This is a genomic window from Neorhizobium sp. 2083 (assembly GCF_031455615.1).
Taxonomy (GTDB): Bacteria; Pseudomonadota; Alphaproteobacteria; order Rhizobiales; family Rhizobiaceae; genus Neorhizobium.
The window spans coordinates 1-458,937 of sequence record NZ_JAVDTC010000003.1 but is presented as its reverse complement, the minus strand read 5'-3'; the positions used below and the strand labels follow the sequence as shown (position 1 = coordinate 458,937).

The 458,937-nt window shown below is 61.3% G+C and carries 417 protein-coding genes and 6 pseudogenes (1 of these 423 only partly in view); 212 read left to right on the top strand and 211 right to left on the bottom strand.

What is annotated here, in order from left to right:
- The 5 genes in view from J2X76_RS14920 to pcaD are tightly spaced (at most 33 nt apart) and all read right to left on the bottom strand, a layout consistent with a single transcriptional unit that may run on beyond the window.
- A protein-coding gene (locus tag J2X76_RS14920; protein WP_310217489.1) for a 3-carboxy-cis,cis-muconate cycloisomerase crosses the window boundary here: on the bottom strand, window positions 1-37 show its beginning. The gene continues 1,046 nt to the left of window position 1, outside the view; only the first 37 of its 1,083 coding nucleotides appear in the window; the start codon lies at window positions 35-37; its stop codon lies beyond the left edge, outside the window.
- A 33-nt stretch (window positions 38-70) separates the two neighbouring features.
- Window positions 71-688, bottom strand: coding sequence for a protocatechuate 3,4-dioxygenase subunit alpha (pcaG, locus tag J2X76_RS14915; protein WP_310217486.1), 618 nt, complete (start codon window positions 686-688; stop codon window positions 71-73).
- A gap of 1 nt (window position 689) precedes the next feature.
- The gene (gene pcaH, locus J2X76_RS14910; protein ID WP_113127605.1) at window positions 690-1,430 is read right to left on the bottom strand and encodes a protocatechuate 3,4-dioxygenase subunit beta; all 741 of its coding nucleotides are present in this window, start codon (window positions 1,428-1,430) and stop codon (window positions 690-692) included.
- Window positions 1,427-1,843, bottom strand: coding sequence for a 4-carboxymuconolactone decarboxylase (pcaC, locus tag J2X76_RS14905; protein ID WP_310217483.1), 417 nt, complete (start codon window positions 1,841-1,843; stop codon window positions 1,427-1,429). Before pcaC ends, pcaH begins: the two co-directional genes overlap by 4 nt.
- A gap of 2 nt (window positions 1,844-1,845) precedes the next feature.
- Complete coding sequence (gene pcaD, locus J2X76_RS14900) at window positions 1,846-2,640, bottom strand: 3-oxoadipate enol-lactonase (RefSeq protein WP_113127603.1); 795 nt, start codon at window positions 2,638-2,640, stop codon at window positions 1,846-1,848.
- A 93-nt stretch (window positions 2,641-2,733) separates the two neighbouring features.
- On the opposite strand from pcaD, the gene pcaQ reads away from it, so the two are divergent.
- Complete coding sequence (gene pcaQ, locus J2X76_RS14895; RefSeq protein WP_113127829.1) at window positions 2,734-3,660, top strand: pca operon transcription factor PcaQ; 927 nt, start codon at window positions 2,734-2,736, stop codon at window positions 3,658-3,660.
- On the opposite strand, the gene J2X76_RS14890 is transcribed toward pcaQ, so the two are convergent.
- Both J2X76_RS14890 and J2X76_RS14885 read right to left on the bottom strand, forming a co-directional pair.
- Window positions 3,644-4,072, bottom strand: coding sequence for a hypothetical protein (locus tag J2X76_RS14890; RefSeq protein WP_310217480.1), 429 nt, complete (start codon window positions 4,070-4,072; stop codon window positions 3,644-3,646). The two genes, pcaQ and J2X76_RS14890, sit on opposite strands and share 17 nt — an antisense overlap.
- Before the next feature lie 99 nt (window positions 4,073-4,171).
- On the bottom strand, window positions 4,172-4,504 hold the full coding sequence (locus J2X76_RS14885; protein ID WP_310217477.1) for a hypothetical protein: 333 nt from the start codon (window positions 4,502-4,504) through the stop codon (window positions 4,172-4,174).
- Window positions 4,505-4,653: 149 nt separating this feature from the next.
- Between J2X76_RS14885 and J2X76_RS14880 the strand changes: the two genes are divergently transcribed.
- Entirely contained in the window at window positions 4,654-5,910 is a 1,257-nt protein-coding gene (locus J2X76_RS14880; RefSeq protein WP_310217474.1) for a glycerate kinase, read from the top strand.
- A 44-nt stretch (window positions 5,911-5,954) separates the two neighbouring features.
- Here the strand turns inward: J2X76_RS14880 and J2X76_RS14875 are convergent, their stop codons facing one another.
- From J2X76_RS14875 to J2X76_RS14860, 4 genes are all read right to left on the bottom strand, one after another.
- Window positions 5,955-6,860: a S1C family serine protease gene (locus J2X76_RS14875; protein WP_310217471.1), complete on the bottom strand. Its 906-nt coding sequence runs from the start codon at window positions 6,858-6,860 to the stop codon at window positions 5,955-5,957.
- Window positions 6,861-7,067: 207 nt separating this feature from the next.
- Window positions 7,068-7,823: a hypothetical protein gene (locus J2X76_RS14870; RefSeq protein WP_310217468.1), complete on the bottom strand. Its 756-nt coding sequence runs from the start codon at window positions 7,821-7,823 to the stop codon at window positions 7,068-7,070.
- A gap of 127 nt (window positions 7,824-7,950) precedes the next feature.
- Window positions 7,951-8,484 carry a DUF992 domain-containing protein gene (locus J2X76_RS14865; protein ID WP_113127597.1) on the bottom strand — a complete coding sequence of 178 codons (534 nt, stop codon included), beginning with the start codon at window positions 8,482-8,484 and terminating at the stop codon, window positions 7,951-7,953.
- A 146-nt stretch (window positions 8,485-8,630) separates the two neighbouring features.
- Window positions 8,631-9,524 (bottom strand): helix-turn-helix domain-containing protein, encoded by an 894-nt coding sequence (locus J2X76_RS14860; RefSeq protein WP_310217466.1) that lies wholly within the window; start codon window positions 9,522-9,524, stop codon window positions 8,631-8,633.
- A 111-nt stretch (window positions 9,525-9,635) separates the two neighbouring features.
- Between J2X76_RS14860 and pobA the strand changes: the two genes are divergently transcribed.
- The 3 genes from pobA to J2X76_RS14845 all read left to right on the top strand — a co-directional run bounded on the left by pobA (window position 9,636) and on the right by J2X76_RS14845 (window position 12,447).
- Window positions 9,636-10,805, top strand: coding sequence for a 4-hydroxybenzoate 3-monooxygenase (gene pobA, locus J2X76_RS14855; protein WP_310217464.1), 1,170 nt, complete (start codon window positions 9,636-9,638; stop codon window positions 10,803-10,805).
- An 87-nt stretch (window positions 10,806-10,892) separates the two neighbouring features.
- On the top strand, window positions 10,893-11,720 hold the full coding sequence (locus J2X76_RS14850) for a DUF1206 domain-containing protein (protein ID WP_310217461.1): 828 nt from the start codon (window positions 10,893-10,895) through the stop codon (window positions 11,718-11,720).
- A 19-nt stretch (window positions 11,721-11,739) separates the two neighbouring features.
- The gene (locus J2X76_RS14845; protein ID WP_113283050.1) at window positions 11,740-12,447 is read left to right on the top strand and encodes a phosphatase PAP2 family protein; all 708 of its coding nucleotides are present in this window, start codon (window positions 11,740-11,742) and stop codon (window positions 12,445-12,447) included.
- A 27-nt stretch (window positions 12,448-12,474) separates the two neighbouring features.
- Here the strand turns inward: J2X76_RS14845 and J2X76_RS14840 are convergent, their stop codons facing one another.
- The 3 genes from J2X76_RS14840 to J2X76_RS14830 form a co-directional block, all read right to left on the bottom strand.
- Window positions 12,475-12,885 carry a TIGR02588 family protein gene (locus J2X76_RS14840; RefSeq protein ID WP_310217458.1) on the bottom strand — a complete coding sequence of 137 codons (411 nt, stop codon included), beginning with the start codon at window positions 12,883-12,885 and terminating at the stop codon, window positions 12,475-12,477.
- A gap of 13 nt (window positions 12,886-12,898) precedes the next feature.
- Window positions 12,899-13,768, bottom strand: coding sequence for a TIGR02587 family membrane protein (locus J2X76_RS14835; protein ID WP_310217457.1), 870 nt, complete (start codon window positions 13,766-13,768; stop codon window positions 12,899-12,901).
- A gap of 98 nt (window positions 13,769-13,866) precedes the next feature.
- The gene (locus J2X76_RS14830; protein ID WP_113127591.1) at window positions 13,867-14,652 is read right to left on the bottom strand and encodes a DUF1194 domain-containing protein; all 786 of its coding nucleotides are present in this window, start codon (window positions 14,650-14,652) and stop codon (window positions 13,867-13,869) included.
- Window positions 14,653-14,851: 199 nt separating this feature from the next.
- On the opposite strand from J2X76_RS14830, the gene J2X76_RS14825 reads away from it, so the two are divergent.
- A complete protein-coding gene (locus tag J2X76_RS14825) occupies window positions 14,852-15,250 on the top strand; it encodes a GFA family protein (protein ID WP_310217454.1) in 399 nt (132 codons plus the stop codon).
- Here J2X76_RS14825 and J2X76_RS14820 read toward each other — a convergent pair whose 3' ends face one another.
- A complete protein-coding gene (locus J2X76_RS14820; protein WP_310217451.1) occupies window positions 15,251-15,718 on the bottom strand; it encodes a GNAT family N-acetyltransferase in 468 nt (155 codons plus the stop codon).
- A gap of 131 nt (window positions 15,719-15,849) precedes the next feature.
- On the opposite strand from J2X76_RS14820, the gene J2X76_RS14815 reads away from it, so the two are divergent.
- Entirely contained in the window at window positions 15,850-16,086 is a 237-nt protein-coding gene (locus J2X76_RS14815) for a hypothetical protein (protein WP_040123933.1), read from the top strand.
- A 44-nt stretch (window positions 16,087-16,130) separates the two neighbouring features.
- Here the strand turns inward: J2X76_RS14815 and J2X76_RS14810 are convergent, their stop codons facing one another.
- The 9 genes from J2X76_RS14810 to J2X76_RS14770 form a co-directional block, all read right to left on the bottom strand.
- Window positions 16,131-16,289, bottom strand: coding sequence for a YqaE/Pmp3 family membrane protein (locus tag J2X76_RS14810; protein WP_113127589.1), 159 nt, complete (start codon window positions 16,287-16,289; stop codon window positions 16,131-16,133).
- A 68-nt stretch (window positions 16,290-16,357) separates the two neighbouring features.
- Complete coding sequence (locus tag J2X76_RS14805; protein WP_310217446.1) at window positions 16,358-17,560, bottom strand: acyl-CoA dehydrogenase family protein; 1,203 nt, start codon at window positions 17,558-17,560, stop codon at window positions 16,358-16,360.
- 11 nt (window positions 17,561-17,571) lie between these two features.
- Complete coding sequence (locus J2X76_RS14800; protein ID WP_310217443.1) at window positions 17,572-18,765, bottom strand: acyl-CoA dehydrogenase; 1,194 nt, start codon at window positions 18,763-18,765, stop codon at window positions 17,572-17,574.
- Window positions 18,766-18,827: 62 nt separating this feature from the next.
- A complete protein-coding gene (locus J2X76_RS14795) occupies window positions 18,828-19,670 on the bottom strand; it encodes a p-hydroxycinnamoyl CoA hydratase/lyase (RefSeq protein WP_113127586.1) in 843 nt (280 codons plus the stop codon).
- A 25-nt stretch (window positions 19,671-19,695) separates the two neighbouring features.
- Entirely contained in the window at window positions 19,696-21,138 is a 1,443-nt protein-coding gene (locus tag J2X76_RS14790; protein WP_310217440.1) for an NAD-dependent succinate-semialdehyde dehydrogenase, read from the bottom strand.
- A 185-nt stretch (window positions 21,139-21,323) separates the two neighbouring features.
- A complete protein-coding gene (locus J2X76_RS14785; RefSeq protein ID WP_310217437.1) occupies window positions 21,324-23,465 on the bottom strand; it encodes an acetate--CoA ligase family protein in 2,142 nt (713 codons plus the stop codon).
- A gap of 12 nt (window positions 23,466-23,477) precedes the next feature.
- The gene (locus J2X76_RS14780; protein WP_310217435.1) at window positions 23,478-24,341 is read right to left on the bottom strand and encodes a p-hydroxycinnamoyl CoA hydratase/lyase; all 864 of its coding nucleotides are present in this window, start codon (window positions 24,339-24,341) and stop codon (window positions 23,478-23,480) included.
- A 115-nt stretch (window positions 24,342-24,456) separates the two neighbouring features.
- The gene (locus J2X76_RS14775) at window positions 24,457-25,185 is read right to left on the bottom strand and encodes an SDR family oxidoreductase (protein ID WP_113127583.1); all 729 of its coding nucleotides are present in this window, start codon (window positions 25,183-25,185) and stop codon (window positions 24,457-24,459) included.
- 27 nt (window positions 25,186-25,212) lie between these two features.
- On the bottom strand, window positions 25,213-26,004 hold the full coding sequence (locus tag J2X76_RS14770; RefSeq protein ID WP_310217431.1) for a helix-turn-helix transcriptional regulator: 792 nt from the start codon (window positions 26,002-26,004) through the stop codon (window positions 25,213-25,215).
- Between the two features lie 124 nt (window positions 26,005-26,128).
- Between J2X76_RS14770 and J2X76_RS14765 the strand changes: the two genes are divergently transcribed.
- Window positions 26,129-26,662 (top strand): VOC family protein, encoded by a 534-nt coding sequence (locus tag J2X76_RS14765; protein WP_310217427.1) that lies wholly within the window; start codon window positions 26,129-26,131, stop codon window positions 26,660-26,662.
- Window positions 26,663-26,889: 227 nt separating this feature from the next.
- On the opposite strand, the gene J2X76_RS14760 is transcribed toward J2X76_RS14765, so the two are convergent.
- Both J2X76_RS14760 and J2X76_RS14755 read right to left on the bottom strand, forming a co-directional pair.
- Complete coding sequence (locus J2X76_RS14760) at window positions 26,890-28,068, bottom strand: alpha/beta hydrolase (RefSeq protein ID WP_310217425.1); 1,179 nt, start codon at window positions 28,066-28,068, stop codon at window positions 26,890-26,892.
- Between the two features lie 79 nt (window positions 28,069-28,147).
- Window positions 28,148-29,368: an FAD-dependent monooxygenase gene (locus J2X76_RS14755; protein WP_310217422.1), complete on the bottom strand. Its 1,221-nt coding sequence runs from the start codon at window positions 29,366-29,368 to the stop codon at window positions 28,148-28,150.
- A gap of 469 nt (window positions 29,369-29,837) precedes the next feature.
- On the opposite strand from J2X76_RS14755, the gene J2X76_RS14750 reads away from it, so the two are divergent.
- The 5 genes from J2X76_RS14750 (at window position 29,838) to J2X76_RS14730 (ending at window position 34,926) form a co-directional block, all read left to right on the top strand.
- Window positions 29,838-30,284, top strand: coding sequence for a tripartite tricarboxylate transporter TctB family protein (locus tag J2X76_RS14750; RefSeq protein WP_310217419.1), 447 nt, complete (start codon window positions 29,838-29,840; stop codon window positions 30,282-30,284).
- A gap of 3 nt (window positions 30,285-30,287) precedes the next feature.
- Entirely contained in the window at window positions 30,288-31,793 is a 1,506-nt protein-coding gene (locus J2X76_RS14745) for a tripartite tricarboxylate transporter permease (protein WP_310217417.1), read from the top strand.
- Between the two features lie 34 nt (window positions 31,794-31,827).
- Complete coding sequence (locus J2X76_RS14740) at window positions 31,828-32,811, top strand: tripartite tricarboxylate transporter substrate binding protein (protein ID WP_310217414.1); 984 nt, start codon at window positions 31,828-31,830, stop codon at window positions 32,809-32,811.
- A gap of 70 nt (window positions 32,812-32,881) precedes the next feature.
- The gene (locus J2X76_RS14735; protein ID WP_310217410.1) at window positions 32,882-33,859 is read left to right on the top strand and encodes a tripartite tricarboxylate transporter substrate binding protein; all 978 of its coding nucleotides are present in this window, start codon (window positions 32,882-32,884) and stop codon (window positions 33,857-33,859) included.
- 83 nt (window positions 33,860-33,942) lie between these two features.
- Window positions 33,943-34,926 (top strand): tripartite tricarboxylate transporter substrate binding protein, encoded by a 984-nt coding sequence (locus J2X76_RS14730; RefSeq protein ID WP_310217407.1) that lies wholly within the window; start codon window positions 33,943-33,945, stop codon window positions 34,924-34,926.
- Between the two features lie 175 nt (window positions 34,927-35,101).
- Here J2X76_RS14730 and J2X76_RS14725 read toward each other — a convergent pair whose 3' ends face one another.
- The 6 genes from J2X76_RS14725 to J2X76_RS14700 all read right to left on the bottom strand — a co-directional run bounded on the left by J2X76_RS14725 (window position 35,102) and on the right by J2X76_RS14700 (window position 40,746).
- On the bottom strand, window positions 35,102-35,914 hold the full coding sequence (locus tag J2X76_RS14725; protein WP_310217403.1) for a class II aldolase/adducin family protein: 813 nt from the start codon (window positions 35,912-35,914) through the stop codon (window positions 35,102-35,104).
- 12 nt (window positions 35,915-35,926) lie between these two features.
- A complete protein-coding gene (locus J2X76_RS14720; protein WP_310217400.1) occupies window positions 35,927-36,901 on the bottom strand; it encodes a 2-hydroxyacid dehydrogenase in 975 nt (324 codons plus the stop codon).
- A gap of 108 nt (window positions 36,902-37,009) precedes the next feature.
- A complete protein-coding gene (locus J2X76_RS14715; RefSeq protein WP_310217398.1) occupies window positions 37,010-38,608 on the bottom strand; it encodes a thiamine pyrophosphate-dependent enzyme in 1,599 nt (532 codons plus the stop codon).
- A gap of 166 nt (window positions 38,609-38,774) precedes the next feature.
- Entirely contained in the window at window positions 38,775-40,016 is a 1,242-nt protein-coding gene (locus J2X76_RS14710; protein WP_310217396.1) for an amidohydrolase family protein, read from the bottom strand.
- Between the two features lie 42 nt (window positions 40,017-40,058).
- Window positions 40,059-40,394 (bottom strand): hypothetical protein, encoded by a 336-nt coding sequence (locus J2X76_RS14705; protein WP_310217393.1) that lies wholly within the window; start codon window positions 40,392-40,394, stop codon window positions 40,059-40,061.
- A complete protein-coding gene (locus tag J2X76_RS14700) occupies window positions 40,381-40,746 on the bottom strand; it encodes a Rieske 2Fe-2S domain-containing protein (protein WP_310217390.1) in 366 nt (121 codons plus the stop codon). Before J2X76_RS14700 ends, J2X76_RS14705 begins: the two co-directional genes overlap by 14 nt.
- Window positions 40,747-40,839: 93 nt before the next feature.
- On the opposite strand from J2X76_RS14700, the gene J2X76_RS14695 reads away from it, so the two are divergent.
- From J2X76_RS14695 to J2X76_RS14680, 4 genes are all read left to right on the top strand, one after another.
- Window positions 40,840-41,646, top strand: coding sequence for an IclR family transcriptional regulator (locus J2X76_RS14695; protein WP_310217388.1), 807 nt, complete (start codon window positions 40,840-40,842; stop codon window positions 41,644-41,646).
- 86 nt (window positions 41,647-41,732) lie between these two features.
- The gene (locus J2X76_RS14690) at window positions 41,733-42,224 is read left to right on the top strand and encodes a MarR family transcriptional regulator (protein WP_113127567.1); all 492 of its coding nucleotides are present in this window, start codon (window positions 41,733-41,735) and stop codon (window positions 42,222-42,224) included.
- A 113-nt stretch (window positions 42,225-42,337) separates the two neighbouring features.
- On the top strand, window positions 42,338-42,679 hold the full coding sequence (locus J2X76_RS14685) for a YciI family protein (RefSeq protein WP_113283032.1): 342 nt from the start codon (window positions 42,338-42,340) through the stop codon (window positions 42,677-42,679).
- A gap of 4 nt (window positions 42,680-42,683) precedes the next feature.
- Window positions 42,684-43,940: a DUF6596 domain-containing protein gene (locus J2X76_RS14680; RefSeq protein WP_310217384.1), complete on the top strand. Its 1,257-nt coding sequence runs from the start codon at window positions 42,684-42,686 to the stop codon at window positions 43,938-43,940.
- Window positions 43,941-44,293: 353 nt separating this feature from the next.
- On the opposite strand, the gene J2X76_RS14675 is transcribed toward J2X76_RS14680, so the two are convergent.
- From J2X76_RS14675 to J2X76_RS14650, 6 genes are all read right to left on the bottom strand, one after another.
- Window positions 44,294-44,695, bottom strand: coding sequence for a response regulator transcription factor (locus tag J2X76_RS14675; RefSeq protein WP_113131116.1), 402 nt, complete (start codon window positions 44,693-44,695; stop codon window positions 44,294-44,296).
- Between the two features lie 12 nt (window positions 44,696-44,707).
- A complete protein-coding gene (locus J2X76_RS14670) occupies window positions 44,708-46,414 on the bottom strand; it encodes an ATP-binding protein (RefSeq protein ID WP_310217381.1) in 1,707 nt (568 codons plus the stop codon).
- A 174-nt stretch (window positions 46,415-46,588) separates the two neighbouring features.
- Window positions 46,589-47,092 (bottom strand): RES domain-containing protein, encoded by a 504-nt coding sequence (locus J2X76_RS14665; RefSeq protein ID WP_310217379.1) that lies wholly within the window; start codon window positions 47,090-47,092, stop codon window positions 46,589-46,591.
- Window positions 47,085-47,453: an antitoxin Xre/MbcA/ParS toxin-binding domain-containing protein gene (locus J2X76_RS14660; protein WP_113131118.1), complete on the bottom strand. Its 369-nt coding sequence runs from the start codon at window positions 47,451-47,453 to the stop codon at window positions 47,085-47,087. The genes J2X76_RS14665 and J2X76_RS14660 overlap by 8 nt, the downstream gene beginning before the upstream one ends.
- A gap of 75 nt (window positions 47,454-47,528) precedes the next feature.
- A complete protein-coding gene (locus tag J2X76_RS14655) occupies window positions 47,529-48,173 on the bottom strand; it encodes an SMC-Scp complex subunit ScpB (protein ID WP_310217377.1) in 645 nt (214 codons plus the stop codon).
- A 2-nt stretch (window positions 48,174-48,175) separates the two neighbouring features.
- Window positions 48,176-49,126 (bottom strand): DUF1403 family protein, encoded by a 951-nt coding sequence (locus J2X76_RS14650; RefSeq protein WP_310217373.1) that lies wholly within the window; start codon window positions 49,124-49,126, stop codon window positions 48,176-48,178.
- Window positions 49,127-49,431: 305 nt separating this feature from the next.
- Here J2X76_RS14650 and J2X76_RS14645 point away from each other — a divergent pair, with 305 nt between their 5' ends.
- The 3 genes from J2X76_RS14645 to recX all read left to right on the top strand — a co-directional run bounded on the left by J2X76_RS14645 (window position 49,432) and on the right by recX (window position 52,603).
- A complete protein-coding gene (locus tag J2X76_RS14645; RefSeq protein WP_310218054.1) occupies window positions 49,432-50,946 on the top strand; it encodes a S10 family serine carboxypeptidase-like protein in 1,515 nt (504 codons plus the stop codon).
- A gap of 255 nt (window positions 50,947-51,201) precedes the next feature.
- Window positions 51,202-51,924, top strand: coding sequence for a L,D-transpeptidase (locus J2X76_RS14640; RefSeq protein ID WP_310217370.1), 723 nt, complete (start codon window positions 51,202-51,204; stop codon window positions 51,922-51,924).
- A 124-nt stretch (window positions 51,925-52,048) separates the two neighbouring features.
- On the top strand, window positions 52,049-52,603 hold the full coding sequence (recX, locus tag J2X76_RS14635; RefSeq protein WP_310217367.1) for a recombination regulator RecX: 555 nt from the start codon (window positions 52,049-52,051) through the stop codon (window positions 52,601-52,603).
- 21 nt (window positions 52,604-52,624) lie between these two features.
- On the opposite strand, the gene J2X76_RS14630 is transcribed toward recX, so the two are convergent.
- The 4 genes from J2X76_RS14630 to J2X76_RS14615 all read right to left on the bottom strand — a co-directional run bounded on the left by J2X76_RS14630 (window position 52,625) and on the right by J2X76_RS14615 (window position 55,869).
- Window positions 52,625-53,092 (bottom strand): truncated hemoglobin, encoded by a 468-nt coding sequence (locus J2X76_RS14630; RefSeq protein ID WP_310217364.1) that lies wholly within the window; start codon window positions 53,090-53,092, stop codon window positions 52,625-52,627.
- A 152-nt stretch (window positions 53,093-53,244) separates the two neighbouring features.
- The gene (pcaF, locus tag J2X76_RS14625; RefSeq protein ID WP_310217362.1) at window positions 53,245-54,450 is read right to left on the bottom strand and encodes a 3-oxoadipyl-CoA thiolase; all 1,206 of its coding nucleotides are present in this window, start codon (window positions 54,448-54,450) and stop codon (window positions 53,245-53,247) included.
- A gap of 10 nt (window positions 54,451-54,460) precedes the next feature.
- Window positions 54,461-55,150, bottom strand: coding sequence for a CoA transferase subunit B (locus J2X76_RS14620; protein ID WP_310217360.1), 690 nt, complete (start codon window positions 55,148-55,150; stop codon window positions 54,461-54,463).
- Window positions 55,147-55,869: a 3-oxoacid CoA-transferase subunit A gene (locus tag J2X76_RS14615; RefSeq protein ID WP_113131129.1), complete on the bottom strand. Its 723-nt coding sequence runs from the start codon at window positions 55,867-55,869 to the stop codon at window positions 55,147-55,149. The genes J2X76_RS14620 and J2X76_RS14615 overlap by 4 nt, the downstream gene beginning before the upstream one ends.
- A 148-nt stretch (window positions 55,870-56,017) precedes the next feature.
- On the opposite strand from J2X76_RS14615, the gene J2X76_RS14610 reads away from it, so the two are divergent.
- Both J2X76_RS14610 and J2X76_RS14605 read left to right on the top strand, forming a co-directional pair.
- On the top strand, window positions 56,018-56,773 hold the full coding sequence (locus J2X76_RS14610; protein ID WP_310217358.1) for an IclR family transcriptional regulator: 756 nt from the start codon (window positions 56,018-56,020) through the stop codon (window positions 56,771-56,773).
- Between the two features lie 85 nt (window positions 56,774-56,858).
- Entirely contained in the window at window positions 56,859-57,107 is a 249-nt protein-coding gene (locus tag J2X76_RS14605; protein ID WP_310217356.1) for a WGR domain-containing protein, read from the top strand.
- Between the two features lie 171 nt (window positions 57,108-57,278).
- Here the strand turns inward: J2X76_RS14605 and J2X76_RS14600 are convergent, their stop codons facing one another.
- Both J2X76_RS14600 and J2X76_RS14595 read right to left on the bottom strand, forming a co-directional pair.
- On the bottom strand, window positions 57,279-58,661 hold the full coding sequence (locus tag J2X76_RS14600) for an MFS transporter (RefSeq protein ID WP_310217354.1): 1,383 nt from the start codon (window positions 58,659-58,661) through the stop codon (window positions 57,279-57,281).
- A gap of 231 nt (window positions 58,662-58,892) precedes the next feature.
- A complete protein-coding gene (locus tag J2X76_RS14595) occupies window positions 58,893-59,840 on the bottom strand; it encodes a dihydrodipicolinate synthase family protein (RefSeq protein ID WP_310217352.1) in 948 nt (315 codons plus the stop codon).
- Between the two features lie 164 nt (window positions 59,841-60,004).
- On the opposite strand from J2X76_RS14595, the gene J2X76_RS14590 reads away from it, so the two are divergent.
- Window positions 60,005-61,036, top strand: a complete 1,032-nt coding sequence (locus tag J2X76_RS14590; protein WP_310217350.1) for a LacI family DNA-binding transcriptional regulator — start codon at window positions 60,005-60,007, stop codon at window positions 61,034-61,036.
- A 150-nt stretch (window positions 61,037-61,186) separates the two neighbouring features.
- Here the strand turns inward: J2X76_RS14590 and J2X76_RS14585 are convergent, their stop codons facing one another.
- The 8 genes from J2X76_RS14585 to J2X76_RS14550 all read right to left on the bottom strand — a co-directional run bounded on the left by J2X76_RS14585 (window position 61,187) and on the right by J2X76_RS14550 (window position 72,041).
- Window positions 61,187-62,719 carry an ABC transporter substrate-binding protein gene (locus J2X76_RS14585; RefSeq protein ID WP_310217349.1) on the bottom strand — a complete coding sequence of 511 codons (1,533 nt, stop codon included), beginning with the start codon at window positions 62,717-62,719 and terminating at the stop codon, window positions 61,187-61,189.
- 50 nt (window positions 62,720-62,769) lie between these two features.
- Entirely contained in the window at window positions 62,770-63,609 is an 840-nt protein-coding gene (locus J2X76_RS14580) for an ABC transporter permease (RefSeq protein WP_310217347.1), read from the bottom strand.
- Window positions 63,606-64,583 (bottom strand): ABC transporter permease, encoded by a 978-nt coding sequence (locus J2X76_RS14575; RefSeq protein ID WP_310217344.1) that lies wholly within the window; start codon window positions 64,581-64,583, stop codon window positions 63,606-63,608. Before J2X76_RS14575 ends, J2X76_RS14580 begins: the two co-directional genes overlap by 4 nt.
- Entirely contained in the window at window positions 64,580-66,286 is a 1,707-nt protein-coding gene (locus tag J2X76_RS14570; protein ID WP_310217342.1) for an ABC transporter ATP-binding protein, read from the bottom strand. Before J2X76_RS14570 ends, J2X76_RS14575 begins: the two co-directional genes overlap by 4 nt.
- 11 nt (window positions 66,287-66,297) lie before the next feature.
- Window positions 66,298-67,191: a fructoselysine 6-kinase gene (locus J2X76_RS14565; RefSeq protein ID WP_310217340.1), complete on the bottom strand. Its 894-nt coding sequence runs from the start codon at window positions 67,189-67,191 to the stop codon at window positions 66,298-66,300.
- Window positions 67,192-67,315: 124 nt separating this feature from the next.
- Window positions 67,316-68,362 carry an SIS domain-containing protein gene (locus J2X76_RS14560; RefSeq protein ID WP_310217337.1) on the bottom strand — a complete coding sequence of 349 codons (1,047 nt, stop codon included), beginning with the start codon at window positions 68,360-68,362 and terminating at the stop codon, window positions 67,316-67,318.
- Between the two features lie 23 nt (window positions 68,363-68,385).
- A complete protein-coding gene (locus tag J2X76_RS14555; protein ID WP_310217336.1) occupies window positions 68,386-69,996 on the bottom strand; it encodes a hydantoinase B/oxoprolinase family protein in 1,611 nt (536 codons plus the stop codon).
- Window positions 69,996-72,041 (bottom strand): hydantoinase/oxoprolinase family protein, encoded by a 2,046-nt coding sequence (locus tag J2X76_RS14550; protein ID WP_310217334.1) that lies wholly within the window; start codon window positions 72,039-72,041, stop codon window positions 69,996-69,998. The genes J2X76_RS14555 and J2X76_RS14550 overlap by 1 nt, the downstream gene beginning before the upstream one ends.
- A gap of 148 nt (window positions 72,042-72,189) precedes the next feature.
- Here J2X76_RS14550 and J2X76_RS14545 point away from each other — a divergent pair, with 148 nt between their 5' ends.
- On the top strand, window positions 72,190-73,092 hold the full coding sequence (locus J2X76_RS14545; RefSeq protein WP_310217331.1) for a LysR family transcriptional regulator: 903 nt from the start codon (window positions 72,190-72,192) through the stop codon (window positions 73,090-73,092).
- A 206-nt stretch (window positions 73,093-73,298) separates the two neighbouring features.
- Here the strand turns inward: J2X76_RS14545 and paoC are convergent, their stop codons facing one another.
- The 4 genes from paoC to J2X76_RS14525 all read right to left on the bottom strand — a co-directional run bounded on the left by paoC (window position 73,299) and on the right by J2X76_RS14525 (window position 78,522).
- Window positions 73,299-75,497, bottom strand: a complete 2,199-nt coding sequence (paoC, locus tag J2X76_RS14540; protein ID WP_310217328.1) for an aldehyde oxidoreductase molybdenum-binding subunit PaoC — start codon at window positions 75,495-75,497, stop codon at window positions 73,299-73,301.
- 2 nt (window positions 75,498-75,499) lie between these two features.
- The gene (locus tag J2X76_RS14535) at window positions 75,500-76,450 is read right to left on the bottom strand and encodes a xanthine dehydrogenase family protein subunit M (RefSeq protein ID WP_310217326.1); all 951 of its coding nucleotides are present in this window, start codon (window positions 76,448-76,450) and stop codon (window positions 75,500-75,502) included.
- A complete protein-coding gene (gene paoA, locus J2X76_RS14530) occupies window positions 76,447-77,085 on the bottom strand; it encodes an aldehyde dehydrogenase iron-sulfur subunit PaoA (RefSeq protein ID WP_310217324.1) in 639 nt (212 codons plus the stop codon). The genes J2X76_RS14535 and paoA overlap by 4 nt, the downstream gene beginning before the upstream one ends.
- A 240-nt stretch (window positions 77,086-77,325) precedes the next feature.
- Complete coding sequence (locus J2X76_RS14525) at window positions 77,326-78,522, bottom strand: MFS transporter (RefSeq protein ID WP_310218052.1); 1,197 nt, start codon at window positions 78,520-78,522, stop codon at window positions 77,326-77,328.
- A gap of 147 nt (window positions 78,523-78,669) precedes the next feature.
- On the opposite strand from J2X76_RS14525, the gene J2X76_RS14520 reads away from it, so the two are divergent.
- The 9 genes from J2X76_RS14520 to J2X76_RS14480 all read left to right on the top strand — a co-directional run bounded on the left by J2X76_RS14520 (window position 78,670) and on the right by J2X76_RS14480 (window position 89,714).
- Complete coding sequence (locus J2X76_RS14520) at window positions 78,670-79,569, top strand: LysR family transcriptional regulator (protein ID WP_310217321.1); 900 nt, start codon at window positions 78,670-78,672, stop codon at window positions 79,567-79,569.
- 93 nt (window positions 79,570-79,662) lie between these two features.
- Window positions 79,663-80,673 carry a substrate-binding domain-containing protein gene (locus J2X76_RS14515; RefSeq protein WP_310217319.1) on the top strand — a complete coding sequence of 337 codons (1,011 nt, stop codon included), beginning with the start codon at window positions 79,663-79,665 and terminating at the stop codon, window positions 80,671-80,673.
- Between the two features lie 38 nt (window positions 80,674-80,711).
- Window positions 80,712-81,986 carry an extracellular solute-binding protein gene (locus J2X76_RS14510; protein ID WP_310217316.1) on the top strand — a complete coding sequence of 425 codons (1,275 nt, stop codon included), beginning with the start codon at window positions 80,712-80,714 and terminating at the stop codon, window positions 81,984-81,986.
- 177 nt (window positions 81,987-82,163) lie between these two features.
- Window positions 82,164-83,015 carry a sugar ABC transporter permease gene (locus J2X76_RS14505; RefSeq protein WP_310217313.1) on the top strand — a complete coding sequence of 284 codons (852 nt, stop codon included), beginning with the start codon at window positions 82,164-82,166 and terminating at the stop codon, window positions 83,013-83,015.
- Window positions 83,012-83,884 carry a carbohydrate ABC transporter permease gene (locus tag J2X76_RS14500; RefSeq protein ID WP_310217310.1) on the top strand — a complete coding sequence of 291 codons (873 nt, stop codon included), beginning with the start codon at window positions 83,012-83,014 and terminating at the stop codon, window positions 83,882-83,884. The genes J2X76_RS14505 and J2X76_RS14500 overlap by 4 nt, the downstream gene beginning before the upstream one ends.
- A gap of 13 nt (window positions 83,885-83,897) precedes the next feature.
- Window positions 83,898-84,956 carry an ABC transporter ATP-binding protein gene (locus J2X76_RS14495; RefSeq protein ID WP_310217308.1) on the top strand — a complete coding sequence of 353 codons (1,059 nt, stop codon included), beginning with the start codon at window positions 83,898-83,900 and terminating at the stop codon, window positions 84,954-84,956.
- A 19-nt stretch (window positions 84,957-84,975) separates the two neighbouring features.
- On the top strand, window positions 84,976-86,238 hold the full coding sequence (locus J2X76_RS14490) for an MGH1-like glycoside hydrolase domain-containing protein (RefSeq protein WP_310217304.1): 1,263 nt from the start codon (window positions 84,976-84,978) through the stop codon (window positions 86,236-86,238).
- Between the two features lie 112 nt (window positions 86,239-86,350).
- A complete protein-coding gene (locus tag J2X76_RS14485) occupies window positions 86,351-87,637 on the top strand; it encodes a GGDEF domain-containing protein (protein WP_310217301.1) in 1,287 nt (428 codons plus the stop codon).
- Window positions 87,638-87,830: 193 nt separating this feature from the next.
- Window positions 87,831-89,714, top strand: coding sequence for a HAMP domain-containing methyl-accepting chemotaxis protein (locus tag J2X76_RS14480; RefSeq protein ID WP_310217299.1), 1,884 nt, complete (start codon window positions 87,831-87,833; stop codon window positions 89,712-89,714).
- Window positions 89,715-89,807: 93 nt separating this feature from the next.
- Here J2X76_RS14480 and J2X76_RS14475 read toward each other — a convergent pair whose 3' ends face one another.
- Complete coding sequence (locus J2X76_RS14475) at window positions 89,808-90,530, bottom strand: ribonuclease activity regulator RraA (RefSeq protein WP_310217296.1); 723 nt, start codon at window positions 90,528-90,530, stop codon at window positions 89,808-89,810.
- A 70-nt stretch (window positions 90,531-90,600) separates the two neighbouring features.
- Window positions 90,601-91,386: an IclR family transcriptional regulator gene (locus J2X76_RS14470; RefSeq protein WP_310217293.1), complete on the bottom strand. Its 786-nt coding sequence runs from the start codon at window positions 91,384-91,386 to the stop codon at window positions 90,601-90,603.
- A 215-nt stretch (window positions 91,387-91,601) separates the two neighbouring features.
- Here J2X76_RS14470 and J2X76_RS14465 point away from each other — a divergent pair, with 215 nt between their 5' ends.
- The 5 genes from J2X76_RS14465 to J2X76_RS14445 are packed head-to-tail and all read left to right on the top strand — an operon-like array spanning window position 91,602 to window position 96,944.
- Window positions 91,602-93,116 (top strand): ABC transporter substrate-binding protein, encoded by a 1,515-nt coding sequence (locus J2X76_RS14465; RefSeq protein WP_310217291.1) that lies wholly within the window; start codon window positions 91,602-91,604, stop codon window positions 93,114-93,116.
- 39 nt (window positions 93,117-93,155) lie between these two features.
- Window positions 93,156-94,076: an ABC transporter permease gene (locus J2X76_RS14460; RefSeq protein ID WP_310217289.1), complete on the top strand. Its 921-nt coding sequence runs from the start codon at window positions 93,156-93,158 to the stop codon at window positions 94,074-94,076.
- Complete coding sequence (locus J2X76_RS14455) at window positions 94,073-94,990, top strand: ABC transporter permease (protein ID WP_310217286.1); 918 nt, start codon at window positions 94,073-94,075, stop codon at window positions 94,988-94,990. Before J2X76_RS14460 ends, J2X76_RS14455 begins: the two co-directional genes overlap by 4 nt.
- Window positions 94,990-95,961, top strand: a complete 972-nt coding sequence (locus tag J2X76_RS14450; RefSeq protein WP_310217284.1) for an ABC transporter ATP-binding protein — start codon at window positions 94,990-94,992, stop codon at window positions 95,959-95,961. Before J2X76_RS14455 ends, J2X76_RS14450 begins: the two co-directional genes overlap by 1 nt.
- Entirely contained in the window at window positions 95,958-96,944 is a 987-nt protein-coding gene (locus J2X76_RS14445; RefSeq protein WP_310217281.1) for an oligopeptide/dipeptide ABC transporter ATP-binding protein, read from the top strand. Before J2X76_RS14450 ends, J2X76_RS14445 begins: the two co-directional genes overlap by 4 nt.
- Window positions 96,945-97,009: 65 nt before the next feature.
- Here J2X76_RS14445 and J2X76_RS14440 read toward each other — a convergent pair whose 3' ends face one another.
- From J2X76_RS14440 to J2X76_RS14420, 5 genes are all read right to left on the bottom strand, one after another.
- On the bottom strand, window positions 97,010-97,927 hold the full coding sequence (locus J2X76_RS14440) for an SMP-30/gluconolactonase/LRE family protein (protein ID WP_310217279.1): 918 nt from the start codon (window positions 97,925-97,927) through the stop codon (window positions 97,010-97,012).
- 23 nt (window positions 97,928-97,950) lie between these two features.
- Entirely contained in the window at window positions 97,951-98,898 is a 948-nt protein-coding gene (locus tag J2X76_RS14435; protein WP_310217276.1) for an ABC transporter permease, read from the bottom strand.
- Window positions 98,895-99,836, bottom strand: a complete 942-nt coding sequence (locus J2X76_RS14430; RefSeq protein ID WP_310217273.1) for an ABC transporter permease — start codon at window positions 99,834-99,836, stop codon at window positions 98,895-98,897. The genes J2X76_RS14435 and J2X76_RS14430 overlap by 4 nt, the downstream gene beginning before the upstream one ends.
- Entirely contained in the window at window positions 99,833-101,296 is a 1,464-nt protein-coding gene (locus J2X76_RS14425; protein WP_310217270.1) for a sugar ABC transporter ATP-binding protein, read from the bottom strand. Before J2X76_RS14425 ends, J2X76_RS14430 begins: the two co-directional genes overlap by 4 nt.
- An 81-nt stretch (window positions 101,297-101,377) precedes the next feature.
- Complete coding sequence (locus J2X76_RS14420) at window positions 101,378-102,394, bottom strand: substrate-binding domain-containing protein (protein ID WP_113131146.1); 1,017 nt, start codon at window positions 102,392-102,394, stop codon at window positions 101,378-101,380.
- 241 nt (window positions 102,395-102,635) lie between these two features.
- Here J2X76_RS14420 and J2X76_RS14415 point away from each other — a divergent pair, with 241 nt between their 5' ends.
- The 5 genes from J2X76_RS14415 (at window position 102,636) to J2X76_RS14395 (ending at window position 109,353) form a co-directional block, all read left to right on the top strand.
- On the top strand, window positions 102,636-103,874 hold the full coding sequence (locus tag J2X76_RS14415) for a GAF domain-containing sensor histidine kinase (RefSeq protein ID WP_310217267.1): 1,239 nt from the start codon (window positions 102,636-102,638) through the stop codon (window positions 103,872-103,874).
- On the top strand, window positions 103,871-104,587 hold the full coding sequence (locus tag J2X76_RS14410) for a response regulator transcription factor (RefSeq protein WP_310217264.1): 717 nt from the start codon (window positions 103,871-103,873) through the stop codon (window positions 104,585-104,587). The genes J2X76_RS14415 and J2X76_RS14410 overlap by 4 nt, the downstream gene beginning before the upstream one ends.
- A 239-nt stretch (window positions 104,588-104,826) precedes the next feature.
- Window positions 104,827-105,918 carry a hypothetical protein gene (locus J2X76_RS14405; RefSeq protein ID WP_310217262.1) on the top strand — a complete coding sequence of 364 codons (1,092 nt, stop codon included), beginning with the start codon at window positions 104,827-104,829 and terminating at the stop codon, window positions 105,916-105,918.
- Window positions 105,919-106,447: 529 nt separating this feature from the next.
- A complete protein-coding gene (locus J2X76_RS14400) occupies window positions 106,448-107,437 on the top strand; it encodes a cytochrome c peroxidase (protein ID WP_310217260.1) in 990 nt (329 codons plus the stop codon).
- 8 nt (window positions 107,438-107,445) lie between these two features.
- Window positions 107,446-109,353 carry a methyl-accepting chemotaxis protein gene (locus tag J2X76_RS14395; RefSeq protein WP_310217258.1) on the top strand — a complete coding sequence of 636 codons (1,908 nt, stop codon included), beginning with the start codon at window positions 107,446-107,448 and terminating at the stop codon, window positions 109,351-109,353.
- Between the two features lie 145 nt (window positions 109,354-109,498).
- Here J2X76_RS14395 and scpA read toward each other — a convergent pair whose 3' ends face one another.
- Window positions 109,499-111,649: a methylmalonyl-CoA mutase gene (scpA, locus tag J2X76_RS14390; protein ID WP_310217255.1), complete on the bottom strand. Its 2,151-nt coding sequence runs from the start codon at window positions 111,647-111,649 to the stop codon at window positions 109,499-109,501.
- A gap of 738 nt (window positions 111,650-112,387) precedes the next feature.
- Between scpA and J2X76_RS14385 the strand changes: the two genes are divergently transcribed.
- Together J2X76_RS14385 and J2X76_RS14380 are read left to right on the top strand one after the other, a co-directional pair.
- On the top strand, window positions 112,388-112,657 hold the full coding sequence (locus J2X76_RS14385; RefSeq protein ID WP_310217252.1) for a type II toxin-antitoxin system ParD family antitoxin: 270 nt from the start codon (window positions 112,388-112,390) through the stop codon (window positions 112,655-112,657).
- Complete coding sequence (locus J2X76_RS14380; protein WP_310217249.1) at window positions 112,647-112,994, top strand: type II toxin-antitoxin system RelE/ParE family toxin; 348 nt, start codon at window positions 112,647-112,649, stop codon at window positions 112,992-112,994. Before J2X76_RS14385 ends, J2X76_RS14380 begins: the two co-directional genes overlap by 11 nt.
- 107 nt (window positions 112,995-113,101) lie before the next feature.
- Here J2X76_RS14380 and J2X76_RS14375 read toward each other — a convergent pair whose 3' ends face one another.
- The 3 genes from J2X76_RS14375 to J2X76_RS14365 form a co-directional block, all read right to left on the bottom strand.
- Window positions 113,102-115,111, bottom strand: coding sequence for an acetyl/propionyl/methylcrotonyl-CoA carboxylase subunit alpha (locus J2X76_RS14375; protein ID WP_310217246.1), 2,010 nt, complete (start codon window positions 115,109-115,111; stop codon window positions 113,102-113,104).
- Window positions 115,111-115,488, bottom strand: a complete 378-nt coding sequence (locus J2X76_RS14370; protein ID WP_113286385.1) for a hypothetical protein — start codon at window positions 115,486-115,488, stop codon at window positions 115,111-115,113. Before J2X76_RS14370 ends, J2X76_RS14375 begins: the two co-directional genes overlap by 1 nt.
- A gap of 63 nt (window positions 115,489-115,551) precedes the next feature.
- The gene (locus J2X76_RS14365) at window positions 115,552-117,084 is read right to left on the bottom strand and encodes an acyl-CoA carboxylase subunit beta (protein ID WP_310217243.1); all 1,533 of its coding nucleotides are present in this window, start codon (window positions 117,082-117,084) and stop codon (window positions 115,552-115,554) included.
- 114 nt (window positions 117,085-117,198) lie between these two features.
- Here J2X76_RS14365 and J2X76_RS14360 point away from each other — a divergent pair, with 114 nt between their 5' ends.
- Window positions 117,199-118,605 (top strand): short-chain fatty acyl-CoA regulator family protein, encoded by a 1,407-nt coding sequence (locus tag J2X76_RS14360; RefSeq protein WP_310217241.1) that lies wholly within the window; start codon window positions 117,199-117,201, stop codon window positions 118,603-118,605.
- 46 nt (window positions 118,606-118,651) lie between these two features.
- Here J2X76_RS14360 and J2X76_RS14355 read toward each other — a convergent pair whose 3' ends face one another.
- Together J2X76_RS14355 and J2X76_RS14350 are read right to left on the bottom strand one after the other, a co-directional pair.
- A complete protein-coding gene (locus J2X76_RS14355; RefSeq protein WP_310217239.1) occupies window positions 118,652-119,314 on the bottom strand; it encodes a 3-oxoacid CoA-transferase subunit B in 663 nt (220 codons plus the stop codon).
- A 1-nt stretch (window position 119,315) separates the two neighbouring features.
- Window positions 119,316-120,032 carry a CoA transferase subunit A gene (locus J2X76_RS14350; RefSeq protein ID WP_310217237.1) on the bottom strand — a complete coding sequence of 239 codons (717 nt, stop codon included), beginning with the start codon at window positions 120,030-120,032 and terminating at the stop codon, window positions 119,316-119,318.
- 120 nt (window positions 120,033-120,152) lie between these two features.
- Here J2X76_RS14350 and J2X76_RS14345 point away from each other — a divergent pair, with 120 nt between their 5' ends.
- Window positions 120,153-120,737, top strand: a complete 585-nt coding sequence (locus J2X76_RS14345) for a PAS and helix-turn-helix domain-containing protein (protein ID WP_310217235.1) — start codon at window positions 120,153-120,155, stop codon at window positions 120,735-120,737.
- 16 nt (window positions 120,738-120,753) lie between these two features.
- Here J2X76_RS14345 and J2X76_RS14340 read toward each other — a convergent pair whose 3' ends face one another.
- Genes J2X76_RS14340 through J2X76_RS14310 form a run of 7 tightly spaced genes read right to left on the bottom strand, consistent with a single transcriptional unit; the run spans window position 120,754 to window position 128,316 of the window.
- Entirely contained in the window at window positions 120,754-121,479 is a 726-nt protein-coding gene (locus tag J2X76_RS14340; RefSeq protein ID WP_310217232.1) for a hypothetical protein, read from the bottom strand.
- 8 nt (window positions 121,480-121,487) lie between these two features.
- A complete protein-coding gene (locus tag J2X76_RS14335) occupies window positions 121,488-122,540 on the bottom strand; it encodes a sn-glycerol-3-phosphate ABC transporter ATP-binding protein UgpC (RefSeq protein WP_310217230.1) in 1,053 nt (350 codons plus the stop codon).
- Window positions 122,541-122,555: 15 nt separating this feature from the next.
- Window positions 122,556-123,398 carry a carbohydrate ABC transporter permease gene (locus tag J2X76_RS14330; RefSeq protein ID WP_310217227.1) on the bottom strand — a complete coding sequence of 281 codons (843 nt, stop codon included), beginning with the start codon at window positions 123,396-123,398 and terminating at the stop codon, window positions 122,556-122,558.
- The gene (locus tag J2X76_RS14325; protein WP_310217224.1) at window positions 123,388-124,320 is read right to left on the bottom strand and encodes a sugar ABC transporter permease; all 933 of its coding nucleotides are present in this window, start codon (window positions 124,318-124,320) and stop codon (window positions 123,388-123,390) included. The genes J2X76_RS14330 and J2X76_RS14325 overlap by 11 nt, the downstream gene beginning before the upstream one ends.
- Window positions 124,321-124,331: 11 nt before the next feature.
- Window positions 124,332-125,618, bottom strand: a complete 1,287-nt coding sequence (locus tag J2X76_RS14320) for a sugar ABC transporter substrate-binding protein (RefSeq protein ID WP_310217221.1) — start codon at window positions 125,616-125,618, stop codon at window positions 124,332-124,334.
- Window positions 125,619-125,668: 50 nt separating this feature from the next.
- Window positions 125,669-127,270 (bottom strand): FAD-dependent oxidoreductase, encoded by a 1,602-nt coding sequence (locus J2X76_RS14315; protein ID WP_310218050.1) that lies wholly within the window; start codon window positions 127,268-127,270, stop codon window positions 125,669-125,671.
- A gap of 14 nt (window positions 127,271-127,284) precedes the next feature.
- Window positions 127,285-128,316: a LacI family DNA-binding transcriptional regulator gene (locus J2X76_RS14310; RefSeq protein WP_310217218.1), complete on the bottom strand. Its 1,032-nt coding sequence runs from the start codon at window positions 128,314-128,316 to the stop codon at window positions 127,285-127,287.
- 105 nt (window positions 128,317-128,421) lie between these two features.
- On the opposite strand from J2X76_RS14310, the gene J2X76_RS14305 reads away from it, so the two are divergent.
- Window positions 128,422-129,084 (top strand): SGNH/GDSL hydrolase family protein, encoded by a 663-nt coding sequence (locus tag J2X76_RS14305; RefSeq protein ID WP_310217215.1) that lies wholly within the window; start codon window positions 128,422-128,424, stop codon window positions 129,082-129,084.
- A gap of 38 nt (window positions 129,085-129,122) precedes the next feature.
- Here J2X76_RS14305 and J2X76_RS14300 read toward each other — a convergent pair whose 3' ends face one another.
- Window positions 129,123-129,374 carry a hypothetical protein gene (locus tag J2X76_RS14300; RefSeq protein WP_310217213.1) on the bottom strand — a complete coding sequence of 84 codons (252 nt, stop codon included), beginning with the start codon at window positions 129,372-129,374 and terminating at the stop codon, window positions 129,123-129,125.
- 367 nt (window positions 129,375-129,741) lie between these two features.
- Between J2X76_RS14300 and J2X76_RS14295 the strand changes: the two genes are divergently transcribed.
- Window positions 129,742-130,782, top strand: a complete 1,041-nt coding sequence (locus J2X76_RS14295; protein WP_310217211.1) for a LacI family DNA-binding transcriptional regulator — start codon at window positions 129,742-129,744, stop codon at window positions 130,780-130,782.
- 1 nt (window position 130,783) lies between these two features.
- Here the strand turns inward: J2X76_RS14295 and J2X76_RS14290 are convergent, their stop codons facing one another.
- Genes J2X76_RS14290 through J2X76_RS14265 form a run of 6 tightly spaced genes read right to left on the bottom strand, consistent with a single transcriptional unit; the run spans window position 130,784 to window position 138,923 of the window.
- Window positions 130,784-131,842, bottom strand: a complete 1,059-nt coding sequence (locus J2X76_RS14290) for a carbohydrate ABC transporter permease (RefSeq protein WP_113131169.1) — start codon at window positions 131,840-131,842, stop codon at window positions 130,784-130,786.
- A gap of 1 nt (window position 131,843) precedes the next feature.
- Window positions 131,844-132,839, bottom strand: a complete 996-nt coding sequence (locus J2X76_RS14285; protein WP_113131170.1) for a carbohydrate ABC transporter permease — start codon at window positions 132,837-132,839, stop codon at window positions 131,844-131,846.
- Window positions 132,826-133,944 carry a sn-glycerol-3-phosphate ABC transporter ATP-binding protein UgpC gene (locus tag J2X76_RS14280; protein ID WP_310217206.1) on the bottom strand — a complete coding sequence of 373 codons (1,119 nt, stop codon included), beginning with the start codon at window positions 133,942-133,944 and terminating at the stop codon, window positions 132,826-132,828. Before J2X76_RS14280 ends, J2X76_RS14285 begins: the two co-directional genes overlap by 14 nt.
- A 12-nt stretch (window positions 133,945-133,956) precedes the next feature.
- Complete coding sequence (locus J2X76_RS14275; protein WP_310217204.1) at window positions 133,957-135,297, bottom strand: glycoside hydrolase family 28 protein; 1,341 nt, start codon at window positions 135,295-135,297, stop codon at window positions 133,957-133,959.
- On the bottom strand, window positions 135,294-136,388 hold the full coding sequence (locus J2X76_RS14270; protein ID WP_310217203.1) for a glycoside hydrolase family 88 protein: 1,095 nt from the start codon (window positions 136,386-136,388) through the stop codon (window positions 135,294-135,296). Before J2X76_RS14270 ends, J2X76_RS14275 begins: the two co-directional genes overlap by 4 nt.
- Before the next feature lie 15 nt (window positions 136,389-136,403).
- On the bottom strand, window positions 136,404-138,923 hold the full coding sequence (locus J2X76_RS14265; RefSeq protein ID WP_310217201.1) for a hypothetical protein: 2,520 nt from the start codon (window positions 138,921-138,923) through the stop codon (window positions 136,404-136,406).
- Between the two features lie 195 nt (window positions 138,924-139,118).
- Between J2X76_RS14265 and J2X76_RS14260 the strand changes: the two genes are divergently transcribed.
- The 11 genes from J2X76_RS14260 to J2X76_RS14210 all read left to right on the top strand — a co-directional run bounded on the left by J2X76_RS14260 (window position 139,119) and on the right by J2X76_RS14210 (window position 146,755).
- Window positions 139,119-140,396: an ABC transporter substrate-binding protein gene (locus J2X76_RS14260; protein ID WP_310217198.1), complete on the top strand. Its 1,278-nt coding sequence runs from the start codon at window positions 139,119-139,121 to the stop codon at window positions 140,394-140,396.
- Between the two features lie 515 nt (window positions 140,397-140,911).
- Window positions 140,912-141,487, top strand: a complete 576-nt coding sequence (locus J2X76_RS14255; RefSeq protein ID WP_310217196.1) for a hypothetical protein — start codon at window positions 140,912-140,914, stop codon at window positions 141,485-141,487.
- Between the two features lie 60 nt (window positions 141,488-141,547).
- Window positions 141,548-141,940, top strand: a complete 393-nt coding sequence (locus tag J2X76_RS14250; protein WP_113131175.1) for a hypothetical protein — start codon at window positions 141,548-141,550, stop codon at window positions 141,938-141,940.
- Between the two features lie 11 nt (window positions 141,941-141,951).
- Window positions 141,952-142,395 (top strand): hypothetical protein, encoded by a 444-nt coding sequence (locus J2X76_RS14245; RefSeq protein WP_405030038.1) that lies wholly within the window; start codon window positions 141,952-141,954, stop codon window positions 142,393-142,395.
- A gap of 147 nt (window positions 142,396-142,542) precedes the next feature.
- A complete protein-coding gene (locus J2X76_RS14240; protein WP_310217191.1) occupies window positions 142,543-142,746 on the top strand; it encodes a hypothetical protein in 204 nt (67 codons plus the stop codon).
- Between the two features lie 282 nt (window positions 142,747-143,028).
- On the top strand, window positions 143,029-143,196 hold the full coding sequence (locus tag J2X76_RS14235; protein WP_310217188.1) for a hypothetical protein: 168 nt from the start codon (window positions 143,029-143,031) through the stop codon (window positions 143,194-143,196).
- 5 nt (window positions 143,197-143,201) lie between these two features.
- Window positions 143,202-143,375, top strand: a complete 174-nt coding sequence (locus J2X76_RS14230; RefSeq protein WP_310217186.1) for a hypothetical protein — start codon at window positions 143,202-143,204, stop codon at window positions 143,373-143,375.
- A gap of 167 nt (window positions 143,376-143,542) precedes the next feature.
- On the top strand, window positions 143,543-143,779 hold the full coding sequence (locus J2X76_RS14225) for a hypothetical protein (protein ID WP_310217184.1): 237 nt from the start codon (window positions 143,543-143,545) through the stop codon (window positions 143,777-143,779).
- A 155-nt stretch (window positions 143,780-143,934) separates the two neighbouring features.
- Window positions 143,935-144,957, top strand: coding sequence for an ABC transporter substrate-binding protein (locus J2X76_RS14220; RefSeq protein ID WP_310217182.1), 1,023 nt, complete (start codon window positions 143,935-143,937; stop codon window positions 144,955-144,957).
- Window positions 144,954-145,994 carry a FecCD family ABC transporter permease gene (locus J2X76_RS14215; protein WP_405030037.1) on the top strand — a complete coding sequence of 347 codons (1,041 nt, stop codon included), beginning with the start codon at window positions 144,954-144,956 and terminating at the stop codon, window positions 145,992-145,994. The genes J2X76_RS14220 and J2X76_RS14215 overlap by 4 nt, the downstream gene beginning before the upstream one ends.
- On the top strand, window positions 145,991-146,755 hold the full coding sequence (locus J2X76_RS14210; RefSeq protein ID WP_310217180.1) for an ABC transporter ATP-binding protein: 765 nt from the start codon (window positions 145,991-145,993) through the stop codon (window positions 146,753-146,755). Before J2X76_RS14215 ends, J2X76_RS14210 begins: the two co-directional genes overlap by 4 nt.
- Before the next feature lie 38 nt (window positions 146,756-146,793).
- Here the strand turns inward: J2X76_RS14210 and iolB are convergent, their stop codons facing one another.
- From iolB to J2X76_RS14185, 5 genes are all read right to left on the bottom strand, one after another.
- A complete protein-coding gene (gene iolB, locus J2X76_RS14205; protein ID WP_310217177.1) occupies window positions 146,794-147,603 on the bottom strand; it encodes a 5-deoxy-glucuronate isomerase in 810 nt (269 codons plus the stop codon).
- Window positions 147,600-148,508, bottom strand: a complete 909-nt coding sequence (gene iolE, locus J2X76_RS14200; protein WP_310217174.1) for a myo-inosose-2 dehydratase — start codon at window positions 148,506-148,508, stop codon at window positions 147,600-147,602. Before iolE ends, iolB begins: the two co-directional genes overlap by 4 nt.
- Before the next feature lies 1 nt (window position 148,509).
- Window positions 148,510-150,333: a 3D-(3,5/4)-trihydroxycyclohexane-1,2-dione acylhydrolase (decyclizing) gene (gene iolD / locus J2X76_RS14195; protein WP_310217171.1), complete on the bottom strand. Its 1,824-nt coding sequence runs from the start codon at window positions 150,331-150,333 to the stop codon at window positions 148,510-148,512.
- Window positions 150,330-152,258, bottom strand: coding sequence for a 5-dehydro-2-deoxygluconokinase (gene iolC, locus J2X76_RS14190; RefSeq protein WP_405030036.1), 1,929 nt, complete (start codon window positions 152,256-152,258; stop codon window positions 150,330-150,332). The genes iolD and iolC overlap by 4 nt, the downstream gene beginning before the upstream one ends.
- Before the next feature lie 98 nt (window positions 152,259-152,356).
- On the bottom strand, window positions 152,357-153,178 hold the full coding sequence (locus J2X76_RS14185; protein ID WP_310217169.1) for a MurR/RpiR family transcriptional regulator: 822 nt from the start codon (window positions 153,176-153,178) through the stop codon (window positions 152,357-152,359).
- Between the two features lie 181 nt (window positions 153,179-153,359).
- On the opposite strand from J2X76_RS14185, the gene iolG reads away from it, so the two are divergent.
- A complete protein-coding gene (gene iolG / locus J2X76_RS14180) occupies window positions 153,360-154,355 on the top strand; it encodes an inositol 2-dehydrogenase (protein ID WP_310217166.1) in 996 nt (331 codons plus the stop codon).
- 6 nt (window positions 154,356-154,361) lie between these two features.
- Here iolG and J2X76_RS14175 read toward each other — a convergent pair whose 3' ends face one another.
- Window positions 154,362-155,363: a substrate-binding domain-containing protein gene (locus J2X76_RS14175; RefSeq protein ID WP_310217163.1), complete on the bottom strand. Its 1,002-nt coding sequence runs from the start codon at window positions 155,361-155,363 to the stop codon at window positions 154,362-154,364.
- Window positions 155,364-155,554: 191 nt separating this feature from the next.
- On the opposite strand from J2X76_RS14175, the gene J2X76_RS14170 reads away from it, so the two are divergent.
- The 8 genes from J2X76_RS14170 to J2X76_RS14135 all read left to right on the top strand — a co-directional run bounded on the left by J2X76_RS14170 (window position 155,555) and on the right by J2X76_RS14135 (window position 165,052).
- Window positions 155,555-156,580, top strand: coding sequence for an ABC transporter substrate-binding protein (locus J2X76_RS14170; RefSeq protein ID WP_162732456.1), 1,026 nt, complete (start codon window positions 155,555-155,557; stop codon window positions 156,578-156,580).
- An 81-nt stretch (window positions 156,581-156,661) separates the two neighbouring features.
- A complete protein-coding gene (locus J2X76_RS14165) occupies window positions 156,662-158,893 on the top strand; it encodes an iron ABC transporter permease (protein WP_310217161.1) in 2,232 nt (743 codons plus the stop codon).
- Window positions 158,890-159,951 (top strand): ABC transporter ATP-binding protein, encoded by a 1,062-nt coding sequence (locus J2X76_RS14160; protein ID WP_310217158.1) that lies wholly within the window; start codon window positions 158,890-158,892, stop codon window positions 159,949-159,951. The genes J2X76_RS14165 and J2X76_RS14160 overlap by 4 nt, the downstream gene beginning before the upstream one ends.
- A gap of 29 nt (window positions 159,952-159,980) precedes the next feature.
- A complete protein-coding gene (locus tag J2X76_RS14155; RefSeq protein ID WP_310217155.1) occupies window positions 159,981-160,802 on the top strand; it encodes an inositol monophosphatase family protein in 822 nt (273 codons plus the stop codon).
- 95 nt (window positions 160,803-160,897) lie between these two features.
- Entirely contained in the window at window positions 160,898-162,202 is a 1,305-nt protein-coding gene (gene ugpB, locus J2X76_RS14150; RefSeq protein WP_113131192.1) for a sn-glycerol-3-phosphate ABC transporter substrate-binding protein UgpB, read from the top strand.
- Between the two features lie 67 nt (window positions 162,203-162,269).
- On the top strand, window positions 162,270-163,151 hold the full coding sequence (gene ugpA, locus J2X76_RS14145; protein ID WP_310217151.1) for a sn-glycerol-3-phosphate ABC transporter permease UgpA: 882 nt from the start codon (window positions 162,270-162,272) through the stop codon (window positions 163,149-163,151).
- Between the two features lie 9 nt (window positions 163,152-163,160).
- On the top strand, window positions 163,161-164,009 hold the full coding sequence (ugpE, locus tag J2X76_RS14140) for a sn-glycerol-3-phosphate ABC transporter permease UgpE (RefSeq protein ID WP_113286354.1): 849 nt from the start codon (window positions 163,161-163,163) through the stop codon (window positions 164,007-164,009).
- Window positions 164,009-165,052: a sn-glycerol-3-phosphate import ATP-binding protein UgpC gene (locus J2X76_RS14135; RefSeq protein ID WP_310217145.1), complete on the top strand. Its 1,044-nt coding sequence runs from the start codon at window positions 164,009-164,011 to the stop codon at window positions 165,050-165,052. The genes ugpE and J2X76_RS14135 overlap by 1 nt, the downstream gene beginning before the upstream one ends.
- A 144-nt stretch (window positions 165,053-165,196) precedes the next feature.
- On the opposite strand, the gene J2X76_RS14130 is transcribed toward J2X76_RS14135, so the two are convergent.
- A complete protein-coding gene (locus J2X76_RS14130; RefSeq protein WP_310217142.1) occupies window positions 165,197-167,119 on the bottom strand; it encodes a methyl-accepting chemotaxis protein in 1,923 nt (640 codons plus the stop codon).
- Between the two features lie 343 nt (window positions 167,120-167,462).
- Between J2X76_RS14130 and J2X76_RS14125 the strand changes: the two genes are divergently transcribed.
- A complete protein-coding gene (locus J2X76_RS14125; RefSeq protein ID WP_310217140.1) occupies window positions 167,463-168,503 on the top strand; it encodes an SMP-30/gluconolactonase/LRE family protein in 1,041 nt (346 codons plus the stop codon).
- 99 nt (window positions 168,504-168,602) lie between these two features.
- Here the strand turns inward: J2X76_RS14125 and J2X76_RS14120 are convergent, their stop codons facing one another.
- From J2X76_RS14120 to J2X76_RS14050, 15 genes are all read right to left on the bottom strand, one after another.
- Complete coding sequence (locus J2X76_RS14120; RefSeq protein WP_310217137.1) at window positions 168,603-169,445, bottom strand: alpha/beta hydrolase; 843 nt, start codon at window positions 169,443-169,445, stop codon at window positions 168,603-168,605.
- An 86-nt stretch (window positions 169,446-169,531) separates the two neighbouring features.
- The gene (locus J2X76_RS14115) at window positions 169,532-171,037 is read right to left on the bottom strand and encodes an ABC transporter substrate-binding protein (protein WP_113131248.1); all 1,506 of its coding nucleotides are present in this window, start codon (window positions 171,035-171,037) and stop codon (window positions 169,532-169,534) included.
- Between the two features lie 97 nt (window positions 171,038-171,134).
- Window positions 171,135-171,713, bottom strand: a complete 579-nt coding sequence (locus J2X76_RS14110; RefSeq protein WP_310217134.1) for a peroxidase-related enzyme — start codon at window positions 171,711-171,713, stop codon at window positions 171,135-171,137.
- A complete protein-coding gene (locus tag J2X76_RS14105) occupies window positions 171,710-172,213 on the bottom strand; it encodes a hypothetical protein (RefSeq protein ID WP_310217132.1) in 504 nt (167 codons plus the stop codon). Before J2X76_RS14105 ends, J2X76_RS14110 begins: the two co-directional genes overlap by 4 nt.
- Window positions 172,200-174,476 carry a molybdopterin-dependent oxidoreductase gene (locus tag J2X76_RS14100; protein ID WP_310217130.1) on the bottom strand — a complete coding sequence of 759 codons (2,277 nt, stop codon included), beginning with the start codon at window positions 174,474-174,476 and terminating at the stop codon, window positions 172,200-172,202. The genes J2X76_RS14105 and J2X76_RS14100 overlap by 14 nt, the downstream gene beginning before the upstream one ends.
- Window positions 174,477-174,480: 4 nt before the next feature.
- Window positions 174,481-175,398 (bottom strand): ABC transporter ATP-binding protein, encoded by a 918-nt coding sequence (locus tag J2X76_RS14095; protein WP_113131213.1) that lies wholly within the window; start codon window positions 175,396-175,398, stop codon window positions 174,481-174,483.
- A complete protein-coding gene (locus tag J2X76_RS14090; protein WP_113286339.1) occupies window positions 175,395-176,405 on the bottom strand; it encodes an ABC transporter ATP-binding protein in 1,011 nt (336 codons plus the stop codon). Before J2X76_RS14090 ends, J2X76_RS14095 begins: the two co-directional genes overlap by 4 nt.
- A 7-nt stretch (window positions 176,406-176,412) precedes the next feature.
- Entirely contained in the window at window positions 176,413-177,603 is a 1,191-nt protein-coding gene (locus J2X76_RS14085) for a Xaa-Pro peptidase family protein (RefSeq protein ID WP_310217125.1), read from the bottom strand.
- Window positions 177,600-178,457 carry an ABC transporter permease gene (locus tag J2X76_RS14080; protein WP_110120328.1) on the bottom strand — a complete coding sequence of 286 codons (858 nt, stop codon included), beginning with the start codon at window positions 178,455-178,457 and terminating at the stop codon, window positions 177,600-177,602. Before J2X76_RS14080 ends, J2X76_RS14085 begins: the two co-directional genes overlap by 4 nt.
- Window positions 178,458-178,465: 8 nt before the next feature.
- Window positions 178,466-179,383: an ABC transporter permease gene (locus tag J2X76_RS14075; protein ID WP_310217122.1), complete on the bottom strand. Its 918-nt coding sequence runs from the start codon at window positions 179,381-179,383 to the stop codon at window positions 178,466-178,468.
- Window positions 179,384-179,417: 34 nt separating this feature from the next.
- A complete protein-coding gene (locus tag J2X76_RS14070; RefSeq protein WP_310217120.1) occupies window positions 179,418-180,902 on the bottom strand; it encodes an NAD(P)/FAD-dependent oxidoreductase in 1,485 nt (494 codons plus the stop codon).
- 1 nt (window position 180,903) lies between these two features.
- Window positions 180,904-181,875 carry a LysR family transcriptional regulator gene (locus J2X76_RS14065; RefSeq protein ID WP_310217118.1) on the bottom strand — a complete coding sequence of 324 codons (972 nt, stop codon included), beginning with the start codon at window positions 181,873-181,875 and terminating at the stop codon, window positions 180,904-180,906.
- Between the two features lie 265 nt (window positions 181,876-182,140).
- Window positions 182,141-183,280: a mandelate racemase/muconate lactonizing enzyme family protein gene (locus tag J2X76_RS14060; RefSeq protein WP_113131220.1), complete on the bottom strand. Its 1,140-nt coding sequence runs from the start codon at window positions 183,278-183,280 to the stop codon at window positions 182,141-182,143.
- Between the two features lie 13 nt (window positions 183,281-183,293).
- Window positions 183,294-184,214: a dihydrodipicolinate synthase family protein gene (locus J2X76_RS14055; RefSeq protein ID WP_310217115.1), complete on the bottom strand. Its 921-nt coding sequence runs from the start codon at window positions 184,212-184,214 to the stop codon at window positions 183,294-183,296.
- Between the two features lies 1 nt (window position 184,215).
- Complete coding sequence (locus tag J2X76_RS14050; protein WP_310217113.1) at window positions 184,216-184,926, bottom strand: GntR family transcriptional regulator; 711 nt, start codon at window positions 184,924-184,926, stop codon at window positions 184,216-184,218.
- Window positions 184,927-185,049: 123 nt separating this feature from the next.
- Here J2X76_RS14050 and J2X76_RS14045 point away from each other — a divergent pair, with 123 nt between their 5' ends.
- From J2X76_RS14045 to J2X76_RS14025, 5 genes are read left to right on the top strand one after another with little or no spacing between them, the layout of a single operon-like run.
- Window positions 185,050-186,645, top strand: a complete 1,596-nt coding sequence (locus J2X76_RS14045) for an ABC transporter substrate-binding protein (protein ID WP_310217111.1) — start codon at window positions 185,050-185,052, stop codon at window positions 186,643-186,645.
- A gap of 24 nt (window positions 186,646-186,669) precedes the next feature.
- A complete protein-coding gene (locus tag J2X76_RS14040) occupies window positions 186,670-187,731 on the top strand; it encodes an ABC transporter permease (protein ID WP_405030035.1) in 1,062 nt (353 codons plus the stop codon).
- 20 nt (window positions 187,732-187,751) lie between these two features.
- Window positions 187,752-188,666, top strand: a complete 915-nt coding sequence (locus J2X76_RS14035; protein ID WP_113131223.1) for an ABC transporter permease — start codon at window positions 187,752-187,754, stop codon at window positions 188,664-188,666.
- On the top strand, window positions 188,659-189,507 hold the full coding sequence (locus J2X76_RS14030) for an ABC transporter ATP-binding protein (protein ID WP_310217107.1): 849 nt from the start codon (window positions 188,659-188,661) through the stop codon (window positions 189,505-189,507). The genes J2X76_RS14035 and J2X76_RS14030 overlap by 8 nt, the downstream gene beginning before the upstream one ends.
- 9 nt (window positions 189,508-189,516) lie before the next feature.
- Window positions 189,517-190,293 carry an ABC transporter ATP-binding protein gene (locus J2X76_RS14025; protein ID WP_310218038.1) on the top strand — a complete coding sequence of 259 codons (777 nt, stop codon included), beginning with the start codon at window positions 189,517-189,519 and terminating at the stop codon, window positions 190,291-190,293.
- A 114-nt stretch (window positions 190,294-190,407) separates the two neighbouring features.
- On the opposite strand, the gene J2X76_RS14020 is transcribed toward J2X76_RS14025, so the two are convergent.
- Window positions 190,408-191,382: an aldo/keto reductase gene (locus J2X76_RS14020; RefSeq protein ID WP_310217104.1), complete on the bottom strand. Its 975-nt coding sequence runs from the start codon at window positions 191,380-191,382 to the stop codon at window positions 190,408-190,410.
- Window positions 191,383-191,560: 178 nt separating this feature from the next.
- Between J2X76_RS14020 and J2X76_RS14015 the strand changes: the two genes are divergently transcribed.
- The 12 genes from J2X76_RS14015 (at window position 191,561) to J2X76_RS13960 (ending at window position 204,447) form a co-directional block, all read left to right on the top strand.
- A complete protein-coding gene (locus J2X76_RS14015) occupies window positions 191,561-192,598 on the top strand; it encodes a GntR family transcriptional regulator (protein WP_310217100.1) in 1,038 nt (345 codons plus the stop codon).
- A 47-nt stretch (window positions 192,599-192,645) separates the two neighbouring features.
- Window positions 192,646-194,181: an ABC transporter substrate-binding protein gene (locus J2X76_RS14010; RefSeq protein ID WP_310217098.1), complete on the top strand. Its 1,536-nt coding sequence runs from the start codon at window positions 192,646-192,648 to the stop codon at window positions 194,179-194,181.
- Between the two features lie 84 nt (window positions 194,182-194,265).
- Window positions 194,266-195,441 (top strand): Xaa-Pro peptidase family protein, encoded by a 1,176-nt coding sequence (locus tag J2X76_RS14005; protein ID WP_310217095.1) that lies wholly within the window; start codon window positions 194,266-194,268, stop codon window positions 195,439-195,441.
- 10 nt (window positions 195,442-195,451) lie between these two features.
- On the top strand, window positions 195,452-196,624 hold the full coding sequence (locus J2X76_RS14000) for a Xaa-Pro peptidase family protein (protein ID WP_310217092.1): 1,173 nt from the start codon (window positions 195,452-195,454) through the stop codon (window positions 196,622-196,624).
- A 34-nt stretch (window positions 196,625-196,658) separates the two neighbouring features.
- Window positions 196,659-197,639 (top strand): ABC transporter permease, encoded by a 981-nt coding sequence (locus tag J2X76_RS13995; RefSeq protein ID WP_310217090.1) that lies wholly within the window; start codon window positions 196,659-196,661, stop codon window positions 197,637-197,639.
- A 5-nt stretch (window positions 197,640-197,644) separates the two neighbouring features.
- On the top strand, window positions 197,645-198,490 hold the full coding sequence (locus tag J2X76_RS13990) for an ABC transporter permease (protein WP_310217088.1): 846 nt from the start codon (window positions 197,645-197,647) through the stop codon (window positions 198,488-198,490).
- A 44-nt stretch (window positions 198,491-198,534) separates the two neighbouring features.
- Entirely contained in the window at window positions 198,535-199,479 is a 945-nt protein-coding gene (locus J2X76_RS13985; RefSeq protein WP_310217085.1) for a succinylglutamate desuccinylase/aspartoacylase family protein, read from the top strand.
- A 48-nt stretch (window positions 199,480-199,527) separates the two neighbouring features.
- Complete coding sequence (locus tag J2X76_RS13980) at window positions 199,528-200,547, top strand: ABC transporter ATP-binding protein (protein ID WP_405030034.1); 1,020 nt, start codon at window positions 199,528-199,530, stop codon at window positions 200,545-200,547.
- A complete protein-coding gene (locus J2X76_RS13975) occupies window positions 200,537-201,517 on the top strand; it encodes an oligopeptide/dipeptide ABC transporter ATP-binding protein (RefSeq protein WP_310217082.1) in 981 nt (326 codons plus the stop codon). Before J2X76_RS13980 ends, J2X76_RS13975 begins: the two co-directional genes overlap by 11 nt.
- Window positions 201,518-201,527: 10 nt before the next feature.
- Window positions 201,528-202,013 carry a GAF domain-containing protein gene (locus J2X76_RS13970; RefSeq protein WP_310217078.1) on the top strand — a complete coding sequence of 162 codons (486 nt, stop codon included), beginning with the start codon at window positions 201,528-201,530 and terminating at the stop codon, window positions 202,011-202,013.
- Window positions 202,014-202,025: 12 nt separating this feature from the next.
- On the top strand, window positions 202,026-203,255 hold the full coding sequence (locus tag J2X76_RS13965) for an amidohydrolase family protein (RefSeq protein WP_310217075.1): 1,230 nt from the start codon (window positions 202,026-202,028) through the stop codon (window positions 203,253-203,255).
- A gap of 4 nt (window positions 203,256-203,259) precedes the next feature.
- Window positions 203,260-204,447, top strand: coding sequence for a hypothetical protein (locus tag J2X76_RS13960; protein WP_310217073.1), 1,188 nt, complete (start codon window positions 203,260-203,262; stop codon window positions 204,445-204,447).
- A gap of 130 nt (window positions 204,448-204,577) precedes the next feature.
- On the opposite strand, the gene J2X76_RS13955 is transcribed toward J2X76_RS13960, so the two are convergent.
- The 7 genes from J2X76_RS13955 to J2X76_RS13925 all read right to left on the bottom strand — a co-directional run bounded on the left by J2X76_RS13955 (window position 204,578) and on the right by J2X76_RS13925 (window position 212,084).
- Complete coding sequence (locus J2X76_RS13955; RefSeq protein ID WP_310217071.1) at window positions 204,578-205,696, bottom strand: mandelate racemase/muconate lactonizing enzyme family protein; 1,119 nt, start codon at window positions 205,694-205,696, stop codon at window positions 204,578-204,580.
- 189 nt (window positions 205,697-205,885) lie between these two features.
- Window positions 205,886-206,959 carry a sn-glycerol-3-phosphate ABC transporter ATP-binding protein UgpC gene (locus J2X76_RS13950; protein WP_310217069.1) on the bottom strand — a complete coding sequence of 358 codons (1,074 nt, stop codon included), beginning with the start codon at window positions 206,957-206,959 and terminating at the stop codon, window positions 205,886-205,888.
- A complete protein-coding gene (locus tag J2X76_RS13945; protein ID WP_310217066.1) occupies window positions 206,956-207,783 on the bottom strand; it encodes a carbohydrate ABC transporter permease in 828 nt (275 codons plus the stop codon). The genes J2X76_RS13950 and J2X76_RS13945 overlap by 4 nt, the downstream gene beginning before the upstream one ends.
- Window positions 207,780-208,682 (bottom strand): sugar ABC transporter permease, encoded by a 903-nt coding sequence (locus tag J2X76_RS13940; RefSeq protein ID WP_310217063.1) that lies wholly within the window; start codon window positions 208,680-208,682, stop codon window positions 207,780-207,782. Before J2X76_RS13940 ends, J2X76_RS13945 begins: the two co-directional genes overlap by 4 nt.
- 154 nt (window positions 208,683-208,836) lie before the next feature.
- A complete protein-coding gene (locus J2X76_RS13935) occupies window positions 208,837-210,069 on the bottom strand; it encodes a sugar ABC transporter substrate-binding protein (RefSeq protein ID WP_310217060.1) in 1,233 nt (410 codons plus the stop codon).
- Window positions 210,070-210,136: 67 nt separating this feature from the next.
- Entirely contained in the window at window positions 210,137-211,039 is a 903-nt protein-coding gene (locus J2X76_RS13930) for a sugar phosphate isomerase/epimerase (RefSeq protein ID WP_310217058.1), read from the bottom strand.
- 10 nt (window positions 211,040-211,049) lie between these two features.
- Window positions 211,050-212,084, bottom strand: coding sequence for a Gfo/Idh/MocA family oxidoreductase (locus tag J2X76_RS13925; RefSeq protein WP_310217055.1), 1,035 nt, complete (start codon window positions 212,082-212,084; stop codon window positions 211,050-211,052).
- Window positions 212,085-212,213: 129 nt separating this feature from the next.
- Between J2X76_RS13925 and J2X76_RS13920 the strand changes: the two genes are divergently transcribed.
- The 6 genes from J2X76_RS13920 to J2X76_RS13895 all read left to right on the top strand — a co-directional run bounded on the left by J2X76_RS13920 (window position 212,214) and on the right by J2X76_RS13895 (window position 218,429).
- A complete protein-coding gene (locus tag J2X76_RS13920; protein ID WP_310217053.1) occupies window positions 212,214-213,230 on the top strand; it encodes a LacI family DNA-binding transcriptional regulator in 1,017 nt (338 codons plus the stop codon).
- A gap of 153 nt (window positions 213,231-213,383) precedes the next feature.
- Complete coding sequence (locus J2X76_RS13915; protein ID WP_310217050.1) at window positions 213,384-214,214, top strand: metallophosphoesterase; 831 nt, start codon at window positions 213,384-213,386, stop codon at window positions 214,212-214,214.
- Window positions 214,211-215,380 (top strand): ABC transporter ATP-binding protein, encoded by a 1,170-nt coding sequence (locus J2X76_RS13910; RefSeq protein WP_310217048.1) that lies wholly within the window; start codon window positions 214,211-214,213, stop codon window positions 215,378-215,380. Before J2X76_RS13915 ends, J2X76_RS13910 begins: the two co-directional genes overlap by 4 nt.
- The gene (locus J2X76_RS13905) at window positions 215,373-216,305 is read left to right on the top strand and encodes a sugar ABC transporter permease (RefSeq protein WP_310217045.1); all 933 of its coding nucleotides are present in this window, start codon (window positions 215,373-215,375) and stop codon (window positions 216,303-216,305) included. The genes J2X76_RS13910 and J2X76_RS13905 overlap by 8 nt, the downstream gene beginning before the upstream one ends.
- On the top strand, window positions 216,302-217,138 hold the full coding sequence (locus tag J2X76_RS13900; RefSeq protein WP_310217042.1) for a carbohydrate ABC transporter permease: 837 nt from the start codon (window positions 216,302-216,304) through the stop codon (window positions 217,136-217,138). Before J2X76_RS13905 ends, J2X76_RS13900 begins: the two co-directional genes overlap by 4 nt.
- A gap of 25 nt (window positions 217,139-217,163) precedes the next feature.
- The gene (locus tag J2X76_RS13895; RefSeq protein WP_310217040.1) at window positions 217,164-218,429 is read left to right on the top strand and encodes an ABC transporter substrate-binding protein; all 1,266 of its coding nucleotides are present in this window, start codon (window positions 217,164-217,166) and stop codon (window positions 218,427-218,429) included.
- 71 nt (window positions 218,430-218,500) lie between these two features.
- On the opposite strand, the gene J2X76_RS13890 is transcribed toward J2X76_RS13895, so the two are convergent.
- Window positions 218,501-219,481: a substrate-binding domain-containing protein gene (locus J2X76_RS13890; RefSeq protein ID WP_310217038.1), complete on the bottom strand. Its 981-nt coding sequence runs from the start codon at window positions 219,479-219,481 to the stop codon at window positions 218,501-218,503.
- Between the two features lie 277 nt (window positions 219,482-219,758).
- On the opposite strand from J2X76_RS13890, the gene J2X76_RS13885 reads away from it, so the two are divergent.
- From J2X76_RS13885 to J2X76_RS13860, 6 genes are all read left to right on the top strand, one after another.
- Entirely contained in the window at window positions 219,759-220,643 is an 885-nt protein-coding gene (locus J2X76_RS13885) for an AraC family transcriptional regulator (RefSeq protein WP_310217036.1), read from the top strand.
- A 161-nt stretch (window positions 220,644-220,804) separates the two neighbouring features.
- On the top strand, window positions 220,805-222,955 hold the full coding sequence (locus J2X76_RS13880) for a TonB-dependent siderophore receptor (RefSeq protein ID WP_310217034.1): 2,151 nt from the start codon (window positions 220,805-220,807) through the stop codon (window positions 222,953-222,955).
- A 69-nt stretch (window positions 222,956-223,024) separates the two neighbouring features.
- Window positions 223,025-223,900 carry an ABC transporter substrate-binding protein gene (locus J2X76_RS13875; protein ID WP_310217031.1) on the top strand — a complete coding sequence of 292 codons (876 nt, stop codon included), beginning with the start codon at window positions 223,025-223,027 and terminating at the stop codon, window positions 223,898-223,900.
- Complete coding sequence (fhuB, locus tag J2X76_RS13870; RefSeq protein ID WP_405030033.1) at window positions 223,884-225,884, top strand: Fe(3+)-hydroxamate ABC transporter permease FhuB; 2,001 nt, start codon at window positions 223,884-223,886, stop codon at window positions 225,882-225,884. Before J2X76_RS13875 ends, fhuB begins: the two co-directional genes overlap by 17 nt.
- On the top strand, window positions 225,881-226,939 hold the full coding sequence (locus tag J2X76_RS13865; RefSeq protein ID WP_310217029.1) for a siderophore-interacting protein: 1,059 nt from the start codon (window positions 225,881-225,883) through the stop codon (window positions 226,937-226,939). The genes fhuB and J2X76_RS13865 overlap by 4 nt, the downstream gene beginning before the upstream one ends.
- 138 nt (window positions 226,940-227,077) lie before the next feature.
- Window positions 227,078-228,286 (top strand): MFS transporter, encoded by a 1,209-nt coding sequence (locus J2X76_RS13860; RefSeq protein WP_310217027.1) that lies wholly within the window; start codon window positions 227,078-227,080, stop codon window positions 228,284-228,286.
- A gap of 116 nt (window positions 228,287-228,402) precedes the next feature.
- Here the strand turns inward: J2X76_RS13860 and J2X76_RS13855 are convergent, their stop codons facing one another.
- A complete protein-coding gene (locus J2X76_RS13855; RefSeq protein ID WP_310217025.1) occupies window positions 228,403-228,945 on the bottom strand; it encodes a Pycsar system effector family protein in 543 nt (180 codons plus the stop codon).
- A gap of 113 nt (window positions 228,946-229,058) precedes the next feature.
- Between J2X76_RS13855 and J2X76_RS13850 the strand changes: the two genes are divergently transcribed.
- Both J2X76_RS13850 and J2X76_RS13845 read left to right on the top strand, forming a co-directional pair.
- Window positions 229,059-232,739, top strand: a complete 3,681-nt coding sequence (locus J2X76_RS13850) for a FecR domain-containing protein (RefSeq protein WP_405030032.1) — start codon at window positions 229,059-229,061, stop codon at window positions 232,737-232,739.
- Window positions 232,739-234,706: an adenylate/guanylate cyclase domain-containing protein gene (locus J2X76_RS13845; protein WP_310217021.1), complete on the top strand. Its 1,968-nt coding sequence runs from the start codon at window positions 232,739-232,741 to the stop codon at window positions 234,704-234,706. Before J2X76_RS13850 ends, J2X76_RS13845 begins: the two co-directional genes overlap by 1 nt.
- A 129-nt stretch (window positions 234,707-234,835) precedes the next feature.
- On the opposite strand, the gene J2X76_RS13840 is transcribed toward J2X76_RS13845, so the two are convergent.
- Window positions 234,836-235,225, bottom strand: coding sequence for a nuclear transport factor 2 family protein (locus tag J2X76_RS13840; protein ID WP_310217019.1), 390 nt, complete (start codon window positions 235,223-235,225; stop codon window positions 234,836-234,838).
- A gap of 24 nt (window positions 235,226-235,249) precedes the next feature.
- The gene (locus tag J2X76_RS13835; protein ID WP_310217016.1) at window positions 235,250-236,002 is read right to left on the bottom strand and encodes a glucose 1-dehydrogenase; all 753 of its coding nucleotides are present in this window, start codon (window positions 236,000-236,002) and stop codon (window positions 235,250-235,252) included.
- A gap of 112 nt (window positions 236,003-236,114) precedes the next feature.
- Here J2X76_RS13835 and J2X76_RS13830 point away from each other — a divergent pair, with 112 nt between their 5' ends.
- Window positions 236,115-237,014: a LysR substrate-binding domain-containing protein gene (locus tag J2X76_RS13830; protein WP_310217013.1), complete on the top strand. Its 900-nt coding sequence runs from the start codon at window positions 236,115-236,117 to the stop codon at window positions 237,012-237,014.
- Between the two features lie 322 nt (window positions 237,015-237,336).
- Here the strand turns inward: J2X76_RS13830 and J2X76_RS13825 are convergent, their stop codons facing one another.
- Complete coding sequence (locus J2X76_RS13825) at window positions 237,337-238,209, bottom strand: LysR family transcriptional regulator (protein ID WP_310218029.1); 873 nt, start codon at window positions 238,207-238,209, stop codon at window positions 237,337-237,339.
- A gap of 224 nt (window positions 238,210-238,433) precedes the next feature.
- Between J2X76_RS13825 and argH the strand changes: the two genes are divergently transcribed.
- From argH to J2X76_RS13795, 6 genes are all read left to right on the top strand, one after another.
- On the top strand, window positions 238,434-239,894 hold the full coding sequence (gene argH, locus J2X76_RS13820; protein ID WP_310217011.1) for an argininosuccinate lyase: 1,461 nt from the start codon (window positions 238,434-238,436) through the stop codon (window positions 239,892-239,894).
- Entirely contained in the window at window positions 239,891-240,763 is an 873-nt protein-coding gene (locus tag J2X76_RS13815) for an amino acid ABC transporter permease (protein ID WP_310217008.1), read from the top strand. Before argH ends, J2X76_RS13815 begins: the two co-directional genes overlap by 4 nt.
- An 8-nt stretch (window positions 240,764-240,771) precedes the next feature.
- Window positions 240,772-241,542, top strand: coding sequence for an amino acid ABC transporter ATP-binding protein (locus J2X76_RS13810; protein WP_113285116.1), 771 nt, complete (start codon window positions 240,772-240,774; stop codon window positions 241,540-241,542).
- Between the two features lie 77 nt (window positions 241,543-241,619).
- The gene (locus J2X76_RS13805; protein ID WP_310217006.1) at window positions 241,620-242,450 is read left to right on the top strand and encodes an ABC transporter substrate-binding protein; all 831 of its coding nucleotides are present in this window, start codon (window positions 241,620-241,622) and stop codon (window positions 242,448-242,450) included.
- 102 nt (window positions 242,451-242,552) lie between these two features.
- A complete protein-coding gene (locus J2X76_RS13800; protein ID WP_310217003.1) occupies window positions 242,553-243,944 on the top strand; it encodes an MmgE/PrpD family protein in 1,392 nt (463 codons plus the stop codon).
- Window positions 243,945-243,955: 11 nt separating this feature from the next.
- Complete coding sequence (locus J2X76_RS13795; protein ID WP_310217001.1) at window positions 243,956-244,831, top strand: polysaccharide deacetylase; 876 nt, start codon at window positions 243,956-243,958, stop codon at window positions 244,829-244,831.
- Between the two features lie 129 nt (window positions 244,832-244,960).
- On the opposite strand, the gene J2X76_RS13790 is transcribed toward J2X76_RS13795, so the two are convergent.
- The 9 genes from J2X76_RS13790 to J2X76_RS13750 form a co-directional block, all read right to left on the bottom strand.
- Window positions 244,961-245,344 (bottom strand): hypothetical protein, encoded by a 384-nt coding sequence (locus tag J2X76_RS13790; RefSeq protein ID WP_310216998.1) that lies wholly within the window; start codon window positions 245,342-245,344, stop codon window positions 244,961-244,963.
- 2 nt (window positions 245,345-245,346) lie between these two features.
- Entirely contained in the window at window positions 245,347-246,090 is a 744-nt protein-coding gene (locus tag J2X76_RS13785) for a 3-oxoacyl-ACP reductase family protein (protein WP_310216997.1), read from the bottom strand.
- Window positions 246,087-247,004 (bottom strand): hypothetical protein, encoded by a 918-nt coding sequence (locus J2X76_RS13780; protein WP_310216995.1) that lies wholly within the window; start codon window positions 247,002-247,004, stop codon window positions 246,087-246,089. The genes J2X76_RS13785 and J2X76_RS13780 overlap by 4 nt, the downstream gene beginning before the upstream one ends.
- Window positions 247,005-247,055: 51 nt before the next feature.
- The gene (locus tag J2X76_RS13775; RefSeq protein WP_310216992.1) at window positions 247,056-247,952 is read right to left on the bottom strand and encodes a branched-chain amino acid ABC transporter permease; all 897 of its coding nucleotides are present in this window, start codon (window positions 247,950-247,952) and stop codon (window positions 247,056-247,058) included.
- Entirely contained in the window at window positions 247,945-248,718 is a 774-nt protein-coding gene (locus J2X76_RS13770; RefSeq protein WP_113129096.1) for an ABC transporter ATP-binding protein, read from the bottom strand. Before J2X76_RS13770 ends, J2X76_RS13775 begins: the two co-directional genes overlap by 8 nt.
- Window positions 248,719-248,720: 2 nt before the next feature.
- Complete coding sequence (locus J2X76_RS13765; protein ID WP_310216988.1) at window positions 248,721-249,707, bottom strand: branched-chain amino acid ABC transporter permease; 987 nt, start codon at window positions 249,705-249,707, stop codon at window positions 248,721-248,723.
- Window positions 249,679-250,395: an ABC transporter ATP-binding protein gene (locus J2X76_RS13760; RefSeq protein ID WP_310216986.1), complete on the bottom strand. Its 717-nt coding sequence runs from the start codon at window positions 250,393-250,395 to the stop codon at window positions 249,679-249,681. Before J2X76_RS13760 ends, J2X76_RS13765 begins: the two co-directional genes overlap by 29 nt.
- Window positions 250,396-250,403: 8 nt before the next feature.
- Complete coding sequence (locus tag J2X76_RS13755; protein WP_310216983.1) at window positions 250,404-251,543, bottom strand: ABC transporter substrate-binding protein; 1,140 nt, start codon at window positions 251,541-251,543, stop codon at window positions 250,404-250,406.
- 150 nt (window positions 251,544-251,693) lie between these two features.
- A complete protein-coding gene (locus J2X76_RS13750) occupies window positions 251,694-252,476 on the bottom strand; it encodes an IclR family transcriptional regulator (RefSeq protein WP_162736642.1) in 783 nt (260 codons plus the stop codon).
- A gap of 187 nt (window positions 252,477-252,663) precedes the next feature.
- Here J2X76_RS13750 and J2X76_RS13745 point away from each other — a divergent pair, with 187 nt between their 5' ends.
- The 7 genes from J2X76_RS13745 to J2X76_RS13715 all read left to right on the top strand — a co-directional run bounded on the left by J2X76_RS13745 (window position 252,664) and on the right by J2X76_RS13715 (window position 258,084).
- On the top strand, window positions 252,664-253,443 hold the full coding sequence (locus tag J2X76_RS13745; protein WP_310216981.1) for an aldolase/citrate lyase family protein: 780 nt from the start codon (window positions 252,664-252,666) through the stop codon (window positions 253,441-253,443).
- A gap of 61 nt (window positions 253,444-253,504) precedes the next feature.
- On the top strand, window positions 253,505-254,440 hold the full coding sequence (locus tag J2X76_RS13740) for a DUF6282 family protein (protein ID WP_310216979.1): 936 nt from the start codon (window positions 253,505-253,507) through the stop codon (window positions 254,438-254,440).
- A 6-nt stretch (window positions 254,441-254,446) separates the two neighbouring features.
- A complete protein-coding gene (locus tag J2X76_RS13735; protein ID WP_310216976.1) occupies window positions 254,447-255,160 on the top strand; it encodes an NAD(P)H-dependent oxidoreductase in 714 nt (237 codons plus the stop codon).
- A 49-nt stretch (window positions 255,161-255,209) separates the two neighbouring features.
- A complete protein-coding gene (locus J2X76_RS13730) occupies window positions 255,210-256,139 on the top strand; it encodes a 3-keto-5-aminohexanoate cleavage protein (protein ID WP_310216974.1) in 930 nt (309 codons plus the stop codon).
- Between the two features lie 137 nt (window positions 256,140-256,276).
- The gene (locus J2X76_RS13725; protein ID WP_310216972.1) at window positions 256,277-256,609 is read left to right on the top strand and encodes a hypothetical protein; all 333 of its coding nucleotides are present in this window, start codon (window positions 256,277-256,279) and stop codon (window positions 256,607-256,609) included.
- Between the two features lie 250 nt (window positions 256,610-256,859).
- Window positions 256,860-257,063, top strand: a complete 204-nt coding sequence (locus J2X76_RS13720; RefSeq protein WP_310216971.1) for a hypothetical protein — start codon at window positions 256,860-256,862, stop codon at window positions 257,061-257,063.
- A gap of 529 nt (window positions 257,064-257,592) precedes the next feature.
- Window positions 257,593-258,084: a DUF305 domain-containing protein gene (locus J2X76_RS13715; protein ID WP_310216970.1), complete on the top strand. Its 492-nt coding sequence runs from the start codon at window positions 257,593-257,595 to the stop codon at window positions 258,082-258,084.
- Between the two features lie 157 nt (window positions 258,085-258,241).
- On the opposite strand, the gene J2X76_RS13710 is transcribed toward J2X76_RS13715, so the two are convergent.
- From J2X76_RS13710 to J2X76_RS13645, 14 genes are all read right to left on the bottom strand, one after another.
- Window positions 258,242-259,609: an aminomethyl transferase family protein gene (locus J2X76_RS13710; protein WP_310216967.1), complete on the bottom strand. Its 1,368-nt coding sequence runs from the start codon at window positions 259,607-259,609 to the stop codon at window positions 258,242-258,244.
- Window positions 259,606-260,358, bottom strand: coding sequence for an ABC transporter ATP-binding protein (locus J2X76_RS13705; RefSeq protein WP_310216964.1), 753 nt, complete (start codon window positions 260,356-260,358; stop codon window positions 259,606-259,608). Before J2X76_RS13705 ends, J2X76_RS13710 begins: the two co-directional genes overlap by 4 nt.
- Window positions 260,351-261,100 (bottom strand): ABC transporter ATP-binding protein, encoded by a 750-nt coding sequence (locus tag J2X76_RS13700; RefSeq protein WP_310216962.1) that lies wholly within the window; start codon window positions 261,098-261,100, stop codon window positions 260,351-260,353. Before J2X76_RS13700 ends, J2X76_RS13705 begins: the two co-directional genes overlap by 8 nt.
- Window positions 261,097-262,104, bottom strand: a complete 1,008-nt coding sequence (locus tag J2X76_RS13695) for a branched-chain amino acid ABC transporter permease (protein WP_310216960.1) — start codon at window positions 262,102-262,104, stop codon at window positions 261,097-261,099. The genes J2X76_RS13700 and J2X76_RS13695 overlap by 4 nt, the downstream gene beginning before the upstream one ends.
- Window positions 262,097-262,966, bottom strand: a complete 870-nt coding sequence (locus J2X76_RS13690; protein ID WP_310216958.1) for a branched-chain amino acid ABC transporter permease — start codon at window positions 262,964-262,966, stop codon at window positions 262,097-262,099. Before J2X76_RS13690 ends, J2X76_RS13695 begins: the two co-directional genes overlap by 8 nt.
- 72 nt (window positions 262,967-263,038) lie before the next feature.
- Window positions 263,039-264,238 (bottom strand): ABC transporter substrate-binding protein, encoded by a 1,200-nt coding sequence (locus J2X76_RS13685; protein ID WP_310216957.1) that lies wholly within the window; start codon window positions 264,236-264,238, stop codon window positions 263,039-263,041.
- A gap of 236 nt (window positions 264,239-264,474) precedes the next feature.
- Window positions 264,475-265,275, bottom strand: a complete 801-nt coding sequence (locus J2X76_RS13680) for a GntR family transcriptional regulator (RefSeq protein ID WP_310216955.1) — start codon at window positions 265,273-265,275, stop codon at window positions 264,475-264,477.
- A gap of 206 nt (window positions 265,276-265,481) precedes the next feature.
- A complete protein-coding gene (locus J2X76_RS13675; protein ID WP_310216953.1) occupies window positions 265,482-267,287 on the bottom strand; it encodes an ABC transporter ATP-binding protein in 1,806 nt (601 codons plus the stop codon).
- 3 nt (window positions 267,288-267,290) lie between these two features.
- Window positions 267,291-268,229, bottom strand: a complete 939-nt coding sequence (locus tag J2X76_RS13670) for an ABC transporter permease (protein ID WP_310216951.1) — start codon at window positions 268,227-268,229, stop codon at window positions 267,291-267,293.
- Window positions 268,229-269,203, bottom strand: a complete 975-nt coding sequence (locus J2X76_RS13665) for an ABC transporter permease (protein ID WP_113131672.1) — start codon at window positions 269,201-269,203, stop codon at window positions 268,229-268,231. Before J2X76_RS13665 ends, J2X76_RS13670 begins: the two co-directional genes overlap by 1 nt.
- A gap of 5 nt (window positions 269,204-269,208) precedes the next feature.
- On the bottom strand, window positions 269,209-270,183 hold the full coding sequence (locus J2X76_RS13660) for a nucleoside hydrolase (protein WP_310216946.1): 975 nt from the start codon (window positions 270,181-270,183) through the stop codon (window positions 269,209-269,211).
- Window positions 270,180-271,139 (bottom strand): nucleoside hydrolase, encoded by a 960-nt coding sequence (locus tag J2X76_RS13655; protein ID WP_310216944.1) that lies wholly within the window; start codon window positions 271,137-271,139, stop codon window positions 270,180-270,182. The genes J2X76_RS13660 and J2X76_RS13655 overlap by 4 nt, the downstream gene beginning before the upstream one ends.
- Window positions 271,140-271,177: 38 nt before the next feature.
- Complete coding sequence (locus tag J2X76_RS13650) at window positions 271,178-272,059, bottom strand: dihydrodipicolinate synthase family protein (RefSeq protein WP_310216941.1); 882 nt, start codon at window positions 272,057-272,059, stop codon at window positions 271,178-271,180.
- A 21-nt stretch (window positions 272,060-272,080) separates the two neighbouring features.
- A complete protein-coding gene (locus J2X76_RS13645) occupies window positions 272,081-273,631 on the bottom strand; it encodes an ABC transporter substrate-binding protein (protein ID WP_310216938.1) in 1,551 nt (516 codons plus the stop codon).
- Between the two features lie 135 nt (window positions 273,632-273,766).
- Here J2X76_RS13645 and J2X76_RS13640 point away from each other — a divergent pair, with 135 nt between their 5' ends.
- Complete coding sequence (locus J2X76_RS13640) at window positions 273,767-274,648, top strand: LysR family transcriptional regulator (RefSeq protein WP_113131667.1); 882 nt, start codon at window positions 273,767-273,769, stop codon at window positions 274,646-274,648.
- Between the two features lie 754 nt (window positions 274,649-275,402).
- Here J2X76_RS13640 and J2X76_RS13635 read toward each other — a convergent pair.
- Window positions 275,403-275,804, bottom strand: a complete 402-nt coding sequence (locus J2X76_RS13635; RefSeq protein WP_310218078.1) for a hypothetical protein — start codon at window positions 275,802-275,804, stop codon at window positions 275,403-275,405.
- Between J2X76_RS13635 and J2X76_RS13630 the strand changes: the two genes are divergently transcribed.
- The 13 genes and pseudogenes from J2X76_RS13630 (at window position 275,757) to J2X76_RS13570 (ending at window position 289,920) form a co-directional block, all read left to right on the top strand.
- On the top strand, window positions 275,757-275,897 hold the full coding sequence (locus J2X76_RS13630) for a CGNR zinc finger domain-containing protein (RefSeq protein ID WP_310218026.1): 141 nt from the start codon (window positions 275,757-275,759) through the stop codon (window positions 275,895-275,897). The genes J2X76_RS13635 and J2X76_RS13630 overlap by 48 nt on opposite strands.
- A gap of 297 nt (window positions 275,898-276,194) precedes the next feature.
- Window positions 276,195-277,178, top strand: coding sequence for a hypothetical protein (locus J2X76_RS13625; RefSeq protein WP_310216933.1), 984 nt, complete (start codon window positions 276,195-276,197; stop codon window positions 277,176-277,178).
- Window positions 277,179-277,546: 368 nt separating this feature from the next.
- Window positions 277,547-278,575, top strand: coding sequence for a 2-dehydropantoate 2-reductase N-terminal domain-containing protein (locus J2X76_RS13620; RefSeq protein ID WP_310216930.1), 1,029 nt, complete (start codon window positions 277,547-277,549; stop codon window positions 278,573-278,575).
- 49 nt (window positions 278,576-278,624) lie between these two features.
- Window positions 278,625-278,816, top strand: a pseudogene (locus J2X76_RS13615) (helix-turn-helix domain-containing protein); the annotation flags it as partial.
- Between the two features lie 635 nt (window positions 278,817-279,451).
- Window positions 279,452-281,107, top strand: coding sequence for an ABC transporter substrate-binding protein (locus tag J2X76_RS13610; protein WP_310216928.1), 1,656 nt, complete (start codon window positions 279,452-279,454; stop codon window positions 281,105-281,107).
- Window positions 281,108-281,124: 17 nt separating this feature from the next.
- Entirely contained in the window at window positions 281,125-282,135 is a 1,011-nt protein-coding gene (locus tag J2X76_RS13605) for an ABC transporter permease (protein WP_310216925.1), read from the top strand.
- Window positions 282,132-282,980: an ABC transporter permease gene (locus J2X76_RS13600; RefSeq protein ID WP_310216922.1), complete on the top strand. Its 849-nt coding sequence runs from the start codon at window positions 282,132-282,134 to the stop codon at window positions 282,978-282,980. Before J2X76_RS13605 ends, J2X76_RS13600 begins: the two co-directional genes overlap by 4 nt.
- Complete coding sequence (locus J2X76_RS13595) at window positions 282,959-284,689, top strand: ABC transporter ATP-binding protein (RefSeq protein WP_310216920.1); 1,731 nt, start codon at window positions 282,959-282,961, stop codon at window positions 284,687-284,689. The genes J2X76_RS13600 and J2X76_RS13595 overlap by 22 nt, the downstream gene beginning before the upstream one ends.
- Complete coding sequence (locus J2X76_RS13590; protein ID WP_310216918.1) at window positions 284,686-285,768, top strand: LLM class flavin-dependent oxidoreductase; 1,083 nt, start codon at window positions 284,686-284,688, stop codon at window positions 285,766-285,768. The genes J2X76_RS13595 and J2X76_RS13590 overlap by 4 nt, the downstream gene beginning before the upstream one ends.
- 137 nt (window positions 285,769-285,905) lie before the next feature.
- On the top strand, window positions 285,906-287,009 hold the full coding sequence (locus tag J2X76_RS13585) for an LLM class flavin-dependent oxidoreductase (RefSeq protein WP_310216915.1): 1,104 nt from the start codon (window positions 285,906-285,908) through the stop codon (window positions 287,007-287,009).
- 81 nt (window positions 287,010-287,090) lie between these two features.
- Window positions 287,091-288,272, top strand: a complete 1,182-nt coding sequence (locus tag J2X76_RS13580; RefSeq protein WP_310216913.1) for an acyl-CoA dehydrogenase family protein — start codon at window positions 287,091-287,093, stop codon at window positions 288,270-288,272.
- Window positions 288,273-288,316: 44 nt separating this feature from the next.
- The gene (gene msuE, locus J2X76_RS13575) at window positions 288,317-288,877 is read left to right on the top strand and encodes an FMN reductase (protein WP_310216912.1); all 561 of its coding nucleotides are present in this window, start codon (window positions 288,317-288,319) and stop codon (window positions 288,875-288,877) included.
- Window positions 288,878-288,915: 38 nt separating this feature from the next.
- Window positions 288,916-289,920, top strand: coding sequence for a C-terminal binding protein (locus tag J2X76_RS13570; RefSeq protein WP_310216910.1), 1,005 nt, complete (start codon window positions 288,916-288,918; stop codon window positions 289,918-289,920).
- A gap of 268 nt (window positions 289,921-290,188) precedes the next feature.
- On the opposite strand, the gene J2X76_RS13565 is transcribed toward J2X76_RS13570, so the two are convergent.
- The 7 genes from J2X76_RS13565 to J2X76_RS13535 form a co-directional block, all read right to left on the bottom strand.
- Window positions 290,189-291,253, bottom strand: a complete 1,065-nt coding sequence (locus J2X76_RS13565) for a sn-glycerol-3-phosphate ABC transporter ATP-binding protein UgpC (protein ID WP_310218024.1) — start codon at window positions 291,251-291,253, stop codon at window positions 290,189-290,191.
- A gap of 16 nt (window positions 291,254-291,269) precedes the next feature.
- Window positions 291,270-291,650: a cupin domain-containing protein gene (locus J2X76_RS13560; protein WP_310216907.1), complete on the bottom strand. Its 381-nt coding sequence runs from the start codon at window positions 291,648-291,650 to the stop codon at window positions 291,270-291,272.
- A gap of 16 nt (window positions 291,651-291,666) precedes the next feature.
- Window positions 291,667-292,758, bottom strand: a complete 1,092-nt coding sequence (locus J2X76_RS13555) for a Gfo/Idh/MocA family oxidoreductase (protein ID WP_310216904.1) — start codon at window positions 292,756-292,758, stop codon at window positions 291,667-291,669.
- Between the two features lie 2 nt (window positions 292,759-292,760).
- The gene (locus J2X76_RS13550) at window positions 292,761-293,588 is read right to left on the bottom strand and encodes a carbohydrate ABC transporter permease (protein WP_310216901.1); all 828 of its coding nucleotides are present in this window, start codon (window positions 293,586-293,588) and stop codon (window positions 292,761-292,763) included.
- Window positions 293,585-294,541, bottom strand: coding sequence for a sugar ABC transporter permease (locus J2X76_RS13545; RefSeq protein ID WP_310216898.1), 957 nt, complete (start codon window positions 294,539-294,541; stop codon window positions 293,585-293,587). The genes J2X76_RS13550 and J2X76_RS13545 overlap by 4 nt, the downstream gene beginning before the upstream one ends.
- A 37-nt stretch (window positions 294,542-294,578) precedes the next feature.
- Complete coding sequence (locus J2X76_RS13540) at window positions 294,579-295,832, bottom strand: extracellular solute-binding protein (RefSeq protein WP_310216895.1); 1,254 nt, start codon at window positions 295,830-295,832, stop codon at window positions 294,579-294,581.
- 134 nt (window positions 295,833-295,966) lie between these two features.
- Complete coding sequence (locus tag J2X76_RS13535; protein WP_310216893.1) at window positions 295,967-296,632, bottom strand: GntR family transcriptional regulator; 666 nt, start codon at window positions 296,630-296,632, stop codon at window positions 295,967-295,969.
- 120 nt (window positions 296,633-296,752) lie between these two features.
- Between J2X76_RS13535 and J2X76_RS13530 the strand changes: the two genes are divergently transcribed.
- The 4 genes from J2X76_RS13530 to J2X76_RS13515 are packed head-to-tail and all read left to right on the top strand — an operon-like array spanning window position 296,753 to window position 299,869.
- Window positions 296,753-297,949, top strand: a complete 1,197-nt coding sequence (locus J2X76_RS13530; protein ID WP_310216890.1) for a Tm-1-like ATP-binding domain-containing protein — start codon at window positions 296,753-296,755, stop codon at window positions 297,947-297,949.
- Window positions 297,950-297,959: 10 nt separating this feature from the next.
- Window positions 297,960-298,793 carry a phosphoenolpyruvate hydrolase family protein gene (locus J2X76_RS13525; protein WP_310216888.1) on the top strand — a complete coding sequence of 278 codons (834 nt, stop codon included), beginning with the start codon at window positions 297,960-297,962 and terminating at the stop codon, window positions 298,791-298,793.
- A gap of 16 nt (window positions 298,794-298,809) precedes the next feature.
- Window positions 298,810-299,073 carry an FGGY family carbohydrate kinase gene (locus tag J2X76_RS13520; RefSeq protein WP_310218022.1) on the top strand — a complete coding sequence of 88 codons (264 nt, stop codon included), beginning with the start codon at window positions 298,810-298,812 and terminating at the stop codon, window positions 299,071-299,073.
- A 43-nt stretch (window positions 299,074-299,116) separates the two neighbouring features.
- A complete protein-coding gene (locus tag J2X76_RS13515; protein ID WP_310216886.1) occupies window positions 299,117-299,869 on the top strand; it encodes an autoinducer binding domain-containing protein in 753 nt (250 codons plus the stop codon).
- Between the two features lie 10 nt (window positions 299,870-299,879).
- On the opposite strand, the gene J2X76_RS13510 is transcribed toward J2X76_RS13515, so the two are convergent.
- From J2X76_RS13510 to J2X76_RS13475, 8 genes are all read right to left on the bottom strand, one after another.
- Window positions 299,880-300,545, bottom strand: a complete 666-nt coding sequence (locus J2X76_RS13510; protein WP_310216884.1) for a GntR family transcriptional regulator — start codon at window positions 300,543-300,545, stop codon at window positions 299,880-299,882.
- Between the two features lie 23 nt (window positions 300,546-300,568).
- Window positions 300,569-301,660: an ABC transporter ATP-binding protein gene (locus J2X76_RS13505; RefSeq protein ID WP_310216881.1), complete on the bottom strand. Its 1,092-nt coding sequence runs from the start codon at window positions 301,658-301,660 to the stop codon at window positions 300,569-300,571.
- Entirely contained in the window at window positions 301,653-303,392 is a 1,740-nt protein-coding gene (locus J2X76_RS13500) for an iron ABC transporter permease (RefSeq protein WP_310216880.1), read from the bottom strand. Before J2X76_RS13500 ends, J2X76_RS13505 begins: the two co-directional genes overlap by 8 nt.
- A gap of 54 nt (window positions 303,393-303,446) precedes the next feature.
- On the bottom strand, window positions 303,447-304,538 hold the full coding sequence (locus tag J2X76_RS13495; protein WP_310216878.1) for an extracellular solute-binding protein: 1,092 nt from the start codon (window positions 304,536-304,538) through the stop codon (window positions 303,447-303,449).
- Between the two features lie 28 nt (window positions 304,539-304,566).
- On the bottom strand, window positions 304,567-305,232 hold the full coding sequence (locus J2X76_RS13490) for an alpha/beta hydrolase (protein ID WP_310216876.1): 666 nt from the start codon (window positions 305,230-305,232) through the stop codon (window positions 304,567-304,569).
- Window positions 305,233-305,486: 254 nt separating this feature from the next.
- Entirely contained in the window at window positions 305,487-306,095 is a 609-nt protein-coding gene (locus J2X76_RS13485) for an RraA family protein (protein ID WP_310216872.1), read from the bottom strand.
- A gap of 66 nt (window positions 306,096-306,161) precedes the next feature.
- Complete coding sequence (locus J2X76_RS13480; protein WP_310216870.1) at window positions 306,162-307,025, bottom strand: carbon-nitrogen hydrolase family protein; 864 nt, start codon at window positions 307,023-307,025, stop codon at window positions 306,162-306,164.
- Window positions 307,025-307,939: a proline iminopeptidase-family hydrolase gene (locus tag J2X76_RS13475; protein ID WP_310216867.1), complete on the bottom strand. Its 915-nt coding sequence runs from the start codon at window positions 307,937-307,939 to the stop codon at window positions 307,025-307,027. The genes J2X76_RS13480 and J2X76_RS13475 overlap by 1 nt, the downstream gene beginning before the upstream one ends.
- Here J2X76_RS13475 and J2X76_RS13470 point away from each other — a divergent pair.
- Both J2X76_RS13470 and J2X76_RS13460 read left to right on the top strand, forming a co-directional pair.
- Window positions 307,882-308,850 (top strand): aldolase/citrate lyase family protein, encoded by a 969-nt coding sequence (locus J2X76_RS13470; protein WP_310216865.1) that lies wholly within the window; start codon window positions 307,882-307,884, stop codon window positions 308,848-308,850. The genes J2X76_RS13475 and J2X76_RS13470 overlap by 58 nt on opposite strands.
- Before the next feature lie 507 nt (window positions 308,851-309,357).
- A complete protein-coding gene (locus tag J2X76_RS13460; protein WP_310216861.1) occupies window positions 309,358-310,206 on the top strand; it encodes a MipA/OmpV family protein in 849 nt (282 codons plus the stop codon).
- 87 nt (window positions 310,207-310,293) lie between these two features.
- Here the strand turns inward: J2X76_RS13460 and J2X76_RS13455 are convergent.
- The 3 genes and pseudogenes from J2X76_RS13455 to J2X76_RS13445 all read right to left on the bottom strand — a co-directional run.
- Window positions 310,294-310,452, bottom strand: a pseudogene (locus J2X76_RS13455) (helix-turn-helix domain-containing protein); the annotation flags it as partial.
- 284 nt (window positions 310,453-310,736) lie between these two features.
- Window positions 310,737-313,799 carry an efflux RND transporter permease subunit gene (locus J2X76_RS13450; RefSeq protein WP_310216859.1) on the bottom strand — a complete coding sequence of 1,021 codons (3,063 nt, stop codon included), beginning with the start codon at window positions 313,797-313,799 and terminating at the stop codon, window positions 310,737-310,739.
- Window positions 313,796-315,043 carry an efflux RND transporter periplasmic adaptor subunit gene (locus J2X76_RS13445; protein WP_310216857.1) on the bottom strand — a complete coding sequence of 416 codons (1,248 nt, stop codon included), beginning with the start codon at window positions 315,041-315,043 and terminating at the stop codon, window positions 313,796-313,798. The genes J2X76_RS13450 and J2X76_RS13445 overlap by 4 nt, the downstream gene beginning before the upstream one ends.
- 345 nt (window positions 315,044-315,388) lie before the next feature.
- Between J2X76_RS13445 and J2X76_RS13440 the strand changes: the two genes are divergently transcribed.
- The 4 genes and pseudogenes from J2X76_RS13440 to J2X76_RS13425 all read left to right on the top strand — a co-directional run bounded on the left by J2X76_RS13440 (window position 315,389) and on the right by J2X76_RS13425 (window position 320,551).
- The gene (locus J2X76_RS13440) at window positions 315,389-316,126 is read left to right on the top strand and encodes a response regulator transcription factor (RefSeq protein ID WP_310218020.1); all 738 of its coding nucleotides are present in this window, start codon (window positions 315,389-315,391) and stop codon (window positions 316,124-316,126) included.
- 56 nt (window positions 316,127-316,182) lie between these two features.
- Window positions 316,183-317,490 carry an ATP-binding protein gene (locus tag J2X76_RS13435; RefSeq protein ID WP_310216855.1) on the top strand — a complete coding sequence of 436 codons (1,308 nt, stop codon included), beginning with the start codon at window positions 316,183-316,185 and terminating at the stop codon, window positions 317,488-317,490.
- Between the two features lie 325 nt (window positions 317,491-317,815).
- Window positions 317,816-318,943: pseudogene (gene hutH / locus J2X76_RS13430) on the top strand (histidine ammonia-lyase); the annotation flags it as partial.
- A gap of 324 nt (window positions 318,944-319,267) precedes the next feature.
- A complete protein-coding gene (locus J2X76_RS13425) occupies window positions 319,268-320,551 on the top strand; it encodes a hypothetical protein (protein ID WP_310216853.1) in 1,284 nt (427 codons plus the stop codon).
- 158 nt (window positions 320,552-320,709) lie between these two features.
- Here the strand turns inward: J2X76_RS13425 and phnF (J2X76_RS13420) are convergent, their stop codons facing one another.
- Window positions 320,710-321,468, bottom strand: a complete 759-nt coding sequence (gene phnF / locus J2X76_RS13420; protein ID WP_310216851.1) for a phosphonate metabolism transcriptional regulator PhnF — start codon at window positions 321,466-321,468, stop codon at window positions 320,710-320,712.
- Between the two features lie 224 nt (window positions 321,469-321,692).
- Here phnF (J2X76_RS13420) and J2X76_RS13415 point away from each other — a divergent pair, with 224 nt between their 5' ends.
- The 17 genes from J2X76_RS13415 (at window position 321,693) to J2X76_RS13335 (ending at window position 337,788) form a co-directional block, all read left to right on the top strand.
- The gene (locus J2X76_RS13415) at window positions 321,693-322,940 is read left to right on the top strand and encodes an extracellular solute-binding protein (protein ID WP_310216849.1); all 1,248 of its coding nucleotides are present in this window, start codon (window positions 321,693-321,695) and stop codon (window positions 322,938-322,940) included.
- Between the two features lie 2 nt (window positions 322,941-322,942).
- Window positions 322,943-323,827 carry a sugar ABC transporter permease gene (locus J2X76_RS13410; protein WP_310216847.1) on the top strand — a complete coding sequence of 295 codons (885 nt, stop codon included), beginning with the start codon at window positions 322,943-322,945 and terminating at the stop codon, window positions 323,825-323,827.
- The gene (locus J2X76_RS13405) at window positions 323,824-324,660 is read left to right on the top strand and encodes a carbohydrate ABC transporter permease (protein WP_310216844.1); all 837 of its coding nucleotides are present in this window, start codon (window positions 323,824-323,826) and stop codon (window positions 324,658-324,660) included. The genes J2X76_RS13410 and J2X76_RS13405 overlap by 4 nt, the downstream gene beginning before the upstream one ends.
- A complete protein-coding gene (locus J2X76_RS13400) occupies window positions 324,650-325,474 on the top strand; it encodes a PfkB family carbohydrate kinase (RefSeq protein ID WP_310216843.1) in 825 nt (274 codons plus the stop codon). The genes J2X76_RS13405 and J2X76_RS13400 overlap by 11 nt, the downstream gene beginning before the upstream one ends.
- 127 nt (window positions 325,475-325,601) lie before the next feature.
- Entirely contained in the window at window positions 325,602-326,384 is a 783-nt protein-coding gene (gene phnF, locus J2X76_RS13395) for a phosphonate metabolism transcriptional regulator PhnF (RefSeq protein WP_310216840.1), read from the top strand.
- On the top strand, window positions 326,377-326,850 hold the full coding sequence (locus tag J2X76_RS13390; protein WP_310216838.1) for a phosphonate C-P lyase system protein PhnG: 474 nt from the start codon (window positions 326,377-326,379) through the stop codon (window positions 326,848-326,850). The genes phnF (J2X76_RS13395) and J2X76_RS13390 overlap by 8 nt, the downstream gene beginning before the upstream one ends.
- Before the next feature lie 2 nt (window positions 326,851-326,852).
- Complete coding sequence (gene phnH, locus J2X76_RS13385; RefSeq protein ID WP_310216836.1) at window positions 326,853-327,398, top strand: phosphonate C-P lyase system protein PhnH; 546 nt, start codon at window positions 326,853-326,855, stop codon at window positions 327,396-327,398.
- On the top strand, window positions 327,398-328,498 hold the full coding sequence (locus J2X76_RS13380) for a carbon-phosphorus lyase complex subunit PhnI (protein ID WP_310216834.1): 1,101 nt from the start codon (window positions 327,398-327,400) through the stop codon (window positions 328,496-328,498). The genes phnH and J2X76_RS13380 overlap by 1 nt, the downstream gene beginning before the upstream one ends.
- A complete protein-coding gene (locus J2X76_RS13375) occupies window positions 328,495-329,409 on the top strand; it encodes an alpha-D-ribose 1-methylphosphonate 5-phosphate C-P-lyase PhnJ (protein WP_310216832.1) in 915 nt (304 codons plus the stop codon). The genes J2X76_RS13380 and J2X76_RS13375 overlap by 4 nt, the downstream gene beginning before the upstream one ends.
- Entirely contained in the window at window positions 329,409-330,236 is an 828-nt protein-coding gene (locus tag J2X76_RS13370; RefSeq protein ID WP_310216829.1) for an ATP-binding cassette domain-containing protein, read from the top strand. The genes J2X76_RS13375 and J2X76_RS13370 overlap by 1 nt, the downstream gene beginning before the upstream one ends.
- A 15-nt stretch (window positions 330,237-330,251) precedes the next feature.
- Window positions 330,252-330,992 (top strand): ATP-binding cassette domain-containing protein, encoded by a 741-nt coding sequence (locus J2X76_RS13365; protein WP_310216827.1) that lies wholly within the window; start codon window positions 330,252-330,254, stop codon window positions 330,990-330,992.
- The gene (locus J2X76_RS13360) at window positions 330,979-332,148 is read left to right on the top strand and encodes an alpha-D-ribose 1-methylphosphonate 5-triphosphate diphosphatase (RefSeq protein ID WP_310218018.1); all 1,170 of its coding nucleotides are present in this window, start codon (window positions 330,979-330,981) and stop codon (window positions 332,146-332,148) included. Before J2X76_RS13365 ends, J2X76_RS13360 begins: the two co-directional genes overlap by 14 nt.
- A 251-nt stretch (window positions 332,149-332,399) precedes the next feature.
- Window positions 332,400-333,221, top strand: coding sequence for a phosphonate ABC transporter ATP-binding protein (gene phnC / locus J2X76_RS13355; RefSeq protein ID WP_310216824.1), 822 nt, complete (start codon window positions 332,400-332,402; stop codon window positions 333,219-333,221).
- Window positions 333,222-333,277: 56 nt separating this feature from the next.
- On the top strand, window positions 333,278-334,195 hold the full coding sequence (phnD, locus tag J2X76_RS13350; RefSeq protein ID WP_310216821.1) for a phosphonate ABC transporter substrate-binding protein: 918 nt from the start codon (window positions 333,278-333,280) through the stop codon (window positions 334,193-334,195).
- Window positions 334,196-334,273: 78 nt separating this feature from the next.
- Window positions 334,274-335,188, top strand: coding sequence for a phosphonate ABC transporter, permease protein PhnE (gene phnE / locus J2X76_RS13345; protein WP_310216818.1), 915 nt, complete (start codon window positions 334,274-334,276; stop codon window positions 335,186-335,188).
- The gene (phnE, locus tag J2X76_RS13340; RefSeq protein ID WP_310216817.1) at window positions 335,185-336,036 is read left to right on the top strand and encodes a phosphonate ABC transporter, permease protein PhnE; all 852 of its coding nucleotides are present in this window, start codon (window positions 335,185-335,187) and stop codon (window positions 336,034-336,036) included. Before phnE (J2X76_RS13345) ends, phnE (J2X76_RS13340) begins: the two co-directional genes overlap by 4 nt.
- Before the next feature lie 810 nt (window positions 336,037-336,846).
- The gene (locus tag J2X76_RS13335) at window positions 336,847-337,788 is read left to right on the top strand and encodes a hypothetical protein (protein ID WP_310216815.1); all 942 of its coding nucleotides are present in this window, start codon (window positions 336,847-336,849) and stop codon (window positions 337,786-337,788) included.
- 41 nt (window positions 337,789-337,829) lie between these two features.
- On the opposite strand, the gene J2X76_RS13330 is transcribed toward J2X76_RS13335, so the two are convergent.
- Window positions 337,830-338,912 carry a glycosyltransferase family 4 protein gene (locus J2X76_RS13330; RefSeq protein WP_310216813.1) on the bottom strand — a complete coding sequence of 361 codons (1,083 nt, stop codon included), beginning with the start codon at window positions 338,910-338,912 and terminating at the stop codon, window positions 337,830-337,832.
- 7 nt (window positions 338,913-338,919) lie between these two features.
- A complete protein-coding gene (locus J2X76_RS13325; protein WP_310216811.1) occupies window positions 338,920-340,350 on the bottom strand; it encodes an NAD(P)-binding protein in 1,431 nt (476 codons plus the stop codon).
- 302 nt (window positions 340,351-340,652) lie between these two features.
- On the opposite strand from J2X76_RS13325, the gene J2X76_RS13320 reads away from it, so the two are divergent.
- Window positions 340,653-342,614: a hydrolase gene (locus J2X76_RS13320; RefSeq protein WP_310216809.1), complete on the top strand. Its 1,962-nt coding sequence runs from the start codon at window positions 340,653-340,655 to the stop codon at window positions 342,612-342,614.
- 22 nt (window positions 342,615-342,636) lie between these two features.
- Window positions 342,637-344,073, top strand: coding sequence for an oligosaccharide flippase family protein (locus J2X76_RS13315; protein ID WP_310216805.1), 1,437 nt, complete (start codon window positions 342,637-342,639; stop codon window positions 344,071-344,073).
- A 9-nt stretch (window positions 344,074-344,082) separates the two neighbouring features.
- Here J2X76_RS13315 and J2X76_RS13310 read toward each other — a convergent pair whose 3' ends face one another.
- From J2X76_RS13310 to J2X76_RS13295, 4 genes are all read right to left on the bottom strand, one after another.
- Window positions 344,083-345,174 (bottom strand): glycosyltransferase family 2 protein, encoded by a 1,092-nt coding sequence (locus J2X76_RS13310; RefSeq protein ID WP_310216801.1) that lies wholly within the window; start codon window positions 345,172-345,174, stop codon window positions 344,083-344,085.
- Entirely contained in the window at window positions 345,171-346,763 is a 1,593-nt protein-coding gene (locus J2X76_RS13305; protein WP_310216798.1) for a Wzz/FepE/Etk N-terminal domain-containing protein, read from the bottom strand. Before J2X76_RS13305 ends, J2X76_RS13310 begins: the two co-directional genes overlap by 4 nt.
- A 104-nt stretch (window positions 346,764-346,867) precedes the next feature.
- Window positions 346,868-348,895 (bottom strand): glycosyltransferase, encoded by a 2,028-nt coding sequence (locus tag J2X76_RS13300; protein ID WP_310216795.1) that lies wholly within the window; start codon window positions 348,893-348,895, stop codon window positions 346,868-346,870.
- Between the two features lie 290 nt (window positions 348,896-349,185).
- Window positions 349,186-349,827: a sugar transferase gene (locus J2X76_RS13295; protein WP_405030049.1), complete on the bottom strand. Its 642-nt coding sequence runs from the start codon at window positions 349,825-349,827 to the stop codon at window positions 349,186-349,188.
- Between the two features lie 366 nt (window positions 349,828-350,193).
- On the opposite strand from J2X76_RS13295, the gene J2X76_RS13290 reads away from it, so the two are divergent.
- From J2X76_RS13290 to J2X76_RS13280, 3 genes are all read left to right on the top strand, one after another.
- Window positions 350,194-351,333: a glycosyltransferase gene (locus tag J2X76_RS13290; RefSeq protein WP_310216791.1), complete on the top strand. Its 1,140-nt coding sequence runs from the start codon at window positions 350,194-350,196 to the stop codon at window positions 351,331-351,333.
- A gap of 21 nt (window positions 351,334-351,354) precedes the next feature.
- The gene (locus J2X76_RS13285; protein ID WP_310216788.1) at window positions 351,355-352,701 is read left to right on the top strand and encodes a polysaccharide biosynthesis/export family protein; all 1,347 of its coding nucleotides are present in this window, start codon (window positions 351,355-351,357) and stop codon (window positions 352,699-352,701) included.
- A gap of 128 nt (window positions 352,702-352,829) precedes the next feature.
- A complete protein-coding gene (locus tag J2X76_RS13280; protein ID WP_310216785.1) occupies window positions 352,830-353,132 on the top strand; it encodes a hypothetical protein in 303 nt (100 codons plus the stop codon).
- Between the two features lie 15 nt (window positions 353,133-353,147).
- Here J2X76_RS13280 and J2X76_RS13275 read toward each other — a convergent pair whose 3' ends face one another.
- On the bottom strand, window positions 353,148-354,155 hold the full coding sequence (locus J2X76_RS13275) for an NAD(P)-dependent oxidoreductase (RefSeq protein ID WP_310216783.1): 1,008 nt from the start codon (window positions 354,153-354,155) through the stop codon (window positions 353,148-353,150).
- Window positions 354,148-355,782 (bottom strand): GMC family oxidoreductase, encoded by a 1,635-nt coding sequence (locus J2X76_RS13270; protein ID WP_310216780.1) that lies wholly within the window; start codon window positions 355,780-355,782, stop codon window positions 354,148-354,150. Before J2X76_RS13270 ends, J2X76_RS13275 begins: the two co-directional genes overlap by 8 nt.
- A gap of 186 nt (window positions 355,783-355,968) precedes the next feature.
- Here J2X76_RS13270 and J2X76_RS13265 point away from each other — a divergent pair, with 186 nt between their 5' ends.
- On the top strand, window positions 355,969-357,111 hold the full coding sequence (locus tag J2X76_RS13265; protein WP_310216778.1) for a glycosyltransferase: 1,143 nt from the start codon (window positions 355,969-355,971) through the stop codon (window positions 357,109-357,111).
- A 39-nt stretch (window positions 357,112-357,150) separates the two neighbouring features.
- Entirely contained in the window at window positions 357,151-358,077 is a 927-nt protein-coding gene (locus tag J2X76_RS13260) for a family 16 glycosylhydrolase (protein ID WP_310216774.1), read from the top strand.
- Between the two features lie 13 nt (window positions 358,078-358,090).
- Here J2X76_RS13260 and J2X76_RS13255 read toward each other — a convergent pair whose 3' ends face one another.
- Window positions 358,091-359,497 (bottom strand): hypothetical protein, encoded by a 1,407-nt coding sequence (locus tag J2X76_RS13255; protein WP_310216773.1) that lies wholly within the window; start codon window positions 359,495-359,497, stop codon window positions 358,091-358,093.
- An 86-nt stretch (window positions 359,498-359,583) separates the two neighbouring features.
- Entirely contained in the window at window positions 359,584-359,814 is a 231-nt protein-coding gene (locus J2X76_RS13250; RefSeq protein WP_310216771.1) for a hypothetical protein, read from the bottom strand.
- 302 nt (window positions 359,815-360,116) lie between these two features.
- On the opposite strand from J2X76_RS13250, the gene J2X76_RS13245 reads away from it, so the two are divergent.
- Window positions 360,117-360,443: a hypothetical protein gene (locus J2X76_RS13245; RefSeq protein WP_310216768.1), complete on the top strand. Its 327-nt coding sequence runs from the start codon at window positions 360,117-360,119 to the stop codon at window positions 360,441-360,443.
- Window positions 360,444-360,484: 41 nt separating this feature from the next.
- Window positions 360,485-360,673 (top strand): hypothetical protein, encoded by a 189-nt coding sequence (locus J2X76_RS13240; protein ID WP_310216766.1) that lies wholly within the window; start codon window positions 360,485-360,487, stop codon window positions 360,671-360,673.
- Window positions 360,674-360,812: 139 nt separating this feature from the next.
- Here the strand turns inward: J2X76_RS13240 and J2X76_RS13235 are convergent, their stop codons facing one another.
- Window positions 360,813-361,361, bottom strand: coding sequence for a LuxR C-terminal-related transcriptional regulator (locus J2X76_RS13235; protein WP_310216764.1), 549 nt, complete (start codon window positions 361,359-361,361; stop codon window positions 360,813-360,815).
- A gap of 90 nt (window positions 361,362-361,451) precedes the next feature.
- Between J2X76_RS13235 and J2X76_RS13230 the strand changes: the two genes are divergently transcribed.
- A complete protein-coding gene (locus J2X76_RS13230; RefSeq protein WP_310216763.1) occupies window positions 361,452-362,618 on the top strand; it encodes an acetyl-CoA acetyltransferase in 1,167 nt (388 codons plus the stop codon).
- An 82-nt stretch (window positions 362,619-362,700) separates the two neighbouring features.
- Here the strand turns inward: J2X76_RS13230 and J2X76_RS13225 are convergent, their stop codons facing one another.
- The 6 genes from J2X76_RS13225 to J2X76_RS13200 all read right to left on the bottom strand — a co-directional run bounded on the left by J2X76_RS13225 (window position 362,701) and on the right by J2X76_RS13200 (window position 367,773).
- A complete protein-coding gene (locus J2X76_RS13225) occupies window positions 362,701-363,729 on the bottom strand; it encodes an MBL fold metallo-hydrolase (RefSeq protein WP_310216762.1) in 1,029 nt (342 codons plus the stop codon).
- A 61-nt stretch (window positions 363,730-363,790) separates the two neighbouring features.
- Entirely contained in the window at window positions 363,791-364,558 is a 768-nt protein-coding gene (locus J2X76_RS13220; protein ID WP_310216759.1) for an ABC transporter permease, read from the bottom strand.
- Window positions 364,555-365,319, bottom strand: a complete 765-nt coding sequence (locus J2X76_RS13215; RefSeq protein ID WP_310216756.1) for an ABC transporter permease subunit — start codon at window positions 365,317-365,319, stop codon at window positions 364,555-364,557. The genes J2X76_RS13220 and J2X76_RS13215 overlap by 4 nt, the downstream gene beginning before the upstream one ends.
- Window positions 365,316-366,119 (bottom strand): ABC transporter ATP-binding protein, encoded by an 804-nt coding sequence (locus tag J2X76_RS13210; protein WP_310216753.1) that lies wholly within the window; start codon window positions 366,117-366,119, stop codon window positions 365,316-365,318. The genes J2X76_RS13215 and J2X76_RS13210 overlap by 4 nt, the downstream gene beginning before the upstream one ends.
- A gap of 2 nt (window positions 366,120-366,121) precedes the next feature.
- Window positions 366,122-366,841: an FCD domain-containing protein gene (locus J2X76_RS13205; protein WP_310216751.1), complete on the bottom strand. Its 720-nt coding sequence runs from the start codon at window positions 366,839-366,841 to the stop codon at window positions 366,122-366,124.
- A complete protein-coding gene (locus J2X76_RS13200) occupies window positions 366,838-367,773 on the bottom strand; it encodes an ABC transporter substrate-binding protein (protein ID WP_310216748.1) in 936 nt (311 codons plus the stop codon). The genes J2X76_RS13205 and J2X76_RS13200 overlap by 4 nt, the downstream gene beginning before the upstream one ends.
- A 95-nt stretch (window positions 367,774-367,868) precedes the next feature.
- Here J2X76_RS13200 and J2X76_RS13195 point away from each other — a divergent pair, with 95 nt between their 5' ends.
- The 10 genes from J2X76_RS13195 to J2X76_RS13150 all read left to right on the top strand — a co-directional run bounded on the left by J2X76_RS13195 (window position 367,869) and on the right by J2X76_RS13150 (window position 379,767).
- Window positions 367,869-368,861 carry a fumarylacetoacetate hydrolase family protein gene (locus J2X76_RS13195; RefSeq protein ID WP_310216745.1) on the top strand — a complete coding sequence of 331 codons (993 nt, stop codon included), beginning with the start codon at window positions 367,869-367,871 and terminating at the stop codon, window positions 368,859-368,861.
- Between the two features lie 35 nt (window positions 368,862-368,896).
- On the top strand, window positions 368,897-369,673 hold the full coding sequence (locus J2X76_RS13190) for a cyclase family protein (protein WP_310216742.1): 777 nt from the start codon (window positions 368,897-368,899) through the stop codon (window positions 369,671-369,673).
- An 8-nt stretch (window positions 369,674-369,681) separates the two neighbouring features.
- Window positions 369,682-370,638: a 3-hydroxyacyl-CoA dehydrogenase NAD-binding domain-containing protein gene (locus tag J2X76_RS13185; protein WP_310216741.1), complete on the top strand. Its 957-nt coding sequence runs from the start codon at window positions 369,682-369,684 to the stop codon at window positions 370,636-370,638.
- A 241-nt stretch (window positions 370,639-370,879) separates the two neighbouring features.
- Window positions 370,880-371,863: a LysR family transcriptional regulator gene (locus J2X76_RS13180; protein WP_310216738.1), complete on the top strand. Its 984-nt coding sequence runs from the start codon at window positions 370,880-370,882 to the stop codon at window positions 371,861-371,863.
- A gap of 144 nt (window positions 371,864-372,007) precedes the next feature.
- Window positions 372,008-373,522, top strand: coding sequence for a class I adenylate-forming enzyme family protein (locus J2X76_RS13175; RefSeq protein ID WP_310216736.1), 1,515 nt, complete (start codon window positions 372,008-372,010; stop codon window positions 373,520-373,522).
- Between the two features lie 21 nt (window positions 373,523-373,543).
- Window positions 373,544-374,359: a creatininase family protein gene (locus J2X76_RS13170; protein ID WP_310216735.1), complete on the top strand. Its 816-nt coding sequence runs from the start codon at window positions 373,544-373,546 to the stop codon at window positions 374,357-374,359.
- Window positions 374,360-374,364: 5 nt separating this feature from the next.
- Window positions 374,365-375,996, top strand: coding sequence for a CocE/NonD family hydrolase (locus J2X76_RS13165; RefSeq protein WP_310216732.1), 1,632 nt, complete (start codon window positions 374,365-374,367; stop codon window positions 375,994-375,996).
- Window positions 375,986-377,011, top strand: a complete 1,026-nt coding sequence (locus J2X76_RS13160; protein WP_310216729.1) for an ABC transporter ATP-binding protein — start codon at window positions 375,986-375,988, stop codon at window positions 377,009-377,011. Before J2X76_RS13165 ends, J2X76_RS13160 begins: the two co-directional genes overlap by 11 nt.
- Before the next feature lie 21 nt (window positions 377,012-377,032).
- Entirely contained in the window at window positions 377,033-378,082 is a 1,050-nt protein-coding gene (locus tag J2X76_RS13155; RefSeq protein ID WP_113130469.1) for a PotD/PotF family extracellular solute-binding protein, read from the top strand.
- Window positions 378,079-379,767 carry an ABC transporter permease subunit gene (locus J2X76_RS13150; RefSeq protein WP_310216726.1) on the top strand — a complete coding sequence of 563 codons (1,689 nt, stop codon included), beginning with the start codon at window positions 378,079-378,081 and terminating at the stop codon, window positions 379,765-379,767. Before J2X76_RS13155 ends, J2X76_RS13150 begins: the two co-directional genes overlap by 4 nt.
- 179 nt (window positions 379,768-379,946) lie before the next feature.
- On the opposite strand, the gene J2X76_RS13145 is transcribed toward J2X76_RS13150, so the two are convergent.
- The 3 genes from J2X76_RS13145 to J2X76_RS13135 form a co-directional block, all read right to left on the bottom strand.
- Window positions 379,947-382,256 carry a methyl-accepting chemotaxis protein gene (locus tag J2X76_RS13145; RefSeq protein WP_310216724.1) on the bottom strand — a complete coding sequence of 770 codons (2,310 nt, stop codon included), beginning with the start codon at window positions 382,254-382,256 and terminating at the stop codon, window positions 379,947-379,949.
- 647 nt (window positions 382,257-382,903) lie between these two features.
- Complete coding sequence (locus J2X76_RS13140) at window positions 382,904-383,875, bottom strand: helix-turn-helix domain-containing protein (RefSeq protein WP_310216720.1); 972 nt, start codon at window positions 383,873-383,875, stop codon at window positions 382,904-382,906.
- Between the two features lie 336 nt (window positions 383,876-384,211).
- On the bottom strand, window positions 384,212-385,174 hold the full coding sequence (locus J2X76_RS13135; protein ID WP_310216717.1) for an aldo/keto reductase: 963 nt from the start codon (window positions 385,172-385,174) through the stop codon (window positions 384,212-384,214).
- Between the two features lie 252 nt (window positions 385,175-385,426).
- Between J2X76_RS13135 and J2X76_RS13130 the strand changes: the two genes are divergently transcribed.
- The 6 genes from J2X76_RS13130 to J2X76_RS13105 all read left to right on the top strand — a co-directional run bounded on the left by J2X76_RS13130 (window position 385,427) and on the right by J2X76_RS13105 (window position 391,022).
- A complete protein-coding gene (locus J2X76_RS13130; RefSeq protein WP_310216715.1) occupies window positions 385,427-385,879 on the top strand; it encodes a nuclear transport factor 2 family protein in 453 nt (150 codons plus the stop codon).
- Window positions 385,880-385,981: 102 nt separating this feature from the next.
- Window positions 385,982-386,962, top strand: coding sequence for a tripartite tricarboxylate transporter substrate binding protein (locus J2X76_RS13125; RefSeq protein ID WP_113285782.1), 981 nt, complete (start codon window positions 385,982-385,984; stop codon window positions 386,960-386,962).
- Window positions 386,963-386,989: 27 nt separating this feature from the next.
- Entirely contained in the window at window positions 386,990-387,502 is a 513-nt protein-coding gene (locus tag J2X76_RS13120; protein ID WP_310216712.1) for a tripartite tricarboxylate transporter TctB family protein, read from the top strand.
- 4 nt (window positions 387,503-387,506) lie between these two features.
- Window positions 387,507-389,012: a tripartite tricarboxylate transporter permease gene (locus tag J2X76_RS13115; RefSeq protein ID WP_310216709.1), complete on the top strand. Its 1,506-nt coding sequence runs from the start codon at window positions 387,507-387,509 to the stop codon at window positions 389,010-389,012.
- A gap of 155 nt (window positions 389,013-389,167) precedes the next feature.
- A complete protein-coding gene (locus tag J2X76_RS13110) occupies window positions 389,168-390,055 on the top strand; it encodes a 3-keto-5-aminohexanoate cleavage protein (protein WP_310216707.1) in 888 nt (295 codons plus the stop codon).
- A gap of 55 nt (window positions 390,056-390,110) precedes the next feature.
- The gene (locus J2X76_RS13105) at window positions 390,111-391,022 is read left to right on the top strand and encodes a hypothetical protein (RefSeq protein ID WP_310216705.1); all 912 of its coding nucleotides are present in this window, start codon (window positions 390,111-390,113) and stop codon (window positions 391,020-391,022) included.
- 72 nt (window positions 391,023-391,094) lie between these two features.
- Here J2X76_RS13105 and J2X76_RS13100 read toward each other — a convergent pair whose 3' ends face one another.
- The 9 genes from J2X76_RS13100 to J2X76_RS13060 form a co-directional block, all read right to left on the bottom strand.
- Window positions 391,095-392,072 carry a tripartite tricarboxylate transporter substrate binding protein gene (locus J2X76_RS13100; protein ID WP_310216702.1) on the bottom strand — a complete coding sequence of 326 codons (978 nt, stop codon included), beginning with the start codon at window positions 392,070-392,072 and terminating at the stop codon, window positions 391,095-391,097.
- 107 nt (window positions 392,073-392,179) lie between these two features.
- Window positions 392,180-392,806, bottom strand: coding sequence for a nuclear transport factor 2 family protein (locus tag J2X76_RS13095; RefSeq protein WP_310216700.1), 627 nt, complete (start codon window positions 392,804-392,806; stop codon window positions 392,180-392,182).
- A 57-nt stretch (window positions 392,807-392,863) separates the two neighbouring features.
- Window positions 392,864-394,369: a tripartite tricarboxylate transporter permease gene (locus J2X76_RS13090; protein WP_310216698.1), complete on the bottom strand. Its 1,506-nt coding sequence runs from the start codon at window positions 394,367-394,369 to the stop codon at window positions 392,864-392,866.
- A gap of 22 nt (window positions 394,370-394,391) precedes the next feature.
- Window positions 394,392-394,913: a tripartite tricarboxylate transporter TctB family protein gene (locus J2X76_RS13085; RefSeq protein WP_310216696.1), complete on the bottom strand. Its 522-nt coding sequence runs from the start codon at window positions 394,911-394,913 to the stop codon at window positions 394,392-394,394.
- Window positions 394,914-394,954: 41 nt separating this feature from the next.
- Window positions 394,955-396,379: an aldehyde dehydrogenase family protein gene (locus J2X76_RS13080; protein ID WP_310216693.1), complete on the bottom strand. Its 1,425-nt coding sequence runs from the start codon at window positions 396,377-396,379 to the stop codon at window positions 394,955-394,957.
- A 127-nt stretch (window positions 396,380-396,506) separates the two neighbouring features.
- Window positions 396,507-397,268: an SDR family oxidoreductase gene (locus J2X76_RS13075; RefSeq protein WP_310216690.1), complete on the bottom strand. Its 762-nt coding sequence runs from the start codon at window positions 397,266-397,268 to the stop codon at window positions 396,507-396,509.
- Window positions 397,269-397,288: 20 nt separating this feature from the next.
- Window positions 397,289-398,062 (bottom strand): aldolase/citrate lyase family protein, encoded by a 774-nt coding sequence (locus J2X76_RS13070; protein WP_310216688.1) that lies wholly within the window; start codon window positions 398,060-398,062, stop codon window positions 397,289-397,291.
- A 16-nt stretch (window positions 398,063-398,078) separates the two neighbouring features.
- Entirely contained in the window at window positions 398,079-399,101 is a 1,023-nt protein-coding gene (locus J2X76_RS13065) for an NAD(P)H-quinone oxidoreductase (protein ID WP_310216686.1), read from the bottom strand.
- A 21-nt stretch (window positions 399,102-399,122) separates the two neighbouring features.
- Window positions 399,123-400,070 carry a DUF6282 family protein gene (locus J2X76_RS13060; RefSeq protein WP_113131456.1) on the bottom strand — a complete coding sequence of 316 codons (948 nt, stop codon included), beginning with the start codon at window positions 400,068-400,070 and terminating at the stop codon, window positions 399,123-399,125.
- Window positions 400,071-400,190: 120 nt separating this feature from the next.
- Here J2X76_RS13060 and J2X76_RS13055 point away from each other — a divergent pair, with 120 nt between their 5' ends.
- A complete protein-coding gene (locus tag J2X76_RS13055) occupies window positions 400,191-401,015 on the top strand; it encodes a helix-turn-helix domain-containing protein (RefSeq protein WP_310216683.1) in 825 nt (274 codons plus the stop codon).
- A gap of 1,187 nt (window positions 401,016-402,202) precedes the next feature.
- On the opposite strand, the gene J2X76_RS13050 is transcribed toward J2X76_RS13055, so the two are convergent.
- Both J2X76_RS13050 and J2X76_RS13045 read right to left on the bottom strand, forming a co-directional pair.
- Window positions 402,203-402,493 carry a hypothetical protein gene (locus tag J2X76_RS13050; protein WP_310216680.1) on the bottom strand — a complete coding sequence of 97 codons (291 nt, stop codon included), beginning with the start codon at window positions 402,491-402,493 and terminating at the stop codon, window positions 402,203-402,205.
- A gap of 95 nt (window positions 402,494-402,588) precedes the next feature.
- Window positions 402,589-402,861 (bottom strand): usg protein, encoded by a 273-nt coding sequence (locus J2X76_RS13045; RefSeq protein WP_310216677.1) that lies wholly within the window; start codon window positions 402,859-402,861, stop codon window positions 402,589-402,591.
- 281 nt (window positions 402,862-403,142) lie between these two features.
- Here J2X76_RS13045 and groES point away from each other — a divergent pair, with 281 nt between their 5' ends.
- The 5 genes from groES (at window position 403,143) to J2X76_RS13020 (ending at window position 409,066) form a co-directional block, all read left to right on the top strand.
- A complete protein-coding gene (gene groES / locus J2X76_RS13040) occupies window positions 403,143-403,457 on the top strand; it encodes a co-chaperone GroES (protein ID WP_310216674.1) in 315 nt (104 codons plus the stop codon).
- A 55-nt stretch (window positions 403,458-403,512) separates the two neighbouring features.
- A complete protein-coding gene (gene groL, locus J2X76_RS13035) occupies window positions 403,513-405,141 on the top strand; it encodes a chaperonin GroEL (protein WP_310216671.1) in 1,629 nt (542 codons plus the stop codon).
- A gap of 97 nt (window positions 405,142-405,238) precedes the next feature.
- A complete protein-coding gene (locus J2X76_RS13030; RefSeq protein ID WP_310216668.1) occupies window positions 405,239-405,661 on the top strand; it encodes a hypothetical protein in 423 nt (140 codons plus the stop codon).
- 86 nt (window positions 405,662-405,747) lie between these two features.
- Complete coding sequence (locus J2X76_RS13025; RefSeq protein ID WP_310216666.1) at window positions 405,748-406,842, top strand: glycosyltransferase family 4 protein; 1,095 nt, start codon at window positions 405,748-405,750, stop codon at window positions 406,840-406,842.
- A gap of 13 nt (window positions 406,843-406,855) precedes the next feature.
- Complete coding sequence (locus J2X76_RS13020; protein WP_310216664.1) at window positions 406,856-409,066, top strand: amylo-alpha-1,6-glucosidase; 2,211 nt, start codon at window positions 406,856-406,858, stop codon at window positions 409,064-409,066.
- Window positions 409,067-409,107: 41 nt separating this feature from the next.
- Here J2X76_RS13020 and J2X76_RS13015 read toward each other — a convergent pair.
- Window positions 409,108-409,328, bottom strand: a pseudogene (locus J2X76_RS13015) (hypothetical protein).
- 226 nt (window positions 409,329-409,554) lie between these two features.
- Between J2X76_RS13015 and J2X76_RS13010 the strand changes: the two are divergent.
- The 4 genes and pseudogenes from J2X76_RS13010 to J2X76_RS12995 form a co-directional block, all read left to right on the top strand.
- Entirely contained in the window at window positions 409,555-410,031 is a 477-nt protein-coding gene (locus tag J2X76_RS13010; protein WP_310218015.1) for an Hsp20 family protein, read from the top strand.
- A 93-nt stretch (window positions 410,032-410,124) separates the two neighbouring features.
- Complete coding sequence (locus J2X76_RS13005; protein ID WP_310216662.1) at window positions 410,125-410,634, top strand: Hsp20/alpha crystallin family protein; 510 nt, start codon at window positions 410,125-410,127, stop codon at window positions 410,632-410,634.
- Between the two features lie 65 nt (window positions 410,635-410,699).
- Window positions 410,700-411,785, top strand: a complete 1,086-nt coding sequence (locus J2X76_RS13000; protein WP_405030030.1) for a Do family serine endopeptidase — start codon at window positions 410,700-410,702, stop codon at window positions 411,783-411,785.
- Window positions 411,786-412,091: 306 nt separating this feature from the next.
- Window positions 412,092-412,601: pseudogene (locus J2X76_RS12995) on the top strand (integrase core domain-containing protein); the annotation flags it as partial.
- A 465-nt stretch (window positions 412,602-413,066) separates the two neighbouring features.
- Here J2X76_RS12995 and J2X76_RS12990 read toward each other — a convergent pair.
- From J2X76_RS12990 to J2X76_RS12965, 6 genes and pseudogenes are all read right to left on the bottom strand, one after another.
- A pseudogene (locus tag J2X76_RS12990) lies at window positions 413,067-413,246 on the bottom strand (hypothetical protein); the annotation flags it as partial.
- Between the two features lie 39 nt (window positions 413,247-413,285).
- Window positions 413,286-413,717 (bottom strand): heme-binding protein, encoded by a 432-nt coding sequence (locus tag J2X76_RS12985; protein WP_113286083.1) that lies wholly within the window; start codon window positions 413,715-413,717, stop codon window positions 413,286-413,288.
- A gap of 212 nt (window positions 413,718-413,929) precedes the next feature.
- Window positions 413,930-415,366: an NAD(P)(+) transhydrogenase (Re/Si-specific) subunit beta gene (locus J2X76_RS12980; RefSeq protein WP_310216659.1), complete on the bottom strand. Its 1,437-nt coding sequence runs from the start codon at window positions 415,364-415,366 to the stop codon at window positions 413,930-413,932.
- Between the two features lie 31 nt (window positions 415,367-415,397).
- Window positions 415,398-416,978: a Re/Si-specific NAD(P)(+) transhydrogenase subunit alpha gene (locus J2X76_RS12975; protein ID WP_310216656.1), complete on the bottom strand. Its 1,581-nt coding sequence runs from the start codon at window positions 416,976-416,978 to the stop codon at window positions 415,398-415,400.
- Window positions 416,979-417,167: 189 nt separating this feature from the next.
- Window positions 417,168-417,887, bottom strand: coding sequence for a ribonuclease activity regulator RraA (locus tag J2X76_RS12970; protein ID WP_113286080.1), 720 nt, complete (start codon window positions 417,885-417,887; stop codon window positions 417,168-417,170).
- A gap of 228 nt (window positions 417,888-418,115) precedes the next feature.
- On the bottom strand, window positions 418,116-419,489 hold the full coding sequence (locus J2X76_RS12965; RefSeq protein WP_310218013.1) for an aldehyde dehydrogenase family protein: 1,374 nt from the start codon (window positions 419,487-419,489) through the stop codon (window positions 418,116-418,118).
- A gap of 205 nt (window positions 419,490-419,694) precedes the next feature.
- On the opposite strand from J2X76_RS12965, the gene J2X76_RS12960 reads away from it, so the two are divergent.
- Window positions 419,695-420,570, top strand: coding sequence for a 2-hydroxy-3-oxopropionate reductase (locus J2X76_RS12960; protein ID WP_310216654.1), 876 nt, complete (start codon window positions 419,695-419,697; stop codon window positions 420,568-420,570).
- Between the two features lie 77 nt (window positions 420,571-420,647).
- Window positions 420,648-421,475 (top strand): IclR family transcriptional regulator, encoded by an 828-nt coding sequence (locus J2X76_RS12955; RefSeq protein ID WP_310216652.1) that lies wholly within the window; start codon window positions 420,648-420,650, stop codon window positions 421,473-421,475.
- On the opposite strand, the gene glcF is transcribed toward J2X76_RS12955, so the two are convergent.
- The 3 genes from glcF to J2X76_RS12940 are packed head-to-tail and all read right to left on the bottom strand — an operon-like array spanning window position 421,462 to window position 425,390.
- Window positions 421,462-422,760, bottom strand: a complete 1,299-nt coding sequence (glcF, locus tag J2X76_RS12950) for a glycolate oxidase subunit GlcF (RefSeq protein ID WP_310216650.1) — start codon at window positions 422,758-422,760, stop codon at window positions 421,462-421,464. The two genes, J2X76_RS12955 and glcF, sit on opposite strands and share 14 nt — an antisense overlap.
- 6 nt (window positions 422,761-422,766) lie before the next feature.
- Window positions 422,767-423,957, bottom strand: a complete 1,191-nt coding sequence (locus tag J2X76_RS12945; RefSeq protein ID WP_405030048.1) for an FAD-binding protein — start codon at window positions 423,955-423,957, stop codon at window positions 422,767-422,769.
- Window positions 423,957-425,390 carry an FAD-linked oxidase C-terminal domain-containing protein gene (locus J2X76_RS12940; protein ID WP_310216647.1) on the bottom strand — a complete coding sequence of 478 codons (1,434 nt, stop codon included), beginning with the start codon at window positions 425,388-425,390 and terminating at the stop codon, window positions 423,957-423,959. The genes J2X76_RS12945 and J2X76_RS12940 overlap by 1 nt, the downstream gene beginning before the upstream one ends.
- A gap of 185 nt (window positions 425,391-425,575) precedes the next feature.
- On the opposite strand from J2X76_RS12940, the gene J2X76_RS12935 reads away from it, so the two are divergent.
- Window positions 425,576-426,832, top strand: coding sequence for a glycerate kinase (locus J2X76_RS12935; RefSeq protein ID WP_310216646.1), 1,257 nt, complete (start codon window positions 425,576-425,578; stop codon window positions 426,830-426,832).
- A gap of 9 nt (window positions 426,833-426,841) precedes the next feature.
- Window positions 426,842-427,450: a 2,3-bisphosphoglycerate-dependent phosphoglycerate mutase gene (locus tag J2X76_RS12930; protein ID WP_310216644.1), complete on the top strand. Its 609-nt coding sequence runs from the start codon at window positions 426,842-426,844 to the stop codon at window positions 427,448-427,450.
- A 45-nt stretch (window positions 427,451-427,495) separates the two neighbouring features.
- On the opposite strand, the gene J2X76_RS12925 is transcribed toward J2X76_RS12930, so the two are convergent.
- The gene (locus J2X76_RS12925) at window positions 427,496-428,386 is read right to left on the bottom strand and encodes an SMP-30/gluconolactonase/LRE family protein (protein ID WP_310216642.1); all 891 of its coding nucleotides are present in this window, start codon (window positions 428,384-428,386) and stop codon (window positions 427,496-427,498) included.
- 359 nt (window positions 428,387-428,745) lie between these two features.
- On the opposite strand from J2X76_RS12925, the gene J2X76_RS12920 reads away from it, so the two are divergent.
- The 10 genes from J2X76_RS12920 to J2X76_RS12875 all read left to right on the top strand — a co-directional run bounded on the left by J2X76_RS12920 (window position 428,746) and on the right by J2X76_RS12875 (window position 440,851).
- Window positions 428,746-430,290, top strand: a complete 1,545-nt coding sequence (locus J2X76_RS12920; RefSeq protein WP_310216639.1) for an ABC transporter substrate-binding protein — start codon at window positions 428,746-428,748, stop codon at window positions 430,288-430,290.
- A 255-nt stretch (window positions 430,291-430,545) separates the two neighbouring features.
- Complete coding sequence (locus J2X76_RS12915; protein ID WP_310216636.1) at window positions 430,546-432,831, top strand: NADP-dependent malic enzyme; 2,286 nt, start codon at window positions 430,546-430,548, stop codon at window positions 432,829-432,831.
- 176 nt (window positions 432,832-433,007) lie between these two features.
- Window positions 433,008-433,928: a sugar ABC transporter permease gene (locus tag J2X76_RS12910; RefSeq protein ID WP_310216633.1), complete on the top strand. Its 921-nt coding sequence runs from the start codon at window positions 433,008-433,010 to the stop codon at window positions 433,926-433,928.
- A gap of 50 nt (window positions 433,929-433,978) precedes the next feature.
- On the top strand, window positions 433,979-434,806 hold the full coding sequence (locus J2X76_RS12905) for a carbohydrate ABC transporter permease (protein ID WP_405030047.1): 828 nt from the start codon (window positions 433,979-433,981) through the stop codon (window positions 434,804-434,806).
- A gap of 49 nt (window positions 434,807-434,855) precedes the next feature.
- Complete coding sequence (locus tag J2X76_RS12900; RefSeq protein ID WP_310216631.1) at window positions 434,856-436,163, top strand: ABC transporter substrate-binding protein; 1,308 nt, start codon at window positions 434,856-434,858, stop codon at window positions 436,161-436,163.
- A 95-nt stretch (window positions 436,164-436,258) separates the two neighbouring features.
- A complete protein-coding gene (locus J2X76_RS12895; protein WP_310216628.1) occupies window positions 436,259-438,301 on the top strand; it encodes a beta-galactosidase trimerization domain-containing protein in 2,043 nt (680 codons plus the stop codon).
- Between the two features lie 27 nt (window positions 438,302-438,328).
- The gene (locus J2X76_RS12890) at window positions 438,329-439,369 is read left to right on the top strand and encodes a sn-glycerol-3-phosphate ABC transporter ATP-binding protein UgpC (protein WP_310216625.1); all 1,041 of its coding nucleotides are present in this window, start codon (window positions 438,329-438,331) and stop codon (window positions 439,367-439,369) included.
- Between the two features lie 183 nt (window positions 439,370-439,552).
- Window positions 439,553-439,945 (top strand): transposase, encoded by a 393-nt coding sequence (locus J2X76_RS12885; protein WP_310216623.1) that lies wholly within the window; start codon window positions 439,553-439,555, stop codon window positions 439,943-439,945.
- Window positions 439,946-440,221: 276 nt separating this feature from the next.
- Complete coding sequence (locus J2X76_RS12880) at window positions 440,222-440,506, top strand: transposase (protein ID WP_310218010.1); 285 nt, start codon at window positions 440,222-440,224, stop codon at window positions 440,504-440,506.
- 87 nt (window positions 440,507-440,593) lie between these two features.
- Window positions 440,594-440,851: a hypothetical protein gene (locus J2X76_RS12875; RefSeq protein WP_310216620.1), complete on the top strand. Its 258-nt coding sequence runs from the start codon at window positions 440,594-440,596 to the stop codon at window positions 440,849-440,851.
- Window positions 440,852-440,915: 64 nt separating this feature from the next.
- On the opposite strand, the gene J2X76_RS12870 is transcribed toward J2X76_RS12875, so the two are convergent.
- The 7 genes from J2X76_RS12870 to J2X76_RS12840 all read right to left on the bottom strand — a co-directional run bounded on the left by J2X76_RS12870 (window position 440,916) and on the right by J2X76_RS12840 (window position 448,714).
- On the bottom strand, window positions 440,916-441,734 hold the full coding sequence (locus tag J2X76_RS12870) for an ATP-binding cassette domain-containing protein (protein WP_310216618.1): 819 nt from the start codon (window positions 441,732-441,734) through the stop codon (window positions 440,916-440,918).
- A gap of 10 nt (window positions 441,735-441,744) precedes the next feature.
- Complete coding sequence (locus J2X76_RS12865; protein WP_113284252.1) at window positions 441,745-442,635, bottom strand: ABC transporter ATP-binding protein; 891 nt, start codon at window positions 442,633-442,635, stop codon at window positions 441,745-441,747.
- On the bottom strand, window positions 442,632-443,567 hold the full coding sequence (locus J2X76_RS12860; RefSeq protein WP_310216612.1) for an ABC transporter permease: 936 nt from the start codon (window positions 443,565-443,567) through the stop codon (window positions 442,632-442,634). The genes J2X76_RS12865 and J2X76_RS12860 overlap by 4 nt, the downstream gene beginning before the upstream one ends.
- 13 nt (window positions 443,568-443,580) lie before the next feature.
- Window positions 443,581-444,498: an ABC transporter permease gene (locus J2X76_RS12855; RefSeq protein WP_310216610.1), complete on the bottom strand. Its 918-nt coding sequence runs from the start codon at window positions 444,496-444,498 to the stop codon at window positions 443,581-443,583.
- A 53-nt stretch (window positions 444,499-444,551) separates the two neighbouring features.
- Window positions 444,552-446,093 carry an ABC transporter substrate-binding protein gene (locus J2X76_RS12850; RefSeq protein WP_310216608.1) on the bottom strand — a complete coding sequence of 514 codons (1,542 nt, stop codon included), beginning with the start codon at window positions 446,091-446,093 and terminating at the stop codon, window positions 444,552-444,554.
- Window positions 446,094-446,150: 57 nt separating this feature from the next.
- Entirely contained in the window at window positions 446,151-447,179 is a 1,029-nt protein-coding gene (locus J2X76_RS12845) for a D-2-hydroxyacid dehydrogenase (protein WP_310216605.1), read from the bottom strand.
- 305 nt (window positions 447,180-447,484) lie between these two features.
- Window positions 447,485-448,714, bottom strand: a complete 1,230-nt coding sequence (locus J2X76_RS12840; RefSeq protein ID WP_310216603.1) for a mandelate racemase/muconate lactonizing enzyme family protein — start codon at window positions 448,712-448,714, stop codon at window positions 447,485-447,487.
- Window positions 448,715-449,103: 389 nt separating this feature from the next.
- On the opposite strand from J2X76_RS12840, the gene J2X76_RS12835 reads away from it, so the two are divergent.
- Genes J2X76_RS12835 through gudD form a run of 4 tightly spaced genes read left to right on the top strand, consistent with a single transcriptional unit; the run spans window position 449,104 to window position 453,089 of the window.
- Window positions 449,104-449,826, top strand: a complete 723-nt coding sequence (locus J2X76_RS12835) for a FadR/GntR family transcriptional regulator (RefSeq protein ID WP_310216600.1) — start codon at window positions 449,104-449,106, stop codon at window positions 449,824-449,826.
- A 3-nt stretch (window positions 449,827-449,829) separates the two neighbouring features.
- Window positions 449,830-450,735, top strand: coding sequence for an NAD-dependent epimerase/dehydratase family protein (locus J2X76_RS12830; protein WP_405030029.1), 906 nt, complete (start codon window positions 449,830-449,832; stop codon window positions 450,733-450,735).
- A gap of 48 nt (window positions 450,736-450,783) precedes the next feature.
- Entirely contained in the window at window positions 450,784-451,701 is a 918-nt protein-coding gene (locus J2X76_RS31620) for a hypothetical protein (protein ID WP_405030028.1), read from the top strand.
- 17 nt (window positions 451,702-451,718) lie between these two features.
- A complete protein-coding gene (gudD, locus tag J2X76_RS12825) occupies window positions 451,719-453,089 on the top strand; it encodes a glucarate dehydratase (protein ID WP_310216597.1) in 1,371 nt (456 codons plus the stop codon).
- A gap of 250 nt (window positions 453,090-453,339) precedes the next feature.
- Here the strand turns inward: gudD and J2X76_RS12820 are convergent, their stop codons facing one another.
- Window positions 453,340-455,619, bottom strand: a complete 2,280-nt coding sequence (locus J2X76_RS12820) for a methyl-accepting chemotaxis protein (RefSeq protein WP_310216595.1) — start codon at window positions 455,617-455,619, stop codon at window positions 453,340-453,342.
- A gap of 227 nt (window positions 455,620-455,846) precedes the next feature.
- Between J2X76_RS12820 and J2X76_RS12815 the strand changes: the two genes are divergently transcribed.
- Together J2X76_RS12815 and J2X76_RS12810 are read left to right on the top strand one after the other, a co-directional pair.
- Window positions 455,847-457,790, top strand: a complete 1,944-nt coding sequence (locus J2X76_RS12815) for an ABC transporter substrate-binding protein (RefSeq protein ID WP_310216593.1) — start codon at window positions 455,847-455,849, stop codon at window positions 457,788-457,790.
- A 125-nt stretch (window positions 457,791-457,915) separates the two neighbouring features.
- Window positions 457,916-458,902 (top strand): ABC transporter permease, encoded by a 987-nt coding sequence (locus tag J2X76_RS12810; RefSeq protein WP_310216591.1) that lies wholly within the window; start codon window positions 457,916-457,918, stop codon window positions 458,900-458,902.
- Window positions 458,903-458,937: the final 35 nt, after the last annotated feature.

The following is a 458,937-nucleotide window of genomic DNA, read 5'->3' as shown; positions in this document are numbered from 1 at the left end:
CGGACAGAAATGGATGCTCGAAAGCCGAAACGCTCATGTCCACTCCCGGGCAGATCCTGAATTCCCGATATCAGATATCGAAGAATATGGTTTCATTTTCGCCCTGAAGATAGATGTTGAAGGTGACGGTATTACCCTCACGCTTGCCGATCAGGGTGGGAACGCGAACCCGGTGCTCGATGCGCGACAGGATCGGATCCGCCGCATTGGCCTCTTCCTCGTCAGAGAAGTACATACGGGTGTTGAGACCAAGGTTGATGCCGCGGGCGACGACCCAGAAGGTGACGTGCGGGGCCATCAGGCGGCCGTCGCGGAAAGGCACCTTGCCGGGCTTGATCGTCTCGAAGGCGAATTCGCCGGTCGCCATGTCGCCGGGCTGACGGGCCCAGCCGAAGAAATTCGGATCGGCCTTGCCGCGGGTTTCCGAGGGGCTGTTGTAATAGCCGTCGGCATCCGCCTGCCAGATCTCGATCATCGCATCCTTGAGCGGGGTCATCGCGCCGTCATAGATGAAGCCGCGGATGGTGATGCGCTCGCCGCGCGTCTGGTCGTTGACCATCGGGCCGGAGCCGAGGTCGGTGTCGTAGACGCCGGTAATGCCGGAGAAATTCGGCGTGCAGCCGATATGGACGTAGGGGCCCGCGGTCTGCGAGGCGGATTCCTTGAAGTAGGTAAGCGGCTGGACCATCTCAGTTGCCCTCTTTACGGTTCTCGAAGAATGTCGAGCGACGACCGCGCAGGACGATATCGAATTTATAGGCCCGCATGTCGTGCGGGATGGTGTTCTGCATGTCGAGCGCGGCGATCAGGCCCTTGATGGCATTCTCGTCCGGAATGGTCTTCACGATGGGACAAATCCAGATCATCGGATCGCCTTCGAAATACATCTGGGTGATCAGGCGCTGGGCAAAACCATGGCCGAAGACCGAGAAGTGGATATGCGCCGGGCGCCAGTCGTTGACGCCGTTCGGCCACGGATACGGGCCGGGCTTGATCGTCTTGAAGGCATAACCGCCGTTCTCGTCGGTGATCGTACGGCCGAAACCGCCGAAATTCGGGTCGAGCGGCGCGAGATAGGTTTCCTTCTTGTGGCGGTAACGGCCACCGGCATTGGCCTGCCAGAACTCCACCAGCGCACCCGGCACGCCTACGCCGCGCTCGTCGATGACGCGCCCATAGACGATGATGCGCTCGCCGAGCGCCATCTCGCCGGGCTTGGCATAATTGACGATCAGGTCGTTGTCGAATTCGCCGATGATGTTATGGCCGAAGACCGGGCCGGTGATTTCGCTCTTGGTGCCTTCCAGCGAAATCAGGGCGCGCTGGGGCGAGCGCAGCACGGAGGTCTTGTAGCCCGGCGTGAACGCCGGCGGATGCCATTCCCTGTCACGGGCGAAGAAGGGTGTCGTTTCTGGGGGTGTGTTCTTCATCTTTGCTCTCCCGCGGCCTTGTCCGCGTCCATTTCGGCATAGGTGGCTTTGGCGATCTTGAAGGCATGGTTGGCAGCCGGAACGCCGGCATAGATTGCCACATGCATCAGGGCTTCGCAGATATCGTCCTTTGTCGCACCCGTGTTGGCGGTTGCGCGGATATGCATGGCGACTTCGTCGTGATGGCCGAGCGCGGCCAGAAGCGCGATCGTCACCATCGAACGTTCGCGTTTGCTCCAGTTCGGGCGCGACCAGACCGTCCCCCAGGCACCTTCGGTGATCATTTCCTGGAACGGCCCGTCGAACGGCGTCTGGTTTGCCTGGGCGCGATCCACATGGGCATCACCCAGCACGGAGCGGCGGGTCTTCATGCCTTGGACGTAACGTTCCGACGGCGCGGAATTCTCGGCCATGTCTATTCCTCAAGTTGTTCGATGAAGCCGCGGATCAGCGCGGCATGGGCGGCAGGCGCCTCGACGCAGGGGATATGCGCGGCGCCCTCGATAATTTCGTAACGCGCGCCGGGGATGAGGTCGGCGAGCGACTTGACGATCTCGGGCGGCGTCGAGCCATCCTCACGGCCGACGATGCAAAGCACCGGCACGGCGATCCTCTTCGCAGCTTCGGTGAAATCCGCATCGCGTATCGCGGCGCAGGTGCCGCTGTAGCCGAAGGTCGGCTGGCGCACGAGCATGTTGCAATAGGCTTCGTAGGCGGCATTCTCCGGCCTGCGGAAGGGTTCGGTAAACCAGCGCTGCATGATGGCGTCCAGAATGCTGCCGATGCCATCCTTCTCGACGGCGGCGATGCGCGCCGCCCACATTTCGGCCGTACCGATCTTGTGGGCGGTGTTGGACAGGATCAGAGCCTTCACCAGATCGGGACGCGACGCGTAGAGGCCCTGGGCGATCAGCCCTCCCACCGAAAGGCCGCAGACGACAACCTGGCTGAGCTGCAGGTGGTCGAGCAGTCCGGCAAGATCCGCCACATGGTCGGCGATCGAATAGGGCGGGTTGCCGAGGCCGGACAATCCATGGCCCCGCTTGTCGTAAGTGAGGATCGTGTAGTCCCCGGACAACTTCGGCAGTTCATGATGCCAGATGCGACTGTCGGTCCCGAGCGAATTGATGAAGACGACGACGGGCTTGTCGTCACCGGCGCGCTGGACGTCGTAATGGATCACGATGTCATTGATGTGTACAAACTGCATCCGCACCTCCTCTCGCCTTGATAGATTGCACTAGTTTTCGGTTAGGTAAAATGATATTTCAGCATTATCCCCTAACCCCATGGTTATTTGATCTTGATCAATTCCCGAGTCAAGTTCCGGCACCTGCATACATTCGTCGAGGTTGCTCGGCAAAAAAGTGTGGTCAAGGCCGCCGAAATTCTGCATGTCAGCCAGCCGGCCGTCACCAAGACCATCCGCGAACTCGAGGAAGCGCTTGGCGTGGCCGTTTTCGAGCGCGACGGCCGCGGCATCCGTATCACCCGCTACGGCGAGGTGTTCCTGCGCCATGCGGGCGCGGCGCTCACGGCGCTCCGCCAGGGCATGGATTCCGTCTCGCAGGAATTGTTCGATTCCGCGCCGCCGGTCCGGATCGGTGCGCTTCCGACCGTTTCCACCCGTATCATGCCCCGCGCCATGACGATGTTCCTCACCGAGAAAACCGGCAGCCGGGTCAAGATCGTGACGGGAGATAATGCCGTTTTGATGGAACAGCTCAGGATCGGCGATCTCGATCTGGTGGTCGGCCGCCTCGCCTCGCCGGAAAAGATGACCGGCCTCTCCTTCGAACATCTTTATTCGGAACAGGTCGTGTTCACTGTCCGCGCCGGCCACCCGCTGCTGGACGCCGGGCGATCAATCTTCGACGGTTTCGCCGACTATCCGGTGCTGATGCCGACGCGCGGCTCGATCATTCGGCCTTCGGTCGAGCAATTCCTGATCGCCAACGGCGTCGCCAGCCTGCCGACCCAGGTGGAAACCGTCTCGGACGCCTTCGGCCGGGCCTTCGTGCGATCAAGCGATGCGATCTGGATTATCTCGGCCGGCGTGGTCGCGGCCGACATCGAGGACGGGGTTCTGGCAACGCTGCCGATCGACACCAGCGAGACCCGCGGCCCGGTCGGCCTCACCATCCGCGCCGACGCCAATCCCTCCACGCCTCTGTCGATCCTGATGCAAACCATCCGCCAGGCCGCTGCGGAAATCATGCCGGCGCGGTGACGCCAGGTTCTATTTTCACGACGCTGTCGCCACAGAAAAGAATGAGATAGCCGCCCCGCGCCTCCGCGGCCTCCGCCCAGGCTTGCAGGTCGGAAAAATATGGCTTGTGTTTCCAAACGTCGGGATGATCCGGGTCGACCAGCACCGTCAGCTGCGGCCCCTGGTCATAGACAAGCATCTTGGATCGAAATGGCTGCCAGTCATCGGAAAGATCGGGATCCGTCATCCACCGACAAAGAAAATCACGGCAGAGCTTAGGGCGGGCGGCATAGATCGCGCAGCCCTCTCCTTCCGTGCAATGCCGGCACCAGGTATCGGCCGGCTTGTCCAGGGCCGCGATCTCGGGAAGCCGGCAACAGAGTGTGCAGGTCCCGCAGGACCGCGCCGCCGCCTTCTCTTCAAGCTTCTCCAAGCCTCGTCGCCCCAAATCGCCAAAACACATCCGGCCGAACAAGCGGCCGGGCCAGCGAATATACGTTGCGGTTCCTGTGCGCAAATAGCGGCCGACGAGTTACGTCGGCCGCAGCTCCGGAAATGTGCGGCGAAGTTCGTCCATCGAGGCGATCACCGCGTCGTCGGCGCGCAGCGTCACCGAAATATTGTCCGCAACATTCAGCGTCTCCTCGAAATGCACGGGCATCTCGGCCCCGCCCTGGCGCACAAGCGTGGCCTCCTTGCGGAAACCGTGCTTGAGCAGCCAGTCGCGCGGGGCGCTGAGACTCACGGCCACATGGAACGCGCCGTCATCCTCCTTGCGGGCCTTCAATTTGTAAGTCACGGGCGACCTGTCGCCGCCGATGTCGATCTGGCCCGGGTAACCGGCTTCTTTCAGATATTCAGCCATATTTCGCTCCTTCGTTCTGGCGAGCCCGTGGGACAACCGACACTCGCTCGCTTTGTTCCGCGCGACCGGCCAGGCGCGATCAAGCCAGGTTGACGGCTGTTGACTGCCGTGATCGAAAGGGCGCGCATGAGGAGAAGAGGAGAGACGCGATGACCGACCGGGACCTGCTAAAGGCGCTGTTTGCCGCCGCCGTGAAGGCCGCCGATCCTTTGACCGGCATCGTGAAACACCTGCCGGCCCCGCCGACCAACGGGCGAACCGTCGTCATCGGCGCCGGCAAGGGCGCGGCTCAGATGGCGGCAGCACTTGAGAGCGTCTGGACCGGATCGCTGACCGGCGTGGTCGTGACCCGCTACGGTTACGGTTGCGAGACGAGGTCGATCGAGATCCTGGAAGCATCCCATCCGGTGCCCGATGCGGCGGGCCTTGCCGGCGCAAAACGGCTGGTCGAGACGATTTCCAGCCTGTCCGCAGACGACCTCGTCATCGCACTCGTCTGCGGCGGCGGCTCGGCCTTGCTGCCCGCACCGCCGGAAGGCCTGACGCTCGAAGACGAGATCGCCTTGAACGAGACGCTGCTTGCCTCGGGGGCGCCGATCTCGGCCATGAACGTCGTGCGCAAACATCTGTCGACCATCAAGGGCGGCCGGCTGGCAGCAGCCACCAAGGCCCGCGTCGTCAGCCTGATCGTCTCCGACATTCCCGGCGACAACCCGGCATTCGTCGCCTCGGGACCGACCATCCCGGACGGCACGACGCGCCAGGATGCGCTCGCCATCGTCGATCAATACAAGCTGGCCCTGCCGGCTGCGACGATGGCGCATCTGAACTCGCCGGCCGCGGATGCGCCGAGGCCGGACGATCCAATCTTTGCGCGTCACGAGCATTTCGTTATCGCCTCCGCCGGCGTGTCGCTGGAAGCGGCCGCCGAAGTTGCCCGCGCCCGGGGCGTGACGCCTTACATTCTCTCCGATTCTGTGGAGGGAGAAGCCCGCGATGTCGCCCTGGTGCATGCAGCCCTGGCGCGCGAGGTGGCACTCCGCGACCGGCCGTTCGCCAGGCCGGCGGTTCTGTTGTCGGGTGGCGAGACGACGGTGACGCTGCGCAACAAAGGCGGCAAGGGCGGCCGCAACGGCGAATTCGCGCTCGCCCTGGCACTGGCGATCGATGGCTACGAGATCACCGCACTCGCCGCCGATACGGACGGAATAGACGGCTCCGAAACCAATGCCGGCGCGTTCGCCGACGGCACGACGGCAAGACGCCTGCGAACTGCCGGTTTGGATGGACGCAAGCTTCTCGATGGGAATGACAGCTTTTCGGGATTTTCCGCGATTCGCGACGTTTTCGAGACGGGGCCGACTGGCACCAATGTCAACGACTTCCGGGCTATTCTGGTGCGGTAGCCAACGGAAGCGAGCAAGGCCCGCTTCCGAGCGGATCACCGCGATCACTGCAGCTGCGGTTTGTGCAGAAAATCGTTCCGGTCGGCGGACTTTACCCGAAGCCAGGCCTCGCGCCCGTCGCGAAGGATCCGCATCGGGATTTCCGCGCCTGGCGGACCGCTGTCCCAGATCTTGCGGTAAAAGTCCGCAAGCCCGTCGACTTCGCCGTCGCGGATTTCCGAAATCACGTCGCCCCGCTTGAGGCCAGCCTGGGCGGCCGGGCCGTTTTCGGTGACGCTCATCACGACCACTTCGCCATTGCTTTCGGCGGACATGGCGCCAAGCCACGGGCGCGGCCGACGATTGAACTCGCCGCGATTTAGGAGGTCGTCGAGGATCGGCTTCAGGAGATTGACCGGCACGACCATGTTGATGTCGGCGATCTCGCCCCCCTTGCTCATCTGCAGACGCAGAGACCCGACGCCGAGCAGCTTGCCTTCCGTATCGATCAGCGCCGCCCCACCCCAGGAGGGATGGGCTGGCGCGATGAAGATCGCCTCGTCCAGCAGATATTCCCAGTATCCGGCGAATTCCTGCTTGGCGACGATATTGCCGCGCACATACTCGCCCTCGCCATCGGCAAGAATGATAGGGTCGCCGAGTGTGGCTGTCGCGGAATCGCCGATCTGAAGCGCCGGCAGATCGAGCGGCGCCATGGCCTGGACCAGGCCGAAGCCGCTTTCCTGGTCATAGGCAAGCGCATGGGCCGGCACGACCCGGCCATCCTGGCATGTCAGCCAGACGTCTTCGGCTTCGGTGATCAGGTAACCGATCGTCAGGACCAGCCCGTTTTCGCGGATCACCACGCCGCTTCCCTCCCGGCGGGTGCCGAGGGTGCCTGCCGTAAAGGCGTTGTCCGGAATGGAAGCACGCACGGCCACGACCGACCGCAAAATTTTCTCGATATCCATGATGCAAATCCTGATGAGGCAATACGCGGTCCGAACCCCGCAAGGGTCTGCAGAACCGGACCATACCGCCCCTTTAAGGTATGAATATGATCGGCGGCGCGCAAGGGGACGGTTATAGGTGGATGGCTTCTCCAAATTTCTCGCCGAGCGGATTCCGTAGATGCCGATGCAGCCTCACGCGTAGTCCCGACTTCGGCTAGCTACCCTTTAGAAAGAAGTCCGGATGCTGCATTGCCCACGGGTCTTCGGTTTCCAGCCCCCACCAAGCCCAAGGTGCCTTGTGCGATTGTGCTGGTCTAGCTCCGACATGAAAGCGCCCAAGCGTATAAGAGCCTTGTCGCGTTGATAACCGGCGACGATCAACATCTGATACCAGTTGTAAATCATTGCCCGGGTGGCCTGTTCGGATTCTATGAATGTAACGCATTCAAACTGATTTTCGGCATTGTTGCTCAGATTAGCGGATCCCATGACGAATTCGCGCGCAACCAGGCTTCCATCGTTGAGGCGATCGTAAAACACGATGAACTTGCTATGAAGCCTTTCGGATCGCTGCGGCTGTTCGATCATCTTGACGAATTCTACGGGCTGGACCTTGGACCAATCTTCGAATGCGAAATCAACATCCTCCCACTCCAGCTTGTTGACAATTTCATGAGGAAATTTCGCATCCGATCCGAACCGGGATTTCGTATCCGGCGACGAAGCAACAATGGAAAAGGCCTTAATCTCTTCCAGCGCTTCTCTAATCTTCGTTGAGGTCAGCCAGGGAGAGCAGCCCACGACATATTCGCTTTGCGTGATCCGTTCGGCTATCGCATCGATGACGTGGAAGAAGCGAATACTGACTTTCGCGTCGATATTCTTGATGGAGTAGTCCCGAAGCCGGACCGTTTCCAGCTCCCCGTTATTGCCCATGAAGCTTATTTCTTCGAACGCGAAATCATTTAGGCCTCTCCGCATCTGAAACTCCGTCCGGTGTTGGCATAGAGCACCGAACAGAGCGAAAAAACTTTAACGCTCGGAAAATTATCTTGGCGAATTGCCGCCCCTCCCTCGCTCTGGGGAGGGGCGAAGCTTTGCTGCGATCTCAGCCCGCGGGCGTCAGCGTGACCGAGGTGCCGGTGGCAGCGAGGTTGAGACCGAGCTGGCCGGTGACACTCACCGTCTGCAGGTGGATCGAGCCGGCGGTGCCGCCGACGAGGATGTTGGCGCCGATGCCGGCGCCGACCGTGGCCTCGGCGGTAGCGCCCTGGTAGAGGCCGCCGAGCGAACCGTGATGATAGCCGGCGGTCGGTGCGAAGACAGCCCAGATCAGCCGCGAGCGGGTGGTAAAGCCGAGGTCGACGCCCATCTTGCGCATCACGCCCGTGTAACGATCGATCGGTTCGCTGCCGATCGCGGTGGTGAAGACGCAGTCGGCTTCCTTTGCGGAACCGAGCACGTATCCGACGCCGCCGCCGATCGAGCAATCGAGATAACCGATGCGAACGCCGCCGCGCTGATCCTGCTCCTCATAGACCGGAACGCGGTCCCGGCGCGTGATCATGTCGGCGGAAAAGGCGGCTCCGGCGCTGGTTACGACCGGCAAAGCGGCGAGCGCCACGGCAACAATCTTCTTCATCCCTGTACTCCTTTAATTCTTCAGCCGCCCTTGGTGAGACTCATGCGAGCGGGTTTGGCAGCGTTGGGAAACGCATGTGGCGGAAGAATGATCCAAAGACCGTCGCACACGAATTATCACCGAATTGTTCCAAGCGTGAGCTGGTTCTATTCGGCCTCGACCCGCGCCAGTCTTTCCCGCTCCGCTTCCCGGTATTGGCGCGGCGTCTGGCCGGTCCGTTTGCGGAACGAGCGGGTAAAGTAGGCGGCGTCGGCAAAGCCCAGCCCGTCGGCCACCGCCTGCACGCTCGCCGTGGTGAAAACCAGTGCCCGGCGCGCCTCGTCCATGACCCGCGCCATGATCAGGTCGTGGACGCTCATTCCGGTCACTTCCCGCACCACGCGGTTCAGATGCGTCGGCGAAAGGTTGAGCAGTTTCGCATAGGCTTCCGCCGCAAGCTGCTCGCGAAAATGCAGGCCGATCAGCTCCTTCAGCGCCTCGACGCGGGCAAGTTTCGCATCCCCGGCTCCGCCGGCTGCATCCGGCTGCACCGCTCGCGCGAGGATCAGGATCGATGCCGTCAGAAGCGCCTCGATCAGATCGTTGCGGCCCACCCGCCGCGCCTCGAATTCAGCAAACAGCCGCGAAAAGGTTTGATCGAGATAACCGACATCGTCGCCGACAGGAACCGGGATCATTCGCGGGTACGACAGCCAGTCGCCGGGCCGCTTGGCAAGCCCTGCCGTCAGCCGCAGCCGCTCGGCCACCAACGTGATCACCAGCCCATCGATATCGCGCGAAAACCGAAAACCATGGCTGACACCCGGCGGCACCGCCACCACGCAGGGCGGCGTCAGCGCCACCGTCGTTCCAGAAAGGATGGCATCGCCCGATCCGTTCCGAATGTACAGGAACTGCTGGAAACTCTCGTGACGATGCAGGCCGATCTCCCAATGATGCGTGCTGCTCCGGGAGGCGATCGTTTCGCAATGCAGCCAGAAATCCGGCCGTCCGGCTCGGCTTTCGCCATAGAGGTCGTAAGTGGGGACTGGCGAACGCATGACATGCTCCGGAGGGGCCGATGTTCGTTTTGTCCTATGAATTGCATGAAATGTCCATTGTTTGCCCTCCCGGTTGCGCGCTTACCATGAGACAAATCTTGGGAGGATTTCATGCGCACCAAAGTCACCATCATCGGTTCAGGCCCCTCCGGCCTGCTGCTCGGCCAATTGCTCACCAATGCGGGCATAGACAATGTCATCCTTGATCGGGTGGGCAAGGAATACATCCTCGGCCGCGTGCGGGCCGGCGTGCTGGAAGAAGGCATGGCCGGCATGCTCGATCGCGCCGGAGCCGGTGCCCGCATGCACAAGGAAGGCCTGCCGCATGACGGGTTTTCGCTTGCCTTTGACGGCCGGGATCATCGTATCGACCTCTTCGGCCTGACAGGCAAGCGCGTCACCGTCTACGGCCAGACGGAGCTTACCCATGACCTGATGGACAAGCGCGAAGCGTCCGGCGGCGTGACGATCTATGATGCCGGCAATGTCGTCCCGCATGGGTTCGAAGGCGCAAATCCCTACGTGACCTACGAGAAGGACGGTGTCACCCGCCGGATCGATTGCGATTTCATCGCCGGCTGCGACGGCTTTCACGGCGTCAGCCGCAGATCCGTGCCGGAAAGCGCGCTCGATACTTACGAGCGGGTCTACCCGTTCGGCTGGCTCGGCATCCTGGCCGATGTGCCGCCGGTCAGCCACGAGCTGATCTATGCCAACCATCCGCGCGGTTTCGCGCTCTGCTCGATGCGGTCGGAGACCCGCAGCCGCTATTACATCCAGTGCCCGCTCGATGAAAAGATCGAGGACTGGTCGGACGAGCGTTTCTTCGACGAATTGCGCCGCCGCCTGCCCGCCGACCATGCCGAACGCATGGTGACCGGCCCATCCTTCGAGAAATCGATCGCGCCGCTCCGCTCCTTCGTCGCCGAACCGATGCGCTTCGGCAGGCTGTTCCTGGTTGGCGATGCTGCCCATATCGTGCCGCCGACCGGAGCTAAGGGGCTGAACCTCGCCGCAAGCGACGTCCATTATCTCTTCGAGGGCCTGCAGGAATATTACGCGGAAAAATCTGTCGCTGGCATCGATGCCTATTCGTCCCGGGCGCTGAAGCGCGTCTGGCGGGCGGTGCGCTTCTCGTGGTCGATGACAACCATGATGCACCGTTTCCCGGATACGGGGGAATTCGGCCAGAAAATCCAGGAAGCAGAACTCGACTATCTGGTCGGCTCGAAGGCGGCCTCGACAGCGCTTGCGGAGAATTACGTGGGGTTGCCGTATTGAGGTGACCGGCTGATACCGCGGCACACGACCCAGCCGGAACCGCGACCATCCAGGCACGTTCCTGTCGATCCTTCGAAGGAGATCGGAATGGACAAGGACAGGAAACTGGAATGGCTGGCGCGGTCGGGTTATGCGGCAAGGGGCATCGTATACGTCCTGATTGCCGGCCTCGCGTCGCTGTCGACCTTTGGCGGCGGGCGGCCCGATTCGAAATCCGCGCTGCAGATCGTGCTGGAGCAGCCTTTCGGCCAGATCTGGCTTGGCGTGATCGGCGTGGGCCTGATCGGCTTCGTTCTCTGGCGGATAGCTCAATCGATCCTCAACACCGACCGGCATGAAAACAATGCCAAGGGATATCTGGTCAGGGCGGGTCTTCTCGTCAGCGCCGCGACCTATACCGGTCTCGCCTTCTATGCAGTGGGGCAGGCGCTGCATCTGAGCGTCGGCCAAGGATCGTCCGGCGGGCGCGAGAGCTGGACCATGTGGCTGATGCAGCAACCGTTCGGACGCTACCTCGTCGCAGGCGTCGGTCTGGCGATCGTCGGCGCCGGCTGCGCCCAGGCGGTCAAGGGCGTAAAACGGGGGTATCTCCGCTTTTTCGAAAGCGGATTCGAGCATCGGACCATCCTCAACGGCATCTGCACCTACGGGCTGCTTGCGCGCGGCATCATCTTCCTCATTATTGGCGGTTTCTTCATCTACGCAGCCTTCGCTGTCGATCCGAAGCAGGCTGGCGGCATGGCGGATGCGCTCGCCTGGGTGCGTCAGCTTCCCTTCGGGGCTATCCTCTACGGATTGGCGGCGGTCGGACTTTTCGCCTTCGGTCTCTATGGATTGATCGAGGCCCGCTACAGGATCGTCCAGCCGCCTTCTGTGGATCGGTCGCTCCGCGCGATGCGATCGATCGTGAACTGAGATCGAGCAAGGAGTTTTGATGGCATTCCATCAACGGGTGACACGAAGAGTGGTCGAAAGGATCATGACGTTCGAGCCGATCGGCTTGATGATGGTCGCGTTTCTGGCTGGCGGGCTCTTCGTCTTCTTCAGGCTGACCGACGAAGTGCTGGAAGGCGAAACCCATGCCTTCGACGAGAAAGTCCTGCTTGCCCTGCGTGACGCCACCGACCTCGCAACGCCGCTCGGACCCTACTGGGTGCATCATGCGATGGGGGACATCACCGCGCTCGGCGGCATCACCGTGCTGACCCTGATGACGGTTATGGGAACCGCCTTCCTGCTGCTGTCGCGGCAGAGGGCGATCGCGCTCTTCATGTTCCTGTCGATTGCCGGCGGCTGGCTCCTGAGTTCGCTCCTGAAACTCGGCGTGGCGCGGCCGAGGCCCGATATCGTGCCGCATCTGGTCGAGGTGAACGATTTAAGCTTCCCGAGCGGCCACGCGATGCTCTCGGCTGTAACCTATCTGACGCTCGGCGCGCTGCTGTCTCGCGCCCAGCCCTACCGTTCGACCCGCATCTTCCTGATCGGCGCGGCGATCTTCCTGACATTCATCATCGGCTTCAGCCGGGTCTATCTCGGCGTCCACTATCCGACCGACGTACTCGGCGGCTGGTGCGCGGGCGCGACCTGGGCCCTGGCTTGCTGGATGATCGCGAGGCGCTATATCTCGGTGGCGCCGGAATAATCCGGGGCTCGGCGGCGAACCCGATCCCTACGGATCGGTATATCCGACCGCCCGGATCCTCACCTCCCGAGCACCTGGATCCTGTGAAAACAGGATCGCGCCGGACGACTTGGATTCAGCGGGTACGTAATCGAAGGTGACGTCGGCGTCTTCTACCATGTTGCCGCCATCCAGGATCTCGCCGCGCACGGTAACGGCCGCTGCCGTCACCGTCGCCTTGTTGGCGATGTCGAATTCGACGCGGTAACCGCCCTCGACCTGCGTTCTCGTGGTGATGGCGATCGAGAATTCGGGAGGCATATCTTCATCCATCCAAGCCTCGTAACCGACCCAGCCGATCATCGCCACAACCAGGATTGCCGAGACGACGCCCGTGGCCCATTCGATCAAGCGGGGTTCCCGCGCTTCGGTATGGCGATTGTTGGCGGTTGTCGTCATCGGAGATCACTCGTCACAGGATGAGGCGGGCGGCGGCGGCGCCGATCGCGCCGGGAAAGGCAAGCACGATCGCCGACATCAGCATCTCAGCCGGCGCGGTATCGTCCAGCCGGCCGAAAGTCCACAGGACATAGAGGCTGATCAGCATGGCGACCATGTAGCCCGGCAGGGTGAAGCGGAAGAAGGCGTGCCACCAGGGCGTCCCCTCGGGAATGTCATGAGTGCCCTTGAAGGCAACCGCATAGACGAACCCATGCATGATGGCGATCGAGGCAACCATTGTGACGAGCGCGTGCCAGGGTGTCATCTTGTAGGCGATCAGGATGATCTCTTCCGTCGGAGCGACGTTGAGGTTGAGAAAGAGCGCGCCGACCGCCATCAGGAAAAGCTCGCGGCCGTAGCTGGTGGAAATTTCGTCGGGCACCGCGTCCCCGCCTTCTTTCTTATCCTCATCGTCATCCTGACCCGCCTGCCCGCCGAGCTGGGAGCGGCCGAGCAATGCGCCGATACTGGCCGGTACGGCCTGAATCGCGATCTTGCCGAGCATTTCGGACAGGGGCATATGGGGCTTGATGTCCCCGAGCATGACAAGAATTGCGCTGCTTATGACGATGCCCAGCCCATAGGCGATGGTGGCGTCGCGAAAAGCTTCAGCTGCCGTCGAGGTGCGTTCGAAACCGATCCGGTGGGCGAGAAGTATCAGAAGCGGGATGTTGACGATCAAGAGCAGGAACAGGCGCCAGCGGTCGATATAGAAGCCGAGCTGCCAGAGCTCCATGGTCATCAGCATCGGGATGCCAAACAGCATGGCTCCGGCAGCACCACGCCCGAGACCGATCAGGAACCGTCGGCTTTCGCCAGCGTCGTCGTCCCGTTGCGTCATGACACCGTTCAATGCCGGCTCCCTCCCTCTTTCGGAAAAGCGGGAAGAAACTCTGGATACGAAGGAAATGTTCCATTCGGCCGGCTTCGGAAAAGACGTCAGCGGTCGAACAGGTCCTGCCACTGCTTTTCGCCGACCAGGCAATCGCTCGAGGGCTGGTTGCTGGCCACCTTCTGCACGGTCGCCGCCGGCATGAGGCCGCTGATCTCCAGAACCAGCTTGCGGCGGACGGCGACCGCAAAATCCTCGATCTCGTGAACCGGCAGCACGAAGGAACCGGGACCGCCGATGACGCAGTCGCCGTAATACTTATCGAGCCCGCCCGGCGCACCGGAGGGCCGCAGCATGATCGCCAGCCCGTTAATGATGATGCCGGCTTCGGTGGCCTTGTTGCGTGCCGGCACGACCGGGTTGCCGGAATTGTTAGGGCCGTCGCCGGAAATGTCGATCACCTGCCGCATGCCGCGATAGGAATTGGCCACGATCATCGTCGCCCCCTGGGCAATCGCGGCGGAAATCGAGGTACGGCGCTGGGTGTTGATCGGCCGGGCTTCGAGCTTGGCGGCGAAGTTGATGGCGTCCTGCTCGTTTTCGATGATCGTCCAATCGATGATCGAATCCGGCACGACGTCACCAGCCCATTCGAAATAGCTGATGGCAATGCGACCGGTCAGGCCGGTCTTCACGGCGTCGATGAATTCCTTGTGCTTGAGTGCCTCCACATAACCCTCGCGCTGAACGCGGACCTCCTCGTAATCCATGGAGCGGGACGTATCCACAGCCAGGACCAGTTCCACATCGACTTCGCCCCCCGTTCGCTGCGCGACCGTCGGTGCGGTCGCGGCGGCGGAAAGGCTCATGAGCATCGCGAGTGTTGTAAGCATTGGCAATCCAATCACTGCGTTATCGATTTCTTAAAACTGTAACACAGAGCGGATGGAGGGCGACTCCCCTGCGCGTGCCTTCCTTCAACTTTCGGTGATGGACTTTATTACGCGGCCCGCCCGGATAGTCTGCGACGGCGGCAGGGCGAGCCCCGGAGGAGCTACGCCAAATTCGACCGAAATCAAGGAGATCGACAGCATGACGAGGTTAAGCGGCAAATGTTATTGCGGCGCCGTCTCCTACGAGGTGGAAGACGCCTTCGTTTATGCCGCCAATTGCCACTGCTCGAATTGCCGACGCACCACCGGTTCGGCCTTCAAGCCGTTCGCGGGCATCGAGCGGCAGAAGCTTGCCGTGGTGAAGGGAGAGGATGCGCTGCTGATCTATGGCGACGCCGAAAATCACGACGCCCACTGCAATGCCTGCGGGTCGCTTCTCTATTCACAGGTGCGCGAAGCGGCCTGGGTGCATGTAGCGTTAGGCACACTGGTCGATGCCCCGACAATCCGGCCAACGCACCATATCTTCGTCGACTCGAAGGCACCCTGGTACGAGATTACCGACGGCCTCCCGCAATACCAGGGTCACAAGGAATAGCTATTCCTTCCGGCCGGCCAGCACCTTCAGCTTTTCTCCTTCGAGCCGGTAAAAGATGCGGTCCTCCTTCCGATCTCCGCCGAGCCCGTCATAGAACGCCAGAAGCCGTTCATTGGCGCGCGCCGCCGTCCAGTCGATGCGGTTCAGCCCCCTCTCCACAGCCAGGCCCGCCAGCCGCTTCATCAAGGCCGTGCCGATATCCTTGCCGCGCTCGGAACCGGCAACATAGAGCTCCTTGAGGAAAAAACCGGGCTGCAGGCCGGGCCCGGGATAGATGGCGGCGAAAGCCGCAAAGGCGACGATGCGGTCGGTCGTCACGACCAGGATCTCGGTCTCCGGCGGACGGTTGACGAGGCCGGTGAGGATCGCGTCGCGCGGTGGGCAGAAGACGCCGTAATAATTTTGCATCTCCTCGAAGAGGACAGCCAACTGCTCGCCGTCGGCAGCTTGAAAAAAACGAATGTTCATGAAATGGCCCCATTAAAACCGCGCCACTATTCCGGCCGTGGCAACGCGTGTCAACTTAGGGGAAATTGCGCCTACGGCTGTTGACTTCGCAACGCGCATCTCGACAGTGTGGCGCCAAAGAAGGAAACGCCATGTCCAGGTCCGAGAAGTTCATCGTGCTGCCGTTCAAGAAGGTGCGGGGCAATGTCACGCCTGGCGAGATGCGCGTGGCCTCGAATGCTGCTTCGGCGGAGAAGATCGCCCGCGCCATGGCCGACCGCTTCGTCGGCGTGGCCGCCTATTCGGTTCAGGTGGATATGGAAAGCGGCGACATGTCGGATCCGCGCATCCTATGGCAGACGGGCGAAATCGCCGATATCGCCGCTTAAAGGGTTCCCGCCTTATTCCATGCCGAACGATGACTCGATCCCGACTATTTTCGGAGGATCACCCAGAGCGCGTGCACGATGCCCGGCAGCCAGCCGCACAGCGTAAGCAGGATGTTCAGCCAGAAATGCAGGCCGAGCCCGACCTGAAAGAACACGCCGAGCGGCGGCAGGATGAAGGCGAGCAGAATGCGGATGATATCCAACGGGCGTTCTCCGGGGTCGATGGGTTCGCCCGGTAACGCGCCGGAACGGATATGGTTTCAGAAGATGCTCACCGCAGCAGCGTCTTTGCGATGATCTCCAGCTGGATCTCGTTGCTGCCGCCAAAGATGCTCTGGGAGCGGGAGTTGAAATAAACGGCGGAGGCGACCTTGCGCTCTTCGTCGATCTCGCTTGTCCGCGGCAATTCGTGCAGCGGCCGGTGTTCCTCCCAGCGCAACGCATCCGGGCCGAGGATCGAGGCGGCGAGTTCGCAGATCGATTGGCGGATGCGGCTGCGCTCGATCTTCATCGTCGAGGACGGCACCGAGCCCGGATTGCCGCCGGCCTGGACCTTGGACATGGCCGCAAGTTCCAGCATGTCGTTGGCGTCGACATCCGTGGCGATCTCGGCGAACCGGGCCATGAACAGCGGATCGTCGATCATCCTGTGCCCGTCGGCAAGCGGCTCGGAGGCGAGCCGGTGAAGGCGCGTCAGCATGGCGCGCAGCACGCCGCCGGCAAAGGCCCCGCCCCGCTCGAATTCCAGCAGGTATTTGGCGATGTCCCAGCCCTCGCCTTCCGCTCCGATGCGATCCGAAACCGGAACGCGCACGTCGTCGAAAAAGACCTGGTTGAATTCATGCGTGCCGCAGATCGAGCGGATCGGCCGGATGGTGACGCCCGGCGACTTCAGGTCGATCAAGATGAAGGTGATGCCTTCCTGTTTCTTTTCCGTTTCGGCGGTGCGCACCAGCGCGAACATCCGCGTGGCATGATGCGCCAGCGTCGACCAGATCTTCGAACCGTTGACGATGTAATGGTCGCCATCGAGCACGGCCTTTGTCTTCAACGAAGCGAGGTCGGAGCCGGAGCCGGGCTCGGAGTAACCTTGCGCCCAGACATCCTCTCCGTTCAGGATGCGCGGCAGGTAGAAGCCCTTCTGCGCATCATTTCCGTAACGCATGATGACCGGGGCGATCATCTTGATCGAGGCTCCGCGGAAATGCGGCTCGCCCGCACGTTCGCATTCCTGGTCGAAGATATAACGCTCGGCGAGCGTCCAGCCGGTGCCGCCATATTGCTTCGGCCAGGAGGGGGCGACCCAGCCCTTGTCGTTGAGTTTCGCCTGCCATTTCAGCCCGACGCCCGGATCGGCGAGAAAGCTCGGGTTCAACCGCTCGGCACGCTTCAGATCCTCGTTGAGGTGAGCATCGAGAAACGCCCGCACCTCGTCGCGGAAACGCACCTCGTCTTCCGTCATCAACAGATCCATGGAATGTCTCCTCAGGCGGGCTGGTGGACAGGTTCACGCAGCAGGCCGCCGGAAAGCACGGCCCGATCACGGACGATTTTGCCATAACGGTTCAGGTGGTCTGCGGTGGTGCCGAAGGTGTTCTCGATCGCATAGAGACGGCGGAACCAGGAGCCGATCGGCATTTCCTCGGAAAAGCCCATGGCGCCGTGCAACTGGATCGCCTCCTGGGCAACGGACCGGGATACCTTGCCGATCTTGGCGCGGGCGCCGGAAACGCCGCGAACCCGCATCACGCGCGGAGCGTCGGCGGAAAGCATGGCGAGCAATGCCGAGCCCCGAGCCTCCTGGCATTTGACGGCCATTTCCGCCATGCGGTGCTGCAAGGCCTGGAAGGCGGCGAGTGGCTTGCCGAACTGCACGCGCTCCTTGGTATAGGTAACGGTCGCATCCATCAGCGCATCCATGATGCCGACCGCTTCGGAGGCGAGGGCCGCGTTGGCGCGGTCGTAGGCGGCTTCGATTTCGGCCAGCGTATCGGCATCTGCGTCGAACAAGGCCGAGGCCGGCACTGAGACATTCGTGAAAAGGAGATCGCTGGCCCGGCTGCCGTCGACGAGTTTTACTTCGCTCTGCTCAAGGCCGGCTGCGTTGGCCGGCACTGCAAAGAGCCTGATCGCACCATCCGAACCGGTCGCGGTATCGCCGTCCAGCCTGGCGGAAACAATGAAGCCATCCGCGAACGGCCCGCCCAATACGAGGGGCTTCTTGCCGGAGATGACGTAATTCTCACCGTTCTTCGTCGCGGTGGCGGCAATATTGCCGAGGTCGAAGCCGGTCTGCCGTTCGGCATGCGCCAGCGCCGGCCGCGACGTGCCGGCGATCAGCCCGCCGAGGATATCGGCTTTCTGCTCTTCGGAGCCGAGCTTTTCGACCAGGCCGCCGGCGAGAAGGACGGACGCGAGATACGGCTCGACCACCAGAGCCCGGCCGATCGCTTCCATGATCAGCGAGATTTCCACCGCCCCGCCGCCGAGCCCGCCGTTTTCCTCGGAGAAGGGCAAGGCCAGCCAGCCGAGATCGGCCATCTCCGCCCAGATCGCGGCATCGAAGCCGGTTTCGAAGGCAAGGATCTTAGCCCGTTTCTCGAAATCGTAGCGGTCCTTCAGGAAGCGTTCGGCGCTTTCCTTCAACAGAAGCTGCTCGTCCGAATAATTCAGGTCCATGGTCGGCCTCGTGGTTAGATGCGCGCCCTTCTCCCCCCTTGCGGGGGAGAAGCGAGTTTGCCTCATTCCTCGCGCTTGTAAGCCCCATGCCCCGGACGATAGGTCTTCGTATCCAGGAATTGCGAAAGCCCCTTCTCGCGTCCCTTTTCCGGATCGACGAAGGTCGTCTGGTCGGCCTTGGCGGTCAGATATTCCGCCGATTCCTCCCAGGTCATCTCGCGCACGTACTTGTAGGCCATGCGGGCCTGGCGCAGCACGGTCGGGTTCTTTTCGAGGAGAACGCGGGCGATTTCGACCGTGCGTTCGCGCAGCTTGTCCGCCGGCACCGCCTCGTTCACCAGGCCGAGCTGTTCGGCCATCTTGCCGCCGAATTTCTCGCCGGTCATGACGTAGTACATCGCCTTGCGATCGTTCATCAGCGTCGAGATCGCCTTGGAGACGACGCCGCCGGGGATGACGCCCCAGTTGATTTCCGAAAGGCCGAACACCGCGTCTTCGGACGCGATCGCGAGATCGCAGCAGATCAGCGGCGTGAACGCGCCACCGAAGCACCAGCCGTTGACCATGGCAATGGTCGGCTTGGCATAATGCATCAGCAGGCGCCACTGCCAGGCGCGGGTCGAGCGGTAGGCGCGCATGCGCTTGACGTCGGAAACGCCGTCGGTGGCGCGGAAGAAATCCTTGAGGTCCATGCCGGCGGAGAAGGCCTCGCCCTCGCCGGTCAGGATGACGACGCCGGCGCGGTCGTCGATCTCGAGCGCGTCGAGCACCCGGATCATGTCTTCGGCAAGGCCGACGCTCATGGCGTTGCGCTTGTCCGGGCGGTTCAGCTTCACCCAGGCAATGCCGTCCTCGAATTCGACCTTGACGTTCTCTCCGCCCAGATCGCTTGCTTCTATGGTCATCATGTTCTCCTGAAGGTCGGGGGCCTTACGAAAGGCTGGTCATTTTGGTGACGAGATAGGCATCCATGCCCTCGGAGCCGCCTTCCGAGCCGTAACCGCTCTGCTTGACGCCGCCGAACGGCGTTTCGGCCATCGAGATGAAGTTGTTGTTGATGCCGACCATGCCGGCCTCAAGCGCGTCGCTGACCATCGAAGCGGTCTGGCTGGACCGGGTGAAGGCATAGGATGCCAGTCCGTAAGGCAGCCGGTTGGCTTGGCTGATCACCTCGTCGAAGGAGGTAAAGCGGGCGGTGACGGCAACGGGGCCGAAGGGCTCGTCATTCATGATGATCGCATCCTGCGGCACGTCGGCGAGAACGGTCGGCTGGAAGAAATAACCGCGATTACTGCCGCGCTCGCCGCCGGCCTTCACCTTGGCGCCGCGCTGGACCGCATCGGCGACCATGCGTTCCATGGCGGGAACCCGCCGGCTGTTGGCGAGCGGGCCCATCTGGTTCGACGGATCGAGGCCTTCGCCGACCTTGAGCGTTTGAGCCGCCTTGGCAAAACCGTCGACGAATTTGTCGTGGACACTGTCATGCACGTAGAAACGGGTCGGCGAGATGCAGACCTGGCCGGCATTCCGGTATTTCGCATGGACCATGACGCGGATGGCATGGTCGATATCGGCATCCTCGAAGATCAGCACCGGCGCATGACCGCCGAGCTCCATCGTGGCGCGCTTGACGCCCGCTTGTGCCGCGAGGACGGCCAGATGCTGACCAACCGCGGTCGAGCCGGTGAAGGTGATCTTGCGGATGCCGTCCGAGGCGATCAGGTGTTCGGAGACTTCGGCGGGCTTGCCATGCACCACGTTGAGCACGCCGTTCGGCAAGCCCGCATCCTGCAATGCTCGCGCGATTTCAAGCACCGTCGACGGCGTCTCTTCCGATGGCTTGATGACCATGGTGCAACCGGTCGCAAGCGCTGCAGAAATTTTTCGCGCCGGAATGACGCCGGGGAAATTCCAGGGCGTGAAGCCGGCAACGGGGCCGACCGGCTCCCTCGTCACCATCCACTTGACGCCGGGCACCCGGGCCGGGACGATGCGGCCATAGGAGCGGCGCCCCTCGTCAGCGGTCCAGTCGAGAATGTCGGCGGAGATATGGACTTCCGGGATCGCTTCGCCGATCGGCTTGCCCTGGTCGAGCACCATGCGCCGGCCGATCTCGTTCGCCCGCTCGCGCAGAAGATCGGCGGCCTTGCGGATGATCTTGGCGCGGTCGAAGGCGGTTGTCGCCTTCCACGCCCTGAATTCGCGGGAGGCGGCGGCCACGGCGCGCTCGAGGTCTTCCGTGGTCGCATGCGGCAGGGCCGCGATCGGCTCGCCTGTTGCCGGGTTGATGACGTCCTCGGTGACGCGGCCTTCCGCGCCGAGCCACTCGCCATCCACAAACAGCTTCAATTCACCATAGGATTGGGCTTGCATCACGGTATCCTCCCTCGTGACATTCCAATAGATGGCTGGCGTCGCAGCCCCTCACCCGGCCTCCGCTTCGCTCGGCCACCCTCTCCCCGCAAGCGGGCGAGGAGGAACGGCGAAGGCGCGGCATATGTCCTTCTACCCGCTTGCGGGGAGAAGGTGGCGGCAGCCGGATGAGAGGCGTTACGCCCTCACCCCACCACGAATAGCGCGTCAAGAGCCAGAACCCCGTCCCCCTCGCCATAGACAACGAGCGGGTTGATATCGACTTCGACGATCTCGGGCGTCGAGCGCATCAACGCTCCGAGCTTGACGACCACGTCGGCGATCGCCTCGACATCACGCGCCGGCTGACCACGGAACGGTCCCAAGAGTTTCGCAGCCTTCAGCTTGCCGATCTCGGCGATCGCCCGCTCACGGCTGATATCCGCCGGCAGCAGGCGGGCATCCGCCAGCGCCTCGATCCAGACGCCGCCGAGGCCGACCAGGACGACCGGACCCCATTGCGGATCCCGCTTGGCGCCGACCACCATTTCAAGGCCCTGGCGCGCCATGCCCTCGATCAGCACCCCGTCGAGCTTGAGACCCGGCTTGTGCATCGCGATGCTGGCATACATCTTTTCATGAGCCGCGCGCAGCGCCGCCTCGTCGGCGATGTTGACGATGACGCCGCCGACATCGCTCTTGTGGGCGAGTTCGGCTGCCTGCGCCTTCATCACCACCGGATAACGGATCTCCGCTGCGATCTTCACGGCTTCGTCGGCGGATTTCGCCAGCGCCCCCTTCGGGATCTGGATGCCGAGATCGGAGAGGATCCGCTTGCCTTCGTATTCGACGACGAGGCCGGAGGCCGGGACCTCCTTCAGCCGTTCGCCATCCGGCGCACGGTCGCGGGTGGCCGCGAGTGCCGCCGCGTAATTGGCCACGACCGCCATGGCACGCAGCGCGCGTTCCGGCGAACGGAAGAACGGGATACCGCTGTCGCGCACGGCCTTCATGAAGGTCGGATCGAGCGGATAATCGTCGCCGATGATGTTGAGGATGACCGGTTTTGTCGCAGTCGCGGCGACCGGAATGATCGCGTCCGACTTCTTGATCTGCATCGGCGGCGAACCGCCGGCATGCGACAGGAACACGATACCGACATTCGGATCCTTCAGCATGGAGGCCGTGGAGGTGCCGAAAATGCCGGGATTGGAGAAGCCGGTCGTACCGATGTCGAACGGGTTGTCAACATGCACATAGGGCGGCACCTGCGTGACGAGCTCCGCATGCACCTCTTCCGACAGCGTCGCGATCGGCAGGCCGACGCGTTCGCAGAAATCGAAACAGAGGCCACGAATGGCGCCCGAATTGGTAACGATGCCCGCCTCGCCCGGCGGCGGCGACGGATAACGCGTCAGGATCGCGGTGACGTCGAACAATTCGTCGGTCGTCTCGACCAGCGCGACCGCCTCGTTGCGGACGGCCGCCTGCATCAGCGCATGGTCGCCGGCAAGCGCGCCGGTATGCGACTGCGCCGCAGCCTTGCCGCGCTCGCTGGAGCCCGGATGCAGCATGACGATCGGTTTGCCGAGTTCACGTGCGCGCCTCGCGACGGCAAGGAATTTCTGCGGATTCTTGACCTGCTCGACATAGACCGCGATGGCGTCGTTGTCCTTGCCTTCGATCAGCCAGCCGAGGAGGTCCTCGACAGCGATAACCGCTTCGTTGCCGGTGGCGATCACGTAGGAAACCGCAATCTCCCGCGAATGCATGGCAAAACGGATGTTGGCGGCGGTCGCACCGCTCTGGGCAACGATGGCGACGCGGGAACGTTCGCCGACGCCGCGCAGATCCACCGGTTCGAAGGTCAGCGGAATGCCGTCGACATAGTTGGTATAGCCCATGCAGTTGGGACCGAGCATGGCCATGCCCGCCTTGCGGCAGATCTCGGCGAGCTCGTCCTGCTGCCGGCGACCCTCCTCCCCGGCTTCGGCGAAACCGGAAGAATAGACGATCACGCCTGCGACTTCTCGCTCGACGCAGGCAAGCACCGATTCCTTGATCGCGGCCTGGGGTACGATGAGGATCACCACGTCGACACCCTTCGGCAAGTCGCCGATGGTCTTCACGCAGGGACGGCCGTTGATCTCGTCGCGCGAGCGGCTGACGAGATGGAGGTCGCCTGCGTATTTGAAGAGTTCGAGGTTCGCCAGCACGCCGCCGCCGATCGAAGCGGGATCCGGCGACGCGCCCACGATCGCGATGGATCGCGGACGGAGCAGGCGATCCAGGTTAAAAGGACTGGCGAGATTAAACGTCTCGGGAGCTGCAGTCATCGTATCAGCCATGAGAGCCACTTCTTAGTCGCGACGATAGGCACCGAGGCCGGGGCGGAAGGATTTCTCGTCCAGGAACTGACTCATGCCAGTGTTGCGGCCGTTTTCCGGGTCGCGCAGCTCGGTCTGGTCCGACTTCGCCATCAGGTATTCGCCGGCCTGTTCCCAGCTCATGTCGCGGGTGAACCGGCAAGCGGTCTTGGCCTGGCGCAGCACGAACGGGTTCTTGCCGATCAGCGTCATGGCGAGCTTGCGGGTCTCGGACTTGAGATCTTCCGGAGAAACAGCCTTGTTGACGAGCTTCATCTCGGCAGCCTGGCGTCCCGTGAAGGTCTCGCCGGTCATGATATAATACATCGCGTCGCGGAAGCTCATCGTTTCCAGCACCGACTTGGTAACGATCCCGGCCGGGATGATGCCCCAGTTGATTTCCGAAAGGCCGAAAATGGCTTCTTCCGAGGCGATCGCCAGGTCGCAGCCCACCAGGAACTGAAAGGCGCCACCGAAACACCAGCCGTTGACCATGGAGATGGTCGGCTTCGGATAATACATCATGCGGCGCCACTGCCAGGCCGCATTGGCTCGGAACAGGCGCTCGCGCTGGATCGGCGGCACCTTGTCGGTTGCGCGGAAATATTCCTTGAGGTCCATGCCGGCCGAGAAGGATTCGCCCGCACCGGTGACGATCATCACCTTGCAGCGATCGTCTTCCTCAAGCGCGTCCATGATCGCGTTCATTTCCCAGACGATGCCGGGATTGATGGCATTGCGCTGCTTCGGACGGTTGAGCGTCACCCAGGCGATGCCTTCGTCGAACTCCACGGTCACATATTCACCCCACTTGCCATCGATCTGGCTCGGGGCGACGGATTCGGTCTGGTTTTCCATAGCAATTTCTCCCTGTCGGGAAATTGGATATCAGGGACCCATATATAGGTCAAGCGGCTTTGCGTCGGAGACCCTGCGAAAAGAAAAGCCGCTTCGCGACGTGCTGAACCGATGTTTAACCCCGGCCGAGGAATGGCATTTCGACCGGCAGAATGATGCTTTCGTAAAGGTTCACATCGTCCGGCAGCGTCGCCATCAACACCACGATGCGCGCGACGTCCAACGGCATCATCGTGGCGGGGCGGACCTTGTCGGTGACGCCCGGCACCAGCGAGCTCACGGTCGAACCCGGATGCACCATCGAGACCGCAATTCCATGTTCGCGACCGTCGACGGCGAGCGAGCGTGTGAGGCCTTCGAGCGCGAACTTGCTCGCCGTATAGGCCGCGGTATGGCCGCGCGGGACCTTCGACGACAGGCTGCCCATGTTGATGATTCGGCCGCGCTTCTGTTCTTGCATGATGGCGAAGGCGGCACGGGAGCAATAGAATACCGAGTGCAGGTTGGCCCCGATCACCTCGTGCCAGCGTTCGTTGGTGAGCTTTTCGACCGGCGTATGGTCGGCGATGCCGGCATTGTTGATGAGAATGTCGACCCGGCCGTATTTTTCCTTCACGGTGGCGAACAGTTTTTCGACCTGCGCGTCGTCGGTGACGTCGGTCGGCACCACGGACGCCCGGCCGCCTTCGGCTTCGATCTCTGCCGCCAGTCTTTCAAGCTTGTCGGCGCTGCGGGCGGCAAGCACGGTGATGGCGCCTTCGGCGGCGATCGCCTTGGCGATGCCCCAGCCGATCCCCGAGCTGGCGCCGGTGACGATGGCAATACGGTCCTTGATCGAAATCATCTGAAACTCTCTCCCTTGATGAACACGCTAAACGCGCGAAATGCCTTCATAAAGCGCTTCGAGACCGCGGCGGTCGCTGACCCCCAGCTTGCGATAGGCGCGCTGACGATAGGTAACGATGCTCGAAAGCGCGAGCCCGACCTTTTCGGAAATTTCCCGGTGGGTGCGGCCAAGCAGAAGGCCGGCGGACACCTCCGCCTCACGGCCCGACAGCGCGAACCCCGCCTGCAAAAGCCGCCCGGCAATCTCCTGCTGCGGCGGATGCAAGGGCGCTGTCTGCGGCCGGCCCTGCAGGCGCACATGTTTGATGACCATCGCCATCAGCAGCGGTGCGAAGGCTTCTACCCGCTCGACAGCGGAGAGCGGAAACGGACCGCTTTCGCGGGTGCGGTAGAGGCTGGCGAAAATCCGCGGCTCCTCCGAATGGTAGATGGTCAGGCGTTCGAGCACATGGGCCCGCTCGTAACAGTCGCGGCGGTATTCGGGGTCGCGGATGCCGTTCCAGGCCTGGCGCACCACCTGCACCTTGGCAAGCCCGGGCCCGCCGTTCAGCATCTGGCGGGTCACGAGGTCGCGCTGCCAGTAGCGGCGGGCATAATCGAGCGAGGCGCGTTCGGCAAAACCCGGAATGGTCGAATGGTAGCCGCAGGCAAAGAGATAGGTCAGCGACCCGTCTTCTTCCGCCTGGAAGGCGGAACAGAAATCCGTACCCGCGATACGGCGCAGCGTTGCCAGGAATTTTTCGGGAAAGCCGGGTTCGCCTAGCTCGTCCAAGAGGGACGCCACAGCGGTGACGTTGTCTCCATCAAGCGCAGGCATTGACGCCTCCAGGGGTGAGAATAAATCTGTCTTGGGCATGTCCACCCGTGGGGTGGACATGGGAGGACCGGCAAAAGCCTACCATCACGGCCAATGCAACAAGCCTGGATATGGAGGAACCCCCATGGTCGACGCACCGAAGCTTCGCAAGCTCTATCACTTTTCCTACCCCTGCCGCGATGGCGAAGAGACCCGCAAGTTTTACGAGGACCTGCTTGGTCTGCCGCTGGTCAACTGCATGACCTCGGACCGCGTGCCTTCGACCGGCGAGGAAAAGCCCTATGCGCATTTCTTCTTCGAAATGGGCGACGGCTCCTACATGGCCTTCTTCGACCTCGGTGAAAACACCATGCCGCTCCCCTCGCCGAACACGCCGGACTGGGTCCAGCACTTCGCCATGGAAGTCGACAGCGTCGAGGAGGTGCTGAAGTTCAAGAAGCGGCTGCAGGACGCCGGCGTGAAGACGACGGATGTCATCGACCACGAGTTCATCAACTCGATCTACTTCTTCGACCCGAACGGACTTCGCCTCGAAATCACCGCCCGCACCGAAGAGCCGGGCTACCTGGAAAAGGCCGCCTCGGAAGCCCATGACGCCATGAAGGCATGGGTGAAGAAGAAGGCGGGCATGATCGCTTCGAAGTCGGCTGCTGCCTGAGGCAGTGCGGCTGGCCGGTCTCCCCCCTTGCGGGGGAGATGCCGGCAGACAGAGGGGGGAGAGAGGGAGTTCGCTGCCCCGCTTACCATCCTCATAAATAGTCGCCTCCCACAGAGACGAAACACACGCACCACCGATCCAGCCCGGACGGTGGTGCTTTTTATCAAAGCTCACGTTCAGTCCTCCCGATGATCCGCAGCCCGCTCCCCGCGAATGCCGGACTGTTCTCACGCCAACAGTCCCTGGCGGCGGCTCCAGTCGATCACCCGGTCGATGCAGGCTTTGAGGAGCTCCGGCTGGCCGAGGTAATAGTGGGTGGCGTGCGGGATCGACATGTATTCCTTGTTTTCGGTCGCGAGCGCCGCGCGGATCGTCGGATTGTGCGTCGCCGGAACCGCCTCGTCGGCTTTGTTCTCGATCTGCAGGACCGGCGAACGCCTGATCAGCGCCGCGTTCATCGGGCCCTTGGCGTTCGACAGGTCGTAGCTCCACTGCGAAAGCCACGAGCGCAGCGTCGTGAAGCGTGCAAGCCCGACCGGGCCGACATTGACCGTGCGGGGATCGCCCATATAGCTCTTGCCGATCGGCCGGTCGTTCGGGTCGATCGTGCCGTCGAACCAGCGGACGTCGCACATCGTGCGGTGAACGACGAAGGCACGTTCCTGTTCGAATGAGCCGCGGCGCTTCAGTTCCGCCAGCATGTCGAGCGCCCACTGGGTGATCTTGCGGTTTCTGGCGACCTGCGCCGCGCGAAACCGCTCGACGAATTCCTTCGAATAGGGTGGCTGGTGCGGGCAGTCCGGCGAATAGATGTCGAATTCCGGATCGCGGATATCCGGGTTCAGCTCGTCGAGAACAGACGGATCTAGCCATTCGGTCAGGGTTTCGGCCCGCGACAGGTGGGCTGCGATGAAGATCACGCCGTCGGCGGGCTTCAGGCCGGCTTCGACGAGGTTGACCTCGTCGCCGGCGGGCGTCTGGGTGATCGTCGGGTTCTCCGCCTGCGCCTGATAAAACAGCGACAGCGAGCCGCCACCCGACCAGCCGACCAGCACGACCTTTTCGTAGCCGAGTTCACTTCTGGCATAATCGAGCCACTTGCCGAGGTCGATCGCCACCTTTTCCATGATGAGAGCGGTATCGTTCTTCGGATAACGGCTTGCGGCGCACAGCACGTGCAGGCCGGCATCGGCGAGCGCCGTCGGCATCGGCAGCAGTTGCAGCGTCGAGGTCGGATGCATGAAGACATAGACCGTCTTCGACAGTGAGTCGGCGCCACGCAGAAGCTGGCCCTCGAGGTTCACCTTCCCGGAATTGCCGGCAAAGCCGTAGGTCTCGGTATATTTCGCGGTCTCCGGAAAGGAGACGATCAGCGGGATCCGCTGCCATTCCGCCTTGGTGGTCATGCTGTCCTACCCGTTATGCCTAACCCGCTCGACCGGCAGGACCGGCGAACGGGCTTTCGAGATTGATCTAGAGCGCGCCTCAAGCGACGGCTTGCGGCGACTTCGTCTCTGCGACGACAGGCACCGAGGTCGCGTCGTAGGTGAACAGCCATTCGTAGCGCTGCTTGACCTTGTCTTCCTGCCATTCGGCATTGACGTAATCTTCCGCGAGTTTCGGGTCCCTCAGCGCCGCATTGTGGAAACGGCTGAGATTGCCTTCGGCGCCGCGGACGATCTTGCCTGTGCGCTCGACGCGGGCCACCTCGTAACCGGCGAAGGCCGCTTCGTAATTGCCGTTGTTCTCGGCAAGCGCGCGGGCCAGCACGAAACCGTCCTCGATCGCCATGACCGCGCCCTGGGCGAGGAAGGGCAACGTCGGATGGCAGGCGTCGCCGAGCAGCGTCACACGGCCGCGGGTCCAGTCGTCCATCGGCGGACGCAGCATCAGCGCCCATTTGTAAGGCACGTCGATCGCCTTGATCATGGTGTGGATGTCTTCGTGCCAGCCTTCATAGTCGGCGAGACATTCTTCCGTCGTGCCGGCGACCGACCAGGATTCCACCTGCCAGTCGGCGCGCTCGACCACCGAGACGTAGTTCATCAGCTTGCCGCCGCGCAGCAGGTACTGGATGACGTGACCGCCGGGGCCGATCCAGTTGGTCCCGACGGGGCGCAGCATACGTTCGGGCAGGCGCTCGACCGGGATGACGCCGCGCCAGGCGACGATGCCGGTGAACTTCGGGTCGTCGCGGCCGAACAGCGTCTCGCGGATCTTCGAATGCACGCCGTCGGCGCCGACCACGATGTCCGACGTGGCCGTGGTGCCGTCGGCGAAGGTGATCGTCGCACCCTTGTCGTCCTGGGTTATCCCGACGCATTTCTTGGAAAGCTTGATCGCATCCGGCTTGATGCGGCGCACGCCCGCGGCCAACGTCTGGTGGAGGTCGTTGCGGTGGATGGTGATGTAAGGAAAGCCATAGCGCTCGATCGACAGCGGGCCGAGGTCGAACAGTTTCCAGGTCTGCCCGGTATTCCAGAGACGGATCTCCTTGCCTTGCGCCTGCGCGGCGATCGACATGATCTCGTCCTCGAGCCCGAGCGCGAACAGGATCCGCGTGCCGTTGGCGCTGACCTGAACGCCGGCGCCCACTTCTTTCAGTTCGACCGCCTGCTCGTACACATCGACGTCAAATCCTTGGCGGAGCAGCGAGAGTGCCGCTGTCAGGCCGCCAATCCCCCCTCCCACAATCGAAATCTTCATTTTGTTATCCTTTGAAATCTTGGCGGACAATCTCTCCCGGCGCGCATGCGCCTGTCAACTATTTTTGATAAAGTATAATTGACTTTGTTCAAAACCAATTTCATACCTGGCTTCGAAGAGCCGTCGCGGAGGATTTCGGGAGACTGCGACTGCAAGCGGAAGTTTCAATTCACGGCCCGAGAACAGGAAAGAATGCCACCAAATTACACCTTGGATATCTGGTTTCCTGATATAATTGCGATAAGATCGAAACTGCTGGGCGGCCATGGTATCTGGTCGACAGGAGACAGCGGAATTCGATTGACTGACAAGAGGGATACTCTTGTATATAGTCAAATCTAGTTGCTTATAGACGAATTCATGGCCGCGAATTCGAGGCGCGGCCTGAGGAGCATGCCTAATGACGGTTTGGCCGGCGCCCAAGCGGAGCCAGACCGGTTCACACAGTCAGGTTTTCAGGGAGGAAACCATGGTCATCAAAAGTCCGCAGGATTTCGGCGCGGGCATCTTGTTCATCCTTTTCGGCGCGATCGGCCTCTATGTCGGTTCGGACCTCACCTTCGGATCCGCCCGCAATATGGGCCCTGGCTACTTCCCGATGATCATCTGCGGCCTGATCGCCCTGATCGGCCTGATCGTCACCGCAAAATCGCTGGCGATCGAAGGTCCGGCCATCGAACGCATCCGTTTCCGGCCGATCATCTTCATCCTGCTGGCGATTGCCGCCTTCGGCATGCTGATCGCGGAAGTCGGGGCGGTAATCTCCTCGATCCTGCTGATCATGTTCGCCGCCTATGCACGGCGCGACGTCAACCTTGTCGAGACCGTCATCTTCGCGGTCACCACCGCGGCGTTCGTCGTCATCATCTTCGTCTATGGGCTTGGGCAGCCGATGCCCGTCTGGTGGGGCAGGTAATCCATGGAAGTTTTCGCACACCTCGCAACCGGCTTCATGGCGGCGGGTTCGCTGGAAAATCTGATGTTCTGTCTGATCGGCACCGTTCTCGGCACGCTGATCGGCGTTCTCCCCGGCATCGGACCCATCCCCGCCCTCGCCATCCTCCTGCCGATCACCTTTGGCCTCGATCCGCTGTCGTCGCTGATCATGCTCGCCGGCATCTATTACGGTGCACAATATGGCGGCTCGACCACCTCGATCCTGGTCAACATGCCCGGCGAGGCTTCCTCGGTTGTGACCTGTATCGAAGGCCACCAGATGGCCCGCAAGGGCCGTGCCGGTGCAGCCCTCGCGATCGCTGCTCTCGGCTCGTTCTTCGCCGGCACGATCGGCACGGTCTTCATCGCCGCCTTCGGCCCGCCGCTCGCCTCGATCGCCCAGCAGTTCAATTCGCCGGATTATTTCGCGCTGATGCTGCTCGGCCTCGTCATGGCGATCGTCCTCGCGCACGGATCGGTCCTCAAGGCGGTCGCCATGGTCCTGATCGGCCTGCTGCTCGGCCTCGTCGGCACCGATACCAATACCGGCTTGACCCGCTACACGTTCGGCCTCTCCGGCCTCTGGGAAGGCATCGACTTCCTGCCGCTGGTCCTCGGCCTGTTCGGCATCGTGGAAATCATCCGCAACCTGGAAAACCCGCCGCCGCCGCGCGAGACGATCAGTACCCGCATGCGCGATCTGTGGCCCAACAGGCAGGAGCTTCGGGACTCCGTTCCCGCAGCCCTGCGCGGCACCGGCCTCGGTTCCATCCTCGGCATCCTGCCGGGCGGCGGTGCGGTTCTCGCCTCCTTCGCCAGCTATACGCTGGAAAAGAAGATCTCCAAGAACCCGCGCAAATTCGGTCACGGCGCCGTGGAGGGCGTCGCCGGTCCGGAATCGGCCAACAATGCCGCGGCCCAGACTTCGTTCATCCCGCTGCTCACCCTCGGCATTCCGTCGAACCCGATCATGGCGATCATGATGGGCGCGATGATCATCCAGGGCATCCAGCCGGGCGCCGCCGTGATGACCACCCGCCCGGACCTCTTCTGGGGCATGGTAGCCTCGATGTGGATCGGCAACCTGATGCTCGTCGTCATCAACCTGCCGATGATCGGCATCTGGGTGAAGCTGCTGTCGGTTCCCTACCGCCTGCTCTATCCGGCGATCCTGCTGTTCTGCGCGATCGGCGTGTATTCGACGAGCACCGAACCGTTCATGATGGTTCTGATGATCGTCTTCACGGTCTTCGGCTATGTCCTCTTCAAGCTCGGCTGCGAGCCCGCACCCATGGTGCTCGGCTTCATTCTCGGCCCGCTGATGGAGGAGAACCTGCGCCGGTCGCTGGTCATCTCGCGCGGCGACCCGAGCATCTTCATCAATCGCCCGATCTCGGCCACGCTTCTGGTGGCAACGGTCCTGATGCTCTGCCTGATCATCTTCCCGCAGTTCCGCAAAACCCGCGAGGAGGCATTCCAGGAGGAATAACAGACTTTCCGCAACAGTTTTGGAGGAGGAGCCAATGACTGAACGAAATCTCAAACTGACAAGACGCACACTGATCGCGGCGGCCGCCATGGCCGCCGCCCTGCCGGGTGTCTCGTTCGCACAATCCAGCTATCCCAACGCGACGATCACCTTCGTCTGCGCCTTCCCGGCCGGCAGCGGCGCCGATGTTCTGGTCCGCTTCTTTTCCGAAAAGGTCGCGGCCGTTTCCAAACAGACGGTGATCGTCGAGAACAAGCCGGGCGCCAACGGCAATATCGCCGCCGAATATGTCAGCCGCGCCAAGCCCGACGGCTACACGGTCTATGTGCATTCCGGCACCTCGACCGCGGCAAACATGTCGTTGTTCAAGAAACCGTCGATCGACGTCACCAAGGCGCTTCGCGGCGTCCAGTTCATCAACAAGCAGCCCTTCATGATCGCGGTCGCGGCCGACAGCCCGATCAAGGACATGAAGCAGTTGACCGAACACCTGAAGGGCAAGGGCGGCGAGGCCACCTACGGCTCGACGGCAACCTCCGGCAAGGTTCTCGCCGAAGTCTACCTGCAGCTCGCAGGCGTATCGGCAACCGAAGTCGCCTACAAGACGGGCCCGGATTCCTTGAACGACATCACCAGCGGCCAGCTCGATTTTGCCGCTCTCGACCCGGTCTTCGCGCTCAGCCAACAGCGCGAGGGGCGCCTGAGGCTGCTTGCGGTCGGTTCGCCGCAGCGCATGAAATCGACGCCCGACATTCCGGCCATCAAAGAATACGGCCTCAATGTCGACCAGCTTGGATGGTGGGGCGTGTTCCTGCCGGCCAAGACCCCGGACGATATCGTCCTGAAGCTGAACTCTCTGTTCCAGGAGGTGCTCAACAAACCGGAAACGGAAGCATTCCTGAACAAGTTCGGCGGAGACGTCTACACAGGTACGCCAAAGGAGGTCGACGAGCTTCTTGCGAAGACCGTCGAGGAGTGGCGCGCCTACGTGGCGCTCGCAAAGATTCCGCAAAACTGACGCCTGTTCAACAGGCTTCACAGAATCTTTCTATGGGAACGACTGGGGCATTCAAGGGAGGATTGCACCGATGACGACTGAAATCTCACGCAGAAACCTGATGATGGCGACCGCCGCGGCAGCAGCGCTGGCTCCCTTCGTTGCATTCGCGCAGGGCGCTTATCCGAACGGCCAGATTACGTTCGTCTGCGCCTTCCCGGCCGGCTCCGGTGCCGACGTTCTGGTCCGCTTCTTTGCCGAAAAATTCGCCAAGGTCTCGGGCCAGACCGTGATCGTCGAAAACAAGCCGGGGGCCGCCGGCAACATCGCCGCAATGTATACCGCCCGCGCCAAGCCGGACGGTTATACGATCTACGTCCATTCCGGCACCTCGACCGCCGCCAACATGTCGTTGTTCAAGGCGCCGCCGATCGATGTCGTCAAGGAACTGCAGACCACGTCCTTCATCAACAAGCAGGCCTTTATGTTCGTCGTCGCTTACGACAGCCCGATCAAGGACATGAAGGAACTGACCAAGGTCCTGAAGGAAAAGGGAAACAACGCCAGCTACGCGACGGCTGCCACGTCCGGCAAGGTTCTCGGCGAAATCTACAAGCAGGTCGCCGGCGTCGATCCGGTCGAAGTCTCGTTCAAGGATGCCAAGGATTCGCTCAACGACATGTTGAGCGGCTCTCTCGACTACGGCGTCCACGATCCGGTCTTTGCCCTGTCACAGGCCAACGAGAAACGGATCCGGATCCTTGCGACCGGCTCGCCGATCCGGCTGAAATCGCTGCCTGACATCCCGACCGCCAAGGAACAGGGCTACGACATCGACCAGCTCGGCTGGTGGGGCTCCTTCGTTCCGAAGGCGACGCCGAGGCCGGTGGTCAACAAGATCAACGCGCTGTTCAACGAAATTCTGGCTCAACCCGACACCGTCGCCTTCCTCGCGAAGTTCGGCGGCGACGTCTATGTCGGTACGCCGGATGAAGGTCAGGCACTGCTCGCCAAGACCGTCGAGGAGTGGAAGACCTATGTCGCTCTGGCCAAGATTCCGCAAAATTAATCAACCGATTGGAAAGACCCTGTCGCCATAGTGCGGCAGGTTCTTTCGCAGGGACCCTTACGAACCGCCATAGGAGATGAAAAGTGACAAAATGGCTTAAGAAGATCGCGCAAGCCACCGCCGCCATGGCGATGCTGGCGGTCGCGCAGATTGCAAACGTTACGCCCGCTCAGGCCGCCTATCCGGACCAGACGATCACCTTCGTCTGCGCCTTTCCGGCAGGTTCCGGCGCCGACGTCCTCGTCCGCTATTTTGCGGACAAGGTGTCCAAGGTCGCCGGTGCCACGATCATCGTCGAAAACAAGCCTGGCGCGCTCAGCAACATCGCTGCGGAATATACGTCGCGCTCCAAGCCGGACGGCTACACGATCTTCGTACATTCCGGCAACTCGATCGCCGGCAACATGTGGATCATGAAGAAGCCGCCGATCGACGTCGGCAAGGATCTGATGACGATCGCGACCATCAACAAGCAGGCCTTCATGATCGCGGTCGCCAAGGACGCGCCCTACAAGGACCTGAAGGAACTGACGGCCGCCATGAAGACAAAGGGCGACGGCGGCTCCTACGCTGTCAACGCCACTTCGGGCAAGGTCATGGCCGAAGTCTACAAGCAGAAGGCCGGCCTCGAGACCGTTTCCGTCCAGTACAAGACCGCGGCAGACTCGCTGAACGACATGACCAGCGGCGCAATGGACTTTGGTTCCTACGATCCGGTTTTCGCCCTTGCGCAGCAGCGCGAAGGCCGCTTCCGGCTTCTCGGCGTCGGCTCCCCGGAACGCATGAAGGGTGCTCCCGACGTTCCGACGCTCAAGGAACAGGGTTTTGACGTCGACCAGCTCGGCTGGTGGGGCGCCATGGTGGCCAAGGGCACGCCGGAAGAGATCACCACCAAGATCAACGGCTGGTTCAACACCGTCCTGCAGCAGCCGGAAACCCAGAAGTTCCTGGCCGACCAGGGCGGCGACCCCTATATCTCCACGCCGGCAGAAGCCCAGGCTCTGATGATCAAGACGATTGCCGAGTGGAAGGACTACGTCGCGATCGCCCAGATCCCGCAGCAGTAAGGGGTGGTCGGGCGTCGTCCGAGAAATCGATCCGGTTAATCGGTTTCAACGACGAACGCCCGGAGCTCCCGCGAAAGGCCCGAACCCAAAACAAAGCCGGCGGAAACGCCGGCTTTGTCTGTTTCAGTGTCCAGAATTTTCCGCGGCGATCGGACGTGCGGGCGATGCGAACGGTTCAGTCCCGATACGACGGATCGATCCGATCCAGCTTCCTCAGCATGGCAGGCCATTCTTTCAACCCCGGCTTTGCCGGCGACATCTCGTACATATGCGCGGTGAGTTCGGCGATCTTCTCTTCCGGAATGGTGAGGCCCTGAGGCTGGGCGGCCATCGCGGCAAGCTGGGCGCGGGCGGCCTTTTCCAGCCAGAACGTCCACACGAACGCCTCGCCGACACTTTCGCCAGATGTCAGCGTGCCGTGGTTTTTCAGGATCATGTTCTTGTGGGGGCCGAGGTCGTGGATCAGCCGCTCCTGCTCTTCCATATTGAGCGCCAGGCCCTCGTAACCGTGGTAGCCGATGCGATTATAGAAGAACATCGAATGCTGGGAGAGCGGCAGCAGGCCGCAATCGAGCATGGAGAGTGCCATGCCGGCCTCGGTATGCAGGTGCATGACGCAGTTCAGCTCGTGGCGCGCCTTGTGCACGGCGTGATGGATGACGAAACCGGCGCCGTTCACCGGATAGTCCGACTTGCCGATGATCTTCGCCTCGTGGTCGATCTTGACCAGGTTGCTTGCCTTGATCTCGTCGAAGGCGAGCCCGAACGGATTGATCAGAAAATGGTTTTCGGTGCCCGGAACGCGGGCGGAGATATGCGTGTAGATGAGGTCGTCCCAGCCGTAGAGTGCGGCGAGCCGATAGGCCGCGGCGAGATCGACGCGCACGGCCCATTCCTCGTCAGTGACCGAGGCCCGGTCGAATTCGGTGACGACTTCCTGCCCGTCGTGCTGCCCCGGCAGTCCGATGACGTGACGCTGAAATGCCATGCTAAATCCTCCCTACAGTTCAAAAGCCCAGATCGCGATCGGAACCACCGGCGTCGGCAACGGCTTTCCGGCAAAAAACGCTTCGACATTCTCGACGAGCAAAAGGGCCATGGCGAGGCGGGTATCGGTCGTGGCGCTGCCCTGATGCGGCGTCATGATGACGTTCGGCATCCACAGCAGCTTTTCCGAAACGCGCGGCTCGTTGGCGAATACGTCGAGAGCCGCAAAACCCAGTTTGCCGGTCCTCAGCGCCTCCACCAGCGCCGCCTCGTCGACAATCGAGCCGCGGGATACATTGACCAGCGTGCCCTGGGGGCCCAGCGCCTCCAGCACTTCCCGGTTGACGATGTTCCTCGTGTCGTCGCCGCCGCGGCTCGCGACAACGAGGAAATCGCTCTCTTTCGCCATCGCGACAAGGTCCGGCATATAGGTATAGGGGACGGGTTTCTGCCGCGGACCATGATAGGAAACGCGCATGCGGAAAGCAGTCGCCCGCTCCGCAATCGCCGCGCCGATATTGCCGAGCCCGACGATGCCGATCGCCTTGTTCTTCAGCGAGCGGCCGAGCGGCACTTTGGCCGCGATCGTGGTCCACCGGCCGTCGCGGATATATTGCGTCTGGGGCACGATATCGCGGGCGGACGCCAGCATCAGCGCCATGGCGAGGTCGGCGACATCCTCGGTCAACAGACCCGGCGTATTGGAAATACCGATGCCACGCGCCCTGACGGTCGCCATATCGATGGAGTCGGTGCCGATGCCGTAACAGGCGACCAGCTTCAGGTCCGGGAATTTTGCGAGCACATCCACATTGGCGCCGACGCCGGGATCGGTGACCAGCACCTGCACGCCGGGTATATCAGCCCCGCCAAGAACATCCGCGACGGACATTCGCTGCCCGCCCATGCCTTCGAGCGTGGAGACCACCGAGGTCGGCAGGACCGCCGTCAGCACGACGATACGAATGGTATTTTGATTGGATGTCACGGAAACGATGCCCTCCCCGGATCGAATTCTAGGATGTGACTTTATACGGCTCCCTGCCACGGCGATAGCGGTTTTTGTCGATATCGAATGTAATTCGTTATCGACGGATTAGCCGTGAATGAACTTCCATGGGCTGATTTCGCTTTCAAGCGACAGCGGTACCTCGATCAGCCACGGCCCGCCGCTGGCGATCGCGGTCTCTATTGCCGCGCGAAGCGCTTCCGGCGCGCTCGCCCGGGCGAAATCCACATGGAAGGCTCCGGCGAGCTTGCCGAAATCCGGATTCTTCAGCTCCGACCCGACCAGCCTTCCGCCAAAGCTCTCCTGCTGGTCCCGCTTGACGTTGCCGAAGGCTGAATTGTTGAAGACGACGGTGATCACGTCGATGCCATATTGTGCGGCGGTCGCCAGTTCCTGGGCGGCGAACATGAAGCCGCCATCGCCCGCGATCGACACGACAGGCACGTCCGGCCGGGCAACCTTGACGCCGAGTGCCGTCGGGAAACCGAAACCAAGCGTGCCCTGGAAGCCCGTCGAAATGAAGGTCCGCGGTTCATAGACAGGATAGCAGTACCAGGAGGCGAAACCGGACTGGCAGACTTCTTCGACGAGAATGCCGTCATCGGGAAGCGCTGCGCGGATGGCCTGCAGATATCCGTAATGCGGCGAAATTTCCTGGATGGCTTCCGCCATTTCCGCGCGCGCGGATCGGATCGCCTCCCGCCAATCTTGGGAAGGCGTCCGCGGCTCGATCTCGTCGACCAGCGCCTTGAGCGAGGTCTTTGCCCGGCCGAGCACGCCAAGCGCCTCCGGCGTGCGGGTCAGTTCCTCGGCGTCGATCTCCAGTCGCACGACCGGCACCTCGGGCCTCGGTTTCCAGCGCCAGCCAGGCACTTCGAGCCGGGTGCCGATACCGATAACGCAATCGACCGCCGGCCAGAGTTTTCGCGCCTCTGCAATGGTGAGGCCGAGTTCGTGGCGGTTGGAGACGACGCCGCGCCCCGAGCGGAAGGCGACGACCGGTGCATGCAGCAATTCGGCAAGCCGCAGCACCTCTTCCCGAGCCTCGAACGCGCCGGGTCCGACGAAGATCATCGGCCGTTCCGCCTTGCCGATCAAAGCCGCCGCCTCGACGATCGCCACATCCGCCACCGGATCCGGATGGTTTTTCAGCGGCCGGACGATCTCGAATTCGCCCTCCGCCGTAAACTGCTCCCACGGCATTTCGACCGTCGCCGGCCCCGGCTTCAGCGAGCGCATCTCGCGAAACGCGTGCGCGATGGCGGCGGAAACATCCCCTGCCCTGTCGGCACGTTCGGCGGACTTGGCGATGCCGGCAAGCGTAGCGCGCTGATCGCGCATCTCGTGGAGATGGCCGCGTCCCTTCCCGAGAAAGGCGGTCGGCACCTGGCCCGTCAGACACAGAACCGGCTCGTTGCAGCCCCATGCGGTGAGCAGCGCGGCGCCTGTGTTGAGCACCCCCGGCCCCGGCACGACGGAATAGACGCCGGGATTGCCCGAGGCGCGGGCATAACCGAAGGCCATGTAGGCGCAGGTCTGCTCGTGGCGCGGCGTGATCACCCGCATGCCGCCGCGCTGGAAGGCGTCGAACAGGCCATAGAGCTGGGCACCGGGAATGCCGAAAATGGTGTCCACATCGTGGGCGCGCAATGAAGCGACGATGGAATCGCCTCCGGTAATGGCCATGGGAGAGGTTTCCTTGTTGAATGGATGTTTGGAGCTTGCAGTGCGTGTGGCGGATGGAGCGGTTACGACGGTGCTTCCTGCCGATCTCCCCCTCAAGGGAGGAGATCAGAGGGAATATGCCGCGCCGCTCAACATCCCCGCAAGCGATCGCCCGATCTTCCCGTCCCTACAAAGTCTTCCGCGGCGTCGGATCAAGCCCGAACAGCTTTGCCGCATTCAGCCCCAGGATATTCCGCTTCGCCTGTTCGCTGAGGAACGGCAGGTCGTAGATTTCCTGCGGCAGGTCGAAATCGAAATGCGGCCAGTCGGAGGCGAAGAGGAGCTGGCTTTCGGCGTTAATCATCTCGAGGGTGAGCTGCAGCGCCTTCATGTTCACCGTTTCCATCGGCTGCGTCGTGTACCAGCAGTTTTCCCGCATGTATTCGCTCGGCAATTTCTTCAGTTGCGGCGCTTCGGAGGGGCGCATCAGGTACTGGTCGTCGAGGCGCTGCATCAGGAAGGGGATCCAGGCGAGGCCGCTCTCCACCCAGATGCTCTTCAGCTTCGGGAACCGCTCCGGAATGCCGTTGAGGATCCAGTTGGTCATATGCACCATGTTGCACCACACGAAGCCGAGCGCATGCATGCCGAGGAACCGGTTGATGGTCGACAGCGACTGGTCCTGCCAGTGATAGGCGGCATGGAAAGCGATCGGCAGATTGCGTTCCTCCAGCATTGCATAAACGCGCATATAGTCGTTGTGGTGGATCGGCCTGTGGCGGGTCGAGGGGACGCAGAAGCCGATGACGCCCGGCTGGCCGGAAAATTCCTCGATGGTGCGTTCCGCTTCCTTGGGCACGTTGAACGGCAGGTAGGCGAGCGTCTTCAGCCGATCGTCCCTGGTCAGCACCTTGTCGATCAGCCAGCGGTTATAGGCGCGACCGAGGTAAACCTCCATTTCCGGCTGCGGATGGAGGCCGAGCGTCAGCATCGGCGTCGGGAACAGCACCATGTAATCGACGCCGAGCGCCTGCATCGCCCGCCGTGACAGCGTCACGTCGCGGTGCACGCCGTCCTCGACCTTTTCGCGGATGCCGGCCTGGTGCGGAATGCGGCCGCCGACATCCTGGTATTTGAGGCCCATGTCACCGTTGAGGCCGTAGGACGCGGTCCCCATCTTCTCGTCGTGGAAGAGCATCGCCTGGTGTCGGATGACCGGATCCTCGATATATTGCACCAGTTCGTGCCAGGAGATCGTCTCGGTGTGGTGGGCGTCCACGTCGCAGATCAGCCAGTCCTCGAAACCGCGCTTCCTGGCGGCCCGGTTGGCATGGGCCAGGATATCGCGCGTATCGGTGAAGACGTCGATCTGCTGCACCGGCAGTTCTCGGGCGCGATCCCTGTTCGAGGTATCGTTGGAAATATCCATGTTCGCTCTCCTCAGGCGAAAGAGTGAATTTCGGGCACGGACCTACAGTTCGTCCGGGCGGCGGCGGTACCAGAGCGCCAGTTCCATCGGCCCCAGATTCAGGGCGCGCAGGATTTCGGAAACGGCCGACAGGGCCTCGGTGGCGGTCACGGTCTCGTCGCGCGTGCCGGTCAGGGGCCGGAAAGTCCGCTCCTCCCCATCGCTTTTCGCGACATAGAGACGGATCGCCGCCGTCATCATCCGGGCGACGGCTTCATCGGAAACCCTCGAGGCCTGGCCGGTCTCCAGCAATTCGGCGGTCGCCTTCTCGAGGTCGAGCGTGGCGTCCTCGATCCAGCCATAGGGATCGTTGCGCAATGTCGGTTCAGAGGACGACATAGATCTGCCCTTCCCGGATCGCCAGCTCCGCACGATGCAGCCGGTATTTCGCCGGCCCGGCATTGCGGCCGGTCTCCAGATTGAATTCCCAGCCGTGCCAGGGACAGGCGACGTGCATGTTCTCTTCATTGTATTGAAGCGTCCGCACCTCGCCTTTCTCGTCGACGGGTTCGATGACTTCGGGATAGATGCGGCCCTGACAGATCGGCCCCTGCCGGTGCGGGCACATGTTGTGCCAGGCATGCAGCGCGCCTTTCACCCGAAAAATGCCGATCTCCCGCTCGCCGCATGCGACGACCTTGCGGTCGCCATCGGCGATCTCATCCTCCGAACAAACCAGATATTCCGCCAAGGTTTCCTCCCTCCTTTGCGTAGGATTTCAATATTATTGAAATCATTCAGTTATATTGTATAAAGAAGCATGAGGACGTCAAGCGGAGAGGTCATGGACACGTCGGCGAAACAGCGGGCATCAACAAAGGAGCCGGAGCTCAAGGGTGCCGGCATCCAGTCGCTCGAAAAGGGCCTGAGGGTGCTGACGGCGATCCAGCACGCCGGCCGCGCCATGCGCCTGAACGACATCGCCGCCGCCGCCGGGATGACGCCGAGCATGGCGCATGGTTATATCGTTAGCCTCGTGCGCACCGGTTTCGTCGCCCAGGATCGCCTGTCCGGCCTCTACGATCTCGGCGACTCGGCTCTGCAGCTCGGGCTTGCCTCGCTCTCCCGCACGGATTTCCTTAGCCTCGCGCGCGCTTCGATCTCGGAGCTTGCCGCGGTGCTCGGCGAGACGGTGACGCTGGCGGTCTGGAACGGTGACGCGCCCGTCGTGGTCGACAAGATCGAAGGCCGTTCCGACAGCGTCTACGAGATCAAGGTCGGCTCGCTGGTGCGGCTGTGGCCGACGGCGACCGGCCGCGTGTTCATGGCCAATCTTCCGAATGCGGAATGGGAGCATCACCTGCGCGTCCTGATGCGCCAGGGCGGCGAAGGCGAAACCTCGACGGCCCGTTTCATAACCGAACTCACAGAGGTGCGCGCCGAAGGTTATGCGGCGACGCTGCCTGCCACGGTGCCGGATTTCTCCGCCGTGGCCGCGCCGGTGTTCGATCATCGCGGGCATCTGAAGGCGGTGATCACGGTGCTCGGCCGCCAGGATGGCTTCGATATCGCGCCTTCCGGCCCGCCGCTGACCGCCACGCTGCGCGTCGCGAGATCACTTTCCGGCCGACTCGGCGCCTCAGTTAGTTGAGGGTTTCGCGCGACGCGACTTGTGCGTCAGCATTTTCTCCGCTACCCCGCTCATATAACCGTTTTGAGGAAGGTCGCCGCATCGTGATGGCTGAAGACGTGAAGCCCGAAGAAGCAAGCACCAGCGACTGGGTGATGCAGCACCCCCGGGCAATCTACTTCCTGAACCAGGCAAACCACGCCGTGCGCAGCCGGCTGGAAGCGGCGTTGACGACGCTTCAGATGACCGGCATCCAATATACGGTATTGAGCGTGATCGGCAGCCGCGAAGGCCTTTCCTCGGCCGAGCTCTCGCGCCGCTTCTTCGTCACGCCGCAGACGATGAACGAGCTGATCGGCGGGCTGCAGCGCCGCAACCTCATCACCCGCAAGGAAGATCCGGCCAACCGCCGTATCCTGCGCATGAGCCTGACGACCGAAGGCAAACGGATGATCAAGGCCTGCGATGCCGCCGCCGACACCGTCGAGCGCGATATCTTCTCGTTTCTGCCGCAGGAAAGCTATCAGCAACTGCGCGATCTTTGTCGCCTTGTCGCCCGCAATCTCCGTGAACGCGACGAGCCCACGAAGGCCGAGTGACAGAGATCTCGCGGTCGGCGAAAGATTTTTCGCGGCGTGTCGAACAGGCTTATTCTCGAACGACATTGGTGTAGCAGGCCGATCACGGACTGCCGCACCCAAGGAGAAAAGCCATGAAATACATGCTGATGATTTATCGCGACGAAGCCCTGTTTGCTGCTGACGCCAAGAGCGGCGCCCATTCCGCCCCCTATATCGCCTATGCCGAAGCGCTGAAGAAATCCGGCGCGCTCGTCGGCGGCGACCGGTTGCAGGTCTCCGGGACGGCAAGCACGGTGCGGACCGCCGACGGCAGGACCGAGGTGCTGGACGGTCCCTATGCCGACACCCGCGAACAGCTCGGCGGCTTTTTCATCATCGACGTACCGGATCTCGACGCCGCGCTCGAATGGGCCGCGAAATGCCCGGGCGCCGTCAACGGGGCGATCGAGGTGCGCCCGATGTGGGTGATGTGACGTCATGGTCGGCGACGGCGAGGCCCTGAACAGGGTTTCCGGCGAGGCCGAGCGCGTCGCCCGCCAATCCTATGGCCGGCTCGTCGCCTTTCTCGCTGCGCGCACCCGCGATGTCGCGGGCGCGGAGGACGCGCTGTCGGAAGCCTTCGCCTCGGCGCTTGCCGATTGGCCGAGGACCGGCATTCCGAACAATCCCGAAGCCTGGCTTCTGACCGTCGCCCGCCGCCGGCAGCTCGATGCCGGCAGGCGCGGCGGGACGCGGGCCGCCGCTTTCGACCACCTGACATTGCTGTCCGACGAACTTTCGGAGACGGAGGAGGCGGATATTCCCGACGAGCGCCTGCGGCTGATGTTCGCCTGCGCCCATCCGGCGATCGATGCCCGGATGCGCGGGCCGCTGATCCTGCAGACCATTCTCGGCTTCGATGCGGCGACGATCGCCGGCGTCTTCCTCATCCCGCCCGCGACCATGGGGCAGCGGCTGGTGCGTGCCAAGACCAAGATCCGCGACGCCGGCATCGCCTTCCGCCTGCCCGAGCGAGCCGATATGAGCGAGCGGCTGGATGCGGTTCTGGAGGCCATCTATGCCGCCTTCACCGAAGGCTGGATCGATCCGGCCGCCACGCCGTCCCGCCGCCGCGGGCTGACCGACGAGGCGATCTGGCTCGGCCGGCTGGTGGCCGCGATGCTGCCCGACGAACCCGAAGCGCTCGGCCTCCTGGCACTGATGCTGCATCTCGAAGCCCGGCGCGGTGCGCGGCGGACCGAGGCGGGAGAGTATGTCCCGCTCGCCGACCAGGATTCGGCCAGATGGAACAGGACGCTGATCGACGAGGCTGAAGACATTCTGCTGACGGCCAGCCATCGCGGAAAGATAGGCCGCTATCAATTGGAGGCGGCCGTGCAATCCGCCCATGCGGTTTGCCGTTTCGGCCATCGACCGGATTGGCCTGTGCTCGAAACGCTCTACGACCATCTGCTGGCGTTGACCGGCTCACCGGTCGTCGCAATCAACCGGGCGGTTGTGATCGCAAGCGGCCGAAGCGTCGAAGAGGGACTTGCGGCCCTCGATGCCGCAGGAGGTGACCAGCGCCTTGCCGGCTACCAGCCCTATTGGGCGGCCCGTGCCGATCTGCTTGCCCGCTGCGGCAGAGGACAAGAGGCCGACGACGCCTATCGGTGCGCCATCGACCTCGAGACCGATCCCGTGATCCGCCAGTTTCTGGCAGGCCGCCGATCGCAGATCGGACTTGTGTCCTGAACCGGACGAGACGCCGCCCCGATGAGCGCGGCCGCGGCCGGAATTGAAATCGATCTCCAGCTATCAAACCGGGTTGCGGCCTGGCGTTTTACAAAACATTGATTTGACGGCTGCGCGGGCGCGGCTTTTAGGTTCCGACAGCCGCTATGATGGCGGTTAGAGGCTCGCACCCCGCCGGATTTCGGGCCGCGGGCCTCGCCCGAGCATTGGATCGGGGACCCTCCCGAAGCGGCGTTGACGAAGGACGAGCAGAAGGGTTCGCCGTCGCCGACGTCATTCATAACCGGCGATGCATCGGCAGCGATGCTGCCCGGCGCCTAGTTCGCGCAGACCGATACCGTCCAGCCTTAAGGTTACAGCGCCCGGCCGACGGCCCGGTCGTTCTCAAGGCGGGCGATGCAGCCGGCAAGTTTGGCCAGCAGAAGATCGAAATCGATCGGCTTGGTCAGGTAGTCCGCCGCGCCTGCCCGCAGGCCGGTCAATACGTTATCCTTGTCGGTCAGGGCCGACAGCAGGATGAAGGGGATGTTGAAAAGCTCGGCATGGTTCATCTGGATTTCGGCCAGCAGCTGATGACCGTCCATGACCGGCATGGAAATGTCGCAGATGACGATGTCGGGCCAATAGGTCAGAATGGCCTCCAGCCCCTCCTGGCCGTTGGCGGCCTCCAGAGTGGCAAATCCCGCGTCCGTCAGCTCCTCGACGATGAGCTGGCGAATATCCGCTTCGTCGTCGATGCATAGTACCGTGATCATCCTGGTATTTCCCTAAGCTGCTCGTTTGATGATATTTGCAAGCGGTCCCTTGTTGGGGAGCGCTACCGTGAACGTTGTTCCCCGGCCGAGCGCGCTCTCGACCGAGATCGAACCGCCATGCAGGTCGATGATCTGCTTGACGATGTTGAGGCCGATACCGGTGCCGGCAATCCCGGTGGCGCTGCGGGCTCGATAATAGGGCTGGAAGAGCTTCGGCAGGTCCTCGGCATCCATGCCGATACCGTCATCCTTGATCGACACATAGGACATGCCGTTCTTCGTCCAGCTCCGGATATGGATGTCCGGCGCCTTGGGCGCATATTTGATGGCATTCGAGAGCAGGTTGGTGAAGACCTGTTCGATCGTCGCACGATCGGCAAGGATCGTCTGCGGCAGATGCGAAAGGTCCTTGTGAAACGTGTGAGATTTGCGGATATCCGCCTGCCGGGCGCAGCAGGTTTCGATCAGCTCCGCCAGCGAAAGGCGTTCGGGCTTCAGTGTCGTCTTGCCGGTCTCCAGCCGGCCGGCGGACAGGATGCTTTCCATCAGGTCGACCATGCGCAGCACGGCGGAGCGGATCTGAGCCGCCTTCTCTTCCACATATTCGGGCTTCTGGGTGGCTTTGGTGCGCGACAGGCGCTGAGCGGCGGCATCGATGATGGCAAGCGGCGTGCGGAATTCGTGCGAAGCCATGGTGACGAACTGGCGTTGCAGGGCGTTCACGTGCCGCTCCTGCGCCAGCAGCCTGTCCAGTTCCTCCCGCTGGCGTTCGATCTCGGCCGTCCGCAGCCTGACGCTCTCCTCGAGCTGATCGCGATGGCGCATCAGCGCCAGACGGCTTTCCGACAGATCGATGGACGTCTTGCGCAGTCCCCGCCCCAGAAAGATCACGACGCCCATTGCCACCGCAATACCGGCGACGCCGACCGGAGCGATTTGCTCGATGAGCATCATACCCGGCCGGACGGGCTGCCATGCCATGTAGCCGAGCGTCGAGCCGTCGGTGGCTCTCACCGGGATGGCCGCGCTCGCTTCAGCGGAATCGGTGGTAAAATGCAACGTCTCGATCCGCGCGTAGCGGGCGATCTTCGCAACGGCTCCGGCATCCAGGAATTTCACGGCAATCGCGATGAACTCCTTGCCGGGGTCGACCGAGACTGCATCGGTGCTCGGGACGATCGGCCTTGCGCTGACGACCGCCGGTCGGCCGCTTATGGCAAGGATCTGCTCGGAAAAGATACCGCCAATCACCGGAGGAGCCGAATCGCCGGGTGCGATGCGCTTGTTCAGCTCCGCACGGACATTATCCCGCAAGGCCGCCACAGGCTTTTCATCCTCGCTGAACGTCAGGGCAGCAATATCCTGCCCGTCGCGCATGGCGAAGACCAGTTCGTCCCGTTCATTGAAGAGATAGGTGCGGTCGTGATTGAAATAGGTGTGCATCCATGTGCCGATATTATCGACAATCCATTGGTGAGCACCCTTGGAAACCAGCAGAACCGCGTCATTCCACGTCGTGACGCTTTCCAGTTCATGCTGCACGGCTTTCACCTGCTCGTCGAGGCCCTGCTCGACGTAACCCTTCTGCCGGGTCAAGGCGATATCATCCACTTTGGTGGAGGCAAGCCACATGAAGCCAGCCAGAAGAAGCGCCGTCAGAGCCGTCAGCAATGTCAGCACGATCGTGACGTGCGATGTGATGCGAATGTTCTGCTGCATGTGCCGCGCTCTCCTCGGTGCATCATGCATCCAAAACATTACATTCGACTAAATTTCGAATGCCAAGGTTGAACTGAATATTTTCTACATAGCTCTGGCTGTGACGTTGAACCGCGATGGTTTTCCCGCTGTCCTAGCCGAAGCGCGCGCCGCCGGGTCATGCAACGTCCCCTGCTATAACCAGGAGGCCGGGCTTTTCGGCAGCCGGCCATCGGGATCGGTAACCGTCAGTTTCGGCTGGTCCTTGTCGTTCCAGTGCCAGAGGGCGATGCAGATTCCACCCGGCGACATGAAGGACCGGTAGATAACGCCGTCGTGGCCCTCGTGGAGCAACCTCTGTCTGACAAGATGCGTCGCCGGTATCCGGCCGGCATCGAGATCGGCCCGCCATTCGCAGTGGTGGATAGCCTCGTCAACGCCGAGACCGGCCAGAACGTTGCTGTCGGTCAAATCCGCAAGCCGCGCGCCATCGAGCCGAAGCTGGGCGATCAGCGCCGGATGCTGCACGAAACCCTGGTTGTATTCCGCCCAGGCAGTGGAAAGCTCGCGCGCAGCATAGATGGTCGGTGCGCCGACCGGGTTCCAGCGTCCGCCGAAACGGGCAGCACCGTCGCCTGAAAGCGGCGCATGCGCCCAGCGCGGCACATAGGCACGCCAGAGGACTACGGGTTCAGGCATAAACGCCGGAGCGCACCGCCTCCAGATAGGCAAGTACCTTGTCAGCCTTGCCTTCGCCGACAAGGTCGTAAGCCGTCTTGCCCGCCCAGCCGGGGATCGGCTGATGTTTGAACCAGATCGCCGCGCGGTTTTCGTCGCCGGCCATCTCGCTCGCCATCGCCAGAATGCGTACGACCGGGGAGAGCGCCAGATCGACCTTGCGCGCACCGCTTTTGGCCGTCAGCGTGTTACGGGCGACACCGATCAGCTTCGCCAGTTCCGCCTGCGTCAGTCCGAGCAGATCGGATACCCGCCGGGCGGACAGGAGTGACGACTGAGGTTCACCGAAAGCGGCGGCGCCAATTTCGAAGGCGTGTGCCATGAGAACAGTCCGATCCAGATTTGATCATCCGCAGCTCAATATGTGCCCAATTCCCGCACATTTCAAGCGCAACTATTAGTCCTCGTCGTCTTCCAGTTCCGGCTCGACGAAATCGTCGACCGGCAGCTTGCGGGTCAGCAGTCCGGCATCCTCCAGCATTTCCGTATCCGGCAGGTCGCGCAGCGTGTCGAAACCGAAGGCGGCGAGGAAGGCCGGAGTCGTGATATAGGTGTATGGCGCACCGGGGGTCGGACTGCGTGGGCCGGAAGCGAGAAAGCCGAGCTGGCGGAGCGTCGCGATCGTATCGCGGCTCACTTCGCGCCCGAAAATCTTGGAAATCTCGGCCCGTGTCACCGGCTGGAAATAGCCGATCGTCATCAGCACCAGCGCCTGATGATCGGTCAGATCTGCCGGCGGGGCGTTGGCGGTGCCGGAAGCGTGGATGACATCCCCGAACTCGGGCCGGGTGCGGTGCTGCCAGCCGCCGGCGACCGCCACCAGTTCGTAAGGCCGGCCCACGAGCGCTTCCTGGATTTCCCCGATGATCGCCTCGATATCGCAGTCCTGTCCCACGACGCGTTCCAGCGCTTTTCGGGTAACCGGCTCGGAAGAGGCAAAGATCACCGCCTCCACCCGGGCCGCCCATTGGCGATGCCGCTCCTCCGGGGTCAGGTAGAGAAGTTCCTTGTCGATCGAAATCTGCCGCGTCCGCTTCGCCATGCCTAGAGTCCGTAGATCCGGAAGGTGGGGCGGCCGGAAAGCTCGCGCACGGCATCCAGCTGTTGCAGCCGCTCGAACAGCCGCCGCGACGCGAAACGGGATAGGTTCTGCGTCTGCAGGGAGCCGGAGACCGCATCTTCGCACAGCAGCAGGCGGAGCCCATCGTCTGCCCCTTTCGAACGCAGCTTCGGCGTCACGGCGGCAAGCCGGTCGGCACGCCGGGCAATCTCCGTCGCCAGCCGGCCGGCTTCGGTCGCGGCGTGTACCAGAGCCAGGCAGATCGCCCGCTCGAACCCGTCGTCCCCCGGTCGGATCCGGCCGCGCCCGCCCTCGGCGCGGAATACCGAAGAGAAGCGCTGGCCCATCAACAGCGGCACCGGCACGGACCATCGCAGCTTCTGCGCCAGAAGGAGATCGGCAAGCCACCAGCCGAGCACCTCGGCATCCGGGCGGGTCGCGAGTGTCTCGCGCATGATCGCCGCTGCCGCAAACGGCGCGGCGGATCCGGTCAGGCCGAGATCGTCGAAGGACTGCACGAGCGTTGCCAGCGGCTCGTCCCATTTGATGCCCAGCATGCCGGCAATCGTCTGCATGACGTCCACATCGAGCGCGGCCGAACGGGAGGCAAGCCGCTTCCAGGCCGCAAGGATCTGTCCGGCAGGGCCGGGATCGTCTCCAGGCTTTCGCAGCAGCCACGCGTCGCGAAGGCTGGCCTCGTCCTCCGAACGTCCCGTAAGCCGTACCGCCGCTGCCGCGCATTTCAGCGCCAGCCGCTGCCGCCACGCCCCGACCCAGTCGAACTCCGCCCGAACGATCTGGTCGAGCGGATAAAGCGCTCCACCCGCCATAAATGCCGCGTCCGAGGCTTCCGCAGCAAAGGTCGGGGGTGCAGCCCAGCGAGGTGCCGGCATGGGCTGGAACGACGGCTTTGGAGATACGATCTTGGGAATCATGGAGGCGAGCGTAAAGACGATGTGCGGTTATGACTACCGATCGCGCAGCAATCCGCACCATTTGCAGCAGATTTGCACCGTTATTCCGCATCTCGCTTGCGCCGCCGAAAACAGGCCGGAGCCCAGGCCGGGCCGCGTTTGCGCGTAACGTCGATAATCAGCGCACGACGCCCCCTCGCAGACGTTGAAAGGCGAACATAAACCTCCTACCCACCGATCAATAGGAGTTGAGTTTTGCGGATCGAGCCGCCGCCCTACATAGTGTGCGGCTGGCAAAGGAGGATTTCAGTTTGTCGTTTCATCGGATGATCGCGTCCCTCGCCGTGCTGCTCACCCTTTCGGTGCCTGTTCTGGCGCAGCAGCAGCGTGGCGGGGACGAGAACCGCGAACGCGCACGCCAGACGGAACAGGGGGGCAGTGGCGGCATATTCGGCCTGATCCCGGCGGATTCCACAACCGAACATGTCTTCAAGGCGCCATCCGGCGACCTGCCCTACACGGCGACGGCGGGCACGCTCGACCTGTTCGGCCAGGACGGCAACCGATCGGCGAAGATTTTCTACACCGCCTATATCGCGAAAAACAGGACGCCGGGCCGGCCGCTGACCTTCGCCTTCAACGGAGGCCCGGGCGCTGCCTCCGCCTATCTGCATCTCGGCCTGGTCGGCCCGAAGATCCTGGAATTCGGCGCGACCGGCGACAACGGCACGACACCCCGGCTGAAGGACAATCCGGAAAGCTGGCTCGCTTTTACCGATCTCGTGCTGATCGATCCGGTCGGCACCGGCTGGAGCCGTGCCGCCAGCAACGATGCGGCCGGCAGCTATTACGGCGTGCGACAGGATGCTGACAGCCTGTCCAAGGCAATCGCTCTCTACGTCCAGAAGAACAACCGCCTCGATGCGCCGAAATATCTGCTCGGCGAGAGTTACGGCGGCTTTCGCGCCGCCAAGGTTGCCGTTTCCCTGAAGAACAGTCAGGGAATGCTGGCTTCTGGCATCGTCATGCTCTCGCCGCTGGTCGAAGGCCGTTTCCTTGCCAATTCCGAGGATCCCTTGAGCGCGGCGCTGCAGTTTCCGTCGCTGGCGGCGGCCGAGCTGGAGCGCCGCAACCAGTTCACACCCGAAAAGCTCGCCGAGGCCGAGCGGTTCGCAATCGGCGATTACCTGACGGGACTTGCCGGTCCCTCCCCCGCCGGCCAGGCAGCCGAGGCATTCTATGGCCGCGTGTCCGAGCTCACCGGCATTCCGAGAGATGTCGTCGCCCGCACCCGCGGTTTCGTCGGCGATGTCTATGCCAAGCAGATGGGCGGCACGGGGAAAGTCGTCAGCCCTTATGACGCCTCCTATTCAGTGCCGGATGCTTATCCGGAAGATGCCGTCACCCGCAACGACGATCCGATCCTCGAAGGTTACACACGCGCCTACGGCGCCGCTTTCGCAGCCTATGCCCGCAACGAACTCGGGTTTGCCAGCGAAATGACCTATTCGCTGCTGAACGAGGAAGTGAACCGTCGCTGGGAATGGAACGGCAGCCGCGGCGGAGACTCGCGCTCGCTCGCCAGCGCCTCCACCGATATCCGCGACCTGCTCTCGGTCATCCCGTCCTTCAAGCTGATGATCGCCCACGGCTACAGCGACGCGCTGACGCCTTATGGCGCCAGCCGCTACGTCATCGACCACCTGCCGCCCGACCTCGCGGCCGGGCGCGCCGGGCTCAAGGTCTATCGCGGCGGGCACATGTTCTACACCAGGCCGGATTCGCGCCGGAGCTTTGCTGCGGATGTCAGGACGTTTTACGAGGCCAGGCCAACCGATTGAGGTTCTCTCGAACCTTCATTTCAGCTTGACGCTCATGGTGATCTGGACCGTCACCACGATCTGCGCATTGTCACGCTGCAGGCGTTGGGAATTGACGTTGTTGCTGAGATTGCTGATCTTGCAGTCGGCGTTGAGGCCGGTTTTCGACAGATGACGGGAAGGTCACCGTGATGTGATGCACCTCCGCCTTGCTGGCTCGGGCCCGAAACCGCTACTAGCTCTTATACGTTGATTTTCAGAAAGATTTTTCGGTCCATGACCCTCGAATACCAGATGTCGCGGCGCGCCTTCGTAATCGGCTCCGTCTCGATGACCGCGGCGCTTGCCGGGTGCTCCACCACCACCGAGCGGGCTCCGATCCCGGAAATGGCCCGCCGCCCGATCGAACCTCCGAGCGAAGCCGAGCTGCAGGCCCGCTACGCCGCGGTCGAGGACGGCGGCCATCTGCTGCCGGCAATCCCCTATAAACAGATCGACCCGAAATATTATCGCCAGCGCGTCGTCGATCCGACCGGCGAACTGCCCGGAACGGTGGTCGTCGATACGCCCGGCCGGTTCCTCTACGTGGTCGAACCCGGCGGCACGGCAATGCGCTACGGCGTCGGCATCGGCAAGGACGGTTTCGCCTGGCAGGGCGAAGGCGTCATCCACTGGCGCCAGCCCTGGCCGCGCTGGAAGCCGCCGAACGAGATGGTGGCGCGTCAGCCGAGCCTCAAGAAGTTCTCCATCGAGAACGGCGGCATGGATCCGGGCGTCAAGAACCCGCTCGGGGCACGGGCGCTCTATATCTTCCAGAACGGCCAGGACACGCTCTACCGCCTGCACGGCTCGCCGGAATGGGCTTCGATCGGCAAGGCGACATCCTCCGGCTGCGTGCGTCTCGTCAACCAGGATGTCATGGATCTCTATACGCGCGTGCCCTATCACGCCCGGATCGTCGTGCATCAGGATGCGCTGAAGCCGGCTGCCACGGTGTGAAATGGTCCTCCAACAACATCGTCGGGATATCCGACGATGTTGTTTCGCCGGGGCTGCCTGGTGTAAGCATCCGCGGCCACACCGCGCGAAGCGGTCAAGACGGGGCTGGAGGCCTGAACTGGACTTGGACGAAGAGACGCCGCAATCCGATGCGCCGACGCCACGCATGTTGTCCTGGGCGCGCAATTCGACGATGTACCGGATCGAGCGGCGGATGCACACGGAAAAGCAGCTTTTCGACGCGATCGCGCGCAAGGCACGCCAGAAATTCGAGGATATCGGCGAAATCCAGATCAGGGCGCTCGCCGAATTCGCGGTGAAATTCGCCTATGACAACAAGGCGCTGGACGATGCGGCTTTCGCCGAGATGAGCACCCGCTCGGGCATGCGCGGCGGCAAGTCAAGGCGGGCCATCGCCCAAAAATTGTCCCGGAAAGGCGTGGCGAGCGGCACCGTCGCAGCCGCAGTCGCGGAGGCGGACGATTTCCATGCCGCGCTCGTTCTTGCCCGCAAGCGCGCCTTCGGGCCATTCCGCAAGGGAGAGCTCGACGAAAAACGCAAGGCGAAGGAGTTTTCCGCCTTCGCCAGAGCGGGTTTCAGCTTCGATATCGGCCGCAAGATTTTTGAAATGTCGCTCGATGAGGCTGAGGAGGTGCTGGACGCGGGTCGCCACCTCTAGGCACCTGGGGCTCGCCGACAGTCAGCCCTGCTTCAGCGCCGGGTCGTCGAGCGCCGGATTGTAGAACAGCGAGAGCGTCAGGCTTCGCGCGATACGCTCGGCCGTGGCCATGAACCAGGCTTTCGCCTCCGGGTTCGGGGCAATGTCGTCCAGCGTCGCGGCAAACAGCTCCAGCCATTTCGGGAAGAGTTCCGGGGTCATGTTGGCGACGCCGGCATGCGCCTGGACCGGCTTGCCCCCATAGGCGCCGTTGCGGAAGGCGACGGAGGACCAGAAGCTTTTCATCTTCGCCATATGTTCCGGCCAGCGCCCGGAAAGCCGCGCGTCGAAGACCGGCCCCAGTTCCGGATGCGCCAGAATGCGGCCATAGAAAGTATCGACCAGGTTGCCGATAAAGGCGTTATCTATGCCGATCGCTTTCATCTCCGCTTCCGCGCGGTCCCGGATCGCCGCGACATGCGCGGCGCGCGCCTGCAATTCATCGTTCATCTCAAAACCTTGGGTTCCGCTGAATTTGCGGCTCGTCCTATATAGGCTTTGCGGATACCGGGACCAAGGTCCAACAGCCAGTTGCGACGATCTGACAGGTGTCTGTTCAATGGCAAGATCCCCCTCTCATGTTGGAGAGGGGGATTTCCAGATTAAACCCGTTCCAGCGCGACGGCGATGCCCTGCCCGACGCCAATGCACATCGTGGCGAGCGCGTACTTGCCCTTGCGCAGCGACAGTTCGAGCGCCGCCGTGCCGGAAATCCGGGCGCCGGACATGCCGAGCGGGTGGCCGAGCGCGATCGCGCCACCGTTCGGGTTGATATATTCGGCGTCTTCCTTGAGGCCGAGTTCACGCAGAACGGCGATGCCCTGGCTTGCAAATGCCTCGTTGAGTTCGATCACGTCGAAATCCTTCGGCGAAATGCCGAGGCGGGCGCAGAGTTTCTGGGTGGCGGGCGCCGGGCCGATACCCATGATCCGCGGGGGAACGCCGGCGGTGGCGCCGCCCATGATGCGGGCGATCGGCGTCAGGCCGTATTTCTTGGCCGCCGCTTCCGAAGCGATGATCAAGGCTGCCGCGCCGTCGTTTACGCCCGACGCGTTGCCGGCGGTGACCGTTGCGCCTTCGATCTTGTTGAGCACCTTGAGCTTGGCGAGCGCTTCCATATTGGTCGCGCGGGGATGCTCGTCCTTCGCAACGACAACAGGATCGCCCTTCCGCTGCGGAATGGTGACCGAGGTGATTTCCTTGGCGAGACGCCCGTTCTCCTGAGCCGCCGAGGCTTTCGCCTGGCTGCGGACGGCAAATGAGTCCTGGTCCTCGCGGGAGACCTTGTAGTCGATCGCTACGTTGTCGCCGGTTTCCGGCATGGAATCGACGCCATACTGCTTCTTCATCAGCGGGTTGATGAAACGCCAGCCGATCGTCGTGTCGTAGATCTCGGCGTTGCGGGAAAACGCGATATCGGCCTTCGGCATCACGAAGGGCGCGCGGCTCATGCTTTCGACGCCGCCGGCGATCATCAGTTCGGCCTCGCCCGCCTTGATGGCGCGGGCGGCGGTGATGACCGCGTCCATGCCCGAACCGCAGAGCCGGTTCATCGTGGTGCCGCCAACGCCGACAGGCAGGCCGGCAAGCAGTCCGGCCATGCGGGCGACGTTTCGGTTGTCCTCGCCGGCCTGGTTGGCGCAGCCATAGATCACGTCGGCAACCGCTTCCCAGTCGACGGAAGCATTACGCTCCATCAGTGCTTTGAGAGGGATCGCGGCAAGATCGTCGGCACGTACGGAGGAGAGCGACCCGCCAAAACGGCCGATCGGGGTGCGGATGTAATCGCAGATATAGGCTTCGGTCATGATCTTCTCTTTATAGTTTGGGCACGACGAGATCGGTAACCGGTCCATCGAGATGGAGCGGCGCGCCGGTCATGGCCTGAAGTTCTTCGACCGTCATATCGGCAAGCTTTTCGCGCAGGACGAAATGCTTCTCGACGATGTCGACGACTGCATGGCTCGTATAGACCCGAGTGATACAGGCAACGCCGGTCAGCGGAAAGGTACAAGCTTCAACTAATTTCGGCTCACCGTTCTTGGTGACATGTTCGGTGATGACGCAGACCTGCTTGGCGCCGTGGACGAGGTCCATGGCGCCGCCGACGGCCGGCACCCCCTTGGAGCCGACCCGCCAGTTGGCAAGATCGCCGTTCTGGGCCACCTGCAGCGCGCCCAATATGGCGACATCGAGATGGCCGCCGCGCACCATGGCAAAGCTGTCGGCGTGGTGGAAGAACGCGGCGCCAGGCTTCAGCGTCACGGCCTTCTTGCCGGCATTGATCAGATCCCAGTCCTCTTCGCCTTCGGCCGGGGCCTCGCCGAAGTTCAGGATGCCGTTCTCGGTGTGGAAGATCGCTTCGCGGCCCGGCGGCTGGTAGCGCGCCACCATTTCCGGAAAGCCGATACCGAGATTCACATAGGCGCCGTCCTTGATGTCCTGGGCGGCGCGCCAGGCGATCTGGGCGTTGGAAAGCTTGATGTCTTCGCGTGTGTTGACGGTCATGCCTGGGCTCCTGGGGCGTAGGCCACTCCGGCTCGGATGAGGACTTCTTCCTGTTGCGGGTTGGCAACCTCGACGACACGGTCGATGAAGATGCCGGGCGTGACGACATGCTCGGGATCGATGCCGCCGGGAGGCACGATCTTCGAGACCTGCACGATGGTCTTGGCGGCAGCCATGCACATCAGCGGGTTAAAGTTGCGGCCGGCCTTGTTGTAGGTGAGGTTGCCCAACGGATCGCCGAGCTGCGCCTTGACGATGGCGAAATCCGCCTTCAGCCAGCGCTCCTGCACATAGTGGCGGCCGTCGAACTCGGCGATCACCTTGCCGTTGGCAAGCTCGGTGCCATAAGCGGTCGGCGTGTAGAAAGCCGGAATGCCGGCGCCGCCGGCGCGGATGCGCTCTGCAAGCGTGCCCTGCGGCACGAGTTCCAGCTCGATCTGGCCCGCCAGATAGCGGTCCGTGAAGGCGCGCGGATCCGACGATTTGGGAAACGAGCAGATCATCTTGCGGACCATGCCCGCGTCGATCATCGCGGCGATGCCGATGCGACCGTTGCCGGCATTGTTGTTGATGACGGTCAGGTCCCTGACCCCCTTGTCGATCAGAGCGTGGATCAGTTCGATCGGCGCTCCCGATCCGCCAAAACCGCCGATCATGATGGTCGCGCCATCACCGATCTCGGAGACGGCTTCCGCCGTGCTTCCGATTGTCTTGTCCATGCGGGATATCTCCTTCGCTACGATCGGCAGAAATGGCCCGCCGCCTCCAGCGATCAGAGATAGATCAGGGTGGGATGGACAGCAAGAAGATTGTGCGATAATTGACTTTTGTTCATATATCGCACAAATGGACCGCTACGGAGGAAATATGCAGGAAACGGATTTCGTCAGCGGTTTCGCACGCGGCTTGAAGGTCATCGAGGCATTCGGTGAGACGACGCCGCGGCTGGCGATCGCGGACGTGGCGAAAGCCACCGGCCTCGACCGCGCCACTGCCCGCCGCTGCCTGCTGACACTGGCCGAACTTGGCTATGCCGATTACGACGGAAAATTCTTCGTGCTGACGCCCAAGATCTTGAGGCTCGGCCATGCCTATCTCTCGGCCACGCCCCTTCCCCATATCGTCCAGCCGTTCCTCGACAAGCTCGCCGAAGAAGTCCACCAGAGCGCGTCGGCAAGCGTGCTCGACGGCACCGAAGTCGTTTATATCGCCCGTGCCTCCCAGAAGCGGGTCATGTCGATCAACCTGATGCCGGGAAGCCGCCTGCCCGCCTATTGTGCTTCGATGGGTCGCGTCCTGCTCGCAGCGCTGCCCGAGGAAGAAACCCGTGCGCTCCTGAAGCAGACGAACCTCAAATCCTTCACGCCGCGCACCCTTACCGACCCCGCCCGGCTGATAGAGGAGCTCGTCAAGGTCCGGGAACAGGGCTTTGCCGTCATCGACCAAGAGCTCGAGCTCGGCCTCTGCTCGATCGCGGTACCGCTGGAAAACGATCGCGGCCGCGTCGTCGCCGCGATCAATATAGGCGCGCCGGCCGCGAGTGTTCCGGCCGCCGAAATGGCGGAACGGTATCTGGGACCACTGAAGGGCGTCGCGCGGCTCCTGAAATCGCTGCTGCGCTGAACCCATCAGCGCCGTGAATCGATCAGCCCGGATCGATTCAATCATGTCGTTGGACGGCGGAATCCGGACTTGCGATTCTCTCGGCATGACCAGCGAACCGCTTCTTCTCACCCGCCGCGACCCTGAACGCAACATGGCACGCTTCTACCTGCTCGCCATCGAGCCGGATCTTTTCCAAGGCACGGCACTCACCCGCAACTGGGGCCGCATCGGCACCAAGGGCCGATTCCTGATCGAGCTGTTCGGCTCCCGGCAGGAGGCTGAACGGCGGTTCACAGCCCTGGCGCGGAGCAAGGTGAAGCGCGGCTACCTGCGGCGGACAGACGAGAGTTGACAGTTGTCAATTCACCGCCTGAAGTCCTGTTCCGATCTCGCGGGGCCGATCGCGCCGTTTGACAGCGCAGTGCAAGGCAGCAGCGCATATCAACGACGGCTGCCGTTAGGCACCCTGCAGAAAACGGCCTGACGGTATGCCGTCAGGCCGCAAGACGTGTGCTTCAGGAGATCAAGGGGAAAGTTCCTCCAGGACCTTACCCTTGGTCTCGACCGCGAAGAGGACCGTCACCAGGGCGCCGACCAGAAGGATCACTGCGAAGGCGCCGAAGACATATTGGATGCCCATCGATGACATCACCCAACCGACGGCGATGGGGCCCGCAGAGGATCCGAGACGCAGCCAGGCGCTGCCCGCACCGGTGCCGACGGCCCGAAGGCGGGTCGGATAGATCTCCGCTGAGTAGAGATAGAGCGAGAACGTCACGGTTTGGACGATCGCGTAGGCAAGACCGGCGAGGATCAGAACCTGGATTGCCGACGTCGCACCGAGCCAGGCGAGGATGACAAGCGGGATCGGCGCGATCAGAAGGGCACCCGTGTACCAGCGCTTACGGCCGACCTTGTCGATCAGCAGAGCGCAGATAACCGCGGCGATCACGCCGCCGAGCGAGGTGACGAAGCCGTAAAATATGCTGGTTTCAAGCGGCAGGTTGAACGTCTGGCGATAGAGGGTCGGAAGCCAGGTGATCGTGCCGTTGGCCACCATATAGGCGCTGAACCACATGGCCCAGATCGACAAGGTCCGCTTGAGGTAAATGCCCTGGAAAAGCTCCCGCCAGTCGGATCTGCGGCGGATGGGAACGGCGAGGACTTTCGGCGCCGGCAGTTCCTTGCCTGCGGCACGGGCGCTGTTCTCGAGCCTGGTAACGATGCGGTCGGCCGCCTCGTAGCGGCCGTTTGCGGCAAGCCAGCGGGGCGATTCATGAAGGAACCAGCGCAGAGGGACCATCAGGATCGCGGGAACCAGGCCGACGACGAACATCGCCTTCCAGCCGTAGAGCGGGACCATGAAATAGCCGATCAGGCCTGCTCCGACGAGGCCGAGCAGGAACATGACCTCATACAACAGGAAGAAGCGGCCACGCCCCTTCGAGCCGATCAGTTCGTTGATATAGGCACTCGCGACCGGAACTTCGCCGCCTGTTCCGATGCCTTGAATGAAGCGGAACGCCATCATCATGCCGGCGCCGGCCGCGAAGAGGCATGCGACGTCCATGCTGACGAACAGCAGGATCGTGAACAGCAGCACCTTGAGGCGGCCGACCCTTTCGGCGAGCCAGCCGAAGCAGATGGCGCCGATCAACTGTCCGAGATAGCCCATCGAAAGGATCATCCCCGTCTGTGCCGGGGTCAGACCCCATTCGCGAACAAGAACCGGCATGGCATAGGCGATGGCGATGACGGTGTAACCGTCGAAGAATGTAGCGGCTCCGACGATGTTTCGGGCCCAGAAGACCTCGCGGGTCACCGGCAGCCTTTCAAGGCGGGCGCTGATCTCAGCCTGGGTATCGACGACCGGCGACGGCGCGGTCATCCGTTGTTCCATGTTCATGTTTCCTCCCTTTGCCCGACCCTCCCGGCCTGGCGTCGAACCTACGCGTTGATGTCCTAATCTCCGGATCCCTGGGAATGATGCGGCCGTGAACCCGAAAGCCACGGCTCGCTCGTCGGAGGCAGGCACCGGCGTAACGGCCGATGCGCCTGCGGTGCATTATTCCCCGATGAGGCCGCATTTCTCCTTCTCATTGAAAACGCCCCCGCCTGACAGCGGAGGCGCCCTCGATTATTCAGCTGCCATCAGCCTCTCGACGCGGCCGATGCCTGCGGCGTCAAAGGCTGCGAAGATTTCGGCTTCGGCCTTTTCGCCGAGGTTCTTCAGCGGCTCGCGGATGGTGGCGTGGTCGAGGACACCACGATGAACGAGGCCGAGTTTCAGGGCGACGGTGCCCTCCATGTGGGAACCGCGATGATAGACGGCGCGAGTGACCGGAAGGAGACGCTCGAAGATCTGGCGGGCTTGCGGATAATTCTGCGCCTTTCCCGCCTTGATCAGGTCGATCAGCAGTTCCGGTGCTATGTTGCCATAGCCGACAAGCAGGCCATCGACATCGAACATGGTCGGCAGCAGCCATTCGTCATGGCAGCTCAGGATCTGCAGGTTCGGGTTGGCCTTTTTGAGTTCCGGAATCTCGACATACCAGCGTTTCATGTTACGAACGCCGTTTTTGGTGGCAACGACGCCATCCTGGGTGGCGATCGCAAGCTGCGTGTCCAGATCGTAGGAGGCTTTGGTTGCATCCGGGTACTGGAACAGGATGCATTCCAGGCCCGATTCCTGCCAGATCGCCTTGTAGCGATCCTGCGGCGCGCCTTTCTGGAAGCCGAAACGCAGCCATCCATGATTGGGATAGACGAGTGCGCCGGTTGCGCCGGCAGCCTTGCACTTCTTGGCCTCTTCAGCGGCGACCTTCGTGCCCTCGCCGGTGATGCCGGCAATAATCGGAATCTCGCCATTGACGGCTTCGACATAGGTGCGGATGAGCTTCAGGCGTTCTTCCTCGGTCAGGAATGTGCCTTCGCCGGCGTGGCCCAGAATGACCAGGCTCTTCACGCCTTCCATGCCTGCTAGCCATTTGGCGATGCGGGTATTGGCCGCGTAGTCGACCTCTCCGTCGCGGGTAAATGCGGTGACGGGTGCCGGGCTCAGGCCTCTCAAATCCATTGTAGGCAAGGTTGTCTCCTCCTTGATAGCCGCTCACCGCGTGCGCGATCAGCGATGGGATCGTTAATGGGAACGTTCCCACTATCGTTTCCGATTTTACTGGAGTCAATGTTTTTTTTGATGCATGTTTGGGGCATTGATCGCCGGAACGCCATGAACAGGGAAAAAGTCGAATGGATTCAACGACCGAAGAAGCACACCGCCAGACGCGGGTGACCATCCTCGACGTCGCGTCGGCTGCTGGCGTATCGAAATCCACGGTCTCGCGCATCCTCGATGAGCGACTTCCCCGCTCCGATAACGAAACGGCGCGCCGCGTCCGGAAGATCGCGGACGATATGGGTTATGTCCGGGATGTCTCCGCCGCGAGCCTGAGGCGCGGCAGTACGATGACCGTCGGGGTGATCGTGCCCCGACTGACCGATACCGTCATGGCAATGCTCTATGAATCCCTGGCAAAAGCGTGCAGCAAGAGCGGACGTTTCGCCATTGTCGCGACGACAGATGACAAACCCAAGGCCGACAGACTTGCGGCCGAGTCCCTTCTGAAACGAGGCGTTGACGGATTGATCTTTTCGACCGCGCGTGAGGATGACGATTTCCCGGACGAGCTGGTCGTCCGGGGCGTACCTTTTGTCCTGGCTCTGCGCACGGACGGGCGGAGCCTTTCTTCGGTTGGCGATGACCGGCTGGGTGGATATCTGGCGACGCGCCACCTCCTGGACCTCGGTCACCGCCGCATCGGCGTGATCGCCGGCCCGTCATATGCCTCAAGCTCGCTTGGGCGGGTCGAAGGCTACACACAGGCTCTGGAAGAGGCCGGGATCTCCGTTTGTCCGGATTGCATTATTCCGTCGACCTTCGGGATCGACGCTGGCGCAGATGCGGCCGAGCAACTGATGCGGTTGGAAGATCGCCCAACAGCGATCTTTGCCGTCAACGACAATACCGCGATCGGAGCTCTTTCCGGCCTCTCACGTCTGGGAATATCCGTGCCCAACGATGTTTCGGTCGTCGGATACAATGACATCCCCATTGTCAGCCATCTTCCGACCCCGCTTACGACATTGCGCGTCCCGTTCGAGCAGATCGCGTCGAACGCCCTGGATCTGCTGACGAACGGTGCGGTTTCCGCGGAGGATCGAATCCGTGTGTCGGCCCCGACACTCATCCCCCGAAAGTCTTCCGCCAAGGCCGTGCCTTGAAGGATGCCGAAGAGGACGCCCTGGCGGCTGAGCCGCGCTCAAACGGCGAGGAGGCGGGGCCCGTCTTCGGCATTTCCGCGGGGACGCATCGACACAGGCATCCCCGGCCGATTTTGAGTAAATCGGCCGGAAACCCGTTGGATGGACCAATCATTCCACTTCGACATTCTCGACGGTGATGCCCGACTGGAAGGTCAGGAAGCCCGGGATATTGGTGAAGCCCTTGACCTTCTTGCTGAGGCCGAAACTCTGGTCGCGCCACATCAGATAGACGAACGGCGACTGTTCAAGGGCGCGGTCGACGAACTGGCCGTAGATCTTCTCGCGCTCGCCGGCGTCGAGCGTGACGCGTCCCTTGTCCAGAAGGTCGTTGATCACCGTGTCGTTGAAATAGGCGGAGTTATTGAGCCGTACCAGCTGCTGACCGCCGTAGAAGAAGTTGCTGAGCCAGTCGGGGTCGGCGATGTCCCCGGCCGTGCCGGCGACCAGGAAGTCGTAGTCGCCGGCATTGTTCTTGGCGATACGGCCAGACCAGTCGGGAAGATCGAGCTTCGCCTTGATGCCGATCTTGGCAAGCTCGGCCTGGACGGCGACCGCGGTGTTGTTGTGGAAGCCATATTGCGAGGTGGAGAGCAGCCGGGCTTCGAAACCGTTCGGGTAACCTGCCTTGGCGAGCAGTTCCTTGGCCTTTGCGATGTCATATTTGAAGAAGTTCGCCTTGTCCTTCGAATACCCCATGTAACCTTCCGGGATCGCGACGCCGAACAGCGGCGTCCCGCGGCCGTTGAAGGCGGTGTTGATCACGGTCGCACGGTCAATTGCGTAAGAAATCGCCTGCCGCACTTCCGGCTTCGAAAAGGGCTCGAACTTGGTGTTGAATTGCAGCATCATGAACGGGCCGGTGGTGCTGGCCAGCTTCAGGTCCGAGCTGCCCTCGATCGAGGCGGCATCCTTCCACGGAACGTAGTCGATGATATCGACGTCGCCGGATTTCAGCGCGTTCACCCGGGTGTTTTCGTCGCCGTAGAAGACATAGTGCACGTCATCGAGATGCGGCTTGCCCTTCTTGTAGTAGCCATCGAACTTCTCGACCGTCAGCTCGCGGCCACGCTCCCAGTTGACGAACTTGAAGGGGCCGGCGCCGACCGGCGCCGCGTTTGGATCCGTGCCGTGCACCTTGATCCAGGCGGCCGGGATGATCGCCGATTCCGGAAGCGCCAGGTAGTGCACCAGCGGCACGAACGGCTTGGAAAGCACCAGCTTCACAGTCCTGGTATCAGGCGTCTCGATCGACTGGATGACGCCGAGTTCGTTCCGATAAGTCGCCTTGCTGTCCTTGGCGGTCATGCGCTCGATGGAAGCCTTGACGTCCGCCGACGTGACCGGAGAACCGTCATGGAACTTCGCGTCGCGCAGCTTGAAGGTGTAGTTGAGCGCATCCGGAGTGACGTCGTAGCTCTCGGCGAGCTCCAGCGAGAGCTTGCCGTCGGCGCCGTAGTTGAAGAGGCCGCGATGGATCGCAAGCCGGATGGTGCGTGCCGGCGTACCTGCGTTGATGGTGCTTTCCAGCGTCGACGGCTCGCCGGAAATACCGAAATAGAGTGTGCCGCCATCCGCAAACGCCTGCTGGGCGAAGACGCCAGACGCCAGGGCCAAGACGAGCCCGAAGATCTTCCTTTTCATGCTGTACCCCTTTTTTGCTTGTCTTTGTTGATGCGAAATTGCCATGTCCGTTACTCCTCCCTGAGACGTGGATCGAGAATGTCGCGCAGCCGGTCGCCCACCACGTTGATCGCGAGCACCGTCAGGGCGAGAAGAAGGGACGGCCAGATCACATACATCGGGTTCTGGCCGAGATAGCCGCGCGCGGTTCCGATCATCTGGCCCCAGGAGGGTTCCGGCGGCACGATGCCGAGGCCGAGGAAGCTCAGGCCGGATTCCAGGAGAATCGCGGCTGCGACCGTCAATGTCGCCTGTACCACCAGCGGCGACAGGATGTTCGGCAGGATGGCGGCAAAAACCACGCGGTGGACTGACGCGCCCATCGCATGTTCGGCCTCCATGAACTCCATGCGCGACACCTGCAGCGTCGCTGCATGTGCGACACGGGCGAAATGCGGGATGTAAAGAACTCCGATGACGACGGCGAGGCTGAAGATTCCGCTTTCCCAGAACCCCACCGCCAAGAGTGCCAGGAGGATGGGCGGGAAACTCAGCATGATGTCCACGCTGCGCATGATGAGGAATGCGATCAACGGCCGGCCATAGGCGCCCGCGATGCCGATCATGGTTCCGAAAACCCCGGCGATCACGGTCGCGCCGATCGCCACGAGCAAGGTCGGCTGGACCCCGATCAGCAGGCGGCTCAGCAGGTCGCGACCGAATTCGTCGGTGCCCAGCCAATGGGCAGCGGAACTGCCCTGATTGACCATCTGCGGATTGAGCAGGAACGGGTCCTGCGGGGCAAGCCAGCTGCCGAAGACGCCAATGAAGACGACCGCGGCAAGCAGGACGATGCTGGCAAGGAAGGATGGCTGGCTGCGGGTCGCGCGGAGAACTGCCTCGGGGATCACGAGCGTTTCCTCCGGATGCGCGGGTCGAGCAGGCTGTAGAGCAGCTCCACCACCAGGTTTATGAGGATGAACGCCGCAGCGATGGCCAGCATCGCTCCCTGGACCAGAGGATAGTTGCGCGCCGATACCGCGCCGACGAGAAGCGTGCTGAGGCCCGGCCAGTTGAACATGGCCTCGACGAGGACCGTGCCGCCCATGAGATTGCCGAGCTGCAGGCCGATGATCGTGACGATCGGGATCGCGGCATTGCGCAGCACGTGCTGCCAGATGATCCGCCGTTCGGGCATGCCCTTGGCGCGCAGTGCGCGAACGAAATCGCGACCGAGGATTTCCAGCACCGAAGAGCGCGTCATGCGAGCGATGGAGGCCGCCAGCCCCAGACCGAGAGCGAGCGCCGGCAAGGCCAGCTTGCGGAAATGCTCGAACACGTTACGCGAGATGTCCGTATAGCCGCTTGCCGGAAGCCAGCCGAGTTTCAGGCTGAAGAACAGCACCAGCAGCGTGCCCATGATATAGACCGGCACCGATATGCCGATCGTCGCGATCGAGGTCAGCACCGTATCGCGCATGCTGCCCCGCTTGAGTGCGGCGGCGATGCCGAGCGGAACGCCGATGAGCGCCGCAATGATGATCGCCGCGAATGCGAGCTCGAGCGTGCGCGGCAGGTTCTGCATCACGTAATTGGCGACCGGATAGCCGTTGGTCAGCGACTTGCCGAAATCGAGATGCAGCGCGTTCCAGAGCCAGACGAAATATTGCGAGAGCACCGGCTGGTCGAGGCCGAGCTGGCTGCGCATCGAGGCGATTGCCTCCGGCGACGGATTACTGTCGGCGCCGAGCAGCAGGAGCACGGGATCGCCCGGCATGATGTACATGACGGAGAAGATCAGCGTGGCGACGACGAGAAGCTGGATGAAGGCCGTGAGCAGCTTTCGCGTGGCAAGGAGCAGAACCCCAGCGACCGAGGCGTTCATGAGGCCTCCTTTTCGCTGCGCATCGAACCGATGGTCGGCACGGCATCCAGCAACATGCGGGTATAGGGCTCCTTGGGATTGCCGAAAATCTCGGCTGCGGGTCCGTATTCGACGATCCTGCCCTTCTGCATGACCGCGACCGTGTCGCTGACATGTTCGACCACGGAGAGATCATGAGAGATAAAGAGGTAGGTCAGGTCGAACTCCGCCTGCAGGTCCTTGAGCAGGTTCAGCACCTGGGCCTGGACCGAGACGTCGAGGGCGGAGACCGCTTCGTCGCAGATCACGAGCGAAGGATTGAGGGCGAGCGCACGCGCGATGGCAATTCTCTGCCGCTGCCCGCCCGAGAATTCATGCGGATATTTCTGGGCCGCCGTGGCGGGCAGGCCCACGGCTTCGAGCAGCGAGCGGACCCGCCCTTGACGGCCCGCCGCATCGCCATCGGCGAAGATCACCATCGGCGCCTCGACGAGCTGGGCGACCGTCTGGCGCGGGTTGAGCGAACCGTAAGGGTTCTGGAAGACCATGGCGATCTCGCGCCGGAAAGGCCGCATCTCCTTGTCGGAAAGCCCGGCAATATCCTTGCCCTTGAACAGGATCTGGCCGGAATCGGGCTTGTAGAGACGGATGACTGCGCGTGAGAGCGTGCTCTTGCCGCAACCGGATTCGCCGACGAGGCCAAGCGTCGTGCGCGGCGCGACCGACAGGCTGACGTGATCGACGACACGCATCTCGACCGGCATGGCGAGAGGCGCAGGCTTGACCCAGTAGGATTTGCAGAGGTCGCGGATTTCGAGAAGCGGCCGATGATCTCCTTCCGCCGGCATCGGCCCCGCGGATGCGGGGCGGGGACGCGGTTCCGGCCGGACGCTGCTTACCCTGCCCGACGGATCGCGCTCGATCACGGGCAGCCGTTCGGCACCGCGGCCAAGTGACGGCATGGAATCGATGAGGGCCCTGGAGTAATCGCTCTGCGGAGCGGCGAAGAGATCGGCGGTCGTCCCGTCCTCCATCTTGTCGCCGGCATACATGACCACGACCCGGTCGGCGACCTCATAGATGACGCCGAGATCGTGGGTAATCAGCAGGATCGCGGCACCAACTTCGTCGTTCAATTCGCGGAGCAGTTCGAGCACCTGCTTCTGCACCGTGACGTCGAGCGCGGTGGTCGGCTCGTCGGCGATGATGATGCGCGGCCGGCAAGCGACTGCCATCGCGATCATGATGCGCTGGCACTGGCCGCCGGACAGTTCGTGCGGATAGGAACGCATGGCGCGGTCGGGATCGGGGATCAGGACCTTTTCCAGCAGTGCGCGAGCCTTCCTGCGTGCATTCGCGCGGCCGATGGGCTCATGCAGAAGGATCGCCTCGACGATCTGGTCGCCGCAGGGAAAGATCGGATCAAGCGACGCCATCGGATCCTGGAAGATCATGGCGATATGGCGCCCGCGCAGCTTGCGCAGGTCCGCCGTCGGCAGCTTCAGGATGTCGATGCCGTCCACCAGAACCTCGCCGCCGGTGACCACCGCGTTCGGCGGCAGGAGCCCCATCACGCCGAGCGAGGTGATGGTCTTGCCGCTGCCGCTTTCACCGACGAGCCCGAGGATTTCGCCCGGCCGGATCGTGAAATCGATATTGCGCACCGCGGATTTCAGCCCGGCACCGGTCTTGAAGGCGATCGAGAGGTTTCTGACTTCGAGCATCCAGGCTCCTCTCAGACCTGTTCGTTGGGGGTGATTTGAGCGGCATGGCCGAATGCGCCGTCGAGCCCGCAGATTTCGGCTGCAAACTGGCTGCCCTTTTCCATGGCGATCGCGATGGTGTCGGCGGAAGGCCGGGTGCCACGCGTCCAGCCCGCTGCAAGCAGCGAAAGGAGCGTCGCCGTAATGAACGCATCGCCGGCGCCGAGCGTGTCGACGACATTGGCGGGCTTCGGCAGGACCGAAACGAAGTCTTCGCCGTTATAGGCCGTGGCGCCTTCCGGTCCAAAGGTCGCCAGGGCAAGGCCGCAGCCGTTGGAAACGGCTTCGCGCAGGGCTGCAAGACCGCGTTCGCGGCCCACATCGCCGGCCGAAAGCGCTGCGAAATCAAGATGCGGCGTTACCGGTCCGATCAGATCGTCCACCTGCCAGCGATAGGAAAAGTCATAGGAGAACAAAGCACTTGCGTTCCTCAATGCCGCCAGGTGCGGATTGAGATGGCTGTAGCAGCTCGTGTGGACGAGGCGGAAACCGGCGATATAGTCGAGATCGGCTTGGCTTGGCTTGAAGGGATTTTCCCGCGCGACACCACCCTTGTTGGAAAACACGAATTCGCGGTTTCCATCAACGACGCGCACATCCGCATGGCCGTTCTCGCCTTCGAAAATCCGGCAGAGCGTCGTTGGAATGGCCAGTTCTTCGAGAGTTGAGCGCACGTGCCGAGCGGCCGCATCCGTGCCGAACGTCCCGAGAAAGGCCGCGTCCGCGCCGAGCATCCTGGCATAGGCCGAAAAATTAAGCGCATTGCCCCCCGGATACATCTTACCCGTATGCAGATAACGGTCGACGACATTGTCGCCCAGTCCGAGGACCTTGAAGCCCGAATATGTCCTGTCCGGCGTCATCATTCCCCGAGCGCCTTCCCTGTCTTGCGGTGCCGAGACGGGTAGGACATCCGCCGATCGCGCAGCCCGACCCGGGGCGAAACTCTCACGCCCGGATAAAGCGTTATGTCGGCGGATGTCTTCGTCATCAGTAGTCGACTTTCCACATGTAGCGGCGCACGCTGAGCGGATGCTCGCGCAGGACCGAAAGCGTGTGCGCGAACCAGTACCAGGTGACGCCGATCACGAAGGGAGACAGCAGCGGCGAGACATCCTCGTAGCGGCCGGCATCGAAGGTGATGATCTTGTCCGTGACGCGGCGGGTGAACTTCAGCGCCCGCTGGTCGATCTTGCGGTTCTCGCCGTTGTCCATCAGGAAAACGTATGCCATGTCCGGATCGGCGACTTCGAACGGACCGTGGCGGAACTCGCCCGAATGGATGTCCGACGCGTCGAGCCACAGCATCTCGTTGAAGATGCAGATCGAGTACTGGTAATTCAGCGCCGACAGAATGCCGCTCGAAAGAACGTAGTAGATGTTCTCGTCCTTGTAGCGGCGGGCGAGTTCCATGCCGCGCTCGCGCTCGGCATTCTTGATGTCGTGCAGTTTGGCCGGCATCGCTTCAAGATCGGCGATGAGCTGGGTGCCGACCGGATTGCCGAGGCGCTTCAGGAAATGGGCGGCGAAGAGATAGGCGATCATCGTCTTCGGCATGCCCGGCAATTCCTTGCTATAGGGCAGCAGGTAATCGCAGATCCTGGCAAGGCCGCTGTCGTGGCCGGAGGTCAACGCCACGGTCACGGCGCCGGTGGTCTTCGCCCAACGGGCGGCGACGACGGTGTCCTCGGTCTCGCCGTTATGGGAGGTGAGGAGCACGACGGCCTTTTCATTGACGGGCTTCGGGCGGCGCGTTTCGAGTTCCGTCGAGTTGATGCGCTCGATCCTGAGGTCGCAATATTTGTCGAGAATGTATTTGACCGGCTCGATGTACGAGTTCGACCCGCCGGCACCGACGAGATAGATGGAGTCGATCTGGCGAGAAGAGAAGATTTCATCGACCAGTTTTTCGGCCACCGGATTGCCATCCCGGAAGGTCATCTCCAGGACGCCCTTCAGATAGTCGCCTTCGAGGTAGTTCGGGTTCGGAGCGGACTTGATCTGTTCGTCGCTCGGCGTCAGGTTTTCGAGAGCCATGTTATTCATTCTCCAAAGGGAATTCAGGAAGCACGGCCGAAGCCACCGCCGCCCGGCGTTTGCAGGAACAGGCTGTCCCCGCGGTTCATCAGGATGTTGGTGATCGAGATGTCGTATTCCTTGACCGTCCCGTCGGCATTCGCGAACTTCAGCCGCGCGACCTCGCCCTGACCGCCGCCGAAGACGCCGTCAGCCGGGGTGCGCAGCCCTTCGCAGGATGCATTCGCCCGGACTCCATCCGTCATCGCGACCACTTCGCGGACGATGCCCATGCCGCCCATCGTCTGGCCTTCGCCACCCGAGCCGGTAGCGAGCGCATAACGGCGCACCATGAGCGGATATTCGATTTCAAGCGCTTCGGCCGGCAGGTTGGAGGTATTGGTGATGTGCACCTGAATGCCGTTCATGCCGTCATGGTCGAGACTTGCGCCCGCGCCGCCGCCGACGGTTTCGAGGTAGACGAAACTGCCTTCGCGCGTCTTGTGCGGACCGAAAAAGATCATCGTCGCGTTCATGTCGGCCGAGGAGGCGAAAACCTTCTCTCTCGGCAGCACGTCGGCAAAGGCCTGGAAAATGGCACGGACGACACGCTGGCAGCTGGTCGAGCGGATGCCCACGGCAGCCGGGAATTTCGGACGCACCAAGGTGCCCTCTTCCGCAACGATCGTCACGGGAAGCGCCATACCCTCGTTCGGTGGCAGCGACGGATCGAGCAGCGCCTTGATGGTGTAGTAGCAGGTGGCATCGAGAGCGGTCTTGGGAATGTTGACCGCACCTCGCGCCTGAACGTCTGTTCCGGTGAAATCGAAGGTGATGCCGTCGCCCTCGACCTTGATCGCCACCTCGATGCGGCAGGGTTCGTAACCGACGCCGTCGCCGTCGATGAAGGCTTCGCCCCTGTAGATGCCGTCGGGAAGATCGCCGATGCGCTTGCGCAGGCGGCTTTCCGAATAGGCGATCAGGTCGTCGATTGCTTTTTCGACCGTGGCGATGCCGAACTGCTCGGCGAGCGCCACGAGCTTGCGCTGGCCGATCTCGTTGGTGGCAATCTGTACCTTGAGGTCGAGGATACGTTCCAGCGGATCGCGGCTGTTGGTGCTGATCAGCTTGACGATCTGCTCGTCCAGCACGCCCTCGCGGGCGATCTTCAGCACCGGAATGCGTATGCCTTCCGCGAAGATGCTGGTCTGGCTGGGATCGCAGGAGCCCGGAACCCCGCCGCCGACATCGGAATGATGGCCGAGATTGGCGGCGAAGAAGCAGAGCCGACCCTCGTAGAAAACGGGCGTCAGGATGGAGATATCCGGCGTGTGCGAGCCGCCCGCAAGATAGGGATCGTTGCAGATGAAGGCATCGCCCGGCCTGATATCCTCAAGCCTGTAGTTCTCGAGAACCGCCGCGACGCCGCCCTGAAGCGAGCCAAGATGAACCGGGATATGGGACGCCTGCACGATCAGCCGTCCGCGTCCGTCGAAGAGGCCGACGGAGCAGTCCTTGCGTTCCTTGATATTGGTCGAGAAGGACGAGCGCACGAGGCTGAGGCCCATTTCGTCGGTAATAGACATGAACCGGTTGGAGTAGACCTCCATCTCGATGGCGTCGAATTCGCGCGGCGGTTTGACGTGCTGCAGCATCACGCACGGTCCTTCACAAAGCTGAGGATGATGTTGCCATAGGCGTCGACGACGCCCGACTGCCCGGGAAGGACATAGCTGGTCGAGGTCAGTTCTTCGATGATCGCGGGGCCGGAGAACTTTTCGCCCTGCGGCATCGCAGCCCGCTTGTAGACCGGGACGATCCGCCATCCGGCCTGCGGATCGATATAGACTTCGCGCTCGCCGACGATCGCGTCCTTCATCGTGCCGGCAGCACTTGCGACCGTCTGGAGCGGCCGGCCCGCGTGACCGATCGCCTGGACGCGCAGGTTGACGATCTCGACGGGATGGTCGTCCAGCGCATAACCGTAGACGACGCGATGGGCTTCCGCGAACCGGACGGCAAAGTCTTCCGCGGTGGAAAGAATGCCCTCGACGCGGATTTCATGGTTCTGGCCGGCATAGCGGGCCTCGGCGATGTGCTGGAACGCCCGTTTCCCGTCCGGAATGGTTTCCGCTTCAAGCCAATCCCTGGCCTGTATTTCGAGGCCTTCGACTGCCGATGTGATATCGAGCCAGGCCTCCCCCTCAGCGCGCTTGATCTGTGTCGAGACGAAGTCGCGGGTCACGTCGGACAGAAGCACGCCGCGGGCGCACATTGTGCCGGGAGATTCGGGAATGATGACAGTGTTCAGACCGGTTTCTGCGGCGACCAGCGAAGAATGAAGCGGGCCGGCGCCGCCGAAAGCCATCAGCGCGAAGGATTTGATGTCATGCCCCTTGTCCATGGAGACCGCCCGGATGGCACGCGCCATGTTGGCGACCGCGATGCGGATGATGCCCCATGCCGTATCTTCCACCGAACGGCCGATCCTCTCCGCCACGGCGCCGACCGCCTTGAGTGCCGCCTCGCGATCGACGGGCATGGCGCCATCGAGAAGCGCGACCGGATTGAGCCGCTGCAGGACGATATTGGCGTCGGAGATGGTCGCGTCCGTTCCGCCCTTGCCGTAGGCGGCAGGTCCCGGAACCGCGGCGGCACTCTGCGGGCCGACCTTCAGGCCGCCGGCATCGTCGAGCCAGGCGATCGAGCCGCCGCCGGCACCGATGACGTTGACGTCGACCATCGGGCAACGGATGGAATAACCGGCCACGTCGCGGTCGGTGGAATAGGCCGGCTTGCCGTTGGCGATCAGGGCGACGTCGGTGGAGGTACCGCCGACGTCATAGGTGATGATGTCGGGGAAGGACGCCGCCTTGCCCACCAGAGACGCACCGACAACACCGGCCGCAGGCCCGGAGAGGCAGGTTCTGACCGGATAGTTGCGCGCCGTCTCGGTGGACATCAGGCCACCGTTGGAATGGATGGTATAGGGCTTTGCCTCGACGCCGGCCTTGCGCGACCGCGTCATGAACCGGTCGAGATAACCATCCATGCGCGGCATCAGGTAAGCGTTCATGACCGTGGTCGAAAGGCGCTCGTATTCGCGGAATTCCGGCAGGACATCGCTCGACAGCGAGATGAAGACATCCGGCAGGTGCCTGCGGATGATTTCGGCGGCACGCCGCTCGTGTGCGGGATTGCGATAGGAATGCAGGAAGCCGATCGCGACGGCTTCCACGCCCTCTTGTTTGAAGCGCTCCGCAGCGGCTTTGACGCCCGCTTCGTCGAGCGGCACGATGACTTCGCCGGTTGGGCCGAGACGTTCCGCCACTTCGAGACGCAGCGGACGGACAACCAGCGGGTCGGGCTTTCGAACGCTCATGTCGAACAGATCGGGGCGGGTCTGACGGCCAATTTCCAGCACATCACGAAAGCCCTCGGTGGTCAGCAGGCCTGTCTTTCCGCCGCGGCGCTCGATGACCATGTTGGTTGCGACCGTCGTGCCATGACCAAAATGGACTACGTCGGAGGCCTGAAGGCCGCGCTCGGCAAAACCGGCAATACCGGTCTCGATCGCTTCGGACGGATCATGAGGTGTCGAGGACACTTTGAAATGACGCATGTTTCCGGTCTCGTCATCGAGGACCGTGAAATCCGTAAAGGTTCCGCCGACATCGATGCCGACCCTGATATTGCCCATGATGCTCTGGTCTTTTGCGCTGTGGCACCGGCTTCACGCCGCCGCCTTGCCTGTCATGAGGGCTATCTAAAATTGACTCCTCAAGCTTGTAAAATTCAATTATTCAAGCTTTCCATTCCAAAATGGAATGTTCGTGGAGAGCGACATCATGCGGCGGATCAAGCTCAGGCATCTGGACACACTGGCAGCTTTCATGAAGACCGGCTCGGTGACCGAAGCGGCGCTTGTGCTGCACACCACCCAGCCGAATGCCAGCAAATCTCTCAAACAGCTGGAGGATTTCGCCGGCGTAAAGCTCTTTGAGCGAAGCGCCGGGCGACTGCGCCCGACGCCGGAGGCCGAGCTGCTTTTCTCCCATGCGGCGCGCCTGATGGATGAACTGACGGTCTTCGAAAACCTGTCGCTCGACCTCACCGCCATGACGCAGGGCTATGTCAATATCGGTATATTGTCAGCCTTCAGCACGGCCCTTATCCCGATGGCAGTCGAACGCTTCAACAATCTCTATCCCGGGATTCAGGTTCAGGTGGATCTGCTCGATTCCGATAAGATCCACCCTTATGTCAGCCGCGGCAATTATGATTTCGGCCTGGTGCATCATCCCGAGCACGAGACCGACCTGATGACCCAGACCCTCAAGACCTCATCCATGGTCTGCATCATGCCGCCCGACCACCCGCTGGCGAGACATCGCATCGTGCTGTCAAGCGATATCGCCGACCAGCCCTTCGTCACCTATCCGCGCTCCGTCCCCTTCGGCGCGGCAATCTTCCGCTCGCTCTCGGATGAAGGCGTAAAGCCATCGAACACCCTCATCTCAAATCAAAGCCAGCTCATCCGGCGCCTGGTCGAGAGGGGGCGCGGTGTAGCTCTGGTCGACCACTTCTCCGTTTGGGACGCCAACGAGCTGGATCACATCGTGGTGCGACAATTCGAGCCACGCATACCGGTATCTGTCGGCATGATCATCCCGAAGCGAAGGCCCCTGTCGCTTGCCGCGCAGACGTTCGTGAGCACGCTCAAAGACGTTCTCGACCAGGATCCCAGTTAGACAAAGATCGCCATGGGATGTGCTCGACCGTCGCGGAATTGTCCCCCCGCGATCCTCGCGCGCCGATGATGACGCGGCATGAAAGGCGAGGAGGTATCCGGCATCGGCGGAAATGAATGGCCTCGAGGAGATACGAACGGGCGATCCACCGTTCGACCGCCTCCGGAAGCCCGTGAGCCGATATTCGACGTGATCAGCGCCTTCGCCTACGCGACCTCCGGCAGCTCGTCGATCAGCTTGTCGAGTGTTATCGGATAGTGCCTGACCCGGATGCCGGTCGCGTTGTAGATGGCGTTGGCGATCGCTGCGGACACCCCGCAAAGACCAAGTTCGCCCACCCCCTTGGCCTTCATCGGCGACGACATCGGATCCGCCTCGTCCATGAAGATGACGTCCTGGTGCGGGATGTCGGCGTGCACGGGCACCTCGTATCCGGCAAGGTCATGATTGACGAAGAAGCCACGACGTGTGTCGACGGCAAGTTCCTCCGACAGCGCGCCGCCGGCTCCCATGGTCATGGCGCCGATGACCTGGCTGCGGGCGGTAATCGGGTTGAGGATGCGGCCTGCCGCGCAGACGGCAAGCATGCGGCGGATGCGGGTTTCGCCTGTGGCCGCGTCGACGCCGACCTCGACGAAATGAGCGCCGAACGTCGACTGCTGATGCGTCTTGGTCAGATCGCCCCACTCCATACTGTCTTCGCCAACGAGACCATCCTCGCCAGCCGCGTCGGTGAGCGCGACTGAACGGTTGCCGGAGCGGACCTGCCCGTTCTCGAACACGACCTCGTCGGAGTTGAAGCCGAGTTTGCTCGCGACCGCCTCCCGAAGTTTCACGCAAGCGGCATAGACGCCGGAGGTCGAAGAATTTGCCCCGAACTGTCCGCCGGATCCCGCCGACACGGGGAAGCGCGAATCTCCGAGCTGCACCGCCACCTTGTCGATGCTGACGCCCATCATTTCCGCAGCCGTTTGGGCAATGATCGTATAGCTGCCCGTGCCGATGTCGGTCATATCGCTTTCGACCGTGACGACGCCATCGCGGTCGAGCTTCACACGCGCGCCCGATGGCATCACCAGGTTGTTGCGGAAGGCGGCGGCCACACCCATGCCGACGAGCCAGTTGCCTTCCCTGCGCGATGCGGTTTTCCGACGCTCGCTCCAGCCGAACCGCTCGGCACCGAGGGTCAGGCAACCATTGAGGTTACGTTGGGAGAAACGCCGTTCCGGATGCTCCGGATCGACCTGCGTGTCGTTGATGATGCGAAACTGGATCGGGTCCATTCCGACCTTCTCGGCCATCTCGTCGATGGCGATCTCAAGCGCCATAAGGCCGGGAGCCTCTCCCGGCGCCCGCATGGCGTTGCCTTCCGGAAGATCGAGCGTAGCGAGATGCATCGCCGTCATCCGGTTCGCACCCGCATAGAGCAGCCGCGTCTGGTTGACTGCGGTCTCTGGCCCGCCGCCGGGAAGGTCGCCCGACCAGCTCTCGTGCGCGATCGCGGTAATGTGGCCATCGTGGTCGGCGCCGATACGGATACGCTGAATGGTCGCCGGACGGTGAGTCGTGTTGTTGGGCATCAACGGGCGCGGCAGGGCCACCTTGACCGGACGACCGACCGCCTTCGATCCGAAGGCTGCCAGAACGGCATCGGCACGCAGAAAGAGCTTGCCGCCGAACCCGCCGCCGACAAAGGGCGACATCAGATGCACATTGTCCTTGTCGATCCCAAGGGTGGTTGCCAGATCGGTTCGCCACCAGTCGACCATCTGGCTCGACGTCCAGACGGTCACTTCCTCACCATCCCAGGTAGCGATGGAGGCATGCGGCTCCATCATCGAGTGGGATTGATCCGGCGTCGTGTAGGTTTCGTTCAGGGTGATCGGTGCGGATTTGAAGGCAGTTTCGAAATCGCCGATCGCGGTTTCGGGTTCGGTGGATTCGTCCGGCTTTCTGGCGGATGCCATGGAGGCGCGAAGATCGAAACTTCCAGCTTCCTCTTCGTAATCTGCCTTAACCAGCGCCGCGGCAGCTCTTGCCTGTTCGAACGACTGCGCAACGACGACGGCGATGGCCTGGTGGTAGTGCTGGATCTCGGCGCCGCCGAACAGCTTAGCGGTATTGAACTTGCCCTTCTTCCGGTCGCCGACATCGAGCGTCGTGACGACGGCCAGGACGCCTGGGGCCTTTTTCGCGGCGGTCGTGTCGATGGACTTCACCCTGCCTTTGGCGATGGCGGAGCCAACGGGATAGCCGTAGAGGTAAGGCGTGTTCTGGTCATGCCATTCGTAGGCATAGATCGCCCGGCCGGTTGTCTTTAGCTCGCCGTCAATGCGTTGGATCGGCTTGCCAATCACCTTGAGCTGGTCGATCGGATTGGTCGTTGCTGGCTTGTCGAACTTCATGATTACCCCCTGGCCTCGGCGATGACCGCGCCGAGCGTGCGCTCGACAAGATCGACCTTGAAGCGGTTCTGGGCGGTCGGTCGCGCATCCGCCATCAGGACGGCGGCGGCGGCCTTGGCACCGTTTTTCAGTTCCCTGTCTGCGTTTTCGATGCGCCAGGGCTTGTGAGCGACACCGCCGAGAGCGATAGAACCTGTTCCATCCGGATGGATGACCGCCGCCACGGAGACGAGAGCAAAGGCGTAGGACGCGCGGTCTCTCACTTTCCTGTAGATATGCCTGCCGCCGACCGGTGGCGGAAGGACGACGGTGGTGATGAATTCGCCGGCTTCGAGAACAGTCTCGATGTGCGGTGTTTCGCCGGGCAGACGGTGAAAGTCTGCGATCGGGATCGCACGCGTCGTACCGTCGGACTTCACCGTCTCGACGACGGCGTCCAGCGCGCGCATCGCGATCGCCATGTCGCTCGGATGGGTGGCGATGCAAGCATCGCTCGTTCCAACCACCGCGTGCTGGCGGGTAAAGCCGCCGATCGCCGAACAGCCGCTGCCGGGCTGGCGCTTGTTGCAGGGCTGGTTCGGATCGTAGAAGTACGGACAGCGCGTCCGCTGAAGGAGGTTTCCGGCGGTCGTCGCCTTGTTGCGAAGCTGGCCCGACGCACCTGCCACAAGCGCGCGGGACAGGAGGCCATAGTCCCGGCGCACCCTCTCGTCTGCGGCCAGGGCCGTGTTTCTGACGAGAGCGCCGATCCTGAGACCGCCGTCCGGCGTCGGGTCTATCTTGTCGAGGCCAAGACCGTTCACATCGATCAGATGGGTCGGATGTTCTATCTCCAGTTTCATCAGGTCGAGGAGGTTGGTGCCGCCGGCGATGAACTTCGCGTCCGGGTTGGAAGCAGCTGCCTTTACTGCGGCTTCGACGGAAGGGGCGCGTTCGTAGGTGAAGGCTTTCATGCTTGGACCCCTCCGACTTCCGAGATGGCTTCCATGATGTTGGAGTAGGCCCCGCATCGACAGATGTTGCCGCTCATGCGTTCGCGCACCTCGGCGGCGGTGAGCTTGACCGCTCCCGTCAGATCGCCGGTGACGTGGCTGGGGATGTTCGCCTTGATCTCTTCCAGCACCGCGATGGAGGAACAGATTTGGCCGGGGGTGCAGTAGCCGCACTGGAAGCCGTCGTGCTTGACGAAGGCAGACTGCATGGGATGGAGGTCGCCGGGCTGACCGAGGCCTTCGATCGTGGTGATCTTCTCGCCCTCGTGCATGACCACAAGCGTCAGGCAGGAGTTGATGCGATGGCCATTGACAATGACAGTGCAGGCGCCGCACTGGCCATGGTCGCATCCCTTCTTCGTTCCGGTCAGGTGCAGGTGTTCCCGCAGAGCGTCGAGAAGCGTCGTCCTGTTGTCGACTTCCAGTTCCCGCCGCTCGCCGTTGATGGTGAGCGCCACAGGCGTTGTGAAATTCATGTCATCTCCCCCGGATTGGGCAGCCGCGCTACCGACGGCGGTCCCCGTGACCACGACGGTGGCAGCAGAGGATATAAGAAGCTCCCGACGAGAAAGTTCCAGTTGGCTATAGTTCGGCATTTCCGCTCCCTTTTCAGTGACGAGGAATGGGATCAAGGCTGGAAGGCTCTTGTGGGAGCCGTGGAGAATTGGCGATCTGGCCGGTGACGATTAGGTGCGATTTTTCGCATGAAGTTATCGGCTGAGTTCATAAATGGACGCGAGCGCCGGGCTTCCGCCAACATGCACAGGATCCGGCCGCGGTTTGCAGCGGCGCGCTCGCTTTGCATACGACTGCAATTTCTCCCGTGTTCGTCGTCGTCAAGGATGTCCTCGGCGCAGCGAGGCGGCGGCCGAAAGCGCGAGCATGGCCGATCCGCCGAGTAGGCATGCGCCAAGAACAAATGGCGCCCACCAGCCTGCCCCATCGTAAAGCAGGCCGCCGCCAAAGGCGCCGAAGGTGATGGCGAACTGAATCAACGCGACCTGCAGTCCCCCTCCGGCCTCAAGGTCGCCCGGAATGACCCTGGTCATCCAGGTGTTCCACGAGACCGGGATCGGGGTCGTCAGGAGCCCCCACAATATCAGCAGTCCTGCCACGGGGATGGAATACGGTCCCAGGACGATCAAAAGCACGGCGATGACAGCCAGCATGGCCGGCAGTCCGACCAAGACCGCACCCAACCGCGATCGAAGTGCAAATCCCACGACGGATGTTCCGACGAGGCCCGCCAGGCCCAGGGCGAGCAACGCGGCTGAAAGAGTGGTGACCTTCAGCCCCGTCACGTTTTCGAGGAAGGGCCGCAGATACGTGTAAACCGAGAACTGCCCCATGAAGGCAAGCGTTGTCGCCGCCATGCCGAGCGCAAATACGCGGTTGTTGAGAAGGGCGAACATCCGGCCGACGGACGTCGCTTCCCGGGCAGGCATGCGAGGAAGGACTGCGAGTTGCCAAGTCATGGCAAGGACGCCGATCGGCACGACGATGAAGAACGCTCCCCGCCAACCGACGATCCCTCCGAGAAAACTGCCGAGAGGTGCCGCGATGACCGATGCGAAAGCCGTTCCCCCCTGCAACATCGCGATCGCCTTGGGCAGATCCTCGCTAACCACAACGCGGGCAAGGATCGCCGTCGACAGCGACCAGAAGCCGCCGATCGATATCCCGATCAAGGCACGTCCGACCATGAACAGGAAATAGTTCGGGGCAAAGGTGACGGTAAGGCCTGAAGCAACCAGCAACCCTGTGTAAATCAAGACCACCGTCCGGCGATCAAACCTCGCCAGCAAGACATTGCCGAACAGGCTGGTGAGAACGGCAAAAATCCCGGAGATCGAGATTGCTTGTCCGGCCTGACCTTCGCTGATCCCGAGATCAGCGGCAATCGGCGTCAAGAGGCTGACCGGCATGAATTCCGAGGCGACCAGAACGAATGTCAGGAGAGAGAGGCAGAAGACGGCGCTCCAGGCGCTCGGTGCCCTCGCCAGATCGGTATCGTACGCGGTTTCCGAAGTCAGATATCCTTGGTTTCGGGAGGGCGCGCGGCGATTGCCACCGCGCACGCCGGGACTTCACGACTTATTTAGCGATCGACGATTTTAATGATTAGCCACAGCAATCCACAAAGAGTTATCGATCTGTGACATAAATTATTGGAGGCGTCGGTGGATCGCAAAAACCTGAATGACATGTTGTGGTTTCTGGCGGTGGCTGAGGAAAAAAGCTTCACGAAGGCGGCGGCCAAGTTGGGCACCTCTCAATCGACCCTCAGTCACACGATCAAGCATCTTGAAGCGCGCCTCGGGCTGCGCCTGTTAACGAGAACCACGCGCAGTGTCTCGCCCACGGAAGCGGGCGAACGCCTCCGACGTGCCTTGGCACCCCGCATCCATGACATCGAGTGTGACGTCGACGCTCTGATGGAGATACGCGACAAACCTTCCGGCACCGTGCGGATCAGCCTCTCGGACCATGCGATGGAATGGATCGTCTGGCCGAAACTCAAACCGGTCATCGCGTCCTATCCTGACATCCACCTGGAGCTGAACATCGACAACGGCTTCCGCAACATCGTGGAAGAGCGGTTCGATGCCGGCGTTCGGCTTGGTGAAAGCGTCGACAAGGACATGATCGCCGTCCGCATCAGCCCCGACTGGCGGTTGGTCGCGGTGGCGTCGCCCGGCTATCTGAAAAGTCACCCCGCACCTCAGACACCACAGGACCTCGTTCAGCACATTTGCATCAACCATCGCCAGTCACGCTCCGGCGGTCTCTACGCGTGGGAATTCGAAAAGGACGGACGGCAGTTGAGGGTGCGCGTGGAGGGCCAGTTGACCTTCAACTCATCCCTGGCGATGGTCGACGCTGTCCTCAGCGGCATGGGCGTCGGCTATATCCCGGAGAGCCTGGTAGAGACGCAGGTGGCTTCGGGCCAATTGGTGCGGCTGCTCGATGAGTGGTCGCCGAAATTTTCGGGATATCACCTTTATTATCCGAGCCGGCGGCAGGCCTCGCCGGCATTCACGGTCATCGCCAACGCGCTTCGCAACCTTGGCACCGCCTAAGGGCCGTTGAACAGAGGAATCCGTATCCAAAACGTTTTGGCTTGACTCCCAAAACGTTTTGGAGAATCCTTTCGTCACTTCGGGAGGAAGATCTTGGCCAATCTCAAACAGCTCGCGCAATCGCTCGGTCTGTCGATCACCACGGTATCGCGTGCGCTCGACGGTTATGCCGACGTCTCCTCCGCCACCCGCGAGCGGGTTCGTGAGGCTGCGGAGAAAGCAGGCTACCGCCCCAATGCCTCGGCAAGGCGTCTGCGCAGACAGCGCGCAGAACTCGTGGCCGTTACGCTGCCCAGCGACCCTGGTCATATTGGTCCTCCCCACTTCCTCGACATGCTGTCCGGCTGTGCCGAACATCTTGCGGCCGCCGGCCTCAATCTGGTGATCGCGCCGGTGCCGCGTGGCGAGAGCGAGCTCGAAATCTGCCGCCGCTTCGTCGATGGCCGCCGTGTCGATGCGATGCTGCTGGTGCGGACCAAGCGGCGGGACGAGCGGGTGGAGTTTCTGCAGTCGCGCGGCATTCCCTTCGTTACCAATGGCCGGACCGAAAGCGCCGTGCCGCATCCGTTCATCGACGGCGACGGCTTTTCCGGGTTTCACGCCGCGACGCTGCGCTTCCATGCGGCAGGCCATCGGCGGATCGGTCATATCGCCGGGCCGCAGGAATATTACTTCGCACATGTCCGCCGCCGCGGCTGGCAGGCCGCGATGGAGGAATGCGGGCTCGCGACCGACCTCTGCGCCGAAGGAGCGCCGCTGGAACAGGGCGGTTATGTCGCCGCACTCGAACTGCTGCGCCGGCCGTCGCGGCCGACGGCGCTTGTCTGCGCCACCGACGAAATGGCGATCGGTGCGCTGAGGGCGCTGCGCGAAGTCGATGGCGGCAACCACATCAGCATCCTCGGCCATGACGATCTGCCGATGGGCGCCTTCACCAGCCCGCCACTCTCGACCATGCGCATGACTGGCCAAAACCTCGGCGCCAGCTTCGCCTCGCTTTTGCTGCGCGCCATCGCCGGAGAGCCTGCCGAAGAACTCCAGGAGCTCCACGCGGTCGAGTTCGTCGACCGCGACAGCCATCGCCGCCCGCCATTGGCGGCATAGACGTGCAGCCGAGACAAAGAACAATGAAGGAGGAGAAGATGAAACGTATCGTGTCACTTACAATTCTGGCTTCGACAGTGATGGCGTTCGCCTCGCCGGTGCTGGCCCAGACGGTTTTCGTATCCACCCAGCTCCGCCCGATCGAGGAGGCGACCGTGGTGCGGCAGGACCTTTTGAAGGAGGCCGGCAAGGTCGATTACGTGGTCGAGGAACCGCCGCAGTTTGCGGTGCGCATGGAGGCCGAAGCCCAGGCCGGCAAGCACACCGTCAGCCTTGTCGGCGCGCTGCATGGGGAACTTTCGCCACTCGCCGACAAGGGCCAGCTCGAACCGCTCGACGATCTTGCCAAGAAGCTCGCCGCCGGCGGCATGCCGCAATCAGTTCTTGATCTCGGCAAGCTCGGCAAGCCCACGCAGCAGTACATTCCGTGGATGCAGGCGACCTATGTCATGGCTGCCAAGAAGGAAGCCCTGCAATACCTGCCGAAGGGGGCAGATATCAATGCGCTGACCTACGACCAGCTGATCGAATGGGGCAAGACCATGCAGCAAGCCACCGGTCAGCCGCAGATCGGCTTCCCCGCCGGTCCCAAGGGCCTGATGGCGCGTTATTTCCAAGGATACTTCTATCCGTCCTTCACCGGCGGCGTGGTCCGCACCTTCAAGAACGCCGATGCCGCGGCCGGCTGGGAAAAGCTGAAGGCGCTCTGGGCCTATGTCACCCCAAACTCCACCGGTTACGACTTCATGCAGGAGCCGCTGGCCTCAGGCGAAGTCATGGTCGCATGGGACCACGTCGCCCGCCTGAAAAACGCCATCTCCGCTTCACCGAATGACTATGTCGTGTTCCCGGCTCCGGCGGGCCCCAAGGGCCGCGGCTACATGCCGGTCCTCGCCGGCCTTGCGATCCCCAAGGGCGCCCCGGATGCCGCAGGCGCGACAAAGGTCATCGAAACCCTGACGACGCAGAAGACACAGCTGCTGACTGCTTCGAAGGTCGGTTTCTTCCCCACCCTCAACGTCCAGCTGCCGCCGGACCTCGACAAGGGCGTGGCGCTTCTCGCCGGTGCGGTGACCAGGACCCAGGGTTCCAAGGACGCCCTGATCTCGCTTCTGCCGGTCGGCCTCGGCGACAAGGGCGGCGAGTTCAACAAGGTCTACATGGACGCCTTCCAGCGGATCGTGCTGCAGAACGAACCCATCGCCGATGTGCTCGCCAAGCAGGGCACGGCCATGACGAAGCTGATGACCGATGCCAAGGCGCCCTGCTGGGCTCCGGACGCCAAGAGCGACGGTGCTTGCCCCGTTCAATAAGGGCTACCCCGAAACCTTCCGAAGGCGGTGGCGTCCGGGCGAAGACCCGGACGCCTAACCGAACGAGGCGGAGCGGAAGTGGGGCACCGGCTCCCCTCCGTCGGGAGTAAGGAGCGCGGTCTAGAGGAGCAAGTCGATGTATGTTCAATTCCTAAAGCCCTGTCGCGAGCGCGATCGATGACCCAAAACCGGCCCTGGATCCCCTATCTGCTGATCCTGCCCTCGGTCGCTTTTCTGGCGCTGCTCTTCGTGGTGCCGCTGGTGCAGACGATCTGGCTTGCGGTTTCCGACAACGGCGTACCGTCTCTGGCGAATGCCGAGCGCATGGTGACCGACATCAATTTCAGCCGCTCGGTCAAGAATACCTTTCTTCTGACGATCGTCGTCGTGCCGGTGCAGATCGCCATCGCGCTCGCCATGGGCACCATGGTCGCCAAGATCGGCCGTGGCCGCGAGACCATTCTCTGGATCTGGACGATCCCGCTCGGGATTTCCGATCTCGCTGCCGGCCTCGTCTGGCTGTCGATCCTGCAGAATACCGGCTATTTTAACTCCCTCCTCTTCGGCCTCGGCGTCATCGGCCGGCAGGCGAGCTGGCTGTCCTACCAGACGCCGGTAGCGCTTTTCATTGCTATCGCTATCGCGGAAATCTGGCGGGGTACCGCGATTGTCATGGTCATCATCGTCGCCGGCCTCAACCAGGTGCCGAAGGAATTCAGGGAGGCTGCCGAGATTTTTGGCGCAGGTCCCTGGACGCGCTTCTGGCGCATCACCCTGCCGCTGATCCGCCCGGCGCTGCAATCGGCGCTGATCCTGCGCACGGTGCTCGCCTTCGAGGTATTCGCGGTGGTCTATGCGCTGGGCGGGCGCAATTTCCCGGTCCTCGTCGGCGAAGCCTATAACTGGCAGAACCAGAACCAGAATTACAGTGTCGCCGCGGCCTATGCGGTGCTGATCATGATCATCTCGCTTGCCGCCACCCTCATCTATCTGAAGGCCCTGAAGGTCGATCCGGAGCGCCTGCCATGAGTACCGAGCCGATCACCACGCAAACTATTGGCCCGGCCGAGGCCGCCTCCCGCCCGGCAAGCTTCGCCTCGTCCCGCCGCTGGCTCCTCTGGAGCGGCATTGCCGCGCTCTGCGCCTGGGTCCTGGTGCCGATCTATCTCGTGGCGCTCGGTGCGCTCGGAGGCCGCCAGGGCGTCTATATCTGGCCGAAGACGGGCTTGCCCACCGGCATTTCGCTGGAGCCCTTCATCCTCTTCCTGAAAACCGAGGGCGTCGTCCAGTCCTTCCTGAATTCGCTCGGCGCCGCGGGCATCACGGTGGCGCTCTCGATCCTGCTCGGCGCGCCGGCGGGTTATGCGCTGGCGCGCTACGATTTCCGCGGCAAGGACAGCTACCGGCTCCTTGTCCTGCTCACGCGCGCTTTCCCGCTGGCGATCCTGGCGTTGCCGCTCACCGTCTCCTTCATCCGGCTGGGGCTCTACGATACCATCGTCGGCGTTGGTCTCATCCACACGGTGCTGGCGCTGCCGTTTGCAGCGCTCGTCACCCAAGGCATCTTCCTCGGCGTCCCGAAGGAGCTCGAAGAGGCCGCCTGGGTGTTCGGCTGTACCCGCGTCCAGGCGTTTTTCAAGGTGGTCGCTCCCCTGGCGCTGCCCGGCATCGTTGCCACCGCCGTCTTCGCCTTCGTCATCTCGTGGAACGAGGTGTTCGCCGCCTCCGTGCTGACGGTGCGCAACCGCACGCTGACGGCCTATCTGCTGACGGTGCTTTCGGAAAGCCCGATGCATTACCGCTTCGCCGGCGGCCTGATGCTCATTCTTCCTTCCGTTGTCTTCATCTTCGCGGTCAGGCGTTACCTCTTCGCGATCTGGGGCATCTCCTCCAAATAACGGGACCATCGACATGGCCAATATTGTCATCGACCGCATCCGCAAGAGTTTCGGTGCTTTCCAGGCGCTGAAAGAGGTCTCGCTGACGATCAACGACGGCGAGTTCGTATCGCTGCTCGGGCCCTCGGGCTGCGGCAAGACCACGCTTCTGCGCATCATCGCCGGTCTCGAGACCGCGACCTCGGGCGATGTGCGCATCGCCGACAGATCGGTGATCGGCCTAGCGCCCAAGGATCGCGGGCTTGCCATGGTCTTCCAGAACTACGCAGTCTTCCCGCATATGACGGTCTACGAAAACGTCGCCTTCGGCCTGCGCATGCAGAAGGCCGACGCTGCGCGGGTCAAGACCCAGGTGGAAAAGGCTGCCGGCCTGCTGCATATCGAACAACATCTCGACCGTTATCCGAACAAGCTTTCCGGCGGCCAGCGCCAGCGCGTCGCCGTCGCCCGCGCGCTGGCCGTTGAGCCGAAAGTGCTCTTGATGGACGAACCGCTTTCCAATCTCGACGCGCTGCTGAGGCTCGAAATGCGCACCGAACTGAAAACCGTGCTGCAATCGGCAGGCACGACGACGATCTACGTCACTCACGACCAGACCGAGGCGATGGGCCTTTCGGATCGCATCGCCGTCATGCACAATGGCGTGGTCGAGCAGGTCGGCCATCCGGTTGAAATCTACAATCATCCGGCCACCCGGTTCGTTGGCGGTTTCATAGGCAACCCGCCGATGAACTTCATCAAGGTGCCTGTCTCGGACGGCCAGGTTGCAGCAGGCGCAGAACAGCTCGCCGCGCCGAAGGACGTCGGCAACGAGATAGTCCTCGGCCTGCGCGGCGAGGCTGTCGAACTGGAGCCGTTGCCGCAGGGGCTCGAGATGAAGGTGCGGGTCGCCGAGCCGATGGGGTCGCACCTGCTCCTGACAGGCTCGATTCACGACCAGCCCGTGCGGGTCATCCTGCCGGCATCGGAAACCGTCAGAAGCGGAGATACGATCGGCCTGAAGCTCGACCGCAAGCGCATTACCTGGCTTTCACCCGAAAGCGGCAAATCCTTTCCGGCCACCCTGGCCTGAGCATACCGGAGTACCCAACATGAACGTGCATATCACCGAGGCGAAGCGCATCCTCGTCGCCAACGACCGCGGCGGCTACACGGTGCCGACCGACCGGCTCTACCCCTTCCAGTGGAATTGGGACTCCGCCTTCGTCGCCATGGGGTTTGCCCTTTATGACACCAACCGCGCCTATCGCGAACTGGAGCGGCTGATCGAGGGGCAGTGGGCGGACGGCATGATCCCGCATATCATCTTCCATCAGCCGAGCGACACCTATTTCCCCGGTCCCAACGTCTGGCGCACCCGCCATACGATCCCGACCTCGGGCATCACGCAGCCGCCGGTCTTTGCGATCGCGCTGCGCAAGGTTTTCGAGGCAGCCGGCAACGGTGGGCAGGTCCGCGCCCTGCCTCTCTACGAAGCAGCGCTGAAATGGCATCGCTGGTGGTATTCCGCGCGCGATCCGGAGGGCACCGGTCTCGTCGCGCTCCTGCATCCCTGGGAGAGCGGCAGCGACAACTCCCCGGCCTGGGATATCGCGCTCGCCCGCGTGCCGACCACGACCGACACCCCGGTGATCCGCAAGGATACCGGCCACGTGAACGCCTCGATGCGGCCGCGCGACGAGGATTATAGCCGCTTCATCCATCTGGTCGATACCTATGCCGCCTGCGGCTGGGATCCGGCGAAGCAATGGGAAAAGGCGCCGTTCAAGGTCGCGGAGATCCAAACGACGGCGATCCTGCTGAAAGCCGGCGAAGACCTCGAACATCTCGCCCGCGAATTTGGCCGCAGCGAAGACGTGGAGGAAATCGCCGCCTTCAACGAACTCAGCCGCAAGGCGATACTCGCGCAGTGGCGCCCCGGGCTGTCGCGTTTCGTGTCCCGCGACCTTGTCTCCGGCGACGATGTCGAGGCCGCCACCCAGGCCGGCTTCATCCCCCTCCTCTCGCTCGATCTCGACAAGGATATCGCCGGCGCACTGGTCGATGAAATGAGAGCCTGGTCGAAAGGTCTCAAAGTCACGTTCCCGACCACCAAGCCGGGCATTGCAAGCTGGGAGCCGAAGCGTTATTGGCGCGGCCCCTCCTGGGCAATCATCAACTGGCTCCTGATCGACGGCCTGAAGCGCAACGGTCATCCGGAAGCGGCGGAGGAATTGCGCAAGTCGACGGTCACGGCGATTGAGAGGGAAGGATTCGCCGAATATTTCGATCCGCTGACAGGCGAAGGATGCGGAGGCCTCGGCTTCTCCTGGACCGCCGCTGCGTATATGTGGCTGATGAGGAGCAGCCATTGAGCCGCGACGTACCGCGGTTTGGCCGGAGAACTTCAGTGCGAACCTATCGCCTTTTCTGCACGGGCTCGACGGCCCGTCTTGCCTCCGATCATCCGCACCCTAAATCCGAAACATGGACGCCGAACGAATCAAAGGCTCTGACAAATCGATAAGAGCGTCTTCGCGGAAACCTCTCCAGAGGCCGAGTCCCGCCATCGTGGAGCAAGTCGAGCGCCTGTTAAGCGGACGCACGCGAGATATACGGCTCAACGGGGATCTCGCCCGTCTTTTTCGCGAACGCTCCTGGCCGCAGGCGGCCAAGATCATCCGGGCGTGGATGGTTTGGGTCATCGTGCTCGACGGCCTGACGCTCGGCCTCAACGCAATCCTGCTTCCGGCCGGGACGGTCCTGTCCATGCTTTGGCCGGCGTCCATCCTTCCCCCCGCAGCCGTTGTTGCCGCGATAGTCTTCCAGCGGCCGCGCGCCTTGTGGCTGCAGGGGGTTTTCACGCTTTCCGCCGTTTTTCTGATCCTCCTCTCCGTGGCCCTGGTGGGCGTCAACACGGGGGGCGAGTTCTACGAGCGGCATTTGACCATCATGCTTTTTGTCGCCGTCACCGCGATCATCATATTTCCCATCCCGCTCAGCTGGTCGACGGCGATCGGTGCCTCCGCTCTCGGCATCTACCTTCTGTTTCAACTGCGCAATCCGTATATCGACGCGGGAAGCGCCCTGGCCGGGGCGCTGTTCTTCGCGAGCGGCGTGGTCGCAACCCTCGTCGCCCGACGTACCGCCATCATCCTGGCGCACAAGACCTTCCTGCTCGAATTGCGGGATCGAAGCCGCCTGGCAGAGCTCGCCGACGCCAATTCCCAGCTCGAACTGCTGGCCCGAACCGACCCGCTGACCGGGGTCGCCAACCGGCGTTCGATGATGGAAACGCTCCATCGTTTCTGGAACGAGGATCCCGCCCGGGCCGGGGGCGCGGCGATGCTGATGTGCGACGTCGACGACTTCAAGCGCCTCAACGACAATCTCGGACATGCCGAGGGCGACCGCTGCCTGGTGAAGGTTGCCGGCATCATTCAAAGCAGCATGCGAGACGAACGGGACCAGGTTGCCCGCTACGGAGGCGAAGAATTTCTCGTCTTCCTCCCCTGCTGCGACGAACAGGAGGCGACGGCGGTCGCCGAGAGGATTCGCAGCCGGGTCGAAGCCGCTTCGCTTCCAAACCCCACCTCTCGCGTCCTTCCCTATGTGACTGTCAGCATCGGGGTGTCGGTATCGACGCAGGATGGCGAACTCCTATCGGCGGAGCATCTCCAGCGCCAGGCGGATGCGGCGCTCTATCTCGCCAAAAAGGCCGCCCGCAACTGCGTCGTCGTCCATGCCCCGGAGGCCAGCCGGGCCTCCGGCTAGAACCGCCTGCGGCCGTCCAGGCCTCAAATCCAAAATTCGCGAACTGTGCCCGCCGGGAGGGGAACTCGGCGCCAGCGCCTCATTGCGCAGGCCTTGGTAAACGACGCTTTACGTATGAGGAAAGCATTAAATTATTATAGTTATAAATTGCATGTCAGTCCGCCATAGGTCGAACTTCTGAAGGGGTCCTGGAATGCGTCGTCCAAGCATAAAGTCGAGCCTGCTGCTGATTTTTAGCGGCGTAGCGCTTCTTTTCGGCATTATCGCATATCTTGCGATCGATGGTCTCAGCAAGACAAACGGCTCCACCGAAGCAATCGCGACGAATTGGTTGCCGAGCGTACAGGCATCCCGGGTGATCAATCTCAACATGGCAAATCTGCGGCTCGCTTACCGGGATCACATCATCGCACAATCGCAAGCGGACAAGAAAACGCGTGAAGACGCCATCACCGTCGCCGAGGATACGGTTCGCAAGTCGATAGATGCCTATCTTCCGTTGGCGTCATCGGAGCGCGAGCGCCAGTTGATCAACGAGATAAAAGCGAACGTCGAGAGTTACATTTCGAGCAAGCCGCAGCTTCTCGACCTGTCCCGAGCGAACAAGATCGGAGAAGCCGGGCAATATCTCGGCGGAGAGATGCGGACCCATTCCGACAAGCTGAAAGAGCTGACGACGGCCCTCGTTGAATTGAATGTCGTCGGCAGCAAGGAGGCCGCCGACGTGAGCAGGGCGACCTATGCGTCCGTGAAGTTCTACCTGTTCACGGCGATCGGTTTTGCAGGCTTGCTCGTCGTCGGCGCGATCGTCTTTGTGCTGGCAGGCATCGCCAACCCGGTTACCCGGATCACGGCCTCGATGAGGCGGCTGGCCGAGGGCGACACCGGTTCCGATATTCCGTTCGCCGGCCGCGCAGACGAAATCGGGTCCATGGCGAGCGCGGTGGAGATCTTCCGCCAGGCCGCCATCGCCAACAAGCGAATGGAGATGGAAGCGGAGGAAAACCGAAAGCAGGCGGAGGCCGATCGCGTCGCAGCCCAGCAGAAGGCGGAGGCCGATGCCGCCGAGCGCCTGCGCATTGCCACCTCGGGTCTTGCGGCCGGCCTGAGGCGCCTGGCCGCCGGCGACCTCGCCTTTCAGCTCGACGAGGCGTTCGCCCCCGACTTCGAGGCGCTGCGCCACGACTTCAATCAATCCGTCACCCAGCTTGGCGGGGCATTGATGTCGATTTCCAACAGCATCACCACGATAGACGACGGCACCCGCGAAATCTCCTCCGGGGCGGGTGACCTTTCAAAGCGGACGGAACAGCAGGCAGCCTCGCTCGAAGAGACGGCGGCGGCGCTGGAAGAGATTACCGCGAACGTGGCGAATTCGAGCAAGCGCACCGAAGAAACCCGCAAGGTGGCGACGGAGGCGAACCGCAGCGCCGCGATGTCTGCGGAAGTCGTTTCTCATGCCGAAGAGGCGATGGGACGTATCGAGACCTCGTCGCAGCAGATTTCCAACATTATCGGCGTGATCGACGAGATCGCATTCCAGACCAACCTCCTTGCACTGAACGCGGGCGTCGAAGCCGCCAGGGCCGGCGAGGCGGGCAAGGGTTTCGCGGTCGTCGCCCAGGAAGTCCGGGAACTTGCCCAACGTTCGGCCAGCGCGGCCAAGGAAATCAAGGGACTTATCCAGAACTCCTCCCAGGAAGTGGAAAGCGGCGTCAAGCTCGTGCGCGATACCGGCCAGTCCCTCAAGACCATCGTCAGCTTTATCACGCAGATCAATCAGCACATGGACGCAATCGCGACCTCCGCCAAGGAGCAGTCGGTCGGTCTGAGCGAAGTCAACGTCGCCGTCAACCAGATGGATCAGACGACGCAGCAGAATGCGGCGATGGTGGAACAGTCGACTGCCGCCTCCGCCTCGCTCGCCCAGGAAGCCGAGGCGCTTCGCGAACTTGTCGGCCAGTTCAAGCTGGGGAGTGCCGTTTCCAGCCAGTCCGCGGCCCTTCGCTCGACGGCGAGAGCCATGGCTCAACCTGCCGCCGGCGGGTTCGCGCAGCGGGCTTCGGCCCACCGCTAACGCCCCGGACGTCGCGGAGCCGGCCGCTACCGCGGCCCGCTCTTGTTTTTCTGAAGATGCCTCGGAACGCCGCCACCAGCCTGTGGCGAGGCCTCAGACGGCGGCGCTCCGCGCTGCGCGCCACGCCTCGTAGCGCTCAAGCGTTTCCTTGTTTGGCGGGTACACGCCCAAAGTCGATTTGCCGGACTCGATTTCGAGCTTGAGGAACTCCTCCTGCTCCTCCATCGCGACCGCCTCGTCGGCGATCTCGTCCGCATATTCCCGCGGAATGACGATGACCGCCTCGCTGTCGCCGAAAATGATGTCGTCGGGATAGACCGCGACGCCGCCGCAAGCGATCGGCTGGTTCATATCCGACGCATGATGGGCGACGAGATTGGCGGGCGCCGCCGGTCCCATGCAATAGGTGGGAAGCCCCAGCTGGACGATATCGGCCGTGTCGCGCACGCCTCCATCCAGAACGAGGCCGGCGCAGCCCCGATAGACCAGCCGGCGGGCAAGCATCGCGCCGATGCCGGCAATGTCGGCCATCGAGCGGCAATCGAACACGAGAACGTGGCCCTCCGGAATCGTATCGATCGCCTTGCGCTGCTGGTTCGACGGATCCGAACTGTAGGTCGATCCGTCGATATCTTCGCGCGCGGGAATGTAGCGCACGGTGACGGCCGGACCGACCATCGGCTTGCCGGCACCCGCGAGCGGCCGCACGCCGCGAACCGCGGTGTTCCTGAGGCCGCGCTTCAACAGAAGCGAGCTGAGGCTCGCGGAATTGGTGCGCAGGAGTTTTTCGTAAACCGATGGGTCCAGGGCCGTCATGAGATCCTCCACTATCTGGATAGAGGTCTAGCACAACAACGCGATAGTTCAATATAGAATTTTAGATTTCTTATTTGGACATTGGATTGACGCCATTGATGGCCTTCGTCAACGCCGCAGCCCCCTCCGCGACTTCGCGCTTGATCGAGCGAGCCCTATCCGGCGTCGCCTCGCCGATAAACGGCACGCTGATCGTCGCCACCAGCCGGCCGGCCGCATCGAATACGGGAGCCGCAAAAGCCCGCAGGCCGAGATTGGATTCCTGGTTGTCCTCGGCACTGCCGTTGCGGCGGATCTCGACGAGCGCCTCCTTCAGCGCCTCCGGATCGGTGATGGTGTAAGGCGTCCTGGCTTCGAGCCCGCCGGCGCAATAGGCCTCGATCTCGTTATAGTCGGAAAAGGCAAGGGCAAGCTTGCCGGCTGCGCCGACATGCTTGCGGGAACGCCCTCCGACCTTGATGAAAAGGGCATAGTCGCCGGGACTGGATGCCGCGAATATCGTCATCATTTCGTTGCCCTCGGGCGCAGCCAGCCGGAAGGATTCGTAGATCCGGTCGGCCGCAGCCGTCAGAATCGGCCTTGCGGTCTCGATCAGCGTCGCCCTGTCGGCGCCAGGCGAAATCCGTCGCGCCAGCTCCACAAACTTGGGCCCCAGTTCGTAGGAGGCCCCGCCCCTCACCCGGGCCACGAGCCCGTGCGCGGTCAGAGAGTTGAGGATGCGATAGACCGTTGAACGAGGCACCCCCAGCTGATCCACCAATGCGCCGAGGGAGATGCCGGTTTTAGCGTCGGCAACCGCCTCAAGCAGATGCGCGGTCTTTTCAACAATCGGCGAGCCATGTTTCGGTTCAAGCATGAACTATGAATTCCATATCTGAATTAATCGTCTTGACTTCGGTCGACTCGGCGCGCATGCTCATGGTCGCGAGTGTCACATTTGACACTACGCGCTTGCAGGAGGAAGTAAAGCCATTTGAACGCCCGCCGGACCGGCGGGCCTGCGCATGGCTTTCGCACTGACGGCACCGTGGCAGGCGAGGTGCCGCTCGTTGGATCAGGAGGAGGGATTTCATGAACAAGATCAGGAAGATCAATGCGTTGAGCGTGGGGATGGCGTTGCTGGTGGGCGTTGCCCTCCCGGCATATGCGGCTCCCGACAAGCTGACTGTCGTGGTGACGGACGAACCGAAGTCGCTCGACCCGTGCGATACCGACCTTTCGGGCAATTCCCGGGTCATGCACAACAATATCACCGAGGCGCTCGTCAACCTCAGCCCCAAGGACGGGTCGGTGGTGCCGAGCCTCGCCACCAGCTGGCGGCAGGTGGACAGCCTGACCTGGGAGTTCAAGCTGCGCGAAGGGGTGACATTCCACGACGGCAAAGCGTTCGATGCCCAGGCGGTCGTAGCGGCCCTCAAGCGGGGACAGGATCCGTCGCTTGCCTGTGAGGTCGGACTTGCCACGTTGAAGGGCATCAAACTCACCGCAGAGGCGGTCAACCCGACCACCCTTCGCATCAAGACGGATGTCGTCGAGCCGATCCTGCCCAACAAGATGTCCGCACTGGACATCGGCTCGCCCGCGACCCCGAACGACGGAAAGACCCGCTCTCCGGCTGGAACGGGTCCTTACAAGCTTGCGGCATGGACGCCCGGCCAGTCGGTCACTCTTACCGCCTATGACGGCTATTGGGGCGACAAGCCGGCGATCAAGAACGCCACGATCATCTGGCGCGCCGAATCCGCCGTCCGCGCCGCGATGGTCGATACCGGCGAAGCGCAGATTGCCTATGAAATCGCCCCGCAGGACGGCACGACCGGTCAAGACCACGCCTTCCCGAACGCCGAGACCTCGCTTCTGAGGATCGACGCCCAGGTGCCGCCCCTCAACGACAAGCGCGTGCGGGAAGCCCTCAATCTGGCAATCGACCGGGACGGGCTCGTCGGCACCGTCTTTCACAAAGACGCCCAGAAGGCGATGCAGGTCGTGCCGCCATCGGTATTCGGCTTCAACCCCGACATCCCTGTCTGGACATACGATCCGAAAAAAGCAAAGGCCCTGCTCGCCGCCGCCAAGGCGGATGGCGTGCCGGTCGACAAGGAAATCGTCATCTACGGCCGCATCGGCATCTATCCCAATTCGTCGGAGAGCCTGGAAGCCATTCAGGCGATGCTGGCGGATGCGGGCTTCAACGCAAGGCTTGAAATGCTCGAGACCAGCCCCTGGCTGAAGCGGCTGCTGAAGCCATGGGAGAAGGAGCGCAAGCCGTCGATCCTGCAGACGCAGATCGACAATACCGAAGGCGATGCGGTGTTCACGCTGCCGAACCGCTTCACCAGCGATGGCAACCAGTCGACCATCGCGGACGCCAAGCTCGACAAGCTGATCGCCGACGCCTCGAAATCGACCGGCGACGAGCGCAAGAAGATGTTCCAGGAGGCTTTCAGGTACATCGCGGTGGACGCGGTCAATATCGCGCCGCTCTTCCACATGGTCACGATCGCCCGCGTCGCCAAGAACGTGAACTACGCGGTCGACGTGCAGGCCGGCAACGAGATCAAGCTGAGGACGGTCAGCTATCGCTGACAGCCGGCCTCATTCCTGAACGTCGCCTGAGGAGAGCGGATGTCCTTCACATATTTCCTGAAACGCGCGGCCTTTGCGGCATTGGCACTTGCCGCGCTGATGACATCCGCGTTCTTCCTGGTGCGGCTGACGGGCGACCCTGTCGATCTCTACCTCCCGGTCGACGCGTCGAGCGCGGCGCGCGAAGCCATGCGTGTCCGGCTCGGTCTCGATGCGTCCCTGCCTGCGCAGTTCCTCGATTGGGCCTGGGACATGATCCGCCTCGATTTCGGCATGTCGCTCTGGCACAACCGGCCGGCCATGGACGTGGTGCTGGAAGCCTTGCCGAACACGCTGGCGCTCGGCGCCATCGCATTGACGCTGGCCTTCGTCGCCGCCATCGTCATCGGCTCCATCGCCGCCGTGAATGCCGGCGGCTGGATCGATCGCGGCGTCAACGTGCTGTCGCAGGCTGCCGCCAGCGTGCCGGATTTCTGGCTCGGCCTGATGGGCGTCCTTTTGTTCGCGGTCACCTTCCGGATATTGCCGACATCCGGCTTCGGCGGCCCTATCTACTGGGTCCTGCCGATCGCCTGTCTTTTTGCCAGGCCGTTCGGAACGCTGGTGCAGATCGTCCGCGGCTCGATGATCGAGGCGCTTAACGCGACGTTCGTGCGGACGGCGCGAGCCAAGGGGGCCCGCGACGGGCGGGTTACTTTCGTGCACGCGCTTCGCAACGCCCTCCTGCCCGCGGTCACCGTCACCGGCGATCTGGCCGCCCAGTTTGCAGGCGGCGGTGGCGTCGTCGAAGTGGTCTTCGGATTTCCCGGCATCGGCAAGCTCCTGATCGACGGCATCCTCAAGCGCGACTTCGCCATCGTCCAGGCATCGATTTTCGCGGTCGCGGTCGTCATCTTCTTCATCAACATCCTGGTCGACATGCTTTATGCCTCGATCGATCCGCGCGTGAGGGTCGAATGACCGAGGCCCCTGCCGAACTCCTCCCCGCCCGCGAGCGCCGCAGCCGCCGCATCCTGTGGCTCGTGCGAGCGCTCGCGGGTGACCCGATGGCGGTCGCGGCGGCGATCTGGCTGCTCATCGTCGTGCTCGCGATTCTGGCGGATAGCCTGTCGCTCCTGGGCGACAACCGCATCTCGCTCAAGGCGCGCAATCTGCCACCCTTCGATTTCAGCCAGTCCTGGACATTGTGGCTGGGGGCCGACGCGCTCGGACGCCCGCTCCTCGTGCGCCTGATCCAGGCGGCATCGACGACGATCGGGATCGCCCTCCTGACCGTGCTGACGAGCCTGATCGGCGGGACGCTGCTGGGGGTCATCGCGGCGTATTTCGGCGGCATCGCCGGCAATATCATCATGCGGATCTGCGACATCATCCTGGGCTTCCCAACGCTGCTTGTCGCCCTCTTCGGCCTCTACCTGTTCGGCCCAAGCGTCAGCAACCTGGTGATCGTGCTGGCCGTCACCCGCATGCCGGCTTATATCCGCGTCGCAAGGGCCGAAACGCTGGAGGTTCGGGAACGGCTGTTCGTCGATGCCGCGCGCGTCTTCGGTGGCGGACCGGTCTGGATCCTGCGCAACCATATCCTGCCGAGCGTCGCCCCCACCATGCTGACGCTCGCCTCCGTCAATCTCGCCATGGTCATGCTGTTCGAATCCGGCCTCAGCTATCTCGGCCTCGGCATTCAGCCGCCGGCGGTCAGCTGGGGGCTGATGGTGGCCCAGGGTCAGGGCTATCTGTCGTCCGCCTGGTGGCTCGGCTTTTTCCCGGGCCTGGCGGTCATGTTCACCACCATGTCGTTCAACCTCCTCGCCAACTGGTTCCGGATTGTCAACGACCCGTCGCAGCACTGGCGGCTTGTCAGCAGGAGGCGCTGATGGCACTTCTCGAAGTCAATGACCTGCGGGTCAGTTTCGACACGGCCGCCGGCCGCATTCTCGCGCTCAACGGGGTCTCGTTTTCGCTCAACCGTGGTGAGGTCCTGGCGCTTCTCGGCGAGAGTGGCTCGGGAAAATCGGTGACGGCATCGGCCATCATGGATCTCGTTCCCAATCCTCCGGGCGCCATCGACCATGGTTCCATCCGTTTCGACGGCACCGAACTGCTGCAGCTTCCGCGGCAGGAGCGACGCGATCTTTGCGGCGATCGGATTGCCCTGATCTTCCAGGATGCGCTTGCGGCTCTCAACCCGGTCTACCCCGTCGGCTGGCAAATCGCCGAAATGTACCGTATCCATGGCCGCGGCGCCGAAGGCGGCGTCGAAAAGGCGGTGATCGACCTTCTGACGGCCATCGGCATTCCCGATCCCGAGCGCCGGGCGAAGCAATATCCGCACGAATTCTCGGGCGGCATGCGCCAGCGCATCATGATCGCCATGGCGGTGGCGCTCGAACCGGACGTGATCATCGCGGACGAGCCGACGACGGCACTCGACGTGACGATCCAGGCGCAGGTGGTCGATCTCCTCAACGCCATTCGCAAACGCAGCGATGCCGGCATGATCTTCATCACCCATGACCTCGGAGTGGTGGCCGAACTCGCGGACCGCGTGGCCGTCATGTATGCGGGCCGCATCGTCGAGACCGCCAGCGTCTTCGAACTCTTCGATGACGCCCGGCATCCTTACAGCGTCGGACTGCTTGCCTCGCAGCCACGCATGGACACGGACGAGGACGAGCTGGTGCCGATCCCCGGTTCCGCCCCCAATCCTGCCGCCCTCCCCTCCGGCTGCGCATTCAGGACGCGCTGTCCGCGGGCGGAGAAACTCTGCGCCGAGGTTGTTCCTCACCTTGAAACCGTGGGGCCGGGCCGCAAGGTCGCCTGCCACTTTCCGGTATCGCCAGCATGACCGAACCCCTTCTCAAAGTCCAAAACCTCTCCCGGCACTTCGGCGGCACATCGGCCCCCGTACGCGCCGTCGATGATGTCAGCTTCGAGATCGCCCGGGGCGAGACGCTCGGCCTCGTCGGCGAAAGCGGCTGCGGCAAGACCTCGCTGGTGCGCACGCTGCTGAAGCTCGGGCCGGCAACCCGCGGCAGCGCCCTGATCGACGGCGTGGACATCACGCAGAGCAGCGGCCGGCAGTTGCACGAGTTGCGCCGCAGGATGCAGGTCGTGTTCCAGGACCCCTACCAGTCGCTCAATCCCCGCATGCGGGTCGACCGGCTGATTTCCGAACCGTGGGCGCTGCACCCGGGCATCGTGCCAAAGAACCTTTGGCGGGCGGAGACGGTCAAGCTGCTGGAATCCGTCGGTCTGCGCGCCGAACATGCGGAACGCTATCCTTCCGAATTTTCGGGCGGCCAGCGGCAGCGTCTCGGAATTGCACGCGCCCTTGCGCTCAACCCGACGCTCCTCGTCTGCGACGAGCCGGTTTCGGCCCTCGACGTGTCGGTGCAGGCGCAGGTCGTCAACCTCTTGTCCAGGCTCAGGCGCGAACGCAATCTCGCGATGCTTTTTGTCGCCCATGATCTCGCCGTGGTGCGCCATATCTCGGACCGGGTCATGGTCATGTATCTGGGCAAGATCATCGAGACCGGGCCAAAAAATTCTATTTTCAGCGCGCCTGCTCACCCCTACACGCAGGCTTTGCTTTCTGCGGTGCCGACCCCGGATCCAAGGCTCCGCGGAAAACGCAAGCGCATCGTCCTGCAGGGTGATCTCCCAAGCCCCGTCAACCCGCCCAGTGGATGCCGCTTCCGGACCCGCTGCTGGAAGGCCACATCAATCTGCGCCGAACAGGAACCGGCGTTGACCGCGAGGACGCCGGCCCATGGCCTGCTGACCGCCTGCCACCATGCGGAGGCAGATCCGGCAGTTGCAGGCGAATAACGGCGGCCGCATGGTCCGCGCCGCGAACCACTGCTCGGCGCGCGAACCTCATGCCGCTTGATCAATCAGCCCAGCGACGCGCCGCTCGTCGCCAGGAACACGGAATAGAGCGATCTGGTGGCGGTGATGAAAAGCCGGTTCCTGCGCGGACCGCCGAAGGTGAGGTTCGCAACCGTCTGCGGCACGAGAACCTTGCCGAGAAGCGCGCCTTCCGGCGAGAAACAATGCACGCCGTCTCCCGCGCTCGTCCAGACATTGCCCTGCACATCGACCCGGAAACCATCGGGCAGGCCGTTGTCGAGACTGCAGAAGATCCTGCCGTTCGCGAGGCGCTTGCCATCCGCCACATCGAAGACGCGGATGTGGCGCGGTGCGCTGACATCGTGGCTGGAGGCCGAGTCGGCGACGTAGAGTTTCGTCTCATCCGGTGAGAAGGCAAGGCCGTTCGGCTGGCCGAAATCCGTCACGACGGCGTCGAGTTCGCCGGTTGCCGGATCAAGCCGGTAGACGTTGCGGGTCTCCTGTTCTGGTTCGGCGCGGTAGCCCTCATAGTCGGACTTGATGCCGTAGGTCGGGTCGGTGAACCAGACGCTGTCATCCGAGCGGACCACGACATCGTTCGGCGAGTTGAGCCGCTTGCCCTGGTAGCGGTCGGCAAGAACGGTGATCGTACCGTCGATCTCGGTGCGGATGACGCGGCGGCCGCCATGTTCGCAGGAAACGAGCCGGCCCTGGCGGTCGCGGGTGTTGCCGTTGACGAAATTGGATGGCGAGCGGAAAATCGAGACGCCGCCGTCCGGCGCCCAGCGCAGCATGCGCTGGTTGGGAATGTCGCTCCAGATCAGGCAATTCAGGTCCGCGAACCACACCGGACCTTCCGCCCATCGGCAATCCGAATAGAGCTCTTCGAGGGCCGCGCTGCCGACGATCAGGTGCCGGAACCGGTCATCATGGATTTCGTAGATGGATGGGGTCTGCGGCATGGGAGAGATCCGATTGGGGTTGTTCATCGGTTGGACTGACGGCCGCCGGCAACCAGGATGACGGCGATGATGATGAGGCCGGTGAGAATGAGGCGGAACCCGGCTCCGAAGCCATAGGTGTTCAGCATCGACACCACAAGGAACATGAAGAGGGAAGCGCCCCATATGCCCGGGATGTTGGAATTGCCGCCGGCGACGGCCGTTCCGCCGATCACCACGACGGCGATCGACATCAGCAGGTATTCGGCGCCCATGTTGAGCGCCGCGCCTCCGGAGAAACTCGCAAGCAGGTAACCGCATATCGAGGCGAGCACGGCGCAGAGGATGTAGGTCGCCAGCCGTGTGCCGTCGACGGGAATGCCGGTCATGCGGGCGGCGAACGTGCTCTGGCCGATCGCCGAGATCCAGCGGCCGTAGATGGTCTTTTCGAGCAGAACCCAGGCGACGGCGGACAGGACCAGCGCCACGATGGCGATATTGGGGATGCCGAACAGGTTGGATGTCGTGAAGCTCGCCAGAATGTCCGGCGGCTTGATGCGCAGGCCGCGGTTCGCCCAGATCGCGGTCGACTGGATGATGAAGCTCATGGACAGCGTCGCGATGATCGGCGGGATACGGAGCAGCTTGATCAGCACGTAGTTGCCGATGCCGACCGCCAGGCCGAGCAGGATCGAAAGAAGCAGGCCGACGGCGATCATGCTGTCCTGCACGTCCATCAGCTTCAGCGCCAGCGTGCCCGAAAGCGTCATCGTGGCGGGTACGGAAAGGTCGATATTGCCTGGACCGAGCGTGATGACGAACATCTGGCCGATACCGACGATAACCGAAAAGGCCGCGAAGGTGAGCGCCGCCTGCGACAGCCCGAGCGAGCTTGCGCCGCCGGTGAACACCACGGTGACGACCCAGACGACGGCCGTCGCCGCGAACGACCAGATCCAGGGTCTGGAGAAGAGAAGGCGGGCGGTGTTCATCGGCTCTTCTCCCGCTTTTCCAGCCGGTTGAGGAAGAGGCGCAGCGCCAGGACGACGATGAGGATCGCGCCCTGCGCACCGATCTGCCAGTCCGGCGAGATGCGCATGAAGGAGAGGAACGACCCGGCGAGGGTCAAGGTCAATGCGCCGATGACGGCGCCGATCGGCGAAACCTTGCCGCCGACGAATTCGCCGCCGCCCAGGATGACGCCGGCGATCGACAGCAGCGTGTAGCGCAGCGCGATATTGGCGTCCGCCGACGTGGTGAGGCCGACGAGCGCGATGCCGGACAGGACGGCGAAGAAACCGGCGAGCGCATAGGTGCCCGCCCGGAGGCGGATGACCGACCAGCCGGCGCGTTCCACCGAGCGGACATTGCCGCCGACGCCGCGGATCAGCACGCCGACCGAGGAGCGCATGATGAGGAAATGGGTGATGAGCGCAATGACGATGCTGGCGACGATCGCCATCGGCACGAAGGGCGGCCGCGAGGTCATCAGCCAGCGCGCCCAGCCCGGCGCCTCGCCACCCGGCGACGGCAGCATCAGCACCGCAAGCCCGCCCCAGACGAAGCTCATGCCGAGCGTCACGACGATCGAGGGCAGTTCGCGGAGATGGATGACGACGCCGATTGCCGCGTAGGCCGCGATGGCGCCGAGGAAGATCAGCACGCCGATTGCCGGGGAGGCCTGCAGGAAGGTGGCCGTGACGCAGGCGCAGAAGCTGACGAAGGTGCCCATCGAAAGGTCGAGGTCGTTGACGGCCATGATCAGCATCTGCGCGACCGTTGCCAGCGCGATCGGCACCGCGAGGTTGAAGAGCAGGTTGAGGCCGGTATAGCTCATGGCGCGCGGCTGCATATAGAAGACGGCCGCCAGCAGCAGCGTAAGCGACGCCGCGGGGATGATCAGGCGGACGGTGCCGGACGATATCTTCATGCCGCTTCTCCTCCGCTGAAGGAAGCTTCGAGCACGTTCTTCTCCGAGATCTCCTCGCCCGTTAGTTCCGCGACGATCGCGCCCTCGCGAAAAACATAGACCCGGTCGCAAAGGCGTATTTCGTCCATTTCCGTCGAATACCAGATGAAGGTGCGGCCGCTCGCCGCCTCGGCGCGCAGGATGTCGTAGACCTCCTGCTTGGTCCCGACATCGACGCCGCGCATCGGATCGTCCATCAGGACGATCCGCGCCGTCGTCGCCAGGGCGCGGGCGAAGAGCACCTTCTGCTGGTTGCCGCCGGACAGCGACAGGATGCGGTTTTCCATGTCGGGCGTGCGAATTTCGATGCGCTTCTTCCAGCCGTCGCCGAGCATGCCCTCCTGCCCGCGGTCGACGAGCGACCGGGAGGAAAGCTCGCCGAGCGAGGCGATGCTCAGGTTCTTCAGGATGCTCCAGAGGGGAAACGTGCCGTTGAGGCCACGGTCGCCGGCAACGAAGGCGATTTCTTTCCTGCGGGCCGGCCACCAGTTGCTGTTGCGAGAGAGATAGAGGTCGAGAAGCATTTCCGTCTGGCCGTGGCCGCCGAGGCCGGCAAGGCCGATCATCTCGCCGCGATGGGCCTGGAAGGCGAGCCCCTGCCCCCGTCGCGGCGGCATGGAAAGAACCGGCTCGCCGCCGCGTTTGTCCGTCGAACGCAGCCATTCCTGCTCGCGCACCACATTGCCCATCGCCTCGACGAGACTGCGGGTGCTGAACGCGGACGCGGCACGGTCGGCGACGACGCGGCCGTCCTTCATCACCACGATACGATCCGAGGTGGAGAGTATCTCGCCGAGAATGTGGGAGATCAGCAGCACCGAACCGCCTTCGCCGACGAACCGGCGGATATAGGTCATGAGCTGCGCGGCAAGGCCCGCGTCGAGAGATGAAGTCGGTTCATCCAGGATGACGAGCTTCGGCTTGTCGCGGAGGCCGGCGAAGCTGATGGCGATCTCCACCATCTGCCGCTCGGCGATGGAAAGATCGTCGATCGTGCTGTCGCAATCGATGCCATGGCCGGGAAAGATGTCCTGCAGCTGCCGTTCGACGAGCGCGAGTGCCCTGACGCGCCAGTTCCAGCCGGCCAGTTCCGCATGCATGATGCGGGCGTTCTCGTTGACGGTGAGGTTGGGGCAGAGCGACAGTTCCTGGAAGACGCATCGCACGCCGCTGGCCCGCGCCGCCGATATGCCGTGCTGGCCGCCGTTGCCCCCGTAATGAACCTCGCCGGCATGCGGGGCGAGGCCGCCGTTGATGACGTTAACGATGGTGGACTTGCCGGCGCCGTTATGGCCTACCAGCCCGACGCATTCGCCGGCATGGATGACGAGGTCGGCGCCATCAAGCGCCTTCACGGCGCCGAAGGTCACCTTGATGCCGCGGGCGGCAACCACCTCTCGTCTTGCTGTTACTTCATTCATGCGGGGACACGTCGCCGATGGGCACCAGATATGATCGGCACGGCGCCGCCGGGCGCCGTGCCTGTCTCGGGGAGGATCAGCCTATTTGGCGCTGCTGATGACCTTCTGGGCGTCTTCCAGCGCATACTCGACATTGGCCACGCCGCCCTTCTGGGTGCTGGCGAGATTGGTTTCGAGATTGCCCTGGTCGATGCGCAGGAAGGGCACCACGAGGTCCTTCTTCACCTGCTTGCCGTCGAGGATCTGCTGCGCCACCCAGAAGGCGAGCGTGGAAACGCCCGGCGCGATCGAGACGGACATCGTCTCGTAACCGTCCTTGTCCTTCTGCTGCTTCCACCAGACGAGTTCGTCCTCGCGATTGCCCATGACGATGGTCGGGGTCGGGCGCTTGGCGGCGGCGAATGCCTGGGCAGCGCCATATCCATCGCCACCCTGGGTTACGACCGCGGCGATTTCCGGCAGGCTCGGCAGGATGCCGGCCACAGCGCGCTGTGCGACATCCTGGGCCCAGTCGCCGTTGACGGAGCCGACGATCTTGAACTGCGGGTTCTTCTGGACGCCCGCCTGGATGCCGGCATGGATCTGGTCATCCACCGAGACGCCGGCGAGCCCGCGGATTTCGAGCAGGTTGCCGCCCTTCGGCATCTTCTTGGCGAGATATTCGACCTGGCTCTCGCCCATCGCCTTGAAATCGACCGCGATCCGCCATGCGCAGGGCTCGGTCACGATGCCGTCGAAAGAGACGACGGTGATGCCGGCATTGCAGGCCTCCTTGATGGCCCCGTTCAACGCGGTCGGCGAGGCGGCGTTGACGACGATCGCATCATAGCCCTGCAGGATCATGTTCTGGATCTGCGCGGCCTGTTCGGTCGCCTGGTTCTCGGCGGTGGTGAACGGATCGGCCGCGGCGACGACCTTCTTGGCGACGGCGTCCTTGGTGATCTTGTCCCAGCTCGTCAACATCGCCTGACGCCAGGAATTGCCTGCATAATTGTTGGACAGGGCGATCTTCTTGCCCGAGGTATCGGCCAGGGCGGAGACCGGCCCGGCAACGCAAGCGATGGCGACAGATGCGAAAAGCATCTTCCTGATGATCATGATTTCCTCCCTAGAGTTCCAGACGGGCTGTCTCCGGTCCGCTCCTCAACGGTTGTCCGAAGATAGTGATTGCGCTGAGCCCCGTTTGCTCAGTAAAGCGAGCATGGAGGAGAAATCTGATGTTGTATAGGCGCATACAAGCAACCTTTCTGCGGGTATTCGCCCAAAATTTGCGGGTTCCCGCAGGACAAGAACCACCGCGAAGCGTCTAATATGTTCGAGGGACTGGAGGAGGTCCGGCATGCTCAATCCGGCGCGGAATTCGCTGTTCGACCGCTATCTCGGCATTTCCCGGCTCTTGGCCGGCCAGCTCGATTTCAATTCGATCATCCAGGCGGTGGCGGCCGAGATCAGCCACATCATCCCGCACGACCACCTCGACGTCTGCATCAAGATGCTGGATGGGAAATACCACATCGCCTATGAAAGCGGGATCGAAACCGCGTGGAGCAAACATCCGCCGGCACTGCTGACCGGCAGCCCCATTCGGACGCTCCTGTCCGGCGACGTCGATTTCCTGCTGTCGCCGGATGCCTGCGCCGATCCGCGGTTTCACTTCGAAGGCGCGTTCGCGAGCCCGATCATCGAACTTTCGCTCAGGAGCCGGCTGCATGTGCCGCTGAAGGTCCAGGGCAACATCATCGGTGCGTTGAGCTGCTCCAGCCACGAGCGCGACAGCTACACAATGGAGGACGTCGAAAACGCCCGGTCGATCGCGGACCTGCTGGCGCCCTATTTCTTTGCGCTGAGGGCGGCGGAACAGGCCAAGCGTTCGGCGATCGTCGAAACGGAGGCCCGCGCCCGCGAAGAGGGCCTGAGGCTGGGCGCACTGAAACTGACCGAGGCGCTGGAGGCGGAACGCCAGCGGATCGGCATGGATCTCCACGACCAGACGCTTGCGGACCTGACGAGGCTTTCCCGTCGCATGGAACGGCTGACGGGCCTGCGCGAGTTGTCCGGAGAAACGCTGGAGCCGATCTGCCGCACCCTGCAGCAATGCATGCACGACCTTCGCCAGATCATCGAGGAAGCCAAGCCGACCGTCCTGCAGCTTTTCGGCGTCGCGGAGGCGATCGAGAACCATCTCGAACGCTCGGTGCGCGAAAGCGGGCAGGCGATCGAATGGCGAATGATCGACGAAAGCGACGGCGCCCTGGTCGATCTCGACCAGACCGTGGCGACGGCACTGTTCCGCATCGTTCAGGAAGCGGTCAACAACGCCATCAGGCACGCCCAGCCGAAAGTCATTCTGGTGCGTCTTGCAAGCCGCGAGCGGATACTTTCCATCGAGGTGGATGACGACGGCCATGGCATCCGCAGCTCGCAGGACAAGGCCGGCCACGGGATAGACAACATGAAGACACGGGCGCGGCTGATCTCGGCGCGGTTCGAGATCGGTGGTCATGCCGATGCCAGCGGCACGTCCGTGAAGGTGACGATGCCGGTCCGCCCGAAGCGACTGCCGGAGGCATGTCCGTGAGGATCCTGATCGTCGAGGACGACCCGCTGCACAGATCCTACCTGCATGAGGCGGTGCGCGCGGCGCTGCCGGAATGCGACACAATTCTGGAGGCGGAGAACGGCCATGCCGGCGAGATGCAGGCGCGGAAATCGCGGGCCGAGCATGTCGTCATGGATCTGCAGATGAGCGAACGGAACGGCATCGAGGCGGCACGCACCATCTGGCGCGAGCGGCCCGATACCAAGATCCTGTTCTGGTCGAATTATTCCGACGAGGCCTATGTGCGCGGGGTGGCCCGCATCGTTCCTGAGGGTGCGACCTACGGATACGTGCTGAAATCCACGTCCGAAGAGCGGCTGAAGCTTGCGTTGCGGGGCGTCTTCATGGAGTCGCAATGCGTTATCGACCGCGAGGTGCGCGGCATCCAGCAGAAGAGCCTCGGCAATGCCCATGGGTTGAGCGATGCGGAATACGAGATCCTGGTCGACGTGGCGCTCGGCCTGACCGACAAGGCGATCGCTCAGCGCAAGAAGCTCTCGCTGAGGAGCGTCCAGAACCGTCTCCAGCAGCTCTACGAAAAGCTGGATGTCTACGAGGTTCCGGGCGGCGGCTCGGAGGGCTGGTACAATCTGCGCATGCGGGCGGTCGCCGTCGCGCTGCTCCGCAAGGTGCTGAACGCCAGTGCGCTCGAAAGGGCCGAACGCGAACTGCGCAATTCCGGCGGGAATTGAGTCATCAACCCGCCTCTGGTTCGGTTCGCGACGACAGGGCGGATTCGGTCGCGCCCCCCTGTTCCCGATAACAGGGCGCGAAAATCTCGGCGCTGGAAAAGGCGCTCCGGATGGAACAACCACGGTGACATCCAACTAGCTGACAATGTATCAACGACGTCTCGTCTCGAACGCGATCCGCGCCCGCCGAAGCCATGCCCGATCTATCGTCCGCTCGAACTGTAGAAAGCCCCCGGTTCATGCCCTCGCTCGTCCTGCCCGCCCGCCCGCTGTCGCTTGCACGGGACGTGATCTCCACCCCCCGCGCCTATTTCTGGTCGGCGCCCGTCATCCTGGCGCTCGCTGTCTTCCTGATCATCTGGGAAGCGCCAGGGGTTCTCCGCGACTTTCAGATCAGCCAGAACCCGGTATTCCTTGAAGACGGAGACGTGCGGGACGGCCGGTGCACGACACGCAGGATGATCTTTACCGACTGCGAGGCACGCCTTGTCTACAGCTACAACGGACGGAAATACGACACCGAAGTCGAAGTCATGTTTGTCGATTTTCATATGGGCGACTATGAAACCGGCTTGGCGATCTCGGCGGACCATCCGGAACTGGCGACGATAACCCTCGGTCTGGACAAACTGTGGAACCGGATCATCACGCTTACACTTTTCTCTCTGCTGCTCGGCGGCATGGGTCTTGGAATGGTGTTCTTTGCTTTGCGGATCTCGCGCGTCAAAGGGCAGCTGCGGCGGCCGGCTCCCCTGAAGCCTATTCCGGTCGAGATCACCGCCTTCGACCGCAAGCGCAATATTCTCTCCATCACCTATAACGACAAGCTTGCCGCCGACAAGACGGGGCGATCGGCTTACACCCGCATGACACAAGGCGAGGAGCCGCTGATCGTGGGGGAAGCGAACGGCAAGGCCGTCGGACTTGCCGTCAGGCACGGCAACACCGCCCTGCCCGTGCTTCTCGACGACCGCTTGCAACGCGTCGCGTTGAGCGACGAGGAGCGGGCTGCTGCCCTTGCACCCTTCCATCAGCACGGGAGCGGACAGGACCGTGCCGTGCTGGTCGAGGCGCCCAGAAAGACGATGTCGATCTGGAGGCGGCTGCAACTGTTCTTTGGAACACTGCTTCTGATCGTGGTCGGCGTCATCGGCTTCTGGCTTTGGTATGTGACCAGCTCCGACACGCAGTTCCAGTCGCCCGGGATGGACATCAACAACTTGATGCCGAAGCCGTTGAACGAATGGGGATGCGGCCAGTTGAAGAAACGTTTCGGCCAGGAGCGCGCGCCGTTCGGTTGCGTTGCCGGCGACTACACGAGCTGGAAGTAACGGCCGCGGATTCGGACCCCCGTGCCATCATCTGCGGCCGGTCGCTTTCGCCGTGCCGGGGACAGGTGAATTCTGGCGATCGGGATCCACCGGCATCCCCATCTTCAAGTCCGGATCGCAGCGGATGCAGGGCACCGGCGGAGCGCTTCGGCGCTGCTTCCGGCACGGAAGGACGCGGTAAAAAGCCGATTTCCCGCCGCCAAGTCCCGGCTCCGGACACCGGTTGCATATGGGCGCTCGCCTTCTTTATCCCAAACGTGCAGGACAAGAGTGACCGAGGCTCGTACGAGCTGCGGAGCAATTGAAATTTATCAATTTTATTCAAAAGGATAACGAAATCGCGCGCTTGTGAGAAGGGCGGATTGAAGTCCTTTTCTCATTTGTCAATTTTTCAATAATAGGTTGAGTTAGAAATGCATTATACAAAAATTTTACCCTTTCTGGTTACTTTCATTGCAGACGACAACCGGACGGCTCCGCCTGAGCCCATCCGGTCTTCGAGCGCTAATTCACCTTCTGGATCACCATCATGCGCCGTTCGGTTCTCTGCATAACCCTCCTTTGGGCCGTGTCTTTCCAGGGCGCGGCCGCTGGCAATCTCGCCGATTTCAAGCGACCCCTGACAATTCCGTTCGACAAGGTGACGCCCTATTCGCTGCAACTGGCGACACTCGGAAAGATGCTGTTTTTCGATCCGCGGCTGTCGGGCGCGAAAAACATGAACTGCGCCAGCTGTCACAACCCGTCCTTCGGGTTCGAAGTGCCGGTCAAGACGCCGGTGGGGGCCGCCAATACCCGTCTGGCCCGCCAGTCTCCGACGATTCTCAACCTGGCATGGACCACCCCCCTCTTCTGGGACGGCCGGGCGCCGACGCTGGAGGCCCAAGCCGCAGGACCGATCACGGCACCCGCAGAGATGAACGGCAAGCTTGATCAGATCGTCGCCGATCTGCGAAACATTCCCGACTACAATAACTGGTTCAAACAGATATTCCCGGACAAGGGCGCGACCAGCGAGACGCTGCTGACGGCGATCGCGACCTACGAACGCACCGTGGTTTCCGCCTGGTCGCCGTTCGACCGCTGGGTGGACGGCGACGAAACCGCGGTTTCGGACAGCGCCAAGCGCGGCTTCGGACTGTTTACCGGCAAGGCGAACTGCTCGACATGTCATACGGGCTGGAATTTCACCGACAACAAGTTTCACAATACCGGATTGCCCACGAACGACATCGGGCGCGCCCAGCTGGAACCGGACAATCCCAAAGCCTTGCATGCTTTCAAGACGCCCAGCCTGCGCAACACCCTCTATCGCGGCCCCTACATGCATAACGGCAGTCTGGCGACCATGGAGGACGTGATCGCCCACTACGAGAGCGGTGGTGTCGAAAGCCCGTCGCGTTCGGATGACATTTCTCCATTTTTCATCACCGATCGCGAGCGGGAAGATCTGATCGCCTTCCTCAAGACACTGACTCCCGAACAGCAGGACCTGCTCCTGCCGACATTACCAAACTGAGTAGCACCATGGCCCTGTCAGTCCGTTTCCAGATTCTTCTTCCTCTCATTCTCTCCATTCTCGCGGGCCTGGGTGCTGCCGCTCTCGTCGGATCGCAGGCCATCGATGGCCAGGCTCATGTCGAGAAGGTTGTTCAAGACGCGATAGCCGCCAAGACATTGGCCGCAAGGACCGGCGCGCAATTCGAGGCCGTGTCGGGCGTTGTCGCAAATCTGCTGGGGATGACCACGTTTGTTTCGGTCGATGAGGTTCACAAACGCTTCGACGCCGCAAACGGCGCTCTCGAGGCTACGCTTGCCGAGTTTGCCCGCAACTCGCTGTCGCCTGCCGTATCGGCGGACGCCAAGAAACTCGGCGATCTGCATGCGGTGTGGCGCGGCAATGTTCGGGTCATGCTCGGGCTCGACCCGGCCAAGGCAATTCCGACCACCGAGCAACTGACACGCTCCCGCGCGGCCATCCTGGCTAAAATTCTCGACATCAACACGCTCGTGGATAAGACGGCATCCGACACGGTCGCGGCAGCAGGAGACGCGCTGGAGACCGAGATCCGCAACGAACTGACGACCGGCGCCGCACTGGCGATGGCAGGCATCATCGTCCTGATGTTCGTCGCGCAGCGGATCGCCGGCCCGATCGTACGGATCACGGCGTCGATGAAGCTGCTCGCGGGCGGCAATAACGAGGTCGTCGTGCCGAAGCGCCGCGGCGCCAAGGAAATTCGCGCCATGATCGATGCTGTCGCCGTGTTCCGCGAAAATGCACGCATGCGCGATACGTTGGAGCAGGAAGCGCAGGCGCAGAGCGCCAATCTCGCCACCGTCTCCGCGGAAGCCCGGCTGCTGCAGAGCCAGGTGCGCGGTGTCGTCCACCAGGCCGTCGAGGGCGATTTCTCCGGTCGCGTCAACGGACCCTTCGACCGCCCCGAGCATCTCGAGCTGGCTCAGAGCCTCAATACCCTGATATCGAGCTTCGAAGGCGGCCTCAACGAAACCAGCCGCGTCCTCAATGCGCTTGCCAATGCCGATCTGACGATCCAGTTCGAGGGGGTTCACAAAGGTGCGTTTGCCGAGCTGCAGAACAATGCGAACGCCGTGACGAGCCGCCTCTCCGACGTGGTGTCGCGACTGGCCGACGCCTGCGCGTCCGTCTCGGCATCCAGCGACGAAATTCTGCGCGGAACGACCGAGCTGAATGCGCGCTCGACACGTCAGTCGTCGATGCTTCAGGACACGACCGTAACGACGAACGCCGTCGCCGAGACCGTTGGTCAGAACTCCAAACGGGCCGGTGAAGCGACCAGCGTGATTTCGGATACGAGCCACATGGCTGAAAACGGCAGCCAGGTCATGACCGGCGCGGAAAGCGCCATGGCGCAGATCACCGTCTCGTCGGGCAAGATTTCCGAGATCATCGGCGTCATCGAGGATGTCGCGTTCCAGACAAATCTGCTGGCGCTCAATGCAGGCGTGGAAGCGGCGCGGGCGGGCGAAAGCGGCAAGGGGTTTGCGGTCGTCGCGACCGAAGTGCGCTCCCTCGCCCAGTCGACGGCCAACGCGTCCAACGAGGTGAAAGCGCTCATCCAGAAAAGCCAGGCGGAAGTGAAGGCTGGCGCCGAACTGGTCCGCAAGGCGAGCGAGCAGTTTTCCCAGATCGTTTCGTCGATCGCCTTCGTCTCTTCGCTTTCCAGCGGCATTACCACCGAGAGCAACAATCAAAGCGCCAACCTGCGGCAGCTGTCGCGGGCCATGAAGGATCTCGACGAACTCAACGCCCATAACAACCGGCTCGTCGGCAATCTTTCGGCCTCCACCGAGAGGACAAGCCGGGAGATGGAAGCGCTGGCCGAGATCGTCAATCTGTTCCGCATCGACAAGCGGGGAGAACCGCGCGTCAGATCGGGCCGGGCCGCCTGAGATCTTTTAACGCGGCAGCACCAGGGGAGCTGCCGCGTGAACGCGGAAAAGGCCGGTCCTTCCCGGTGACGTCACAAAGATGACCCGACACCGCGTCCGGACCCATCCTGCGGCAGTGGCGATGCGATCGGCCCGGGTGATCTCCTCACAGGTTCCGCCGCTTGCCCTCGAGCAGGTCGATGATCGAGTTGGCGGCATCCAGCACATTGGTTCCGGGGCCGAAGACGGCGGCAACGCCGTGCTCCATCAGGTAATCGTAATCCTGCCGCGGCACGACGCCGCCGACCACGACGATGACGTTTTCGGCACCCTTCTGCTTCAATGCCTCGACGAGCTGCGGCGCCAGCGTCCTGTGACCGGCGGCGAGCGACGACATGCCGACCACCTGGACCTTTTCCCTGATCGCAAGATCCGCCGCCTCTTCCGGCGTCTGGAACAACGGGCCGGCCAGAACTTCGAAACCGATATCGCCGAACGCGGATGCGATTACCTTGGCGCCGCGGTCATGGCCGTCCTGGCCGAGCTTGGCGACCATGATCTTCGGCTTCGTGCCGAGCGTCTGAGCGTAGCCGCCGAGCCGCGAGACGATCGTCTTGTATTCCGGATCGTCCTCGTAAGCGGGCCCGTAGATATCGCCGACCACCTCCGGCACCGCCGAATGGTCGCCGAAGGCCTGCCGCATCGCATCGGAGATTTCACCGACGGTCGCGCGGGCACGGGCGGCTTCGATCGCCACTTCCAGCAGGTTCCCCTCTCCCGTTTCCGCAGCCTCCTCCAGAACGGCCAGCGCCGCGGCCACGCGCTTGGGATCCCGCTGCCGGCGCACCTCCTCCAGCCGCTTGATCTGGCCGTTGCGCACTGCGGTATTGTCGATCGCCAGGATGTCGAGTTCGTCCTCGTTTTCGAGCCGGTACTTGTTGACGCCGACGATGATCTCCTCGCCGCGATCGACGCGGGCCTGACGAAGCGTCGCCGCCTCCTCGATCAGGCGTTTCGGCAGGCCTTCGGCGACCGCCCTGGTCATGCCGCCCATGGCCTCGACCTCCTCGATCAGGGCCCAGGCCTTTTCCGCCAGCTCGTTGGTGAGGCTTTCGACATAATAGGAGCCGGCGAGCGGGTCGACGACCTTGGTGATGCCGGTTTCGTGCTGCAGGATAAGCTGGGTGTTGCGGGCGATGCGCGCGGAAAAGTCGGTCGGCAGCGCCATCGCCTCGTCGAGCGCGTTGGTGTGCAGCGACTGGGTTCCGCCGAGCGCCGCCGACAGCGCCTCATAGGCGGTGCGGATGACGTTGTTGTAGGGATCCTGCTCCTGTAGCGAGACGCCGGACGTCTGGCAATGGGTGCGCAGCATCAGCGACGACGATTTTTGCGGCTTGAACTCCTCCATGATCCGCGACCACAGAAGCCGCGCGGCGCGCAGCTTGGCGGCCTCCATGAAGAAGTTCATGCCGATCGCGAAGAAGAAGGAGAGCCGGCCGGCGAACTCGTCGACGCTCAGACCCTTTGCAATCGCTGCCCGGACATATTCGCGGCCATCGGCGAGCGTGAAGGCGAGTTCCTGGACGAGCGTCGCGCCCGCTTCCTGCATGTGGTAGCCGGAGATCGAGATCGAATTGAACTTCGGCATTTCCCTCGCCGTATATTCGATGATGTCGGCAACGATCCGCATCGAGGGTTCCGGCGGATAGATGTAGGTGTTGCGGACCATGAACTCCTTGAGGATGTCGTTCTGGATGGTCCCCGACAGTTCGGCCCGCGAACAGCCCTGTTCCTCGCCGGCGACGATGAAGGAGGCAAGGATCGGGATGACAGCGCCGTTCATGGTCATCGAGACGGACATATCCTTCAGCGGGATGCCGTCGAAGAGGATTTTCATGTCCTCGACCGAGTCGATCGCCACGCCCGCCTTGCCGACATCGCCTTCGACGCGCGGATGATCGCTGTCGTAACCGCGATGGGTGGCGAGGTCGAAGGCAACCGACAGGCCCTTCTGGCCGCCGGCGAGATTGCGGCGGTAGAAGGCGTTCGAGGCTTCGGCGGTCGAGAAACCCGCATATTGACGGATCGTCCAGGGCCTGCCGGCATACATGGTGGCGCGCGGGCCGCGCACGAAAGGTTTCATGCCGGGCAGCGAATTCAGGTGGCCGATACCTTCGAGGTCTTCCGCCGTATAGAGCGGCTTGATGTCGATGCCCTCGGGCGTGTGCCAGACGAGCGTTTCCGGCGAAGCCTTCAGTTCGCGCTCGGCGAGCCGCTCCCAGTCCGCTCGATCAGTGCTGACGGTTCTGTCGGCCATCGGCTTCTCCCTTTGTCAGACCATAGTGTTCAATGCCGGCCCCGATGGCATCGATGAGATCTTGCCCTGCTGCCAGTCCTCCCGCCACCGCGATGCGCACCCTGGCGATAGAGGCCCGTTCATCCCGGAAATCCGGGGCAGCCGGCATTCGCGCCGTTCCGCCGAATGATCCGGGCCATCTCGGCGGCAGAAAGTACTTTCCCGGTCTCACGTCGCATTCCCTCCTTCGGCGAGGCGGACGCCCCCTTGGTGAACTTCGGATTTTTTCGGCCGGGGCACTGAAAGCTGCCTCGAATGTAGTTTTGTAAGTAGCACCTTCCAGTACCCCGTTCGGCGGTTTATGCCCGCAGCCCGATCGCCTCGAAATGGACGACATCGGCGCTACCCGATGCCTCGCCCGACGGATTCTGCGCGGCTTTTATCGACGCGGTTTCCGGCAGGTTTTGAAGGACGGCAGTGTTTCACCTGCCGCCGCACATTTCTATGGGCATAGCCCAGGCCAGGAGTTCCTCGCTGGCTGCAATCCTTTCGCGAACCCGAACGCCAGGGTTTTGCGTCTTGCCCCTGACGTCCGCGCCGGCCCCGCCTCGCCGGCACGCCTGCCGGTGTATCCGTGACGGAACCGGGGCATTGTAGGCACGGTTTGAAGAGGCGAGGAAAACGGGGAGGTTTTTTTCGCGAAAAAATTGACGCCCATGCTACCTGGTAGTATTTTTGTGCCGCAATAGGAGATCTGCCATGACGGTGAAAGCTTCCGTGTCGATCTCGGACCAACAGGACGCCTTTGCTCGCCGGCTTGTCGAAGAAGGCCGCTATGCCAGCCTGAGTGCTGTCGTTCAGCGCGGCCTGGAGCTTCTTCGCGAAGAAACGGAGTTGAAAGATGCGGAACTCGCAGCGCTGAAGGCGCTGGTCGAGAGGCGTATGAACGGTCCCTTCCTGACGGCCGAAGAAAGCGACCGCCAGATCGAAACGATGATTGCCGAGCAGAAAAAAGCCTATGGCCTATAAGGTCATTCGTTCGGAAGAGGTCAATCGAGATCTCAGGCTGATCCTTAGACACCTGGTCGATTCGTATGTCGCGCTTGGAGATCCATTGACGGACGCGTTCGAAAGGGCGGCCCACCGCGTCGATGCCATGCTCGACGATATGAGGGCATTGGGGCACATGCCGCATCAAGGCACCCAGTTGCCGGCTGTGATGCCGGGGCTGCGTCAGGTGACGAAGAAGCGGGCGATATTCTATTTCACCGTCGAGGAAGATGCGCGGACTGTTCGCATCATCGCGGTCTTCTTCAGCGGTCAGGACCATGGCCGTCATATTCAGGCGCGACTGACCGGGCTCTGACTCAGGCCCAAGAGAACCAAAACAACATCCCGCAGCGCCCGCGCGGCGCTTTCGAACATCCTCGGGAATGCGAGAGGTGTTTTCAACCATCTCCGGATCGCCCACCCCTATTCGAACTCCATGATCAGCTCGTCCACCGCAAGGCTCTGGCCCTGGCTCGCGGCGACCCGTTTGACAACGCCCTTGCGTTCCGCCTTCAGGACGTTTTCCATCTTCATCGCCTCGACGGTCGCGAGCGTCTGGCCGGCCTCGACGGCGTCGCCGGCTTTCACGGAGACCGAGGTGATGACGCCCGGCATCGGGCAGAGCAGCATTTTCGACGTGTCCGGCGGCAGCTTGACCGGCATCAGACGGGCGAGTTCTGCCGTGCGGGGCGAGCGGACGCGGGCGGTGACGTCCATCCCGCGCCAGCGCAGGCGGATAGCCGAGCCGATCAGATTGATCTTGACGCCAACGATCTCGCCGCCGACATGGAAGCGGGCATGCTGGCGACCGGGCAGCCAGGCGCTGGCGACGGAAAGCCGCGTGCCGTCGGAGAAGCGGACGCTGGCGCCGTCGGGCAGGGTTTCAAGCGTGACGGCCTCTTCGAAACCGGCAAGCGTCACCACCCAATCCCTCGCCGGGATCCGGCGGTGATTGCCGATCGTGCCGGAAATCTGCACCGCACGCTCCTGCAGGGCCTGATTGATCAGGACGGCGATCGCCGCAAGTTTTTTGGCGGCCGCGGAGTCCGGATGCACACCGGAAAAGCCATCCGGAAATTCTTCGGCGATGAATGCCGTGGTGATGTTTCCCGAACGGAAGCGATCGTGATCCATGACCGCCGAGAGGAAGGGCAGGTTGTGGCCGATGCCGTCCACCTCGAAATCGTCAAGCGCCTTGCCCATCGCGTCGATGGCCCCCACGCGATCCGGCGCCCAGGTGCACAGCTTGGCGATCATCGGGTCGTAATACATGGAGATCTCGCCGCCTTCGAAGACGCCGGTATCGTTGCGGACGACGGTGCCGTCATCCTGCCCGCCTTCGGCGGGCGGGCGGTAGCGGGTGAGACGGCCGATCGAAGGCAGGAAGTTGCGGTAGGGGTCCTCGGCATAAAGCCGGCTTTCGACCGCCCAGCCGGTGAGCTTGACGTCGTCCTGACCGAACGACAGCGTTTCGCCGGCGGCAACCCGGATCATCTGCTCGACGAGGTCGATGCCGGTGACGAGTTCGGTGACCGGATGTTCCACCTGCAGGCGGGTGTTCATTTCGAGGAAGTAGAAGTTCCGGCTGCCGTCGACGATGAACTCGACCGTGCCGGCGGAGAAATAACCGACGGCCTTGGCAAGCGCGACGGCCTGTTCGCCCATGGCCTTGCGGGTTGCCGCATCGAGGAAGGGTGACGGGGCCTCCTCGATGACCTTCTGGTTGCGGCGCTGGATCGAGCATTCGCGCTCGCCGAGATAGAGCGTGTTGCCGTGCTGGTCGCCGAGCACCTGGATTTCGATATGGCGGGGCTGGTCGACGAATTTTTCGATGAAGATGCGGTCGTCGCCGAACGAGTTCTTGGCCTCGTTGCGGGAGGACTGGAACCCTTCCCGGGCCTCGGCGTCGTTCCAGGCAATCCGCATGCCCTTGCCGCCGCCGCCGGCAGACGCCTTGATCATGACGGGATAACCGATCGAGGCCGAGATTCTTACCGCTTCTTCGGCATCCTCGATCAGCCCCATATGGCCGGGCACGGTGGAGACGCCGGCTTCCGCGGCGATCTTCTTGGACGTGATCTTGTCGCCCATCGCCTGGATGGCGCCGACCGGCGGGCCGATGAAGGCGATGCCCGCCTTTTCGAGCGCTTCGGCGAAAGCGGGATTTTCGGACAGGAAACCGTAGCCCGGATGCACGGCATCGGCGCCGGTCTTGCGGATCGCGTCGAGGATCCTGTCGATGACGATATAGGACTGGGACGACGGCGCGGGACCGATATGGACAGCCTCGTCGGCTTGTCTCACATGCAGCGCCTCCGCATCCGCATCGGAATAGACGGCAACCGTCGCAATGCCCATCTTGCGGGCCGTCCTGATGACCCGGCAGGCAATCTCGCCGCGGTTGGCGATGAGGATCTTGTTGATCGCGGCCATCAGACTTCCATCACGTCTTCGAAGGATTCGGGAAAGGTTCTGCGCGCGACCTTCTCGTCGATCCGCAGCAGCGCGTCATAGGAGGCCGGGTCGAAATCGTCCTGCGCCGGCACCACCTCGCGTCCGAACAGCAAGTTCAGCCGGCCGGCATCGAGATTGCCGCGCTCGAACGGTTCGGCTCCGAAGTGATGCCAGAGCGCATGCAGGAACGCCGCATCCACCTTGTGCTCGATCGTGCCGGGGCGGGCAAGGCGCTGCAGGACCTTGAGCGGCGTCGCGCCCTTTTCGTTCGCCCGCCGGATGGTGAAATGATGGCCATGGCCCGGCATGCCGGAGGGAAAACCGCGATGTTTGGTCATGTCGGGCGGTCTAGGCATTGCGGATCCTTCTGCATTCATGTCTGGCGGCCACGCGCGTCGAAACAGGCGTCACGGGCGGGCTTAAAGCGGAATCGTATCGTGCTTTTTCCAATGCGTCGTCACCTGCTTGTTGCGCAGCGAGGCAAAGGCCCGGGCGATGCGGCGGCGCGACGAATGCGGCATGATCACCTCGTCGATGAAGCCGCGTTCGGCCGCGACGAACGGATTGGCGAAACGTTCCTCATATTCCCTGGTGCGGGCGGCGATCTTTTCGGGATCGCCCAGTTCGGAACGGTAGAGGATTTCGGTCGCGCCCTTGGCGCCCATCACCGCAATCTCTGCGGTCGGCCAGGCGTAGTTGAAATCGGCGCCGATATGTTTCGAGGCCATGACGTCGTAGGCGCCGCCATAGGCTTTTCGGGTGATCAGCGTCACCATCGGCACGGTCGCCTCGGAATAGGCGAAGAGCAGTTTTGCGCCATGCTTGATGACGCCGCCATATTCCTGGGCGACGCCCGGCAGGAAGCCCGGCACGTCCACGAGCGACAGGATCGGGATCGAGAAGGCGTCGCAGAAGCGCACGAAGCGCGCCGCCTTGCGGGAACTATCGATATCGAGGCAGCCGGCGAGCACCATCGGCTGGTTGGCGACGACGCCGACCGTCTGGCCCTCGAGCCGGATGAAGCCGGTGATGATATTTTTCGCAAAGGCCTCCTGGATCTCGAAGAAGTCGCCCTCATCCGCGATCGCCAGGATCAGTTCCTTCATGTCGTAGGGTTTTGCCGCACTGTCCGGGATCAGGCTGTCGAGGCGGTTCTCGATACGGGCCGGATCGTCGTGGAAGGGCCGGACGGGCGGCTTTTCGCGGTTGTTCAGAGGCAGGAAGTCGAAGAGCTGGCGAACGGCCTCGAGCGCCTCGATGTCGTTATCGAAGGCGGCATCGGCGACCGAGGATTTTTTCGTGTGGGTGCCGGCGCCGCCGAGCTCTTCGGCCGTGACGATCTCGTTGGTCACCGTCTTCACCACGTCCGGGCCGGTGACGAACATGTAGGAACTGTCCCGCACCATGAAGATGAAGTCGGTCATCGCAGGCGAATAGACGGCGCCGCCGGCGCAGGGGCCCATGATGACGGAAATCTGCGGCACGACGCCCGACGCCTCGGCATTGCGGCGAAAGACTTCCGCATAACCGGCGAGCGAAGCCACGCCTTCCTGGATGCGGGCGCCGCCGCTGTCGTTGAGGCCGATCACGGGTGCGCCGACGCGCACGGCCATGTCCATGATCTTGCAGATCTTCTGGGCATGGGTTTCGGAGAGCGAGCCGCCGAGGACCGTGAAATCCTGGGAGAAGACATAGACCTGGCGGCCATTGATCGTGCCCCAGCCGGTGACGACGCCATCGCCAGCCACCTTCTGCTCGGCCATGCCGAAATCGACCGCGCGGTGGGTGACGTACATGTCGAATTCTTCGAACGATCCCTCGTCGAGCAGGACCTCGATACGCTCGCGCGCCGTCAGCTTGCCCTTGGCATGCTGCGCCTCGATGCGCCTTTGCCCGCCGCCGAGCCTTGCCTCCGCCCGCCGCTTTTCGACCTCGCCCAGAATTGCCCGCATGTCCGCTCCTCAAATTCTCGCTCTTTTATCGATCGACACGCCCGGAGAAAAGCGTTGAACGGGTGTGATTGTGAAAGTATATAAACGTGTTTTTAAAATTGCAAAGTTGTGAAAATGGCGGTCGGCAAACTCTTCATCGGACGCAAGGTGCGCGAATTGCGGATGGCCCACAACGCCACCCAGAGCCAGTTCGCGGAGCGGGTGGGAATCTCGACCAGCTATCTCAACCAGATCGAGAGCAACCAGCGGCCGGTTTCGGCGAGCGTCCTGCTCGCGCTGGCCGACAAGTTCCAGCTGAACATTTCCGAGCTCTCGACCGGCGAGACCGACCGGCTGGTCTCCGCGCTTCTGGAGGCTCTCTCCGATCCGATCTTCGACGCCTATGCGCCAAGCCTTCAGGAGCTGAAGCTCATCACCCACAACGCGCCGGGTTTCGCCCATGCCCTGATCGCCTGCCACCAGGCCTATCGCCGCAACAGCGAGCAGCTGGCCAGCATGGACGACCGGCTCGACCTGACGGCGGCCGTCGAGCTGACGCCCTATGAAGAGGTCCGGGACTTCTTCCATTTCGTCGACAACTACGTCCACGAACTCGACGTGCTTGCGGAGAAACTCGCCCATGAGCTCGGCGACCGGAAGGACGACAGCTACGCGACGCTGACGGGTTTCCTCGACCGCCGGTTTGGCGTTCGCGTGGTTCACGGGCAAGACAAGAACGAGCTGCGCCGCTACGACCCCGCGTCACGCCTGCTGTCCATCAACCCCTATGCCGCCGCCCACACGCGGGTCTTTCAGATCGCGGTCCAGATCGCGCAGCTCCATGCCGGGGAGGTCGTCGAAACGATCGTCCGCGATGCGGGGTTCCGGACCGAGGAGGCCGCCGACATCTGCCGGATCGGGCTGCACAACTATTTTGCAGGCGCGCTGTTGATGCCCTACCAGACCTTCCTGCGCACCGCCCGCGAACTGCGCCACGATCTCGAACTGCTCGCCGCGCGCTTCGGCACCTCGCTGGAGCAGGTCTGCCACAGGCTCTCGACCCTGCAGCGGCCGGGACTGAAAGGGGTGCCGATCTTTTTCGCGCGGATCGACCGGGCCGGCAACATCACCAAGCGGCACAGCGCGACGAAGCTGCAATTCGCCCGCTTCGGCGCCGCCTGCCCTTTGTGGAACGCCCACCAGGCCTTCGAAACGCCCGGGCGCATCATCCGCCAGCTTGCCGAAACGCCCGATGGGGTACGGTATCTCTGCCTCGCCACCTTGACCAGCAAGGGCATCGGCGGCTTCCGCACCGCCCAGTCGAGCTATGCCCTCGCGATCGGCTGCGAGATTTCCTATACGGATGAATTCGTTTACGCCGACGACCTCAACGTCACCCAGAAGACCAGCTTCGAGCCGATCGGCATATCCTGCCGCATCTGCGATCGCGCCAACTGCGCGAGCCGGGCCGTGCCGCCGTTGAAGCACAAGCTCACGGTCAACCACAACCAGCGCCTGCCGCTGCCGTATGAACTTTCCTGACCCCAATGCGGCAGGCTCTGCCGAGCCCGCCGCCCGGGAACGGGTCTCAGGACGCCATGCTTTGAGCCGCCAAGGCGACGTCGAAGGGCGCCTCGGTCTTCCCCCTGATCTCCTCGACGGACACGCCGGGCGCCGTCTCGATCAGGGTCATTTTCGGCGCGCCGTGGCGGGCGATCGTGAAGACGCCAAGATCGGTGATCACGAGATCGGTCACCCGCCGGCCGGTGAGCGGAAGGTTGCATTCCTTCAGAAGCTTCGGTTCGCCCTTGGCCTCGTGCTCCATCACCACCACGACCTTCTTCACCCCGGCGACGAGGTCCATGGCGCCGCCCATGCCCTTGACCATCTTTCCGGGGATCATCCAGTTGGCGAGGTCACCGCTTTCGGAAATCTGCATGGCGCCGAGAATGGACAGGTCGATATGGCCGCCGCGGATCATCGCGAAGCTGTCGGCCGAGGAGAAATAGCTGGTTCGCGGCAGCTCGGTGATCGTCTGCTTGCCGGCATTGATGAGGTCCGCATCCTCCTCGCCCTCGAAGGGGAAAGGTCCCATGCCCAGCATGCCGTTTTCGCTCTGCAGGGTCACGTCCACCCCGGCCGGGATATAGTTTGCCACCAGTGTCGGGATACCGATCCCGAGATTGACGTAGAAGCCGTCTTCAATTTCGCGGGCTGCACGCGCCGCCATCTGTTCGCGAGTCCAGGCCATATCAGGCAAGCTCCTTCTCGGTCTTTGAGCGGGTCGTGCGTTGTTCGATGCGCTTGTCGGCGTCCTTCACCTCGAGCACGCGCTGCACGAAAATGCCCGGCGTATGGATATGGTCGGGATCGATTTCGCCGGCCGGCACCAGGTGCTCCACCTCGGCGACCGTGACCTTGGCCGCCGTCGCCATCATCGGGTTGAAGTTCCGCGCGGTCTTGCGGTAAACGAGGTTGCCCTCCGTATCGCCCTTGAACGCATGGACGATGGCAAGATCGGCAAAAAGGCCCGTCTCCATCACATAGTCGTCGTCTCCAAACCGGCGCACTTCCTTTCCTTCGGCGACCAGCGTGCCGACGCCGGTCTTCGTGTAGAAGGCCGGGATGCCGGCGCCGCCGGCGCGAATGCGCTCGGCAAGCGTGCCCTGCGGATTGAATTCCAGTTCCAGCTCGCCCGCCAGAAACTGCTGGGCGAAAAGCTTGTTCTCGCCCACATAGGACGACACCATCTTGCGGATCTGCCGCGTTTCGAGAAGGATGCCGAGACCGTATCCGTCAACGCCTGCATTGTTGGATATGACCGTCAGGTTCGTCACGCCCGCGAGCCGGATGGCCTCGATCAGGCTCATCGGTATGCCGCAGAGGCCAAAGCCACCGGACATGATCGTCATGCCGTCGAACAATGTATCCGCCAGCGATTCCGCCGCTGTCTTGAATACCTTCCTCATCACAATTTCCTCCGTCCAGCTTCCCCCCGGAAGCTTTCATGCCACGGGAGAGTAAGTCTTGATCGCCTCGCCCGGTTAGCCGTATAAATACGGCATTTCGTGCGAGAAATGGATATTTGGATGACGGCAAGCCCGGACAGTTTTCGTTTCCTGCTGTCGGAACTGCCGGTGCCGCTCGTCTATGCCACGCATCGTATCATCCGCGACTGCAATGCGGAATTCGCGAACCTTTTCGGTTATGCCCGTGAAGAACTCGTCGACCAGAGCTTCGCCCGCCTGTACCCGAAACTGTCAGACTTCGTCCGCACGGGGCACATGTGGCAGACCCACCTGCCCGGCGGCCGGGTCTATTATGACGAGCGGATCATGACCGCCAGCGATGGCAGCCGCTTCTGGTGCCGGGTGCGCGGCCGCAGCCATCATGCCGTCAACCCCTTCGCCGAGGCGCTTTACTGTTTCGAACCCATGGCCCGGCCGGTCGCAAGCCGCAGCGTCGCGCTGACGGACCGGCAACGCCAGATCGTCGCCCTGGTGACCCAGGGCAAGAGCAACGCGGAAATCGCCGAGGAACTCAACCTGTCGAAAAGGACGATCGAGTCCCACCGTGCGCGTCTCATGCGCGCCTGCGGGCTGCGCAATACCGCGGAACTCATCGTCTGGTTCACGAGCGGTGCGGACGACGCAAGGCCACCCGCCGGGAGTTGACCGCCGGAAGTCAGCGTCAATCGGCCCGGTGTGCCGACGAAGCTGCGCCGAGGCCGCGTGCCGCCTTGGCGATCGGCCTCACCGCCGCCTCCATGCTCGACGGCGTCGTGCCGGTGACGATGACGCCGAGCAACGGCGCGGCGATGCCGGCGTCCTTCAGCCTGGGCATGTCTTCGGCGGTGAACCGCTTCTGGCTCGGCGCGATGACGGGGATGCCCGCCTTGGCGGTTATATCGCGGTAACGCGCGAGATCCTTCTCGTTAAGCGGCTTGCCGTAATCCTCGAACGAGGCGACGGATGCTTCCATCATCGCCCCGGGGATCTCGAGGATCTTGCGCAGATCCTCGTCCGTGCTCTTTTCGCCGAGTGCCGGCATCGGCCTCAGCCGCGACTGAAGAAGATGCGGCTGCATCTCGCTGAAGTAGATGTTGAAGCCCTCGAAGCCGAGGTCGGCAAGCGCGTCCATCTCTTCTGCGCTCGGCACCTTTTCCTGCCCCGCCATGACCAGCAACGGCACCCCGAGCGTTGCAAGCTGCTCGAAAAACGGCCGCTCGTCCGCAAAGCTGCCGAAGGTCGTGCCGGTCGCGCGGTGGTAGGCGTTGAGATGCACCTTGATGGCGAACGCCCCCGCCCCGATTGCCGCCCTGGCGAGATCGAGATCATGGCGCGCCAGCGAAACGATGACCGGGAATTCGCCGCCGCGCAGCGCTTCGGTGAGCCTGGTTTCAGGATAGTTCGGCATGGCGTGCCTCAGTTCAAACGCTGGCCGCCATCGGCGGCGAAGAGATGGACATTATCGAGATCGGGCCGCACCCGGATCGTCGCACCCGGCGACAGCGAAACCCGTTCACGGAAAACGCCGGTGACAGGGGTTTCGCCGAGCTTCATCGTCACCTGCGTCTCAGACCCCATCGGCTCGACCAGAATGATTTCCGCCGGCACGCCGTTTTCGTCGAGGGCGAAATGTTCGGGGCGGATACCGTAAACCGCCTTTCGATCCGCGTGGAACTGCGCTGCCGCAGGCAGCGGCAGCACGATTCCAGGCGCTGCGAAACCTTCGGCCGTGATCGTCCCGTTGAGGAAATTCATCGACGGCGACCCGATGAAGCCGGCGACGAACTGATTGGCCGGCCGGTCATAGAGTTCGAGCGGCGCGCCGATCTGCTCGACCCGGCCGCCGTTCAAGACGACGATCTTGTCGGCCATCGTCATCGCCTCGACCTGGTCGTGGGTGACGTAGATGGTGGTGGTCTTCAGCCTCTGGTGCAGGCTCTTGATCTCGCCGCGCATGACGACGCGCAGTTTCGCATCGAGGTTCGACAGCGGCTCGTCGAACAGGAAGACCTGCGGATTGCGCACGATCGCCCGACCCATGGCGACACGCTGGCGCTGGCCGCCGGAGAGCTGGCGCGGATAGCGGTCGAGCAGCGGCGCAAGGCCGAGGATATCGGCCGCCCATTTCACCCGTTCGGCAATCTCGGCCTTGCTGCCGCCGCGGTGTTCCAGCGAAAAGCCCATATTGGTCGCGACCGTCATATGCGGATAAAGCGCATAGTTCTGGAACACCATGGCGATGTCGCGGTCCTTCGGATCGAGATCGTTGACCACCCGCGCGCCGATCCTCACCTCGCCGCCGGTGATGGTCTCCAGCCCGGCCACCATTCTCAGCAGCGTGGACTTGCCGCAGCCGGAGGGTCCGACCAGGACGACGAACTCGCCATCGCTGATGCCCAGGTCGATGCCGTGGATGATATCGACGGCGCCATAGCTCTTGCGGACGTTGGAAAGGGTAACTTCAGCCATAGGAAATCCGGTTCTTCAGCCTTTGAGGCCGGTATGCGCGAGCCCTTCGACGAATTGCTTCTGCGCGATGATGAAGACGATGAGGACGGGCAGCGCCGTGAGCGTCGCCGCGGCAAGCTGGATGTTCCACATCGGGCCGCCATAGGCGTCGGTATATTGCGTCAGCGCCTGCGGCAGCGTGAACTTGTCGGCACTGGACAGAAACACGATCGGCTCGAGATAGAGGTTCCAGGAATGCAGGAAGGTGAAGATCGCCACCGACGCGAGCGCCGGCCTTGCCAGCGGCAGCGCGATCTTGCGGAAGATCTTGAAGCGCCCGAGGCCATCGACCCGCGCCGCCTCTTCGAGTTCGGCGGGCAGCGCGATGAAGAACTGCCGCATCACGAATGTCGCGAACACGCTCGGCGCGCCAAAAATCGGCGCCAGGATGAGCGGCCAGTGCGTGTTGACCATGCCCGCCTTCAGGAACATCTGGAACAGCGGCACGATCGTCACTTCCGAGGGGATGAGCAGCCCAAGCAGAACGACCATGAAGATCGCATTGGCGAACGGGAACCTGATGCGCGCGAAGGCATAGCCGGCCATGGACGAGACGATCATCGTGCCGACCGTCACCAGCGCCGCGATATAGGCGGAATTCCAGTACTGCTTCACGAAGGGCTGCAGTTCGAACACCTTGGAATAGGTCGTCCAGTCGTATCTTTCCGGCACGAGCTGCGGCGGAAAGGCGAAGATGTCGCTGATCGGCTTGACCGACGACGTCACCATCCACCAGGTCGGAAAGACGAAGGGGATCAGCAGAACGCAGAGCAGGCCGTAGAGAAAAACTTGTCTGCGCGGGGAGAGCTCAGCTTTCATAAAAGACGATCCTCTTGCGCATCTGCCACTGGGCGAAGGTGAGCACGACGACGATCGCAAACAGCATGATCGACAGCGTCGAGCCGTAACCGAAGAAATGGAACTGGAAAGCCTGCTGGTAGAGGTAATAGACCAGCACCGTGGTCGTCAGACCCGGCCCGCCCTGCGTCAGCACCGCGATCTGCGCAAACACCTGCAGCGAACCGACGATGGTGATGATCGAGGTCAAAAGGATGGTCGGGCTGATCAGCGGCAGGGTAATGCGGCGGAACTGCTTGAAGCGCGGGGCGCCATCGATGCGGGCCGCTTCGTAAAGCTCGTTCGGCACGCCCTGGAGGGCGGCCAGGAACAGGATCATGTTGAGGCCGACATTCTTGAAGACCTGCACCACGATCACCGAGATCATCGCCGTTACCGGTTCGCGCAGCCAGTTCGGCCCCTCGATGCCGAAGACGAGCAGCACGCCGTTGATGCCGCCGTTCTTCTGCAGAAGGAAACCCCAGACGATCGTCCAGGCGACCAGCGACACGACGACCGGCGAGAAGAACAGCGTGCGGAAGATGGTGATGCCGGCGAGTTTCTGGTTGAGCAGGACGGCGAGCAGCAGCGCCAGGCTGAGGTTGAAGATCACCAGCCCTGCCGAAAAGACCGCCGTCGCGCCGAGCACCGAGGGCAGGCTCGGATCCTCCAGCAGCATCTGGTAGTTGGTGGCGCCGGTATAGGTGAAGGTATTGGCGAGCACGTTCCACTCGTGCAGCGAATACCAGAAGACGAGGCAGAGCGGGATCAGCACGAACAGCGTGATCCCGATCAGCTGCGGGGCGATGAAGAGAAGGCCGGCGAGGCTGTCGCGCCGCGCGACCGTCCAGAACGACGATGAGGAGCGGCCTTCCGGACGGGCGGTTTGCGGCACGACAGCCATCGACTATTCCCTTAGCGCTTCAGAAGCGGGCCGATCTGGCCGCAGATCTGCTGGAGGGCTGCCGGGATATTCGCGTCCGGGCGCCAGACTGCATCGAGGCCGGAGCGAACCGCCTGCTGGATCTGCGCAAAGCCGGTGTGGCCCGGAATAACCTTGCCGGTGGCGATGCCGGAGATCACGACCTTGTCGATCTGCTCCTGGCTGAGCAGCGGGTTGGTCTTCTTCAGGACTTCGGCGTTCAGCAGCGATTTGCGGGCCGACGGGAAGAACTGGCTGAGCTTGGCCGAGTTTTCCGGGTTCGTCATATAGGCGACGAATTCGGCGGCCGTCTTGGCGTTCTTGCCCGCCTGCATGACGCCGACGCCGGCCTGGCCGATCAGGGCATAGTCACCCGCCGGACCCTTCGGCAGCGGCACGAGATCCCAGGCGAACGGCTTGTCCTTCGGCAGAAGCGAGGCGCGGCTGATCTGGGTGATGGTCATCGCGGCATTGCCGGCGAAGAAATCGACGCTCTCGCCGGGACCCGGCATCGCCTTGTTCTTGAAGGCCGCCTGGTGGATGAAGGTCAGCGCGTCGACCATCGGCTTTTCGGTCATCGTGCAGGTCTTGCCGTCTGCGCTCCAGGGCGAGGCGCCCCAGCCGTTCCAGACGGAGGCGAGGTTCTGCCAGGTCTGGTAGTTGAAGTCGCGAACGATCAGGCCACCCTTGCCCGGCACCTTTCCGACGGCGGATGCCGTGGCGATGGCGTTCTCCCAGGTCCATTGCCCGGCCGCGATCATTTCCGCCGGCGTCTTGGCACCGGCTGCCTTGATGATGTCGTTGTTGACGAACATCGCAAACGGCGAGGTCGAGAACGGATAGGCATAGAGCTTGCCGTCCTTGGTCCAGCGCTCGGCAGCCGTGGCGCTCAGCTCTTCCGCGTTATAGCCCTTGGTGGCCTTCAGCGTGTCCGTGAGTGGAAAGAGCGCACCGGAATTGACGAAGTCATAGGCGGCGGTTTCGAAAATCCAGGCCATGTCGGGCGCATTGCCGCCGGCGATCTGGGTCGTCAGGGCCGTCGTATAGGTTTCGAACGGCAGCGACTCGTAGGTCACGGTGACGTTCGGATGGTCCTTCTTGAAGCCTGCGGCGATGTCGTTGAAGAGTTTCAGATGCGCCTCGTTGGCGCTCCAGATCGTCATGCGCAGGTTGACCGCATCCTGCGCGCTGGCGATGCCGCCCCCAAGCGGCGACATGCCGAGCGGCAAGGCCAGGGCCAGCGCCGCGACCGCGGATTTCAGTGTCCGATGATAGTTCATTCCCGTTCCTCCTCCAAAGATGGTTTAGACAGACAGGCCGAAGGCCGTCCTCAGTAGGCGGCGATATCCGGCCAGCGCATTTCGATGCCTTCGCGGCCGAGCTCTCTCTGGAAATCGTGGAGCTTGCCGTCGTTTTCCTGGACCTGGTGCGGCGTAAGACCCTTATCGAGGCAATGGGCGGCGAGCATGCCGGCGACTTCGCCGATGTTCCACTCGACCGGGTGCAGCCGGTAGCAGCCGTTGGTGATATGGGTGGTGCCGATATTCTTGCCGGCCGGGATGAGGTTCGTCACCCGCTGAGGCAGAAGCGCGCCGAGCGGGATCTCGAACGGGCAGGACGGCACGTCGATATAGTTATCGCCGCCGGTCGAGGGATGCAGGTCGATGCGGTACATGCCGATGCCGATACTGTCGCGGTAGTTGACCGCGCCCTTCTCTCCGCGCACCGAATAGGACAGGTCCTGCTCGACGATGCGGGTGACCGGCTTGATGCGGCGGCTCTCGCGGATATAGGGGGCCATGGCGAGCCCGTGCTCGGTGCCGGTGATGTCGCCGCGCAGCCGCAGCCCCGGAAAACCCTGGCCGCCATCGACGCGCGGCGCCTCGGTCTGCAGCCAGTAGAACAGCGAGTAGGAAAGGTCGGCGGCCGACTTGAGCTGCCTAGCCTTGTCCTCTTCGGAAAGGTCGATGATCGTGCCTTCCATGTAGTCGATCATCGGCCAGTTCACGAGGCAGATATCGGAGGCGTAGGCGCCGGGCACGAAATTGTTGCGGGCCGCGATGCGGCGGAAGATCCAGAGGTTCTCGTCGCCGCCGCCCTTGCGCTGGTCGGCATCGACGGCGAGCGGATCGTCGTTCGGATTGGGCGTGAACGAGCGGGTGGTGAAGTCCAGCGTGCGCGGATGCGGCGCCGTGAACCCGAGCAGCGGACCGCCCCAGAAATGCGGCTGGTACTTGCGCCAGTAGTCGTAGTTCTCCGGCTTGTCGATCGTCTGGTCGCCGTCGACATGGTCGATCGCAAAGCAGATCGATACGGCCTGGACATTGTCCGGCTGCGCCTCGGACGGTGCGCTCGGCTCGCCGGTATCGGACTGGGCCTCGAAGCCTTTCACATATTCGGTGCCGGTCATCGGCAAGAGGTCGCCAAGTTCGGTGGCATCGAGGATATAGGCGGCGGAAATGGTGATCTCGCGGCCGGTATCGCGATGACGGACGGTGACGGAGCGGACCGTATCGCCCTCGACATCAGCGGCAACCGGGCGGTAGGGCTGCAGCACCTTCAGTTTGCCGGCGCCGCGATAGGGCATCAGCATCGCTTCCATGACGGCGAGGCTGACGCGCGGCTCGGCGCAGATGCGGCTGACCCAGCCGGCGCCGGGATTGAGGTCGCCCCAGGCCCGAGCGCCCTCGGTCAGCGGATAGTGGTCGCGGTAATAGCGGCGGATGCCTTCCCGCAGCTTCCGGTAGGAGCGGGTGATGCCGAACTGCTCGACCCAGGTATGTTCGTCCGACGGCACCGCCTGGCTGGTCAGCTGGCCGCCGATCCAGTCGAACTCCTCGGTCATGATCACGCTGCGGCCCGCCCGGCATGCGCCGAGTGCTGCCGCGACGCCGCCGAGACCGCCGCCTACCACCAGAATATCCGTATGCATCTCTGTCACGTTGGTCATGTCCGTCTTTTTGCGGGTCCAAGGGTTTCGCCCTCGACCGGTTCACAGGTCAGAAGAATTTGGCCGCCGGCATCTCCGCTTTCGATGCGGCGCACCAGCATGGCCGTCGCCTGCCGGCCCATCTCCTCGCGGGGAATGTCGAAAGCGGTGAACTGCACATGGCTGCGCTCGGCGCGGATATGGCTGCCGAGCACGACCGCAGAAAAATCGCCGGGAATGGAAAGGCCGCGCTCGCGGGCAGCGGCTTCGACGCGCACCGCATCGGCAAGTTCGACGAAGAAGGCGACGGTGGCGCCGCCGGCGAGCAGAGCATCGAGGATCTCCCCCGCCGGCCGGCCGGCCGCCTCGACATGCAGAACGAGTTCCAGCCCCTCGCCAAGAGCGGCGGCAAAGCCCTTCCAGCGATCGGCGGTCGATTCCGCCGGCCCCGGCGGGCCGATATAGGCGAGCCTGGAATGCCCCAGCGCCCTCGCCTTCCCGACCAGCGCCCGGGTGCCGTTCGCATAGTCGCCGCCGACATAGGGAACCGGCCCGCCGGCATCCTCGCGCCGGCCGATCGCCACGAACGGATAGTCGCCGGCCACCAGCCGCGTCAGCTCGGCGCGGTCGAATTCGCGGCCGAGCACGAGGCAGCCGTCGGCGATCCTCAGGCGATTGCCGTCCGCAAAGATCTTGCGGTCCTTGCCGACGCCCGCACCGGTCAGGAGCAGAAGGTCGTAATTCTGGATCTGCGCCTCTTCCTCGATGCCGAGCAGGAAGGGCGTGAAGAAATCCGCCTGGGCGCTCGGAAACGCCGGCTCGTAGGTGAACACGCCGAGAATCCGGTTCAGCCCCTTGGCCATGCGCCGCGCGATTGGATCTGCGACATAACCGGTGGTGCGGATGACCTGCCGGACCCGCTCGCGGGTTTCCTGCGGAATGCGCGCCAGAGCTGTCGGCGCACCGTTCAGCACAAGCGAAACGGTCGCCTGGCTGACGCCCGCGAGTTTCGCAATGTCATGCTGTGTCAAGCGCTTAGGCGTGGCCACGCAACATCCTCCCGATCCCTCTTGACTGCTAATGCGTATTAGCAGCTAATACGTATAAACAGGATTAGCCCGATCCTTGTCAAGCGGGAAAATGAAGGAGACCTGATGACCTTTAGGGAGCATCTGAAATCGCTCGGAATTTCCGGCACCCGCGTTTTCGGCGACAGCATCACCGCCGGGTTCAATGCCACCCGGTCCGAATGTGCCTGGCCGGGGCTGTTAGCCGAAACGGTCGATGGCTTTCCGATCCGCAATCATGCAATTCCGGGAACCGTGCTGCAGGGGTCGAGGCTCGCCGACGGAAAACCGAGGCCGGACAATGGTGTCGACCGGTTTGACGCAGCGCTTCTCGACCGGCCTCACCAGGATGCGATCCTGATCCTCTACGGTTATAACGACGCCCGATACACGGCGGCGCCGGAGACGATGAACGTTGCGGGTTTCGTGCGGGACTACACCAGGATACTCGAGGCCCTCGTCGCGGCCGGCCATCGCGGAAGGATCGCGATCGGCAGCCCGCCCTCTCTCCCCGACGCGGGTTTATCGGTCGGCAGCGCCGGCTTTACAGGTCAGACGCGCGAGGGATTCGAGGCTTATGTCGGAGCGGTAAAAGAACTCGCAGAACGGTTTTCGGTTTTCTACGCACCGGTCTACGAGTCGATGATCGTCTTCGGCGACGGCGCCCTCGCCTCCCCCGATATCACCCACCCGAACGACGAGGGGCACCGGGTGATTTTCGAGGCGTTCCTTAAGGCCGAGAGCCTGTAGCGGATTCACGCGCCCGCTGGGCCTATGCCAGGTGGCGCCTATTCCTCCGCTTTCATGCGGGAACCCGCCGGGGCCGCTCGGGCCCCTTCGCCCGGAACCGCGTCGCCAAAAGCCGCCGCGGAAGACGGTTCGCTCACCTGACCCAGCCTCCGCAAAAGCTCATCGAAAACGGTTTCGGCCGGATCCTCGAACCGGTACATCGACTGAACGCGACGCTGGATCTGGCCATCAGCGTAATAACGTTGAAATGAGCGAAGTTCGTCGTAGTCCTTGTGCAAATCCTCGTCCATGAATGTCTCCAAAAAATGCTCACCCGACCAAACCTGCGAGCGTCCGGGTCGTTCCGGCGGTCTCGGCTGTGTGTCGGGCGCCGTCGTGTATGGAAGACACCACGGCTGCGCTGTTATCGGTTGGGCGGATCCACCGGATCACGCCTGCATGCCCGCCATCGGGAAATCCCGGGCGCCCAGAACAACGCCGTGGCGGCGGAAAAGCTCCAAGATTTTCTTGCATTGAAAGGACGCGGGAAACATGATGGGCGCCATTGATCGCATCAGGGGACGAGGCACCGCTCCGGCAACGGATCATGCCCGCAGATATCCGGGCAGTTTTCGCAACGTCGCTTCGGAACCCGGCTCGAATTGAAAGAAGACCCTGTTGAAAGCCAAGATCGGCTTGAAAGATATTGCCCGGGACGCCAACGTTTCGCTCAGCACCGCGTCACACGTCCTTAACGGCACTGCCCCCATATCCGTGGAAGTCCGAGACCGGGTGCTCAGCTCCGCCCAAAGGCTGGGCTATCTGGAAAAACGCCGCAGCCGCGCCACGATCGCGACGCTTCGCACGATCCTTCTTGCCGTCACCGCCGAAGCGGCGGCTCACAGCGATATCAACCTGGTGAGCTGGACGATGCTGAACGGCCTGCGCCAGGAATGCGAGCGGCTCAGCATCCGCATCGTCCCCTTCGTCAGCGCCGGCAGCCGGATCGACGCCGGCGAGGTGCGTCGCATGGCCCAGGCCGAAAATGTCGACGGAATAGTTGTCCTCAACGACGACCGTCCCGAATTGATCCGCGCGCTTGCCGGCGGGCGCACGCCTCTCGTCATCCTCAACGGCGAGGACCCCTCGATGCTCGTCGACACGGTGACCGGCGAAAACCGCTTCGGCGCCCGGCAGGGAACCGAACACCTGCTGTCGCTCGGCCATCGCCGCATCCTGCACCTGACCTGGAAAGGCCGGACCACCATCCGCCGGCGATATGATGGTTATGCGGACGCGCATCTTGCGGCAGGACTTGCCCCCTTGCCGGAGATGATCGTCGAGGCGGAGGGATACGAGCCCGCGCAGGGCGAGCAGGCGGTTCGCCAGCTCATTGCCGAAGACCGGACCTTGAGGGGCGCGACCGCCATCTTCTGCGCCGCAGACAATCTCGCGCTCGGCTGTCTCAGGGCGTTCGCCGCTCTCGGTATCCGCGCGCCCGAGGACATCTCCGTGCTCGGCTTCGACGATATCGTGCCCGGAGAGTTCAGCATGCCGCCGCTCTCGACGGTGCAGTTACCTACCGACCGGCTGGGGGCAGCCGCCATCGGCCTTCTGGAGCAGAGGCTGCTTGCCAACGACCCGTTGCGGCCGGCCTACCGGCTGGAGCTCGGCTGCAAGCTGGTGCTGCGGGGCAGCGTCGCGCCACCCCGCAAGTGAGCTATTTCATGCCCGTGCCGGCAATGCCGGTGGTGATGTATTTCTGCAGGAACAGGAAGACGAGGGTGACCGGAGCGAGGCTCAGGAAGGTCATGGCGAGAATGTAGTTCCACTGCACGGAGAACTCACCCTGGAAGGCATTGAGGCCGACCTGCAGCGTGAAATTCTCGCGGCTGCTGAGCACGATCAGCGGCCAGAGGAAATCGTTCCAGCGCCACAGGACCGAGAAGATCGCCAGCACCGCGAGCGCCGGCGCCGTCAGCGGCAGGATGATGCGCCAGAAGATCCGGAACTCGCTCGCGGCATCGACGCGGGCCGCCTCGATGAGTTCGTCGGGGATGGTGAGCATGTACTGGCGCAGCAGGAAGACGCCCGTCGGCGAGGCGATCGTCGGGATGATGATGCCCCAGAGACTGTCCACCAGGCCGACTCCGACGACGACGAGATAGGCAGGCACCATGACCACCGTCAGCGGGATCATCAGCGTCGAGATGATCAGCACGAAGATCGCCTTCTCGCCCCGGAACCGGTATTTCGACAGGGCGAAAGCGGCAAGCGCATTGACGATGAGCGTCAGCAGCGTCGCGACGAAGGTGACGAAGACTGAATTCTTCAGGAAGGTGAGAAAGTCGAAACGGGTCAGGGGATCGGTGTAGTTCTCGGTCGCGACGGTGAGCCGCTGGACCGGGGACATGCTTTTCACGTCGACGCTGACCGGCGTTCCCGGGTTGTTCGGATCGACCATCTGGGCCTTCAGTCCGATGCGGCGGATCATCGCCATCTCGCGAGATTGGCCGTCGACATTGACGGTCCAGAGGCTGAGCGGCGCATCGAAGCCCGGCACGGTCTGCTGGACCGCCACGCGCGGCAGCAGCGTCGGGGGGAAGCGGGTGATCTCGGCGGCCGGCTTGAGCGAGGAAAGCCCCGCCCAGACGACCGGGACGAGCACCGCAAGCGTGCCGAGGATCAGCCAGGCCCAGGAGAGAATGTCGGTGAGCCCGATCCGCCCCGGCCGGCGGGTGCGGGTCAGGAAGGCGATGGGGGAGAGACCTTGCGACATGTCAGGACTCCATCTTGCGGCCGAGCCGCAGTTGTATGAGCGTCAGGGCCAGCAGCACGAGGCCCATCAGCACCGAAGCGGCCGAAGCCAGGCCGAACAGGCGCAGATCGCTGCCGAAGGCCATCTGGTAGATGTACTGCACGATGAAGCTGTTGGCGGTGCCGGGCCCGCCGCCATTGGTGAGCACCCAGGCTTCGTCGAAGATCTGCACCGAGCGGATCATCAGCAGGATCAGCACGACGAGCAGGTTCGGCCCGAGAAGCGGAAGCGTGATGCGGAACAGGGTGCGCCGGGGTGAAGCCGCGTCGATGGCGGCGGCTTCGTAAAGGTCCTTCGGAATGGCCTGCAGGCCGGCGAGAAGGATCAGGGTGTAAAAGCCCATATGGAACCAGACCGAGACCACGACGACGAAGAAGCGCGACCAGCCCACGTCGAGCAGAAAGATTTCCGGCGGCACGCCGAGCATCTGCAGGAAGGCGTTGAGCAGGCCGTTGCGGTCGAGGAACCATTTCCAGATCAGGCCGATGACGACCGGCGACAGCAGCACCGGATAGAAGAACATGGCGCGGAAGAAACCGCGCGCGGCGATCGCCCTGTTGAGGATGAGAGCCGTCACCAGTGCCACCAGCAGGGTCGCCACGACGTTGAAGCCGACGAACCAGAGCGTGTTCCAGATCGCCGTCCAGAACAGGGATTCGCGGCAGCTTCCGGGACGGAGATAATCCTCGCACTGCAGGAGCTGGCGGAAATTGTCGAAACCGACGAAGGGCCGGTCCGAGACGAAAAGTCCGGTGCCCCCGGTGAAGGCATAACCGACGGCGATCGCGATCGGCAGGAAGGTGAAGATCCCGAAAAGAACGAGGTTCGGCGCAAGGAACAGATAGGGCATCCTCTTCCTGCCCATCAGCCGTTCGAACCCGTTGATCGGCGCCTCGACGATGCCCATCACGAAATCCAGCGCGCGGCCGCCGAGATCGGTCGACTTAGGCGTGCTCATGGGCCGCACTCCGTTCCTCGATGGCGCGCGGCAGGGCAAGGCCGCTGTCGGGGTCGAAGACGTGCATCCGGCCTGGCTGCGGCATGATCCGCAGAAGGGCGCCCCGCTCCGGCGCGAAATGGCCGGCCTGGTGGACGATGACCTGTTCCTCGCTCCCCTCGAACGTTCCGTAGACATAGGTCTCTGTGCCGAGGCTCTCGTGATACTGGACGACGAAAGGCAGCCCCTCGCCGCCGACCGCGAAATGGGCGGGCCTTATGCCGAGGAGCACGGCCTGCCCGACGGTCACCGCGGCAGGATCGATCCGGGCCTGGAGCGGCACGCCGTATCCCACATCGACCGTCACGCCTGTTTCGCCGACGGCCACCACCTTGCCCTTCAGAATGTTCATGCGCGGCGAGCCGAGGAAACCGGCAACGAAGAGGTTTCTCGGCTTGTCGAAGAGCTCGAGCGGCGTCCCCACCTGCTCGATCCGGCCGCCGTTGAGGACCACGATCTCGTCGGCCATGGTCATCGCCTCGACCTGATCGTGGGTGACGTAGATCATCGTCGTCTTCAGCTGGCGGTGCAGCCGGGTTATTTCCGCCCTCGTCTGCACGCGCAGCGCCGCGTCGAGGTTGGAGAGCGGCTCGTCGAAGAGGAAGATATCGGGATTGCGCACGATGGAACGGCCGATCGCGACGCGCTGGCGCTGGCCGCCGGAAAGCTGGCGCGGCTTGCGGTCCAGATAGGGCTCGAGCGCCAGCATGCGCGCCGCCTCCGCGATGCGAGCGTCGATCTCGCTGCGCTTGAACTTCAGGTTCTCGAGCCCGAAGGCGAGGTTTTTGCGCACGCTCATATGAGGGTAGAGCGCATAGGACTGGAAGACCATGGCGATCTTCCGCTCGGCCGGCGACAGGTGGACGACGTCGCGCCCGCCGATCTCTATGCCGCCGCCGCTGATATCCTCCAGCCCCGCGATGATCCGCAGCAGGGTGGACTTGCCGCAGCCGGACGGGCCGACGAACACCACGAACTTGCCGTTGTCGATCGTCAGGTCGATGTCATGCAGCACGGTCAGCGCGCCGAACGACTTGGTGACACTCGTCAGTTTCAGATTTCCCATTCCCTGCTCCCGTCAGGTTCGGTCCATGTCGTGGACGACGGCCTCTGTGTTCCAGCCTGCCGGAACCGGTTGCGGCCGTTCAAATTGTGTCTCTTCGATCGAGATCCCCTCGATGCCGGCGGTAAACAGCGCCGGCATGCCTCCCGGGTAATCGACCAGGCCGATCACGCGCCCGTCGGCCCCCTTCGTCCACGCGTTCGCCCGGCCGGCGGCCTCGGCGCTCGGCGCGATGTCCGCCTGCGTGGGCCGCAAATCATAGCGAAGTCCGGTCCCGAGCGGGCCCTTGCGCTGGCGAAGCCGCAGCCGCGAAAGCTTGACGCCGTGGATCCCCGCCGCCGACGTCGAGACGAGCGCGATCGCGCCGTCCATCTGGCCGTGCAGGTCCTCGACGAGGAGGTCGCGGACGGCGCCGGCCCGGCGGGTGGGGATGCGGTCGACCACCGTCACCGTCAGCGCCTCGCCCGATCCCCAGAAGCCGTCGAGCGTCTCGTGGCAATCGACCTCTATCCGGGAGAAGCGGATATCGGTCATCTGCCCGCCATCGCGCGAAAACAGCCCCAGTCCCCGGTTGGAATCGTGGACGCGGCAGTCCTCGAAGACGACGTCGATGAAATCGCCGAAGGATTCGGTGCCGATCTTGAGCGCGCAGCTTTTGCTTTCGACCGTGCAGCGCCGCACCCGCACGTTTTCGCACTCGCCGATCGCCCGGCCGTCCGGCCCGGCACTGGTCTTCAGGCAGATGCCGTCATCGGCCGTCGATATGACGCAGTCCTCGACCACCGCATGCCGGCAGGCATCGAGCACGATGCCGTCGGTGTTGGGCATGCGCCGGTTGTTCGACACTTTCACGCCGCCGACATAGACGTTGTCGCAATTGACGAGATGCAGCGTCCACATCGGCGAATCGACGATTTCCAGCCTTTCGACGCGGACGCCGCGGCAGGATTCGAAGACCGCCACCCGCGGGCGGAATTCCGCCGGAACGAGCGTGCCCATCGCCTCGTCGGCGCCGGCGATGAAATGTTCGCCTCCCGCCTCGATCCGCCCCGGACCGGTCAAGGCTACGTCCGTGGCGTTTCTGGCGACGATCATCGCGCGGTTCGACTTCTCGGCAACCACCGAAACCGATGTCTCCGCGTAGGCTCCGTAGTCCGGCACCGGCCGCAGGATCGCGCCCTTCGCCAGATGAAACTCGATGCCCGACTGCAGTCTCAGGCCGCGGGCGGTGTGGATGCCTTCGGCGAGTTCCACGCAACCGCCGCCGCGCGCGGCCGCCTGATCGATCGCGGCCTGGATCAGCGCCGTCCCGTCCTCCTGCCCGGGCTCGATGACAAGGGAGGGGAAGCGGTTCATGCCCCCTCCCCCTCTTCGAGCAGGACTTCCGTCAGCAGCAGCATCGTCAGCGCCTGGCCATAGGGGGTCGGCAGGTTGGGGATGCGGCGGTAGAAATCGAGGTCGTGGCCCATCGGCGTGCCATCCGAAACGCCCTGGACGACGCCCTCCTCGTCGACATGGGAGAGCACGGCCGAAAGCGCCCGCTCCGCGTGAACCCGGTCCGACATATCGAGGATGCCCGCATCGATGCCGCGCAGGATGCCGTAGGCGATGCCGGCCGTCGCCGATGTCTCGAGCGGCGACGTCGGGTCGTCGAGAAGCGTGTGGAACATGCCGTCGGGGCGCTGCAGCCGTTTCAGGGAGCTCACCTGGCTCGCCAGCACGGCCGAAAGGAAACGCTTGTCCTTTTCGTCCAGGTCCGGAACGAGTTCGAACAGTTCGGGAATGGCGACCGTGATCCAGGCATTGCCGCGCGCCCAGAAGGCTTTCGCAAAATTGTGCCGGCCGACGAAGGTCCAGCCGTGGTACCAGAGGCCGCTGACCGGATCGGATAGATAACGGGCGTGCACCATGAACTGGTAGACGGCCTCGTCGATCCAGTCGCGGCGCCCGCAGGCGACGCCCGCCCGCGCCAGGAACAGGCCGGCCATGAACAGCGTGTCGTCCCACAGCTCGCCGTCGTTCAACCGTTCCTTGACGACGTGCTGGAAGCCGCCGTCCTCCGTCTTCGGCAGACGGTGCACCAGCCAGTCCGCCCAGTCCTCGACCAGCGCGCGGAAATCCGGGCGGTCGACATGGTCGATGAGGATGGCGAGCGGCAGCATCGGCGCCGTGCTGTTGATCTGCCGCGGCGGCAGGCCACGGCCGATCTGCCGGCCGTACCAGGCGACAAGATCGTCGATCGCCCGGCGGTCGCCGGCGGCGAGCGCACGGCGCAGGAACCCGTAGAGGCCGACGCCGACTTCCCAGTCCCATTCGTCGAACTGGATGCCACCGCCGGCATCGGCTCCGGCCAGGCCTTCCTTGATGCCCTTGAGGCGGCTGAACGCAACCGCGACCTGATCGATCGTCTCCTGCAGGGCCGGTTTGTTGAGGGTCATCGAATCCATCGCTCGGTATTTCCTTTATGCATAGAAGGGACTGTCGCCGCCGCCCGCGGCCTTGCTGTCATAGGTCAGCATCGGCACGGGCTGGTCGTGGATGAAGGGACGCGGTTGTCCGCCGACGGTGAAATCGCCGGCATAGGAAAGCGAAAGCGTCTCGCGGTCCGGCGGAGACAGGCTCAACACCTTGCTCTCCGGGTCGAACGAGACCGATGTGGCGCGGATGCGCTCCGCGAAACGGCGGAAAGCGGCCTCGTCGCCCGCCCCCACCACGGCCGCCCAGCCGGTCAGCGCACCTTCGGAACGGACCTCGCGCCCGGCCGTCGCTCCCTCGGTGACGAGTTCGAGCCCGTTCGTCGCATGGAGCGCCGCAAAGCCTTGGCCCGAGCGGACCAGAAGCCAGTTGCCGTCCACGATCACCTCATCGAGACCGTCGCGGCCGAGATAGGCATGGGTCCAGGCATGGCGCGTGCCTTCCGTATCGGCGATCAGCAAGGCGACGTCGCGATACTGCATGACGCGCGGCAGGACGCCGTTTCCGGCCCAATAGGACGGGCGCTGCGTGCCCCAGGGATCGTCCTCACCCGGATGATTGACCCAGAGCCTCGCCATCGGATGGCCCGCAAGCCGGATATCGAGCACGTGCTGCTGGTGGCCCCGCCGGCCGGTCTTGTGATCGACGACCGTAGAGAGCTGCGAAGCCTGTGTCTTGAAGAGCACCAGCTTGCCGCTTTCGAGCCCCTGGGCATAACGCGCTTCGATCGAGCGCCCCTGCGCCAGCTGGGCGTATTCCGGCAGGTCGGCCGGCGGGGTGTAGGAGCCGGCGCAGAACATCGGCAGGGAGGCGACGCCGCCGTTCAGCCAGCCGCTGCCGAATGCCACGCGGGCAAAAGGCGCCAGTTCCGTCAAGGGTCCGGCTCTCAGCTCCTTGTCGTAGGCGCGTCCCTGCGAGCCTGCGGGAACACCCGCCAGCGTGTGCAGCGCGATCATCCGGAAGATCAGATCCAGCTGATGCCGGGCGCGGGGAGCGATATCGCCGCCGCCCCAGCGTTCGAGGGCAAGCAGACCTATGAAATCCACCGGATAATAGGCTGCCGAATTCCACTCCGCGAGACCGTGCGCCTCGACGCTGTCGAACCAGCGGAGAAGCCGCGCCTCCGCCAGCCGCGCCTGTTCGCGGCCCGTCCTGCCCGAGGCGGTGAACACGGTATCCGGCATCAACTTGCCGGCGATCAACTGGCTGGTGTGGAAGCACAGGACGTGGTTCTCGCTCCAGAACCACATGACGTCGTTGCCGGGCTCGTCCACCCAGTAGCGGTAGCCGGCGACGGATGTGCGGATTCTTGCCACCGTCTCGGGTGAGAGGACATGTTCGTATTCCCCAAGGAGCCAGAGGAGCGGCACCATGACAAAATCCGAGCAATCCTCGCGCCGGTCGATGACTTCGAGGGTGGAGGCGATGATCCTGTCCATCGCCTCCCCCTCGATCTCGCTGACTGCCGCCATGGCGAGGACTCGGCCGATGCGCTCGGCACCGAAACGGGCACTGAAGGCGAGCGCCTCGCGCTTTCGCTCGGCAAGCGTTGCGGCGGCCTGCGGCAGGGCGAGCCCGCTCATGAAGGCCCCGTCGATGTGGCGGGCGACGACGGCGGCGCCCGAGCCGATCTTCAGCCTGATGCCGTGATATCCGTCCGGCAGCCCCTTGATGTTAGGAGCGACCAGCCGTGTCTCGCCGGCGCCGAGCGTCAGGTCCGCACGCGCCAGTACGGCGCGGTCGTGACCATGGCTGTAAACCTCGATACCGACGGGCAGATCCACACCCGGCGGCGTGTCGAAGAAAATTTCCAGCGGGCGGTCGACGAAAACGTCGGCGGCGGGCCGAATGGCCCGCGCGAGGAGTTCGAGCCGCCGAACCTCCTGCCGGTCCAGTTCCGTGGGCAGGGCGATATCCAGCGGCCTGGCGTCGGCCAGTTCCAGTTCGAAGAACCAGATCGTGTCCCGCTCCGCGAGGTCTTCGGTCAATAGAAGGATGTCGTTGTCGCCGGGCTTCAGCGCCAGGACGATCACCGTCTCGCTTTCGACGTTGCGCCGGAACGGCTCGAACCGCACCTGTTCCTCGCCGTTCACCCAGATCCGCACGCCGCCGCAGGTTCTCAGCCGCATCGGGACGTGGCGGACCGCCTCGGCCCGGAAACTGCCGCGCAGCCAGCGGCTGACATGGGTGGGCACGTGCCAGAAGCCCGTGAATTCGACGCGGCGGTTCGGCCCGGGCAGGTTCAGGGAGGCCGGTTTCCAATCGTGTTCGGGACGGATTTCCCGCCCGATCATCTGCGCCTGGAAGGCTTTTCGGCAAGGCAGGTCGCCGACATCCACGAAACCGTTGATGAAGCGGTAATTGACGCGGTCTTCCGCCGGAGCCGGTTCACCCGGAAAATACGTCTGGCGCAGATCGGAGACGACCCACGCGGTGACGGTTTCGCCGGGGGCGACGTGATAACCGGCGGCGCGCGAAGGCTCCCCGGCTGGAAATGACTGCTCCATGACTGCCTCCCAGATCATGAAAATATTTTTATTACTCGAACGTCGCCTGCTCCGGCTTTGTGAGTAGTTTCGAATTTAGCCGACAAAACAGCTTGACGTTTGGATTGTCAAGCGTCAAAAAAGAGAAATTCGAAGGCGAAACTCCGAAAGGGAACCTTCCGAATTGTGAAAATATTTTCATTGGGAGGATGAAAAATGCAGAGACTTCTATCAGGGATAAGTGCATTCGTATTCTCGGCCTTTGCCCTTTCGGGCGTGGCCATGGCGGACGCCAAGACGATCACTTTCCTGTTCACCGACGACGACCAGGGTTATGTCGAACGCATGGCCGCCTTGAGCAAGGAGTTCGAGGCGTCGCATCCCGACATCAAGGTCAATTTCGTATCTTCCGGCTATGACGCGGTGGTGAAGCAGCTGCCGGTGCAGCTGGCCGCAGGCAAGGGACCGGATCTTGCCAAGATCACCGACTGGCAGCTCGCGCCCTATTACCTCGACATGCGCAGCTACATGAAGGACCCCGACACCTTCGCCAAGCTGCACGGAGACAGCCTCAACCAGCTTCGCCTGCCCAATATCAACGACCCGAAGTCGATCAACGGCTACGTCGCTTCACAGACGCTGAACCTGCCGTTCGTCAACAAGACCCTGTTCGAGCAGGCCGGCGAACCACTGCCCGGGCCGAAGGCAACGCTCAAGGAGATCGTCGAGGCCTCCGCCCGCGTCGCTAAGGCGACGGGCGCGCAGATCCCCTTCACCATGGACCGTTCCGGCCACCGCTTCTCCGGCGGCGCCTATTCCTACGGCTCGGTCTATGTGAAGGACGGCAAGTTCAGCTTCCCGGATGCGGCCGCCCGCAAATATATCGCGGACCTCTATTCCTGGACCCAGAACGGCAGTTTCCCGAAGGAAATGTGGGGCGCAGCCGGCGGCTCGCAGTACAAGAACATGGGTGACGAGTTCGTCAACGGCAACGTCGTCACCTATCTCGCCGGCAACTGGATGGTGAACCCTTTCCAGAAGAAGATCGGCAACGCATTCCACTGGACGGCCATCAACGCGCCGTGCGGCGATGCGGGCTGCTACGCGATGCCGGGCGCGACCGCCATCGTCGGCTTCAAGCGCACAGAACATCCCGAAGCGGTCGCCCAGTTCATCGAATTTCTGGGCTCGGAAAAAGTACAGCGCGAGGTTGCCGAAAACTACGTCATCCTGACGGGAGCCGAGATCAAGAACCCGCAGTACAAGATCTCGAGCGAGGACGCAAAAGCGTCCATGGCGGTCTTCCTGGACAACAAGAAGAACGTTCCCCAGGTCGCGCGGGATTTCGAACGCCTGAAGGGCGGGACGGCGATCTACCAGCAGATCGTCCAGCGCATGAGCCAGCTCATCGTGGGCGAACTGAGCCTGGAAGAGACCTATAAGAACCTTGAGGCCGACGCCGCCAAGATCAACGAGGCGCTGGCGGTCAAGTGACGATCAGGCGTGCCGGGCGGCCACGCGGCCCGGCACGCACCCCGAGGGCCGGCCGCAAAGACGGTTGACGATCTTTCGCAATGTGCGCTGCCCGTCTTCCGTGTCGCAAGACAGGCCCCGCCCCGATACCGGTTTCCGATAGGCCCGCAAGACGGGCCATTGCTTATGGCGGAATGCCCCGGCGATTCACCCCGCCGCAGCGCCGACGGCTGTCAAGCCGACCGCCAGCAATGCCATGATGATCAGCAGCCAACGGGCCTGATACACGCTCTCTTCCATCCGAACCTCCTTTTTCCCGAGACGCCGTGAACCGCGCGACTGCCGCTAAGTTCCCGTTATGCGGACCTTTTCTCCGCGCACCGGACCTTGGTCGGTACCGTGCACGGCCTAAGGTCTCACCCCCAATCGGACTGAAGCCCCTGAGCGGGAACATGCGTTGCCGCGAGCCAGTTCCTTTCGCAGCTTCGGAAACGCTGTCGCGATCGGAAGCACGTGGAAACTCAAGGAGATAAGAGATGAACATCGTCACACGCGCGGCCTTCGCCGCGGCGCTTCTCGCGGGGACAACACTGTCGGCCTTCGCCCAGACCAGCAGCACCGTCGGAACCGGCGGAACCAGCGCCGGCGGCGGCACATCGAGCAGCACCGTCGGAACCGGCGGCAGTTCTGCCGGAGGCACCAACTGTGCGCCGGGCACGACCAATTGCGGCACCGGTTCGGCATCGACCCTGGGCACCGGCGGATCTTCCGCCGGCGGCGGCCAGTCGAGCAGCTCGGTCGGCACCGGCGGGTCCGCTGCCGGCTCGGGCAGCGGCTCCGGCTCGGCGTCGACGCTCGGCACCGGTGGCACGTCCGCAGGCGGTGGCCAATCCAGTAGCTCCGTCGGCACCGGCGGTTCGGCGGCAGGCTCCGGCAGCGGCTCGGGCTCCGCATCGACGCTCGGCACCGGCGGCACCTCGGCCAAGGACGGCACCTCGACCAGCTCCATCGGCACCGGAGGCAGTGCGGCCGGCGCGGCCGGCCTGGAAAATGGACAGGGCAAGAAGGCATGTCCTCCGGGCCAGGCCAAGAAAGACGGCGCGTCCTGCTAGTCCCATCCATCGGACGAGGGCGGCTCGTTCCGCCTTCGTCCTGTTCATAGGAGAGCCGAAATGACCTCGGCATCATTCGCATACAAGGGTACGTTCGCGCTGCCGCTGATACTGGCGACCATTACCGCGATCTCGGCCTTCGCCACCGAGACCGTCAAGCTCGACGACGGCACGACCTGCACCGTGATCGAGAGCACCGGCTCGACCGGCAACGGCACCTCGACATCCGTAACCGCAGGCGGCGGAAGCGTTTCTTCCTCGACGACAATCGACGGCAAGACGACCACCATGAACTCGGGCGGCGGCTCGGCTTCGTCCAGCGCCGGCTCGTCCGTCACGACCGGCACGGCCGGCAATCAGGCGTTTTCGACGGCAAGCGTCACCAGGCCTGACGGAACCGTCATCACCCGCCGGTCCGACGGAACCTGCGACATCACCAAACCTCAGAAATGAAGGAGATAGACATGTCGAAGACTATATCGCTGGCGGGCCTCGCCCTTCTGGCCTCGGTTGCCGCCACGCCCGTGCTTGCACAGGACTGCAACGCGGCCGGCACGGTCGGCTCCGGCGGCAGTGCGGCCGCAGGCGGCACATCGGCAAGCACGCTCGGGACCGCCGGCGCCTGCCGGACCGACGGTGGCACCACATCCTCGATCGGCTCGGCCGGCAGCGCGGCGACGGCGGACGGCAAAGCCAGGAGCCAGACGAAAATCAACGAGAACCCAAACCAGCTGAAGGCCCAATCGAAAGCCCAGGCCATGGACCAGGGCACCTTCAGCAAGTCGCAGACGAAGACCAGGGTCAAAGGCGACGAGCTCCAGAGCAAGACGCGCAGCATGTCCCACGTCCCCGGACAGAAGCCCGTCAAGAGCACCACCGACAGCAACGTCGTCCTGCCGCAGAATTGACCCCGAAAGGACGGCCGGTTCCCACGTCGGTCCTGGCGGGGTATCCGGCCGCCTCGGCGACATCCTCTTGCCAGTCACCATCTTTCTCGCCGGCTGGAACTGAATCGCGGCTGGACGCTTTCAGAAGCGCAGACTTGGAGAATGATGATGAACGAAGATACGTTTTCGCAACTCACCGCGATGAGCCAACACCTGCAGGAGCGCGCCAGTGCCTTGTCCGGCCAGGGCAAGGATAACGACCTTGCGACGCTGATGTCGGCGCAGGCTCTGACGATAGAGGCCCTCAAAGCGCTCGGCGAGACTTTGAACAAGATCAACGGGCCGCTGGGGCTTGGGGCTGCGGGGGACTAGGGATCAGGAGCCGGCCGGAACTTTAAGGTAGGATGGGAAGTTCGGTCCGCAGGAGGAGAAAGAGATGCATCGCAAACATGACCATCCGCACGAATTGGCGTTCTATATCGGGCTCAACGCAGCGCTTGGCTGCCTGATCGCCATCTGCATCCTGCTTGCGGCGGCAACCTGACGAGCTGCCGGTTGGTGACCTCCGCCCGGTCTTAGACGTGCGGCATCGCCAGGCGATCGGCGCGGCATCGGGCGACGGAACTATTTGCCGATCCCCCTGTTGGGGCCTCCATGAACGATACGTCCCATAAAGCCGGCAGCAACATGATGAAATTCGTCACCGCAATCCTCGTGGCGGCGCTGGTCATCGGCGCGGTCTACTTCTTTTTCCTCACTCCCGGACAGCCGCCAGGTCCACAACCACCGGCGTCTCCCCACGCCATCGATCAGACGAAGTGATCGCCATGGAGCCAGGCAAAACACCCACGGGCCTGTCGCCCTCGGCAGACTCACAGCCTCAGAAGAAGCGCAAGGTATTCGCGGGGCGGGGCCTGGTGATCTTCATCGCCGGCGTCGCCGTCGCGGCTTTCTGCCTTTACGTGTTCATCGCGCTTTATGGGATCTATGTCAGCACCTGACGCCGATCGCCGGCGCAAGGCGACGATCGTCGAAACCGGCTGCTCAATTCTATCGTTCCGGGTGTCCGTTTGGTAACCATCCAACCAGCAAAACCCGCCGGCCATTCTTGTCATATGCTAATTGTGACAAAGTTCGCTTCAGAACGATACGCCGAGGAAACCCGAAAATGCCCAATCGAGTTCAGGGATACGGACGCGCGCCCGCTACCGTGCATTGCTGGTCGGACGACGTCCCCAGCCAGACCTTCGGCTCGCTGGATAAAGCCTTGGCCTATTGTAAGGAGAACATCGGCGATCTTCCGGCCATCGAGGTTTTCGTGCATTGCGGCCAGGTGCCGGAGCCGATCATCAGCGGCGATGAACTCGAGGCGCTGATGAAGAGGAAACGGCGCAGCCTGATCTGACCCTGGAACGCTCCCGCCAAGGCAGGCGGCACGGGGTGGCCGGCAAGCCGGTTCCCTGGATTCGGCGCTCCCATATTAAAGATGACTGAAGTTATCTTGTTATAACGAGCAGGAACGGCTATTCGCCATGTCCCGACCTTGAATCAGGACCTTCCATGCTCACGTTAAAATCCGCCCTGACCGCGCTATCGATCGCCACCGTTTTCAGCGTGACGGTCTCTTCGGCATTCGCAGCGACGAAATACCCGCTCACCCTCGAAAACTGCGGCGTGCAGGTCAGTTTCCAGAAGGCACCCGAGCGGGCGATCGGGCTTGGCCAGAACAGCGCGGAAATCCTGCTGCTGCTCGGCCTCGAGGACAAGATGGCCGGCACCGCCTTTTGGCCGAGCAAGGTGCTGCCGAAGCTTGCCGAGGCCAATGCCAAGGTGAAGCTGCTGTCCGTGGAATTCCCGACCTTCGAATCGATCCTGGCGCAGGACCCGGACTTCGTGGCGGCTGCCTTGCCGAGCTTGCTCGGCCCGAGCAGCAAGGTCGCCAAGCGCGAGGATTTCGACAAGGTCGGCGTCCCGAGCTACCTTTCGCCCAGCACCTGCCTCAGCACCAAGGACGTCAAGGACCAGTACGGCAGCCGCGCGCAGCTCTGGAACATGGACCTGCTCTACAAGGAGATCGACGAACTGTCGCAGATCTTCGACGTCGCCGACCGCGGCCAGACCCTGATCGCCGATTTCAAGGCCCGCGAGGCGGCACTTCGCGCCGGCGTTTCCAAGGATGGCAGGAAGCTCTCCTATGTCTTCTGGTTCTCCAGCCCGAGCCCCTCGGCGGATGCCTATCTCGGCGGCAAGAACGCCGCTTCCGGCTTCATCGCCGACGTGCTTGGCGGCCATAACGCGGTGACCGCCGAAGCCGAATGGCCGACACTCGGCTGGGAAAGCATCATCGCGCTCAACCCGGACGTGATCGTCATCGCCAATCTCGATCGCAACCGGTGGGAACTCGACAAGCCGGAAGCCAAGATCAAGTTCCTGACCACCGATCCGGCCGTCAGCCAGATCGCCGCCGTGAAGAACAAGGCGATGGTTGTCATGGACGGCCAGGCCATGAACCCGACGGTGCGGACGATCTACGGCGCCGAACAGGTGGCCGAACAGCTAAAGGCCCTCGGTCTCCTGAAGTGACCGGGGCGCGCAACTCCCTTCGGCAGTTTTTCGCCTTCGCGGCGGCGGTGGCGGCCTCGTTTGCCGCCATCAGCCTTGCCGTAGGCGTCAGCGTCGGGATAGGCGACCTGCCGATCCCGCTCGCCACGACCTTTTCCGCCGTCACCAACCGGCTGGGATGGACGGCGGTGACGCTCAACCGCATCCATGAAACGGTCATCTGGGATTATCGTCTCAGCCGGGCGCTGGTCGCGGCCTTTTGCGGCGCGGGCCTAGCGCTCTCGGGAGCGGTCATGCAATCGCTGCTGCGCAACCCGCTGGCCGAACCCTATGTCCTCGGCATCTCGGCCGGCGCGTCCACCGGCGCGGTCTCGATCGTCATCCTTGGCCTCGGGGCCGGCACGATTTCGCTGTCGACCGGGGCCTTCGCGGGCGCCTTCGCGGCCTTCTTCTTCGTCGCGCTGCTGTCGAACGGCACGCGCGGCGGCGCGGATCGCACGATCCTGGCCGGCGTCGCCGCCTCCCAGCTTTTCAACGCCTCGACCTCCTACATCGTCACCACGTCCGGCAATGCCCAGCAGGCGCGCGACGTGATGTTCTGGCTGCTCGGCAGTTTCGGCGGCGTGCGCTGGCCGGAACTGGCGCTGGTCTCGGTCGTCGTCGGCATCGCGCTGGTGGCCTGCCTGCTTTACGCCCGCGTGCTCGACGCCTTCGCCTTCGGCGACGAAGCCGCCGCCGCGCTCGGCGTCAACGTGGCCCGGGCGCGGATCGTGCTCTTCGCGCTGACGGCGATGATGACGGCGACCATCGTCAGCATGGTCGGCTCGATCGGTTTCGTCGGGCTGGTCGTGCCGCATGTGGCGCGTTTCGTCGTCGGACCGCTGCATGTCCGGCTGCTGCCGGCCTGTGCGGTCGTCGGCGCCATCTTCATGGTCGTGGCGGACATTGCGTCGCGCACCCTCATCCCGCAGCAGGTCCTGCCGATCGGGGTCGTGACCGCCCTGGTCGGCGTGCCCTTCTTCTCCATCATCCTCTACCGGTTCCAGCGCGCGTCATGACCATCAAGGCCGATAACCTCACCTGGAAAATTGGCAGGAAGACCATCCTCGACGAGGTTTCCTTCGTGGCGCAGCCGGGCAAGATGCTCGGCCTGCTCGGGCCGAACGGTTCGGGCAAGACCTCGCTCCTGCGTCTGATCGCCGGATTGCGATCGCCGCATTCCGGCTCGATCATCCTCGAAGGCAGGGATCTGAAAACCATCGGCCGGCGCGCGATCGCAAGGCGCGTCGCCTTCGTCGAACAGCACGCCACGACCAACGCCAATCTGAGGGTGGTCGACGTGGTGAAGCTCGGGCGGTTCCCGCACCGCTCGATGTTCTCCGGCTGGTCGCTTGGCGACGACGAAGCCGTCGAAACGGCGCTGACCCGCGCCGGCATGGCGCACAAGCGCAACGACCGCTGGCAGTCCCTCTCCGGCGGCGAGAAACAGAGGACCCATATCGCAAGGGCGCTCGCGCAATCGCCGAAGGAACTCATCCTCGACGAGCCGACCAACCACCTGGATATCCAGCATCAGATCGGCCTGATGCGGCTGGTTTCGGGATTGCCGATGACCAGCATCATAGCGCTTCACGATCTCAACCACGCCGCGATGTTCTGCGATCATCTGATCGTCATGCAGAACGGCAGGATCGTTGCGTCGGGGACGCCGGAGGACGTGGTAACCGAAGCCCTGCTGCGCGATGTCTTTTGCGTCGAAGCGCGCGTGGAAGCCTCGCCGCATCATGCTCGGCCGCATATCCACTACCTCGCCCGGTAAGTCCGTCTGCGGCCGGCCAACCGGCCGGAAGTCCGGCTTCAGGGATTGTCGCGTCTGAAGATCCAGTCGTGGTCCGGGTGGTTCCTGAACCGCCATTTGCGGATCGGGCCGGCCATGACGTTCAGATAATACATCTCGTAGCCATAGGGTGCGCCGCAGGGATGATGCCCTTTCGGCACCAGCACCAGGTCGTGGTCCGAGACAGCCATCGTCTCGTCCAGTGAACCGTCCTCGGTAAAAACCCGCTGGAAACCGAAACCCTGCGCCGGGTTCAGCCGGTGATAATAGGTTTCTTCCAGATAGGTCATGTCGGGGAAATTGTCCTCGTCGTGCCGGTGCGGCGGATAGGACGACCAGTTTCCGGACGGCGTGAAGACTTCGGTGACCAGCAGGCTGTCGGCGACGTCCCTGTCTTCCATGGCGATCGGATAGATGTAGCGCGTGTTGGCGTCCTTGCCGCGGGTGTTGAGGGAAAGCCCTTCCGGCCCGATCACCGCCGCCTCGCGGCCGGGTTTGGCGGGCGCCGTGCACACAGCCAACGTGCAGTCCGTGGTCGCCGTGGCGCTCCAGTCGGAACCCGCCGGGATATAGACGCAGTGCGGGGGCTTGCGCTCGAAGACGTTCATCCGGTCGCCGAGTTCGCCGAAAACCTTGCCGCTGCCGGAAATCTCCGCCTTGCCTTCGACAAGCACGAGGATGACTTCCGTGTCGCCGGTCTTTTCCGCGGCGCTTTCACCGGGTTTCAGCCGGTAGAGACCGAAGCCCACATAACCCCAGCCGGCATCCTTGGGCGTGACGTCGTGCACCTTGCCGGAAGAGCCCTTCGGCTTGCGCAGCAGGCTGGTCATGCCTTTGCTCCCTTGTCGAGGCCGGCCGCCTGCGCCATCGCCTTCAGCGAGGAAAGACCCATGCTCTGGTATTCGAAGGGGTTGCGGACATCCGGATCCTGTTCCGCCTCGATCACCAGCCAGCCCTGATAGCCATGCTCTGCGGCGATCTTCAGCACCGGCGGGAAGCTGACGCCGCCTTCCTTGTCGCCCGGCACCGTGAAGACACCGCGACGAACGCCTTCGAGGAAGGAGAGGCCTTCGTTGCGCACCTGCGCGGCGATATCGGGCCTTACGTTCTTGGCATGGATATGCCCGACGCGGGCCATGTGATTTTTCGCGGCGCGCTCGGGATTGCCGCCGCCGAAAAGGCAATGGCCGGTGTCGAGCAGAAGCCTGGCATGCGGGCCGGTATTGGCCATCAGCTTGTCGATCTCGTCCTCGCTTTCGACGATCGTCCCCATGTGGTGGTGGTAGACGAGCGTGATGCCCTGCCCCGCCGCGAACTCCGCCAGCGCCTCGACGCCCGCGCCGAAGGATTTCCATTCGCCATCGGCGAGTTTCGGCCGGTCGTTGACCGGCTTGCCGTCGTCGCCGTGGATCGCGTTAGAGGTCTCGCAGACGATGATGACCTTGGAACCCATCGCCTTCAGGAGATCGAGCGCCGGCTGCATCGCTTGTCTCTCCTCCTCCAGGGAATTGGTGAGAAGGTTCAGCGAATGCCATCCTGAGACGTAACGAAGATTGCGCGGCTCCAGCACGGCTTTCAGCGCTGCCGGCTCCTGCGGGAACTTGTGACCCTTCTCGATGCCATCGAAACCGATCTTCGACGTTTCGTCGAGGCACTGGTCGAGGCTGATATGGGCGCCGAGCGTGCGGTCGTCGTCGTTGGACCAGGCGATGGGATTGGTACCGTAGAGAATCATGTCAGCGTCTTTCCTTGAGCGCCGTTTCATAGGCGGCGCGAGCCTTGTTGACTTCCGGCCGGACGGACACTTCCGGCACCGCGACATCCCACCAGAAGCCGCCGCCTTCGGGCGTCGGATAGGGATCGGTATCGATGACAACAACCGTTGCAACCTTCGCTTCCCGCGCGCCGTTCAACGCCGCTTCCAGATCGGTGATCGAGGACACCTTGCGGGCATCCGCACCCATCGCAGCGGCATGGGCGACGAAATCGATCTGCATCGGGTTTACCTGGTTGGTGTGGGCGTAGAGATTGTTGAACTCGGCGCCGCCCGTCGCCATCTGCAGCCGGTTGATGCAGCCGTAGCCGCGATTGTCGGTGATGACGACGGTGATCTTGACGCCCATGGCGACGGCGGTCGCAAGCTCCGAATTCATCATCATGTAGGACCCGTCGCCGACCATGACGATCACGTCGCGGTCCGGTTCGGCCATCTTGATGCCAAGCCCGCCGGCGATCTCGTAGCCCATGCACGAGAAGCCGTATTCCATGTGATAGGAGAGCGGCCTGCCGGCCTTCCAGAGCTGATGCAGCTCGCCCGGCATGGTGCCGGCGGCGCACATGACGACCGTGTTGTCGCGCGATGCGCGCTGCACGGCGCCGATCACCTGCATATCGGTCGGCAGCAGGTTTCCGTCTTCCGGAGCCGCCGTGAAGGCATCCGCCTTGGCGAACCATGCCTGTTTCAGACCGTTGTCGGGCGCTGCGAAGCGATGATCCGCCAATGCCGCACCAAGCAGTTCCAGCCCCACCCGGGCATCGGAGACGAGCGGTATCGCCTCATGTTTTGCGCTGTCGTAAGGCTGGACATTGAGCGACAGGATACGCCGGCCGGGATTCTTGAAGAGTGCCCAGGAGCCGGTGGTGAAATCCTGGAAACGGGTGCCGACGCCGATCACCAGGTCGGCGTTCTCGCAGACCGCATTGGCGCTCGAAGCCCCCGTCACGCCGACCGGGCCGAAATTCGAGGCATGGTCCCAGGGCAGCGCCGACTTGCCGGCCTGGGTCTCGACGACCGGAATATTGTGCCGGCTGGCAAAAGCGGCGAGCGTTTCGGTCGCACCGGAAAAATGGACGCCGCCGCCGGCAACGATGACCGGGTTGCTTGCGGCCTTGATGGCCTCGACGGCGCGCCTGAGTTCGTTCTCATCCGGCCGCGGCCGGCGCCAATACCAGATTTTCCTGTCGAAGAAGCTTTCCGGATAGTCGTAGGCTTCGGCCTGCGTGTCCTGGCAAAAAGCCAACGTCACCGGCCCGCAATCGGCCGGGTCGGTCAAGGTCCGCATGGCGCGCGGCAGCGCGGTCAAGAGGTGTTCCGGCCGGCTGATGCGGTCGAAATAACGGCTGACGGGCCTGAAGCAGTCGTTGACCGACGCAAGGCCGTCGCCGAAATTCTCGATCTGCTGCAGGACCGGATCGGGACCGCGACTGGCGAAGACGTCGCCCGGAATGAAAAGCACCGGCAGACGGTTCACATGCGCAAGCGCTGCCGCCGTCACCATATTGACCGCGCCGGGGCCGATCGAGGAGGTCACGGCCATCGCGCGGCTGCGGCGGAGCTGTTTCGAATAGGCGATCGCCGCATGGGCCATCGACTGCTCGTTCTGGCCGCGATAGGTCGGCAGGTCCTCGCGGATGCCTGCCAGCGCCTCTCCCATGCCGGCAACATTGCCGTGCCCGAAGATCGCCCAGACGCCGGCGATGAAGGGCACCCCTTCCTCCGTCATCTGGTTTGCGAGATAGCGCACCATCGCCTGCGCGGCGGTCAGTCTCACCGTTTTCATCGGCCGTCTCCTCCTCCGCTCCCGGCTCTGGCACGGGCCGTGTCCCAGGCCGTGCAAAGCTCTCGATATTTATGCGCCATGTCGGCGACCGCCGCGTCATCGTCCATCCTGCCGGCAAACCACTGCCGTGCGGCATCGGCGAAGATGGTCCGGCCGACCGCGAAACCCTTCACGAGACCAAAGCGCGCGGCTGTGACAAAGCTTTCCTCCAGCTCGGCCATCGGCGCATCCAGCCCGAGCACGACGATGCCGCGCACATAGGGATCATGCTTCTCGATCGCCGCGCAGGCATTCGCCCAGGCGGCTTCGCTCTTCATCGGCTCGAGCTTCCACCAGTCGGGATAGACGCCGATCTCGTAGAACCTCTCGATAATGTCGGAGACGGTCCGGTCGTCGGTCGGGCCGACCTTGGACGGGATCACTTCCAGCAGCATTTCCAGCCTGTTGCGACGGGTTGCGGCGAACAGGCGCTTGACCACGTCCTCCTGTTTCTCACGCATTTCCGGCGGGTCGTCGGGATGGTAGAAACAGAGAACCTTGGCGACGTTGTCGACCGGCCATTCGGCGATGCCGCCGAGATCGGGGCCGAGTTCCGGCTCGAGCGTCAGCGGGCGGGAGCCTGGCCATTCCGCCGGCCGGCCGATCCAAAGCCCGGTGCCCGTCGCCTTGTAGAGCGTCTCGCGGCCGAGCCGGCCGTCGCACAGAATGCCATAGCCATGCCGATCGCCGGCGACATCGAGGGCGGCCTTGAGGCAGAGCGACTTGAACGCGTCGATCCGCTCCGAGCTTTGGCCCGCCTCTTCGGCAATGACTTCGAGCTGCATGCGATGATCGAAGGCGAAGACGCGCATTTCCGGCCAGTCGCCAGTGCGGTTCGTCGACCAATGCACCTGTTCCAGTGCCGCATCCTTGCGCAGCGCCCTGTCGCGAATGCCGGTGCGGAAGAAATACTGCAGCTCTTCCCAGCTCGGGTAGGCCGGCGTGCAGCCATGCCGCGACACGGCGAAGGCGCCGCAGGCATTGGCGTATTTCAGCGCCGTCGGCCAGTCCTCGCCGGTCAGCCAGCCCTTGAGCAGGCCCGCCATGAAACCGTCGCCGGCGCCGAGCACGTTGAAGACCTCGATCGGGAAACCCTGACCGGTCTGGCCCTTTTCGAGGCTGTCGGGGATATCGCCTTCGAAGACGACGGCGCCCATCGGTCCGCGCTTGCAGACCAGCGTCGCCCTGGAGACCTTGCGGACCGCCCTCAGCGCCTCGAGCGTGTCGGTCGAACCGCCGGCGATATGAAACTCCTCTTCCGTCCCGACCAGCAGGTCGAAGAGATGGAGGGTGGATTGCAGTTTGGCGGTCACCTTGCCGGACTCGATGAACCGGCTTTCACCCGCCTCATGGCCGGCAAGCCCCCAGAGGTTCGGGCGGTAATCGATGTCGAGCGCGGTGCGGGCGCCGTTTTCACGGGCGAGCCGCAGCGCCTTCAGCACCGCCGCCTCGGTATTCGGATGGGAAAGATGCGTGCCGGTAACGCAGACGCAGCCGGCTTCGGCGATGAAACCGGGATCGATATCGTCTTCGCAGAGCGCCATGTCGGCGCAGTTCTCGCGATAGAAGATCAGCGGGAACTGATGCTGGTCTCGGATGCCGAGAAGGACCAGCGCCGTCAAGCGTTCCGGATCCGTCTTGACGCCGCGCACATCAACGCCTTCCCGGATCAGCTGCTCGCGGATGAACCGGCCCATGTGCTCGGCGCCGACGCGGGTGATCAGCGCCGACTTCAGCCCGAGACGCGCCGCGCCGGCCGCGATATTGGTCGGCGAGCCGCCGATATATTTGTTGAAGGAGGCCATGTCCTCCAGGCGCCCGCCCACCTGCACGCCGTAAAGGTCCACGGACGAACGACCGATCGTGATGAGATCGAGTGACGCCAAGATTTCCTCCCTTTCATGATGGCGGCGACCTCCGCTGCCGTACCGCCATGCCAGAAATAGATCATAAATTCCATTTTCTCAGTTTTCAATATAAAAATTCAAGCCGCAGCCGGTTTGGTGGTACCCACACTGACCGCCAGCGCCGTGGCAAGACAGAGGGTGGCCGCCGGAGACCGGAAGGCGCCAAAATCGACTTCCGAGACCAGCAGCGTGACCGGCCGGAATTTCGCAAGCGGGCCGATCGCCGAATCGGTCATCGCCACGACGGGGATGTTGCGTGCGGCCGCGTTCTCGACGAGATCCAGGGTGGGCGACGAATAGGGCGAGAAGGTGATGGCCAGAAGAACGTCGCCATCCCGGATGGCGTGCCGGTTGTCGAGCTTTCCGAGCGACGTATGCAGCACGCAAGGGACCTCCATCTTCTCGAAAATATAGGCCATGTAGGTCGCCGTCGAGAACGAGCGACCCAGACCGACGACATGAATGACATTCGCCGCAGAGAGCAGGTTCGCTGCCTCGGTCAAGGTTGCCGGATCGACTGTGTTCAGCAGGCTTTCCAGGGATGCCCGGCCGGCATCGACGAATTCGCCGAGAAGCGCGGAAGGACTGCCCTCCTGCTTCTCCCGCAGGTGCTGCAGCCGCGTCGAATAATCCGGCCAGCCGCCGACATAGGACTCGCGAAACAGCCGCTGCATTTCGGAAAAGCCCGAAAAGCCGAGGATCTGGCAAAAACGCATCAGGGCAGACGGCTGCACGCCCGCTCCCTCCGCCATTTCCGCGACGGTCGACACAGCGATGCGATCCCTGTTGGCGGCAACATAGTCGGCGCATTGGCGCAGCCTTTTCGGCAGGTTTTCCGAAACGTCGAGAAGCCTTTCCTCGAACGCCTTCAAGCTCGCCGGCGATGCGTTTTCGTCCATAAAAGCCTCTTCGTTCCTGCTTGACACACCCGAAATCGCAATCTAGCAAAATGGAATAGATATTCCAATTCTGATCTGGACGAACCACAGCAATCGAGGCGCCGCCGGGGAAACGGACGATAACGTCAGGTGCCGGCGGGTTCACAGCAGCCGATCGACTGCATCATCACGGGAGAACATCATGGTCACGAAACTCGCGCTTCTCGGCGCAGGCCGCATCGGCAAGGTGCATGCGCGCGCCATCGCGGAGGACAAACGGGCGAAACTCGTCGCCGTCGCCGATGCCGTGACGGACGCGGCACAGGCGATCGCCGGCAGCACCGGCTGCGCGGTCAGCACCATCGATGCGATCGAGGCCGATCGCGATATCGATGCCGTCATCATCTGCACGCCGACCAATACCCATGCGGACCTGATCGAGCGTTTCGCCAAGGCCGGCAAGGCGATCTTCTGCGAAAAACCGATCGATCTCGACGTCGAGCGCGCGCGGGCCTGCGTGGAGACGGTGCGCAGGACCGGCGCCAAGGTGATGCTCGGCTTCAACCGCCGCTTCGACCCGCATTTCCGCGCCGTGCGCCAGGCGATCGACGACGGCAGGATCGGCAAGGTGGAAATGGTGACGATCACCAGCCGCGACCCCGGCCCGCCGCCCGCCGAATATATCAAGGTCTCCGGCGGCATATTCCGCGATATGACAATCCACGATTTCGACATGGCGCGCTTCCTGCTCGGCGAGGAAATCGACACCGTCATGGCCTCGGGCGCCGTATTGGTCGATCCGAAGATCGGCGAACTCGGCGATTACGACAGCGCGAGCCTGATCCTGACGACGAAAAGCGGCAGGCAGGCGATCATCTCCAATTCCCGCCGGGCGAGCTACGGTTATGACCAGCGCATCGAGGTGCACGGATCGCTCGGCTCGGTCGCGGCGGAAAACCAGCGGCCGGTGTCGATCGAGATCGCCAACAAGGACGGCTACACCCGGCCGCCGCTGCACGACTTCTTCATGACGCGCTACACGGCGGCCTATGCGGCGGAAATCTCCGCCTTCGTCGATTGCCTCGAAAGCGGTTCGGCTCCCTCGCCTTCGGCCGAAGACGGCGTGATCGCGCTGGCGCTCGCCGACGCGGCCCTTCTCGCCGCCACCGAGGGCAAGGCGGTCAAGGTCTCGTACTGAGCCGCTTCAGCCGCCCCTCACCGATCCGCGCCAGACGAGTTCCGCATCAAGCCTTCGGCAATTCGTCTCGGCCGGCGTGACCTGATCGAGCCAGGTCACGGCCTCGGCCGCGATCTGCTCGACCGGCTGGGCAAACGTCGTGAGATTGTAGGACGACCAGGACGCCTGCTCGATATCGTCGAAACCGACGACGCAGAGTTCCGACGGGATCGCGAGGTTGAACTGGTGCCGTGCGGCGTCCATCAGCCCGCAGGCGAGCAGGTCGTTGACGCAGAAGATCGCGTCGGGCCGATTCTCGCGCGTGAGCAGCCGCTGCGCCAGCACCACCCCGCTCTGATAGGTGGTCGAACCGAAGCGTTCGACGGTGACGTCGATGCCGTGATCACGGCCGGCGGCACGAAATGCCTCTTCGCGGGCAATCAGGCTCGGCGTCATCGCCTCCGAATTGGCGAAGGCGAAGTTGCGGCAACCGGCGCGCAACATCGCAATGAACCCGCGCCGCGCCGCCTTGCGATCGTGGAGATTGATCATCAACGCGCCGTCCCGGTCCTCGTCCCGGTTGATCAGCACCAGCCGCTGGCCGCTCTTCAGGCATAGATCGGTGATCGACTTGTCCGGCATGCCGGACAGGATGATCGAGGCATCCGCCCGGTAGCTGATCGCCTGGCGCAGCGCCTGGTCGACGCTGTCGTCGGAGCGATCGGTATTGATCAGCATCGCGATCTTCGAGGCGCCCTGAAGCTGGCCGGTGAGCGCGCGGATGAGGCTGGCACGGTATGGCGTGTCGAGTTCGGAAACGATCAGGCAGACGATGCCGCTTTCGTTGCGCATCAGCCCGCGGGCCAGATGGTTGACGTGGTAGCCGAGTTCCTCCGCCGCCTCGATCACCCGCCGCCTCGTCTCTTCGGAAACGCTCGCGCCCGGCGTGAACGTACGCGAAACAGCCGACCGGGACACGCCGGCCCGGTCAGCGACTTCCTTGGCGCTGACGAAAATCTTGCGGCTCATCGCCCTCTCCCTTGCCTCAATCAATGCCCAGTTTTGCAAGCGAGTGCAACAGCAGGATGACAAGCACTGTGGCGAAGCACCGAATTCTTTAGCGATTTGTTATTGACAACATCCACAACTACGTGAAACCATTGCACACGCTTGCAAAGGCGGGTGATGTGGAGGCGTCACCATAATCTGGGAGGATAATCATGCGCCTGGCTTTGACGGCCGCCGCTCTCGCGGCCGGCTTGACTATGAATGCATCGGCATCTCGCGCCGCAGAAGAACTCAACCTGATCTGCTCCGCCGACGTGGTGATCTGCGAGATGATGCAGCAGATGTTCCAGAAGGAAACCGGCATTCAGGTGAACATGGTTCGCCTGTCGTCCGGCGAGACCTATGCCAAGATCCGCGCCGAGGCGCGTAACCCGAAAACGGATATCTGGTGGGCCGGCACCGGCGATCCGCACCTGCAGGCGGCCTCCGAAGGGCTGACCCAGGAATACAAGTCGCCGCTTCTCGGGGAACTGAACGACTGGGCGAAGAAGCAGGCGGAAAGCTCCGGCTTCCGTACTGTCGGCGTTTATGCCGGCGCGCTCGGCTGGGGCTACAACACCGAACTCTTCAAGCAGAAGAACTACAAGGAGCCGAAGTGCTGGTCCGACCTGCTGGACGCCTCGTTCAAGGGCGAGATCCAGATGGCCAACCCGAATTCGTCCGGCACCGCCTATACCGCTCTGGCGACGCTCGTGCAGATCATGGGTGAGGACAAGGCATTCGACTATCTGAAGAAACTCAACGCCAACGTTTCGCAATACACCAAGTCAGGCTCGGCGCCGGTCAAGGCGGCCGCCCGCGGCGAGACGGCGATCGGCATCGTCTTCATGCACGATGCGGTGGCACAGACGGTGGAGGGTTTCCCGGTCAAGTCGATCGCGCCGTGCGAGGGCACCGGTTACGAAATCGGCTCGATGTCGATCGTCAAGGGCGCCCGCAACCTGGAAAACGCCAAGAAGTGGTATGACTGGGCGCTGAAAGCCGACGTACAGTCGCACATGAAGGAGGCGAAATCGTTCCAGCTGCCGTCGAACGCCAAGGCCGAGGTGCCGAAGGAATCGCCGAAATTTTCGGACATCAAGCTGATCGACTACGACTTCGCCAAATACGGCGATCCCAATACCCGCAAGAAACTGCTCGAGCGCTGGGACAAGGAGATCGGCGCCAACGCCAACTGATCCCGATCGCCGTCGTCGCGCTGCGGCTGGGCTGCAGCGCGACCGAACTTTCCATGCTCTCGATGAGGTTCCCGGCCGGCCATGGACAATCGCAATCGCAGACTTGACCTCGTGCTTGCCGTCGGCGCGGCAGCCATGGTCCTGTTGCCGTGGTACCGGATCGAGAAGGGTTTCCTGTCATTCTCCTGGCTGGGGGACTTCCCGGGGGCGGTTTCGGCCGCTCCCGGGATGCTGCAGATCTTCATGCATGGCCGCTTCTGGCTGCTTGCCGCCTTGCTGGCACTTCTCGGCGCGCTCGCGTCGCGGTTCGTGGCAGACCCCATGCGGCGCGGCGCGCTTCTCGCCTGGTCGGGCGGCTTCGGCGTCGTCTTCCTGGCGCTCCAGGGACTTGCGATCGGCGGCACCGGCTGGACCTGGACGATCAGTGAAACGCTGTTCGGCGCGCTTGCCGAGGGCCAGCCTTCGATGGGTGCCGGCGCCGTCCTTACCTCCGTGGTCTTCGTTCTCCTGTTTTCCTTCGGCCTTGCCGAACGGGGCGTGATGCGCGGCGATGCGTTTGTCGTCTCCACCATCTCGGTGCTGATCTTCCTGGTCGCTGTCTTCGTCTTTTATCCGATCGGCAGCATGTTCATCGGCGCCTTCCAGGATTTCGACGGTTCGGTGAACTTCGACGGCTTTACCCGCAACATCCTCGACACCTCGATCTGGAGCCTCGATTGCCTCATCGGGGGTGCACGATGCGGGGTTGCCTGGCGCACGCTTTTCCTGGCGATCATGACGGCTGCGGGCTCTACCCTGCTCGGCCTCGCCTTCGCGCTGGTTGCGACGCGCACCCACTTTCCCTTCAAGAAGGGTCTGCGGCTGCTGACCGTGCTGCCGATCATCACGCCGCCCTTCGTCATCGGTCTTGCCCTGACACTTCTGTTCGGCCGCGCCGGCGTCGTCACCCAAGGCCTGTCCTCGGTCTTCGGCGTCGAGCCGAGCCGCTGGCTCTATGGCCTGACCGGTATCTGGATCGCCCAGGTCCTGTCCTTCACGCCGATTTCCTTCCTGGTGCTGATCGGCGTCGTCGAAGGCGTGAGCCCCTCGATGGAGGAGGCTTCGCAGACATTGCGCGCAAACCGCTGGCGCACCTTCTGGCGCGTTTCCCTGCCGCTGATGAAGCCCGGCCTCGCCAACGCCTTCCTGATCGGCTTCATCGAAAGCATGGCGGATTTCGGCAACCCGCTCGTTCTCGGCGGCAGCCACGGCGTGCTTTCGACGGAGATTTTCTTCGCCGTGGTCGGCTCGCAGAACGATCCGGCCCGCGCGGCAGTGCTCGCGATGATCCTGCTCTGCTTCACCTTGTCTGCCTTCCTCGCCCAGCGCCTCTGGCTTTCCGGCAAGAATTTCGCGACGGTCACCGGCAAGGGCGATAGCGGCGCCCATATAGCGCTGCCCCGTCCGCTGTCGATCGCCGTCCATGCGATCGTCATCCCCTGGATGATCTTCACGCTCGTCGTCTACGGCATGATCATCTTCGGCGGCTTCGTGAAGACCTGGGGGCTCGACAACACGCTGACCCTTGCCCATTACGCCAAGGCCTTCTCCGTCACCCTCCGCGACGGCTCGCTTGTCTGGACGGGAGTCGCCTGGAACTCGTTATGGACGACGATGGAGATCGCGCTGATCTCCGCGCCATTGACGGCCGCCGTCGGGCTCGCGACCGCCTACGTGATCGTGCGGCAGAAATTCGCCGGCCGCGAACTTTTCGAATTTGCGCTGATGATGAGTTTTGCCATTCCCGGCACGGTCATCGGCATCAGCTACATCATGGCCTTCAACCTGCCGCCGCTCGAGATGACCGGCACGGCGCTGATCCTCGTCGCCTGCTTCGTCTTCCGCAACATGCCGGTCGGCGTGCGCGGCGGGATCGCCGCCATGAGCCAGCTCGACAAGAGCCTCGACGAAGCCTCGATGACGCTTGGGGCGACCAGTTTCCGCACCATCCGCAAGGTCATCCTGCCGCTCCTGAGGCCGGCGATCACCGCGGCGCTCGTCTATTCCTTCGTGCGCGCCATCACCTCGATCAGTGCCGTCGTCTTCCTCGTCAGCGCGCAATACAACATGGCGACATCCTATATCGTCGGCCTGGTGGAGAACGGCGAATACGGCGTGGCGATCGCCTATTCCTCGATGTTGATCGTGGTGATGATCGCCGTCATCGCCGGTTTCCAGCTGGTCGTCGGTGAACGGCGGCTCAGGCGCGAGAACCGCATCTCCGCCTCGCGCGCCCGCGTTCCGACCTCCCTGCAGCAGGAGAAAATCGCATGAACCCCGCCCAGGCCGGATCCGTCGTTTTCCAGAACGTCCGCAAGACCTTCGGCGCCTTCACCGCCATTCACGACCTGTCGCTGACCGTCGAGCCGGGCACGCTGGTGACATTGCTCGGGCCTTCCGGCTGCGGCAAGACCACGACGCTGCGCATGCTCGCCGGCCTCGAACATCCGAGTTCCGGCCGCATCCTGATCGGCGGCAAGGATGTCACCATGCTGCCGGCCAACGAGCGGGACGTCTCGATGGTCTTCCAGTCCTACGCGCTTTTTCCGCACATGAATTCGCTCGACAACGTCGCCTACGGGCTGGAATCGTCCGGGCTGAGCAGGAAGGAAGCGCGTCAGAAGGCCGAGCATGGCCTCGAGCTCGTCGGCCTCGCGGGCATGGGACGCCGTCTTCCGGCCGAACTTTCCGGCGGTCAGCAGCAGCGCGTCGCGGTGGCCCGCGCGCTGGTCCTCGAACCCCAGGTCCTGCTGCTCGACGAGCCGCTGTCCAATCTCGACGCCCGGCTGCGCCGCCGTGTGCGCACCGAAATCCGCGAGCTCCAGCAGCGCCTGCAGTTCACCGCCGTCTACGTGACCCACGATCAGGACGAGGCGCTGGCGGTTTCCGACAAGATCGTCGTCATGAAGGATGGCGGCATCGCCCAGGAGGGCAGCCCGCGCGACCTCTATGAGGCGCCGGCCTCCTCCTTCATCGCCGACTTCATCGGCGAGGCGAATGTCGTGCCCTGCGAGATCATCGACATCTCGGGCACACAGGCGACCGTCGGCATCGAGGGCCTGAGGCATGTCGTGCCGGCGCGCGGCGCAAGGCCCGGCCGCGGCAAGCTTGCGGTGAGGCCAAGCGCGATTACCGTCGAACCGGCCGAAAACGCTGCTTTTTCGGGGAGGATCAGGCACGCCGCCTATCTCGGCGACCATATCGAATACGAGGCGGAAACGAGCGGCGGGACCTTGTATATCGTAGACCCGTCGGTCGACCGCCCCATTCCCCCCGGCACGCAGGTCGCCATCGGCCTCAAGAGCCGGGGCATCGCCATCATCGCGGAATGACCGATCCGCAGACAGGGATATATTTCTTCATGAACGACAACGAGCAGCAAATCAGGGATCGCCACGCGCTTGCCGAAAGGATCGCGCGGGAGGCCGGGAAGGTCGCGTTCGACTATTTCAGCCGGCGGGAGACGTTGATCATCGAAACCAAGGGCGATCCGCAGGATGTCGTCTCGATCGCCGACCGGGAAGTGGAGAACCTGATCCGCGACCGCGTGTCCGAAACTTTCCCCGACGACGGGTTCCTCGGCGAGGAATACGGGCTTGCCGAGGGCAGTTCCGGTTATACCTGGGTCGTCGACCCGATCGACGGCACCAGCCCCTTTGTCAGCGGCATGCCGAACTGGTGCGTCTCGATCGCCGTCCTCCATGACAAGAAGCCGGTCGTCGGCGTCATCCATGTGCCCTGCCATGACGAGATCTATTCGGCGGCGGCCGGACAGGGCGCGACGCTGAACGGCAGGCGGCTTTCTCTCGATGCGAAGAAGACGATCCGCAACGGCCTGACCGGCATCGGCGCCAACCACCATGTCACGCCGGCAGCCGTCGCCAAGATCGTCGGCGACCTCCTGGAAGGCGGCGGCAATTTCGTCCGGCTGGGTTCCGGCGCGCTGATGCTCGCTTACGTCGCCGCCGGCCGGCTGGTCGGTTACTACGAGCCCTATATGCACGCCTGGGACTGCCTCGGCGGCTATTGCATCGTCGAGGAGGCGGGCGGCTGGTTCCTGCCCTTCCCCACGGAAGGCGGGCGGCTCACCAGGGGCGCGCCGGTGCTGGCCGCCGGCCCGGGCGCAGTCGGCGACCTCAAGCGCATCGCCGGTGTCAACGGAGGAGATTCGGCGGCGGCATAGCCGCTGCATGCGCGCGGCCCGGATTGCGGTTCGGGCCGCGTGAAAAGGTCCTGCAAGGGCCCTGTTCGGTTCATGGGAAAGGGAGGAAAACATCCATGAAGATCGTTCTTACATCGGCAATTGCCGCAACCACATCACTGCTGATGGCCTCGAGCGCCATGGCCGTCACGGAAATCCAGTGGTGGCATGCCATGACCGGCGCCAACAACGAGGTCGTCGAGCAGCTTGCCAAGGAATTCAACGACAACCAGAAGGACTACAAGATCGTTCCGGTCTTCAAGGGCAGCTATCCGGAAACGCTGAATGCGGGCATCGCCGCGTTCCGCGCCAAGCAGCCGCCGGCGATCATACAGGTCTTCGACGCAGGCAGCGGCGTGATGATGGGTGCCCAGGGCGCCATCGTGCCGGTGGCCGACGTGCTGACCAAGGGCGGCTACAAGTTCGACAAGTCGCAATATCTGCCCGGCATCGTCGCCTATTATTCGAAGCCGGACGGGACGATGCTGTCCTTCCCCTACAATTCCTCGTCGCCGATCCTCTATTACAACAAGGACATCTTCCAGAAGGCCGGCCTCGATGCCGCCAAGCCGCCGAAGACCTGGCCTGAAGTGTTCGAGGCCGCCAAGAAGATCAAGACCAGCGGCGCTGCCCCCTGCGGCATGACCTCGACCTGGCTCACCTGGATCCAGACCGAAAACCTCGCCGCCTGGAACAACGTCTCCTATGGCAGCAACCAAAACGGCCTGGCCGGCGTCGACGTGAAGCTCGCCTTCAATTCCGACTTCTTCGTCAAGCACTTCCAGTCGATCGCCGACCTCGCCAAGGACGGCACGTTCCGTTACGGCGGCCGCACGTCGGAAGCCAAGCAGCTCTTCACCTCGGGTGAATGCGGCATCATGACGGAATCATCCGGTGGTCTCGGCGACATCATCAAGACCGGCATGAACTACGGCATCGGCCAGCTTCCCTATTACGAAGGCGCCGGCCGGCCGCAGAACACCATTCCGGGCGGCGCCAGCCTCTGGGTCTTCGCCGGCAAGAGCGACGCGGAATACAAGGGCACCGCGGAGTTCTTCAACTTCCTGTCGCAGACCAAGATCCAGGCCCGCCTGCACCAGGTTTCCGGCTACATGCCGGTGACGATGGTCGCCTATGAGGAAACCAAGAAGTCCGGCTTCTACGACAAGAACCCCGGCCGCGAGACGCCGCTCCTGCAGATGATGGGCAAGGCGCCGACCGAAAACTCCAAGGGCGTGCGTCTCGTCAACCTGCCGCAGGTGCGCGACATCATGAACGAAGAGTTCGAGGCCATGCTCGCCGGCAAGCAGGACGCCAAGACCGCCCTCAACAAGGCCGTCGAACGCGGCAACGCCGCGATCCAGCAGGCTATCGGCAAATAAGCATCAAATGCCGCCCGCGTCTCCTCGACGCGGGCGGCACCGTTCGCATCCCAACGGAGCCCGCCTCGTGCAAAGCGTCGTCTTCCCGAACAAGATCCTGCCCTACTTCCTGGTCGCGCCACAGATCATCCTGACGATCATTTTCTTCTTCTGGCCTGCAAGCCAGGCGCTCTATCAGTCGGCCATGCGGGAAGATCCGTTCGGCCTCCAGAGCAATTTCGTCGGGCTTGCCAATTTCCGGCTGATCCTCTCGGACGAGAACTATCTGCATGCGTTGCAGGTGACGATCGTCTTCAGCGTCGCGACCGCCCTGCTTTCCATGGGCCTGGCGCTGCTTTTGGCGACAGCGGCGGATCTCGTGGTGCGCGGCAAGGGGTTTTACCGGACCCTGATGATCGTTCCCTATGCGGTTGCACCTGCCGTCGCCGGCATGTTGTGGCTTTTCATGTTCAATCCCGCCATGGGGACCCTGGCCTATATCCTGCGCCGCAACGGCATCGCCTGGGACCCGCTGCTCGACGGCAGCCAGGCCATGACGCTGGTGGTGGTCGCCGCCGCCTGGAAGCAGATCAGCTATAATTTCCTGTTCTTCGTCGCCGGCCTGCAGGCGATCCCCAAATCGCTGCTGGAGGCCGCCGCAATCGACGGCGCTCGCGGCAGCCGCCGTTTCTGGACGATCGTCTTCCCGCTTCTGGCGCCGACAACTTTCTTCCTGCTGGTCGTCAACACGGTCTACGCGTTCTTCGACACGTTCGGCATCATCCACTCCGTGACCGGTGGCGGCCCCGCCAAGGCGACCGAGACGCTCGTCTACAAGGTCTATAACGACGGCTTCGTGAACCTGAACCTCGGCTCGTCGGCGGCGCAATCCGTGGTGCTGATGGTCATCGTCATCGCGCTCACCGCTTTCCAGTTCCGCTTCGTCGAGCGGCGCGTGCATTATGGTTGAGGTGGCCCGATGATCGAAAACCGCCCGCTCGCCACGCTCATGGCGCATCTGATGCTGATCCTCGGCATCGTCATCGTCGCCTTCCCGATCTACTATACGTTCATCGCCTCGACGGCGACCTCGACCGCCATCATCCGTCCGCCGCTGTCGCTGCTGCCCGGCGGGCACATGATGGAAAACTACGGCGAATCTATTTCGGGCGGCGTCGAACGCGTCGTCGGCGTCAGCCTCGAACGGCTGCTGTTCAACAGCTTCGTGGTCGCGATCGCGATTGCGGTCGGCAAGATCGTCATCTCCTTCCTGTCGGCCTTCGCGATCGTCTTTTTCCGCTTTCCCTTCCGGATGGGCTTCTTCTGGATGATCTTCATCACCCTGATGCTGCCGGTCGAGGTGCGCATCCTGCCGACCTACAAGGTGATCGTCGATCTCGGCCTGATCGATACCTATGCGGGCCTGACCCTGCCGCTGATGGCGTCGGCCACCGCCACCTTCCTCTTCCGGCAGTTCTTCCTGACGATCCCGGGCGAAATGGTCGAGGCTGCCCGCATCGACAATGCCGGGCCGTTCCGCTTCATGCGGGACATCCTGCTGCCGCTGTCGACGACCAATATCGCGGCGCTCTTCGTCATCCTGTTCATCTACGGCTGGACGCAATACCTGTGGCCGCTACTGGTCACCAATGACGCGAAGATGAATACGATCATCATCGGCCTGCGCCGCATGGTGGATTTCGCCGACGCGTCGACCCCCTGGAACTACGTGATGGTCACCGCGATCCTGGCGATCATTCCCCCCGTCATCGTCGTGGTGCTGATGCAGCGCTGGTTCGTCAAAGGTTTGGTGGAGACCGAGAAGTAATGGCAAGGATTGAACTCAAGGATGTCCGCAAGGTCTATGGCGGCAACATCGAGGCGATCAAGGGCGTGTCGCTCGATATCGAAGATGGCGAGATGATCGTGCTGGTCGGCCCGTCGGGCTGCGGCAAATCCACCCTCCTGCGCATGGTGGCGGGTCTCGAAGGCATCTCCTCGGGCGAGGTTACGATTGCCGACAAGCGCGTCAACGAACTGGAACCCGCAGAGCGGGACATCGCCATGGTCTTCCAGAACTATGCGCTCTACCCGCATATGACGGTGCGCCAGAACCTCGCCTACGGCCTCAGGAACCGCAACACGCCGAAGGACGAAATCGACCGCCGCATCACCGAGGCCGCCCGTGCGCTGGAGATCGAGCCCTTTCTCGAGCGCAAGCCGCGACAGTTGTCCGGCGGCCAGCGCCAGCGCGTCGCCATGGGCCGCGCCATCGTCCGCAAGCCGGCGGCCTTCCTGTTCGACGAGCCGCTGTCCAACCTCGATGCCAAGCTGCGCGTCCAGATGCGGGTCGAAATCCGCCGCCTGCAGCGTTCGCTCGCCACGACGTCGATCTACGTCACCCACGACCAGATGGAGGCGATGACGCTGGCCGACCGGCTGGTCGTGCTGAATGCCGGGCGGATCGAGCAGGTCGGCACGCCGATCGAACTTTATGAAAAGCCGGCCACCACCTTTGTCGCGACCTTCATCGGCTCACCGTCCATGAACCTCATGAAACTTGGCCAGGACAGCGGCTGGAAGATGTCGGCAGATGGGCAGCTGCCCAAGGGCGCCGCCACGATCGGCATCCGCCCGGAGGATATCGTGATCGCCAACGGCCATGCTCCCGGGCCCGTCAGGGCCGATGTCCAGGTGGCGGCGGTCGAACTGGTGGGCGCCGAAAGCTATGTCCATGCCCTGACAGCAGACGCCAGTCCTGTCGTGTTCCGCGTCGCCGGCCGCTCCGGCATCCAGATCGGCGACAGCATGGGGCTGACCGCCGATCCCAGCCGCTTCCATCTGTTCGACGCGGCCGGAAGAAGGGTTTGAACGGGAGTGGCGTGAACGCCGTTCCCCGGCTGCCCCGATCGTCGTTGCCGGGGCATTGCCGCAATGAGGGTCTCAAGACAAGGACCGAGGCCGACCACGCCTGTCGGTGGCTCTCGCCGCCGATGCCGGATCGGCCCGGCGGGCTTAAAACTCCTGCCAGTCGTTGCTGACCGCTGCCGCAGCCGCGCCGCCGGAGAAGGCGGTGGCGACCCTGCGGGCCAGATTGCGCGCCGGCGAGGCAGCCGGCGTATCGCGGCGGTCGGCAGGGCGCGGAGCGTAGCGTTGGCCGCTCAGCTTGAACTGGGCCAGCAGCTGGTTGAGCGACGCGGCGTCACGAGCGAGACCGTGGCTTGCCGCGGTCGATTCCTCGACCATCGCCGAATTCTTCTGCGTGTCCTGGTCCATCTGGTTGACGGCGGTGTTGATCTGCTGAAGGCCGGAGGACTGTTCCTGTGCCGATTCAACGATGGCGTTGACGTGCCGGTTGATCTCCTGCACTTCCGCAACGATGGTCACCAGCGCCTGCCCCGTCTCACCGACCAGCTGTACGCCGGCATTGACCTGCTCGTTCGAGGTCGTGATCAGGGCCTTGATCTCCTTGGCGGCCTTGGCGGAGCGCTGGGCGAGTTCGCGGACTTCCTGGGCGACGACGGCAAAGCCCTTGCCGGCCTCACCCGCACGGGCGGCTTCGACGCCGGCGTTGAGCGCCAGAAGGTTGGTCTGGAAGGCGATGTCGTCGATGACGCCGATAATGTTCGATATCTCGCCCGAGGACTTTTCGATCTGCTCCATGGCCTTGACGGCGCGCTGAACGACCTCGCCGGAATTTTCCGCGCCGCTACGGGTGCGGGCAACGAGGGCGCCGGCTTCCTGGGCGCGCTTGGTGGCGTCCTTGACCGTCGTGGTGATTTCTTCGAGGGCGGCGGCGGTCTCCTCGACCGACGCTGCCTGCTGCTCGGTGCGCCTGGCCAGATCGTCGGCCGCCGCCTTGATTTCGGACGAGCCGGCTTCGATGCTGCGGGCGTTCTCCGCCACCTGCTCCAGCGCCGTCTGCAGCTTGCTGGCCGAGGCGTTGAAATCGTTGCGGACGCCGTCGAGTGTCGCGGTGAAGGGCTTTTCGATGCGGTAGGACACGTTGCCGTCGGAGAGATGGCTGAGGGCCTCCGCCAGGTTATCCACGGCGAACTTGATCTCGGACGCTTCCCGCGCCTTCTGCGCTTCGCGCTCTATGCGGTCGCGCTCGGACAGGCCGCGATTGTCTTCGGCTTCCTGTTCCAGACGGGCGCGCTCCAGCGCATTGTCGCGGAAGATGGCGACGGCCTTGGCCATCTCGCCGATTTCGTCCTTGCGGTCGAGGCCATCGATCGGGGCTTCCGTCTGGCTGGCGGCCAGCGAAGCCATGCGCTCGCGCAAGCGGACCATCGGCGCGGTGATGCCCTTATGGGCGATCGTCATCGACAGGACGGCGGCGATCGCGATGCCGAAAAGCATACCGCAGATCGCATAGGTGATCGTGCTGGAGACCGACTCGCTCAGCTTCTTGCCGCCGTTGTTGAGGATTTCGGCCATGGCGCCGTTGTTGGCGCCGAATTTCGGCGAGAGATCGACGATCGCCTGGTCGAGCTTTGCAGAGAGAGCGCGGACTTTTTCCTGGTCGCCGGCAGTATGGGCCTTGAGAAGATCGTCGCCGATCGCCTTCAGCGCGTCGGCGCCGGCAAGCAGTTCGTCGATCGCAGACTTGCGGCTCGGCACCAGCGCGGGGATCTGGGTCAACCGGTCGCGGGCGCCCGCAAATTCCTTCGAAAACCGACCCGACAGATCCTGGAAAGCCGAGCTTGCAGGATCCTGGGCAAGCGCCCGGCTCAGCCATGTCGTCGCGGTCCACATGCCGGCCGCGCCGCGGGGTCCGAAGGTCGCCGCATTGCTTTCCTTCTGCAGAAACCCAGAATAGGCCTCGTTGGCGGCACTGAACCTGCTGGTGACATACATCAGGCCTGCCAGCGAAATAACGGCAAGAATGGCGATCGCCATCAGGAATTTCGTCTTAATCTTTAAATTCTTGAGCATCGGATACCTCAAAAAACGCTGAAGGAATGAAGGCGCACGGAAGGGAAAATGCAGGAGCCGTACCGGACGGTGCACATCATGCGCATGGCGATCAAACTTGATCCTTCGATTTTCATAAGCGGTTTTTCATAATAAAATCTTACTCTTGCCGCAGTGCATTAAAGACATCCATGCATCCCCGACTGCATTTCACCGGTGTTTAACCAAGGTGAGAGAAGACAATCCTGCCTTGTTGCAGCGCACAAAGGACTGCCTTTAACTGGCAGACGGACCGTGGTCTCGGTTCCCCGCCTCGTCGGGTAAATTGATATGAAATCGAAAATCATAATCGAAGGACTTCAACGTGCATCTTTCGCGCCGCAATATCATGACGCTTTCGGCCACCGCCCTGGCAACCGTCCTCCCGAAAATGGCCTCCGCGCAGGCGATCGGCTTCACCCCGAGCCTGATCTATCCTGATCCGGCCATCCAGATCCTCGATCCGAGTTTTGCGAAATATCGCGTCGCCAGCAGCTCGCTCGAACAGGTCGCGACCGGTGCCCGCTGGCTGGAAGGTCCGGTCTGGTTCGGCGACGGGCGCTATCTGCTCGTCAGCGACATTCCGAACAATCGCGTCATGCGTTACGACGAGGCCAACGAGAGCTGGAGCGTCTACAACGCCAATTCCAACTATGCCAACGGCCACGCCCGCGACCGCCAGGGCCGCCTTCTGTCCTGCGAACACCTGACGCGCCGAGTCACCCGCACCGAATACGACGGCTCGATCACGGTGCTCGCCGACAGGTACAACGGCAAGAAGCTCAACTCCCCGAACGATATCGTCTGCAAGTCGGACGGCTCCATCTGGTTCACCGACCCGCCCTTCGGCATTGCCGGCGAATGGGAGGGCGACAAGGCAGCGGCGGAGCTGCCGCACTCGGTCTATCGCATCTCGCCGGAGGGCAAGCTCGACCTCGTCACCGACGAACTGAAGGGTCCGAACGGCCTTGCGTTTTCACCCGATGAAAAGAAGCTCTACATCGTCGAGGGCCGCGCCTCGCCGTTCCGTATCATCTGGAGCTACGACGTCGGCGCAGACGGCGCAAAGCTTTCCAACAAGACGGCTTTGGTCACGGCCGACGACAATGGCGGCCTCGATGGCTTCAAGGTGGATGTCGACGGCAATCTCTGGTGCGGCTGGGGATCGAACGGCGCGGCAGGGGCCAGGCCCGAGGACCTGAACGGCGTCAAGATATTCAACCCGGCCGGCAAGGCCATCGGCTTCATCAAGCTACCGGAGCGCTGCCCCAACCTCGTCTTCGGCGGCCCGAAGAAGAACCGCCTTTACATGGCGAGCAGCCACTCGGTCTACGCCATCTACGTAGAAACCCGCGGCGCCGTCTAGGCGCCTCACGAGATCACAAGCGGCCGGTCCCTAGGGGGCCGGCCGCGGCCTTCGCCCAACGGGCCAGGACAGCCTGACCCCGGTCCAGCCCTGCCGGCCTCAGTTCGAGGTACGCGCCAGAAATTCGCGAATCGCGGCGATCACCACCTCGTGCGCTTCCACATGGACCGCGTGGTTGGCGTTCGGGACTTCGAGGAGTTCGCCCCTCGGAATGCTTTCGGCGATCAGGCGCGAATGGTTCGGCGGGCAAATCCAGTCTTCGGCGCCGCAGACGACCAGCGTCGGGACCGGGATGTCCTTCAGCTTGTCGCGCAGGTCGTAGAGCCGTTCCTTGAACAACGCGTTATGGGTCTCGGCATGCAGGTGCATGGTGCGGGTGCGTTCCAGCGCCGCATCCGGATCGAATTTTTCAAAATAGAGCGGCTGCAGCGCCAGCCAGATCAGGCGCAGCTCGGTATCGTCCTTGACCCGGTCGGAGAACATCTTGTCGAGCATGTCGAGCGAGGCGCTGGTCGCCTTGTGGATGCGCTGCTTGAACACCACCATGGCATCGTCTTCGTGGTGGTAGCTGGCAGCCGTGCCGCGCAGGATCAGCCGCGACAGGTTGTGGCCGTATTTCACGGCATAGGTGAGCGCGATCATGCCCCCGAACGAACCGCCCTCGAGGATGATCTTGCGGCCGCCGCAGAGATTGACGCGAAAGGCTTCGACGTCGTCCGCCAGCTGCTCGAACGTGTAGGGGGGCGTCAGGCTGGTCTCGCCGCAACCGCGCTGGTCATAGGCGATGACGCGGTATTTGTCCGACAGGACCTTGTAGGCGTTGAACTCTCCGTGGCGGTCGCCGATGCCGCGCCCGCCATGCAGCGCGATGATGGTCTCGGCGTCGGGATTGCCGATGTCGTCGTAGACGAAGGTGGCGTTGTTGAGGGTGACTGTCGGCATTGGATCCTATCCTGCTGATATCATGGGCAACCGAAGACCATCCCGCCTCGGGCGAAGCGGGATGGCGACATTTGGCGTATTGCCGCTCAGTTGGCCGCGGGCTTCATGTCGAAGGCGCGGACCCAGTCGTCGCCGCGGGCGGTCCAGGTGATACGCTTGGACAGGCCGTAGGTGGCGGGCTGTGTATAAAGGAAGAGGGCCGGCGCCTCGTCGCACATCACCTCGGTCGCCTTCTTGTAGGCGGCTTGGCGCTTGGCCACGTCCATGGTCGAGCGGCCGTCGGCGAGAGCCTTGCCGAACTCGGCATTGTCCCAGTAGGCATACATGTTGCCCGGCGCAAACAGGGTCAGAAGACCGTCCGCATCGATCGTCGGCCAGGCCTGGCTGAGCAGGCTCATGCGGCCGAGATCCTTGGTTTTCAGATATTTGTCCATATAGGCGCTGAACTGCATCTCGACGATCCTGGTCTTGACGCCGATCTCTTCCAGCTGGCTGGCGACGGCCTGGACGACCTCCTCGCCATTGAGGTAGATGCCGGTCGGCACTTCGATCTCGATCGGCTCGGCCGGCGCGCCGCCTGCCTTCTTCAGAAGTTCGGCCGCCTTGTCCGGATCATAGGCATAGGGCTTCAGATCGGCGTTGAAGCCGAAATAGCTCTTCGACGTCACCTGGCACTTGGCGATCTCCGCCTGGTCGTTGAAGATCGCCTTGACGATGCCTTCCTTGTCGACGGCATAGTTCAGCGCCTGGCGAAGCAGCTTGTTGTCGAGCGGCGGCTTCAGCGTGTTGAACTTGATGAACACGGTGCGGGTGCTGGGCACCGCGCCGGCCTGGGCGCTGCCGCTCGTCTTGATCCGGGTAATCTCGGTGGTCGGGATCGAGTTGATGAAATCGACCTCGCCCGCAAGCAGCGCGGCGACGCGACTGGCCGCATCCGGGATGATGCGCACGACGACCTTGGCGAAATCCGGCTTGGGACCCCAATATTGCGGATTGGCGTCGAGGGTGATGCTTTCGCCGGGTTTGACCGAGGAGATGACATAGGCGCCGCCGGACGCGGTCTCGGTCGCCGGCTTGTGCTCGGCGGTCCATTTCGGCGGCAGCAGGAAGAACATCGACAGCTGGCCGATCATCGCCGGATAGGGCGAGCTGGTCTTGATCTCGATTTCGGTCGGGCTGATCACCTTCACGTCGGAGATCAGCGTGAACCAGGCCTTGATGCGGGCATTGAGGGCCGGGTCGCGCACGCGGTCGAAATTCCATTTGACCACTTCGGCATCGATCTTCTCGCCATCGTTGAACGTGGCATCCGAACGCAGCTTGATGCGCCAGGTCAGGTCGTCGACGCTCGTCCATTCGGTCGCGAGCGCCGGAGCGATCTTCATGTCGGGGCCGCGCAGGACCAGCGACGGATAGATGTGGCTGAGCAGGCTGAGGTCGGTGCCGACCGATGCCGTCATATGCGGATCGAACGTGTTGATCGTGTTGGTGATCGCGATGGTCAGCGTCTTGTCCTGGGCAAGCGCCGACGTGGAGATCGCGGCGCCGAGTGACAGTGCGGCGATGGCCGCGGAAAGCGATTTTCTGGTCATGTCCATTCCCTTCTGATTGATTTCTATCGATTTTTCATTGGCTTGCATTGCATTCTCGAGAAACGGAGCTGGCGGTCGCGCCCTTCCACCACGCCGTTCATTTGGTTTCGACCGGGACCGAATGACCGAGCGTGTGCATCAGCCGGTTCGCCCAGCCGAAAATGGCGGCGGAGTGGATGAGATCGACGATCTCGGCCTTCGACATGCCATGGTCGCGAAGGGCCTGAACCTGCTCCCTGGTCGCTCGTGACGGCGTCTCGGACAGCGCCCTGCAGAAATCGACGATCGCCTGCGTCCTCGCATCGAACGGCCCTTCGAGGCCGCGCACATAGATCTCCTCGACGACTTCTTCGCGGCCCGACAGCTCGACATAACGGCGGGCATGGACCGAGGCGCAATAGACGCAGCGGTTGACGGCGGAGGCGACGAGCGCGCCGAGTTCCCGTTCGGCCCTGTCCAGACCGCCCTTGGCATACATGATGGCATTGAACAGTTTCGTGCGGGCGACGTAGGATTCCGGATCATGCGCCAGCGTGCGCACATAGGCGGAAACCTTGGTATTGGACGGCGTCACCTGCATCGCCGCCAGCTGCTCTTCGGTCGCCGTCGCGACGTCGACCGGCTCGATATAGGGCGACCAGGAGAGCGCCTTGACCTTGAAGCGGGACGTGCTCATTCGACCTCCTCCAGCAGGCTGAGGCCGGCAAGGACCCGGGCCTCGTAATTGACGAAGGCGATCAGCTCCGACAGCGCGATGATCTGCGGGTTCGCGAGGCCAGCCTTTTCGAGGCGCTCGATATCCGTCCTGCTGTTGTCGCGAGGCGTTTTGGTGACGAGGTCGGCATGGCGGATGATCGCGCCGGTAAAGGCATCGGCCGCCGCCGTCTCGGCGCCGGAAGCGATGGCGGCGAGGTCCGGATCGCTGCCGGCCTCGTCCAGCATGAGGTCGTAGACCGCGGCCAGGTCTTCGCGGCCGATGAACCTCGCCATGCGGGAGGCGAGCGCGGCGCGCAGAGCATGGCCAAGGCCGAAGCCGTGATGCGGGCTCAGCACCGTTTCGCGGCACAATTCCGTGCCCTCCACGAATTCCGGCCGCTCGCGGCGGATCGCATAAAGCTCGGAGCCTGGCTTCAGGCCGGAAAGGATGTCCATCTGGTCCAAGTCACTCGTTCCCATGGTAAGTTCCACCTGCGGATCCCGCCCATGGACGGATCGAGATCAGGCATGAATTGGGGGCCGTCCCCTGCGACAGATGCGAAGCGGGCGTGATCGTCGTCAGCGTGTTCGGATTGCCGCCATGATCGATGCCCTGCGCGTCGGGGCGGAACCAGCCGCCGGTCGCAAGCACGGCGACGCCGGGCATCAGGCCGCGATCGACGGTCAGCGCCGCGACGGTCCGGCCGCGATCGTTGTAAAGCTCGCAAAGGTCGTCCTGCTTCAGGGTAAGCCGCGCGGCGTCGGTCTCGCTCAGCGTGAACCGCTCGTAGCCACCAAGCTTCGCCGCCTGGCTGACCGGACCGTATTCCAGCTGGCCATGCAGACGGTGGGCGGGCTGCGGCGACAGGAGATGGAAAGGATGTTCCGCCGCAAGCGGTGCGCCAAGCCATTCGTCGGGAGCCTGCCAGCGGGGATGACCGCCGATATCGGGATAACCGAAGCCGCCGACCGCCTTCGATCCGATCTCGATCCGCCCGCTCGGCGTATTCAAGGGAGCCGCTTGAGGGTCTTTGACGAAATCGCGAAAATGGTTCGCCGGCGAAGGCGTCGGTTCGCCCTCGTCGAGCGCGGCATAACTCCGAAGGCGAAACGCCTGGAAATCCGGCAGTTCCGGATAACGCTCCCGATAACCTTCGTAGATCCGGGCGAGCCAGTCGTCGATGCCAAGCCCCTCGTCGAACTGCTGGCGGCAGCCGAGTTCGTCGGCGATCAGGCAATAGGCTTCGTGATCGGTCAGGACGCCCGCCGGCGGGTCCATGACGCGACGGCTGTAGACCAGCCAGTTGTCGCGCGATGCCGCCGCGACATCGTCGCGCTCGAACGGAAATGCTGAGGGAAGGACGATATCCGCCATCCTGGCGGTGGCGGTCCACATGTTCTCCGTGACGATCACCGTTTCGGGGCGCCGGAAAGCCGCGACCAGCCGGTTGAGATCCTGATGGTGGTGGAAGGGGTTGCCGCCGGCCCACCAGACGAGCCGGATATCCGGCAGATCGAGAACCTGACCGTCATAATCGATCCGTCCGCCCGGGTTTTCGAGCAGTTCGGTGATCCGCGCCACCGGGATGAAGGCGCGTACGGGGTTGGGACCCTGTTCGAATGCCGGCCCTTTCAGGCGCCGCACCGGCTGGCCGACGGCATTGACGGCGGTCAGGCCGAAGGCAAAACCGCAGCCGCGCTTGCCGACATGACCCGCCATCGATGCGAGCGCGATCGCAGCCCAGAACGGCTGTTCGCCAAACCGCGCCCGCTGCAGCGACCACGCGACGTTGACCAGGCTCGGTGCGTCATGCAGGTCTTCGGCAATCTCGACAATCGTCTCCGCCGGCACGCCGGAAATGGCCGAGGCCCATTCCGCATCCTTGGCGATGCCGTCCGTCTCGCCGACCAGATAGCTTTCGAAATCGCAATAGCCGCTCGTGCAGCGTTTCAGGAAATCGCGGTCGAACAGGCCTTGGACGAGCAGCGTATGGCACATGCCGAGCATGACCGCGGCATCCGTATTGGGGCGCAGCGGAACATGGCGGACGTTCGGACCGGAAGGCGCATCGCTCGCGGCGGGGCTGAACACGACGATGCGCACGCCCTTGTCCTGACAATGCCGCAGCCATCCGACGGCACGGTGGCTGCCGGTACCGCCCGCCTCGACCTGGGCATTGGTCAGCCGGAAGCCGCCGAAGCCGACCAGCAGCTGGCAGCCATCGGCGATATCGTTCCACGACGGCGAAGTATCGCATGCGTCCTTGTAATCCGGTCCGAGGATATGCGGCAGAAGCACGGCAGCCGCGCCGTAGGAATAGCTGTTGACGGAAGAGGTGAAGCCGCCGGCCAGATTGAGCAACCGCTTGAGCTGGCTTTGCGCATGGTGAAAACGGCCGGCGCTGGCCCAGCCGTAGGAGCCGCCGAAGATCGCCTGGTTGCCGTGGGTCTCCCGCACGCGGCGAAGTTCACCGGCGATCAGGCTCGCGGCCTTGTCCCAGCTTATCTCGACGAAATCCTCGCGGCCGCGCGAAGCGCCCGTGGCCGCGAGAGGTCCCTTTTCCAGCCAGGCCCTGCGGACCATGGGGGCACGGATGCGCTGCGGATGGTTGGCCAGATCCAAGTAGCCGAGGCCCATTTCCGATGGGTCCGGATCGTGACGGAACGGCAGGAGCTTGCGCTTCCCGTTCGCATCCGTGCCGACTTCATAAGTGCCGAAATGGGTTGCGAACAGGTGCGTCATCGTTTCAAACCTCCAGCACGAAATGACGGTCGCCGACAGGCCGCAGCATGGCGTCCTCGGGCGGCAGATTGGCATCGACATCGAAGGCGAGCGGACGGCGGTTGCGTTCGACATCCGGGTCGGGAACCGGGATCGCCGAAAGCAGCGCCCGCGTATAGGGATGCTGCGGATTCTCGAAAATGGCGTCGCAGGGGCCGATTTCGACGATCCGCCCGCGCAGCATCACCGCCACCCGGTGGCAGAGATAACGGATCATCGACAGGTCGTGGGCGATGAACAGGTAGGTCAGTCCAAGCTCGTCCTGCAGATCCTGGAACAGGTTGACGATCTGCGCCTGGATCGACACGTCGAGCGCGGTGATCGGCTCGTCGGCGACAATGAAGGCGGGATTGAGCGCAATCGCCCGGGCGATATTGACGCGCTGGCGCTGGCCGCCCGAAAACTCGTGCGGATAACGCTTCATGAAGGACGGATCGAGGCCGACTTTGGCAAACAGCGCGGCGACGCGATCCTCGCGTTCGCGGGCGGAGCCGGCCAGTCTGTGCACCTCCAGGGGCTCGCCGACGAATTCGCCCACCGTCATGCGCGGGTTGAGCGAGGCATAGGGATCCTGGAAGATGATCTGCATGTCGCGCCGGTAAGGCTTCAGCCCCGCCTTTCCGAGACCGGTAATGTTCTCGCCCTTGTAAAAGATGTCGCCGCCGGTCGGCGCCTCGAGCTGCAGCAGCACGCGGCCGGTCGTGCTCTTTCCCGAGCCGGATTCCCCCACGAGGCCGAGCGTCTCGCCGGGCGCAATGTCGAAACTGACATTGTTGACGGCCTTGAGGGCCGGCGTCGGGGCGCCGAACAGGCGCTTTTCGCCGCCATAGGTCTTGCGGAGGTTCTGGACCGAAACGAGCGGCTTGACGTTGCTCCCGTTCATGGCTGCACCTGCGAGGCGGCAAGTGCCGCGCGAAGATCGTACCAGGCGGCCACCTTGTGGCCGGCGACGCTGCCCTCGACCTCGCCGAGCGGCGGCATCTCGATGCGGCAGCGCTCGGTCGCGAACGGATTGCGCGGCGCGAAGGGATCGCCGACCGGCGCGCGGGTGAGGTCCGGTGGGTTGCCGGGGATCTGGTAGAGCCGGGTCACGCCGCGACGGCCGCCATGCGGCAGCGACTTCAGGAGGCCCCATGTATAGGCGTTGCGGGGATCGTGGAACACGGCGCGGACCGGGCCGCGCTCCATGATCCGGCCGCCATACATGACCTGGACGGTATCCGCGAGGCCGGCGACGACGCCCATGTCATGGGTGATCCAGATGACGGTGGTGCCGATCTTCTTCTTGAGATCGCGGACCAGATCGAGAATCTGCGCCTGGACCGTGACGTCGAGCGCCGTGGTCGCCTCGTCGGCGATCAGGAGCTTCGGATTGCACGAAATCCCGATCGCGATCATCACGCGCTGGCGCATGCCGCCCGAGAATTCATGCGGATATTGTCCGGCACGGCGGGCAGCGTCGGGGATACCGACAAGCTCGAGAAGTTCGACGACGCGCGCCCGTGCCTGGCTCGCCGACATGCCGAAATGCCGCCGCAACGGCTCGGCGATCTGCCGTTCGATGGTCAGGACCGGATTGAGCGAGGTCATCGGGTCCTGGAAGACGAAACCGATTTCCTTGCCGCGCACTTCAAACAGCTCGCGCTGCGACAGCGCCAAAAGGTCGCGACCGTTGAACAGGACCTCGCCCCGGACGATACGGCCGGGCGGCCTTGCGATCAGCCCGACCATCGACAGGGCATGAACGCTCTTGCCCGAGCCGGATTCGCCGACGATGCCGAGCGTCTCGCCCTCTTCCAGGCTGTAGGACACGTCGTTGACCGCATGCACGGTGCCATCAGGCGTGTCGAACGCGACGGTAAGATTGCGGACCTCGAGCAAGGGTGCCATCGGACGCTCAGACCTCCAGATAACCGCCGGCCGAGCGGGTCAGATATTCGCGACCGGTCTCGGTGACGAGAACCGTGTCGGAGATCTGCGTCGCGCAGACGCCGGGGTTGCGGATATTCGGCTCGAACGTGAAGATCATGCCCGGCTCAAGGACGAGCGAGGACGACGCGTCGAGCGAGGAATGTTCGTGCGCGCCAAGCCCGATCCCGTGGCCGATGCGGCCCGGGATGTTGGCCCCGTAACCTCGCGCCTTCAGGCCTTCGCGGGTCTTCTCGAACAGGTCTTTATAGGGCGTGCCGGGCCGGATCAGCGCATCGACCTCTTCGCGGATCTCGAAAATGGCGTCGAGCGCCCGCTTGTTGACCTCCGGCAGTGGACCCATCGCAATGGTGCGCTCGTTTTCGGCGTGGATGCCGTTGGCGATCGTCCAGATCAGCACCGAAACGGCCTCGCCGCGCTGGGGCTTGCGCTGTGTGGGGTTGTCGCAATTGTAGAACATACGCGGGCCGGACAGGACCCAGGTGGCCATGCCGTTCTGCACCCCGCCTTCCAGCGAGCCGAAGTCGCAGACCTCGACATCGGGATATTCGGCGGCCCACAGCCTGTTCATCGCATGCATGGAGGCGATGGCGACCTCGCGCTCGTTGCCGCCGGCGGCAAGGGTCGCAACCGCGGTATCCATGCCGAGATCGGCCGCCCGCGCGGCGATGCGGGCATTGGCGATCTCGTCGGGGTCCTTGATCAGGCGGCAATGGTCGATCAGATGGCTGACATCGGCGAATGTCGCGTCCGGCAGCGCCTTGCGCAGCTGGCCGGCGCGCTGGATCGAGATGAATTCCTCCTCGATGCCGACGGTCTTGCCGGCCACTCCGAGATCGCCGAGGATCGAGGCCAGCGCATCCTGCCAGTTCGGCCCCATCGTGACCTTGGTCGACCAGGAACCGTAAAGCCGGATATCCGGCACCCAGGCGCTGGCGCGGCCGTGATCGTCGCGGAGCGCATGCACGAGCATGATCGGGTCGTGGTCCGGCGTCAGGATGGCGATCACCGGGTGGGAATAGATGATCGGGTTGAAGCCGGTGAAATAGAAGCTGTTTTCCGGCTTGAACGAGACGATGACGTCGACGCCCTGTTTCGCCATTCCGGCCTTTAGGCGTGCGACGCGGGGCGGCAACGTGGAACGGGAAAGCTGGTTCATCGCGTGGTCCTCAATTTCGGATCGAAGTGATCGCGCAGCCAGTCACCCAGGAGGTTGACGCTGAGCACAGTCAGGAGAATGGCAATGCCGGGGAAGGTGACGATCCACCAGGCGGTCGAGATGTAAACGCGGCCGTCGGCCAGCATCCGGCCCCAGCTCGGATTGGGCGGCTGCACGCCGAGCCCGAGGAACGAGAGCGCCGCGTCCATGATGATGATGCGGGCAAGTTCCAGCGTGGCGATCACCAGCGCGGGCGTCATGACGTTCGGCAACAGGTGCTTGAGCATGATGCGCCACGTGCCGGCGCCGATCGCATGGGCCGACAGGATGAACTCCCGTTCGCGAAGGGCGAGCACCTGGCCGCGGATGATGCGGGCATAACGCAGCCAGCTCGTCAGGGCGAGCACGATGACGAGGTTTCGGGTCGACGGACCGAGCGCTGCGACGACGAGAAGGGCAAGCAGCATCAGCGGCAGGGCGAGCTGGATATCGACGATGCGCATCAGGATGCGGTCGACCATGCCGCGATAATAACCGGCGACGATGCCGAGCAGCGTGCCGACAATACCGCCAAGAATAACGGCCGCCGCCGCGATCGCGAGCGTGATCCGGCTGCCATGGACGATGCGCGACAGGATATCGCGGCCGAGCTCGTCGGTGCCGAGCGGATGCGCGCCGGGCGAAAACAGTCCCGTCCAGGTGGGGGCGACCATGCGGGCGAGCAGGTTGGACCGCGTCGGCACCGGCAGGCCGAGATAGGGCGCCAGAATCGCGGCCAGCACGAAGACCGACACGAGCAGGAAACCGAACAGTCCGGCGCGGCTTTTCAGGAGGGCGAGGAAAAAAGCTTTCATGGCCGCACCTATCGCCGACGGATGCGCGGATCGAGCACGCCGTAAAGCAGATCGACCAACAGGTTGACGACGATGAAGATGGCGGCGACCAGCGCGACCCCGGCCTGGATGACCGGGAAATCCTGCGCCTGAATCGCCTGCATGATGATGCGCCCGACACCCGGCCAGGCGAACACGGTCTCGATGACCACCGAGCCGCCAAGAAGCTCGCCGGCGATGATGCCGATCATGGTGATCACCGGGATCAGCGCGTTTCGCGCGATATGCCAGAAGAACACGGTGCGCGGCAGCAGGCCCTTGGCCCGCGCGGTCCGCACATAGTCCTCCCGCATGATGTCGAGCAGCGACGAGCGGAGCAGGCGGGCGATCGACGCGGACACGAAGACCGACAGCGTCAGTCCCGGCAGCACCAGATGCGCGATCGTCCCGGAGCCGCCCGTCGGGAACCAGCCGAGATCGACCGAGAACAACAGGATCAGCATGATGCCGAGCCAGAAAACCGGCGTCGCCTGGCCCAGAAGCGCCGCCACCATGACGATGAACTCCGAGATCGTGCCGCGCTTCAGTGCCGCGATGGCACCGGCCACCGCACCGATCAGCGTTCCGAACAGGAGCGCGGTACCGGCGAGCGTGGCGGTGACCGGCATGCGTTCGAGAACGACATCCATGGCGGGACGCTGGTGCTGGAAGGAAATGCCGAAATCGCCCCGGACCATGGCCAGAGCCGAAATCACGTATTGCTCGAGGATCGGGCGATCGAGACCAAGCGAGGTCCGAAGCGCATCGAGATCCTGCTGGCCGGCACCGATCGGCAGCAGAAGCACGGCCGGGTCGCCGAGAACGCGGCTCACGAAGAAAACGATCGTGACCACACCCCATATGGCGAGCAGCGATTCTGCCAGCTTGCCGACAAGATAGCGGGTCACGGCCGGCACCTCGCGGGATCGGGAACGATGGCCGTCATTCCGCCGCTCCCTTGAGGATGGCCGGGATCGACGCGGCGGAATCCGTCCATTCGTCGCCGAGCAGTTCCGGTGTTTCGTAGGCGACAAGGTTGGTGAAATGAGTTTCGCGGTCGGCGACGAAGAGGGCTCGGGCGATGCCGCGGGCAAGCCGCCGCCCACCGTCGCTGACCGCCGGAATGTCGCCCGACAACTTGCCGTGGCTGAGCGAGGCCGGATAGTTGAAGCAATGCACCAGACGCAACGAAGGGCAGCTGCCGGGCACCTTTTCGAGAAACTCGAAATCGGGACCGAGATAGGGAGAGGTGGCGAGCTCGCCGTTCTCCATGCCCTTTTCCGGCGAAAAGACGTCGTTCCAGAACTGGATATGCGGGGCGAAATGCTTCAGTTCCGGACGACGGTCGAGATCGACCCGGAAGCCGGTGGCGAAGATCGCGAAATCATAGTCGAAATCGCCGCCGCTGGTTTCGATGACGATATGATCGCCGCTTTCCCGCAGGCCGGTCACCGCCGTGCCGAGGAAAAACCGGCTGTTTTCATGACGCGATACCCGCAGGGTGGAATCGCGCGGCGGCGGCGTCTGGGCGCCGAGCACATAGTCGAGAAACTTCCATTTCCACGCATCGCTGAGGCCGGCAAAACCCTGCACGACGCCCTGGCTGGCGATGCCGGTGAACTTGTTGATGCGGGGAAGTTCCTTGCGCCGGATGATCATGTCGACCTGGCCTGCACCCGCTTCGAGCGCGGTCGCCGCATTGTCCATGGCGGAAGCCCCCGCCCCGACGACCGCGACGCGCTTGCCCTTCAGGGCCGAAAAATCGATATCGTCGGCGGAATGGGCCCAGAATTTCGGTGACACGCGTTCGACGAATTCCGGCACGTAACCGCCGCCGAGGCCGTCGCGTCCGGTCGCCAGAACCACGTGCCGGGCATAAAGCCGCTCCTGCCTGCCGCTGCCCGCATCCGAAACGTCGAGCGCGATCAGATCCTGCGTGACCGGGGTCATCCCGGTGACGGTGACTAGATTGCGGACCGGCAGCCGAAGCACGCGGCGGTACCAGATCAGGTAGTCCATCCACTGCGACTTGGGGATCTTGCCGAGCGCGTCCCATGCCTGAGCGCCGAATTGCGAGACATACCATGCCCTGAATGTCAGCGCCGGCAGGCCCAGCGCCGGCCCCGGAAGCTGTTTGGGCGAGCGCAGCGTCTCCATGCGCGCGAACGTCACCCATGGCCCTTCCTGACCTTCGGGGGAGCGGTCCAGGCAGACGACATTGTGGATGCCGAGCATTTTAAGCGAGGCGGTCGCGACCAGGCCGCACATGCCGGCGCCGATTACGACGGCATCGAAAACTTCGACACCCTCATATTCGGTCGCCGGCACCCACTCCCTGGGAGGAAGTTCGAGAAGCGACAGGTCCTCGGCGAGCCGCTCTTCGAGCGCTTCGAGACCTTTGATCCGCTGTGTATCCTGCGCCTTCAAATCACTGCTCCTGTGCGTTCGCGTCGGCGCCGAAAGTCACATCCGCCACGCGTTCGATATGGCCGGGATCATGCGCCACGAAGCCTGGCATGCGGGCGGCAGAAATCCTGATGATCAACTGGACGAGCTCCAGAACGCCTTCCGAAAGCGGCTTGGAGGCGGCCGAAAAAATGCCCCACAGGAAGGGGATGTCGACATCGAGCGGGCGGATCTCGACGTTCTTGAGCTGCAGGCCGTAAGCGGTAGCCGGCTCCACGATCGAGACCCCGAAACCCGTGGAGGCAAGCTGCAAGGCATTCAGCGCCGCATTGGTATCGACGATGCGAGACGGCCGCACATCGGCCGCCTGCAGCGCCTGATTGACGCGGCGGCGCAGCCGGAAAGGATTGGCCATGGTGATCAGGCACCGGTCCGCCAGGTCGCGGACCGATATGACGTCCTTGTCCGCCAGGGGATCGTCCGCCGCCACCGCGGCGACGCAAGGCGCCTGGAACAGGCCATGCGCGTCGAGGCCCGGATGCTCGACCGGCAGCGAGGCGACGCAGAAATCCGCTGTGCGGGCGAGCACCGACTGGACGGCCGCCTCGGCCGAAATGCTGCGCAGATGCAGGTTCCGCGGAACGAGCTCCATCGGCATTTCCGCAATCGCGAGCGGCACCAGACCGCTTGCGAAGGCGGGGATCGCCGCGATCTCGATCGGCGCCGGCTCTTGCGAAAGGATATTCCTGGCGCGCTCCTTGAGCTGGCCGATGCCGGTCAGGAAACGCTCCGCATCCGAATGAAAGGCGACCGCCTGCGACGTCGGCGTGATGCGGGGGCCATTGCGGTCAAAAAGCGAAAAGCCGACGGAGGCTTCGAGTTCCTGGATCAGCCGTGTCACCTGCGACTGCGACCGGTCCAGCAGGCGGGCGGCGGCGGTGATGCTGCCTGCCGACATGACTGCCAGGAACACTTCCAGCTGCTTGATTTCCATCGCCAACCTATAATGCACAAAATGCAGCATTGATCTGCATCAATTCAAATATTGCATGGTTCCGTTTTTAAGCAAACAAAATTTGTGCCTAATTCATAGCCTCCGAAAATGTTTGACCGGCTCTTCGGGGCACTCGCGAAAATAATTTGCTGGAAGCGCCGATTGCGCGGAGATCCGCGGCAATGCCAATGACATGAGGCCCGCAGGTCGAAAGCGACATGCGGGCCTCATTTGGTGACTGAGCGACGGGCTGGATCCGTCCCGATCACGGATAGGCGGTCGCGCCGTCCGGCTTGCGGGTGATCTTCCGCTCCCAGTGAATGTAGTCGTCGGTACCCAGCACTTTTTCGTCGATCTCGATACCCCAGCCGGGACGATCCGGGCGCAGGTTCATATATCCATCCACCGGCATATAGGGATCGAGCGCCCAGGGAGCGTGCACGTGCGGCTTGAATTCCAGGATCTTGAAGTTCGGCTGCGCGGCGCAGAAATGGATGTTCACGGCGGTCGCCAGGGGACCCATCGGGTTATGCGGCGCGACCGTCACGTAATGCGCTTCGGCGATCGCCGCGATGCGGCGCATTTCGGTCACACCGCCGACGACGCAGATATCCGGCTGGATGATGTCGGCGCCGCGGGCGGACAACAGCGACAGGAACTCGAAGCGGTTGTAGAGGGATTCGCCGGTTGCCAAAGGCACCGTCACCTTCGACTTCAGCTCCGTCCATGCGGGAATATGTTCCGGCCGGATCGGCTCCTCGTAGAAGAGCGGGTCGTAGGGTGCGATCGCGGCGGCCAGCTGCACGGCCTGGTAAGGTTCGTAGATCTTCGCATGCGCGTCGAAGGCAAATTCGAAGTGCGAGGGAGTGATCTCGCGGATCTTTCCGAAATAGTCGCCGGTTTCCCTGACCAGTTCGCCCCAGCGGCTGTTGTGAAGATCGCGGCGGTAGGGGCTGAGCTTGAACGCGGTATAACCGTAGTCTTCGTTGAGCTTCAGCGTTTGCTCGAGCGCGTATTGCGGATCCGGGGCGGTATAGACGCCGCAATAGACGCGGACGCGGTCGCGGACATTGCCGCCCAGCAGCATGTAGACCGGCAGACCCGCGGCCTTGCCGGCGATGTCCCACAATGCATGATCGATTGCAGAAATCGCGGCAAGGCCAAGGGCTCCGGGAGGAAAGCGGCACTGCTGGTTGAGCTTGAGGACGAGGAATTCGACGCGGCGCGGATCCTCACCCTCGATCTGGTGGAAAAGGTAGTCGAGAAGCGGCGGCAGAGCCCAGTCGGGCCCGTGATTGTAGCATTCGCCCCAGCCGGAAATGCCTTCGCTGGTCTCGATCTTGAGCAACAGGCGCGGACGATCGTCCACGCGCTGCATGTAGGTTTTTATTCCGGTGATATGCACTCTGGTTTCCTCCTCAGGCTGCCGGCGCTTCGTTTTTGACCCGATCGACAATGCCGCGCAGAATGCGCCGTTCGTCTTCGTTAAGGGCGACGACGCCCGGAACGCGCACCGGGCCGACATCGGTGCCGAGCATGCCGAGCGCTTCCTTCACGACCGTCACGTTAGCGCCGTTGTTGTATTTCGTGCGCAGCGTCTCGAAGCCGGCAATGCCGTCGATCAGGCCGCGCGCCGTCGCGTAGTCGCCGGCCTCCAGCGCCCGATGGATCGCATGCGAGCGTTCGGGGAACACGTTGACCAGGCCCGACGTAAAGCCCTTGGCGCCCATGGCGTAGAATGCCGGCGCCCAGCCTTCCGCCAGACCGCAGACCCAGATCGCCGGCGCGTCACGGGTGGCCCGAATGACTTCGGCCAGCAGCATCAGGTTCGACGAGGCGAACTTGATGCCGGCAATGTTCGGATGAAGGGCGAGTTTGCGGAAATCCTCGACCGAAAAGCTGTCGCTACGCACATAGGCGATGACCGGCACCGTGCAGAAATCGGCCAGCTCCAGGAAATAACCGGCCTGGTAGGAGGGGCCGGCGAAGGGGTCCATGGGATGATGGCCCATGATCGCATCCGCGCCCTCGGCAATCGCGGCCTTGGCCAGCGCCTTCGCCTCGGTCAGCGATCGGCCGACGGCGGCGCTCACCAGCGACACGCCGTCGGCAGCCTTGATGGTCGCGGCATGCACCGTGCGGACCTCGTCCATGGTGAGCGTGAAGAACTCGCCGGTATTGCCGGCCGCCATCAGGTTGTGCACCTTGGCAGCCGCCAGACGCCTGATCAGCGCGTCGAGCTTTTCGACGTCGACAGTCCCGTCTTGCCGGTAAGGCGTCACCGGGACACCGGAAATGCCGGTCAGCGCCTTTCTTACAGTCTGCAGCCTGTCATTCACGTCAAATATCCTTTTTGTTGCCGAAAACGATGTTCAGATAGGTTTCCCCGGAACGGACGACGTGATTGCGCATCTGCCGCTCGGCAAGATCCGCATCGCCCGTGACGATGGCCCTGGCGATGGCGGTATGCTCTTCGAGCGCCTTCTGACGCTCGGCGGGATCCATGTGGATGACCCGGCGGATGCTGGCGTCGTAGAATTGCTGCCGTTCGATCAATTTCGCCAGATAACCGCAGCGGGAGCTGCGGTGAATGTGCTCGTGGAACTGCTCATTGAGGGAAATAAGACTGTCGGCATCCGCCGAGATCGTCGCCTTGGCCATCAAGTCGGCGATTGCCGTCAGCTCCAACCCCGCGGGCTTGCCGATGCGCTTTGCGGCCAGATGCGCGATCATCGATTCGAGCGCCGCGCGGGCAAGGATCATCTCCTCCGCCCAGCTCATGTCGAACCGGATGATGACGCCGCGCCGGGGCAGAGCCTCGACCAGACCCTCCGTCTCGAGCTGGCGGAGCGCCTCCTTGACCGGTGTCGTGCTGACGCCGAACTGCTCGGCGAGGCCGCGCTCGTTGACCTTCTCCCCCGTCGCGAATCGGCCCGCGAGAATGGCAGCCCGCAGCGTGCGATGAACGTGATCGCGCACGGTCATCTGAAATTTGGGGTCGATCTTCGCAAACCCTTCGGACTGCTGGCTTTCAGTTGGCTCGGGAATCATTTTCGCGAAATCCGTTGACGAGGCAGTGAGATTGTGGGATCTGATATACCAGACTTCAGATCTATGTCGATACGAAAATCTGTCGTCGACGCGATTTGAGGAACCCGGAGGAGGATTTTTTTCATGCTCAGACGCCACGTCATTCTGCTCTCCAGCATTGCTGCCCTGTCCCTGGCCGTGCCGGGCCTTTCGATGGCTGCAACGCCGAAGGATCAATTGGTCATCGCCATGGACACCTCGTCCCTGCGCGGGCTCGACCCCAACGAGATCAACCAGCTCGAAGCCGCCGAGATTGTCGCAAATCTCTACGAGCGGCTGGTCGTCCTGCCTGCCGACAACATTTCCAAGCCGCAGCCGGGCCTCGCCGAGAGCTGGACGGTGTCCGCGGACGGCAAGACCTTCACGTTCAAGATCCGCTCGGGCGTGAAGTTTCACTCCGGCAATCCGCTGACGGCGAAAGATGTCGAATGGTCGCTGCGCCGGCTGGTGAAGCTCGGGCTTGCGCCCTCGACGGACCTGCGCCAGTGGGGCTTTAGCGCCGACAACGTCGAAAAGCTCATTCGCGCGACGGATGGTTCGACCGTTGTTCTCGAGACGCCTGAGGTCTGGAATTCCAACCTCATCCTCTATTCGCTCGCCAGCTTCTCCACCTCGATCCTGGACAGTAAGTTCCTTGCCGAGAAGGACAAGGGCGGCGATATGGGCAGGGAATTCCTGCAGACCGCCGACGCGGGCTCCGGCCCCTATACGCTGCGCACATGGCGCGTCAACGAGCTGATCATCGCCGAAGCGTTCAAGGACTACTGGCGGGGCGAGCCCAAGATGCGCCGCGTTCTGCTGCGGCATATCCCCGAATCGTCCGCCCAGCGCCTGCAGATCGATGCCGGCGATGCCGACGTGGCGACGCGGCTTTCGTCCACCGACCTCGGCGCGCTTGAAACCGGCGGCAAGGTGACGATCCAGAAGACCCCCGGCTTCGGCTTCTATTATCTGGCCCTGAACCAGAAGGACGAAATCCTTTCGAAGCCGAAGGTCCGCGAGGCGTTCCGCTACCTGATCGATTATGACGGCCTGGCTGGTACCGTGATGAAATATTACGGCATCAAGCAGCAGACGATCGTCCCTGCCGGCCTGCCCGGCGCGATCGACAAGAACCCGTACAAGCTCGACATCGAGAAGGCCAAGCAGCTTCTCGCCGAAGCCGGTTATCCCAACGGCTTCTCCAAGGCCTATTACGCGACGCCGGTGACGCCCGAATACGAAGTCGCCCAGTCGCTTCAGGCCAATGCCGCCAAGGCCGGCATCAAGCTCGACCTGCAGGGCGGCGACCATATCGGCAAGTTCCGCAACCGTCAGTTCGAGATCTTTTCGGCCCGCTCCGGCGATCGCCTGCCGGATCCGCATGCGGTCCTGCAATCCTATGCGACCAACGCCAACAATTCCGACGAGGCCAAGCTCGTTGGCCTGAACGCTTGGCGGACGGCCTGGGACGTTCCGAAGGAAATCCAGCAGATGGTCACCGCCGCCGCGCATGAAACCGACCAGGCCAAGCGCGCCGATCTCTATACCAAGATCAACGAGGCCTATCTTGCTTCGTCGCCGGCCCTGGTCACCTCGTTCCTGCGCACCGACGCTAAGGCTGTTCGCAACGAGGTGAAGGGCTATATCGGCCATTCGACCTGGCTGACCCGCTGGGACACGGTCAACAAGGGCAATTGATCGCCTTTTCTAGGAACTGCACAAGTGAGCATTTCACAGACAACCGAAACGCGACGCGCGGGCAGCAGGAAGCTGCTGTCCGCCGGGCGTAAACTTGCCACGTCGCTCGCGGTGATCGCGACGACGTTGCTCGGTCTCCTGATCATCACCTTCGTCGTCGGCCGGATGATCCCGGCGGACCCGGTCATCGCCGTGGTCGGCGACCAGGCGGATCAGGCGACCTACGATCGCGTCTACAAGGAGATGGGGTTGGACAGGCCCATCTATGTGCAGTTCGGGTCCTATCTTGCCGATATCGTGCGGCTGGACTTCGGCCAGTCGCATGTCACCAAGAACCAGGTGGCGAGCGATCTCGCCCGGGTATTCCCCGCAACGCTGGAACTCGCCACGCTGGCGACGATCATCGGCGCGGGACTGGGTGTGCCTCTCGGCATCCTGTCCGCTGTCCGCAAGGGCACGTGGGTCGATCATGTCGCCCGCATCGTCGGCCTGCTCGGGCATTCCACGCCGATCTTCTGGATCGGCACGACGGTGATCCTGATCTTCTATGCCAATCTCGGCGTCATTCCCGCCGGCGGCCGCATCGACATCTATAACGAGGGGCTGGTCGAAGGACCGACCAATTCGCTGATCCTCGATTCGATCCTCGCCGGGGAATGGGACGTGTTCTGGAGCGCGCTCCACCACGTCATCGCGCCAGCACTCATCCTCGGCTATGCGGCGATGGCCTATCTCAGCCGCATGAGCCGCAGCTTCATGCTCGAACAGCTCAGGCAGGAATATATCCTGACGGCGCGCGCGAAGGGCCTCGGCAAGCGGCCGATCATCTGGCGCCACGCTTTCCGCAACATCAGGGTCCAGCTGCTCACGGTCGTAGCGCTCGCCTATTGCGGGCTGCTCGACGGCACCGTGCTCATCGAGACGGTCTTCGCTTGGCCGGGCCTCGGCCAGTATCTCACCTCCGCATTGTTCTTCGCAGACATGAACGCGGTTCTCGGCAGCGTGCTCTTGATCGGCATCATCTCGATCGCCATCAACCTCCTGTCCGACATCGTCTACCGCTTCATCGATCCCCGAACCCGATGACCCAGGACCCCGGTACTCCCATGACCAAATCCGGTTACTTCGCCGACCTCCACAACTGGCTCATCAACGAGGATTTCACCTCTACGAAACAGGCCAGACTGCACAAGGCCTATGTGGCATGGCTCAGCCTGCTCGCGAACCCGCTGGCGTTTGCAGGTTTTGCGGTGATCATAGCCCTCATCGTCATTGCCGCGCTGGCCCCCGCCCTGACGGTCTACGACCCGTACAGCCAGGACCTGACGATGGCGCTGAAGGCGCCCTCGGCGAGCCACTGGTTCGGCACCGACGAGTTCGGTCGCGACGTCTATACCCGCGTCGTCTATGGCGCGCGTACCACGCTCTACATCAGCATCCTGGTGACCGTCATCGTCGCTCCGATCGGCTTCGTGATCGGAGCGAGCGCCGGTTATCTCGGCGGCTGGATCGACGTGGTGCTGATGCGCATCACCGATATCTTTCTTTCCTTCCCCAGCCTCGTCCTGGCGCTGGCGTTTTCGGCAGCGCTCGGGCCCGGCATCGAAAATGCGGTGATCGCCATCGCGCTGACGATCTGGCCGCCGATCGCCCGTCTGGCGCGGGCGGAAACGCTGACCTTCCGCCATGCCGACTTCGTCGTCGCCGCGGAACTGCAGGGCGCACGCATGGGCCGCATCCTGCTTCGCCACATCGTCCCGCTCTGTGCGCCGTCGATCATCGTCCGCCTGACCCTCAACATGTCGAGCATCATCCTCACCGCCGCTGGCCTCGGCTTCCTCGGCCTCGGCGCCCAGCCGCCCATGGCGGAATGGGGCGCGATGGCCGCCGCCGGGCGCAAGTATCTTCTCGATGCCTGGTGGCTGACGACGATCCCCGGCCTTGCAATCCTCGTCGTCAGCCTGGCGTTCAATCTCTTCGGCGACGGCCTGCGCGACATACTGGATCCCCGCAATGCTTAAACCGCCAGAAAACATCCTGACCGTTCAGAACATGTCGGTGGAATTCCCGACGCTGTCAGGCGTCGTCACCGCCGTGCGCAACGTCTCCTTCAGCGTCGGACGCGAAAAGGTCGGCATCATCGGCGAGTCCGGCTCGGGCAAGAGCACCGTCGGGCGCGCGATCATGCGGCTGCAGCCGCCGCAGGCGATCGTCAAGGCCGACAGGCTACAGTTCGAGGACATCAACCTCTTGACCGCCCCCGAAGAGCAGATGCTCTCGGTGCGCGGACGGCGGATCTCGATGATCCTGCAGGACCCGAAATATTCGCTCAATCCGGTGATGACCGTCGGGGAGCAGATCTCGGAAACCGTCATCCTGCATGAGCGGGTCTCGCGGAAGGAAGCGCGGCAGCGGACGCTCGCCATGCTGGAACGCGTCAACATCCGCGATCCGCAGCGCGTTTTCGACCTTTATCCGCACGAGGTTTCCGGCGGCATGGGGCAGCGCATCATGATCTCCATGATGCTGATCGCCTCGCCGTCGCTGATCATCGCCGACGAGCCGACCTCGGCGCTGGACGTGACCGTGCGCCAGCAGGTCCTGTCCATCCTCGACGACCTGGTGACGGAACGGAACCTCGGGCTAATCTTTATTTCCCACGATCTCAACCTGGTGCGCAGCTTCTGCGACCGCGTCATCATCATGTATGCCGGTCGTGTCGTGGAAACGATCGCGGCCGCCGATCTGGACGATGCGCAGCACCCCTATACCCGCGGCCTCTTGAACGCGCTGCCGAGCCTCGACCATCCGCGCGATCGGCTCGAGGTCCTGCGCCGCGATCCGGCCTGGTTGGAGAACTGAACCATGACCATGATCAAGGTCGATCATCTTGCGGTTTCCTATGGCCACGGCGACAGTCTCGTCCGCGTCGTCAACGACGTGTCATTCGAGGTTGCGCAGGGCGAGACGTTCGGACTGGTCGGCGAAAGCGGCTGCGGCAAATCAACTGTTCTCGGAGCGCTCGCCGGCCGCAACAAACAGTGGACCGGCTCCATCCGGATCGATGGCGAGACGATCGGCCAGAAACGGTCGATATCGCAGCTCGCCAAGCAGCAGATGGTGTTTCAGGACCCGTTCGGCTCCATCCATCCCCGCCATACGATCGGGCGGACATTGCTGGAGCCTCTCGAAATCCACGGCAAGGACAACCGGCAGGAGCGCGTCGAAAAGGCGCTCAAGGACGTCGGCCTGCCGCTCAATTTCCGCTATCGCTTCCCCCACCAGCTTTCCGGCGGGCAGCGGCAGCGCGTGGCGATCGCCCGGGCCCTCATCCTGGAACCGCGGATCCTGCTGCTCGACGAGCCCACCTCGGCCCTCGACGTCTCCATCCAGGCGGAAATCCTGAACCTGCTCAAGGATCTGCGCGATCGCGAGAAGCTGACCTATATCCTCGTCAGCCACGATCTCGCGGTCGTCGCCCATCTCTGCGATCGCGTCGCCATCATGCAGAACGGCGGCTTCGTCGAGATCGCCACCAAGGCCCAGTTGCTCGCCAGCACCGTCGCGCATCCTTATACCCGCGTGCTGATGGATGGCAGCAGAGGTTATGTCGCTTCGAAGCGCCCGGTCGGTGTTGCAGCCTCCTGATCGCTTTCAGCCATATCGCGGAGGATCGGGAAAATCATCCCGCTCCTCCCTTAACCCTTCTCATCCCGCCGGACGCGCTCACGTGCACGGTCGCGGATGCCAGGTCATCGCGCGTCATGAATGGCCGGCGATAGGTTTCGGCAGATAATGTTGTTCAAGCTCCGACACGTCCTCGGCGCTGAGGCTGATCTCCAGCGCCTTTACGGCATCTTCGAATTGCTTTGGCTTCGAAATGCCGACGATCGGAGCCGTTATCGCCGGGCGGCTGGCGACCCAGGCATAAGCGACCTGCGCCATCGGCCGGCCGTGACGTTCCGCAACCGTCTTTAGAGACGCGACGATCGCGTCGTCGGTGGCCTTTGTCCGGTCGTAAAGTGCGCGGGCCGTGCCATCCGTCTGGCTTCGGGTGGTTTCTCCTTCAGCCTTGCCCGCCAACCGGCCCCGAGCAAGGGGGCTCCAGGGAACGACGCCCACGCCCTCGCTGAGGCACAGCGGCAGCATCTCTCGCTCCTCTTCCCGATATATCAGGTTGTAGTGGGGTTGCATCGAGACGAACTGCGCCCAACCATTCTGCCGCTGGAGGCCGATGGCCTTCATGAACTGCCAGGCATGCATGGAAGACGCACCGAGATAACGCACCTTCCCGGAACGCACCAGGTCGTTCAGTGCATCGAGCGTTTCTTCAAGAGGCGTCCCGTAGTCGAAGCGGTGCAGCTGGTAAAGGTCGATATAGTCGGTGCCCAGGCGCTTGAGGCTGCCATCGACAGCGTCGAAGATATGCTTGCGAGAAAGAGACCGGTCGTTGACGTCGGTGCTCATGGGATGAAAGAGCTTCGTGGCGATCACCAGCTTGTGGCGGGGAACGAGATCCAGCAGCACCTTGCCGGTGATCTCCTCGCTCTTGCCGAGAGAATACATGTCAGCCGTATCGAAGAAATTGATGCCGAGATCGACGGCCTGACGCAGGATTTGCGCGCTTTCTTCAAAGCCGAGAACCCAGGGCGCCCACTCGCTTGACCCGAAGGTCATGCAGCCCAACGCCAGTTGCGATACCTTCAGGCCCGTCCGGCCAAGATTGACATAATCCATTGATACACCTCGTGCAGCTTGAATGGCGTGGAACCGAATTCCTTGTCTCGAAAGAGGGTATAATTGGAGTTTTTGCAGGCACGCAACAGGGTTGCCGGGAAAATATGCAAAAAATCGCTGAGCCTATTGCCAAATTGGAATCTGCTGTTACGGTCAGCGTACTAATCGGATAATACACATGTTTACGATCGACGCATCCAGCATTGACCGCTCGCTGCCCGTTCCCGTGGGCAAGCAGCTCTATGGGCTGCTGAGTTACATGCTGTCTTTCGGCGACATGCCGAAGGGCGTGAAGCTGCAGTCCGTGCGTCAGCTCGCAGCCGAACTCGACATAGCGCCGATGACGGTGGCTGAAGTTTACAAGCAGCTCAGGGCCGGCGGTCTCGTCGAGATCCGGCCCGGCCTCGGCGCCTTCACCGTCTACGAACCGCGTCGCCGCGATGGCGTCATCGCGCCGGCAAGTGTCCTCAGCGCCGATATTGACGCCCTGCTGGAAAAAGCCGAAGCGCTGGGCATTTCGCCGGTCACGCTTGCCTCGATGGTGCAGGCACAGGCAAGGCTGCGCAAGCCGCGCGTCCATCTCGATATCGTCTTCGTCGGCATATTCGAGGCCCCGGCGCGCGATTATGTCGAACAGATCCGTCCGACGCTTGCCGCCAACGACGTGATCTCGCTCCTGACCTTCGAGCAGCTCCATCAGAACGAGGAAGCGCGCGCAAAGTGTCGCAATGCAGATCTGGTGCTGACTTTCGTGCATCGGGAGGTGGAGATGCGAAGCCTCGTGCCGGAGGCCAACATCCTGTCGATCCGCTTCATTCCTTCGGAACGCACCCGCCAGTCGCTCGCACTGCTCGACCCGCGTACGCGCATTGCAGCCGTTACGCAGCTCAAGGACTATATCGCCATCATGCGCCCCAGCGTGCGCGAGTTTGCTCCCCATATTTCCGACATCACGGTGACATGGTCCTATGCGGACGATCTGGCCGACATCATCGCTCGCTGCGACGTGGTGATCTACGCTTCCGGCGCGGACCATGTCGTCAATCTCGCGGGCCCGAACAAGCGCTGCTTCGAATACCGCCATTCGCCGGACCCGGGCGTGCTCGAAAACCTTCTTGCGCCGGCACTCTCCGAACTGCGCCACAACAAGATTGCCGAGGCCGAGCGCCCTGAAAAGGTCGCCGATATCGCGTCGCGGAGGACCAAGACCCGCTGACCGCATAAGCCATGCTTTGAATGAACCAAACCAATAAGGGAACAGACATGAGCAAAGCACTCTCGATCACAGCAGCCGCCCTTCTTGCAGGGCTTTCCTTCACCGCTTTGTCCTCAGCTGAGGCGGCGGGCATCACCATCGGCACGGATGTCGATGCAGGTACGCTCGACCCGCGGCTTGCCCGCGATACGACCGCCTATCGTGTTGCCGACCTGATCTACTCCGGTCTCGTCCATCTGACGCCAGGCTTGGAAGCCAAGCCGGACCTCGCCGAAAGCTGGGAAAATCCGAACCCGACCACCTGGATCTTCAAGCTGCGGCCGAACCTTAAATTTTCCGATGGCAGCCCGCTCACCTCGGCTGACGTGGTGTTCACCTTCACCACGATCCTCAACAAGGATTTCAACGCGCCGCAACGGGCGCTTTATACGCCGATCTCGGCGGTGGAAGCCGTCGATGCCCAGACGGTCAAGTTCACGCTGTCTGCGCCCTATGCGCCCTTGCTGAGCTATCTGGACCTCGGCATCGTGCCGAAGGCGCTCGTCGAAGGCGGCACGGACATCGCGCTGAAGCCGGTCGGCGCCGGCCCGATGAAGTTCGCATCCTGGACACGCGGCAGCGCCATCGAACTTGCGCCCAACCCGAATTACTGGGGCGAAAAGCCGAAAGCGGACAAGGTGATCGTGAAGATCATCGGCGACGGTTCGGCTCGCGCCCAGGCCTTCGAGGCAGGCGATCTCGATATCATCCAGGCGCCGCTCGCGCCGCAGGACATCAAGCGCCTGCAGGCCGACAAGCGCTTCGGCTCGGTCATCCAGCCGGGGCTCGGCGTAACCTACATCAACTTCAACACCAAGGACCCGTTGCTTTCGAGCCCGAAAATGCGGCAGGCCTTCTCCATGCTGATCGACCAGAAGACCATCGTCAACGACATCTACCAGGGTGTGGATGCGGTCGCATCTTCCGTGATCCTGCCGTCGTCCTGGGCCTATTCGAAGGATATCAAGCAGCCGGGCTTCGATATCGAAGGTGCCAAGAAGCTTTTCAAGGAAGAAGGCTGGGCCGACACCAACAGCGACGGCATTCTCGACAAGGGCGGCAAGCCGCTGAGCGTCGTGCTGTCCACCCATAGCGAAGACAGCAACCGCGTGCAGACGGTCGAGTTCATGCAGGCGAACTTCCAGGCGGCCGGCGTCGATGCCAAGACGCAGATCAGCGACTGGCCGTCCTTCTCCACCAACTATGTACAGAAGAGCCAGCACCAGATCGCCCTGCTCGGCTGGCTGAACATTGTCGATCCCGATCGGCTGCTGTTTGCCCAGCTCACCACCGGCGGTTCGACCAACTGGGGCGCCTATTCCAATCCGGCGGTCGACGACCTCCTGAAACAGGGGCGCTCGGCAACCATCCAGGCGGATCGCACCGCGGCATACCAGAAGGCGGCAACGATCCTGGCGAGCGATCTGCCTTATTACATCATCTCGTACCAGGGTTATCAGCTCTTCTATTCCAAGAAGCTGCCCTTCGAGGTGCAGGCGACCTCGCGCGGCAATATGCGGGGCCTGATCGGCCTCAAGGACTGACGGGCATCCGCTGAAACGCCGATGGCGAGCCGGTTCGCCGGCTCGCCCCCGATGTGACCGAAATTGCAGTTCCAGGATAAACCGATGGCTTTCTCACAGCGTCTCGGCGCGGACTTCTATGCCAAAATCCAGACCGAAATCCGCAGGCGGATGGCGGCCGCAGGCATCGATCTGCTGCTTCTCGATTCAAACGACGACGTCATCTACACCACGGGTTTTTCGCACTACACGACGGAGCGGCCGGTGGTCTTCGCGATCACCGCCACGGAGGCCTTCCTGCTGCTGCCGGAGCTGGAACGCACTCACGCGCACCACCAGCACATTGCCGCCGAACCGATCGTCTATTTCGAGTTCCCCGGCATCGATCCGTGGAACGCGGTGCTCGGCCGCAAGTTCGCCGGCTTCAAGGGAACGGTTGCCTACGGCCATGCGATCTCGCTTGCCCGCGTGAAGCCGATCGAAGGTGCATTTGCGAATGCCGAACGGGTGATCCCGAGCAATATCGTCCAGCAGATGCGGCTTCGTAAACACCCTGAGGAGATCGCGCTTCACCGCGAGGCCGCAAGGCTCTCTGACCGCATGGTCGAGGCCGGCGTCGAGATGATCCGCGAGGCGACGCGCAAGGGCGGCACGCTGCCGAGCGAGGTCGAGATCGAATCCTATGTCTCCCGTCATGCGATGCGCACCATGCATGAAGAGCATGAGGACGTCATGCTGGTGCAGGGTCTGGCGAGCGGGCTTGTCTATTCCGGCCCCCGATCGGCTTTCCCGCACGGCATGCCGACCGGCCATCCGGTGAAAATCGGCGAAAGCATCATCCTGTCGCTCGGCTGCCGGGTCGGCGCGCGTGCCTCGGAAAGCGAGCGCACCTTCTTCATCGGCGAGCCGTCCAAGGTGCAGCAACGGCACTATGCCGTTGCCTACGAGGCGCAACGCATGGCAACCGCGGCGCTGATCGCCGGGCATACCTGTGCTTCCGCCGACAACCTCGCGCTCGCCTATATCCGTGACAGCGGCATGAGCGAATACCTGCTGCATCGCGTCGGTCACGGCATGGGCATCATGTTCCACGGAGCGCCCTGGGTGGAAGGCGGCGACCAGACCATTCTGGAGCCCGGCATGATTACCTCCAGCGAACCGGCGATCTTTGTACCGGGCTTTGCCGGATACCGCATCGCCGACACCGTGCTGATCGCCGCCGAAGGGCCGGACAGCATGACGACCTACCCCCGCAAGCTCGACGACGTCGTTATCGCCTGAGGGTGGGAAAATGACTTTCAGCCAACGTCTCACACCGGAATTCTTCGAACGCCTGCATCGGGATATCCGCGCCCGCATGGCGGAAAAGGGCATCGGCCTGCTGATCCTGGATGCCGCCGACGATGTGCTCTACACCACCGGTTTCTCCTTCCGCCCGAACGAACGGCCGGTGGCGCTGGCGCTGACCGCGACGAACGCGATCCTGCTGATCCCCGAGCTGGAACGCGAACATGCCGACCGGCAGAACGTTGCGGCGGAAACCCTCGTCTATTTCGAATTTCCGGGTGTCGACCGCGCCTTTTCGCTGCTCGCCCGCACCGTTGGCGCGATCAAGGGGGACGTTGCCCATTCCTTCGGCCTTTCGGTCGGGCGCGCCGCAGAGCTTGCCGGTCTCTTCCCGAACAACCGTGTCGCGCCGACGGATATCGTCGCGAAGATGCGGCAGGTGAAATATCCGGAAGAACTGCGCCTGCATCGCGAGGCGGCGCGGATTTCCGACGCGATGGTCCAGTCCGGCGTCGATCTCGTCACCGAAGCTTTTCGGGCCGGCAAGCCGCTGCCGAGCGAGATAGCGCTCGAGGCCCACGTCGTGCGCCACGCGCTCGACATCATGGAAAACGAGCATGAGGACATCATGAATGTCCCGACGCTGGCGGGCGGGCTGGTTTATGGCGGACCGAACTCGGCCTATCCGCACGGGATCGTCTCCCATCGCCGCATCCGGCCGGGCGAGAGTTTCATCCTCTCCCTCGGCTGCCGGGTGGGTGGTCGCTCGGCGGAAAGCGAGCGCACGTTCGTACTCGGCGAGCCTGGCAAGGACCACGAGAAATACTACGCCATCGCCCAGGAGGCGCAGCGGCTCGGCACGGCTGGCCTCGTTGCAGGACGCACCTGCGCCTCGGCGGATATCACGGCGCTCACCTATATTCGCGAACAAGGCATGACGCCTTTTCTCAAGCACCGCGTCGGCCATGGCATGGGTGTCGCCTTCCATGAATCCCCCTGGGTCGAGGCGGGCGACCAGACCGTTTTGCGCGAAGGCATGATCTGTTCGAGCGAGCCTGCGCTCTACGTGCCCGAGGTCGGCGGCTTTCGCCTTGCCGACACGGTTCTGGTCACCGCGCAGGGCCCGGATTCGCTGACGAAATTCGCCCGGCGCTTCGAGGAGATCGTGCTGTCATGACCCTCGCTTCGACGAACATCAGGGGGAGCGCCCCATGGTAGCCTATATCGTTCGCCGCCTTCTGCTGCTCATCCCGATGGCGATCGGCATGGTCGTCGTCACCTTTGGCCTGCTGTTGCTCATTCCCGGCGACCCGGCCTCGGTCCTGCTCGGCCAGGAGGCGTCGCCGGAAGCGATCAGCAACCTGCGCAACGCGCTCGGCCTCAACGATCCCTGGTATATCCGGCTCGGCACCTATTTCGCACATCTGCTGCAGGGCGATATGGGCCGCTCGATCTTCCAGAACCAGGCGGTCTCGGAAATCATCGCCGGCCGGCTCGGCGCGACGATCGAGCTTGCGGTCGTGGCGCTGGTGCTTGCCTGCCTGATCGGCATCACGCTCGGCGTCATTGCCGCGACCCGGCAGGGTTCGCTCGTCGATACGGTCTCGATGGTCTTCGCGCAGCTCGGCGTTTCTATGCCGGTCTATTGGCTCGGCCTGCTGCTGATGCTGCTGTTTGCCGTGACACTCGGATGGCTGCCGGCGATCGGCCGCGGCACGCCCTTCCCCGAAGCCATCTGGGCGGCCCTGACTGGCCGGCCGCAGGTGCTGCTCGACAGTTTTGCCCATATCCTCCTGCCCGCACTGGCGCTGGCGGCCAACTCGGCCGCGATCATTTCCCGGCTGGTACGCACGGCCATGCTCGAAGTGCTGCGCGAGGATTTCGTTCGCACAGCCTATGCCAAGGGCCTGCGCCGCCAGCGCGTCATCATCCGCCACGCGTTTCGAAACGCGCTCTTGCCGGTCTTGAGCGTTGTCGGCCTTCGCTTCGGTGCCCTGCTCGGCGGCGCGGTGCTGACCGAAACCATCTTCGCCTGGCCGGGCCTCGGCCAGCTCACCATCACGGCGATCTCGCAGCGCGACCTGCCGCTGATCCAGGGCATCGTGCTCACCTTCGCGATCATCTTCGCGCTGGTGAATCTCGTCGTCGATCTTCTCTATGCGGCCGTCGATCCGCGCATCCGGTTGGGTTGAGGCTCATGATTCTACCCAGGCGTTTCCGCAATCTCTCGCTCCTCCTCGGCACCTTCATCGTGCTGGCGATCGTCATCTGCGCCGTCTTCGCCCCCTATCTCTCGACGCATGGCATCGAGCAGATGGACATGCGCAACCGGTTCTCCGGCCCGACGCTCGTTCACTGGCTCGGCACCGACAATTTCGGCCGGGATCTCTGGTCGAGACTGATCTTCGGGGCGCGCGTCTCGCTGACGATCGCCTGCATCTCGGTTGCCGTCTCTGCCCTCGTCGGTACGGCGGTCGGGCTGGCGGCCGGTTATTTCGGCGGCTGGACGGACCTGATCCTGATGCGGATCACCGACATCTTCCTCGGCTTCCCGGCGATCGTCCTGGCACTCGCCATCGTCGCGGTGCTCGGTCCCGGCATGGTCAATGTCGCAATCGCCATCATCGTCGTCGCCTGGACGGAATATGCCCGGGTGGTACGCGCCACGACGCTGATGCTGCGCGAGCAGAATTACGTGCAGGCTGCCCGGGCGCTCGGCGCCCATCCGGTCCGCATTCTCGTCAAGGAAATCCTGCCGAACGCCATGGGGCCGATCATCGTGCTCGCCTCGCTCGGTTTCGGCACTGCGATCATCGCGGAATCGGCGCTCAGCTTCCTCGGTTTCGGCCTGCCGCCACCCACGCCGACCTGGGGCTGGACGCTTGCCTACGGCACCCGCTTCATGCGCGACGAGCCGTGGCTGGCGATCATTGCCGGCGCCACGATCATGGTGACCGTGCTCGGCTTCAACCTGCTCGGCGATGGCCTGCGCGACGCGCTCGATCCCCGCCATCTTTCCCGTTCGGCGGGCAGGAAAAAATAGGCAACCTTCGGATCAAAACGACAAGACGCTGAAAGGAAACGTCCATGGTCAAGTCGATCAACAAGCTCCGCCACAAGTTCACCACCCACGCGGACGGCAGCGACGCCATCATCTTCATGCACGAGCTGGTGGGCGAACAGGACGGGCCGACCGTCGGCATCTGCGCCTCGATCCACGGCAACGAGAACACCGGCTCGCAGGCGATCCTCGATCTCTTCCGCATACTCAAGGACATGCCGGTCAAGGGCCGCATCATCCTGCTGCCGGTTGCCAACCCGCGCTCATTCGCCGTCAACCACCGCCACAACCCGCTCGACCAGCTCAACCTCAACCGCGAATTCCCGGGCGATCCGCGCGGCACCTACAGCCAGCAGCTCGCCGATGCGCTGGCGCATGAATTCTACGCCAAGATCGAGTACAATCTCGACCTGCATTCCGGCACCGACCGGCCGACCGTCGACTACGTCTATATCTGGAACGACGAACCGCTGTCGCGCGCCTTCGGCTCGAAGATCCTTTACCGCCCGACTACTGGAAAGGCCGGCACGGTTTACCAGGGTACCAGCAAGTCCGTGTCCATGGATCGCCACGGCACCAAGGTCGTGACGATCGAGCTCGGCGGCGGCATCGTCGACCAGACGCCCTATACGAAGCGCACCGTCGACGGCCTTTTGAACCAGCTGCGCCTGATCGGCTCGATCGAAGGCGAAGTGAAGCCGAACCCGAAGCAGATAGTCGTCACCGAACTCGTGGGCATCCGCCCGAAGCACGGCGGCTGGCTGGAGCCGTTGTCGCCGGCAAACGGCGAGATCATCAAGGGCGGCTCGCTGCTCGGCCGCGTCGTCAGCCCCTACGATTTCGAGACGATCGAGGAAATCCCGACGCCGTTCGAAACCGGCATCATGGTCATGCAGCACCTGACCCGCAACCTCGTGGAAGCCGGCGACTATGGCTTCATGGTCGGCAATATCGAAGGCTCGACCGACTGAGCCACCCACTGAGCCACCCACTGAGCCCCAAGGCGAATGGATGAAAGCATGCAAGATCGGGTTTTGGAAAAGACGATGGAACCGGCACTCGCCGTCAGCGACCTGAATGTGGAAATTCTCGGCGAGAACGGGGCTTTTCCCGTCGTGTCGGAGATGAGCCTTTCGGTCCGTCCCGGCGAGACGGTCTGCATCGTCGGCGAAAGCGGCTGCGGCAAGTCGATGACCGCGCTGTCGCTGCTGCGCCTCCTGCCCGACAGCGCCCGTATCGCATCCGGCTCGATCAGGATCCATGGCGAGGATTTTCTCGCCATGGGCGGGCGACAGGTGGAGGATTTTCGCGGCGACAAGATCGCCATGATCTTCCAGGAACCGCTGACGGCGCTGAACCCGGTGCTGACGATCGGCGAGCAGATCGCCGAATCCGTCCGCCAGCACCGAAAGCTCGGCAAGCGCGAGGCCTTTGCCCGGGCCGTCAAATGCCTGGAACTGGTGCAAATGCCTGACCCGTCCCGGCGCGCGCGGCAATTTCCGCACGAACTTTCCGGCGGCATGCGGCAGCGGGCGATGATCGCGCTGGCGCTTGCCTGCGAACCGAAGATCATCATCGCCGACGAACCGACGACCGCCCTCGACGTCACCGTGCAGGCGCAGATCCTCGGCCTGATCTCCGACCTGCAGAAGCGGCTCGGCACGGCACAGGTGCTGATCACCCACGATCTCGGCGTGGTTGCCGAAATCGCCGACCGGGTGATCGTGATGTATGCCGGCCGGCGCGTCGAGGAATGCAGCGTCTACGAACTCTTCGACAACCCGATCCATCCCTATACGATCGGTCTGATGGGAGCGGTCGCGCGCGCCGCTTCCCATGACGGAGAGGCGCAGACCGCCCCCGAGCGGCTGACCGACATTCCCGGCACCGTGCCGCCGCTCTGGGACCTGCCCAAGGGGTGCGCCTTTGCGCCCCGCTGTCCGGGTGCTTCCGCCCGTTGCCTTGAGGAGCGTCCGCCCTTCATCGAAAAGACGCCTGGCCATTTCGCGGCCTGCTGGGAGCATGACAATGTCCGATAACCTGGCGGCATCCCCTCTGCTTTCCGTCGAAAACCTCAAGGTCCATTTCGCCATCCGCGCCGGCGTCTTCCAGCGACAGGTCGGTGAAGTGAAGGCGGTCGACGGCGTGTCCTTCTCGATCGGTGCTGGCGAAACGCTCGGCCTTGTCGGCGAAAGCGGCTGCGGCAAATCGACGACGGGACTGGCCTTGATGGGGCTCGTGAAGGCGACGGACGGGCGGATCGCCATGCAGGGCGCGGAAGATGTCACGGCCATGCGCAGCGTGCCCCGCGCGCACCGCCGCCGCATGCAGATCATCTTCCAGGACCCGTTCTCCTCGCTCAACCCGCGCCAAAGGATACGCGACATCATCCGCGCGCCACTCGATATCCACGGCATCGGTACGATGGAGGAGCGGCGTGCCGAGGTGGCAAAGCTGATCTCGCTTGTGGGCCTGCGCCCCGACCAGGCCGACAATTTCCCGCACCAGTTTTCCGGCGGCCAGCGGCAGCGGATCGGCATTGCCCGGGCGCTGGCGCTGAAGCCGGATATCATCGTCTGCGACGAGCCGGTATCGGCTCTCGACGTTTCGGTTCAGGCGCAGATCCTCAACCTGCTTGCCGACCTGCAGAGGCAACTCGGCCTTTCCTACCTGTTCATCTCGCATGATCTCGGCGTGGTCGAGCATGTCTCGCACCGCGTGGCGGTCATGTATCTCGGCAGGATCGTCGAGACGGGGCCGAAAAAGGCAATCTTCTCCAAACCGCTGCATCCCTATTCGGAACTTCTTCTGCGTTCCGCGCCGTCGCACGATCCGCATCGCCGGCACCAATTCAGCGCCGTCAGCGACGACATTCCGAGCGCGACGAAGAAGCCCTCCGGCTGTGCCTTCCACACCCGCTGCCCGCTGGCGACCGACATATGCCGGCGGATCGAACCGCAGCTCGAGGTAAAGGCGGACGGCCAGTTTGTCGCCTGCCATCATCGATAGGAGTTTTAGGATGATCTACGACCTGATCGAACTTCTGGCGGAAAAGGGCCAGCCGAACTTCTTCTTCGACGCGCTGGATACCGCGCTTGCCGCCCGCGTCGGGCACAGGCTTCTGACGCTGCTCTACACGGACGGCGACGAGGTGGCACGCGTCTATTCCAACATGCCGGATGTCTATCCCGTTTCTGGCCGCAAGCCGATGGGTGTCACGCCCTGGGGCGATCTGGTGCTGCGCGGCCAGCAGCCTTTCCTCGGTCGGGACTACGAGGCGGTCAAATGGGCGTTTTTCGATCATGAACTGATCGCCAGCCTCGGCCTCGGTTCCGCGATCAACATTCCGGTCGTCTATGACGGCGAGACGATCGGCACGATCAACCTGCTGCATGAGGAACATTTCTACGAGGAAAAGCATGTGGAGATCGCAAGGAAATTTGCGCCGCTGCTGATCCCCGCCTTCCTCGAAGCCCGCCGCATCAGCAGCGCATCCAGAGCCTGAAGGAACCGACCCGTGGCTACCATTCTCTTTCAAAACGCCCGTATCGTCGATGGGACGAGCCCGGAGGCGAGCGAACCGATGTCGGTTTTCGTCGAGGGCGATGTGATCCGCGAGGTCTCTCCTTCGATCGCCAGCGCCTCGGCCGAGCTTATCGACCTTTCCGGCAAGGTGCTGATGCCGGGGCTGATCGATGCGCATGTCCACGTGATTGCCGGCATGGCGAACCTTGGCCAGAACGCCAGGCTTCCCGACCCGATCGTGACCGTGCGTGCCTTCAAGATCATGGGCGAGATGCTGATGCGCGGCTTTACCACCGTACGCGATCTCGGCGGTGCAACCTCCGCCCTTCTCGCAGCAACCCAGGAAGCGCCCTGGCCGACGCCGCGGCTCAATATCTGCGGCAAGGCACTCTCGCAATCCGGCGGCCATACGGATTATCGCGGTCCCTACGACGACCAGCCGACGCCGAAAACCGGCCACACGCTCGGCAACCTCGGCCGCATCTGCGACGGCGTGCCGGAAGTGCGCAAGGCAGCCCGCGAGGAACTGAAATCGGGGGCGCATTTCATCAAGGTCATGGCAAACGGCGGCATCTCCTCGCCGACGGACCCGATCCATTTCCTCGGTTTTTCACGCGAGGAACTGATCGCAGCCGTCGAGGAGGCGGAAAATGCCGGCACCTATGTCGCGGCCCATCTCTACACCGACAAGGCGATCCGTCGGGCGATCGAATGCGGCATCCATTCGCTGGAACATTGCAACCTGATCACCCCGGAGACTGCCAGGTTCGCGGCCGAAAACGGCTGCGTCTCGGTGCCGACGCTCGTCACCTATGAAAAGCTCGGAGTGGAAGGGCCGGCACTTGGCCTGCCTCCCGCCTCCGTTGCGAAGGTGGATTCCGTGCGGCTCGCCGGCATGGATTCGCTTGCCATCATGCGCGACGCGGGGCTGCCAATGGCATATGGCACCGATCTCCTGGGCGAGATGCATCGACACCAATCCGAGGAATTCGTGATCCGCTCCCGTGTGCTTCCGGCTCACGAGGTGATCGCCTCGGCGACATCGGTCGCCGCGAAACTGCTGCGGATGGAAGGCAAGATCGGCTGCATCGCTCTCGGCGCCTTTGCCGACCTCGTCGTGGTCGACGGCGACCCGCTGAAGGACATGTCTCTGCTGACACAGCAGGGCGCCCATATGCCGATCATCATGAAGGGCGGCAATTTCATGAAAAACCGGAGTTAAGGGAATGGAACTGGGAGGAGAACTGGCGGCAATCACGGCCGGCCTCGACCTGCTTTACCGCAGCCGCAACCGCAATGCCGGCATTCTGGATGCTGAAGGGCTGATACCCGTTGCGGTCGCCGAAGTCGCGCCGCGGCATTTCGGCAGCTATGAAGAGGGGGAAGCGGCGATCCTGTCCCTGCGCGACAGGCTTGGAGGGGCCGAGTCCGCATTGCGGCGCGACTGGCTCGACGAAATGTCGGACTCGCTGCTTGCCTTGATTGCCACGTTCCGCGGTGACCGTATCACATTTGCCGAGCGGCTGGAGCGGCAGATCCGCACCGATACGCGCGACATCCCCGACGAGATCATCGCCGGTTATCACAACGGCATTCGCCAGGCGCTCGACGAGTTGGGCTTTCGCGGCGGAGACCTTCTGGAGGATTTTACGCGCTGGGAGAAACAGGCGCGGATACCCGAAGACAGGGTACTCGACGTGCTTGCGGATTTTCAGCGGCAAGCGCGCGCCAGATGCGGCAGGCTGGCGAGCGTGTTGAATGCCGATTGGCTGGACGCGGAATGGATCAAGCCTGTTGCCCAGCGCGACGTGCCCTATTCGGCCTATTGCGATTTTCCCGGCAGACAGGTGCTCTTGAATGTGGGATTTCCCTATACCGCATTCAGCCTCAAGCACCTGGCCGTGCACGAAGCCTTTCCCGGCCATCTCGTTCATCTGAAACTGCGGGAACGGCGCGTGGCCGAGGGACACATGCCTCTGGATGCCGCTCAGGTCGTCACGAGCTCGGCGAGTTCCGCGATTTTCGAGGGTATCGCGGACAACGGTCTGCAATTTCTCGACTGGGTCGAAACGACGGAAGATCATCTTGGTCATCTTCTGCAACGCCTTCGTTCCGCACTGAGGTGTCGGGCCGCCTGGCGCGCGCTTGGCGAAGGGAAGCCGCTCGAGGAGATCCTGCCCGATATCGCGCGCGACTCCTTGCAGACACCCACGGTCACCCGATCCCGCCTGGCCTTTCTCGGCCATGACCTGCGCGCTCCATTTGTCTACGCTTATTGGTGCGGAGAGATGGCGGTCGATGCCGTCTGGTCCACGATCGCGGAAGAAGAACGCGGTTCGTTCTGGGAATATCTTTATGGCAACATGCACACGCCAGCCACCCTGGCCAGGCATTGGAAGAATTGCGGATCCTAAAGGATAAAACCAAGGACCCGCGCCGGAAGATCGACCTCGCTATACTTGCTTCGGCAGCCGCTTTCTGAAGATGGATATCAACGGCGATGTCCGCCTTGCGTTGTCTCCGGGGAATACCTGCCCGGCCGCGCTAGCGCAGGCTCTTGCCGAAATGCTCCATGCTCCTGGCGAGCGGCGTCGTGCCGGCGCCGGGCCGCTGCGGCCGCCTGAAAACGCCATCCTCGACATTCGCAGGCTCCTCGAAGTGATCCTTGATCCACGGAATGTATTCGAGAATCGTCGAAGCCGGATGCCAGTAGCTCATGTGCACGTGTACCTGGCTCATTTCGCCCGCATGCGGCACGACGGGCAGCCGGTTGGCGAGCGCCAGGTCCGCCACCTGAATATATTCGGTAATCCCTCCAAGACGTGTCACATCCGGCTGCACATAGGCCACGGCCCCGGCATCGATGAAGGATCGGAAGGCGTCAACCGTATAAAGCTGTTCGCCGAGCGCAATCGGAATAGACGTATTGCGGGCGAGCGCAGCGTGGCTCTTGACGTCATCGTACCAAAGCGGCTCCTCGAACCAATAGATATCGAGATCCCGTGCCAGTGCGCAGAAGCGCTGGCAGGTCGGCAGATCCCATTTGCCGTTGCCGTCGATGGCAATGCGAATCTTCGATCCGACGCGCTTGCGCACCGCCGCCAGCCGCTCGACATCGACATTCGGGTCCTCGTGCCCGACCTTGATCTTGAGCCGGGTGAAGCCGTCTTCCTCGACCGCTTTCGCCGAACCGCGCAGAAGCGTTTCCAGGTCGAAGGAGAGCCAGCCGATATCGGTATTGTAGGCCTCGAGGGCATCCGTGCGCGCGCCGCCCAGACAGGACCAGAGCGGCACTTCCGCCTTCTTCGCCTTCAGATCCCAAAGAGCGACGTCCACCGCCGCGAGCGCCAGATGCGTGATCCCGGCCCGGCCGACCCATTGCAGCGACGGGTATCGGGCGAGCTTCGTCCAGAGGCGCTGGTGATCGGAAGCATCTTCGCCAATCAATAGCGGTGCATAACAATCGCTGATGCAGGCGGTGATCAGCCGGTCGGAGGCAAGGTGCGCATGCGTGCCCGTGAAGCCGTAGCCCTCCAGACCGTCGGTGGTGACGATCTTCGTACCGACGACGCCCCAATGGGTGATGCTGTGGGTCGAATCCGAGATGGAGGCCGAGGTGAGCGGAAGATGAAGAATGAAGGGTTGGACGGAAGCGATTTTCATGTCTGACCTCGACCGGTTCGATTGATGCATGAGTTCCACGGCGCAGCCCGAGCTGAGAAGGTGGCCATTACCTTTATGCCAAGCGGCAGCAAGGTTTGGCACCTGAAATTTTCGCGCGATCCAGGGCGCCACCCCCGGATCAGTCTGCCGCCTTTCCTGTGCTCATCGGCGAAGGCAGCCGGGGGCATTTCAAGCGAGGCGTATCTGCGTTTCCCTGTCGAAAAGGTGCAAGTGGGCCGGATCGAGATGAAGTGGAAGCGTCTCTCCGGGGCGGATGGAGACGCGGCTGTTGAGGACCACGACCAGTTCCGGTTGCGTCGCGGTCGTGACATAAGTGGCCGCGCCGGTGCTTTCGACACTTCCGACCGGCAAGCGGAGCCCCGCATCCGCCTCGCCCGCAAGCTGGAGATGCTCCGGCCGGATTCCCACGATCAGCACCCTACCGGCCTCGACGGATTTCGTCAGCGCCACGGTGTGAGGCGTGCCCAGATCGAGGACGACGGAGCGTCCGTCCGGTCCCGCCTGAGCGGGCACGAAATTCATGGCCGGCGAACCGATGAACCCCGCCACGAACTGGTTGGCCGGCCGGTCGTAGAGTTCGAGCGGCGCGCCCTGTTGCTCGATCACGCCCTGACGCATGACCACCACATGATCGGCCATCGTCATCGCCTCGACCTGGTCATGGGTGACGTAGACGGATGTCGCTCCCAGCCGGTCGTGGAGAGCACGGATCTCCTTGCGCATGTGGACACGCAAGGCGGCATCGAGATTGGACAGCGGCTCGTCGAACAAAAAGGCCTTGGGATTGCGGATGATCGCCCGGCTCATCGCCACGCGCTGACGCTGACCGCCCGAAAGCTCGCGCGGATAGCGCCCGAGAAGGGCCGAAAGGCCCGTCGTGGTGGCCACCTCCTCCGCCTTTCGCCTGGCCTCCTCCTTGCCGACGCCTCGCATGCGCAGGCTGTAGGTGAGATTTTCCTCGACCGTCATGTGCGGGTACAGCGCATAGGACTGGAAGACCATGGCAAGATCCCGCTTGCGGGGAGGAACGCCGTTCATCCGGGTACCCGCGATGACCAGGTCTCCAGCCGAGATGGATTCGAGCCCGGCCAGCGAACGCAGCAATGTGGACTTTCCACAGCCGGACGGGCCGACGAGCGCCACGAAGGAGCCCTTGCGGATCTTCAGGTCGATGTCCCGCAACGCATGGTAGGCGCCGTAATATTTGTTCACGCCCGAAAGTTCGATCTGATGCAGGGTCATTTGAGGGCTCCGGACGTCAGGCCGGAAACGATCCGGCGTTGCAAGAGAACGAAGATGGCGAGGATCGGCGTCACATACATCGCGGCATAGGCCATGATGTTGTTCCATTCGTTGGTGTTCGGCCCCATGAAGGAATTCAGCCCGACGCTTGCCGGCTGATATTCGATCGCCTGGATCATCGACTTCGAATAGACGAACTCCCCGAAGGCCTGCATGAAGATCAGGATGGCGCTGACGAGAATGCCGTTGCGGGCGAGCGGCAGCACGATGTGGAAGAAGGCGCCGAAACGGGAATTGCCGTCGACCAGCGCCGCCTCCTCCAGTTCCATCGGCACGCTCATGAAGGCCGCCCTGACCAGGACGACGAAGAAGGGCATGCTCTTGGCGGCGATCGCCAGGATGACGGCGACGCGCGGGTAATCCAGCAGGCCGAGCTGCGAAAAGCCGACGAAGATCGGCGTGATCATCAGCGATGCCGGCAGCACCTGCAGCATGAGGATCAGGAACAGGCCGACATCCACCCAGGCATTGCGGTAGCGCGCCAGCACATAGGCGCAGCCCGTGCCGAGGATGACGATCAGCGAGACGGCGCCGGAGGCGATCACCAAGGAGTTCCAGAGATAACGGCCGACATTGCGGCTCTCCCAGACCGACCCGTATATGCTCCATTGCGGATCGGATGGCCAGAATGAAGGCGGCGATGCGAACATCGCCGATCCCGTCTTCAGCGCGGTCACGTACATCCAGTAGAGCGGAAAGAGGTAGACCGCCGCGAGCAGGACGGCCACCATCAGCATGAGCTTGTCGCGAAGGGCCATGGTCATCCCCGCACCTCATGCCGGGTCGAGCGCACATAGACGACCGACGCAAACATCACGAAGACGATCATGATGACGGAGATCGTTGCTCCTTGCGCGAAGTCGTACTGGCGGAAGGACAGGTCCCAGGCCCAGTATTGCGCCACGTTCGATGAATTGTTGGGGCCGCCGGCGGTGATGGCCGCGAAGAGATCGAACTGCTGCAGGGTGAAGATCAGGCCAAGCGCAACGAGCGCGCCGATCGAGGAACGCATCATCGGCAAGGTGATGGTGTAGAACCGCTGGACGACATTGGCACCGTCGAGCTCGGCGGCCTCGTAGAGATCCTGGGGAATGGCCGACAGGCCGACCGAGAGCAGGATCATGTTGAAGGAAATGCCGAGCCAGATATTGGCGATGACCACCGCCCAGAGAGAGAAGTTCGGATCGGAACGCCAGAATATATTGGCGGAAACGAGCCCGGACTCCTTGAGAAGAAAGTTCAGCACGCCGAAGTCGCCGGAAAGGATCCAGTTCCAGATGGCGCCGACGACCAGACCGGGCATGACCCAGGACACGAGGAAAAGCCCGCGCAGCCAGGAGGAACCCGGAAAGCCGGTCCAGAAAAAAAGCGCCAGCGCAAAACCGATGGTGAATTGCCCGGCGATCGATGCGGCCACGAAGATCGCCGTATTCCCCAGGATCGGCCAGGTCTCGGGCTGCGAGAACAGGGTGATGTAATTCTTGAAACCCACGAACGGCCGCGCGAAAGTCCCGAGGCTGAACATGTCCACTTCCTGAAAACTCATCACGATGTTGTAGAGGAGCGGCAGGCCGGCCATCGCAAACAGGAAGATGAGCGGTACCGAAACAAGGCCGATATCGAAACCGCGCCCGTCGCGGATGGAAAGAAGCAGTCTTCTCATAACACCTCCGGATCTGCGCCGATCTTCCGGTCCGGAGCCGCGCGGCAAGCCATCGCGGCCCCGGCCGGGAGGAATGGTGCCTTCTTCTCCTCTTCCCGAGGGGTAGACGGGAGGGAGCGAAGGCAAGTCGCCCGAGCCATGGGCCCGCGGCTTCTTAGCCAAGCACGGCCTTGATCTTCTTGTCGGCCTGGTCGAGTGCCTCCTGGGCGCTCATCTGACCGGACAGGGCCGCCTGGATGGCATCCTGGATCGCCTTGGAAATCTTGGGCCACGCGGGATGCGGTCCGCGGGGCTGCGCGAACTTCAACTGCTCCTGGAAGACCTTCAGGGCGGCGTCCTTGAGCGGCTGGCCGGTCGGCGGAATGGCAAGATCGGAGCGAGCCGGAAGCTGGCCGAAATCCTTGAACATCCGATTGTCCTGCGAGACGAAATATTCCAGCACCTTGAAGGCTTCCTTCGGATGTTTGGAGTTGGCGAAGATCGCCCAGTTGAAGTCACCCATGGCGGACGAACGTTTCGCATCGGCTTCAGGAAGCGGCAGCAGCGCGACACCCCAATCGAACTTCGCCTCCTTCACCATGCGATCCAGCTCCCAGGGGCCGGAAATCGCCATGGCCGCATTGCCGGAATTGAAGGTTCCGGTCGAATCCCACTGGCTGCGGGTGAGCGTATCGCGGGACGCGAGCTTCTCGTCGATGATCGTCTTCCAGGTTTGGAGCGCTTTCACGGCACCGGGCGTGTTGATCTTGTCATAACCGCCGCCGCCCATCTGCGCCCAGGGCAGGAACTGGAAGGTCCCCTCCTCGTTCGCCTTCGCCGAGAATGTGATGCCGTAGACGTTCTTTGCGGGATCGGTGAGCTTGCGTGCCGTATCGAGGAGTTCCGCCCAGGTCTGCGGCGGCTTGGCCGGATCCAGCCCCTTCGCCTTGAACATATCCTTGTTGTAGTAGAGCGCGATCGTGTTGGTCGCCTTTGGAATGCCGAAATAGCGGTCCTTCCACATCACCGATTTCAGCGGACCGGGATAATAGTTTGCAGGCTTCACGACACTCGATTGAGAAATCATGTCCGTCAGGTCGAGGAATGCTCCGCGCGAGGAAAACAGCGCGTGTTCCGGATTGTCGACGGCGATGATATCGGGCGCCTGGCCGGTCGAATAAGCGCGCATAGCCTCGCTCACCACGTCGTCGAACTGGATCTGGCGATATTCGACCGTGATCCCGGTCTTCAGGTTGTTGAAATCCTTGATGAGGTTCGGAGCCGGCTGAATGTCGCGGTCAAGCGACCAGACGGTGATTTTCACGTCCTCGGCGCGGGCCGAGACATAGAATGCCGACATGCTGGCAACCGCGAGCGCGCCGACTAAAGCCAATTTGCGAATACCCATGCTCTCCTCCTTCAGATTGTGCTCCTGGCGCCGGCCTCCTCCAGGCCGGCACGGGGAGCGGTTTGCGTCATACCGGATCGGTGACGAAATCGCCGCCTCGGCATGACTTCAGATAGTTCAAGGCATGCACCTGGCCGGTCATTTCCAGCTCGTCGCGATAGACGGGGTCGTGCCAGCCCTCGATGTCGATCGAGCCCGACCAGCCCGCGAGCCTCAGTTCCGAGATGACATCGGTCCACTTCGTGTCGCCGAAACCGGGCGTGCGCATGAAAACGAAGGGATGCTTGCCGAAAATCCCGTGCTCCCGGATGACGTCCCAGCGGATCGTCGCGTCCTTGCCGTGCACGTGAAAGATCTTCGATGCCCATTTGCGGATCTGCGGCAGCGGCTCGATCAGATAGACCATCTGATGGCACGGCTCCCATTCGAGGCCGATATGGTCGTCCGGCGTCTCGTTGAAGATCAGCTCCCAGGCATCCGGATTGTGGGCGAGGTTCCAGTCGCCTGTCTGCCAGTTGCCGTCCATGGCGCAATTCTCGAAGGCGATCTTGACGCCCTTGTCGGCGGCACGTTTTGCGAGCTCGCTCCAGATCTGCCGGTAGCGCGGCAGGCTTTCCGGGATCGGCCGTCCGCGCAGCCTTCCGGTAAAACCTGCAACGCAGGTCGCACCGAAATGGTGGGCGTTGTCGATGCAATCCTTCCAGCCCTGCAGCGTCTGGAGATCGATTTCGGTTTCTTCCAGCGGATTGCCGAACATGCCGAGCGCCTGGATGGTGATGTCGCGATCGCCGATCGCATCGCGGCAGCGCTTGCCGAGTTCCGCCAGATCCTGGCCGTTCGTCGTCTGCCAGAAGAAAGGCTGAAAACTTTCGAAGCCCATGTCGGCGATCTGGGCGATACGCTCGGCCGCGCCGCCTTTGGTGCTGCGGATCATCGTGCCGATACGGATGGATTTGGCTGGGTTGCTCATGGCTCGATCCTCATATTTGAATGGCGACGGCTTGGCCGGTCCGCGCGCTCTCGATGGCGCCGAACACCATGGCCAGGCTCTTGATATTGTCGGCTCCCACCGTCTCGGGTGGCCGACCGGAGCGGATCGCGTCGAGGAAATCGGTGATCACGCTTGCATGGCCCAGCGTTTCCTCCTCGCGCGGCGCCGGCGGCACGTCGATCGGCTGATGGCCGAGCAACAGCCCCTCCCCGCTGCCGGCAATCGTTGCATCGAAGGTTTCCTCGCCGTCCCAGGTCAGCATTCCCTTCGAGCCGACCAGCCGCCAGGCGCTTTCCCAGCTCGTGCGGCGGCCCTCGGCGCACCATGAGCCGCGATAGGTGAAGACGACATCGTCGGAAAGGCGGAAGACGGCATTGGCCGAGGCCCCATGGGCGTACCAGGAACCGGCCGGGTTGGTTTCAAGGCAATAGACCGACAAGGGACGCTTCCCGCTGACAAAACGGGCCGCATCAAACGTGTGGATCGCCATGTCGAGCAGGAGCACATTATCCATCTGCTCGCGGAAGCCGCCGAAATGCGGAGCTATGAAAAAATCGCAATGGACGCCGGTCAATTCACCGATCGCGCCGAGTTCGACGAAGCGGCGCATCCGGCGGATACCGGAGATGAAGCGCCGGTTCTGTACCACCGCATGAATCCGCCCGGCCCCTTCGGAGAGCGCAATGAGCTCTCTCGCCTCACCAAGCGACGTGGCCATCGGCTTTTCGCTCAACACGTGGCAACCGTGGCGGAGGCCGGAGGCGACGACGGCCTTGCGGGCGGAGGGCACGACGATATCGAACAGAAGCTCGGCGCCGGTCTCTTCCAGCACCCGGTCGAGATCCGTACCGATCGCCACATCCTTCAGGTCGAAAGCTTCGGCAAGCGCCAAGGCGACGGAGCGGTCGAGATCAACCAGCCCGACGACGGTGATGGTTTCGGCAAGACCCGGCGTCGTCTTCAACGCCCGCATCCACCCATGAGCCATGGCTCCGCACCCGCATAGAACGGCCTTCAATGTCACGATGTCCTCCTCGCAAACGGTGCCGATGCTCCTTCACCGGTTTCCGTAAACGTTTACGATCCTATTTACAGATGATGGTTTCTGTCAATAGGATTTCCGAAAACGATTACGGTCTGATAGGACGGGCTCATGAAAGGCATTCGGCGGCTGGCGGAACACCTCGACATTTCGATCGGCACGGTCTCGCGCGCACTGAACGGCAAGCCGGACGTGAACGAGGAAACGCGCCGGCGTGTCCTCGAAGCCGCCGAACGTCTCGGTTATGTCGCCAACCAGTCCGGGCGGGCGCTGCGCAAGGGCTCGACGGGGGTGATCGGCTTCATGATGCAGACCGGCCGGGAAATCACCGGCCAGGGCGATATCTTCTTCATGAGCGTCTTCGACGGGGTGCAGACCGTGCTGGCGCGCCACAAGCTCGATCTCGTCGCGCTTCTGTGTTCGTCCGAGGAGGATCCAGACGACTACCTCAAGCGGATGGTTGCGCGCGGTTTCGCAGACGGCATCATCCTGTCGGCGACGCGTCGCCATGATCCGCGCCTGGAGCTTCTCGCGCGGCATTCCATTCCCTTCATCACCCTGGGACGAAGCCTTACCGATGTCGGCCAGCCATGGATCGATCTGGATTTCGAGGGCATGGCGGAGATGTCGATCGAGCGCCTGGTGCGCGGCGGGCACACCCGCATAGGCTTCGTCTGGCCCCACGGGGATCTCAATCTCGGTTATGTCTTTATCGAACGCTGCCGGATGGTCCTGGCGCGGCACGGCCTCACGCTTGCCGAAAATCACATTTTCCGCACCACTCCCAACGAAGCCGGAGGTTACGCGGTCGCCCGGCAGATCAGGGACAGTGGCGAGCCGCCCACGGCCGTCATCCTCGTCAACGAGACCCTGGTGACAGGACTGTACCATGGCCTCGAAGAGGTTGGGCTCCGACCGGGCCGCGACCTCGCCATCATCGGCCGCCAGAGCCCGCAGGCACGGTTTCTCTCGCCGAACCTGACCGGCTTCGAGCTCTCTCTCCGGGACCTCGGCATCGCGCTTGGCGAAAGCCTGCTGTCGACCATGCCCGCTTATGAGGATCTTTATCCTCAGGTCGTGCGCAGGAAACTTTGGCCGATGTCGCTCGTCGACGGCGACAGCGGGTGAAGGGACGGGCCGGAAAACGGCCTGCTTTGCAGTTTTGTGACAGAAATGAAAGAAGGCTGGAAAACTCTGTAACCGGCCTGACACGATAGCGCTCTAAGGAACCGTAAAGACCTTCGCACTTGCGAAAGGTATTTGCGAGACCGGAGAGCTGCCGTGAAGATCATTCAGATTACCGACACCCATTTCAGCCCGGAAAAGCAGCATTTCAACGGCAACTGGGCGCCGCTGCTGACCTGGATCGAGGACACCCGGGCCGATCTCATCATCCATACGGGGGATCTGACCGTCGATGGCGCCGACAAGCCGGGCGACATCACGTTCTGCATGGACCTGATGCGGCAGACGTCGATCCCGATGCTGATCCTGCCGGGCAATCACGATGTCGGCCACCTGCCGGGTTCCGAACAGCCGGTCAACGCCGGGCGCCTCAAGCGCTGGCGGGACCTCGTCGGAGAGGACCGCTGGTTCGAAGATACCGCCGACTGGCGTTTCGTCGGCCTCAACTCGCTCCTGCTCGGTCATGAGGACGAGGAAGAAGAAGCCCAGTTCGAATGGCTGCGCGAGACCCTGGAAGAGCGTAGCGGCCGCCGCATCGCGCTGTTTGCCCACAAGCCGCTATTCGTCGACGAGCCGCATGAGGGCGACACGGGGTACTGGAGCGTCCGCCCGGCGCAACGCAAGCGTCTCTACGACCTGATCGCCGCCCATGACGTGGCGCTGTTCGCAAGCGGTCACCTGCACTGGGCCTGGCAGGGCCGTTTCGAGAACACCGCCCTCACCTGGGGTCCGTCGGCCGCCTTCATCCTCGACAAGATGGTCCGCGAAATGCCGGGCGAGCGGCTGGTCGGCGCCGTCGTGCACGAATTCGGCGACAACGTTCAAAGCGATATCGTCGCCGTGCCAGGCATGACGGCCTATGTCCTCGACGACGTCATCGAGGAAGTCTATCCGACCAATTCCAAGCAAACGGAGAGCGCCGAATGACCGCTCTTTCGCTTCGCGGCATCGAAAAATCCTTCTCCGGCAACGCCATCCTCAAGGGCGTCAGCCTGGATGCCGGTCCGGGTGAGTTCATCGCCCTCGTCGGCCCGTCCGGCTGCGGCAAGAGCACGCTTCTGCGCATCCTCGCCGGCCTCGAAAGCGCCGACTCCGGCGAGATCATGCTCGGCGACCGCGACCTGTCTTCGGTACCGGCGGCCGACCGCAACATCGCCATGGTGTTCCAGTCCTACGCGCTCTATCCCCATCTGACGGCCGCGCAGAACATCGCCGTGCCGCTGTTGATGCGCAGGCTGACGGGCGCGCAGCGACTGCCGCTGGTCGGCCCGCTGATGCCCGGCCAGCGCAAGGCGATAACCGAAATCAAGCGCGACGTGCGCGAGATGGCGGTATCGCTGAAGATCGACCACCTGCTTGACCGCAAACCCGGCCAGATGTCCGGTGGCCAGCGTCAGCGCGTCGCGCTCGGCCGCGCCATGGTGCGTCGTCCGGCGGTCTTTCTAATGGACGAGCCGCTTTCCAACCTCGATGCTAACCTGCGCGTCCATGCCCGCGGCGAGATCGTCGAATTGCACCGCCGCGCCGGCGTGCCGACGCTCTACGTCACCCATGACCAGGCCGAAGCGCTGTCCATGGCCGACCGCGTCGCCGTGATGATCGGCGGTTCGCTGCTGCAGCTCGCATCGCCACAGGTCATCTACGACGATCCGGCCCATGTCGAAGTGGCCCGCTTCATCGGACAGCCGCGCATCAACCTCTTCCAGTCGGTGGTCGGTGCCGACGGCAGGGTAACACTCGGCGATGTCAGCCTCGGCCTCTCCCGCGAAACGGCCTCGGCCGGGGCACGGGTGACGATCGGCATCCGGCCGGAATTCGTCCGCGTTCATCGATCCGGCCAGCAGGGCCTGCCGGCCCGTATCGAGCGCCTCGAATTCCTGGGCTCCGAGATCATCGCCTATTGCCGGCTGGATGCGATCGGCGAACCGGTCGTCGCCAAACTTTCGCCCGCCGAAGGCGCCGGTCTTGCCGCCGCCATGCCGGTACGTCTCGACTTCGACCCAGACCGGCTTTTCTTCTTTGCCGAAGATGGTCATCGACTGCGCTCGGCTCCGACGGGCGCCGCCGCTCCGCTGGAGACGGCCCATGGCTGAGGCGATCGCCACGGCGACCCCGATCGTCAGGAAACCCGTCCGCTCGGCCGCCGACCGGCAGGAAGCACGCGCCGCACTCGCCCTGTCGCTGCCGGCGATGGTGCTTCTGTTCGTCTTCATCCTGCTGCCGGTTGCCCTGGTCATCACATTCGGCTTCACCGACTACGAGCTCGGTTATGCCGGCTTCCGTTTCGTCGGTTTCGACAATTACGCCGATCTCTTCACCGACCGGACCTTCCGCCGCTCGCTCTGGAATACGACCGTCTACACGGCGATCGTCGCACCCGTCTCGATCTTCATGGCGCTGGGCCTCGCGATGCTGATCGAAAGCGAGACTATCGGCCGGTCCTTCTTCAGAACCGCCTATTTCCTGCCGGTCGCCTCGCTGCTCGTCGCCATGGCGACCGTCTGGCAATACCTCTTCCACCCGACGATCGGGCCGATCAACGCGCTTCTGGCGCTCGGCGGCCTGCCGCGCCCCAACTGGCTCGGGGCCTCGACATCCGTCCTCTACAGCCTGTCGATCATCGGCATCTGGCAGTCGGTCGGCTTCAATCTCGTCCTCTTCCTTGCCGGCCTCACCGCGATCCCCCGCGAGCTCTATCACGCGGCGCATGTCGACGGCGCCCGCTCCGCCTTCGACCGGTTCCGGCTGGTCACCTGGCCGATGCTCGGTCCGACGACGCTGTTCGTCACAACGATCAGCATCATCAACGCGGTCAAGGTCTTCGAAACGGTCAAGACACTGACCGAAGGCGGGCCGAACAAGGCTTCCGAAGTGCTGCTCTTCACCATCTACCAGGAAGGGTTCGTCTACCTGAAGGTCGGTTACGCCTCGGCGATGACGGTGGTTTTTCTGATCATCCTGGTGGTGCTGATGTTCCTCCAGTACCGGATCCAGGACAAGCAGGTGCACTACTCATGAACGCGCAGGCCTTCACTTTCGGGCGCGCCGTCCGCCTGTCGATCCTGATCTTCGGTGCGGTGATCTTCCTCGCCCCCTACATCTTCATGATCTCGACCGCCGGCAAGGCGCAGAGCGACATCTTCTCCTCGTCGCTGTCGCTCGTCCCGCAGCACTGGTCCTATGTCGCCAATTTCACCAAGGCGCTGACCCGCGTCTCGATGACGACGCTGTTGTGGAATGGTGTTGTGGTCTGCACCCTGATCTTCGTTTTACAGGTGATCATCGCCATACCCTGCGCCTATGCCATGGCGAAGCTGAAATTCCGCGCCGCAAGGCTGATGATGGTGCTGGTCATGCTCGGCCTCCTGGTGCCGATCCACGCCACCGCCCTGCCGCTCTACGTCGCCTTCGACCGCATGGCGGTGCTCAACAGCTATTTCGCGCTGGTCGCTCCCTTCGCCATTTCGGTGTTCGGCATCTTCCTGTTTTTGCAATTCTTTCGCGCCATGCCGGACGACCTGATCCACGCCGCCCGCCTCGACGGCATGTCGGAAACCGGCATCATCGCCCGCGTCATCGTACCCAATGCCTGGCCGGCGATCACCGCCTTCGCGATCTTCTCGGTCGTCGCCCACTGGAACGACCTTTATTGGCCGCTGATCGTCGTTTCCAACCAGGCCTATGCGACGCCGCCGCTCGGCCTTCTCTATTTCCGCGCCGCCGAGGCGGGCGACGACTACGGCGCGCTGATGGCCGCCACGCTGATCATCACCACACCCCTCGTTGCGGCTTTCCTTCTGGCACAGAAGCGCTTCGTCGAGGGCATCACAATGACCGGTCTCAAAGGCTGACCGGCATCAACCAGGAGACCATGCGATGAAGCATATCACCAAGTTTGTCGCCGCCGCGGCGATTGCCATGACGGTGTCGCTTCCGGCCCATGCCGAAACGACATTGACCGTGCATTACCCGATGCCGGGCTTCTTCAAGGACGTGATGGACACGATCTCGAAGAAGTTCATGGAAGAAAATCCGGACATCAAGATCCAGTTCGCCAATCCGTCGGCCACCTATGAAGAGGGCATCCAGCTCATCATGCGCCAGGCCGGCACGGCGGAAATGCCGGACCTGACCTTCATCGGCCTCAACCGCCTGCGCATGGTTCAGGAGCGCGACATCCCGGTCGATCTCGCTCCGTTCATCGCCAAGGAAGGCGATATGGGCAAGCTCGGCTTTTCCGATAACATCCTCAAGCTCGCCCAGGTCAAGGGCAAGCAGGTCGGCCTCGCTTTCGCGACGTCGAACCCGATCATGTACTACAATGCCGACCTGGTGAAGGCGGCCGGCGGCAATCCGGATGTTCCCCCGAAGACCTGGGATGAAGTCATCGCGCTCGGCGCCAAGATCAAGGCGCTCGGCAACGGTGTCGAAGGCATCGACTTCCGCTGGCAGGGCGACGACTGGATGTTCTCGGCACTGCTGTTCGGCGCGGGCGGCCAAATGCTGGGCGCCGACGAAAAATCCGTCGCATTCGCAGGCCCGGAAGGCGAGAAGGCCGTCAACGTTCTCGACCAGATGGTCAAGAAGGGTGGCCTGCCCGTATTCACCGCCCAGGCCGGTGAACAGGCCTTCTTCGCCGGCAAGGTCGGCATCGAGTTCAAGACGACCGGCGCTCTGCGCAACACGATCAAGAGCGTCGGCGACAAGTTCGACCTGCGCACCGCGCAGATCCCGCTGATCGACCCGGTCAAGGGCAAGCTGCCGACCGGCGGCAACGCCGTCGTCATCCTCGCCCGCAATGCCGAAAAGCAGCAGGCCGCCTGGAAGTTCGCCAAGTTCGCCGCCGGCCCCTACGGCGCCTCGGTCGTCGTTCCGGGCACCGGCTACGTTCCGAACAACGAGCTTGCCGCCAAGTCGCCAGAATATCTCGGCAACTTCTACAAGCAGAACCCGCTGTTCGTCGCCGGCCTCAGCCAAATGGACCGCATGGTTCCGTGGTACGCCTTCCCGGGCACCAACGGCGTCAAGGTCACCCAGGCGATCGTCGAGAACCTGTCGCGCATCGTCGAACAGCAGGCCACCCCGAAGCAGGCGCTCGAAGACGCCGCTGCCGAAGTGAAGGGCCTGCTGCCGCGCAGCTGATCGCATGACCGACCAAGAAAGTCGCCGCCTCCGGTCCGGGAGGTGGCGATTTTTGCATTGAGGGACGACGCTCAGATGGCACGCACCGTGCCGCCCCGGCGCAACATGTAGGCGATATCGAGATGGCGGGCGGGTGCGGCGTTTTCCGCAATGTCCAGCAGCAGCGAGGCGGCGGCCGCTCCCATGCTCGCGTCCGGCATCTCCACCGTCGTCAGCGGCGGATCCATCAGCCGTGCGATGGCGATCCCGTCGAAACCGGCCACGGAAATATCGCGCGGCACGGAAAGTCCGTCACGCCTGAGCGCGCCGATGACGCCGAGCGCAAGGAGATCGTTGGAAGCGATGATCGCCGTCGGCGTGGCGGCCACGAGCGCCGCGCCGAGGTCAAGCTGATCGTAGCCGTTGACGAAGGGGATCTGGACCGCTTCCAACGGTGCAAGGCCATCCTTGATCATCGCTTCGCGATAACCTTCATGCCGGCGACGTGCGCGGTCGGAAGCCGCGAAATTTCCGGAAACGAACAGGATGCGTCGATGGCCGAGATCGATCAGCATCTGGGTCAGCTCGCGGCCGGCGCCGCGATTGTCCACCGTCACGGCCGCGGGAAACAGCGGGGTCGGCAGGTTGTTGAGAAGCACGGTTGGCGGCAACGAGGACGTGAGGGCGACACTCGTGCCGGGATCGCAAACCGTCAGGATCAGGCCGGTCGGCCGGTCGTTGAGAAGCGAGGCGACCGCATCCGCCTCGCGTGCAGGGTCGTAGTTCGACTGGGCGATCAGCACCCCATGGCCGGCAACCAGCATGCGGTTCTGGATGCTGGAAAGCGAGGAGGCGAAGACGGGATTGGTGATGCTGGGGATCAGCACGCCGACGACCGGCCGTTGTCCGGGCCTGCCGGCCGCGGAATGTATCGCCTTATAACCGAGTTCCGCCGCTGCGCGGCGGACCCTGCGGACCATGCGGTCGCTGACATTGCCGTAGCGATTGAGCGCCCGGCTCGCGGTCGCCAGGGAGCATCCTGCTCTTATCGCCACCTGCTGCAATGTCGTCATCCAGGAATGCCCTTTTCCGCTTGCCCGGCCCGTGGCCAGCCGGCAGCAGGTTTCCTCTCGGCATGTAAGAGTTTTATGTCAGCAACGAAGGATTTTTTGCCGCTGCGATCGCGCCGTAGGTGAGCAACGTCTCTGGCAGCGGGCGCTCCGATCCCAACCTCCTTTCATTGGCGGTCGCGCAGGCCGTCATGGTGTGGCATCAGCAACGCCGGTGGGATTGATACACTCCGTTGAAGTTGATAATTACACACAAGTTTATTTTGTTCAGGATAGCTGCATGACTTTCCAGCCGCGAATGCAAAACAGGATCGAGGGTTTTTCGATCATGGGCGGGCTGAAGCGCCGATACTGGAACGGCATCGCCGCCGATCTCTGGGACGTGGAATGCGCCGCTTATGCGGGCGGGCACTATGTGGCGCGGGATCCGCGATTGTTCATCCTGCTCGACCAGCGCGGCCGCGGACGCCCCGTCGTCAAGCTATCGCCGAAATCCCGCGGCGCTCCGCAGGACAGCAATCAGAGCCCGATCTCCTACATTCCCGCCGACATGGACCTCTGGATGGATTTTGCCGACGTGCAGTATGTGCGCCATCTCGATATCCATTTCGACGCGGATATCCTCGGCCGCCGGCTGATGGAAGACATCAATCCGAAAAAGCTCAAGGACCCCCAGCTTCTGTTCTCGGACCAGCGCGTCATGACGTTGGCCGGACTGATTGCCGCCGAGATCTGCAATCCCGAGCCGCTGCACGATCTTTATGGGGACGGGCTTGCCCTGGCGCTTCTCATCGATGTCTTGAAGATGGTCAAGACGCCGACCCGGCGGCGGGGAGCGCTGGCAGCCTCGCAGCTACAGCGCGCCACGGATTTCATCACCGCAAACTGCATGCGCAATATCCGCCTGCAGGAGCTTGCCGACCTGACGGGGCTGTCGCCATCGCATTTCAGCCATTCCTTCAAGGCATCGACGGGCATGGCGCCCCACGACTGGCAGATGAATGCCCGGCTGGAACGTGCGAAAGAGCTGCTGGTATCGGATGCCCATCCTCTGACGGACGTCGCCGCCGAAACCGGTTTCTCGGATCAGGCGCATTTCACCAAGGTGTTCCGCAAGCATATGGGAACGACTCCGGCCCGCTGGCGGAAGGCCAGGCAGGAGTGATGCATTTTTGCAAATATTTGCCCGCCGTTACCGAATTTGCCCAAGAACGTCCAATTGCCACCGATCGAACCAAGCCGGAACTTTAAATATGAGTTAACTGCTCACCTTATTACGGCGCCGCTTCTTGCGGCGGCGGAAGGTTCGTGTGAGTGGGGCTTGGAATGAACGAGAGAAAAGCAACCTTGGGGGCAAGGCTTGGACTGGGCGCCGGCGTGGCACTCGCCGCCCTTTGCGCCGCTTCGGCGGTGCATGCGCAGAATGCCGATACGACACTGGCGCCGATCGTCCTTCATGGCGAAGGTGAAGGCGATGGGACCGGTCCGGTCAAAGGGTATGTCGCGAAGAAATCGACGACCGGCTCCAAGACCGATATGCCGCTCAAGGAAATCCCGCAGTCCGTGTCGGTCATCGGCAGGCAGGAGATGGACGACCGCGGCGCCGTCAGCAAGGTCGATCAGGTGCTCCTTTACACACCCGGCGTATTCGGCCAACCCTACGGCTCGGACCCCGACACCGACTGGATCTATGTCCGCGGTTTCAACGCATCGCAGACCGGCGTGTTCTTCGACAGCCTGGCGCTCACCAGCCATTCCTATGGCGGCTTCCAGCTTGATCCGTTCATGCTGGAGCGCGTCGAGGTCCTCAAGGGGCCGGCGTCCGTGCTGCTCGGCGGCGCCAATGCCGGCGGCGTCGTCAACCTGATCCGCAAGCGCCCGACCGACGAGCCTTATTATTATACCGAGACCGGCATCAACACGAACGGCAACGCCTTCTTCGGCTTCGATGTCTCCGACAAGGTCACGCCTGACGGCAGCTTCAGCTATCGCCTCACCGGCAAGCTGGCGGGCGGAGACAACTATACCGACTACAGCGAAGACCTGCGCGGCTTCATCATGCCGCAGTTCACCTTCTCGCCGGACGCAGGCACCAACCTGACGGTCTGGGGTTACATCAGCGGCCTGGATCAGGTCCACACCACCAACGGTCTGCTGCCTTACGGCGGCACGGTCGTCAACGCCGGCTATGGCAAGATCCCGCGCGACATGTTCCTCGGAGATCCCAATTTCGACGACGGCAAGGTCGTCCAGAAGATGTTCGGTTACGAGTTCGAGCACGAGTTCGAGGGCGGCTGGAAATTCACGCAGAACCTGCGGTATTCCAACCTCTTCAAGCGCGAGCAGTACGTCTATCCGTTCGATCTCGACCAGACGGACGCGGTGGTCGGCCGCTACAGCGAAGACATTACCTCGAAGGCTAATGCCTTCAACGTCGACAACCGGATTGAGAACGAATTCGACCTGGGCGGCGCCTCGCACAAGGTCATGGTCGGCCTGGACTATCGCTATTACCGCCTCGATACCGACCAGTTCGCCAGCGCCTTCGGATCGGTGCCCGCTTTCGACCCGAGCAACCCCGCCTACGGCGTGGCTCTGCCACCGGTCGACCGCAACCTGCACCAGGTCTACACGATCAACCAACTCGGCGTTTACGCTCAGGACCAGATGAAGTTCGGCGACGGCTGGATCGTCACCTTGAACGGTCGTTACGACTACGTCCACAACGAGATCGAGGACCTGTTGGCGGGAACGCAGAACTATTCCAGCAACGATCGCGCCTGGAGCGGCCGCGCGGGCCTGGCTTACGAGTTTGCCAACGGCCTGACGCCCTATGTCAGCGCCGCAAGCTTCTTCAGCCCGATCGTCGGCCTGACGGGGGGCGCCGCACCGAAGCCCGAGGAAGGTTACCAGTTCGAGGCAGGCGTCAAATACGAGCCGACCTGGCTTGACGGCACCCTGACGGCCTCCGTCTTCGATATCACCAAGCAGAACTACACGATCACCACAGGCGGGATCACCAGCCAGATCGGCGAAGTCCGCTCGCGCGGTATCGAAGTGGAAGGCAAGGTAAACCTGGACCAGAACTGGAAGGTCATTGCGGCAGCTTCGTTTACGGACATCGAGATCACCAAGGACGATGCTACCCTGATTGGAAAGACACCCAATGTCGTTCCGGATGTCCTCACCTCGCTCTGGCTCGACTATACGGTGACCGAAGGGCCGCTGGAAGGGCTCGGTTTCGGCGCCGGCATGCGCTATCGCGGCAAGTCCTGGGCCGACAACGCGAACACCATGCGCGTCCCGGATTCGACGGTCTTCGATGCAGCGATCCGCTATGAGAAGAACGACTGGAAGGCGTCCCTGAACGTCACCAACCTGTTTGACAAGGAATATGTCGCAGGCTGCAACACGCAGTATTTCTGCGGTTACGGCGAGGCGCGCACCGTCAATTTCAAGATCAGCAAGGTCTGGTAGTGGACACCTGAAACAAGTTTCGCGGGAAGGCCCCTTTCGGGCCTTCCTTTGCCTTTGGAGACATGCCGAGTGCCGCAATTCACCCGCAGAACCCTGCTCGCAGCCGCCGCCGCATCGGTGGCGACGCGCGCCCTGCAGGCGGAAGAAGCGGGACCGCGAGTTGCCACGCTCGACTGGGCGCTTCTTGAAACGCTGCTTGCGATCGGCGCCAATGTCGTGGCGGCAACCGAGCTTCGCCAGTTTCGCCAGGTTGCAGTCAAACCCGACGTGCCGGCAGGCGTCGCCGACCTCGGCCTGCGCGGATCGCCGAACTTCGAGGCGCTGCGCTTCGCCCGCCCGGACCTGATCTTCAATTCGAACTTCTACGCCGGGGCCGATCCGCTGATGAGCCGTATCGCACCGGTGGAAACCCATGCGATCTACAGACCCGGCGAGAGCCCATACATCCTTGCCGAGCAGGCGACGCTTGCGATCGGCGAGCGTCTGCAGCGCCCCGCAGCCCGCAGGATGGTCGAAGACCTCGCAGACAGGCTCGATCGCTACAAGCACCTGCTGGCCAAGGGTGATGGCCGTCCTGTCCTGCCGATCAATCTTGGCGATGCGCGCCACTACAGGGTTTTCGGTTCCGACAGCATGTTCGGCGAGGTGCTGAAACGCCTCGGGCTGGCCAACGCCTGGACGGGTGCGACCAGCTATTCGGCCGTCGCGCCGATGGGCATCGAGACGCTGGCTTCCATGCCCGAGGCCTGGATCATCCTCGTTCCACCGCATCCGATGGATGCCTTCGGGGCGTTGACCGAAAGCGCGTTCTGGAAGGCCTTGCCCGCGGTGCGGGAAAACCGCGTGCTGACGGTCGGATCGATCAATCCCTATGGGGCTCTGCCGGCAGCAGGCCGGTTTGCCGATTTCCTGGCCGAAGGATTTTCCCATGTCCGGAACGGCTAGTCTCCCACTGCACATGCCGACCGGCCTGCCCGGCTTCGTTCCTGCAGCCGCGCTCGGCACCGCCTGCGTCGCCTCGTTCATCCTGCTCCTGACGTTCAGCCCGCAGGTCCCCGGGGACACGGCGACCGCTGCCACCCTCGATGCGATCCTGCTGTGGAACAGCCTTCTGCCCCGCGCCGCGATCGCGCTGATCGCCGGTGCTGCGCTCGGTCTTTCCGGTGCGCTGCTGCAAAGGGTGCTGCGCAATCCGATCGCCGATGCCTCGACCCTCGGCATCGCCTCGGGTGCGCAACTGGCGCTGACGCTCGGCCTCGCTGTCCTGCCGCTCCTGAGCGGCGTCTCCCGCGAGCTGGTCGCCTTTGCCGGCGGCTTTGGTGCGGTGGCGATCGTACTGGCGCTGAGCTGGCGGCGCGGGCTCGATCCGGTCACGGTGGCGATCTCCGGCATGATCGTCAGCCTGATCGCCGCCTCGCTCAGCGTGACGCTGATCCTGGCGCGCGGCGAATATGCCATGTCGATCCATATCTGGGGTGCAGGCGCGCTCAACCAGCAGGACTGGAACGGCGTCATCTCGCTGGCACCACGGCTCGCGGCGGGCATCGTCGCCGCGGCACTCCTGCTGCGGCCGCTGAATGTCATGGCACTTGACGATTCCAGTGCCCGGAGCCTCGGGGTCGCGTTGCACGCGGTCCGGTTTTCAATCCTCATCCTTGCGGTCTGGCTGTCCGCCTCTGTCACGGCAACAGTCGGCATCATCGGCTTTCTGGGGCTTGCGGCTCCCACTATAGCCAGGTTCTGCGGCGCCCGGACCACTGGGCAGGTGATGACGGCCGCTCCTCTCGCGGGGGCCGCGGTTCTCTTCCTGGCCGACACACTGACGCAATTGCTCGGCCCCGGTTTCTCCGATCTCGTACCGACGGGCGCCGCAACTGCATTGCTCGGCGGACCGTTGCTTCTCCTGCTCCTGCCGCGCGTCCACGGATTTTCCTCGGTCACCGCAAGGGCGGATACCGCTTCTCGCCTGCTTCGAAAGCCTGCTATCGCGCTGTCGCTCCTGGCAGCGGCGTTGGCCATCATCCTCGCGCTCGTACTGACGCTGGGCCTGACGGATACGGGCTGGAGCGTTGCAATGGGCCTGCTCTTTTCCGAGCTCCTGCCCTTCCGTCTGCCGCGCATTCTGGCTGCCGGCGGTTCCGGTGCCATGCTCGGAGCAGCCGGTTTCGTCATGCAGCGGGTGACCGGCAATCCAATTGCGAGCCCCGAAATACTCGGCGTTTCCAGCGGCGCGGGCGCCGGTTTGACGGCCGCGCTGTTCCTGTTCGGCTTCTCCTCACCGGCAATCATGCTTCTCGGCATGGCGCTCGGCTCGTTTGCCGCCTTCCTGGTGATGATCGCGATTGCCGGACGCTCCGGATTTTCGGCCGAACGACTGCTGCTCGCCGGCATCGCCATCAGCGCCTTCTGCATGGCGATCGTCAGCATGGTGCTCGCGCAGGGCGATATGCGCAGCTATATCCTGCTCAACTGGATGTCCGGCTCGACCAACCGTGCCGGCGCCTTCGAAGCCTGGACGGCGATGATCGCACTCGTGGTGCTGACCGCGCCGCTTTTCCTGATGATCCGCTGGCTCACCATCCTGCCGCTCGGGACGGGCCTTTCCCGCAGCGTCGGCCTTGGCGTCCTGTCGTCCCGCCTTGCGCTCGCCATCCTTGCGGCATCGATGACGGCGATCTCGTCCTTCCTTGTCGGTCCCTTGAGCCTGACGGGATTGATCGCGCCGCATCTCGCCCGGCTCCTCGGCTTCCGGAAGCTGCAGCATCAGCTTGCCGCGGCAATCCTGATCGGCGCAGGCGTGCTGATCATGGCCGACTGGCTGTCGCGGATCGTCATCTATCCCTATCAGGTGCCGGTCGGCCTCTTCGCCGCGCTGATCGGCGGCCCCTATCTTCTCTGGCTGCTTGGATACAAGGAGAGAACCGCATGATGGCAGAACGCTTCACGCTGTCCGGCACCGCCGTCCCGGTCGATCCGGCGAGGATGCTGGATGGCCTCTGCGCCCGCTTCGTAGAACATTCGGACGTATGGCGCTCCGGCAATACCGCGACACTCGCCAATCATTCGGGCAAAGCCGACCTCCGCGACGAGGGCGGCCAGCTGTCGATCGAACTCTCCTGCCCGACGGCAGCCATGCTGCAGATGGTGCGCAACGTTATCGCCGAACATCTCTTCATGATCGCCGGCGACGAACCGCTGGAATTGACCTGGGCCGACATGCCGAAACCCTCGGCGCTGCCGGATTTCCGTGAGATCCGTGTCGTCTCCGCCTCAAACGTCACGCCGCATATGCGCCGGCTCACCGTCGCCTGCGCCGATGTCGCGCATTTTCGCGACGGCGGCCTGCATGTCCGCCTGCTGATCCCGCCGAAGGGCCGCGCTCCGGTCTGGCCGAGCACAAGGCCTGACGGGCGCATAGACTGGCCGAAGGGCGAGGACGAACTGACCGTCCGCATCTACACGATCCGCAGCATCGACCTTGACCGCAGCGAGATGGATATCGATTTCGTCCTGCACAAAACCTGCGGCCTGCCGATGCCGGGCGCCGATTTTGCACAGAATGCTCGCCCCGGGGATGTTGCCGGGCTTCTTGGCCCGGGCGGCGGCGGCGTACCGGACGCCTCGGACATGATCCTTGCCGGCGACGAAACCGCGCTTCCCGCGATTTCACGCATAGCCGCCGAAATGCCGGCCGGAAGTCGCCTCGTCGCCTTTGTCGAGGTCGAAACCGAGGCGGAAGAACAGCCACTCGTTTCGGCGGCCACCCTCGATATCCGCTGGCTTCACCGCAACGGCGCCGCCGCAGGAACCACCGGAATGCTTGAGAAGGCGATCAGGTCGGAGATCGAACGTGCCGGCCCGGATACCTTCGTCTGGGCAGGCTGCGAGCGCTCGGAAGCCAAGGCAATCCGCGACCTCCTGAAGGCTCGCGGCCATGACCGGCAAAGAAGCAGCATCGGTTCCTACTGGCAGCGGCCTCAGTAACGCCAGCGCATCGCCATGTTCTCTTCCGATCGTTGTGCAGAGCACAAATTTGGACGAATGGGCATGGATTTCGGATTTTTGGATACAGATCATCCCGAAACGTTCGTCTATGACGTCTCCAAAACTAGGAGATATTTCATGACGGACACGACATCACAGCTTGACGCGCCGATAGGTGGACTGGAGACCGCGGAGTTGGCTCCCTGGACCGCGAAGACCTGGTTCGCGGTTCTTTCGATGGCAGCCACGAGCTTTGCTCTCGTATCGGCCGAGTTCCTGCCGGCAGGCCTGTTGACGCCCATGGCGCGCGATCTCGGGATTACCGAGGGAGCGGCCGGACAGGTCGTCACCGCGACCGCTTCCGTCGGCGCCGTGACGGCCCTGTTGAGCAATGTTCTCATCGGCAGACTGAACCGAAAGACGGTGCTGGTCGGTCTTAGTGCCCTGGCGATCGGCTCCAATGTTCTTGCATCCGTAGCGACCGATTTCTGGCTGTTGCTGCTGGGCCGCGCGGGGCTGGGCATCGCCCTCAGCGGTTTTTGGGCGCTTTCGGTTGCCGTCGTGGCGCGGCTGGTAGGCGCCAATGCGACGGGTCGGGGCATGGCTATCGTTACCCTCGGCGTCTCGCTTGCCACGATAGCCGCGCCATCGATGGGCGCCCTGATCAGCGACTGGCTTGGATGGCGCATCGCCATGGCCATGACGGCAGGACTTGCCGCGCTTGCCCTGCTGCTGCAGGTATTCAGCCTACCGACCCTGCCTGCAAGCACAAGCAACAGTCTCGCCGACGTATTCCGGCTGACACGGCGGCGTGGCATCCAGCTGGGAATGCTCGCCATTGTTCTGCTGATGACGGGGCATTTTTCCGGCTCGGTTTATGTGCGTCCTTTCCTGGAACAGGTGACGCTCCTGGAAACCAGATCGATCGCCTTGGCGCTGCTTGGCTTCGGCATCGCCTCCGTAATCGGCAACATTGCCGGTGGCCGAATGGCCGACACGAGTATCATCATGGCACTCGCTGTAACCGCGACGCTGATGGCATTCGCAGCGATCAGCCTGCTGCTTTGGGGCGCTTATCCCGCCATTGCCATCGCCCTGGTTACGCTCTGGGGTTTTGCCTTCGGCATGGCGCCGGTGGTGCTGCCGACCAATCTTTCGCGCGGGGCACCCGACGCTCTGGAGGCGGCGGGCAGCCTGATGGTGGTCTCTTTCCAGGTCGCCATCAGTATCGGCGCCGTTGTCGGCGGCTATGTCGTCGACAATTACGGCGCCGTGGGACCCATGAGCATTACTGCCGTCCTGGCTGTCTCGACGGTTGCCTTGGCGCTCCTGCAGCCGCGCGACTGACCTTCGCTTCCGGTTTGAGCAATCACGCCTGATCGTATCGAAGATGCCGGCGATGTTGCAACATTCGAGGCTGCCGCAAGCGCGGCGGCCTCGAAGCGTCGGTGCATCCGCGATCTTCAGGTCGCCAAGAGAAGCAGGACGTATGCGACCACGGTGAACATCAGCCCTCGGAATGCGTAGGAGACGCAACGGTATTTCCGCCGGGCGATCAGAGACAGGGCGTCGGCATTGTCCAGATATTCCTTGAAGAGATAGGCGACGTCACTGCGCTGAGCGGCATGTTCGAAGATGGATCGGTGCTGCGGCCATGTCCCCCAAAAAAGCGAGGTGGACTTTTCCACTCGCCGCGGGAGCACGACGAGAATTGCCGAAAGGATCGAAGAAATCGATGCGATGGCAAGCAGAGCGGAAACAATGACTGCGACCCAACTGCCGCCGGTATAGCGCGCCAGCGTGAAGACACCCCTTCCCTCGCTTGACGAGATCAGAAACGCGAGCATGAAGGTGAAGATATAGGCCGCCTTCTGGTCCGATATTTTTATCTGATCATAAAACACGTCATTTATCTTGCGGACGTGGTTGAAATATTCCTCGGTGATCTCACCCGATGCCATCGGCATTTCAAGCATTTCGGTCGGCGCGCTGTCAAAGTCGCTCAACTTGCTTCCCCCCAATTCCGAACTGTTTCCCTGTTAATACACTCTATGTGGAAAGCAATCCTGTTGCTCAAGTCCACCTTGACACTTGCCTGTTTTATAAGCAGTGGTGAGGCATGGTGGGGGCGACTAATCGATTTTATCTTGCAGCTATTGCGCTGCCTATACTTGCCGGCGGGATCATCTCGCCGGCGGCGGCGGAGCCTGTGCAGCGGTCGGGACAAGCTGCGGGCGCCGTGATCGCGCGCAAGGCAGGTGAAGAGGTGCGCTTCATCGACGTGTCGAGCTGGCAGTTCGTCGACCTGAAGCAAGACCTTGTCACCGGCGACGTGCTGCGCACCAATGCTACCGGTCAGCTGGCAATCCTTTTCTCCGACAGGACGCAGGTCCGTCTGGGCCGCAATTCCTCGCTTGTCGTCAAACAGATCACCGCCAGCACGAGCGCGGACACCGTGCTGGAGCTTCAATCGGGCACCATCTGGGCTCGCGCGGAACGCGGCGGGCCCGGGGTGCAGGTTCAGACGCCGGCGGCGGCAGCGGCGATCCGCGGCACCGACTGGACCATGACCGTCAAGGGCGAGCAGACTTCGCTCAACGTTCTCGAAGGCGTCGTGCAGTTCAGCAATCCGCAAGGCAGCGTCGAGGTGCGTCAGGGCGAAGGGGCCGTCGCCTCGATCGGCCAGGCGCCGCGCAAGATCGTCATCGTCGATTCGGATGATCGCGAGCAGATGCTGTTTTTCCTGCCGCCGCGGGAGGCGTTCGAGCGCATGCCGCCCTCGGCGCAGCCCGTCGCCGAGATGCGCCGCAATGCCGACCGCATCATGGCCATTCCCGCCGAGCGCCGCAACGCGGAGGATTGGGTCGCGCTTGCGGAAGCCCAGCTTTCGCTCGAAGGACGCCAGCGGGCGCGGCAGACGCTTGCCGTGCTCAAGGGGCAGCGGCTTTCCGCCTCCCAGCAGGCGCGTGTGACCCTGATCGAGGCGGTCCTCGCCGCAAGCGAGACCCACTATGCGCAAGCCGCCAAGCTTTTCGAGAAGGCGCAGCGCGGCCTCGATCCCAAACGCCGGGGAATTGCGTTATACGGCGGCTATTATGCCCGCGCTCTTGCCGACCCGAACCGGGTGGAAGCGCTGCCGCCGCAGGTGGGCGGCTCCGACGGTGCGTTTCTGCGCGCCTATGCGCTCGGCTTCCTGCAGGATCTGAAAGCTGCCATCGAGGTGCTGCGGGAAGCGGAACGGCAATATCCGGACGATCCGGAACTGCCGGCCTATCGTGGGTGGCTCGCTATTCTGCTCAACGATCGCGCCCAGGCCGAGGAGGCGCTCAGCCGGTCGCTCTCGATCGATCCCGCCGAACCGACGGCGCTCGAAGCGCGTTCCCATTTCCGCGCAGGCTTCAAGGGTGACTACAAGGGCGCGCTCGCCGATCTCGAAGCGGCCATCAAGGTCGCGCCCGGGGGCTCGACGACCTGGAACGCGATCGGCAACGTGCAGGCGGCACGGAACGCCAACCGCGAGGCCGAAGCGGCGTTCAAGAAATCGATCGAACTGGATCCGCAGGATCCGCTCAGCCACTCGAATTTGGCCCTCTTCTATCTCGACATCGGCCGCATCGAGGATGCCAGGCGCGAGATCGACGCGGCATTGGCCATAGACCCGGCGTTCGACATCGCGCTTGTCGCCCGCGGCCGCTACTACATGCAGACCGGAGAACTGGACAAGGCGGTCGACGACCTGCTCGCCGCCAGCGTCGCCAATCCGGGATATTCGCAGGCGCAATTGCTGCTTGCCGCGGCAAATTACGAAAAGGGCGACCGGGTTCCGGCCGAACAGGCGACGGAAAGCGCCGAGCGGCTCGACGATAACGACCCGGTGATCTCCGCATTGCGCACGGCGGTTGCGATCGACAATTACGATTCCGAAGGGGCGATCCGCAACGCGCAAGAATATCTGCGTCGCTCGAAGGCCCGTGGCGGCGATTTCACCTCGCTCGGCGCCAACCAGCAGGCGGGTTCGACGCTGAACGACGCATTTCGGCTGCAGGGCATGAACGCCTGGGGCGAATATTACAGCGACGTCGCCTTCGATCCCTTCGCCGGCACCGCCTATATCGACCAGAGCATCCGCGGCAGCGCGAACCCCTTCGTCAACAACTACTTCTACGGCGACAACGTCATCACCAACGAGCCGAACGGACAGGCATTCTCATCCTTCCTGCAGGGCCTGATGCTGGAACCGCATATCATTTCCGGCCGCTCACGCTCCGCCAACATCATCAGGCGCCCGTTCCTCGAGGGCTCGATCGGCGGCGGGATCAATACGGCCGGGGGCGAACTCGATTACATCGGCGAGGGAGAGGTCCAGGGATACAGCAATCTGCCGTTCCCGATCAGCTTCTATGGGAATTTGCAGTGGCAGAGGGTGCCGGACAGCCGTGATATCGGGGCGCTGACGGATCTCGATACGGAAAATAAGATCCTAGGGGGCAACGGTTATTTGACCGCGAGCCCGACTGCGTATGATCGGCTCGTGCTTTATTACAATAACGCGAAGGGCGATTCTAAAGTTCATTTCCAACAACTGGTAGATATTGATCCTCTATTTGGATTAGGATTTCCGTTTTTTGTTCCGGACATCACCCAGCAGTCGCAAAGTAACAGACTAACAAGTGGCGGAATCGGCTGGAGCCACACGATTGAGCATGAAAATGTAATCAACTCTGCATTGCTTTTTAGCCATACAGATAATCGAAGCAACCGTATCGAAGTGCTTGATATATTAGGCGTACCTCTAGAGATCGCCAGCGCTAGAAGCAAATTTGAGCAGAATACTTATATTGCAGCGCTGAACCATACGATTGGGACAGGGAACATCACTTGGCGGTACGGCATCGAAGGCGGCTGGCTTGATAGCGACCAATCGCAAGATACTTTTGACATTTTGACCGGGGCAGCAAGTATTTCCTCATCCAGCCATGTCGGCATCGGCCGCGTCTATGTCGATTTGCTCCAAGAAATCAATACCAATCTCAAAGCTGAGTATGGTCTCTTCGGGACGCTACTTTCGGGAGACGGCGTGGAGGTCCAACGTCTCGATCCGCGTGTCGGGATTGCTTGGTCGCCTGCGAACGGACAATGGCTGCGTGCAGGCTTTATACGCAGCAGTATAGATGTATCGACGCCAACACTCTCCCCAATCGGGATCGTCGGTCTCCAGCCGAACCAGATTTCGACTGACCCAGAGGGCTACACCAATACCATGGCTCTTCGGTGGGACGCGGAATGGACACCGGATTTCTTCACCGCCGTAGAATTCCAGCATCAGGACGTTAAAGACCTGCAAATTGGCATTCCGCTTTCCGCCATCCCCTTCACCACCTCCGACGGCCGCATTGACCGCGGCAGTGTAAACGCCAATCTTCTGCTCGGCCACGGCTTCGGCCTGTCCTCGACGGTCGCCTATACCAATTCCGAGGACCGGGACCCTGCATCTGCCACATTCGGCGGCGCCTTGCCTTTCGTGCCGGAATGGGCAGGACAGGTAGCCCTCACCTGGGTCAACGAAGCTAACATCAAGGCAACGCTTGCCGCCAACTACGTGGGCGACCGCGTCGACGAAGTCGGCATCGAACTGGACGACTACTGGACCCTGGATGCCAGCCTGACGTGGGAACCTTTCGACAAGCGTTTCGAACTGGATCTCACCGCCTACAATCTCCTGGACGAGGACATCGAGGTGAGTGCCGGCACGCCCGGTTGGGGCCGCTCCTTCAAGGGCACGCTCAAAGTTCGGTTCTGATGGCTGGCCGGCTCGGTTTCTCGCTTTCGACGCCCCGGTTTTTCTCGTCGCGTGGCGTGCAGGTCGCCATTCTGGCGGCATTCTTCTTTGCGGCGACGGCACTCGTCATGCGTCTGCCGGGCTGGCCGCTGATCGATTACCGGGCCTTCGACTATCTTTCGACCATCGGAGCCGCGCCCCTTGCCAAGGACGGACCGATCATCGTGGCGATCGACGAGCCGTCGCTGGCAGAGATCAACGTGCAATGGCCCTGGCCACGCAGCCTGCATGCCCGGCTGATCTCGCAGCTTCGCGCAGCCGGCGCCAAGGTGATCGGCATCGACATCATCTTTTCCGAACCGTCGACGCCGGCCGAGGACGAGGCGCTTGCCGCGGCTCTCGGGCCGGATGTGGTATTGGCGGGCGACGAGACGCTGGTGACCTCCGACCAGGCCGACCAGTTCATCCGCGTCATGCCGTTGCAGATGTTTTCCGACAGGCTGGCGCTGACCGGCATCGCGTCCGTTGGCCTGCATCGCGACGGCGTGCTGCGCGAAATGCCCGGTTACGATGACGGTTTTGCCGCCATGGTCGCGACTGCCGCCGGCGTCGATGCGGAATTGCCTCGGCCGGGAAGTCTCATTCAGGTGCTCGGCGGCCCCCGCACCTATCCGACAGTATCCTATTACCAGGCACTCGATCCGGAAAATTTCCTGCCGCCGCATATTTTCAAGGACCGTATCGTGATCGTCGGTCTGAGCCTGCAAACCGCGCCTTCGATCGAAAAAGGCGGTGCGGACGCCTTTCCCACCTCTTACACGGTGCATACGGGCAAGCTTTTGGCCGGTGCCGAAGTTCAGGCGACCATATTCGACAACCTGCGGCTCAAGACGGCCGTCGCCGAAGCCGGCAGCCCCGGGAGACAGGTACTGCTGCTTGCAGCGGTCCTGGCGGCGGCGGCGCTCGTCTGGCGGGGCACCGGCTGGCGCACCGTGGCGGTCGGTGCGGCGGCAATAGCGGTGCTGTTTTTCGGCAGTTATGTCATGCTGCGTTTCGGCCGCATCTTCGTGTCGCCTATGGCGGCGTCGCTTGCCTTTGCCGGCATCGCCGCAGCGCAGGCGACCCTCGATTATGCCCAGGAGCGGAAGAACCGGCGGCAGATCATGCGGGCCTTCTCGCAATATCTTGCTCCGGCCCTGGTCGACCAGCTCGCCCGCGATCCATCCAGGCTGAAGCTTGGCGGCGAGAAGCGCGAGCTTTCCATCCTGTTCTGCGACGTGCGCGGCTTTACGACGATCGCCGAGCAACTCAAGGAAGACCCGCAGCAGCTGACCATGCTGATCAACAGGCTGCTGACACCACTCTCCGAGATTGTCCTCTCCCACGGCGGCACGATCGACAAATATATCGGCGACTGCCTGATGGCGTTCTGGAATGCGCCGCTGGACGATCCTGCCCATGCGATCCATGCGGTGTCCGCCGCGCTTGATATGCTCCACTCGATGCAGGCCCTGAACGACCAGCTGAAGGCGGAGGCACAGGCGACGGGACGAACCCATTACCCGCTGGAGATCGGAATTGGGATCAATACCGGCGAATGCGTGGTCGGGAACATGGGCTCGACCAGCCGTTTCGACTATTCGGCGCTGGGAGACCCCGTCAATCTTGCGGCCAGACTCGAGGGCGCGTCCAAGGCATATGGTGTGCCTTTGCTCCTCGGCGCTCGGACAGCCCAGGCGGTTCACCCGTACCTTGCGGTCTTTGAGCTCGACCGCATCACGGTCAAAGGCAAACGGGAGGAGGTTCCGGTTTCCACCGCCTTTCGCCAAGGCTCGGAGGGGGCACAAAAGGCCCATGACGAATTCCTCGCGGCGCGTTACCGCGGCGATATCGGGGCCCAACGCGCGTTGGCGCCGATCCTCATCCGCGATATTCCGGCACTATCGGCGTATTACGGGCAGGCGCTGCAGCCACCTGCCGAAACCTGATTCTATTCCCGGTTTCATCCCGCAATAATTTCCGTTGTTACACTCGGTCGCCGAGCCGACCGCGAATTTGACCCGGCGAGCCGCCCGGATAGTAAAGACGGCTCGCATTCACTTCGTATTTGTCGTGGATCACGCCGGGATCGAGGGGCTGGTCGGATCGGGCGCGCCATCGAAGAAGAGGTAGATGGCGGCGATCTTGCCGTTCCTTGCGACGATAAAGTCCGTACCGGCATAGGCCGGCTGTTCACCATCCGCGCCCGCCACCCATTTTACGCGTCCCGCCTGGTCGTGCAGCACCTCCGCCGCGGTTATCGTGGTGTAACGAAACGTCGGGTGCATGGCACGGATAACCCCGGCGATACGGACGATCTCGTCCCTGCCGCGATAGATCCCGTGCGGCTCGACGAACACGGCGTCCTCCAGAAGGATCTCCTCCGCCACCTGGCGGCGGAGGGCATCATCCCCCTCCCCGAATATCTCCTGGAGGTTCCGTTCGAGCAGTGTTGCAATGTCTGCCATGATGGCACTCCTCAAGCTCGAAAATCAGATCTGGACGTGGCCGCCGTCGACGAACAGCTCGATACCGTTGACGAAAGAGGCATCTTCGGAAGCAAGGAAGAGGACCGCTTTCGCAATCTCTTCCGGCTTGCCGACCCGGCCCGCGGGAATAAGGCTGGCGAGATAGTTCTTGGTGTTCTCGGCGCTCTCGCCATGGCCAAACAGTTCGTTGAGGCCCGCTGTATCGGTCACGCCAGGGCTGACCGCATTGACGCGGATGTGGCGATCCTTGAGGTCGAGGATCCAGTTGCGTGCGAAGTTGCGGACAGCCGCCTTCGTGGCCGAATAGACGCTGAAAGCCGGCGTGCCGGATATGCTGGTGGTCGAGGATGTAAGAATGATCGAGCCGCCATCGCGCAACAGGGGCAGAGCCTTCTGAACGGTGAACAGGGTCCCCTTCACGTTGGTATCGAACGTCTTCTGGTAATGTTCCTCGGTGATCGCACCAAGCGGCACCATCTCTCCGCCGCCGGCGTTGGCGAAGACCACGTCGATCTGCGAGTGCTTCTGCTGGACTGCGTCGTAGAGGCGGTCGATATCGACGAGCTTGCTCATATCGCCCTGCACGCCGGTGATCCGGCCGCCGATTTCCTTCACCGCCGCGTCGAGATTTTCCTTTCGGCGACCCGTGATGAAGACCGACGCGCCTTCTTCCGAGAAGGCCTTGGCTGTCGCCAGACCGATGCCGCTCGTACCACCGGTCACGATTACGACCTTGTCTGCAAACTTCTTCGTCATTGTCTTTCTCCTTCGATAACGGCCCGTTGCCGCTGAAAAAGAAGATGACATCGGAACGCTGATGCCAACAGTCAGCGAAAATGCTACCTAGCGTTCCACCTGGAGAACGCTGATGCAGTCTGATCTGAACGACCTGTTTTATTTTGCCAAAGTGGTGGCCCATGGCGGCTTTGCAGCCGCGGGCCGTGCTCTGCGGGAGCCCAAGTCGAAACTGAGCCGCCGCGTGGCCGGGCTGGAAGCACGTCTCGGCGTCCGCCTGATTGAACGGTCAAGCCGGCGATTTCGGGTGACCGATGTCGGGCGGTCCTTCTACGAGCGCTGCACAGCCATGCTGGCGGAGGCGGAGCGTGCCGAGGCCCTTGTGGCGGAGGCGCAATCAGAGCCGCACGGACTGATCCGCATGAGTTGTCCGACCGGGCTCGTAGAACCGATCACGGCTCTGGTAACGCAGTTTCTGGCGCAATATCCGAAAGTGCGCCTGCAACTGATCGCGATCGACCGGCCGGTGGATCTGATCGAGGAGCGTATCGATGTCGCGTTGCGCGTCCGCACGTCTCTCGACGGCGACGCCTCGCTGACGATGCGGTCGCTCGGCAACTCCGTCCGCATCCTGGTCGCAAGTCCGCAACTTGCCAACCGCATCCGCATCGTCGACGATCTCGCGACCCAGCCCACGCTGTCCACAACCGACGATCAGGGCGAAGTCAACTGGTTCCTGGAGACCGATGACGGGCGGACGCATACGCTGCGGCACGAGCCGAGGATCGGATGCGCGGATTTTTCTGCGGTCAGAGCCGCAGCGCTGGCCGGCCTCGGCGTTGCCCTGTTGCCCGATCACACCTGCCGGCAGGCGCTGGAGGAAGGAAAACTCGTGCGCGTGCTGCCTACCTGGCGCGGCATGAAGGGGCTCGTCCACCTTGTCTTCACAACACGCCGCGGCCTACCGCCGGCAGTGCGCAAGTTCATCGATGGTTTGGCTGCCGGTTTCCCAAAGGACGCTTTGGTGAAGTGATCATGGTCATATCCAACTGTGCGGCTGACGGGATTCGAGCCAAAGAGCTATTGGCGGCAAAACCGCTCCGCCTGCCATCGGGGCAGCACTTGACGCCTTCGGATTATCCGCAGCACCTACAGGGCCATGGCGACGATCGGGCCCAACAACTTTCGCTGCGCCGTATTGCGAAGGAGCTGGATGTCAGTCCCGCCCTGATCGGTTATCACTTCAAGTCGGGATGCTCTCGTGATGGAGACGATGCGGTGGGCGCTGGCCGGAACGGTCCGCCGCATCGCGACGGCAGCGGATGCCGACCGCGGAGCGTCGATCGCATGATGCGCTAGTCGCGCATCATAGCGCCTTCGCCGTTGATCCATTGCGTGAAAAGCCGCATGGATTGACTTGTCGGAAGATTGCGCGGTCGTGTGAACCAGTAGCCGTAGTCGCTGCGGTAGCCGAGGCCCGCGGGGTTGACGAGGCGGCCGGCTGCGAGTTCCTCGACAATCAGCCCGTGCGGGATCAACGCCACGCCCTGGCCGGCAAGAGCGGCGCGGATGACCATCGTGTAGTACCCGAAGCGCATCGTGTGGCGCGCTTCCAGTATTGGACTGCCATGGAAGGCGGCCAGAAATGGCCAGTGAAACGGCGTCTGGGGATGTTCAAGCATGACGCCCTTTGACGCGGCCTCGAGTGAGGACGGCTCGCCGAGTTTTTCCCAATAGGAGGGGGCACTGACGAGACGGACATCGTGCCCGAACAGGTATTCTCCCTCCTCGTCCTCAACGGGCTTCACGACGAAGCGAACCATGCAGTCCGGGACTTCCGTCTGCGTCTTGGAGACGAATGTCGTGAACTGGACCTCGATTTCCGGATGGGCCTCGGTGAACTGCGCAAATCGCGGCAGAAGCCAGCGATCGCCGAAGATGGGCGGCACCTGGAGACGAAGCACGCGAGGCCCGGGTTTCAGGCGCGATACCTTCAGCGCCGCATCTTCCATGGCCTTGATGGCCGTACGCGCGTGTTCGATATAGATGCTTCCAAGCTCGGTCGACACCATACCGTTCGGCGTGCGTGTGAACGCCGGGCCGCCGATCGCCTCTTCGAGATTGATCAGCTGCTTGCTGACGGCGCTCTGCGATAGCGACATGGGCTCGGCTGCGGCGCTCGTAGACCCTCTTTCAGCAACTGCCAGCAACACCTGCAGTCCCGTCATCGACGGGAATTGTTTACGCCCTGCCACTCCTGCCTCACGTACCCTGTAGCGCACCGTCCGCACCCTCGTATCGGGCAGAACGGAATGCAGACACTTTCAACAATATGCGTTGCATCAGACGCACGCTAGTCGCTTTCGTCATAGGGCAACCAATTATCTTCGCTTGCCTCTTTATAGGCCCGATGAGAGCGTTGCCTAAATTTTTGACAAACAAGGGAATACTGATGTCTGAGCCGACACAGCTCTGGGGTGGACGCTTCAAGTCCGGTCCGTCCGAAGCGCTTGCCAATCTCTCGCGCGCGCATCCCTCCTATTTCCGGCTGTTTCGCGAGGATCTGGCTGGTTCCCGAGCACATGCATCCGAACTGAAGCGTGCCGGCGTGTTGGACGATGCCGAATTCATCACCATTCGGGAAGCGCTGGATCAGATCGAGGCCGACATTGCCGAAAAGCGCGAACAGCCGATCCCCTCTGACGAAGATATTCACACCTTCATCGAGCGGCTGTTGATGCAGCGTCTCGGCGCGCTCGGTGGCAAGTTGCGCGCCGGCCGTTCGCGCAACGACCAGACCGCCAACAATACCCGCCTTTACCTGCGCCGCATGGCCCGCGAAATCTCGCGCGGCATCATCGATGTCGAGAAGGCGCTCGCCGCTCAGGCGGCCAGGCATACCGAAACGATCATGCCCGGCTTTACCCACCTGCAGCCGGCGCAACCGATCGTCCTCGGCCATCACCTGATGGCGCATGCACAGAGCCTGTTGCGCGATGTCGAGCGTTTCGAGGATTTCGATCGCCGTTTCGACCGCTCGCCGCTTGGTGCCGCCGCCCTTGCAGGCTCCGGCATCGTCAATCGCCCGGATCTTGCCGCCATCGAACTCGGTTATTCCGCCGCCTGCGAAAACTCGATCGATGCCGTCTCGGCGCGCGATCACGTCGCCGAATTCCTGTTCATCTGCTCGCTTGCGGGCGTCAGCCTGTCGCGTCTGGCCGAAGAGATCTGCATCTGGGCCTCCAAGCAATTCAGCTGGGTCAAGCTGCATGACAGCTATTCGACCGGCTCGTCGATCATGCCGCAGAAGAAGAACCCGGATATCGCCGAGCTGACGCGCGGCATGAGCGGCACGCTGATCGGCAACGTCGCGGGCTTCCTGGCGACGATGAAGGCAATGCCGCTCGCCTACAACCGTGACCTCGCCGAAGACAAGCGCGTCCTCTTCGAGAGCCTCGACATTCTCGAGCTCATCCTGCCTGCTTTCGCGGGCATGGTCGAAACGCTGGAGTTCGACGTCGCCAAGCTGCGCGAGGAGGCGCCGAAAGGCTTCACGCTGGCAACGGAAGTCGCCGACTGGCTCGTGTCGCAGGGCGTGCCTTTTGCCCAGGCTCACGAAATCACCGGCGCCGTGGTTCGTTATTGCGAGGAACGCGGCCACGACCTGTCCGGCCTTACCGAAGCCGACCTACCGAATATCGACGCGCGCCTGAACCGTGGCGTTCTCGACGCCATCACGATCGAAGGTGCGCTTGAAAGCCGCACCGGCTATGGTTCCACCTCGCCGGCAAGGGTGCGCGATCAGATCGAGCGCTTCAATGCCGCATTGGAGGCCAAGGCAGCTTTCGCCGCCGCCGAACTGCTTCCGGCGGCCGCGCCGGCCCTGCCGCAGCAAACGCGAGGCGCGCGATGAGCATAGCAGACGCGACATCCACAACCACCGACCAGAAATACGAAATCGCCCATCTGAAGCTGGTGCCGAAACGCCATGTCGGGCGGATGATCGCCGCGGCCATCGTGCTGCTGATCCTCGCGGCCATCGTGCGCGCCTTCAGCGTCGGCCAGATCGAATGGAGTTACGTTCGCGACTTCCTGTTCGCTCCGGCCATTCTGGACGGATTGAAGAGCACGCTGATCATGACGGTCGCCGCAATGGCGCTCGGCATCGTCCTCGGCGTCGTGATCGCGATCATGCGTGTATCGGGCAATCCGGTGCTTTCGTCGATCGCGATCGGTTACGTCTGGATCTTCCGTGGCGCCCCGGCGCTTCTCCAGTTGATGATCTGGTTCAACCTGGCGCTGATCTTTCCGAAGATGGGCATCCCCGGCCTGTTCGAATTCCGCACGGTCGACGTCATGACGTCGTTCGTCGCCGCCATGCTCGGTCTCGGCATCTCGCAGGGTGCCTATACGTCGGAGGTCGTGCGCAGTGGTCTTCTGTCGGTTGACAGCGGCCAGTATGAGGCGGCCCGCGCGATCGGCATGACCCAATTCAGGATGCTGCGCCGCATCGTGCTGCCGCAGGCGATGCGCGTCATGGTGCCGCCGATCGGCAATGAGGTGATCGGCATGGTCAAGCTGACCTCGCTCGCCAGCGTCATCCAGTATTCGGAAATCCTCCACAACGCGCAGATCATCTACTTCGCCAATACCCGCGTGCTCGAACTGCTGCTGGTGGCGTGCTTCTGGTACCTCGTCGTCGTCACTCTCCTGTCGATCGGCCAGTATTATATCGAGCGCTATTTCGGCCGCGGCAGCAAGTCCATCACGGCGTCGATGTGAGGTGTGAGATGACCAAGGATATCATTGTAAAGGCGGTCGACGTCACCAAGCTTTTCGGCCCCTTCACCGCACTCGACAAGGTCAATCTGGAGATCGCAAAGGGCGAGGTCTGCTGCATCATCGGCCCGTCGGGATCGGGAAAAAGCACATTCCTGCGCTGCATCAACCAGCTCGAGAAAATGAATTCGGGTGCGATCTGGGTCAATGACGAACTGGTCGGATATCGCCGCGAGGGCAATAACCTCTACGAGATCAGCGATGCGGACATGGCGCGCCAGCGCCGGCGTGTCGGCATGGTGTTCCAGCGCTTCAATCTGTTCCCGCACATGACCGCGCTTGAAAACGTGATGGAAGGGCCCGTGCAGGTCTTGAAGGAGCCCGTCGCCGAGGTCCGCAAGCGCGCCGAAGAACTGCTCGCCCGCGTCGGGCTGGGAGACAAGATCGGCCATTATCCGTCGCAGCTTTCCGGCGGGCAGCAGCAGCGCGTCGCAATCGCCCGTGCGATGTGCATGCGTCCCGATCTGATCCTGTTCGACGAGCCGACATCCGCACTCGACCCGGAACTTGTTTCCGAAGTGCTGGACGTGATGAAGGATCTCGCCGCAAGCGGCATGACGATGATCGTGGTGACCCATGAACTCGGTTTCGCCCGCAACGTCGCCAATACGGTGGCCTTCATGGAAGCAGGCAAGATGGTCGAGATCGGGCCGGCATCGGAACTCCTGACCTCGCCGAAAAGTCCGCGCACGGCTGAATTCATCAAGGCTGTCCACAGCTGAGAAACCGGGCCGCTGTCGGCGGCCCGCAAATAAGCGACAAGATCAATCAATCCCAGTTCTGGAAAAGGGGAACTTACGTGAAGACCACATTCATCGCTCTCGCCGCCGCATTGCTTGCATCAACGGCCGCTCATGCCGAAGGCTTGCCGGACCGCGTCAAGTCGGCCGGCAAGATCGTCGTTGCCAACCAGCCGAACTACCCGCCGATGGAATACAAGGATCCGGCCACCAACACGCTGATGGGTGTCGACATCGATCTCGGCCTGGCGCTCGCAAAGCAGCTTGGCACCACCGTCGAATGGTCCGACATCGGCTTCGAACAGATGGTTTCCTCGCTGGAGACCGGTCGCGTCGATCTCATCCACAGCGGCATGAGCGACTTGCCGAAGCGTCGCGAGACCCTCGACTTCCTCGACTACATGAAGTCCGGCGCGCAGTTCTACACCTCGGCCTCCCGCAAGGAAGAGTTCAAGACCCCGGCCGACTTCTGCGGCAAGACAGTCGGCATGAGCCGTCGTACCTCCTTCCCGGATGAAACGGCAAAGTGGAGCGCTGCCAACTGCGAAGCCAAGGGTCTGGCGGCGATCAAGGTCGTCGGCACCGAAGGTTCGGCCGATGCCCGCGCCCAGCTGAAGCAGGGTCGCCTCGACGGCGCCGTCCAGGGTTCCGAAACCCTGCCCTACCTGACCAATCTGGAAAAGAACACCTATGCCATCGTCGGCGAGCCCTTCACGGCCGTCTACCAGGGCATCGCCTTCTCCAAGAAGGACCCGGCGCTGCGTGATGCCTATGCCGCGGCTCTCAAGGCTCTGATGGCATCCGGCGAATACAAGACCATCTATGCCAAGCACGGCCTGGAAGGCACGATGCTCGACGGCATCTATATCAACGGCGAAGCCGTCAAGTAACGTCCATTTCAGGATGTCCGGCCGCGGCTCCTCGCGGCCGGACGCTTCTGCGGTCTCTCCTACAGGGATGGCCGTTTTCGTCGCGCATCTCCAGAGCATTCCATGAACCGTTCTCTCGCCGACACGCCGGTCGACAAACTGGCCCGCTTCGTTTCCTCTCTCGACTATGACGCGCTGCCGGCAGATGTCGTTGCCAAGGCCAAGATCCACATCGCCGATACGCTGGGGGCAGCTCTGGCCGGCGCGCGCTCGAACGAGTTCGCGATTGCGGTGAAGTCCCTTCGAACCGATGGCTCCGTTTCTCTGTGGGGAACCGGTCTTGCGGCATCCACGCGGGACGCAGCGCTTCTCAACGGCTGTGCCGCCCATGCTTTCGAGCTGGATGATTCAGGCGGCTGCGACCATTCGGGTGCCGTGGTGCTTCCGGCCCTGTTTTCTGCGCTGCACGAAACGGGCCGCCCGATGGACGGCAAGCGGATGATCACTGCTGTCGTTGCCGGCTACGATGTCGGGCGCCGTATTCTCGAGGCGACCGGCGGTTATGACGCGCACAACAGCCTCGGCTGGCATTCAACCGGCACCTGCGGCACACTCGGCGCGGCAGCGGCCTGCGCCAGCCTGCTCGGTCTCGATGCATCGGCAACGCGCGATGCCATCACACTCGCCACAAGTTTTTCCTCCGGCCTCTGGGCCTTTATCCACGACGGCTCGCAGGCCAAGAAGCTTCACGCCGGCCGCGCTGCGGAGGGTGGCCTTCTTGCCGCCCTGCTTGCGGCAAACGGCTTTGCCGGCCCATCCCGCGTTTTTGACGACGTCTGGGGAGGCTTCTTCAGGTCCTATAACAAGTCAGCCTGCAAGCCCGAACTGCTCGCCGAAGGCCTCGGCGAAGTGTGGAAGGTCAATCGCGCGGTACTGAAGCCCTACGCATCCTGCCGTGGTGCGCATTCGGCAGTCGATGCGCTGGAAGATCTCCTGTCCGAAACCGGGCGGAAAGCGTCCGATATCCAGCATATCGACCTGCGTATGAGCGCCATGCTCAAGGATATGTGCGGCGCCAAGGTGGGCGCCGCGATGGCCCCGACGCAGATGAGCTTACCCTATGCGCTGGCTGCCCGCTGCACTTTCGGCACCGCCGGTCTGCAGGCCTATACGGAAGAGCGTCGTCTCAACCCGCAGGTTCATGCCATGATGGACAGGATCGATGTCGCAGTGGACGAGGCCATGGATCCCATGGCCGAGCCGGTCGTGACGCTTCGCTTCAAGGATGGCATGACGATCGATCGCATGGTTCCGCGCGCGACAGGTTCTGCCGAGCGACCGATGCAGGCCTCGGCCGTCGAAGCCAAGTTCCGGGAGCTTACTGCCATGAGCCTGTCGCCCGGTCGCCTTGACGCGCTTTGGTATCTGCTTGGTTCGCTCGAACAGGTTGAAGACTGCTCTGAAATCGAAGCGCTGATGGCAGGCAACGCCGACAGCATCCCCACTTTTCGTTGAAGGCTCAAGGCATGACGTTCGATCTTTCCCCGCGCCCGCTGAACCCGGCTCCGGCCACCCCCAGGATGATATGGCCGAACGGCGCCAAGAGTGCTCTGTTCATCGGCTTCGACGTCGATGCCGAGACCGCCTGGATCGGCAACAATCCTTCCAATGTCGATCGGATGGTAACGACGTCGCATGGCGGTTACGACGCGCGGGTCGGCATTGCCAAAATCCTCGAACTGATGGCCGAACTCGGCCTGAAGGGCACATTCTTCACGCCCGGCTGGACGGCCCTTGCCCATCCGGCGCAGTGCGAGGCGATGGTCGCGGCAGGCCACGAGATCGGTCATCACGGATATCTCCACAAGCTGCCGGACAGGACGAAGCTCGACGAAGCCTTCGAGGAAATCGACCGCGGCTTTGAAGCGCTGCAATCGGCACTCGGCGTCCGCCCGGTCGGCTATCGCGCCCCGTCCGGAGAAAACTTCCCCGAATTGCTCGCCTATCTCAAGAAGACCGGAATTCGTTATTCCAGCTCCTTCCGCGACGACATCCTCCCTTATCGCCACGCCAGCGCCGATGGCGCGGTCGGACCGGTCGAAATCCCCGTCAACTTCGCGTTCGACGACTGGAATTTCGGCATGTCGAGCCGAACCAGTTCGCGTCCGCTTTTCGGCCGCGATGCCGTGCTGCAGCTGTGGATCGACGAATTCGAGGCGACCCACGCCTGGGGTGGCGTCACCACGCTTGTGCTGCATCCGCAGGTCTCGGGCCGACCGATGCGCTGGCACATCCTGCGCGATTTCCTAAGACACGTCATCGACAAGGGCGAGGTCTGGATCGCCACTGGCGCTGAGATCACCGATCATTACGAGGCGCTCGAGGCGGCTTCGGCCCGATAAACGATTGGGATGGCGAAAGATTTGAAGCGCTCAAGCGGCGGCGAGAACATATGGCAAAGGCCATGGACGTCCCCTCGCCCCACTTCCTGACCCTGTCCCAGCCCTTCCGCATGGCGATGAAGGGGAAGCCTACCGCTGCAACAGGAACAACGCTATGGCCGTGCCTAGCCCCAACAGGGCAATCGCAAACACGATGGCGCCGGCCGTCCCTGTTTTGCCGATCGTTATCTTTCGCTCTTTTAAGCGTGAAAGTACCTGGCTCTCGACGAGCCCGTCGCCGAACGGAAACTCGTGTTCTACGCCATCCACGATCAGGATGATCGATCGACCGCGCCTCCACAACGCGTTTTCAGTCCTGTCCAAAGTGTCTTCGAACGAAGTCTGCCGGGGAGCCCCATACAGGGGAGAATGAGCGCGCGGCTCAGACATATCGATACGCCTTTGCCAACGGTCGTCGCGGTACGACAATCTCGCGAAGTTTGAGGGGTCTTTTATCGAATCGAACCGAGCCATGATTACGTCACTCCACCGTCTGCGATGATTGTCCGACCGGTAATCCAGCCGGCCTCCGGCGACGCCAGGAACGTAACGATGCCCGCAATGTCGTCCGGTAGGCCTATTCGCCCAAGCGGAGTCATCGCCAGGATCTGCTCGCCTCGTTCGGCGATGATTTTGGTCGTCATATCCGTTTCGATTACCCCAGGTGCAAGCGCATTGACGGTAATGCCTCTTTTCCCAAGTTCCTTGGCGAAGGCATGGGTAAGCGTAACCACTGCTGCTTTCGATGCGGAGTAGACCGAACTTGTCGGGATCGGCCTAAAGGCAAGTGCCGATGCAATGTTGATGATCCGTCCGCCGGGTGAGGGCATGAACGGCAGCACGGCCTGGGTCAGCAACACCACGCCCATGATGTTGGTTTCCAGGATCGACTTCACGAATGGCGCATCCATCTCGCCCAGCGGACGATAGGGACCAATGGCAGCGCAATTTACCAGGACATCGATTACGCCGAAATTCTCTACAGTTCCCGATACAAGCGCTTCAATGTGCTGAGGATTTGCGACATCGGCTTGGATCGCAATGCAATTGCCTCCCGCCGCGGAAAGTTCGGCGGAAAGGTCTTCCGCCGATGCGCGGTCGCTCCGATAGGCGATCACCACGCGACTTCCGAGCGATGCAAATCTGCGGGCGATTGCTGCGCCGATGCCTCTGGAGCCGCCGGTGACAAGAACCACCTTATCTTCCAGCGTTTTACTCATTGCTGCACACCGCTACCGGTCGGCATCGGATAATCGTCCGCATTCAACACCCAGCCCTGCTTTTCGGAGAAGTCGAACCGCGGCGGCGAAAAGATATCGACCAACTGGTTCACGCCGGCATCCATACCGCGCGACGTATGGATCGCCGGCGGCGGAATGACCGTTACGGAAGGCGACGCGCAGAACTCGTGGTCGTCGGCCCGCCAGGCATTGAGGCTCGGCGTCCACGGCCAACGGATGTGATGGGTATACGACCCTTCCAACGCCAGCGAGCACTGTTCGAAATCGTCGTGATGATGCGGCGACAGCTTGTTGATGTCACGCGGCCCGCTGTCGGCCGGCAGCACGTTGACCATGAACGTCGTGCAGCGCCAGATACGGCCGAACCGTCCGGGCTCGGGCGGCACGTCGAGCGAATAAGCCCGCACCTTGTATCCGCCGCGCGGTTCCGGCCAGGGCTGGAAAGGCGGGATGTTTGGATGGGGCGCGACATAGGACTGGGCGTTGACACAAGCCTCCGCCAGATCCTCCGAGCGCGTGGAGAACATGCGCACCACGCGACCGCCATCCGGCATGCTGACGGTGCTGTCACCCGGCGGCACGAAAACCAGCGAGTAACCGGCCACGGTTTCCGTCTTGCCCTGCCAGGTGATCGTCGCGGAGGATTTTGCATCCGGCAGCAGCACGGCATATTCATCGATCTGGGCCATGCGCGAAAAGCTCGCGCCGGGGTTCGCCTCGCTATGGGCGATGATGAAATTCTGTCCCCTGCCGAGCCAGGTCTTGCCGTTGGCATCGTCTTCCTGCGGCGCGGTCTCGTAGAATTTCAGATATTCCGCCGCCGCAAATTCCGTAGCCTGCGGGGCAGATTTTGCCGTCGCCAGCGATGCCCGGGGATCGGTGCTGTTATACATGGAGATCATTCCTTTTCATTCGGCCCTCGAAACCCAGGCCGATCATCAAATTCAATGCGCCTTGGCACCCTTGCCGAAGCCGGCAAAAAGCCCGTTGGGGAAGAACAGCAGCACGACGAGCAGGAAGCTCAGGGCAGCGACATTCTTGAAGCCCGCGCCAAGCGCCACGATCGCCAGCGCCTGCAAGACGCCGAGCAGAAGCCCGCCCGCGAGTGCCCCGCCGGCTCGGCCGAAGCCGCCGATGATCGCCGCGATGAAGCCGTTCACCCCGAAGGGCGTACCGACATTGTAGGCGGTGTATTGCGTCGGCGTCACAAGAATGCCGGCAATGGCGCCGAGCGCTGCGCTGAGCGCAAAGGCAATCAGCATCATCCGCGCCACCGGAATACCGAGCAGCTGTGCCGCTTCCCGGTTCTGCGAGCAGGCGCGCAATGCCCTGCCGGTGCGGGTGCGGGTGAAGAACAGCCACAGCAGCAGCACGAGCAGAGCGCCGCAACCGAGGATCCAGAAAAGCTGGTAACCGATCGCCACGTCGCCGATCTTCAGCGGCCCGCCGGTGGTGAACTCGTGATAGGTTCGCGGCCGGTCGCCGAAGGTGATGAGCGTGATACGCTCGATCATGATCTGCGCGGCAAGCGTCGCAAGGATAATCGCAAACAACGTCGCTCCGCGATGCATCATCGGGCGCACGATAGCGAGTTCCATCACGATGCCGGAGACGGCCACCAGCGGAATAGTCAGCGCCACCGCGAAGATCAGCGGAATGCCGAGCTGCGTCAGCAACACCTCGCAGACCATGCCGCCCAGCATGACGAACACGCCCTGCGCAAAATTGACGATGCCGCTGGCATTGTAGATAACGCAGAAACCGATGCCGACGAGGCCGTAGATCAGGCCGACGCCGACCCCGTTGACGATGCTTTGAAGGAATTCGACAAGGCTAGGCATCGGCCATCTCCGTTCCACCGAGATAAGCCGCGATGACATCCGGATGAGCTTTGATCTCGTCCGGCGTCCCTTCGGCAATCTTCTTTCCGAAATCCAGCACGACGATGCGCTGGGCGATCTTCATCACGAGGCTCATGTCATGCTCGATGAGGATGACGGTTGTGCCGGTCCCGTGGATACGGGTGATGACTTCCGCCAGCGCATCCGTTTCCTGGGTGTTGAGGCCGGCAGCCGGTTCATCCAGAAGCAGCAGCCGCGGCTTGGCGGCCAGCGCCCGCGCCACTTCGAGCAGCCTCTGGCGTCCGTAGGGCAGCGTGTCCGCCATCATGTCGGCCTGATGCTCCAGGCCCACGAAACGCAGCAGATCGCGCGCACCCTGGGCGACGCTTTTCTCCTGTTCGCGCATCCATTCCGGCCTAAAGAGAGCCGAAAAGACGCCGCCACGGGTAACCCGATGGCTGCCGATCTCGACGTTCTCGGCCACGGTCAGCTGCTTGAAGAGCTGGACAAGCTGATAGGTGCGCACCAATCCCGCCGAGGCGACATCGTGAGACGACTTGCCGGTAATGTCCTCGCCATCGAAATGGATCGAACCGGATGTCGGCGGGAAGAAGCCGGAGATGACGTTGAACAGCGTCGTCTTGCCGGCGCCGTTCGGACCGATCACCGCCAGCAGTTCGCCTTCCTGGACGTCGAATGAAATGGACTGATTGGCGAAGAGACCGCCGAAGCGCATCGTCTCCTCGCGAACGGAAAGGAGTGCCATGACTATGCCTTCTCCTGCACGCGGTCGTGTGTCCGCCGGAACAGGACCGAGAGGCCGGCCAGGCCGCGGGGCGCAAAGATGAGGATAAAGATGAGGACCGCCGTATAGGCGATATCCTGCATTTCTTTCAGTCCGCGCAGCGCCTCCGGGAGGATGGACACGATGATGGCGCCGATCATCGGCCCCCACATCGTTCCGATGCCACCGAGATAGAGCATTGCGAAGCTCTGGATGACCATGGTCGTGCCGTAGATTTCCGGGCTGATGAAGCCGACGAAATGAGCAAACAGCGAACCGGCGGCCGAGGCGTAAAGTGCCGCGATTACAAAGGCGATCAGCTTGTAGCGGGCGATATCGACCCCCAGCGCCTGGGCAGCGGATTCGCTGCCGGCGATCGAGGCGAGCGCCCTGCCGAACCGCGATTGCCGCAACCGTGCCGCGATGCCGATGCCGACCAGCGACAGGACGACCAGCGCCACCAGCTGATGCTTCAGCGTATCGAGCGCAAAGCCGGCGATACCGAGCGGCGGTATGCCCGAATAACCCATGTAACCTTGCGTCAGCGCCGTCCACTCGATGGTGATCTCATAAACGATCAGACCGAGCGCGAACGTCGCCATGGCAAGATAGTGGCCACGCAGGCGCAGCGTCGGGTAACCGACCAGTACCGCCGCAATGCCGGACAAGACCATGGTGGCAAGCAATGCCAGCAGCGGCTCCCAGCCGTAATCGGTGCAGAGGATCGCGCTGCCGTAACCGCCGATCGCGGCGAACGCGCTCTGCCCGAACGATGCCTGGCCCGTATAGCCCATGAAGAAATTCAGGCCTGTACAGAAGATCGCATAGATAAAGGCAAAGCCGAGCACCGTGACGATATAGTCGCTCGACACGAGCCCGAGACCGGCCAGAGCCAGCACGGCGACGATCGGCAGGATCGACTGCCAGCGAATGCCCGAAGGCTCAATGGAGGTAGTAACGTGCGAGGTCATGATGCGATTTGATCTCGTCTGTCTTGAGTTCTGCAACGATCTTGCCGAGCGCGATGACATAGACGCGCTGCGCCAGCTTCAGCGCCAGCGGCGCCTTCTGCTCGACAAGGAGAATGCCGATTCCACGGCGGTTCAGTTCGCGAAGCGTGCCGAGGATTTCGGACGCCACCCGTGGCGCCAGGCCCAGCGACGGCTCGTCCAGCATCAGGAGCTGCGGCTTTGCCATCAGGGCGCGGCCGATCGCCAGCATCTGCTGCTCGCCGCCGGAAAGAGATCCCGCCGACTGGTCGAGACGCTCCTTCAGCCGTGGAAACAGCTCGAAGACCGAAGCCATCTGCGTGTCCGTCTCGGCCGGGTGCAGGTAGGCGCCGATGACGAGGTTTTCCCGGACGGTCATCTGCGGGAACAGCCCTCGCCCCTCCTGCACCATGACGATGCCGCGCCTCGCCAGCCTGGGGGTCGAAAGCCCGGTAATCTCTTCTCCACGGAAGAAGACATTGCCTTTGCTGGCCGTCAGGCGCGTCAGCGCCCGCATCAGTGTCGTCTTTCCCGCACCGTTCGGCCCGAGGATCGTCACCAGTTCGCCTTCGGCTATATGCAGGCTCGTTGGTTTCAACGCCTGCACATGGCCGTAGCTGGCGGAAATGTCCCTCGCCTCGAGCAGAGGGACATTTCCTTTATCGGTCACGAGCACGCTCATTCCGCGACCACCAGTTCGCCATTGGCAAACTTGCCGATCAGGAACGGATTTTCGGTTATGCCGACATGCTGCTTTTCGGAGAAGTTGAACGTCGCATAGGCACCGACATAGGACGGAACCTTCTGCGTTGCGTCACGAAGCGCCTTGCCGTCGGTCGACTTGGCGATTTCGGCCGCCTTGGCCAGCACCATCATCGAATCCCACGCGCGGGCGCTGTTGGCCGGGTCACGATCCGGATATTTCGGCTTCCAGTATTTCAGGAAGGCATCGACGGCATCCTTCGCCGGGCCGGGCTTCAACTGCTTCGGCAATTGCACCGGCGGCGCAACGAAGAAGAAGCGATCGCCGAGAACCTGGCCTGCCTGCTGAAAGATCGACCCGTCATCGTTGCTGGACAGAAGCAGCATCTTGTCGAGACCAAGCTGCTTGATGTTCTTGGCAGCCGTCACCGTCGAGCCGCCCTGCCCGATCTTGACGACCGCGCCGCCGCCGGCCGCATTGATACGGCCAAGCTGTACGGTCATGTCCGCATCGTCCGGCTTGTAGGTTTCCTGCGCCACGACTTCGAGACCGAAATCCTTGGCGAGTTGCTCGCCCAACCCCTTCATCATCAACGCATAGGGGGTCGGATCATAGAGTATGCCGACCTTGCGGATACTGGTCTTTTCCTCGATGTAGCGGTAGCGGGCCTCGATCTCGAATTTCGGCGGCGCCAGGAAGCTGAAGGCCCACTCCTGTTCGTTGTCGCGCTGCGGCAGGATCGAGCACAGATACATGGGCAGTTTAGCCTGCATCACGAACGCGGCGGCGGCGAAATTGCCGGCCGATACGCAGCCGCTGTCGAACAGGTTGACCTGATCGCTGGAAATCATCTTGCGATATCCGACGACCGCATCCTGCGGCTGCGATTTGTTGTCCTCGGTGATGATCTCGATCTTCTTGCCGAGGATGCCGCCCTTCTCGTTGAGCGCATCGGCCGCCACGGCAAGTCCGTCGCGCCAAGCGCGGTCAATGACCGCGGCATAGCCGGTCAGCCCGACGGACGACCCGATCTTGAAAGTCTCAGCCGCCCTTACCTCGCCGGAAAAGGCCATAACGGTCATCGCAGTCGCCACCAACAGGTGTCGCTTGTACATGCTTTCCTCCTCCCCTCGAACAAACAGCACTCCCCTGCTTGTTCTTATCTTCGAAACGATGTTTCGCTAAGGAGGATATCTGAGGTCTTTCCGTTGTCAAGATTCAATTGCGATCTCTTGAGCGATACCGTTGCCGGCATCCCACCCGCCTCACAAAGCTCCATAACCGAGCGCTGACGAAACCCGCTTCGCCGCAGCCATGGTGCGAGCGCGCTGATCCTCGGAAGGCACTTCCGCGATGAACTGCACCATGTCGACGATACCGACCGCACCGCAGACAACACCGGAAGAGTCGAACACCGGTGCCGCCAGCGTATTAAGTCCGATCCCCGCCTGGTTCGGCGCGGTCGCCCACCCCTGCGCCCGGACCGTCTCCAGCTCGGCCAAAAGCACAGCAGGACTGATGATCGTGTGCGGCGTGAAGATTTCCAGCTTGCCGCGCAGGACGCGCGAGCGAAATTCCGGCGAAACGAAAGCCAGCGCCGCCTTGCCCTGGGCCGAACTGTTGAACGTCAGAAGAGAGCCCACGCGCACGCCGATTTCGATCGGTGAACGACCGGGAACCATGTGAACCACGCGCATTCCGTCCGGCGTGATCTGCGAAACCACGGCGGAATGCCCCAATGCATCGCGCAGTTCGAGCAGTGGATCGGCCGCAACATGCGCGAGATCGAGATTGTCGCTGACCGCCCGCCCCAGCGCCACCAGCCGTGGCCCGCTTTCGTACCGGTCCGAATCGCGTGGCTGGATGAGATAACCCTGCTGCACCAGCGTCTGCAGGTGCCGGTGGATGCGGCTCTTCGTCGTGCCCAGCGCCTGCGCCAGTGCCGTCACGCCCACTGCATGCCTTTCTTTCGCGACATGCTCGATAATGTTCAACGCGAGCTGAACCGCCTGGACGCCGTCCCCGCTCTTTCCTTCAATCCGCGGCATTCCCCGCCTCCCTCGCTGGCCCTGTTTCCCGATGCCGCATCGCGGCAACTGGACGGAACCGTTCTTCCACGCCGCCCCGCCGCCGAGGCCAGGCGCATTTGCGCTTGACAGCCTCCCCCGGCAGCGGTGTACAAATTTCTAAAAATAGAAAGCTGTTCTGAACAGCGATACACTAGAAAGAAATGAGATGTCAACGGCACGGCCGACCGACTTCCGCCAGCGGTTCGGGGATCGCGAGCTTCTCGTCGGATCCTTCATCAAGACCCCAACGACCCACTCGATCGAAATCCTTGGTGGCATGGGCTTCGATTTCGTCGTCATCGACGAAGAACACGCACCTTTCGACCGTGTGACGATCGACAACGGCCTGCTGGCGGCGCGCGCCGTCGGCACCGCCGGCATCGTCCGCGTTGCCGAGCCGACGCCCGCCAAGCTGCTGGCGGTTCTGGACGATGGCGCTGCCGGCGTTCTCGTGCCGCACGTCTCCAGCGTCGAGAAGGCGAAGGCCATCGTCGCCGCCTGCCGTTATCGCGGCGGCGCGCGCGGCTTTTCCAACTCGCCGCGGGCCGGCGGCTATGGCACGCTCGGCATGTGGCAGCATGTCGAAGAGCAGGACAGATCGGTCACGGTCATCGCCATGATCGAGGATCCGGAAGCGCTCGACGTCATTGACGAGATCGTCGCCGTCGAAGGACTGGACGGATTCTTCGTCGGCCGCGGAGACCTTTCCGTCGCCATGGGCGCAGAGTCGCAGGGTGCGCCACAGATCCGGGCCATCACGGAAAAGATCGTCAGGGCCGCGGCAGCGGTCGGAAAGCCCGTCTGCGTCATGGTCGGTTCGATTGCCGAAACCGAGCCGTTCCGCGAGATCGGCGTCACATCCTTCATCGTCTCGTCCGACCAGGGCCTGATGCGCCAGTCCGCCGCCAAGGTGCTGACGGATTGGCGCGAGATCGCAAACAGGTAATCGAGGCGTGCGCTGCGGATCAGCCGCATTCCACGCCAGCAATGACCAGGGAGAAGTAGAAATGGCATCCGATATGGCATCATCCAGCACCGCCGGCAGCAAGGCACGCGACGAGGAGGTCGCGACGCTCTTGAAGGGGGCGGTCGATCTTCATTGCCACAGCGGCCCCGCCGCCATGCCGCGCGTGCTCGACCACCGCGAGGCGATGATGGAAGCGGCCGATGCCGGGTTCCGGGCGCTGCTCTACAAGGATCATTTCTACCTCGGCACACCGCATGCCAAGATTCTGGAAACCATCTATCCCGAGAAGGGCATCAAGCTGTTCTCCGGCATCGCCCTCAACAATGCCAGTGGCGGCATCAATCCTTACGCCGTCGATCATGCCGTGAAGATCGGCGCCAAGATCGTCTGGATGCCGACGCTCGCCGCCGCCAACCACATTCGCAAGGGGCTGACGGAGGCCAAGAGCTTCCCGAAGACCGCCCAGAAGATGCTCGATCCCACGCCCCTTAGCTCGCTCGACGCCAACGGCAAGGTGACGGACGACACCAGGAAGGTGCTCGACCTGATCGCCGAGGGCGATATCATCCTCGCCGGCGGCCATCTGGAAGCACCAGAGCTTTTCGTCCTGTTCGACGAGGCGAAGAAGCGCGGCGTCAAGAAGATGCTGGTCAACCACCCGACCTATATCGTCGGCTGCAGCGACGAGGACATCAAGGGTCTCGTCGCGATGGGCGTCTACATGGAGCATTCCATCTGCATGTTCATCCCCGGCTCCGGCAAACAGTACGAGCCGGAATACCTGCGGCACCTGATCGGGATCGCCGGCGTTGACAAGACCTGCCTCTGCTCCGATCTTGGCCTGATGGGCGCGCCGCGTCCGCTCGAAGGTTATCGCCAGATCGTCAATGCGCTGCTCGACATGCGGTTCTCGCACCAGGACATCCGCACGCTGATCGGCGACAATTCCGCCCGCCTGCTGAACCTTGCGGCCTGACCGACCATGAAGGTTCTGATCGTCTACGCACATCCCGAACCCTCGTCCTTTTGCGCCGCGCTGAAAGACGCGGCGGTGGAGGCTATCCGGGAAGGCGGGCACGACGCGATCGTGTCCGACCTTTATGCGGAAGGGTTCAACCCGGTCGCCGGGCGGCACGACTTTCTCGACGCCGCCGATACGAAGCGGTTCCATTACCAGAACGAACAGTTGCATGCGGCCAGGACGTCCGGCTTTGCGGACGAAATCGTCCGCGAGCAGGCCCGTGTCGCGGCAGCGGATGCGATCGTCTTTCTCTTCCCGCTCTGGTGGGGCGGCCCGCCGGCCATCCTCAAAGGCTGGATCGACCGCGTGCTGGCCTATGGTTTCGCCTATGTCGACGGTCGTCGTTTCGACAGTGGTTTGTTCCAGTCCAAGCGCAGCCTGCTTTGCGTGACGACCGGCGGCACGCCGGCCCGTTTCACCGCGGAAGGCGTCTATGGCGAGATCGACAAGGTTCTCTGGCCGATCCAACGCCTGACCCTCGATTACATGGGACTGGCGGCGGAAGAACCCTTTGTCTGCTACGCCGCACCGCGTGTCGAACCGGAGGTCCGCGCCAGCTACCTGCAAACCTTCAGCGACCGTCTCATCACCATGCTCGGCAAGGGCCCGACCGCCGGACCACAGGAAACGGCGCCGCTGCTCGCTGAACCCGGAGCCTGGACCCGGCAGGCCTGAAAACGCGGCCTGAACTCGAATTCACCACGGGATCTGGAGGAGATTTCGCATGCCCGCCCGCAAAGTCATCATTACCTGTGCCGTGACCGGCTCGATCCATACGCCGTCCATGTCGCCGCATCTGCCGATCACGGCAGAGCAGATCGCCGATGCCGCGGTCGGCGCGGCCGAAGCGGGCGCCGCGATCGTCCATCTCCATGCCCGCAACCCGCAGGACGGGCGGCCGGACCAGAGCCTCGAAGCCTTTTCGCCCTTCCTCAAGGTCATCAAGCAGAAATCGGACGTGGTGATCAACATCACCACCGGCGGCGCGCCCACCATGACCGTCGACGAACGCCTGCATCCCGTCGCTCACTTCAAGCCGGAAGTCGCTTCGCTGAACATGGGCACGATGAATTTCGGCCTCTACCCCATGCTGAACCGATTCAAGGAATTTAAGCACGACTGGGAAAAGCCCTATCTGGAAGGCTCGCGCGACCGCATCTTCAAGAACACGTTTGCGGATATCGAGAAGATCCTCACCACCTGCGCCAACAACAACACCCGTTTCGAGATCGAGTGCTACGATATCGGCCATCTCTACACGCTGTCCCATTTCGTCGATCGCGGGCTGGTGAAGCCGCCGTTCTTCATCCAGAGCGTCTTCGGCCTGCTCGGCGGCATCGGCAGCCATCCGGAAGACGTGATGATGATGAAGCGCACCGCCGACCGGCTGTTCGGCGATGCCTATAACTGGTCCGTTCTCGGCGCCGGCCGCAACCAGATGAGCATAGCGGCCATGTCCGTCGCCATGGGAGGCAATGTTCGCGTCGGACTTGAGGATTCGCTCTGGATCGGCCCCGGAAAGCTTGCCGAGAGCAATGCACAGCAGGTTTCCAAGGCCCGCGACCTGATCGAAGGCCTTGGATATGAGATCGCCACGCCGGATGAGGCCCGCGATATCCTGAAACTCAAGGGCGGCGACCGCGTCGACTTCTGACACGGATTGTCCGTTGGCAGGACGGCGACCTGGGTATCCCGATTTTCGGCACATATCACAATACTCGTTCGCTCAAGGGAACATCCTTTGGGGCAGACAGTTGGCTACGGGGTACAAGCAAACCATAGGAAACGCATATGCTGAAAATTCTGACGGTGAGTGCTCTTGCATTCGGTCTTGCAACATCTGCTTTCGCGCAGGGCGCTTCGGGCGGCTCCGGGTCCGGGTCCGGTGGAACCGGAGGTTCCGCCGGCACGACCAGCGGTTCGTCCGGCAACGGAACCGGAACGGCCGGCGCCCAGGGCGCAACCACGGGTGCCAATACGACCGGGTCCAGCGGCGGCAACGCCAACAACGCGGGTAGCACCAATTCTGGCTGTGTCACTACTCCCACGCAACAGGGTTCGGCCGGGTCTCCGGCCTCGAATTCCGGCTCGAATGCCGCCACGGCTCAGGCAAACCGCTGCTGATCCTGTACTCGCGCGATGGAAGCCCTGGCCTTGCGGCCAGGGCTTTACGTTTATTCGACTTCCGTCATCCTCCTGCTCGATCAGCGAAACGCGCGGAAGCGAAAGGGATACGTGACGAGAAAAGGCGTCGTCTTTTCCGCTTGCCGCGGGCCTCGAGATCAGGACGACACGCGTACCTGGCTGCGTCGAATATTCTTGCGATGGCGGCAACTTCTTCGTCTGAGACGGGTTAGACGAGCAGGAGGCTGCCATGCCGCTACTCGTCCGCTTTATGCTTCACCACCTGATTGCCGGGTTCGCCGTCGGCGCGCTGGCCGCGATCTCGCTGCTGAGGCATTCCGGGTTCCCGCAGTCCTGGATAGGCGTCTGGCTATATGTTTTTAGCCTAGGCGCACCGTTTGCTCTCGGCTCCCTTGCGACGGCGCTTGCGATGGACGCGGAAGAAGAAGACTAGCCGCTCGGATATACGCGATCCAAACGAGCCTGTGCAAAAACGAGACGCAATTAACTTTCCGTCAACAATTGCCGCGCATCTCTACCGGCTCGTTTGCTGGTGGAGTTTGTCATGCGTGTCCCAGGCTATGCAGTACTTCTCGTCATCCCCCTGATCGCGGTTCTTCTATTCGGCGCTTCATTGGCTTGGGAGCGACTCGATAAGATTGACCCGACCATCACAGGTTCCATCCGCTAAGCATACCGGCGGCGGCCCCGAGCCATTGAAGTCGCTTCAGCTGAAGACGCGCGGCATAGAGCTCTGACTGGCGGACGGCTCCGCGGCCGGGGCCGCAACAATGTGCTGCGTCGAACTCCTGCAGCAGCCGGTCGCTAACTGTCGATTGTATTGGTATCCTTCCATGCAATTCAGTGATGAAAGGAACCGAACCGGCCAGCCGATGTTGGGACCGGATACTCCTAAACGCGGCGCTGCCGACCGAAGCTCTCCGCCATCGCGGCGGGTGCCCTCTACCCTAAGGAGGTCCAGAATGCGTGATCAACACCATACGCAACATCAAGGAATGAATTGGCACCCCTATGCCATGTTCGCCGTCAACATGGTTCTCAGCCTGATTGTCATGTACTTCGTCATGTTCTCGATGATCGACGGCTGGAACGATTTCCGCAACAATTTCAACATGCTATACATGGCGCTGACAATGGTGGCCCCAATGGGCGTCATCATGCTGGCCACCATGGGACATATGTACGGTAACAAGAGGCTGAACGTCGGAATTTACCTCCTCCTCGTGATCCTGTTCGTCGCCGCCTTCGCAGGCACGCGCGTCCAAGCCTTTATAGGCGATCGCCAGTTCATCGCCTCCATGATCCCGCACCATTCCGGTGCGATCCTCATGTGCCGGAAGGCATCTCTCGACGATCCGGAACTGACCAAGCTCTGTTCCGAAATCTCACAAGGTCAGCGCCGGGAAATCGAACAGATGAATGCGATCAAAGCTCGCCTCGTCCGTCAGGAATAGCCAAGTCGAGCTCAGAGCTTGTAACCGCCGCTTGCCTCGACGATCTGGCCGGTGATCCAGCGACCTTCGTCGGATGCCAGGAACGCCACGACGGCGGCAATGCCCTATCGGGAGGTGCGGGTGTGGTGGGATGCTCTTCACACCACACCCGGCGATATTAGCGCTGCGAGCGATAGAACTTCCGCGAGGCCTCGTGGATCGGCCAGGGATGCACGGTGGCGCCGACGAAGACCTGGCGGTGCCGTTCGACATTCGGCTTGCCGGTCCCGCCATTCGGTTCGCCCCATATGACGTCTACCGCGGTTTCCGGCACCGAATGCTCTTCCGGCAGGATGGCGAGCGAGATCCAGGCCCGTTCGTTGGACGAGAAAACCGGACTGATCGAGATGCCGACATCCTTGCCGTCCACCTGGACGCGATCATAGGGATGCGTCGCGTAATAGGCGGACGGCATCTCCATGTATTTCGGCGGATCGCCATCCTCCATCATGCCACCGAACACTCTGAGCACATCGTCCCGGTCCCAGACCAGCGTCACCTTGCGGCGATGCGGGCCGTTCGCCATCTTCTCCAAGGCTTCACGGCCGATGAAGTCGTGATCGAACTTGACGACACGGCCGTAGTCGAGGTCCCAAGGCGTCAGGTAGTAATCCTCGATCCTTTCACTCGAAAGGCTGCCGCCGAGCGAGGACACACCTTCGAAACTGTTGGCTGCCAACCATTCTCGATAGGCCTTCATTTTTTCGCCGGAGAAGATCGCCGGCAGCGGTGAAGGCACCCAGCCGGATTCGGCAGCCGCCGAGGAATAGGCGCGCGCGCCCACCTGCTTCAACCCGAATTCGCGGCCGGCCTCGAGCAGCGCTGCCTTCACCTTGGCACCGTCCTCGAACGGTCCCCAGAGCTCCAGACCCTGCGCGCCGCCCATGCCGTGCGAAAGCGTGCGCGCCCTGCAGCCGGCAATGATAATCTCGCCCATGTTGAAGAACTTGGTGGTCAGCGGCCCGCCCTCGTTGACCTTTTCGAGGAGCTTCAATGCATCCGGTCCCTGCACCTCATACCGGTAGGTCTTGCGCGGCTTTTCCGGATTGTCGAGCTTGCGCTCATCACGCTCGATCGTGATTTTATAACCGCCGGTCTCCGCATGATACTGGATCCAGTTCGGCAGGACAGGCCGGCCGACGATATTGAACTCGTCGTCCTCCAGCCCGAAGATGATCGCGTCGCCGATCACATAGCCATCATGATTGCAGCAGACGATCTGCTTGGCCTTGTTGCGGCCAAAGTTGGCGAAGCTGTTGACCGCAAGATCCGAGACGAGTTTCAGCGCATCGGGGCCGCGGACATAAAGGTCTGTCATATGGAAGGACTGATCCATCAGGGCAACGCTCTGCCGCCATGCCTGCTGTTCCTCGATCCAGTTGGTGAATTCCGGCGGGACCGGGAACTGATATCGGCCGGTCTGCGCGTTCTGCAGCATCGTGGCGGGGTTGCCCGCCGCCTGGATTCTATCCTCTAAGGTTTTCATTCTGCTCCATCCATTCTGGTTTCGATTTCAGGAAATTGTTCGCCGCCGGTGCCGAGCCCGATCAGGGACGCCATCAGATCCGGAGCCGCCTTGAGCTCCGGGCTCGAACCGCTCCAGGAAATTCGCCCCCGATCGAGCACGATCACCGCGTCGGCCAGTTCGAGCGCGAGATCGACATGGTGCTCGACGACGATCGAGGCGATCGCCCCTTCGGTGCGGATACGGTTGATGGCATCGACCAGCAGATCGACGATGACCGGGGCAAGGCCTTCGAAAGGCTCGTCCAGCAAAAGCAGCGACGGATTGCCGGCAAGCGCCCGGCCCATCGCCAGCATCTGCTGTTCGCCGCCGGAAAGTTGGCCGCCGCCGTTGGTGCGACGTTCGTAGAGGCGCGGAAACAGGTCGTATATGCGCGACAGCGTCCATTCGCCCGGGCGGGCTGCGACTTTCAGGTTTTCCTCGACCGTCAGCGAGCGGAAGATTTCACGCTGCTGCGGCACCAGCGCCATGCCTGCAGCATTTCGATGGTGCGGCTGCATTGTACTGATATCGCGACCGCGGAAAGCGATGCGGCCGGCCGTCTGGACGGCCAACCCCATGATCGTCTCGATCAGCGTCGTCTTGCCGACGCCGTTGCGGCCAAGCAGCGCCAGCGTGCTCTTTTCCGGCAGCGAGAATGTCACGTCATGCAGCACGCGTGCGGTCGCGTAACCGGCGTGGATGGCTTCGACGGAAAGCAGCTTATCCATGGCGCCGCCCCAGATAGACATCACGGACCCGCTGGTCCCCGCGCACCGCATCCGGCGATCCTGTCATCAGGACCTGCCCGTCGACCAGGACGGTGATCGTTTCAGCGAAACGGAAAACGAGGTCCATGTCGTGCTCGATGATCAGCACCGATACGGTCGTTGGCAGGCCCTTCAATAGGCCGAGCAATATCTCGACATCCTTGGCGGCGAGCCCGGCCGCGGGCTCATCGAGGAGCAGCACATTCGGCTGAAGCGCCAGAGCCAGCGCCACTTCGACAATGCGCTGCTGGCCGTAGGAGAGGCTCGAGACCAATCGATCGGCGGTCTCCGCGAGGTTCAGGCGGACGAGATGTTCTTCGATCCGCGCCGAGAGCCGCGCATCTTTGCTGATATCGCCGAGAAGCCGCGCATCCGTCGCGTCATGTGCGATCATCGCCAATGCCACGTTCTCGGCGACCGTCATGGTCGAAAACAGCGAGTTGATCTGGAAGGTCCGGGCAAGCCCGCGCTTCACCCGCTCCGCCTGGGAAAGGTTGCCGATCTCCCGGCCGCCGAGCAGTATCTCCCCGGCATTCGGCTTCAGCACGCCGGTGATCAGATTGACGAGTGTCGACTTGCCGGCACCGTTCGGCCCGATCAGCGCGTGGCGTGCGCCGGCTGCGAGTGTGAGCGAGACATCGCGCGTCACCTCCAGGCCGCCGAAGGCCTTTTTCAGGTTTCGTATCTCCAGCGCGAAGCTCATGGCCTGCGCTCCTGTTTGCGGAACTGCCAGGTCAGCGCCGAAAAGCGGCCGACAATGCCGTCCGGCGCCAGCCAGACGACGAGCACGATCAGGCCGCCCAGGATGAAGAGCCAATTGAACGGGTCGATCGCCGCGGCCCGGTCCGACAGCACGACGAAGACGATCGAGCCGATCGCCGCACCATAAAGCCGGCCGATCCCGCCAAGGATCAGCACGATCAGCACATTGCCCGAAAGCGTGAAGGCAAGCGTATTGAGGCCGACAAGCTTGGTAACCTGGGCCGAAAGCGCGCCTGCGATGCCGGCGAGCGCGCCGGAAACTGCATAAAGGAGGACCAGACGATTGAGGACCGGCACGCCCAGCAACTGCATGCGTTGTGAGTTGGAGCGAATGCCGCGCGCGACAAGGCCAAAATTCGAGTTGGCGACGATCCGCGCCAGCAGGAAAACGACGATAAGGACGCAGACGCTGTAGACATAGGCCGTGCGGCCGAAAAGATCGAAGCGGAACAGGCCGAGGACCGGGTCGATCCTGTATCCGCTCAAGCCGTCATCGCCGCCGGTGATCGCACGAATGCTGTTGGCGAATTCGTGCACCATGGTCGCGCAGGCGAGCGTCAGCATCACCAGTGTCAGCCCTTTCGCCCGCAGCACCACGATACCGCTGAGCACGCCGAACAGGCCGGCAGCCAGGGCCGCCACCAGCAAGCCGGAAATCGGCTCCTGCCAGACATACAGGGCATAGAAGCCCGCCGCATAACCGCCGATGCCGTAAAACACCGCGTGGCCAAGGGTCTCGATGCCGCCATAACCGAGCGCCAGGTCGAGGGAGATGGCGAAGATCATCATGATCGCCACCTGGGTCGCAAGCGGCAGATAACCGGGCAGCAGGTAATAGACTGCTGCAAAAACGGCGAGCATCGCGACTTCGAACCAGCCGAGACGATGGGTTCGCAGCGCCGAGCGCATTTCCAGCAAGGCGGAGGGGTCGCGGAGTTCACGCATTCTGGAAAAGCCCCCTCGGCCGGATCAGCAGGAACGCGAAAACGGTGACGTAGATGACGAAGGCCCCCAGTTCCGGCAGGAAATATCGCCCGAATGTGTCGATCAGCCCGAGAGCGAGTGCCGCGACCAGCGATCCCTTCAGGCTGCCAAGTCCGCCGACGGTCACCACCATCAGCACCAGGACGAGATATTTGAGCGCATAGAAGGGTTCCAGCGGCAGCATCTGAGCGCCGAGCACCCCGCCCAGTGCGGCCAGCCCACAGCCCGCCGCAAAGGCAATCGACAGGAGCCGTCCGACATCAATGCCGCAAGCGCGCGCCATGCGCGGATTGTCTATCGCGGCGCGCAACCTTGTGCCGAACATGGTCCATTCGAAGGTCGTCCACAACAGCAGGGCAACGCCGGCGCTGACTGCAACGAGAAAGATGCGGTATTTCGAAACGGTCAGCCCGCCGGCCAGCCAGACGCCGCTCAGCGGCTCCGGCACCGGGATATTCTGCATCAGCGAACCGAAGATCAGGTTGATCGTCGCGACCATCAGATAGGTGAGGCCGAGCGTCATCAGGATCTGTCCGAACTCGTGCGTCCGGTAGACGACCCTGTAGATCGTCTGTTCGAGAAGGAAGCCGATCGCCATGGTAAGGAGAATGGCGATCGGCAGGGCGACGAGAAGCGGCAAGCCCATCCAGGAGGTCAGAGCGAGCGCCGCATAGCCGCCGATCATCGCGAAACCGCAATGCGCCAGATTGATGATCCGCATGATCCCGAGTGTCACCGTCAGGCCGGACGCGATCAGGAACAGGATCATTCCGTAGGACGCCCCATCTATGAACAAGGATAGCAAGGTCGATAGCGACGGCATCGATCTTCCCGTTCGTTCGAGTTCAACGATTGTTCGACTCGGATGAGAGCCGGTTCAAGCAACCAGCCCGACTTATTTAGCCGGGTTGAGTTCCTTCCACGGATCCTTCACGGCCTGCTGGGTGGCGAGCGTCTTGTTGACGAGCATGCCGTCCGCACGTTTTTCGACGACGCGGAGATAGACGTTCTGGATAATGTCGCGTGTCTTCGCATCGATGGTGATCGGCCCGCGCGGGCTCTGGATCGTCAGGCCCTTGATGCTTTCCATCGCCGCCTTGCCATCCTTCTGCCCTTTGGTCGCGTCGATCATGTGATAGACGAGCGCCAGACCGTCATAGGCCGCGACGGTCGCCAGATTGGGCAGTCCCTTGGCGCCGTATTTCTTGGTCAGCGCCTCGACGAAAGCCTTGTTTTCCGGATTGTCCTGATACGGGCTGTAGGTGAAGACCGAATGGATGCCGACCGCCGCATCGCCGAGTGCCGGGAGATCGGTTTCCTGTGCTTCGGCGCCGACATAGACGTCGATGCCGGCCTTCAGCAGCCCGCGATCCACATAGGCCTTGAGAAAGCCGACGGACATCGGCCCGACGGGCATGAAGACCAGCGCCACATCCGGCTTGGCCTCCTGGAGGCGCAGCAGGTATGTCGAAAAATCCGTCGTGCCGAGCGGCACCTTGATCTCCTGCAGGATCTTGCCGCCCTTCTTCTCGAAGCCGTAGCGGAAGGAGTCGAGCGCATCCTTGCCGGGCGCATAATCGGCCGAAACGATGACGGCGGTCTTCTTGCCCTGGTCGAAGGCGTATTCGCCGGCAGGGGCCGCGACCTGCCACTGGGTAAAGCCGGTCCGCGTCAGGAATTGCGAAGCGCGCGTCACCGATGACGTGCCTGAATTGAGGTTGATCGTCGGGACCTCCGCCTCCGTCGCGATGTCGGCTACAGCCAGAATGGTCGGCGTGAATTCGAGCCCTATGATGTACTGCACGCCATCGCGCACCACGAGCTCCTGCGCGAGCTGTTTGGCGCGCGCCGGCTCATTGCCGCCGACATCGCGATAGACCAGTTCCACGTCATGGCCGGAGGCCTTGCTCTTGTGTTGCTCCTGATAGAGGTCGAGCGCATTGCGGAACTGCACGCCCCAGGGAGCGTAAGGCCCGGAAAACGAGCCCAGGACGCCGACCTTGATCGTATCCGCCGTGGCGACCGTGGACACCGCCATGCCTGTCGCAAACAGCGCCATCCCAATAAGATGCTTCAATGCTCCTGAAATTTTCATGAGGTCTCCTCCCCCCAAAGCTCAAGACATGGATCATCGCTGCGGCTGCGCATGCAGCCACGGGTATATGCAGGTGAAAATAAGCAGTCCTCCGGCAAACGCCTCCTCGACGCCTGTGACCACCAGCCTACGTCATTTTTAATTTGGATACAATGACGAATATTTAGCGCGCAATTCCACCTTATTAACGCAAAAAATTCGCATTAACATTATCTTTGGATGCAAACTATGGAATGTTATGTATCATCTTTCTTGAGGAACGCGGCGATATCAGCCGCGTTTGCTTCCGGATCGACGATCGGCAGCAGCCGGGAAGGGCCGAGATTGAACGGCCCCGGGCTGAGACCGAGGCTGATCTTGACGCCTTCCCCGTGCTCCTGGAACAGGCGGCCAACGCGCGAGACATCCTTTGCGATCAGGGCCAGAACCATGTGATGGTGTTGCCAATGCGCCTGGTGCAGATGCTGGATGCGGTCGCCTTTGGCGATATCGTCGAACCGGATGGCCCCGGGGGAACCGAAGGGGACGCGATCCAGCAGCGAGATGATCTGCGGGACGATGCTGACGCCCGCGGCTTCCAGGATGAGGCCGTGAAACCGGGAATTCATGCGGGCATAGCGCGCTTCCCTTTCATGGAGTTCCGCGTTGGAACTGAAGATGTCATCCCCCTCCCGCAGGCATGCCTTCAGCTCGGCGATGAGTTTCTGCGAAGGCCCCGCGGACGCGATCTTCTTTGCGGCATAGGCCTCGATGATCGAACGCAACTCGATCGCTTCCTTGACCTCCGCCACCTTGTAGGTCCTGACGCGGTAGCCGCGCGGCCCGGTGCGTTCCAGAACGCCTTCCTCGACGAGAATGGCGAGCGCGGTGCGGATCGGCGTGCGCGAAACGCCGAGCGCTTCCGCAAGGCTTGATTCCGACAGCTTTTCCTCAGGACCGATCTTTCCATCGACCACCCAGGCGCGCAACGTGTCTATGACATGCCGCTGGCGGCTCTCCTGCTTCTCTTCGGCTGCCGGAGTTACTTCGGTGGTCATATGCACCATCCTATCGAGAGATGTGGCCTGCGCTTAGTCGAACCGTCCATGACTGCCTTCGACCTTCCACATATGAAGCCCCTGAGAAGGAAGGACAAGCGCAGGAACTGGATCGACGGCAGTTGATAGTCGGCGGGGGGAACCCTCCTGTTTATCCGTCAACCGTTGAGCCGCATACGACGTCACATCGCGTTTTCTGCCTAACCTTATGCGACCTGTACGAAGTGGCCATCGCCGGCTTCGGCGTAAGAACGCTTCGGCGGGACGTAATCGGCAGCGCGGAATGGGCTTTTGATCTCGTCGTTGGAAATCCGGCGCGTCTGGCGGCGGGAAGGATCGGCGATCGGCACCGCCGCCATCAGGCGCTTGGTATAATCGTGCTGCGGATTTTCAAAGACGGCCTGCCGCGAGCCGATTTCGACGATCTCGCCGAGATACATGACCGCGACCCGGTGGCTGATCCGCTCCACCACCGCCATGTCATGGCTGATGAAGAGATAACCCAGCCCGTATTTCTCCTGCAGGTCGAGCATCAGGTTGATGACCTGCGCCTTGACCGACACGTCCAGCGCCGACACGCTCTCATCGGCGATGATCAGCTTCGGTTCGAGAGCAAGAGCGCGGGCAATGCAGACGCGCTGCCGCTGGCCGCCGGAGAATTCATGCGGGAAGCGGTCCGCCATCGATGCCGAAAGGCCGACGCGTTCGAGCAGCTCAGCCACCCGTTCCCTCGCTTCAGCAGCATTGGCCAGTCCATGGGTGACGATCGGTTCGGCGATCGCATCGCCGATGCGGATGCGCGGATTGAGGCTTTCGAACGGATCCTGGAAGATCATCTGCGCTTCCCGTCGGATGTCCGCCAGCTGGGACTTGCCGGCTCCCAGGACGTTTTTGCCGTCGATCTCGATCGTGCCGGACTTCGCATCCGTCAGCCGGATGATCGAACGGCCGGTCGTGGACTTGCCGCAGCCGGATTCGCCGACGAGCGAAAGCGTCTCGCCCTGCCGCAACTGCAGCGAGACGCCTTCGACGGCGTGAATGCGGCCAACCGTCCTGCGCAGGAAGCCCTTCTTGATGTCGAACCGGGTCACCAGATCGTTGACCTTGAGGATCGGCGCGGCATCGCGCTTCACCGTATCCGCCGTCGGCTGAGGGGGCTGGATATCGCCGGTCGCCATGTCGACCTGCGGGAAGCGCAGCGGCCGGTCAAGCCCCGTCATGGAACCGAGCTGTGGCACAGCGGAGAGAAGCGCACGCGTATAAGGGTGCTTGGCCCCGGCGAAAATCTCCCGCGTCGTGCCGGTCTCGACGGCATCGCCGCGATACATGACCACGGTGCGGTCGGAGATTTCCGCAACCACGCCCATATCGTGGGTGATGAAAAGGACGGACATGCCCTCCTCTTCCTGCAGCGCCTTGATGAGTTCGAGGATCTGCGCCTGGATGGTGACGTCGAGAGCCGTCGTCGGCTCGTCGGCAATCAGGAGCTTCGGATCGCAGGCGAGCGCGATGGCGATGACGACGCGCTGCCGCATGCCACCGGAGAAGTTCATGGGATATTCGTTGAGGCGTGACTTCGCCGAGGGGATGCGGACCTTCTCCAAGAGCCGGACGGCTTCCGCCTCGGCCTGCGCATGCGACATGCCGCGATGATGGACAAGGACTTCGGTGATCTGCTGGCCGATTTTCAGCACCGGATTGAGGCTGGTCATCGGCTCCTGGAAGATCATGCCGATGCGGTTGCCACGGATCGACTGCATTTCATCGAGCGGCAGGTCGAGCAGGTTCCTGCCCTCGAAGTCGATGCGACCGGTGACGCGCGAATTGCCGGGCGACAGAAGCCGCATGATCGACATCGCCGTGACGCTCTTGCCGGAGCCGGATTCGCCGACCACGGCGACGGTCTCCTTCGCGCCGATGTCGAAGCTGACGTCGCGCACGACGTTGCGCCATTCGCCGCCGACGCGGAACGCGGTGTTGAGATTGGAGATCGAAAGGATCGGATGGGTCATGTCTCAGCCTTCCCGCCGGGGATTGAGAATGTCGCGCAGGCTGTCGCCGATCAGGTTGATGCCGACGATGAGCAGCAGAAGGACCAGGCCGGGGAAGAAGCTGATCCAGTAGTCGCCGGAGAGCAGGTATTCGAACCCGTTGGAGATCAAAAGGCCGAGCGACGGTTCGGTCACCGGCAGGCCGATGCCGAGGAAGGAAAGTGTCGCTTCCAGCATGATCGCATAGGCGACACGCATGGTCGCGACGACGATCAGCGGCGGCAGGCAGTTCGGCAGGATGTGCTTGAAGAGTATGCGCCGGTCGGGAAGCGCCATGGACCGGGCCGCGTCCACGTAGGCGCGCTTGCGCTCCACCAGCGCCGAACCGCGGATCGTGCGGGCATAATAGGCCCATTGGGTGACGATCAGCGCCAGGATGATCTTGTCGACCCCCTGCCCGAGGACAGCGAGGAAGATCAGCGCGATCAGGATCGCCGGAAAGCTGAGCTGGATGTCGACGACGCGCATCAGGAACGAATCCAGCCGGCCGCCGGCATAGGCGCTGACGAGACCGAGGGAGGCGCCGATCACCAATGCGATCGCCGCACTCGAAATGCCGACGAGGATGCTGGTGCGCAGCCCGTAGAGGATGGCGCTCAGGAGATCGCGCCCCTGGTCGTCGGTGCCGATCAGGTAGACCATACCGTTCATGCTCTGCGAACCGGGCGACAGGCGCCCGTCGAGGATATCGAGCTGCGACAGGTCGTACGGATTCTGCGGAGCGATCAAGGGTGCGAACACCGCAGCGAGAATGAAGATGACAACCAGAAGCATGCCGACAAGCGCCAGCCTGTCATGCAGGAGGGCGGAAAACATCTGGCGGAACGGCGAGCGGGAGGGCCGGAGCTGAGTAGCTGCACTGCCGACATGGACCGAACTTGGGGTATTCGTATCCTGGCTCATCACGAATTCCCTTCAAGACGAACGCGGGGGTCGACGATCGAATAAAGCACGTCGACAAGGAGATTGATGACGCTGAACATCACGACGGTGATCATCAGGTAGGCGAGGATGACCGGGCGATCGAGAACGGCGATGGCGTCGATGATGAGCTTGCCCATGCCCGGCCAGGCGAAGATCGTTTCGGTGACGACCGCGAACGCGATCAGTGAACCGAGTTCGAGCCCGATGACCGTGATCAGCGGAATAAGCGTATTCTTCAGCACATGCACGGTGACGATCCGCCGTTCCGGCAAGCCCTTGGCACGCGCAAAACGGACGAAATCGAGCTGCATCGTTTCGAGCACACCGGCGCGCGTGAGACGGATGATCAGGGAAATCTTGAACAGTGCCAGGTTCAGCGCCGGCAGAAGAAGATGCGACAGGCCGTCCAGCGTGAAGAGGCTGACGGGAACGCCGAAAACCGGTACCGTGGCGCCTCGCCCGGATGCCGGCAGCCATCCCAGCTGGACGCTGAACAGCATGACCATCACCAGGCCGATCCAGAAGGTCGGCAGGCTGAAACCGAGGATCGAGAAGGTCATCACCGACTTGGAAATCAGGCTCTTCGGCTTGAGGCCCGCATAGACGCCGAGCGGAATTCCGAAAACAAGACCGATGACCAGGGCCACGAAGGCAAGTTCGAGCGTCGCCGGCATGCGCTTGAGGATCAGCGTCAGCGCCGGCTGGTTGAAGACAAAGGAATTGCCGAGGTCGCCGGACAATGCGCGGGTGAGGAACAACCAATATTGCTCCCATACCGGCTTATCGAGTCCGAAGGATTGGATGACCTGCAGGCGTTCGGTCGGCGTCGCCGTAGGGCTGAGAAGCACATCGACAGGATTGCCGACGAGATAAAGGCCCACGAAGACCAGAACCGACATCACCAATAGCGTCAGAACCGTCTGGATCGACCGGCTTAAGAGATAACCGCTCATAGATTTCAGCCTCCCGGCGTTTGGCGACCGGGCGCAGTGCTTCCATAAAGCGAGATGCGCTCGATCAGCAGATTGATGAACCCGGCCTCGTCCACGTCGGTCACCACGGTGGCGTTCGGGGTGCGGTCCATCTTTTGGTAGAAGTCGGCATAGGTATAGCCCATCGTGAGCCCGGTGACCTGCGTACCGACGGTTGCCTTGCGGCTGGTGAAAAGTTCCGGCCTGATCAGCCACGCGATCGTCGTCGCGTCGTGGATCGGCCCGCCCGGCCGCCCGAAGCGCGCCATGTCACTGCGATCGAAGGTCGAGAAGAGATTGTAGAGCGCACCGCCTGCAGCACCGCCGCGAGTGCCGAAGCTCTTGAAGTGTTCCGCCGTGAACAGCGCCTGGAAGGTCATGTCGAGCGGCATCACCACGACCGGGACGCCGGAACGATAGACGATCTCCGCCGCGTGCGGGTCCGCGAGCACATTGAACTCGGCCCAGGGCGTGCGGTGGCCGAGCGCGGTGAAGGCGCCGCCCATCGACACGATCTGCCGGATGCCGCGCGCCACATCAGGGTGCTGGATGAGGGCAAGCGCAAGATTGGTCATCGGCCCGATGGCGCAGATGGTGATCGGTTCACCGGCCTCGGCCGCTTCGCGCGCAGACCTGACGATGAAGCGCACCGCGTTTTCTTCCGACGGCGCGATGTCGCCGCGGGCGACGAGGTCATCGCTGAACGCGCCGATCTTGGCGTATTTTCCGAACACCTGCTCCCGGACCAGCGGACCGGCCGCGCCGGCGTAGACGGGTACATCGGTGCGGCCGGAGACGCCGACGATCTTGCAGGCGTTCGCCATCGTATCTTGCAGGGGGACATTTCCCGCGACGACCGATAGTCCGAGCACGTCGATCTCGGGCGACGCGAGCGCCATGAGGATGGCCGCCGCGTCGTCCAGGCCGGGATCGGCATCAATGATGACCCGTTGGCGGCTCATGCGACCGCCTTTTCGGCGTAACGCGAAAGGCGATCGAGGAAAAAGGCGATGATGCCTTCGGCATCCACCTTGGTCACGATATCCGCATTCGGCTCAAGGCCGCTCTTGCCGTACCAGTCGGCAATGGTCTGGCCCATGCACAGCTCGCTCTCGTGCTCGACGAACACGCGGGCGCGCTCGGTCGTAAAGAGATGAGGCGCGAGAAGGTAGGCGATCACCAGCGGATCATGGAGAGGCCCGCCGCGTGAGCCGTAGCGGCGCACGTCGTTGCGATCCCAGAAGGCCATGAGTTCGGCAAGCGTCTGCGAAATGCGGCCGCTGACATTCGAAAACTGTGCGACATGCTCCGGCTTCAGCATGACCTGATGCGTCGCATCGAGCGCCAGGGCAACGATCGGGATACCGCTCGAAAACACGATATGCGCGGCATGCGGATCGGCCAGCACGTTGAATTCCGCGGTCATCGTCCGGTTGCCGGGCTCGCGATAGGCGCCGCCCATCATCACGATGCGATCGATACCCTCGGCGACCTGCGGGTTCATGCGCAACGCCACGGCAAGATTGGTCATCGGACCGAGGCAACAGATGGTGATGCGCTTCTGGAGCGTCGCGGCTGTAGCCAGGGTATCGATCAGGAAATCGACTGCTGACTTGGGTTCCACCGTCTTCACCGGTTCCGGCAGCACCGTGTTGCCAAGCCCGGTCTTGCCGTGGAACTGGCCGTAGATCGGCTCGCGCAGCATCGGCCGGAAGCAACCGGCATAAACGGGAATATCCGTCCTCCGGCCCAGTTCGCAGACCTGCAGGGCATTGCGCACCGTGCGTTCGAGCGGCTGGTTGCCGCAGACGGGCGTGATGCCGAGGATGTCGAGTTCCGGCGAAACGAAGGCGGTCAGAAGCGCGATCGTGTCGTCTATCCCCGGATCGCAATCCACGATGATCGGAATTGGAGTCATGTCGAATTTGCCCTTGATTATCGGTCGTATGCCGGCGCTCAGAGCGCTCCGACATCCCGCAGAACCGCGCCGATCTCAGCACGGGCCGCCTCGCCGAGCGGCATCTGCGGCGCCATCGGCGCGCCGACCGGAAAGCCCTGAAGCTCGAGCGCCGTCTTGATGCAGGCGGCGATCGAATATTTCGCGAAGATCTCGTTGACGCGCCAAAGCGGACGCTGCAGTTCCATCGCATTTGCCCAGTCGCCCGCCTTCGCCGCTTCGTAAAGGGCAATGCTCTGGCGCGGCACGATGCAGGCGGGACCGGCCATCCAGCCGACCCCGCCGATCATCATCACGCAGGCCGGAATATGCGCGGAGGCAGCGAACACCTCCATCCGGCCGCGGGTCCGCTCGATGATGGAAAGCAGGCGTCCGGTATTGGTCGAGGCATCCTTGATGTAGCGGATGTTCTCGACCCGGCTCAAGCGCTCGATCACCGGGAGAGAGAGATCGGAACGCTGGAACTGCGGATTGGTGTAGAGCACGACCGGCCGCCCCCTGGCCGCCTTGGCGATCGCCGTAAAATAGGCTTCTACGCCCTCGTCGCTGACCGGAAAATAAGCCTCGAGAATAGCCAATATGCCGTCGGCTCCGGCGTCGACCATATATTCCGTCTGAGCAACCGCATCGCTTGTCGACGTAGACGCCACGCCGGCGACAACGGGCACCCGGCCGCGATTGGCCCAGATTACCGTGTCGACGACGTGACGCCGCTGCTCTTGGGAGAGATAGGCAAATTCACCGGTGCTGCCGAGCGGCGTCAGGCCGTGGACCCCAGCGTCGATCAGGTGATCCACCAGATCCTTCAGCACACCTTCCATGACGGCACCCGACTGATCGATCGGGGAAACGAGATAGGGAAAAACACCGCTGAAGGACATGATCGACCACCGCTTTCCGGATCAGTTCGGCTTCACGTAGTAGGGAAGCGTGTAGGCATCCGACCGGCCTTCATAGGAAAGGCCGTTCTTGAGACCCCAGGTATTGGCGAGGTAAAAGACGGGGATGACGCCGAGATCCGTCATGGCGATCTCGGTCGCCTTCTTCAGGAGCGTCTCGCGCCTGGCATCGTCGAGCGTGCTGCGGGCTTCGCTCAAGGCCTTGTCGAACGCCGGGTTGGAGTAGCGACCACGATTGCCCTGCCCTGCCTTCTCGCCATAGGTCTCGAGGATCGGGCCAAGCACGCCGGAGGCTTCGCCGGTTTCGACTGCGGCGCCGCCCATGATGAAGCTGAATTCCAGATTGGAAGCACGGGTGAAGTAGACGCTGCCCGGCAGCGTCACGACTTCCGTCTTGATGCCGATGCGGCTGAAGAACTGGCCGATCGCCTGCGCGACCTTGGAGTCGTTCGGATAACGGTCGTTCGAGGCGTGGAAGGTCAGCGAGAAACCGTCCGGATAACCAGCCTTGGCCAGCAATTCCTTGGCCTTGTTCGGGTCGTAGGTATCGACCTTGATGGCCGGGTCATAACCGAAATAACCTTCCGGAACGACCTGTCCGGCCGGCACGCCCTGGCCGTCCATGATGCGGTCGACGAGCGCTTCACGGTTGATCGAGAGAGAAAGCGCGCGGCGCACTTCCGGCTTCAGCAGCGGGTTCTTGCCGTCCGGTCCCTTGGCGAAAGGCGATTCCTCGCGGCCCTGGTCCATGTGCAGATACATGATGCGGTTGCCCGCCACGTTGACGACCTTCAGCTTGTCGGAGGCCTGGAGCTTGCGAGTATCGGCAGTCGGAATGCTCTCGATCATGTCGACATCGCCGGAAAGCATGGCGGCGACACGGGCGCTGGCGTTCTTGAAGACGCGGAACGTCACCTTGTCCCAGGCCGCCTTTTCACCCCAGTAGCCGTCGTTGCGCGCGACGACAACGTTGTCGTCCGGCGTCCAGGAGACGAACTTGAACGGGCCGGTACCGATGACGCCCTTGCCCGAGTTCATGTCCTCGGTGGTCGTCTTTTCCATCTCGGCCGGCAGGATGGCGATGCGGCTGAGGTTGTTCAGCAGCAGCGGCGTCGGGCCGTCCGTCTTGATGCGGACCGTGAGCGGATCGACGGCGGTGACATCGGTGATGGCCTTCACATAGGCCGCGAACGAGCTTGGGCTGTTCTTCGATGCGAGCGGAACGCGCTTGATGCTGGCGACGACGTCTTCCGCCGTGAAGTCGCTACCGTCGTGGAACTTGACGTTCGGCCGCAGCTTGAACTCCCAGGTCGTATCGTCGATCGTCTTCCAGGACGCGGCCAGCGCCGGCTGGATCTGCTGCTTGGCGTCCTGATTGACGAGGCCGTCGAAGATGTTGCGCGCCATGGCGCTGTTCGGGCCAACGACATAGAATTGCGGATCCATCGACGTGGTCGAGGCGGCCAGACCGACGGTCAGGTCCTTCGCATGGGCTGCGAACGGTACGGCAAAGACTGACGCTGCCAATGCGGCTGCGATCGTAAGGAATTTCATGATGGAGCTCCTCCGGGGTTTCCGAAATCCGCGCTCTCCCTGCGGATTGGACATGGCATTAAAGCCTCCGCCCAGAAAAGAAAAATTGCATTTGGTGTTCCATTCATGTCCTAATGTTATGGGAGACCTCAGCGCATGCGATTGAAACCACGACAGGTCGAAGCCTTCAGAAGCGTAATGATGACGGGCGGCATCACCGCTGCAGCCGAGGCGATGAACGTCACGCAGCCGGCCGTCAGCCGCCTGATCCGCGACCTGGAGGAAATCGTCGAGATCAGGTTGTTCGAACGGGTCGGGACCCGATTGATGCCGACAGCCGAAGCGACGCAGCTCTTCCGGGAGGTCGAGCGGCTTTATCTCGGCCTCGACCAGATCGCCCAGGCGGCCGACGATATCCGCCGGCACAAGAACATTGTGCTGAGGATCGCCAGCGTCACCTCGCTGGTGCGACCCTACCTGCATCAGGCGATCATCGATGTCGTCGGCAACCGCCTCGACATCCCGCTGGTGATCGACGTCGAAAACAGCCGGCATATCTGGGACATGGTCGAGAAGAACCGTTACGATCTCGGCTTCGTCTTCGGCTCGCCGCGCATGGCCGACAAGAATGCGGTCCTGCTGCACGGTTCCCATGCGGTCGCCGCCATGGCGCCCGGCCACCGGTTGGCGTCCCGCAAAGTCATCACCCCCGCCGACCTTCTGGACGAGCGCGTCCTGATCCCGGGCCGCAATTCGCCGCTCAGGCTGGCGCTCGATCGCGCCTTTTCGAATGAAGACCATCAACCGATCAGCACGATGGAAACCTCGATGCTGAACTGCTGCTATTTCGCGGCATCGGGAATGGGCGTCGGCATCGTCGATCACACCAGCCTTCGCTCCGCCGGCGCCGACATCGTCGCCATTCCGTTCGAGCCGAGGATCGAAGTCTCCTACTTCGCCATTCGTCCGTCAGGCGGGCAGCGGATTGCGGTGCTGGACGACATCGTAAAGCGGATGGGTGAATTGATGGCGGAATAACGGCTGCCATCCGCTGGCGTTTCGAAGTCTGCAGACAAAGAGGAGCGGAATTTGATATCCCGCTCCCAAACTATCGATGCTATCCGAGAACGGCCGCTCTACAATCATTCGACTTCGACATTCGCGACGGTGATGCCGACTGGAAGGTCAGGAAACCTAGGATATTGGTGAATCGATCGCATAGGAAATCGCCTGCCGCACTTCCGGCTTGGAGAAGGGTTCGAACTTGGTGTTGAACTGCAGCATCATAACGGGCCGGTGGTACCGGCCAAGCTTCAGGCCGAGCTACCGTCGACCGAGGCGGCATCCTTCCACGGAACGTAGTCGATGATATCGACGTCGCCGGATTTCAGCGCGTTCACGCGGGTTTTTCGTCTCCGTAGAAGACATAGTGCACGTCATAGAGATGCGGCTCCTTTCCCTCATCCGTTAAGCTACAAACTCGGTGCCGGCAGTCGATGCGATAATTGCGGGCCCTGGAGAGGCCCCGCGGACGCTTTGTCATGCCTGCGTTAAATCGCGAATGGAACAACACTCGAAACCTCCGACCTACGCTAGAAAGGGTTCTGGATCCGAAACTGCGCTGTAGGGGCAGGCGCCAGCATCTCCTCGGTGCTTCGCCGCCTGAGTACCCTGCTCAAACGCCAATGAGAGGGCTTCCTGAATATCCAGGGGCGACTGACCGTATTCGTGGCCAATGTATGCAATGAAAATCTCTTTACAGTGGGCGCCCAACAATACGCACCCTCCGATCTTACGATCCAAAGATGCCATTGTCCCCATTGCACCTGTCTGCATATGAACGCGGGTTCGGCGGGTGGATTGAAAGGTTCGGCGGCGTCGGGCTCTTGTCAGGAGATGCGTGGATCGTCCCCTGCGCCCTCTTGTCGAGCGTGCGGATGATTGGGCTCGTGTAGGCCAAACATAGAAAGCCGCGGATTTGCGCCTGGTGGAGGATCATGCGCGACGCGGCCGGGCACGTCAGATCCTCACGGGAAATGAAACCGGTTATAAATGGATGCTGCCTTTTGACGATCTTCCGCAACTGGCTCAGCTGTTTGCGGTGAATGCCGCCGACCTTTTGACAACGCGCCATCGGCGGCGAGCTGTGCGTGAATGCACCGGCGACAACTGTGGATGGCTGTTTATCGATCATTCCAAGAGCGGACGACGAAGGTGGTGTTCGGACGCAACCTGCGGCAGCCTCGCTCGCGTCAAACGTTTCCGATCCCGAATGAAGGGCAATTAGGTCCTCGCCGCCGAGAAGCTCTGACGTGCCCCGTTAAATTAGGCCATTGGAACTGGAATTTTCCACTTATGATCCTCGATGGGAAGAGTAAGGTCTTTTCTGTATTTAACCGTTACTGCAATGATACGCCTCATATTATACAGTGGAAATCAATCGTTTCGCAAGAACGAGTCATACGGACTTCGTGTTGATGACGTTCCGAAACGTCAGTGAAACTCTGCTGGTCTCATCCTCGATCGGCACTATATTTCAATCTGCCCCTTGCTCGTCGATGAGTTTTCTTGAGGATAATTTTTCATGCAAAGTCTATTGGCGTTCCTCCGCGGTCGCGCGGGACTTGCCGTTTTCCTCGCTGCTTTCGCTGTGGCCCTTCCAGAGACGGGAGAAGCGGGGGAGCTACGGCACATTGCTGGAACGAGTGTGTCATTGGTGCCTATCGATGGCTTTTCCCCTTCGACAGGCATCGCCGGCTTCATCAGCGAAGACGGCGGCGCGATCACCGTGACCGAGCTACCCCTGCAAGCCTACGACCAGATATACAAAGCCGCCGGAAATCCTGGAAAGGAACTGGTGCCGCTTTTTGCTTCCCAGGGCATGAAGCTGCAGCAAATTGAAAAGCTGCCAGTTTCGAGAGATGCGATGATACCTTTCTTCACGCTGGAACAAGGTAGCTACGACAAGTGGATGGGCCTGTTCAAAGGAACGACCACGGTTTGGGTCATCGTCCAATCTCCAAAATCTGTCGATCGCGAGGCGGCTGTGAAGGCCATGATGGCCACAGTGACTTTGGGGCCTCCTGCCAGCCGGGAAGAACAGATCAATGCCCTGCCCTTTTCCGTAGAACCTGCGCCACCCTTTCGTCTGGCGCAGGCATATTCGGGCCTTTCCCTCGGGCTGACTGTAGGTGACAAGGACGTCGATCCGGAGGGCAAACAGCCCTGGATCGCGATCAGCTATGAACCGCAGCCGATGCCCAGCCGGGCGGCGTTGGACGCGTTTGCCGAAAAGCATCTCACCGATCCTGCGCGTTTCATCAACGCTCGGATCGAGTCTAAAAAGGCAGGCCATATCGCAGGCTTGGACGCGACGGTGTTTGCCGGCAGTTACGAGGCGGAGATCGGCAAGCCACCGCGGCCAAAGCGCTTCCTCATGTACTTGGCGATTTCAAAGAAGGGTCGGACCATTGCCATGTCGGTGACCGCCGACAAGGATGGTTTGAACGACCTTGTGCCGGCCGCAGAAGCCATCGCGCAGTCGATCTCCATTAAGCCTGGGAATTGATCCTGGAGCGCCTCGCTCACGGCTGCGTCTTCGAAGACAATCGCAACTGCTTACAATGGCCCAACCGCCAGCGGGGCAAGGCGCCGAACTGCTGCCGAAACTTGCCATTGAGAGCTGAGCCTGCACAACAATGAGTTTGCGCCATCGCTTACACACCTGTCGGACAAAATATTCTATTAATTTTATATAATAAGAACGACCTGTCTTTCTATTGCGGGTTCTCACACCTAGCATAGCTCCGAGATTTGAACGAGCGATCGGCGCCGGCAAGACGATAGGCGCCGTCGACCAGACTGCCGATCCCAACAGGAACCCGACCAATCGCGAGTATTTCGCCGAATTCGGCAAGGTGCCCGATGGAGACAGAAATGACACGCTACGTAATCGTTGGTGCCGGCGCCGTTGGCGCAAGCCTGGCTGCGCAATTCGAGCTGTCCGGGATCGAATACGTCCTGGTCGGGCGCGGGGCTCAAATCGGACATATCAGGAAGCATGGCTTGAGCTATCAGCGGCCATCCGGAACGCAGCAGGTTCAGCTGAATGCCTTCGATCTGATTGCTCCACCGGATTTAACGCCGGACGACGTCCTCCTGCTGACGGTCAAGTCTCAGGACGCAGCCAGCGCCCTGGCATTCTGGTCATGGCGAAGCGTGGGTAACTCGACCAAGACGGCAGCCGAAATTCTTCCCGTGGTCACCTTTCAGAATGGACTGGCGACAGAGGCGGCCGCACTAAGGACCTTTGCTCACGTCTATGCGGCCAGTATTCTGACGCCGGCGCGATTTACCGAGACGGGGAAGGTCGTCGTAGCCGGCGACCCCCAGGTCGGCGTGGTAACGGTTGGCCGTTTCCCAAAGGGTCATGATGACACGAGCGATCAGATTGCCTCGGACCTCATTCACGCAGGTTATCTCGCCGAGACAAGTCCCGATATCCGTCGCTGGAAGGCTGCCAAGCTTCTCCACAACGTCCGCAACGTGCTGGAGCTTTTCGACGGAGAGGCCGATACACGTGCTGCGATCGCCGAAGCCTTGGTGGACGAGGCGAGACGCACTCTTGAGGCGGCCGGCTACACGCTTGCCTTACCCTCGGAGCGAAAGGAAGATATCTCGAACTGGCGCGTCGCTCCGAACAGCGGAATTGAGCCGGGCCAGCAATCGACATGGCAAAGCTTCAAACGCGGCGCTTCGAGCGAGGTCGATTACTTGAACGGCGAGATCGTTTTGCTCGGGCGGCTGCACAACGTTCAAACGCCTTACAACGAGGCGGTGCAAAAACTTGCGGGTCAGGTCACCCATCGAGGCCGCTTTTCAAGCGCATTATCGCTTGACGAGGTCCTATTGCAATTGGACCAACCGCATAGGGCAAGACAGACCGGTCTTGCTCTGGCTCAATGAGCCTTCCCTACCTTGTCCAGCCGCGTCGGATTGGAAGAAAAGTGCGGAAATGAAAGAAGCAATATCAGATCAGATCCTTACGACAGCGGGCGCCCTTTTCTACCGCGAAGGCATCCGTGCAGTTGGCATCGGTCGGATCATAGAAGAAGCGAACGTTGCCAAGGCAACGCTCTACAGGCACTTCCCATCAAAGGATCATCTTGTTGCGGCCTATCTTCAGGCCCGCCATGAGCGGGTGATCTAGTCCCTTAGGGTTGCCTCCAGTGAGGATCTTTGAGAGCATGGCGTTTCCCAACGCCAAAGACGGCGCCGGCATATAAGCGAGGGCTTGGGGACACGTTCCTGGTCTTCCTGAGGTTCGCCGGCCGCAGATTTTCGCTGCTCCCGGCCTGCAAGCGCAACCGCTTTGTCCACTCGACATGGTTGCTGCGATTTTTCTCCTCCCTCGTCTCGCAATGATCCCGATTACCAATTCACAAGGTGCTGAAACAGCAATCCAAGGTCATTCGATGATAGCAACAAAATAATCCACATATTTAGTAGAAAAAGAATAACCAGTCTTTCTCATTGCGACCGCCCTGTTAGGCTGAACTGGTCAAATCGATACCTCAAACAAGGACCGCGTCATGATCAGGATATGTCTCGCCGAGCGTGTTCTTCGTCTCAACCAGCTCTCGGCAGCTACGCTTTAGCCGCAGCCGCGCGGACTGCGGTCGTAACAAAATCTCAGGCAGGCATTCGATCGCTCGGCTGGTAATCGCAGCGGCAACGGGTAGGTGCGCGCCTTCCATGAAGGGGGGTGCGGGACTTCGTTCTGATGCCGGCCGCAAACCAAATCCACCGAAATTCATAGGACCGACCACCAGGATCAGACTCATGACAGAACATTCTTCTCCACTCTCCCTTTCCCGTCGGTGCCTCCTTGTATCGACGGCTGCGGCCGGGGCAGCTGCCATCATCGCCTCGACAGCCACGTTCACACCTGCGTTCGGCGCCGAAGATCCGCGCAACGGCGGTGACATCACCTTCCTCATCGACTCGCTGGGCGACACGTGGATCCCCAACAACAGCGCGATCTCCAGCTTTCAGGGCCACATCTGGGGCCATGTCACAGATAAGCTCGTCTATGTCGACGCCGACGGCAGGGTCAGTCCCTGGCTCGCCGAGCGCTGGGAGCAGAACAGCGACGCAACCCAGTTCACCCTCCACCTCAAGAACGGCGTGACCTTCTCGGACGGCAGTCCGCTCGATGCGGCCGCCGTCGTGGCAAACCTCGATATCTGGTATGCCGGCCGCAAGGCCGAGGGCATCAACCCAATCGGTCTTTTTCCGAAAACTTATGACCATGCGGAGGCGGTCGATGCAGTCACCGTAAAAGTGTTTTTCAAGAAACCTACGCTCGGCTTCATTCCGACCCTTGGCTACCATGGCTCGATCCTCATCTCGCCGAAGACCGTCGCTTCGCCGGCCACGCAACAGGCCAATCTCAGCAAGACCTCCGGCAGCGGACCTTATGTCGTCGATTCGTGGAAAGAAGGCGATTTCGTCAAGCTGGTGAAACGCAAGGACTACAACTGGGGCCCCGCCGCGGTCGGTCATACCGGTCCGGCCTTTATCGACACGATCACCTACAAACTGGTGTCCGAACCCTCGCTGCGCGTTGCCTCCGTCCAGTCCGGACAGGCGGACGTCGCCTACAACGCCTCGCCGCAAGAGCTCCAGTCCCTCAAGCAGGAAGGGCTCACCGTCGCGACGCCGCGTTATCTCGGCTTCGTGAACGGCTGGGCGGTCAACACGAAGCTCGCCCCCTATGACGACGTGAAGGTGCGCCAGGCCCTTCAGGCCGGCATCAACCGGCAGGAAATCATCGACACCGTCTATACGCCCGACTGGAAGCTGGCGACGTCGTTCATCCAGAGCAACGTGCCCGGCGCTACGGATCAGAGCGCCCTGCTGGCCTACAATCCCGCCAAGGCCGAAAAGCTTCTCGACGAGGCGGGCTGGATCAAGGGTGCGGGCGGCATCCGGACTAAGGACGGCAAACAGCTTACGCTGACGCTCCATTCCAACCCTTACCTCGCAACGTCGAAGTCGATCGACGAGCTGATTGCCCAGCAGCTCGGCAAGATCGGCTGGAAGGTGGACATTCGCGCCTACGACGTCGTGACCTTCGGTCAAAAAGTCACCTATGGCGGGCCTGCCATTCCAGCCTATGAGGTCACCCGCAGCTTCATCGACGCCGGCACAGTGGCGAGCATTCTCACCAACGCCAACAACGGCGAGAACTGGTTTGCGCTGGGTGAAAGCGACGCGAAGCTCAACGACCTGCGCGACAGGATCGCCGGTGCCGGCTCCGCCGAAATCAGAAACCCGCTTCTCGACGAACTTCAGAAATACGTTATCGAGCAGGGTTATTTCATCCCGCGCACACAGATCGTCCAGCGCATCTACGTGCAGTCCCCGAAGATCAAGGGCGAAGTCTACAACGGTGTCGCCTACGCCAGTTACTACACGGCTTCGATCAGCGATTGATCAGCGGAGATCACGGCATGAGCAACGCCTATCTGAACTATGCCGCAAAGCGCCTCGTCCAGGCCGCCCTCGTCATTCTGCTGGCCTATGTCTTCACCTTCGTCGTCGTCAGCATTCTGCCGGGCGACCCGATAACCAACGTTTTGCGAAATCCGCAGAACGGCTTCACCGAGGATGAGATCAGGGAGATCATTGCCGCACAAGGCCTGGACCGGCCGGTCCTTGTGCAGTTGTCGGCATCGCTGGCCAGCTTCCTGACCGGCGATCTGGGGCTGTCGATGCGGACCAACCGGCCCGTGGCAACCCTCATCGCCGAAGTGCTGCCCTCGACGTTGATCCTGGCTTCCGCGGGCCTCGCGGTTGCGCTCGTGCTTGCCATCGGGATCGCTTACGGCACCCGCTTCCTTCCAAGGCGGTTCGGTCAGGGCGTGCTGCGGGGCTTTCCGTCGCTGTTTTTGTCGGTGCCCAACTTCGTGATCGGGCTGGTGCTGATTCACGCCTTCGGCTTTCAGCTCGGGTTGTTCCGCGTCATTCAACCGGACAGCTTCTGGGCGACCTTCTTCGCTGCGATCGCGCTTGGCATTCCTATTTCGGCACAGATCGCCGAGGTGCTCATTGCCAATCTCGACCATGAGGCCGGACAGGAATACGCCGTGGTCGCACGGAGCCGGGGCATCGGCCGGACGCGCCTGTTTGCCAAACATCTGCTCAAGCCGTCCTCGCTTCCGGTCGTCACCGTTATCGCCCTCACCATTGGCGAACTCCTCGGCGGCTCGCTCATCACCGAGACGGTATTCGGGCGCAACGGCATCGGCAGTCTGGTGCAGCGTTCGGTGACCACCCAGGACCTGCCCGTCCTGCAGGCGATCGTCTCGCTGGCGGCTGTAGTCTTCGTGCTCGTCAATCTGGTCGCCGACCTCGTCTACCCGTTGCTTGATCCTCGCGTAAAGCTCGTGGGCACTCCCGAACGCCGACCGGTTACAGCGGACGAAAACTCGCCAAGCATTTCAAGGGCGGTGACATCATGAGCCTCGTTTCCTCCCATTCCGCTTCGCGCGTCAAGGCGCCTGGCTGGCTGACGGCAATCCGCATGCCACTGATCGTTGCGATTTCATTTGTGGTCGTCGCGATGGTCATTGCGTGGTCTGTCGCGCCGAGCCTGTTCACGGGCTACAGCCCGGTGAACGGGGTTCCCTCCCAGAAACTGCTGGGTCCGAGTGCGGCACATTGGTTCGGCACCGATCATCTGGGGCGTGATCTCTATGCGCGGGTCGTCTACGGTACAGCGTCCTCGGTTTCGAGCGCGCTCATTGCCGTCGTCATAGGCGTGCTCGCCGGTGGCGTCATCGGCCTGCTGGCCGGCTTCCTTGGGGGGTGGGTGGACACCGTGCTGGCCCGCCTGGTCGACGTCCTGCTGGCGATCCCGAAATTCCTGCTGGCTGTCATCGTGGTCACCGCGATCGGCTTTGCGACCACGAATGCCGCCATCGCCACCGGTGTTTCCGCGGTGGCCGTCTTCGCCAGGGTCATGCGTTCGGAAGTCATCAAGACACGAACTGCGACATTCGTGGAGGCTGCCTTCCTGCTGGGGGGATCGCGATGGCACATCCTCTGGCGGCATGTGCTGCCGAACGCCTCTCGCTCGGTGCTCCCGCTCGCTGTGCTGCAGTTCGGAGATTCCATTCTGATCATCGCCAGCCTCGCCTTCCTTGGCTACGGCGACCCGCCGCCTGCGTCCGACTGGGGCCTGCTGATCTCGATCGGCAAGGACTACCTCAAATGGCCGTGGCTCGTCTACGCACCCGCCTTTGTCACAATCGCGACCGTCCTCTCTGTAAACAGGATCAGCCGATGGCTCCGCAAAACAGACTGACCGCCATTCCCTCCGGCCTCGACACCGCCCTGGGTGAACCGCAACGGCAAGCCCCCCTTCTTCGGATCGAGGGTCTATCCGTCTCCTACGGAACGCAGCAGGTGGTGACGGATGTCGGCTTTGAGCTGGCCCGCGGCAGGAGCCTTGCGCTTATCGGAGAATCCGGCTCCGGAAAATCGACCGTCGCCCGCGCCGTGCTACGGCTTCTTGCCGGCGGAGGCCTCGCCACCGGCCGCATCGAATTCGACGGCCAGGACGTGCTCGGGCTTCCCGAACACCGCTTCCGGAGCTTGCGCGGACGAGCCCTTGGCTTCGTTCCCCAGGACCCCGGCAACTCGCTCAATCCAGTGCGGACGATCGGCATGCAGGCAATGGAGGCCGCCGCACTTGTCGATGAGCCGAGCAAGACCGTGCGCAAGGCGCTCATTCTGGAAACATTCGCACAGGTCGGGCTGGATAATCCCCAGCGGGTCTATGATTCCTATCCGCATCAGTTGTCCGGCGGCATGCTGCAGCGCGTCTTGATCGGCCTTGCCGTCCTCCCACGGCCGAAGCTGTTGGTGGCGGACGAGCCGACCTCGGCGCTGGACGTCACGATCCAGAAACGCATCCTCGACCTGCTGTCGGGGCTGCAGGAAAAGCTGAACATCAGCCTTCTTCTCATCACCCATGACCTTGCGATCGCCGGCGAGCGCGCCGGCTCGCTGTTGGTGCTCAAGGATGGTGTCGTTCAGGAAAAAGGAAGCACTGCTTCCGTGTTCACCTCCCCTGCCTCGGCATATGCCAAAAAGCTGCATGCCGACGTACCGGCTCTCAATCCCGATCGCTATGCCGCGTTGCGCGACCCAGGTTTCCGCCTTCTGGATGCCAGCGTGCAGGCAAGACCAAAGATCGAGGTGAAGTCGATCACGAAGACCTTCACCGTCGACGGAAAGGTCCTGACGGCCGTCAACGACGTATCGTTTGCCGTCCCAGCCGGCACAACGCATGCGCTGGTCGGGGAATCCGGCTCCGGCAAGACGACGACGATCCGCCTGCTGCTCGGGCTCGACGCGCCGGACGCCGGGAAAATCTCGGTCGCGGGAGAACAGCTCACAGGCCGGTCCCACGCTTCGTTGCGAGCCGTATGGCGCCACCTTCAGGTCGTCTATCAAAATCCCTTCACCTCGCTCGATCCGACATGGAAAGTCGAACAGCTGGTGCGCGAACCACTCGACCGATTCAGGATCGGAAACGCCAAGGAGCGGACCGAACGGGTGCGAGAGGCGCTCGGCAATGTCGGCCTCGGCGACCATCTGCTTTCCCGCAAGCCGGCAGCTCTTTCCGGGGGACAGCGCCAACGCGTCGCGATTGCCCGGTCGCTGGTTCTCAAACCCGACGTGCTGGTTCTGGACGAGCCGACTTCCGCGCTCGACGTCAGCGTTCAGGCCGACATCGTCGAGGTACTGCTGTCTCTGCAAGCCAGGCTCGGCCTGACTTACATATTCGTGTCTCACGATCTGGCTCTGGTACGGCAGCTCGCGCACACCGTCTCGGTCATGCAACGCGGCCGGATCGTGGAGCATGGAACGGTCGCCGATATCTTTGACAATCCGAAAGCTCCCTACACCGTGTCGTTGCTGGACTCGATTCCGTCCGGCTTCACAGGCGGCATCCGGATACCGCAGGCACGGCCGCAGCACTTTTTCAAAGAGGAAAAGATCGCATGACCATCGCAGCCCCTGCCACCACCCTGCCGGCGTCGTTTCGCCCGAAGCAGCGCCTCGGCTTCAATACCCGCGTCTCGTTCAACGACGAGGCCGGACCGGCGCAAGGACTGCGCGACGGCATCGAGTTGTTCAAGGCCGCTGAGCGACTGGGTTACCAAACGGGCTGGGCCTACCAGCGGCACTTCGACCATTATCTCTCCTCGCCGCTGCCTTTTTTCGCCGCGACCGGCCAGCATACGAAGCATATCGTGCTGGGTTCAGCGGTCATTCCGATGCGCTATCAAGACCCCATCCTGCTGGCCGAGGCAGCGGGTACCACCGACCTGCTGATCGACGGGCGCCTGGAACTTGCTATTTCGACGGGTGCCAACGGCGCCTTCGATGCCGTCTTCGGCACGGTCGACACCGACGCCCGGACGGAGGCCAGACGGCGCCAGGCCCGCTTCCTGGCGGCGATCCGTGGCGAGGTGCTCCACGTCGTCGACAAGCCGGGCCAAGGCGCGCCGGAAGGGGCTGAACTGCGCGTGACCCCGCACAGCCCGACTCTGCGCTCCCGAATTCGGCAGGGCGCGGCGAGCGTCGGTTCTGCAATACAGGCCGCCGAACTTGGGATCGGCCTCATCTCCGGGACCGTGCAGCACGACCACGCCGAGGGGGAAAGCTTCGGAGAGTATCAGGCGCGCATCATCGAGGCCTACCGCACGACCTGGCGTCAGATCTGGGGAACCGTGCCGCCTCCCGTTGCGGTTGCAGCATCTATCCTTGTCGGCACGACAGCCGAACTGCGGGAAAAATACGCTGCATATGATCTTGAACGACGCACTCTCGGTATCGCGGCATCCCGCCCGAAGGGTGCTCTCGCGCCATCCAGCCAGCCTGCCGGCGCTCAGATTTCTCCGGTTTTCCAAGGCACTCCCGACAAGGTGATCGAAGCGGTCTTCGACGACCCCGGCCTTTCATCCGCAGACGAGATCGTCCTTTTTCTGCCGCCTGCATTCGGACTTACCGAGAACGTGCAGCTTTTGTCGGACCTCGCGAAGACTGTGGCGCCGAGCCTCGGTTGGTCGCCCAGCCTGTAGGCAATCATAATTTCCACAGCCTCGACGGGAATTTATTCTACTAATTCCATAGAAAAAGAATGACCTGTCTTCCTCGTAAGTTTCCTACAACTTAGTCTGGACTCATGGTTCGGCAACTCGAATGGAGAAATCCTTACATGACCGCAGAATTCATCAGCGTAACATTCCCGAATGCTTCGAACGATCTGGCTCCCCTTCCCGACGCACCGGTGGATCCGCATTTTCTCGAGCGATACGCTCGGTCGCTTGATGACTATGGGTTCAACTACACGCTGATTCCCTACTCCTCGTCGTCGTTCGATCCATTTACCCTTGGGGCGACAATCCTCGCTCATACCAGGCAGATCAAGATCATCGTCGCTTTGCGGCCCAACACCGTTTATCCGACGGTCGCAGCAAAATCGCTTGCCACGCTCGATCAGCTGAGCGGCGGGCGCGTGGTGGTCCATTTCATCGCCGGCGGGAGCGATGACGAGCAGGCACGCGAAGGCGACTTCCTCAACAAGGAGGAACGGTACGAGCGGCAGGAAGAGTATATCCGCATCCTGCGCCTCGCATGGACGTCGAGAGAACCGTTCGACTTCGATGGCAAACATTATCAGTTCAAGCAGTTCCGCAGCGCCGTGCGCCCCACGAATGGGACCATCCCCATCTCGCTCGGCGGTTCTTCCGACGCCGCCTACCGGATCGGCGGCTCGCTTTGCGATATTTTCGGCCTCTGGGGTGAACCGCTCAAGGAAACCAAACAGCAGATCGACCGGGTCTATGCCGAGGCCGCAAAGGCCGGGCGCACGGATCGCCCGCGCATCTGGGTCACCTTCCGTCCGATCGTCGCCGAGACAGACGATCTGGCCTGGGAAAAGGCGCATCGGGTCCTCGACCAACTCAATGCCAACCGCCAGAAAGGCTTGGCGCGCGCTCCGATCAACGCCGCTCCGCCGGCCAATGTCGGCTCGCAGCGCCTGCTCGAGATTGCATCGCGCGGCGACGTGCACGACAGGGCGCTGTGGTATCCGACGGTCACCGCCACCAATGCAAGCGGCGCCACCACAGCGCTCGTCGGCTCGCCGCGCACGATCGCGGATTCCATCCTCGACTACATCGACCTCGGTGCTGACCTGATCTCCATCCGTGGCTACGACAACTACAACGATGCGGTCGATTACGGCCGCTACATCCTGCCGCTCGTACGTGAAGGCATCCGCGAGCGTGAAGAGGCGAAGAAAAAGGCGGCGGCCTGATGCGAGAGCCCGGCCACGGTGCCGGGCTCTCTCCTGTCTTCCAATGCAGCTGGATCCGCAAATCAGAAAGCGTTGACACGCATGTCTTACGATGCCGCCATCCTCGATGAAACCGTACGCCTTGTGGCAGAAGCCGCACCGGAGGCCGACCGCACGGGCCAGTTCCCGTGGGCAGGTATCCGGGCCGTCCACGCCAGCGGCCTTCTCGAAAGCACCGTCGCGACCCGCTACGGCGGCAAGGGCGCCACACTTGGTGACGTCGCTCACATCCTGGCGGCTCTCGGTCGCGGAGATCCTTCGGTGGCGCTGATCAGCGCCATGACCATTTTCAACCACCTTGGCCAGGCCACCAAGAACCACTGGCCGGACGAGCTCTATCGTCGACTGTTGGCCGGAAGCAAACAGCAGCCTCTGCTCCTGAATGCCGCCCGCGTCGAGCCGGAACTCGGCTCGCCCGCCCGAGGGGGCCTACCTGCAACAATTGCACGCCGCACAGCGACCGGCTGGTCCATCTCCGGCCGTAAACGCTTCGTCAGCGGCGCGCACGGCCTTACCCATTTCCTTGTGTGGGCGCATACGGACGAGACGCCGGAACGTGTCGGCACCTTTGTCGTCCCGAACGGATTACCGGGCATTCACGTGATCGAGAACTGGAGCAGTCTAGGCATGCGCGCGACCGGCTCCCATGACGTAGAATATATTGATGTCGAGATCCCGGCCGAAAACGTGCTCGAGCTCGTCGATCCTTCCGTTGCCCAACAGGACAACCGTGCACATGCCGCGTTCAATCTGGCACTCACCGCGATCTATCTCGGCGCAGCCGAAGCGGCGCAGGCCGCGTTCATCCGTTTCGCCCATGAGCGCGTGCCCGCAAACCTGGGGCGGCCCATCGCCCAGACGGAACGCTTCGTAACGCTATCCGGCGAAATCGACCTCCTCATTTCCGGCGCCAGAGAGATCATTCTCGGTGCCTTCGAAAACAGCCAGTGTGAGGCGGAAGGGATGATACGGGCGCGGCTGCTTGCCGGCCGGCAGATACGAGATGCCGTTCAGATCGCGGTGCGCGGCATTGGCAATCCCGGCCTCAGCGCCGATCTGGGGCTTGAGCGACACTTCCGGGACGTTCAATCCGTCCTCGTGCATGCCCCACAGGAAGATACGTCGATTGCGATGCTCGGCCGCGCCGCATTCAAGCGCTGGAACGAGAAAGAAGCCGCCCGCGCCGCCTATCCGGTCGATATTTCAATGCGGAAATCAGCCTGAGAGCAGGTCTTCCGAAATAGCAGGATCAATCAAAAAGGAACGAGATGAGCAACAATCTGATCGTGGGCTTCTCTGGCAACATCAACCGCCCGTCCAGCACATTCAGCTTCGTCGAAAGCGTGGCAAGAGCACTGGCACAGCAGGTCGGCCTGCAGCATGCGGTTTTCGATATCGAAGATCTTGGCTCCTCGCTGGCAGCCGCACGATCGGTCGCCGATCTCGATCCCGCAGCCAGAGAAGTGATCAGGACAATCGTCGAGGCCGAAGTGCTGATAATCGGTTCTCCGACCTACAAGGGCAGCTATACGGGACTGTTCAAACACGCGTTCGACCTGCTGGATCCGGCAGATCTTCGCGGCAAGCCGATCATCCTGACGGCAACCGGCGGCGGTGACCGCCACTCACTGGTCGTCGAACATCAGTTGCGTCCGCTGTTTGCCTTCTTCGAAGCTTTCGTCCTGCCGACGGCCATCTATACGTCGAGCCGCGATTTTCCAGAAGGAAAGCCATCTCCCGCTATCTTTAACCGCATCAATCAAGCCCTGGCGGAAGCTTCCCTGCTTGTGAAAGCGCGATCCGGCGCGGTCGCCATCGCTGCCGAATAGACCCATTCGACCGAGGTTGCAGTGCTGCGGCGGATCCAATGACGGTTCAGAAAAAATACGTGGTCGGCATAACCGATCACATGATCGGGACGCCCGATCTTGAAGCGGATATCCTGGGCGAGGATGTCGACATCGACTTCTTTGCCACGACCGATGAGGCGCAGTTTTCGCCGGACCGCCTGGCGCGCCTTGACGCCCTGATGGTCTGGGGAGCGCGGCTCGGGAAAGACAGCATTCGGCATCTGTCTCGCTGCAAGGGCGTGGTCCGTTATGGGGTCGGCTATGAAAAGATCGACATCCCCTCGCTGACTGCGGCAGGCATTCCGTTCGCCAACAATCCCGACTATGGCACCGAGGAAGTCGCCGACCATGCGCTTGCCATGATCCTCTCGCTGCATCGCAGGCTTTGGGAGCACGACGCCCGTGCCCGCGGTTATACATCCGGCTGGCAAATCCACAGCCTGAAGCCGTTGGCGCGCTCGAACAAAGCCACGGTCGGCGTTATCGGCGTCGGCCGGATCGGCACTGCCGTCGTCAATCGCCTGAAGCCCTTCGGGTTCCGCATTATCGGCTATGATCCGGGGCAGCCACGCGGCCACGAAAAGGCGATCGGCTATGAACGCACCGATCACCTGGAGCACCTGCTGGGATTGGCGGATATCGTTACCCTTCATTGTCCGGCCAATCACGAGACGCGCAATATCCTGGATGCAAACGGTCTACGCCGGCTCAAGCCAGGGTCTATTTTAATCAATACAGCACGCGGAGAACTGATCGAGGATCTCGATGCGCTTGAGGCCTTGTTGAGAAGCGGACACCTTGCCGCGGCCGGAATCGATACGTTCGCTATGGAGCCGCCGCCAGATCATTCTCTGTTGAGAGCATGGCGTGACCGTGATCCCTGGCTTCAAGGTAGATTAGTGATCACGCCGCATAATGCCTTTTACTCGGATCATGCCGCGATCGAGATGCGCGGTAATGCAGCGCAGACTGTAAAGATCCTGCTCGATGAGGGTCGGCTGCGCAATCGGATCGATGCCTGATCTGCTGTTTGGCAAGCAAAGCGCAAGCGTAAGCACGGGGACGAACAGAAGCAATGGCGGCTGCCGTTTCGTCGAGCTCCGTCAGAAGTGCCGCTGTCCGCGATTATGGAACTACTTCAAAGCGACGAAGGGTGGCGAGGATTTCCGACGAAGGGGCCAATCTCCCAACACGATCAGTCCGTTCTATTCGAGAACTCCTCAGCGCAACGAATGTGATTGACCGTCGCGAACGTCGCTGCGCGAAAACTATCCTTTTGCTCCCGAGGCGTTAGATCCGCAATCCGCTTTCGGCGTCAAAGAGATGCGCCCGCTCTGGCCTGGCGGAAATTTTGATCCTTTCACCGGGACGCAACGCGACTCGCTCACGGAACAAAATACTGATGTTTTGGCTGCCGGCGCGGGCGATCACCAGCGTTTCCGATCCGGTCGGTTCGACGACGACGATCTCGGCCGGAAAGCCCCCCTCGTCGAGAACGAGATGTTCGGGCCGGATGCCGTAGACGACCTGCCGGCCAGCGGCTGGCACCGGCTCCTCTCCCAAAAGCGGCAGGACGATGCCATCACGGCTGAGGAAAACAGGACTTTTGTCCCCCTCGACTGTCCCGTCGAGCAGGTTCATGCCCGGCATGCCGATGAAGCCGGCAACGAATGTAGAGGCCGGCTTGTCGTAGATGTCGAGCGGCGCACCGACCTGCTCCACCAGTCCATTGTTGAGCACGACGATGCGGTCGGCCATGGTCATCGCCTCGGTCTGGTCATGGGTCACGTAGATCGTCGTGATCCTGAGCCGCTGGTGCAGTTCCTTGATCTCGGCCCGCATCGCTCCGCGCAGCTTGGCGTCGAGATTGGAAAGCGGCTCATCGAACAGGAAGACCGCCGCTTCGCGGACGATCGCCCGGCCCATCGCGACGCGCTGACGCTGGCCTCCGGAGAGCTGGCGCGGGCGCCGGTCGAGATAGGGTTGGAGCGCCAGGATCTTTGCCGAACGATCCACCCTTTTCGCAATCTCTGCCTTATCGACACCGCGCAGCTTCAGCGAAAAGCCCATGTTCTCGGCGACCGTCATATGCGGGTAAAGCGCATAGTTCTGGAATACCATTGCAATGTCGCGGTCTTTCGACGGCAAGTGATTGACTGCCCGCCCGCCGATCGAAAGCGTGCCCTGGCTGATTGGCTCCAGCCCGGCGATCATTCTGAGCAGGGTGGATTTACCGCAGCCGGATGGACCGACCAGCACGATGAATTCGCCGTCCTCGATCTCGATGTCAACGCCGTGGATGACCGGCAGCATGCCGTAGGATTTGCGGATGTCGTTGAGCGCCACGGAGGCCATGATCTTTACCCTGCTCTCAGGCTGTGCCTTCGTCTTCATGATTGATCGCCGTCCGCGTTCCCGAGGAAAAGACGATCAGCGCGAAGAGCGGTTCCGAACCGAGCGCGCGCGCCCAGTGACGCACGTTGCGCGGAATGCGGATCGCATCGCCCGAATTCAGCCGGTAGACCGCCTCGCCGAGCTTGTGCTCGCAGGCGCCGGATACGACGTAGAGGATCTCCTCGCAGTCCGGATGGGAATGCAGCGCATTGCGTTCGCCGGGATGGATGAGGCAGGTGCCGAAGGTCATCTCGGCACCCGGCATTGTCTCGCCGGTGATCTTCCAGTTGAGCTCGCCCCAGACAGTCTTGGCGATCTCGCCGTCCAGCCGTTTGGAAATGGGATTATTGTCCTGCATAGACCCTGCCCCGCCGTTAAAGGGTTGCGACGACACCGGCGTCAGTCCGCCGGTAGAATTCGAAAAGCTTCATGATCTCCCGCGCCACGGCGAGCGTACCCTTGGTGATCTCGGTCCCCTCCAAGATCGCGTCGGTCAGGTGCAGGATTTCCGGGACGTAGCCGAGATAGAAAAGATTGTTATTGTAGAGCTGGCCGAGTGAATGCTCCGGCTCGTAAAAGAGCGCCGCATTTTCGTCCGGCTGGATAAAACTCGCGGCACGGCCGTAGGAGGGTAACGCGGCCCGGCGGTAGACCGTAAGCCGGCTGCCGTTCTCGACAATGGCGTTCGCCCCGTCGCCGATCACCTCGACACGCTCGAACAGGCTGCCGCCCGACTGACCGGCGGCGAAATGCAGCGTGCCGACAGCGCCGGACTGGAACCTGATATTCGTGACGGTGGCGCCGGTACGGCCTTCCCATTCGTAACTCACCCGCTCGATCGGGCCGCCGAGATAGTGGAGGATCGCCGCTGGATGATAGATGTGATCGAGAAAGCTCTGCATCTTCACGAGATCGGCGCGGTCGCCAAGCGGCGGCAGGCTCTGGGGATACCGGACGTTGATTGAGGTGAGTGGCCCGAAATCCGGGGAGCCGACGAGGTCACGGAGCTTTTCGATGGTCGGGAAGAAGGTCTTCTTTAACCCCGTCATGACCATGCGTCCCGCCCTGCGGCTCGCGGCGGCGAGCGCGTCGATCTCGGCGATGCTTGCCGCGGTCGGCTTCTCCATCCACACATGCGCGCCGCCCGCCAGCGCATCCATGGCAAGGTCGGTCGCCTGGACCCGGCCGTCGGGATTATAGGCAGTGACGAGGAAGACGAGATCCGGCTTCTCCTTTTCCAGCATCTCGTGGTGGTTCGAATAGGCGCGCTCAGCTCCGAACAAGCGCACGAAACTCTGAGCGCGATCAAGGCTGAGATCGCAGATGCCGGTCAATTCGACAGGCGCGTAGCGGAACGCCGGATAGACGTTGCGGTAGGCATGACCGCCTGCACCGATGAAGCAGGCGCGGATGCGACGTTCGTATTCGAAGTTGTAGCGGATTTCGCGCTGGACGTGATGTGGCATGATCAACCTTTTATGGCGCCTTGCGTCAGGCCCTCGGTGAAGCGGCGCTGCGTCAAGATGTAGAGAATGATGATCGGCAGGAAGGTGATGACCGTCCCGGAGAAGACGAGGCGATATTCCGACGAATAGGTGCCGGCGAAGCGGACGAGGCCGAGCGGCAGGGTCTGCACCTCGGGGCTGATCAGCACGACCAGCGGCAGGAAGAAGTCGTTCCAGGTGGAGAGTGCCGAAATGATCACCAGTGCCTGGACCGCCGGCGTGGAGATCGGCAGGAAGACCTTGGTCAGGATTTGGACATGGGTGGCGCCGTCGACCTTGGCGGCCTCCACGAGTTCGTCCGGCACGTTGGTGAAGAAGCTGCGCATCAGGAAGATGCCGAAAGGAATGCCGTTGCTCACCTGCGCCAGTACGATGCCGGAGAGCGAATTGACGAGGCCGAGCGCGGTCAGCACCTCGTAGAGCGGGATAACGATCGCCTGGACCGGAATGGTGAGCCCGAGAATGAAGGCGTAGAAGAGCCATTCTCGCCCGGGAAACCGGATCTTCGACAGGGCATAACCCGCCGGCGTGCAGGTCAGCAGCGTTAGCGCCACGACGCCAGCCAGGTTCAGGAAGCTGTTGCCGATCAGTTCGCCGAACCCGCCGATCCGCCAGGCGTCCTGGTAATTGTGCCACATCAGGTTGGCCGGCAGGCTGAGCGGATCGGCCTGGCCGATCTCCACCTCGCTCTTCAGGCTGGAGACGATCAGCCAGAAGAACGGCGCCAGGACCAAGAGCATGACTGGTGTAAGGGCCAGCACAGCCGGCCATTCGCGTTTCTGCACACTCATCGGGCCAGCCTCGCGCGCCATTTGTTGAAGACCACGGTGATGGCAATCGCGAAGGCGCTGAGCAGGATGCAGAGCACCGCAGCAAGCCCGTGCTCCTGGGACTGGAACGCCAGCCGATAGATATAGGTGGTAATCAGTTCACTCTGGTAGAACGGACCGCCATTGGTCATCACGAAGACCGTCGCGAACCCCTTCAGGCCGTTGATCATGGCGAGCGAGATCACGAAGGTCATGACCTCGCGCAGGCCCGGCAGCGTCACGTAAACGAGTTTCTGGAAGCCGTTCGCTCCGTCCACCTCCGCCGCATCGTAGAGCGACGGATCGATGTCTTGCAGGCCGGCAATGAAGAGCAGCATGTAGAGGCCGAAACCCTGCCAGGAACTGGCGATATTGACAGAGAAGAGCACGAGCGCCGGGTCCGACAGCCAGCCCTGCGTCCAGCCGGTGAGTCCGATCTTGACGAGCGCGGTGTTGAGGAGGCCGAAGAACGGGTCGTAGATATTCGCCCAGATGACGCCGACGACTGCGAGCGATACGAGATGCGGCAGGAAGAAGGCGGTGCGAAAGAAGACCTGAGTGCGCCGCAGCCTTGCGATAGCGAGCGCCAGCGCAAGCCCGAGTCCGCCGGCGAAGACGACATGATAGACGAGCCAGACCAGCGTCTGCCAAAGGCTCTGCCAGACGATCGGATCGGTTGTCGCACGCTGGTAGTTCCTCAGGCCGACAAAGCCGGCTTCGGTGTTGAAGCCGTTCGAATCCGTAAAACTCAGCCAGAAGGTCACGACGATCGGGAAGAGTGTGAAGACGGCGTAGACCGCCAGAGCCGGCGCCATCAGCACGAGCGCGGAACCCAGGCCGTCTTTCCCGGCCGGAGCGCCTAGCCAGGCACGGCCGGCACGCAGCCGGGCATTCCTACCCGGCCCGGCCGCTGCCATCGTTTCGCTATCCGCCATGTTCATTCCGTATTGCTCCAGTTTGCGAAGCGTAGCGCTACTGCGCCGCCGCCATCTTGGCCTGGATCCCGGCCATGCCCTGCTCACCAGTGATCTGCGCTGAGATCAGCCCCTGGATCACCTGGAAATAGGTGTCCAGAACCGGGCCGGGCAGATAGACACTCGGGTTGTAGCCGACCCCGCCGGCGGACGCCGCGAAGATGTCCTTCAGGACCGGTGTCGGCGGCTCGATGCCCGGCAGGTCGCGCGGATAGAGCATAGTGCTCGCGGCATGCTGGGCGCGCTTCCTCATCACCTTGTCGGAGAGAATGAAGTCGATCCATTTTAGCGCGAGTTCCGGTTGCTTGGAATTGGCCGGCAGCAGCCAGCTCCAGCCGACGCCGCCTGTCGGCTTCGCCTCACCAGCGATATCGGAAGGCATCGGCGCGAAACCGGCGTTCGCAAGATCGTAGCCGGCCTTGCGGGCGTTTGCGGTGAACCACGGACCGGCAACGAACATCGCCGCCCGCTTGGTGAACCAGAGACGCGCCGCGCCATCGAGATCGAGGCCGGCCATCTCCTTCTTGATCAGTCCGCCGTCGACCAGTTCGCGCAGCCGCTTGGCGCCGGTCACCATGGAAGGATCGCTCCAGGAAAGCTCTCCCCGGACCGCCTTTCCGACCGCCGCTGTACCGCTCGCGGACTGCAGAAGGTTGCCAAAGAGATGCCCGGCGCTGCCGGTCGTGCGCGGGCCGATCGCCAGTGGCTGGACGCCCGCCGCATCGATCTTCTTCATCAGCAGGACGAAATCCTGCCAGGTCTTGGGTATCGCCCAGCCGTTCTGGGTGAACATGTCCTTGTGATACCAGACGCCGAGCGAATCGAGACCATCCGGAACCTCGTAGATCTCGCCGCCGAACTGGCCTTTCAGCTCGCTAAAGAGCCAGGGATAAAGCTTGTCCTTCCAGCCGCGACCTTCGTAATATTTGGTCAGCGGCGCCACGAGCTTGGCGTTCTTGACCACGGTGACCCGGCCGACGCCAGAATTTGTCAGCATAACATCGGGACCGGCATCCGATTGCAGCGCAGCCTGGACGGCGCCGTTGCTGATCGTACCGGTCGGCGGGATGAACTGCACCGTGACGCCGGGATTGGCCGCCTCGAAATCCGCCTTGATGCCGTTCCAGAGTTCGGCGATCAGCGGCTCGGTGATCTGCTCGGGACCCCACATCTTGAGGGTCTGAGCCCTGAGCTCGCCGGCCGCGGCAAGCATTGCGGCGAACGCTGCGCCGCGCAGAAGCGCTTTCATCATGTTCTCCTCCTCCTGGCGCGCCGTCATTTTCCGGCGTCGCCTTTTCCCCGATCGCGCGACGCCCGAAGCGCCCGCGCCCTTTGTCCGGCCCGGGTGGCGGACCGAAATTCCTTGATGACCGGACGAGCGTCTGCCTAGCGGCCGCCTTCCTCCTTCGGGAAACGCGACAACACGGCCTGCTGCACGTCGCTGATATGCGCACGCATCAGCGACGAGGCGGCTGCCACGTCCCGGGCGCGCAAGGCCTTGAGGATGTCGTCACGTTCACGGGCCGCCCGCTGGGCGAGATCCCGACTCTCGTTGGCGATCGTCCGGCAAACCTGGATCTGTAGCGCCAGCCGCGACAGCGTCTCGATGAGCGAGGCATTTTCCGAGCGCTCGGCAATCGTCTCGTGGAATTCACGGTCGCGGATGCCGTAGGTCTTCATGTCGCCAGCCCGGAGGGCCGCCACGGCCTCGTCGAGTACCCGCTCCAGCCCGTCGACATCACGGTTACTCATCCGCGGCACAGCGAGTTCAATCGCGAAACATTCGAGCGTCTTGCGCAATTCGTAGAGGTCGTCGATCTCTTTGCGTGAGAAGCTGCGTACGAAGAAACCTCTGTAGGGCTTGATCTCGATCAGCCCCTCCTTCTCCAGCGTGCCGATGGCCTCCCGGAATGGCGTCCGGCTCACCTGCAGCTTTTCCGTCAACGCCTTCTCATCGATAGACACGCCGCTCGGCAATTCTCCTGAGACGATGAGTCTGACGATTTCCTCATAGATGCGTTCGCGAAGCGTGAGGTGGCGGGGTGCGTTCATTTCAAATTCCATCTGGCGTTCGTGAGTACAATATGCAATATTCTAATAAATATACAATATGCAAAATGGACGTGGTCAAAAAAACCTGCCGGGAGGCGGCGGACGACGAGAGGAGGACTTATGGGAAAGGTCTATGTGGTCGGCACCTGCGACACGAAGGGAGCCGAACTGAACTATGCCAGGGATGCTGTGAAGGCAGCCGGTGCCGATGCGGTGCTGATCGACGTCGGCACGCAACGGCACGAAGGGGAGGCGGATGTCAGCGCCGACGAGGTGGCCGCCTTCCATCCCCAGGGCGCCAGCGCCGTGTTAGGCCTCAATGATCGCGGTTCGGCGGTTTCCGGGATGGCCGCGGCCCTCACCCGCTTCTTCGCCTCCCGCGACGATATCGGTGCGGTGCTCGGCCTCGGCGGCACCGGCAATACGGCCCTTGTCACCGAAGCCATGCGCTCGCTCCCGATCGGCATCCCAAAACTGATGGTTTCAACCGTCGCATCCGGCAATACCGCTCCCTATGTCGGGCCGAACGATCTTGCGATGATGTATTCTGTCGTCGACGTGGCCGGCCTCAATGCGATTTCCCGCAAGGTGATCGGCAATGCCGCGCACGCGGCGGCCGGCATGGCGAGGACCCCGGTGCAGGAAGCGGCGACCGATAAGCCCGGCCTCGGCATGACCATGTTCGGCGTCACCACCGCCTCCGTCACGCAGGTGCGTGCGCTGATGGAGGCGACCCACGAGATCTATGTCTTCCATGCCACCGGTGTCGGCGGCCGTTCGATGGAAAAGCTCGCCGATTCGCATCTGGTCGAAGGGGTGATCGACGTCACCACCACGGAAGTGCCGGATTTCCTGGTCGGCGGCGTCTTTCCGGCAACCGAGGACCGGTTCGGCGCGATCATTCGTACCCGGCTGCCCTATGTCGGCTCGGTCGGTGCGGTCGACATGGTCAACTTCGGTGCCATGGAGACGGTGCCGCCCGCCTTCCGCGACCGCAGGCTGCATGTCCACAATGCCCAGGTCACGCTGATGCGCACCACGCCCGAAGAAAACCGGGCGATCGGCAAATTCATTGTCGAACGGCTCAATCGCATGCAAGGGCCGGTGCGCTTCCTCTTGCCGCTCGGCGGCGTCTCGGCAATCGATGCGCCCGGCATGCCCTTCCACGATCCGGATGCCGATACCGCCCTATTCGAGACGATCCGCGCCGGTTGGACAAGCGCGCCGAACCGGCAGCTCGTCGAGATCGATGCGCATATCAACGACCCGGCTTTCGCGAGTGCGCTCGTCGACGCTTATCGCAGCATAACGAAGTGAGGACAAAGGAATGAACAAACCGACACGCCAGGACATCCTGTCCCGCCTGAGAAGGAAGATCGCCGAAGGGCGGCCGATCATCGGCGCCGGCGCCGGCACCGGCCTTTCGGCCAAGTGCGAGGAAGCAGGCGGCATCGACCTGATCGTCATCTACAATTCCGGTCGTTACCGCATGGCTGGCCGGGGCTCGCTTGCCGGCCTGCTCGCCTATGGCAACGCCAACGACATCGTCAAGGACATGGCCCGCGAAGTGCTGCCGATGGTCCGGCATACGCCGGTGCTTGCCGGCGTCAACGGCACCGATCCCTTCATGCTGGCCGATCATTTCCTGGACGAACTGAAGACGCTCGGCTTCGCGGGCATACAAAACTTCCCGACCGTCGGTCTGATCGATGGGGTGTTTCGTGCCAATCTCGAAGAGACCGGCATGGGTTTCGCCCACGAGATCGACATCATTGCCCGGGCACACAGGAAGGACATGCTGACCACGCCTTACGTGTTCAGCAGCGAGGATGCGGCGGCGATGGCCACGGCGGGCGCCGATATCATCGTCTGCCATCTCGGGCTCACCACCGGCGGAGCGATTGGGGCGCAGACAGCGCTTACCCTCGACCAGTGCATCGAACGGATCGACGCCTGGTCGGATGCCGCCCGTTCCGTGCGCGAGGATGTCATCGTGCTCTGCCACGGTGGCCCGATCGCCATGCCTGAGGACGCCCGATACGTGCTCGGCCGCACCAAGGGTTGTGACGGTTTCTACGGCGCGAGCTCGATGGAGCGTCTGCCAACCGAAGTCGCCATCGTCGACCAGATCAGACGCTTCGGCGCCATTACCCTCGGCTAAATCATGACCCAATTTTATCGGCGTCGATGTCGGCACGGGCAGTGCGCGGGCGGGCGTGTTCGATGCGGCCGGCCGGCTGCTCGGATCGGCATCGCGGCCGATCGCGACATTGAAGCCAGCGGAAGATTTCGTCGAACAGTCGTCGCGCGACATATGGACCACCGGGCGACCGGCGACGCGCAAGCCATCAACGACTTCGGCGGACGGGTTCCTTCGTTTACGAACCCTTCTAAGGATTTACGCATTTGATACATTGCGATCGCGCACGACATTTGCATAACCTGAGGAAGGCTGAGATTTAGGCAACGGACCGAGGTCGGCATATGAAAAATCGCCTCCTGGATGCAAGCAAAACAAGATACCCTTTGCCGGCGAACCTGGATAGCGAATTGGACAGCGCGATGCGGGAGGCAGCCGGATATGGGCTTGATGCGCTGATCTACGACTATACTCCGGTTCCGTTCACACCCGACGGCGAAGTCGTGCGACCGACGATCGTCAGCATGCGGAATGTACCGGCCGATATGGAATCGATGTGGTTCGACCAGGGTCTTTACCTCTCCGACCCGGTACAGTTGCTCGCTTTGCGATCTGTCCAGCCTCTCTATTGGTCTTACCATTTCGAGGAACCGTCGGTCCTGAACTCCATGGCGCAGGGGCCGGTCGCAAATTATCTGCGCGCTTATGAGCTGGCGAGGGGCCTGACGGTCCCGGTTCAGACCCCGACACACGGCTGCGCGACAATCACCGGATTCTGGCGACAGCGGCCCGATGTCCGCGCTTTAGAAACCAGCTTTGTTGCCGAATTCATGCTGTTCGCACACAAACTGCATGACAGGCTTTTACACCAGGCTGGGCAGGACGAGATCGGAACGATTGCAGTGCGGCTGACGCCCAGGGAGCGGGAGTGCATTCGGCTATGCTCTGAAGGCCTTTCTGACAAGCAGGTTGCCTTTCAACTCGGCCGGTCGATCTCGACGGTCGTCATGCATCTGCAATCTGCGATGCACAAGCTTGGCGCGCGAAACCGGGCGCAGGCGATTGCCCGCGCCGCGCACTACGGAATATTGCGATAAGTCACATCGGTTAGTCCGAATAATCAGGATGCAGATGCCGCGAAGTGCGCCACCGGTTGATGTGCCGGGTGAAGATATCGGCAAGGCGGGGGCCATCGCGCTTGCGCAGCGCCTCCACCATCTCGACATGGTCATCGGAAGATGCTTTCAGCGTCGTGGCGCTGACCCAGCCGGACCAGGAGCCAGGCAGATTGCGTTCGCGCAGGTCATTGAGCAGTGTCGCCATCATCGTGTTGACGAGACAACCGTTCAGCACCCTGTGGAATTCGTGGTTGAGGCGCCGGAGTTCGGCGTAGGAGCCGATTTCCACCGCCTTTTCGAAGGCCGCGGCAGCCTCTGCGATCTTTCCCATGTCGCCAGATCGCACATCCTTCACCATCATCAACGCCGCCTCGCGCTCAAGGATGGTGCGGATTTCGGAAATCTGCGACCGTGCCTCCGTGCTCGGCGCCACCAGCCGGATACCGCGATTGGGCACATGTTCCGCCATGCCCATCAGCACCAGATCGTCCAGCGAGCGGCGGATCTGGGCCCGTGTCGTGCCGTAGGTCTCCTGCAGATCGATCTGCCGCAGCCATTCGCCCGGACGAAAGGTGCCAATCAGCACGTCGGAGCGGATTCGCTCGGTCAATGGACGGAGCATGTCGGCCGGCTTTGCCGGCTCTTGGCTGTCCATGCCAGTTTCTCGCGCATTTTTCATCAGGTCTTGTCTTTCGCCCCTTCGTCCGGCGGGAAGATAAGCACATCCTGCCTGGCAATCCAGATTGATCCCTCCCCTTCCGGCACTGGCCTTGCAGCCTGGAGACGAAGAGGGCTTTCGCCAAGAAACGCCTCCTGCTCGAAGCGATCGCCGAGATAGTTGGCAGGTCCGAACCGGACCAGCAGACGATTGGCATCAGCGTCCTCCGTCAGACGGATATTTTGCGGTCGCACGGCAACGAGAGCGGCCTCGCCTTGCCGGACCGGCAAAGGCGCGTGTCCCTGCAGCGTCTGCCCACCCGGCAGTCCCACCGTCGCGCCGTCCGCCGACACCGCAGCAATGAGCCCGCCCGAAATCAGGTTGGCACTTCCGATGAAGCTCGCGGAGAACGGATGTATGGGGCGCTCGTAGATTTCCTGGGGCGTTCCCATCTGGATGACGTGGCCGCCACGCATCACCACGATGCGGTCGCTCATCGAGAGGGCTTCTTCCTGATCGTGGGTGACGTAAATCGCGGTCAACCCCAGCTCACGCTGGATGTTCTTAAGCCAGATACGCGCCTCTCCTCGAAGCTGTGCGTCGAGATTGGAGAGCGGCTCGTCGAGCAGCAGAAGCGCGGGACGAAACACCACTGCACGGGCAAGCGCTACCCGCTGCTGCTGACCACCCGACAACTCGCCAGGATACCGTTTTGCATAAGCGGTCAGTCCCACAAGTTCCAGCGCCTCGCCGACGCGGCGATCCCGTTCGGAGGCATCGACCTTCCGCAGCCGCAGCGACAGGTCGACATTTCTCTCGACGGTCATATGCGGCCAGAGCGCATAGGACTGGAAAACAACACCGAAGCCTCTGGCTTCAGGCGGCAGGGAGACCCTGGATCCGCCATCAAACAGCGTGCGATCGCCAAAGCTGATACGGCCGCCCGTCGGCTGATCGAGGCCGGCGATCGCAGCAAGAGTCGTCGATTTTCCGCAACCGGAAGGGCCAAGCAATGTCAGAAACTCGCCGGCGCCGACGGTGATGTTGATGTGGTCTATGGCGTTGACGGAACCGTAACGGCGCGTCACGTCGGAAAGCACGAGATCAGTCATAGAGTTTTACCCGGAACAGGAGCCGCGTTGCGAGGAGGAAGAGCGCGATGAGCACCATCTGGAGAGTTGCGAAAGCCGCCGTGACACCGACATCCCCGTTGGTCCAGAGGCTGAGCATCGTCACGCCCATCACTTCAAGTCCCGGCGATATGAGGAAAATGGCGATGATGTAGGATTTCAGATGGAAGATGAACAACAGCATGAAGCTGCCCACCATCGACGATTTGAGAAGCGGCAACATGACGATCCGCATCGAGTCGAACCAGCTTGCGCCGACGGTGCGCGCCGCCCTGTCGAGATCGGCGCCGATCTGAAGCACGGCCGGCTGGATGGCGCCGAGCGCGAGCGGCAGTGTTGCCATGACATAGGCCACTACAAGGATCCAAAGGCTGTCCCGCAGCCATCCCATCGGGGGAAACACGATCGTGGCATAGAAGATCCCGAGACCGGTGATCAGCCCCGGCACCATGCGCGGCGAATAGGCAAGTGCCTCCAGGGTGCGCTTGAAGGGGAAATCGGAGCGTTGGATCAGCAGCGCGACGAATGCTGCCAGCACCGTTCCCGCCGCCGCCGAAAAGAACGAGACGAAGAAGGTATTGCGGATCGCCCGTACGAAGGTCTCAGATGCAAAAAGCGCGTTGAAGTTCCTCATCGTCAGCGTCGTCCAGGGCGCCACGAGCGGCGAGAGAAAGGTGGTGAAGGCGCGCAGGACGACGCCGAAGACCGGCACGACGATGAACAGGGTCACGAAGATCGCCATGAGGATGGCAAGCGGCCAGCGCAGCGCTCCGAGCCTCAGCGGCGCCGGCCGGCTGCCCTTGCCCTTCACCGTCTCGTAGCGGTGCCCCTGCCGCAGCAGGAGGCGCTGCACCATCAGGGCCGATCCGACCAGCAGCACCAGTAGCACCGAGGATGCCGCGATCAGCCCGTGGTCCGGATTGCTGGCGGCGACGCCCTGATGGTAGAGGAAGGTGGACAAGGTTTCGATACGGGCCGGGCCACCGAGAAAGAGCGGTATCGACAGGGTTTCGACCGCAATGATCAGGTTGAGAGCCGCCGAGGTGATGATCGACGGGACCATCAGCGGCAGCGTCACCCGCGCCAGTACACCGAGCGGGCCGGCACCCACAGTGCAGGCTGCGCTTTCCAGGGTCGGATCGACCGAACGAACCGCACCATAGAGACAGTAAAGATAGGCAAGCGGGATCTGGGAGACGCCTGCGACGATGCTCATCCCGGCGAGCGAATAGAGGTTCCAGGGCGATCCGCCCAGAAGGCGGGCAAGCCACTGGGTCAGGAACCCCGATGGCCCGTATATGATCGCCCATCCGATCGCGAAAATGAGGTGGGACAGGTAGAGCGGCCACATCAAAATGCCCCCCAGGAGCCGGCGGCCTGGAAGATCGGTCCGCCCGAGCACCAGCGCTGCGGCTATGCCGCCGACCTGCGCGATGACGACGGTGACCAGCGCGAAGATCGCCGTGGTCGCAAGAATCGACGGAAGCTGGGCTGAACCGAAAAGCGTGCTGAAATTGTCGAGCGTCAGCACCCAGTCATCGGAATAAAGCGGTCGATCGATAAAGACCTGCACCGCAATCGGAATTGCCGGTGCCAGCATCAGGACCGCCGTCACCACGAAGATCAGCAACTGGATGAGACGCGAATAGTCCCGCGGCATGGCCGGTGCCGCATGCAGTGGCATTGCCGCAGAGATCGGGGGGGTGGTGCTCATGGCTGTTCACCTTATCTGGTTGGGTCGGCGCGCGTCCCGCGCCGGCAAATCGGATCACATCTTGAATGCGGCGGCCCAGCGGGCTGAGAAGGCGGCGTTGCCGTCGATCATCTTCCGGTCGTAATCGATGATGATCAGGTTCTCCTTGCCGCCGACGGCCTTGGCCACTTCGTCGAGGGAGTAGGCAAGGTCCCCCTGCGCCACGAAACCGGGGCGATAGGGCGTAAGCTTGCCCGCAGCGATGGCGGCTTGGCCACGCTCCGACAGAAGGAAATCGAGAAAGACCTTCGCGGCGGCAGGATGGGTCGCCTTGGCCGTGATGCCCATGCCGCGCGGGAAGACCACGGTTCCGTCCTTCGGGAAGTTCCAGCCGATGATATCCCCGAGGCCGTCGGCGACCTTGCTGAAAACGACGGGCGCGGAAACAAAATAGGCGCTGGAGAATTCGCCACTCAGCGTGCGCTCGATCATGCCGCCGGCACCGCCACCTGGCTTGATCGACGGACCTGCCTTTTCGAGCCATTGCCACGCCTTCTCGCCATGTTTTTGCACGAGCGCGTAGTTGAGGGCTCCTCCGAAAGCGTATCGGCCGTCATATGTCCCGACCTTGCCGGCGAATACGTCGGGGCGGCTGGAAATATTGGCGAAGTAGGCCGCCATTGTATCCACCTGAAGTTCGGCGGGCACCGTGATCTTGTTGTAGATGGTCACCATCGGATCCGTCGAAAACGTATAAAGGCCGGGTTCGGGATAACTCCATTTCGGCAATTTTTCACGTTCCGGCGATGTGTAGTCGGCGAGGAGGCCGTCTTTCACGGCGCTCATCCAGTCGACGATCGTGTTGGAGATGAGCAGGTCGGCAGAGGCGATGCCCGTGCCGAGCTCGGCGCGATAGCGGGAAAACGCTTCCGATGGCCCCATTTCCAGGCTTCCGACCTTGATGTTCGGATAGACCGCGTTGAAGGCCTTGATGACCGGTGCGATATTATCCTCGCTGAGATTGGTGTAGATGCGCAGGCTGCCTTCGGCCTTGGCATCGGCAACCAGCTTGGAGTAAGTGCCCGGATAGCCCGCAGGGACGTCCTGCGCCTGAGCGGCAGAGGCAATGAACAGCAGGCCCGCCGTCAAGAGAAGTGCATGTTTCATGATTTCATTCCCCTTTTTATGAGTGATGTTATGGCTCTTCGGCAGCATCGATCCATTGCGCGATCATTTCCGCCGCCTTCAACGTGACGGGCTGGAGGTTGTGCGCCACGCCTTCGACTTCGTGAAAAGATGCTTCGATGCCGGAATTTCGGAAGCTCGCGTACAGGCTGCGGGCTCTCTCCAGGCGGCTGTTTCCGGCCAATCCCTCGTGGATCGAGCCGTGTGGTGAACCGGGAGGCCGCGCCACCAGACCTGCCACCCTGTCTTCCGATCCGATAACGATGGCTACCGGAATTCCGCAAAGTGAAGCCAGATCCGGGCTGAGCCCGATAGCCGCGCAGGCGCCGGCCAGACCCGGCCACCATTCGACCGTATCGTCGAGCAATGTCACACTGCCGGGAGAGGCAAGCACAAGGCCGGAAAGCGTTGCGGAGTGGAAAAGCGCATAACGTTCGGCAAATTGCGCGCCACCTGAAAAACCGTAGAGATAGATCGGTCCGAAGCGCCCGCCCGGTGCGGCGGCGTTGTTGATCATCGCCTTTGTCAGGGCGATGTAGTCGATTCCGCCCGAGATCAGGAACTTATAGCCGTCGGAATGATCCTCCCCACCGAGCGTTGCCGGAAACAGCGGCGCCAGGATCGAAACCTCCCTGTCGCCCAGTCCTTCACGCATCGCCGCCACCATGCCGGTCACGTCGCGGTCGGAACCGTGGGCGACAATCACCAAGGGAAGTCCCGCCTTGTCTGCCGATGCGCGCGAAAATACGAAGCCGAAACGCGGATCCTCGACGAGCGGCGCATAGGTTGGAATACTGAGGTGTAAAGACACAGCCTGCATGCTCCTGTGGGCTTTTCTTTATGAAAGACAGTCCGAATTATTGCAAACAAAATTGGCGCCAATTTTGCGCACGCTGAACTGAGCTGGATTTTCAGTTTCACGGGCTCTGGTTACGATCCAATACCTTCGACCATGGCGGTGGCGCCGGAAATATCGCAGAGACGCTCGCCATTTCTGAGCCGATCGAGCACAGATGCCTCGTTCTCCTGCATGGCGATGGCCCGGGAGCAGATCGGCCCGATCTGCTCCCGCTTCAGGATGACGACACCATTCTCGTCGGCGATCACACCGTCGCCCGGCATCACGGCAACGCCGCCGACGCTGACGGGCACGTTGATCGCGCCGCCGAGGCCGACAAATTTCGTCGTCTTCGAAGAGGTGCCGCGGCACCAGACAGGCATGTCATGCCCGCGTATTTCCGCGAAATCGGTGGCCCGGCCATCGATGACGGCGCCAGCGATCCCGGCAAGCCGGGCCGCAAGCGTCACCACCCCACCCCAGCAGGCATGGCTGTCGTCACCGGCGCGGTCGATGACGAGAATGTCGCCGGGGCGAACCATTGAGAGTGCGTAGTGCAGCGTCGCCGAATCCGCGCCGGGAATGCGCACGGTAAAGGCGGTGCCCGCAATGCGCTTGCCCGATACGACAGCGGCAACGGCCGGATCGCAAAAGCCGTCATGCAGGATATGGCCGAGTGTTGCGGTTTCTGTTCGTACCATCAGTTCTATGAGTTCCGATGCGAGCGGCGGCGCGGGGGGATCAATCTGATAGACGGGCGCCCGCATTCACTCCGCTCCCCTTCCGGCAGAAATCCTCTCGGCCGGCTTCAGTTGACGGTCCTGGGTCAGGCAGGGCAGACGCCGACGTGTCGCCTCGGCCTCCGCCGGATCTATGTCGGCGATGACAATCCCAGGCTCGTCACCAAGTGCACCGATGACGTCACCGAAAGGGGAGACGATCATCGCATGGCCATGGGTGCGCACGCCGTCACGCGTGCCGCATTGCGCGGCTGCGACCACGTAGCTGCCGGTTTCGATGGCCCGTGCGCGAAGCAGGACCTCCCAATGTGCAGGCCCGGTCACAGACGAGAACGAGGCGGGTATCATCAGGACATTCGCACCCGCCATGGCCAGCGCCCGGAAGAGATAGGCAAACCGCAGATCGTAGCAGATCGAAAACCCGAGATTGATACCGCTCTCGCCCAGATCGGCGACGACCGGAGGACCTTCGCCGGGGCGCACGGCACGCGATTCCTGGATGTCAGGCCCTCCGCCGAGCTTTACGTCGAATGTATGCAGCTTGTCATAACGGGCGACGACCTTGCCTGCGGGCGAGATCAGGTGCGTGCGGTTCCAGATCCGGGTACCGTCCTCTGTGCGCACGAGCAGCGAGCCGTCATGCAGCCAGATGCCGAGTTCGGCGGCCAGCCGGCGACATAACATCAGCGTCGTGTCGTCGGCCTCGCTGACGCAGGTGCCTGCATACTGCATATTGTCCTTCAGCAGGATGTTCGCCGCTTCGGGCAGACTGACGACCCTTGCGCCAAGGCCTACCGCCTCCCGGACTGCGGCTTCGATGGAACGGTTGTTGGCAGCGACGTCGGCTGTGCTGCACATCTGAACGGCGGCGAAACGGGTGATGGTGCTCATCAGCGAGGTTCCAGATCGTATTGGCAAAGAAAGGCGTCGATGGCGGCCATGGTCTCGGCTCGCTCCTCCACATGACACATATGCGCGGAGTTCTGCATCACGATCTGCCGGGCATCGGGAATAAGGCGCACATAGGGTTCGACGCAGGCCTGCGTCGCCTCGTCGTGGAAACCGGAGATCACCAGCGTCGGCACCGTCACGAGATGCAGGCGGTCATCAATGCTCCAGTTCCTTAATGTGCCTATGACATGGAATTCCGTCGGGCCGTTCATCGCATGATAAACTGTCGGGTCTTCCGCCAGTGCCGCAAAGGTTCGCTTGACCTCTTCTGGCCACACATCCAGACGGCAGACGTGACGATTGTAGAACACCTCGCTTGCCGCCTTGTAGTCGGCATGATCGTAGCTTCCGGCGGCCTCATGCCGAGCCAGCGCATCCTGCACATCCTGGGGAAGTTGCTTGCGCAGCCGCAACGCTTCTGCGACCCAGACCGGCATCGAGGACGGTGAAGACGCAAGAATAAGCGCGTTCAAGCCGTCCGGGCGCCGCGCCGCATGTTCGGAAGCCAGCATGCCGCCCCAGGACTGGCCGAGCAGATTGTAATGCTGCGCGATGCCCAGATGATGCGTGAGATTATCCAACTCTTCGAGAAACAGATCGACGGTCCAGAAATCCTTCGGCGCGTCACGCAGATGCGTCGAGCGTCCGTTGCCGATCTGGTCGTAATGGATCACGCAGCGCCCATCGTCTGCAAGGTCCTTGAACGAATCCACATAATCGTGCGTGCAACCGGGGCCGCCATGCGCCACCACGAGAGGCACCTTGCCGGAGTTCAGGTCGCCGGTCGCACGGAACCATGTCCTGTACTCTCCGAATGGAGCATATCCTTCTCGCGCGGTGGTCTGTTGCGGCATTGATACCCGATCCAAATGAATGCGATTTCTCCCGCAAAATGCCGAGCGGCAGACCTCTCGCCTACCTGCAAAAAATTACAGGATTGCGCTCCGAGCCCACGGGGGATTTCTCAAGATGCCGTTCACACAGACCGCGGAGGGAAACGGACGTGCCGAACTTGCGTGAAAGACTGCTTTCCGGCCAGAAGGTACAGGGAGCCTTCCTTTTCCTGGCCTGTCCCGATGTAGCGGAAATCATGGCACTGGCCGGTTATGGCGTGCTTATCGTCGATCGGGAGCATGCGGCGGCCGATCTGTCGGGTGCGTTGCATGAACTACGTGCCATCCGGTCCGTCAGCGCGGCCCCGGTACTGGCGCGCGTGCATGGCGCCGCATCCAGCAGCGTCAAACCGCTGCTGGATGCGGGATTCGACGGTATCGTCGCGGCGGATCTGCGCTCGGCTGCGGAGGCGCGCGCGCTTGTGGAGGCAACACATTACCCGCCACTCGGCCGCCGCGGCGCACAATTCACGGTATCCCGCGCGGCGCGTTACGGCTACGACCGGGCAAGCTACGTGGACCGTGCTGGGCGCGAGATCCTCGTCGTGGCGATGATCGAATCGAGGGAGGGCGTCGAGGCGATCGCCGAAATCGCCGCCGTCGACGGCATTGACATGTTGTTCATCGGTCCCCTCGATCTTTCATCGGGTTATGGCCGCTACGGCGATCTGGGATCTGCCGAATTGAAAGAAGCGATCGCATTTGCCGAGCAGCGAATCCTTGCCTCTGGTCGGCTCCTCGGAGGCGCCGCTATCGATCCCGCCAATTTGCCGCAGATGTTCGACCGCGGTTACTCCCTCATCACCTCCGCCAGCGACACCGGCCTGCTGGTTCAGGGATCGAAAGCAGCCGTCTATCACGCCCCGCACTGATCATATCGGTCAGCAAATAGAGATGTTCGCTGGCGCGCCTCGATGGGAGGTGAATCCTACAATCAGATGCATCAACCGTGCAGTCGTCGATAGTGGCGATCCATTCGGACCAAGGCTCACGGTTCATCAAAATGGACTGGGCGTCGTTCCTCAAGCATTAAAATCTGGCTCATTCGATAGACCAAGAGGCAACTTTCATGACCATGCTGTGACTGAAACCTTCTTCAGTAGGAACGCTCCGCACAGAGCCTCAACCGCGTCAACGGGGTTCGCAGATCATGGCTCACCCACGCAGCCTCCGCGCCCGGCCCTCGATCATCGCCGTGACGCGATCGCTCATGCCATTCAGCGATCGTGAATGGCGCCGCTCTCTCTTTCCGGACAACCGGGAGCCGCAACAAAGCTTAACACAAATACACGCTCGGAATGGTTTCCCTATGCGACAAACGCCCCGCAGGACCCGCTTGCGATCTGGAACGGCGGGCTGATTACGCATCTGGAGCCCTCATGTCATACCATAAACGAAACAAGCGGCGTCTTTCATCGGTCGCGCTATGCGCTCTCCTCGGTCTTGCGGGACTGGTCTCGAAAGCCTCTGCCGCCGATCAGATTGGGTCGAATGACACGCCTGAACCGCCGTTCGATGGCAGGCGGTTCGACAATACCAAGCCCAAGCATGACTGGAGCCTGATCGTCGGCGCCGGTGCCCTCTACGAACCCAAATATGAAGGAAGCGACGAGTTCGAGGTGAGCCCCATTCCCTTCGTCGTTTTCACGTATGGAGAATGGCTGGAGATCGACCCTCGCGGCGTCAGTGTGACGGCTTACAAGGCCAATGGATTTTCAGTCTCCGGAAATGTCGGTTACGAAACCGGCCGTAAGCACGATGACGGAGACCGCCTCAAGGAGCTCGGGGACATCGATTTTGCGGCGACTGTCGGAGCCAAGGTTGCCTATGAATGGGGTCCGGTCGAGCTCTATGCGAGCGTCGACCAGACGATAAACGGTAGCGAAAGCCTGATCGGAAAAGTCGGCGTGGAATATTCGGCACCAGTGACTGAACGGCTGATGATTGGCGCCAAGGCAGAAGCAACTATCGCGAATGACAAGCATATGCAGGCCTATTTCGGGATAAATGCCGCCCAGGCAGCCCGCTCGGGCCTGACCGAATACAAAGCGGACGCAGGCCTGAAGCGCGTCGATGTCTCGGCATCCGCCACCTATGCCTTGAGCGAACATTGGCTGGTTCGTGGCGAGGCTGGCGTTGGCGTCTTGACTGGAGACGCTGCCAATAGTCCGATCGTCGAAAAGAAGGTGCAGCCCTCGATATCGGCGTTTGTGGGCTATAAATTCTGACCGGGATTTAAGCCTGGAACGCGGGTAATATCTATAAAACAGCCGGGCAAGCCCGGCTGTTTTTTTGCAAGCACGTTGACCTCCATCTCAGAATTCCTCTACCGCAGCGGTGAACGTGTATCCCCAGAGCCTGACGGTCTGCAGCATGGTCGGGTCCCTCGGATCTGCTTCGATTTTCTGGCGCAGACGGCTGACATGCACATCTATGCTGCGCTCGATGGGACCGGCCAGCCCGGCATGGTACGACGGCCGCCGAAGAAGGCTGCGGACACGAGCGACGACCTCCCCAGGGGCGGTCAGAAGGATAATCGGGACGGTCCTTGGGAACGAATGCGTTTGCAGATGCTGAGGCCATCCTCGCCCTCGCCCCGATCAGTATCCGGGCGTTGGCGGAATTCGGCTGCATCGAACTGTTCCTGTCTGGGTGGTGGGTATCAATGCCTGCAGGATCCTCTCCAGATATTTCGTTCGCTGGGCCGGCCTGCCGGCCGGCCCAGACGTCCAGCGCCGCTGCCGGCGGCGCTGGGCCGTCAGATCTCAGCCGACTGGAGGAAAGGCCTGAAGATGCGGACGGCCCGATCGCCGACACTCGAAACGATCAAGTGAAGCGAGGGAATAACGATCAGCGACAGGAGGGTGGAAACCAGCAGCCCGCCGATAACCGCAATCGCCATGGGAGCGCGGAATTCGCCGCCGTCGCCGATCCCGATCGCAGATGGCAGCATGCCGCCGATCATCGCGAGCGTCGTCATGATGATCGGACGAGCCCGCTGCGAACACGCCTCGACGATGGCGTCGACGCGGGACAGGCCATGGGCTTCGCGGTGGATTGCGAAGTCCAGCAGCATGATGGCGTTCTTGGTCACGATGCCCATCAGCATCAAGATGCCGATGACGACCGGAAGCGACAGGGCACTGCCGCTCAAAAGCAGACCCGCCGCAACGCCGCCGATCGAGAGTGGCAGGGAGGCCAGGATCGTCCATGGCGCCAGGATGCTTCCGAATAGGAGGATGAGGACAACGAGAACCAGCAGGAGACCGGCTCCCATCGCCACGCCGAAACTGGAAAACACCTCACCCTCGGTATCCGAGTCTCCCGTCGCCTGAATCCGAACGCCTTGCGGCAGGTTCTTGACGCCGTCCAGTTGCATGAGCCTGTCGAGCCCCTGGCCCGACGTCAGGCCGGAGGCCATATCCGCGCCGATCTCGATGCGGCGTTCGCGATCAAAACGTTCGATGGTGGATATCGATTCATCGAGACTCATGTCGACCACGGCGGACAACGGGACGGCGGTCCCGTCGGCAGCGGGCACTGTCAGCATTTCGAGCGTCGGCAGGTCATTGCGAGCCCTGCTGTCCAAGAGGACGCGGATCGGGATCTGCCGCGAACCGTCGGTGAATTTCGGCAGACGGGTGTCCACGTCGCCAACGGTCGAAACCCGGATCGTTCGAGCGATCGCGGCCGACGACACACCGATGGTCGAAGCCTTGTCCATCTGCACCGTCATCCGCAGTTCCGGCCGCGTCGCCGCGCTGTCAGCCGTTGGATTGACGAAACTCTTGTCCGCCGCAAGTGCTGCGAGGATTGCCTCCGCAGCCCGCTGGGCGAGATCACCATCGGCGGAAAGAACCGCGAACGACAGGTCCCTTCCTCCTCGCGTATTGAGAAAACGCAGCCGCACGTCGGCAACGGCCGAAAGTGTTCTCTCGAGGCTCTCCTCTATTGCAAAGGATGAGCGGGCTCTTTGCGACTTGTGGAGGAGGTCGACCAGAACCACGGCGTAGCGCACATCTTCCTGTCCTGTCGTATTGGCGCCGGCTCGCACGAACACATGCTCTACCCCGTCCTCCAGGCGGACCAGGTCGACGATCTCGTCCGTCGCCTTGCGGGTTTCGTCGAGGCCTGCACCAGGCGGCAGTTCCACGGTGAGTGTCAAACGACCCGTATCCTCCTCCGGCAGAAATGCGGTCGGCAGCGATCCTATGACGACAAGCGCGAGAGCGAACACGCCAAGGGCGCAGCCGACTGTCAACCACCGCCAACGGAGCGTGACCCGCAGCAACCCTTCATAACCGAGTGCGAGAAGTCCTTTTTGTTCCGGCGAAGCTGCATGACTCGTCATGATGTAGGCAGCCAAAATAGGCGTAATGAGCCGCGCGACGAGAAGAGAGAAGAAAACCGCTATGGCGACCGTCAGGCCGAACTCGCGGAAATAAAGACCGACCACGCCGCTCATAAAACCAACCGGGGTAAACACCGCGATGATCGTCGCGGAAATCGCCATGACGGCAAGTCCGATCTCATCAGACGCATCCAGCGCCGCCCGATAGGCAGATTTGCCCATGTTGCGATGGCGGACAACGTTTTCGATCTCGACGATCGCATCGTCGACCAGGATGCCGGTGACGAGGGTGATCGCCAGCAGGCTCAGGATGTTGAGCGAGAAACCAAGGAGATCAATCGCGAAAAAGGTCGGGATGATCGAGAGTGGCAAGGCGACAGCGGCAACGGCCGTCGCTCGCCAGTCACGCAGGAACACAAACACGATCACGATGGAAAGTGACGCTCCTTCGAACAAGGTCTTCATGGCCGAATGATAGTTGCCCGCCGTGTAGGACACGTTGTCATCCACCAGCTCGAACTGAGTGTTCGCGTTGTCTGAACTGAGGGTGGCAAGCGCCGCCGCTACTTCCTCCGCCACGGCGACGTCGCTGGCACCTTGCGATCGATAGACGGAAAAGCCGATGACATCGAACTTGTCGAGAGTGGCGAAGGACCGGGCCTCCGCGACGGTATCCCGGACCTGGCCGATATCGCTCAACCGGATACTGGTCGTGTCCGAGAGGGAGATTCGAAGAGCCGCGAGTTCCTGCACGCTTTGGGCCACGGCGGCGGACGTTATTGTTCGTTCCCGCCCGCTGAGGCTGCTCCTCCCGCCGGATCCGTCTATCTGGTTGTCGATCAGGTTCTGGTTCACTGCATTTGCGGTCAGCGACAGTGCCTGCAGCCGGGTCGGGTCCAGTTCGACATGGATTTCCCGCTCAACACCTCCGATCCGCTCGACCCGCCCCACGCCTTTGAGCCCCTGAAGTCTTCGCGAGACAACGTCGTCCACGAACCAGGACAGTTCCGAAAGCGTCATGTCCTTGTTGGTCACGGCATATGTCACGATGGACTGTGCCTCTTCCTCCACCCGCTCGATCACGGGTTCATCGATAGTCTCCGGCAAATCGGAGCGCACCTTGACGACCGCATCACGCACGTCCGCGACGGCGCGGTCCGGCGATACCAGGCCCAGCTCGAACTCGACTTCCGTGACGGAGCGTCCTTGCGTGACGGTCGATTTCATTTCCTTGATGTTCGGCAACGTCGCCACCGCATTCTCGACCGGGCGCGTCACTTCGGTTTCGAGTTCGCTGGGCGTCGCTCCCGACTGTTCGACAGTGATCTTGACAACAGGTTCGATGATCGTCGGGAAATAGGTGATCGGGAGTTGGGTGAAACTGTAGAGGCCGACGACGGTCAGCACGACGAAAAGAAGAAGCGACGGAAGTGGCTTGCGGATTGCCCAGGCGGAAATGTTCATGCTCATCGCGTCAGAGCTCCCGTCCGATTTTCCAGCGATGCGGCGGCGGCAGGCACTCGGGCTTGAGGCTCAGGCGGCGATACCAGGACGGCCTTGACCCGTTCCTCCGCCTTCAGGAAGGCCCCGGCCTTCAGCGCAATCGCCTCCCCGGCCTTTATGCCGTCGACGATCTCGACCAACCCTCCCTGCGAAGACCCGACGCTCACGCGGCGCACATTCACCACGCCATCGGAGATTACGTAGACATTGTGCGTGCCCCCGGCGCTTCGGACGGCAGAGCTGGGTACGAGGATGTTTCTGCGTTCGGAGACGTCGATGGCACCGCGGGCGAACACGCCGGGGACGAGCCTTTCATCATCGGCAAGCTCGACCCGAACAGTTCCGCTTCTTGTCTTGGGGTCCAGTTGGGCAGCGTTCAGACGAATCCTGCCTTCTATGGCGCCATTTCGGCCAGGTAGAGTAACCTCGGCGCGCATGCCCTCACGCAGTCGCACGAAGCTTGTTTCGGTCACCTGCGCCACGAATTCCATGTCGTCGTCTTCGGCGATGACGAAAAGCGGCTCGGCCGACCCGGAAGTCATCGCGCCTATGCGCGCGTTTCGGCTCAGTATCTTGCCGGCGCTCGGAGCCCGCACTGTGCTTCGCTCGACCGTCAGTTCGATCTCCTGCCGCTCGCGAGCGATCATCTGTTCTTCAGCTTCGGCAAGTTCCAGCGATTGACGTGCAAGCCGCAGCTCAGCACGGGCGCGCGCATAGGCATTCTGATGCTCCTCGAGGACGGTGTCGGCGATAGCGCCTTTCGGCTGAAGCGCGCGGCTGCGTTCAAGCTTCCTGCGGGCTTCATCCTCCGTAATCAGCGCCATATCTACGCGGCTGCTCTCGACGGCAACGGCAGCCCTGGCGCGCAGCAGGCTGACCGCGTTCTTCCCGAGCAGCATCTGGGCCTCCACGGTGTCCAGGAGCGCAAGCGCTTCGCCCCGATCGACATGCTGCCCCGCCTCGACGAGGATCTGCCTGATCTCCTTACCGAGAACCGATGGATGAACCTGGATCTCCTCCCGCGCGGCGAGCGTTCCAACAACCTCGATCCGCTCGATAACCGCATCCTGCCGTGCGACCACTGCCGTAACCGGCATCTGACGCTCCTCGGCAAGGGAACCCGTGGGCAGGCAGAAAGCGACGAAGGCGGCTCTTGCGGCACGATTGGCGCTGTATCTTAACGCAGACAAGATCTTTGACGGTGCAGTCATGTGGCAACCCTATTTATATCGGAGCGCCGCAGCGCCCTTGTTTCGGATGGCACTGTAGCGAGGCGAGTTGGCCACACTGTTTTGTATTCTTAAGAAATGTTTCGATCGAAGAAGGTCGCCGAGACGAACGGAAGCGGCGAAATTTCCGTTTCATCGCTCCACTCATCTTTTCGCTGGCACATCACGCCTCCCCCTGCCGAGGCGCGCGGATAGCCAAAATCGTTGATCGCGTGAACTTTTGTTTCAGGCCAGCCGGAAATAGGCGGGACCTGAAACAAATCTTAATATGGCGGCAAACCATAAACAGGCGCCGCCGTGCTAATCAAAAAAATGAGCAAAGTGCATATGGATGGTGAAGGGAGCCAGAGCTTGTCGGACGCCTCTCGGATTCTGATTGTCGAGGATGACACACTAATCGCCGCCATGCTGCGCGATAGTCTTAACGAAAATGGAATGATCGCGGAGATCGCCCAAGACGGCGTTGCAATGGATATGCGCATGCGCACATCCAATTACGACTTGGTGATCCTTGATGTCATGCTGCCTGGCGAAAGCGGCCTTAGTCTGTGCCGGCGGCTGCGGGTTACGACCAACGTTCCCATCCTCATGCTGACGGCGGCCGACGCGGAAATCGACCGGATCGTCGGTCTCGAGATTGGCGCTGACGACTATGTCACGAAACCATTCAGCTTGCGGGAGCTCATCGCGCGGATCCGCGGCCTGCTGCGGCGCGCGGCCTTGCCTTCGCGAAAGGATACAAGACAAAGGCAACTGCGGTTTGACGGATGGTCCTTGGATCCCATTAGACGACAGCTCTACGATCCAACCAACGCACGCGTCGGATTGACAACGCATGAGTTTGATATCCTGCTTGCCTTTTGCCGAAACCCGGGCCGCGTTCTGACGCGAGAAGAACTCTTGGGGGTAACCCATGCTGGTTTGGCCGGTCCAATCGAGCGCAGCATTGACGTTCACATCAGTCGATTGAGGCAGAAGATCGAGCATGACGTCCGCGACCCAGTCGTTATCAAGACCGTGCGTCTCGGCGGCTACATGTTTACCGCGAATGTCGAGGAACTATGAGGCTGAGGCGTTTTCTTCCCATCACGATAAGAGGTCAGATCACGCTGATCATTGTTATGGCACTGATCGTTGTCAGCGTCGTCGGCAGATCATTGGAGCAGTGGGTGGAAAATACCGCCCCGGACATAGAAGACATCGCCACGCGCGTTGAGATGGTGGCGGAACTCTTGAAAATGGCTCCGCCCAGTACACGCGAAGCAATCCTTTCGTCATCGCGTGCGGCCGGCTGGCATCTCTCGCTGGAACCCTTTTCGGTCAGCGAGACCTTCACCGGACCGTCGGAACTTGAGGGCGCGCTGGGCTTGGTCATCGACCTGCTCTTTCCAACCGATAACACCCCCCCGCCACCCGTGGGAGGTTGGCGGACCTTCTGGAACGGGGAGAGAGTGATTGCATCGAAGGTTGACGACGACACGCTTCTCATCCTCTCCGGTTTTCCGGATACGATCTTGAACAGTACGATACTGAACGAAGGCCCCTATTATTCTGTCGCCATCTTCGTCCTGATCGCGTTCTTTTTTATATTCGCCATTCGCGTCATAACGGAGCCGATCAAACGCATTTCCGAAGCCGCCACCCATTCGGACATCGCAAACAGCGCGGAAATTTTCGAAGAACGCGGACCTGTCGAGATCGTTGCCCTCGCCCATGCTCTCAACGCAATGCGAAGCCGGATACGGGTGATGGTCGAATCAAGGACACGAATGTTGCGGGGCATTGGCCATGATCTTCGAACCCCATTGACCCGGTTACGGCTTCGGGCCGAGCGCATGGAGGACGGACCGATGCGCGAGGGGCTCTTGTCTGACGTCATGCGCATCGACAGCCTCTTGAACGAAGTCTTGAAATATCTCAGGGACGACTACGCGACCGAACCCATGCAGCGGACCGATGTGGCGAGCCTGCTGCAAACCGTCTGCGCGGAGTTCAGCGATGTTGGCTTCCCGGTCCGGTTCGAGGGGCCCAATCGGATGATCATCGATTGCAAACCACTGGCAATCATGCGCGCGGTGACCAACCTTTGCGACAATAGCGTCAAGTTCGCAACTGAGGTTATTGTTGGCCTACGAAAAGGTAAAGCCGGCTGCGAGATCATTGTGACCGATAACGGACCCGGAATTCCAGAACATCTGAGAACGCGGGTTTTCGAGCCCTTCTTCAAGGGAGATGATGCACGCACGCAAGGGCGGGAAGGCTTCGGCCTCGGACTTTCCATTGTCGCCGACATCGTGCATGCCCATCATGGCACCGTTTCTCTTGCGGGCAACGCGCCAAGCGGCCTGATTTTTCAGATTCTTATCCCGAGCTACGTCGATACCAGGACAACGATTGATGCAAAGAGGCCCTCGCTGGAGGTGAAATAGAAATACAGCCACCTTGGCTGGATGGGTGGCCTGTAACAACGCTGCCATTGCTCATCCCGGAGGTTTGGCATCGGTGTCGCCGCCCGATCGTTGCGGAGGATCCGTCAGAACATGTATCCGGGCCGCCGGTGGCCGGAGGCGATCTGGGTGTACGCTCGGGCGATGCTGCCGCTATGATGCCGGGGCCAAGCCCTCGGCACAATTCGCAGCCAGTTCGCCAATATGTCGAGCGCGCGTCACGCCCGACGATTCACCCGAACTTGCCCAGTCGAACCGCGCACGACGAGCGAAGCCTTGGTGATGGTCGTGGGGGTGATGGGGTTGCCTTCGCCATCTGATCGCTTTTCTCGAAAGCGACTGCATTCCCGATGTCCCGTCGAAAGGTTCTGCCGGCTATCTCACCCATAGCGCCCATTGCGCTCTCATCTTGATCGGGGAGGGAGCGGCCTGCGTCGCTGGCCAGCCGATGCAAGGGCGCGACGCGTTGAAGGCGATCGGTCTAGCGCCGCTTGCCCTGGGGGCAAAGGAGGGGCTGAGCCTCGTCAATGGCACTGCCTGCGCAACCGGGCTTGCAAGCATCGCCCTTTCCCGTGCAGCCCGGCTGCTCGACTGGGCTGACGCAATCGCCGCCCTCACCCTGGAAGCTGCCGGCTGTCAGATCGCAGCGTTCGACGAAGCGGTGCTTGCGCTGCGCCCTTCAAAGGGTATCGCGACTGTCGGAGCATCGCTGCGCAACCGGCTTTCAGGCAGCGGACTTGTGGCAGCCGCGCTTGGGAAGCGTACGCAGGATGCCCTCAGCATGCGCGCCATTCCCCATGCACATGTTGCTGCGCGCGATATTTTTGAACGGTCAACCGAGATCGTCGATCAAGAACTTGCCTCCGTGACCGACAATCCCGCGATCCTGGGCACGCCGGAAAATCCGATTGTCTCTTCGCAGGCGCATGCAGTTGCACAGGCGGCCGATAGCCTTGCGATTGCAATTGCCCAGATCGGCGCAATGAGCGAGCGGCGGACGGATCGCCTTGTCAATCCGCTCGTCAGTGGTCTGCCGCCCTTTCTTGCGAATGATGCCGGCAGCAATTCCGGGTTCATGATTGCCCAATATACGGCTGCGGCGCTGAGCAACGAGAACCGTCGCCTTGCTGCTCCTGCCTCCACGGACGGCGGGCTGACATCTGCTCTGCAAGAGGATTTCCTTGCCCATCCGACTGCAGCCGCAAACAAGCTCCTCGCCGTCATAGACAACGTCGAATATATTCTGGCGATTGAATTGATGGCCGCAGCGCAAGCCCATGATTTTTTGGAGACGGTCGCTCCACGCGCCGGAGGAACCGAGGAACTCCAGAAAATTGTCCGCGCATCCGTGCCGCACTATGCCGATGACCGTCCGCTTTCCGGCGATATGGAAGCATTGCGCGTGCTGTTGCGCGACCGGCCGCCGCCGCGATAATCTGACGAAGGACGCCTCGGGTGTCGCAGTGAATGCCGCAACGTTTTCACGGATCCAGTATAGTATCGCAATCAAGTCGCACGCCCTGAGGGATCAGAACCAAGGGTGCCGTGATCGGAATTTCCTCTCTCGGATTCGTTAAGTGAGATGATCGCCGTCATGCCGGGAAACGCTGGCCATCCTCCAGCGATAGGCCGGACCCTGCATAACTGTGGTTTATTCTTCGTCTCGAAATCGCTGGCGGGAAGGATGGCGATCACATCCCTAGCGGACTGCGGCGGTGAGCGGTAAAGACTAACGATCACTAACGGCTGTGGATTAGACATGCGCCTCCCTCTTGCCGCTTTGTTTGTCTCCCTCTTTGGAATAGGCGTCGTGCATGCCGCTGAGGCGGTTACCTATGCCGGCGCCATCGGCTCTCTGCCAATCATTCTTGAACTGACGTCGCCGGGTGCCGATGGATTGCGGGCCGGACGCTACGCCTATCTCGCAAAAGGCGGCGACATCCCTTTGCATGGTATGAAGGTCACGGGTCGCAGCGCCCTGCGGCTTTCCGAGGAGAAACCTTGTACCGAAAAGCTTTGCAAAACCGCCCATGGCGATGTCATTGATGTCGCGCCTATGGCCGCCGAATGGAATTTGATTGCCGAGGGCGCCGGCGCGCGGCTGTCCGGGACATGGCGGGACGAGGAGAGCGGTAAGACGCTGCCGGTCAACCTCGTCAGGAAGGGCAAACGGACGATTTCCGACACTGAGCCAAATCTGCTCGATGCGCTCGATCCAAGTTATGCGCAGACCGGGACCGACCAGCCGACGGTACTGAGTGAGGACAGCCTGCCCTACGATTTCCTGAAGATGGATCGGCCACTCAAGCAAGGCGTCCCGACAGATCTTGGAGGCAAGAGTTATCGGATGGACGAAGACAGGCGTACCGGACTCTCCTATCCGGTCGTTCTGTCGATTGGAAAAGTCGACCCTGCACCGCTCAACCGCTATCTAGCGCAACAGCGCCTGCAATTCGCCCTCCCTGCCTTTTCCTGCATGGCAAGAGCTTATCTCGGCTTCGGTTGGTCAGGACAGGATGCGGAAGGTACCAGCGGATATGACGGCGGTGGATCTGTCACGGTCGAACATCTGACGTCGCGCCTTATGGGCATTGCGGAGGGCGGCAGCTATTGGTGCGGGGGCGCGCATCCGAGTAATTTCGGAGAGCATCGCCTTGCCGATGCGCGCACAGGCAAAGCGCTTGTGCCCGAAACGATGTTACGCGGCTGGGCTGCAACCAACGCGAACGGTACAGTAGTCGATCCATCGACGGTCGCGGATCCGTCATTGCTCAGCTTCGGCCCAAACGAAGACCTCATCCAGTTCGTCATCGAAAACCGCGACCAATCCGATGATGAGACTGAGAAGGATTGTAATTACAACGACCTCATCCGCAGCAATCTCGCCGTATATTTCACCCAGGAGGAGCTGATTTTCACTCTGCAGGGTCTTCCGCACGTCATATTCGCCTGTACTGACGATCTCCTGAAAGTACCACTCAAGGATTCGCGTCCGCTTCTCACCGATGCGGGTGCCGGATATTTCGAGGTTCTGGATCGCTAAAGTTCGTTTGCTTACGCTGCTTTGTTGATCTCGACCCTGTGCGATGCGGGGTCGCGGAGATGGGGCTGCGGCATCGTCCCCACCCGTGATGAGGTTCTGTCGCGCGTCACCGCATGGAAAAGCTCGCCGACGGTGACAGGCATAAGAAGCTGAAGGCGCTAGGAACTGCTGTAGCGGGCTAAAGCATCAAGCAACTGGCTTGTGTTGTCGATCGAGAATTGCACACGCTCGCCCGGCCAAACGGTTTCAGAATAGGAGATTGGCGTTCCCTTCATATCGACATCTATTTTCTTGAGCATAATGACTGGCTGGGAATTACTCTGCTCGAGCAACCGCGCCTCGTCTGCAGTCGGCATCCGGACAATGATATCCGTCCTGAGCCGGATGTAGTCGGGCACGCCGTATTCGGCGAGGATCAGCGTTACGCTGCGGCCACTTGCCCGCGCCTTGTCCATGCCCGGAAAACGTCTGACGGGATAATAAGCATTTGAAAGGTTGATCGGCTCCTCGTCTGCGAAGCCGCGCCTTACGATATGATAAACCGGCTCGCCTCTTGGCAGTCGCAATGCGTCCGCCACCGTCGCCGAGGCCCGCATCTCTTCCTCACGCACGGCCTGTCCAAGCGGCTCCCTGCCCTGTTCGAGCAGGTTCTGAGAAAAGCGGGTCCTTTCGGAAAGGCGATAATCGAGCCTGCCGTCGCGCACGAAGGTTCCGCGACCCTGCTCCACCTGCACCAGGCCCCGACCCTCAAGACTGGAGATAGCCCGGCGAATCGTATGGCGGCCGACGCCAAAGCGCTCCATCAGGTCCGCTTCCTTGGGAAGCTGGGCCTTGGGAGACAACCGGCCATTCAGTATATCATCGGCAATATCCTCCTCCACCTGCTGCCACTGCCCATGGGACGATTTTTTATCCATGACCGCTAAGACCCGACATTTCCTAAATCATTCGAATGTCCCATACCTTTCGCCCTAACCTCTTGCAATCGCGATATTCGCCCCGATCTGTCATGCCTTCGTAAAGCCACTGGATTAGTACTGGGCAAGAGGAATCACCGCCTGCCTTCACACAGCTGTCATTGACGCCCCCTAAGGGAAATATCCGAATTAATCCCTTTTCATCCGAATGTTTGGAGCGGAATATGGCGGAAATCAATCGTCGGCAATTCGTGGCTGGAGCAACGGCAGCAATTGGCGCAAGCGCGATCATGGCGCGTCCAGCGTTTTCCGCCGATGCGACCGTCGAAGTGTCGAGCATCTGGGGTTCGGACAAGCCGTTCCAGAAGGTCGTCGATGCCTTCAACGCCAGGAAGCTCGGCGTCACCGTCGTTAGCCGTTTCGACGGCGACTATGAATCGGCAACCGCCAAGGCCGTCGCCAGCGTCGCCGCAGGCCGCCCGCCGGCGATGATGATCACCGGCTGGAAGTTCGGTTATTTCGCCAAGCGCACGCTCGGCGCCCGCGACCTGCGCGAGATCAATCCCGCGAAGGCCGATGCGATCATCAACAGCTTCCGCCCGTCCGTTCACCCGCTCGTCACCATCGACGGTTCGCTGATCGGTCTTCCCTGGGCCATGTCCACGCCGATCACCTTCATCAACAGTGAGCTGTGGAAGTCCGCCGGCCTCGATCCGAACCTACCGGAAACCATCGACACCAAGTGGCTTTACGAAAACGCCCGCAAGCTTGACGCAGCGCTGAAGGGCAAGCACCCGACCTATCGTTCGGCTCTGGCGCTGTCCAACAACGAATGGACCAGCCAGTCCTTCATCCAGAACGCCGGCGGCTATATCATCGATCCGCAGGGCAATCTGGCGCTGAACAGCCTCGAAGCCGTTGCCGGCATGACGGAATTCTGCGCCCCGGCCGGTGAAGGCCTGTGGCTCCCCGTCTCCGCCAAGGATCAGGACGCCGCCTTCGAATCCGGTGCGCTCGCCATCTGCACCACGAGTTCGACCCGCGCCGCGACCTTCCCGCTCGGTGCCGCCAAGGCGATCACCACCAAGTTCCCGGGCATGCCGGGCCATGCCCGCAAGATGAACAGCGGCGGCAATTTCCTCGCGGTCTACACCAAGAACAAGGAACAGGCCGAAGCCTCACTTGCTTTCCTGGAATTCTGCGCCTCCAAGGAAGGCCAGACGATTTGGTCGCAAGTCGGCTACCTCAACACCTCGGTTCACGACGTGCCTTTGATCAACGACTTCATGAAGCCGGCCGCTGCCCAGCTGACTGACGGCCTGACAGCCGAAACCATCTGGCCCGGCAAGCGCGGCCTGGAAGGCCAGGATGTCTGGCGCAAGTGGGTTTCGCGCATGCTGCTCAAGGACGTCACCCCGGCTGATGGCGTCAAGGGCGCCCATCAGGAACTCGCAGGCTTGATCGCGGCCTAAACATGTCCTCTCGCTTCCGATTGCTGGTCCCCTACCTGTTCGTGGGGCCAGCCGTTCTGTCCGTGGCGATCTTTTTGTACGGCCCGCTGGTCGCCTCCGCGCTGCTGTCGGTGTTCGACTGGAATCTGCTGTCTTCCGACCTGAGCTTCGTCGGTGCGAAGAACTATGCGACGGTCTTTTCCAATGTGGATTTCCGCACGGCCGCCTGGAATACCGTGCTCTATTGCATCATCCTCATTCCCGCGCAGATCATCCTGCCACTCCTGCTGGCGCTGATGATCCATTCGGTGCGCAAGAGTCCGCTGCAGGGCCTTTACCGCGGCAGCCTGTTCCTGCCGACCATCGTCGCCTATTCGGTGGCGGGCGTGGCATGGTCCTGGCTGTTCAACCCGGTCAACGGCCTGTTCAACGAAATCTTCGGCTATCTCGGCTTTCCGCCGTCACGCTGGCATACCGATCCGAACCTAGCTTTGCTTTGCGTCTGCCTCGTCACATTCTGGAAGACGTTCGGGCTGAACATGCTGCTCTGGCTTGCAGCCCTCGCCAACCTGCCGCATGAACTGCGCGAGGCTTCGCAACTCGATGGCGCAAGCCCGCGACGGCATTTCTTCACCATCAGCCTGCCGCTGATGACGCCCACCGCCTTCTTCATCAGCGTCACCACTTTCTTCCATGTTCTCGACGATATCGTCGGCGTCATCGATGTTCTGACCCACGGTGGCCCGGCGGGGCGCAGTTCCAGCCTTCTCTACTTCCTCTGGCAGCAGGGTCTGCGCTTCTTCCAGTTCGGACCGGCGAGCGCAGTAGCAATGGTCGTCATCGTTATGGTCCTGCTCGTCACCTGGCTGCAGTTCCGTGTCGCCGAAAAGCGGGTGCATTACGGATGAGCGACCGCCTTTCCCTCCACCGGCTGTTCATCCATGCGGTGCTGCTGGTGACCTGTTTTATCACCGTTTTCCCGCTGGTGTGGATGATGTCCTCTGCCTTCACGCCGAACGACCTCATCGCCGACAAGATGATCCGCTTCTGGCCGGAAAACCCGACGCTTGCGAATTTCACAGAAGCAGCAAGCCGCCATCCGATATGGATGTGGCTGTGGAACTCGATCCTGACCGCAACGCTGATCACGGTCGGCAAGCTCCTGCTGGCGGTGCCGGCAGGCTTCGCCTTCGGGCGCATGGCATTTCCCGGCAAACAGCCGTTGTTCTGGTTCGTCATCGCCACCATGTCCTTCCCGTCGGTTCTCGCCATTATCCCGACGTATATCGGCGTGGTGAAGCTGCAGGCCTTCGACACCTATGGCGCGATGATCATCCCTTCGATCCCCTATATCGGCTTCTACGTCTTCTACATGCGCCAGGCCTTCCAATCGCTGCCGGGCTCGATGTTCGAGGCAGCTAAGATAGACGGATCAGGCCTCTGGCGGCAGTTCACGGAAATGGGTATCCCGAACGTCATTCCCTCGATTGCGGCACTTTCGGTCATATCCTTCATGGGCGCCTGGAATATCTACCTCTGGGGCCAACTCGTTCTCGAAGATTCGTTCAAGAAGACCCTGACAACCGGCATCGCCACCTTCGCCGATCTCGAAGGAACGGGGCAGAGCTGGGGTCCGCTGATGGCGACAAGCCTGCTTTCGATCGTGCCCGTCCTCGTGATATTCCTGTTCGCGCAGCACTATATCGTCGATGCGCTCGCACCAGGGATCGATGAAAGATAAGGCAGCCATGCACCGCGTGATCGTCATCGGCTCGGTCAACCATGACCGCATCTGGCAACTCGACGATCCGCTGGTGCGGGGTGGCCGGCTGCGGTTTTCCTCGCGTGAAATCCATCTCGGTGGCGGCGGTTTTTTCACCGGCTGCCAGCTTCTGGACCTTGGCGCCGACGTCGCCCTCGTCAATCGGCTGATGCGGGACGAACAAGGCCTCTCGGCCCTCAAGGTGTTGCAGGACATGGGTTTCGACACCGAACAGGTGGCGCTGCACGCGGGCGAAACCAAACCTCTCGAAATCCTGCTCGAACCAAACGGCGAGAGGACGATCCTGTATCCCGGCGAGCGCAACAGTCCGCTGTTTTCGGCGAGCTCGGAACTTCGCGGCGATGCAGCCTATCTCAACGCCCTGAACATCGACGCCGGTCTGGTCGCACAACTTGACACCATCCCGCTCGTCATTTCGCAACTGCCACTCCGCCCGGCAACGCCGCGCCCCGCCGACTATGTCATCTCATCGCGAGACGATGCGGCGGACGGAATTGAGATCGTCTGGCATCGCGCCCAGTCGATTGCCGGACCGCGCCTAAAAAAGCTGGTCCTCACCGACGGCCCTCGCCCGATCACGCTGTTTGACGGCGTTGATGCCATTCAGGTGGCTCCAGCCGCGCCCGTTCACGTCAAGAACACGATCGGCGCCGGCGACCGATTCAGCGGCGCTTTCCTTTATGCCCTGCTCGATGGCGAGACCGAGGTTGCCGCCGCAATCAGGGCAAGCCACCAGACTGCCGACTGGCTGCGTCTCCGCGCCGGCGCCTGATCCTGGGCGAACGTCCTCCCGCAAAAATACCGAAAAAATCGATCCGGACACACAACTGTCATCCAAGACGATTATAGAATAATTCATCCGAATGAATTATTCACTCATCCGAATATATGGATTGACCATGATGCGGACGGAACGCCCGAAATGGGGCCAGTGGCAATCCATTGAAAAGCAGATCAGTCGGGACATTGCGTCCGGGGCTCTGGCTCCGCGCAGTCAGCTCCCGACCGAGCTGGAAATCATGCAGCGCTTCGGCGTTGGCCGGCACACGGTGAGGCGGGCGATCTCCGAATTGGCCGCCGCGGGCAAGGTGCGGGTCGAACAGGGCCGGGGGACTTTCGTCGAGGAGCAGTCGGTCATCCGGTATGCCATTGCCAAGCGCACGCGCTTCAGCCGCAACCTGAAGGAACAGGGGCGCGTCCCTTCCGGCCAGCCGATCGACGAGATGGAGATCGCAGCCCCGCCGATCGTCGCTGCGGCCTTGCGCGTTCCGGAAGGTTCGAAGGTCTACATGATCATCCGGCGCAGCTTTGCCGATGACGTGCCGGTCAGCGTCAGCCGCACCTATCACCCGGTAGAGCGTTTTCCGGATATGCCGGAGCGCCGGCGCACCGGTTCTTCGGTAACCGAAATCTACCGGGATTTCGGCATTTCCGACTATGTGCGCCACACCACAACCATCCTCACCCGCCTGCCGATTGCCGAGGAATCCCGGCTTCTGGCGCAGTCGCCGGAACAGCCCATTCTCGTCACCCAGAAGGTCGACGTCGATATGGAAGGCCGACCGATCGCCTATTCCGACGTGGTCTGGGCCGGCGAGAGAATGCAGTTCGTCATCGACAACGATGAAACGCCCGCAGGTCGGGCAGTAGGAATATCCGAAGAGAGGAAGACCAATGACTGACGTGGCGACCGGGGAACCGGTCATCGGAGCCTATGCCCTGGGAACCTATACCCATGTGCAGGCGCTCGACATTCTGGCGGCGAGCCGCCCGGAACCCATCAAGGCCTGCGCCGAAAGTGTACTGACCGACCTCGGCGGGGTCTCGGTGATCACCAACCGCACTGGGCTCGCGATGCTGCCGTTTATGGATACGGTGCGCAACACCGCCTTCCATCTCGGCGAAGTCCTTATCGCCGAAGCGCATATCCGCGTTCCGGATCGCAATGTCGAAGGGTACGGCGCCGTAACCGGCCGCGATCTCGAACACGCGATGGCGATGGCCGTCATCGACGCAGCGATCGCCGCCAGCCATCAGACCGGCCCCATCCTTCAACTGCTCGATACCGAACGCCTGCACCAGGAAGAAACCGATCGCGAGCGGCTGAAAAAGGTCGAGGCGACCCGCGTGCAGATGGAGACCTTCTGACCGTGACGCTCTCCCTCCTCCCCACCGCAGATGACAGCCGCACCAATGCGACGTTCGATGAACTGATGTGGGCGCTGAGCCGCCCCGGCCTCGTCCGCACCTTGCCCTTCGGGGGCTTCGAGACGCTGGCCGAAAGCCTGCTCGACCGCGAATGCACCTTCTTCGCCGCCGATAACGCGGCGCTCGACCAGCGGCTTGCCAATACCGGCGCCCAGCGCGCGGCGCTGGAAAAGGCCGAATACGTCTTCGCCTCACTCGGCTCCGAAGCTGAAGTCAAGGCACTTTCGACGATCAGCATCGGCTCGTTGCCTTACCCGGACGAGGCTGCGACGCTCTTCGCGCTGGCCACTATCGGTTCGGGCCGATCGCTCCGCCTTACCGGCCCCGGCATCAAGGGCTCGCTGACGATCCAGATCGGCGGCATCGATCCGTCCTTCTGGTCAATGCGTCAGAAGGCGATCCGGTATCCGCTCGGCTGGGATCTCTATCTCGTCGATGCCGACCGGCTGGTCGGCATCCCCCGTTCCACGAAAATCGAGGTGCTCTGATGGCCTATGTAGCTACCCGTGGCGGCGAACGCGCGATCGAACAGGCCGAAAGGCTGTTCCGCGGCGATCTCGGCACGATCACCCGCGCCCGTATCGATGAGGTTCGCAAGGGCCTTCCCTACCTGATCGACCGCGTCATGGGCGAAGCGTCGCTCTATGAGCCCGACCTCGCAGCGCTCGCCATCGCCCAGGCGGGCGGCGAACTTTATGAAGCGGTCCTGCTGCTGCGCGCCTACCGCACCACGCAGCCGCGGCTTGCCGTCTGCGAGCCGGTCGCCCAGGCGGACCTCTTCACCGTCCGCCGCATCTCGGCGGCCTTCAAGGATATTCCGGGTGGCCAGATCCTCGGACCGACACTCGATTATTCGCACCGACTGCTGCAGGTCAGCGTGCTGAAAGGCGAGGATTACACCCCCGATCAGGTCATCCCGGCCGCCGAGCCGGCACCGGCGACCCAGCCGTCGCTCGCCGCCTGGCAGAAGGTACAGGGCCTGATCGAGGACTACCCAACCGAAACCGTAGTTCCCGACGATATCCCCGATCTCACCCGCGAGCCGCTGCTTTTCCCGGTCAACCGTGCCCATAAGCTGCAGAGCCTCGCCCGCGCAGACACCGGCGGCACGTTAGCCCTCGGTTACGCCACCATGCGTGGCTACGGTTCGGTCCACCCGACCGTCAACGAACTGCGCCTCGCGGAAGCGCCGGTGCGGCTACGCCATCCACGCGGCACCGTCTTCAGCGCCGGCCGCGTGCGTGTCAGCCAGACCGAGGTCATCACCAAGACCCACGAATTACAGCTCGGCTTCTCGGCCACCTTCGGCTGGAACGAGGTGAAGGTGATCTCGGCGGCAACACTGGATATCGCCTCCCGCCAGCCGAACCCGCATCCGGCTTCCAACGAGGAATTCGTGCTCTACCACACCGAGCCGGTCGAAAGCTCCGGCTTCTGCATCCACTTCAAGCTTCCCCACTATGTCACCTTCCAGTCGAGCCTCGACGCGCTTCGCCGCGTCAAGGCCGACAAGGAGACCGCGGCTTCCAAGCCGGTAGGTAAGGAAGAGCTTTCCGAACAAGAAGACGAGGAAGAGGTCGCGCTGTGACAACGCTGCAGGAACTCACCAGGCCCTGGGCGGCCTTCAACTACGGTTTCCTCGATGAATCGGCCAAGCGTGAACTGCGCCGCCGCATCCTGAAGGCGATCGCTGTACCCGGCTATCAGGTACCTTATGCCAGTCGCGAAGTGCCGATCGCTCGCGGCTGGGGCACCGGCGGCCTGCAGGTCACATTGACGCTCCTGAAGCCGGACTCGATCGTCAAGGTCATCGACCAGGGCTCGGACGATAGCGTCAACGCCAGCAGCATCCGCAAGTTCGTCGGCCGCGTCGGCGGCGCGGTCGAAACCGAGGATACGCAGGAGGCGACCATCATCCAGTCCCGCCACCGCATTCCGGAGGAAAAACTCCGCGAAGACCAGATCCTCGTGCTGCAGGTGCCGAACCCGGAACCGCTGCGCCCCGTCCAGCCGGACATGTCAGTCGCCCGCGAAATGCACGGCGATGCCGATTACGGCCAGCTCTGGCTGATCCTATACGAACAGCTCGTCCGCTCCGGCCGCATCATGCAGGGATCCAGCTATCCCAGCATGGTCAACGGCCGCCACGTCATGACGCCCTCGCCGATTCCGCGCTGGGACGTGCCGAAACTCAACCAGGCGGATCATCTGACGATCCTGTCGGCCGGCCGCGAAAAGCGCATCTTCGCCGTGCCGCCCTATACCAGCGTCGAACCGCTGGTCTTTGATGACGTGCCCTACCGGGTTGAGGATCATCAGGACAAAACCTGCTACCGCAGCAATGTCACCGGCTATTTCATGAACGAGCTGCCGCAGGACGACGGCTCGTCGCAATACGAACTCTCCGACAGCCATTTCGGCGTCAAGCACATCCACAAGTCGGAAGGCGAGACGATCGAGATCGGCGAAACCTGGTACAACAACGGAAAGATGGACTGATGGCCGCCCTCACTCTCGACAACCCGGGCGGCCTGAAGCGCCAGCCGCCGCGGCTGATGCCAGGCGACCCGATCCTGAAAATGCGCGGCATCGCCAAGAATTACGGCAATGTCATCGCGCTCGCCGGTGTCGATGCCACCGTCTATCCGGGCGAAGTGCTCGGCATCGTTGGTGAATCCGGCTCCGGCAAATCGACGCTGCTGCGCATGATGAACCTCGAGGACACGCCGGATACCGGCGCCTATAATCTGGCGCTTCCGGGCCATGAGGACCGCAACCTCTTTACGCTCGATCGCTTCGAGCGCCGCATGCTGCGCGCCCATCATATCGGCATCGTCTACCAGAACCCGCATCTCGGCTTGCTGATGAACCACACGAGCAGCGGCAATGTCGCCGAACGCCTGCTGATCGCGGGAAAACGCAACTTCGCCGAACTGCGCGCCCGCGCAAAAGAATCCCTCGACGCCTCGGAATTCCCGAGCGACCGCATGGATGCCCGTCCGCGCGAGCTTTCAGGCGGCATGCAGCAGCGCGTCCAGCTTGCCAAGGCGATCGCGCTGGAACCGGCCGTGCTCCTCCTCGACGAACCGACCACCGGCCTCGATGTCAGCGTCCAGGCACTGGTGCTCGATACGCTGAAAAGGCTGCAGCGGGATCGTTCGATCACCATGGTTCTCGTCTCCCATGATCTTGGCGTCATACGCACGATGGCTGACCGGGTTATGGTTATGCGCCGCGGCGAAGTGGTGGAACAGGGTTTGGCCGACCAGATCTTCCAGGACCCGCAGCATAGCTACACCCAGCAACTCGTTCACGCGAAACTCTGAAAGGGAGATGCGACCATGAACATCCAAGTATCTCCCAAGCGCGCACCCGTGCTGCGCATCGAAGGTCTCGCCAAACAGTTCGAGATGCATCACCTCAAACGCACGCTCTACGCTTTCGAGAATATCGAATTCGAACTTGGCGAAGGCGAATTCATCCTGCTCAGGGGCGAAAACGGCGCGGGCAAATCAACACTGCTGCGCACCATCTACCGCTCCTACCTCCCGCGTGCCGGCCACGCCTGGTATTACACCAGCGAAGGTGTGATCGATCTCGCCTCTGCCGCCGATGTCGATATCGCCATCCTGCGCCGCCGGGAAATCGGTTTCGTCACCCAGTTCCTCAACGCCCGTCCTCGTGTTGCAGCCGAGGAGATCGTCGCCGAACCGCTGCGCCTCGCCGGCATGCCGCGGCCGGAAGCCTTGGCGGAAGCCCGCCGCTGGCTCGCCGCCTTCGGCGTCAAGCCGCAACTCTGGCCCGCTTACCCGTCCACCTTCTCGGGCGGCGAGCAGCAGAAGGTCAATCTGGCCCGCGCGCTCATCCTGCCGCAGCGCCTGCTGCTGCTCGACGAGCCGACCGCCTCGCTCGACCGGTCGGCGCGAAAGGCTCTTGTCGATCGCCTCGCCGAGCTCAAGGATTCCGGCGTCGCGATGATCGGCGTATTCCATCACCCGGAAGACGTCGCTCATCTGATTGACCGGGAAATTCAATTGGAAACCATCAAGATTGCGGATGAAACAGACAATGTGGTTGAGTGATTTCGAAATCGTCCTGAAAGACCGCGTCATCGAACGTGGCGCACTGAGGATCGAGAACGGCCTGATCGCCGAGATCAGCGAAAAGCCGGTCGCCAATGCGGATATCGATGGCAAAGGCCGGCTGCTCCTGCCGGGCTTCGTCGACATGCATGGCGACATGATCGAGAAGGAGGTCGAGCCCCGCGCCAATGTCCGCATGCCGCTCGAACTGGGCATCTACGATCTGGACAAGAAGCTTGCGGCAAACGGCATCACCACCGCCTATGCAGCACTCGCCTTCACGCCTGCCACCTACGGCAATGTCCGCTCCGTAGAGCATACGACGGCGCTGATCTCCGCATTGGCCGACATGCGTGACGAACTGCTTATCGACCATCGCGTCCACGCCCGTTTCGAGATCACCTTCCCTTCTGCGGTTGAAGTTGCCGAAAAGCTGATGACGTCAGGCGCGCTCGGCATGATCTCGCTGATGGACCACACTCCGGGACAGGGTCAGTATCGCGATCTCGAAATCCACACCCGCAACATGGCGAAGGCGAGAAAGATCGACTACGCCAGCGCCGTCGAAATGGTAAAGGAGCGGATCGCCCAGCGCGAAGCCCATGGCGATGCCATGCACGTCGTGACAGGACTGGCGGAACTGGCTCGGGAAAGGGGCGTCGCAATCGCCTCACATGACGACGACACGCTCGAAAAGGTCTCGCTGATGCACGGCATCGGCGCCGCGATTAGCGAATTCCCGATCACTCTGGACGTCGCCGCCGAAGCCAAGCGCCTCGGGCTCGCCACTGCCATGGGCGCACCGAACGCGCTGCGCGGCCTCTCCTATTCCGGCAATCTTTCGGCCCGCGAAGCCTTCGAGGCCGGCGTGCTCGATATTCTGGCCAGCGACTATCACCCGTCGGCCATCCTGCCGGCGGTGATCGCGCTCGGTGATTTGAGGACCGGAGGCCTGTCGGCTTCGGTTGCGCTTGCCAGCGCCAACCCGGCAACGGCTCTCGGTCTCAACGATCGCGGCCAGATCGCCGAAGGTCTGCGGGCCGATTTCGTCATCGCCGAACGGGGCAAGATGCCGCGCGTACGTGCCACGATACGTGGCGGCCGCAAAATCTGGTCCGACGGCGTGGTCGGCTTTACCCGTCCGGTGGCGGCGTAAAAAACTCTCCGAAAACAACCTTCGGGCCGGAAGCGACTTCCGGCCCGAAATGGTCTCCTATTCCAATAAATCCTACAATCATCCGGAAAATCCGGACATATTCCGAAGATATCAGAATAAAATTTCGAAGATCAGCGATTTATAATAATTCTGTCACGTACACGGATTAATTATTAAACTCAGAAAACGAGCATCCTCCATCTCAACAGATGGCGGCGGGAAACCTTCTTTGCTTTAACAGGGCGGGATTGATGCTGGAACTATACTCCCTTAAAAAGACCTTCGGCCAGACGAATGCTGTCGATGACGTGACGGTTACTGTCGAGGCTGGCCAGATGGTCGGCATTATCGGCCGCAGCGGCGCCGGCAAATCGACGCTGCTTCGGCTCGTCAACCGGCTGATCGAACCGACCAAGGGTCGCATCATATTCGACGGCCGGGACATTACCAAGCTCAAGGGTCGCGACCTCCGGCTGTGGCGCGCATCCTGTGCCATGATCTTCCAGCAGTTCAATCTGGTCGAGCGGATGGACGTGCTCACCAACGTCCTGGTCGGCCGCATTGCCCAACAGGGCATCTTCTCGACGGTCGCGCGCCGCTTCACGGAAGAGGAAACGGCCATGGCGGTCCAGGCGTTGGACCGCCTTGATCTCCTGCCGCAGGCGTTGCAAAAAGCTGGCACGCTGTCGGGCGGCCAGCAGCAGCGCGTCGCGATCGCCAAGGCGCTCGTGCAGCGCCCGGAAATCATGCTGGCAGACGAGCCGATCGCCTCACTCGATCCCGCCAATGCCACGCGGGTCATGGATGCGCTGCGCCGCATCAATCGCGAGGATCGGATCACCGTCCTCGTCAACTTGCACACACTCGATACGGCGCGCGCCTATTGCGACCGGATCATCGCCATGCGCTTCGGCCGGGTGGTTTTCGAAGGCACGCCGGCGGAACTGACCCGCGAGCGCCTGAACAGCATTTACGGCGACGAAAGCGGCGAATTCGAACTCGACGAGAGCGTGACATCGACGGCCATTCGCGCCCCCGCGGGAAAAGAGAGCCGACCCGTGACGATGGCCTGACGACCCTTCGGCACTGGCAATGGCGCCGGGCCGCAAGTTCACCCCTGGAGAGATCAATGAAAAACGTCCTCACGACCGTGGCCGTAACGGCCGCGCTTGCCTTCTCTGCCCTTGGTACTGCCCGGGCGCAGGAATGGAAGCAGACCTACAAGACGATCCGTTTCGGCATCACCTCGTCCGAAAACGAAAAGGATCGCCTTACCCGCTGGAAGGCTTTCACGGCCTATCTCGAAAAACAGCTCGGCGTGAAGGTCGAGATCTTCACCGCGGGCAGCTATGACGGCGTCATCCAGGCCCTCGCCTCCAACCAGATCGAATTCGCCAATCTCGGTTCGTCGGCCTATGCCGCAGCCTATACCGAAAGCAATGGCGGTGTTCAGCCGCTCCTCGCCCAGGTCGATAGGGAAGGCGCCAGCGGTTATTATTCTGTCGTCACCGTCCGCTGCGACTCCGGCTACAAGAAGATCGAGGACCTGAAGGGCAAGGTTCTCGCCTTCGCCGATCCGGACTCCACGTCGGGTTATGCCGTTCCTTTCTTCAACCTCGTGAAGCAGGGTTACGATCCGAAGACTTATTTCTCGGCCGTCCCCTTCTCCGGCGCGCATGAAACCGGCGTGATGGGCGTTCTCAACAAGCAATTCGATGCCGCCGCCACCTATATCAACACCGAAAAGAGCGGCATTCCGCAGCGCATGGAAGCCAAGGGCATGATCCCGGCCGGCCAGATCTGCCGCATCTGGCAGTCGCCGGAAATCACCAACGGCCCGCTGACCACCCGCAACAACCTTCCGGCCGACCTGATCAGCGCCGTCAAGAACGCGATCAAGGAACTGCCGAAGAACGACCCGGCCGTCTACAAGGAAATCACCTCCGGCGACGAAACCGCCAACGGCTATATCGAAGTCAACCACGACCGCTACCAGTGGATCGTCGAAATGCGCGAGTGGCTGCGCAAGCAGCGCCGCCAAGGCTGATCAAGACTTTGATACAGCGTGGCGCCAGGCTTTCCCGGCGCCACTTCTTTTCCGGACGAGGCCAAGGCTGCTCAATCAATGACCGTTCAATCTCCGGCGATCAGCAATTTCCACGCCGACTATTCGCAGGCGCGGCGAAACGCGCAGCGCGTGCAGGTCATCTCCACGCTGCTGTTCGTCGTGGCCGTGGTGTTTTCCGCTTATGTCGGCGGCTTCTTCGGCTTCACCGATGTCTCGCTGCCGGGCGGCGAGCGCGTTTCGATGCTCAAGATCTGGGCCGGCCTGCCGCGGCTTGGCGAATATCTGGAAAAGACCGTTCCGAGACTGCGTTTCGCCACTTTAGGCGCCGATCTCTCCGAATGGTTCTGGCGCTGGAAGATCTGGCTCAACTTGCTGTTCGAGACTATCCTAATTGCCTATGCGGCGACCGTGCTCGGCGTCTTCGGCGGCTTCGTCCTCAGCTTCTTCGCGGCCCGAAACTTAAGCCCCGGAAAGCTCGTCTCGGCTATTGCCCGCCGCTACCTCGAAATCATCCGCACCGTGCCGGAACTCGTCTGGGCGCTGATCTTCGTTTTCTGTTTCGGCATCGGGCCGCTCGCCGGCGTGCTGGCGATTGGGCTTCATGCGACCGGCTCGCTCGGCAAGCTTTATTCGGAAGCCAACGAGAATATCGACATGCGGCCGATCGAGGGCATCAGGGCCTCCGGCGGCAACTGGTTCCAGCAGATGCGTTATGGCGCCGTGCCGCAGGTCATTCCTAATGTCATCAGCTACACGTTGCTGCGTTTCGAAATCAACGTCCGCTCCTCCTCGATCATCGGTTATGTCGGTGCCGGCGGCCTGGGCCAGGAAATCCGCACCGCTATGTCGCTGCAGGAATATACGGACCTTTCGTCGCTGTTCGTCATCATTCTGGTGACGGTCACGATCATCGACTTCGCCAGCGAAAAGCTGCGCCACCGCATCATCGGCCTTTCGGAGAGCTGGGCATGAGCGACGTTATCATCTCTGACGCGACGGATGCCGTGAAAACGGCAAGGCTGAGGCTTCCGGAAGCCTTCGACAAACCTCTCGGGAAGCGCCTTTTGCCTTATGCGACCCTGACCCTGCTGCTCGCCCCGACGGTTTATGCCGCTTTTGCTTTCGGAGTGTCGCCGGCTCGCATCCTTGAAGGCCTGACGCGGCTCGGCAATATCATCGCCTTCATGTTGCCGCCGCACATCTGGATCAGGTGGGAAGAGTGGCGCGAAATCCTTGAAGGTCTGGGTGAAACCGCCGTCATGGCCTTCCTCGGCACGCTGCTCGGAGCAGTCGTCGCCCTGCCGCTCGCCCTACTCGGCGCCAAGAACATCATGCCGCTTAGCTGGCTCAGACTGATCTCGCGGCGCGGTTTCGATGCGCTGCGCGCCGTGGAGCAGATCATCCTGGCGCTGATCTTCATCCGCGCTTTCGGGCTCGGCCCGATGGCCGGCATCCTCGCCATCGCAGTCTCGGAAATCGGCACCTTCGCCAAACTCTTCGCCGAAGCGATCGAAAACACCTCGCGCCGGCCGGTGGATGGCGTCAAGGCCTCCGGCGGCAGCCATTTCCAGGCGATTCGTTATGCGATCATCCCGCAATCACTGCCGGTGATCCTGTCGATCATCCTCTACAATTTCGAGTCCAACGCCCGCTCCGGTACGATCCTCGGCATCGTCGGCGCCGGCGGCATCGGCTTCCTGCTGGCAGACCGCATGCACGCCTTTCGCTGGCCGGAAGCCTGGTCGATCATCTTAATGATCATCGCCATGGTCTACATCATCGACGCCGCATCCGCCTGGCTGCGCAAGCGACTGATTTAACACCTGGCTCCGACTTTGGATCGATGCGGTTTAGAGATCGATCCAGTGGGGAGCGAGGCCATCCCGACGAGTTGCATGTCGTCCAGGAGGTGCATCCCTCAGAGGGATTGACGACACCTTGTGGAAACGCGTGAAGACATGCAGGAGAACTGGCGAGCGAGTTAAGATGGAGCATCATCGCTGCTTGGCTGCGGGTCCCATCGGGGTGGTCCATACAGGTGCTTAGGATCGGCGTCATCAGCTTCCCATGCGCGTCGATCCGCTCAAGAACCTTCGCCGGAACAGCCTCGCGTTCCGGCAGCAGCCGCGCAATCAACCACTTTATGGCAAAACAAAGTAGGGAAAGATAGGAAGATTATTTGGGTAGTATATTTCATTGATGAACTTAAAGGATGAACCTCAATCCAATGATGCAATGCGACCATGGATAGATTTAGGATAACGACGGGAATCTATATCGACATATTTAGGAACGTGTTCATTCAAGCGGTAATTACTCCTTTAGACGTACGGATGTCCGCCTAAAGTTTTCCTTCCTTGACGTCAGAAATTGCTGTTCGCTTCGTGAATAGTTCGTGAGCGCCGCGAACCGAGAGACAGAATATGGGCCGCACGCCGTGACCGGGTCCGGTATGACCGCCCTCCTTGCGACGATCGCGGGTCGTCAGCATGAAGGCATTGCCATGAGACACCTCCTTAACAAAGCCACGAGCCTGATCGGCTGGCCAAACACGTTGATCCACACGGCAATAATTTCGATGGCTTTCGGATTTATCAGCTACCAATACGAGGGCAAATTATGGAATGTTCTTGAGAATTCCGCATTTTGCTTCGTTCTCTTGCAGATCGGATATCTCGCTGGAAACGTATATCTCGCGCGGGGAAAAGGAAGGCGAAGATCTCCTTAAGCTTTCCAGTCAGACAAACGAGGCGCCTCCAAGCATCAAGCTTAAAATAAAAGCGGTCTTTTTATCAAGAAAGCCTGCGGAGTTAACATCCTGCTCTGAAAAGGAGCCCATAATGTCCTCCATATCAAATGCAAAATCCTGGCTTTCCGAATTGTCGGACGACAAGATCAACGCGATAGCGCATGAGATGAACACGGAAGGCATCTATTGCCATAGTGACTTCCTTTCAGCTGAAGATCTCGCGCGAATGCGGGGGGTCGTCTACTCCGCGATATCGCTCGGCGGCCAACAGTCGGTCTCATTGAAGAATAACGAGCTTGCCGGCTCGGATCTCGAAATTCTCGCCAATTGCCCGGAATTCCAGTCGCTCTTTTCCCGGATCTACTCGGCGGGTCTCGGGCGTGCGCCGCCCGAAGTACATTTTTACCAGATCTTGCGTTGCCTTACGGGCAAGAGCGTATTGAGCCATTCACTGATGTTCCACTATGATTCCTACGCGGTAACGGCGCTGGTACCGGTGGAAATCCCGCAATCCGGCAAGCGGGGCGACTTTCTGATCATCCCGAACACACGCGGTATCCGTTCAAACTACCTGTTCAACCTTGTTGACAAGGTCATACTAGACAACGCCCTGACCCAGCGAATTCTGCGGACACGATTGTCGCTGGGCAAGGGTATCAGACGTGTCGCCATGGTTCCCGGCAGCCTCTATCTCTTCTGGGGCTATCGCAGCATCCATACGAACGAACCGGTGGACGAAGGCGCAGTCAGGGCTACCGCGTTGTTCCACTACGCCGATCCCCACGCGGAAAGCTACCTGAAACGGCGGCTGGGTCGCGGTTAGTGCGGCAGACGCGGTCGTCGTCCTATGACATGCCTCCATGATCAGGCTGGCGCAGCGGTGGGCCTGGCGCGAAATGGCATCGCGCTCTTGTAGACATCGAAGGTTTCGCGCGCGACGCGCTCGATCGTCAGATTGCCGAGATTCAATTGACTTCTCGATTTCCAAACCTCCAGGAGACGAGGATCGGACAGCAGTTCGATGAGAAGAGAGGCCAGGGCCTGCGGATCCCGCGGGGGCGTCAACATTCCGGCCTCACCGTATCCAAGCAACTGCGGAATTCCGTCGACATCCGCGCCGATCACGGCGCAGCCTGCTTCACGCGCCTCGGAAAGGACAAGCGGGGCAGGATCGGCATGCGACGGAAGGACGAAGATATCGGCCCCCATCATGTAAGAAAAGGGCTCGTCAATCGCGCCGATGAACGTGATGGCATCGACATGACCGGTTTCTTCGGCCAATCGGCGATACTCGGTTTCAAACGGGCCACCGCCTGCGATATAGAGATGAGTGATTATGCCCGCTTGCCGGGTCAGACGAAAAGCTTCAAGCAAATCCGGAAGACCCTTTCGCGGGTGCAGCCCTCCCACGAAAAGAATGTTCGGCCTGTGCATCTGCGCCGGCGTTCTGCTGCGCCCATCGAATCGCGCCGAACCGATCGTGCCGTTCAGCACGACGTGCAGCTTGCGGGCAGCAATACCTCGTTCTCGCATGGATTGCCCGACCGCCTCGCTGACGGCGACGACGCGGTTGCCAAGCCCCATAAGAACGGCACTTTTTTCAAATGCGTTATGCACGGTGGTGATGAGCGGTATCCCCGATAACCGGCATACAGGGAATGCCAAGACAGCACTCGTCATCATGTGGGCATGTACGATATCCGGCTTCCAGGTCTTGACGAGCCGCCTGAATGCCGGAAGCGCCTTTAGGACCGTAAGCGGTTTTCGCTCCTGATCGATCCGCTCCACCGCAACCTTGTTGCCCGCAAGCAAACGGTCGAAGTCCCCGCCACCGCTAACGACAAGCACGTCGTGCCCCAGCTTGACCTGAGCGCAGGCGAGATCGATGGCCGCGTGCACATTGCCGTTCAGCCGTCTGGTATGGTTGAGAATGTGAATTATCCGCATTGTCGCCTCACGCGCTTGTGGGAGAGGGTAAAATCAGCGGCGGATGCGGTTGCGGTTGTTCTGTCCCGGCCAGGCCGGTCGCAGCATCGGGTTCTGCCGACTTCGCCACCTGCCGTTCAAAACCGAGGGCAGCTTCTGCATCGAGAGTGGAGACGCGGGCCGTCGGCTGATAATTGAAACCGCCATGGCGTCCGAAGGATTCTATCCCGAAATCCGTAAGCGCGGCTCTGGCCTCCTCCGCCTGGCGCGCCGCACCCTGGGCATAGACCGGATATGCGTGCGTCAAGGTCTGACTTCCTTCGAGAGTTAAATCTCCCACGAAAAGCCCGTTCGCTTTCACATGATCGCGAAAATCTCTTTCGGCCGCATCAGTCGATCCGCCGACCTGTTCGCCGATGACTTCCACCCCGAAATACTCGCGGCCATCGGTCGGCCCGTAGAAATCGGAATAAACCGTCAGCCTCTTCCAGGCGCCCTCGTGAGAAAAGTTATACATGATCGGCTGCGAAAAACCGCGCTTTCCCGAAAAGCTGAAATAGACGCTGATGAGGGTTGTGGTTTCCAGGCCAGGCGAGCGCGCCATATCGCAGAGAGCCTGCGCCCGTTCGATTGGGATCGTCGAAATGACACGACTTGCCCTGACCACGCGATCTTCGAGCCTCAGACGAAAACCACCGTCAACGCGATCGATCGCGAGGGGCTTCGCGCCCAGAACAAATGTCACGCCTCGTCTTTCCAGATTGTCCTGGGCAAGCCTGTAAAGGGGGGCGAACCCCGCTTTCGGACGAGCGAGCTGCCTGTTCGTCGGCCCGTTCCGCATTGGACGGAACAGGCGACCCAAGAGATTGCGCAGCGAAGCATGCTCGCTGATCCACAGCATCCTTTTCTGAGCAAGATCGATGCCGATCTGCTCCAGCGCAATACCATAGAACCGGCGCATGTAGGATTCCAGGCCCGAGCGCCGCAGAAGCTCCGACCCGATCCAATACCGGGCAAAATCTTTCGCGTTGCGCATCTTGCGCTGAAATAGCCGGGCGTAACAGACCGATCCGAAAATCCGCAACATGCCTGCCAGGCCGGATCCCACGATGTCGTCCCGCAGCGAGATGGGATAATCCGTCACGATCCTTTGGGGGGTCAACCTCCCCCATCGGGGCTCGATCGGCACATAGAGGGAAAGCAGTTCCGGAAAATGCGTGAGAAGAGGAGAATCGTCCTGAAAAATGAGACTGCCTATATCGAAGGTGTAACCGCCTGACGACCAATCCATGTGGTTTCCACCGATGTGACTGTACTCGTCCACAATCAGGACGCGCTTGGAACCTTGTTTGGTAATCACCGAGGCTGAAACCAGGCCGCTAACCCCTGCCCCAAGCACAATCGCATCATAATCGGCATCAATCGCCTCTATAAATGAGGGCATGCCTGTTTCATTCATGCTGACCTCCATCCTTCGATCTAGAAATTCTGGACTACTGGCGCCAATAAGATACAGAGATGTTCGGTAATTCTATTTTTTGTTCGATATAGACTATAGAATGCTTATATTTTAGCCACATGTAGCTATTTTTACATGATAATTTAACTTGAAGCCTTTTGTCTATCTCTGTTAAGGTATCTCAACCAAAAGGGTGCTGCGCCATCAGACGGAGGCGCTTCAGGCATGTTTTTCCCGCAATATTGAAAATGCCCTCGCCGCGTTCGAGCGTACTTCGATGGAATTGATCAGGAGAGTATTGAATGCTGCAGCGAAGCCTTGAGCAGCTCCACAAGCGCCTTCATCCCATAAGACTGATCTCAACGGACGTATTCGACACACTCCTGTTGCGCACCGGCCAATCACAGCGCTCGCGCATCATCGACGGCGAAAAGCGCTTTGCCCGCTTCCTGCGGGATACGGGGTCAGCCGTCTCTCCCGAAGATCTCATCCGCACCAGGCTGCTCGCCGAAAGGATGGCTTATCGGGCGGTCAGCATGTCGGGCCGGCGAGGCGAGGTGCGCCTCAGCGACGTCATCGCCCGGCAGCTCACCATTCTCGGTTTGTCGCATTCGCTGCTGGACCGTCGAATGAACATCGAGATCGATGTCGAGAAGCAGGCTCTCTTCGCGAATGGCGAGCTCGCCATGCTTCTGAGGCGCCATCGTCAAGCGGGAATACGCGTCGTCGCCATCAGCGACACGGGCCTTTCGAGCGATAGGGTCAGCGAGCTTATCGATCACTTCCACGGACCAGGCCTCCTGGACAAGATCTATTCCAGTGCCGACCTGGGAGCGAGCAAACGGCAGGGCGACTTGTTTTCGCTCGTTCTGGAAGCTGAAAATCTGGATATCTCCGATGCCATGCACATCGGCGACGACTGGTTTGCCGATTACCATATCCCGCATGAGATAGGCCTGAAGGCTATCCACATCCCCAAAAACCGCTTGAAACGTTTCGTCAGCCGAGCCGATGGGGCTGTCTCGGAGGGCGTCCGGCAGGTAAGGCGCGGATTGGTGCCTCGGAGGTTCGTACCGAAGACCGCCGATCAGATAGGCTTCGGAGAACAGATCTTCGGTCCGATCGTTGCGGAACTTTGTCTGCTGCTGTGGCTCTATGGACAGCAGGCCAGTTCGAGCGGCGATGCCGTGATGTTGTTTTGCGCCCGAGGTGGACTTGGCGTCCGCGAGGCGTTCGAACGGCTTCAATCGGCTCTTCGGCTGCCTCTTCCGCTGAAGCGCGAAAACATCCTGATCTCGCGCCTCGTTGCTGCGCGCACCGCAGCCGGTGCGAGGAATCCGGCCGTGCTCGACGAGCTGGCGAGAGAATTCCATGGCGCAAGCTTTGCGACCGTCGCCCACTCGCTGGGCAGTAACCCATATGAGCTTCCGGCCGAATGGCAACAGACCTTCGATGCAAGCCGTTTCTTCGCCATGCTCGATACGCCGGCAGGTCAGCCGGTCGACCGGGATATTCGGGTCCAGAACGAATATTTCAAAACGCATCTGGATCAGATTGCCGGCAATGCCGAGCGCCTTATCCTTTGCGATACCGGCCTCTATGGCAGTACGCAACGCCTCCTCGCTGTCGGATTACCGGAGCGCCGATTCGAGACGGTGCAGTTTGCGCGGTGCAACTACAAAGGGCTGAGCGAGGATCATTTCCAGCAAGTGGCCGGCCTCGTGGTGGAAAACCGCTTCTATAATCCCTTCAAGACGAGGACGGTGGTCTTGCGATACTGGCATATCATCGAGAGCTTGTTCGAACCGGCCATACCATCGGTGAGAACACTTGCAATGAGGCCCGACGGCACAATCATCGGCAATTCAGGAGATGTACGATTTGGGAGCCTCGATCCTGCCGGGTACAATCCTTTGCTCACCGGGGCATTACGGTATATCGATAACCTCTCGAGCGGCGCCGAGATCCTCCGTGATGCGGAAGGTGCCTGGCTCAGGTTGAAGCAGGCGATTATCAATCCATCGAAGTCGGACATGATCGCCTTGGGCGTGGCACCGCGTTCGGTAGACTTCGGGCGGTCGGAACTCGTGGCAACTGTAGCTCCCGCGGTCCGAGCGGGAATGACAACCAAGATTCGCGCCGTGAAGTGCCAGCTTTGGCGCGAAGGGGCGATTGCCCAGGAATTTCCTCGTCTGAAGCCCGCATTGCTGCGCGCCCTCGAAGTGGCGCACGTGGTTCGCGGCTTTTCGGCAGGTTTGCGTTGAACCTATTCGAGGCGGGCGTGTAATGCTTGCGTTTGCGGCCCTCAAAGGAGCCAGTTGGCTGGTTTTTTCCCGCTTTGTCGGTCGCGGCATCGACTTCTGCAACATGTTGATCCTTGCCCGCCTCCTTTCACCGGCCGAGTTTGGATTGGTGGCGTTGGCAATGGCCCTGGTGATGATCGTCGACACCGTGCTCGAGGTACCGGTCACGCAAGCCCTCGTCCGTCTCCCCGCACTCGACAAAAGCCATCTCGATACAGGCTTTACCTTGGGCATGATGCGAAGCGTGGCGATAGCGCTGATATTCTTGGTTGCCACCTGGCCTTACTCCATGATCAACGGGAATGCATCGCTCGTTTCGGTTATCGCCGTCATGTCGCTCGGCCCCATCGCAAAAGGGTTCATGAGCCCGGCCATGGTGCATTTCGCGAGAGGCCTGGATTTTCGCCCTACGGTCCTCATCGAAATCAGCAGCAAGCTCTGCGCCTTCGCGGCGGCAGTCTTCGTCGTTCTCGTCGGCGGAAGTTACTGGGCACTTGTCGTCAATTTCGTCACGACCGCGTTTGCAGCAACTGTCGCGACCTATCTGGTGGCACCTTATTTTCCGAGATTTTCACTGAAACGGCTTTCCGATTTTGCCGGGTTCATCGGCTGGTTCAGCTCGGCGCAGCTCGTATCCGCGGTGAACTGGCAATTCGACCGGTTCCTGGTCGGTGCAGCGGGGAACAATGCCATGCTCGGCCGCTACGCGGTCGCAAGCGATGTGGCGGTTATCCCGACCCAGAGCATCATAGGACCAGCGCTGCAACCGGTCATGGCGGCCTTTTCAAAGATCAGCTCCGACAGCAAGCGAATGAAGCGCGCGTTCCTCAAGGCCAGTCGCTTCGCGATGCTGATCTCGCTGCCTGTGTGCGTCGGGATATCGCTCACGGCGGATATGGTGACCAGCATTCTGCTCGGCCCGCAATGGGCAGATGCCGCGTCCTATCTCAGCCTGCTTTCTCTCTCGGTGATCCCGATACCCTATTTCCAGACGCTCTATTCAGCGAGCCTTGCAATCGATCGGCCAGCGATCATTTTCAGGCTCAATACAATCGATCTGTGCTTGCGGGTCTTGCTGATCTCTGTGGGATTTTATCTGTTTGCTGCACATGGGGCGAGCATCGCGAGGATTATTCTCGCGTTCATTATGTTTGCGTTCTACGTTTTCGAGGCCCGACAAGTGTTGCGACTGGGTTACAGGCGGCAGCTGGCAAACCTCTGGAAGATTATCGTATCCGTCATCGTCATGGCCGCCGTCGTCACCTGGTGGCGGGAGGCAACCGCTTCCGTAAACCTGCCGGTTTTCTTACGGCTTGCCGTAACGGCAAGTGTCGGGGCATTGACCTATCTGGTGTGTCTGCTTGGGCTCGGCGTGCGGATCGCCGTTGGCGGCGGGCGGCTTGAACTGCTCGATCGGTGAGAACAGGTTTCAAATCAACGCCTTGACAAATCCCCACGCAGACCGCGGACCGGCGCCTAAGCGATACTCGAGAGCTCGGCGTGCGCGCGCCCTGGGAAAAGCAGCGATCGTGACGAAGAACGCAGTCATGATGATCTTCATCCGGAAAGGATAGCCATCACCCCACAATCGGCGCAGAAGTCCGACGATGTCTGAAACAGGAACCCATCGGTTTTCGGCAACGGCGATATAGAGGCTGCGTTCGCGATGAAAATAGGCATGCTCGGTGGCGATCAGACCCGAACGGTAACCGCAGAGCGGCAATATCTGGCGAAGATGCTCCATTCTTTTCCCAAACCGCTCTCTATCCCGTCGTAACGTCCTTACATTCAGCTCTCCTCCGAAAGCGGAATCGTTGCTGCCGTGGACGCGATAAAGACCGAGCGGCTGAGAGAGACTGACGATCTCACCCAGAAAGGGCGCGACGAACAAAATGACGCCATCAACCGCCTCGTCATAGTCGGCCTCCTGCAGGAAGTCGCATACGTCCCTCCGGAACACGTTTCCGGATGTGGGTGGCGTCGCATATACGCCCGTCCGCAAGACGCGACCGACCAGGTCTCTCCCTCTGAACGCTTTGAGCTCGGGCGCGGGACCGCTGATCATGTGACCGTCTCCGTCGATCCGCGTCAGCGGAAACTGGAGCTTTGCGACGCGTTCATCGAGGCAGGCAACGATCAGATCAAGCGATCCCGGCAGAAGTTCATCATCCGCATCGAGAAAGAGTACGAATGGCGCATTTGTCTGCTGCAGGGCGTACAGACACGCTTTACGCTGGCCGCTGTTGGGGATACGAAACGCCTGCACGTTCCGCCGACAGATCACATCCCAGGAATCGTCGGTGGAGCCGTCGTCTATCACAATCAGCTGACAATCCACGCAGTCCTGCGATAGGACGCTTTCGATTGCTCGATCGACGAACCTGGAATAGTTGAAGCAGGTAATGATGACCGCCAGCTTGACCTGAGCAGCACCCGCGCGCCCCGACCGGTCATGACTGGAGCTGTGCCGCATGTGAACAGGCCTTTCCGGCGTCCGCGTGTTAAGCTCGTCATCGCTCATGAGCGCGCCCGGTTGATGACCGTGCCGGTGACCATCGATCCCGCGCGTCTCAGCAGATTATACACGTCCTTGACCTCCTCGATCGTCGTCTTTCCGCTTCTGGCAACGATCAGGACTGCATCGGCGTGGAAGGCCAGAGCCAGAGCGTCCATCGATGATGAAAGGGAGGGAAGATCAAACACGACATCTCCCTTGAGCCGGGCAGCTTCGAGAAGTTGCAGAACGCTTGGGTGGCGAAAATCCGCGAAGAGATTGGTGTGCAGGATGTGCGAATGGATCGGAAGCAGCAGGATCCCGTCCCTGTGTCCGAATGACGGCTGATCGACCCACAGGCCCGAGATCGCCACCTCGGCCAGGGAGGTGGACGGCAGGACCATATCTTCCTTGATTGGAGGCATCGTCGAATGGAAGAAGGTCACGTGGCGTCCGCTTCGGCTCAGCAACTGCGCCAGACTGAATGACAGCATCGATACGCCTACGGAGGGTGCAGCACCGATCAATGCGACGGCGATGTTGCGATCTCGCCGCTGTGGCGCGGACGCCAGATCCACCGAGGTCCTGAGGTCGCGGATGACGCTGGCATAATGCCTGACTGCAGGACTGTCGTCATACCATGCGATCAGGTCCGCCTTTGGGGCGTTGGGCACGGTCGCCAGGCACGGAATTCCCGTTTCTCGTGCCAGCTCCTTTGCGTCGCGAACGCGGCGGTCGAAGGCAACGTTATAGGCGACCATCGACATGGCGGCGAAAAGACCCAGCAGCCCGCCCAGCGCTGCGATGAGTGATGTCCGCGGACCGGAAGGGCCGATCGGCGGAAGCGCTGCGCCGATGATGCGGCCATCAGCGTCCGGTGTCGGGATTGATGGCAACGTGCCTTTTTGGATTGCCTCCCTGGCCGCACCGATCTGTGCGGAAAGCATATCCAGACGCCCCTGGAGCGTATCGGTGGCGGCTCGCGCCGTCTGCTCCTTGGCGAGCACTGACTGCAGAATGTAACCGGAAACAATGGCATTGGCTACACGCGCAGGCAATTCCGGATTATAGGACCAGAATTCAACCTCGACCACATAGGACTGCCCCACACGTCTTACGCTGAGCCGCTTTGCGAAATTGGCAAATGCGACACGGCGCTCTTCGGCGCTGTTTTCTGCTTTTGGGTCGGGGGGTTTTGCAGACGGCGCCGGTGGCGTGGCGTCCTCAATGGCAGATTTCGGCGCTTCATTCTGCGTTTTGAAGCCATCGCGCATCAGCGACGATACCGCATCCTGCATCTGCACCGCCAGGCCATCATAAGCCTTGGGAGGCGAGAGCCCCAACTCCGCATCGCTTTGGAGAGTAAGGCCATCAAAAACTGCGGTCAGAAGGCGCTCCGAGCGAATGATCTGGACTTCGCTATCTGCGTTATTGAGGTCCAGAGTCTGTTGGGCAAGATCTCGCCCTGCCGACGCGAATTGCCGAGGTTCAAGCAGAAGCGTGGCGGTGGCGTTGTAGACACGCGGAAGGGACTGCGCGTAGGCGATCGCGACCAGCAGGCCAACTGACGTGAACACGCCGAGGCGGATCTTGTTGCGCCAAGCAAGCACGCTCACCAGTCGTATGAAAGCCAGAGGCCCTTCCCCACCGTCCGGCGGAGGTGTCCGATCCGTGCGCCACAGAGGAGCAGCCCTTTCGAGCGGGCCGGGCCTGTTGACTGTCATCGGGCCTTACCTCCGGGTCTTTGCGGGAATATTCCGAACGCTTGCAATTGCGCCGCCCTCTCGGGCTCCAGGCGGCCGCGTAGAATGTCTGCGACGGCAAGAAGATTGCCCTTTGCCCTACCGCGCCGATCGATGAACGGCTCGGCCCATAGAAGCCGGCCGAAATTGCTGGCAACGTTGCGCAGCACCTGATCCGCCACTTGGGTGACCGTCATGGTGCCCTTGCCGAGCATGTAGACCGGATTGACGATCTGCGAATATCCCAGGCGCTCGCCGCTGACACGGCCGTTTTTGACGCCCATATGCACGCCCCTCGCCTCGTCCGATTTGACGAAACGACCGCCTTGCTTGGCGAGAGCGGCAGCAAAATCGCGATCTTCGAGCCAGCCGTATAAAACCAACCGTTCGTCGAACCTCGCATCGCCGATCGCAGCCGCCCGGAAAGCCATGTTGCAGCCATAGGGGCTATAGGATTCATGCCATTTCGTACCGGCATCCGATGATGCGTCGAGCAAACGTACCGCATCATCGAATGAGATGCCCGGTCCTTTGATGCCGTCGGCGACGACATGCCCGGTAAAACCGACCAGTCGGCTTTCGTCGCGGAAGGCATGGATTGCTGATTCCAGCCAGATTTCATGCGCCACGAAGTCGTCGTCAAAGAAGATCACGATGTCCGTTCCAGTGGACACGCTGGCGAGCGCCCTGTTGCGTTGCGCCGCCAGGCCAGGCTTTCCTGTGACGACCGTCACACGGGGGTCATCAACCAGATCGCCGGCATCATGGAGATCTACACAGGATATGATGACCTCATCGGGGCCAACCGTCTGGGTCGACAAGAGATGCCGGGTTGTCGCGGTGACCACGTCCGGGCGGCCACGCGTTGCGACAACAACAGCGACTTTCAGCGAAGCCGGTTCCTGGGCCGTGTATCGGGCGACTCTGCCCTGAGGACTTTCGAGCAGGTCCACATAACCTGCAGCGGTGTCTGCCCACGAAAATTTTCGAACCTGTTCGAACCCCAGACCGCGTTTTTCCTCCGCAAGCAGTTCTGAGCCTCGAAGAGCGGCGATATGGGCGATCCACTCTTGGGACGCAACCGGCGAAGCCATCAGTGCCGCGTTACCGCAGACCTCTGGCATGCTGGCGCAGTCGGACGCCACGACCGGACACCCCAAGGCCATGGCTTCCACGATCGGCAGCCCGAAGCCTTCCGTGAACGAGGGGAAAACCAGACAGAGGGCGCTCTGCAGGAAATAGGCGAGATCATCATCGGATACCCTGCCGACCATGCGCATATTGCGCCGCATCTGAAGGAAATCGGAGGCGAATATCCCGCTGCTTCCACCCGCCACCACGATGTCTATGCCGAGTTCATCAAGCGCTTCGGCAATTTTCATCAGCAGTCCGAGGTTCTTGTGGGGCGCGCGCGATGCCAGAGCGAGAACGAACTGCCTGTCGTCTCGTCTTAGGGATTCGACAACTTGCGGAGCGGTTTCCGCCAGAGCGCCATTCCATTCGAGGGCATGTTCGTGACCATTCGGAAGGATGGCGATGTCGGATTGGCGGACAGGAAGGTAGCGCGCGAGCTGTCGCGCGGATGCCTGCGAGACGGTTGCCAGACGCGCCGCCCGGCGCGCCAGAAGCGGCTGCAGGGCAGAATAGACGGTGCGAAATGTGCGGCTGTAACTTTCCGGAGCGGTAAACACATTCGCATCGTGAATGCAGACGGCCTGGTCCGCTTTCAAAACCGGCCCCCAGTTACAAAGGTTAAGCAAAGGGCCGTCCCAAGCCCGCGCAAGTTCGGTCTGCTCCCAAACATGCCCGTCAAGTCTGCCTTTTCTTTCCAGTGGAATGTGGGAAAAGCCCGGGTCAGGCGCCCCAACAGGCGCAATAAGCCGCAGGGACCGGCGGTCGTTCGGACGGTGGTCGAGCGCCTTCACGACGTTTAAGGCGTAACGCTGAACGCCTGTGGCTTTCTGCAACAGGAAACGGCCGTTGATAGCAACTTCATTCATGGCCATTCTCCGTTTGGGCGCCTGGAAGCGCTGAAGACGCAGGCATCCATGCGCCTATACGCCAAGATAAGCTGAGGTAGCCGCGCTTGCCGGTGATCGAAATTGAATAGACGACTGGCAAAATGCTCTTACCCTTTTGAGCGTACATCATGCTGGCAATCCGCTCCTTTTTAGATGCAAGGCAGCATCATGAGCAGCAAGCTGATGGGAGAATGTCTGCGCCAAGCCGATCTCCCGAAAGAAGCCAGGATCGCTGACGGGTCTCCCCGACGAAACAAAACGGCCAAGCCGGCCGATCAGTAGCTGCCGCGTGCCTTGAGAACCGCCGGCACCGTTTTGGCCATGATGATGATGTCACTCCAAAGGGTGTGTTCGTTGACGTAGCGCACGTCGAGTTCGACCCGCGCATTGTAACTTACGTCGTTGCGCCCGCTAATTTGCCATGGGCCGGTCAGGCCGGGTCGAACCCGGATGTAATCGACAAAGTGAACGCCGTAGAGTTCGGCCTCGCTGGAGACGATCGGTCTAGGTCCGACAAAACTCATATGACCTAGAAAGACATTTATCAGCTGCGGAATTTCGTCGAGGCTGCTTTTACGTAGGATTGCTCCGAATGGCGTAATCCTGGGATCGTTTTTCAGCTTTCGCGTCGCCAGCCATTCAGCTCGCTCCGAAGGGTTTGCGGCCAGGTACCGCCGCAGAGCTTCCTCGGCATTGGTGACCATCGTCCTGAACTTAAGACAGGGAAACAACACGCCATCCTTACCGATGCGACGATGGCAGATGAAGATCGGACGGCCTTGGATCAGATAGAGCAACGCTATCATCATGACGATAAGCGGGACCAGCGCAAGCAAACCCACCAAAGCGATAACGGCATCGAACGTGCGTTTCATAAGTGTGGAGAGCCGCTGAGGCGCCTCTTCATCGATTTGCATCAAAGTATGCGATGTATCGGTCTTCGGAAGACGGGCGCCATCGATGGCACTCAAACTTCCACGGACATTTAAATCATTCATCTGCGTACTCCGCGCTTACACAACACGAAAGGATGGGGCAGATAACTGGAGCGGCATCCGGGGCGCACGTTAACAAGCAATAAACCAATTGACAATAATTTTATTGCAGCGCACTGTGCGCATCAATCATGTATTATCTGCAAGATAGTGGCTATTTTTCGAAAAAATCTGATTTTATGTCGCGAATAAATAACACAGTCTACTCCTTTTTATTACGGAGTAACGGTGGGGCTGACATAATCTGCTGAACTTATAGGTGAATATTACATTCTACGGGGCCAATTGATGCGCATAGCGATAATTCACTACTGGCTGGTGGGAATGCGTGGTGGCGAAAAAGTGCTGGAAGCACTGTGTAGGATGTACCCAAGCGCTGATATCTACACTCATGTTTTTGACCCGGCGTTTATCTCTGCCGAGATCCAGAAGCATACCGTCCATACGACTTTCATAAACTCGCTGCCATATGCGAAGCGGATGTACAAAAAATACCTGCCATTGATGCCGATGGCATTAGAGCAATTGGACTTAACCTCGTACGATTTGATAATCAGCAGTGAGTCAGGCCCATCGAAAGGAGTAATTCCCACCTCCCCCGCTAAGCATATTTGCTATTGCCACTCACCCATGCGGTATATCTGGAACATGTACAATAAGTACTACCAGACATCCGGAAGGCTCACCAAAATGATGATGCCGCCATTGGCGCATTATCTTCGGACCTGGGACGTGGCCGCGGCGAGCCGTGTCGACGAGTTCGTGGCGAACTCATCGACGGTCGCGCAAAGGATCAAGAGCTATTACAGGCGGGACGCTCAGATCATTCATCCGCCGGTCGATACCCAGGCCTTTCGCCCGGTAAACGCTCGCGAACTCTCGGACCACTATCTGATGGTCGGAGAATTGGTCAGCTACAAACGACCGGACCTCGCAGTGGAAGCATTCAATCGGATGAAGGTGAAGCTTGTTGTCATCGGTGGCGGTGAAATGCTCGGCCACATCCGCAAGATCGCCGGTCCCACTGTGACCGTTCTCGGCTCGCAGCCTTTTGAAGTTTTGCAACATCACTATGCACGATGCAAAGCTCTCGTCTTTCCTGGCGAGGAGGATTTCGGCATCGTGCCGGTCGAAGCCATGGCAAGTGGACGACCAGTCATCGCCTATGGCCGAGGCGGCGCAACCGAAACGGTCGTCGCGGGGAAGACCGGCGTGTTCTTCCATGAGCAATCAATCGATGCGATGATCGATGCTGTTCTGGGGCTCGAAAAGATCGACTTCAATCCGGCCGACGCTGTGGCCCGCGCTCAGGAATTCAGGACGGCCGTCTTCATCGACAAGTTCAGGTCTTACGCAAACCAGATAACCGGCCAGACAACCGGGCAGCCTTCCCTCTGGGATGACCCGCGAAGTGCTCAGATCGCTTAGCTGTCTGGAATAGGAGGACAAATGCAAACTTTTACCGCAGGCTTCCTGGAGGACCGGTTCGCGGCTCTGATACGATTCCTTGCGCCAAAAGCTTTCGGCGCCCTCTTACCTTCGAGACTGTTTCCGTCGTTGATCATCACGCTTGCGGCACTTCTCGCAGCCACGCCGGCTCAGTCTGCTGAATATACGCTCGGCCCGCAGGATGTTCTGAAAATCAGGGTATACGAGTGGCGGCCAAACGCCGGCGTCGCTTTCGAGTGGATTCCCCTGACGGGTGAGTTTTCGGTTTCTGCGGCCGGCACGTTATCGCTTCCGATCGTAGGCACGGTTCCGGTCGGCGGCAAGACGCTCGATGAGGTATCGAGCCTGATAGGAGACCAGCTTCAGAAGCAGGTCGGCATGCAGAAACGGCCCAATGCCTCGGTGGAGATTTCGACCTATCGCCCCTTCTTCGTCAGCGGCATGGTGTCCCAGCCCGGCAAATACGGTTATGTACCGGGCCTGACGGTCATACAGGCGCTGAGCATGGCGGGCGGTGTGGGGCAGTCGGACCCCGCGATGATTACCCTTCAGCGGGATGCGCTGGTCAGCAACGGTGATCTTCGGCAATTGGAGGTCGAACGGTTCGGGCTGCTGGCGCGTCAGGCCCGTGTTGATGCGTTCCTCGACGAAAACGAGGCGACGACAATTTCGTTCCCCGAAGAGCTGACCTCGCAATCCGACAAGCCGCTTGTGGCCCGCATGATGCGCGACGAGCAGGCGCTGTTCGACACACGGACCCATTTGATGAAGGCCGAGCTCGAACGGCTTTCCCAAGCCAAGATTCTGACAACAAATCAGCTTGACACATTGCGCCAGAAGGACAGTTCACTTGCCAGGCAGATCGATATGGCGACAAAGGACCTTGCCTCGATCAACAGGATGGTTTCCCAAGGCCTGACGGTCTCGTCTCGCCAACTCGGTGCCAATCAAGGCCTTGCCGATCTAGAAAGCCGCCGCCTCGACGTTTCCCTGGCGATCCTCAAGACCCAGCAGGACATTGCCAAACTGGATCAGGAAATCGCCGATTTTAACAGGACGTACCGCGGTGAGGCACTCAGCGAAGCAGCCGATCTGCGTGATCGCCTCGCTTCTAACGCCGAGAAAGCGCAGACGGCCCGCGCGCTTCTGACGAATATCGGCATGCGCGCACCCGCAGCTCTCGCCGCGCTGGACGCAGACGGCGCGCCAGGATTCGTGACATTGATAAACCGGAACCTGGGAGGTACGATGCAGACGCTGGTTGCCGGCGAAAACGACCCCGTGGCTCCGGGAGATATCGTCCGCGTTGAACGCCGAATGAAATCGAATGCAGCGAAGAATTTCTAGGTGAAGAATTCAGAGGATCCCATATAACATCGAAATGATCCATATAAGTCCGAGTAGTTTCCAACTTGCGTGGAACATTCCGTGCATGTTATGGTAACTTGTATTCAGATTTTCGGATTTTTTGGCTCATGGGAATAATGGCCTGGGCTGTGGTCAGTGCTTTTGTGATCGGCGCACTCTGCGCAGTGCGCTTACCGATTCTGATTTTCACTCTTCTCGTATCAGTCATGACAGTCGCGTTCGCCCTGACAGGCATTGTGCTCGGATATGCGATGCCCACGGTCTTGATGTGGTCTTTCCTTCTCCTTGTGGCGCTTGAAGCAGGATGCGCAGGGATGAATGGCTTGTTTTTTCTCCTTTATGCCAGAAAACGGGTCGCCAAACGGGAGGCGTCCCCGCTGGAAGCTACCTCGAAATATTCGCCCGACTGATAGAGGGCCGACAGGTCAATGGATGCGTTCGGAGTCCGCCCTGAGCGCTGCAAGCGCCAGACGCTGGGCATTCACCATTCCATAACGGAAACGATAACCCGCCATTTTCAAACGCTGATTAGAGAAACGCATTCGCCAGAGCGGATTTCTCAATGGCAGGGTCCTAAACCGCAGAAAATCATGCAGCCAGTCCGCAAAGCCCGGCACCGGCAGGCTTATGTAGCGGCGGTCGTGACTAATTGAAAATGCCTTGCGCATGAAATCTCGGTGCCGTGGGTCGGGGCAATCATCTTCAGCAATGTTGTAGATTTCGACCTGGCTGCCCCAGCCGGTGCCCGCCAGCTCCTGCTCCACGAACCATATCAGCACATCGGATACGTCCCTAACGAAAACATGATGCGCATGACGGTGGGCGGCGAGCAGTCTCTTGAATGGGTTCCAATCGCGAATGCCGATCATCTGGCCAATATCGACCACCACGGCAGGCCGCACGATGACGTAGCGGGTCCGATTGGCGATCTGCTTCAGCGCCAGCTCTCCCGCCAGCTTCGTGCGCCCATACATCCTGACATAATCGAGGGCCCAGTATTGCGAGCGGATGTCCTGCTCCACTGTCAGGACCGGCGATGCCTCATCTATGGCCCGCTGCAGTCCACTTCCATATACGGAAACCGTGCTGACATAGCAGAGTACGGGAACACGCTGGCGCTCGCAGGCCTTGGCCAGTTCCCGTGTTGCATCGACGTTGACACGCTGCATCCGCTCCATCTTGCCCAGTTCGGCCGCCAGATGGATCACGGCGCAGCAGTCTTGGACAAGCTCGTCCCAGCCGTCATCCACCATGAAATCGAACTGACGCCAGTCAAGGCGTTCGTGGGCTTGCGGCAAGCCAAGCGCCGCCGGCTTGGACGTCGTCGCGCGCACGGAATAACCGCGCTCCAGAAGGTCGGCGACGACGACCTTGCCGATCCGGCCGGTCGCACCCGTCACCAGAACCGGTCGTGTTTCCGAAACCTCATGCATGGATCGCTACCCGGGCAGGTTGCCGCTGCAAGTTCGCCGCCTTGATATGATCCGCCAGACGGACAGCCAGGGCGACGATCATCTGCGTGGGGTTGCAATGCCCGGCTGTCGGGAAAACCGAGCTTCCCATGACATAAAGCCCTTGGACGCCATGCACTTGGCAATTTCGATCCACGACACCGAGGCGAACATCGCAGGACATTCTGGTCGTGCCGGTCGGATGAGCGACGTCGACGAATGTCGACGGCATTTCCGCACCATCCTTCACCCAGTCTTCCAGGATCGGTTGAGGCAGGCCTGCTTTCGGAAATTCCTGCACGGCCAGTTCTGCAAGGCGGCGCATGGCGCGCGACTCCTCGCTGCTGCTCCGCCAGTCGATCCTCGGCAAGCGCATGCCGAGCCGGTCCCGACGATCCGACAGCGTGACCCGGCTATCGGGATCGGGAACCTGTTCGCACATGGCCTGCAGATTGAGTTCGGTCATCTTGCGTGGCACGCCATTCCGTTCGCCCCAGTAATCCCTGACACCCCTGAGTACGAAATTGCTGTTTGCCACGATGTTGAGGATATCCTGCGGCAATTTGGACGTCCGTCCTGCGATACGGCGCATTGCCGCCCAGGGATCGTCTGGCGCCAAGACTTCGCCGAGCCAGCCGGCGCAGTTGACGAGTTCCTCGCGACGCTGCACCTCGGGGCTGAGACGGAAACCTGCACGGAAGAAGTGGCCACTGACGTTGTACCGGCCAAAACGCTTCTGGAGATTGTCGGAGCCGGATAAAGGAAATGTGGCGACCGAACCGCGCAGATGGTCCATCAGATAACGTCCGACCTGATCATGGTCGTTCCCGACTCCGCGGGGATCGCGATCAGTGGAATTCAGAAGGATCCGGGCATTCTCGATCCCGCCACAGCACAGGACAACCCTTGAGGTCGTCAACGCCCTTATGCAGCCGTCTATCGTGGAGAACCTAAGGCCCAGCACGGCATTGCCGGCATCTGCAGTCAGAATGCCTTGAACGGTCGCGCCGGTAACAAGTGTCACGTTGGCTCCCGCCGTCTTAAGGCGACGGCCGAACCGCATGTATTCGTAGGGATAGGTTTCGTTTGCATCGCGACTGAACTGCCAGAAGAAAGGCGCCAAAACAGCCGGATCCAGATCGGGGCTCGGCGGCTTGCGACCGGCTATCGACCAGAACCGGTCGTCATTGTACCCGGAGCCGACTGCCAGGCCAAGATGGGAGACGGTACGTGCTAGGTAAGGCCCGAGGTCCACATCGTCGATCGGCCAACCGGAAAACGGAACCCAAGGGCGCATCTGGTAGTCGATCTCGTCAAACGGGCCGCAGCGCCCTCCCCAAGTATGCGAACTACCGCCAACGATGCGGTTGCGGACCGACCATTGATCGCTCGCGCGCGGCCGACCGACATTCTCTATTTCATCGAGCGAGTCCACCAGCGGATCCCGCTTCGAGCCGCCGCTTTCGAGAACGATGATGCTAAGCTTTGTATCGGCCAATTCCCGCGCAAGCGTCGTGCCAGCCGGGCCACTCCCTACGATGCATATATCGCAGGATTCAATCGGAAGTACAGTTTCATCCGAAACATTGATTAAATTGATGGCGGACATCACTGAACACCTTTACCGTTGCAATTTAATCGACAATGGCTCAATGTTATTGACGGAAAAACTGAGCATGACTTAGGTGTATGCTAAGCTTGACTATCAATCCAGCAGGATGTTTCCGACATTTTTTGTTGGAGATTTGATGTAACTGTACATCCTCCTCGGAAAGATTAAAAGGGGTAAAGTTGTATGCAGGCATCAACCATACCATACTCCGAAAGACTTACCCTTCATCCACCTTTGAAGGTGCTATATGTCCAGCCCGGCACAAGTGCTTTTGCCGGAATGGAAAGGGTTATCGATACGATATGCTCCGGCTTGGTCGAGCAGTATGCGAACGATTTCGAGGTCGATGTCCTCTACACCTCAATTCATCACAATCGGCCGACGGAAAAACGCAACTACAATATCATCGACCGAGTCGCATCGAACCGCATCGAGCTGATGCGCAATTTCCGGCAGGTCATCGCCAGCAAGGATTATAATCTAGTCGTCGTCCCTCAGATCGAGCCGACGGTCATCTGCATGGCGTCCTGCATCGGAATGCGCCGCAAATTTGCCGTCCACCTCCACGGCAATCCCCGTCTGGAACGCAGCCACATGAAGGCAAAAGTGCTGTTCTTCCTGATGAGAGCGCTTTTCCTTCCAAAGATCGCGTCGGTTTTCGGAACCTCGCCGCGGCAGTTGGCATCGTTCAATGCGATGTTCAAAAGCAAGCGTCCATGCTACTGGGTTCCCAATCCGGTGCGCAGGTTCGATCTCCCGGATAGCGACCGGTCTAACGATGAGGCGACAGTGACCTTCGTGAATGTCGGTCGCTTTTCGTTTCAGAAGGGCCAGGACCTGCTTCTCGCCGCTTTTGCCGAACTCATACTCAGCCGCCCCAATGTCCGGTTGAAGATCGTGGGGTACGGTGAAGGCGAAGCCGCCTTGCGCGCCGAAATCGACCACCGTGGCCTGAGCGATGCGGTCACCCTTGAGCACCATCCCGAAAATCCGCAGCCGGCCTTGTCCACAAGCGATGTCTACATCTCCACTTCCCGCTGGGAAGGTTGGTCGCTCGCCATCTGCGAAGCATTAAGGTTTGGCTTGCCAGTCGTGGCGACCGACTGCGAATTCGGTCCGAGCGACATTCTCGTGGACAACAGGCTCGGCCGACTGGTTCCCGTCGACAGCTCCGAGCAGCTCGTAAAAGCGATGGCCTACTATTGCGACAACCTTCCCTCCGAACAGGGCTATGCCGGCTTCCGGAGGGAATTTATCGACCGCTACAGCCCGGAGCGGGTGGTCGCCGCTCATGCCGAGGCGCTGAGAAGCGCGGCGGCAACATAGGCAGTTGGGGTGGCCTGAATTTCAAAACGAGAGGTAGTCATGACGACATCCCTATCCCGCAGGGCATTTGCCGCTGGTTCCCTTGCATCTCTGGCTTTCATCGACGGCTCTGTCCACAGATCCGGTGCTCAGCCGTCTCCGGATCCGATCGCAGGACGTACGCTGATCTTCGAAGACAAATTCACGACACTCGACTGGTCGACGTGGAATGCGGGGCCGAAGCCCACGACGTCAGATCCGGGCTTCTATGGTCGCTCCGCGTTCGCAAGAAGCGAGGGAGAGGAAGGTTTCAACCCTTATGCAATCGTCGATGACCCGAGGGCGAACGACGGCAAGGCGTTGCAGATCTCCGCCAAGTACATCGGCCGGACGATGAGCGTACCTCATTACTACGGCAACAACCTTGCTGAGTTTCAGTGGATATCAGGAAACATGCAGACCGCTCGGCTGAATGGAGCGATCCTGCAGGGCTGGAGACGTGGTTATTTTGAAACCCGCATGCTTTTCCCCCGTCATCCGCTGACCTGGCCGGCATTCTGGATGATGAACGGGCGCAGCATCCTCTTCCCCCAGACGAGCATCGAAATCGACGTCGTCGAACACAAGGGTTGGGAACCGACCCTCTACGGCGCTTACCTTCACGAATGGGGACAACCGGGCGAGCACCATGAAGGCACCGGCGTGCCGACGCCGACCGACATGACGGAAGGCTACCGTCGATACGGAGTGCTCGTGACCGACACGGAATGCACCATCTATTTCGAACGGCAACCCATCATCGACACGAAAACCGGAATGCCCGCGGTCTGGAAGATCACCCGTTCCGCCGAGCTGAATGTCTATCGGGACGTCTTCTGGCCGGTCATCACGCTGGCGCTCCGATCCGATATTCCTTATCCGCCGCAGCTTTCGCCCGAGGAACTGCTGACGCATATGCGGGTCGATTATTTTCGCGTCTACGCCTGAACAAAAATCGGCGTCATTCGCTGGCAGTCATGTTCGGCTGTCCCATGATCTGCTCCTGCAGGGATTCCGCCTCCGGCTCGGCACTCGCCAGCCCGGCCATGATGAAAAACAGCAAACCGAGATCGACCGTCGGGCCGGCGACCATGGCGCCGACCATTAGGCATGCGCAGCCGTTGCGTGCCGCAAGTCTGACATCGGAGGCGAAAGTGCATGGTTTCCCGCGCCTCCTGAAAAACGCCGAGGTCGCGAAAAGCAGAAAAAAGATGGTGCCGGGTACCCCGACATTCGAGAGCAGCGCGAATAGGAAACTCGACGTTCGGGAAGTACCAAGACCGACGCCCAATCCGTAGGTATCGAGGAAATTCTGATAGCCATGCAAATTCCAGGCGCCGCGTTCGGCCGCGGATGCGGACGTCGTCTTGCTGAAGATGAGCAGGTCGAAGTAACTGTAGATCTGCCGGAAGAGCATATCGTTCAGGGCGATCACCAGGCCGACGAGACAGACAAGCACAGGCGCAAACAGCGCGACGAAGGAACTGTTCCTGCTTCCCGGCGTGCGCCCGCACCGCATGACCGCGGTTCCGTAAAGGATCACCAGGCACACCGGCAATCCGATCAGGCCCGTCGATGAGGTGGATCGGATCACGAGAACGGACGTGGCGAGAAAAAGCGCGCCGGTCCAGCGCAGATCCCGCCCACACATCCAGAGCGTTCCGGTAAAACCGACTGAAGCGAGACTGATGCCTGCGAATGCGGACGCTTCCGGCCAGGACCCCACGATCCGTTTCACGCCGGCGACCACGTCCTCGTCGTGGAATGTATACCGGGCATTGCGAATAAACTGAAAGAGCTCCTGCGCACCCGTGCCATAGGTTGCTATGTCGAGTATTGCAAAGAGCGCGTTTGCACCCGCAAAGGTCAGTATGCCGACGGTGACAGCCCTGAAGCCGGCATAAGTGGAGCCTATCGCCACGATCAGTGTAAAGGCAAGCAGGTCTGCGGAGACGTAGACGGCCTGCGTGAAATTGCTGGATACCGGCCCCAAAGGCACAGCGCCGCCTGTCGCGTCATACTCCGATGCGCCGAGCGGAATGATGTCGGTTAGGCGCGCGAAAAATCGTGGCGCAAAATAGCCCAGGACGACTCCATAGACCAAAAGGCAGGCCAGCCAGAACGCAGGACCCGGAAAGCGCAGCGCATTCAATACTGCAGTGAATTCACGCCTGTAACTGAGAACGCCAAGAGCGAGGAACGCGAGAAAAAAATGTGCGGGCTGGATATTTGCAGAACCGATGATGATAGCCGCGGCCGCACCCAACACGGACAAGCCGACAAATACGATCACAGCCGCGTTGTACCCGGCGAACAGGCAATATAAGCCGAGCAACAAAGTGAATATTCCGATCGGCTCAAAGCTCATGGGTAGCCTTGTCGGGTCCACAATGCGGTCGCGCTGGTGTCACGGGCGAAGATCGTACCACGATGGGCCGGCGCGACCTATTAACGTCAGCGTTGCAGCAAATCCGTCAGCAGTTGACCTGATAGGTTGGTGCCAGCACGATCTTTGGACTGACTTTGAAGTTGCGGAGCCGATATCCTGCTTGCCTTTGTCAGCGCCAGTTCGGTCTGGCCTCGTGCAGGTTGCCGATCAGCCGGCACCACTGCCGGAACGACGACGACCCCGAGCAAACCCAACGCAATCAACGAAGTGACGACATAATATGCGATATCTTTCACTTGCCACTCTCCGGCGCCAATACGCGAGATTGAAACATTAGAAGGTAACCCGCGATGCATGAAGTTCATCAATGGGCTTAGGGCGCATCACCAAACGGTTGCTTGAGCCGCTATCAGCGCCATAACGCCGGCAGGCCGCTCACCAACGGATTGACGAGCCTGTCCAAGCGGCGTGACCTGAGACCCATCTACCCTCCAGTTCTCAGGAGAGTCTGGGTTTTTTGAACTGTTGCTCTGATCCCCAACCGACGCTCGTTCGTCATGAAGGTGTAACCTCAACTGATCGGTGACGGAGAACGCAAATGACCAAGGTCGCTTTCAATATCAGCATGTCGCTCGACGGCTTCATTACCGCAAGAAACCAGACCAAGGAGGAACCACTCGGCAAGAACGGCGAATTTCTTCACGAATGGTTCTTCAACGGCGGTGCATATGTCCAGCGCCTCGCCAGCAATGTTGGCAGCGTGATCTGTGGGCGCAAATGCTATGACGACTCGATCCCATACTGGGATGAGAATGGGCCGACGGGTCGTTACAGTTACCGCTTTTCGTCGTCACCCACCGGCCGTTACTCGCCTCGCACAGTACGGGAATCTATCATGCGGCCGGGACAATTGCCGACGCGGTGAAGCAGGCGAAGTCGGCCGCCGGAGGCAAGGATGTAAGCCTCATGGGCGGAGCCGACATCTTTCGCCAAGCACTGGCCGGCGGTCTCGTCGACGAGATCGAGTTGCATATCGTGCCGGTGCTCTTGGTGCCGGGGCTCGCCTGTTCGACACGCTGCCCAATCAGATCAAGCTTGAGCCCACCAGCATCCTGGGCACGCCGCTCGCTCGGCATGTCGCCTATCGCATTGTGAAGTAGGCGAACCACGTGAGAGCCGTATCAGCGTTGGCGAGACGATCTATCTGAAGGGGAGCGCCGCCAGCCTGCACCTGTTCGACGCACCTACGCGGCGCCGGATCCAAACGCCGTCCGCCGAATGATATCGTTGCTCGCTACTTCAGCCCGGGCAACCCGGCGAGGACGGCGACCAGTTCTGCAGAGTTGGCGACATCAAGCTTTCTCATCATGCGCGACCGATGCGCCTCGACCGTCCGATGCGAAAGCTCCAACCGGCGGGCGATTTCCTTGTTGGGCATGCCATCCGCCACCAACATGGCGATCTCTCTTTCGCGCTGGGTGAGGCGCACCACCAGGCGCGCATCCGCAAGATCGGCGAATGACCAGACGCAGCGCGCATAGGGGTCATCGGGGGTGGTCGACTGGCCGCGGACACGACACCAGAAATGCGTTCCATCCCGCTTGCGCATGATCCGCTGGTCCTCATAGCGCAGACCGTCGTTCATTGCCGTCAAGGCCCATTTGCCAACGTCAAGGAATTCCTGGTTCGACGGATAGAGGAGCGAGAGAGACTGCCCCTCGAGATCGCCTGTCGGGTAACCGAACATGTCGGCAAACTTGATGTTGCACCGCCGGATGATCCGATGCCCGGTCACGACGAGTCCGACCGGTGCATTGTCGAAACCGAATTCGGCGCTCTCCATAGAGGTCCTCTGAAATAGCGTGCTTGCACGAATATGCACGCTGGCCCGCACAGTGGTAGAGAAATCGTTCAACTGCCCGGAGGAATGGCAATGGACGCGTACATCGTCGGATGGGGTCACACGAAATTCGGCCGGCTTGACGGCAAGACGCTTGAAGACCTGATCATCGAAGCGGCCGCGGAAGCGATCGAGAGTGCCGGAATTACCGCCGCTGATATCGACGCGATCTATGTCGGGCATTTCAATTCCGGCCTTGTGAGTGACGGCTTTCCATCCTCGCTCGTTCTCGGCCTGGACGACGGCCTGCGTTTCAAGCCCGCCACCCGGTTGGAAAATGCCTGCGCCTCCGGTTCGGCCGCCGTCTATGCGGCGCGCAATGCTATCCGCACCGGCGATGCGAAAACCGTTCTGGTGATCGGCGCGGAAAAGATGACGAGCAAGGATACGGCAGGCGTCACCGAGGCGCTGTCCGGCGCCTCCTATCAGAAGGAGGAAAAGGGCGTGTCCTTTCCCCAGGTCTTCGCGAGGTTTGCAAGCACCTATTTCCAGTCTTATGGCGATCATTCCCGCACACTCGCCCAGATCGCGGCAAAGAACCACGCCAACGCCATGAACAACCCCTTGGCGCACCTGCAAAAGCCCCTCGATGTTGAATTCTGCAACACCGTAAGCGACAAGAACCCGATGATTGCCGCGCCGCTGCGCATGTCGGATTGCTCGCTGATCAGCGATGGCGCCGCCGCCCTGATCATGGTGAGCGACGAGACTTCCGGCGATTTCGCAAACGCCGTCGCCTTCCGATCGGCAGTTCAGGTAAATGACTTCCTACCTATGTCGCGACGCGACCTCCTGGCGTTCGAAGGTCCCGCTGAAGCGTTCAGGCGAGCCTATGAGACCGCGGGCATCACCGTGAGCGATCTCGACTTTGCCGAGGTCCACGACTGCTTCACCATCGCTGAATTGCTGGTCTATGAGGCAATGGGCCTGACACTACGCGGTCAGGGTCGTCGGGCGATCGATGAGGGCCTCATTCTGCCAGGCGGCGCACTGCCCATCAATCTTTCCGGCGGGCTCAAGGCCAAGGGCCACCCGGTCGGCGCCACCGGCGTTTCCATGCATGTGATTGCAGCGCGCCAACTGACCGGGCAGGCCGGCGCCATGCAGAAACAGAATGCGGTGCTCGGCTGCGTCTTCAACATGGGCGGCTCCGGCGTCGCGAACTATTGTTCGATCCTGGAACCGGTCAAGGTCGCCTGACTTTCTCCAAATGCCTATGGCACAGTCCTGAAGTGCCTTGCGCGAGATGTCGGCGCAAGACACTTCGTCCCAATCGAGGACATCATACGGCTGTCGCAGAAAAGCCCCTCGCCTGTTCGCAGGCCTTGCAATATGCTTCGTGGACGGGCCCGCGTCCGAGATGGTGGCGGAAGCTTTTCATCTCGCTGAAATACGGCATTGGCACGCGTACGGGGCGCTCCGCCGCATTGTCGAAATCGTCGAACAGTGTCTGCATGCTGACGACCACACGCTCCGCGTCGTTCCAGTCGCGGTATTCACCAAGGTCGATCTTGTAGGCCGCCTGCAGATAATCCATTCCGGCATCATAAAGCGGACGCGCCCGCTCGCTGATATAGTTCAGGTAATCGCGCATGCGGCGCACATCGTCCTTGGTCGAGAGCGGGCCGTGACCGGCGACGATGGTTTCGACGTCCATGTCGAGAACCCGGTCGCAGACATCGATCCAGCGTCTGACCGGCCCATACCAGGCTATTGGCGTTCCTTCGGTGAAAAGAATGTCGCCGGTGTAGAGCACCTTGTCGTCTGGCACGTAGATCAGCGCATCTCCCAGTGAATGCGATGGGCCGACCTCGATGAGCTGGACCTTCTTTTCCCCGACCATCAGATCAAGCGTGCCGGAGAAGGTTTCGGTCGGCGGCGTCAGCTTGATGCCGGAAAAATCGAACGGTCGAAAGCATTCCCGCATGAAGACGCCAGCGCTGCCGAATTTCTCTGCGTTGAGGCAGACGTTTTCCAGCACAGCCGGATCGAACCGGGCAAAATCATCAACGGTGCCCTGGGTGCCGATGATACGCGCGCCGGTGACGAGCTGATTGCCGAAGGTGTGGTCGCCGTCAGCATGGGTGTTGACCAGGACGTCTATAGATGCGGAAGCCGGGATCGAAGCGCGCAGGGTCTCCAGCATACCCCGCGTCAGCTTCAGGTCGAACAGGGTATCGACAAGCAAGGATGCCTCGCCATCGGTGACAAAGCCGGAATTGCTCCAGCCCCAGGAACCGTCCGGCACCAGATAGGCCCAACAACCGCCGCCGAGATCGTGAAGGCCCTTGGTATACTGCCATTTCCCCATGATATTCCTCCTCAGAAATATGTCGTTCGGCGTGAGATCGGCCGAAACGGAACCGGCGGCCTCAACGCGCGCGCCGGCGCCACGAAAGCAATCGCCCTTCTACGGACCCGATAACGATGGACGTCAGGTAGCCGAGAAGGCCGAGCAGGATCACACCCGCGTAGAGATCCGGCGCCCGGAAGGACCGGGCAGACAAAAGGATCCAGTTGCCCAGTCCGTCACGGCCGGCGATCATCTCGCAGACGACGGCCAGGATCAGCGCGACGGTGAGCCCAAGCCGCATGCCGGCCAGGATATCCGGGCTGGCCGAGGGCAGCGCGATCTTGAAGATGATGGCGGGGCGGGAGAGTTTCAGCGCCTGCGCGACTTCGTAAAGCCGCGGCTCCACCGCCGCAAAGCCATGCACGGTCGCTAGCAACACCGGCCAGAGCGCGCCGAAGGCGACCACCGCGAGCACCATACCATCGGAAAGTCCGAGCATGGCGATCGCCACCGGGATGGTCGCGGATGCCGGCAGCGGACGCAGGAATTCCAGGGTCGGCGCAATATAGGCCCGCAAGCGCGGCGAGGTGCCAATGGCGGCACCCAGCACGACGCCGAGGAGCGACGCGATCAGCCAGCCCCAGAACATGCGCTCCACGGTGGACAGAAACTTCACCCCGAGATCACCCGTGGTGAACCCCATGACCAGCGACCGCCAGGCGCGATCCGGCCCCGGCAGGAAAACAGGGCTGACGATCCGGTTATCGGCCAGTGCCTGCCAGCCCCATACGAACAGGACGGCGACAAGAAAGCTCGAAGCGAGCCATAGGAAACGCCACGCTCTCATCTTGCCATCTCCACGCGGCCGGCACGCCCGAAAAGCCTGTTCTGCGCCAGCGAAAGCAACACGTTCAGTCCCCAGCCGATGACGCCGATCCAGACCAGATAGGCGAGCATGACAGCCGGCTGCAGCGCCTGTTGAGCGATGAGGATGCCGTAGCCGAGACCGAGCGGATTGACGGCGATCTCGACGGTGACGGCCACGACAAGCGCGATGGCTGCCGCCAGCCGAAAAGCCACCATGATGCGCGGCAGGGCCGCAGGCAGGACGATCTTGACCACTCGGTCAATGGCCGACAACCGAAGGGCCTTCGATACTTCGAGAAGCCGCGGCTCGATGCCGCTCATCGCAGAACGGGTCATGATCATCACCGGCCAGAGGCAGGAAAAGGCGACGATGGCAATCTCCATCCGATATCCGAAGCCGAAGATCAGCATGGCGATCGGCAGCACGGCGACGGAGGGAATCGGACGGATCGCCTCGACCGTCACTTCCATCAGGCGGTCAACTGTCTCCACAAGGCCGAACAGAATGCCGAGCAGAAGCCCGAGAACCCCACCGAGGACGAGGCCTACACAGGCCGCCACCAGCGTATCGCGGGTTGCAACGAGCAGCGAACCGTCCAGCAGGATGCGACCGAAGGCGGCAATGATATCACTCGGCGCAGCCAACGACAGCGAAACCGAGCCGTTGGTACGCATCGCGATTTCCGCCAGCGCCAGCAGCACGGCCGGTACTAAGAGGCCTTTCCACCAGCCGCTCTTCATCGTTCGGCCTTTTCGATGAAATCGAATAGTTCGCGCCGCAGCCGCAGGAATTCCGGCATTTCGCGTGTTTCGAGCTGATTGCGGGGGCGCGGCAGGTTAACCGTCAAGTCGATGCCGATGCGCCCCGGATTGGGCAGGAGGCCTATGACCCGATCGCCGAGATAGACGGCTTCCTCGAGATCGTGGGTCACGAAAAACACCGTCGTCCCGGTTTCAGCCACCAGCGAAAGCATCTCGTCCTGCAGTCCCTGCCGTGTCATGGCATCCAGCGCGCCAAACGGCTCGTCCATCAGCAACACGGCCGGTTCCTGCGCCAGACAGCGGGCGATCTGGATGCGCTGCTGCATGCCGCCGGACATTTCGGACGGATATTTTTCCTCGTGGCCGGCCAGCCCGACCTTGGCGAGCAGCGGCCTGATGCGTGCATCACGCTCGCTGCGCGGCACGCCTGCCGCCTCAAGGGCGAGCGAAACGTTCGCCGCCGCCGTCCGCCACGGCAACAGGGCCTTGCCGTAATCCTGGAAGACGATGGCAACATCCTGCCGCGGCGCCGTCAGCGGTGCTCCGAGCAGCCTGACGGTTCCGGAACTCGGGCGAACGAGGCCGCCGGCCATGCGCAGCGCAGTCGTCTTGCCGCAGCCCGAGGGGCCGATGATGCAGACGATCTCACCGCGGCCGACAGTCAGGCTCAGATCCGAGATGATCGGGCGGCTACCATAGGAAAGGCTGATCTTTTCGAAACTGATGATCGGCGGAGATGTGTTTTGATGGGGTACGGTCAGATTGACTGGAGCGACCATGTTCATGTCTCTGATTTCGGAGCCTGTTCGCCGTAGACGACCTCGAGACTGGTCGCGAGATGGCTGGCAAGTTCGGCTTCCGCCTTTTCCAGATTGCGTGAAAGCACGAGATCGGCGAGCGATTTATGCTGTTCCATGATGGCGTGATGGTGTGGCGCAAGCCGCCTCATCATCACCCGGCGATAGCGATAGGCCTGATAATAAAGGTCGTCATGCAGGCGCAGCAGCCGTTCCGAGCCGCAGGCCTCCAGAAGCGACCGGTGAAACGCCTTGTGCAGACGATCGAATTCCGGCGTGCCTTCCCGCATGGTTTCCGGATTCCGCTCCACCGATCGAAGCAGGCGATGGAGGGCCGACAAGATGCCGGCCTCCCAATCATCATCGCCCTTCTCGATCGCGAGCCTGAGAGCCGTCGTTTCCACGGTGGTGCGCACCAGCGTGATATCGGCGAGATCAGCTTCCGAAACGCTGGTGACGCGAAAGCCTTTCTGACCGACAGCGGAAATAAGCCCCCTGAAAACCAGACGCGAAAGCCCTTCGCGCAGCGGCGTTGCGCCGATGCCGTAGCGCTCCGACAGGGCCTGGATGCCCAGGCGTTCTCCCGGAGACCAGACGCCCGCCAGGATGTCATGCTCCACCAGGGCTGCGGCCCGCTCGCTCAAGGTATCGGACGATGAAACGGGTTCACCGAACAGTTCGGATTTCAGGGGTACTTCAATCATTTCTGGATCAGCGCTGCCGTATCTAGTTTACCCTGCAGCATGTTCTGCTCGTTCATGGTGCTGACCCACCAGTCGAGCTGTTCCTTGTCGATCTTGGCGTCGGCGGTCGTCAGCTTCTGCTTGGAGAGTACATCCATCGGGATCTTGGTGAAGTCGGAGATCGCCTTCCGGCCCTTTTCAGGGTTTTCGTTGGCGATCTTCGCGCCCTCTTCGATCGAAGCGCGGAAGGCCTTCAGAGCCGCCGGATTCGCATCCGCCCAGGTCTTTGTCGATGCGTAGAGAATCTGCGGGCGGCGCTCCGGAAGCTTGTCGAGGAAATAGCCAACCGCCTTGCCGGTGCCGCTGGCCAGAATGCGTGACATGATCGGCTCGGCGGTGATGACAGCGTCAACGGCATTGGATTTCAGCGCGTCGTTCATGGTGGGGAAGCCGACTTCTACAAAGTTGACCTTCTTCGGGTCGACGCCGTTGGTGATGAGCCATTTCGAGAACAGCACCTGGAGGAATGCGCCGATGCCCGGCGAACCCACCTTCTTGCCGACGAAGTCCTTCGGTCCGTTGATGCCGCTCGCGGCGGTCGCAACGACCGCCACGGTATCCACCGTACTCGGCGCGGTCGCGCTGGCGCCGGCAACCGCGACCAGCTCAAGCCCGCCATCCACGGCCTGAAGGAAGGTCGGCGGCGTCGGTCCGCCGATCTGCAGAGAATTCGACAGCAGAGCGGCCGGAATGGTCGAATTGATGCCGATCAATGTCATCGTGACGTCGAGACCGTTTTTCTTGAAGATACCTTCCTGCAAAGCCACGGCCGCCGAGGCGCAATCCGTAGTAGCCGTGCAGCCGATACTGACCCTGGTCTGGGCCACGGCGCCACCAGCCCACATCGAAAACAGCGCTGTCGCAGCCAGCGCTGCCTTGACCAAATTTCTCATTTTTCACTCCTCCCAAAAATCCCGCTTCCCAAACGGACGTCTTTCAAATATCGATACAAACATAAAATATATATATTCGCAAGCTGGAGGAGGCCATGAAACTTGCAACTTTCCGTTCTTCGACGGGATCGAACCACATCGGCATCGTTTATGATGGTGATCGGCGGCTGTTCGACCTGACATCTTCGGCCGAGCAGGCCGGTGGTGACGCCTCGGATTTTTCGTCGATGCTTGCCTTGATCGATGCCGGCGACGCCGGCCTTGAAAAGGCCCGCACCCTGTTCGCCGCCCGCAGTTCCGATGCAGGGCTGACGATGGCAATCGATTCCGTCGAACTGCTCGCCCCCCTGCCCCGGCCGCGCCAGATGCGCGACTGCATGAGCTATGAAACACATATCCGGCAATCGGGGCGCGGCATGCGCAGGCTGGTTGCGGCTGCTGCCGGCGATGATATCCAGGTCGCCGCCATTGACGCGGAGCCATTGGCGCCGCTTGCGGATGTCTACCGTCAGCTTCCGATCTATTACATCACGAATCGCATGATCGTGGGCGCACCGGGTTCGACGGTTGTCTGGCCCAGCTATTCCAACGTGATGGATTACGAGCTGGAATATGGCGTGGTGATCGGCAAGACGGCTGCTAATATCCGGCCGGAAAACGCGCGCGACCACATTTTCGGCTACACGATCTTCAACGACTTTTCCGCCCGCGACCAGCAGAGCAAGGAAATGCCCGGCTGGCTCGGCCCTGGAAAAGGCAAGAGCTTCGATGGCGGAAACGTCATCGGTCCGTGGATCGTCACGAGAGACGAGATACCCGATCCCTATTCCCTGAAGGCGGTTGTGCGGGTCAACGGCGAAGTGCGTTGCGAAAGCAGCACGGCCGGCATGCTGTTCAACTTCGAGCAGATGCTGGTCCATATGTCGATGGACGAGACGATTTCCGCGGGCGAAGTGATCTGCTCCGGCACGATCGGCAATGGCTGCGGTCTGGAAACGGGTATTTTCCTGAATAACGGCGATGTCGTCGAGCTGGAATTCGAAAGGATCGGCATCCTGAGAAACAAGGTCGTCCGCAGGGCAAGCTGACGATCATTAGAACCAAGGCAAAGCGGGAGGAGCAAATGCCAAGACACATCATCGATCTTTCGGTTCCGATTGCGAACGACATTCCGGCCGATCCGCCGATCCAGATTCCATCGGTCACCTACATCGACCACACACAGAGCCTTGCACAGCTTCTCCCCTTCTTCCCCGGCCTCAAGGCCGAGGATCTGCCTGATGGCGCAGGCTGGGCGGTGGAGAAGGTGACGTTATCGACGCATAACGGCACCCATCTCGACGCGCCCTGGCACTATCATCCGACGATGAACCATGGCGAGCCGGCCTGGCGCATCGACGACATACCGCTCGACTGGTGTTACCAACCGGGCGTCAAGCTCGATTTCCGGCATTATCCGGATGGTTATGTCGCGACGGCTGCGGACGTCGAAACGGAGTTGAAACGGATTGGCCATACGCTTCAACCGCTCGAAATCGTGGTAGTCAACACCTCCGCCGGATTGAAATTCGGGCAATCGGATTATGTCGCCAGCGGCTGCGGCATGGGTTACGAAGCAACAATGTATCTGCTCGACCGGGGTGTCCGCGTGACCGGCACCGACGGCTGGAGCTGGGATGCGCCCTTCGTCCACACCGCGCGGAAATATACGGAAACGGGCGACGCTTCCCTTATCTGGGAAGGTCACAAGGCAGGCCGTCACACCGGTTATTGCCATATCGAAAAGCTGCATAACCTGGAGCAGTTGCCGGCGACCGGCTTTACGCTCAGCTGTTTCCCGGTGAAGATCGAGAAGGCCTCGGCCGGCTGGTGCCGGGCCGTCGCCATCATCGAACGCTAGGCGCGCCCATGCCCTTCGTCGATCAAAACAGCGTCACGGACATCGCCATCATCGGTGCCGGCACGATCGGTGCTTCCTGGGCATCCTATTTTCTCGCTCGCGGTTTCAGGTGTCGGGTCAGCGATCCGGCACCCGATGTCCCGGAGCGCGTCAGGACCTTCGTAACGCAATCCTGGGGCGCCTTGACCGAGCTTGAGACGGCAACGACATCCATCGACGATGCCCTATCCAGGCTCAGCTTCTGGGATGATCCCGTCACTGCGGTCGCCGGCGCACAATTCACGCAGGAAAACCTGCCCGAAAAGCTCGATCTGAAGCGCGACATGCTGAAGCGTCTCGACGCGGCGCTCGCTGCAGACAGGATCATAGCGTCATCGACATCGGGCCTGACCGCATCCTCAATGCAGGAAAGCATGGCGCACCCGGAACGGCTTGTCATCGGACATCCGTTCAATCCACCGCATCTGATGCCGCTGGTCGAAGTCGTCGGCGGGGAGCGAACGTCTGCCGAGGCAATTCGCTGGACCGCGGATTTCTATGACCTGCTCGGCAAGAAACCGATTGTGCTGAAAAAGGAAGTGCCCGGCCATATCGCCAACCGCCTGCAGGCAGCTTTATGGCGGGAAGCGGTCCATCTGGTGCTTGAGGGCGTCGGTTCCGTCGAGGATGTCGACAAGGCGGTCAGCCTCGGGCCAGGCCTGCGCTGGGCATTCATGGGCCAGCACATGATCTTCCATCTGGGCGGCGGCGAAGGCGGAATGGGCCATTTCATCGACCACATTGGCCCCGCCGTTCAGACATGGTGGAACGATCTCGGTTCCCCCGATGTCTCACCGGGAATGCGGGCAGCCCTCCTGGTAGGCCTCAGAGAGGCAACCGAGGGCCGCGGGTACAGCGAACTCGCCGAATGGCGGGATGAAAAGCTGGTCCGCCTGCTCAAAACACTGCGGCCCCAGGCGGAATAACCATTCCTGTTCGAGTCGCACTTTTGAACAACGAAACAGTTTTATGATGACGGGAGTGCAGCCTCGGTCCTCCGGTAACGCGGCCATCGAGGCTTCGCCGCGCCGGCTTCCTCGGAGCCGATCAGAGCGAGCCTCAAGCGCCGGGACACGAGGTCGACGATGGCGACTGTGACGAGGAAGACGGCCTGCTTGGCACGTCGCTTGCTTCGTAAAACGGTTGTCCCTGCAAGAGGAAATGGCCGTGTACGCGAACATCAATCCCTCCATCGACGTCCGGTTGCTGCGCACTACCTATCTGCTGCTCAGGGAGCGCAATGTCTCCAAGGTCGCTGTGCTGCTCGGGCACAGCCAGCCCGCGGTCAGTGCCTGCCTCAAGAAGGCCCGCGAGATTTTTGCCGATCCGCTTCTCGTGCGCAGCGGCCAGAAATTGGTGTTGACCGAGCGGGGCGAGGAGGTGATGGCGTCGATCGCGACCATGCTGGAAGGGCTATTGGATACGCTCAACCGCAGCAGTCAGTTCGATCCGGGCATGGTCCACAGCCGGATGCGGATCGCTGCGGTCAACTGTTTCGGCACTTTCCTCATTCCGCCGATAGCGACCAGCATCCGCAACGAGGCGCCCGGCATATCAGTCGATTTCTTCGCGCCCTCCGAACAGAGCGACCTGATCGAGGATCTTGGGTCGGGCCGGGTTGACATGGTGATCGGCAACTGGCCGGCACCGCAGCAGAGCCTGAAGTCGACGACGCTCCTGCATTGCGACATTGCCTGCGTGGTGCAGAAGTCGAACCCGATTGCCAAACGCGGCCGCCTTCTGCTCGAGGACTATCTCGATGCCGACCATGTTTCGCCGACGCCGGGCTCGAACGCCGTCTACAGCCCGATCGACGGCCGGCTGGCGCAGCTCGGCATGCGGCGGCGCATCGCCATGTCGGTGCCGGAATACGCGCTGATCCCGGCCATCTTGGCGGAAACCGACCTGATCTTCACGACCGCGCGGCCCTATGCCGAATATATCGTCGCGAATGCGCCGGCCAATCAGCTGCAGCTCGTCGAGGCGCCGCGGGAATTCGACCAGATGAACCTCTATCTGCTGTGGCACGAGCGGGCTCACAACAGTGGCGCCAACCGGTGGCTGCGCAATGTCATCCGCACTGTCGCCCGCCGCTTCGACCAGACGCTTCATCCGCTACCATCCGGAATACCGCTACGGGCGGTGTCTTGAAGGCGACAGGTATAAGCAAACGGATATACCCGCTATCTACGCTCACGGCATTCACCCGCTCAACAATTTTGCCCATGCTACAGGCAGGATTTTAACCTGCCGAAGAATTGGGCAGGCATGTAGTATCTTGCCGGGGAATTTCAGATGCTGATGCACACTCTTCTCGTGGATGGCGCCAATCGCGATCCGGATCACGGCTGTTTCCATTGGGTCGATCGGGCCAAGAGCCTGACTTATGCCGAGGCCGTCGATGCCATGGAGCGGGCTGCGGGCGCGCTGCACAGTTTCGGCGTCAAGCCGGGCGACCGGGTAACGATCTTTGCCCATAATGGCATGGACTATCTGACGATCATGCTCGGCTGCTGGCGGATCGGGGCGATTTCAGCCCTCGTAAACGTCAAATTCGCCGATGAACTTGCCTATTATTTCGGCGATCACCAGCCGAGCGCGGTCGTTTATACCCACGACAAGCACGAGCAGGTGAGCGCGGCCGCCGCCGGCGTGCCAACGATCCGGGCCCTGATCTGCATGGACGGACCGCAGCCGGGCGCCCACTCGCTGCCGGAGCTTATGGCGGCCGGTCTGCCGGCGCCGGCCGATCCGGGCAATGAGGATGCGATCGCACACCTTTCCTATACGTCAGGGACGACCGGCAAGCCGAAGGGCGCCTGCCTCAGGCACGAGCCGACGGTTAGTGCGACCCGCTGTATCGCCGAGCGGCTGCAGATCACGGCGGACGACGTTTCGTTCGGCCCCAGCGCGCTGTCGAGCTCCTACCAGCTGGTCGGCAATCTCCTGCCGCAGCTTTCCCGCGGTGCAGCGATCAACGTCATGGGACGCTGGACGCAGGCGACCGGCTTCGATGCGCTGGAGGCTCGCGGCGCCACCATGTTGATCGCCAATCCGCCTATTCTAACCGATGTGCTCAACGAAGCCGCAATCCGGGGCCATGCGCCGGCGAAGCTGCGGATGAGTATGTCGGGCGGCGGTCCCGTTCCGCCGATTCTGAAAGCTGGCTGGCACGAAAAGCTGAAGCTGCCGCTGGTCGAAAGCTACGGCCAGTCCGAGCTTGGCGGTTTTGTCGCGCTCGGTTTCCCGAAGGTCGATGCGGCTGACATTGAAACGCGCCGGGCCGGCATGCCGCTTCCTGACAAGGAGGTCCGCATCCTCAATTCCGACGGTACTGAACTTCCCTGCGGCTCGGTCGGCGAGATAGCACTTCGCGGCGGCTTCATGTGGGGTTACTGGGGCAAGCCGGAAAAGACCGCCGAGACGTTGCGCGACGGCTGGCTGTGGACCGGCGATATCGGCACCATGGACCAGCAGGGCTTTATCACCATGATGGGACGCCGTTCCGAACTTCTCGAGGTTGGCGGCAAGACCTGGTACCCGCGTGATGTGGAAGAAGCGCTGGCGACGGTCGCCGGCATCGAGCAGGCGGCGGTGGTGGGCGTACCCGATGCGGCGATGAAGACCCGGCCGGTTGCCTTCGTGCAGGCCGTAGCCCCCGTCGATGGCGAAGCTGCCAAGGCGCAGATCGCTGCCACAGTTCCATATGACCTTTCTGTCATGACGGTCATTTCCCTGACTGAACTCCCCATGACCCCCACCGGCAAGATCGCCAAGGCGGAGCTGGCGGCACGCGCCGCCGCTGCCTGATTGCAAATCGAGGACGTGACCATGAAACTGAAATCGCATTGGTGGTGGGATCACACCGCAAAGGATTTCTCCGAGTTCGAGATGGAGAAGTTCGTGGCGATCCTGCCGATCGCCGCCGTCGAACAGCACGGGCCGCATCTGCCAGTGCGCGTCGATGCCGCAATCAATGCCGGCGTCATCGCCCGCACGGTGGAACTGATGAGCGCCGACCTGCCGGTTCTGGTGCTGCCGATGATGCCGGTCGGCAAGTCGGTCGAACATACCGCATATCCGGGCACGCTGACCTTCAACTACGACACGCTCGCCAAGATGTGGTTCGAGCTCGGCGAAAGCGTCAACCGCGCCGGCTGCCGCAAGATCATCTTCGTCAATTCGCATGGCGGCCAGCCGCAGGTGATGGACATCGTCTGCCGCGAGTTGCGCATCAAGCTCGACATGTTCGCCGTCAGCGCCTGGGCGAGTGCCGGTGCCGATTTCTCAGACCTGTTCAGCGCCCATGAGATGAAGCACGGCATCCATGGCGGCGAGGCCGAGACCAGCGTCATGCTGCACCTGCATCGCGAGCTGATCGACATGCAATATGCCGAGGATTTCGTGCCGGTGTCCGTCGAGCTGGAAGCGGCCGGCGGGTTGCTGATGCCGGAAGGTCGCATCGGTTACGGCTGGCAGACCCAGGACGTCCAGCCCTCCGGCGCCTGCGGCAACGCAGCGGCCGGGGATGCCGAGCGCGGCCGGCTCTATGTCGAACGCAGCGCCGCCAATCTCCTGAAGCTGATCAGGGAAGTCCTGGATTTCCCGCTCGACCGGATCACCTCGAAAACCTTGTACAGAGGTTGATCGACTTGACGACCCCACACGCATCCTACGGCGTTGCAGGCCCCGAAAGGGGAGAGCTCCTGCTCGATGACGGCGTTGTGCTGGTGTCCGATATCTATCGTCCGCTGGCGGAGGGATCGTTCCCGGTCCTTCTTATGCGGCAGCCCTACGGGCGGGCGATCGCCTCTACCCTCGTGCTGGCGCATCCCTCCTGGTACGCCGCGCACGGCTATATCGTGGTCATCCAGGACCTGCGAGGCTGTGGCGATTCCGGCGGCGTCTTCGAGGCCTTTGTGAGCGAACCGGCGGATGGCGCCCGCACCTTGGAATGGGCGGCTGCATTGCCCGGAGGCAACGGCAAGCTCGGTCTCTACGGTTTCAGTTACCAGGCCGTGACACAATATTTCGCCATCGCCGGAAAGGGAAGCGTGCGACCGGATGCGATCGCGCCTGCCATGGGTTCGTGGATGCCGCGCAACGACTGGGCTTATGAAGGCAATGCCTTCCGGCTGGGGCTCAACGTGGGATGGGCGGCGCAGATGGCGCGGCTGACGGCGGCGCGGCGTGAAGACGCCGGGACTTATTCGGCGCTCGGAAGAACCTCGGACGATACGGCCCTTCGCGACCTGCTCGTTTCACGGTCCGATCTATCGCATCTCGCCAAATGGGTGGCGGACGAGACGGACTATTGGGACGCGGTCTCGCCCGGCGTGCTGCTGGCCGATGATCCACTCGATATTCCGGTTCTCCACGCCGGCGGCTGGGCCGATTTCCTGCTTCAGGGCACCTGGGCGGCCGATGCGGCCTTCCGGCGAAAACACCCGGAGAGCTCCCACCTGGTGATCGGCCCATGGGCGCATGCACCCTGGAACCGCGCGGCCGGCGCCGCCGATATGGGTTCGGATGCAGAATTCTCTATAGACCGCGCCCAGCTCGCCTTCTTTGATTTCTATCTCAAGGGTTTTGGCGAGCGGCCGCAGTCGGTCCGGCTTTTCGACATGGGGCGACGGTGCTGGATCAGTCTGACCAATCGGCCCAAGGCATCGGACGCCGACTTCTTTCTCTCTTCCTCAGGCCTTGGCGCAGCGATGCTCAGCGACGGCCGGCTTCTCGGCGAAAGCGGCGGCGAGATGCGGGATACGTTCGTACACGATCCGACCAGGCCGACGCCGCTCATCGGCGGCCATCTCGGCGTGCCGAATGGTTTTGTCGACCGCAGCGGCCAGGACAACCGCGCCGATGTCGCCGTCTACACGACCCCACCGTTTGCGGTTGCGCGATTCTTTGCCGGCGAGGCTGCGGCCGAGATCGAGGTGGAGACGCGCTCCGAAGGATTCGATCTCTGCGCGGCCCTCTCGCTCGTCTCGCCCTCCGGGGAGGCAAGGGTGCTCGGCACCGGTTATGCGCGTATCGAGGGCGGCCGGCGTTTTTCGACGCGCATCGGTCTTCGCCCGGTCTGCGTCACCGTTCCGGAGGGCTTTGCGTTGCGGCTCTCCCTGCAGGGCGCGGGTACGCCAGTATTCGAAATTCACCCCGGCGACGAGCCTTTTGCGTCCGCGCCGGAGATGGCGCGTCGACCGATTACGATTTCCATCTGCCATGGCGGGACGACGCGCTCCCGCCTGATCATGCCCGAGGCTCTCGACAATGTCGCATAAGCACTACCTGACGCTCGACAACATCACGGCCACCTACGGCGATTCGGTCGCCGTCAGCGGCCTCACGATCGAGGTCGCCAAGGGGGAACTGCTGTCGCTGCTGGGGCCGTCGGGTTGCGGCAAGACGACGACGCTGCGGATGATCGCAGGTTTCGTGCAGCCGTCGGAAGGCCGCGTCATCCTCAACGGCGAGGACATCAGCAAGCGCCCGGTGCATACCCGCAATATCGGCGTCGTCTTCCAGTCCTACGCGCTGTTTCCGCACCTGACGGCACTCGACAATGTCGGTTTCGGCCTACGCATGCGCCATGTCGGCAAGGCGGAATGCCGGACACGGGCCGCCGCCGCGCTCGATACGGTCGGGCTCGGCGCCTATTACGACCGGTATCCGGGCCAGCTTTCCGGTGGCCAGCAGCAGCGCGTGGCGCTTGCCCGCGCGCTGGTGATCGAGCCGGACGTACTTCTTCTCGACGAGCCGCTTTCCAACCTCGACGCCCATCTGCGCGCCGACATGCGCACGGAAATCCGCACGCTGCAACAGCGGCTCGGCATCACCACCGTGTTCGTCACCCACGACCAGCAGGAGGCGCTTGCCATGTCCGACCGTGTCGCCGTCATGAGCAAGGGGCTGCTCGCCGAGATCGGCACGCCTGTCGCGCTCTGCGACCGGCCGCGTTCGCCATTTACCGCCTCGTTTCTCGGTGCCCGCACCGTCATCGAGGGCAGAACCGAGAACGGCCTGTTCGCGGCGCCGGGGCTTACCTGCGAGGGGGCACCGGCCGGCGCGACCCGTCTCGTGCTGCGCGCCTCGCGCCTGAGGCTTTCCGACGAGCCGGGGCCTCTGCATGTCTCCGGCACGTTGGTCAATTCCGCTTTCCTCGGCGACACCTACGAAGCCGATATCCAATCCGCATGCGGCACGATCCGCCTGATCGTGCCTTCGGATATGCCGCCTCCGCCCCTCGGGACGCCGTGCAGCATCCAGACCCAGCCGGGTGGCGCCACATTCATCTGACCGAAAAAGGGGAACCAAGACATGAACGTCTCGCGTCGTACATTCAACAAGCTGATTGCCGGTGCCGGCCTTGCCGCACCGTTCCACATCATCCGCCCCGCCTCCGCGCAGGAACCCAAAAAGGGCGACGAACTGGTCGTCGGCATCTGGGGCGGCGCGCAGGAAAAGATCGTCAAGGAACATGTCGAAAAGCCGCTGGTCGAGAAATACGGCTGCAAGGTCAGCTACGTTCTCGGCGGCACCGGCGACCGGCGTGCTCGCGCCTATGCCGAGCGCGGACGCCCGAGCTTCGACGTTCTTTACCTCAACATCTTCGAAAGCCGCCAGGCGGTGAAGGACGGGGTGACGCAGGCGCCGACGCCCGCCGTCAAGAATTTCGAGGCCCTTTATCCGAGCGCGCGCAAGGGCGGCTACGGCGTTGCCTTTAACCCCTGCACGATCGTCTATAACAAGACCAAGGCGTCGAAGCCGATCACCTCGTGGAAGGACATGTGGAACCCGGAATGGAAGGGCCGCATCGCCTGGCCGGACGGTCTGGGCGCCGAAGGGATTTCTGCGCTGATGATGGCTGCCCGTGTCTGGGGCGGCGACGAAAAGAACGCCGACATCGCCTTCGAAAAGGTCAAGGAACTGAAGCCGTTCGCGGCGATCCAGGGCAGCCAGGCGCAGCTTTTCGAAATGTTCGACCAGAAGCTCGCCGATCTTTCGGTCGAGTTCGGCAGCTTCACCCAGTCCTATGTGGAATCACGCAACCCCAATATTGCGATCGCAACCCCGGTCGAGGGCCAGGCACTTTCGATGAACGTCGCCTGCATCACCGAGGGCACGAAAAACCAGAAGCTCGCGGAAGAGTGGATCAACCTGCATCTATCCGAGCCTTGCATGCTCGCCTATGCCCGCCAGATCTACTATTCGCCGACGGTCAGCAACATCACTGTCCCGGACGACCTCAAGTCAAAGCTCGTGCTCGGCGATGCCGATGTCGCCAAGCTCGTCGATTTCGATTGGGACGTGATCAACGCCAGCCGCGCCAAGTGGCAGGCGAAATACGATCGGGAGATCGCGGGATGAACCGTTGGATCGGGCCGGCGCTTGCAGCGCCGGTCACCCTTTGGCTGCTTCTGTCCTTCGCGGCGCCGATGTTCGTGGTACTCGTGCTCTCCCTGCACGAATATCCCAATCCTTTCGGCCCGCTGTTCATCGCGCCGTCGATCGCGCAGTTCCGGGACATTGCGTCGGACGGTTTCTACTTCGGCGTCGTCTCCGAAACCATCCTGCTCGGCCTCGGCGTCACCGTGATCACGGCGTTTCTCGGTTATCCGCTCGCCCACTGGCTGGCGCGGATGCCGGTGAAATATCGCGCGGCCGCATTCGCCGTCATCCTTATTCCGCTGCTCACCAACGTCGTGGTGCGCTCGCTCGGCATCATCCTGCTGCTGGCGCCGGAGGGGCTGATCAATTCGGTCACCGGCCTCATCGGCATTCCGCCGGCCCGGTACATGCTGTTCACCCATGGCGCGGTCGCCGTTGCGCTGGCGCAGGTTTTTCTGCCGTTCATGGTGCTGGCGCTCTACGACAACCTGCAGAACACATCGCCGCGCGTTCACGAGGCGGCCCAGAGCCTTGGTGCTTCTCCCGCTATGCGGTTCCTCACCGTCGATCTGCCGCTTTCGCTGCCCGGCCTGCGGTCCGGTGCCGTCATCGTCTTCCTGATGGCGACCACGGCCTATGTCTCCGCCTCGCTGCTTGGCGGCAAGAAGGTCTGGACCACCGGCATGCTGGTGCTGCAGGAGGCGATCAAGAACCTCAACGCGCCGCTTGCCGCGGCACTCGCGATCATCATGACCGTGACCGGCCTCGCGTTTGCGGCGCTCTGCGCCTCTCTCCTCAACCGCCTGATGCCGTGGCTGAAGGGCAAGCCCAGCAATCCCTGGAGCATCCCGCGCTGGATCGTGCCTGTCATCAACATTTTCGGGCCGATCGTTTCGAAATTGCTGCTCGTCGCCTCGCTTCTGCTGCTGCTGTTGCCGCTGGTGCTGGTCTGCATCCAGAGTTTCAACGACGTGCCGCAGGCGACCGCCTCCGGCTTCCGTGGCTTCACGCTGAAATGGTACGAAGCGGTGTTCTTCGCCGGCACTTATGCGGACGCCTTCTGGGTGTCGGTGCAGCTTGCCGTCACCTCGATGCTGGTGGCTTTGTCGCTTTCGCTGCCGGCGGCGTTTGCGCTCGCCCGTTATCCGTTCAAGGGCCGTTCGGCCCTTCTGACCTTCTGGCTACTGCCGATGTCGCTGCCGCATGTGGCGATCGGCGTCGGCATGCTGCGGCTCCTGCAGATCTACCTGATCGTGCCGCCCTTCCTCGGCCTCGTTGCGATCCATGTAATCGTCATCCTGCCCTTTACCATCACGCTGCTGACCACATCGGTTATGGGACTCGACCGGGCGCAGGAAGAGGCGGCCGCAAGCCTCGGAGCGAGCTCGGCGCGGCGGTTTTTCCTGATCATCATGCCGGGCCTGGCGCCGGGATTGTTCGCGGCCGGCATCGTCGGTTTCCTCTTGAGCTTCGGCGAGGTGACGGTGACGAGCTTCCTCACCACTGCCCGCCTGACGACTTTGCCGGTCCGCATCTATGCGGAATCCACCTTCAGCCTGGAACCGACCGCGCATGCCATCTCGGCGGTGCTGATCGTCTTTACCGTCTTCGCGCTGGTCCTTGTCGGTAGAGTGGTCCGCCTCGACCGTCTCTACGCACGGTGATTGCCGGAGGAATGGGGCCGGATAGCAGAGATAAAGCCGTTCCATAGGAGCTACCCAAGAGGCGAGGCACTCGATCACCTCGCCTTCGCTCACAAATGGTCGTGCCGTTCCTCCCACAGGTATGCAACTCGTCGCCTCGTGCTTTCAAGTTGAATGCACGAGGCGCTCTCCCGGGTGCCTCAAAATTCCTGCCAATCATCCATTGGCTGAGCGGTAGCAACATTCCCGCGGGAGACCGGCGCGCGGGCCACGGTCGGACGGCTTGCAGGCGAGGCGGCCGGACGAGCCTGTTTCACGAGTGAGGATGGTGCTGCTCCCCGCATGCGGCTTGCCGTCTCGCGAAGCTGGCTGGAGGCGCTGCCGCCGAGCTGGAAGTGCGACAGCAGATCGCTGAGCTTCCCGCTTTCCTGGGCAAGGCCGGCGCCGGCGGCGTTCATCTCCTCGACCATCGCCGCGTTCTGCTGGGTCGACTGGTCCATATGGTTGACGGCGGTGTTGACCTGCGCGAGGCCCACCGACTGTTCCTGCGCCGCGATCGCGATCGCATCCATGTGGCTGTTGACGGTCTGGACGAGTTGCTCGATGACGCTCAGCCCCTCGCCGGTCTCGCTGACCAGCTTGACGCCTTCGCCGACGGCAACCGCCGAGTTGGAGATCAGCGCCTTGATTTCCTTGGCGGCGTTGGCCGAGCGCTGGGCGAGCTCGCGGACTTCCTGGGCGACGACCGCAAAACCCTTGCCGGCTTCACCGGCACGAGCCGCCTCGACGCCTGCATTGAGGGCCAGAAGGTTGGTCTGGAAGGCGATCTCGTCGATGACACCGATGATCTGGCCGATCTGCTGCGACGACTTCTCGATCCGCTCCATGGCCGCGACCGCGTTGCGGACGACCTGGCCGGATTGGTCGGCGCGTGTCCGGGCGTCGCGGACGACGTCGCGGGCTTCGCCGGTCCGCTTCGAGGTCGAAACCACGTTTGCGGTGATCTCTTCCAGCGCGGCGGCCGTTTCCTCAAGCGAGGCAGCCTGCTGTTCGGTGCGCTTGGAGAGGTTGTCGGATGCGTCGGAGATCTCCCTCGAACCGCTGGTGACGGTGGCAACAGAATTGCCGACGCTGAGCAGCGCGTCGCGCAGCTGGCGGACGGAGGTGTTGAAGTCCTGGCGAAGGCCTTCGAACTGCGGCGCAAGGGCCTCGTTCACTTCGCAGAGCATGTCGCCTGCCGCCAGACGGCGAAGGTTGGCGGCGAGCGCGCCGGTCGCCTGGATCAGCTTCGCTTCGGCATCGGCCTCGCTCTGGCGCTGCATTTCCAGCCGCTCGGCTTCCGAACGGCGACGGGTGGCCTCCGCCTCGGCTTCCAGCTGAAGATTGCGGATGGCAGCTTCACGGAAGACCTCGACGGAGCGGGCCATGTCGCCGATGCCGTCCTTGCGGTCCACATAGGGGATCGCCTCCTCGGTATTGCCGGAGGCGAGGCTCGCCATCCGGTCGCCGATCTTGCGGATCGACTTGGACAACAGGCGCGCGATCGCGACTGACAGACCAATCGCCGCGAGGACGAAAGCACCCAGTGCCGTCAGCGCAGTTACCAGCGAGGAATAGGCATCCTCAAGTTTCGACACGGCATTGGCGTGGACCGAACCTGCGGTATCGACCAGCAACTGACCGACGAAATCGCGGCGTTCCGCCATCGTCTTTGTCCAGGTTTCGAGGTCGGCGGGCGCTGGCGTATAGGCCGCATTCTTCGACATATCGTCGATCTTCTGCTGAAGCCCGCGCCCGGCAGGAGACTGCATGAAGGTATCCAGCCGCGACACGACTGCAGGGTGGACGAACTCACGCACGAGCTGACCATAGATGCGGATCTGGGTCGTTGCGGCACCGAGGCGCGCGAACTCCTCGAGCGACAAGGTCCCATTCTTGACGTATTGCATGCCGATCCGGTTCAGGACCAGATAACCTTCGTTGAACTGCAGCAATGCGTTATATCCTGTAACGCCCTGCTGCAGGTCACGATCTTCCATGATGTTGCCGGCTCGCGCCGTAACCTGGATCGATGCTGCCGAGATCGGCTGCATGTAGAGGAGCGGCATCATCGCATCGATCGGGCCTGCATCCACCTTGGAGCGAAATTCGGCGAGCTTTGCATATCGCTCGTCCAGGCCACGCTTGATGCCCGACAGGATCTGATCGTCGTACCCGGCCGCAATAACGTCGCCATAGCTTGCCACGATCGCCTTATAGGCAGCATCCGTCTTCTGGCGCATCTGCGGACGCTGATCTGGCGAGGATGCACTTTCCACCGGCAGAGCGAGCATGAGCTGTCCGCCTGCTCCGGCCAGACGCTCCAGCGCTGCTGCGCCGCTCAGCTTCTGGTAATCGCTGAACTGGTCCCGAATGACCATCGCACCAAGCACTGCAACAGCCGCCAACGGCACGATCGCAAGGACCGTCAAAAGCGCGCGAAAAGAAAGAGACCACAGCAATTTGGTCATGCAAACCCCTGATAGAAACTCCCCGGGTAACGCAAACTCGCTTGCAGCCCGGTCCCAGAGGCAAACATAGACGCCAGATGGTTATAAATTAATTGAGACTTATATCAATTTGGCTTCTCTGTGCCGAATTTTGTTCAGGTACAGTTCAGCTGACACTACAATCAAAAACACAATCCTCAAATTGCTTAGCGGGAATTCAAAGCTTAGGTCGATTTCGAGACTAGCTTTCATAGTGAAATGAAGAAAGCGACTAATATGAAGCTGCAGATCACCAACGAAAACGGTATGCATAAGGCGTTGGTGTCGGTCATCATGTAAGATAGGAGCCAGTTTCCAGCTGGTGCATTTACGCTTAAGGCGGACCTTCCTGGCGGTGGCTCGATTGAAACGGTCACTCCGGAGCGGCACATTGGAATGATGGCTTTGCTCCTGAAGAGGAGCAATCCGTCATGACATCCGCTACAGTTACGAGTTTATCGCGTTGGTCGCTGATGCGATGCTGCGTGGCGAGCATGACGCCGTAAATCGTCGCTCCAACCCAGAGGATTGCCAAGGGCGCCCCCCCAAGGTTCATTGCGCGCATGCGGTTGTGCAGGGGCGGATCGCCTCCTTGCCTCATGAGCGGCGCCAGAACCGCGCTTCACCATCTAAACGTCCAATGGGCAGTCCGAAACGGCACTATCGACCTCGGAAGCGCCGCCACGCCTCATAAAGGCAATGACCGTCTCGATCTTGTTCACCGCTTGGCGTAGCGGCTCGATGATCTGTTCCTCGACCTTGTTCCGGGGGACCGCGCTGATGAAGAAACTGACCGTGATGGACGCCAGGACCGTGCCCTTGTGACAGATCGGCATCGCGACCGTAGTGTTGCGCCGCGGTTCTGTTTGCGGTGCCCGGATGGCAAATCCTTGTTTTCGAACACTGGCGAGAAGCACATTGTGTTGCGCTTCCTGTTCAGGCCCGAAACTGCCATTGCTTCCGGCACGGATCACGGCGAAAAGCGCCGCGCGCTCCTCTTCTCCGCAAAACGCCATATAGGCTCGACCCATGGCGGAAGTCAGCAGGTTAGGCCTGTTGTGGAGCAGCGTGTTGGCATGAACCCAGGGACTGATCGTGCCGGTCCAGAACTGGACGGCGATCGCATCGCCATCGAGCGTGCCGATGCCGACAGGCCATTTGATCGCATTGGTCAGATCGACTGAAAAGGGCCGGGAAGCCTCGATGACTTCAGCAATTCCCTTGTAACCGGCGTGCAGTTCCTCCACCCGATGCGTGACCCGATAGCCGCCGCACATATTGTCGCGCACGACGTAGCCATCGGCAATCAGGGTATCAAGCATCCGCACGATGGTCGGCTTGGGCAACCGGGTGGCGGCGTGGATGTCCCCCACGGTGCAGATACGAAGCCGGTTGAGGATACGCAGGATTTCCAGCGCACGGCGCACGGATTCCACCGGAGGATAGGAAGGTCTGATCGCGTCCGTCATCCCGCGCCGGGAGTTGGCCCGGCAATGTGTCGCTTGGCTACGCGCCCCGGCTTTCCAGCTTGAGGGTCGATCATCCTCGGCAAAAGTGTCTCCACCGGCAAGTCCTTCATCGGCCGCAGCACCTAGTTCCATGCTAACCTCCCACTACATTCTACCTCGCAGAACCGCGATCCCGTGCCGGAGCGAATGCCTCCCCGCATCGCCCGACAGTCAGTGCCTCCCAGCAGGTACCGTCTTGATGTGCGTCCCTGCATCTCTGCCCGGATGCCGCAGGTCAGACAAGGATGAGCCCGGGACCCGATCTTCGGCAACCTGCGGCGGCATGAGTTTCGCATTGCGAAATTCTCGTAAATCCACGAACTTTCCTAGATGTTTAGCGCATGCTTGGCTGTTGACCCATCCATAAATCAGGCAGCCATGATCGATGCCCTCGGAAGCCAATCCTTCGAACAAAGGTGTGACAGGCCGTTAGTCGAGATCGCCCGTAGCGGATGTAACGTTGGCGAAGGCGGCAGAAAGCCTGTCAAGGACCGCGGCAGGCAACGGCGAACCATTGATCGCCGCGATATTGTCCTCAAGATGCGCAAGGCTGCCGGTACCGGTCATTACGACGCCGATACCCGGCACGTGCCGGCAGAACCGGTAGGCCGCTTCCGTCAAAGATCCAGCCACGCCGTTTTCGAGCAGAAAGCCCAACGGATCTTCCGCATCCAGCAAATCCGGCGGAACTTCGCCTTTCTCGACGAGCTTCGCCACCAAGCTGTCCAGCGTTTCCTTGCGGGCAAGCGCACCGCGCACGGCATACATGGCCATGATGCCAATATTCTTTTCGATTGCCTGTGGCAGGACGAAACGCGCGATCGACGGATTGACGAAATTGCAGCCAAGCATCAGCACGTCCCACACGCCATCCGCGACGGCGCTTTGGGCAACCTTATGTTCGCGGTCTATCCCGAAAGACTCGGTCACACCGAGAAATCGCAGCTTGCCTTCATCGCGAAGCTGCAGCAACTCCGGCAAAAGCTCATCTCGGCAGAATCCATATTGATGCGGGCGCACGCCATGTAGCTGCAAAATGTCGATATGATCGGTGCGAAGCGCCTTGAGGCTGGCCTCGACGCTCCTGCGCATCTCGCCAGGTGTAACGAACTCGCTGCTCTCATAAGAGCTGCCTTGAACCGTGCAACGCGCCTTGGTAGCGAGGATCACGCTGTTGCGCCGTCCCTGAACGCCTGCACCGACAACCTCCTCGGTGCCGTAAACCGGTGCCGTATCGATGAAATTGATGCCGCGATCGAGTGCCGCGCGAACAAGATCGATCGCTTCTGCTTCACTGCCTCCGCGCCGGAGACCGAGCCGGCTGTTGCCACCCGCCCCGAGGACCGCCGCACTGACCTTCAACCCGGTCCGCCCAAAGATTGTCGTATCCATCGTCTTCCGCCTCGCTTGCGGGACCATCGGATTATCGCTGCTATTTCGGCATGCCCCGCCTTTTTCAAAAAATCGTAACGAGGCTCCGGAAGGATATCAACCAACCAGTTGGCGCCCACCAGCACGCCTAATCTTTTCGCTGTGAGAAATAGATATCGTCTCCCCGGACGTGGCGAGAACGCTGCCCTAGAACGATGAGAACTGCTTCCGGCAGATCGATCCGGCCAGTGTGCCGCACAGGAGGAGCCTATATTGCCGAATAATGCAGAACGAACGAACCTGACCTGCGAGCTGGAGCGCCAGCTCCACGATTTTTGGCATGACGTCGATACCAACTGGGGCCGGCAGGCCGCCGATTTCTACACCGAGGATGGCGTCTTCGAGGCGAGCGAACAGACCTATCGGGGCCGCGAGAAAATCCGCCAGTTCTACGAATACCGGATCACCCGCGGGCCGCGCGTTGCAGCTCATGCCGTGACGAATTTCCGGGTCGTGTCCGAAACGCCCGATGAAGCCACGACGACGTGGTACCTGATCCTCTATGCGCATGACGGCGAGCCCGTTCTGCCATCCGCACCGCCCATCCAGATCGCGCTTGCAACCGATCACTGCGTCAGGGGCGATGACGGTGTCTGGCGTTATAAAAACCGCAAATTCGAGACCTGGTTCAAAGGCGGAGTGCCGACGACGACGTTCAGAGGTTAACGTCCGAACGCGTTTCTCTGACAAAGCATTTGCCCGGACCATGAGGTAGCGCCCGGGCGAGATTGCAAGAAGAACGATAAAATCCATTCTAGGAGGAGAGGAATGGGAAAGATTATCCGTAAATTGAGGCTGGCTGCCATCTTCGCCATGGCATCCGCTTTCTCGGTGGCAGGCGCTTTCGCCCAGAACGCGCCCTACCCAACGAAACCAATCAAGCTGATCATACCTTATGCCCCGGGCGGCGGAACGGATGCGGTCGCAGCGGTATTTTCCGATAAGCTCGCCAGGAAATTCGGCCAGCCGGTGGTGAAGGAAAACCACGCGGGCAGCAACTCTGTCCTCGGAACGGCGCTGCTCGCGGACGCAGCCCCCGATGGCCACACCTTGCTGGTTGTCACGGGCGCCATCGCCAACAATCCGTTTCTTTATGCCAAACTGCCCTACAAGACGCCGGAATCCTTTGTTCCGGTCTCGATCCTGACCACCTATCCCTTCGTGCTCGGCATTCGCAGCGGCCTGCCGTTCAAGAACATGCAGGAGCTGATCGACTACGCCAAGGCCAATCCCGGCAAGCTGACCGCCGGTACGCCCGGTCGGGGCGCCGGCGCCCAGCTTGCGCTCGGCCTGCTGAACAAGAGCGCCGGCATCCAGATCCGCGAAATCCCGTTCAAAGGTGCCGGCGACAGCTTGAACAACGTGGCAGGCGGCTTCGTCGACATGGTCTTTTCGGGCTACGAAACCGTGCGCCCCTTCGTCGAAAGCGGGAAGATGAAGGCCTTTGCCCATACCGGCACCGGCGCGTTGGGCAACGAGAAAATTCCGGCGATCGCAGACACCATTCCGGGCTTCGAATACCAGAACTGGCTGGCCCTGATCGCACCCGCCGGAACGCCGGCCGCCGTGACCGACAAGCTCAACGGCACGCTCAAGGAAATCTTCGCCGAGCAGGATACCAAGGACCGGCTGGCCGGCCAGAACATCATGGGCATCGCCAGCAGCTCGACCGAGGCTAAAAGTTATCTCGCCAAGGAAATGACGACCAGCAAAGCCGTCATCGAAAGCATGGGCCTCAAGCCTGAATAAGCACGCCTATGAAGCGTCACCGACGATATGGCGTCCGGCATTCCCGGCGCCATATCGAACCAAGGTCAATGCATCATGCCGGAGGTACAAGTGTCTTTTAGGCTCAACGACAAGGCGGACGTCGAGGCCGGCCTGTTTTTCACGCTGTTCGGCGGCCTCACCGCGGGATTGTCTCTGCAATACCAGATGGGAACCATTGCCGCGATGGGTACCGGCATGTTCCCGTTGATCCTCGGGATCATACTGACAGCCATCGGTCTGATAATCCTGGCAAAAGGCGTCATGGCCGACGGCGAAACCATCCGAAGCCTGCCACTGAAACCAGTATTTCTGATTGCCTTGTCGCTCCTGGTTTTCGCAGCCCTCGTCCTTGCGGTGGGCTTGGTCGCAGCGGTGCCAGCGCAGGTGTTTATCGCGCTTTGGGCCTCGGACTATTTCACCCTGAAGCGCGCGATCGCGCTCAGCATCGGGCTGCTGCTCTTCTGCTACCTCGTCTTCATCTATTTCCTCGGCGTTGCCGTTCCCATGATTGCGATCTGATCCCATGGAATTCCTCAACCATCTCGGCCTGGGTTTCGAGGCCGCACTTTCGCTCAGCAACCTGACCTTCTGCTTCATCGGCGTTCTGGTCGGTACCGCCATCGGCATTCTGCCGGGACTTGGTCCGCTGGCGACGATCGCCATGCTCCTGCCGCTGACCTATTCGCTCGAACCGGTCACCGGGTTGATCATGATCTCCGGCATTTATTATGGAGCGCAATACGGCGGCTCCACGACCGCCATCCTCGTCAACCTACCCGGAGAATCTTCCTCGGTGATCTCCTGCCTTGACGGTCACCAGATGGCACGCAACGGCCGCGCGGGGGCCGCGCTGGCCATTGCCGCGGTCGGCTCCTTCTTTGCGGGAACGATCGCAACGATGCTGATCGCCGCTTTCTCGCCCGTCCTGGCGGAAGTAGCGTTCCTGTTCGGCCCCGTAGAATATTTCGCGATGATGGTCCTTGGCCTCACGGCAGCGACGCTACTCGCCCACGGCTCCTTCATCAAGGGCGTCGCCATGGTCCTGACGGGGCTGATCCTCGGCCTCGTCGGCGCCGACATCAACAGCGGCACATACCGCTTCACGTTCGGTTACTTCTCCCTGACGGAGGGCATCGAATTCGTTGCCGTGGCGATGGGCCTGTTCGCGTTCACCGATATCGTCACCAATATTCGCGGCGACCAGGCGCGGGATGTCACCACGCCTTCTCTGCGCAATCTCTGGATGAACGGCAAGGAGGCCAAAGAAGCCGCACTTCCGGTTGTGCGTGGCACGGCAATCGGATCGGTTCTTGGGCTGCTCCCCGGCGGCGGAGCGATGATTTCGTCCTTTGCGTCCTACGCCATCGAAAAACGTCTCGCCAAGCGGCCTGAAGAATTTGGCCATGGCGCGATTGCCGGTCTCGCCGGCCCGGAAGCCGCCAACAATGCGGGTGCGCAGACGTCCTTCATCCCGATGCTGACATTGGGTATCCCGAGCAACGGCGTGATGGCCCTGATGATCGGCGCGCTGATGGTCCACAATATCGCGCCCGGCCCCTATGTCATGGTGTCCAATCCAGAAGTCTTCTGGGGTCTGATCGCATCGATGTGGATCGGCAATGCCATGCTGGTCGTCCTGAACCTACCGCTCATTCCGCTCTGGGTCCGGCTCATCCAGATTCATTACTGGATCCTCTATCCCATCATTCTCACGGTCTGCTGCGTCGGCCTGTTCAGCATCGAGAATAGCCTGCAACCGATCTATTTTGCGGCCGGGTTCACGCTGGTGGGCTGCCTGTTCTGGCGGTTCCGCGCCGAGGCCGCCCCCCTCCTTCTCGGCTTCATCCTGGGGCCGCTGATGGAGGAACATTTCCGCCGCGCGCTGCTGCTTTCGAACGGCGATCTGGCGATCTTCTACCGGAGCCCGCTGTCTATCGTCATGCTTTCCGTTGCGGCAGTCATGTGCCTGGTGATCCTGCTTCCACAAATTCGCCGTGGCCGCAGCGTGGCGTTTACCGAGGATGCATAGCGGACCGCCTCAACATCAAGACGACTTAGCGCCTGCCCGACCTCAGCATTTCTGTCCGTGAAACGCCGGCTGATTTGCTTTGCGCTGAACGTGTGCAGATGCAAGCCAGAAAACCGGCAAGATCACAGCAGTGCCTTGAAACATGGGAGAAAGACTTGGCCAATCCAACCATCATCAGTTGCGCCGTCACGGGCAATATCACGACCGTCGAGTCGACACCCTATCTACCTGTCACGCCTGAGCAGATCGCCAACTCATGCCTCGAAGCGGTCAGGGCCGGTGCGGCGATCGTGCATATTCACGTGCGCCATCCGGACGGGCGGCCGAGCATGGAGCTGCAACACTATCGCGAAGTGATGGATCGCCTTCGCGCGGCCGATGAGGACGTCATCATCAACCTGACAACCGGACCGGGCGGTCGCTTCGTGCCGGGCGAGCAGGAGCCGAGCGTTGCCGGCCCAGGAACCACACTGCTGCCGCCGGATCGGCGGGTCGAGCATATCGCGGCACTCCGACCGGAAATCTGCAGCCTCGACTTCAACACGATGTATTCCGGCACGTCGGTGGTAATCAACACGCCCCGCAATCTCGGCATCATGGCGGACATCATCCGGGAAGCCGGCGTCCTGCCCGAACTTGAAGTCTTCGATACCGGCGATATCCAGCTCGCCAACCAGTTCATCCAGGAAGGCCGCCTCGATGCGCCCGCCCTCTTCCAGATCGTGCTCGGCGTCCGTTATGGCGCGATCGCCACGCCCGAAACCCTTGCCTACATGAAATCCCTACTGCCGGCCGGCTCCCATTGGGCGGCCTTCGGCATCGGCCGCTGGGAGTTTCCCATGCTGGCGCAGGCATGGCTGCTCGGCGGACATGTGCGCGTCGGACTGGAAGACAACATCTATCTGGAAAAAGGCGTGCTGGCGAAAAGCAATGCCGAGCTCGTCAGCAAGGCCGTGCGCATTCTGAAGGAGCTTGGCGGCTCGATCGCCACGGCCGGAGAGGCGCGCGAAATTCTGAAACTCAAGAAACAGCTGCCCAGATGAGTGAAAGGCCGACGAGGCCTCAGGACCATATTCAAAAACCGAAGCGGAGGATCCCATGTACGATCAGAGTGACCCGAGAGCCAGCCTGGCTCAGGCCGCAAAGCCCAAAGCAGGCCATGTCCACAACAGCTATTTCGGCTCGCAGCTTAGCCTCTATTACGACACCGAACCACAGGTCTCGGACGAGAACGGCAGGACCTGGATCAGCCGCGGCCAGAATTTCGTCATCGCCTATACCGACGGCAAGCAAGGCGGCACATTCGCCCGAAGCTCGCAGCCGGATGAATATGCCCTGATCATTCCGGACCGGGAAACCTCTGTCGAGATCACCACGGCAGACGGCACAACGACTGTTCCGGGTTATTCGGTCGCCTTCGTGCCACCCGGCGAAAGCAGCATTCGCATGCTGACCGCGGGCAGCATCGTCCGACTGTTCACGCCCAGATCGAAAGACATGGCGGAGGCGGCTTCCAACGCAGACGCCTTCTCAGGCTCGCATCCCAACGTTCCGCCTTTCGAAGCCTGGCCGGAACCGCCCGGTGGCCTCAAGCTCAAGTGGTACACTCTGGACGTCCCCGAGGACCCGTCACGGTTCGGGCGGATCTATCGATGCACGACGTTCATGGTCAACTACCTGACACCACGTGTCGGCCCACGCGAGCGCGACAAGGTCTCGCCGCATCATCACGACGATTTCGAACAGTGCTCGCTGGCCCTGACCGGCACATTCACACACCACCTGCGCTGGCCGTGGACTTCGGACATGAATGTCTGGCGCGAAGACGAGCATCTCTACTGCGAGTCGCCATCGGTCTGCGTCATCCCGCCCCCGTCGATCCATACGACCACGGCGGAATCATCCGGCGTGAACCAGCTTGTCGACATATTCGCGCCGCCGCGCATGGATTTTTCGCTGAAGCCCGGCTGGATTCTCAATGAAGACGATTATCCAATGCCGAAATCCTGAACCAGATGCAGAAAGGCCCCCGGAAATTTCCGGGGGCCTTTTACCATGAAGCAGTTGAAACGTGTTTCCGGATCAGGTCGGCTGAACCAGCCCCGCATCGACGAGCGGCCGGATGGATTCGATCTCCTTCTGGATGGAAACCTTCATCTGGTCGGGCGTATTGGCGACCGCCGTCAGGCCCAGTGACGTGAGCTTTTCCTTTGTCGCCGGCATATCGGTCCATTCCTTGATAGCGCCCTGGATCGCATTGACGATCTCAGCCGGCATTCCCTTCGGGCCAACGGCGCCGAACCACAGCGTCTGGTCGTAATCCTTGAACCCCTGTTCGGCGACAGTCGGCACATCCGGGAGCTCCGAGGTTCGCTTGAGGGAGGTCACCGCAAGCCCGCGGATTTTGGAGTCGCGGACATGCGGCAGGTAATTCGACGGCGCATCGAGCGCGAAATGGATATGCCCGCCCAGAAGATCCGTCAGTAGCGGCGGTGATCCCTTGTAGGGGATGTGGTTGATTTCGACACCCGCCATCTGGCCAATGATTGCCGCTGCTATATGCCCCTTCGTGCCGGCGCCCGGATTGCCGATATTGACCTTTCCGGGATTTGCCTTGGCATAGGCGATCAGTTCCTGAAGCGATTTTGCCGGAGCGGTAGCGCTCGCGGTCAGCAACGCGGGGCTTTCCGCAACGATCGAGATCGGCGTGAAATCCACCTGGGGGTCATAGGCGAGGTTCTTCTGTACGACCTTGTTGGCCGCGATCGGCGCACTACCGCTGACCATGATCGTATAGCCGTCAGGAGCCGCGCGAGCGAGCTTGCCGCCAGCCAATGCGCCCGCAGCGCCGGCATGGTTTTCAACCACGAACTGCTGACCGAACTTGGCCGTCAGCACATCCGCCACAAGGCGCGTGATAATGTCACTGGTGCCGCCCGGCGGGTAGGCCGATATGACCACACCCGGTTTACTTGGCCATTTGGCGGCCGACCAGGCCGCTCCGTTCGACGCCAGCAATGCAGCCGTGCCGCCCAGCACCATGAATTCGCGTCTCTTCATTGTTATTCCTCCCACTCGTTGATCGAGCCTATGCCGTCAAATTAACGCAAAATGTCCCCTTCCCGAACATGAGGCTGCATCCGTTTCGCTGCTTGGAACGGCTTTGGTTATCCATCACTTCCGGCAAGCCAGCGATCTTCCCCGGCATGAAACGCCGCCAGTTCATCGGCCCGGTCATCTCCCAGCAGATCCGGATTAACCTTCACGCCGCGCACGCTCTGGATATAGGCGAGGAATTTATAGGACGGCCGCATCGCGTTGAGCCGGGTCCAGTCGATCGGAAGCGTCTCGGACGGATTGACCGGCTTCATGACATCCCGCTCGAAAAAGACATGGAAGGACAGAAGTTTCCAGACGCCATCCTCCCTGACTGCGCGGGAAAAGAACCGGCAGAACACGTGAAAATCCACCTCGGTGTTCTCCAGCCGCGCGCGGTTGAAGATCATCGCCGGACTTTCCACCGTCGCCCGGTCGCCGGCGATCTGGGCAAAGGCCGGAAAGACCCAGTGCTTGCTGTTGCCGGTATTGCTCATCCACTTTCGCGTGGCTTCCACATAGGCATCACCACCATGGCCATCATACCAACTGGTGCGGATATAGGCATCGCGGTGGAAGCACTCAGCCATGACGTCGAACCGGCGCTGATCCCGCGCGAACCGCTCGCGGCGCACCAGATCGAAAAGTTCCTCGCGGTCGAGATGTGCCCGCAGGCGGGCGTCGAAATCCTGTGGCATTGGGTCTCCTGATCTATGTGGATACGGTTGCGCGAAGGTGCAGGAAACCGACGATCGTCAGTCGGCCTCCTGCAGCCCCTCCTCGCGCACTTTCCGGAAACGGGGAGATACGATCGACAGCAGCAGCAGCGCCGCGACGATCAGCGTCCCCAGGCTGAGCGGGCTGGTGAAGAAGACGCTGGCGTCACCATGCGAGATCAGCAGCGCCCGCCGGAGATATTCCTCCGCCATCGGCCCGAGGATCATCGCAAGGATGAGCGGCGCAGGCTCCGCGCCAACCTTTTTGAAGAAATATCCCAGCACACCGAACAGGGCCATCATGTAGACGTCGAAGACGCTGTTGTTGATGCTGTAGACCCCTATGGCAACGAAGACGCAGATCATCGGGAACAAGTAATGATAGGGCACGGAGATCAGCTTTGCCCAGACGCCGACCAGCGGCAGGTTCAGGAACAGCAGCATCAGGTTGCCGAGCCACATCGACACAACGAGCCCCCAGAACAAAGCCGGCTGCTGCGTCAGAATTTCCGGCCCCGGCTGCACGCCCTGCACGACAAGCGCGCCGATCATCAGGGCCATGGTCGCCGTGCCGGGGAGGCCAAGCGTCAGCATGGGAATGAAGCAGGTCTGGGCCGCCGCATTGTTTGCCGCTTCCGGCGCGGCCACGCCTTCGATCGCCCCTTTGCCGAACTCAGCGGAATGGCGCGAGACCTTCTTTTCCAGCGCGTAGGCCGAGAACGATGCAAGCAGCACCCCCGCTCCCGGGAGAACACCGAGCAACACGCCGATGCCGGTACCGCGCAGGATCGGCGCGGCCATGCGTTTCCAGTCCTCGCGGGTGGGAAACAGGCTGCTGACCGGCGCCAGGCCGGCCGAGCGGTCTCTTTCGTTCTCAAGGTTTGCGATAACGTCACCAAGGCCGAAAACGCCCGTCGCTACCACGACGAAATCCAGTCCGTCGAGCAGGTTCGGTGTGCCGAAGGTAAAGCGCGCGGCACCCGAATTCACGTCGGTTCCGATCATGCCGAGCATCACGCCGAACAGCGCCATGCCGAACGCAGTCAGCAAAGAACCGCTGGCCAGTACCATCGAGGTGATCAGTCCGAGCACGATCAATGAGAAATATTCCGCCGGTCCGAAGGTCAGTGCAAGACCTGCGAGTAACGGCGCCGAGACCGCGATGAAAAGTGTACCGACGGTGCCTGCGAAGAAGCTGCCAATGGCCGCCGCCGCGAGCGCTCTGCCCGCCTTGCCCTGCTTCGCCATTTCATGGCCGTCAAGCGTCGTGACGACCGACGAAGCTTCGCCGGGAAGGTTCATCAGGATAGCAGTGGTCGAACCGCCATATTGCGAGCCGTAGAAAATGCCTGCCAGCATGATCAGCGCGGTATCGACCGGCAGGCCGAAGGTGAACGGCAGGAGCATGGAAATGGTTGCGATCGGCCCGAGGCCCGGCAGTACACCGACAGCCGTTCCGAGCAACACGCCCAGGAAACAATAGAGAAAATTCCCAAACGTCGTGGCGGTCGAGAAGCCGAGCAGAAGTCCGTTGAATATATCCATGTTGAGGCTCACAAGACGTTGGCTATTGCAGCCAGGTGCCGAGAACCGGCATCGGCAAGCCGATCAGTTGGATGAAAAGAACAGTGCACAGGCCGGCAAAAACCAATGCGCCGAGGGCAGCCTTCCAGTCGAGCTTGAACTTGATGCTGGTTGCCGCACTCAAAACGAGAAGCAGCAGAACAGCCGGCAGGAAGCCCAGCGGCTCTATCGCCAAGCCAAAAACGACGACTGCCGCAGGCACCATGATCAATGCCTTCCAGTTGATCTCCGGAAAGGCATCGCCCGATGCGGCGATGGAGCGAACCAGAACACCGATGCCGGTCAGAACCAGGAGGCTGGAGACGATGACCGGGAAATAACCCGGCCCCATGCGCCCCGCTGTGCCAAACGGGTATTGGACGGAGATCCACAGCGCAATACAACCGGTGACGGCGAAAAAGAGCCCCAATATGCTGTCTTGCCCGATCCTCATCGGTAAACCTCCCAAAATACTGGCAGAAGCCCGACCTATGTGTTGGGCCGATGCAAACGATAGATCATGCACCGATCCGGCTCCTCCCGCCGAAATCGATGCCGGGCCATCCCTCAAGCAGGGTAACCAAGGATGGCCTTGACCTCGAGATATTCTTCGAAACCGAACAGTCCGAATTCACGCCCGTTGCCGGACTGTTTGTAACCGCCGAACGGCAGGCTGCGATCGAACGCGGCGCCGTTTAGATAGACCCGCCCCGCCCGGATGCGGTTGGCAACCTTGCGGGCGCGATCTGCGTCCTTTGACTGTACGAAGCCCGCCAGACCGAACGATGTATCGTTGGCAATCGCAATTGCTTCGTGTTCCGTGTCATAGTTCAGGATGGACAGAACAGGCCCGAAGATTTCTTCGCGGGCAATCGTCATGTCGGGCGTCACATCGCCGAAGACTGTCGGGCGCACATAATAGCCGCGGTTCAATTCGGCAGGGCGGCCCGGCCCGCCGGCGACTAGCATCGCCCCCTCGTCCATGCCGATCTGGATCAGGTTCTGGACCTTGTCGAACTGCTGCTGGCTGACGAGCGGCCCCATCGTGGATTTAGGGTCGAGCGGATCACCGAGGCGAATGCTGTCGACTGCCCTGCGGGCGGCGTCGAATGCCTGTTCACGCTGTGAGCGGTGTACCAGCATGCGCGTCGGCGACTGGCAGTTCTGGCCGGCATTGGTGTAGCAGGCATGCACGCCAGCCTCGACGGAAGCCTCGAGATCGGCATCCGTCAGGATGATGTTGGCGGACTTTCCTCCAAGCTCCTGAGCGACACGCTTGACCGTATCGGCGGCCAGCTTCGCAACCTTGATGCCGGCCGCCGTCGAACCCGTGAAGGACACCATGTCGATTTCGGGATGGCCAGCAATCGCTTCACCGACGGTCGGCCCGTCGCCGTTCACCAGATTGAAGACACCGGGCGGCAGGCCCGCCGCATCGATGATCTCTGCGAGCAGCATCGAGCTCAACGGTGCAATCTCGCTCGGTTTCAACACAACTGTGCAGCCGGCCGCGAGCGCCGGTGCGACTTTGGAAGCTACCTGGTTCAGCGGCCAGTTCCACGGCGTGATAAACCCGCAGACCCCGATCGGTTCGCGGCGCACGATGCCGTTGCCCATCCTGTGCTCAAATTCGTAAGTCGAAAGCACGCGCACCACTTCCTCGAAATGGAAGAGCGCGACTGTCGCCTGGCGTTCAGTCGAAAAGGTGATCGGCGACCCCATCTCCAGCGTCATCAGCCTCGCCAGTTCCGGCAGATGCGCCCTGAACCCGGCGATAATCTTTTCGAGATAGCCCAATCGCTCCTCGACGCTGATTTCGCTATAGGCTGCGAACGCACGCCTGGCCGCTTTTGCCGCTCTGTCAACGTCTTCATGTGACCCGAGGCTGATCCGGGCAAACGTCTCTTCGGTCGCCGGATTGGTGACGCCCATACTGGCTGACACTGCCGGATCAATCCATCGACCGTCTATATAAAACTTCAGTTTTTCCATCGTTCCGTTCGCTGCTGCTGACGCTAAAAGGCTAAGAATTCAGAAACACTACAGGGCTGGACATGACTGGCAACGCGATCTCAAAGGCGTTTCGCCAGACGACAACAAGTCGCATTAGAAGGCAACCTTATAAATGCCTGCCTTCGTCCACCGGCACAATGATTCCGGTGGAACTCGTCAGGTTAACGATGCAGGCAACCACCGCCCGCGCCACGTCATCAGGCGTCGTCACCCGTCCGAGCGGAAACTTTTCAGCGACCTTTTCCAGTTGCTCACGGGTGCGGTTGGGAACGAAATCCGTATCGACACCTGCCGGCGACACAGAAAACACCCTGACCTTCGGCGCCAGCACCTTGGCGAGCGCGATCGTCAGCGAGTCGAGACCGCCCTTTGCAGAAAGATACGCGAGGCTGCTGCCGATCCCCGTCCGCGCCGCGATCGACGAGACATTCACGATGGCGGCATTGTCACCGCCCGCCAGCAGCGGACGAAACGCGCGGATCACCGCGAAAGGGCCGCGCAGATTAAGCGTCACCGTGCTGTCGAAAATTTCATCGGTAAGTCCCTCCAGATCCGCGGCTGGGACCGGAGTGGTCGCGCCACCCGAATTGACGAGCGCGTCAACGCTCCCGAACCGCTCCTTCACGGTGGCGACAGCCTCGGCGATGGATGCCGGATTGTCGATCGCGATGCGCGTTGCGATATGCCCTTTTCCTTGAAGGCCCCGCACCACATCGTCTGCCGCATCGGGCCGGTTATTGTAACCGACGACGACAGTCGATCCCATATCCGCCAAACGCGCCGCTGTCGCCCGGCCGATACCGCTGCTTCCTCCGGTGATGACCGCCACTCGGGGTATGCGGAGCGCGGGGATATCGATAACAGCCACAGGTTCCTCCAATCGAGCCATCAGCCCGAAAAATCATTGATAGCCTTGGCGGCTGCAGTGCGAATGAAACCGTGGTCACTCGAAAGCAGCATGGCGCTTGCTCCAAGCCCCTTGGCGAACTCGAAATCGTCCCTGCTTGTCGGCAGCATCAGCAAAGGGACATCGGCCTCACGGGCCGCAGCCGCGACCTTCGTGCTGATCTCGGCGACTTTTCTTGCCGCATCCGGATCATTGCCGAATGAGGCTGTCAGATCTCCGCGGCCGATGAACAGCGCGTCGATCCCATCGACCCGCGCAATCGCTCCGGCATGCTCAATCGCATCCTGGTCTTCGATCATCACGATGCAGGCAACCTGCCTGTCCTGCATCGCCATATGCTGCAGTCCATTGACACTGCCCCAGGTGCTGGCACGCGTAAGCCCTGCAAAACCTCGGCTGCCGCCGGCATAGCGGCAGCTCTGCGCCACGGCCTTAGCCTTCTCCACCGAGTTCACATGGGGCACCATGATCCCCAGCGCGCCGCAATCCAGCGCGGAGAGGATGCCCGCCGCGGTGAATTCCGGCACCCGGACCAGAGGCGCAATGTTGGAGGCACGGGCCGCAAGAATCATCAGATCGGTGATTCCGCGATCGAGCGGTGCATGCTCCTGGTCAATGACCACGAAATCGTAGCCTATCGGGCCGAGCATCTCGATCACCTGGGTCGTCGGCAGCTTCAGAAAAGTCCCCAACATCCGCTCCCTTGCGAGAAGGCGTTGGCGAAACAGGCTAAAGTTCGGGCGTTGGTCGGTCATCTCGGATTCTCATCTGCTAGATTGGCTGATAGGGTTCGGGCACCATGGTCGCGATCGACGGATCGACAACCAGCACCACCTTGCCGATCTGCCGGTTCTCGTCGAGAATGGCGTGAGCGTCCTTCACCTGGCGAAATTGTACGGCTTCGTGGATATGCGTTCTGATGCGTCCGTCCTCGATCAGCGGCCAGACCTGTGCAACAAGTTCACGGGCAATCCGGCCTTTGTAATCCGCCGACCGGGGCCGCAGCGTCGAACCGGTGATCGTCAGACGCCGGCGCACTAGCGACCTTATGTTGACCTCCGCCCTCTCGCCGTCGTGGCTTGCGATGAAGACCAAGCGGCCATCGGCCTTCAACAGATCGAGCTGCCGCTGCGTCTTCGGGCCTGCCTGTCCGTCCAGGATGACATCGACGCCGGCGCCGTCTGTCAGCCCGCGGATTTCTTCATCCCAGTTCTCTTTGTAATCCAACGCCACCTTCACGCCGATCTCCAGACAGACCTGCCGCTTTTCCGAACTTCCCGCCGTCGCAAAGACTGTTGCCCGGCGTAGATTCCGCGCGATCTGGATGCCGGCCATGCCCACACCGCTCGTACCGCCGTGGATCAGCAGTGTTTCCCCTTCGCCGAGGCGCGCCAGCCAGATCAGGTTGTTCCAGGCCGTGAAGAACACTTCCGGAAGCGACGCACCTTCTATGAAACTCAGCCCCTTCGGGACCGGCATGCATTGCACGGCAGGTGCGACACAGAATTGCGCATATCCGCCGCCATTGACCAGCGCGCAGACCGGCATCCCGACCTTCAGCGTTTCAACGCCGGGGCCGACCTCCTCGACGACGCCCGCGACATCGAGCCCGGGTATGTCCGATGCGCCGGACGGTGGCGGGTACAATCCCCGCCGTTGCTGGACATCCGGCCGGTTGACACCGGCTGCAGCCACTCGGATGAGCACTTCTCCGGAACCAGGCTGCGGCATGTGCCGTTCAACGATCCTGAGCACTTCCGGGCCGCCCGGCTTTTCAATTTCAATGACTTGCACCAGCTCAAACCCGTCGCCGCGTCAATCTGCCAGACCGACCAGTCGAGCCGGATTATCCGAAACCATGGCCCGCACCTCCGCCTCGCTGAAACCGAGCGCCAAGCAGAGCTTGATGGCCTGCCGCATACCTTCCACAGGTGTCGGATTATCGACCTGCCCCAGATCGGAGCCGATCGACGAGTGCGCAACGCCGGCAGCCAGGATGTGCTCCTTGAGTTCCTGCGGGGAATAGGCGTTGAAGCGGCTGTCGACATACATGCCGGCCGATTGCTCGACCAGCGCACCCATGGCCGCCAGGTCGCGGATGTCGTCATAGGTGAAGTGCAGGCCGTACATCGGGTGGTTGATGAGGAGGCGCTTGACTCCGCGCTTTTTCGCCTCCTCGAACAACCGCCAGATTTCCCAGACATGCAGATGGCCGGAAGACAGGATCACGTCAAACTCGGCGATCATGTCGAGGATCTGTTTTACCTCGTCGAGAATATTCCCATATCCGTCAACGACACTGAGCGCCGGCGAGTTTTTCAGTTCGACATTGGAGGCGAGGCGGACCTTGCGATGGGCGCTTCTGATATGATTGGCGGCCTGTGCCGTCGGCATCCAGATCAGCTTGGCGCCCATCTTCAACTGTGCGTCCACGACAAAGGGATTGAAGCCGCCGGTCGAATTGTTGAGTACGAGGCCGCTATACATGGCAAGGCCGCGATCCCCCAGCACCCGCTCCATCAGGGGAATGAACGGCGCCACGGAATAGTGGTGATCCTTGAAAAGCAAAGCACGCATGCCAGCCGCCGCGGCTTCTTCGGCCGCTTCCAGATGATCAAGCTGGCGCGGCATCGTCGAAGGCCCGGAATGCACATGAAGATCCAATGCGCCGCGCAACAGGCTTGCCGCCAAGGCGTCGTCGACACCGGCGATCAGTCGGCGAACTTCCTCGCGGTTGCGTTTCGTATCCTCTGTCGAAGCCATGAACGTCATCCTCCTTGCATCTAAGGCAGCCTTAGAACTTGACTTGGCCCAGCGACAACCTATCGTCTCTATCGTTTCGCGAGCCGGAATGGCTTGGCGGACAGTCTGGGAGGAGGACCCATGACAATTCGAGCTATAGAACGCGCGATGAACGTGCTTCAGGAGCTGAACCAGCAGCCGATCAACACGATCGCGCAGCTTCATGCCCGCACGAAACTGCCCAAGCCAACGCTCGTGCGCATCCTGCGGACGCTGGAAGAGGCAGGCTACGTGGAGAACGACACGCGGCAGGGCGGCTACCAGGTGAGTGCGCTCGTTACGTCGCTCAGTTCCGGTTTCCACAAGGGGCCACTGGTCGTCGAAGCCGGCCGGGCGTGGGCGATCGCCATCACCCGCAAGCACAAATGGCCCGTCGCCATTGCCCTGCCGGATTATGATGACATGATCATCCGCTTCAGTACGGTGCCTGACAGCCTGATTTCGCCATTCCACAGCACGGTCAACAAGCGCCTGTGCATGCTCACCCGCGCAATGGGGCTCGCTTATCTTGCCTTTCTCGACGGTGAAGACCGCAATGTAATGATCGACATCTTGCAAAAATCCGACAACCCGGAAAATGCACTGAGCCACCACCGGGACAAACTTCTTCGCCTGCTAAACGAAGTGCGGAGCAACGGTTACGCAACACGTTCCTCGACCGTCGAACCCCGCAACTCCGACACTATTGCCGTTCCGATCATAGCCAAAAGCGGCCGGGTGCTCGCAAGCCTGGGACTGACCTATTTCAAAGCCGCGTTTGATTCAGAGCAGGAGGCACGGGATCGCTATGTTCCAATTCTCAAATCGGCAGCGGTCGCAATTTCGGAAGACCTGAACAGGCTATCCAGCAGCGTGGCAATCGACGTCAGCTCCGCAGATCCGTCGGCTATTTCCAAATCATATTGAACTAGTCCACTGACGTTCACGGAGCCGACACCTCGCAACGCGATCGGCGCACTGCCGCCAGAAGAGATATGATCGTCCGCCGAAAGGCGTATCGTTCGAGCAGTGGACGCCCTTCGCGGTCGGCAAGCAGTTTCATCAACAGCGAACTGCGATAGAAACGTCGACGATGTTGCGCTCGCGCCTGATCCAATGAGCGCTATCCGGCATGGCGCCAGACGCCGTGAAATAGAACCGCCGACGAACGGTGCGGGCGACTTCGAGTCGTGACGTGATTCATCCCTATAGCTGCGGGAATCCGAACCGCCGACCCGTCAAGTAGGGGCAATATTCGAATAATTTTGACAAAACGCAAAATCGTAGCGCGTCATGTCAAATGACATAGACGCGTTGTTCCCGGCATGTGATGATGGAACATCATCGGCAACCGAATGTGTAGGCGCCGATGCCTGAGAGTTACGATATGCTCCCGCCTGCTGAATGGAGGCGAAGCCATGTTTGCTTCTCGATCTTCACGTCCCATATTGCAACCGCTTCTCGAACGCTACGCCTCGGCGTATCACGTTCGTGGTCCCGAGCGTGAAGCATTCATCGAACAAACGCTCGCATACATCGCAAACGATCCAGACATTATGCTTATCGAGCCCGTCGAGCGCGCAATCGCTGTCGCAATGGCGCAGATACATGACGCCAATTTCAGAGCTCGGGCCGCATCAGTCGAGACTACTGTGGCTCGATAATGCGTCGCGCCGCCTTTGCGGCGCTTGTCCACGCTCCCAATCGTCGATTTATATGCCAGTGCAAGCCTCTCCCGATTTGCAGACCTATTAGGCAATCGGCACGCTTGATCGACGGTACGATCATCGATCTCCCGCGCGCAGGTCCACCGCAAACTGCACCGACTAATTGCAATGATCAACGTGCCGCATTGTTACCAAGCTGGCTCCGATATCCACTTGAAATAACGTGCCATCAAGGAAAAGTCCCTCTGGTAGTCCGTACAGGCTGGCAGCGAAAGAGGTTCTTTGTGCTTGCTGTAAATCGGGAGGCGTTTGCCACTACCGCCTGGTCATGGAATCATACCGCCGACCGTGCGATCGCATCTCGGCGGCGCCGAGTCGCACGGCGCTCCTTTTGATGCGTTTGGGGTTAGGACGACGATCACGCAAAGCAGGGAGGGCACATGATTATCAGTGCACCGCCATGCTCACCATCGGATACGGATGAACCGCCTTGAATTGCGCGATCATCGCAGTTGCCTGCTGGAGTACGCGTTCGGCATTGCGCAGATCGTCACGGGCAAGCTCGTCGGCGTTGACGCGAATCGCTTCAGCCATATTGGTCGAAATGGCAGCAAAATGCCTGTGCCCTTCGATGAAGGCGTCTCGTGCCGTGCTTTCGAGGGCGCGAGCGATGTTCACGAAAACCTCCTCGCGCTCTTCGACGTCGAGATCTTTAATCGCGTTAATTCCTTCTTCCATCTTTGCCTCACTCTGAACAGACGTGCGGATAAAGCCGAGCTCATCAAGCCCCGGCCGCGGAAGAGCTAGGAAAACGGAATTTCAATTTCAAGCCCTCAGTGAAGCTTGAACTCGCCCTCGACACGGCGCCAATCGTTCGGCCCGATCAGGCGCTGATGGGTGTAACGGACGGAATGGAGAGGGCCATCAAGGCTGGCCTGCCAGAAATCCAGGAACTTGTGCATTTCGGGGAAATCGGGGGCTAGGTCGTAGTCCTGCCATACGTAGGTCTGCAGGACGGATTCGAAATCGGGAATTCGGTAAAGGATATGTGCGGTGGTCAGCCCGTAGCCGTTCAGTTGACGCTCCAGATCCGATGAAAATCGCATGCTTCATCTCCGTTTCAGACATTGCAAATGCTGGCGCAAAATTTTGCGGCCATCAACGCTTTTATCAACGCGGCATGCCAGTTTCTTGTTCCTTTCCAGCGCGTTAGCAGCAGTTCCAGATGAGTGCTAATTTTTTCGCTTCGCCCTCTTGAAATCGAAAAATCGCGAAACCAGATCTTTTTGCGCAGAACGCTCGACAGAGGTTTTGCACCCGCCCGGACTGGTCATCCGGTCCGGCCAGGGGGAACAACATCATCATTGTTTGTCCATTGGAGGAAAACATGTCGTTCCGACCGCTTCACGATCGCATTCTCGTCCGCCGGGTCGAATCCGAAGAGAAGACCAAAGGCGGCATCATCATTCCCGACACCGCCAAGGAAAAACCGCAGGAGGGCGAAGTCATCGCCGTCGGTCCCGGCGCCCGCAACGAGACCGGCCACATCCAGGCGCTCGACGTCAAGGTCGGCGATCGCATCCTGTTCGGCAAATGGTCTGGCACCGAGATCAAGATCAACGGCGAGGACCTGCTGATCATGAAAGAAAGCGATGTCATGGGCATCATCGCGGCCCAGGCAGAGCAGAAGAAAGCCGCCTGAGCATTTAACGCCAAAAACCATCAGTCAGATAGCTGCCTATTGAGGAGTTAGAGAAATGGCTGCGAAAGAAGTCAAGTTCAACACCGATGCCCGTGAACGGATGCTGCGTGGGGTCGACGTGCTCGCCAATGCGGTGAAGGTAACGCTCGGCCCGAAGGGCCGCAACGTCGTGATCGACAAGTCGTTCGGCGCGCCTCGCATCACCAAGGACGGCGTATCGGTCGCCAAGGAAATCGAACTGGAAGACAAGTTCGAGAACATGGGCGCGCAGATGCTGCGCGAAGTCGCTTCGAAAACCAACGACCTCGCGGGCGACGGTACCACAACCGCAACCGTTCTGGCCCAGGCGATCGTCAAGGAAGGCGCCAAGGCGGTTGCCTCTGGCATGAACCCGATGGACCTGAAGCGCGGCATCGACATTGCCGTCGACGCCGTTGTCAAGGAACTCAAGTCAAACGCCCGCAAGATCACCAGTAATTCCGAGATCGCCCAGGTCGGAACGATCTCGGCGAACGGTGACGAGGAAATCGGCCGCTATCTTGCGGAGGCGATGGAGAAGGTCGGCAACGAAGGCGTCATCACGGTTGAAGAAGCCAAGACCGCCGAAACCGAACTCGAAGTCGTCGAGGGCATGCAGTTCGACCGCGGCTACCTGTCGCCCTACTTCGTCACCAATCAGGACAAGATGCGGGTCGAGCTGGAAGATCCCTATATCTTGATTCACGAGAAGAAGCTCTCCAACCTTCAGGCAATGCTGCCGGTGCTGGAGGCTGTTGTCCAGTCGGGCAAGCCGCTCCTGATCATCGCCGAAGACGTTGAAGGCGAAGCTCTTGCAACTCTCGTCGTCAACAAGCTGCGTGGCGGCCTCAAGATCGCTGCCGTCAAGGCTCCGGGCTTCGGCGACCGCCGCAAGGCCATGCTGGAAGACATCGCCATCCTGACGGGCGGCACTGTCATCTCCGAAGACCTTGGCATCAAGCTCGAAAACGTCACGCTCAACATGCTCGGCCGGTCGAAGAAGGTGGCGATCGAGAAGGAGAACACAACCATCATCGATGGTGCCGGTTCGCGTGCTGAGATCGAAGGCCGCACCGCGCAGATCCGCGCCCAAATCGAGGAGACGACCTCCGATTACGACCGCGAGAAGCTGCAGGAACGCCTTGCTAAGCTCGCTGGCGGCGTCGCCGTGATCCGCGTCGGCGGCTCGACCGAAGTGGAAGTCAAGGAGAAGAAGGACCGTGTCGACGATGCACTGCATGCGACCCGTGCGGCTGTCGAGGAAGGCATCCTCCCGGGCGGCGGTGTTGCGCTGCTGCGCGCCGTGAAGGCCCTCGAAAATCTCGCATCGGCCAACCAGGATCAGAAGGTCGGCGTCGAAATTGTTCGCCGCGCTATCGAGGCGCCGGTCCGGCAGATCGCCGAGAACGCCGGCGCCGAAGGTTCGGTGATCGTCGGCAAGCTGCGCGAGAAATCGGAGTTCTCCTACGGCTGGAACGCCCAGACCGGCGAATATGGTGATCTCTACGCCCAGGGTGTGATCGATCCCGCCAAGGTCGTGCGCACGGCCCTCCAGGATGCCGCTTCGGTCGCAGGCCTTCTGGTGACGACGGAAGCGATGATTGCCGAAAAGCCCAAGAAGGAAGCCGCTCCGGCCCTGCCCGCGGGCGCCGGCATGGACTTCTAAGGCCGCCTGCTGCCGGAGGCTCGTCCCACCCTCGAGGGGCGAGCCTCCTCCAAATTGTTGAATAAGTTCCATCGGTCAAGATCAATGGAGCCAGACCATGAGAAAGGAAAGCATCAACAATTCGATACCGGAGAATGCTACAGCAGCGATCAGTGCGGCGCATCTGCTTCATCCGGCCAAACACTTCGATCACCCGCGTGATGTGCTTGCCGCAGACGACATCGGTAATGACGAGAAGCGTGCCATTCTCGCGTCATGGGCATCCGACATCTTTGCCATCGAGTCCATCCCAGCCCTTCGTCTTTATCCTGGTGCGGATAAAGCCGTCTCTTACGATGAGATCATCGAAGCGCTGAAAACCTTGGACAAGCACCACCAGCGAGCCGGAGAGCAAGACTTATCAAGCTCCTTCGGCGTCCACAGGACGCTCCGCCGGAAACCAAAATCGCGCCGATTTGGTCGCCTTGGCCTCTGCAGCTACCGGAAAGGAGATCGCCGCCGACAGCCGTTCGAGATGTAGCGACCACCGTAACAGCCGCGTGCCTGTTTAGGACGCAGGCAGGATTTTTACCGACGACTCTTTGCTCATTTGAGGAGGTTTTGCCGATGAAGATCGCTCAGATCGCGCCACTCGCTGAAAGTGTTCCGCCCAAATTCTATGGGGGAACCGAACGCATTGTTTCCTATCTCACCGAAGAACTTGTCGCCCAGGGCCATGACGTCACGCTTTTTGCCAGCGGCGACTCTGTCACCAACGCCAGGCTGGTGGCGTGCTCGGATGTCGCACTCAGGCTCAACCAGGCTGTTGAAGACCACTTGCCACATCAGGTCGTGATGCTGGAGGAGATCCGCCGGCGGGCGCACGAATTCGACGTGCTGCACTTCCATATCGATCTCCTGCATTTTCCGCTGATCCGGGATTTTGCCGATCGCACGGTCACGACGCTGCATGGGCGCCTCGACCTGCCGGACCTCAAGCCCTTTTACAAGGCTTTTCCCGATATTCCGCTGGTATCGATCTCCAACGATCAGCGAGGTCCGATGCCACCGGTCAACTGGTCCGGAACGGTCTATCATGGCCTGCCGGTCGACCTCCTGCCTTTCACCGAAAAGCCCCAGGGGAATTATCTTGCCTTCCTCGGACGGATATCGCCGGAAAAGCGCCCGGATCGTGCCATCGAGATCGCGACGAGGGTCGGTATACCGCTGAAGATCGCGGCCAAGATCGATGATGCCGACAGGGCCTATTGGGAGACGATGATCGAGCCGATGATCAAGAGCCACCCGAATGTCGAATTCATCGGTGAGATCAACGAGCAACAGAAAGCCGACTTCCTCGGCAACGCTCTTGCGCTGCTTTTCCCGATCGACTGGCCTGAGCCCTTCGGACTGGTCATGATCGAAGCCATGGCATGTGGTACGCCGGTCATTGCGTTCGGATGCGGCTCCGCGCCGGAGGTCATCGACAATGGCGCGTCGGGCATCCTCGTCGACAGCGTCACGGAAGCGGCCGAGAACGTCGAATGGGCTTTGCGCATGAATCGAAAGAAAATTCGGGCGACCTTCGAGAAGCGTTTCAGTGCAGAACGGATGGCGCGGGACTACCTCGATATCTATCGCAGCCTGCCTGGCGTTCGCACCCAGGCGGCCCCGCTACGCCGCGCGAATGGTCGAGGCTTGGATCTCCAAGTCGTTGCATAGGGAGATTTGTGGCATGTCGGCCCCTTTTGTGGATAGCCAGTCATCCGTCGCATCGGTAGAACCAACCACGCCGATGGCGCAATTCTTCATCCCAGCGGCCGCATCGCTGCAGGAGCGCCGGCCGCGCACCCTGAAGCACGGCGATACCTTTGCCGTCTTCGACCACAATGGCGATGCGCTTTCCGGACCGGGTAGCCCGGAAGGCCTGTTTCACCGGGATACCCGCTATCTTTCGCATCTCTACCTGACCATCAGCGGAAAGCGACCGATGCTGCTGTCGTCGACGCTACGCGACGACAACGCAACGTTGACCTGCGATCTCACCAATCCCGATCTTTTTGACGAGAAGGGCAAGCTCACGCTCGAGCATGATCTCATTCATCTGCGTAGGTCTCGCTTCCTGTGGAATGCGCGTTGCTGCGAACGGCTGGCCATAAGGAACTACGATGATCGGCCACAACATGTTCGTATCGAAATCGCGTTCGGGACCGATTTCGCCGACCTTTTCGAGGTCCGCGGAACCACAAGAGGAAGGAGAGGGCGGCATCTTCCCGCCGTCATAGAGCAGGACTCGATCCTCCTCTCCTATATCGGCCTTGATGACCGCAAGCGATCCACGCGTCTGTCGTTCGCTCCCCCGCCGGATGAAATCCGCAGCGATCTCATTGCCTATGATCTTCATCTCGGGCCGCGCGAGACGCGGTCGCTCTTCATCGAGATCGCCTGCGATCAGACCGCAGCCGACCGCCTGAGCCACCGTTCATTCTTCTTAGCCCTACGGGATGCCCGCCGTGCATTGCGCTCGTCTTCCTCGCGCGCGGCGTCGATCGTGACGTCCAACGAGATATTCAATGAGGTTGCGCGGCGCAGCATCTCCGATCTTTACATGCTGATGACCGACAAACCGGAAGGGCCTTACCCTTATGCCGGCATTCCCTGGTTCAGCACCGTCTTCGGGCGCGACGCGCTGATCACCGCGCTTCAGACGCTCTGGCTCGATCCGCAAATCGCCCGCGGCGTGCTCGGGCATTTGGCGGCGAACCAGGCGACGGAGATCGATCCCGTCGCGGATGCCGAGCCCGGAAAGATCCTTCACGAAGTGCGTGATGGCGAAATGGCCGAACTCGGCGAGGTTCCTTTCCGGCGCTACTATGGCAGCATCGATTCGACGCCGCTCTTCGTGATGCTCGCCGGCGAATATCTCAACCGGACCGGAGATCTCGCTACCATCCGGCGGCTACTGCCGCATATCGAGGCGGCGCTGACCTGGATCGACGAGCATGGCGATCGTGACGGTGACGGTTTTGTCGAATATGGGCGGCTAACAGAAGAAGGATTGATCAACCAGGCATGGAAAGACAGCCATGATTCCGTCTTCCACGCGGACGGCACGCTGGCCAGAGGGCCAATCGCGATTGCCGAGGTTCAAGCCTATGTCCATGGCGCCTGGCAAGCGGCGGCGGAAATCTTCCGCCTGCTCGACCGGCCGGAACAGGCCGCACGTTTTCTCGCGCGGGCCGAAGGCCTGCGCCGCTCCTTCGACACGTGCTTCTTCGATGAGGAACTAGGCACTTATGTGCTTGCCTTGGACGGAGATAAACGCCCCTGTCGGGTCCGATCATCGAATGCCGGCCACGCGCTCTTGACCGGCATTGCCTATCCCGAGCGTGCCAGACAAGTTGTCCGCACGCTGATGAGCGCGCCTTCCTTCTGCGGCTGGGGCGTCCGCACGATCGCCTCCACGGAGGCACGCTATAATCCGATGAGCTACCATAACGGCTCGGTCTGGCCGCATGACAATGCCTTGATCGCCAGTGGTCTTGCCCGTTACGGCTATCGCGCCGAAGCGGCACGGATTTTCGAGGGGCTGTTTGCCGCTTCGACCTATATCGACCTGCGCCGGCTTCCGGAACTCTTCTGTGGCCTGCCGCGCCAGCGGGCGCAGGGCCCGACCTTTTATCCGGTCGCATGCTCACCGCAGGCCTGGGCTGCCGCGGCGTCGCTGTCGCTGCTGCAATCCTGCCTTGGTCTCGATTTCGATCCGACTGCATTGCAGATCAGCTTCAAAGAGCCGGAACTTCCCGCCTTCCTTAACGAGGTTATATTGCGGCACCTGCTGATCGGCAAAGGTTCGGCCGACGTTGCTCTTCGCCGCTCCGGTCGTAATGTGGTGGTTGACGTGATCGACCGCAGGGGCGATGTCCGAGTGCTGACGACGGCATAGGCGAGGCAGCGTCTGCAAGGCGGCACGGTTACCCGCCTTGGCTATTCCGGTTCATCTTCGTCGGAAACCAGCAGGTCGACCAGGGTGGTAACCCTGCCGCTCGGCAAAGGTCGTCCTTCACCTATCAAGGCTTCGTCGTTGTTGGCCCACACGAATGCCTCGGAGAGTTCAGCCTGCGTTGCGCCCGTCGCGATGACATCGGCCACGAGAGTTCATCGACAGGGCCAAGGATGGTGATGACGTCGTCGGAAGTCATTGTCATATCCATTGCTCCTTTGTGGACTTTCCTATCTGAGCTCCCGCCGAATCTGGTGACGGAAACGAAAAAATCAAATTTTTATGCCGGGCAATCTCACTGCCCTTGAACTCGCAACTAGCTGAATTATATCAATATTGTTCGATTGCCCAATGGGGATCGATAGTCCAGGAGGCGCCATGTGCTCTTGGCGTCTCCTTGTATCCATGTTGCTTACAAGGAGGATATGGCTATGAGGACAAACCTCGATTTTTCCCCCCTGTTCCGTTCGAGCATCGGCTTCGACCGAATGTTGAATGCGCTCGAGGCTGCAAGCCGCATCGAGACGATCGACAACTGGCCCCCGTATGACATCGTCAAGTCCGGTGAGGACGAATACCATGTCGCGATGGCAGTGGCAGGCTTCTCGCAGGACGAACTGACGATTACCCAGGAGCAGAACATGCTCTTCGTATCGGGTCAGAAGGCAAATGCCGAAGACGTGCAATATCTGCACCGCGGGATTGCCGGCCGTTCGTTCCAGCGTCGGTTCGAGCTTGCGGATCACGTCAAGGTCGTCGGCGCGGGCCTCGTCAATGGTCTGTTGACGATCGATCTCAAGCGCGAAATCCCTGAAGCGCTGAAGCCGCGCGAGATCGAGATTAGGACCGACATGGCTCTGCCGAACGCCGACATGAAACAGATCGAGTCCGACAAGCGGGCGGCTTAAGCCCTTCGAACGCCATAAGCGCGCAAGACGCCGGGCAATGCCCGGCGTCAATAGGGAAATTTTGCCGACTGATCCAACAGAAAGGAGAAAATCATGAGTGTTCGTGATCTGATTCCCTGGGGCCGCAACAATGGCAACCAGGTTCCGAGTGTCCTGCGCGATGACGATCGTGATCCTTTCCTGTCGCTGCATCGCGAGGTGAACCGTCTGTTCGACGACGTCTTCCGCGGCTTTGGCTCCGGCCTGCGGGCCTTCGGGAGCGGTACTGGTTTCAGTGCCGGCTGGCCAAGCGTCGAGATCTCCGACACCAATAACGAGATCAGGGTGACTGCCGAGGTGCCCGGCCTCGAAGAGAAGGACATCGAGGTCCTCCTCAACGACGGCGTGCTGACGCTGAAGGGTGAGAAGCGCTCCGAGACCGAAGACAAGGATCGCCAGTTCACCGAGCGCTATTACGGCCGCTTCGAGCGCCGCATCCCGCTCGGGGTAGAGGTCAAGGATGACCAGGTCGATGCCCGCTTCAAGAACGGCGTGCTGACTGTCACTTTGCCGAAGACGGACAAGGCGCAGTCGCAGGTCAAGCGCATTGCCATCAGACATTAAGGAAAAGCCGGAGGGCGCCCTCCGGCTTTTTCTGCGTCAGCATGTTCGACAACAAGGAGTGATCTATGTTTGCGCTCATAAGGCTGATCAAGCCATTGATCATCGTCTTCACCGTCTCCCTGCTTGCTGGGGCCTCTCCGGCCCAGGCCCAGTTCGCGCCCGGAATTGGCGGTGGTGTACCCACACTTGCTCCGATGCTGGATAAGGTTACTCCAGCGGTCGTCAACATCTCGGTTGTTTCGCAAGCGCCGGAAGAAGATAACCCGCTCTACAGTGACCCCTACTTCCGCCGCTACTTCAACCTTCCGGATCAGCCTCAGGCGGAACCGCGTCTGAGTGCCGGCTCGGGTGTCATTGTTGATGCGACGCGAGGCTACGTGCTGACGAACCATCATGTCGTCGCAAATGCCCGCAAGATACTCGTGACGCTGAAGGACGGCAGGGGGCTGGATGCAAAGCTTGTCGGCTCCGACAAGGGTACCGACATCGCCGTTCTCCAGATACCGGCCCGCAATCTGACCGGGTTGCCCTTTGGTGACTCGGACGCATTGCGCGTTGGCGATTATGTTGTGGCGATCGGCAATCCCTTCGGTCTTGGTCAGACCGTTACTTCCGGCATTGTCAGCGCGCTTGGCCGAAGCGGTCTTAGCCACGAAGGTTATGAAGATTTTATCCAGACGGACGCCTCGATCAATCCTGGCAACTCAGGTGGGGCGCTCGTAACCTTTGACGGGAGGCTTGCGGGTATCAACTCTGCCATCCTCAGCCCAGCCGGCGGCAACATCGGCATCGGCTTTGCGGTGCCGAGCAAGATCGCAAGATTGGTGATGACCCAGCTGATCCAACATGGAGAAGTCGTTCGCGGCAAGCTGGGCGTTGCAATTCAGGATATTGATTCCGATATGGCTGCGTCGCTCGGGTTGGATGATGCGCGCGGTGCGCTGATCGCAGCGGTTGAGACCGGATCCCCGGCCGCTGGAGCGGGATTGAAACCGGGTGACGTGGTTGCGGCTGTCGATGGTCGACCGGTTACTGGGGCGGCTGATCTGCGCAATCGCATCGGGCTAACGCCCGTAGGCTCTCAGATTGAGCTAACAGTCAGGAGCAGTGGCTCCGAGCGCACGGTAAAGGCGCGCGTGAGCGGATCGTAGAAGTCGGTCTCGCGGCAGGCCATGTGTTTCAGCCGCGGCCTGTCCACGGCCAGGAATGCTCATCAACGGGGAATTCAATGGTGTCAGCTTTCGTTAGGCCTGGTGGCGAATGCAAAGAAGCACTCAAAGACCCCTAGCGGAATGCAGCGCCTTTGATAAGACACGAACCGTCGACCATGCTGATCTACGGCTGTAAACGTGAAATTCGGCGGCCTACGGCGCCAATACGCGATCCTAACCCGTGTACTAAACTCGCTCATCGCAGCAGCCCGACTTCTGCCGGACCGCAATGTGTAGAGGATCGGCCTGGCGGTCTGGTGGCTCAGGCTCGGCATCGACATCGACATTGAACGCATCAAGCCGGGCAACCCGCAGCAGAACGGCCGCCATGAGCGCATGCATCTGACACTGAAACTTGAAACAACCAAGCCGGCCGGAGACAATTTCCTGCAGCAGCAGGCTCGCTTCGACGATTTCGTCGAGAAATTCAACACCGAGCGGCCCATCAGGCGCTCGGCATGGCTTGCCCGGCAGAACGCTACGGCGCTTCACCGCGACCCTATCGCGGCCTGCCGGATCTCGACTATCCATTCCACGACCAGACGGTCATCGTCACCACATGCGGCCGCATCTGCTACAAGCGCAAGAAAATCAATCTCAGCCAGCTCTTCGCAGGGCAGGCCGTCGGCATCAAACAGGTCGAAGACCGCATCTGGCTCGCAAGCTTCATGGATTACGACCTGGGATACTTCGATGACGAGACATGCAGGCTCGAACCCTTTCGGCCCGAAAGTGTTACCTATGTCTCAGGAATAAAACGTAACCTATGTGTCCAGAACGGACCGGCTTAGAGTGGTGCTGGAAGCAGACCGCTGCGAACCAGTCTCAGTAACTGCATTTCCCTGTTTTCGGCCGGTTTACAGGGAATTTTGTAATCTCGACTACTCCGGCACCCTGGATGGCACTAAATTGCTATGCTGCCAGAAGGTGTTAGCTTCAAATTCCCTGGTTACAGGAACAGGGAAAGTTTTCACCGGAACTGGGAATTTTGCGCGTCTATCAGAAAACGCCGGACGCCCATTAGCTCCTCATTCGGGAGAGCAGTCGAGGTGATTGATCATGCGCATCGATGAGGTATTTAGAGATCGACCAGTAGTCTGAGCTATATATACGTCCGGCGCACCTCGGCTAGCCTGCTGATTGAGGGTGGCGGTCAGGCTGCCTCGTTCCGCTTTGCCTCTTCCTCGCGGCGCTTCGCCTCGAAGGCACGCCTTCCGTTAACTGGAAGGCATCGCGCTTCGCGAGAAGGTCGCGGTTCTTCGGCGCCAGGTTGTGGACGATCTTCGAAAACTCGGAGAAAAACCGGTCGGCATCGACACCGGTGCCCGGCAGCGCTTCCGTCACCAGGAAATCGTAGAGCGTCTCGTCGAGCGCGAGACCATTTTTTTCGATGCGGGCCATCGGATGTCCCCATGCAGGATTGGTCGGCAGATATCGGTTTCAGAGGGATTCGGATAATCTCAAGAACAGATCGACCCCTGCCTGTGCACATTCAGTGTCCTGAGCGGGTGTGCCCGAGCTTAACCCAATGCCACCTACGACCTCCCCGTTCACAACTACTGGGAGTCCTCCCGCAACTACGACAAGTCTTCCGCCAATTGCAGAGTTGATTCCATAAGCAGGACTTCCTGGCTGGCTGGCGGTACCATAGCTTTCCGTCGTTCTCTTCGCCCCAGCAGCAGTAAATGCTTTGTCCTGAGCAATGATAGTGCTCGTTAGCTTACCCCCGTCCATTCTTTCGAAAGCAACAAGCTGCCCGGATTCATCGGTGACAGCAATGCACATAGGAACACCGATCTGTTCGGCTTTTGCTCTAGCTCCAGAGATGAGCACTCTCGCATCATCAAGGCTTATCCGGTTGATTCGCAGCATCAGTTTTTCCTCGTAGGCCTGGTTTTGCCTGGCTTTGTGCGGCGGTTCTTAGCTTGGACCACCCCCCGAGATGCCTCTCATCAGCATAACGGTCGGTATCGATTCAAAGCTTGCTTTGGGAGTAACCGAAAAGTTTGCGAGATCGCAGGCAGGGTTCCCCTTTTTCCACGATGCGGCAAAAGGGGCGCAACCTGCGCTCTTGTAAGATGCAATCACAGGGATAGCGGCAGCAGCTGCTCCACGCTCTTGCGGGCGTCACCGTAGAACATGCGGGTATTCGACTTGTAGAACAGCGGGTTCTCGATGCCGGAGTAACCGGTGCCATGGCCGCGTTTGGAGACGAACACCTGCTTGGCCTTCCACACTTCCAGGACCGGCATGCCGGCGATCGGCGAGTTCGGATCCTCCTGGGCGGCCGGGTTGACGATGTCGTTGGAGCCGATGACGATCACGACATCGGTCGAGGGGAAATCGTCATTGATCTCGTCCATTTCCAGCACGATGTCGTAGGGTACCTTGGCTTCCGCGAGCAGCACGTTCATGTGACCCGGCAGACGTCCCGCCACCGGATGGATGGCGAAGCGCACCGTCTTGCCGGCGGCGCGCAGCTTGCGGGTCAGTTCGGCGACCGGCTGCTGCGCCTGCGCCACCGCCATGCCGTAACCCGGCACGATGACGATGGAATCGGCATCGTTGAGCGCGGAGGCCACGCCGTCGGCATCAATGGCGATCTGCTCGCCTTCGATCACCATGGCCGGACCGGTGGAACCACCGCCAAAGCCGCCGAGGATGACGGAAACGAACGAACGGTTCATCGCCTTGCACATGATGTAGGATAGGATCGCACCCGAGGATCCGACCAGCGCACCAACGACGATCAGCAGATCGTTGCCGAGCGTGAAGCCGATCGCCGCCGCGGCCCAGCCGGAATAGCTGTTCAGCATCGATACCACGACCGGCATATCCGCGCCGCCGATACCCATGATCAGGTGATAACCGATGAAGAAGGCAAGCAGCGTCATCAGGATTAAGGTCCAGACGCCGGCCCCGTTGACACACATCAGGAGCAGCAGCAGCGACAGGACGGCGGCACCGGCATTCAGGAAATGCCCGCCCGGCAGCTTCTTCGCCTTGCCATCCACCTTGCCGGCCAGCTTGCCGAAGGCGACGACCGAGCCGGTGAAGGTGACCGCACCGATGAACACGCCGAGGAAAACCTCGACCTTCATGATGGCGAGTTCGACTGGGTCCTTATGCGCTAGGATGCCGGCGAAGCCGGTCAGCATGGCGCGCGCCGTGGCGTCCATGCCGGCGATGCGGGCTGCTTCGATATGGGCGTTGAAGCCGACGAACACGGCAGCAAGGCCGACGAAGGAGTGGAGCGCCGCCACGAGCTGCGGCATTTCCGTCATCTGGACGCGACTTGCCACATAGTGGCCGAGTACTGCACCACCGGCGATCATCAATACGATGATGAACCAGTTGCCCATACCGAGACCAAAGACGGTGGCGATGACGGCGAGCGCCATGCCGACAATGCCGTACCAGACGGCGCGCTTGGCGCTTTCCTGTCCGGAAAGACCGCCGAGCGAAAGAATGAATAGAACGGCTGCAGAGATATAGGCGGCGGAAACGATACCGATCATCATATGCGATAAACCCTTATACTCTCTGGACCGATCAGGACTTCTGGAACATGGCGAGCATGCGCCGTGTCACCATGAAACCGCCGACGATGTTGATCGTCGCCACCAGCACAGAAAGGGCCGCGAGCACGACGACCAGCCAGCTGCCCGAACCGATCTGCAGCAGTGCGCCGAGGATGACGATGCCGGACACGGCGTTGGTCACCGCCATCAGCGGCGTATGCAGCGAATGCGAGACGTTCCAGATCACCTGGAAGCCGACGAAACAGGCAAGCACGAAGACCACGAAATGGTTCATGAAGCTCGCCGGGGCTTGAGAGCCGACGATCAGCAGCAGCACGGTGGCGACGAGGAGCAGAATTGACTGGCTCCTGGTCTGCGCCTTGAAGGTGGCGGCCTCGACCGCCCGCTTCTCTTCCGGCGTCGGTTCCTTTTCCCTTTCCTTCGGCTTCTGGGTGGCAATGGCTTGGATCTTCGGCAGCGGCGGTGGGAAGGTGATGCCGCCTTCGAAGGCAATGGTCGCGCCGCGAATGACGTCATCTTCCATATTATGGACGATCTTGCCGTCCTTGGCAGGCGTCAGGTCGGCCATCATGTGGCGGATATTGGTGGAATAGAGCGTCGAGGCCTGGGCAGCCATGCGGCTCGGGAAATCGGTATAGCCGACGACGACGACGCCATTGTCGGACACGACCCGCTGCTCGGCGACGGTGAGGTCGCAATTGCCGCCACGTTCTGCGGCAAGGTCGATGATGACGGAACCCGGCTTCATCATCGCCACCATGTCGGCCAGCCAAAGCTTCGGCGCATCGCGACCGGGGATCAGCGCTGTGGTGATGACGATATCGATCTCGGGCGCCAACTCGCGGAATTTTCGAAGCTGCTTCTCGCGGAATTCCGGCGAGGACGGCGCGGCATAACCACCGGTCGCGGCGCCATCGGCAACCTGATCCTTGAAGTCGAGGAAAACGAATTCCGCACCCATGGATTCGATCTGCTCGGCCACTTCCGGGCGAACGTCGAAGGCATAGGTAATAGCGCCGAGCGAAGTCGCGGTCCCGATCGCAGCAAGGCCGGCGACGCCGGCGCCGATCACCAGCACCTTGGCCGGCGGCACCTTGCCCGCGGCCGTCACTTGGCCGGTGAAGAAGCGGCCGAAATTGTTGCCGGCCTCGATGACCGCACGATAACCGGCGATATTGGCCATTGAAGACAGGGCATCCATCTTCTGGGCGCGCGAAATGCGCGGCACCATGTCCATGGCGATGACGTTGGCGCCGGTGTGCTTGGCCTGTTCAAGAAGCTCCTTGTTCTGGGTCGGGTAGAAGAATGAGATCAGCGTCTGGCCGGGCCGCAGCCGTTCCATCTCCGAGGGTTCCGGCGGCCGAACTTTGACGACAACGTGGGCCTGATCGTATAGCTCCGCAGCGCTATCAACGACTGTGACACCAGCCGACCGATAGGCTTCATCCGAAAAGCCAGATTTCTGCCCGGCACCAATTTCCACAAGGCATTCGAAGCCGAGCTTCTGAAGATGCAATGCGCTATCAGGAGTTAATGCTACGCGCGCATCCCCCAGGAAGAGCTCCTTTGGAGCGCCAACGATGGTTTTCATAGTCTCTCGATTTCTGTCGAGGCGTCTTCGGCAGAGAGGGACCAAGAAACTCAACTGCTTGGCATGCCGTCACTTGGTAAATCACTGACAGCCCTGCCCGTGACCCAATAGTGCCGAAGTGACGCCATATGGAAAGCTGATCGGATTAGGGCGGGTCGATCAAATGCCCGCCCTACCCTACTTCAAATTCTAGCGGCCAGTTTTCTGTCGCCAAGCACGATAATCGACAAGGCTCTGCTCATCGGTTGCAGGATAGAGGCCAAGGATCGACCGACCGTTTATGACTTCCTCGGTGACAAAATCCTCGTACGCGGTCATCTCGGTAGCTTCATCAGCGATCTCGTCTGCAAGATGCGCCGGAATGACCACAACCCCTTCATTATCGCCGACGATTACGTCTCCCGGAAACACCGGGGTGTCGCCGCACCCGATTGGGACATTGATATCGATGGCTTGATGGAGGGTGAGGTTTGTGGGAGCCGATGGCCGGTTATGATACGCGGGGATCCCCAGCTTCTCAATATCTGGAGTGTCACGAAAACCACCGTCAGTAACGATGCCAGCGACTCCGCGCACCATAAGTCGCGATATCAAGATCGACCCTGCCGATGCAGCGCGCGGATCCTTACGGCTATCGATTACAAAAACAGCACCCGCTGGGCACACCTCGACCGCCTTTCGTTGCGGGTGTTCCCGATCACGAAACACTTCAAGTTGATTGAGATCTTCTCGTGCCGGCATATATCGGAGAGTAAATGCTTCGCCTACCATATTTCCTGAGTGCTTGTTGATCCGATGGATATCTTGAATCCATTGGTTCCTGAGGCCACGCTTATAGAGGGCGGTCATGAGAGTAGGCGTCGAAACTAGTTTTAACTTATCGCGCGTCTCGACTTTCAGGTTAGTCAATTTCTTTGCTCCTCGCTTACGTGGATCCGCAGCGGCAAAAGTCCATTGCGGTTCCCACGCATCATTGATTTGAGCGCCCTGAGTAGCCTCAGAACGCTCGGTCCTTGTCGACCTACATGTGGCCGAGGTCCGTTCGGATGTTCGTCGATAGGCTGAGTTATCCCAAAGGCAAAATACAAATTTGGTCAAATCTGTCAATAGTTGTATCTCAACTTTGGTTTTTAGGAATTATGGCTGCATGTAGGCGGTCTTCACCACGGTGAAGAATTCGGCGGCATATTTGCCCTGTTCGCGCGGACCGAAGGAGGAAGCCTTGCGGCCGCCGAACGGAACGTGGAAGTCGACGCCCGCCGTCGGCAGGTTGACCATCACCATGCCGGCCTCCGAATTGCGCTTGAAGTGGGTCGCATGCTTGAGGCTGGTGGTGGCGATGCCGGCGGAGAGGCCGAACGGCGTGTCGTTGGCAATCGCCAGCGCTTCCTCGTAGTTCTTGGCACGGATGACCGATGCGACCGGCCCGAAGATTTCCTCGCGGGAGATGCGCATCTGGTTGGTCGCTTCGGTGAACAGCGTCGGCTGCAGGTAGAAGCCGGGAGTATCGCGCTTGACGAGTTCGCCGCCGAAGGCGAGCTTGGCGCCCTCGTTTTTGCCGATCTCGATATAGTCGGTGTCCTGCTTCAGCTGCTTGTCGTCGACGACCGGGCCGATATGGCTGCCGGCCTTCATGGCGTTGTCGACATTGAGCGTCTTCAGCCTTTCGGTGAGGGCGGCGACGAACTTGTCGTGGATGCCTTCCGTCACGATCAGGCGCGAGGAGGCGGTGCAACGCTGGCCGGTCGAGAAGAAGCCGGAATTGGCGGCCGCTTCGACGGCGACGGAAAGGTCGGCGTCGTCGAGGACGACCATCGGGTTCTTGCCGCCCATTTCGAGCTGGAACTTGCGGTTATGCTCGATCGAGGCGAGCGCCACGCGCTTGCCGGTGCCGGTGGAGCCGGTAAAGGTGATGCCGGCGAGGTCCGGGCTTTCCAGCATCGCCTGGCCGACGACCGAACCGCGGCCCATGACGAGGTTGAGCACGCCCTTCGGCAGGCCGGCGCGGTGAAGGATGTCGACGATCGCCCATGCGCAGCCCGGCACGAGGTCGGCCGGCTTGAAGACCACCGTGTTGCCGTAGCAGAGCGCCGGCGCGATCTTCCAGGCCGGAATGGCGATCGGGAAATTCCAGGGCGTGATGATGCCGATGACGCCGAGCGGTTCGCGGGTGATCTCGACGCCGATGTTCGGGCGTGCGGACGGCACCATTTCACCGGTGAGCCGCAGCGCTTCGCCGGCGAAGAAATCAAAAATCTGGGCGGCGCGGGTGACTTCGCCAATCGCTTCGGGAAGGATCTTGCCTTCCTCGCGGGCGAGAAGCGCGCCGAGCTCTTCCTTGCGGGCAAGGATCTCGTCGGAGGTCTTTCTCAGGATCGCGTGGCGTTCCAGGATGCCGGAGCGCGCCCAGGCCGGAAAGGCGGCTTTTGCGGCGGCGATTGCCTGCTTGGCATCGTCTGCGCTGCCTTGGGCATACATGCCCACGACATCATTCGTGTCGGACGGATTGATGTTCTTCGAAGCGTCTGAGCCGACTCATTCGCCGGCGATCAGGTTCTGATGGACCATCGAATTACCTTTCATCAAGTTCTCATCCCCGTCCGCGGCAGCACGAACACTTCAAGCCGCAACAAATGCCAGCGAATTGACATATATTTGTTATTAGTGCAATGAAGTTGTACGAAGTTGATTACATTGAGGCAGAGAGAGGTCTACCGTGGCGAATATCGGATTTATCGGGCTAGGGACGATGGGCAAGCCAATGGCCGAGCGGCTGCTTCAGGCTGGCCATACCCTTAAACTTCACCGGGTTAAAGATACTCATCAAAATCTGTTGGACCTCGGGGGCATACCCGCGGATACGGCCTCTAAAGCCGCTACTGATGTCGACTATGTTATCCTGATGTTGCCCAACACCCCAGACGTGGAGACGGTCTTGTTTGCCGACGACGGGGTTGCCGTCGCCATCCGCCCTGGCACGGTTGTAATTGACATGAGTTCGATTGATCCTGTTGCGACTAGGGAATTTGCGAAGCGGATTGCGGCAAAGGGCGGTTCCTACATTGATGCCCCGGTTTCTGGTGGCGAAATAGGAGCCAGAGCCGGCACGCTTTCCATCATGGTTGGCGGCAGCCAGAAAGACTTCGACAACGCAAAGGGCTTGTTTGAAGCGATGGGCAAGAACATTACGCTTGTCGGAGAGAACGGCGCCGGACAGGTAGCCAAGGTGGCCAACCAGATGATCGTTGGTCTAACCATCGAAGCGATCGGCGAAGCTTTCGTTCTCGCAGAGCAGGCTGGAGCCGATCTTGCGAAAGTTCGTGAAGCGTTGATGGGAGGGTTTGCCCAGTCTCGGATTCTCGAAGTTCACGGGAAGCGTATGATCGATAAGACCTTTGATCCCGGTTTCGCGATCAAGCTTCATCACAAGGATTTGAGCCTTGCGGCAAGTGCCGCGGAGTCCTTGAATGTTATGGTTCCGAACACTCTGGCTACCCGGGACTTGATGTCCGCAGCGATCGAGAAGGGAAATGGCGGCCGCGATCACTCCGCTCTCTACCTTGAGCTGAAAAACGCAAGGAAAAATAGCTAAAAATTGGCCAAAGCCTGTGGGACCTCGCATTGAGGTCCCACACCATGCTCAATTGTAATCTTCTTTCGGAGGTCGCCGTGCGTAGTGAGACCGAGCGTAACGGCTCAGTGCAATCCGTTGAACGGGCGATGACTCTTTTGGAGATACTGAGCTGTCATCATGAAGGGTGCCGCCTTTCACAGCTTGGTCGTGAGGCGGGCTTGTCCCCATCAACCACCCATCGTTTATTGACCACGCTTGAGAAGCGGCGGCATGTTCAATTTGATCCCACCAGTGGGCGTTGGAACATTGGCCTTGCAATGTTGACAATCGGAGCCGCCTCGGTGAGGCGAACCACGATTGTCTCGGTGGCTCAGCCCTATCTTCATCATCTCCGAGATTATGCGAAGGAAACCGCCAATTTGGGTATGGCCGACGATGGGCAGATCACGCTCGTGTCTCAGATCCCGAGTCGACAAATCTCGCGAACTATCAGTCCGATAGGCGGGCGCGTGCCTATGACGTCCTCGGCAATGGGGAAAGCAATTCTTTCAACGTATCCGGTAGACGACATCGAAGAGGTGGTGAGCCTCCGCCGGATGATAAAGCGTACCTCTCACTCTATCGTCCGTACCGAGCATTTACGTCGGGAACTGGATTTGGCGCGCATGGAGGGTTACGCCATGGACAACGCTGAAATTGACAAGAATGTCCGATGCGTGGCAAGCGCTGTGTTCGACGACAACGCAGAAGCGATATGCGCTATTTCGATCTCCGGCCAACTTGACCGCATGTCTCCAGAAAGGGTTCGTGAGTTAGCGCCGCGAGTGATCGACACGGCATTGAAGATCACCCAAGCGCTCGGGGGGCGGCACCCTATGGACTACAAACCTAACTGTGCCGGATCGTCCCTTACCCAATCTTGACTGGTTTTGGACCGCCATAAGCCCAATCCAACAATTCCACGGTGTGCAGGATCGGAATGGCCGTACCCGAAGAAATCTGCGTCATGCAGCCTATATTGCCGGTGGCTATCACGTCGGCGTTGGTCGCCTCGATATTTCTGACCTTGCGCTCCTTGAGCTTTGCTGAAATATCCGGCTGCAGAATGTTGTAGGTGCCGGCAGACCCGCAGCACAGGTGTCCCTCGGCCGGATCGCGAACGGTGAAACCAGCCCTCTTCAAGAGGTTCTTCGGTGCCATGGTAATCTTTTGACCATGCTGCATCGAGCAGGCCGAATGGTAGGCGACGTTGAGCTTTTTCGTCTCCAGTTCCGGCAGATCCAGCGTCGACAGGTATTCGGTGATATCCTTGGCGATGCTCGACACCTTCTGCGCCTTGTCGGCGTAAGCGGGATCAAGCCGCAGCATGTGGCCGTAGTCCTTGATGGTGGTGCCGCAGCCCGAAGCGGTGATGATGATGGCGTCCAGGCCGCCCTGCTCGATCTCGAGGGTCCACACATCGACATTGCGGCGGGCGAAATCCAGTGCCTGTTCTTTGCGGCCCATATGGTGCACCAGCGCACCGCAGCAGCCCTCGCCTTGCGGCACGACAACCTCGACGCGCAGGCGTTCCAGCAGGCGCAGCGTCGCCTCGTTGATGCCCGGATCGAGAACCGGCTGGGCACAACCGGACAGGATGGCCACCCGACCCCGTTTTTCTGCTTCTGCCGGCCGTGTTCCCGGCCTGCCGGCATCCGATGCCCTGGCCGGAGATTTCGGCGCCAGATCAAGCATGGCGCCGAGCGGCTTCAGCACAGAGACGCGTTTTAGCAGCGGCGCGAAGGGGCGACCCAGTCTCGCAAAAGTGAGGGCAGTCCGAAAACGAGCCGGATAAGGCAGCACTGCCGCCAGCACACTGCGGATCAGCCGGTCGATGAGCGGCCGTTTGTAGGTGTTCTCTATATGAATTCGGGCATGATCGACCAGATGCATGTAATCGACGCCCGAAGGACAAGTGCTTACGCACGAAAGGCAAGAGAGGCAGCGGTCGATATGCGTGACGACCTCCTCATCCGCCGCACGGCCGTTTTCCAGCATATCCTTGATGAGGTAGATGCGGCCACGCGGGCTGTCGAGTTCATTGCCGAGCGTGACATAGGTGGGGCACGTCGCGGTGCAGAACCCGCAATGTACGCAGCGGCGAAGGATCTTTTCGGACTCGGCCACATGCGGATCGGCAAGCTGTTCTGCGGTGAAGGAGGTCTGCATTGTCTGTCACCCCATCTTGCCAGGACTGAAGATGCCGGTTGGGTCGAGTTTCTGTTTTACGCGGGCCGACAGGGCGGCCAGCGCATCCGGCAACGGCTCGAAAGCGGGTGTTTGCGCCCTCATTTCGTCGGTGGCCCGAACCAATGTCGCGTGCCCCCCGCCAAGGGCGCGAATTTTCCGGCGCAAGAGTTCCCCTTGCGGGTCCGCTTCTATGCGCATCCAGATAAGGCCACCCTGCCAATCGTAAAATGCGTCAATATCCATTTCGAGCCGCAGCGCCGCGACCAACTGGTGCCCGGCGGAAGGCGCGACGGACACCCGCCAAAGCGGCTTTTGTGTTCCATCCGCATAGGGATGAACATCGCGAATTTCACGCCAGAGCACCCCACTCTCATTTGGTCCGAGCCGCGAGACCGGCCCAAGTGCTTTCATGATCTGCTCTAGCTTGCCGGCCCTTACCGAAACCGACCCAGCCAAGCCCTCAAGGCGCAATACAGTCGCCTCGCCTTCGGGCAGTTCGCCGCCGAGGAAACGTCCCCTGACGCTCGCAGGCAGATGCGCGGCACCGGAGACTTCTACCGACAGCGCCATCGCGGCTGCCATGGCCTTGGTCGCTGCCAGATCATCGAGGCCGGAAATGACGATGGTTTCCACCGCCGCCGGCACCGGCAGCACGCGGAAGGTTACCTCGGTGAGAAAGCCGAGCGTACCCTGGGAGCCGGCAAGCAGCTTCACCAGATCCAGGCCGGTCACATTCTTCATCACCCGCCCACCGGCGCGGATCACCTGCCCCTGACCGTTGACGAAGCGGATGCCAAGCAGACTATCGCGCGCCGCGCCAGCCACGAACCGCCGCGGGCCGGAGACATTCGCCGCGAACACGCCCCCGATCGTAGGGTCTCCGGACGTTCCTAAGATACCTCTATGATCCATGGGTTCGAAAGCCATCATCTGGCGATTGGCCGCCAAAGCTGCCTCGACTTCGGCGACCGGCGTGCCGGCTTTGACCGTCATCACCATCTCGGCCGACTCATAGGCGACGATGCCGCAAATTTGGTGTGAACTGAGCCCGGTGCCTTCGTCGTTAGGATTGCGAACAGCCCGGGTTCCGGCTCCAATCAAATTCAAAGCTGTACGTTGTGTGGCGGCAGAAAAAACTGCATCTACAGCTTGCGCTTCAGTTTGGGGGTAAGCGATCATATTGACCGTCCCTCGAGCGGAAAGACCTTCGATGGATTTAGCAACCAACCAGCATCAAACGCTGAGCGTACAGCCATTTGCTGTTGCAATTCTTCCTCGGAAAACTGATGCGTCATGAGATCTCGTTTCTCAATTCCGACGCCGTGCTCCCCTGTGAGGCATCCGCCGACATCCACGCACAGTTTCAAAATTTCGTTCCCTGCCTCCTCGGCTCTACGTGCGTCATCCGGATCGTTAGCATTGAAAAGGATAAGCGGGTGCATGTTCCCGTCACCGGCGTGGAAAACATTTGCCACCCGCAGACCATAGCGGTCTATAATCTCCGTAGTTTTTGAAAGTACATACGGCAGCTTGCTGAGTGGCACTGTACCGTCCATACATATATAGTCAGCTATGCGTCCTGTCGCTCCAAACGCCGATTTACGGCCTTTCCATATAAGGGCGGCCTCCGTCGCGGTCTGACTTTCTCGAACAGTCTTGACCGAGTTTCTCTTGGCAATGTCAACGATGCGCGTGAGCATGTCGTCCATTTCAGGATCTGAGCCTTCGACTTCGATGACTAGCAAGGCGCCGACGTCGAGCGGATAACCCGCACCCGCGAAAGCTTCGCAAATCTCGATTGCCTGCTTGTCCATGAACTCGATTGCCACGGGGATAATGCCGGATGCAATGATATCGGACACGCACGCGCCTGCCGCTTCCGAGGTTTCGAAGCCGAACAAGACAGGGCGAGCCCCCTCGGGTTTGGCTGTGAGCCTGACCGTCGCTTCGGTTACAATGCCCAGTTGACCCTCCGACCCGCATATCAGGCCAAGCAAGTCGTACCCTGCGGCGTCAAGGTGTTTACCGCCGAGCTCAATCACTGTGCCGTCAATCAGCACCATCTTTACGCCGAGGAGATTGTTGGTTGTGACACCATATTTCAGGCAGTGAGCGCCGCCCGAATTCATGCCAATGTTCCCTCCTATCGTGCAAGCAAGCTGCGAGCTCGGGTCGGGTGCATAAAAGAAGCCATCGGGACCTACATGTTCCGATATGCGAAGGTTCGTCACGCCTGCTTGCACGACAGCTGCCCGGTTCGGGTAATCGACATCCAGCACAACGTTCATTTTGGAGAGGCCGATGATAATCGCGTCCAACTGAGGGATCGCTCCGCCGCAAAGCGACGTGCCTGCCCCCCGGGGAACAACGGGGACAGAGTTCTGATAGCAGTAACTCATGATCGCCGCCACTTGCTCGGTATTTTCCGGAAGCACCACCGCCAAAGGCATCTGTCTATAAGAAACGAAAGCATCCGTCTCGAATGGCACCAACTCGCGCTGTTCGTGAAGCAAGCAATTCGCGGGGACTAGTCGGCCCAAATCGTTGATGATCGTTTCACGTTTATTCAAAACGGATTCGCGAGGGGGAAGAAACTGAATGCTATTCATGTTTTCGTCGGAGCGGTTGAGTTATCCCAAAGCCATAATGGACGGCGATATGCCGGTAACCGGCCTCTTCCAGGATTTCCACGATACGGAAATTGTCACACAAAGGATCGGGTTTGACGCATGCAGCTCCTATTAAGCTCTGACGGGGACAAATCGCCCGAATAGGTATTGGAGGGGAGACGCCTATGGATGATCGAGAGCTTCTGAAGGATCTGTTTGCCTCGGCAATAGAGGCTGCCGACCCCAGTACGGGAATTCGAAAGTTCCTGCCAGATGCCCCGCAACATGGTCGTACGGTCGTTGTGGGTGCAGGAAAAGGCGCCGCGCAAATGGCTCACGCGCTCGAAACGATGTGGTGCGGAGACATTTCTGGAGCGGTCGTAACTCGATATGGCTACGGTTGTACCACAAGAGCCATTGAGGTCCTGGAAGCAGCTCATCCTGTGCCAGATAAGGCTGGACTAGTTGCCACGGACCGCATGTTTGAACTGATTTCTGATCTCTCGGAAGACGATCTGGTGATAGCGCTGATCTGTGGAGGCGGCTCTTCTCTGCTGCCGGCGCCCCCGCCGGGGCTTACTCTTTCAGACGAAATCTCCCTCAATGAAATGTTGCTTGCATCTGGCGCGTCCATCTCGGAAATGAATGTCGTGCGAAAACACCTCTCGAGAATTAAGGGAGGCCGATTAGCAGCAGCGACGAAAGCTCGCGTCGTAAGCTTCATCGTGTCAGATATTCCGGGAGATAATCCCGCCCTCGTGGGATCCGGCCCTACCGTCCCAGATACGTCGACACGCCATGATGCTCTGAAAATCGCTCAACAGCATAAATTACCGCTGTCGAGCACAATGCTGGCGCATCTACAGTCCCCAGCCGCAGACGCTCCAAAACCTGATGCGCCGAACTTCTCGAAACACCAACATTTCATTGTAGCGTCTGCTGGAGTTTCTCTCGCTGCTGCGGCAGCGACAGCAGAAGCCCATGGTTTGAAGCCGTACCTATTGTCGGATTCCATCGAAGGCGAAGCTCGCGATGTGGCATTTGTATTAGCAGCAATCGCGCGAGAAGTCGCATTCAAGGATCGTCCATTTAAGAAACCAGCCCTGCTTTTGTCTGGAGGCGAAACCACCGTTACGCTCCGCGGCAAAGATGGGAAAGGGGGTCGCAATGGTGAGTTTGCCCTAGCTTTTGCCATGGCTATCGACGGCATCGCTATAACAGCGCTCGCGGCGGACACTGACGGTATTGATGGATCAGAAAATAATGCTGGAGCTTTTGTTGACGGCACTAGTGCTAAGCGATTGCGATCTGCAGGGCTTGACGGCCGCCAGCTACTCAACAGCAACGATAGTTTTTCCGGGTTTGAAGCGATCGGTGATCTCTTCATCACGGGGCCGACCGGAACTAACGTCAACGATTTTCGCGCAATTATAGTTCGGTAGTCGAACGCAATGCAAAGACTGCTTGTGCTTGTACGCCACGGTCAAAGCGAAGGGAATGCCGGAGGCGTTTTCACCGGCTGGAACAATCCGGCTTTGACATCCCGGGGCGTTGACGAGGCAGAGGCAGTTGCTCGTGCGCTCAAAGGTACCCAATTCGACATAGCATTCACATCTGCGTTGAAGCGTGCAGAAGAGACTGTTCGGGTAATTCTGCAATGCCTTAACCAGGACGAGCTTCCTGTCGTGACATCGGCCGATCTCAACGAAAGGCACTACGGCCAACTTACCGGAGTTACGAAACAAGAAGCTTGTCGGTTATGGGGTGAAGACCACGTAAAGGCTTGGCAGCGATCGTATTCGATGGCACCTCCCGGGGGAGAGAGCCTTCACGATACATTGGCGCGAGTGCTTCCCTACTATCTTACGAGGATCTTGCCACACATATTGCGAGGAGAAAAAACCCTCATTGTTGCGCATGGCAACTCTTTGAGAGCGCTAATAATGAGCCTGGAGCGCATCTCCAGCGAGCGGATTACAACCTTGGAGATACCAACGGGCTCAGCATTTTCGTATAGACTCAATGCGGATGGAACGATCAAACATGGAACTTCCCTCTGACCCTCTTCGAGAGTAGCTTGGCCGCACTCGGAGGCCGAGCGCCAATCACTTTCTTGTTTTAAAGCGACCCACGGCCACGCCCGGCACGTCAACACGCATCACGAAAACATCTCCGCAATCAGGCGACGAGGCATCGGGACGCCGTAGGCTTGTGAAGAACAGTGACTGCATATCCTCTCCACCAAAACATGGCATTGTGGGGTGAAGTGGAGGCACTTTTATTGATTGAATCAGGTCGCCAGAGGGACTGAATTGGTTCAAGACGCCTGCAGACACCCCGGCGCTCCAGTAGTTTCCTTCCATGTCTGTTGCCGCCCCGTCGGGGCGCCCGTCTCGGTCGCCAGGGGTTGCGAATCTCCGGCGGTTGGAGAGCCCTCCCGTTTGGGAACTGAAATCATATCGATCGATCCAACATTGCCGTGAGTCTGAAAGGAACATGGTACGGCCATCGTCAGTAAAGGCTAACCCGTTCACAGTCCCAAGCCCTTCAACTTTGATCTCAGCTTTGCCATCGGCTGTTACCCTGTAAAGCGCAGCTGTCAGGCCGTCTTCATGCATGCTGCCGACCCAATAGGCTCCATCCGGTCCAACTTTGCTATCGTTAAGGCGATTTTTCTGGCGATCACCAATATGATGTTCTTCTGGATCTACAAGAAAGTCCAGCTTGCCTGATTTTGGATCGAAGAGGTGCACGCCCGTCGTTAGAGCCACAATCAATCGCTCATCATCTGTGAGGCCAAATGACCCAATCCGGGCCGGTAAAATCCACTGTTGGCGTTTGAGTGACTTTATATCGAGTGCAAATATCGTGCAGGCATGCACATCCGTCCAATATAGACGGGAAAGTGTTTTATCCCACACTGGGCTTTCACCCACACGGCAACCGACTGCTGCAATTTTCTCAAATTTTTGTTTCACAAAGCCACCTTTGGCCAAATGACCATCCCCGGAACTAAAGATTGCCTCCCTGTTTCGGCGGAATGAGGCCTATTTGTCAATATTTGTCCAAAAGGGCTTTCGTCAATCTCCCGCCTGAACACATGATATGCTCCGGAAAATGTGGTTACCTAAGCCCAAAAACAGAGGATCACCTAATTCCAAGCCCAGATTTTGGCCTAAGGACCGATAACGCTCGTTATCAATAAAGCACAAATTAGATGCTTCTTGTCTCATTATGAATGAAGATGTATTGAGTTGTTCTCGCGGAGAGGAGGATCTCCGCTTTGAGAGACCTCGCATGCGATTGTCGGGAAACTGATGCTAGCTCGCACGAGTTTTGACGAGAGGAGGGTTGAATGAAACCATTTATGAGAACTATCACCTGCGCTCTACTGGCCGTCGGCTGCTGGGCAGCGCAGACTTCTGCTTCGCCCTCGGCGCGAAAAATTACCGTCGCACTAGCGGCAGAGCTTGACTCGCTCGATGCCTGTGACACGCAGACTTCGCAAAATGGTAATATCACCAGGGGCAATGTCTATGAGTCCCTTACACGCGTTAACCCCGACGACGGTAAAGTACAGCCATTGCTGGCGGCGTCATGGAAGCAGCTAGACGACCTCGTCTGGGAATTCAAACTTCGTGCTGGGGTGCGGTTTCATGACGACACGCCCTTCGACGCAAAAGTTGCCGCGATGAATATAAATAGAACACAACCAGGTGCGGAAATCGGAGGAAAAAAAGTCGTCTGCCTAAACGTTGATCAATTTCCGGATGCGGTAAAGGCAGAAGCGATCGACGATCTGACAATTCGGATAACAACGCGTCAACTGGATCCAATTTTGCCACTTCGACTGAGTTTTGTCGATATTGGAAACGCTGCGTCTCAGACTACGTCTAACAAGACGGTTCAACCGATCGGAACCGGCCCGTTTAAGTTCGTCGAGCGACTTCAAGGCGAAAGCGTTAAATTAACTAGGTGGGCCGGTTATTGGGGAGATCAGCCAGAAGTCCAGGATGTGACATATGTATTTCGGGCAGAAGCGTCTGTCCGCGCAGGTATGGTTTTAGCAGGCGAAGCACAACTCGCGACTTCTATAAGTGCGTATGACGCCACACATGACGACCGAACAGTGACTTACCGCGACAACAGCGTCGCGGTAGTAAGGCCAAATACCTTCAAGGAGCCGTTCATCGATCGGCGAGTACGGCAGGCGGTCTCCTATGCCATCGATCGAGAGACGATCGTCCCCAGCTTGATGGGGATCACTGGGGAACCTTGGTATCAGATGCAAGGCCCGCAGGTTAACGGGTACATACCTGACTTCGAGAAACACGGCGCAATGCGATATGACCCAGCGAAAGCTAAGGCGCTCATTTCCGCAGCGAAGGCCGATGGACATCCCGTAGAAGTAGAGTTCAACCTAGTCACCCAGCCAACCCTCTTTCCCAACTCCGAGGAGGTGGTCCAAGCGATTGCCCAGGAGCTCAAAGCTGTTGGTCTCAACCCAAAGATCTTGAGCGTGGAGGGTAGCATTTGGCGCCAATACCAGCGCCCCCCTTTTCCGGAAAGCCAACGAGGCAGCCTGCTTGTGATCTCCCATGACAATTCGACTGGAGACTCAAGCTTCAGCTTCCCAAAATACGTTGCATGTAAGGGAATCGCATCGGCCATTTGCAGCCCTGAAATTGACAAACTGCTGGCGGCCGCGGGCCAAACGCAGGGTGAGGAGCGAGCCGGATATTACCGTCAAGCCGCTCAACTTCTTTACACGTACGAGGCAGGGGTCATCGGGGTCGCCCAGAAGGTCCGATTGATGATGCTCGATAAAGGGATCATATACCACCCGAACTCGTTGTCGGGGCTCGAAATACGCATCGCTGACATCTCATTCAAGAGCTGATCGAGCCGCTTTAGGCTGGCCCGAAGGTTTTCTTCGGGCCACGCTATCAACACAGCTTTTCACGCTGTGCCGCGTCGATCGATGTGGTTTGGTTCCTCTTTGGCATAATTCTTTTCCGCTTCGTGGAAAATCGCCTGAGGAACGTTTTTGCACTAGTACGGCGATGTACATCCTCATTCATCTTTGGCGCCGAGTTTAGGATCTCAGGAGATTTCCGAAGTCGGCCATCTTGCCAAAACTTTGGAGACTGCTGAGATGAACGAGACGAAGAATCATTACCGCACACGCGCTTCCGTCACCGAACAGGAAGCACTGGATTTCCATTCGGAAGGCCGCCCTGGTAAACTTGAAGTGGTCCCCACCAAGCCGATGGCGACCCAGCGCGACCTGTCGCTGGCCTATTCGCCGGGCGTGGCGGTGCCGGTCAAGGCGATCGCCGCCGATCCCGCCACCGCCTACGACTACACGACGCGCGGCAACATGGTGGCCGTCATCTCCAACGGTACGGCGATCCTCGGCCTCGGCAATCTCGGGGCGCTTGCCTCGAAGCCGGTCATGGAAGGCAAATCCGTCCTCTTCAAGCGCTTTGCCGACGTCGATTCCATCGACCTTGAAGTCGATACCGAGAACGTCGACGAATTCATCAACTGCGTGCGTTTCCTCGGCCCCTCCTTCGGCGGCATCAACCTCGAGGATATCAAGGCGCCGGAATGTTTCATCATCGAAAGCCGCCTGCGCGAGCTGATGGACATCCCGGTCTTCCATGACGACCAGCACGGCACCGCGATCATCGCCGCCGCCGGCCTGATCAACGCGCTGGAGCTGACCGGCCGCGATCTCAAGACCACCAAGCTCGTCTGCAACGGCGCCGGTGCGGCAGCGATTGCCTGCATCGAACTCATCAAGGCGATGGGGTTCAGCGCGGAAAACATCATCCTGGTCGATACCAAGGGCGTGATCTACCAGGGCCGTACCGAAGGCATGAACCAGTGGAAGTCCGCCCATGCGGCAAAAACCACCAAACGCACCCTGGAAGAGGCGATGAAGGGTGCCGACGTCGTGTTCGGCCTGTCGCAGAAAGGCGCCTTCACCGAAGCGATGATCCGATCCATGGCCGACAAGCCGATCATCTTCGCGATGGCCAATCCCGATCCGGAAATCACGCCGGAGGAAGTGGCGCGCATCCGCGACGACGCGATCATGGCCACCGGCCGTTCGGACTACCCGAACCAGGTCAACAACGTGCTCGGCTTCCCCTACATCTTCCGCGGTGCGCTCGACGTGCGGGCCAGCCAGATCAACGACGCGATGAAGATCGCCGCCGTCAAAGCGCTCGCCAATCTCGCCCGCGAAGACGTGCCGGACGACGTCGCCGCCGCCTACCAGGGCAACCGCCCTCGTTTCGGCGCGCAATACATCATCCCCGTCCCGTTCGACCCGCGCCTCATCTCGGCGATCCCGGTCGCCGTCGCCGAGGCGGCGATGGAAAGCGGCGTCGCCCGCAAGAACATTACCGATCTCGCCGCTTACGGCCGCGAGCTTTCCGCCCGGCGCGACCCGATCGCCGCGACAACCCAGGGCATCTACGAACGCGTCCGCCGCTTCCCCAAGCGGGTCGTCTTCGCCGAGGCCGAGGAAGAGCAGGTCATGCGCGCTGCGATTTCCTTCACCAGCCAGAAGCTCGGCACCGCCATTCTTCTCGGCCGCGACGACGTCATCCGCGCGACGGCGGAGAAGGCGGGCATCGATCTCGACCGTCCCGGCATCGAGATCCTCAACGCCCGTCTTTCGAACCGTGTCGATGCCTATATCGACCATCTCTATGCGCGCCTGCAGCGCCAGGGCTTCCTTTACCGCGACGTCCAGCGCCTGATCCACAACGACCGCAACCATTTCGCCGCGACCATGGTGGCGATCGGCGATGCGGACGCGATGGTGACCGGCACGACCCGCAACTACGCGACGGCCCTGCAGGATGTTCGCCGCTGCATCGATCCCAAGCCGGGGCACAAGGTGATCGGCGTTTCGCTGGTGATCTCGCGCGGCCGGACGATCTTCGTTGCCGACACGGCCGTCCATGACATGCCGAACGCGGAAGATCTTGCCGATATCGCCGTCGAAGCCGCCCGGGTCGCCAAGCGCATGGGTTATGAGCCGCGCGTCGCCATGCTCGCCTATTCCACCTTCGGGCAGCCGATCGGCGAGCGTTCGGAGCGGGTCCGCGAGGCGGTCAAGATCCTCGACCAGCGGCGCGTCGATTTCGAATATGACGGGGAGATGGCTGCGGACGTGGCGCTCAACCCGCATCGGATGGAGCAGTATCCCTTCTGCCGGCTCTCTGGAACAGCCAACGTGCTCGTCATGCCGGCGATCCACTCCGCGTCGATCTCCACCCGCATGCTGCAGGAACTCGGCGCCTCGAGCGTGATCGGCCCGCTGCTCGTCGGCCTCGACAAGTCCGTGCAGATCACATCGATGGGCGCCAAGGACAGCGATATCGTCAATATGGCGGCGATTGCCGCCTTCGCTTCCGAAAAATAGTGCTCAACAACATAAGACAATCATGCTCCACAGATAAACGACGCTGGACATCTAAAAACAAGATTGACTCATTTGTATTTAGTTGCCATTTTTCGTATGCGGACATGAGCATCTAAGGAACATTCTACCCGGAAGTTTGCCATACGGCAGGCGGGAGGAACCGGAGGATATCAGTGATGAAAACTAGATCTTCCCGTTTGCGAAAACGGGAGCAGAGAAGACGTGCGCTAGAGGCTTACCTGTTCCTGCTGCCTTGGTTCGGTGGCATGTTACTTTTCACAGCTGGCCCGCTGCTTGCTTCCTTGTATCTGTCGTTCACAAACTTCGACCTTTTACAGGCACCCACTTGGGTCGGTCTCGAAAACTATATCGATCTCTTCACATTGGATCCGCGCTACCTTCATGCACTGAGGGTAACCTTCACCTATGTGTTGATTGGAGTGCCATTCAACCTCGCCTTTGCTTTGCTCATCGCCGTCCTGATGAATCAGAAAGTAAAGGCACTCGGCCTTTTCCGATCGATTTACTATTTGCCCTCCCTTCTGGGCGGGAGTGTCGCCGTGGCCGTGATGTGGCGACAGCTTTTCGGCCGGGAAGGCGCAATCAACGACCTGGTCGGGCTATTCGGTGTAGACTCTGAGAACTGGATCTCCAATCCCCGTTACGCACTGTACACGCTCATTCTTTTGCACGTTTGGCAGTTTGGCTCGGCCATGGTGATCTTTCTTGCCGGCCTGCAGCAGATCCCAAAAGAAATGTATGAGGCTGCAGAAGTAGATGGCGCGAACGCATTCCATAAGTTCTTGAATGTCACGTTACCCCTTCTCACGCCCGTGATTTTCTTCAATCTCGTGTTGGGAATTATCAATTCATTCCAGGCGTTCACCTCCGCCTACATCGTCAGCGGCGGCAGCGGCGGGCCGGCCGACTCCACCCTTTTCTACACGCTCTACCTCTATCAGGAGGGATTCATGAATTTCCGCATGGGTTACGCTTCGGCCATGGGATGGATCTTGCTGCTCATCGTCGGCGCGTTCACGGCCCTCAATTTCGTCGCCTCCAGCAAATGGGTTTTCTACGGGGATAAGGACGAATGACTCTGGTGAGGGAAAATCAGGACGTTCGGGCAACGCGAACGCAGGCAAAAATGGTCAATCCATCGCGTCTGATGACCTACACTGTGCTGATCGCCGGCGTGACGTTGATGGTCTATCCACTTCTGTGGATGGTCCTGGGATCGTTTCGTTCGGATCAGGAAATCTTTTCGAATTCACTGGCGTTGCCCAAGACGCTGGACTTCAGCAATTACGCGCAAGGGTGGGTCGCCACGACCCCCTCCTTCACGCGCTATTTCCTCAACTCGATCATCATCTGCTTAGGCTCCGTCATCGGCAACGTACTTGCATGCTCCCTGACGGCTTTCGCCTTCGCTCGGCTTGAGTTTCCGCTCAAGCGGATACTGTTCGGGCTGATGCTTCTGACGCTGATGTTGCCCTCGCACGTCCTGCTCATCCCGCAATACATTCTTTTTGTGAACCTCGACTGGGTCAACACCTACCTGCCATTGATCGTCCCGAAGTTCATGGCGACCGACGCTTTCTTTATCTTCCTCATGGTGCAGTTCATCCGCAAGATTCCGAAGGAGTTGGACGAGGCTGCCCGGGTCGATGGCTGCAGCACGTTCAGGATCTTCGCAAGCATTATCTTTCCCCTGATGCAGCCTGCGATCATCACCACGACGATCTTCACCTTCATATGGACATACAACGATTTCTTTTCGCAGCTGATCTACCTGACGTCGCCGGAAATACTGACCGTGCCGGTCGGGCTGAGATCGTTGGTGGATTCGTCTGGGGGATCCTACGGCCAGTTGCTGGCAATGTCCGTGCTCAGCATGGTCCCCGTCTTCGTCGTGTTCCTTTTCTTTCAGCGCCGTCTCGTCGAGGGGATCAGCACATCCGGCTTGAAAGGATGATCTCGCCCCAAGCCTACAGGTAAATCAAATTCCAAAGGGAGGAATGGAAATGCAGTCAAATCGTCATGATCTATTGTCGATCAGCAGGCGCCAGTTGCTCGCGGCCGGAGGGGCCGCGGCTGCTTATGCGGCTCTTCGCCCATCCGGAGCCATGGCTGCGGGAGAAACGATACGCTTCGGGATTTTCGGTAACGCGGAGAAACTCGCCATACGCGGCAAGGCCATCGCTCGGTATGCGGAGCTCAACCCGCACTTGAAGATTGTTTACGAAGGTGTGCCGAGCGACAGCTGGCCGGATAAGATTGCCGCCATGGTGGCGGGCGGCAATGCGCCCGACGTGATTACGATGGGCTACGACGAGTTCGATCAATACGCCAAACGCGGCGCGATCGCGCCGCTTGAAGAGTACGTTCCTTCCGTTCTTCGCGCGAATTTGTTCGACGACGCCGTTCTGAGGCTCGGCTACAAGGGCGGCAAGCTGATGGGTGTGCCGATTGCCGTGAGTATCCAGGCCCTTTGCTACAACAAATCGGCCCTGGAACGTCTCAAGATGGGTACGCCTCCCGAAAAGATGAACTACAAGGAGTTCGCCAAGTTCTGCACCGAAATCCATAAGGCGAACGGAAAGCTGTACGGCAGCCACGACATGGCGTCCCGCGTCGAAGACTTCCAGATGTACCTCATTGCTCAGGGCAAGCAGATGTACAACGGGGAAATGCTCGGCGTCACGGCTGACGACGTAGCTGAATGGCTCGACATCTGGGACCAGATGCGGAAGACCGGTGCCGCTGTTCCTGCCGACGTGCAGGCACAATTCACTGGCAACGAATGGCCTAACTCGCCAATGGTTCGCGGTACCGCCGTCTTTGCCCGAATCTCATCACAGGATCTGGCAGGCGGCTATCAGGCCCTGACGAAGGATGAGCTCAACCTGATGACGCCCGTCTGGGTGAGCGATACCACGGGGCCGGGCTATTATCCGCGCCCGACAAGCTGCCTTTCGCTGAACGCTAAGAGCGCCAACAAGGCCGCGGCTGTGAAGCTGATCGACTGGTTCGTCAGCGATCCGGAATCCGCCAAGATACTCGGATTGGTCAGCGGTCCCCCCGCTTCTCGTCCGGCCCTGGAAACGGTTCTCGCGATCAAGGACCTAACGCCGGTCGATCAAAAGGTATTGAAATACAGTCAGGTCGCTCTCGCGAAGGCGAACAAGGAGCCGCAGACGCACCGCGCGCAACGCGCAATCAACGACCTGATGCGCCGGACGAACGAAAGCGTAGGTTTCGGTTCTTCCAATGTTAAGGACGCCGCACAGAGCTTCATTGCTCAGGCGACCGCAGTTCTCAAGCGAGCGTGACGCGATATCGACCTGGCTCCGTGTCCGCCAGGAGGCGGAGCCAGGTAAATGCTTTGCTTGCGTCGTGCCGATCCATCGGCGAATGAGGAGATAAAATGCTGAACGTGGCGGAAAGTAAGAACAGATGGTGGAGCCAGCCATTTTCTAACATCCAGACCAATATCCAGGAAATCGACGCGACGATGGACGTCGAGAAAACCCTCGATTTCATCGAAGCGCAGGGAGCCGATACCTGGCTTTTAAACGTGGGTGGCATAGAGTCGTTTTATCCGACAGATCTTCCTTTTCAGACAAGGGTCTCATTCCTCTCGGACCGGCCTTCTGGTGATTTGATCGGCGATGCCTGTGACGCTGCGAGCGGGCGCAATGTCCGAGTTCTCGCGAGAATGGATTTCTCGAAGGTCTCATCCCGCATCGCCGCCGAGCACCCTGAATGGCTCTTCGTATCGCCAAGCGGTAAGTATCAGATCTACAACACTCTTTATAGCACGTGTCCCTGTGGCGACTATTACCAGGATCGCTCGCTGGACATCATCGACGACGTTCTTGCCCGCTATCCGGTTAAGGGCTTCTTTATCAACTGGTTCAGGTTCTCCGAAGCCGACTACAGCCGCGTCTATCACGGCGTGTGCCATTGCAAGAAGTGCGAGACGGCATTCGCCTGTTTTGCTGAGGACGTCGCGCTTCCGGATGGCCCGCAACACCCCAATTACCCGATCTGGTTGCGTTTTGCGGCGAAGACCATTCAGGATCTGGTCGATAAGATCGCCAAGCACATCTCGGAAAAGTATGAGGATGTCGGCTTGATCATGAGCCGGGAGTCGCCCATCATCTACTACGAGGCCAATAACGCCTTCGGCCGCGAATTATGGCATCACGCGACATCCGAATCCGTCAGCGTTTACCGTACCGGTATGCCGGATTCGATGGTGATGGTGAACTCGACATGCTTCGTCGACATGCCCTACCGAATGGCGGGAGAACAACCGGAGCACTTCGCCCAGTATCTCCTTCAGGCGATCGCCAGGGGCGGAAATCCTTCGACCTACCTGATGGGAGCGCCGGGACGGATTCCTTACCCAAATCTGCCGATTGCCAGCAATATTCAACAGTTTTTCCAACGCAACCGGGAAATCTACAGTAGCTACATTCCCGGTTCACAGATAGCCGTTGTCAGGCCCGATCTGTTGCGAAAGGCCGATCCCGACTACGGTGACTCCGTGTCGGAATATCGCGGGATCTACACGTCTCTGAAGGAGAAGCATATTCCATTCGACGTGATCGGGGCGGAATTGATCGCGCGGATTGCGCGGTCCGGCAATCTCGCCCGATACGACGTTCTGATATTGCCGGATATTCACGACGTCGGACCCGCCGCCGCGTCATGTCTTGACGACTTCGTCCGAGCCGGAGGGCATATCGTCTTGACCGGAAATGCCGGTGTGACGAGAGATGGAGAGGTCGAAATGACTACCTCTCCGGCCGTCATGCGCGCCGACGGACCGAAATCAGGACTGTCGCTCTGGGCTACCTATGTCGCGGAAGCGGCTCAGCAGAAGACACGGGAGTTTATCTACGAAGGACACATCGTGCCCGTTTACGGCAGCTATGCGCGTTACGTGTGGAAGCCGCAGGCGACATCGATTGGCCGCGTGCTGCCTCAAGCTCCTTATGGGCCGCCGGAAAAATGCTACGGACATGTCAGCAGCGAGGACCCGGGCGCCGTTCGTTTGTCGAGTGACAAAGGTTCGGTGGTCCAGTTCCCATGGGCGGTCGGCCGCACATACCACGAGTTCGGAACCGGATCGGTCAGGGATTATTTTCTCCGCACGGTTGGAGACATCATCGACCCAGACATCTCCGCCGAATTGCCGGAGCAAGTAGAGATGATCGTCGGCCGCGCCACAACCGGCACAGTCATCCACGTCATCAATCAATCCGGCGCGCGGCGGAAATCGTTCGGGCCACACATCCCGATTTCCGGCGGCAAAATCAGGGTGCGCAATGGAGTGGGCAGCCCTGTTCTGCTGAATTCGGGACAGAGCGTGAAGACCGTGGTCGACGGTGAGCACCTTGTGATCGAGCTGCCTCCGTTGGAGTTGTTCGAGGCGGTCTATCTACCCAAAGCCCGGTCTTAATTCAGCGCTTCATATTCAGGATAAACCATGGCAAATCTCGAAATCAAGAATGCGGAAAAGTATTACGGCAGCTTCCACGCATTGAAGGACATCAACATCGCGATCGAAGACGGTGAGTTTGTCGTTCTCGTCGGGCCATCCGGATGCGGGAAGTCTACGCTCCTCAGAATGATTGCCGGCCTCGAGGAGATTAGTGACGGCGATCTCTACATCGGCGGGCGCGTCGTCAGCGACCTTCCCGCAAAGGCCCGAGACATTGCTATGGTTTTCCAGAACTATGCGCTCTATCCGCATATGACCGTTGAGAAAAACATGGGGTTTTCTCTGAAGCTGCGGAAGATGTCGAAGGCCGATATCGACGTTCGCATTCGCCACGCGGCCGATATCCTCGGCTTGACGGCGCTGCTTGGGCGATATCCAAGGCAGCTTTCTGGCGGTCAACGTCAACGCGTCGCGATGGGACGAGCAATCGTCAGAAACCCGGCGGTTTTTCTGTTTGACGAGCCGCTGTCCAACCTCGACGCGAAGCTTCGTGTCCAGATGCGCGGGGAAATCAAGCAACTTCACCAGCGGCTCAAAACGACAACGGTCTATGTGACCCACGATCAAATCGAGGCGATGACCATGGCAGACCGCATCGTCGTGCTACGCGACGGCGTCGTCGAGCAGGTGGGTACCCCGCTCGAGCTTTACGACAATCCGGCCAATCAGTTCGTTGCAGGGTTCATGGGAAGCCCGGCGATGAACTTCATTCCCGGCACGTTCACGAATGAAGGTTTCCGCACGGGTGACGGGATTTTGCTTCCCTCCACCCGCCATGCCGAGAATACGACAACCTACGGGGTGCGCCCGGAACACCTCAAGATCGATCCCACAGGCGTTCCGTTCAACGTTTCGATCGTGGAGCCCATGGGGTCGGAGACCCAGGTGATGGGCAAGGTTGGGTCTAACGACGTGACCGCGCTCTTCCGGGAGCGCGTCCGCATCGCGCCGGGCGAGACGATCACAATTTCGCCGATTGCAGCCAACGTGCACCTCTTCAACGCTTCCGGCGTCCGCCACGCCTGAAGCCGGTCGGACCGGAGACATGTGAGCAAAGGCGCTCGCCACTGAGAGAGGTTGTCAAAAATAGGATGCGCCGACCGCCGAGGAGGATTGTCGGGAGGCGCCTAAAGCAGATCGCGATTTATGAGATTCATGATTCTCAAATCATAGGATGTGTGATTCCATTGGCGTTGAAGGGAGAGCACGATGGGCAAATCACATCCGATTGCGTTGCGTAGTCGTGTTATTGCGTATGTCGAAGAGGGTCACGGTCATCGGGAGGCGGCTCGCCATTTCCGGGTGTCTCCGCGTTTCGTGAACACCCTGGTGATCCTGAAGCGAGAGACTGGCTCGCTTGCGCCACGGCGGCAAGGCCATGTCGGTGGCGGCAAGCTGAATGCGCATGGCGACTGGGTGCGCGCACGGTTGGCCGAGAACGGCGAATTGACGCTGGACGAGTTGTGCGTCGAGCTGGCCGGACGCGGCGTCATCGTGCATCGCTCCAATGTCGGCCGTCTTCTCCATTGGCTCGGGCTGAGCCATAAAAAAAAGCCTGCGGGCAAGCGAGCATCGGCGTCCGGAGATCGCACGGGCGCGTGAACTGTGGATCGGCCGGCGTCGGCGGTTCTTCAACAAGGCCTTGGCGCGGCTGATCTTTATCGATGAGACATCGACTAATACGAAGCTGACCAAGCGCTCGGGGTGGTCATCGAAAGGTCGGCGCTACCGTAACCACGCCCCCCTTCGGTTCATGGAAATCCCAAACCTTCATCGCCGGGTTGCGATCGCATGACATGGTCGCGCCGTGGATTGTCAACGCCCCGATAAACGGCCGCATCTTCGAGACGTGTATCGAAACGCAGCTCCGCCCCGACGCTGTCGCCAGGCGACGTCGTCATTCTCGACAATGTCGGATTTCACAAGAGCGAACGGGCCGAAGAACTGGTCAAGGCGCGCGGCGCCTGGCTCCTGTTCCTGCCGCCCTATTCACCCGATCTCAATCCGATCGAAATGGCCTTCTCCAAGCTGAAGACACTTCTGCGAAAGCGCGCCGCCCGCAGCTTCGACGCCATTGCCCAAGCCCTCGGCGACATCTGCAACCTCTTCTCCGTCACAGAATGCCGCAACTACTTCAAGGCTGGCGGATATGAGGCTGATTAAACGCGATTTGCTTTAGCGGGCAGTTTCGCGGCAACGGAGAATGAGCTCTGCGCCGCGAAAAGCCCGGCAAAAGGAGCCTTTCTGCTGGTGATCAATCCCCCGCTCCTCTCAAAATTCTACGAGGACGATATGGAGGTGTGGATCTCGCACCACCTGGAAGCCGCCGGCGGCGCCGTTGGTCGATATCCCGGTATGAACGCGTCATTGACCGAAACGGAGCGAAAGACTGACGGCCTCCCTGTTCCAGACGGCCTGCTTCGGGAGTTTGAAAAGATCGGATCGAAATGCGGCGTTCCATTCGACCTGATACCAATCAATACGAAGACAGACACAGGTACGATATGAGCGGCGGCGATCTGATGATCGCCGCGGCTCCATGAAAAATCAACAAAGCTGCGATTTGCCGCGGTCAGTGAGTTTCGAACTCCCCGGCGGATGGTGACGAAGCCAGCAGTGATTTTGTATATTCGTGCTGCGGGTTGCTGAAGATTTCTTCGGTCGATCCAGCCTCGACAAACTGTCCGCGGTTCATCACCGCAACCTTGTGGGCAACAAGCCGAACAAGCGGAAGATCGTGGGAGATGAAGATGTAAGCCAGTCCACGGCGCTCTTGCAGGCTCATCAATACCTTGATCACCTGCGCTTGAACGGAGACATCCAAGGCGGAGACCGGCTCGTCGAGGATCAAAATTTTCGGCTCGAGTGCGAGTGCGCGTGCAATCGCGACACGCTGGCGTTGGCCACCAGACATCTGATTTGGATAGTAGCTTATAAAGTGTTTTGGCAAGTTTACTTCCGCCAAAAGCGCTTCGATCCTTTCACGCCTCGCAGATTTCTCAACCACGCCAGGATGGACCTCCCATGGCTCCGAGATTAACTGCGCAACATTGCGACGGGGATGCAGCGAAGCGTAGGGATCTTGGAAAACCATCTGCAAAAATCGACGCTGCCGCTGCATCTCGGCATGCGTGAGCGTCAACAGGTCTTTGCCCTGGTAGAGGACCGCACCACTGTCGGCCTCAACCAGCCTTAGGAGAGTTCTGGCCAACGTCGACTTTCCGGAGCCTGATTCTCCCACGACCGCCAGACATTCGCCGGGCTGAAGAGAAAAGCTGATATCGTCAACCGCCACGATTGAACCTGGCTTCCCACCTCGCCCCCCAAACGTCTTCCGCAGGCTTTGAACGTCCAGGAGCGGAGCGACTTTGCTCAACTCAACATTGGTCATCCCGTAACTCCTAATTGGTCACAACAATTGATGGGCTGGAATGGCCGGGGGCCTCGCCGCCAGAGGAAGCGTCCGTAACGAAAGCTTCCGGGATTGGCTCCAGATCGCGCCACGAGCGAACCCGGGCGGGGTGCGCCGCGAGGAGGGCTTTCGTATAGGGATGTTTCGGAAAACGGAAAACTTCCTCAGTTGGACCTTCTTCCACGATCTGCCCAGCATACATAACGACAATTCGCGTTGAGACCATTCTGGCGACCGCAAGATCGTGTGTCACGAAAATGAGACCCATGCCCGTTTCTGATTGAAGGGTCTTAATCAAGCGGAGGATGCCCGCTTGCACGGTTACATCGAGTGCTGTCGTCGGCTCATCCGCTATGAGGATTTTAGGCTTCATGCCTATGGCCATCGCGATGCAGATACGCTGACGCATGCCTCCTGAAAACTGATGCGGGTAGTTGTGATAACGTTCGGCAGCCCGCCTTATCCCCACTTGCTCCATTATCTCAATAGCGCGCGCCTTGGATGCCGAATGCGACATCCCTAACCGGACCATGAAGATTTCGCTCAACTGCGAGCCAATCGAATAGACCGGGTTCAAACCGTCAAGTGCGTCTTGAAACACCATGCCGATGCCTAGGCCCCGGATATCGCGCAGATCTTTTTCGGGTTTGCCGACGATTTCAGTACCGCCGAATTTGATACTGCCACGGACGATGCCAGGTGCGTCTACCAGCCCTAGGAGGGATCTGCCCAGGACGGTTTTGCCCGAGCCACTCGCGCCAACGACTGCGATCGCATCACCCATGTCCATTGCGAGATTGACGCCGCGTACGGCATCTACCTTTCCGAAACCGCTCTCGAATGTGATTTTAAGGTCGGAGATCTCAAGAAGCTTACTCATGCTTTCACAATCTCCTTCTTCTTTTTCGCCCGGAAGAACAGAGTGCTTTGTGCAGGATCCTCAACAGCTCTCAGCCAGTTGGACAGGATGTTTGCCGCCAGCGCGGTCAGCACGATCACGATACCGGGGAATACGGCGACGAACCAGGCTGACTTCAGGTAGGCTCGGCCGTCAGCGACCATCATACCCCAATCAACGTCGGGGCGCTGCAAACCGATACCCAAAAACGTCAGGCTTGCCGCGGACAGTATCACTGCTGAGACTTCAAGCATGGCCAGTGTGCGAATGGTCGGGAATACCAATGGTGCGATGTCGCGAGTGATGATCCGCCAATTCGATGCACCGATTGCCTTCGATACCTCCACGAACATGCGTTCCCGCACTTCCATTGTTTGAGTGCGGCTTGTTCGCAGATAAACGGGAATGCGGGTTATCCCAAGCACGATAATGAGGTTGAAGACACTAGGCTGCAGGATGAAAAGCACTACGAGCGCCATCAGCAGCGACGGAACAGTGTGGATAATGTCAGCGAGTCGCAGCAGGATATTGTCGACCCAACCACCAAAATAACCGGAGATCACCCCGATCGTGTAGCCGATTGCCCCAGAAATGCTGACTGCAAAGATCGCAATCAATACGGACGTACGCGCACCGACAATCAACTGTAGCATGATCGGACGGCCAAGGCTGTCCGCCCCAAGAAAAAACGCAAAACCTTTATCCAGTCGGAACGGCGCGTAGAACCTCATGGCGATCGTTTGATGATTTGCTTGATCAACAACCAACGGCGCAACGACAAACGCCAGGATGACAACGAATATCAACCAGCATGCCGAAGCCACGGCCAGGGGCGAAGAAGTAAACATCTGCCACTTAGGAGAAGCTCTCCAACGGCTGATTCTGGTATTAGCGATAGTGGAGGTGGACTGCACGACGGTTCTCCGCTCAATTCAGTCTGATACGCGGATCGACAATCGAGCAAATGATGTCGATAAGCAGGTTCAATAGGATAATCGACACGCCAACAACGACGACGCTCGCCTCGAGCACCGGATAGTCGCGATTGAGAATTGCGCCAACGATCAATCGCCCGATCCCTGGGAAGGCAAACACGACACTGACGATAACAGCACCGTTGACCATCCCTGCCGCGATATCGCCGGCGACAGAAATGATTGGAAGAGCCGCGTTTCTGAGGGCATGCCTGTATACTACACGTCGAGCGCTGAAGCCCCTTGCCCGAGCGTTGCGAACATAACCTGACGAGAGAACGTCGATCATTGCGCCACGGACAACCTGGGTCAGAACCCCGATGGGTCCGATGCTGACGGTCGCGACCGGAAGAACCCACGAGAGCCAGCTATTGCTACCAGACGTCGGCAGGACCCGAAGCTGCACTGCAAAGATCAAGATGCCAACAAGGGCAAACCAGAAATGCGGCATGCTGCTCGTCATCAGTGAGAGAATAGTGATCGTCCGGTCAACGGTCCTGAAACGGTAAACAGCAGCAAGCGAGCCGAGTAGAAGAGCGACCAAAACTGAAATGGTCATTGCGATTGACGCCAGAAGGAGCGTCATCGGCATTTCGCTGAGCGCGGCTTCCATCGCCGGCCGCTGTTGCCAGATAGAAGTCCCGAAGTCACCCTGTGCAACGTTCAGGAGGAAAATGCCGAACTGCTGCACCAAGGGCTTATCAAGGCCGTAGGCTTTGTTGAATGCCTCGATCTGCGCCGGTTCAGCACCCTCCGGAAAAAAAAGATCGATCGGAGAGCCCGTCAGCCGCGACATGAAGAACACCACCACGACCACGCCGAGCAGTGTGATGAACCCGGACAGCAGCCGCCGGCCAAGATAAGTATGCATGATTTACTCCTCCAATGCAGGAGCCTCGCGGCTCCTGCAAAGTCAATTTAAGGCTAGTCCTTCAGGCGCACATCGGCGATCCTGATTTCCAGTCCGGAAAGCGGATTGGCCTTGTATTCGACCCCTTCTGCAAGCATGATCAACCGGATTTGCTCTGCAAGTCCAATAAATCCTGCTTCCTTGTAGAGGATCTCCGACGCCTTACGATAGAGTTCCGCACGCTTGTCGCCGGCCGCAACTTCAGCCTCCGCGATGAGTTTATCGATTTCGGGATTGCAGATTGCCGAGTTGATGCCCTTGCAGGTGATGTACTTCGGGAAGCTGAAACTTGCGTCGCCTGAAGTGTTGTCATGTGAAATCATCTGAAGCGTTGCCGGCTGCTCTGGCGGGAACGGCTGACGAAGGAATTCGCGCCAGGCCGTGTTTTCCATGCTTCTGATATTCACTTTCAGACCGACTTCTTTCAGGTTTTGAGCGATTGCCTGAACCAGTTCGCCGCCATCGGGAAGAATGTCAGGCCGCGTAATGATATCAATCGGGGTCTCGACAGGGTGACCATCAGCCTTGGCAGCTGCGATCAATTCCTTTGCCTTCGCAGGGTTGTATTTCATCGCGGATTTGGCGTCATAATCAGGAAGGTATGCGTTCACCTGAGGTCCGAGCATCTGATAGTAAGGCGCTCCAGTGACGCCCAAAATCGCAGGTACGATCGTGTCGCGGTCCACCGCATATGACAGAGCCTGCCTCACGCGAGGATCCTTGAAGGGTTCCTTGAACGTCATCGGGCGCATAACGAAGATGCGATTGTCTTTGAAAGTCACGGTCCGGCCGTCATCGGTGGCGTCCTGCGCCTGAATGCTCAGTGCGATCTGTGCTTCGCCGGTTTCCACCATGCTGGCGCGGACGGTTGCCTCTTTGCGAACGATATAGGTTACGTCCTTGATCTGAGGCGCAGCCCCCCAGTACCCGTCAAACCGGGTCAATTTGACGGAATCACCCTGTTTTCTGCTTACAAATTTATAAGGACCGGTACCAACGGGATTGAGGACTTTCGCTGCCTTCGTTTGGCTTGCAAGGTCACCTATATCAACATACGAAAGTCGCAGCGGTAGGATTGGATCAACAACCGTGGTTATGACCTTAAGCGTCAGGTCGTCAACTGCTTCTGCCTTAACGGGATCCGGTATCTGACCGCTGTTAAGGCAAGCGAGCCCCGCATAGCTCGGTCCGCCTTGCGTGCGCATAATGTTGGCTGCTGCAGCGGCAGCATTGAAATCCGTGCCGTCGTGGAATTTCACACCTTTTTTGAGTTTGAATTCCCATTCTTTATCGCTCACCTGCTTCCAGGAATCGGCGAGAAGCGGTTCAATTTTACCGCTTACCGGGCTAACATGGGTGAGTGATTCAAAAATGTTGCCTCGAACGACGTTCGCATTTTGAGCCGGCTGCGTATCGCATGGATCAAGTGAATCCAACTCAACCGCAAGCACAACCGTTATGGCTTTGTTCGACGTTGCCGCGGATGCCGGCACTGCCGTCATCATTGTGGCCAAACCAGCCATGCCGATCATCGACGAAATAATTCCGCGCTTCATTACATCCTCCCTTGAGTTGCGGAGCCACCAAAGTGGCCATGATATGGGGCCTGCGTTTCACGCCTTCGGAGTGAAGACATCTTTCTGCGAAAGAGCATTCAAAAGCGGACGACCTTCGCGATATCGAGAAATGTTGTCCAAGATCATATTGATGGAGCGCCGCCGCTTATCCGGCAGGCCTGGTGTCATGTGCGGCGTCAAGAGAACGTTCGTTTGATCCCACAAGGGAGAATCGGCTGGCAGCGGCTCTTTTGTGAAGACATCAAGACCTGCGCCTGCGATCTCTCCGCTCTCTAGTGCTGCTATTAGCGCAAGCTCGTCGATAACGGGACCGCGCGCCATGTTGATGATGTACGAAGAACTCTTCATCTTCGCGAACTGAGCAGCAGAAAACATGTGATAAGTCACGTCAGTCAGCTGCGTTGCCAGCATGATAACGTCGGACTGCTCAATGAGCTGGTCAATCGAGTCTCCACGCTCCGAGCACAACATCATGTCGACGTTAGCGGGCTCCTCGATGACACTCCTATTGTATGCGATGACCCGCATTTGAAAGGCCTTGCCGAGTGCTGCCATCTCAATACCAGTCTGGCCGTACCCAACAATCCCCAGCGTTTTTCCTGCAAGGCCCAGTTTATTTTCATAGCCTGGAATCGCACGCCACGCGTGCTCGGCTTGCTTCGCGATGAGTTGCTTCGCGTCGTAGGTGAGAGCAAGCGCGAAATAGAACGCATGCTGGGCTAGCGCTGCAGCTGACCTGCCAGCGGACCCCGTAACAATCAGGCCTTTTTCGAAAACCTCCGGCCGAGCCGATTTTGTAAGACCCGAGTGATCACAGTGGACCCACTTTAACTTCGGAGCCAAAATGAACCGCTCATCCAAATCGCCTGCGATGATCGCCACGTCCGCGTCCCGAAGAGCTACGGAAATGGCGTCCGCGTCAGTAGCCGCGCAATGCGTGAAACGAGCCGGCGCGACCGCCGCGCTAAGCTCCGCCAATTCCTCGGAGTTATAAGGAACAGTCGCGAGGACAGACTGCATCTCCCGGCCCTTCAACGCGTTCACTTCGGCCACCGATTGATTCATTCCGCTCACCTCCAAGCATGCATAAGCAAGACCGCGCAGGTCCCAACATCTCGACCTTACCTGTTGAACAAAAAAATGCAAGTAAAAACAAGTTGAAATTGTGGATTGTCGCTCTAAGAGACTGTTTTCAATGAATTTTCGTGAAAACGGTCGCTATGGCTTAAACCGCAGCGTCAACAAATCCGGATAAGCTTCCATGCTTGTCTTGCTGAAAAGCACGAGCCGGTCCTGCTGACCAACTCGTGCTTGGCACAAATGATGGGCGTATCGACGATTGGCGCCATCGAAGAGGCGCCTTGTTGTGCTCAGGTCTCGGGCTTTGTCAGCCGAAGGCGAGCCTGACGCTGCAGGCGTGTCTGGAAATAGACGCATTCCGCAGCAGTGTCTTCCTCATAAGCGCGACCGTCGTCTGCGGGCATATCGCCGACGTTTCGTCTGCTTGGATATTTGACTACCTCGTCTTCGACGAGTTCCACGCCAAGACCCGGCGCACTGGGAACTTGAAGATAGCCACCAACAGCCTTGAGGACGGGGGTGACGACCTCATAGCGCCCAGGCCAGTCGATCTCCACTCTTTCAAGCATGAGTGCATTTGGTATCGTTGCCATCACATGAAGGGCTGCAAATTCGGCGACCGGCCCAAGAGATCCCGAATGCGGCGCTACGCTGATATAATGCGCTTCCGCCATAGCAGCGATCTTACGCATCTGCGTGATCCCACCGGCGCGACCCGTGTCCGGCTGAATTACGTCCACCAACTCACGCTCTATGTACGGTCGCGATCCCCATATGTTGCTTACGCGCTCACCAGCGGCCAGGGGGATACTGACAGAGTCGCGAACCCTTTGAAGAGCATCAAGGTTTTCAGGTGCGACCGGATCCTCCAAGAACAACAGGCCCAGCGGCTCCAACTCACGGCCCACCGTTATAGCGTCCTGTGCCGTCATCCATGACGGTCCATGAGCATCAACCATGAGGTCAACTTTAGGGCCGACAGCTTCGCGTACCGCCGCAACCTTGTCAAATTCCACTGCGCCGGTGAAACCGACTTTCACAGCGCTGTATCCTCGATCGAGAAGCTCCCGAGCCCGATCTGGCGTTTTCGCGTGTCCATAGACCCGGATCTTGTCCCGAAAGCGGCCGCCGAGAAGATTCCAGATCGGCTGCCCCAGAGCTTTGCCCTTTATATCCCAGAGGGCCATCTCGATTCCGGTCAAAGCTCCGCCACCAACGGTTCCAAGCATACCGTGACCCATTGAGCCGACAAAAAGTCGGTGCCAAAGCCGATCGATGTCCCGAGGATCTTCCCCGATCAGGATATTGCGGTAATCAAGAACCGCAGTCTCGACAACTCGAGGCCAACCAGAGCACTCACCTAATCCCGAAATACCTTCATCTGTTTCGATCTTCACGAACAGCCAATTCCGCGAACCACGAAAATCCGCCTCCCCAGCAACGCCAGTCGGCGATGCGCCGGGAAGGCCGGGTCGTGCCCCGACCTGCATCAGGTAAGTTTTCACATCGGTGATCTTCATGGGATATCCTTTTCAGCCGTCGAGACGTTGTGGGGAAGCCGGCGCATTCCACGACCCGGTGCGCTTCAGAACCTTTAGCATGGCGGGAGCGGCACTGAACGTGGACCGAGAGTCCGGCCGCGCTGATTTTGTAGGTCCCGAAGGGTGCACGCCTAATCTCCCCTCTGCAGCTCGTAGTACAGCTATTGACAGGAGTCAACAGGATTAGGCATATTGGCGGCGAAGGCGGCGCAACTGAACAAATTTGAGCCGTTGAAGTTGTGAAGGTTTGTTGAATGTCGTATATCTTTGCCATAGCGACAAGCGAGGTTGCCTAAGATTCCGATCCCGCTGAAGTAACAAAGCACGAGCAAGACCCATCGCGTCTGGGTAGGGTTAAGGTGGAACATATGAACGATATCGGCGTGCAATATCCCGCAAGGGACGGGACTGCGCCAGACAGGCTCAGCGACGTTGTTTATGATGGGATCGTAAGCCTGATTGCCCGGGGCGACCTCATCATAAACAGTCGGTTGCCGTCGGAAACAGATCTCTCGTCACGCTTCGCAGTGTCTCGAACGGTCGTACGCGAGGCCCTAGGCCGCTTGCGCGAGGACGGGGTGATTGTATCCCGGCAAGGTTCGGGGTCCTATGTGACCCGGCAACCAGATATGGCAGTCCTCCGCTTTTCACAGGTCGGGTCACTTGCAGACGTTCAACGTTGTTTCGAATTTAGGGCGGGTCATGAGGCGGCCGCGGCTTCCTTGGCAGCGGAAAGATGGCAAGACGAAGACCTTCAACGGCTAAAGGATTCGCTGGAGCTGTTAGAGAAATGCCTCAAGAACGGTACGGTTGGCATTGAGGAAGACAGGCGGTTCCATGAGGCAGTAGCTCAGGCTACCCGAAATCAGTACTATATTTCGATTCAAATATCGATGGCGTCGCATATTGCGACGGGAATGAACATCACCCGTCAGTTAAGTCTTATGCGAACCCCTGAGCGTCTCCGCGCGGTTCAGCTTGAGCACGACGCAATTTTCGAGGCTATTCGACAGCGAGACCGAATTGCTGCTGGCGCAGCAATGGAGCGCCATATCCTAAACGCGCGCGAGAGAATGTTCGAAGGGGTCTAGTTGATGTCGTTTAAGGAAAGATACGCAGCTGATGCAGATCCTGCATCAGAACGCGAGAGCATGATTGGCTACTGCGACAAAGTTGTCGCCATTTTCGGCGGCTCCGGTAGGGTCGGGAAAAAACTAAGAACTGCTCTGCAGGGAAAAATAAGATCCGTACGCATTCTTGATCTCGTAGCCCCCGGTGACGCTTGCGCCAATGAGACTTGGTCTTCCGTGGACATTTGTGATTTCAGTTCGACCTTAGATGCCCTGAAGGGTGTTGACGCAATTGTTCACCTCGCTGGGTTTCCAGGCGAACGACCCATAGAGGACATTGTTCGGGTCAATGTTCTGGGCACGCACAACATATATGAAGCGGCCCGGAAGCTCGGGATTTCGAGAGTTGTTCTTGGGTCAAGCAACCATGTGACGGGCTTCTTCACGCGTGATCAGCGGGTATCACCTGACGGCCCCATGCGGCCCGACAGCTTATATGGGTTAGGCAAATGCTGGAACGAATTGGAAGCAGGTCTCTACTTTCAAAAATACGGGATCGAAAGCTTTATAATTCGTATTGCGAACGCAACAATGGAACCTGGGGACAGCAGAAGTGACGAGCGGAGCCGCGCCACGTGGCTTAGCGCCCGCGACTTAGCTCAATTGGTCATGATAGGGCTGGAAAGTCCTCACGTCGACTGCACGACGGTGTACGGGGTGTCGCAAAGTCCTTTCTCTTGGTGGGATAACACCCTGGCATTCAAGCTTGGTTACTATCCTTTGGATCGAGGAGTGGATCACACGCCATCGGTCTCGACCACCCCTTCAAATGTGGAAAACCGCCATATCGCCGATCACTTTCAGGGCGGACGGTTTTGCGCGATTGATCACGACGGCGTCGTTAGGACGCGTCGGTCGGTCTCTGATTAGTGCTTCCTATCCGCGCTTCATGTCGGGCTCCGGAAGTTAGCCGGCACGATGTTCACCTCTTCAGCAATCAGTAGGACGGCGGGTTTGCTAACTATCCGGAGCGGGCTCTTTGAAGCCTCATTTAATGTGAAGGCCGGCGGGCGTATGTCACAACTGGCGCATGAGGTCTATGGTCACGTCCTGGTCCCAATGAGCGATGACCCTTTCGACAAGCAGGACTGGCCTAGAGCTGGCGCTTTTCCTCTCTTTCCATATCACGGACGCCTGAAAAGGGCCGAGCTCGTAACCGAGGACCAGTTGTTCCAGCTTCGAGGGAATCCTTACCGCAACGGCGATGCGATGCATGGTCCGGCGCAAAGGCGGCCATGGACGATTGCCAACCATTCCGCGAGTGTTCTGTCTATGAGCCTTGAGTACGAAGCGGACGAGGATTGGCCCTATAGCTTTAGAGCTGTTCAGCATTTCTCTATCAGTGATCAGCGCTTGGATGTTACGCTCAGCCTCTTGAACAGATCTGCACGGCCCTCCCCCGCCGGCATGGGCTGGCATCCCTATTTTGCTGTAGGGTCCGGCGTTGAGCTGTTCTGTGATGCCCATGAGTCTTGGAGCCTTCCGACACCAGGTTCGAAAGACGATCCAACCTTGACTCTATTACAGAGCGCCTCTTTCGGAATTGACCCGCAGGCCAAACACCTTTCAAAGTGGTCGCGTGCGTCATTCGCAATTCCCACCGGATGCGTCTCACTCCTCAGAACGTCCGCCCTCGAGTATCTCGTTCTCCACCGTACTGAAGCGTATCTATGTCTGGAGCCCGTATCTCATCTCAGCGGAGCGCTATCGCTGCCCTCCCATCTCCGGACTTCCGCCGGTATCATGGAGTTGGCCCCAGGCGAGATGATGGTTGGAGGAGTTTCTATTTGTGTCGGGCGCCAACCTTCCTCGAATAACATCAACGAATTTCAGTGATTGCAAAGGCGACAGCTATGACGACAGATATTGTGAGGGCCGATAGCAGTCGCCCCTTCCCCTCCACTCCGCGCATTGTATCCGTGCGAGTGGTACCGGTGGCCGGGCAAGATAGCATGCTGCTCAATCTCAGCGGTGCGCACGGACCGTTCTTCACCCGCAACCTGGCAATCGTTGAAGACGATTCCGGCCATACCGGAGTCGGCGAGGTGCCCGGCGGCGAGGTGATCCGCAAGACGATTGAGGACGCCGCACCGTTGCTGATCGGCCAGGCGATCGGCGGCTATAATGGTCTGCTCGACAAGGTGCGCAAAACCTTCAGCGACCGCGACAGCGGCGGCCGGGGACTGCAGACCTTCGATCTGCGCACCACCATCCATGTGGTGACCGCGCTTGAATCCGCCCTGCTGGACCTTCTCGGCCAGCATCTGGGCGTACCGGTCGCGGCCCTTCTCGGCGACGGCCAGCAGCGCGATCGGGTCGAAATGCTCGGATACCTGTTTTATGTCGGCGACCGCCGCAAGACGGACTTGTCCTATCGCGATGGCAAAGCCGAAACCGACGACTGGCTGCGGCTGCGCGACGAGGAGGCACTGACACCCGAAGCGGTCGTCCGGCTCGCGGAAGCGGCCCATGAACGATACGGTTTCCGCGATTTCAAGCTGAAGGGCGGCGTGTTTCGCGGCGAGGAGGAAATCGAGGCAGTCACCGCCATTGCCCGCAGGTTTCCGGAGGCGCGCGTAACGCTGGACCCGAATGGTGCATGGTCGCTTGAAGAAGCGATCCGCCTCTGCAAGGGGCGCGGCGATGTGCTTGCTTATGCGGAAGATCCATGCGGCGCCGAACAGGGTTATTCCGGCCGCGAGATTATGGCCGAGTTCCGTCGCGCCACCGGTTTGCCGACCGCGACCAACATGGTGGCTACGGACTGGCGTCAGCTTTCCCATGCCATCCAGTTGCAATCCGTGGATATTCCGCTGGCAGACCCACATTTCTGGACCATGCAGGGGTCAGTCCGCGTGGCTCAGATCTGCCAGAATTTCGGCATGACCTGGGGTTCGCATTCCAACAACCATTTCGACGTGTCGCTGGCTATGTTCACCCATGTGGGCGCCGCCGCACCCGGCCGGGTCACGGCGCTCGATACGCACTGGATCTGGCAGGACGGCCAGCGACTGACCCGCGAGCCGCTGAAGATCGAAGACGGCCATATCGCCGTGCCCGACAAGCCGGGCCTCGGTGTCGAACTGGACATGGACGAGGTCGAAAAGGCCCATCAACTCTATCTGAAACACGGGCTCGGCGCCCGCGACGATGCAATTGCCATGCAATACCTGATCAACGACTGGCGGTTCGACAACAAGAGGCCATGTTTGCTCAGGAGCTGAGCCTTGAGACGAGGCCGATCATTCACCATCACTGCCAGGGTTGAATTCTTTCGAAAGCCGCCGCACCTGGCTTCCGCTTATCCTGAGGAGTTTAGCCCCCCGCTCAACGCCGAGCGCACCTGTGCCAAACTGCCGGAGAACGTAGTTCCGGTGTAACTGTGATCGTGATAGGATTTTGATTGGATCAGACGCATCTTTAAGAGGTTCTGTGGCAACTGCAATTTTGCAGGTGCGCTTTGGTAACTTCTGCTCACGCAGCCAGAACTCCGACGAAGGCAGTTTCTCCGCCATAGGAAATCTCGAAACGTGAGACCTGTTGTTTCAGAGTGTCGGCTTCCTGTGCAAGGGTCGCGGCAGATGCTGTCGTCTCCTCCACCATTGCAGCGTTTTGCTGTGTAACGAGATCCAATGCAGCCATCGAAGAATTTATGGCCGAAAGTTTCGCGGACTGGTCTGTAGCCGCATCCGACAAGGCGGCGATATTTGCGTTGACGGTTGCGATTTTGCGTTCGATTTCCGTCAGGTGCGCCCCCGTTTTGATGACCAGGGCAACTCCGTTCGCGATATCGTTGGTAGAGGTGTTGATTAGACCACTTATGCTCTTGGCCGCATCCGACGATCGCTGGGCCAGATCTCGGACCTCCTGTGCAACCACCGCAAAGCCTTTGCCCGCCTCTCCCGCTCGCGCAGCTTCAACGCCTGCATTCAACGCGAGCAGATTTGTCTGGAAAGCGATCTGGTCGATGACGTCTATGATCTGTATTATTTTAGAGGACGACATTTCCATCCGTTCCATGGCAATCATCGCCTCGCCAACGACGACCGCAGACTGCCGGGCGCTAAAATGCGTTTCCTCAGTAATATTCACTGTGGTTTCACAGAGGCGTAGTAATCCATGTACAAGTGAGTTGATCTCCGACACAGACGCTGCGACCTCTTCCAACGTCGCAGCCTGTCGTTCCGTCCGATAAGCCAGATCCTCTGAAGCGTCACCGAGGTCAACGGATCCCGCATGCATTGTATCCGCGCTCCTTGCTAACGTCTGGATAGTCGCTTCGAGCTGCTCAACCGATGTATTGAAATCCCCTCGAAGATTGTCGAGAGACCCCTCGAACGGCGTCAGCAGGCGTACATTCAGTTTTCCCTCTGCAAGATGTTGCAATCCTGTCGCCAGTGCGGACATAGCATGTTGGATCTCTTGAGCGGATTTTGACCTCTCCTGCTCATTTCGAAGGCGATCGGCCTCGATTTCCATCGTGATCTCTTTTGAGCGCTCGGCCATCTGGGCTTTCTCGATTGCGCTTTGCCTGAAAGCTTCCAAGGCATGCGCCATACTGCCTATTTCATCCTTTCTGTTCAATTCCGGGATGAGAAAGTTTCTTTCGCCGCTGTTCAGGAGGGCCATGAGACGGGATAGAGAAATCAATGGCTTAGTGAACTTGGATGATGCGACGAACCCCACGGTTCCTGCCATCGCCAGCACGACGAGCGTCGCGAGAAATGCCCAGAGAGCGAGCTGGTTGGCCGAAGCCAACATTTTGCTTTCGTTCTGTCCAACAACAAGAAGCAGTGTTTCACCGAAAAGGTTTACCGGACGATAAGAATAAAACATGCGGTGCTGATCGTCTGTCGTGATAAGCGACCCGGATGTTCCAGCCTGGGCGGCGGACTGTAGTTTAATGGAGACAGTCCGGCCGCTGCCTTGTCCTGCCCGGATTTTTCCATCGGAGGACAACAGAAAGGCTTCGTCGACAGAAGCCCCAAGCGTCTCAGGGCTCAAAAATGACTCAAGCTTCTCAGCGGCGATACGGATCATCACGGTGCCACGCCGCTCGCTCCTGCCATAGACGGAAACCGTCAGTGGTTTAGCGACAAAAGCAGATACTGCGCTATCCTCCCAACTCCCCGTTATAAATCCTGAGCGCGCGATGTTGTTGCTGGCTTGTCCATCGACGGCTGCATAGAATCCTCTCACTCGATCATTTATAGGTTCTGAAAGATTGGTATTAAATTCGTCTCCCTTGGTAACGGTGTAGACAATCAAACCTTCACGATCGATGATATATATGTCGTTGATATCGGCGTTTCGCCTCGACGTAGAAAGCACGTTATGAATGCCGCTGTACCGGACTGAGTAGATCAGCTTTTGGTCTGCTCCGTCATAGGCCGCGCGCTCTTCGACTGATTTCGACTTGTCCTTAAATGCTTTTGCGATCGCGTCGGTGTAAGGCGTCAGAAAGGACGCAGCGTTGTTCGCCATCTCACCTATGGCCGTGTTCTGGCTCACTTCTCCCAGTGTTTGCTCAACACGAGTTCCATAAGCGTTAAGGGCCTTTGATTGTGCGCTCGCCAATGCCTCAAATCGTAGCTTGCTAGCTTCTATAAGCCCACGCTTGCCGATCTCATAGCTCGAAACACTGACTGCTACACTCGATAATAGGGTGCAGCCAATGACGATGAGCGCAAACTTAAGCCTGACAGAGGGAAGCAGTCCTGCAAAATTGCCCGACCTCAAGTTTGAAAACGACATCGTTTAACCCCCGACATGTCGAAATATGTATCTTCTGGCGTGAACGTCATCGTAATCTGTTAAATTTAGGTTTCAAACTAGCTCTGATAGGAGTTTTTGCATTTATATGTCGAAATATGTTCCTACTTGTAATAATTTAAGACGCGGCTATGGTCGTTGCCTTAGCGACCTGGTTGGGCGAGGAGTTCGGAAGCAGGTTGCGTCGATCGGCAAGGAGGAGGCCGCCTATGAGCAAAAATTCAAAATTCCACGTGACGCGTCGTGCATTTCTGGCCGGTACGAGTGGAGCCGTAGCTTTTTCGTTGGTCAGTAAAGGCGCTTTCGCCGCGTCTGCGAAAGAGGCGCCTCAATTTGTCGCTCTCGTAAAGGATGGCAAGCTCCCGCCGCTTGCCGACCGGCTGCCGCAAAATCCCATGGTCGTGAAGCCTTGGGAAAAGATCGGCACGTATGGCGGCACGCTGCGGCGCGGCCTGCGCGGCTCGTCGGACCACAACGGCATCCTGCGCATGGTCGGTAATCAGGGTCTCGTACGATGGAATATGGAGTTTACTGCTGTACTTCCTAACCTGGCAGAAAAATGGGAGGTCAGTGATGACGCGAAGCAGTTCACCTTCCATCTGCTGAAGGGCGCGAAGTGGTCGGACGGTCATCCTTTCACGGCCGACGATGTCGTCTTTGCGATCGAGGACGTGGTAAAGAATAAGGAACTTTACAGCTCGCCTCCGGCGCAGATCCAGGTGGGCGGCAAGGCTGTCGTGGTCGAGAAGATCGACGATTACACCGTCAAGTTCACCTTCGCGGCGCCGAACGCGCTTTATCTGGAAAACCTGGCGACGCCGCTCGGCCAGCATCCGACGCTGTTTGCCAAGCACTACTGCAGCAAGTTCCTCCCGAAGTACAACGACAAGCTCGCCGACGATGTGAAGGCGGCCGGGGCAGCCAACTGGCCGGATCTCTTCCGCGCCAAATGCGGCGATATCGAAATTCCCTCGCGTTGGAGCAATACCGAGAAGCCGGTTCTCGATCCATGGGTGATCAAGGAGCCATACTCTGGCGGCGCGACCCGGGTCGTGATGGTCCGCAACCCTTACTTCTGGCAGGTTGATACGGAAGGCAATCAGCTCCCTTATATCGACGAGCTGAACTTTGCGATTTCTCAGGACGTTGAGTCGCTGATGCTCAACGTCATCTCGGGCAAGCTCGACATTCAGGAGCGTCACATCAATGTTCTGGCGAACAAGCCGACGCTATCGCAGAACATGAAAAAGGGCGACTACCGACTCATGACGCTGGAGCCTTCTTCAGCTCAGCAATGCCAAATTTATCTGAATATGACGCACAAAGATCCAGCTATGAGGAAGATCTTTGGTGACAAAACATTCCGCCAAGCTTTGTCGATGGGTATCAACCGCCAGGAAATCATCGATATCGTCTATTTCGGTCAAAGTCAGCCATATCAAACGGGACCGCGTCCAGGTCACCCATGGCACTATGAAAAGCTTTCGCGCCAGTTCACCGACTTTGCGCCCGAAAAAGCAAACTCGCTGCTTGATCAGATTGGCCTCACGAAGAAAAATGGAAACGGAATACGTTTGCGTCAGGACGGTCAACCGATCTTCTTCGCAGTTGATGTTATTCCCACACTCAACCCGGATCTGGTCGACGTGCTGGAACTGGTGAAGGCGCACTGGGCGAAGATCGGCGTGGACATGAAGGTCAACACGATGGAGCGCGCGCTCTATTATACGCGCGGCGACGACAACGCCCACGACGCACAGGTCTGGTCCGGAGCCGGCGGTCTCGATCCGATGCTCGATCCGCGCGACTATTTCGCTTTCCATCCTCAGGGGTCGCGTTACGCCATCCCGTGGACGCTGTGGTATACGTCCAACGGCGCCAAGGGCGAAGAGCCGCCGGAAAGCCAGAAGAAGCGCATGAAACTTTTCGATGAGGCACGTGCGACTGCAGATTTGGATGAACGCGGCAAGTATATGAAGCAGATCTTTGACCTGTGTGCCGATAGTTTCGAAACTATCGGAGTGTGCCTCGCGGTTGGAAGTTTTGGCATCATCCGCAACAACCTTCGGAACGTTCCGGAAAAGCAGCCGGACAGCTGGTCGTGGCCGAACCCCGGTCCGGCCCTGCCGCAGCAATTCACGTTTACGAGCTGATTTGCCTTGACCGTGCCGCCGTCCTGATCGGCGGCGGCACCCCTCCAGTCCCATTGCATGAGTGCTGAAGCGACCGCCATCGGCGTCGTGTCGGCATGCCGTGCAATCCGAATTGCGAGCTTTCCATGCTAAAATTCGTCGTTAAACGCCTGCTGTGGATGATCCCGTCTCTGTTTGCGGTGAGCTTCCTTGCATTCGTCCTCATCCAGCTTCCGCCCGGCGACTTCGTCACCACCTATATCGCCACGCTGGCCTCCTCCAACGAAGTCATCGACCAGAACACCGCAGCCCAGCTGCGCGAGCGTTTCGGCCTCGATCAGCCGATGATCGTTCAATACCTCAAATGGATCTGGGGTATCATCAGCCGCGGTGATTTCGGCATTTCGTTCGAATGGCAGCAGCCGGTTTCGGGCCTGATCTGGGAGCGCATGGCGCTGACCCTCGTGCTGGCGCTTGTGAGCCTGATCGCCACCTGGGCTCTGGCGCTGCCGATCGGCGTCTATTCCGCCGTGAAGAAGTATTCGATCGGCGACTACACCTTCACGGCCTTCACCTTCTTCGGCCTGTCCATCCCGCCCTTCCTCTTGGCGCTGGTGCTGATGTATGTGGCGGCGGTCGAATTCGGCGCGGATGTCGGCGGTCTCTTCTCTCCGGAATACGAGGCTGCCTCCTGGAGCCTCGCGAAGATGTACGACCTGCTGACGCATCTCTGGCTGCCGGTCGCGATCCTTGCGATCTCGTCCACCGCAAGCCTGATCCGCGTCATGCGCGCCAATATGCTCGACGAGCTGCCGAAGCCCTACGTGACGACGGCGCGCGCCAAAGGACTTTCCGAATTCCGGCTGCTGATCAAATATCCGCTGCGCATCGCGCTCAACCCGTTCATCTCGACGATTGCCTGGCTGCTGCCGAACCTGATCTCCGGCTCCGTCGTCGTCGCGATCGTCCTCAACCTGCCCACCGCCGCGCCGCTGCTCCTGCAGTCGCTGATGGCGCAGGACATGTATCTCGCCGGCGCCTTCGTGTTGTTGATCTGTGCGCTCACCCTGATTGGTTCGCTGATCAGCGACATCCTGCTTGCGCTGGTCGATCCGCGCATTCGGCTCGAATAGGAGGACACCCGATGGTCGATGTCTCCACCACCAAT

What these genes read in the sequence shown, in the direction of transcription:
- pcaG (WP_310217486.1), bottom strand. Translation starts at nt 688, where the DNA reads ATGGTCCAGCCGCTTACCTACTTCAAGGAATCCGCCTCGCAGACCGCG.
- pcaH (WP_113127605.1), bottom strand. Translation starts at nt 1,430, where the DNA reads ATGAAGAACACACCCCCAGAAACGACACCCTTCTTCGCCCGTGACAGG.
- pcaC (WP_310217483.1), bottom strand. Translation starts at nt 1,843, where the DNA reads ATGGCCGAGAATTCCGCGCCGTCGGAACGTTACGTCCAAGGCATGAAG.
- pcaD (WP_113127603.1), bottom strand. Translation starts at nt 2,640, where the DNA reads ATGCAGTTTGTACACATCAATGACATCGTGATCCATTACGACGTCCAG.
- J2X76_RS14885 (WP_310217477.1), bottom strand. Translation starts at nt 4,504, where the DNA reads ATGGCTGAATATCTGAAAGAAGCCGGTTACCCGGGCCAGATCGACATC.
- J2X76_RS14880 (WP_310217474.1), top strand. Translation starts at nt 4,654, where the DNA reads ATGACCGACCGGGACCTGCTAAAGGCGCTGTTTGCCGCCGCCGTGAAG.
- J2X76_RS14875 (WP_310217471.1), bottom strand. Translation starts at nt 6,860, where the DNA reads ATGGATATCGAGAAAATTTTGCGGTCGGTCGTGGCCGTGCGTGCTTCC.
- J2X76_RS14870 (WP_310217468.1), bottom strand. Translation starts at nt 7,823, where the DNA reads ATGCGGAGAGGCCTAAATGATTTCGCGTTCGAAGAAATAAGCTTCATG.
- J2X76_RS14865 (WP_113127597.1), bottom strand. Translation starts at nt 8,484, where the DNA reads ATGAAGAAGATTGTTGCCGTGGCGCTCGCCGCTTTGCCGGTCGTAACC.
- J2X76_RS14860 (WP_310217466.1), bottom strand. Translation starts at nt 9,524, where the DNA reads ATGCGTTCGCCAGTCCCCACTTACGACCTCTATGGCGAAAGCCGAGCC.
- pobA (WP_310217464.1), top strand. Translation starts at nt 9,636, where the DNA reads ATGCGCACCAAAGTCACCATCATCGGTTCAGGCCCCTCCGGCCTGCTG.
- J2X76_RS14850 (WP_310217461.1), top strand. Translation starts at nt 10,893, where the DNA reads ATGGACAAGGACAGGAAACTGGAATGGCTGGCGCGGTCGGGTTATGCG.
- J2X76_RS14845 (WP_113283050.1), top strand. Translation starts at nt 11,740, where the DNA reads ATGGCATTCCATCAACGGGTGACACGAAGAGTGGTCGAAAGGATCATG.
- J2X76_RS14840 (WP_310217458.1), bottom strand. Translation starts at nt 12,885, where the DNA reads ATGACGACAACCGCCAACAATCGCCATACCGAAGCGCGGGAACCCCGC.
- J2X76_RS14835 (WP_310217457.1), bottom strand. Translation starts at nt 13,768, where the DNA reads ATGACGCAACGGGACGACGACGCTGGCGAAAGCCGACGGTTCCTGATC.
- J2X76_RS14830 (WP_113127591.1), bottom strand. Translation starts at nt 14,652, where the DNA reads ATGCTTACAACACTCGCGATGCTCATGAGCCTTTCCGCCGCCGCGACC.
- J2X76_RS14825 (WP_310217454.1), top strand. Translation starts at nt 14,852, where the DNA reads ATGACGAGGTTAAGCGGCAAATGTTATTGCGGCGCCGTCTCCTACGAG.
- J2X76_RS14820 (WP_310217451.1), bottom strand. Translation starts at nt 15,718, where the DNA reads ATGAACATTCGTTTTTTTCAAGCTGCCGACGGCGAGCAGTTGGCTGTC.
- J2X76_RS14815 (WP_040123933.1), top strand. Translation starts at nt 15,850, where the DNA reads ATGTCCAGGTCCGAGAAGTTCATCGTGCTGCCGTTCAAGAAGGTGCGG.
- J2X76_RS14805 (WP_310217446.1), bottom strand. Translation starts at nt 17,560, where the DNA reads ATGGATCTGTTGATGACGGAAGACGAGGTGCGTTTCCGCGACGAGGTG.
- J2X76_RS14800 (WP_310217443.1), bottom strand. Translation starts at nt 18,765, where the DNA reads ATGGACCTGAATTATTCGGACGAGCAGCTTCTGTTGAAGGAAAGCGCC.
- J2X76_RS14795 (WP_113127586.1), bottom strand. Translation starts at nt 19,670, where the DNA reads ATGACCATAGAAGCAAGCGATCTGGGCGGAGAGAACGTCAAGGTCGAA.
- J2X76_RS14790 (WP_310217440.1), bottom strand. Translation starts at nt 21,138, where the DNA reads ATGCAAGCCCAATCCTATGGTGAATTGAAGCTGTTTGTGGATGGCGAG.
- J2X76_RS14785 (WP_310217437.1), bottom strand. Translation starts at nt 23,465, where the DNA reads ATGGCTGATACGATGACTGCAGCTCCCGAGACGTTTAATCTCGCCAGT.
- J2X76_RS14780 (WP_310217435.1), bottom strand. Translation starts at nt 24,341, where the DNA reads ATGGAAAACCAGACCGAATCCGTCGCCCCGAGCCAGATCGATGGCAAG.
- J2X76_RS14775 (WP_113127583.1), bottom strand. Translation starts at nt 25,185, where the DNA reads ATGATTTCGATCAAGGACCGTATTGCCATCGTCACCGGCGCCAGCTCG.
- J2X76_RS14770 (WP_310217431.1), bottom strand. Translation starts at nt 26,004, where the DNA reads ATGCCTGCGCTTGATGGAGACAACGTCACCGCTGTGGCGTCCCTCTTG.
- J2X76_RS14765 (WP_310217427.1), top strand. Translation starts at nt 26,129, where the DNA reads ATGGTCGACGCACCGAAGCTTCGCAAGCTCTATCACTTTTCCTACCCC.
- J2X76_RS14760 (WP_310217425.1), bottom strand. Translation starts at nt 28,068, where the DNA reads ATGACCACCAAGGCGGAATGGCAGCGGATCCCGCTGATCGTCTCCTTT.
- J2X76_RS14755 (WP_310217422.1), bottom strand. Translation starts at nt 29,368, where the DNA reads ATGAAGATTTCGATTGTGGGAGGGGGGATTGGCGGCCTGACAGCGGCA.
- J2X76_RS14750 (WP_310217419.1), top strand. Translation starts at nt 29,838, where the DNA reads ATGGTCATCAAAAGTCCGCAGGATTTCGGCGCGGGCATCTTGTTCATC.
- J2X76_RS14745 (WP_310217417.1), top strand. Translation starts at nt 30,288, where the DNA reads ATGGAAGTTTTCGCACACCTCGCAACCGGCTTCATGGCGGCGGGTTCG.
- J2X76_RS14740 (WP_310217414.1), top strand. Translation starts at nt 31,828, where the DNA reads ATGACTGAACGAAATCTCAAACTGACAAGACGCACACTGATCGCGGCG.
- J2X76_RS14735 (WP_310217410.1), top strand. Translation starts at nt 32,882, where the DNA reads ATGACGACTGAAATCTCACGCAGAAACCTGATGATGGCGACCGCCGCG.
- J2X76_RS14725 (WP_310217403.1), bottom strand. Translation starts at nt 35,914, where the DNA reads ATGGCATTTCAGCGTCACGTCATCGGACTGCCGGGGCAGCACGACGGG.
- J2X76_RS14715 (WP_310217398.1), bottom strand. Translation starts at nt 38,608, where the DNA reads ATGGCCATTACCGGAGGCGATTCCATCGTCGCTTCATTGCGCGCCCAC.
- J2X76_RS14710 (WP_310217396.1), bottom strand. Translation starts at nt 40,016, where the DNA reads ATGGATATTTCCAACGATACCTCGAACAGGGATCGCGCCCGAGAACTG.
- J2X76_RS14705 (WP_310217393.1), bottom strand. Translation starts at nt 40,394, where the DNA reads ATGTCGTCCTCTGAACCGACATTGCGCAACGATCCCTATGGCTGGATC.
- J2X76_RS14695 (WP_310217388.1), top strand. Translation starts at nt 40,840, where the DNA reads ATGGACACGTCGGCGAAACAGCGGGCATCAACAAAGGAGCCGGAGCTC.
- J2X76_RS14690 (WP_113127567.1), top strand. Translation starts at nt 41,733, where the DNA reads ATGGCTGAAGACGTGAAGCCCGAAGAAGCAAGCACCAGCGACTGGGTG.
- J2X76_RS14685 (WP_113283032.1), top strand. Translation starts at nt 42,338, where the DNA reads ATGAAATACATGCTGATGATTTATCGCGACGAAGCCCTGTTTGCTGCT.
- J2X76_RS14680 (WP_310217384.1), top strand. Translation starts at nt 42,684, where the DNA reads ATGGTCGGCGACGGCGAGGCCCTGAACAGGGTTTCCGGCGAGGCCGAG.
- J2X76_RS14675 (WP_113131116.1), bottom strand. Translation starts at nt 44,695, where the DNA reads ATGATCACGGTACTATGCATCGACGACGAAGCGGATATTCGCCAGCTC.
- J2X76_RS14670 (WP_310217381.1), bottom strand. Translation starts at nt 46,414, where the DNA reads ATGCAGCAGAACATTCGCATCACATCGCACGTCACGATCGTGCTGACA.
- J2X76_RS14665 (WP_310217379.1), bottom strand. Translation starts at nt 47,092, where the DNA reads ATGCCTGAACCCGTAGTCCTCTGGCGTGCCTATGTGCCGCGCTGGGCG.
- J2X76_RS14660 (WP_113131118.1), bottom strand. Translation starts at nt 47,453, where the DNA reads ATGGCACACGCCTTCGAAATTGGCGCCGCCGCTTTCGGTGAACCTCAG.
- J2X76_RS14655 (WP_310217377.1), bottom strand. Translation starts at nt 48,173, where the DNA reads ATGGCGAAGCGGACGCGGCAGATTTCGATCGACAAGGAACTTCTCTAC.
- J2X76_RS14650 (WP_310217373.1), bottom strand. Translation starts at nt 49,126, where the DNA reads ATGATTCCCAAGATCGTATCTCCAAAGCCGTCGTTCCAGCCCATGCCG.
- J2X76_RS14645 (WP_310218054.1), top strand. Translation starts at nt 49,432, where the DNA reads ATGATCGCGTCCCTCGCCGTGCTGCTCACCCTTTCGGTGCCTGTTCTG.
- J2X76_RS14640 (WP_310217370.1), top strand. Translation starts at nt 51,202, where the DNA reads ATGACCCTCGAATACCAGATGTCGCGGCGCGCCTTCGTAATCGGCTCC.
- J2X76_RS14630 (WP_310217364.1), bottom strand. Translation starts at nt 53,092, where the DNA reads ATGAACGATGAATTGCAGGCGCGCGCCGCGCATGTCGCGGCGATCCGG.
- pcaF (WP_310217362.1), bottom strand. Translation starts at nt 54,450, where the DNA reads ATGACCGAAGCCTATATCTGCGATTACATCCGCACCCCGATCGGCCGT.
- J2X76_RS14620 (WP_310217360.1), bottom strand. Translation starts at nt 55,150, where the DNA reads ATGACCGTCAACACACGCGAAGACATCAAGCTTTCCAACGCCCAGATC.
- J2X76_RS14615 (WP_113131129.1), bottom strand. Translation starts at nt 55,869, where the DNA reads ATGGACAAGACAATCGGAAGCACGGCGGAAGCCGTCTCCGAGATCGGT.
- J2X76_RS14610 (WP_310217358.1), top strand. Translation starts at nt 56,018, where the DNA reads ATGCAGGAAACGGATTTCGTCAGCGGTTTCGCACGCGGCTTGAAGGTC.
- J2X76_RS14605 (WP_310217356.1), top strand. Translation starts at nt 56,859, where the DNA reads ATGACCAGCGAACCGCTTCTTCTCACCCGCCGCGACCCTGAACGCAAC.
- J2X76_RS14600 (WP_310217354.1), bottom strand. Translation starts at nt 58,661, where the DNA reads ATGAACATGGAACAACGGATGACCGCGCCGTCGCCGGTCGTCGATACC.
- J2X76_RS14590 (WP_310217350.1), top strand. Translation starts at nt 60,005, where the DNA reads ATGGATTCAACGACCGAAGAAGCACACCGCCAGACGCGGGTGACCATC.
- J2X76_RS14585 (WP_310217349.1), bottom strand. Translation starts at nt 62,719, where the DNA reads ATGAAAAGGAAGATCTTCGGGCTCGTCTTGGCCCTGGCGTCTGGCGTC.
- J2X76_RS14575 (WP_310217344.1), bottom strand. Translation starts at nt 64,583, where the DNA reads ATGAACGCCTCGGTCGCTGGGGTTCTGCTCCTTGCCACGCGAAAGCTG.
- J2X76_RS14570 (WP_310217342.1), bottom strand. Translation starts at nt 66,286, where the DNA reads ATGCTCGAAGTCAGAAACCTCTCGATCGCCTTCAAGACCGGTGCCGGG.
- J2X76_RS14565 (WP_310217340.1), bottom strand. Translation starts at nt 67,191, where the DNA reads ATGATGACGCCGGACAGGACATATTCGGGCTTCAAGGTCCTCGGACTG.
- J2X76_RS14560 (WP_310217337.1), bottom strand. Translation starts at nt 68,362, where the DNA reads ATGGCTCTCGAAAACCTGACGCCGAGCGACGAACAGATCAAGTCCGCT.
- J2X76_RS14555 (WP_310217336.1), bottom strand. Translation starts at nt 69,996, where the DNA reads ATGCTGCAGCACGTCAAACCGCCGCGCGAATTCGACGCCATCGAGATG.
- J2X76_RS14550 (WP_310217334.1), bottom strand. Translation starts at nt 72,041, where the DNA reads ATGGGCAATATCAGGGTCGGCATCGATGTCGGCGGAACCTTTACGGAT.
- J2X76_RS14545 (WP_310217331.1), top strand. Translation starts at nt 72,190, where the DNA reads ATGCGGCGGATCAAGCTCAGGCATCTGGACACACTGGCAGCTTTCATG.
- paoC (WP_310217328.1), bottom strand. Translation starts at nt 75,497, where the DNA reads ATGAAGTTCGACAAGCCAGCAACGACCAATCCGATCGACCAGCTCAAG.
- J2X76_RS14535 (WP_310217326.1), bottom strand. Translation starts at nt 76,450, where the DNA reads ATGAAAGCCTTCACCTACGAACGCGCCCCTTCCGTCGAAGCCGCAGTA.
- paoA (WP_310217324.1), bottom strand. Translation starts at nt 77,085, where the DNA reads ATGCCGAACTATAGCCAACTGGAACTTTCTCGTCGGGAGCTTCTTATA.
- J2X76_RS14510 (WP_310217316.1), top strand. Translation starts at nt 80,712, where the DNA reads ATGAAACGTATCGTGTCACTTACAATTCTGGCTTCGACAGTGATGGCG.
- J2X76_RS14505 (WP_310217313.1), top strand. Translation starts at nt 82,164, where the DNA reads ATGACCCAAAACCGGCCCTGGATCCCCTATCTGCTGATCCTGCCCTCG.
- J2X76_RS14500 (WP_310217310.1), top strand. Translation starts at nt 83,012, where the DNA reads ATGAGTACCGAGCCGATCACCACGCAAACTATTGGCCCGGCCGAGGCC.
- J2X76_RS14495 (WP_310217308.1), top strand. Translation starts at nt 83,898, where the DNA reads ATGGCCAATATTGTCATCGACCGCATCCGCAAGAGTTTCGGTGCTTTC.
- J2X76_RS14490 (WP_310217304.1), top strand. Translation starts at nt 84,976, where the DNA reads ATGAACGTGCATATCACCGAGGCGAAGCGCATCCTCGTCGCCAACGAC.
- J2X76_RS14485 (WP_310217301.1), top strand. Translation starts at nt 86,351, where the DNA reads ATGGACGCCGAACGAATCAAAGGCTCTGACAAATCGATAAGAGCGTCT.
- J2X76_RS14480 (WP_310217299.1), top strand. Translation starts at nt 87,831, where the DNA reads ATGCGTCGTCCAAGCATAAAGTCGAGCCTGCTGCTGATTTTTAGCGGC.
- J2X76_RS14475 (WP_310217296.1), bottom strand. Translation starts at nt 90,530, where the DNA reads ATGACGGCCCTGGACCCATCGGTTTACGAAAAACTCCTGCGCACCAAT.
- J2X76_RS14470 (WP_310217293.1), bottom strand. Translation starts at nt 91,386, where the DNA reads ATGCTTGAACCGAAACATGGCTCGCCGATTGTTGAAAAGACCGCGCAT.
- J2X76_RS14465 (WP_310217291.1), top strand. Translation starts at nt 91,602, where the DNA reads ATGAACAAGATCAGGAAGATCAATGCGTTGAGCGTGGGGATGGCGTTG.
- J2X76_RS14460 (WP_310217289.1), top strand. Translation starts at nt 93,156, where the DNA reads ATGTCCTTCACATATTTCCTGAAACGCGCGGCCTTTGCGGCATTGGCA.
- J2X76_RS14455 (WP_310217286.1), top strand. Translation starts at nt 94,073, where the DNA reads ATGACCGAGGCCCCTGCCGAACTCCTCCCCGCCCGCGAGCGCCGCAGC.
- J2X76_RS14450 (WP_310217284.1), top strand. Translation starts at nt 94,990, where the DNA reads ATGGCACTTCTCGAAGTCAATGACCTGCGGGTCAGTTTCGACACGGCC.
- J2X76_RS14445 (WP_310217281.1), top strand. Translation starts at nt 95,958, where the DNA reads ATGACCGAACCCCTTCTCAAAGTCCAAAACCTCTCCCGGCACTTCGGC.
- J2X76_RS14440 (WP_310217279.1), bottom strand. Translation starts at nt 97,927, where the DNA reads ATGCCGCAGACCCCATCCATCTACGAAATCCATGATGACCGGTTCCGG.
- J2X76_RS14435 (WP_310217276.1), bottom strand. Translation starts at nt 98,898, where the DNA reads ATGAACACCGCCCGCCTTCTCTTCTCCAGACCCTGGATCTGGTCGTTC.
- J2X76_RS14430 (WP_310217273.1), bottom strand. Translation starts at nt 99,836, where the DNA reads ATGAAGATATCGTCCGGCACCGTCCGCCTGATCATCCCCGCGGCGTCG.
- J2X76_RS14425 (WP_310217270.1), bottom strand. Translation starts at nt 101,296, where the DNA reads ATGAATGAAGTAACAGCAAGACGAGAGGTGGTTGCCGCCCGCGGCATC.
- J2X76_RS14420 (WP_113131146.1), bottom strand. Translation starts at nt 102,394, where the DNA reads ATGATCATCAGGAAGATGCTTTTCGCATCTGTCGCCATCGCTTGCGTT.
- J2X76_RS14415 (WP_310217267.1), top strand. Translation starts at nt 102,636, where the DNA reads ATGCTCAATCCGGCGCGGAATTCGCTGTTCGACCGCTATCTCGGCATT.
- J2X76_RS14405 (WP_310217262.1), top strand. Translation starts at nt 104,827, where the DNA reads ATGCCCTCGCTCGTCCTGCCCGCCCGCCCGCTGTCGCTTGCACGGGAC.
- J2X76_RS14400 (WP_310217260.1), top strand. Translation starts at nt 106,448, where the DNA reads ATGCGCCGTTCGGTTCTCTGCATAACCCTCCTTTGGGCCGTGTCTTTC.
- J2X76_RS14395 (WP_310217258.1), top strand. Translation starts at nt 107,446, where the DNA reads ATGGCCCTGTCAGTCCGTTTCCAGATTCTTCTTCCTCTCATTCTCTCC.
- scpA (WP_310217255.1), bottom strand. Translation starts at nt 111,649, where the DNA reads ATGGCCGACAGAACCGTCAGCACTGATCGAGCGGACTGGGAGCGGCTC.
- J2X76_RS14385 (WP_310217252.1), top strand. Translation starts at nt 112,388, where the DNA reads ATGACGGTGAAAGCTTCCGTGTCGATCTCGGACCAACAGGACGCCTTT.
- J2X76_RS14380 (WP_310217249.1), top strand. Translation starts at nt 112,647, where the DNA reads ATGGCCTATAAGGTCATTCGTTCGGAAGAGGTCAATCGAGATCTCAGG.
- J2X76_RS14375 (WP_310217246.1), bottom strand. Translation starts at nt 115,111, where the DNA reads ATGGCCGCGATCAACAAGATCCTCATCGCCAACCGCGGCGAGATTGCC.
- J2X76_RS14370 (WP_113286385.1), bottom strand. Translation starts at nt 115,488, where the DNA reads ATGCCTAGACCGCCCGACATGACCAAACATCGCGGTTTTCCCTCCGGC.
- J2X76_RS14365 (WP_310217243.1), bottom strand. Translation starts at nt 117,084, where the DNA reads ATGCGGGCAATTCTGGGCGAGGTCGAAAAGCGGCGGGCGGAGGCAAGG.
- J2X76_RS14360 (WP_310217241.1), top strand. Translation starts at nt 117,199, where the DNA reads ATGGCGGTCGGCAAACTCTTCATCGGACGCAAGGTGCGCGAATTGCGG.
- J2X76_RS14355 (WP_310217239.1), bottom strand. Translation starts at nt 119,314, where the DNA reads ATGGCCTGGACTCGCGAACAGATGGCGGCGCGTGCAGCCCGCGAAATT.
- J2X76_RS14350 (WP_310217237.1), bottom strand. Translation starts at nt 120,032, where the DNA reads ATGAGGAAGGTATTCAAGACAGCGGCGGAATCGCTGGCGGATACATTG.
- J2X76_RS14345 (WP_310217235.1), top strand. Translation starts at nt 120,153, where the DNA reads ATGACGGCAAGCCCGGACAGTTTTCGTTTCCTGCTGTCGGAACTGCCG.
- J2X76_RS14340 (WP_310217232.1), bottom strand. Translation starts at nt 121,479, where the DNA reads ATGCCGAACTATCCTGAAACCAGGCTCACCGAAGCGCTGCGCGGCGGC.
- J2X76_RS14335 (WP_310217230.1), bottom strand. Translation starts at nt 122,540, where the DNA reads ATGGCTGAAGTTACCCTTTCCAACGTCCGCAAGAGCTATGGCGCCGTC.
- J2X76_RS14330 (WP_310217227.1), bottom strand. Translation starts at nt 123,398, where the DNA reads ATGAAAGCTGAGCTCTCCCCGCGCAGACAAGTTTTTCTCTACGGCCTG.
- J2X76_RS14325 (WP_310217224.1), bottom strand. Translation starts at nt 124,320, where the DNA reads ATGGCTGTCGTGCCGCAAACCGCCCGTCCGGAAGGCCGCTCCTCATCG.
- J2X76_RS14320 (WP_310217221.1), bottom strand. Translation starts at nt 125,618, where the DNA reads ATGAACTATCATCGGACACTGAAATCCGCGGTCGCGGCGCTGGCCCTG.
- J2X76_RS14315 (WP_310218050.1), bottom strand. Translation starts at nt 127,270, where the DNA reads ATGCATACGGATATTCTGGTGGTAGGCGGCGGTCTCGGCGGCGTCGCG.
- J2X76_RS14305 (WP_310217215.1), top strand. Translation starts at nt 128,422, where the DNA reads ATGACCTTTAGGGAGCATCTGAAATCGCTCGGAATTTCCGGCACCCGC.
- J2X76_RS14300 (WP_310217213.1), bottom strand. Translation starts at nt 129,374, where the DNA reads ATGGACGAGGATTTGCACAAGGACTACGACGAACTTCGCTCATTTCAA.
- J2X76_RS14290 (WP_113131169.1), bottom strand. Translation starts at nt 131,842, where the DNA reads ATGTCGCAAGGTCTCTCCCCCATCGCCTTCCTGACCCGCACCCGCCGG.
- J2X76_RS14285 (WP_113131170.1), bottom strand. Translation starts at nt 132,839, where the DNA reads ATGAGCACGCCTAAGTCGACCGATCTCGGCGGCCGCGCGCTGGATTTC.
- J2X76_RS14280 (WP_310217206.1), bottom strand. Translation starts at nt 133,944, where the DNA reads ATGGGAAATCTGAAACTGACGAGTGTCACCAAGTCGTTCGGCGCGCTG.
- J2X76_RS14275 (WP_310217204.1), bottom strand. Translation starts at nt 135,297, where the DNA reads ATGAACCGCTTCCCCTCCCTTGTCATCGAGCCCGGGCAGGAGGACGGG.
- J2X76_RS14270 (WP_310217203.1), bottom strand. Translation starts at nt 136,388, where the DNA reads ATGGATTCGATGACCCTCAACAAACCGGCCCTGCAGGAGACGATCGAT.
- J2X76_RS14265 (WP_310217201.1), bottom strand. Translation starts at nt 138,923, where the DNA reads ATGGAGCAGTCATTTCCAGCCGGGGAGCCTTCGCGCGCCGCCGGTTAT.
- J2X76_RS14260 (WP_310217198.1), top strand. Translation starts at nt 139,119, where the DNA reads ATGCAGAGACTTCTATCAGGGATAAGTGCATTCGTATTCTCGGCCTTT.
- J2X76_RS14255 (WP_310217196.1), top strand. Translation starts at nt 140,912, where the DNA reads ATGAACATCGTCACACGCGCGGCCTTCGCCGCGGCGCTTCTCGCGGGG.
- J2X76_RS14250 (WP_113131175.1), top strand. Translation starts at nt 141,548, where the DNA reads ATGACCTCGGCATCATTCGCATACAAGGGTACGTTCGCGCTGCCGCTG.
- J2X76_RS14245 (WP_405030038.1), top strand. Translation starts at nt 141,952, where the DNA reads ATGTCGAAGACTATATCGCTGGCGGGCCTCGCCCTTCTGGCCTCGGTT.
- J2X76_RS14240 (WP_310217191.1), top strand. Translation starts at nt 142,543, where the DNA reads ATGAACGAAGATACGTTTTCGCAACTCACCGCGATGAGCCAACACCTG.
- J2X76_RS14235 (WP_310217188.1), top strand. Translation starts at nt 143,029, where the DNA reads ATGAACGATACGTCCCATAAAGCCGGCAGCAACATGATGAAATTCGTC.
- J2X76_RS14230 (WP_310217186.1), top strand. Translation starts at nt 143,202, where the DNA reads ATGGAGCCAGGCAAAACACCCACGGGCCTGTCGCCCTCGGCAGACTCA.
- J2X76_RS14225 (WP_310217184.1), top strand. Translation starts at nt 143,543, where the DNA reads ATGCCCAATCGAGTTCAGGGATACGGACGCGCGCCCGCTACCGTGCAT.
- J2X76_RS14220 (WP_310217182.1), top strand. Translation starts at nt 143,935, where the DNA reads ATGCTCACGTTAAAATCCGCCCTGACCGCGCTATCGATCGCCACCGTT.
- J2X76_RS14210 (WP_310217180.1), top strand. Translation starts at nt 145,991, where the DNA reads ATGACCATCAAGGCCGATAACCTCACCTGGAAAATTGGCAGGAAGACC.
- iolB (WP_310217177.1), bottom strand. Translation starts at nt 147,603, where the DNA reads ATGACCAGCCTGCTGCGCAAGCCGAAGGGCTCTTCCGGCAAGGTGCAC.
- iolE (WP_310217174.1), bottom strand. Translation starts at nt 148,508, where the DNA reads ATGATTCTCTACGGTACCAATCCCATCGCCTGGTCCAACGACGACGAC.
- iolD (WP_310217171.1), bottom strand. Translation starts at nt 150,333, where the DNA reads ATGAAAACGGTGAGACTGACCGCCGCGCAGGCGATGGTGCGCTATCTC.
- J2X76_RS14185 (WP_310217169.1), bottom strand. Translation starts at nt 153,178, where the DNA reads ATGGACGAAAACGCATCGCCGGCGAGCTTGAAGGCGTTCGAGGAAAGG.
- iolG (WP_310217166.1), top strand. Translation starts at nt 153,360, where the DNA reads ATGGTCACGAAACTCGCGCTTCTCGGCGCAGGCCGCATCGGCAAGGTG.
- J2X76_RS14175 (WP_310217163.1), bottom strand. Translation starts at nt 155,363, where the DNA reads ATGAGCCGCAAGATTTTCGTCAGCGCCAAGGAAGTCGCTGACCGGGCC.
- J2X76_RS14170 (WP_162732456.1), top strand. Translation starts at nt 155,555, where the DNA reads ATGCGCCTGGCTTTGACGGCCGCCGCTCTCGCGGCCGGCTTGACTATG.
- J2X76_RS14165 (WP_310217161.1), top strand. Translation starts at nt 156,662, where the DNA reads ATGGACAATCGCAATCGCAGACTTGACCTCGTGCTTGCCGTCGGCGCG.
- J2X76_RS14160 (WP_310217158.1), top strand. Translation starts at nt 158,890, where the DNA reads ATGAACCCCGCCCAGGCCGGATCCGTCGTTTTCCAGAACGTCCGCAAG.
- J2X76_RS14155 (WP_310217155.1), top strand. Translation starts at nt 159,981, where the DNA reads ATGAACGACAACGAGCAGCAAATCAGGGATCGCCACGCGCTTGCCGAA.
- ugpB (WP_113131192.1), top strand. Translation starts at nt 160,898, where the DNA reads ATGAAGATCGTTCTTACATCGGCAATTGCCGCAACCACATCACTGCTG.
- ugpE (WP_113286354.1), top strand. Translation starts at nt 163,161, where the DNA reads ATGATCGAAAACCGCCCGCTCGCCACGCTCATGGCGCATCTGATGCTG.
- J2X76_RS14135 (WP_310217145.1), top strand. Translation starts at nt 164,009, where the DNA reads ATGGCAAGGATTGAACTCAAGGATGTCCGCAAGGTCTATGGCGGCAAC.
- J2X76_RS14130 (WP_310217142.1), bottom strand. Translation starts at nt 167,119, where the DNA reads ATGCTCAAGAATTTAAAGATTAAGACGAAATTCCTGATGGCGATCGCC.
- J2X76_RS14120 (WP_310217137.1), bottom strand. Translation starts at nt 169,445, where the DNA reads ATGCCGACAGTCACCCTCAACAACGCCACCTTCGTCTACGACGACATC.
- J2X76_RS14115 (WP_113131248.1), bottom strand. Translation starts at nt 171,037, where the DNA reads ATGACCAGAAAATCGCTTTCCGCGGCCATCGCCGCACTGTCACTCGGC.
- J2X76_RS14110 (WP_310217134.1), bottom strand. Translation starts at nt 171,713, where the DNA reads ATGAGCACGTCCCGCTTCAAGGTCAAGGCGCTCTCCTGGTCGCCCTAT.
- J2X76_RS14105 (WP_310217132.1), bottom strand. Translation starts at nt 172,213, where the DNA reads ATGGGAACGAGTGACTTGGACCAGATGGACATCCTTTCCGGCCTGAAG.
- J2X76_RS14100 (WP_310217130.1), bottom strand. Translation starts at nt 174,476, where the DNA reads ATGACGCACCTGTTCGCAACCCATTTCGGCACTTATGAAGTCGGCACG.
- J2X76_RS14095 (WP_113131213.1), bottom strand. Translation starts at nt 175,398, where the DNA reads ATGAACGGGAGCAACGTCAAGCCGCTCGTTTCGGTCCAGAACCTCCGC.
- J2X76_RS14090 (WP_113286339.1), bottom strand. Translation starts at nt 176,405, where the DNA reads ATGGCACCCTTGCTCGAGGTCCGCAATCTTACCGTCGCGTTCGACACG.
- J2X76_RS14085 (WP_310217125.1), bottom strand. Translation starts at nt 177,603, where the DNA reads ATGAACCAGCTTTCCCGTTCCACGTTGCCGCCCCGCGTCGCACGCCTA.
- J2X76_RS14080 (WP_110120328.1), bottom strand. Translation starts at nt 178,457, where the DNA reads ATGAAAGCTTTTTTCCTCGCCCTCCTGAAAAGCCGCGCCGGACTGTTC.
- J2X76_RS14065 (WP_310217118.1), bottom strand. Translation starts at nt 181,875, where the DNA reads ATGGAAATCAAGCAGCTGGAAGTGTTCCTGGCAGTCATGTCGGCAGGC.
- J2X76_RS14050 (WP_310217113.1), bottom strand. Translation starts at nt 184,926, where the DNA reads ATGATTCCCGAGCCAACTGAAAGCCAGCAGTCCGAAGGGTTTGCGAAG.
- J2X76_RS14045 (WP_310217111.1), top strand. Translation starts at nt 185,050, where the DNA reads ATGCTCAGACGCCACGTCATTCTGCTCTCCAGCATTGCTGCCCTGTCC.
- J2X76_RS14035 (WP_113131223.1), top strand. Translation starts at nt 187,752, where the DNA reads ATGACCAAATCCGGTTACTTCGCCGACCTCCACAACTGGCTCATCAAC.
- J2X76_RS14030 (WP_310217107.1), top strand. Translation starts at nt 188,659, where the DNA reads ATGCTTAAACCGCCAGAAAACATCCTGACCGTTCAGAACATGTCGGTG.
- J2X76_RS14025 (WP_310218038.1), top strand. Translation starts at nt 189,517, where the DNA reads ATGATCAAGGTCGATCATCTTGCGGTTTCCTATGGCCACGGCGACAGT.
- J2X76_RS14020 (WP_310217104.1), bottom strand. Translation starts at nt 191,382, where the DNA reads ATGGATTATGTCAATCTTGGCCGGACGGGCCTGAAGGTATCGCAACTG.
- J2X76_RS14015 (WP_310217100.1), top strand. Translation starts at nt 191,561, where the DNA reads ATGTTTACGATCGACGCATCCAGCATTGACCGCTCGCTGCCCGTTCCC.
- J2X76_RS14010 (WP_310217098.1), top strand. Translation starts at nt 192,646, where the DNA reads ATGAGCAAAGCACTCTCGATCACAGCAGCCGCCCTTCTTGCAGGGCTT.
- J2X76_RS14005 (WP_310217095.1), top strand. Translation starts at nt 194,266, where the DNA reads ATGGCTTTCTCACAGCGTCTCGGCGCGGACTTCTATGCCAAAATCCAG.
- J2X76_RS14000 (WP_310217092.1), top strand. Translation starts at nt 195,452, where the DNA reads ATGACTTTCAGCCAACGTCTCACACCGGAATTCTTCGAACGCCTGCAT.
- J2X76_RS13995 (WP_310217090.1), top strand. Translation starts at nt 196,659, where the DNA reads ATGGTAGCCTATATCGTTCGCCGCCTTCTGCTGCTCATCCCGATGGCG.
- J2X76_RS13990 (WP_310217088.1), top strand. Translation starts at nt 197,645, where the DNA reads ATGATTCTACCCAGGCGTTTCCGCAATCTCTCGCTCCTCCTCGGCACC.
- J2X76_RS13985 (WP_310217085.1), top strand. Translation starts at nt 198,535, where the DNA reads ATGGTCAAGTCGATCAACAAGCTCCGCCACAAGTTCACCACCCACGCG.
- J2X76_RS13980 (WP_405030034.1), top strand. Translation starts at nt 199,528, where the DNA reads ATGCAAGATCGGGTTTTGGAAAAGACGATGGAACCGGCACTCGCCGTC.
- J2X76_RS13975 (WP_310217082.1), top strand. Translation starts at nt 200,537, where the DNA reads ATGTCCGATAACCTGGCGGCATCCCCTCTGCTTTCCGTCGAAAACCTC.
- J2X76_RS13970 (WP_310217078.1), top strand. Translation starts at nt 201,528, where the DNA reads ATGATCTACGACCTGATCGAACTTCTGGCGGAAAAGGGCCAGCCGAAC.
- J2X76_RS13960 (WP_310217073.1), top strand. Translation starts at nt 203,260, where the DNA reads ATGGAACTGGGAGGAGAACTGGCGGCAATCACGGCCGGCCTCGACCTG.
- J2X76_RS13955 (WP_310217071.1), bottom strand. Translation starts at nt 205,696, where the DNA reads ATGAAAATCGCTTCCGTCCAACCCTTCATTCTTCATCTTCCGCTCACC.
- J2X76_RS13950 (WP_310217069.1), bottom strand. Translation starts at nt 206,959, where the DNA reads ATGACCCTGCATCAGATCGAACTTTCGGGCGTGAACAAATATTACGGC.
- J2X76_RS13945 (WP_310217066.1), bottom strand. Translation starts at nt 207,783, where the DNA reads ATGACCATGGCCCTTCGCGACAAGCTCATGCTGATGGTGGCCGTCCTG.
- J2X76_RS13940 (WP_310217063.1), bottom strand. Translation starts at nt 208,682, where the DNA reads ATGAGAAGACTGCTTCTTTCCATCCGCGACGGGCGCGGTTTCGATATC.
- J2X76_RS13935 (WP_310217060.1), bottom strand. Translation starts at nt 210,069, where the DNA reads ATGGGTATTCGCAAATTGGCTTTAGTCGGCGCGCTCGCGGTTGCCAGC.
- J2X76_RS13930 (WP_310217058.1), bottom strand. Translation starts at nt 211,039, where the DNA reads ATGAGCAACCCAGCCAAATCCATCCGTATCGGCACGATGATCCGCAGC.
- J2X76_RS13920 (WP_310217053.1), top strand. Translation starts at nt 212,214, where the DNA reads ATGAAAGGCATTCGGCGGCTGGCGGAACACCTCGACATTTCGATCGGC.
- J2X76_RS13910 (WP_310217048.1), top strand. Translation starts at nt 214,211, where the DNA reads ATGACCGCTCTTTCGCTTCGCGGCATCGAAAAATCCTTCTCCGGCAAC.
- J2X76_RS13905 (WP_310217045.1), top strand. Translation starts at nt 215,373, where the DNA reads ATGGCTGAGGCGATCGCCACGGCGACCCCGATCGTCAGGAAACCCGTC.
- J2X76_RS13900 (WP_310217042.1), top strand. Translation starts at nt 216,302, where the DNA reads ATGAACGCGCAGGCCTTCACTTTCGGGCGCGCCGTCCGCCTGTCGATC.
- J2X76_RS13895 (WP_310217040.1), top strand. Translation starts at nt 217,164, where the DNA reads ATGAAGCATATCACCAAGTTTGTCGCCGCCGCGGCGATTGCCATGACG.
- J2X76_RS13890 (WP_310217038.1), bottom strand. Translation starts at nt 219,481, where the DNA reads ATGACGACATTGCAGCAGGTGGCGATAAGAGCAGGATGCTCCCTGGCG.
- J2X76_RS13885 (WP_310217036.1), top strand. Translation starts at nt 219,759, where the DNA reads ATGACTTTCCAGCCGCGAATGCAAAACAGGATCGAGGGTTTTTCGATC.
- J2X76_RS13880 (WP_310217034.1), top strand. Translation starts at nt 220,805, where the DNA reads ATGAACGAGAGAAAAGCAACCTTGGGGGCAAGGCTTGGACTGGGCGCC.
- fhuB (WP_405030033.1), top strand. Translation starts at nt 223,884, where the DNA reads ATGTCCGGAACGGCTAGTCTCCCACTGCACATGCCGACCGGCCTGCCC.
- J2X76_RS13865 (WP_310217029.1), top strand. Translation starts at nt 225,881, where the DNA reads ATGATGGCAGAACGCTTCACGCTGTCCGGCACCGCCGTCCCGGTCGAT.
- J2X76_RS13860 (WP_310217027.1), top strand. Translation starts at nt 227,078, where the DNA reads ATGACGGACACGACATCACAGCTTGACGCGCCGATAGGTGGACTGGAG.
- J2X76_RS13850 (WP_405030032.1), top strand. Translation starts at nt 229,059, where the DNA reads ATGGTGGGGGCGACTAATCGATTTTATCTTGCAGCTATTGCGCTGCCT.
- J2X76_RS13845 (WP_310217021.1), top strand. Translation starts at nt 232,739, where the DNA reads ATGGCTGGCCGGCTCGGTTTCTCGCTTTCGACGCCCCGGTTTTTCTCG.
- J2X76_RS13840 (WP_310217019.1), bottom strand. Translation starts at nt 235,225, where the DNA reads ATGGCAGACATTGCAACACTGCTCGAACGGAACCTCCAGGAGATATTC.
- J2X76_RS13835 (WP_310217016.1), bottom strand. Translation starts at nt 236,002, where the DNA reads ATGACGAAGAAGTTTGCAGACAAGGTCGTAATCGTGACCGGTGGTACG.
- J2X76_RS13830 (WP_310217013.1), top strand. Translation starts at nt 236,115, where the DNA reads ATGCAGTCTGATCTGAACGACCTGTTTTATTTTGCCAAAGTGGTGGCC.
- J2X76_RS13825 (WP_310218029.1), bottom strand. Translation starts at nt 238,209, where the DNA reads ATGACGGGACTGCAGGTGTTGCTGGCAGTTGCTGAAAGAGGGTCTACG.
- argH (WP_310217011.1), top strand. Translation starts at nt 238,434, where the DNA reads ATGTCTGAGCCGACACAGCTCTGGGGTGGACGCTTCAAGTCCGGTCCG.
- J2X76_RS13815 (WP_310217008.1), top strand. Translation starts at nt 239,891, where the DNA reads ATGAGCATAGCAGACGCGACATCCACAACCACCGACCAGAAATACGAA.
- J2X76_RS13810 (WP_113285116.1), top strand. Translation starts at nt 240,772, where the DNA reads ATGACCAAGGATATCATTGTAAAGGCGGTCGACGTCACCAAGCTTTTC.
- J2X76_RS13800 (WP_310217003.1), top strand. Translation starts at nt 242,553, where the DNA reads ATGAACCGTTCTCTCGCCGACACGCCGGTCGACAAACTGGCCCGCTTC.
- J2X76_RS13795 (WP_310217001.1), top strand. Translation starts at nt 243,956, where the DNA reads ATGACGTTCGATCTTTCCCCGCGCCCGCTGAACCCGGCTCCGGCCACC.
- J2X76_RS13790 (WP_310216998.1), bottom strand. Translation starts at nt 245,344, where the DNA reads ATGGCTCGGTTCGATTCGATAAAAGACCCCTCAAACTTCGCGAGATTG.
- J2X76_RS13785 (WP_310216997.1), bottom strand. Translation starts at nt 246,090, where the DNA reads ATGAGTAAAACGCTGGAAGATAAGGTGGTTCTTGTCACCGGCGGCTCC.
- J2X76_RS13780 (WP_310216995.1), bottom strand. Translation starts at nt 247,004, where the DNA reads ATGTATAACAGCACCGATCCCCGGGCATCGCTGGCGACGGCAAAATCT.
- J2X76_RS13775 (WP_310216992.1), bottom strand. Translation starts at nt 247,952, where the DNA reads ATGCCTAGCCTTGTCGAATTCCTTCAAAGCATCGTCAACGGGGTCGGC.
- J2X76_RS13770 (WP_113129096.1), bottom strand. Translation starts at nt 248,718, where the DNA reads ATGGCACTCCTTTCCGTTCGCGAGGAGACGATGCGCTTCGGCGGTCTC.
- J2X76_RS13765 (WP_310216988.1), bottom strand. Translation starts at nt 249,707, where the DNA reads ATGACCTCGCACGTTACTACCTCCATTGAGCCTTCGGGCATTCGCTGG.
- J2X76_RS13755 (WP_310216983.1), bottom strand. Translation starts at nt 251,543, where the DNA reads ATGTACAAGCGACACCTGTTGGTGGCGACTGCGATGACCGTTATGGCC.
- J2X76_RS13750 (WP_162736642.1), bottom strand. Translation starts at nt 252,476, where the DNA reads ATGCCGCGGATTGAAGGAAAGAGCGGGGACGGCGTCCAGGCGGTTCAG.
- J2X76_RS13745 (WP_310216981.1), top strand. Translation starts at nt 252,664, where the DNA reads ATGTCAACGGCACGGCCGACCGACTTCCGCCAGCGGTTCGGGGATCGC.
- J2X76_RS13740 (WP_310216979.1), top strand. Translation starts at nt 253,505, where the DNA reads ATGGCATCCGATATGGCATCATCCAGCACCGCCGGCAGCAAGGCACGC.
- J2X76_RS13735 (WP_310216976.1), top strand. Translation starts at nt 254,447, where the DNA reads ATGAAGGTTCTGATCGTCTACGCACATCCCGAACCCTCGTCCTTTTGC.
- J2X76_RS13730 (WP_310216974.1), top strand. Translation starts at nt 255,210, where the DNA reads ATGCCCGCCCGCAAAGTCATCATTACCTGTGCCGTGACCGGCTCGATC.
- J2X76_RS13725 (WP_310216972.1), top strand. Translation starts at nt 256,277, where the DNA reads ATGCTGAAAATTCTGACGGTGAGTGCTCTTGCATTCGGTCTTGCAACA.
- J2X76_RS13720 (WP_310216971.1), top strand. Translation starts at nt 256,860, where the DNA reads ATGCCGCTACTCGTCCGCTTTATGCTTCACCACCTGATTGCCGGGTTC.
- J2X76_RS13715 (WP_310216970.1), top strand. Translation starts at nt 257,593, where the DNA reads ATGCGTGATCAACACCATACGCAACATCAAGGAATGAATTGGCACCCC.
- J2X76_RS13710 (WP_310216967.1), bottom strand. Translation starts at nt 259,609, where the DNA reads ATGAAAACCTTAGAGGATAGAATCCAGGCGGCGGGCAACCCCGCCACG.
- J2X76_RS13705 (WP_310216964.1), bottom strand. Translation starts at nt 260,358, where the DNA reads ATGGATAAGCTGCTTTCCGTCGAAGCCATCCACGCCGGTTACGCGACC.
- J2X76_RS13700 (WP_310216962.1), bottom strand. Translation starts at nt 261,100, where the DNA reads ATGAGCTTCGCGCTGGAGATACGAAACCTGAAAAAGGCCTTCGGCGGC.
- J2X76_RS13695 (WP_310216960.1), bottom strand. Translation starts at nt 262,104, where the DNA reads ATGCGTGAACTCCGCGACCCCTCCGCCTTGCTGGAAATGCGCTCGGCG.
- J2X76_RS13690 (WP_310216958.1), bottom strand. Translation starts at nt 262,966, where the DNA reads ATGCCGTCGCTATCGACCTTGCTATCCTTGTTCATAGATGGGGCGTCC.
- J2X76_RS13685 (WP_310216957.1), bottom strand. Translation starts at nt 264,238, where the DNA reads ATGAAAATTTCAGGAGCATTGAAGCATCTTATTGGGATGGCGCTGTTT.
- J2X76_RS13680 (WP_310216955.1), bottom strand. Translation starts at nt 265,275, where the DNA reads ATGACCACCGAAGTAACTCCGGCAGCCGAAGAGAAGCAGGAGAGCCGC.
- J2X76_RS13675 (WP_310216953.1), bottom strand. Translation starts at nt 267,287, where the DNA reads ATGACCCATCCGATCCTTTCGATCTCCAATCTCAACACCGCGTTCCGC.
- J2X76_RS13670 (WP_310216951.1), bottom strand. Translation starts at nt 268,229, where the DNA reads ATGAGCCAGGATACGAATACCCCAAGTTCGGTCCATGTCGGCAGTGCA.
- J2X76_RS13665 (WP_113131672.1), bottom strand. Translation starts at nt 269,203, where the DNA reads ATGAGCGGTTATCTCTTAAGCCGGTCGATCCAGACGGTTCTGACGCTA.
- J2X76_RS13660 (WP_310216946.1), bottom strand. Translation starts at nt 270,183, where the DNA reads ATGAGCCGCCAACGGGTCATCATTGATGCCGATCCCGGCCTGGACGAC.
- J2X76_RS13655 (WP_310216944.1), bottom strand. Translation starts at nt 271,139, where the DNA reads ATGACTCCAATTCCGATCATCGTGGATTGCGATCCGGGGATAGACGAC.
- J2X76_RS13650 (WP_310216941.1), bottom strand. Translation starts at nt 272,059, where the DNA reads ATGTCCTTCAGCGGTGTTTTTCCCTATCTCGTTTCCCCGATCGATCAG.
- J2X76_RS13645 (WP_310216938.1), bottom strand. Translation starts at nt 273,631, where the DNA reads ATGAAATTCCTTACGATCGCAGCCGCATTGGCAGCGTCAGTCTTTGCC.
- J2X76_RS13640 (WP_113131667.1), top strand. Translation starts at nt 273,767, where the DNA reads ATGCGATTGAAACCACGACAGGTCGAAGCCTTCAGAAGCGTAATGATG.
- J2X76_RS13635 (WP_310218078.1), bottom strand. Translation starts at nt 275,804, where the DNA reads ATGATCGATAAACAGCCATCCACAGTTGTCGCCGGTGCATTCACGCAC.
- J2X76_RS13625 (WP_310216933.1), top strand. Translation starts at nt 276,195, where the DNA reads ATGCAAAGTCTATTGGCGTTCCTCCGCGGTCGCGCGGGACTTGCCGTT.
- J2X76_RS13620 (WP_310216930.1), top strand. Translation starts at nt 277,547, where the DNA reads ATGACACGCTACGTAATCGTTGGTGCCGGCGCCGTTGGCGCAAGCCTG.
- J2X76_RS13610 (WP_310216928.1), top strand. Translation starts at nt 279,452, where the DNA reads ATGACAGAACATTCTTCTCCACTCTCCCTTTCCCGTCGGTGCCTCCTT.
- J2X76_RS13605 (WP_310216925.1), top strand. Translation starts at nt 281,125, where the DNA reads ATGAGCAACGCCTATCTGAACTATGCCGCAAAGCGCCTCGTCCAGGCC.
- J2X76_RS13600 (WP_310216922.1), top strand. Translation starts at nt 282,132, where the DNA reads ATGAGCCTCGTTTCCTCCCATTCCGCTTCGCGCGTCAAGGCGCCTGGC.
- J2X76_RS13595 (WP_310216920.1), top strand. Translation starts at nt 282,959, where the DNA reads ATGGCTCCGCAAAACAGACTGACCGCCATTCCCTCCGGCCTCGACACC.
- J2X76_RS13590 (WP_310216918.1), top strand. Translation starts at nt 284,686, where the DNA reads ATGACCATCGCAGCCCCTGCCACCACCCTGCCGGCGTCGTTTCGCCCG.
- J2X76_RS13585 (WP_310216915.1), top strand. Translation starts at nt 285,906, where the DNA reads ATGACCGCAGAATTCATCAGCGTAACATTCCCGAATGCTTCGAACGAT.
- J2X76_RS13580 (WP_310216913.1), top strand. Translation starts at nt 287,091, where the DNA reads ATGTCTTACGATGCCGCCATCCTCGATGAAACCGTACGCCTTGTGGCA.
- msuE (WP_310216912.1), top strand. Translation starts at nt 288,317, where the DNA reads ATGAGCAACAATCTGATCGTGGGCTTCTCTGGCAACATCAACCGCCCG.
- J2X76_RS13570 (WP_310216910.1), top strand. Translation starts at nt 288,916, where the DNA reads ATGACGGTTCAGAAAAAATACGTGGTCGGCATAACCGATCACATGATC.
- J2X76_RS13565 (WP_310218024.1), bottom strand. Translation starts at nt 291,253, where the DNA reads ATGGCCTCCGTGGCGCTCAACGACATCCGCAAATCCTACGGCATGCTG.
- J2X76_RS13560 (WP_310216907.1), bottom strand. Translation starts at nt 291,650, where the DNA reads ATGCAGGACAATAATCCCATTTCCAAACGGCTGGACGGCGAGATCGCC.
- J2X76_RS13555 (WP_310216904.1), bottom strand. Translation starts at nt 292,758, where the DNA reads ATGCCACATCACGTCCAGCGCGAAATCCGCTACAACTTCGAATACGAA.
- J2X76_RS13550 (WP_310216901.1), bottom strand. Translation starts at nt 293,588, where the DNA reads ATGAGTGTGCAGAAACGCGAATGGCCGGCTGTGCTGGCCCTTACACCA.
- J2X76_RS13545 (WP_310216898.1), bottom strand. Translation starts at nt 294,541, where the DNA reads ATGGCGGATAGCGAAACGATGGCAGCGGCCGGGCCGGGTAGGAATGCC.
- J2X76_RS13540 (WP_310216895.1), bottom strand. Translation starts at nt 295,832, where the DNA reads ATGATGAAAGCGCTTCTGCGCGGCGCAGCGTTCGCCGCAATGCTTGCC.
- J2X76_RS13535 (WP_310216893.1), bottom strand. Translation starts at nt 296,632, where the DNA reads ATGAACGCACCCCGCCACCTCACGCTTCGCGAACGCATCTATGAGGAA.
- J2X76_RS13530 (WP_310216890.1), top strand. Translation starts at nt 296,753, where the DNA reads ATGGGAAAGGTCTATGTGGTCGGCACCTGCGACACGAAGGGAGCCGAA.
- J2X76_RS13525 (WP_310216888.1), top strand. Translation starts at nt 297,960, where the DNA reads ATGAACAAACCGACACGCCAGGACATCCTGTCCCGCCTGAGAAGGAAG.
- J2X76_RS13515 (WP_310216886.1), top strand. Translation starts at nt 299,117, where the DNA reads ATGAAAAATCGCCTCCTGGATGCAAGCAAAACAAGATACCCTTTGCCG.
- J2X76_RS13510 (WP_310216884.1), bottom strand. Translation starts at nt 300,545, where the DNA reads ATGGACAGCCAAGAGCCGGCAAAGCCGGCCGACATGCTCCGTCCATTG.
- J2X76_RS13505 (WP_310216881.1), bottom strand. Translation starts at nt 301,660, where the DNA reads ATGACTGATCTCGTGCTTTCCGACGTGACGCGCCGTTACGGTTCCGTC.
- J2X76_RS13500 (WP_310216880.1), bottom strand. Translation starts at nt 303,392, where the DNA reads ATGAGCACCACCCCCCCGATCTCTGCGGCAATGCCACTGCATGCGGCA.
- J2X76_RS13495 (WP_310216878.1), bottom strand. Translation starts at nt 304,538, where the DNA reads ATGAAACATGCACTTCTCTTGACGGCGGGCCTGCTGTTCATTGCCTCT.
- J2X76_RS13485 (WP_310216872.1), bottom strand. Translation starts at nt 306,095, where the DNA reads ATGGTACGAACAGAAACCGCAACACTCGGCCATATCCTGCATGACGGC.
- J2X76_RS13480 (WP_310216870.1), bottom strand. Translation starts at nt 307,025, where the DNA reads ATGAGCACCATCACCCGTTTCGCCGCCGTTCAGATGTGCAGCACAGCC.
- J2X76_RS13470 (WP_310216865.1), top strand. Translation starts at nt 307,882, where the DNA reads ATGTCCTGTACTCTCCGAATGGAGCATATCCTTCTCGCGCGGTGGTCT.
- J2X76_RS13475 (WP_310216867.1), bottom strand. Translation starts at nt 307,939, where the DNA reads ATGCCGCAACAGACCACCGCGCGAGAAGGATATGCTCCATTCGGAGAG.
- J2X76_RS13460 (WP_310216861.1), top strand. Translation starts at nt 309,358, where the DNA reads ATGTCATACCATAAACGAAACAAGCGGCGTCTTTCATCGGTCGCGCTA.
- J2X76_RS13450 (WP_310216859.1), bottom strand. Translation starts at nt 313,799, where the DNA reads ATGAGCATGAACATTTCCGCCTGGGCAATCCGCAAGCCACTTCCGTCG.
- J2X76_RS13445 (WP_310216857.1), bottom strand. Translation starts at nt 315,043, where the DNA reads ATGACTGCACCGTCAAAGATCTTGTCTGCGTTAAGATACAGCGCCAAT.
- J2X76_RS13440 (WP_310218020.1), top strand. Translation starts at nt 315,389, where the DNA reads ATGGATGGTGAAGGGAGCCAGAGCTTGTCGGACGCCTCTCGGATTCTG.
- J2X76_RS13435 (WP_310216855.1), top strand. Translation starts at nt 316,183, where the DNA reads ATGGCACTGATCGTTGTCAGCGTCGTCGGCAGATCATTGGAGCAGTGG.
- J2X76_RS13425 (WP_310216853.1), top strand. Translation starts at nt 319,268, where the DNA reads ATGCGCCTCCCTCTTGCCGCTTTGTTTGTCTCCCTCTTTGGAATAGGC.
- phnF (WP_310216851.1), bottom strand. Translation starts at nt 321,468, where the DNA reads ATGGATAAAAAATCGTCCCATGGGCAGTGGCAGCAGGTGGAGGAGGAT.
- J2X76_RS13415 (WP_310216849.1), top strand. Translation starts at nt 321,693, where the DNA reads ATGGCGGAAATCAATCGTCGGCAATTCGTGGCTGGAGCAACGGCAGCA.
- J2X76_RS13410 (WP_310216847.1), top strand. Translation starts at nt 322,943, where the DNA reads ATGTCCTCTCGCTTCCGATTGCTGGTCCCCTACCTGTTCGTGGGGCCA.
- J2X76_RS13405 (WP_310216844.1), top strand. Translation starts at nt 323,824, where the DNA reads ATGAGCGACCGCCTTTCCCTCCACCGGCTGTTCATCCATGCGGTGCTG.
- J2X76_RS13400 (WP_310216843.1), top strand. Translation starts at nt 324,650, where the DNA reads ATGAAAGATAAGGCAGCCATGCACCGCGTGATCGTCATCGGCTCGGTC.
- phnF (WP_310216840.1), top strand. Translation starts at nt 325,602, where the DNA reads ATGATGCGGACGGAACGCCCGAAATGGGGCCAGTGGCAATCCATTGAA.
- J2X76_RS13390 (WP_310216838.1), top strand. Translation starts at nt 326,377, where the DNA reads ATGACTGACGTGGCGACCGGGGAACCGGTCATCGGAGCCTATGCCCTG.
- J2X76_RS13380 (WP_310216834.1), top strand. Translation starts at nt 327,398, where the DNA reads ATGGCCTATGTAGCTACCCGTGGCGGCGAACGCGCGATCGAACAGGCC.
- J2X76_RS13370 (WP_310216829.1), top strand. Translation starts at nt 329,409, where the DNA reads ATGGCCGCCCTCACTCTCGACAACCCGGGCGGCCTGAAGCGCCAGCCG.
- J2X76_RS13365 (WP_310216827.1), top strand. Translation starts at nt 330,252, where the DNA reads ATGAACATCCAAGTATCTCCCAAGCGCGCACCCGTGCTGCGCATCGAA.
- J2X76_RS13360 (WP_310218018.1), top strand. Translation starts at nt 330,979, where the DNA reads ATGTGGTTGAGTGATTTCGAAATCGTCCTGAAAGACCGCGTCATCGAA.
- phnC (WP_310216824.1), top strand. Translation starts at nt 332,400, where the DNA reads ATGCTGGAACTATACTCCCTTAAAAAGACCTTCGGCCAGACGAATGCT.
- phnD (WP_310216821.1), top strand. Translation starts at nt 333,278, where the DNA reads ATGAAAAACGTCCTCACGACCGTGGCCGTAACGGCCGCGCTTGCCTTC.
- phnE (WP_310216818.1), top strand. Translation starts at nt 334,274, where the DNA reads ATGACCGTTCAATCTCCGGCGATCAGCAATTTCCACGCCGACTATTCG.
- phnE (WP_310216817.1), top strand. Translation starts at nt 335,185, where the DNA reads ATGAGCGACGTTATCATCTCTGACGCGACGGATGCCGTGAAAACGGCA.
- J2X76_RS13330 (WP_310216813.1), bottom strand. Translation starts at nt 338,912, where the DNA reads ATGCGGATAATTCACATTCTCAACCATACCAGACGGCTGAACGGCAAT.
- J2X76_RS13325 (WP_310216811.1), bottom strand. Translation starts at nt 340,350, where the DNA reads ATGAATGAAACAGGCATGCCCTCATTTATAGAGGCGATTGATGCCGAT.
- J2X76_RS13320 (WP_310216809.1), top strand. Translation starts at nt 340,653, where the DNA reads ATGCTGCAGCGAAGCCTTGAGCAGCTCCACAAGCGCCTTCATCCCATA.
- J2X76_RS13315 (WP_310216805.1), top strand. Translation starts at nt 342,637, where the DNA reads ATGCTTGCGTTTGCGGCCCTCAAAGGAGCCAGTTGGCTGGTTTTTTCC.
- J2X76_RS13310 (WP_310216801.1), bottom strand. Translation starts at nt 345,174, where the DNA reads ATGAGCGATGACGAGCTTAACACGCGGACGCCGGAAAGGCCTGTTCAC.
- J2X76_RS13300 (WP_310216795.1), bottom strand. Translation starts at nt 348,895, where the DNA reads ATGGCCATGAATGAAGTTGCTATCAACGGCCGTTTCCTGTTGCAGAAA.
- J2X76_RS13295 (WP_405030049.1), bottom strand. Translation starts at nt 349,827, where the DNA reads ATGCAAATCGATGAAGAGGCGCCTCAGCGGCTCTCCACACTTATGAAA.
- J2X76_RS13290 (WP_310216791.1), top strand. Translation starts at nt 350,194, where the DNA reads ATGCGCATAGCGATAATTCACTACTGGCTGGTGGGAATGCGTGGTGGC.
- J2X76_RS13285 (WP_310216788.1), top strand. Translation starts at nt 351,355, where the DNA reads ATGCAAACTTTTACCGCAGGCTTCCTGGAGGACCGGTTCGCGGCTCTG.
- J2X76_RS13280 (WP_310216785.1), top strand. Translation starts at nt 352,830, where the DNA reads ATGGGAATAATGGCCTGGGCTGTGGTCAGTGCTTTTGTGATCGGCGCA.
- J2X76_RS13275 (WP_310216783.1), bottom strand. Translation starts at nt 354,155, where the DNA reads ATGCATGAGGTTTCGGAAACACGACCGGTTCTGGTGACGGGTGCGACC.
- J2X76_RS13270 (WP_310216780.1), bottom strand. Translation starts at nt 355,782, where the DNA reads ATGTCCGCCATCAATTTAATCAATGTTTCGGATGAAACTGTACTTCCG.
- J2X76_RS13265 (WP_310216778.1), top strand. Translation starts at nt 355,969, where the DNA reads ATGCAGGCATCAACCATACCATACTCCGAAAGACTTACCCTTCATCCA.
- J2X76_RS13260 (WP_310216774.1), top strand. Translation starts at nt 357,151, where the DNA reads ATGACGACATCCCTATCCCGCAGGGCATTTGCCGCTGGTTCCCTTGCA.
- J2X76_RS13255 (WP_310216773.1), bottom strand. Translation starts at nt 359,497, where the DNA reads ATGAGCTTTGAGCCGATCGGAATATTCACTTTGTTGCTCGGCTTATAT.
- J2X76_RS13245 (WP_310216768.1), top strand. Translation starts at nt 360,117, where the DNA reads ATGACCAAGGTCGCTTTCAATATCAGCATGTCGCTCGACGGCTTCATT.
- J2X76_RS13240 (WP_310216766.1), top strand. Translation starts at nt 360,485, where the DNA reads ATGGGCGGAGCCGACATCTTTCGCCAAGCACTGGCCGGCGGTCTCGTC.
- J2X76_RS13235 (WP_310216764.1), bottom strand. Translation starts at nt 361,361, where the DNA reads ATGGAGAGCGCCGAATTCGGTTTCGACAATGCACCGGTCGGACTCGTC.
- J2X76_RS13230 (WP_310216763.1), top strand. Translation starts at nt 361,452, where the DNA reads ATGGACGCGTACATCGTCGGATGGGGTCACACGAAATTCGGCCGGCTT.
- J2X76_RS13225 (WP_310216762.1), bottom strand. Translation starts at nt 363,729, where the DNA reads ATGGGGAAATGGCAGTATACCAAGGGCCTTCACGATCTCGGCGGCGGT.
- J2X76_RS13220 (WP_310216759.1), bottom strand. Translation starts at nt 364,558, where the DNA reads ATGAGAGCGTGGCGTTTCCTATGGCTCGCTTCGAGCTTTCTTGTCGCC.
- J2X76_RS13215 (WP_310216756.1), bottom strand. Translation starts at nt 365,319, where the DNA reads ATGAAGAGCGGCTGGTGGAAAGGCCTCTTAGTACCGGCCGTGCTGCTG.
- J2X76_RS13210 (WP_310216753.1), bottom strand. Translation starts at nt 366,119, where the DNA reads ATGGTCGCTCCAGTCAATCTGACCGTACCCCATCAAAACACATCTCCG.
- J2X76_RS13205 (WP_310216751.1), bottom strand. Translation starts at nt 366,841, where the DNA reads ATGATTGAAGTACCCCTGAAATCCGAACTGTTCGGTGAACCCGTTTCA.
- J2X76_RS13200 (WP_310216748.1), bottom strand. Translation starts at nt 367,773, where the DNA reads ATGAGAAATTTGGTCAAGGCAGCGCTGGCTGCGACAGCGCTGTTTTCG.
- J2X76_RS13195 (WP_310216745.1), top strand. Translation starts at nt 367,869, where the DNA reads ATGAAACTTGCAACTTTCCGTTCTTCGACGGGATCGAACCACATCGGC.
- J2X76_RS13190 (WP_310216742.1), top strand. Translation starts at nt 368,897, where the DNA reads ATGCCAAGACACATCATCGATCTTTCGGTTCCGATTGCGAACGACATT.
- J2X76_RS13185 (WP_310216741.1), top strand. Translation starts at nt 369,682, where the DNA reads ATGCCCTTCGTCGATCAAAACAGCGTCACGGACATCGCCATCATCGGT.
- J2X76_RS13175 (WP_310216736.1), top strand. Translation starts at nt 372,008, where the DNA reads ATGCTGATGCACACTCTTCTCGTGGATGGCGCCAATCGCGATCCGGAT.
- J2X76_RS13170 (WP_310216735.1), top strand. Translation starts at nt 373,544, where the DNA reads ATGAAACTGAAATCGCATTGGTGGTGGGATCACACCGCAAAGGATTTC.
- J2X76_RS13160 (WP_310216729.1), top strand. Translation starts at nt 375,986, where the DNA reads ATGTCGCATAAGCACTACCTGACGCTCGACAACATCACGGCCACCTAC.
- J2X76_RS13155 (WP_113130469.1), top strand. Translation starts at nt 377,033, where the DNA reads ATGAACGTCTCGCGTCGTACATTCAACAAGCTGATTGCCGGTGCCGGC.
- J2X76_RS13150 (WP_310216726.1), top strand. Translation starts at nt 378,079, where the DNA reads ATGAACCGTTGGATCGGGCCGGCGCTTGCAGCGCCGGTCACCCTTTGG.
- J2X76_RS13145 (WP_310216724.1), bottom strand. Translation starts at nt 382,256, where the DNA reads ATGACCAAATTGCTGTGGTCTCTTTCTTTTCGCGCGCTTTTGACGGTC.
- J2X76_RS13140 (WP_310216720.1), bottom strand. Translation starts at nt 383,875, where the DNA reads ATGGAACTAGGTGCTGCGGCCGATGAAGGACTTGCCGGTGGAGACACT.
- J2X76_RS13135 (WP_310216717.1), bottom strand. Translation starts at nt 385,174, where the DNA reads ATGGATACGACAATCTTTGGGCGGACCGGGTTGAAGGTCAGTGCGGCG.
- J2X76_RS13125 (WP_113285782.1), top strand. Translation starts at nt 385,982, where the DNA reads ATGGGAAAGATTATCCGTAAATTGAGGCTGGCTGCCATCTTCGCCATG.
- J2X76_RS13120 (WP_310216712.1), top strand. Translation starts at nt 386,990, where the DNA reads ATGGCGTCCGGCATTCCCGGCGCCATATCGAACCAAGGTCAATGCATC.
- J2X76_RS13115 (WP_310216709.1), top strand. Translation starts at nt 387,507, where the DNA reads ATGGAATTCCTCAACCATCTCGGCCTGGGTTTCGAGGCCGCACTTTCG.
- J2X76_RS13105 (WP_310216705.1), top strand. Translation starts at nt 390,111, where the DNA reads ATGTACGATCAGAGTGACCCGAGAGCCAGCCTGGCTCAGGCCGCAAAG.
- J2X76_RS13100 (WP_310216702.1), bottom strand. Translation starts at nt 392,072, where the DNA reads ATGAAGAGACGCGAATTCATGGTGCTGGGCGGCACGGCTGCATTGCTG.
- J2X76_RS13095 (WP_310216700.1), bottom strand. Translation starts at nt 392,806, where the DNA reads ATGCCACAGGATTTCGACGCCCGCCTGCGGGCACATCTCGACCGCGAG.
- J2X76_RS13090 (WP_310216698.1), bottom strand. Translation starts at nt 394,369, where the DNA reads ATGGATATATTCAACGGACTTCTGCTCGGCTTCTCGACCGCCACGACG.
- J2X76_RS13080 (WP_310216693.1), bottom strand. Translation starts at nt 396,379, where the DNA reads ATGGAAAAACTGAAGTTTTATATAGACGGTCGATGGATTGATCCGGCA.
- J2X76_RS13070 (WP_310216688.1), bottom strand. Translation starts at nt 398,062, where the DNA reads ATGACCGACCAACGCCCGAACTTTAGCCTGTTTCGCCAACGCCTTCTC.
- J2X76_RS13060 (WP_113131456.1), bottom strand. Translation starts at nt 400,070, where the DNA reads ATGGCTTCGACAGAGGATACGAAACGCAACCGCGAGGAAGTTCGCCGA.
- J2X76_RS13055 (WP_310216683.1), top strand. Translation starts at nt 400,191, where the DNA reads ATGACAATTCGAGCTATAGAACGCGCGATGAACGTGCTTCAGGAGCTG.
- J2X76_RS13050 (WP_310216680.1), bottom strand. Translation starts at nt 402,493, where the DNA reads ATGGAAGAAGGAATTAACGCGATTAAAGATCTCGACGTCGAAGAGCGC.
- J2X76_RS13045 (WP_310216677.1), bottom strand. Translation starts at nt 402,861, where the DNA reads ATGCGATTTTCATCGGATCTGGAGCGTCAACTGAACGGCTACGGGCTG.
- groES (WP_310216674.1), top strand. Translation starts at nt 403,143, where the DNA reads ATGTCGTTCCGACCGCTTCACGATCGCATTCTCGTCCGCCGGGTCGAA.
- groL (WP_310216671.1), top strand. Translation starts at nt 403,513, where the DNA reads ATGGCTGCGAAAGAAGTCAAGTTCAACACCGATGCCCGTGAACGGATG.
- J2X76_RS13030 (WP_310216668.1), top strand. Translation starts at nt 405,239, where the DNA reads ATGAGAAAGGAAAGCATCAACAATTCGATACCGGAGAATGCTACAGCA.
- J2X76_RS13025 (WP_310216666.1), top strand. Translation starts at nt 405,748, where the DNA reads ATGAAGATCGCTCAGATCGCGCCACTCGCTGAAAGTGTTCCGCCCAAA.
- J2X76_RS13020 (WP_310216664.1), top strand. Translation starts at nt 406,856, where the DNA reads ATGTCGGCCCCTTTTGTGGATAGCCAGTCATCCGTCGCATCGGTAGAA.
- J2X76_RS13010 (WP_310218015.1), top strand. Translation starts at nt 409,555, where the DNA reads ATGAGGACAAACCTCGATTTTTCCCCCCTGTTCCGTTCGAGCATCGGC.
- J2X76_RS13005 (WP_310216662.1), top strand. Translation starts at nt 410,125, where the DNA reads ATGAGTGTTCGTGATCTGATTCCCTGGGGCCGCAACAATGGCAACCAG.
- J2X76_RS13000 (WP_405030030.1), top strand. Translation starts at nt 410,700, where the DNA reads ATGTTTGCGCTCATAAGGCTGATCAAGCCATTGATCATCGTCTTCACC.
- J2X76_RS12985 (WP_113286083.1), bottom strand. Translation starts at nt 413,717, where the DNA reads ATGCTGCGAATCAACCGGATAAGCCTTGATGATGCGAGAGTGCTCATC.
- J2X76_RS12980 (WP_310216659.1), bottom strand. Translation starts at nt 415,366, where the DNA reads ATGATGATCGGTATCGTTTCCGCCGCCTATATCTCTGCAGCCGTTCTA.
- J2X76_RS12975 (WP_310216656.1), bottom strand. Translation starts at nt 416,978, where the DNA reads ATGAAAACCATCGTTGGCGCTCCAAAGGAGCTCTTCCTGGGGGATGCG.
- glcF (WP_310216650.1), bottom strand. Translation starts at nt 422,760, where the DNA reads ATGCAGACCTCCTTCACCGCAGAACAGCTTGCCGATCCGCATGTGGCC.
- J2X76_RS12940 (WP_310216647.1), bottom strand. Translation starts at nt 425,390, where the DNA reads ATGAATAGCATTCAGTTTCTTCCCCCTCGCGAATCCGTTTTGAATAAA.
- J2X76_RS12935 (WP_310216646.1), top strand. Translation starts at nt 425,576, where the DNA reads ATGGATGATCGAGAGCTTCTGAAGGATCTGTTTGCCTCGGCAATAGAG.
- J2X76_RS12930 (WP_310216644.1), top strand. Translation starts at nt 426,842, where the DNA reads ATGCAAAGACTGCTTGTGCTTGTACGCCACGGTCAAAGCGAAGGGAAT.
- J2X76_RS12920 (WP_310216639.1), top strand. Translation starts at nt 428,746, where the DNA reads ATGAAACCATTTATGAGAACTATCACCTGCGCTCTACTGGCCGTCGGC.
- J2X76_RS12915 (WP_310216636.1), top strand. Translation starts at nt 430,546, where the DNA reads ATGAACGAGACGAAGAATCATTACCGCACACGCGCTTCCGTCACCGAA.
- J2X76_RS12910 (WP_310216633.1), top strand. Translation starts at nt 433,008, where the DNA reads ATGAAAACTAGATCTTCCCGTTTGCGAAAACGGGAGCAGAGAAGACGT.
- J2X76_RS12905 (WP_405030047.1), top strand. Translation starts at nt 433,979, where the DNA reads ATGGTCAATCCATCGCGTCTGATGACCTACACTGTGCTGATCGCCGGC.
- J2X76_RS12900 (WP_310216631.1), top strand. Translation starts at nt 434,856, where the DNA reads ATGCAGTCAAATCGTCATGATCTATTGTCGATCAGCAGGCGCCAGTTG.
- J2X76_RS12895 (WP_310216628.1), top strand. Translation starts at nt 436,259, where the DNA reads ATGCTGAACGTGGCGGAAAGTAAGAACAGATGGTGGAGCCAGCCATTT.
- J2X76_RS12890 (WP_310216625.1), top strand. Translation starts at nt 438,329, where the DNA reads ATGGCAAATCTCGAAATCAAGAATGCGGAAAAGTATTACGGCAGCTTC.
- J2X76_RS12885 (WP_310216623.1), top strand. Translation starts at nt 439,553, where the DNA reads ATGGGCAAATCACATCCGATTGCGTTGCGTAGTCGTGTTATTGCGTAT.
- J2X76_RS12870 (WP_310216618.1), bottom strand. Translation starts at nt 441,734, where the DNA reads ATGACCAATGTTGAGTTGAGCAAAGTCGCTCCGCTCCTGGACGTTCAA.
- J2X76_RS12865 (WP_113284252.1), bottom strand. Translation starts at nt 442,635, where the DNA reads ATGAGTAAGCTTCTTGAGATCTCCGACCTTAAAATCACATTCGAGAGC.
- J2X76_RS12855 (WP_310216610.1), bottom strand. Translation starts at nt 444,498, where the DNA reads ATGCATACTTATCTTGGCCGGCGGCTGCTGTCCGGGTTCATCACACTG.
- J2X76_RS12850 (WP_310216608.1), bottom strand. Translation starts at nt 446,093, where the DNA reads ATGAAGCGCGGAATTATTTCGTCGATGATCGGCATGGCTGGTTTGGCC.
- J2X76_RS12845 (WP_310216605.1), bottom strand. Translation starts at nt 447,179, where the DNA reads ATGAATCAATCGGTGGCCGAAGTGAACGCGTTGAAGGGCCGGGAGATG.
- J2X76_RS12840 (WP_310216603.1), bottom strand. Translation starts at nt 448,714, where the DNA reads ATGAAGATCACCGATGTGAAAACTTACCTGATGCAGGTCGGGGCACGA.
- J2X76_RS12835 (WP_310216600.1), top strand. Translation starts at nt 449,104, where the DNA reads ATGAACGATATCGGCGTGCAATATCCCGCAAGGGACGGGACTGCGCCA.
- J2X76_RS12830 (WP_405030029.1), top strand. Translation starts at nt 449,830, where the DNA reads ATGTCGTTTAAGGAAAGATACGCAGCTGATGCAGATCCTGCATCAGAA.
- J2X76_RS31620 (WP_405030028.1), top strand. Translation starts at nt 450,784, where the DNA reads ATGTTCACCTCTTCAGCAATCAGTAGGACGGCGGGTTTGCTAACTATC.
- gudD (WP_310216597.1), top strand. Translation starts at nt 451,719, where the DNA reads ATGACGACAGATATTGTGAGGGCCGATAGCAGTCGCCCCTTCCCCTCC.
- J2X76_RS12820 (WP_310216595.1), bottom strand. Translation starts at nt 455,619, where the DNA reads ATGTCGTTTTCAAACTTGAGGTCGGGCAATTTTGCAGGACTGCTTCCC.
- J2X76_RS12815 (WP_310216593.1), top strand. Translation starts at nt 455,847, where the DNA reads ATGAGCAAAAATTCAAAATTCCACGTGACGCGTCGTGCATTTCTGGCC.
- J2X76_RS12810 (WP_310216591.1), top strand. Translation starts at nt 457,916, where the DNA reads ATGCTAAAATTCGTCGTTAAACGCCTGCTGTGGATGATCCCGTCTCTG.